General features: G+C 65.6%; 320 protein-coding genes, 8 tRNA genes, 1 rRNA gene, 11 pseudogenes and 1 riboswitch (1 of these 341 running past the window's edge). Of the genes and pseudogenes, 209 read left to right on the top strand and 131 right to left on the bottom strand.

Annotation, left to right across the window (positions count from 1 at the left end; translation table 11 throughout):
* Nucleotides 1-173: 173 nt before the first annotated feature.
* A 5S ribosomal RNA gene (rrf, locus tag ARTB_RS09740) occupies nucleotides 174-290 on the top strand.
* Nucleotides 291-791: 501 nt separating this feature from the next.
* Here rrf and ARTB_RS09735 read toward each other — a convergent pair.
* Complete coding sequence (locus ARTB_RS09735; RefSeq protein WP_243179575.1) at nucleotides 792-1,616, bottom strand: hypothetical protein; 825 nt, start codon at nucleotides 1,614-1,616, stop codon at nucleotides 792-794.
* A gap of 168 nt (nucleotides 1,617-1,784) precedes the next feature.
* Here ARTB_RS09735 and ARTB_RS09730 point away from each other — a divergent pair, with 168 nt between their 5' ends.
* The 12 genes from ARTB_RS09730 to ARTB_RS09675 all read left to right on the top strand — a co-directional run bounded on the left by ARTB_RS09730 (nucleotide 1,785) and on the right by ARTB_RS09675 (nucleotide 13,402).
* A complete protein-coding gene (locus ARTB_RS09730; protein ID WP_243179574.1) occupies nucleotides 1,785-2,918 on the top strand; it encodes a hypothetical protein in 1,134 nt (377 codons plus the stop codon).
* 4 nt (nucleotides 2,919-2,922) lie between these two features.
* The gene (locus ARTB_RS09725; protein WP_243179573.1) at nucleotides 2,923-3,912 is read left to right on the top strand and encodes an HAD-IIA family hydrolase; all 990 of its coding nucleotides are present in this window, start codon (nucleotides 2,923-2,925) and stop codon (nucleotides 3,910-3,912) included.
* A gap of 9 nt (nucleotides 3,913-3,921) precedes the next feature.
* Nucleotides 3,922-4,275: a hypothetical protein gene (locus ARTB_RS09720; protein ID WP_243179572.1), complete on the top strand. Its 354-nt coding sequence runs from the start codon at nucleotides 3,922-3,924 to the stop codon at nucleotides 4,273-4,275.
* Nucleotides 4,272-5,084, top strand: a complete 813-nt coding sequence (locus tag ARTB_RS09715; RefSeq protein WP_243179571.1) for a TlyA family RNA methyltransferase — start codon at nucleotides 4,272-4,274, stop codon at nucleotides 5,082-5,084. Before ARTB_RS09720 ends, ARTB_RS09715 begins: the two co-directional genes overlap by 4 nt.
* Before the next feature lie 22 nt (nucleotides 5,085-5,106).
* Entirely contained in the window at nucleotides 5,107-6,144 is a 1,038-nt protein-coding gene (locus ARTB_RS09710; RefSeq protein ID WP_028277417.1) for an NAD kinase, read from the top strand.
* Between the two features lie 3 nt (nucleotides 6,145-6,147).
* Nucleotides 6,148-7,884, top strand: a complete 1,737-nt coding sequence (gene recN, locus ARTB_RS09705) for a DNA repair protein RecN (RefSeq protein ID WP_243179570.1) — start codon at nucleotides 6,148-6,150, stop codon at nucleotides 7,882-7,884.
* Nucleotides 7,885-7,984: 100 nt separating this feature from the next.
* Nucleotides 7,985-9,778 (top strand): CTP synthase, encoded by a 1,794-nt coding sequence (locus tag ARTB_RS09700; protein WP_043436300.1) that lies wholly within the window; start codon nucleotides 7,985-7,987, stop codon nucleotides 9,776-9,778.
* A 27-nt stretch (nucleotides 9,779-9,805) separates the two neighbouring features.
* Nucleotides 9,806-10,468, top strand: coding sequence for an NUDIX domain-containing protein (locus tag ARTB_RS09695; protein WP_028277415.1), 663 nt, complete (start codon nucleotides 9,806-9,808; stop codon nucleotides 10,466-10,468).
* Nucleotides 10,469-10,479: 11 nt separating this feature from the next.
* Nucleotides 10,480-11,490, top strand: a complete 1,011-nt coding sequence (xerD, locus tag ARTB_RS09690) for a site-specific tyrosine recombinase XerD (RefSeq protein WP_439954111.1) — start codon at nucleotides 10,480-10,482, stop codon at nucleotides 11,488-11,490.
* A gap of 126 nt (nucleotides 11,491-11,616) precedes the next feature.
* A complete protein-coding gene (locus ARTB_RS09685) occupies nucleotides 11,617-12,120 on the top strand; it encodes an RNA polymerase sigma factor (RefSeq protein ID WP_243179569.1) in 504 nt (167 codons plus the stop codon).
* A 368-nt stretch (nucleotides 12,121-12,488) separates the two neighbouring features.
* Nucleotides 12,489-12,884, top strand: coding sequence for a hypothetical protein (locus ARTB_RS09680; protein ID WP_028277412.1), 396 nt, complete (start codon nucleotides 12,489-12,491; stop codon nucleotides 12,882-12,884).
* A gap of 35 nt (nucleotides 12,885-12,919) precedes the next feature.
* A complete protein-coding gene (locus tag ARTB_RS09675) occupies nucleotides 12,920-13,402 on the top strand; it encodes an 8-oxo-dGTP diphosphatase (RefSeq protein ID WP_028277411.1) in 483 nt (160 codons plus the stop codon).
* A gap of 93 nt (nucleotides 13,403-13,495) precedes the next feature.
* Here ARTB_RS09675 and ARTB_RS09670 read toward each other — a convergent pair whose 3' ends face one another.
* From ARTB_RS09670 to ARTB_RS09655, 4 genes are all read right to left on the bottom strand, one after another.
* Complete coding sequence (locus tag ARTB_RS09670; protein WP_028277410.1) at nucleotides 13,496-14,635, bottom strand: bifunctional 2-methylcitrate synthase/citrate synthase; 1,140 nt, start codon at nucleotides 14,633-14,635, stop codon at nucleotides 13,496-13,498.
* 62 nt (nucleotides 14,636-14,697) lie between these two features.
* Nucleotides 14,698-15,600, bottom strand: coding sequence for a methylisocitrate lyase (gene prpB / locus ARTB_RS09665; protein WP_028277409.1), 903 nt, complete (start codon nucleotides 15,598-15,600; stop codon nucleotides 14,698-14,700).
* A complete protein-coding gene (locus ARTB_RS09660; RefSeq protein WP_243179568.1) occupies nucleotides 15,600-17,120 on the bottom strand; it encodes an MmgE/PrpD family protein in 1,521 nt (506 codons plus the stop codon). Before ARTB_RS09660 ends, prpB begins: the two co-directional genes overlap by 1 nt.
* Nucleotides 17,113-17,772 carry a GntR family transcriptional regulator gene (locus tag ARTB_RS09655; protein ID WP_243179567.1) on the bottom strand — a complete coding sequence of 220 codons (660 nt, stop codon included), beginning with the start codon at nucleotides 17,770-17,772 and terminating at the stop codon, nucleotides 17,113-17,115. Before ARTB_RS09655 ends, ARTB_RS09660 begins: the two co-directional genes overlap by 8 nt.
* A gap of 187 nt (nucleotides 17,773-17,959) precedes the next feature.
* Between ARTB_RS09655 and ARTB_RS09650 the strand changes: the two genes are divergently transcribed.
* A complete protein-coding gene (locus tag ARTB_RS09650; RefSeq protein WP_243179598.1) occupies nucleotides 17,960-19,867 on the top strand; it encodes an AMP-binding protein in 1,908 nt (635 codons plus the stop codon).
* 18 nt (nucleotides 19,868-19,885) lie between these two features.
* Here ARTB_RS09650 and ARTB_RS09645 read toward each other — a convergent pair whose 3' ends face one another.
* Nucleotides 19,886-20,800 (bottom strand): LysR substrate-binding domain-containing protein, encoded by a 915-nt coding sequence (locus tag ARTB_RS09645; RefSeq protein WP_439954110.1) that lies wholly within the window; start codon nucleotides 20,798-20,800, stop codon nucleotides 19,886-19,888.
* Nucleotides 20,801-21,065: 265 nt separating this feature from the next.
* On the opposite strand from ARTB_RS09645, the gene ARTB_RS09640 reads away from it, so the two are divergent.
* Both ARTB_RS09640 and ARTB_RS09635 read left to right on the top strand, forming a co-directional pair.
* A complete protein-coding gene (locus ARTB_RS09640) occupies nucleotides 21,066-22,184 on the top strand; it encodes a PrpF domain-containing protein (protein ID WP_243179566.1) in 1,119 nt (372 codons plus the stop codon).
* Nucleotides 22,185-22,194: 10 nt separating this feature from the next.
* Complete coding sequence (locus tag ARTB_RS09635) at nucleotides 22,195-23,640, top strand: SLC13 family permease (RefSeq protein WP_243179565.1); 1,446 nt, start codon at nucleotides 22,195-22,197, stop codon at nucleotides 23,638-23,640.
* Nucleotides 23,641-23,978: 338 nt separating this feature from the next.
* Here the strand turns inward: ARTB_RS09635 and ARTB_RS09630 are convergent, their stop codons facing one another.
* Together ARTB_RS09630 and ARTB_RS09625 are read right to left on the bottom strand one after the other, a co-directional pair.
* Nucleotides 23,979-24,698, bottom strand: coding sequence for a response regulator (locus ARTB_RS09630; RefSeq protein ID WP_243179564.1), 720 nt, complete (start codon nucleotides 24,696-24,698; stop codon nucleotides 23,979-23,981).
* Entirely contained in the window at nucleotides 24,695-26,410 is a 1,716-nt protein-coding gene (locus ARTB_RS09625) for a sensor histidine kinase (protein WP_243179563.1), read from the bottom strand. The genes ARTB_RS09630 and ARTB_RS09625 overlap by 4 nt, the downstream gene beginning before the upstream one ends.
* A 137-nt stretch (nucleotides 26,411-26,547) precedes the next feature.
* Here ARTB_RS09625 and ARTB_RS09620 point away from each other — a divergent pair, with 137 nt between their 5' ends.
* Complete coding sequence (locus ARTB_RS09620) at nucleotides 26,548-27,915, top strand: cation:dicarboxylate symporter family transporter (RefSeq protein ID WP_243179562.1); 1,368 nt, start codon at nucleotides 26,548-26,550, stop codon at nucleotides 27,913-27,915.
* Between the two features lie 137 nt (nucleotides 27,916-28,052).
* On the opposite strand, the gene ARTB_RS09615 is transcribed toward ARTB_RS09620, so the two are convergent.
* The 3 genes from ARTB_RS09615 to ARTB_RS09605 are packed head-to-tail and all read right to left on the bottom strand — an operon-like array spanning nucleotide 28,053 to nucleotide 31,045.
* Nucleotides 28,053-28,802 carry an ABC transporter ATP-binding protein gene (locus ARTB_RS09615; protein ID WP_243179561.1) on the bottom strand — a complete coding sequence of 250 codons (750 nt, stop codon included), beginning with the start codon at nucleotides 28,800-28,802 and terminating at the stop codon, nucleotides 28,053-28,055.
* The gene (locus ARTB_RS09610) at nucleotides 28,795-29,868 is read right to left on the bottom strand and encodes a FecCD family ABC transporter permease (RefSeq protein ID WP_243179560.1); all 1,074 of its coding nucleotides are present in this window, start codon (nucleotides 29,866-29,868) and stop codon (nucleotides 28,795-28,797) included. Before ARTB_RS09610 ends, ARTB_RS09615 begins: the two co-directional genes overlap by 8 nt.
* Nucleotides 29,858-31,045 carry an ABC transporter substrate-binding protein gene (locus tag ARTB_RS09605; RefSeq protein WP_243179559.1) on the bottom strand — a complete coding sequence of 396 codons (1,188 nt, stop codon included), beginning with the start codon at nucleotides 31,043-31,045 and terminating at the stop codon, nucleotides 29,858-29,860. Before ARTB_RS09605 ends, ARTB_RS09610 begins: the two co-directional genes overlap by 11 nt.
* Before the next feature lie 195 nt (nucleotides 31,046-31,240).
* Here ARTB_RS09605 and ARTB_RS09600 point away from each other — a divergent pair, with 195 nt between their 5' ends.
* Nucleotides 31,241-32,011, top strand: a complete 771-nt coding sequence (locus ARTB_RS09600) for a DUF6390 family protein (protein ID WP_243179558.1) — start codon at nucleotides 31,241-31,243, stop codon at nucleotides 32,009-32,011.
* Nucleotides 32,012-32,079: 68 nt separating this feature from the next.
* On the opposite strand, the gene ARTB_RS09595 is transcribed toward ARTB_RS09600, so the two are convergent.
* Genes ARTB_RS09595 through ARTB_RS09550 form a run of 11 tightly spaced genes read right to left on the bottom strand, consistent with a single transcriptional unit; the run spans nucleotide 32,080 to nucleotide 41,152 of the window.
* The gene (locus ARTB_RS09595) at nucleotides 32,080-32,337 is read right to left on the bottom strand and encodes a HypC/HybG/HupF family hydrogenase formation chaperone (protein WP_243179557.1); all 258 of its coding nucleotides are present in this window, start codon (nucleotides 32,335-32,337) and stop codon (nucleotides 32,080-32,082) included.
* A 13-nt stretch (nucleotides 32,338-32,350) separates the two neighbouring features.
* Nucleotides 32,351-32,923 carry a hydrogenase maturation protease gene (locus ARTB_RS09590; protein ID WP_243179556.1) on the bottom strand — a complete coding sequence of 191 codons (573 nt, stop codon included), beginning with the start codon at nucleotides 32,921-32,923 and terminating at the stop codon, nucleotides 32,351-32,353.
* An 8-nt stretch (nucleotides 32,924-32,931) separates the two neighbouring features.
* A complete protein-coding gene (locus tag ARTB_RS21955) occupies nucleotides 32,932-33,051 on the bottom strand; it encodes a DUF6893 family small protein (RefSeq protein WP_018772298.1) in 120 nt (39 codons plus the stop codon).
* Nucleotides 33,048-34,562 carry a hypothetical protein gene (locus ARTB_RS09585; RefSeq protein WP_243179555.1) on the bottom strand — a complete coding sequence of 505 codons (1,515 nt, stop codon included), beginning with the start codon at nucleotides 34,560-34,562 and terminating at the stop codon, nucleotides 33,048-33,050. Before ARTB_RS09585 ends, ARTB_RS21955 begins: the two co-directional genes overlap by 4 nt.
* Nucleotides 34,559-35,200: a DUF6084 family protein gene (locus ARTB_RS09580; RefSeq protein ID WP_243179554.1), complete on the bottom strand. Its 642-nt coding sequence runs from the start codon at nucleotides 35,198-35,200 to the stop codon at nucleotides 34,559-34,561. The genes ARTB_RS09585 and ARTB_RS09580 overlap by 4 nt, the downstream gene beginning before the upstream one ends.
* Nucleotides 35,193-35,930 (bottom strand): DUF5947 family protein, encoded by a 738-nt coding sequence (locus ARTB_RS09575; protein ID WP_243179553.1) that lies wholly within the window; start codon nucleotides 35,928-35,930, stop codon nucleotides 35,193-35,195. Before ARTB_RS09575 ends, ARTB_RS09580 begins: the two co-directional genes overlap by 8 nt.
* 43 nt (nucleotides 35,931-35,973) lie before the next feature.
* Nucleotides 35,974-36,948 carry a NifU family protein gene (locus ARTB_RS09570; protein WP_243179552.1) on the bottom strand — a complete coding sequence of 325 codons (975 nt, stop codon included), beginning with the start codon at nucleotides 36,946-36,948 and terminating at the stop codon, nucleotides 35,974-35,976.
* A 6-nt stretch (nucleotides 36,949-36,954) separates the two neighbouring features.
* Nucleotides 36,955-38,748 (bottom strand): nickel-dependent hydrogenase large subunit, encoded by a 1,794-nt coding sequence (locus ARTB_RS09565; RefSeq protein WP_243179551.1) that lies wholly within the window; start codon nucleotides 38,746-38,748, stop codon nucleotides 36,955-36,957.
* A 25-nt stretch (nucleotides 38,749-38,773) separates the two neighbouring features.
* Entirely contained in the window at nucleotides 38,774-39,832 is a 1,059-nt protein-coding gene (locus ARTB_RS09560; RefSeq protein WP_026538777.1) for a hydrogenase expression protein HypE, read from the bottom strand.
* 55 nt (nucleotides 39,833-39,887) lie between these two features.
* Nucleotides 39,888-40,820, bottom strand: a complete 933-nt coding sequence (gene hypB / locus ARTB_RS09555) for a hydrogenase nickel incorporation protein HypB (protein WP_243179550.1) — start codon at nucleotides 40,818-40,820, stop codon at nucleotides 39,888-39,890.
* 2 nt (nucleotides 40,821-40,822) lie between these two features.
* On the bottom strand, nucleotides 40,823-41,152 hold the full coding sequence (locus ARTB_RS09550; protein WP_243179549.1) for a hydrogenase maturation nickel metallochaperone HypA/HybF: 330 nt from the start codon (nucleotides 41,150-41,152) through the stop codon (nucleotides 40,823-40,825).
* A gap of 307 nt (nucleotides 41,153-41,459) precedes the next feature.
* On the opposite strand from ARTB_RS09550, the gene ARTB_RS09545 reads away from it, so the two are divergent.
* The 9 genes from ARTB_RS09545 to ARTB_RS09505 all read left to right on the top strand — a co-directional run bounded on the left by ARTB_RS09545 (nucleotide 41,460) and on the right by ARTB_RS09505 (nucleotide 49,752).
* Entirely contained in the window at nucleotides 41,460-42,359 is a 900-nt protein-coding gene (locus ARTB_RS09545; protein WP_018772307.1) for a ParA family protein, read from the top strand.
* 44 nt (nucleotides 42,360-42,403) lie between these two features.
* On the top strand, nucleotides 42,404-43,282 hold the full coding sequence (locus ARTB_RS09540; protein ID WP_243179548.1) for a segregation and condensation protein A: 879 nt from the start codon (nucleotides 42,404-42,406) through the stop codon (nucleotides 43,280-43,282).
* 86 nt (nucleotides 43,283-43,368) lie between these two features.
* Nucleotides 43,369-43,977 carry an SMC-Scp complex subunit ScpB gene (gene scpB / locus ARTB_RS09535; protein WP_243179596.1) on the top strand — a complete coding sequence of 203 codons (609 nt, stop codon included), beginning with the start codon at nucleotides 43,369-43,371 and terminating at the stop codon, nucleotides 43,975-43,977.
* A 110-nt stretch (nucleotides 43,978-44,087) separates the two neighbouring features.
* Nucleotides 44,088-45,371, top strand: coding sequence for a pseudouridine synthase (locus ARTB_RS09530; RefSeq protein WP_243179547.1), 1,284 nt, complete (start codon nucleotides 44,088-44,090; stop codon nucleotides 45,369-45,371).
* 2 nt (nucleotides 45,372-45,373) lie between these two features.
* Entirely contained in the window at nucleotides 45,374-46,483 is a 1,110-nt protein-coding gene (locus ARTB_RS09525) for a prephenate dehydrogenase (protein WP_243179546.1), read from the top strand.
* Nucleotides 46,483-47,226, top strand: a complete 744-nt coding sequence (gene cmk, locus ARTB_RS09520; RefSeq protein ID WP_028275911.1) for a (d)CMP kinase — start codon at nucleotides 46,483-46,485, stop codon at nucleotides 47,224-47,226. Before ARTB_RS09525 ends, cmk begins: the two co-directional genes overlap by 1 nt.
* Nucleotides 47,227-47,299: 73 nt before the next feature.
* Entirely contained in the window at nucleotides 47,300-47,980 is a 681-nt protein-coding gene (locus tag ARTB_RS09515) for a lysophospholipid acyltransferase family protein (RefSeq protein WP_028275910.1), read from the top strand.
* Nucleotides 47,977-49,527 carry a ribosome biogenesis GTPase Der gene (gene der, locus ARTB_RS09510; protein WP_028275909.1) on the top strand — a complete coding sequence of 517 codons (1,551 nt, stop codon included), beginning with the start codon at nucleotides 47,977-47,979 and terminating at the stop codon, nucleotides 49,525-49,527. The genes ARTB_RS09515 and der overlap by 4 nt, the downstream gene beginning before the upstream one ends.
* Nucleotides 49,528-49,675: 148 nt before the next feature.
* Nucleotides 49,676-49,752, top strand: a tRNA-Pro gene (locus ARTB_RS09505).
* Between the two features lie 101 nt (nucleotides 49,753-49,853).
* On the opposite strand, the gene ARTB_RS09500 is transcribed toward ARTB_RS09505, so the two are convergent.
* Nucleotides 49,854-50,723, bottom strand: coding sequence for an Fpg/Nei family DNA glycosylase (locus ARTB_RS09500; protein ID WP_243179545.1), 870 nt, complete (start codon nucleotides 50,721-50,723; stop codon nucleotides 49,854-49,856).
* A gap of 195 nt (nucleotides 50,724-50,918) precedes the next feature.
* On the opposite strand from ARTB_RS09500, the gene gcvH reads away from it, so the two are divergent.
* The 5 genes from gcvH to ARTB_RS09475 all read left to right on the top strand — a co-directional run bounded on the left by gcvH (nucleotide 50,919) and on the right by ARTB_RS09475 (nucleotide 54,132).
* Entirely contained in the window at nucleotides 50,919-51,305 is a 387-nt protein-coding gene (gene gcvH / locus ARTB_RS09495) for a glycine cleavage system protein GcvH (RefSeq protein ID WP_028275907.1), read from the top strand.
* A gap of 160 nt (nucleotides 51,306-51,465) precedes the next feature.
* Nucleotides 51,466-51,942, top strand: coding sequence for an FHA domain-containing protein (locus ARTB_RS09490; RefSeq protein ID WP_028275906.1), 477 nt, complete (start codon nucleotides 51,466-51,468; stop codon nucleotides 51,940-51,942).
* A 17-nt stretch (nucleotides 51,943-51,959) separates the two neighbouring features.
* The gene (gene ftsR, locus ARTB_RS09485) at nucleotides 51,960-52,682 is read left to right on the top strand and encodes a transcriptional regulator FtsR (protein WP_028275905.1); all 723 of its coding nucleotides are present in this window, start codon (nucleotides 51,960-51,962) and stop codon (nucleotides 52,680-52,682) included.
* Nucleotides 52,682-53,185 carry a bifunctional nuclease family protein gene (locus ARTB_RS09480; RefSeq protein ID WP_028275904.1) on the top strand — a complete coding sequence of 168 codons (504 nt, stop codon included), beginning with the start codon at nucleotides 52,682-52,684 and terminating at the stop codon, nucleotides 53,183-53,185. The genes ftsR and ARTB_RS09480 overlap by 1 nt, the downstream gene beginning before the upstream one ends.
* A gap of 350 nt (nucleotides 53,186-53,535) precedes the next feature.
* The gene (locus ARTB_RS09475; RefSeq protein WP_028275903.1) at nucleotides 53,536-54,132 is read left to right on the top strand and encodes a MerR family transcriptional regulator; all 597 of its coding nucleotides are present in this window, start codon (nucleotides 53,536-53,538) and stop codon (nucleotides 54,130-54,132) included.
* A gap of 102 nt (nucleotides 54,133-54,234) precedes the next feature.
* Here the strand turns inward: ARTB_RS09475 and ARTB_RS09470 are convergent, their stop codons facing one another.
* On the bottom strand, nucleotides 54,235-55,116 hold the full coding sequence (locus ARTB_RS09470) for a ParA family protein (protein WP_243179544.1): 882 nt from the start codon (nucleotides 55,114-55,116) through the stop codon (nucleotides 54,235-54,237).
* Between the two features lie 317 nt (nucleotides 55,117-55,433).
* On the opposite strand from ARTB_RS09470, the gene ARTB_RS09465 reads away from it, so the two are divergent.
* Nucleotides 55,434-58,829 carry a pyruvate carboxylase gene (locus ARTB_RS09465; protein WP_243179543.1) on the top strand — a complete coding sequence of 1,132 codons (3,396 nt, stop codon included), beginning with the start codon at nucleotides 55,434-55,436 and terminating at the stop codon, nucleotides 58,827-58,829.
* A gap of 194 nt (nucleotides 58,830-59,023) precedes the next feature.
* Here ARTB_RS09465 and ARTB_RS09460 read toward each other — a convergent pair whose 3' ends face one another.
* Nucleotides 59,024-60,847, bottom strand: coding sequence for an AMP-dependent synthetase/ligase (locus tag ARTB_RS09460; RefSeq protein ID WP_243179542.1), 1,824 nt, complete (start codon nucleotides 60,845-60,847; stop codon nucleotides 59,024-59,026).
* A gap of 223 nt (nucleotides 60,848-61,070) precedes the next feature.
* Here ARTB_RS09460 and ARTB_RS09455 point away from each other — a divergent pair, with 223 nt between their 5' ends.
* Nucleotides 61,071-62,165 (top strand): ROK family glucokinase, encoded by a 1,095-nt coding sequence (locus ARTB_RS09455; RefSeq protein WP_243179541.1) that lies wholly within the window; start codon nucleotides 61,071-61,073, stop codon nucleotides 62,163-62,165.
* A gap of 57 nt (nucleotides 62,166-62,222) precedes the next feature.
* On the opposite strand, the gene ARTB_RS09450 is transcribed toward ARTB_RS09455, so the two are convergent.
* The 3 genes from ARTB_RS09450 to ARTB_RS09440 are packed head-to-tail and all read right to left on the bottom strand — an operon-like array spanning nucleotide 62,223 to nucleotide 64,538.
* Entirely contained in the window at nucleotides 62,223-62,945 is a 723-nt protein-coding gene (locus ARTB_RS09450; RefSeq protein ID WP_243179540.1) for a hypothetical protein, read from the bottom strand.
* Nucleotides 62,938-63,741 carry an alpha/beta hydrolase gene (locus ARTB_RS09445; protein ID WP_243179539.1) on the bottom strand — a complete coding sequence of 268 codons (804 nt, stop codon included), beginning with the start codon at nucleotides 63,739-63,741 and terminating at the stop codon, nucleotides 62,938-62,940. The genes ARTB_RS09450 and ARTB_RS09445 overlap by 8 nt, the downstream gene beginning before the upstream one ends.
* Nucleotides 63,738-64,538, bottom strand: coding sequence for an alpha/beta hydrolase (locus ARTB_RS09440; protein ID WP_243179538.1), 801 nt, complete (start codon nucleotides 64,536-64,538; stop codon nucleotides 63,738-63,740). Before ARTB_RS09440 ends, ARTB_RS09445 begins: the two co-directional genes overlap by 4 nt.
* Before the next feature lie 112 nt (nucleotides 64,539-64,650).
* Between ARTB_RS09440 and ARTB_RS09435 the strand changes: the two genes are divergently transcribed.
* Complete coding sequence (locus ARTB_RS09435; protein ID WP_243179537.1) at nucleotides 64,651-65,493, top strand: lysophospholipid acyltransferase family protein; 843 nt, start codon at nucleotides 64,651-64,653, stop codon at nucleotides 65,491-65,493.
* Nucleotides 65,494-65,577: 84 nt separating this feature from the next.
* On the top strand, nucleotides 65,578-66,972 hold the full coding sequence (locus ARTB_RS09430) for a class II 3-deoxy-7-phosphoheptulonate synthase (protein ID WP_243179595.1): 1,395 nt from the start codon (nucleotides 65,578-65,580) through the stop codon (nucleotides 66,970-66,972).
* Nucleotides 66,973-67,117: 145 nt separating this feature from the next.
* On the opposite strand, the gene ARTB_RS09425 is transcribed toward ARTB_RS09430, so the two are convergent.
* Together ARTB_RS09425 and ARTB_RS09420 are read right to left on the bottom strand one after the other, a co-directional pair.
* Nucleotides 67,118-69,274, bottom strand: a complete 2,157-nt coding sequence (locus ARTB_RS09425; RefSeq protein WP_243179536.1) for a Stk1 family PASTA domain-containing Ser/Thr kinase — start codon at nucleotides 69,272-69,274, stop codon at nucleotides 67,118-67,120.
* Between the two features lie 121 nt (nucleotides 69,275-69,395).
* The gene (locus ARTB_RS09420) at nucleotides 69,396-70,790 is read right to left on the bottom strand and encodes a lytic transglycosylase domain-containing protein (RefSeq protein ID WP_243179535.1); all 1,395 of its coding nucleotides are present in this window, start codon (nucleotides 70,788-70,790) and stop codon (nucleotides 69,396-69,398) included.
* Between the two features lie 307 nt (nucleotides 70,791-71,097).
* Here ARTB_RS09420 and ARTB_RS09415 point away from each other — a divergent pair, with 307 nt between their 5' ends.
* Nucleotides 71,098-71,451: an Rv2175c family DNA-binding protein gene (locus ARTB_RS09415; RefSeq protein ID WP_026266238.1), complete on the top strand. Its 354-nt coding sequence runs from the start codon at nucleotides 71,098-71,100 to the stop codon at nucleotides 71,449-71,451.
* A gap of 152 nt (nucleotides 71,452-71,603) precedes the next feature.
* Here the strand turns inward: ARTB_RS09415 and ARTB_RS09410 are convergent, their stop codons facing one another.
* Together ARTB_RS09410 and ARTB_RS09405 are read right to left on the bottom strand one after the other, a co-directional pair.
* Nucleotides 71,604-72,698, bottom strand: coding sequence for a polyprenyl synthetase family protein (locus ARTB_RS09410; protein ID WP_028275891.1), 1,095 nt, complete (start codon nucleotides 72,696-72,698; stop codon nucleotides 71,604-71,606).
* Nucleotides 72,695-73,222 (bottom strand): hypothetical protein, encoded by a 528-nt coding sequence (locus ARTB_RS09405; RefSeq protein ID WP_243179534.1) that lies wholly within the window; start codon nucleotides 73,220-73,222, stop codon nucleotides 72,695-72,697. The genes ARTB_RS09410 and ARTB_RS09405 overlap by 4 nt, the downstream gene beginning before the upstream one ends.
* Nucleotides 73,223-73,337: 115 nt before the next feature.
* Here ARTB_RS09405 and dinB point away from each other — a divergent pair, with 115 nt between their 5' ends.
* The 23 genes from dinB (at nucleotide 73,338) to dnaE (ending at nucleotide 101,579) form a co-directional block, all read left to right on the top strand.
* Complete coding sequence (gene dinB, locus ARTB_RS09400) at nucleotides 73,338-74,594, top strand: DNA polymerase IV (protein WP_243179533.1); 1,257 nt, start codon at nucleotides 73,338-73,340, stop codon at nucleotides 74,592-74,594.
* A gap of 293 nt (nucleotides 74,595-74,887) precedes the next feature.
* Nucleotides 74,888-75,259 (top strand): DUF3040 domain-containing protein, encoded by a 372-nt coding sequence (locus ARTB_RS09395; RefSeq protein WP_243179532.1) that lies wholly within the window; start codon nucleotides 74,888-74,890, stop codon nucleotides 75,257-75,259.
* A 435-nt stretch (nucleotides 75,260-75,694) separates the two neighbouring features.
* Nucleotides 75,695-76,123 (top strand): division/cell wall cluster transcriptional repressor MraZ, encoded by a 429-nt coding sequence (gene mraZ / locus ARTB_RS09390; RefSeq protein WP_028275887.1) that lies wholly within the window; start codon nucleotides 75,695-75,697, stop codon nucleotides 76,121-76,123.
* Nucleotides 76,124-76,348: 225 nt separating this feature from the next.
* Nucleotides 76,349-77,347: a 16S rRNA (cytosine(1402)-N(4))-methyltransferase RsmH gene (gene rsmH / locus ARTB_RS09385; protein WP_243179531.1), complete on the top strand. Its 999-nt coding sequence runs from the start codon at nucleotides 76,349-76,351 to the stop codon at nucleotides 77,345-77,347.
* Nucleotides 77,344-78,054: a hypothetical protein gene (locus tag ARTB_RS09380; protein WP_243179530.1), complete on the top strand. Its 711-nt coding sequence runs from the start codon at nucleotides 77,344-77,346 to the stop codon at nucleotides 78,052-78,054. The genes rsmH and ARTB_RS09380 overlap by 4 nt, the downstream gene beginning before the upstream one ends.
* Nucleotides 78,055-78,095: 41 nt before the next feature.
* On the top strand, nucleotides 78,096-79,898 hold the full coding sequence (locus ARTB_RS09375; RefSeq protein WP_243179529.1) for a peptidoglycan D,D-transpeptidase FtsI family protein: 1,803 nt from the start codon (nucleotides 78,096-78,098) through the stop codon (nucleotides 79,896-79,898).
* A 195-nt stretch (nucleotides 79,899-80,093) separates the two neighbouring features.
* Entirely contained in the window at nucleotides 80,094-81,755 is a 1,662-nt protein-coding gene (locus tag ARTB_RS09370) for a UDP-N-acetylmuramoyl-L-alanyl-D-glutamate--2,6-diaminopimelate ligase (RefSeq protein ID WP_243179528.1), read from the top strand.
* A gap of 6 nt (nucleotides 81,756-81,761) precedes the next feature.
* The gene (locus tag ARTB_RS09365; RefSeq protein ID WP_243179527.1) at nucleotides 81,762-83,339 is read left to right on the top strand and encodes a UDP-N-acetylmuramoyl-tripeptide--D-alanyl-D-alanine ligase; all 1,578 of its coding nucleotides are present in this window, start codon (nucleotides 81,762-81,764) and stop codon (nucleotides 83,337-83,339) included.
* On the top strand, nucleotides 83,336-84,445 hold the full coding sequence (gene mraY, locus ARTB_RS09360) for a phospho-N-acetylmuramoyl-pentapeptide-transferase (protein ID WP_028275881.1): 1,110 nt from the start codon (nucleotides 83,336-83,338) through the stop codon (nucleotides 84,443-84,445). Before ARTB_RS09365 ends, mraY begins: the two co-directional genes overlap by 4 nt.
* On the top strand, nucleotides 84,427-86,028 hold the full coding sequence (murD, locus tag ARTB_RS09355; protein ID WP_439954109.1) for a UDP-N-acetylmuramoyl-L-alanine--D-glutamate ligase: 1,602 nt from the start codon (nucleotides 84,427-84,429) through the stop codon (nucleotides 86,026-86,028). Before mraY ends, murD begins: the two co-directional genes overlap by 19 nt.
* Nucleotides 86,029-86,030: 2 nt before the next feature.
* The gene (ftsW, locus tag ARTB_RS09350) at nucleotides 86,031-87,560 is read left to right on the top strand and encodes a putative lipid II flippase FtsW (protein ID WP_243179525.1); all 1,530 of its coding nucleotides are present in this window, start codon (nucleotides 86,031-86,033) and stop codon (nucleotides 87,558-87,560) included.
* A 10-nt stretch (nucleotides 87,561-87,570) separates the two neighbouring features.
* Nucleotides 87,571-88,773, top strand: coding sequence for an undecaprenyldiphospho-muramoylpentapeptide beta-N-acetylglucosaminyltransferase (murG, locus tag ARTB_RS09345; protein WP_243179524.1), 1,203 nt, complete (start codon nucleotides 87,571-87,573; stop codon nucleotides 88,771-88,773).
* Between the two features lie 4 nt (nucleotides 88,774-88,777).
* Nucleotides 88,778-90,178 carry a UDP-N-acetylmuramate--L-alanine ligase gene (gene murC, locus ARTB_RS09340; RefSeq protein WP_243179523.1) on the top strand — a complete coding sequence of 467 codons (1,401 nt, stop codon included), beginning with the start codon at nucleotides 88,778-88,780 and terminating at the stop codon, nucleotides 90,176-90,178.
* Nucleotides 90,171-91,100, top strand: a complete 930-nt coding sequence (locus ARTB_RS09335; RefSeq protein ID WP_243179522.1) for a cell division protein FtsQ/DivIB — start codon at nucleotides 90,171-90,173, stop codon at nucleotides 91,098-91,100. The genes murC and ARTB_RS09335 overlap by 8 nt, the downstream gene beginning before the upstream one ends.
* Nucleotides 91,101-91,354: 254 nt before the next feature.
* Nucleotides 91,355-92,572: a cell division protein FtsZ gene (gene ftsZ / locus ARTB_RS09330; protein WP_079553943.1), complete on the top strand. Its 1,218-nt coding sequence runs from the start codon at nucleotides 91,355-91,357 to the stop codon at nucleotides 92,570-92,572.
* Nucleotides 92,573-92,686: 114 nt separating this feature from the next.
* A complete protein-coding gene (locus ARTB_RS09325; RefSeq protein WP_243179521.1) occupies nucleotides 92,687-93,454 on the top strand; it encodes a polyphenol oxidase family protein in 768 nt (255 codons plus the stop codon).
* Nucleotides 93,447-94,253 carry a YggS family pyridoxal phosphate-dependent enzyme gene (locus ARTB_RS09320; RefSeq protein ID WP_243179520.1) on the top strand — a complete coding sequence of 269 codons (807 nt, stop codon included), beginning with the start codon at nucleotides 93,447-93,449 and terminating at the stop codon, nucleotides 94,251-94,253. Before ARTB_RS09325 ends, ARTB_RS09320 begins: the two co-directional genes overlap by 8 nt.
* A gap of 87 nt (nucleotides 94,254-94,340) precedes the next feature.
* A complete protein-coding gene (locus tag ARTB_RS09315) occupies nucleotides 94,341-94,871 on the top strand; it encodes a cell division protein SepF (RefSeq protein WP_230008814.1) in 531 nt (176 codons plus the stop codon).
* 136 nt (nucleotides 94,872-95,007) lie between these two features.
* On the top strand, nucleotides 95,008-95,316 hold the full coding sequence (locus ARTB_RS09310) for a YggT family protein (protein ID WP_243179519.1): 309 nt from the start codon (nucleotides 95,008-95,010) through the stop codon (nucleotides 95,314-95,316).
* A gap of 166 nt (nucleotides 95,317-95,482) precedes the next feature.
* Nucleotides 95,483-96,178 (top strand): DivIVA domain-containing protein, encoded by a 696-nt coding sequence (locus tag ARTB_RS09305; protein WP_028275874.1) that lies wholly within the window; start codon nucleotides 95,483-95,485, stop codon nucleotides 96,176-96,178.
* Nucleotides 96,179-96,330: 152 nt separating this feature from the next.
* On the top strand, nucleotides 96,331-96,909 hold the full coding sequence (gene lspA / locus ARTB_RS09300; RefSeq protein ID WP_223916639.1) for a signal peptidase II: 579 nt from the start codon (nucleotides 96,331-96,333) through the stop codon (nucleotides 96,907-96,909).
* Between the two features lie 25 nt (nucleotides 96,910-96,934).
* Nucleotides 96,935-97,903, top strand: a complete 969-nt coding sequence (locus tag ARTB_RS09295; RefSeq protein ID WP_243179594.1) for an RluA family pseudouridine synthase — start codon at nucleotides 96,935-96,937, stop codon at nucleotides 97,901-97,903.
* A gap of 118 nt (nucleotides 97,904-98,021) precedes the next feature.
* Nucleotides 98,022-101,579, top strand: coding sequence for a DNA polymerase III subunit alpha (dnaE, locus tag ARTB_RS09290; protein WP_243179518.1), 3,558 nt, complete (start codon nucleotides 98,022-98,024; stop codon nucleotides 101,577-101,579).
* Between the two features lie 46 nt (nucleotides 101,580-101,625).
* On the opposite strand, the gene ARTB_RS09285 is transcribed toward dnaE, so the two are convergent.
* On the bottom strand, nucleotides 101,626-102,084 hold the full coding sequence (locus ARTB_RS09285) for a flavin reductase family protein (protein WP_018772361.1): 459 nt from the start codon (nucleotides 102,082-102,084) through the stop codon (nucleotides 101,626-101,628).
* Between the two features lie 195 nt (nucleotides 102,085-102,279).
* Here ARTB_RS09285 and ARTB_RS09280 point away from each other — a divergent pair, with 195 nt between their 5' ends.
* The 3 genes from ARTB_RS09280 to nrdR all read left to right on the top strand — a co-directional run bounded on the left by ARTB_RS09280 (nucleotide 102,280) and on the right by nrdR (nucleotide 104,847).
* Nucleotides 102,280-102,858, top strand: a complete 579-nt coding sequence (locus ARTB_RS09280) for a hypothetical protein (RefSeq protein WP_243179517.1) — start codon at nucleotides 102,280-102,282, stop codon at nucleotides 102,856-102,858.
* Between the two features lie 29 nt (nucleotides 102,859-102,887).
* Entirely contained in the window at nucleotides 102,888-104,240 is a 1,353-nt protein-coding gene (hisD, locus tag ARTB_RS09275; protein WP_279294130.1) for a histidinol dehydrogenase, read from the top strand.
* Nucleotides 104,241-104,343: 103 nt separating this feature from the next.
* Entirely contained in the window at nucleotides 104,344-104,847 is a 504-nt protein-coding gene (gene nrdR / locus ARTB_RS09270; protein ID WP_243179514.1) for a transcriptional regulator NrdR, read from the top strand.
* A 196-nt stretch (nucleotides 104,848-105,043) separates the two neighbouring features.
* Here the strand turns inward: nrdR and ppgK are convergent, their stop codons facing one another.
* On the bottom strand, nucleotides 105,044-105,847 hold the full coding sequence (gene ppgK, locus ARTB_RS09265) for a polyphosphate--glucose phosphotransferase (protein ID WP_223916650.1): 804 nt from the start codon (nucleotides 105,845-105,847) through the stop codon (nucleotides 105,044-105,046).
* Between the two features lie 98 nt (nucleotides 105,848-105,945).
* A complete protein-coding gene (gene map, locus ARTB_RS09260) occupies nucleotides 105,946-106,824 on the bottom strand; it encodes a type I methionyl aminopeptidase (protein WP_243179512.1) in 879 nt (292 codons plus the stop codon).
* Nucleotides 106,825-106,927: 103 nt separating this feature from the next.
* On the opposite strand from map, the gene ARTB_RS09255 reads away from it, so the two are divergent.
* Together ARTB_RS09255 and ARTB_RS09250 are read left to right on the top strand one after the other, a co-directional pair.
* Nucleotides 106,928-107,092 (top strand): SPOR domain-containing protein, encoded by a 165-nt coding sequence (locus tag ARTB_RS09255; protein WP_018772367.1) that lies wholly within the window; start codon nucleotides 106,928-106,930, stop codon nucleotides 107,090-107,092.
* Between the two features lie 144 nt (nucleotides 107,093-107,236).
* A complete protein-coding gene (locus tag ARTB_RS09250; protein WP_243179510.1) occupies nucleotides 107,237-109,282 on the top strand; it encodes a phage holin family protein in 2,046 nt (681 codons plus the stop codon).
* Between the two features lie 51 nt (nucleotides 109,283-109,333).
* On the opposite strand, the gene ARTB_RS09245 is transcribed toward ARTB_RS09250, so the two are convergent.
* The 3 genes from ARTB_RS09245 to panB all read right to left on the bottom strand — a co-directional run bounded on the left by ARTB_RS09245 (nucleotide 109,334) and on the right by panB (nucleotide 111,675).
* Nucleotides 109,334-110,092 carry an MBL fold metallo-hydrolase gene (locus ARTB_RS09245; RefSeq protein ID WP_028275862.1) on the bottom strand — a complete coding sequence of 253 codons (759 nt, stop codon included), beginning with the start codon at nucleotides 110,090-110,092 and terminating at the stop codon, nucleotides 109,334-109,336.
* Nucleotides 110,093-110,114: 22 nt separating this feature from the next.
* Nucleotides 110,115-110,504, bottom strand: coding sequence for an SHOCT domain-containing protein (locus tag ARTB_RS09240; RefSeq protein WP_028275861.1), 390 nt, complete (start codon nucleotides 110,502-110,504; stop codon nucleotides 110,115-110,117).
* Between the two features lie 205 nt (nucleotides 110,505-110,709).
* The gene (gene panB / locus ARTB_RS09235) at nucleotides 110,710-111,675 is read right to left on the bottom strand and encodes a 3-methyl-2-oxobutanoate hydroxymethyltransferase (RefSeq protein WP_243179484.1); all 966 of its coding nucleotides are present in this window, start codon (nucleotides 111,673-111,675) and stop codon (nucleotides 110,710-110,712) included.
* A 262-nt stretch (nucleotides 111,676-111,937) separates the two neighbouring features.
* Here panB and glnA (ARTB_RS09230) point away from each other — a divergent pair, with 262 nt between their 5' ends.
* The 6 genes from glnA (ARTB_RS09230) to ARTB_RS09205 all read left to right on the top strand — a co-directional run bounded on the left by glnA (ARTB_RS09230) (nucleotide 111,938) and on the right by ARTB_RS09205 (nucleotide 118,315).
* Complete coding sequence (gene glnA / locus ARTB_RS09230) at nucleotides 111,938-113,278, top strand: type I glutamate--ammonia ligase (RefSeq protein WP_028275859.1); 1,341 nt, start codon at nucleotides 111,938-111,940, stop codon at nucleotides 113,276-113,278.
* Nucleotides 113,279-113,287: 9 nt separating this feature from the next.
* Nucleotides 113,288-116,299 carry a bifunctional [glutamine synthetase] adenylyltransferase/[glutamine synthetase]-adenylyl-L-tyrosine phosphorylase gene (locus tag ARTB_RS09225; RefSeq protein WP_243179481.1) on the top strand — a complete coding sequence of 1,004 codons (3,012 nt, stop codon included), beginning with the start codon at nucleotides 113,288-113,290 and terminating at the stop codon, nucleotides 116,297-116,299.
* Nucleotides 116,300-116,371: 72 nt separating this feature from the next.
* Nucleotides 116,372-116,788, top strand: a complete 417-nt coding sequence (locus ARTB_RS09220; RefSeq protein WP_026266248.1) for a VOC family protein — start codon at nucleotides 116,372-116,374, stop codon at nucleotides 116,786-116,788.
* Nucleotides 116,789-116,837: 49 nt separating this feature from the next.
* Nucleotides 116,838-117,353, top strand: a complete 516-nt coding sequence (locus tag ARTB_RS09215) for a GNAT family N-acetyltransferase (protein ID WP_243179480.1) — start codon at nucleotides 116,838-116,840, stop codon at nucleotides 117,351-117,353.
* A gap of 70 nt (nucleotides 117,354-117,423) precedes the next feature.
* On the top strand, nucleotides 117,424-118,071 hold the full coding sequence (locus ARTB_RS09210) for an MBL fold metallo-hydrolase (RefSeq protein WP_243179478.1): 648 nt from the start codon (nucleotides 117,424-117,426) through the stop codon (nucleotides 118,069-118,071).
* Between the two features lie 43 nt (nucleotides 118,072-118,114).
* Nucleotides 118,115-118,315: an AsnC family protein gene (locus ARTB_RS09205; protein ID WP_243179476.1), complete on the top strand. Its 201-nt coding sequence runs from the start codon at nucleotides 118,115-118,117 to the stop codon at nucleotides 118,313-118,315.
* A gap of 107 nt (nucleotides 118,316-118,422) precedes the next feature.
* Here the strand turns inward: ARTB_RS09205 and glnA (ARTB_RS09200) are convergent, their stop codons facing one another.
* The gene (gene glnA / locus ARTB_RS09200; RefSeq protein WP_018772378.1) at nucleotides 118,423-119,847 is read right to left on the bottom strand and encodes a type I glutamate--ammonia ligase; all 1,425 of its coding nucleotides are present in this window, start codon (nucleotides 119,845-119,847) and stop codon (nucleotides 118,423-118,425) included.
* A 284-nt stretch (nucleotides 119,848-120,131) separates the two neighbouring features.
* Here glnA (ARTB_RS09200) and ARTB_RS09195 point away from each other — a divergent pair, with 284 nt between their 5' ends.
* Nucleotides 120,132-120,569, top strand: coding sequence for an RDD family protein (locus ARTB_RS09195; RefSeq protein ID WP_243179473.1), 438 nt, complete (start codon nucleotides 120,132-120,134; stop codon nucleotides 120,567-120,569).
* 166 nt (nucleotides 120,570-120,735) lie between these two features.
* Here the strand turns inward: ARTB_RS09195 and ARTB_RS09190 are convergent, their stop codons facing one another.
* From ARTB_RS09190 to lipB, 4 genes are all read right to left on the bottom strand, one after another.
* Nucleotides 120,736-121,098: a DUF3817 domain-containing protein gene (locus tag ARTB_RS09190; protein WP_243179472.1), complete on the bottom strand. Its 363-nt coding sequence runs from the start codon at nucleotides 121,096-121,098 to the stop codon at nucleotides 120,736-120,738.
* A gap of 216 nt (nucleotides 121,099-121,314) precedes the next feature.
* Nucleotides 121,315-122,064, bottom strand: a complete 750-nt coding sequence (locus ARTB_RS09185) for a DUF4191 domain-containing protein (RefSeq protein ID WP_243179470.1) — start codon at nucleotides 122,062-122,064, stop codon at nucleotides 121,315-121,317.
* Between the two features lie 90 nt (nucleotides 122,065-122,154).
* Nucleotides 122,155-123,162 carry a lipoyl synthase gene (gene lipA, locus ARTB_RS09180; protein WP_243179468.1) on the bottom strand — a complete coding sequence of 336 codons (1,008 nt, stop codon included), beginning with the start codon at nucleotides 123,160-123,162 and terminating at the stop codon, nucleotides 122,155-122,157.
* Nucleotides 123,159-123,827, bottom strand: a complete 669-nt coding sequence (lipB, locus tag ARTB_RS09175; protein WP_243179457.1) for a lipoyl(octanoyl) transferase LipB — start codon at nucleotides 123,825-123,827, stop codon at nucleotides 123,159-123,161. Before lipB ends, lipA begins: the two co-directional genes overlap by 4 nt.
* A gap of 107 nt (nucleotides 123,828-123,934) precedes the next feature.
* Between lipB and ARTB_RS09170 the strand changes: the two genes are divergently transcribed.
* The 6 genes from ARTB_RS09170 to ARTB_RS09150 all read left to right on the top strand — a co-directional run bounded on the left by ARTB_RS09170 (nucleotide 123,935) and on the right by ARTB_RS09150 (nucleotide 130,355).
* Entirely contained in the window at nucleotides 123,935-125,560 is a 1,626-nt protein-coding gene (locus ARTB_RS09170; RefSeq protein WP_243179454.1) for a serine/threonine-protein kinase, read from the top strand.
* A 79-nt stretch (nucleotides 125,561-125,639) separates the two neighbouring features.
* Complete coding sequence (locus ARTB_RS21595) at nucleotides 125,640-125,993, top strand: amino acid permease (protein ID WP_279294099.1); 354 nt, start codon at nucleotides 125,640-125,642, stop codon at nucleotides 125,991-125,993.
* The gene (locus ARTB_RS09165; protein WP_279294098.1) at nucleotides 125,951-126,925 is read left to right on the top strand and encodes an APC family permease; all 975 of its coding nucleotides are present in this window, start codon (nucleotides 125,951-125,953) and stop codon (nucleotides 126,923-126,925) included. The genes ARTB_RS21595 and ARTB_RS09165 overlap by 43 nt, the downstream gene beginning before the upstream one ends.
* Nucleotides 126,926-127,119: 194 nt before the next feature.
* Nucleotides 127,120-128,562 carry an APC family permease gene (locus tag ARTB_RS09160; protein WP_028276416.1) on the top strand — a complete coding sequence of 481 codons (1,443 nt, stop codon included), beginning with the start codon at nucleotides 127,120-127,122 and terminating at the stop codon, nucleotides 128,560-128,562.
* Nucleotides 128,559-129,005, top strand: a complete 447-nt coding sequence (locus ARTB_RS09155) for a hypothetical protein (protein WP_243179452.1) — start codon at nucleotides 128,559-128,561, stop codon at nucleotides 129,003-129,005. The genes ARTB_RS09160 and ARTB_RS09155 overlap by 4 nt, the downstream gene beginning before the upstream one ends.
* 3 nt (nucleotides 129,006-129,008) lie before the next feature.
* Nucleotides 129,009-130,355: a dipeptidase gene (locus ARTB_RS09150; RefSeq protein WP_243179449.1), complete on the top strand. Its 1,347-nt coding sequence runs from the start codon at nucleotides 129,009-129,011 to the stop codon at nucleotides 130,353-130,355.
* Between the two features lie 9 nt (nucleotides 130,356-130,364).
* Here the strand turns inward: ARTB_RS09150 and ARTB_RS09145 are convergent, their stop codons facing one another.
* A complete protein-coding gene (locus ARTB_RS09145) occupies nucleotides 130,365-131,258 on the bottom strand; it encodes a TIGR01777 family oxidoreductase (protein ID WP_243179446.1) in 894 nt (297 codons plus the stop codon).
* A gap of 74 nt (nucleotides 131,259-131,332) precedes the next feature.
* On the opposite strand from ARTB_RS09145, the gene ARTB_RS09140 reads away from it, so the two are divergent.
* Complete coding sequence (locus ARTB_RS09140) at nucleotides 131,333-134,932, top strand: S41 family peptidase (protein WP_243179444.1); 3,600 nt, start codon at nucleotides 131,333-131,335, stop codon at nucleotides 134,930-134,932.
* Nucleotides 134,933-135,040: 108 nt separating this feature from the next.
* Here ARTB_RS09140 and ARTB_RS09135 read toward each other — a convergent pair whose 3' ends face one another.
* Nucleotides 135,041-135,469 (bottom strand): OsmC family protein, encoded by a 429-nt coding sequence (locus tag ARTB_RS09135; protein ID WP_026266249.1) that lies wholly within the window; start codon nucleotides 135,467-135,469, stop codon nucleotides 135,041-135,043.
* Between the two features lie 134 nt (nucleotides 135,470-135,603).
* Between ARTB_RS09135 and ARTB_RS09130 the strand changes: the two genes are divergently transcribed.
* Nucleotides 135,604-135,900, top strand: coding sequence for a VOC family protein (locus ARTB_RS09130; RefSeq protein WP_243179439.1), 297 nt, complete (start codon nucleotides 135,604-135,606; stop codon nucleotides 135,898-135,900).
* A gap of 83 nt (nucleotides 135,901-135,983) precedes the next feature.
* On the opposite strand, the gene ARTB_RS09125 is transcribed toward ARTB_RS09130, so the two are convergent.
* The 4 genes from ARTB_RS09125 to ARTB_RS09110 form a co-directional block, all read right to left on the bottom strand.
* The gene (locus tag ARTB_RS09125; protein ID WP_243179431.1) at nucleotides 135,984-136,334 is read right to left on the bottom strand and encodes a hypothetical protein; all 351 of its coding nucleotides are present in this window, start codon (nucleotides 136,332-136,334) and stop codon (nucleotides 135,984-135,986) included.
* A gap of 150 nt (nucleotides 136,335-136,484) precedes the next feature.
* On the bottom strand, nucleotides 136,485-138,266 hold the full coding sequence (gene sucB / locus ARTB_RS09120; RefSeq protein ID WP_243179422.1) for a 2-oxoglutarate dehydrogenase, E2 component, dihydrolipoamide succinyltransferase: 1,782 nt from the start codon (nucleotides 138,264-138,266) through the stop codon (nucleotides 136,485-136,487).
* A 126-nt stretch (nucleotides 138,267-138,392) separates the two neighbouring features.
* Nucleotides 138,393-139,778, bottom strand: coding sequence for a dihydrolipoyl dehydrogenase (gene lpdA, locus ARTB_RS09115; RefSeq protein ID WP_018772391.1), 1,386 nt, complete (start codon nucleotides 139,776-139,778; stop codon nucleotides 138,393-138,395).
* A gap of 267 nt (nucleotides 139,779-140,045) precedes the next feature.
* Nucleotides 140,046-141,572: a leucyl aminopeptidase gene (locus ARTB_RS09110; RefSeq protein ID WP_243179420.1), complete on the bottom strand. Its 1,527-nt coding sequence runs from the start codon at nucleotides 141,570-141,572 to the stop codon at nucleotides 140,046-140,048.
* Between the two features lie 375 nt (nucleotides 141,573-141,947).
* Between ARTB_RS09110 and ARTB_RS09105 the strand changes: the two genes are divergently transcribed.
* The 4 genes from ARTB_RS09105 (at nucleotide 141,948) to ARTB_RS09090 (ending at nucleotide 147,558) form a co-directional block, all read left to right on the top strand.
* Nucleotides 141,948-142,886, top strand: coding sequence for a proteasome assembly chaperone family protein (locus tag ARTB_RS09105; protein WP_079553781.1), 939 nt, complete (start codon nucleotides 141,948-141,950; stop codon nucleotides 142,884-142,886).
* A 34-nt stretch (nucleotides 142,887-142,920) separates the two neighbouring features.
* Nucleotides 142,921-144,252 carry an MFS transporter gene (locus ARTB_RS09100; protein ID WP_243179410.1) on the top strand — a complete coding sequence of 444 codons (1,332 nt, stop codon included), beginning with the start codon at nucleotides 142,921-142,923 and terminating at the stop codon, nucleotides 144,250-144,252.
* Nucleotides 144,253-144,437: 185 nt separating this feature from the next.
* Nucleotides 144,438-145,946 (top strand): DUF4192 family protein, encoded by a 1,509-nt coding sequence (locus ARTB_RS09095; RefSeq protein WP_243179408.1) that lies wholly within the window; start codon nucleotides 144,438-144,440, stop codon nucleotides 145,944-145,946.
* A gap of 283 nt (nucleotides 145,947-146,229) precedes the next feature.
* Nucleotides 146,230-147,558, top strand: a complete 1,329-nt coding sequence (locus ARTB_RS09090; protein WP_028276426.1) for an RNA polymerase sigma factor — start codon at nucleotides 146,230-146,232, stop codon at nucleotides 147,556-147,558.
* Nucleotides 147,559-147,830: 272 nt separating this feature from the next.
* Here the strand turns inward: ARTB_RS09090 and ARTB_RS09085 are convergent, their stop codons facing one another.
* The gene (locus ARTB_RS09085; RefSeq protein WP_026266251.1) at nucleotides 147,831-148,052 is read right to left on the bottom strand and encodes a DUF7455 domain-containing protein; all 222 of its coding nucleotides are present in this window, start codon (nucleotides 148,050-148,052) and stop codon (nucleotides 147,831-147,833) included.
* Between the two features lie 250 nt (nucleotides 148,053-148,302).
* Here ARTB_RS09085 and ARTB_RS09080 point away from each other — a divergent pair, with 250 nt between their 5' ends.
* Together ARTB_RS09080 and ARTB_RS09075 are read left to right on the top strand one after the other, a co-directional pair.
* Nucleotides 148,303-150,411: a DNA gyrase/topoisomerase IV subunit B gene (locus ARTB_RS09080; protein ID WP_018772397.1), complete on the top strand. Its 2,109-nt coding sequence runs from the start codon at nucleotides 148,303-148,305 to the stop codon at nucleotides 150,409-150,411.
* A gap of 169 nt (nucleotides 150,412-150,580) precedes the next feature.
* A complete protein-coding gene (locus ARTB_RS09075) occupies nucleotides 150,581-152,107 on the top strand; it encodes a M20/M25/M40 family metallo-hydrolase (RefSeq protein WP_243179406.1) in 1,527 nt (508 codons plus the stop codon).
* A 103-nt stretch (nucleotides 152,108-152,210) separates the two neighbouring features.
* Here the strand turns inward: ARTB_RS09075 and ARTB_RS09070 are convergent, their stop codons facing one another.
* Both ARTB_RS09070 and ARTB_RS09065 read right to left on the bottom strand, forming a co-directional pair.
* Complete coding sequence (locus ARTB_RS09070) at nucleotides 152,211-153,200, bottom strand: M56 family metallopeptidase (protein WP_243179400.1); 990 nt, start codon at nucleotides 153,198-153,200, stop codon at nucleotides 152,211-152,213.
* Between the two features lie 6 nt (nucleotides 153,201-153,206).
* A complete protein-coding gene (locus ARTB_RS09065; RefSeq protein WP_018772400.1) occupies nucleotides 153,207-153,593 on the bottom strand; it encodes a BlaI/MecI/CopY family transcriptional regulator in 387 nt (128 codons plus the stop codon).
* Nucleotides 153,594-153,912: 319 nt separating this feature from the next.
* On the opposite strand from ARTB_RS09065, the gene ARTB_RS09060 reads away from it, so the two are divergent.
* The 4 genes from ARTB_RS09060 (at nucleotide 153,913) to ARTB_RS09045 (ending at nucleotide 161,401) form a co-directional block, all read left to right on the top strand.
* The gene (locus ARTB_RS09060; RefSeq protein WP_243179398.1) at nucleotides 153,913-155,508 is read left to right on the top strand and encodes a cytochrome ubiquinol oxidase subunit I; all 1,596 of its coding nucleotides are present in this window, start codon (nucleotides 153,913-153,915) and stop codon (nucleotides 155,506-155,508) included.
* A 62-nt stretch (nucleotides 155,509-155,570) separates the two neighbouring features.
* Nucleotides 155,571-156,620, top strand: a complete 1,050-nt coding sequence (gene cydB / locus ARTB_RS09055) for a cytochrome d ubiquinol oxidase subunit II (protein WP_223917101.1) — start codon at nucleotides 155,571-155,573, stop codon at nucleotides 156,618-156,620.
* A gap of 8 nt (nucleotides 156,621-156,628) precedes the next feature.
* Nucleotides 156,629-160,288 carry a thiol reductant ABC exporter subunit CydD gene (gene cydD, locus ARTB_RS09050; protein ID WP_243179396.1) on the top strand — a complete coding sequence of 1,220 codons (3,660 nt, stop codon included), beginning with the start codon at nucleotides 156,629-156,631 and terminating at the stop codon, nucleotides 160,286-160,288.
* Between the two features lie 21 nt (nucleotides 160,289-160,309).
* Complete coding sequence (locus ARTB_RS09045; protein ID WP_243179380.1) at nucleotides 160,310-161,401, top strand: GNAT family N-acetyltransferase; 1,092 nt, start codon at nucleotides 160,310-160,312, stop codon at nucleotides 161,399-161,401.
* A gap of 81 nt (nucleotides 161,402-161,482) precedes the next feature.
* Here the strand turns inward: ARTB_RS09045 and ARTB_RS09040 are convergent, their stop codons facing one another.
* The 7 genes from ARTB_RS09040 to ARTB_RS09010 all read right to left on the bottom strand — a co-directional run bounded on the left by ARTB_RS09040 (nucleotide 161,483) and on the right by ARTB_RS09010 (nucleotide 168,353).
* Entirely contained in the window at nucleotides 161,483-162,001 is a 519-nt protein-coding gene (locus ARTB_RS09040; protein ID WP_243179378.1) for a DinB family protein, read from the bottom strand.
* A 176-nt stretch (nucleotides 162,002-162,177) separates the two neighbouring features.
* On the bottom strand, nucleotides 162,178-162,801 hold the full coding sequence (locus tag ARTB_RS09035) for a DUF305 domain-containing protein (protein ID WP_243179376.1): 624 nt from the start codon (nucleotides 162,799-162,801) through the stop codon (nucleotides 162,178-162,180).
* Between the two features lie 761 nt (nucleotides 162,802-163,562).
* Nucleotides 163,563-165,020: a multicopper oxidase family protein gene (locus tag ARTB_RS09030; protein WP_243179374.1), complete on the bottom strand. Its 1,458-nt coding sequence runs from the start codon at nucleotides 165,018-165,020 to the stop codon at nucleotides 163,563-163,565.
* A gap of 8 nt (nucleotides 165,021-165,028) precedes the next feature.
* The gene (locus ARTB_RS09025) at nucleotides 165,029-165,268 is read right to left on the bottom strand and encodes an SHOCT domain-containing protein (RefSeq protein WP_439954108.1); all 240 of its coding nucleotides are present in this window, start codon (nucleotides 165,266-165,268) and stop codon (nucleotides 165,029-165,031) included.
* Nucleotides 165,269-165,459: 191 nt separating this feature from the next.
* Nucleotides 165,460-166,863, bottom strand: a complete 1,404-nt coding sequence (locus tag ARTB_RS09020; protein ID WP_028276438.1) for an MBL fold metallo-hydrolase — start codon at nucleotides 166,861-166,863, stop codon at nucleotides 165,460-165,462.
* A gap of 123 nt (nucleotides 166,864-166,986) precedes the next feature.
* The gene (locus tag ARTB_RS09015; protein WP_243179369.1) at nucleotides 166,987-167,745 is read right to left on the bottom strand and encodes a sulfite exporter TauE/SafE family protein; all 759 of its coding nucleotides are present in this window, start codon (nucleotides 167,743-167,745) and stop codon (nucleotides 166,987-166,989) included.
* Entirely contained in the window at nucleotides 167,742-168,353 is a 612-nt protein-coding gene (locus tag ARTB_RS09010) for a rhodanese-like domain-containing protein (protein WP_243179366.1), read from the bottom strand. The genes ARTB_RS09015 and ARTB_RS09010 overlap by 4 nt, the downstream gene beginning before the upstream one ends.
* A gap of 126 nt (nucleotides 168,354-168,479) precedes the next feature.
* On the opposite strand from ARTB_RS09010, the gene ARTB_RS09005 reads away from it, so the two are divergent.
* Together ARTB_RS09005 and ARTB_RS09000 are read left to right on the top strand one after the other, a co-directional pair.
* The gene (locus tag ARTB_RS09005) at nucleotides 168,480-168,737 is read left to right on the top strand and encodes a metal-sensitive transcriptional regulator (RefSeq protein ID WP_243179364.1); all 258 of its coding nucleotides are present in this window, start codon (nucleotides 168,480-168,482) and stop codon (nucleotides 168,735-168,737) included.
* A 173-nt stretch (nucleotides 168,738-168,910) separates the two neighbouring features.
* Nucleotides 168,911-169,294 (top strand): VOC family protein, encoded by a 384-nt coding sequence (locus ARTB_RS09000; protein ID WP_243179363.1) that lies wholly within the window; start codon nucleotides 168,911-168,913, stop codon nucleotides 169,292-169,294.
* 120 nt (nucleotides 169,295-169,414) lie between these two features.
* Here the strand turns inward: ARTB_RS09000 and ARTB_RS08995 are convergent, their stop codons facing one another.
* The gene (locus ARTB_RS08995) at nucleotides 169,415-171,943 is read right to left on the bottom strand and encodes a DNA gyrase/topoisomerase IV subunit A (protein WP_243179361.1); all 2,529 of its coding nucleotides are present in this window, start codon (nucleotides 171,941-171,943) and stop codon (nucleotides 169,415-169,417) included.
* A gap of 67 nt (nucleotides 171,944-172,010) precedes the next feature.
* On the opposite strand from ARTB_RS08995, the gene ARTB_RS08990 reads away from it, so the two are divergent.
* The 3 genes from ARTB_RS08990 to ARTB_RS08980 all read left to right on the top strand — a co-directional run bounded on the left by ARTB_RS08990 (nucleotide 172,011) and on the right by ARTB_RS08980 (nucleotide 176,849).
* Nucleotides 172,011-174,722 (top strand): bifunctional acetate--CoA ligase family protein/GNAT family N-acetyltransferase, encoded by a 2,712-nt coding sequence (locus ARTB_RS08990; RefSeq protein WP_243179360.1) that lies wholly within the window; start codon nucleotides 172,011-172,013, stop codon nucleotides 174,720-174,722.
* Nucleotides 174,723-174,802: 80 nt separating this feature from the next.
* Nucleotides 174,803-175,546: a DUF5998 family protein gene (locus ARTB_RS08985; RefSeq protein WP_223917079.1), complete on the top strand. Its 744-nt coding sequence runs from the start codon at nucleotides 174,803-174,805 to the stop codon at nucleotides 175,544-175,546.
* A gap of 1 nt (nucleotide 175,547) precedes the next feature.
* On the top strand, nucleotides 175,548-176,849 hold the full coding sequence (locus ARTB_RS08980) for an alkaline phosphatase family protein (RefSeq protein WP_243179358.1): 1,302 nt from the start codon (nucleotides 175,548-175,550) through the stop codon (nucleotides 176,847-176,849).
* A 94-nt stretch (nucleotides 176,850-176,943) separates the two neighbouring features.
* Here ARTB_RS08980 and sepH read toward each other — a convergent pair whose 3' ends face one another.
* On the bottom strand, nucleotides 176,944-178,371 hold the full coding sequence (gene sepH / locus ARTB_RS08975; RefSeq protein WP_243179343.1) for a septation protein SepH: 1,428 nt from the start codon (nucleotides 178,369-178,371) through the stop codon (nucleotides 176,944-176,946).
* A gap of 322 nt (nucleotides 178,372-178,693) precedes the next feature.
* Here sepH and ARTB_RS08970 point away from each other — a divergent pair, with 322 nt between their 5' ends.
* On the top strand, nucleotides 178,694-178,993 hold the full coding sequence (locus ARTB_RS08970; RefSeq protein ID WP_243179335.1) for a DUF4193 domain-containing protein: 300 nt from the start codon (nucleotides 178,694-178,696) through the stop codon (nucleotides 178,991-178,993).
* Between the two features lie 117 nt (nucleotides 178,994-179,110).
* Here the strand turns inward: ARTB_RS08970 and ARTB_RS08965 are convergent, their stop codons facing one another.
* Nucleotides 179,111-179,596 carry a DUF3093 domain-containing protein gene (locus ARTB_RS08965; RefSeq protein ID WP_243179334.1) on the bottom strand — a complete coding sequence of 162 codons (486 nt, stop codon included), beginning with the start codon at nucleotides 179,594-179,596 and terminating at the stop codon, nucleotides 179,111-179,113.
* Between the two features lie 173 nt (nucleotides 179,597-179,769).
* On the opposite strand from ARTB_RS08965, the gene dut reads away from it, so the two are divergent.
* From dut to ARTB_RS08945, 4 genes are all read left to right on the top strand, one after another.
* Nucleotides 179,770-180,288: a dUTP diphosphatase gene (gene dut / locus ARTB_RS08960; RefSeq protein ID WP_230010969.1), complete on the top strand. Its 519-nt coding sequence runs from the start codon at nucleotides 179,770-179,772 to the stop codon at nucleotides 180,286-180,288.
* A 182-nt stretch (nucleotides 180,289-180,470) separates the two neighbouring features.
* Nucleotides 180,471-181,217: a DUF3710 domain-containing protein gene (locus ARTB_RS08955; RefSeq protein ID WP_243179332.1), complete on the top strand. Its 747-nt coding sequence runs from the start codon at nucleotides 180,471-180,473 to the stop codon at nucleotides 181,215-181,217.
* Nucleotides 181,210-181,665 (top strand): hypothetical protein, encoded by a 456-nt coding sequence (locus ARTB_RS08950; RefSeq protein ID WP_243179330.1) that lies wholly within the window; start codon nucleotides 181,210-181,212, stop codon nucleotides 181,663-181,665. The genes ARTB_RS08955 and ARTB_RS08950 overlap by 8 nt, the downstream gene beginning before the upstream one ends.
* Nucleotides 181,662-182,540 carry a DUF3159 domain-containing protein gene (locus ARTB_RS08945; RefSeq protein ID WP_243179328.1) on the top strand — a complete coding sequence of 293 codons (879 nt, stop codon included), beginning with the start codon at nucleotides 181,662-181,664 and terminating at the stop codon, nucleotides 182,538-182,540. Before ARTB_RS08950 ends, ARTB_RS08945 begins: the two co-directional genes overlap by 4 nt.
* An 82-nt stretch (nucleotides 182,541-182,622) precedes the next feature.
* On the opposite strand, the gene ARTB_RS08940 is transcribed toward ARTB_RS08945, so the two are convergent.
* Both ARTB_RS08940 and ARTB_RS08935 read right to left on the bottom strand, forming a co-directional pair.
* Nucleotides 182,623-183,366 carry a potassium channel family protein gene (locus ARTB_RS08940; RefSeq protein ID WP_018772421.1) on the bottom strand — a complete coding sequence of 248 codons (744 nt, stop codon included), beginning with the start codon at nucleotides 183,364-183,366 and terminating at the stop codon, nucleotides 182,623-182,625.
* Nucleotides 183,367-184,038, bottom strand: coding sequence for a potassium channel family protein (locus ARTB_RS08935; protein ID WP_028277003.1), 672 nt, complete (start codon nucleotides 184,036-184,038; stop codon nucleotides 183,367-183,369).
* Between the two features lie 154 nt (nucleotides 184,039-184,192).
* Between ARTB_RS08935 and ARTB_RS08930 the strand changes: the two genes are divergently transcribed.
* The 11 genes from ARTB_RS08930 to ARTB_RS08880 all read left to right on the top strand — a co-directional run bounded on the left by ARTB_RS08930 (nucleotide 184,193) and on the right by ARTB_RS08880 (nucleotide 199,173).
* On the top strand, nucleotides 184,193-186,169 hold the full coding sequence (locus ARTB_RS08930) for an APC family permease (protein WP_243179312.1): 1,977 nt from the start codon (nucleotides 184,193-184,195) through the stop codon (nucleotides 186,167-186,169).
* Nucleotides 186,166-187,539: a class I SAM-dependent RNA methyltransferase gene (locus ARTB_RS08925; protein WP_243179310.1), complete on the top strand. Its 1,374-nt coding sequence runs from the start codon at nucleotides 186,166-186,168 to the stop codon at nucleotides 187,537-187,539. The genes ARTB_RS08930 and ARTB_RS08925 overlap by 4 nt, the downstream gene beginning before the upstream one ends.
* A 224-nt stretch (nucleotides 187,540-187,763) precedes the next feature.
* Nucleotides 187,764-190,577: an aconitate hydratase gene (locus ARTB_RS08920; RefSeq protein ID WP_243179307.1), complete on the top strand. Its 2,814-nt coding sequence runs from the start codon at nucleotides 187,764-187,766 to the stop codon at nucleotides 190,575-190,577.
* Between the two features lie 210 nt (nucleotides 190,578-190,787).
* Nucleotides 190,788-192,761 carry a 1-deoxy-D-xylulose-5-phosphate synthase gene (dxs, locus tag ARTB_RS08915; RefSeq protein ID WP_028277006.1) on the top strand — a complete coding sequence of 658 codons (1,974 nt, stop codon included), beginning with the start codon at nucleotides 190,788-190,790 and terminating at the stop codon, nucleotides 192,759-192,761.
* 74 nt (nucleotides 192,762-192,835) lie between these two features.
* Nucleotides 192,836-193,393: a hypothetical protein gene (locus ARTB_RS08910; RefSeq protein WP_028277007.1), complete on the top strand. Its 558-nt coding sequence runs from the start codon at nucleotides 192,836-192,838 to the stop codon at nucleotides 193,391-193,393.
* Between the two features lie 66 nt (nucleotides 193,394-193,459).
* Nucleotides 193,460-193,678: a hypothetical protein gene (locus ARTB_RS08905; protein ID WP_243179305.1), complete on the top strand. Its 219-nt coding sequence runs from the start codon at nucleotides 193,460-193,462 to the stop codon at nucleotides 193,676-193,678.
* Between the two features lie 71 nt (nucleotides 193,679-193,749).
* Nucleotides 193,750-194,727: an aldo/keto reductase gene (locus ARTB_RS08900; protein WP_243179303.1), complete on the top strand. Its 978-nt coding sequence runs from the start codon at nucleotides 193,750-193,752 to the stop codon at nucleotides 194,725-194,727.
* A 53-nt stretch (nucleotides 194,728-194,780) separates the two neighbouring features.
* Entirely contained in the window at nucleotides 194,781-195,809 is a 1,029-nt protein-coding gene (locus ARTB_RS08895; protein ID WP_243179593.1) for a nucleoside hydrolase, read from the top strand.
* A gap of 144 nt (nucleotides 195,810-195,953) precedes the next feature.
* On the top strand, nucleotides 195,954-196,775 hold the full coding sequence (locus ARTB_RS08890) for an ECF transporter S component (RefSeq protein WP_243179295.1): 822 nt from the start codon (nucleotides 195,954-195,956) through the stop codon (nucleotides 196,773-196,775).
* 50 nt (nucleotides 196,776-196,825) lie between these two features.
* Nucleotides 196,826-197,584, top strand: a complete 759-nt coding sequence (locus ARTB_RS08885; RefSeq protein ID WP_243179293.1) for an energy-coupling factor transporter transmembrane component T — start codon at nucleotides 196,826-196,828, stop codon at nucleotides 197,582-197,584.
* Nucleotides 197,581-199,173 carry an ABC transporter ATP-binding protein gene (locus ARTB_RS08880; RefSeq protein ID WP_243179291.1) on the top strand — a complete coding sequence of 531 codons (1,593 nt, stop codon included), beginning with the start codon at nucleotides 197,581-197,583 and terminating at the stop codon, nucleotides 199,171-199,173. Before ARTB_RS08885 ends, ARTB_RS08880 begins: the two co-directional genes overlap by 4 nt.
* 276 nt (nucleotides 199,174-199,449) lie before the next feature.
* Here the strand turns inward: ARTB_RS08880 and ARTB_RS08875 are convergent, their stop codons facing one another.
* The 9 genes from ARTB_RS08875 to ARTB_RS08835 all read right to left on the bottom strand — a co-directional run bounded on the left by ARTB_RS08875 (nucleotide 199,450) and on the right by ARTB_RS08835 (nucleotide 209,877).
* Nucleotides 199,450-201,645, bottom strand: coding sequence for a 3-hydroxyacyl-CoA dehydrogenase NAD-binding domain-containing protein (locus tag ARTB_RS08875; protein ID WP_243179290.1), 2,196 nt, complete (start codon nucleotides 201,643-201,645; stop codon nucleotides 199,450-199,452).
* Nucleotides 201,642-202,979, bottom strand: coding sequence for a thiolase family protein (locus tag ARTB_RS08870; RefSeq protein ID WP_439954107.1), 1,338 nt, complete (start codon nucleotides 202,977-202,979; stop codon nucleotides 201,642-201,644). The genes ARTB_RS08875 and ARTB_RS08870 overlap by 4 nt, the downstream gene beginning before the upstream one ends.
* A 148-nt stretch (nucleotides 202,980-203,127) precedes the next feature.
* The gene (locus tag ARTB_RS08865) at nucleotides 203,128-204,486 is read right to left on the bottom strand and encodes an HRDC domain-containing protein (RefSeq protein WP_243179289.1); all 1,359 of its coding nucleotides are present in this window, start codon (nucleotides 204,484-204,486) and stop codon (nucleotides 203,128-203,130) included.
* A 61-nt stretch (nucleotides 204,487-204,547) separates the two neighbouring features.
* The gene (locus ARTB_RS08860) at nucleotides 204,548-205,195 is read right to left on the bottom strand and encodes a DUF3000 domain-containing protein (protein WP_028277017.1); all 648 of its coding nucleotides are present in this window, start codon (nucleotides 205,193-205,195) and stop codon (nucleotides 204,548-204,550) included.
* A 72-nt stretch (nucleotides 205,196-205,267) separates the two neighbouring features.
* A complete protein-coding gene (locus ARTB_RS08855; protein ID WP_243179591.1) occupies nucleotides 205,268-206,356 on the bottom strand; it encodes a threonine aldolase family protein in 1,089 nt (362 codons plus the stop codon).
* A 128-nt stretch (nucleotides 206,357-206,484) separates the two neighbouring features.
* Nucleotides 206,485-207,282, bottom strand: a complete 798-nt coding sequence (locus ARTB_RS08850) for an SDR family oxidoreductase (RefSeq protein ID WP_243179281.1) — start codon at nucleotides 207,280-207,282, stop codon at nucleotides 206,485-206,487.
* Nucleotides 207,279-208,685, bottom strand: a complete 1,407-nt coding sequence (locus ARTB_RS08845; protein ID WP_243179270.1) for a DUF6421 family protein — start codon at nucleotides 208,683-208,685, stop codon at nucleotides 207,279-207,281. Before ARTB_RS08845 ends, ARTB_RS08850 begins: the two co-directional genes overlap by 4 nt.
* Before the next feature lie 164 nt (nucleotides 208,686-208,849).
* Complete coding sequence (gene msrB / locus ARTB_RS08840) at nucleotides 208,850-209,374, bottom strand: peptide-methionine (R)-S-oxide reductase MsrB (protein WP_243179267.1); 525 nt, start codon at nucleotides 209,372-209,374, stop codon at nucleotides 208,850-208,852.
* Between the two features lie 14 nt (nucleotides 209,375-209,388).
* Entirely contained in the window at nucleotides 209,389-209,877 is a 489-nt protein-coding gene (locus ARTB_RS08835) for a hypothetical protein (protein WP_028277022.1), read from the bottom strand.
* 137 nt (nucleotides 209,878-210,014) lie between these two features.
* Between ARTB_RS08835 and ARTB_RS08830 the strand changes: the two genes are divergently transcribed.
* The gene (locus tag ARTB_RS08830) at nucleotides 210,015-211,367 is read left to right on the top strand and encodes an alpha/beta hydrolase family protein (RefSeq protein WP_243179263.1); all 1,353 of its coding nucleotides are present in this window, start codon (nucleotides 210,015-210,017) and stop codon (nucleotides 211,365-211,367) included.
* Between the two features lie 97 nt (nucleotides 211,368-211,464).
* Here the strand turns inward: ARTB_RS08830 and ybaK are convergent, their stop codons facing one another.
* The 3 genes from ybaK to ARTB_RS08815 all read right to left on the bottom strand — a co-directional run bounded on the left by ybaK (nucleotide 211,465) and on the right by ARTB_RS08815 (nucleotide 213,451).
* The gene (gene ybaK, locus ARTB_RS08825) at nucleotides 211,465-211,962 is read right to left on the bottom strand and encodes a Cys-tRNA(Pro) deacylase (RefSeq protein ID WP_243179261.1); all 498 of its coding nucleotides are present in this window, start codon (nucleotides 211,960-211,962) and stop codon (nucleotides 211,465-211,467) included.
* A 27-nt stretch (nucleotides 211,963-211,989) separates the two neighbouring features.
* Complete coding sequence (locus ARTB_RS08820) at nucleotides 211,990-212,463, bottom strand: SufE family protein (RefSeq protein WP_243179191.1); 474 nt, start codon at nucleotides 212,461-212,463, stop codon at nucleotides 211,990-211,992.
* Nucleotides 212,464-212,533: 70 nt separating this feature from the next.
* A complete protein-coding gene (locus tag ARTB_RS08815) occupies nucleotides 212,534-213,451 on the bottom strand; it encodes a sulfurtransferase (protein ID WP_243179175.1) in 918 nt (305 codons plus the stop codon).
* Between the two features lie 226 nt (nucleotides 213,452-213,677).
* Here ARTB_RS08815 and zapE point away from each other — a divergent pair, with 226 nt between their 5' ends.
* Nucleotides 213,678-214,715, top strand: coding sequence for a cell division protein ZapE (gene zapE, locus ARTB_RS08810; RefSeq protein WP_028277027.1), 1,038 nt, complete (start codon nucleotides 213,678-213,680; stop codon nucleotides 214,713-214,715).
* 176 nt (nucleotides 214,716-214,891) lie between these two features.
* On the opposite strand, the gene ARTB_RS08805 is transcribed toward zapE, so the two are convergent.
* The 6 genes from ARTB_RS08805 to ARTB_RS08780 form a co-directional block, all read right to left on the bottom strand.
* Nucleotides 214,892-215,161: an antitoxin gene (locus ARTB_RS08805; RefSeq protein ID WP_243179173.1), complete on the bottom strand. Its 270-nt coding sequence runs from the start codon at nucleotides 215,159-215,161 to the stop codon at nucleotides 214,892-214,894.
* Nucleotides 215,162-215,393: 232 nt separating this feature from the next.
* Nucleotides 215,394-215,468 (bottom strand) — tRNA-Val (locus ARTB_RS08800).
* Nucleotides 215,469-215,506: 38 nt separating this feature from the next.
* Nucleotides 215,507-215,579 (bottom strand) — tRNA-Gly (locus ARTB_RS08795).
* A gap of 55 nt (nucleotides 215,580-215,634) precedes the next feature.
* Nucleotides 215,635-215,709: transfer RNA gene (locus tag ARTB_RS08790), tRNA-Val, on the bottom strand.
* 39 nt (nucleotides 215,710-215,748) lie between these two features.
* Nucleotides 215,749-215,819, bottom strand: a tRNA-Cys gene (locus tag ARTB_RS08785).
* 46 nt (nucleotides 215,820-215,865) lie between these two features.
* Nucleotides 215,866-215,938: transfer RNA gene (locus ARTB_RS08780), tRNA-Gly, on the bottom strand.
* Nucleotides 215,939-216,319: 381 nt separating this feature from the next.
* Between ARTB_RS08780 and ARTB_RS08775 the strand changes: the two genes are divergently transcribed.
* From ARTB_RS08775 to hisF, 15 genes are all read left to right on the top strand, one after another.
* Nucleotides 216,320-216,391 (top strand) — tRNA-Val (locus tag ARTB_RS08775).
* An 86-nt stretch (nucleotides 216,392-216,477) separates the two neighbouring features.
* Nucleotides 216,478-217,323: a cytochrome gene (locus ARTB_RS08770; RefSeq protein WP_243179171.1), complete on the top strand. Its 846-nt coding sequence runs from the start codon at nucleotides 216,478-216,480 to the stop codon at nucleotides 217,321-217,323.
* A 96-nt stretch (nucleotides 217,324-217,419) separates the two neighbouring features.
* Nucleotides 217,420-217,992, top strand: a complete 573-nt coding sequence (def, locus tag ARTB_RS08765) for a peptide deformylase (protein WP_243179169.1) — start codon at nucleotides 217,420-217,422, stop codon at nucleotides 217,990-217,992.
* On the top strand, nucleotides 217,989-218,909 hold the full coding sequence (gene fmt, locus ARTB_RS08760) for a methionyl-tRNA formyltransferase (protein WP_243179167.1): 921 nt from the start codon (nucleotides 217,989-217,991) through the stop codon (nucleotides 218,907-218,909). Before def ends, fmt begins: the two co-directional genes overlap by 4 nt.
* The gene (locus ARTB_RS08755) at nucleotides 218,906-220,507 is read left to right on the top strand and encodes an RsmB/NOP family class I SAM-dependent RNA methyltransferase (RefSeq protein WP_243179165.1); all 1,602 of its coding nucleotides are present in this window, start codon (nucleotides 218,906-218,908) and stop codon (nucleotides 220,505-220,507) included. Before fmt ends, ARTB_RS08755 begins: the two co-directional genes overlap by 4 nt.
* Nucleotides 220,508-220,573: 66 nt before the next feature.
* Entirely contained in the window at nucleotides 220,574-221,230 is a 657-nt protein-coding gene (rpe, locus tag ARTB_RS08750) for a ribulose-phosphate 3-epimerase (RefSeq protein WP_028277032.1), read from the top strand.
* A 106-nt stretch (nucleotides 221,231-221,336) separates the two neighbouring features.
* Nucleotides 221,337-221,488: riboswitch (FMN riboswitch) on the top strand.
* Nucleotides 221,489-221,582: 94 nt separating this feature from the next.
* The gene (gene pnuC, locus ARTB_RS08745) at nucleotides 221,583-222,281 is read left to right on the top strand and encodes a nicotinamide riboside transporter PnuC (protein WP_243179156.1); all 699 of its coding nucleotides are present in this window, start codon (nucleotides 221,583-221,585) and stop codon (nucleotides 222,279-222,281) included.
* Nucleotides 222,278-223,489 carry a bifunctional diaminohydroxyphosphoribosylaminopyrimidine deaminase/5-amino-6-(5-phosphoribosylamino)uracil reductase RibD gene (gene ribD / locus ARTB_RS08740; RefSeq protein WP_439954106.1) on the top strand — a complete coding sequence of 404 codons (1,212 nt, stop codon included), beginning with the start codon at nucleotides 222,278-222,280 and terminating at the stop codon, nucleotides 223,487-223,489. The genes pnuC and ribD overlap by 4 nt, the downstream gene beginning before the upstream one ends.
* Nucleotides 223,489-224,175, top strand: coding sequence for a riboflavin synthase (locus ARTB_RS08735; protein ID WP_243179154.1), 687 nt, complete (start codon nucleotides 223,489-223,491; stop codon nucleotides 224,173-224,175). Before ribD ends, ARTB_RS08735 begins: the two co-directional genes overlap by 1 nt.
* Nucleotides 224,172-224,885 carry a 3,4-dihydroxy-2-butanone-4-phosphate synthase gene (ribB, locus tag ARTB_RS08730; RefSeq protein ID WP_243179152.1) on the top strand — a complete coding sequence of 238 codons (714 nt, stop codon included), beginning with the start codon at nucleotides 224,172-224,174 and terminating at the stop codon, nucleotides 224,883-224,885. The genes ARTB_RS08735 and ribB overlap by 4 nt, the downstream gene beginning before the upstream one ends.
* A 13-nt stretch (nucleotides 224,886-224,898) precedes the next feature.
* The gene (ribA, locus tag ARTB_RS08725; protein WP_243179150.1) at nucleotides 224,899-225,594 is read left to right on the top strand and encodes a GTP cyclohydrolase II; all 696 of its coding nucleotides are present in this window, start codon (nucleotides 224,899-224,901) and stop codon (nucleotides 225,592-225,594) included.
* Between the two features lie 44 nt (nucleotides 225,595-225,638).
* Nucleotides 225,639-226,124, top strand: coding sequence for a 6,7-dimethyl-8-ribityllumazine synthase (gene ribH / locus ARTB_RS08720; RefSeq protein ID WP_243179121.1), 486 nt, complete (start codon nucleotides 225,639-225,641; stop codon nucleotides 226,122-226,124).
* A 157-nt stretch (nucleotides 226,125-226,281) separates the two neighbouring features.
* On the top strand, nucleotides 226,282-226,545 hold the full coding sequence (locus ARTB_RS08715) for a phosphoribosyl-ATP diphosphatase (protein WP_018772463.1): 264 nt from the start codon (nucleotides 226,282-226,284) through the stop codon (nucleotides 226,543-226,545).
* Between the two features lie 104 nt (nucleotides 226,546-226,649).
* Nucleotides 226,650-227,492, top strand: a complete 843-nt coding sequence (gene hisG / locus ARTB_RS08710) for an ATP phosphoribosyltransferase (RefSeq protein WP_028277039.1) — start codon at nucleotides 226,650-226,652, stop codon at nucleotides 227,490-227,492.
* An 80-nt stretch (nucleotides 227,493-227,572) separates the two neighbouring features.
* Nucleotides 227,573-228,349, top strand: coding sequence for an imidazole glycerol phosphate synthase subunit HisF (gene hisF / locus ARTB_RS08705; RefSeq protein WP_026536975.1), 777 nt, complete (start codon nucleotides 227,573-227,575; stop codon nucleotides 228,347-228,349).
* Between the two features lie 97 nt (nucleotides 228,350-228,446).
* On the opposite strand, the gene ARTB_RS08700 is transcribed toward hisF, so the two are convergent.
* Complete coding sequence (locus ARTB_RS08700; RefSeq protein WP_028277041.1) at nucleotides 228,447-229,091, bottom strand: TIGR03085 family metal-binding protein; 645 nt, start codon at nucleotides 229,089-229,091, stop codon at nucleotides 228,447-228,449.
* Nucleotides 229,092-229,268: 177 nt separating this feature from the next.
* Between ARTB_RS08700 and hisI the strand changes: the two genes are divergently transcribed.
* From hisI to pyk, 11 genes are all read left to right on the top strand, one after another.
* Nucleotides 229,269-229,727 (top strand): phosphoribosyl-AMP cyclohydrolase, encoded by a 459-nt coding sequence (gene hisI / locus ARTB_RS08695; protein ID WP_243179119.1) that lies wholly within the window; start codon nucleotides 229,269-229,271, stop codon nucleotides 229,725-229,727.
* Between the two features lie 121 nt (nucleotides 229,728-229,848).
* Nucleotides 229,849-231,426: an anthranilate synthase component I gene (locus ARTB_RS08690; protein WP_243179109.1), complete on the top strand. Its 1,578-nt coding sequence runs from the start codon at nucleotides 229,849-229,851 to the stop codon at nucleotides 231,424-231,426.
* A complete protein-coding gene (locus ARTB_RS08685; protein ID WP_243179107.1) occupies nucleotides 231,426-232,130 on the top strand; it encodes a Trp biosynthesis-associated membrane protein in 705 nt (234 codons plus the stop codon). Before ARTB_RS08690 ends, ARTB_RS08685 begins: the two co-directional genes overlap by 1 nt.
* Nucleotides 232,131-232,260: 130 nt before the next feature.
* The gene (locus tag ARTB_RS08680) at nucleotides 232,261-232,557 is read left to right on the top strand and encodes an HGxxPAAW family protein (protein WP_243179094.1); all 297 of its coding nucleotides are present in this window, start codon (nucleotides 232,261-232,263) and stop codon (nucleotides 232,555-232,557) included.
* Between the two features lie 2 nt (nucleotides 232,558-232,559).
* Nucleotides 232,560-233,378, top strand: a complete 819-nt coding sequence (gene trpC / locus ARTB_RS08675; protein WP_243179093.1) for an indole-3-glycerol phosphate synthase TrpC — start codon at nucleotides 232,560-232,562, stop codon at nucleotides 233,376-233,378.
* Nucleotides 233,379-233,505: 127 nt separating this feature from the next.
* On the top strand, nucleotides 233,506-234,870 hold the full coding sequence (gene trpB, locus ARTB_RS08670; protein WP_243179091.1) for a tryptophan synthase subunit beta: 1,365 nt from the start codon (nucleotides 233,506-233,508) through the stop codon (nucleotides 234,868-234,870).
* Entirely contained in the window at nucleotides 234,867-235,688 is an 822-nt protein-coding gene (trpA, locus tag ARTB_RS08665; protein WP_243179089.1) for a tryptophan synthase subunit alpha, read from the top strand. Before trpB ends, trpA begins: the two co-directional genes overlap by 4 nt.
* Nucleotides 235,689-235,691: 3 nt before the next feature.
* Nucleotides 235,692-236,909 carry a prolipoprotein diacylglyceryl transferase gene (gene lgt / locus ARTB_RS08660; protein WP_243179076.1) on the top strand — a complete coding sequence of 406 codons (1,218 nt, stop codon included), beginning with the start codon at nucleotides 235,692-235,694 and terminating at the stop codon, nucleotides 236,907-236,909.
* 268 nt (nucleotides 236,910-237,177) lie between these two features.
* The gene (gltB, locus tag ARTB_RS08655; protein WP_028277048.1) at nucleotides 237,178-241,794 is read left to right on the top strand and encodes a glutamate synthase large subunit; all 4,617 of its coding nucleotides are present in this window, start codon (nucleotides 237,178-237,180) and stop codon (nucleotides 241,792-241,794) included.
* Complete coding sequence (locus ARTB_RS08650; protein WP_243179064.1) at nucleotides 241,787-243,244, top strand: glutamate synthase subunit beta; 1,458 nt, start codon at nucleotides 241,787-241,789, stop codon at nucleotides 243,242-243,244. Before gltB ends, ARTB_RS08650 begins: the two co-directional genes overlap by 8 nt.
* Before the next feature lie 69 nt (nucleotides 243,245-243,313).
* Entirely contained in the window at nucleotides 243,314-244,816 is a 1,503-nt protein-coding gene (gene pyk, locus ARTB_RS08645; protein WP_243179062.1) for a pyruvate kinase, read from the top strand.
* Nucleotides 244,817-244,945: 129 nt separating this feature from the next.
* On the opposite strand, the gene ARTB_RS08640 is transcribed toward pyk, so the two are convergent.
* Nucleotides 244,946-245,551: an ANTAR domain-containing response regulator gene (locus tag ARTB_RS08640; RefSeq protein ID WP_018772478.1), complete on the bottom strand. Its 606-nt coding sequence runs from the start codon at nucleotides 245,549-245,551 to the stop codon at nucleotides 244,946-244,948.
* A gap of 205 nt (nucleotides 245,552-245,756) precedes the next feature.
* Here ARTB_RS08640 and ARTB_RS08635 point away from each other — a divergent pair.
* From ARTB_RS08635 to ARTB_RS08625, 3 genes are all read left to right on the top strand, one after another.
* A tRNA-Leu gene (locus tag ARTB_RS08635) sits at nucleotides 245,757-245,838 on the top strand.
* 84 nt (nucleotides 245,839-245,922) lie between these two features.
* The gene (locus tag ARTB_RS08630; RefSeq protein ID WP_243179060.1) at nucleotides 245,923-246,474 is read left to right on the top strand and encodes a hypothetical protein; all 552 of its coding nucleotides are present in this window, start codon (nucleotides 245,923-245,925) and stop codon (nucleotides 246,472-246,474) included.
* Nucleotides 246,471-247,052, top strand: a complete 582-nt coding sequence (locus tag ARTB_RS08625) for a site-specific integrase (protein WP_243179058.1) — start codon at nucleotides 246,471-246,473, stop codon at nucleotides 247,050-247,052. The genes ARTB_RS08630 and ARTB_RS08625 overlap by 4 nt, the downstream gene beginning before the upstream one ends.
* 26 nt (nucleotides 247,053-247,078) lie before the next feature.
* Here the strand turns inward: ARTB_RS08625 and ARTB_RS08620 are convergent, their stop codons facing one another.
* Nucleotides 247,079-247,339 carry a hypothetical protein gene (locus tag ARTB_RS08620; RefSeq protein ID WP_243179057.1) on the bottom strand — a complete coding sequence of 87 codons (261 nt, stop codon included), beginning with the start codon at nucleotides 247,337-247,339 and terminating at the stop codon, nucleotides 247,079-247,081.
* Nucleotides 247,340-248,453: 1,114 nt separating this feature from the next.
* On the opposite strand from ARTB_RS08620, the gene ARTB_RS08615 reads away from it, so the two are divergent.
* The 9 genes and pseudogenes from ARTB_RS08615 (at nucleotide 248,454) to ARTB_RS08580 (ending at nucleotide 258,441) form a co-directional block, all read left to right on the top strand.
* Nucleotides 248,454-249,485 (top strand): trypsin-like serine peptidase, encoded by a 1,032-nt coding sequence (locus tag ARTB_RS08615; protein WP_243179055.1) that lies wholly within the window; start codon nucleotides 248,454-248,456, stop codon nucleotides 249,483-249,485.
* Nucleotides 249,486-249,488: 3 nt separating this feature from the next.
* A complete protein-coding gene (locus tag ARTB_RS08610) occupies nucleotides 249,489-250,601 on the top strand; it encodes a hypothetical protein (protein ID WP_243179053.1) in 1,113 nt (370 codons plus the stop codon).
* Entirely contained in the window at nucleotides 250,598-253,315 is a 2,718-nt protein-coding gene (locus ARTB_RS08605; RefSeq protein ID WP_243179051.1) for an AAA family ATPase, read from the top strand. Before ARTB_RS08610 ends, ARTB_RS08605 begins: the two co-directional genes overlap by 4 nt.
* A gap of 183 nt (nucleotides 253,316-253,498) precedes the next feature.
* Entirely contained in the window at nucleotides 253,499-254,275 is a 777-nt protein-coding gene (locus ARTB_RS08600) for a hypothetical protein (RefSeq protein ID WP_243179050.1), read from the top strand.
* A gap of 109 nt (nucleotides 254,276-254,384) precedes the next feature.
* Nucleotides 254,385-255,818 carry an alpha/beta hydrolase gene (locus ARTB_RS08595; RefSeq protein ID WP_243179048.1) on the top strand — a complete coding sequence of 478 codons (1,434 nt, stop codon included), beginning with the start codon at nucleotides 254,385-254,387 and terminating at the stop codon, nucleotides 255,816-255,818.
* A 292-nt stretch (nucleotides 255,819-256,110) separates the two neighbouring features.
* Nucleotides 256,111-256,360: pseudogene (locus ARTB_RS21950) on the top strand (magnesium chelatase domain-containing protein); the annotation flags it as partial.
* Between the two features lie 64 nt (nucleotides 256,361-256,424).
* Nucleotides 256,425-256,921: pseudogene (locus ARTB_RS21945) on the top strand (ATP-binding protein); the annotation flags it as partial.
* 76 nt (nucleotides 256,922-256,997) lie between these two features.
* The gene (locus ARTB_RS08585; RefSeq protein WP_243179046.1) at nucleotides 256,998-258,026 is read left to right on the top strand and encodes a hypothetical protein; all 1,029 of its coding nucleotides are present in this window, start codon (nucleotides 256,998-257,000) and stop codon (nucleotides 258,024-258,026) included.
* Between the two features lie 91 nt (nucleotides 258,027-258,117).
* Entirely contained in the window at nucleotides 258,118-258,441 is a 324-nt protein-coding gene (locus ARTB_RS08580; protein WP_243179044.1) for a hypothetical protein, read from the top strand.
* A gap of 522 nt (nucleotides 258,442-258,963) precedes the next feature.
* Here the strand turns inward: ARTB_RS08580 and ARTB_RS21760 are convergent.
* A complete protein-coding gene (locus ARTB_RS21760; RefSeq protein WP_243179042.1) occupies nucleotides 258,964-259,962 on the bottom strand; it encodes a tyrosinase family protein in 999 nt (332 codons plus the stop codon).
* Between the two features lie 604 nt (nucleotides 259,963-260,566).
* Nucleotides 260,567-260,994, bottom strand: a pseudogene (locus tag ARTB_RS08570) (IS5 family transposase); the annotation flags it as partial.
* Between the two features lie 202 nt (nucleotides 260,995-261,196).
* Between ARTB_RS08570 and ARTB_RS08565 the strand changes: the two are divergent.
* From ARTB_RS08565 to ARTB_RS08545, 5 genes and pseudogenes are all read left to right on the top strand, one after another.
* On the top strand, nucleotides 261,197-262,225 hold the full coding sequence (locus ARTB_RS08565; RefSeq protein ID WP_243179040.1) for a M12 family metallopeptidase: 1,029 nt from the start codon (nucleotides 261,197-261,199) through the stop codon (nucleotides 262,223-262,225).
* A 311-nt stretch (nucleotides 262,226-262,536) separates the two neighbouring features.
* A pseudogene (locus ARTB_RS21870) lies at nucleotides 262,537-262,890 on the top strand (alpha-amylase family glycosyl hydrolase); the annotation flags it as partial.
* 80 nt (nucleotides 262,891-262,970) lie between these two features.
* Entirely contained in the window at nucleotides 262,971-264,221 is a 1,251-nt protein-coding gene (locus tag ARTB_RS08555) for an alpha-amylase family glycosyl hydrolase (RefSeq protein ID WP_243179004.1), read from the top strand.
* A gap of 285 nt (nucleotides 264,222-264,506) precedes the next feature.
* Nucleotides 264,507-264,928 (top strand): annotated as a pseudogene (locus tag ARTB_RS08550) (putative PEP-binding protein); the annotation flags it as partial.
* Nucleotides 264,929-265,426: 498 nt separating this feature from the next.
* Nucleotides 265,427-266,542, top strand: coding sequence for a hypothetical protein (locus tag ARTB_RS08545; RefSeq protein ID WP_243178991.1), 1,116 nt, complete (start codon nucleotides 265,427-265,429; stop codon nucleotides 266,540-266,542).
* A 398-nt stretch (nucleotides 266,543-266,940) separates the two neighbouring features.
* On the opposite strand, the gene ARTB_RS08540 is transcribed toward ARTB_RS08545, so the two are convergent.
* From ARTB_RS08540 to ARTB_RS08520, 6 genes and pseudogenes are all read right to left on the bottom strand, one after another.
* A complete protein-coding gene (locus ARTB_RS08540; protein WP_243178989.1) occupies nucleotides 266,941-267,195 on the bottom strand; it encodes a hypothetical protein in 255 nt (84 codons plus the stop codon).
* A gap of 112 nt (nucleotides 267,196-267,307) precedes the next feature.
* Nucleotides 267,308-267,736 (bottom strand): annotated as a pseudogene (locus ARTB_RS21865) (peroxidase family protein).
* The gene (locus ARTB_RS08535) at nucleotides 267,624-268,166 is read right to left on the bottom strand and encodes a peroxidase family protein (RefSeq protein ID WP_279294096.1); all 543 of its coding nucleotides are present in this window, start codon (nucleotides 268,164-268,166) and stop codon (nucleotides 267,624-267,626) included. Before ARTB_RS08535 ends, ARTB_RS21865 begins: the two are co-directional and overlap by 113 nt.
* Before the next feature lie 53 nt (nucleotides 268,167-268,219).
* Nucleotides 268,220-269,197, bottom strand: a pseudogene (locus ARTB_RS08530) (transposase); the annotation flags it as partial.
* Between the two features lie 1,732 nt (nucleotides 269,198-270,929).
* Nucleotides 270,930-273,089 (bottom strand): DNA/RNA non-specific endonuclease, encoded by a 2,160-nt coding sequence (locus tag ARTB_RS08525; RefSeq protein WP_243178985.1) that lies wholly within the window; start codon nucleotides 273,087-273,089, stop codon nucleotides 270,930-270,932.
* 148 nt (nucleotides 273,090-273,237) lie between these two features.
* Entirely contained in the window at nucleotides 273,238-273,696 is a 459-nt protein-coding gene (locus tag ARTB_RS08520; RefSeq protein WP_243178983.1) for a hypothetical protein, read from the bottom strand.
* Between the two features lie 195 nt (nucleotides 273,697-273,891).
* Here ARTB_RS08520 and ARTB_RS08515 point away from each other — a divergent pair, with 195 nt between their 5' ends.
* Entirely contained in the window at nucleotides 273,892-274,077 is a 186-nt protein-coding gene (locus ARTB_RS08515; RefSeq protein ID WP_243178981.1) for a hypothetical protein, read from the top strand.
* A gap of 830 nt (nucleotides 274,078-274,907) precedes the next feature.
* Here ARTB_RS08515 and ARTB_RS08510 read toward each other — a convergent pair.
* Nucleotides 274,908-275,207 carry a hypothetical protein gene (locus tag ARTB_RS08510; protein WP_243178979.1) on the bottom strand — a complete coding sequence of 100 codons (300 nt, stop codon included), beginning with the start codon at nucleotides 275,205-275,207 and terminating at the stop codon, nucleotides 274,908-274,910.
* 125 nt (nucleotides 275,208-275,332) lie between these two features.
* Between ARTB_RS08510 and ARTB_RS08505 the strand changes: the two genes are divergently transcribed.
* The 4 genes from ARTB_RS08505 (at nucleotide 275,333) to ARTB_RS08490 (ending at nucleotide 280,339) form a co-directional block, all read left to right on the top strand.
* Nucleotides 275,333-276,118, top strand: coding sequence for an FHA domain-containing protein (locus ARTB_RS08505; RefSeq protein ID WP_243178977.1), 786 nt, complete (start codon nucleotides 275,333-275,335; stop codon nucleotides 276,116-276,118).
* A gap of 23 nt (nucleotides 276,119-276,141) precedes the next feature.
* A complete protein-coding gene (locus ARTB_RS08500) occupies nucleotides 276,142-276,522 on the top strand; it encodes a hypothetical protein (protein ID WP_243178975.1) in 381 nt (126 codons plus the stop codon).
* An 899-nt stretch (nucleotides 276,523-277,421) separates the two neighbouring features.
* Entirely contained in the window at nucleotides 277,422-279,023 is a 1,602-nt protein-coding gene (locus ARTB_RS08495) for a hypothetical protein (protein WP_243178958.1), read from the top strand.
* A gap of 401 nt (nucleotides 279,024-279,424) precedes the next feature.
* Complete coding sequence (locus ARTB_RS08490) at nucleotides 279,425-280,339, top strand: hypothetical protein (protein WP_243178925.1); 915 nt, start codon at nucleotides 279,425-279,427, stop codon at nucleotides 280,337-280,339.
* Nucleotides 280,340-280,469: 130 nt separating this feature from the next.
* On the opposite strand, the gene ARTB_RS08485 is transcribed toward ARTB_RS08490, so the two are convergent.
* The gene (locus ARTB_RS08485) at nucleotides 280,470-283,505 is read right to left on the bottom strand and encodes an eCIS core domain-containing protein (RefSeq protein WP_243179589.1); all 3,036 of its coding nucleotides are present in this window, start codon (nucleotides 283,503-283,505) and stop codon (nucleotides 280,470-280,472) included.
* A 408-nt stretch (nucleotides 283,506-283,913) separates the two neighbouring features.
* Here ARTB_RS08485 and ARTB_RS08480 point away from each other — a divergent pair, with 408 nt between their 5' ends.
* From ARTB_RS08480 to ARTB_RS08465, 4 genes are all read left to right on the top strand, one after another.
* Nucleotides 283,914-284,198 (top strand): hypothetical protein, encoded by a 285-nt coding sequence (locus ARTB_RS08480; protein WP_243178914.1) that lies wholly within the window; start codon nucleotides 283,914-283,916, stop codon nucleotides 284,196-284,198.
* 83 nt (nucleotides 284,199-284,281) lie between these two features.
* Entirely contained in the window at nucleotides 284,282-286,198 is a 1,917-nt protein-coding gene (locus ARTB_RS08475; RefSeq protein ID WP_243178912.1) for a phage tail sheath subtilisin-like domain-containing protein, read from the top strand.
* Between the two features lie 31 nt (nucleotides 286,199-286,229).
* Nucleotides 286,230-286,730 carry a phage tail protein gene (locus ARTB_RS08470; protein ID WP_243178900.1) on the top strand — a complete coding sequence of 167 codons (501 nt, stop codon included), beginning with the start codon at nucleotides 286,230-286,232 and terminating at the stop codon, nucleotides 286,728-286,730.
* 65 nt (nucleotides 286,731-286,795) lie between these two features.
* Nucleotides 286,796-287,692, top strand: a complete 897-nt coding sequence (locus tag ARTB_RS08465; RefSeq protein WP_243178892.1) for a hypothetical protein — start codon at nucleotides 286,796-286,798, stop codon at nucleotides 287,690-287,692.
* 541 nt (nucleotides 287,693-288,233) lie between these two features.
* Here ARTB_RS08465 and ARTB_RS08460 read toward each other — a convergent pair.
* On the bottom strand, nucleotides 288,234-288,443 hold the full coding sequence (locus ARTB_RS08460) for a hypothetical protein (RefSeq protein WP_243178882.1): 210 nt from the start codon (nucleotides 288,441-288,443) through the stop codon (nucleotides 288,234-288,236).
* 575 nt (nucleotides 288,444-289,018) lie between these two features.
* Here ARTB_RS08460 and ARTB_RS08455 point away from each other — a divergent pair.
* From ARTB_RS08455 to ARTB_RS08405, 11 genes are read left to right on the top strand one after another with little or no spacing between them, the layout of a single operon-like run.
* Nucleotides 289,019-289,828: a DUF4255 domain-containing protein gene (locus tag ARTB_RS08455; RefSeq protein WP_243178881.1), complete on the top strand. Its 810-nt coding sequence runs from the start codon at nucleotides 289,019-289,021 to the stop codon at nucleotides 289,826-289,828.
* Nucleotides 289,825-292,017, top strand: coding sequence for an ATP-binding protein (locus ARTB_RS08450; protein ID WP_243178880.1), 2,193 nt, complete (start codon nucleotides 289,825-289,827; stop codon nucleotides 292,015-292,017). Before ARTB_RS08455 ends, ARTB_RS08450 begins: the two co-directional genes overlap by 4 nt.
* Nucleotides 292,014-292,742, top strand: a complete 729-nt coding sequence (locus tag ARTB_RS08445; RefSeq protein WP_243178840.1) for a hypothetical protein — start codon at nucleotides 292,014-292,016, stop codon at nucleotides 292,740-292,742. The genes ARTB_RS08450 and ARTB_RS08445 overlap by 4 nt, the downstream gene beginning before the upstream one ends.
* Nucleotides 292,739-293,350 (top strand): hypothetical protein, encoded by a 612-nt coding sequence (locus ARTB_RS08440; protein WP_243178838.1) that lies wholly within the window; start codon nucleotides 292,739-292,741, stop codon nucleotides 293,348-293,350. Before ARTB_RS08445 ends, ARTB_RS08440 begins: the two co-directional genes overlap by 4 nt.
* Before the next feature lie 8 nt (nucleotides 293,351-293,358).
* Complete coding sequence (locus tag ARTB_RS08435) at nucleotides 293,359-294,483, top strand: phage late control D family protein (protein WP_243178836.1); 1,125 nt, start codon at nucleotides 293,359-293,361, stop codon at nucleotides 294,481-294,483.
* A 10-nt stretch (nucleotides 294,484-294,493) separates the two neighbouring features.
* Nucleotides 294,494-295,342, top strand: a complete 849-nt coding sequence (locus ARTB_RS08430) for a phage baseplate assembly protein V (RefSeq protein ID WP_243178834.1) — start codon at nucleotides 294,494-294,496, stop codon at nucleotides 295,340-295,342.
* 9 nt (nucleotides 295,343-295,351) lie between these two features.
* Nucleotides 295,352-295,738, top strand: coding sequence for a hypothetical protein (locus ARTB_RS08425; protein ID WP_243178832.1), 387 nt, complete (start codon nucleotides 295,352-295,354; stop codon nucleotides 295,736-295,738).
* 28 nt (nucleotides 295,739-295,766) lie between these two features.
* Nucleotides 295,767-296,129, top strand: coding sequence for a GPW/gp25 family protein (locus ARTB_RS08420; protein ID WP_243178822.1), 363 nt, complete (start codon nucleotides 295,767-295,769; stop codon nucleotides 296,127-296,129).
* A gap of 9 nt (nucleotides 296,130-296,138) precedes the next feature.
* Nucleotides 296,139-297,722, top strand: a complete 1,584-nt coding sequence (locus ARTB_RS08415; RefSeq protein ID WP_243178813.1) for a baseplate J/gp47 family protein — start codon at nucleotides 296,139-296,141, stop codon at nucleotides 297,720-297,722.
* 2 nt (nucleotides 297,723-297,724) lie between these two features.
* A complete protein-coding gene (locus ARTB_RS08410; RefSeq protein ID WP_243178800.1) occupies nucleotides 297,725-299,782 on the top strand; it encodes a phage tail protein in 2,058 nt (685 codons plus the stop codon).
* A 48-nt stretch (nucleotides 299,783-299,830) separates the two neighbouring features.
* The gene (locus ARTB_RS08405) at nucleotides 299,831-301,402 is read left to right on the top strand and encodes an IPT/TIG domain-containing protein (protein ID WP_243178798.1); all 1,572 of its coding nucleotides are present in this window, start codon (nucleotides 299,831-299,833) and stop codon (nucleotides 301,400-301,402) included.
* 193 nt (nucleotides 301,403-301,595) lie between these two features.
* Here ARTB_RS08405 and ARTB_RS21580 read toward each other — a convergent pair whose 3' ends face one another.
* Complete coding sequence (locus tag ARTB_RS21580) at nucleotides 301,596-301,724, bottom strand: hypothetical protein (RefSeq protein ID WP_279294095.1); 129 nt, start codon at nucleotides 301,722-301,724, stop codon at nucleotides 301,596-301,598.
* 37 nt (nucleotides 301,725-301,761) lie between these two features.
* On the opposite strand from ARTB_RS21580, the gene ARTB_RS08400 reads away from it, so the two are divergent.
* From ARTB_RS08400 to ARTB_RS08330, 15 genes and pseudogenes are all read left to right on the top strand, one after another.
* Nucleotides 301,762-302,817 (top strand): hypothetical protein, encoded by a 1,056-nt coding sequence (locus tag ARTB_RS08400; protein ID WP_243178796.1) that lies wholly within the window; start codon nucleotides 301,762-301,764, stop codon nucleotides 302,815-302,817.
* Between the two features lie 14 nt (nucleotides 302,818-302,831).
* Nucleotides 302,832-304,448, top strand: a complete 1,617-nt coding sequence (locus ARTB_RS08395) for an IPT/TIG domain-containing protein (protein ID WP_243178794.1) — start codon at nucleotides 302,832-302,834, stop codon at nucleotides 304,446-304,448.
* A 638-nt stretch (nucleotides 304,449-305,086) separates the two neighbouring features.
* Entirely contained in the window at nucleotides 305,087-305,707 is a 621-nt protein-coding gene (locus tag ARTB_RS08390; protein ID WP_243178792.1) for a hypothetical protein, read from the top strand.
* 993 nt (nucleotides 305,708-306,700) lie between these two features.
* Nucleotides 306,701-307,258: a hypothetical protein gene (locus ARTB_RS08385; RefSeq protein WP_243178790.1), complete on the top strand. Its 558-nt coding sequence runs from the start codon at nucleotides 306,701-306,703 to the stop codon at nucleotides 307,256-307,258.
* On the top strand, nucleotides 307,255-308,118 hold the full coding sequence (locus ARTB_RS08380) for a hypothetical protein (RefSeq protein ID WP_243178788.1): 864 nt from the start codon (nucleotides 307,255-307,257) through the stop codon (nucleotides 308,116-308,118). Before ARTB_RS08385 ends, ARTB_RS08380 begins: the two co-directional genes overlap by 4 nt.
* A gap of 674 nt (nucleotides 308,119-308,792) precedes the next feature.
* Entirely contained in the window at nucleotides 308,793-309,290 is a 498-nt protein-coding gene (locus tag ARTB_RS08375) for a bacterial transcriptional activator domain-containing protein (protein WP_243179588.1), read from the top strand.
* A gap of 415 nt (nucleotides 309,291-309,705) precedes the next feature.
* Complete coding sequence (locus tag ARTB_RS08370) at nucleotides 309,706-310,077, top strand: hypothetical protein (protein WP_243178786.1); 372 nt, start codon at nucleotides 309,706-309,708, stop codon at nucleotides 310,075-310,077.
* 1,203 nt (nucleotides 310,078-311,280) lie between these two features.
* A complete protein-coding gene (locus ARTB_RS08365) occupies nucleotides 311,281-311,457 on the top strand; it encodes a hypothetical protein (RefSeq protein WP_243178783.1) in 177 nt (58 codons plus the stop codon).
* 171 nt (nucleotides 311,458-311,628) lie between these two features.
* Complete coding sequence (locus ARTB_RS08360; RefSeq protein ID WP_243178781.1) at nucleotides 311,629-311,802, top strand: hypothetical protein; 174 nt, start codon at nucleotides 311,629-311,631, stop codon at nucleotides 311,800-311,802.
* A 21-nt stretch (nucleotides 311,803-311,823) separates the two neighbouring features.
* Nucleotides 311,824-312,243: pseudogene (locus ARTB_RS21940) on the top strand (ISL3 family transposase); the annotation flags it as partial.
* Nucleotides 312,225-312,533 (top strand): transposase, encoded by a 309-nt coding sequence (locus ARTB_RS21935; protein WP_243178779.1) that lies wholly within the window; start codon nucleotides 312,225-312,227, stop codon nucleotides 312,531-312,533. The pseudogene ARTB_RS21940 and the gene ARTB_RS21935, both read left to right, overlap by 19 nt.
* A 295-nt stretch (nucleotides 312,534-312,828) precedes the next feature.
* A complete protein-coding gene (locus tag ARTB_RS08345) occupies nucleotides 312,829-313,164 on the top strand; it encodes a hypothetical protein (protein ID WP_243178778.1) in 336 nt (111 codons plus the stop codon).
* Nucleotides 313,164-316,445, top strand: coding sequence for a M14 family zinc carboxypeptidase (locus tag ARTB_RS08340; protein ID WP_243178768.1), 3,282 nt, complete (start codon nucleotides 313,164-313,166; stop codon nucleotides 316,443-316,445). Before ARTB_RS08345 ends, ARTB_RS08340 begins: the two co-directional genes overlap by 1 nt.
* 11 nt (nucleotides 316,446-316,456) lie before the next feature.
* Nucleotides 316,457-317,767: an alpha/beta fold hydrolase gene (locus ARTB_RS08335; RefSeq protein WP_243178766.1), complete on the top strand. Its 1,311-nt coding sequence runs from the start codon at nucleotides 316,457-316,459 to the stop codon at nucleotides 317,765-317,767.
* A gap of 277 nt (nucleotides 317,768-318,044) precedes the next feature.
* A complete protein-coding gene (locus ARTB_RS08330; RefSeq protein ID WP_243178764.1) occupies nucleotides 318,045-318,989 on the top strand; it encodes an FRG domain-containing protein in 945 nt (314 codons plus the stop codon).
* Nucleotides 318,990-319,105: 116 nt separating this feature from the next.
* On the opposite strand, the pseudogene ARTB_RS08325 reads toward ARTB_RS08330, so the two are convergent.
* A pseudogene (locus ARTB_RS08325) lies at nucleotides 319,106-319,553 on the bottom strand (DDE-type integrase/transposase/recombinase); the annotation flags it as partial.
* A gap of 192 nt (nucleotides 319,554-319,745) precedes the next feature.
* Nucleotides 319,746-319,988 (bottom strand): annotated as a pseudogene (locus ARTB_RS21930) (GIY-YIG nuclease family protein); the annotation flags it as partial.
* A 190-nt stretch (nucleotides 319,989-320,178) separates the two neighbouring features.
* Between ARTB_RS21930 and ARTB_RS08320 the strand changes: the two are divergent.
* A complete protein-coding gene (locus ARTB_RS08320; protein ID WP_243178763.1) occupies nucleotides 320,179-320,916 on the top strand; it encodes an AfsR/SARP family transcriptional regulator in 738 nt (245 codons plus the stop codon).
* Here ARTB_RS08320 and ARTB_RS08315 read toward each other — a convergent pair.
* Nucleotides 320,913-321,158: a hypothetical protein gene (locus ARTB_RS08315; RefSeq protein ID WP_243178761.1), complete on the bottom strand. Its 246-nt coding sequence runs from the start codon at nucleotides 321,156-321,158 to the stop codon at nucleotides 320,913-320,915. The genes ARTB_RS08320 and ARTB_RS08315 overlap by 4 nt on opposite strands.
* 1,247 nt (nucleotides 321,159-322,405) lie before the next feature.
* Here ARTB_RS08315 and ARTB_RS08310 point away from each other — a divergent pair.
* Complete coding sequence (locus ARTB_RS08310) at nucleotides 322,406-323,053, top strand: AfsR/SARP family transcriptional regulator (RefSeq protein ID WP_243178759.1); 648 nt, start codon at nucleotides 322,406-322,408, stop codon at nucleotides 323,051-323,053.
* 915 nt (nucleotides 323,054-323,968) lie between these two features.
* Here ARTB_RS08310 and ARTB_RS08305 read toward each other — a convergent pair.
* A complete protein-coding gene (locus ARTB_RS08305) occupies nucleotides 323,969-324,754 on the bottom strand; it encodes an isocitrate lyase/PEP mutase family protein (RefSeq protein WP_243178749.1) in 786 nt (261 codons plus the stop codon).
* A 1,149-nt stretch (nucleotides 324,755-325,903) separates the two neighbouring features.
* Between ARTB_RS08305 and ARTB_RS08300 the strand changes: the two genes are divergently transcribed.
* Nucleotides 325,904-326,479 carry a flavodoxin domain-containing protein gene (locus ARTB_RS08300; protein ID WP_308197230.1) on the top strand — a complete coding sequence of 192 codons (576 nt, stop codon included), beginning with the start codon at nucleotides 325,904-325,906 and terminating at the stop codon, nucleotides 326,477-326,479.
* A gap of 503 nt (nucleotides 326,480-326,982) precedes the next feature.
* Here the strand turns inward: ARTB_RS08300 and ARTB_RS08295 are convergent.
* Nucleotides 326,983-328,131: a serine hydrolase domain-containing protein gene (locus ARTB_RS08295; protein WP_243178732.1), complete on the bottom strand. Its 1,149-nt coding sequence runs from the start codon at nucleotides 328,129-328,131 to the stop codon at nucleotides 326,983-326,985.
* Nucleotides 328,132-329,482: 1,351 nt separating this feature from the next.
* Nucleotides 329,483-329,773, bottom strand: a complete 291-nt coding sequence (locus ARTB_RS08290; protein WP_243178729.1) for a hypothetical protein — start codon at nucleotides 329,771-329,773, stop codon at nucleotides 329,483-329,485.
* A gap of 1,758 nt (nucleotides 329,774-331,531) precedes the next feature.
* On the opposite strand from ARTB_RS08290, the gene ARTB_RS08285 reads away from it, so the two are divergent.
* Entirely contained in the window at nucleotides 331,532-332,611 is a 1,080-nt protein-coding gene (locus tag ARTB_RS08285) for a TRAP transporter substrate-binding protein (RefSeq protein WP_243178727.1), read from the top strand.
* Between the two features lie 553 nt (nucleotides 332,612-333,164).
* Here ARTB_RS08285 and ARTB_RS08280 read toward each other — a convergent pair.
* Nucleotides 333,165-333,743 carry a GNAT family N-acetyltransferase gene (locus ARTB_RS08280; protein WP_243178725.1) on the bottom strand — a complete coding sequence of 193 codons (579 nt, stop codon included), beginning with the start codon at nucleotides 333,741-333,743 and terminating at the stop codon, nucleotides 333,165-333,167.
* 1,271 nt (nucleotides 333,744-335,014) lie between these two features.
* Here ARTB_RS08280 and ARTB_RS08275 point away from each other — a divergent pair.
* Nucleotides 335,015-339,262 (top strand): NACHT domain-containing protein, encoded by a 4,248-nt coding sequence (locus ARTB_RS08275; protein ID WP_243178723.1) that lies wholly within the window; start codon nucleotides 335,015-335,017, stop codon nucleotides 339,260-339,262.
* 260 nt (nucleotides 339,263-339,522) lie between these two features.
* On the opposite strand, the gene ARTB_RS08270 is transcribed toward ARTB_RS08275, so the two are convergent.
* The gene (locus ARTB_RS08270; protein ID WP_243178721.1) at nucleotides 339,523-340,275 is read right to left on the bottom strand and encodes a hypothetical protein; all 753 of its coding nucleotides are present in this window, start codon (nucleotides 340,273-340,275) and stop codon (nucleotides 339,523-339,525) included.
* Nucleotides 340,276-340,654: 379 nt separating this feature from the next.
* Nucleotides 340,655-340,804 (bottom strand): annotated as a pseudogene (locus tag ARTB_RS08265) (IS110 family transposase); the annotation flags it as partial.
* 60 nt (nucleotides 340,805-340,864) lie between these two features.
* Here ARTB_RS08265 and ARTB_RS08260 point away from each other — a divergent pair.
* The 7 genes from ARTB_RS08260 (at nucleotide 340,865) to ARTB_RS08230 (ending at nucleotide 351,366) form a co-directional block, all read left to right on the top strand.
* Nucleotides 340,865-341,317, top strand: a complete 453-nt coding sequence (locus tag ARTB_RS08260; RefSeq protein WP_243178712.1) for a hypothetical protein — start codon at nucleotides 340,865-340,867, stop codon at nucleotides 341,315-341,317.
* 59 nt (nucleotides 341,318-341,376) lie between these two features.
* Nucleotides 341,377-343,596 (top strand): AAA family ATPase, encoded by a 2,220-nt coding sequence (locus ARTB_RS08255; RefSeq protein ID WP_243178710.1) that lies wholly within the window; start codon nucleotides 341,377-341,379, stop codon nucleotides 343,594-343,596.
* The gene (locus ARTB_RS08250) at nucleotides 343,593-344,483 is read left to right on the top strand and encodes a GHKL domain-containing protein (protein ID WP_243178708.1); all 891 of its coding nucleotides are present in this window, start codon (nucleotides 343,593-343,595) and stop codon (nucleotides 344,481-344,483) included. The genes ARTB_RS08255 and ARTB_RS08250 overlap by 4 nt, the downstream gene beginning before the upstream one ends.
* A complete protein-coding gene (locus ARTB_RS08245; protein ID WP_243178706.1) occupies nucleotides 344,476-345,885 on the top strand; it encodes a phosphotransferase in 1,410 nt (469 codons plus the stop codon). Before ARTB_RS08250 ends, ARTB_RS08245 begins: the two co-directional genes overlap by 8 nt.
* A gap of 608 nt (nucleotides 345,886-346,493) precedes the next feature.
* Nucleotides 346,494-348,365, top strand: coding sequence for a DUF262 domain-containing protein (locus ARTB_RS08240; protein ID WP_243178705.1), 1,872 nt, complete (start codon nucleotides 346,494-346,496; stop codon nucleotides 348,363-348,365).
* Entirely contained in the window at nucleotides 348,362-350,710 is a 2,349-nt protein-coding gene (locus ARTB_RS08235) for a DUF262 domain-containing protein (protein WP_243178702.1), read from the top strand. The genes ARTB_RS08240 and ARTB_RS08235 overlap by 4 nt, the downstream gene beginning before the upstream one ends.
* Before the next feature lie 329 nt (nucleotides 350,711-351,039).
* Nucleotides 351,040-351,366, top strand: coding sequence for a hypothetical protein (locus ARTB_RS08230; RefSeq protein ID WP_243178699.1), 327 nt, complete (start codon nucleotides 351,040-351,042; stop codon nucleotides 351,364-351,366).
* Between the two features lie 73 nt (nucleotides 351,367-351,439).
* Here the strand turns inward: ARTB_RS08230 and ARTB_RS08225 are convergent, their stop codons facing one another.
* A complete protein-coding gene (locus ARTB_RS08225; protein WP_243178697.1) occupies nucleotides 351,440-354,877 on the bottom strand; it encodes a helicase-related protein in 3,438 nt (1,145 codons plus the stop codon).
* A gap of 626 nt (nucleotides 354,878-355,503) precedes the next feature.
* Between ARTB_RS08225 and ARTB_RS08220 the strand changes: the two genes are divergently transcribed.
* From ARTB_RS08220 to ARTB_RS08205, 4 genes are all read left to right on the top strand, one after another.
* Entirely contained in the window at nucleotides 355,504-359,271 is a 3,768-nt protein-coding gene (locus ARTB_RS08220; protein WP_243178687.1) for a DEAD/DEAH box helicase, read from the top strand.
* A gap of 301 nt (nucleotides 359,272-359,572) precedes the next feature.
* The gene (locus tag ARTB_RS08215; protein ID WP_243178678.1) at nucleotides 359,573-360,904 is read left to right on the top strand and encodes a 3'-5' exonuclease; all 1,332 of its coding nucleotides are present in this window, start codon (nucleotides 359,573-359,575) and stop codon (nucleotides 360,902-360,904) included.
* Nucleotides 360,905-361,804: 900 nt separating this feature from the next.
* Nucleotides 361,805-362,296 carry a DUF1801 domain-containing protein gene (locus ARTB_RS08210; RefSeq protein ID WP_243178677.1) on the top strand — a complete coding sequence of 164 codons (492 nt, stop codon included), beginning with the start codon at nucleotides 361,805-361,807 and terminating at the stop codon, nucleotides 362,294-362,296.
* A gap of 317 nt (nucleotides 362,297-362,613) precedes the next feature.
* Nucleotides 362,614-362,943 carry a PDDEXK nuclease domain-containing protein gene (locus tag ARTB_RS08205; RefSeq protein ID WP_308197233.1) on the top strand — a complete coding sequence of 110 codons (330 nt, stop codon included), beginning with the start codon at nucleotides 362,614-362,616 and terminating at the stop codon, nucleotides 362,941-362,943.
* Between the two features lie 357 nt (nucleotides 362,944-363,300).
* Here ARTB_RS08205 and ARTB_RS08200 read toward each other — a convergent pair whose 3' ends face one another.
* On the bottom strand, nucleotides 363,301-365,193 hold the full coding sequence (locus ARTB_RS08200; protein WP_243178673.1) for a transketolase: 1,893 nt from the start codon (nucleotides 365,191-365,193) through the stop codon (nucleotides 363,301-363,303).
* 664 nt (nucleotides 365,194-365,857) lie between these two features.
* Between ARTB_RS08200 and ARTB_RS08195 the strand changes: the two genes are divergently transcribed.
* Complete coding sequence (locus ARTB_RS08195; protein WP_243178671.1) at nucleotides 365,858-366,160, top strand: DUF4193 domain-containing protein; 303 nt, start codon at nucleotides 365,858-365,860, stop codon at nucleotides 366,158-366,160.
* Nucleotides 366,161-366,328: 168 nt separating this feature from the next.
* Here the strand turns inward: ARTB_RS08195 and ARTB_RS08190 are convergent, their stop codons facing one another.
* The 22 genes from ARTB_RS08190 to ARTB_RS08085 form a co-directional block, all read right to left on the bottom strand.
* The gene (locus ARTB_RS08190) at nucleotides 366,329-366,655 is read right to left on the bottom strand and encodes a hypothetical protein (protein ID WP_243178670.1); all 327 of its coding nucleotides are present in this window, start codon (nucleotides 366,653-366,655) and stop codon (nucleotides 366,329-366,331) included.
* 239 nt (nucleotides 366,656-366,894) lie between these two features.
* Nucleotides 366,895-369,756: an FAD-binding and (Fe-S)-binding domain-containing protein gene (locus ARTB_RS08185; RefSeq protein ID WP_243178669.1), complete on the bottom strand. Its 2,862-nt coding sequence runs from the start codon at nucleotides 369,754-369,756 to the stop codon at nucleotides 366,895-366,897.
* 44 nt (nucleotides 369,757-369,800) lie between these two features.
* Nucleotides 369,801-370,940, bottom strand: a complete 1,140-nt coding sequence (locus ARTB_RS08180; protein ID WP_243178664.1) for a Glu/Leu/Phe/Val family dehydrogenase — start codon at nucleotides 370,938-370,940, stop codon at nucleotides 369,801-369,803.
* 103 nt (nucleotides 370,941-371,043) lie between these two features.
* Entirely contained in the window at nucleotides 371,044-372,573 is a 1,530-nt protein-coding gene (gene amaB, locus ARTB_RS08175) for an L-piperidine-6-carboxylate dehydrogenase (protein ID WP_243178663.1), read from the bottom strand.
* Between the two features lie 36 nt (nucleotides 372,574-372,609).
* On the bottom strand, nucleotides 372,610-374,010 hold the full coding sequence (gene hglS / locus ARTB_RS08170) for a 2-oxoadipate dioxygenase/decarboxylase (protein ID WP_243178656.1): 1,401 nt from the start codon (nucleotides 374,008-374,010) through the stop codon (nucleotides 372,610-372,612).
* A gap of 76 nt (nucleotides 374,011-374,086) precedes the next feature.
* A complete protein-coding gene (locus ARTB_RS08165) occupies nucleotides 374,087-375,277 on the bottom strand; it encodes an NAD(P)/FAD-dependent oxidoreductase (protein WP_243178655.1) in 1,191 nt (396 codons plus the stop codon).
* 244 nt (nucleotides 375,278-375,521) lie between these two features.
* On the bottom strand, nucleotides 375,522-376,412 hold the full coding sequence (locus tag ARTB_RS08160; protein WP_243178651.1) for an ornithine cyclodeaminase family protein: 891 nt from the start codon (nucleotides 376,410-376,412) through the stop codon (nucleotides 375,522-375,524).
* Between the two features lie 129 nt (nucleotides 376,413-376,541).
* A complete protein-coding gene (locus tag ARTB_RS08155) occupies nucleotides 376,542-377,309 on the bottom strand; it encodes an amino acid ABC transporter ATP-binding protein (protein ID WP_279294115.1) in 768 nt (255 codons plus the stop codon).
* A 2-nt stretch (nucleotides 377,310-377,311) separates the two neighbouring features.
* Nucleotides 377,312-378,250 (bottom strand): amino acid ABC transporter permease, encoded by a 939-nt coding sequence (locus tag ARTB_RS08150; RefSeq protein ID WP_243178649.1) that lies wholly within the window; start codon nucleotides 378,248-378,250, stop codon nucleotides 377,312-377,314.
* A gap of 77 nt (nucleotides 378,251-378,327) precedes the next feature.
* On the bottom strand, nucleotides 378,328-379,245 hold the full coding sequence (locus tag ARTB_RS08145) for a transporter substrate-binding domain-containing protein (RefSeq protein WP_243178642.1): 918 nt from the start codon (nucleotides 379,243-379,245) through the stop codon (nucleotides 378,328-378,330).
* Between the two features lie 37 nt (nucleotides 379,246-379,282).
* Nucleotides 379,283-380,335, bottom strand: coding sequence for an SIS domain-containing protein (locus tag ARTB_RS08140; RefSeq protein WP_243178640.1), 1,053 nt, complete (start codon nucleotides 380,333-380,335; stop codon nucleotides 379,283-379,285).
* 53 nt (nucleotides 380,336-380,388) lie between these two features.
* Nucleotides 380,389-381,213: a PfkB family carbohydrate kinase gene (locus ARTB_RS08135; RefSeq protein ID WP_243178636.1), complete on the bottom strand. Its 825-nt coding sequence runs from the start codon at nucleotides 381,211-381,213 to the stop codon at nucleotides 380,389-380,391.
* 276 nt (nucleotides 381,214-381,489) lie between these two features.
* Nucleotides 381,490-382,404 (bottom strand): LysR family transcriptional regulator, encoded by a 915-nt coding sequence (locus ARTB_RS08130; protein WP_243178632.1) that lies wholly within the window; start codon nucleotides 382,402-382,404, stop codon nucleotides 381,490-381,492.
* Between the two features lie 364 nt (nucleotides 382,405-382,768).
* Nucleotides 382,769-383,794, bottom strand: a complete 1,026-nt coding sequence (locus ARTB_RS08125) for a 6-phosphofructokinase (RefSeq protein ID WP_243178630.1) — start codon at nucleotides 383,792-383,794, stop codon at nucleotides 382,769-382,771.
* An 86-nt stretch (nucleotides 383,795-383,880) separates the two neighbouring features.
* On the bottom strand, nucleotides 383,881-385,068 hold the full coding sequence (gene manA / locus ARTB_RS08120) for a mannose-6-phosphate isomerase, class I (RefSeq protein ID WP_279294092.1): 1,188 nt from the start codon (nucleotides 385,066-385,068) through the stop codon (nucleotides 383,881-383,883).
* 64 nt (nucleotides 385,069-385,132) lie between these two features.
* Nucleotides 385,133-386,569 (bottom strand): NAD(P)/FAD-dependent oxidoreductase, encoded by a 1,437-nt coding sequence (locus tag ARTB_RS08115; RefSeq protein ID WP_243178621.1) that lies wholly within the window; start codon nucleotides 386,567-386,569, stop codon nucleotides 385,133-385,135.
* A gap of 127 nt (nucleotides 386,570-386,696) precedes the next feature.
* Nucleotides 386,697-387,464: a GntR family transcriptional regulator gene (locus ARTB_RS08110; RefSeq protein WP_243178620.1), complete on the bottom strand. Its 768-nt coding sequence runs from the start codon at nucleotides 387,462-387,464 to the stop codon at nucleotides 386,697-386,699.
* A gap of 107 nt (nucleotides 387,465-387,571) precedes the next feature.
* Nucleotides 387,572-388,372 carry a PfkB family carbohydrate kinase gene (locus ARTB_RS08105; RefSeq protein ID WP_243178617.1) on the bottom strand — a complete coding sequence of 267 codons (801 nt, stop codon included), beginning with the start codon at nucleotides 388,370-388,372 and terminating at the stop codon, nucleotides 387,572-387,574.
* A 54-nt stretch (nucleotides 388,373-388,426) separates the two neighbouring features.
* Nucleotides 388,427-389,263 carry a carbohydrate ABC transporter permease gene (locus ARTB_RS08100; RefSeq protein ID WP_243178614.1) on the bottom strand — a complete coding sequence of 279 codons (837 nt, stop codon included), beginning with the start codon at nucleotides 389,261-389,263 and terminating at the stop codon, nucleotides 388,427-388,429.
* Nucleotides 389,263-390,225 carry a carbohydrate ABC transporter permease gene (locus tag ARTB_RS08095; RefSeq protein ID WP_243178613.1) on the bottom strand — a complete coding sequence of 321 codons (963 nt, stop codon included), beginning with the start codon at nucleotides 390,223-390,225 and terminating at the stop codon, nucleotides 389,263-389,265. The genes ARTB_RS08100 and ARTB_RS08095 overlap by 1 nt, the downstream gene beginning before the upstream one ends.
* Before the next feature lies 1 nt (nucleotide 390,226).
* A complete protein-coding gene (locus ARTB_RS08090) occupies nucleotides 390,227-391,546 on the bottom strand; it encodes an ABC transporter substrate-binding protein (RefSeq protein ID WP_243178612.1) in 1,320 nt (439 codons plus the stop codon).
* 41 nt (nucleotides 391,547-391,587) lie between these two features.
* A complete protein-coding gene (locus tag ARTB_RS08085; protein ID WP_243178611.1) occupies nucleotides 391,588-392,601 on the bottom strand; it encodes an SIS domain-containing protein in 1,014 nt (337 codons plus the stop codon).
* A gap of 181 nt (nucleotides 392,602-392,782) precedes the next feature.
* Between ARTB_RS08085 and ARTB_RS08080 the strand changes: the two genes are divergently transcribed.
* Nucleotides 392,783-393,460 (top strand): HAD family hydrolase, encoded by a 678-nt coding sequence (locus ARTB_RS08080; protein WP_243178610.1) that lies wholly within the window; start codon nucleotides 392,783-392,785, stop codon nucleotides 393,458-393,460.
* Between the two features lie 41 nt (nucleotides 393,461-393,501).
* Here ARTB_RS08080 and ARTB_RS08075 read toward each other — a convergent pair whose 3' ends face one another.
* On the bottom strand, nucleotides 393,502-394,079 hold the 3' portion of the coding sequence (locus tag ARTB_RS08075; RefSeq protein ID WP_243178609.1) for an NAD(P)/FAD-dependent oxidoreductase. It continues 544 nt past the right edge of the window; the window shows 578 of its 1,122 coding nt (coding positions 545-1,122); its start codon lies off the right edge, out of view; the stop codon is at nucleotides 393,502-393,504.

Below are 394,079 nucleotides of genomic sequence, written 5' to 3'. Positions count from 1 at the left end.
GGTACAAAGAAACAAGACTGCTTGCGTCCACTATGTGGTTCCCAAACAACAAACCCGTTACTTGACGGCACGTTGCGACAGGAACAAAACCACAACAAAATAACAACACCACAGATGTTGTAACCACTAGTTTTCCCCACCCCCGCCCAGCGGGTGCGTGGCGGAGCAAGGGTTACGGCGGTCATAGCGTGGGGGAAACGCCCGGTCCCATCCCGAACCCGGAAGCTAAGACCCACAGCGCCGATGGTACTGCACCCGGGAGGGTGTGGGAGAGTAGGTCACCGCCGGAACACCATTAACGGTCGAGGACCCCCACCACCAGGTGGGGGTCCTCCCGCATTTAAACCCCCACCACAAAATCCGGCCCGGGGCCCGGGGCCCACGGCCCCGCAACACCTGCGGGAGCATCCCGCCACACCCCGCCAAACGTGAGGGAGCATCCCGCCACACCCCGCCGAACGTGATGGAGCATCCCGCCGCACCCCGCCTAACGTGAGGGAGCGTCACAGGACACCCCGCCCAAGGTGAGAGAGCGTCGGGAACAACGCCACAGCCGCCGTCGACCACCCATGGATGAGGGAGCTGCCCGCCAGCCGGCGGCCGCTGACAGAAGCGCCCCGGCAGGTTGTGAGACTTCCCACCGCGGGCCCCCGTTGACCTGGTGCCGTTAGCCGGTGGCGGGTTGCTCGCCTAGAATTGGGGGAGATGTACGGACTTCGAAGCGCTTGATTTCGGGTTGCGTAGGAAACGAAACACGGAACAGAGCGGCTGCGATTGCGCCAGTGGTCAGCTCACAACAGGAGGATTCCAGCATGGCTGAGCACAATGATGGCAACCGCGGTGGCAAGGCCCACGGCAACTCTGGCGGACGCAGTTCCGATGGAGCCCCTTTCCGCGGCACCAGCAACTCTGGCGGCGATCCCCGCGGATTCCGTTCCAGGGAAGACCGTGACCGTAAGCCGTATGGCGATCGTGCTCCGCGTGAGGGCGGGGATCAGCGCGGCTTCGGAAACAGCGAGCGTAGGCCGTACAGTGGCGGCGGTGAGCGTAAGCCTTATGGTGACCGTGCCCCGCGTGAAGGCGGGGGACAGCGCAGCTTTGGTGGCGACAGCCGCCCGTCCTATGGTGACCGTAAACCGTACAGCGGCGGCGGTGACCGTAAGCCTTATGGTGATCGTGCCCCGCGTGAGGGCGGGGATCAGCGCGGCTTCGGCGGTGGCGACCGTAAGCCTTATGGTGATCGTGCCCCGCGTGAGGGCGGGGGTCAGCGCAGCTTTGGTGGCGACAGCCGTCCGTCCTATGGTGACCGTAAGCCGTACAGCGGCGGCGGCGACCGTGACCGTAAGCCTTATGGCGATCGTGCTCCGCGTGAAGGTGGGGGTCAGCGCAGCTTTGGTGGCGACAGCCGTCCGTCCTATGGTGACCGCAAGCCGTACAGCGGCGGCGACCGTGACCGTAAGCCCTATGGTGACCGTGCTCCGCGTGAAGGTGGGGGTCAGCGCAGCTTTGGTGGCGACAGCCGTCCGTCCTATGGTGACCGCAAGCCGTACAGCGGCGGCGGCGACCGTGACCGTAAGCCCTATGGCGATCGTGCCCCGCGTGAAGGTGGGGGTCAACGCAGCTTCGGCGGCGGTGGCGACCGTGACCGCAAGCCGTACAGCGGCGGCGGCGAGAACCGCAAGCCCTTTGGCACCCGCGAGGATCGTCCCGCACGGGGCTTCGACCGTGGCGACTCAGGCCCGCGCCAGTACGGACGCGACCGCCCCGAGGACCGTCCGGTTCGCGTGCCCAATGCCCGCGACCTCCGCAGCGCCAACCGCCCCGACCGGGAGCGTTCACCCCAGATCGACGAGGACGTCACGGGCAAGGAGCTTGACCGTGCCACGCAGCACCAGATCAAGACCCTCGAAGGCACCAGCGCCGAATGGGTGGCCCGCCACCTCGTCATGGCCGGGCGGCTCCTGGACGAGGAACCTGAGCTTGCCTTCCAGCATGCCCTGGCAGCCAGCCGCCGTGGCGGACGCCTCGCGTCCGTCCGCGAAGCTGTCGGCCTGACCGCCTACGCAGCCGGCCACTATGGTGAAGCCCTTCGGGAATTCCGGACCTACCGCCGGATCAGTGGCTCCAACATGCACCTGCCGGTCATGGCCGACTGCGAACGCGGCCTTGGCCGCCCGGACCGTGCACTGGACATGGCCCGGTCCGACGAAGCCAAGGATCTCGACGCCCCCGGCAAGGTGGAACTGGCCATCGTTGCAGCCGGTGCCCGCACCGACCTCGGGCAGCTCGACGCCGCGGTTTCCGAACTGGAAATCCCGCAGCTGGACATCAACCGCGCCTTTTCCTACAGCCCCCGGCTGTTCCGTGCCTATGCTGACGCGCTGACGGCAGCTGGCCGCGCTGCCGAAGCCACCAAATGGCAACGCCAGGCCACTGTGGCAGAAAACGCGCTGGGCCTCGGGGCTGACGAGGAACCCGACATCATCGATCTGGGCTGGGACGAGGAAGAAGAAGCCCGCGAGGAGGAACGGCAGCGCCGCCTCCGGGCGCAGGAGCATGCCGACACGCACGCCGGAACCGAAGAGCGCGCACCGCGTGCCGCAGGTGCCGCTGCCGCGGCAGAGGCCACCGGCGCCGCAGCCGGTGTGGCCGGCTTGGACGCGGGCGATGAGCTCGCCAGCGACGACGGAGCCGACGACGCCGAAGCCGACTACTTCGAGTCTGACGACCCCGAGTCCGACCTGGATTCAGTGGAATCCGACGTGCTCGACGAAGCTGATCACGAAGCCGAGGACGAAGCCGAGGACGAAGCTGATGACGAAGCGATCGCCGAGTCAGACCTGGAACTGAACGATGACGCGGACCAGGAACTCTCCGCTGACTCAGAGCGGGACCAGCACGAAAGTGTGGAGGACTAATCGCATGACGGGTACCGCCCTGATCTCCACCTTTGATGCCCTGCTCTCCGATCTTGACGGCGTTGTCTATGCAGGGCCCAACGCCATTCCCGGGGCCGTCGAGTCGCTGCGCCGGCTGGCCGGGGTGGGCGTCGGGCTGGGCTACGTCACCAACAACGCATCCCGTTCCCCGGCACAGGTGGCCCAACACCTGCGCGATCTCGGCGCCCCCGCCGAGGACCATCAGGTTGTGAGCTCCTCGCAGGCGGCGGCAGCGCTGCTGGCGTCGTTGCTGCCGGCCGGGGCACACGTGCTGATCACGGGCAGTGCCGCACTTGCCCAGGAAATTGAACTGGTTGGCCTGGTTCCCGTCCGCGGCGCGGAGGATGAACCCGTCGCCGTCGTTCAGGGCTTTAGTCCGGAACTTGGCTGGAAGGACCTCGCCGAGGCGTCGTACGTCGTCGCCGGCGGCGCCCTGTGGGTGGCCACCAACACGGACTGGTCCATTCCCCAGGCGCGTGGAATTGCCCCCGGTAACGGGACGCTCGTGGCCGCCGTGGCAGCCGCGACCGGCAAGAGCCCGATCGTGGCCGGCAAACCCGAAGCCCCCCTGTTCCACACGGCCGCCAAGCGGCTGGCGGCGGACCGGCCGCTGGTCGTCGGTGACCGCCTGGACACCGACATCCTGGGCGGCAACAACGCCGGTTTCGCCACCGTCGCCGTGCTGACCGGAGTGGACACAAGGGAATCGATCCTCGCGGCACGGTCTGTGGAACGCCCCGATTTCCTCATCAATGACCTGACCGGCCTGTACGCGCCATACCCTGCCGTAGAGCACGACGCCGGGCGGTTCCGCAGCGGCACGGCCTCGGCGATCGTGCGGGGGCAGTCGGTCCACATCAGCGGCGACCCCGCCGACCTCGATTCGTGGCGTGCCGCCTGTTCGGCCTGGTGGGCCGCAAACCCCGAGACGACCAGCGCACTGCCTCCGGTCCTCGAGTGGTCCGATCACTAGGCTGGACACATGAGCGAGCTACACCAGGGACTGGACCAGGCCCCAGACGAACAGCCGGCTGAGGCGCCGACCCCTGCGGCCGACGTCGCCTGGCCCGAGCTGCCGACGCAGCAGCTCCCGGCGGAGCTGTCCGGGCATGCGGTACCAGAACATGCGACAGCAGAGCACGCGGCAGCAGTCCTGGATCCGGCTGTCAACGCTGTCCTGGACCGCCTCGGGGCCGTGCGGCAAATGCCTGTGTCCGGGCACGGCGAAGTGTATGCGGGCATGCATGATGCCCTGCTGGAGGCCCTGAACGAAGACGTGGCCGGACACGCCGGCGTGGCGCGCCGTATCCATGCCGCGGGGAACGGGGGATCGTGAGCCGGCTTGACCAGGCACTCGTCAGCCGGGGGCTCGCCAGGTCCCGTACCCATGCCGCCCGGCTTATTGCCGAGGGCAAGGTGAGCTCCGGGGGCGAGGTCCTCGCCAAGGCGTCCCTGCAGGTCCCGGAGGACGCCGCGCTGGACGTCACGGCCTCGGCCGAGGACGGCTACGTCAGCCGCGCCGGGCACAAGCTGGCCGGCGCGCTGGATGCCTTTCCCGCCGTCGACGTCGCAGGCAAACGGTGCCTCGACGCCGGCGCCTCCACCGGCGGGTTCACGGATGTGCTGCTTCGGCGCGGTGCTGCCCACGTGGTGGCCGTCGACGTGGGGCACGGCCAGCTGGTGCCGGAAATCCGGAATGACTCCAGGGTTTCCGTGCACGAAGGCCTCAACGTCCGCTACATGGCGGCCGCGGAAATCGGCGGACCGGCCGCCCTGACGGTGGCTGATCTGTCCTTCATCTCGCTGACGCTTGTGGTGGCGCCACTCGCGGCCTGCACGCTGCCCGGCGGCGACCTCGTCCTCATGGTCAAGCCACAGTTCGAGATCGGCAAGGACCGGCTGGGCCGGACCGGCGTGGTCACCTCGGAACGCGAACGCCGGCTCGCCGTGGGCAAGGTGGCTTCCGCCGCCGTGGATGCGGGCCTGGTCTTGTCAGGCCTCGCCCAGAGCCCGCTGCCGGGCCAGGACGGCAATGTCGAATACTTCCTGTGGATAAAACGCGCGATGTCGGAAGTCCCGCCTAAGATCGAGGAGCGGGACGCAGCTGTTGCTGCGTTGCTCGGAACAATCTGGCCGAACCACTAGTACCACCAGAAGGCGGAACCTGATGAGCAGGCGTGTCCTGATCCTGGCCCACACAGGGCGCGAGGAGTCCCTCAAGGCTGCCTGGGAAGCGTGTGCGCTGCTGCACGAATCCGGGCTGGTCCCCGTTCTGCAGGAGAACGAGCTCGGGGACATGGTCCGCTTCTTCGGCCGGCTCGACCACCCGGTCGAGGTCCTTCACGATCACGTGAAGCTGCCCGAGGTGGAACTTGTCATGGTGCTCGGCGGGGACGGCACCATCCTCCGGGCTGCCGAACTGGTCCGCGAAGTCGACGTGCCGCTGCTTGGAGTGAACCTTGGCCACGTGGGGTTCCTGGCCGAGAGCGAACGGGCCGACCTCGCCCAGACCGTCGAGTGGATCGCCAGCCGTGACTACACGGTGGAGGAGCGCATGACGATCGACGTCCAGGTCTGGGTCCGCGGCCAGAAGATCTGGCACACCTGGGCCCTGAATGAGGCCGCGATCGAAAAGGGCAACCGGGAACGGATGCTGGAGGTGGTCACCGAAGTCGACGAACGCCCCCTGACCTCATTCGGCTGCGACGGCGTGGTCCTGGCCACGCCCACAGGCTCCACGGCCTACGCGTTTTCCGCCGGCGGTCCCGTGGTGTGGCCCGAGGTCGAGGCCCTCCTGATCGTGCCGATCAGCGCCCATGCCCTCTTCGCGAAGCCGCTCGTGGTTTCGCCCCGGTCCCGCCTCGCCGTCGAGATCCTGAACCGCACCGACGCCCAGGGTGTCCTCTGGTGCGACGGCCGCCGCTCGGTGGATCTGCCGCCCGGCGCGCGCGTCGAAGTGACCCGCTCCGCAACGCCCGTGCGTCTGGCCCGGACACACCAGACCCCCTTCTCCGGCAGGCTCGTGCGCAAATTCCAGCTCCCCATCCAGGGCTGGCGCGGCCCCGTGCCCCAAACCCGGGCCATCCACACCGGCCCCCTGCCGATCATCCGCACGCCCCGTCCCATGCCGCCGCTTCCCTCGCCGCGCCACGAGGGAACTGCCGACGCGCCCGATCCCTCGCCAGATCCCACAACCGAGAAGTGAACCATGCTTGAAGAACTGCGTATCCGCGACCTCGGCGTCATCACCGACGCCACCCTGCCGCTGGGCCCAGGCCTCAGCGTGGTGACCGGTGAAACCGGTGCCGGCAAGACCATGGTGGTGACGGCCGTCGGGCTGCTCCTCGGTGCCAGGTCCGACGCCGGCGCCGTCCGCAGCGGCGCGAAGAGCGCCTCGGCGGAGGCTGTGCTGAAGCTCGACGCCGGCCACGCTGCCGTCGCGCGGTCCAGGGAAGCCGGGGCCGAGGTGGAGGAGTTCGACGGCGGTGTGGAACTCCTGCTGGCCCGCAGCGTCGGGGCCGACGGCCGCAGCCGGGCCTATCTGGGCGGACGCGCCGCGCCGGTGGGGGTGCTGGCCGAAATCGGCGAAACCCTCGTGGTGGTGCACGGACAGTCGGACCAGATCCGGCTCAAGAGCCCGGTGGCGCAACGCGGAGCCCTGGACAAATTCGCCGGCGAGAGCCTTGCCGGCGCGCTTGCCGCCTATCAGGACCTCTACGCGCACTGGCATGCCAGCCAGGGCGAGCTGGACTCCTTGCGCAGTGCCGCGCGTGAACGCCTCCGCGAGGCCGAGTCGCTGCACGTAGCCCTGGCCGAGATCGACGCCGTGGACCCGCAGCCGGGGGAGGACGAGGCCCTCAAGGCCGAGGCCGTGAAACTGGCCAACGTCGAGGAACTGCGGATCGCGGCCAGCACCGCCCACCAGGCGCTCATCGCCGAGGACTTCGGTGAAGAAGCCGACGCGACCACCCTCGTAGACGCTGCCAAACGCACCCTGGAGCACGTTGCCGAACACGACGGGGAGCTGGGCTCCGCCGCGGCACGCCTGGCCGAGGTCGGTTTCCTGCTCAACGACATCGCCGCTGAACTCGCCAGCTACCAGGCCGCCCTTGACACGGAGGGCCCGGAACGGCTCGCCGAAATCGAGGACCGACGGGCCGCGCTGGCCAAGCTGGTCCGCAAGTACGCGCCGAGCATTGACGAGGTGCTGGTCTGGGCGGAGGAGGCCCGGGCCCGGCATGAGGAACTCCAGGACGACTCCACCCGGATCGAAGCGCTGGACGCCGAGGTCGCCCGGGCCGAAACCGAGCTCCGGAAGAAGGCCGCCGGGATCAGCAAGGCCCGCAGCAAGGCCGCCAAGGACCTCTCCGCGCGGGTCAGCGCGGAGCTCACGGCGCTGGCCATGGCCGATGCCACCCTGGTCATCAATGTGGAGTCCGCGGGCCAGCTGGGACCGTTCGGGGCCGACGAAATCTCCTTCCTGCTTCAGCCGCACTCCGGCGCGCCGGCCCGGCCGCTGGGCAAAGGCGCCTCGGGCGGTGAACTCTCCCGCGTCATGCTCGCCATTGAGGTGGTGCTTGCCGCCGTCGATCCCGTCCCGACGTTTGTCTTCGACGAGGTCGACGCCGGCGTCGGTGGCCGTGCCGCCGTCGAGATCGGGCGCCGGCTGGCGATGCTGGCCCAGCACGTCCAGGTCCTCGTGGTGACCCACCTGCCGCAGGTGGCTGCGTTCGCGAACCAGCACATCAGGGTCACCAAGACCTCCGTGCGGGGCGCTGACGGGGCTACCGCCACCGGCTTCACCTCCAGCGACGTGCAGCTGCTGGACGAGGCCGAGCGGGTCCGCGAACTGGCCCGCATGCTGGCCGGCCAGGAGGACTCCGAATCAGCCCAGGCCCACGCCCAGGAGCTGCTGGACGACGCCAAACTCCTCCCGCAAAGCTAGGCGGGCCCGAAAGGACCTCCGCAGGGACTCCCGCAGGGACCGCTGCTAGGACAACAATCACATCGGGATCCCGCCAAGGAACCCGTGGAAGGCCGAATTGATGATAAGCTCAAACCCCGTGGTGCAGCGATCAAACTCTCGTGTAAATTCCCGGTTTCCGGGCTCGTCCAAGACGACCAAACACATCTTCGTCACCGGTGGTGTAGCGTCCTCGCTCGGTAAGGGACTGACGGCTTCGAGCCTCGGCCACCTCCTGCGGGCACGCGGTCTGTCTGTAACAATGCAAAAGCTCGATCCCTATCTGAACGTGGATCCGGGCACGATGAACCCCTTCCAGCACGGCGAAGTCTTCGTCACTGACGACGGCGCCGAGACGGACCTGGACATCGGCCACTATGAGCGCTTCCTCGATGAAAACCTCGAAGGATCGGCCAACGTCACAACCGGCCAGGTCTACTCGACAGTCATCGCGAAGGAACGCCGCGGCGAATACCTCGGCGACACCGTCCAGGTCATCCCGCACATCACCGATGAGATCAAGCGGCGCATGCGGCTTCCGGCCGAGGGCAAGAACGCCCCCGACGTCATCATCACCGAAATCGGCGGCACGGTGGGCGACATCGAGTCCCAGCCGTTCCTCGAATCCGCCCGCCAGGTCCGTCAGGACATCGGCCGCGGAAATGTGTTCTTCCTCCACGTGTCCCTCGTGCCGTACATCGGCCCGTCGCAGGAGCTGAAGACCAAGCCGACGCAGCACTCCGTTGCCGCGCTGCGCTCCATCGGCATCCAGCCCGAGGCAATCGTGATCCGGTCCGACCGCGAAGTCCCGCAGCCGATGCGCGACAAGATCGGCCGCATGTGCGACGTCGACATCGACGCCGTGATCGGCTGCCCGGACGCACCGAGCATCTACGACATCCCGAAGACCCTGCACTCCCAGGGCCTGGATTCGTACATCGTCCGCGCCCTGGACCTGCCGTTCAAGGATGTGGACTGGACCAGCTGGGACAAGCTGCTCGACGCCGTCCACAACCCGAAGCACGAAGTTGAGATCGCGCTCGTGGGCAAGTACATCGACCTGCCGGACGCCTACCTGTCCGTCACTGAGGCCCTGCGCGCCGGCGGCTTCGCCAACGACACCAAGGTCAAGATCCGCTGGGTCCCCTCGGACGAATGCGAAACCCGCGAGGGTGCCGTGCAGTCCCTGGCCGGCGTCGACGCCATCTGCGTTCCGGGCGGCTTCGGCATCCGCGGCCTGGAAGGCAAACTCGGCGCCCTGAAGTACGCCCGCGAAACCAAGCTCCCGGTCCTGGGCCTGTGCCTGGGCCTGCAGTGCATGGTGATCGAGTACGCCCGCAACGTAGTCGGCCTCGAAGGAGCGTCCTCGTCCGAGTTCGAGCCGGACTCCAAGTACCCCGTCATCGCCACGATGGAAGAGCAGCTGGACATCGTTGACGGCAAGGGCGACCTTGGCGGCACCATGCGCCTGGGCCTGTACGAAGCCAAGCTCGACGAAGGCTCCGTCGTCGCCGAGACCTACGGCGCCACCAAGGTCAGCGAACGGCACCGCCACCGCTACGAGGTCAACAACAAGTACCGCGATCAGATCGCCGCCAAGGGCCTGTCGTTCTCCGGAACGTCGCCCGACGGCAAGCTGGTGGAGTTCGTGGAACTTCCCCGCGACGTCCACCCGTACTACGTGGCCACGCAGGCGCACCCCGAGCTCAGCTCGCGGCCCACGCGCCCGCACCCGCTGTTCGCGGGCCTGATTGAGGCTGCCCTTGGCCACCAGCGGGCCGGCGATGCCGCGCCCGCTGCCAGCAGCAGCCCGAGTGCAAAGGCCGATGCCCCGGCACCTGCGCCCAAGCCCTCGTCGGCAGCAGTGTCCAAGTAATTTCCAACTGAATCAAAGGACGGCGCGATGCCCGGTATGTCTGAGACCCCCAATGCTGCACGGCAGGTTTCGGATGAGCCGAGCCCGCGCCGTCTTTTGTCGTCCCGGAAGGTGTACGAGGGCAGGATCTGGGACGTCGTCAGCGACAGTTTCCAGCTCAACGACGACGGCGACACCCTGGTCCGGGACTATATCGACCATCCCGGCGCGGTGGCGGTTCTCCCGATGAACGACGACGGCGACGTGCTGCTGCTCCGGCAGTACCGGCACCCCGTCGGCATGGATCTCTGGGAGATCCCCGCCGGGCTGCTTGACGTCGAAGGGGAGGACTTCGTCGTCGGGGCCGCCCGCGAACTGGCCGAGGAAGCAGACCTCGTCGCGGACCGCTGGAACGTGCTGGCGGACTTCTTCAACTCCCCGGGCTCCTCCAGCGAGGCCATCCGCATCTACCTGGCCCGCGGCCTGAGTGAGGTGCCGGGACATGAGCGGCACGTCCGCACCGACGAGGAAGCCGAAATCGAACTGCGCTGGACCCCGCTGGACGAGGCCGTGCGGGCGGTCCTTGACGGCCGCCTCCACAACCCGTCCGCCGTCGTCGGCGTCCTGGCTGCTGCCGCCGCCCGCGCGGGCAACTTCGAAAGCCTCCGCCCGGCCGACGCGCCCTGGCCCGCCCATCCCAGCCAGCGCTAGTGGAACCGCTGATTGCCGAACCGCCGGCCCCGGCGCAGGCAGCCGCTCCCGAGCGCCCGCCCGCCCGGGCGGTGACGGCGATCGACCGCGCAATCACTGACTACCTGCAGCACATGGGCGTGGAGCGGGGCCTCGCGGCCAACACGCTCTCCGCCTACCGGCGGGACCTGGCCCGCTACGCCAGGCATCTGGCCCACGCGGGCCGGGAACGCCCCGCGGAGATCACCCGGCACGACGTCACAGCCTTCGTTCAGGCGCTCTCCGACGGGTCCGACGGCGGCTCGGCCCTGGGCATCCGCTCGGCGGCCCGGACGGTGGTGGCTGTGCGCGGACTCCACAAGTTCTGGGCCCTCGAAGGCATCACGTCCACCGACCCGGCCAGCGACGTCCACCCGCCCATGCCCGGCAAGCGGCTGCCCAAGGCCATCAGCATCGACGAGGTCACCCGGATCCTCGAGGCGGCCGGCACGGACACGGCGACCGGCCTGCGCGACCGCTCGCTGCTCGAATTCCTCTATTCCACCGGTGCCCGCATCAGCGAAGCCGTGGGCCTGGACGTTGACGACATTTCCCTGCATACCTCGGGCGGGTCCGACGCCGGCGAAGGGCCCGCGATCGTCAGGCTCTTCGGCAAGGGCTCCAAGGAACGCCTCGTCCCGCTCGGATCCTATGGGGCACGAGCCCTTGACGCCTACCTCGTCCGCGGCCGGCCCCTGCTGGCCGCCAAGGGCAAGGGCACCCCTGCCCTGTTCCTCAACGCCCGCGGCGGCAGGATCAGCCGGCAAAGCGCCTGGACCATTTTGAAGGCGGCGGCGGACAAGGCCCACATCACCAAGGACGTTTCGCCGCACACGCTGCGGCACTCCTTCGCCACCCACCTGCTGGAGGGCGGCGCCGACGTCCGGGTGGTGCAGGAACTGCTGGGGCACGCCTCGGTGACCACCACGCAGGTCTACACCCAGGTGACGGCCGATACGCTGCGGGAGATCTATGCCGCCGCGCACCCGCGCGCCCTGGGCTAAGGTATAGTCCGCCGGTCCCGCACCGCGCCGGTTACGGCGAACTTTTTTGCGGGCCTGTGTAAGGAAATGCCGTTCACTGGACACTTACACATCAAGAAGAAGTCATCGATGTCCGGGGGAACCACCATGTTGGCTGCCAAAGAGCAAGCGTTCATTGATCTGCACACCCAGCACTCCGCGCGGGTCTACCGCTACATTGCGTGCCGTATCAGTGACGGGCACCGCGCCGAGGAACTGGCCGCGGACGTCTTCAGAATTGCCTGGGAGAAGGAGCTGGCGGAACCGCCCGGCATTGGCTGGTTGTTGGCAACGGCCCGGAATGTGGTCGGCAATGAGTACAAGGGCCGCCGGCGCCGCCAGGAACTTGTCGAAAGGCTGAAAGACGATGTCCGCAGCCAAGCCCCCGGGTCAAACGATGAAGAACGAGCCGCCGTGGCAGAGGTGCTGGTGCAGCTCAGGGAGCGGGACCGCGAAGTCCTTATGCTCTCCTACTGGGACGAGCTGACCATCGCTGAAATGGCGCAGACGCTGGGATGTTCTTCATCCGCCGCTGCGGTTCGCCTGCACCGGGCACGCCGGGCGTTCGCGAAAGCTGCCCCCTCACATCTCATGACCGAACGGAAGGACTAGCCATGGACCGCATCGAACAGCTCATGAGGGATGCAAAACCTCGGGTGGGAGCGCCGGGGGCAGAGTCCGGAAGCGACTCTGCCCGCTCAATCGTATTTTCCACGGATCCGAATGTCGTCCTTTTGGCAGGGCGCACTCCGGCACGACGCAATGCCGTGCGGGCTGCGGCCGCGACTGTACTGGCCGCTGCAGCCATCGTTGGCGCGGTGGTTGTCGGCGGCAATCTGATGCCCCAACCAGCACCGGGGCCTGCCCAGACGGGCATCCCGGCCCCGACTGTCTCCGCGAGCCCATTGCCGTCGTCCCCAACCCCGTCCGCTGCCTCACCAGCCGCCCCGTCGTCTCCCACGAAAGCGAGTCCTGCCGCTTTGAGCACCGGCGGGGTCGCATGCACCCTGGCCAACATTGACCAGCAGCGCAATGACCAGCAGCGCGCGATCATCCCGATTGCCCCCGCCGAACAGGGCTACTACACGGTGCTGGGCTGCGCCGGCGGATGGCTCGCCTACTCCATTTCCGGTGACGGTATCCGGGCACTCCAGCTCGATGGCGGCAACGCCTGGTTCAAGATCGCCAAACTGCAGAACGGCCGATTCCTCTGCGATGTCCGGCAGGAGTGGTCCAGCGTCTACAACTGGGAGTTCCAAGCCACAAACAACCAGGGCCTCACGCCGCAGCAGGCCATGGACAAGGAATTCGCGCAGAAGGGGATACCGGTCGAACTGAGGCAGCAGCTTGTCGGCGACGGCCCGGCCGCCGGATAGCGCCGGCAGCCTGCGGCAGCTATAGGGTTGAGCACATGAAGCTCACGCCCGTCACTCTCTGCTTCCCGCTCCGTGATGCGGAGAGCGGCACCGAGGTGCTGCTGGGCATGAAGAGGACCGGCTTTGGCATCGGCAAGATCGTGGGAATCGGCGGCCACGTGGAGCCGGGGGAGAGCGACGCCGAGGCCGTGGTCCGCGAGGTCTGGGAAGAAGCCGGGATCATAGTGCTCCAAGAGGACCTGGCCCACGCCGGCGTTGTCGAGTTCATCTTTCCGGCCCGGCCTGACTGGAACATGTCGTGCCGGCTCTTCACCACCCGGCGGTGGCACGGCGAACCCGCCGAGAGCCCCGAAATAACGCCCGAATGGTTCGACTCCGCGGCGTTGCCGCTGGAGCGGATGTGGCAGGATGCGGGGCACTGGCTGCCTCCGGCGCTGGCAGGCGAAACGATCGACGTCGTCGTGGTCCTGAACGAGGACAACGAGACCGTTGCGTCGGTCCGGATCCCGCGGCGCTGAAGTCCGCGGGCAAACAGCACGGGCCGGCCACCTACGAATAGGTGGCCGGCCCGTGCCGGCTGTCCAGTCCCGTGCGTCCCGCAGGAAGCCCTGCTACGCCAGGTGCCGTTCCTCGACGCCGTTGTACTCGCTCAAGGGGCGGATCAGGGAGTTCGAATCCAGCTGCTCCATGATGTGCGCCGTCCAGCCTGTGATGCGGCTGGCGACGAACAGCGGGGTGAACGTGGCCGTGTCGAAGCCCATGAGGTGGTACGTGGGGCCGGTCGGATAGTCGAGGTTCGGCTTGATCCCCTTCGCCTCGTCCATCGCCGTCTCGAGCCCGTTGTAGAGGCCCAGGAGCTCCGGCCGGCCATAGTGCGCGATCATCTTGTCCAGCGCCGACTTCATGGTGGGCACCCGGGAGTCGCCGTGCTTGTAGACGCGGTGGCCGAAGCCCATGACCTTCTTTTTGTGGGCCAGGGCGTCCTCCATCCAGGCCTTGGCCCGGACGTGGGCGTCCTCCAGGGACTCCTCCGGCCGGATGCCGATCTCGTCAAAGGTGTGCATGACGGCCTCGTTGGCACCGCCGTGCAGCGAGCCCTTGAGGGCCCCGATGGCGCCGGTCACGGCAGAGTGCAGGTCCGAGAGCGTGGAGGTGATGACCCGGGCCGTGAAGGTCGAGGCGTTGAAGGAGTGCTCGGCGTACAAAATCATGGAGACATTGAACGCGTCGACTACTTCGGGGACGGCTTCCTCACCAAACGTCATCCAGAGGAAGTTGGCGTCGTAGCCCAGATCCTCGCGGGGCTCCACCACGTCCTGGCCGTGCCGGCGCCGCTGGTCGTAGGCCACCACTGCCGGCATCGCGGCGAACAGATCGATGGCCTTGGCCAGGTTGGCTTCGCGCGAGGCGTCCTCGGCAAGGGGGTGCCGGGCCCCCAACACCGACGTGGCAGTCCGGCAGACATCCATGGGGTGCGCGGTGGTGGGCAGCGCGTCAATCACCTGTTTGACGACCGGATCCAGGGCACGCCCGGCGCGTTCCCGGGCGGTGAACTCCGCCAGCTGCTCCGCGTCGGGCAGCTCGCCGTTCCAGAGCAGGTACGCGACTTCCTCGAAGCTGCACTTGGCAGCCAGTTCCTGGACGGGGTAGCCGCGGTACAGCAGCGAGTTCGTGTCCGGGTTGACCTTGGAGACCGCGGTGTAGTCCACCACGACGCCGGCGAGGCCCTTCTTAATGTCCTGTTCAGCCATGCTGAAACTCCTTTGTTCCTAACGCCTGTGTACCGGCACGTGCCGGAGGTTCTATGCGGGGCTTACTTACCTGGGATCTGGAAATTAAAGACTCCGGTATCGAAACGGTTGTAAGCCTCGTAATCAACGAGATCGTACAAACGCGCACGGGTCAGCATGCTTCCAACCTGTGCCTCCTGGGTTCCGTCGGCCTTAATCGATTCCAGAGTACGCTCCGCAGCGCCCATGGCACTACGGAGCAGCGTCACCGGATAAATGACCATATTGACGCCGACGCCGGCCAGCTCCTCCACGGTGAACAAGGCACTCTGGCCGAATTCGGTCATGTTGGCCAGGATCGGGACGTCAACGGCATCGCGGATGGCCTGGAATTCGGCCAGGTCCTTCATCGCCTCCGGGAAGATCGCGTCCGCACCGGCCTCCACGAGCGCTTTGGCGCGCTCCTGGGCGGCCTCGAGCCCGTCCGTGGCGCGGATGTCGGTCCGGGCCATGATCAGGAAGTTCGGGTCGCGGCGGGCATCGGCCGCGGCCCGGATCCGCTTGGTGGCGGTCTCCAGGTCCACGACGTTCTTCCCGTCGAGGTGGCCGCAGCGCTTGGGGTTGAACTGGTCCTCGATGTGGCAGCCGGCCAGGCCGGCGTTCTCGAGTTCCTGGACCGACCGGGCCACGTTCATGGGCTCACCGAAGCCGGTGTCGGCGTCGACGATCGCCGGCAGGTCCGTCATCCGGGCGATCTGCCCGGCGCGGGTGGCCACCTCCGTGAGGGTGGTCAGCCCGATGTCCGGCAGGCCCAGGTCATTGGCGAGGACGGCGCCGGAAATGTACACCCCGGCGAAGCCCTTCTCCTCGATCAGCCGCGCCGAGAGCGGGTTGAACGCGCCGGGGAACTGGGCGATGGTGCCGGAGGCGAGGATTTCGCGGAACCGGATCCGCTTCTGCTCAGGTGTGACCTTCGAATACAACATTAGAAGAGTCCCTTCGGGGCGCCGGCGAGGTCGATCACGCCGTCGGCGGCCTGGATGTTCAGCTGGTCCAGCTCGCCGGCGGCGAGCTCGGGGAGCCGGGCGGCGGCGGCAAGGAAGCGCTCGATCTCCTCGTCGGCCACCAGGCCGGCGGCGAGGGTGCGGAACTTGTTGACGTACTGCTCCCGGGCGAACGGCCGGGCGCCCAGCGGGTGGGCATCGGCGACCGCGATGTCATCGGTGATGACCGTGCCGTCCTTGAGCGTGATCTCCACGGTGCCGCCGAAGGCCTTCTCGGCGATGTCCAGGGAGTGGTAGCGGCGGGTCCATTCCGGATCCTCGACAGTGCTGACCTTGTGCCAGAGTTCAACGGTGTCCGGGCGGGCAGCGCGTTCCGGGGCGTAGGAGTCAACGTGGTGCCAGGTGCCGTCCTGCAGGGCGACGGTGAAAATGTACGGGATCGAGTGGTCCAGCGTCTCGCGGCTGGCCGTGGGATCGTACTTCTGCGGGTCGTTGGCGCCGGAGCCGATCACGTAGTGGGTGTGGTGGCTGGTCTTGATCAGCACGGACTCGACGTTGGCCGGGTCCGTGACCTCGGGGTGTTCGCCGTTGAGCTTGCGGGCGAGGTCGATCCACGCCTGGGCCTGGTATTCGGCCGAGTGTTCCTTGGTGTACGTGTCCATGATGGCCCGCTTGGCTTCGCCGGCCTCCGGCAGCGGCACGGTGTAGGAGGCCTCCGGGCCGTCCAGCATCCAGGCGATCACGCCGTCTTCGCCCTCGTAGATCGGCACGGGGGAGGTCTGGCCGCGCATCGCACGGTCCGCGGATTCGACGGCCATCTTGCCGGCGAACGCCGGGGCGTGCGCCTTCCAGGTGGAGATTTCGCCCTTGCGGGACTGCCGGGTGGCGGTGGTGGTGTGCAGCGCCTGGCCGACCGACTGGAAGATGGTCTCGACGTCGAGGCCCAGCAGGGTGCCGATGCCGGCGGCGGCGGAGGGGCCGAGGTGGGCCACGTGGTCGATCTTGTGCTTGTGCAGGCAGATGGCCTTGACCAGGTTGACCTGGATCTCGTAGCCGGTGGCGATGCCGCGGACCAAGTCCCGGCCGCTGGAACCGACGTGCTGGGCGACGGCCAGGACCGGGGGGATGTTGTCACCCGGGTGCGAGTAGTCCGCGGCCAGGAAGGTGTCGTGGTAGTCGAGTTCACGGACCGCGACGCCGTTGGCCCAGGCAGCCCATTCGGGGGAGACGCGTTCCTCGATGCCGAAGACCTTGGCGCCCTTGCCGCCGGTGCTGGGGCCGTGGGTGAGGGCCTGGGCCCGGGCCGCGACGATCGGGGCGCGGTTCAGCGACGCGACCGCCACCGAGGCGTTGTCGATGATCCGGTTGATCACCATGTCGGTGACCTCATCGGTGACCTCCACGGGATCAGCGGCGACCTTGGCGATCTTGTAGGCGAGCTGGTCCTCGCGGCCCAGGTTTTCCTCGCTCTTGTAAACGCGGACGTGGTGTTCCTTAACCATGGTGCTCCCTTTGCTGAGGTGTATGGGCGGCTTTGACGTGCGAAAGACTGCGGTGCAGGTGAAGCGTGGTGGCGGCCTCGGCCAGGCGCGGGTTGCCGGCGGCGATCGCCTCGGCGATGGCCGCGTGCTCGGCGGCGGCGGCAGTAAGCCGGGCGGCGTCGTCGGCGGCCAGCCGGCGGACGCGCACGAGGTGGACGCGGAGGCTGCGCATGGCCTGGACGAGGTAGGCGTTGGAGATGGCAGCGTCGATGGCCGCGTCCAGCCGTCCGACCAGCCCGTAGTAGTCGTGCAGGGCCGGATCCTCGCCGCCGATCAGTTCCGGGGCCTGGAGCAGTTCGCGCCGCAACGCATCGAAGGTTGCGGGGTCGCCGCGCTCGGCGGCGAGGGCGGCGGCCCTGCCCTCGAGGGTTTCGCGCAGTTCGAACAGTTCGTCGATGTCGTCCAGGGAAATGTCGGTGACGACGACGCCGCGGCCGCCCGCCGTCGTCGTCAGCCCTTCGGCCGTGAGCCGGCTGAGGGCCTCCCGCAGCGGGGTGCGGGAGATGCCGAGGCGCGCCGACTGTTCCACCTCCGCGAGCACGGTTCCGGGCAGGAGGCGCCATTCGATGATGTCGTCGCGCAGGGCCGCGTAGGCCTTGTCGCTGGCGCGCATCCTGCCTCCTTCGGTGGTGGCTGTGTCGGGATGGAACATCATCAGTGTATACACGCCACGGCTCTTTGCCCAGCAATTGCCGCCTGTGGTGAACAAATAGCCGAGTTGTGTATACATGACCCTTGTATCGCCGGTCCGCCCCGGTTTACCATGGCTGCATCACAACGTCGTGGACAGGATGTACGTCATGGTCACCAAGAGCTACCGGGCCGCCTACGAACGGAGCCTGGAACATCCCGCAGAGTTCTGGCTGGAGGCCGCGGAAGGGATCTCCTGGCAGACGCCACCGCAGCAGGCCCTTGACGCGGGCCGGGCGCCGCTCTACGACTGGTTTCCGGACGGGGTCCTGAACACGTCGTACAACGCCCTCGACCGGCACGTCGCCCAGGGCAGGGGTGAGCAGGATGCCCTGGTCTACGACTCAGCGATGTTGGGCATCCGGCAGAGCTATACCTATGCGGAACTGACGGACCTCGTGGCCCGGTTCGCCGGTGTCCTGCGCCGCAGCGGCGTCGGCAAGGGCGACCGCGTGGTGATTTACATGCCGATGATCCCCGAGGCCGTGATCGCGATGCTGGCCACCGCACGGCTCGGCGCCGTGCACTCGGTCGTCTTCGGCGGGTTTGCTCCCAAGGAACTTGCCGCCCGCATCCGCGACGCAGCCCCCGCGGCGGTGGTGGCGGCGTCCGGCGGCATCGAGCCGTCGCGCCGGATTGAGTACCTGCCCGCCGTCGCCGAGGCCCTCAGTATCGCCGGCGCCGCCGGAACCCCGGTGCTGGTCAAGGCCAGGGACGGCTTCGCCTCGACGGTGGCCTCCATGGCGGCCGAGCACCCCGGATGGCTCGACTGGGACACCGAGATGGCCTCCGCCGAGGCGGCCGCGCCGGTGGACGTCAAGGCCACGGACCCGCTGTACATCCTCTACACCTCGGGCACCACCGGCTCGCCCAAGGGCGTGGTGCGGGACAACGGCGGCCACGCCGTGGCCCTGAAATGGACCATGGAAAACCTCTACGACGTCGGTCCCGGCGACGTCATGTGGACCGCCTCGGACGTCGGCTGGGTGGTGGGCCACTCCTACATCGTCTACGGTCCGCTGCTGGCCGGCGCCACCACGGTGCTGTACGAAGGGAAGCCGGTGGGGACGCCCGACGCCGGCGCGTTCTGGCGGGTCATCCAGGACCACAAGGTCAACGTGCTGTTCACCGCGCCCACCGCGCTGCGGGCCATCCGCAAGGCCGACCCTGAGGGCCGGTTCCTGGACAAATACGACATTGCCAGCCTGCGGACCCTGTTCGCGGCCGGCGAGCGGCTGGACACCGATACCTTCCACTGGGCCTCCCGGGTGCTCGGTGTTCCGGTGGTCGACCACTGGTGGCAGACGGAGACCGGCTGGGCCATCTGCGCCAACCCCCGCGGCCTCGGCGGACTGCCGATCAAGGCCGGGTCGCCGAGCGTCCCGATGCCCGGCTTCCGGCTCAACGTCGTCGACGGCGCCGGCGGGGACGTCGAGGCCGGCATGGAAGGCAACATCGTCCTGGGCCTGCCGCTGCCGCCTGGCACCCTGACCACGCTCTGGCGCAACGACGACCGCTACATTTCCTCCTACCTCCAGGCGTTTGAGGGCTACTACGCCACCGGTGACTCCGGCTACCGGGACGAGGACGGCTACGTCTTCGTCATGGGCCGCACAGATGACATCATCAACGTCGCCGGACACCGGCTCTCCACCGGCGCCATGGAACAGGTGATCGGCCAGCACCCGGCAGTTGCCGAATGCGCCGTGATCGGCCTCGCCGACCCGCTCAAGGGCCAGCGGCCCAGCGGCTACGTGGTCCTCAAGTCCGGGGTTGACGTGCCCGAGGACGTCCTCGTCAAGGACCTGATCGCCCTGGTCCGGCGCGACATCGGGGCCGTGGCGGACTTCAAGCACGTCACCGTGGTGGACGCCCTGCCGAAGACCCGTTCGGGAAAGATCCTGCGCAAGACCATGCGCCAGATCGCCGACGGCGAGACCTACGTGGTGCCCTCCACGATCGAGGACGCCGGCGTGATCGACGCGCTGATCGACACCCTGCGCCCCGGCCCTGCGTGACCGGAGCAGCCTCGTGGTCTAGTGATAGTCGCCGGCCCGTTCGCGGGCGATTTCCAACAGGGTGGAGTGGAAGGCCACCTCGGCCGGGGCATAGACCTTGTCCTCCCGCTGCGCCAGCAGTATCCTCCGCAGCGGGGCAGCGGAACCCAGGCTCAGCACCTTCACGTCGGGATGCTGAAGTGCTACGGCGGTCTTGGGCACCATGGCCACGCCCATTCCCACGCTGACCATGGCCTGGGCCTCCTGGTAGTCGTTGGCCAGGAAGGCAATCTCCGGTTCGAATCCGGCGTCGTGAGCGGAGCGCTGCAGCACCTCCACGACGGGGTGGGCCTCGGCGCGCACGATCCAGGACTCGTTGCGCAGGTCGTCCATGCTTACCTGCTCACGCTCGGCGAGCGGGTGGCTGCGGGCCACCAGGATGACGGTGCTCTCCCGGAAGACCTCGGTTACGCGGATGGAATCGTCCCGGAACGGGTTCCAGGGGTAATCCCAGAGCAGGCACAGACCCGTGACGCCGGACTGCAGATCTGCGACGAGTTCATCGAAGCGGGCGCTGCGCAACGAGAGGCTGATGGCCGGGTAGCGCTTTTTGAAGGTCCGGATGACGATGGGCAGGAAGGATCCGGCCAGGGTTGGGAACGTACCCACGGTCAGGGAACCGCGTCTTAGGCCCGCAATCTGGCCCAGGTCGGACCGGGCTGCCTGCATCTGCCAGACGATCTTGCGGGCGTGGCCGGCCAGAACCTGGCCGGCCTCGGTGGGCACCACCCCGCGGGAGCGACGGGTGAGCAGAGGCTGCCCCACCTCCTGCTCGAGCTTGCGCAGCTGCTGGGAGACGGCCGAGGGCGTGTACATCATCAACTCGGCCGCCGCGGTGATCGAGCCCTGCTCCACCACCTCCAGCAAAAGCGCCAGCCGCCTTATATCGAACAAATCCTGGCCTTCCTCCTTTAGCAACGCTTCACCCTTCTTCGCCTTTGGTTCATTCCCTGCCGGGACCGGGCCTCCCTTGAGGACTTCGAGCACTTTTCCTGGCAACGGACGCTTTGCAGCTGGGGAATAATCCTCCAGCGCTCTATGAGTTAAGCAATCCTACATCCCCCTGAAAAAATCCAACATTGTCTAAATTTGTGATCTGGCTCAATCTCTTTTCAGGTCCTCATTCAAGTCTGAGGCACGAGGAGAAGCGGGAAAAACCATGAAGATCGAAGCCCAATGGATGCGCGGAGGCACCAGCAAGTGCTGGGTGTTCGAAGCGGAACATCTTCAGGCGGGCGGCACCAGCCTCGATGTGCTGCTGCCGCGGCTGTTCGGCAGCCCGGACCCGCGCCAGATCGACGGCGTCGGCGGCGCCACCTCGACCACCAGCAAGGCCGTGATCCTGCACCGGCCCGTCAGTGGGGACATCGACGTTGAGTACACTTTTGCCCAAGTGGGCGTCGAAGAGGCCGCGGTGGACTGGGGCAGCAACTGCGGGAACGGCTCGGCGGTGGTGGGTCTGTACGCCATCGAGAAGGGCTGGGTGCTCCCCAACGGAGACGTTACCCGGATCGTCACCCGCAACACCAACACCAACCAAATCATCGTCCAGCGCGTGGCCACCCCTGCCGGAGCCCTGGCCTCCGTTCCGGACGCCCGGATGCCAGGCGTACCCTTCCCCGGCTACGCTGTGGGGCTCGGCTTCCAGGACCCTGCCGGCAGGACCACCGGTGCGCTGCTGCCCACCGGAGCGGCCACTGACACCCTCACCGCCGGCGGAACCCGCTGGACTGTGTCGATGGTCGACGCCGGAGCGCCCGTGGTGATCGTCAACGCCGAAGAACTGGGCCTGGACCTGGCCAGGTACGACAGCTGGCGCGCCGGAGTGGAGCTGCAGCTGGATACCCTGGAGCAGATCCGGCGGCAGGCGGCGGTGCGGATGGGGCTGGTCCGCACAACAGCCGAAGCGGCCCGGGCCATCCCCAAGCTCGCCATCGTAGCCGCGCCCGCCCAGGCCGACCCCGGCTGCGACGCCAACGTCATGATGCTCTCCATGGGCAAGCCCCACCCGGCCCTGGCCATCACCGGCAGCATCGCCCTGACCCTGGCCGCCCGCACCCCCGGCACCGTGCTGCACACCATCACGGGCGACTCCCTGGGGAGCACGCTCCGGCTCCGCACCCCCGCCGGGGTCATCGAGACCTGGAGCGAGGAGCACGACGGGACGCTCCTCGTAGGCGTCGACCGCACGGCCCGCACCATCGCCACAACCATCATCCATCTCCCCGAGGTCCCCGGCAGCGCCGTCGCTGCCTCCCTCGCGGGAGCCACCCGCTGAGGAGACGATCATGACCAAGACTGAGCACCGCACCGCTGTCGCTGCGGACGAGACCCGGGACAACGATGCCCCGCGTCCAACCCGCCGCCGCCGAATCCTACTGGCGGCGGCCGCCGGGTTCGCGTTCCTGGCGTTGATTGCGCTCGTGCTGGGGGGTGATATCTTCAACCCTTCGGCCACCCCGCAACCGGAGCACTCCATGACCGCTGTCCAAATCATCCCGCTCGTCATCCTCGTCATAATGTTCATCGTCGCCACGAAATGGCCGCTGAACATCGGCGTGATGGGGCTGGTGGCCTCCTTCGGCGTCGGCTATTTCATGCTCGGAATGACGGACAAGCAGATCCTCGAAGAGTTCCCCGCCAGCATCGTCGTGACGATCATCGGAGTCACGTACTTCTTCAGCATGGCCCAGCGGAACGGCACCATCGACATCATCGTCCAGACCTGCGTACGCCTCGTCAGGGGCAAGACGATGCTGCTGCCCTGGGTGTTCTTCCTGATCGCTGCTGCGCTCACGTCACTGGGCACCTTCTCGCCGGCCGCCGTCGCGCTGCTGGCACCGGCGGCCATCGGCTTCGCCTACGAGTCCCGGATCCATCCCGTGCTGATGGGCGCATTCATCATCAACGGAGCCCACGCCGGCGGCTTTTCCCCGCTGTCCGTCGCCGGGGTGCTGGTGCACGACATCGCCCTGAAGAACGGATTTCCCATTTCCCAGGGCGCACTCTTCATCGCCAGCTTCGCCATCAATCTCATTCTCTCCGTGCTCACCATCGTCCTGTTCGCCCTCCTGGGCAGGCTGCGGGACGGCGAAGGCGGCCAGCATGCCGACGTCGACACCGCCCGCACCAGCCGCCCTCACGGGCAGCAGATCCTCACGCTGGCACTGATCGCGGTGATGCTCGTGTGCACCCTGGGCTTCCACTTGCCGATCGGCTTTGTCGCGCTCTCTGCCGGACTCCTGCTGGCGCTGGTCAACATCAAAGAACACCAGACGTTCATCGGCGGCGTCTCCTGGTCCACCGTCCTGCTGGTAGCCGGCATGATCACCTATGTCTCCCTGCTCCAGCACGTTGGCGTCATCGACACCCTCGCTGAGCAGGCTCTGGCACTGGGCGCACCGCTGCTGGTGGCCCTGGTCCTCTGCTACGTCATTGGGGTCGGCTCAGCCTTCGCCTCATCCACGGCGTTGCTGACCGCGTTCATTCCCCTGGCCGGTCCGCTCCTGGCTACCAGCTCGCTGAGCGCCTCAGGAACGGTCGCGGCGCTGGCTATAGCTGCCACGGTGGTGGATGTCTCGCCCTTCTCCACCGACGGGGCGCTGGTGGTCGCCAACGCCCGCGCCAACGACAGGCAGCGAGTCTACCGGCAGCTGATGGCATATGCCGGGGGAGTGGTGCTCGTAGCCCCGGCCCTCGCCTGGGTCCTGCTGGTTCCCACCGGCATCATGTAACCGCACGGCCACCGGCGACGCGGCTCCCGATAGCCAGGACGACCCCGCCGCATGGAATGAAGTCTTCGGTCGCGGCAAGCAACCACGAAGAAGGCCCGGACACACAGAGTCCGCCGGCACCAGACCGCAGTGGGGCGGCGAATGATGATCACCCGGATCATCGCCTATTCGCAACGCGCGCCGCCCCGCTGCCCTGACACGTCAACAGCGGCCGCATGGCAGCAAGCATTCGAGATCATCCCGCCGCATGGAAACCGCCGGGACGGCATTTCGCGGCAGTGTTTCCCGGGATTACCGGCAAGTGCCCTCCCGGTGACGGGAACGGGGGAGCGGCAGGCCTACGTCCGCGGCCGGTTCCAGCGGTATTCGTTCTCCGGCCGGCCGGGGGCGCCATAGCGGGCGGCGCGGGTGACCGTTCCGGCGTCGGCGAGGTACTCGAGGTAGCGCCGGGCGGTGACCCGGGACATCCCAAGCGCCTCCATGACCTCGCTGGCCGACACCGCCTCGGCCTGCTGCTTGATGTAGTCCTGGACGGATTCCAGCGTGGATGCGGACAGGCCCTTGGGCAGCGACAGCTCGGACGGGGCACGGAGGCTGGCGAAGGCCTGGTCCACATCGCTTTGGGACGCCCGGGCTCCGGCTTCCCCGGCCAGGGGTGCGGCCAGCTGCTCGCGGAACAGCCGGTAGCTGGCGAGCTTGTCCGCAAAGGTCGCGTAGGTGAACGGCTTGATCAGGTACTGGACCACGCCGGTGGCCACCGCGCTGCGGACAATGTTCAATTCCCGCACCGCGGTGATGGCGATGATGTCCGCGAACAGTCCGGCCGCCCGCATCCGGCGTGCGATGTCCAGCCCGTGCAGGTCCGGGAGGTTCATGTCCAGCAGGACCAGCTCCACCGGATTGCCTGCCGCGGAGAATTCGGTGAGCAGGCGCAGGGCGGACTGGCCGTCGGGCGCGGAGCCCGCCAGGGTGAAACCGTCCAGCCTTTCTATGTAGGCGGCGTGCGCTGCGGCAGCGATGGGCTCGTCCTCGACGACGAGCACCCGGATCTCGCTCATGGTTGTCCCTCGGTAGTGACCGGCAGCGTAGTGGCCGGCGGTGTTGTGACGGGCAGAGTGACGCGGAACAGCGCCCCGGCCGGGCTGGTGATTGTCATGGTACCGCCCAGCCGCTGGACCGCCTGGCGCACCAGGGCCAGCCCAAGGCCGCGTCCGAACGGTCCCGGGGCCTTGGTGCTGAAACCGTGCCGGAAGACGTCCTCCACGGCCGCGGGATCGATCCCGGGGCCGCTGTCCTCCACGGTAATCTCCAGGGCGGAGCCGGTGGTCTCGACGGTCAGCTCCACGAGCCTGGGTGCCGGCGCCTCGGCTGCCGCGTCGATTGCATTGTCCAGCAGGTTCCCCAGGATGGCCACGAGGTCCTGCACGGCCAGTCCGGTCACGGCCGTCGAACCGATGGCATTGAGGGTCAGTTCGACGCCGCGTTCGTGTGCTTCGGCTGCCTTGCCCATGATCAGGGCGCCGAGCACGGGTTCCTCGATGGAGCTCACAATGTCATCCGTGAGCCGCTGGCTCAGTTCCAGGTCCTTGGTGGCAAAGTCCAGCGCCTCGGGGCCCCGGCCCAGTTCCATGAGCGAGACGATGGTGTGGAGCCGGTTGGCGTGCTCATGGGTCTGGGCGCGGAGCGCGTCCGAGAGCGTGCGCATGGTCTCGAGTTCACTGCCCAGGGATTCGATCTCGGTACGGTCCCGGATGGTGGCGACCGTTCCGTATACAGGAGTGCCAGCGCCGGACTTCGCTCCGTGCGGGCGGGCGCCGGCAGATTCGGGTCCCACCGCGGGGCCCTGGTTGACCACCAGGATCCGCGAGCCGGTCAGGTGGATCTCATCCAGGGCGGTCCGCCCCGATTCGAAGAGTTCCTTGAGGCTGGGGGCCAGCGGCAACTCCGCGAGGGAGGGCGCCGCCTGGCGCCCGCCCCCCGCAACGCCGCCGTCAGCGCCGGAGGTGGGACCGCCGTCGGCGGACTGTTTCCTCAGCCCGAGCAGTTCGGCGGCCTGGTCGTTGTACATCACCACTTTGCCCCTGGGGTCGATGAGGATCACGCCCTCACGCACCGAATGCAACACCGATTCGTAGTACGCGAAGAGCTGGCCCAGCTCTTCCGGGCCCCAGCCGCGGGTCACCCGGCGCAGGTACCGTCCCAGGAGCCAGGCCGCCGCCGACCCGCCGGCCAGCAGCGCCAGGCTGATGGCCAGCAGCGCCGGCAGCCGGCCGGAGAGTGCGACGTCCACCGTCCGGACCGTCACGCCCGCGGCCACGAGCGCCCGGACCTTGCCGTGGGCGTCCTTCACCGGGGCGATGGTGCGCACCGACGGGCCGAGGGTGCCGGCCACGACTTCCGTGAACACCTGGCCATGGAGGGCTGCGTCGATGGAGCCGATATACGGTTTGCCCAGTTCCTCATCGCGCGGGTGGGTCCAGCGTGTGCGGTCCGGGGCCATAATCGTGATGAAATCCGCGTCGGCGTCGTTCATGGTCTTCAGGGCATACGGCTGTAGCAGGGCCGTGGGATCGGCTGTGTCCGCCGCCGCCAGGACGAAGGGGGCGTCGGCGACGGCGGTGGCGATGCCGGCCATCCGGCGTCCGGCCTCGTCGTAGGCGTGATCGCGCGCGTCCACGAACACGGCCGTGCCAACGATGGCCGTCAGGGCCACCACGAACAGCAGGTTGGCCGCAAACAGCCTGCGGGCGATGCTCCAGCGCCGGATCATCAACACCTTCCATGACCAATATGAACGCAAGGGTGATGCGCGTCACCTTCTCATCAATGATGGGGTTACACGCAAGAAGGACAAGAGCGGACCACAGCCAGGACCGCACCAAGTCCAGCCTATCCAAGGAGAACACCATGGCCTCTCAACGAGGAGAGTCAGCAGCACCGGCCGCCGCTCCGGCCAAGAAGCGCAAGGGACTGGACAAGTCCCACTACCTCTACATCGCAGTCATCGTCGCCGTGATCGCAGGTGCCGTTATTGGCCTGCTGTTCCCCGAGGTCGGCAAATCCCTCAAGCCGCTCGGCGACGGCTTCATCAAACTCATCAAGATGATGATTGCGCCCGTGATCTTCTGCACGATCGTGCTCGGCATCGGCTCCATCGCCAAGGCCGCGACGGTCGGCAAGGTCGGCGGCCTGGCGCTCGCCTACTTTGTGGTCATGTCCACCTTCGCCCTGGCGATCGGCCTCGTGGTCGGCAACCTGATCCACCCGGGCGAGGGCCTCAAGCTCGCCCCCTATGATCCGAACAAGAAGGCGGCAGTCGACAGCACCGTTGACTTCCTGCTGGGCATCATCCCGGGCGACATTCCTGTGTTGCCGACTCTCCTCGCCGCGATCCTGGTCGGCTTCGCGCTGCAGAAGATGGGCCCCCAGGGAGCCCCGATCCTCAAGGCCGTCGGGTACGGCCAGGCCCTCGTGTTCCGCATCCTCATCATGATCATGTGGCTGGCCCCGGTCGGAGCCTTCGGCGCGATCGCCGCGGTGGTCGGCGCCACCGGCTTCCAGGCCATCATCAGCATGGCGACCCTGATGGGCGCCTTCTACATCACATGCGCCCTGTTCATCGTCGTGGTCCTCGGCGGTTTGCTCAAGGCGGTCGCGGGCGTCAGCATCTTCAAGCTCATGAAATACCTCGGCCGCGAATACCTGCTGATCTTCTCGACCTCCTCCTCCGAAGCCGCGCTGCCCCGCCTGATCGCGAAGATGGAACACCTCGGCGTGTCCAAGCCCGTCGTGGGCGTCACGGTCCCCACCGGCTACTCCTTCAACCTGGACGGGACCGCCATCTACCTGACCATGGCAGCACTCTTCGTCGCCAACGCCATGGGCACGCCGCTGGACCTTGGCGCCCAGGTTTCCCTGCTGGTCTTCATGATCATCGCCTCCAAGGGTGCCGCCGGCGTCACCGGCGCCGGCCTGGCCACGCTGGCCGCCGGACTCCAGGCGCACGCACCCCAGCTGCTGGGCGGCGTGGGCATGATCGTCGGCATCGACCGGTTCATGTCCGAGGCGCGCGCCCTGACCAACTTCACCGGCAACGCCGTCGCCACGGTGCTGATCGGCACTTGGGTCAAGGAGATCGACGGCGGACGCGTGGACCGTGTCCTGGCCGGTGCCGAGCCGTTCGACGAAGAGACGATGCTGGCCGGCCACTCCGGCGCACAGGATGCCGCCGAACAGCCCGCACAGCCGGCACGACCGGTCCTGGCACACGCCTGAACCGACGCCTGCACCGTCCTGACCCGCGCCGGAACCGGCGTGAGCCGCACCCCGGCCCTAAACTGACCGGAAGCACTACCGCTCGATGACGCCCCAAGCGCCCGGCAGCCCAGCTGCCGGGCGCTTGGGCGTTCGGTTCAGCCCTCGTCGGCGCCGAAGGGGGTGACCACGGTGCGGCGGGGCGTCCCTTCGTCGTCGTAGTTCAGGGTGCTGACGCGTACGCCGTACAGCGCCGAAAGCTGCGCATCGGCGAGGAGCGGCCCGGCAGGCCCGGTCACCACACCCGCGGCGCCCATCAGGACCACCGAGTCCGCGAGGAACAGGGCGTGGTCCGGGTGATGGGTGCTCACGAGCAGCGACATCCCGGTCCGCACGAGTTCCCTCAGCAGCTGGAGGACCCGGACCTGGTTCTTCAGGTCCAGCCCGGTGGACGGCTCGTCCAGGACGAGGAGCCGCGAACCGCCCGCGATAGCCCGTGCAATCAGGACCAGCTGCTGCTCGCCCCCGCTCAGCGTCGGAAACAGCCGGCCGGCCAGGGCGGCGATCCCGACCCGGTCCATGGCGCGGAGCGCGGCGGCCCTGTCCCGGCTGCCGGGGGAGCGGAAGACGCCGATGTGGCGGGCACGGCCCATGACCACCATGTCCAGGGCCGGGTAGGCGAACGTGCTGCCGCGCGCCTGGGGAACATAGCCCGCCGTCTCGGACCTGCGCACCGCACCCTCCTGTACGGCCAGCATGCCGGCCGCGCAGCGCACCAGGGTCGTCTTGCCGCTGCCGTTGGGCCCCAGGACCGCGGTCACGGTGCCCGGCGGCACCGAGAAGCTGAGATCCTTGAACACCCAGTTCTGCGGTGAATAGCCGAACCCGGCCCCGCGCAGCTCAAGCACCGTCCCAGATCCTCTCCCGGTTCCGGCGCAAGAGCACGAAGAAGACCGGTGCGCCGATCAGGGCGGTCAGGACGCCCAACGGGATTTCCCCGGCCGTGGCGGTGCGCGCGATGGTGTCGATGGCGATCAGGTAGGCCCCGCCCAGCAGGAAGGAGACCGGCAGCAGCACGCGGTGGTCCGGTCCCACCCACATGCGTGCGAGGTGGGGGATGACCAGCCCCACCCAGCTGATGACGCCGCTGACGGCGACGGCCCCGGCGACCATGAGGGCCACGGCGGTGAGGACCGCCCAGCGCAGGGGGCGGGGCCGGAGCCCCAGGGCGGTGGCGTCGTCGTCGCCGAGCGAGAGCACATTGATCCGCCACCGCAGGGCCAGCAGGACGATGCCGCCGGCAGCGATCGGAATGAGGGCCACCAGCACTTTCGCCCAGGTGGCGGTGGAGACACTGCCAAGCAGCCAGAAAACGATGGCGGGCAAGGTGGTGAACGGGTCCGCCAGATACGTCACCAGGGCCACCAGGGCGGAGAAGAACGAGGCCGTGACGATTCCGCCGAGGACCACCATGAGGATGTGGGCGCCGCCCCGCCCGGACGTGATGAGGAAGACGATTCCCAGTGCCAGCAGCCCGAAGCCGAACGATCCGCCCACGAGGGCGACGGGGCCCAGGCCCAGCAGCAGGGCCAGGGCACCGCCGAAGGAGGCGCCCGAGGAGACGCCGATGACCTCCGGGCTGACCAGGGGATTGCGGAACACGGCCTGCAGGGCCGCGCCACCGATTGCGAGGGCGCCACCGACCAGGAGGGCAAGCAGGACCCTGGGCAACCTGACCAGCAGCACCACGTTTTCCTCGGCCGCGGGAAGGCCCGGGCCGAAGGGAACTATTCGGGACGCCAGGATCTGCACGACATGGTCCAGGGGCACGCTGTAGCGGCCGCTGGCGAGTGCAACCGCGGACACGGCCGCCAGGACTGCTCCGGAGAGCAGGCATGGACCGATGACCTGGCGCAGCCGCGATCCCCGGCCGCCGGGGGGTCCCGTGGTCAGAGGCTGGGCCTCACGAAGCATCGAACTGCCGGTAGTTGGCCGAGGTGCCGTTGGCTTCGGTCCAGAGGATCTTGTCCAGCTCGGGCGCCGATGGCCGGTGGCGGTACAGGAAGTCGAAGTAGTCGTTTGTCTCGTCCCTCAGCGTGGAGCGGTTGCCGGAGGGGAAACTGACATCTGTGAGCCAGCGCCACATCAGTGGCGATTCCTGGCCGGGGGGATCCCAGCGGTAGCCGCCCAGCGGGACCTTGTAGACGCGGCGGGAGCGCACGGCGGAGACGCTTTGCCACACCGGGTTGGCGTAGATGTCGGCGGGCATCGCGCCGTCGAAGTTCCCGAGCAGGATGATTTCCGGATCCCAGGCCAGAACCTGTTCGACGTCCACGCCCACCATGCCCTTGCCCTGAAGGCCCTGCGGGCCGGTGGCGGGGTTGTGTGCCCCGATGAGCTTGATGTAGAAGTCGTTGTAGCTGCCGCTTCCGGCCACCTTGAGGCCGCCGCTGAACCTGTTGAAGTAGATGATGCCCGGGCCGCCGGTGCCGCGGGCGGCGGCCTCGGCCTGGATGGCCTTCTGTTGCCCGTCGCTGCGCGCCTTCATCTGCACGGCCCGGTCCGGCCGGCCCAGCATCGTTGCGAAGAGCGCGGCCCACGTGTCCACGTCCTGCTGCGTGCCGGTGTTCGTGATGCCCAGGACCTTCATCCCGGCCTGTTCCAGCGGTGTCGTCAGTTGCGCATCGCTCCACTGGACCACGACGTCGGGGTTCAGCGCCCGGATGCTTTCGACATTGGGCGTGAAGTCGGTCGTGGCGATGTCGTGCGGGATGTTCAGGGCCTCCGGGTACATGGCGCCCATGGCGCCGTCGCGCATCGCGACCCAGGAGGCGTTGTGCATCCCGGCGAGATGGCTGGCGCCCTGGTCGACGGCGGCCAGCAGGGAGGCGGCGGGCATGGGAATGGTCACCACGCGGGTGACCGGGTGGTCGAAACTCAGGACGGTCCCGCGCTGGTCCGTCACCTGGATCCCGGCCGGGTCGGAGGCGGAACCCGGGGGCGCTGTACCGGCAGTCCCTGCCGGCGGCGTTGACTGCGGCGACGACTGTGGCGCCGTGCCGGCCGCGGCGCAGGATGCGAGGAACAGCGCCCCTCCGCCGTAGAGGGCCGCTGCCAGTACAGATCGTCGGTTGGCTTCGGGGATGCTCATCGGCCTACCTCCCGGGAAGGACCGCGCGCCACGGCCTTTCGCTCCGCGCCGGCCACAGCAATGGTCCCGGTGCGGCATTTCCTCACAGCATCCGCCGAATGCGCAGGGGTGTCAATGCCGGTCACACAGGGCATTGTTCGCCGATGGGCGCCGGTGCTAGCCTCGCTGATATCCCCTGTGAAACGAGGCCACGGGATGGAAATCAACGGCGCCCAACTGTTTGTCCGCTACGCGTATCCGCCGAATTCGCGGGGCAGCTGCGGGCCGCCTGACAGCGACGCGCTGCTGCACTATGGCCAGTCCGGGGTGACCGACGCGGGCCTGCGCGAACTTGCGAAGGGGTTCGCCGGCGCCTGGCCGTACCTGGAGCTCATCGCCGGTGCCACCGGAATCCCGGACCCGCTGGACTACGCGGTGGTGGAGGCCTACTGGGTGGGAAACACGTTGCTGGACTCCGTGGGTGTACGCAGCATCGGCAATTCCATGGAGGACCGGTTCCGCGCACGGACCGGGCATCAGTTCCCGCACCTGATGGAAGGGGTCCTGGCCGGCGGCGTCCCGCATCACAGCTTCCACGTCCTGGAAATCTATCCGTGGACGGGACTCCTGCGCGATGACCGGCGCTCATCCACGGCCCTGAACGTCCTTGACCAATGCCGCATCCGGTGGGGCGAGGTGGTGGCCGTCGAAGGGGACAGCGCCCTCGTGCGCTCGCGGCCCCTGGCGTGGGACGGGATGGCGCTGTCGCTGGGGGAACCGGTGATCGAGACGGCCAAGTACGCCGTGGCCGGGTCCGGCTTCATTGCTGACCTCACGCCCGGGGACATGGTGTCCCTCCACTGGGACTGGGTGTGCGACCGGCTCTCGCCCGCCCAGCTCCACCGGCTCCAGCACTACTTTGCGCGCCACCTCCAGATCGCGAATTCCGGCGTGGAGCACCGCGGCGCCGCGATCGCCCTCGAATAGCGGGCGCCTTGCAGTTCCGTCAGTGGAGAGTTCCTTCAGTGGGGAGTCCAGCCAGTGGGGAGTGAAGGCTACGGGACCGTGTCGGTGGGGTCCGGGCCCCGTCCCATGAGCTCAAGTCCCGTCATCGCACGGGCGGCACCTTCCTGGTCCACGCGTTCCAGGGCGAAGCCCATGTGGATCAGGACCCACGTGCCGCTCTCCACAGGGCCGTCATCGAGGAGGCCAATGTTGATTTTGCGCTCCACTCCGGCCACATCCACGAGGGCGAGTTGCCCGTTGTAGCCGTCGATCACTTCGATGATCCGGCCCGGTATTCCCAGACACATCCGTGGTTCCTCCTCAGCCTGCTTCATCCGGAGCCGCGCTCGCGGGCGCTGCGTCTGCCTTCGTGATGCGGGCTGCCACCAGGGTGCGGACTGCTTCCACGGCTGCCGGAACGGCGCGGGACACGTCCTCGGACAGTCCCATGCCCTCGTCCGTTCGCCCCGCGATGCAGCCGACCAGGTAGGTCTCCGGCAGCGATCCGCCCAAAACACGCAGACGGCGGAGGACAGCCAGCGGGTCCATGCCATGCGGATCGAAGGCCGGATCGGCCCGCAGGCCGGCCGGCGTCAGCGGACCGCCGCTTTCCAGGTCCTCCACCCGTATCTTCAGGATCCGGAGCGTCCCTGCGCTTGTGCTCCCGTCGGCCGGGGCCGGGAGCACATCCACGAGCACGAGCGCATCCACCCCGTCCAGGAGATCGTAGGCGAGGTGCAGCCCGCGGATCCCGTAGTCCCGAACCTGGACCTCCTCCGGCGCCCAGCCGGGCAGGCCGGACTGCTCCTCGGCCAGCCGGCGGGCGACGGCCGGCCCAAATCCGTCGTCGCGAAGGAACACGTTCCCCACGCCCGCCACCAGGACCCCGCTCACACCGGGCCTCACATGCTCCGCATTCGCACGTAGCGCTTGATGTCCGGAATTGAACGCAGGCCGACGACGGCTGCTGCCAGGCCCGCGGCCAGCAAGAGCACGACTGTCATGATGCCAAGAGCTTTCATGGTGATGGTTCCTTTCCGTTGTCCGGGGCCGGCGCCGCGGTGAGCGGGACGAGTTCCTCGGGGGCGAAATACAGATACCGTCCGTACCACTCCTGCAGTTCGGCGGCGGGGTCCGCCTCGAGGACCACCGCGACGTGCGTTCCGCCGTCGACGTCGAAGTGGACTCCGGTGACACGCCCCGACTTGCCGGCGAAGAAGAGGTCCTGGGCGTCGGCGCGGCGCAGCGGGACAACCCGCACCCTGCTGCCGCGTGAGACCGGGACGCCGTCGATGAAGACGGTGTCCGATCCCGGATCCACGGCCGCGTCCCGGGCCGGATCCCACCACGGCGTGCCGGCGCCGGTGTCCGCGTCGGAGGCGCCCGGAACCGAGAATTCCGGAACTGAGAACTCCGGATAGGCCGGGACCGCGGGGCCGGGGAAGCCGTCGCCTCCGATGCTCCCGGGTCCACGGGGCGCACCGGCGTGCGGGTTCCGCAGGATGCCGTGCAACTGCTGGAGCTCCTCTGCCGTCATGTTTTCGCAGCGCTCGATGATCGCGGCGGCCCGGGCATCGGTTGACCGGGCCTCCGCCTTTTCCGCATCGGTCAGGGTGAGCACCCGCAAGGTCAGGATTTCATCGATCTCCGTCGCGTCGAACAATTCCACGGTGCTTTCCGGTGCTACCGCCGGATGGTCATAGAGGATGATCGGGGACAGGAGCAGGACATCGCGCTGCCCCTCGGGGCCGGCGAGCACCGGCCAGCAGCGGTGCTGGCTGCACGAAGCCGCCGCCGCTGCTGCCCATCCCGGCGGATCGATCACCGACAGGAAATCGGCGTCGTGGACGGCGAGCAGGACATGGGCTCCGATGAACGAGTACTCGATGGCGGTACGCGTGTCGGTGGCCGCTGCCGCCGCGTTCTCCACCGTGACCCTGAGCCGCCACAGCGGCCCGTGCGCCTGCCCGCCCGGGGCGCCGGCCTGGGCGGCCTGCCCCGGCGCCACCACTTGCGCCGCCAGCAGGCGCACCTCGCCACGAAGCTCCCGCCGCCGGCGCACAAGCCGGCCGGCAATGGCGCCGGCGGGATCCAGCACGGGCTCGATGTCCTCGTTCGCCGGCACGTTCACCGGCGCGCACACGCCCGCGGCAAGCTGGCCGAGGCTGTACGGCCCGAGGGTGATCTCCTGATCCGTTGCCTCGTCCCAGCTAAGCCACCGGGAGGCGCCGACGGTGAGTTCGTCGACGGGCGTGAAACCGCCGGCATCCGCGCGTTCGGCGGAACGGCTCTGGAGGTGCAGGAAGCGCAGGTGCACGTCGACCCGGGCCGCGGGTCCCGGCTCGAGGAGGCAATCCGCTGCCATGTCCGGCTGTTCGCCGGCACCGGATTCAGCCGCGCCCGGCGGCCCGAGCACGCCGAACTGCCAGCGGGCCTGGTTCTTGGCGGACGAGGCGCGGTAGGGGTACAGGAGGTACCCCTCGTAGAGGACGGCGTCGGCGACGGCGCGGGCCAGGCTGAGTCCGGTGTTCACGGCACCGGGTCACCCGCCCCGGCCAGCAGCCCCTCGATGGCGGCCTCCCAGGAAATCAAGCCGTGGACCGCCTTGTACCTGGCCAGGGCCGCGAGGACGTCGCGGTCCAGGCGGATCCATCCCTGGTTCGGGAAGAATGCGTCCATCAGCGACCGCCAGGCCGCCACGGGCAGGGCGTACCGCGTTTCCCGGTCCCAGGGAATCTGCTCGACGCCGAAGCCCGCCGCGCCGCGCGTGAAGACCGTCCCGGAGAAGAGGAACTCCAGCGGGACCGTCCCGTCCCGCAGGGAGTTCAGGTATTTTGCCGCTGCGACGTCGAAGTCGAACGTGCAGGGCAGCGGCAGGTCAACGTCGGCACTGTCCGCAAATCCCTGGACCAGGATGCCGCTGTGCATCCAGATGAAGGGCTTGAGCGTGGTGGGCCACCGTCCGCGGGTGCCGAAGAGTTCCAGCAGCCCGGTTTCCTCGTCGGCGTCGTAGCCGCGGCGCTGGGCCAGGATCCGCACCTGGCACCGGAGGGCCATGGCATGGACGGCGGCGCCGCTTTTCTCCTGGATCCGCAGGCGGGCGGTCAGCTGGGGTGCGGCCGCGTAGGGCTCCGGGGCGATGTCCAGCACACTGAAATCGAGCTCAACCATGGCGTCCCTCCAGATCTGCCGCGGGGGCGCCCGGCCTGCTGCGGCGGCTGATCCGGTCGAAGAATCCCGCGAGCTCCTGGCGGGACTCCTGGCCGCCGTCGAAGCCCTTCCATACCCGCCGCAGGCGGCCCACTAGCTCGTAGCACGCATCGATGGGGACAAGGTGGCAGTCCGCCCGGCCCCGGTCGGGGCCGGGGGCGCGGATCAGCAGGGCTTCCGTGTCGGGGGCGAGCGCGGTGATGGCCGGGTTGGCCGCCTCGACCGACGCCCAGGCAGCCAGGGGAAGTTCGGACTCCGTGGCGCCCGCGGGGCTCGGGTAGAAAGCGGCCGTCCGGCCAAGAGCCGAGTTGAAGAAGAAGAATGCCAGCCCCACCGGGATTTCCAGCTCGTCCCACTGGGCCTGTCCGAGCTCGAAGGGCTCGAACGAGAGGTAGCGGTCAGGGACGGAGCGGTAACGCAGATGGGCCGACGAGTCCGTGAACAGCAGATAGCAGGGCCGGCACGTGCACAGCAGGGAGCGGTTCTCCAGATCCACCACGTGCTGGTGGGCGTCCGGGATGGGCTCCGCGCACATCTCGCAGCGCTCGCCGGCAGGCTGGGCCGGGCGGGTGGACGCTATCCGGCGGAGCACGGCGAGCGCCGACGCGCTGTTTCCGGCGCTGTTGTTTCCGGCGCTGTTGTTTCCGGCGCTGCCGGCCGGCTGACTTCCGGTTCCCGGCGTCGCCGTCATGCCCTGCTCCGTTCCCGTGCCGCGGAATTCATGTGCCTGCATCTCACAGCGGGTCCGCGGTGGTGGGGACGGCCACGGAGGGAACCCCGTCGCGGAGCAGCAGCGGGAGGGGATCAAGATGCAGCGCCTTGTCCTCCAGACAGGCCCCGGCCTTCCGGACGTCGAAGTGGCTGCGGCAGTGCGGGCAGCGCAACAGCCCCCCGCCCACCGGGGCAGCCAGCGCCCGCTGCAGCGAGGCGCCCGGCATGGAGTGGGTGCACCGCGGGCACCGGTCCACAAACGCGTAGACGTCCGGACCGATCCGGCACGTGAGCACCTCCACGCCCGCCACCAGGAAGCCCGCCACGGCTCCGGACTCCAGCTCAGCGAGGGCCGGGACCGCCTGCCACGTGCCTGAGGCCGGCGTGCCGGCGTCGGGGACCGCCCAGTCCGGCGCGGCACTGCGTATGCCGCCGTCGGGCGGGCCGCCCAGCCCGTCCAGCCGCGAGCGCAGGGCGCCGACCGGGATGAGGGCGGGAACGGCGGCGGGAGCCGCCTCCTCCACTTCGATGCCGGTCACCTCGGGCGCCGCAGATTCGATCGCGTCCTCGACGGCGAGCTTGAGCGTCACCGACGACGACGGACAGCCCTGGCAGCTGCCCAGCAGCCTCAGCCGGACGACGCCTTCTTCGCTGATACCGAGCAGTTCCACATCCCCGCCGTGCGAGCCGAGGTAGGGCCGGACCGAGTCCAGGGCACCGGCGACCCTACCGGGCAGGTCCACGGGGTGCAGCCCGTGGATCAGGAGCAGGCCTGAAACCAACGGGTCGGAGGTGAGGGCGGAAACCGTTCCGGGCCCGAGCGCACCCTGCGAATCGAGCACGTGCAGGATCCGCTCCAGCCCGGCACCGTAGAGTTCCGTCACCTGCCGGACCAGTTCCTCCGCCCGGTCCCGGGCCACCGGACCGCCGGAGCCCAGTGCGTCCAGGAGGGAACTGATCCGTTCACCGGCCGAGCCCAACAGATTCTCCCGGTCCATGGCGGGCTACTCACCGGTGAGCGACTGCGTGGGGGAGTGCAGCAAGTCCAGCGTCTGCCCGTCGCCGAGATACATGTGGACGCCGCACGGCAGGCAGGGGTCGAAGCTGCGGACGGTGCGCATGATGTCGATGCCCTTGAAATGATCGCGGTCGTTCTCCTCGAAGATGGGCTGGCCCTGCACCGCGTCCTCATACGGGCCCGGTGTTCCCTCGGAGTCGCGCGGGCTGGCGTTCCAGGGCGTCGGCGGATAGGGATGGTAGTTGGCGATCTTGCCGTCGCGGATCACCATGTGGTGCGAGAGCACACCGCGGACGGCTTCGGTAAAGCCGCAGCTGATGGCTTCCTCCGGCACCTCGAAGGACTCCCACGTCTTGGTGCGGCCGGCCCGGATTTCCTCGAGCGCCTTTTCGGCGAAGTGCAGGGCGGCGGCCGCCGCGTAGGCCTGGAAATAGGTCCGGGCGCGGTTCCGCTCCAGCGTGTTGCTCCACTGCGGGATCTTCCATTCCAGGGTCACCGGGCCCTTCAGCGCAGTCTTGGGGAGCTCGATCTGGACGCTGCTGCCCGTTGACTTGAGGTAGCCGGTGTCGACGAAGCCGGCAAGGGCGGTCGACCAGAGCCGGGCCAGCGGGCCGCCGCCGGTATCCAGCGCCAGGTTGCTTTCGCCGTCATTCCACCGCGGTGACATCACCCAGCTGTACTTGTCCTCGAGGTCGCGCTTCTGCGGCCGCGGGTTGGTGTGCTGGTTCCAAGGGTGCCGGCGGTCCACCGGGTTGCCCAGCGGGTCGCGGGTGACGAACATTTCCTGGTCGCCCCAGTCCTCGTAGTAGGACGAGCCCAGCATGATCCGGATCCCCAGGTTGATGCGCACCAAGTCCGTGGTCACGAGTTTGCCGTCCACCACGACGCCGGGGGTGACGAACATCTTCCGGCCCCACTCCGTCATGTCCTTGTAGGCGAAATTGCAGAACTCCGGGTCCTGGAAGGACCCCCAGCAGCCCAGCAGGGTGCGCCGCAGCCCCACCTGCTCGTACCCGGGCAGGGCCGCATAGAAGAAGTCGAAGAGGTCATCGTGCATCGGCACGACCTTCTTCATGAACTCCACGTACCGCATGAGCCTGGTGATGTAGTCCGTCATCAGCTGGATCGTCGCCACGGTGCCCACGCCGCCGGGGTAAAGCGTGGAGGGATGGACATGCCGGCCCTCCATCAGGCAGAACATTTCCCGGGTCATCCGGCTCACTTGCAGCGCCTCGCGGTAGAACTCCCCGGTAAACGGGTTCAGCGAGCGCATGATGTCCGCGATGGTGCGGTAGCCGTGCTCAGCGGCGTGCGGGGCCGGCGTGTTCTCGGCTTTGGCCAGCACCGACGGGTTGGTTTCGGAGACCATCTTCTCGCAGTAGTCCACGCCGACCAGGTTCTCCTGGAAGATGTTGTGGTCGAACATGTACTCGGCGGCCTCGCCCAGGTTGACGATCCATTCGCCCAGGTGGGGCGGCTTCACGGCGTAGGCCATGTTCTGCGCGTAACAGGAACAGGTGGCGTGGTTGTCGCCACAGATTCCGCAGATCCGGCTCGTGATGAAGTGCGCATCCCGGGGGTCCTTGCCGCGCATGAAGATGGAATAGCCGCGGAAAATCGAGGACGTGCTGTGGCATTCCACCACTTGGTTGTTCTTGAAATCGACCTTGGTGTAGATGCCGAGGCTGCCGACGATCCTTGTGATCGGGTCCCAGGCCATCTCCACCAGGTTCTCGCCCGCGGTACCGTCCGCCGGGGGCATCGGAATCGTCGAAGTCATTGCATTGCCTCTCTGCCTAGCGTCCCTACCAGGTCCGCTTGGCGCCGGTCAGCAGATCATTACCGGGTTTGCGCCAGCGGGGTTCCTGGTCCAGCGTGTGCTTCGTGATGTTCCGCAGTGTCCTGATGGTCTTGCCGTACGGCATGACCGACGCGGTCGACAGCTTGCCGCCGGGAGGTTCGTCCATGAACGGCATGAATTTGTCCGGGAAGCCCGGCATTGTGCAGCCGATGCAGATGCCGCCTACGTTGGGGCAGCCGCCGATTCCGTTCATCCAGCCGCGTTTGGGCACGTTGCACTTGACCACCGGTCCCCAGCAGCCGAGCTTGACGATGCACTTCGGGGACCCGTATTCGGTGGCGAAGTCGCCCTGTTCGTAGTACCCCGCGCGGTCGCATCCCTCGTGCACCGTCTGGCCAAACAGCCAGGTCGGCCGGAGCGCCTCATCCAGGGGAATCATGGGGGCCTGTCCGGTGGCCTGATACAGCAGGTACGTCATGGTTTCGGAAAGGTTGTCCGGCTGGATGGGGCAGCCCGGGACGCACACGATCGGGATCCCGGCTTTGGAGCGCCAGTCATACCCGAGATAGTCGGGCACCCCCATGGCGCCGGTGGGGTTTCCGGCCATGGCATGGATGCCGCCGTAGGTCGCACAGGTCCCGGCGGCGATGATCGCCGTCGCCTTGGGCGCCAGCCGGTCCAGCCACTCGCTGGTGGTGATCGGCTGTCCGGTGTCGAGGTTGTTGCCGAAGGCCGCCCAGTAGCCGCCCGCGGCGTGCAGCTTTTCATTCGGGATGGACCCCTCCACCACCAGCACAAACGGCTCCAGCTCGCCGCGGTCCGCCTTGCGGAACCACTCGAGGAAGTCGTCGGCGCCTTGCTGCGGGCCGCATTCGAAGTCGATCAGCGGCCAGTGCATGGCAATCTTGGGTAGTCCGGGAAGCGCCCCAAGGGCTATCTCCTCGACGCTTGGCTGGGTTGCCGCCGTCAGGGCCACGGAGTCACCGTCGCAACTGAGTCCGGCATTGATCCACAGGACGTGGATCAAGGTTTCTTCCGCTTTCAATGCAGTAGCTGTAGGCATCGTTGCCTCCTTCGGAGCCCGCCCTGTGGCCGCGGCTCGAATGTTGCGTCAACGGTCAAACGCGTAGTCCGCCAGAGCGCGGCGCACTCCCGGCGGCAGCCGCCGCCGGGTGGGGATTCTTCCGGATCCACTCCAGCCAGCCGTCCATGCCGTCGCCGGTGGTAGCTGACAGGGTCAGGACGTCGACGCCGGGATTGAGCAGGCGCGCCTGGCGCACGCAACGTTCGACGTCGAACTCCACATAGGGGAGCAGGTCTGCTTTGTTGATGATCACCAGGTCGGCAGCCAGGAACATGTGGGGGTATTTCTGCGGTTTGTCATCGCCCTCCGTAACTGAGATCACGACGACCCGGGCCGATTCGCCGAGGTCAAACAATGCCGGGCACACCAGGTTGCCCACGTTTTCGATGAAGAGTGTCGATCCGGGGACCGGATCCAGCGCGCCCAGCGCCCGCTGCAGCATCCCGGCATCCAGGTGGCAGCCCGCCCCGGTGTTGATTTGGATCACCGGCCGCCCGGTGGAGCGGATCCGGTCGGCGTCCAGCGAGGTCTCCTGGTCCCCTTCGATCACACCAATGACCAGCTCACCGGCAAGTTCCCTGATGGTCCGGACCAGGAGCGTGGTCTTGCCCGCCCCTGGGGAACTCATGACATTGAAGGCCTGGATGCCGCGTCCTTCCAGCCAACCCCGGTTCCGTGCGGCCAGGAGGTCGTTCTTGGCGAGCAGGTTCTCCTCCAGGGAGATGAGGGTCCGTCCCTCCGCCGCGGGGCTGTGCCCGGCGTCGGCTGTCCCGGGGGATTGGGGACGCGGATGGCCGTGATCGTGCTCGTGATCGTGGGGATGGCCGTGATCGTGCGGATGCTCGTGCGGATGCGGGTGCGGATGTTCGTGCGGGGCCGCAGCAGCGGGCAAGATGTCGTGCACAGTGCCGTCGAGGTCCGAAACCCTGGTGCCGGCGTCGTCGCCGCATCCGCACGTCGCACACATGTCTACGCAACCTCCACCGAGGTGACCTGGAGCTCCCGGCCACTGACGACTTCGACATCGGCACTGCCGCAGGGGCAGAGCAGAAACATGTCCTCAAGGACGAACTCGTCGCGGCAGCTGCGGCATCTGGCCCGGCCCTCGGATTCATCGATCGTCAGGGTTGCCCCGGCCAGCGGCGTGTCAGCTGAAACGACTTCGAAGCAAAAGCGCATGGCGTCCGGGAGGACGCCGCTCAAGGGTCCGATCCGCAGGTTGACGCCCGTCACGGAGCGTCCACCGGTCCGGTCCAGGACCGCCTCCACAAGACTTTGCGTGATCGAAAGTTCGTGCATGAGCCGCTGCCACCTCGTCGTTTCAATGTAGGCCTGCGGGGTACAAACTTCAATATCTCCGGGGTCGCCGGAGCGCCCTTGGCGTCCCCCGGGCGTGCCTGCCGGCACGCCCGGGCCGCCGTGACAGCCCGGTAGCAACCTTCGACTTCAACCCGAACGTCAAGGCACAGCCTCCGGCGCAGTGTCAAGGTCCGGCGAATACCGTGTCGGGCGCTGTAACCTTGGGAGGAACGCGCTGGGCTCCGGGAGCCCGGAAGCGGCAAAATGAAGCACGACAATCACCGTCATCGAAAGTGTGGATAGATACGTGAGCAGCGAACAGGGTTCAGCAACTCTGGAAGGCACCGAACTCGATCTGGAAGACGCCGTCATGGGCCCCACCGGGCGGCCCCAACGCGACTTTCCGGAGCCCGCGCCGCTGTCCTCCCACGGTCCTGCGCGGGTCATCGCCATGGTGAACCAGAAGGGCGGGGTCGGCAAAACCACGTCCACGATCAACCTCGCCGCAGCCCTGGCCGAATACGGCCGCCGCGTGCTCCTGGTCGACTTCGATCCGCAGGGCGCCCTGTCCGCCGGCCTGGGCACCAACCCGCACGAGCTCGACCTCACCGTGTACAACGTGCTGATGGACCGCAAGGTGGACATCCGCGACGCCATCCAGAAGACCGGCGTGGAAAACGTAGATCTGCTCCCGGCCAACATCGACCTCTCCGCCGCCGAGGTACAGCTGGTCAACGAAGTGGCCCGCGAACAGGTGCTGGACCGGGCCCTGAAAAAGGTCGAGGACGACTACGACGTCGTCCTGATCGATTGCCAGCCCTCGCTCGGCCTGCTCACCGTCAACGCGCTGACCGCCGCCCATGGCGTCATCATCCCGCTGATCTGTGAATTCTTTGCCCTGCGCGCCGTGGCGTTGCTCGTGGAAACCATCGACAAGGTCCAGGACCGCCTCAACCCGCGCCTGCAGGTCGACGGCGTGCTCGCCACGATGTACGACGCCCGGACCCTGCACGGCCGCGAGGTGATTGCCCGCCTGGTGGAGGCCTTTGGCGACAAGGTCTTCGAAACCGTCATCAAGCGCTCGATCAAATTTGCCGACGCCACGGTCGCGGCCGAGCCCATCACTACCTACGCGGGCAACCACGTCGGTGCCGACGCCTACCGCCGCCTGGCCAAAGAGCTGATCTCGCGCGGCGGCGCGCCCTAGCCAGGGTCGTGGCAGGCGCCTTTTCTCCGCCAGCGAATCTCGACATGCCTGCGGAGCTCGACACGCGCGCGGAATCCGCGCGGGCCGCGGGGCCGGAGGGCCCAGCAGAACCGCGCGTCAAAAAGCCCGGATTCGAAGTGCGGCTGGCCAACTTCACCGGCCCGTTCGACCTCCTGCTCGGCCTGATCTCCAAGCACCAGCTGGACATCACCGAGGTGGCGCTGTCCACGGTCACTGACGAATTCATCAAGTACATCAGGGGCCTGCAGCAGCTGGGGGAGGAGTGGGCCCTGGATGAGGCCAGCGAATTCCTGGTGATTGCGGCCACCCTCCTGGACCTCAAAGCGGCCCGGCTGCTGCCCGCGGGCGAGGTTGAGGACGATGAGGACATTACCCTGCTGGAGGCCCGGGACCTCCTGTTCGCCCGGCTGCTGCAGTACAAGGCCTTCAAGCAGGTGGCCGGCATGATCGGCTCCACGCTCGAGCTTGAGGCCCGGCGCTATCCCCGGCAGGTTGCCCTTGAGGGGCACTTCGCTGCCCTGCTTCCGGAACTGCTGTGGCGGCACACCCCTGCCCAGTTCGCCTCCCTGGCCGAGGCGGCCCTCAAACCCAAGGAGGCAGCCCCCACCGAAGTAGGCCTCGCGCACCTGCACGGCGCGCCCGTCAGCGTCAAGGACCAGGCCGAGCTGCTGGGGAACCGGCTGCGGCTGGGCACGCCACTGAGCTTCCGGGCCCTGATCGCCGACGCCGAATCCACGCTGGTGGTGGTGGCGCGGTTCCTGGCGTTGCTGGAGCTGTTCCGCGACCGGGCAGTGGGCTTTGACCAGCTGCTGCCGCTGGGGGAACTGACGGTGCACTGGACGGCCGATACCCAGGGGTGGAGCAGCGAAAACCTGAGTGAAGAATACGAGGACCAACCGTGAACGAACGACTCCCTGACGCTGCCCGCGAGGCCGGGCCGGACGCCGGGCCGGACGCTGCCCGCGAGGCCGGGCCGGACGTCGCGAGCCTGCCAGGGGGCGCCCGCGCGGCCCTCGAAGCGGTCCTGATGGTGATCGACGAACCGGCCACGGCCCAGGCCCTGGCAGCCGGACTGAACCTGACGGTCGACGTCATCGAGACCCTGCTGGCTGAACTGCAGCGGGAGTATAACGGTTATACTGTTAATGCCCCGGATGTGGACGATGCCAGTTTGAACGGCTTCAGCGCCACCGCCCGGGGTTTTGAATTGCGGAATATCGCCGGAGGCTGGCGGATCTATTCCCGCGCTGAATTCGCCGAGATCGTCGGCGAATTCGTGCTGGAAGGCCAGACAGCCAGGCTGACGCAGGCGGCGCTCGAAACGCTCGCCGTCATCGCTTACCGCCAGCCCGTATCTAGGGCGCGGGTGTCTGCAATTCGAGGAGTCAACGTTGACTCTGTCGTGCGGACGCTGACGCAGCGGGGGCTGATCGAGGACTCGGGAACCGATCCCGAATCCGGAGCAATCCTGTACCGCACGACGTCGTATTTCCTGGAGCGAATGGGAATCGGCTCGGTGGCGGAATTGCCACAGCTTTCACCCCACCTTCCGGGGCTTGAAGGCATCGAAGAGTTTTACGACGCTGGAAGAATGTAGGCAGGAACAACTGCCTGCGCACGAGTATCCACTAGGGCAGAATCATTTTGCCCAGTCGGCGGGTGTTGTCGGGAGACAGCGGCCGTCGGCCAACAAACGAAGGACGGGTCATGACACAGGCGGGACGCCAGGGTTCACCACGTAACAGTTCGGGACGTAACAGTGCCGGACAAAACTCAGCACAGGGCTCGGGCCGCGGCGCACAGGGCGGTTCGGGCCGCAGCGGCGGAGCCGACTACAAGGGCGGCGCAGGCCGCAGCTCCCAAGGCGGCGCCGGCCGCAGCGGCGGAGCCGGCTACAAGGGCGGCGGAGACCGCCCCTTCAAGCACCCCAAGCCTCGCGAAGAGGCCTTTATCGATCCGGACCTGCAGGGTCCCGACGGGGCGCCGTCGACTGCCCGCCCGGCTTCCGCTGACTGGAAGTCGAAAGCGCCCTCCGGCAAGGAGGCAGCCCGCAAGGCAGCCGCCCGCAAGCCCGGCTTCGGCAAGGCTCCCGGCACTCCCGGCGCCCTCAAGCCCAAGCCGCGCGTCGGCGCCGGAGCGGCCAAGGCCACCGGTTCCCGCGCCTTCGGCAGTGAACGCTTCGGCCAGAACCTCGGGCCCGTGCGCAAGCCGGCCCGCAAGCGCGGACCCCGCGCCGAGGTGCCGCAGTCTGAGCTGCACGACGCCGACGGCACCCGCCTCCAGAAGGTCATGGCTTCCGCCGGCGTCGCCTCACGGCGGGTCTGCGAGGAAATGATCGCCGAGGGCCGCGTCGAGGTCGACGGCCAGGTGGTCACCGAACTCGGCGTGCGCGTCGACCCGAAGACGGCAGTGATCCACGTCGACGGACTGCGCATCCAGCTGGACGAGAACATGGTCTACATGGTCTTCAACAAGCCCAAGGGCGTTGTCTCCACCATGGAGGACCCGGACGGCCGCCCGTGCATCAGCGACTTTGTCCGCAACCACCACGGCGAACGCCTCTTCCACGTGGGTCGCCTTGACGTCGCCACCGAAGGGCTGCTGCTGCTGACCAACGACGGCGAGCTCGCCAACCGCCTGACGCACCCGTCCTATGAAGTGCCCAAGACCTACCTCGTGCAGGTCCGCGGGCCCTTCCCGCAGGGCGTGGGCGCCGAACTCAAGGGCGGCGTCGAACTCGAGGACGGCATCGCCTCGGTGGACTCCTTCAAGCTCGTCGACTCGACCCCCGGCCACGTGCTGATCGAGGTCGTGCTGCACTCGGGCAAGAACCGGATCGTCCGGCGCATGTTCGACGCCGTCGGCTTCCCCGTGCTGCGCCTGGTGCGCGTCAAGGTCGGCCCCATCGGGCTCGGCGACCAGCGCCAGGGCAGCATCCGCAACCTCGGCAAGCAGGAAGTCGGCCACCTGCTGGCCTCCGTGGGGCTGTAAGCATGTCCGCCTTCCGCACGCACGGCCGCGGCCACCTGAACGGCCCGGTGCTCGTCCTGGGCTCCGGGCTTCTGGGCACCAGCATCGGGCTGGGGCTGCGGGGGCGGGGCGTTCCCGTGTTCCTCTCGGATCCCTCGCCGACCAACCAGGCCGTCGCCGTCGACATCGGCGCCGGCCTGCCGCTGGCGCGCCTCGAGGGGGAGGCTCCGGAGCTCGTCGTCGTGGCCGCGCCGCCGGATGTCACGGCGGACGTCGTGGCCAAGGCGCTCCAGGACTACCCGCACGCCGTCGTGGTGGACATCGCGAGCGTGAAGGCGCAGATCCTGGCCGATCTCCGCAGCCGCGGCGCGGACCTGAGCCGCTACGTGGGGACCCACCCCATGGCCGGGCGCGAGAAATCGGGCCCGGTCGCGGCCCGGGGCGAGCTGTTCACCTCCATGCCGTGGGTCGTGTGCCCGGCGGAGGAGACATTGCCGGAGTCTCTGCGGGTGGCGCGTGCGCTGGCCGGCGATCTCGGCGCCGTCGTGTCCGAATTCGCTGCCGACGAGCACGATGCAGCCGTGGCGCTCGTCTCACACCTGCCGCAGGTGATGTCCTCGCTCGTGGCCAGCCGCCTGCAGGGCACGCCCCTGCACGCCCTGTCCCTGGCCGGCAACGGGCTGCGCGATGTCACCCGGATCGCCGCAAGCGATCCCACGCTCTGGGTCCAGATCCTGGGCGCGAACGCGGAAAAAGTGGTGGAAATCCTGCACGGAGTCCGCGAGGACCTCAACCGGCTGATCGGCACCCTGGAGGCACCGGCCGCTCCCGGCGCCCGGCTGGACCTTGCCCAGCTGATCAGCGAAGGCAATGCCGGCCAGTCCCGGATCCCGGGCAAGCACGGCGGACCCCCGCAGGCATACTCGTGGCTGACGGTGCTGGTGGATGACACACCCGGGCAGATCGCCAAGCTGCTGACCGAGATTGGCGAGATCGGCGTCAACGTCGAAGACCTCCGCCTCGACCACTCTTCGGGGCAGAATGTGGGCATGGTGGAAATTTCCGTCCTGCCCAACAAGCACGACCTTTTGATAGCAGCCCTCAACGACCGTGGATGGCGGGTACTCCAGTAATGACCCAGGAACTCATCGAGACAGTGGACGTAGTCCGCCCCGGAAAAAGCCTTGTGGTTGCCATCGACGGCCCCTCCGGCTCCGGGAAATCCAGCGTGAGCAAAGAGGTGGCCCGCCGGCTGAAACTGGCCTACCTCGACACCGGCGCGATGTACCGCGCCCTGACGTGGTTCTGCCTGCAGAGCGGCACGGACCTGGACGACGGGGCCGCCGTCGAGACCGCCGCAGAGACCCTGCCGCTGGAAATCAGCACGAGCCCGCAGGAAGAGTACGTCCGCGTCGGCGGGCACGATGTCACTCTCGCCATCCGTGAACCCGCCATTTCCGCGGCAGTCAGCGCCGTCGCCACCACGCTGGGCGCGCGGACTGAACTGATCCGCCGGCAGCGCGAGCTGATCGAAAAGCACCACCGCCGCATGGTGGTCGAGGGCCGGGACATCACCACCGTCGTCGCGCCCCATGCCGAGGTGCGGATGTTGCTGACCGCCAGCGAGGAAGCCCGGCTGCGCCGCCGCGGCATCCAGTTGGGCGGCAGCCAGAATGCCGAGCAGCTGGCAGCCCAGGTCACGCACCGCGATGCCAAGGACTCCACCGTAGTGAACTTCACCACGGCCGCCGACGGCGTCGTGACCCTGGACTCCTCCGACCTGGACTTTGACGAGACGGTCCAGGCCGCACTCGACATCGTGGACACCGTGGTCAACCATTCTCCTGTTCCGCTCCGGGCCGTCCACGGTGACTGAGGGGCGCGCCGGACTGCCGGGGACAGCGCCCGCCGCCCTGCCCGGCCAGTGGACGACGGCGTGGAGCCGGCCCGTGGGATGGCTCCTGGACCACCTCGTCTACCGCACCTCGGTCAGCGGACGCTCCAACGTCCCGGCGGCCGGTCCCGTGATTTTCGCGGGAAACCACATCAGCTTCCTGGATGGGCCTGTCATGTTCGGAGCCTCGCCCCGGCCCATGCACATCCTCGTCAAGCAGGAGATGTTCACCGGGTTCCTCGGCCGCGTCCTGGCGGCGTCGGGCCAGTTGCCCGTCGACCGCCGTGGTGGCCGTGCGGCGCTGGCCACGGCCCGGAGCCTGCTCGACGCCGGACGGTGCGTCGGGATTCTTCCCGAAGGCACGCGGGGGAGCGGTGAGGCCGCCGCGATCAACAACGGCGTCGCCTGGCTGGCGCTTAACTCCCGCGCCACCGTGGTTCCCGTGGCCATCCTGGGCACAAGAATCGGCGGCGAACACCTCGACACGGTGCCCGCACCGCGCCGGCGCCTGCATGTCAGCTTCGGCGGGGCCATCAACGTCAGCCGCAGGCCGGGCGAGAGCGGGCGTGTTTCAATGGACAGGGCGGGAACCGAAATCCGGGCCGCATTAGCGCGCCATGTCCAGGACTCAGTACTAAGAACCGGGCAGCCCCTGCCCCACGCGGAATCACCGCATGAACGTCATGAAGCAGTAGCCGGGACGCCGGCAGATCACCACCTAAGGAAAGTGCAATGAGCGATACGACTCAAACCTCCGGCAATTTTGGCGCCGGCGAAGACGAATACACGCCCACCGGCACCGACCAGGTGGCTGAAAACCTTGCCGCCCTGGACGATGACGAAGCGGAACTCCGCGCGGCCTCGCTGCGTGCCGGGCTGGACGACTACGAGCTCGACGAAGACGACGCCGCCCTCCTGAGCGGCCACTTCGACGATGAGGACTTTGACGGCCCGGTCAAGCTGGACCCGGTCCTGGCCATCATCGGACGGCCCAATGTGGGCAAATCCACCCTGGTCAACAGGATCCTGGGCCGCCGCGAGGCAGTGGTCGAGGACACCCCCGGCGTCACCCGCGACCGTGTCATGTACTCGGCAAACTGGAACGGCCGCAACTTCACCGTGGTGGACACCGGCGGGTGGGAGCACGATGCCCGCGGCATCCACGCCCGTGTGGCGGAACAGGCCGAGATGGCCGTGGAACTTGCCGACGCCGTCCTGTTCGTCGTCGACTCCGCCGTGGGCGCGACCGCGACCGACGAAGGCGTCATGAAGATGCTGCGCAAGTCGAAGAAGCCGGTCATCATGGTGGCCAACAAGGTGGACGACTTCGCCCAGGAAGCCGACTCCGCCACCCTCTGGGGCCTGGGCTTCGGCGAACCGTACCCCGTCTCGGCCCTGCACGGCCGCGGCGTGGCGGACCTCCTGGACCACGTCATGGACACCCTCCCGGAGTACTCCCTGATTGAAGGCCTCGAGCGCTCCGGCGGCCCCCGCCGCATCGCCCTGATCGGCCGCCCGAACGTCGGCAAGTCCTCGCTGCTGAACAAGCTTGCCGGTTCCGAGCGTGTGGTGGTGGACAACACCGCCGGCACCACCCGCGACCCGGTCGATGAATTCATCGAACTCGGCGGGCGCACGTGGCGCTTCGTGGACACCGCCGGCATCCGGCGCCGCCAGCACATGGCCCAGGGCGCGGACTTCTACGCCTCCCTGCGCACGCAGAGCGCGCTCGAAAAGGCCGAGGTCGCCGTCGTGCTCCTGGCCGTGGACGAGGTGCTCAGCGAGCAGGACGTCCGCATCCTGCAGCTCGCCGTTGAATCCGGCCGCGCCCTGGTGCTGGCCTTCAACAAATGGGACCTCCTCGACGACGAGCGCCGCCGCTACCTGGAACGCGAAATCGAGCAGGACCTGGCACACGTGGCCTGGGCGCCGCGCGTGAACATCTCGGCCAAGACCGGCTGGCACAAGGACCGGCTCGTCCCGGCCCTGGACACCGCCCTGGAAAGCTGGGACAAGCGCATCCCCACTGGACGCCTCAACGCGTTCCTGGGCGAACTTGTCGCAGCGCACCCGCACCCGGTCCGCGGCGGCAAGCAGCCCCGCATCCTGTTCGGCACCCAGGCCTCGAGCCGGCCGCCGAAGTTCGTGCTCTTCACCACCGGATTCCTGGATCCGGGATACCGCCGCTTCATCACCCGACGCCTCCGGGAGACCTTCGGCTTCGAGGGCACGCCCATCGAGGTCAACATGCGCGTGCGCGAAAAGCGTGGCAAGAAACGTTAATTCCGACACACCTTGCCGTGACAGCCTGAAATTGTCACAGGCACCCTCCCGGATCGTGTAAGCTTTTGGAGGTGGTTCGGCCGGACTGCTTGGAAGAAAACCTGGAGCGAATCCGGGAAGACTTCCGGGCGGAGAACGGTGGAACCAGCGGGCTGTAGCGCAGCTTGGTAGCGCACTTGACTGGGGGTCAAGGGGTCGCAGGTTCAAATCCTGTCAGCCCGACCAACAGCTGAAACCCCGCCATTCCTGATGAAGGAATGGCGGGGTTTTCTGTTTCCCGGACACATCCGCTCCGCGGTGTTCCCCGGAAGGTCCGCGGTGATCCGCTATTTCAAAAAGCGCGACGTCCGGCGGTCGGCCAGGATCTTTCCTTTCGTCTGGCACGTCGGGCAGTACTGCAGGGCGGAATCGGCAAAGGAAACCTCCCGGACTGTGTCCCCGCACACCGGACACGGTTCGCCGGTCCGGCCATGGACCCGCATGTGGCTCCGCTTGGTGTCCTTGAGCTCGTTGGGCGGCTTGCCCTTGGCCTCCGCCACCGCTGTTCCCAGAATGGTGTGGATGGCGTCGTAGAGGCGCTGCACGTCCGTCCGGTCCAGCGACTTGGCGATCGCGAACGGCGAAGTCCTGGCGGCGTGCAGGATCTCGTCACTGTAGGCATTCCCAATGCCCGCGATGATGCCCTGGCTCCTCAGGACGCCCTTGATCTGCTGTGAACTGGAGCCGAGAATCCCGGCCAGTGCATCGACGTCGAAGTCCGGACTGAACGGATCCGGTCCGAGCGCCGCGATGCCGGGCACGTCGTGCGGATCACGGACCACATAGACCGCCAGGCTCTTTTTCGTGCCCGCCTCCGTCAGATCCATGCCCACCGGGCCGGAATCGCCCGAGAACGTCAGCCGCAGCGCGATGTGGCCCTTCCCCATTTTCAGCTGGGCGTCGGTAGGGGAGTCCGTGAAGCGGACCCAGCCGGCCCGGGCGAGGTGGAAGACAAAATGCAGCCCGTCCGCTTCCACACTGACAAACTTGCCGAACCTTTGCACGCCGCTGACGGCCTTGCCCTGGAGATCGGAGTAGGGAGGGTCTGCCGTCTTGAGCACGGCGAAGGAGACCGGCTGGATTTTCCGCACCATTGCTCCGCGCAGGTGCTCGTCCAGAAAGTCCGTCAGGGCCGCAACTTCAGGAAGCTCAGGCATGGCCTAGACCTGGCGTGTCCGGACGGTCCCGGCGCCCCGGTTGTGCACGTTCCCGCCCTTCAGCGGAGCATGTTCTGCCATGGCACCATCTTCGCAGATCCCTCCCCGGCCCCTGCCCGATATGCCTATACTTTCAGCGGCGGCTAGAACAAACGACTGCCGCCGCCAGGTGATTGACCCGATGAAAGGCCCGTCATGAGCATCATTCCCGAAGACCTGTCCTACACCGCAGAACACGAATGGGTTTCGGCCCCCAACGCCGACGGGGTTGTGCGCGTGGGCATTACTGATTTTGCCCAGGACGCCCTCGGGGATGTCGTCTACGCCCAGATGCCCGAGGTCGGGACCACCATCAAGGCCAACGACGTCGTCGGAGAGGTCGAATCCACCAAGAGCGTCAGCGATATTTACGCCCCGGTGACGGGCGAGGTGGTCGCCAGGAACGAGTCGCTGGACACCGATTCCGCCCTTATCAACTCCGATCCGTACGGTGAAGGCTGGCTGATCGAAATCAGGCTCGCGGAAGCCGACGCGGTCGAGTCCTTGCTCAGTGCATCCGAGTATGAACAGCAGGTAGGCTAAAGACAGAGGTCATTCGGGCCGGGGCCGCCGGCGAGTGTTGTTGGGATAACAAAACAAAGCCGCGCCCCGCCGAAGGGCCTCATTACCGGGACTGCAAGGCTTTTCCGGACGGCATGCGTTGTTTGCAGGGGGGACACCTGCAACGAATGAGGAGGACTCAATGTTTGGGCACGAACGGAACGACACCGGTGACGGTTACGGCACGGGTGGAGTGAAGGCTTCGGAGACCACGTCGATCAACCTCACTCCGGTGCGCGACGAACCCAATTTCACGCCGAAGCTTTCGACTGAGGAACGGGCAGCGGTTGAGGCCCTTCCCTTCGGATCGGCCCTGCTCGTGGCGCACAGCGGCCCCAACGCCGGTGCGCGGTTCCTGCTGGACTCCGACGTCACCACGGCGGGCCGCCACCCGGACGCCGACATCTTCCTCGACGACGTCACTGTCTCGCGCAGGCACGTTGAATTCCGCCGCACTGCGCGCAGCTTCGAGGTTGTGGACACCGGGAGCCTGAATGGCACCTACGTCAACCACGACCGCGTGGACTCGGTGGAACTGAAGTCCGGCAACGAGGTCCAGATCGGCAAATTCCGCCTCACCTTCTACCTCAGCCCTGCCCGCGCAGCAGGCAACGTCTGATTCCGGGGTAGTTGCCTGTGGCCACGGCACATGCGGATCGGCGCGGACCCCAGGTTCTGAACATCGGGGAAGTCCTGGCTCAACTGAGCGACGACTTCCCCAGCATGACTGCGTCAAAAATCCGGTTCCTTGAAGAAAAGGGACTCATCAACCCGCAGCGGACACCTGCCGGCTACCGTCAGTACTCCGAGAACGACGTCGAACGGCTGCGCTTCGTCCTCTCACTCCAGCGTGACCAGTACCTGCCGCTGAAGGTCATCAAGGACTACCTTGATGCGATCGACCGGGGCGAACGGCCGGAGAACCTGCCGGCAGGCGTCACGCTGTCCCCGCGGATCGTCTCCGAGGAGCTCGCCTCCGAGCTGCACAGCCGGGCACGCAGGCTCAGCGAGGAGCAGCTGCGCGCCGAATCCGGGGCGAGCGTCCCGCTGCTGGAATCGCTCCTGAGCTACGGCCTGATCGGGCACGTCAACGGCAAATTCGACGAACACGCGCTGCAGGTCGCGCGGGCCTGCGTCCAGCTGGAGAGCCATGGCCTGGAACCCCGCCACCTGCGGCCCTTCCAGGCGGCTGCCGACCGCGAATTCGGGCTCGTGGAGCGTGCTGTGGCCACCCTGACCTCCCGCAAGGACGCAGCCTCCCACGCCCGCGCCGCCGAGGCGGCCCGGGAAATCAGCGACCTCTGCCTGTCCTTGCACCAGGCGCTGGTCCACGACCGCATCTCAAGGATGGACATCTGATGATTGAGGTGGAGATTGTCGGCGTGCGGATCGAGTTGCCGTCCAACCAGCCGCTTGTCCTGCTCAAGGAAATCCATGGTGAGCGCCACGTGCCCATCTGGATCGGGACCCCGGAGGCCAGCGCCATCGCCCTGGCCCAGCAGGGGGTCATCCCGCCCCGGCCGATGACCCACGACCTCCTGGTGGACGTTGTCGAGGCCCTCGGCCACACGATCGTCAGCGTCAACATCGTGGCGGTGGAGGACAACATCTTCTACGGGCAGCTGCAGTTCGAGAACGGCACCACCGTGAGCTCCCGGGCCTCCGATGGGTTGGCCGTTGCCCTGCGCGCCAAGTGCCGGATCTGGTGCGCCGACGCCGTCATGGACGAGGCTGGCGTCCGGATCACCGAACACGACGAGGGCGAGGACACGCACCCCGGACCCGCCGTGGACGAGGAAGGCGAACTGCGGCGCTTCCGCGAGTTCCTCGACGACGTCGAACCCGAAGACTTCGGCGGCTGAGCCGGCCCAGGCCACCGGCGCCAGGGAACCTGCCGCGGTTGCGGGCGTGCCTGTGATTCCTGGTGTTTCTGATACGTGCGTGACAGCTGTGGCGGCACTGAACGTTAAAGTCAAGGATGAAACTTTCGACACGCCCCTGGAATAGCCCCAACGTCTTTGACCTTGGGCCCCGGCAGGCCTAACGTCGGAGGTACAAGTTCCCATTGCATACGGTAGCCGCGCAAGTCACACTGGAAGGTGCAGCCGGCTGAATTACACGGATGAAGTATTCATCCGGTGTCATGCAGCTGTTCACATCTATTGCTGCCGATGCAACAAACCCAGGGGAACCCACGACAAGGAGGGTCCACGTGAGTCCGAAAGGCGAAGCAGGCGAGCTGAAGCAGGCCTCAACGGCCGGCGTTGCTGTGCCCGCCAGCGGTGCCCAGGGCCTGCTGTTCACCGAGGATCTCCCCGTTCTGGACGAGGACGCGGGCTACCGCGGACCCACCGCCTGCAAGGCGGCCGGCATTACCTACCGCCAACTCGATTATTGGGCGCGCACCGGACTCGTTGAGCCCGCCGTCCGCGGCGCGGCCGGCTCCGGCTCGCAGCGGCTCTACGGCTTCCGCGACATTCTGGTTCTCAAGGTGGTCAAACGGCTCCTGGACACGGGCGTCTCCCTGCAACAGATCCGCACCGCCGTGGAACACCTGCGTGAGCGCGGCGTCGAGGACCTCGCCCAAATCACGCTCATGAGCGACGGCGCCAGCGTCTACGAGTGCACATCGGCAGATGAAGTCATCGATCTCGTCCAGGGCGGCCAGGGGGTGTTCGGCATCGCCGTCGGCCGCGTATGGCGCGAAGTTGAAGGAAGCCTCGCAGCCCTTCCCAGCGAACACGCCGCGGACCAGTCCTTTCCCGACGACGAGCTGAGCAAGCGCCGGGCGGCCCGCAAGATCGGCTAGCGCCCACAGCTGCAGACATGACTGAGCACAGAAACGACTGAGGCCGCCTCCCGGACAGGGAAGGCGGCCTCATTCTGTTGCGCTGTGTACGGCAGCCCGGGGCTACCGTAGGCTGCGGTCGCGGACAGCGCCGGCCGGGGCCACGCTGCCCTGGTTCAGCAGGTTCTGCAGCAGGGCATCGAAGAGCCCGGCCGCATTCTTGGCCGAGTCGCCGGGCCAGTGGTGGATGGAGTGGGCCGCGCCCTGGATCTGCTGCCAGTTGGCCTGCTCCGGGATATGCGGGCTCAACAGCAGCTGGCCGAACATGGATTCCATCTCCGAGAGCCGGAACGTGTGCTCGGCCGAACTGCTGCGCACCCGGTTGGCCACGATGCCCGCGGGGGACAGCTTGGGGGCGAATTCCTGCCGGAACAACTGGATGGCGCGCATGGTGCGTTCTGTGCCGGCCACCGAGAAAAGCCCGGGCTCGGCCACCAGGGTCACCTTGTCGCTTGCGGACCACGCCATCCGGGTCAGGCCGTTCAGTGACGGGGGGCAGTCGACCAGGACGAGTTCGTAGTTCGTGGCGCCGGCCAGGACCGTGGAAAGCCGGCGAAGGTCGCGGCGGCCCAGGTCGGGGCGGTCGTAGATGCCGGTATAGGCGGAGCCGACGGCCACGTCCAGGACGGAGGTTGCCGCGCCGGACTGAATCCTGCCGCTCGCACTGCCGTTGGCGTTGCCGCGGCCGTTGATCCGGGCGTGATCCACCCAGCCGCTGGGGACCACGTTGTCCGCCAGATGTGCCCGCCGCGGCGACCTCAGCATCCTGCCGATATCGAGCTGATCGTCCGGACTCACGCCCAGGGCCGTGCTGGCGTCAGCATGCGGATCAAGGTCGACGACGAGGGTGGGGATGCCGGCGGCCAATGCCGCCGACGCCAGTCCGGTGGTCACGGATGTCTTGCCGACACCGCCTTTGAGGCTGCTGATGCTCACTACTTGCACTTGAAAAACCAATACCTAACGCCGGTTGCCGAGACGGGGTCGTGCCGGCTCCTGCGTCCTTCGGAGCCGGGGCGTGCATGCGCCACCCACCCACTCATCATATGTTGATGCTCCGGCGAAACCCGTTTCATCCGGCGTGGGGCGCCAGAACCTCGCCAATCGGACGGACGGGGAAAGCTCTAAGGCCAAGGCCCTGCCCATCGCGGCGTCCGTGACGGATAATGCTGTGACAGTCGCCACAATGATTTGTGTTTGCCCGCACAGGTCCTAGACACTGTGAGCACTTACCGATACGCCCGCGATGAAGCAGGAGAAGTATGTTTTCTAAGATTCTGGTGGCCAACCGCGGCGAAATCGCGATTCGCGCCTTCCGCGCGAGCTACGAGCTGGGTGCCAAGACTGTCGCTGTGTTTCCCCATGAGGACCGCAACTCCATTCACCGCCAGAAGGCCGATGAGGCGTATCTGATCGGCGAGGAGGGACACCCGGTCCGGGCCTACCTGGACGTTGATGAGGTGGTGCGCGTCGCCAAGGAGTCCGGGGCGGACGCCATTTACCCCGGTTACGGTTTCCTCTCCGAGAACCCGCGCCTGGCGCGGGCCGCGAAGGAGGCCGGCATCACCTTCGTCGGCCCGCCGGCCGAGGTCCTGGAACTCGCCGGTAATAAAGTTGCCGCCCTCGAGGCCGCGCGCAAGGCCGGCGTCCCGGTCCTCAAGTCCAGCCAGCCGTCGAAGGACCTGGACGAACTGATCGCCGCCGCGGATGAAATCGGCTTCCCCATCTTCGCCAAGGCCGTCGCCGGCGGCGGCGGGCGCGGCATGCGCCGCGTGGACACCCGCGAGGCGCTCCCGGAGGCCCTGCAGGCCGCCATGCGCGAAGCCGACGCCGCGTTCGGCGACCCCACCATGTTCCTGGAGCAGGCCGTCCTGCGCCCGCGCCACATCGAGGTCCAGATCCTGGCCGACGCAGAGGGCAACGTGATGCACCTCTTCGAGCGTGACTGTTCCATCCAGCGCCGCCACCAGAAGGTCATCGAGATCGCCCCGGCCCCGAACCTCGACGAAGGCATCCGGCAGGCGCTGTACCGCGACGCCGTGAAGTTCGCGAAGGCGCTGAACTACGTCAACGCCGGCACCGTCGAATTCCTCGTCGACACCGTGGGCGAGCGGGCCGGCCAGCACGTCTTCATCGAAATGAACCCGCGGATCCAGGTCGAGCACACGGTCACCGAGGAAGTCACCGACGTCGACCTCGTCCAGGCTCAGCTGCGCATCGCCGCCGGTGAGAGCCTCGCGGACCTGGGCCTGTCCCAGGAGAGCGTCCAGCTCAAGGGTGCCGCCCTGCAGTGCCGCATCACCACGGAGGACCCGGCCAACGGCTTCCGGCCCGACGTCGGCAAGATCACCGGCTACCGCTCGGCCGGCGGCGCCGGCGTCCGGCTCGACGGCGGCACCGTCTACTCGGGCGCGGAGATCAGCCCGCACTTCGACTCCATGCTGGTCAAGCTGACCTGCCGCGGACGCAACTACCCGGCCGCCGTCGCCCGGGCCCGCCGCGCCCTCGCCGAGTTCCGCATCCGCGGCGTGTCCACCAATATCTCCTTCCTGCAGGCTGTCCTGGACGATCCCGACTTCGTCGCCGGGGATGTGGCCACCTCGTTCATTGACGAACGGCCCCAGCTGCTGAAGGCACGGGTCTCGGCCGACCGCGGCACCAAGTTGCTGACCTGGCTTGCCGACGTCACGGTCAACAAGCCCAACGGCGAACTCAAGGTCCACACGGACCCGGCGGACAAGCTTCCGGCCCTGGATGACGCCGCGGCCCGGCCAGGGTCCCGCCAGCGTCTCCAGGAACTCGGCCCGGAAGGGTTTGCCCGTGCCCTGCGGGCGCAGGACGCCGTGGCCGTCACAGACACCACGTTCCGCGACGCGCACCAGTCCCTGCTCGCCACCCGGGTGCGCACCCGGGACCTCGTGGCGGCCGGTCCCGCAGAATCCAAGCTGCTCCCCGAGCTGCTCTCGGTCGAGGCCTGGGGCGGGGCGACCTACGACGTCGCCCTGCGCTTCCTCGGCGAAGACCCCTGGGACCGGCTTGCCGCCCTGCGCAAGGCCATGCCGAACCTGTGCCTGCAGATGCTGCTCCGCGGCCGCAACACCGTCGGCTACACGCCCTACCCGGAAGAGGTCACGGTGGCGTTCGTCAACGAGGCCGCCGCCACGGGCATCGACATTTTCCGGATCTTCGACGCCCTCAACGACGTCAACCAGATGGCTCCGGCCATCCGGGCCGTCCGCGAGACCGGTACCGCCGTCGCCGAGGTTGCCCTCTGCTACACCGCGGACATGCTGGACCCGGAGGAAACGCTCTACACCCTGGATTACTACCTGGAGCTGGCGCAGAAAATCGTCGACGCCGGGGCGCACATCCTGGCGATCAAGGACATGGCCGGACTGCTGCGTCCGGCTGCCGCGGCGCGCCTGGTCTCGGCGCTGCGGGAGCGGTTCGACCTCCCCGTCCACCTGCACACCCACGACACCGCCGGCGGCCAGCTGGCCACGCTCCTCGCGGCCGTGGATGCCGGCGTGGACGCCGTGGACGTGGCCTCGGCCTCACTGGCGGGAACCACCAGCCAACCCTCGGCCTCGGCCCTCGTCGCCGCGCTGGCCCACACGGCGCGCGATACCGGCCTCAGCCTGGCGAACGTCTGCGCCCTCGAGCCTTACTGGGAAGCCGTCCGCCGGGTCTACGCGCCGTTCGAGTCCGGACTGCCGGGCCCCACAGGCCGGGTCTACCAGCACGAAATTCCGGGCGGCCAGCTCTCCAACCTGCGCCAGCAGGCAATGGCGCTGGGCCTGGGCGAGCGTTTCGAGGCGATCGAGGACATGTACACCGCGGCGGACCGGATCCTCGGCCGCCTGGTCAAGGTGACCCCGTCGTCCAAGGTGGTGGGCGACCTCGCCCTGCATCTGGTGGGCCTCAACGCCGATCCGGAAGACTTCAACGAGAACCCGCAAAAGTACGACGTCCCGGATTCCGTGATCGGCTTCCTCTCCGGCGAGCTTGGTGACCCGCCCGGCGGCTGGCCCGAGCCCTTCCGGACCAAGGCGCTGCAGGGGCGCACCGTCAAGGTCCGCGACGTCGAGATCAGCGCCGAGGACAGCGCCGCGCTCAACGGCGATTCCAAGACCCGGCGGGGCACGCTCAACCGCCTGCTCTTCGCCGGTCCCACCAAGGACTACCAGAAGAGCGTGGAGTCCTACGGCAACCTTTCCGTGCTGGACACGCGGGACTACCTCTTCGGGCTGCAGCGCGGCGCGGAGCACGAGATCGAGCTCGAGAAGGGCGTCCGGCTGATCGCCTCGCTCGAGGCCGTCTCCGAGCCGGACGAGAAGGGCATGCGCACGGTAATGTGCACGCTCAACGGCCAGTCCCGGCCGGTGGTGGTCCGCGACCGTTCAGTGGTGAGCAACGTCAAGGCCGCCGAACGCGCCGACACGTCCCAGCCGGGCCAGGTCGCCTCGCCGTTCGCCGGTGCCGTCACGCTCACCGTCAAGGCCGGGGACACCGTCAAGGCCGGCGACACGGTGGCCACGATCGAGGCCATGAAGATGGAAGCGTCCATCACGACGCCGGTGGCCGGCACCGTCGCGCGGCTTGCCGTCGCCGGGATCGAACAGGTCCAGGGCGGGGATCTGCTGCTCGTCGTCGAATAGCGGCAGCGCGGCAACACAGCACCCCATCAAAACAGAAGGGTCTTTCCGGCTTCCGCCGGAAGGACCCTTCTGTTTCTGCCAGACATTGCCTCCCGAACAAAAGCAACGCGGGGCCAGATACGGCCCATGAGGGGCGCCGGATGGGCCGTATCTGACCCCGCGTTGCTCTGGTGCGGGGCGGTCGCGGTTGCAGCCTAGGCGAGGGTGGGTCGCTTGGCGCTGTACATTTCCTCGATCACGTTCTCGAAGTCCTTGAGCACCTGGGCCCGCTTGACCTTCATGGAGGGGGTCAGATGTCCGGAGGCCTCGGTGAAGTCGGCCGGCACGATCCGGAAGGACTTGATCGCCTCGGCCTGGGATACGGACTGGTTGGCGTGGTTGATGAGCTCCTGGACCGCGGCCTTGACGGCGGGGTTGACGGCAGCCTCGGCGAGAGGGGTCGAGGCCGGGAGCCCGTGGCGGCCCAGCCAGCCGGGGAGGGCTTCCTCGTCCAGGGTCACCAGGGCGCCGATGAACGGGCGGTTGTCGCCCACCACGAGCACCTGCGAGACGAGCGCGTCGGCCCGGATCTGGTCTTCCAGCAGGGCAGGGACCACGTTCTTGCCGCCGGCCGTGACGATGATTTCCTTCTTGCGCCCGGTGATGGTCAGGAATCCAGCCTCGTCCAGCTGGCCGATGTCTCCCGTGCGGAACCAGCCGTCGTCGTCGAAGGTCGCGGCGGACAGGTCATCGCGCTTGTAGTAGCCGCGCATGACGCACACGCCCTTGGCGAGGATCTCGCCGTCGTCCGCGATCCTGACGGAGTTGCCCGGAATCGGGGCGCCGACGGTGCCGATCTTGATCAGGTCGGGGGTGTTGACCGTGACCGGGGCCGTGGTTTCAGTCAGCCCGTACCCTTCCAGGATCTGCATGCCGATGCCCTGGAAGAAGTGGCCCAGCCGTTCGCCGAGCGGGCCGCCGCCGGAAACGGCATGGGAGACGTTCCCGCCCATGGCGGCCCGGAGCTTGCTGTACACGAGCTTGTCGAACACGGCGTGCTTGAGCTTCAGTACGAGCCCGACCTTGCCGGCCTGCCGGGCCCGGGAGAATTCGATGGCGGTGTCCGCGGCGCGGTGGAAGATGGCGCCCTTGCCGCCGTCCTCGGCCTTGGTCAGGGCCGAGTTGTAGACCTTCTCGAAAACGCGCGGGACGGCGAGGATAAAGGTCGGTTTGTAGCTCTGCAGATCCGGCAGCAGGTTCTTGATATCCGGGGTGTGCGCCACCGTGACGCCGGCCGCGACTGCCAGCACAGAGATGAAGCGTGCGAAGACGTGGGCCATGGGCAGGAACATGATGGTCCGTGCCTGCTCGTGGACGATCGTGCCCAGCGACGTGACCAGCGCGTTCTCGGACAGTTCCACGAAGTTGCCGTGCGTCAGCTCGCAGCCCTTGGGCCGGCCGGTGGTGCCCGAGGTGTAGATGATCGTGGCGACATCGTTCAGGGACGCCTGGCTGCGGCGTGCTTCAAGCTCGGCGTCGCTGACGCCGGCTCCGGCCGCACGGACCTCGTCCAGGCTGTCGCCCTCGAGCTGCCAGACATGCCCCAGGGCGGTGAGGCCCTCGGAGGTGGCCGCCTGCCGGATGATGTCCTCGTGGTGCGCCGATTCGCCGAACGCGGCCACGGCGCCGGAGTCGCCAAGGTTCCAGGCCACCTGGGAGGGGGAGGAGGTTTCATAGATCGGGACCGAGACGGCGCCGGCGAACCAGATGGCGAAGTCGATCAGGGCCCATTCATACCGGGTGCGGGACATGATGCCCACCCGGTCGCCGGCGGCCACACCGCTGGCCATGAGGCCCTTGGCGAGGGCCGAGACGTCGGCCAGGAATTCGGTGGCGCGGACGTCCTGCCACTGGCCGGCTGCGTCGAGCCGCGAGAACAGCGCAGGGTTGGAAGCCTTGGCCGCCTGGCGCACCACGAGATCGGTGACATTGGTGTCCGGATCGACATTCACCAGGGGCGGGACAATGATTTCTCGCACGACAGCTCCTTTGGTATCCATAGGCCCGCAAGGGGTACCGCTAAGCCTAGTATGCGGCCCCCCGAAGGTGTGTTCTGCGACACCTACTGGCCAGTAACTTTACGGTCGGGACCGCCGTTCCGCCAGTCGGGGATGCTGCGGGCACGTGCGCGGCGCTCTGCTGCCGCGTCATGCGGCCGGGCCTTCGCTGCCGTTGCGGCCCCGGCGAATAGAATGGGGCACCATGCAGACACCAACACCCGGCCGGCAGCCCGGCCTGCGCCGCCGGACCGCCGCCTGGCGAAGCAGGACCCTGGCCGGCGCCGCGGCCGCCACGGCCGGGCATGACCTCCGCTCACACCTGCGGCTGGGCCGCAAGGGCCTGGCGATCGGCGTCGACATCGGGGGAACCAAGGTTGCTGCCGGCGTGGTGGACGCCGAGGGCAGGATCCTCAGCCAGGCCAAACGCTCCACCCCGGGCAACGACCCGCGCGCCGTGGAACAGGTCATTGTCGAACTCGTCGGAGAGCTGGGCACCGGACACCGGATCTGGTCGGTCGGAATCGGCGCTGCCGGCTGGATGGACCTCGACGGCGGCACTGTCCTCTTCAGCCCGCACCTGGCCTGGCGCAATGAACCGCTGCGCGAGAACCTGCAGCGGCTGCTGCGCCGCCCCGTCCTGCTGACCAACGACGCCGACGCCGCCGCCTGGGCGGAATGGCGCTTCGGCGCCGGACAGGGACAGGACCGTCTGGTCTGCATCACCCTGGGAACCGGAATCGGGGGGGCCATGGTCATGGACGGACGGCTCGAACGCGGCCGCTTCGGTGTGGCGGGGGAGTTCGGCCACCAAATCATCATGCCGGGCGGGCACCGCTGCGAGTGCGGCAACCGCGGCTGCTGGGAACAATACGCCTCGGGCAATGCGCTCGGCCGCGAGGCCAGGGAACTGGCCGCCGCGAATTCCCCGGTTGCCCAGGAACTGCTCAAGGCCGTGGACGGCGACGTGGAACGCATTACGGGCGTGATCGTGACGGAGCTGGCCAAGGCCGGGGACCAGACCTCCCGCGAACTCCTCGAGGACGTCGGGGAATGGCTGGGCCTTGGCCTGGCGAACCTCGCAGCGGCACTGGACCCAGGCAAGTTCGTGATCGGCGGCGGACTCTGCGACGCCGGCGAGCTGCTCGTCGCGCCCGCCCGGAAGGCCTTCGCGCGGAACCTCACCGGCCGCGGCTTCCGCCCCGCGGCGGAGATCGAACTGGCCGCCCTGGGACCCAACGCCGGACTGATCGGCGCCGCCGACCTCTCCCGGGTCAGCAGCCGCATGCACACCCAGTAGCGTGCCTTCCTGGGCCCTGAACCAACCAGCGCGGTGGCTGGCGCCCTGACCGGTGGACTAGATGCGAGCCCCGTCGTCGTGCTCGTCCTTCTCGCCCGGCAGCTTCATGATCAGGAACACCACGGAGGCCGCGAACGCGGCCACCATGCCCACGATCGCCAGCGTCGGGGCCGACCGCCAGAACATCGCCGAGAACACGAGCGCAATCGGGCCGCCCACCGCGCCAATCCAGGCAAGGACGGTCATCGGATCTGCACCGGCCAGGCTGGGCGGCTCCTCCGGGACGAACACGCCATCGTCGTCGTCGGCCTCGTAGTCCCGGGGGCCGGATGCGGTGTCCGGCGCCTCATTGCTGCCCGCGGCCGGGTTCCCCGGGGCGGAGGCGAGCCGCTCCCTGGCGGAAAGTTCGATCGGCGCGACGCCGGCGAGGCCCAGCGGGTCGAAATCGCTGAACGACCTGTTCGCACCGGTGCCGGCGCCGGAGCGAGCGCCGGTGCCGGCGGCGCTGTCCGTTCCGCCGGCCGGGCCGTCAGTTCCCCCAACTGCCTCGTCCCCGCCTTGCCCGACCCCTTCCAGCCTGGCGACGAGATCCAGCCACACGGCGTCGTCATCGGCAAGCGGTGCGGCCGCGGCGGCCGGGTCCTGCGCCTCAGGGGGCGGGGTGGTGCCCGGGCGCTGGAGGCCGGATGCGTCAGCGCCAGGCGACCTGTCGTTTTCTGGGTCAGGGATCTCGGGGTCAGGGGTCTCGGGGTCAGGGACGCCGGGGTCCGGTTTAGTCATTGGCCGTGTCCTTCCGGCTGGCGCGGGCGGCGCCCGGACCGGCTGCGGCTGCAACATACCGGACAAATTCGGCCGTGCCACGGAAGATCTCGGGCGCGTCGTTGTCCATGGTAGCGACGTGGTAGCTGTTTTCCAGCCGGACCACCTCGAGCGGGGCGTTGGTCAACCCGCGGCGCAGGGCCTCCATGCTGGATTCGGACACCACATGGTCCACCGTGGAACGGTAGACCCGGACCGGAGCCGTGACGCGGGGCAGCAGCCGCACGGTGTCCTTGAACATCTTGTTGAGCTCGTGCGCGGCGGCCACCGGAGTGCGCGGGTAGGCGCACTCGTCCATGCCCGGTTTGAGGATGTCATTGGCGATCGCAGGGGTGCTCTTGAGGACAAACTTCAAGACGCCCGCCAGCGGGGCGCGGGGATCATCGATAACCAGGCCGGGGTTGACCACCACCACCCCCGCCACAGGGCGGGTGGCCGCGATCCGAAACGCGAGGGCGCCGCCCATGGACAGCCCCGCCACGACCACGATGTCGCATTCTTCCGCAAGCTCCAGGTAGGCCGCGTCCAAGGCAGCATGCCAGTCCTGCCACCGGGTCTTGGCCAGCTCCTGCCAGCTCGTTCCGTGCCCCGGCAGCAGGGGCAGCCGGACGGCGAACCCGGCACCGGCCAAGGACAACGCCCAGTCCCGCACACCGTGCGGGCTGCCGGTGAAGCCGTGCGAGACCACGACGCCGGTCCGGGGGATGGTTCCCGTGAACGGGCTGCTGAACGGCGAGTGGTCCGGGAGGATGCTCATGGGGTCTCCGAGGGGGCGCGGGGCGGCGAAATGGCGTGGGCGTGCTGCAGGAAGAAACGCACTGATTCTTCAAAGAGTAGCGGCGCATCGGCGTCCATGGTGGCAACGTGCCCGCTGTGCGGGAGGGGAACCACCGTGAGTTCCCGGGACCCGAGCCGCCTGCGCAGCAGCGCCAGGGATGACGGCGGGACCACGGCGTCGGTGTCCGACTTGAACACCAGGGCAGGGGCGGAGACGGACGGCAGGTCCCGGAGGGTCGCGGCGAACAGCCGGCGCAACTGGTGGACGGCGGCCAGCGGGGTCACGGAGTAGTCACCGTCGTCGGTGGTGGCCGCCGTGGAATTCTCCTCCTGGATGGGCGTGGTGGTGCGCTGGAAGTACTTGAGCAGTCCCACGATCCGGACCCTGCGGTCATAGAAGCTCAGGCCGGGGTTGACAGCCGCCACGCCGGCCACGCCGTGGCGGGCCGCGGTACGCAGGGCGATCGTGCCGCCCATGGACAGTCCCGCGACGTAGCAGTCATCAGTCCGGCCGGCCAGGTCCAGGTACGCCGTTTCAAAGCTCCTGTACCAGTCCTGCCAGCCCTGCCGGGCGAGGTCCCGCCAGTGGGTGCCGTGCCCGGGCAGAAGCGGTACCGATACGGCGAAGCCCTGGGCGGCGAGGTGGCGGGCCCACGGCAGGACGCTGAGCGGGCTGCCTGTGAAGCCGTGGCAGATGGCCACACCGGTCCGGGCGTTGGGGCCGTGGCCGGGGTAGCTGAAAGCGGCGGGCGCAGGGGGAGTGCTGCTTTCAGTCATGAGCCCATCGTGTCACCCTTAGCGCCAAAACTCACTAGAGTAAGGTGTCCATTGAAGCCTGGCCGGACCCGGTTCGGGCCGCAGGCCAGACGCCTTCCGGAGAGGTTGCCGAGTGTTTTATTGGTTCATGAAGACGTTTGTCCTGGGGCCGGTGCTCAGGCTGCTGTTCCGGCCCTGGGTCAAGGGCCTTGACAACGTCCCTGCTGAGGGCGCCGCGATCCTTGCCTCGAACCACCTCTCCTTCTCGGATTCCATCTTCATGCCGGTCATGGTGCCGCGGCCGGTGGCGTTCCTGGCGAAATCCGAATACTTCACCGGCACCGGGATCAAGGGCAGGCTGACCGCAGCCTTCTTCCGGCTCACCAACCAGCTCCCCATGGACCGGTCCGGGGGCGCTGCGTCCGCGCAGTCGCTGAACGCCGGCATGGACGTGCTCAAGAAGGGTTCCCTCCTGGGCATCTACCCCGAGGGGACCCGGAGCCCCGACGGGCGCCTCTACCGCGGCAAGGTGGGGGTTGCGCGCCTTGCGCTGCAGGCCCGTGTTCCGGTCGTCCCGGTGGCAATGATCGGAACGGACAAAGTCCAGCCGATCGGCAAGCGCGTGCCCAACATCCGCCGCATCGGCATGATCTTTGGCGAACCGCTCGACTTCAGCCGCTACTACGGCATGGAGGATGACCGGCTGATCCAGCGTTCAGTGACCGACGAGATCATGTACGAACTCATGCGCCTCTCCGGCCAGGAATACGTGGATGAGTACGCCGCCGTCGTAAAGCTCCGCCTGGCGGGCAAAGCGCAGGACGCGGCCCCGGACAAAACCCTTGCGGGCCCTGACGCGGTGCAGGATGCGGCCGCCGGCAATACCCCGAACGAAGCCCCAAACACGGCCCCACCGGAAACCCCGAATGAAACCGCTGCCGGGGACGCGGGGCCGGAGGTTCCCGGCCCCGCATGAGCGGGCCACGGGCGCCATATGACGGCAGCCGGGCTGTCAATGACAGGCAGGGCCCCCGAACCTTGATGGGACTACTATCCTTAGATAGTGACCGAGCTATCTGAGAAACCAGTTTCCCCGCTGACCAGCACCGCCCAGAGCGGAGCCGCCAACTATCCCGGACTGGACAACTGGCGGGAGCTCCCGGCCTCGCAGCAGCCCACCTGGTCGGACCCGGCTGTGTTCGAGGCGTCCGTCAAGGAACTTTCCGTCCTCCCGCCCCTCGTGTTCGCCGGCGAAGTGGACATCCTTCGCGAACGGCTCGCCGCCGCCGCGCAGGGCAAGGCGTTCCTGCTCCAGGGCGGCGACTGCGCCGAGACCTTCGAAGCCGCGACGGCGGACAAGATCAGCGCCCGCGTCCGGACCATCCTGCAGATGGCCGTTGTCCTGACCTACGGCGCGGCCATGCCCGTCATCAAGATGGGCCGCATGGCTGGCCAGTTCGCCAAGCCCCGCTCCTCCAACGATGAAACGCGCGAGGGCGTCACCCTGCCGGCCTACCGGGGCGACATCGTCAACGGCTACGATTTCACGCCTGAGTCCCGCGCCCACGACGCCGGCCGGATGCTCAAGGCCTACCACACCTCCGCTTCGACGCTGAACCTGATCCGCGCCTTCACCCAGGGCGGTTTCGCGGACCTGCGCCTGGTGCACCAGTGGAACAAGGGCTTCACCGAGAACCCGGCCCACGCCCGCTACGAGTCCCTGGCCCGGGACATCGACCGCGCCATCAAGTTCATGGCCTCCTGCGGTGCCGATTTCGAGGCCCTGAAGCGGGTGGAATTCTACGCGAGCCACGAGGCCCTGCTGCTGGACTACGAGCGCGCCCTGACCCGCATCGACTCGCGCACGGGGCTGCCCTACGACACCTCCGCGCACTTCCTCTGGATCGGGGAGCGGACCCGCGAGCTGGACCACGCACACGTTGACTTCCTCTCCCGGGTCCGCAACCCGATCGGCGTCAAGCTCGGCCCGTCGACCAGCGGCGACGACGCCCTGCGCCTGATCGACAAGCTGGATCCGAACCGGGAGCCCGGCCGGCTCACCTTCATCACCCGCATGGGTGCGGGCAACATCCGCGAGAAGCTGCCGGCGATCGTCGAGCGCGTCACCGCTTCCGGGGCCCAGGTCCTTTGGGTCACCGACCCCATGCACGGGAACACGGTCACCTCGCCCAACGGCTACAAGACCCGCAATTTCGACGACGTCATTGATGAAGTGCGCGGATTCTTCGAAGTCCACCACGCGCTCGGCACCGTTCCCGGCGGCCTGCACGTGGAGATGACGGGTGACGACGTCGCCGAGTGCCTCGGCGGAGCCGACCCGATCGACCAGGAAGCCTTCCTGGACCGCTACGAGTCCGTCTGCGATCCGCGCCTGAACCACATGCAGTCGCTCGAGATGGCGTTCCTGGTGGCCGGAGCGCTCTCCAAGCGCTGACGCACTGATGGACAGAACGCGTCTGGCGGAACGCATTCCGACAGAACGTTTCCCACAGAACGCGTTCTGACAAAGAGCTCCGCCCGGCTACAGCAGCCGGGCGGAGCTTTCTTGTGCGACGGCAGGGGCCGGAGCGGGGTGCCGGTCAGACGACGGTGAGCGTGACGGTCGAGCCTTCCGGGGCCTTCGTGTCCACGGGATTCTGGTCCCGGACCGTGCCGAAGAAACCGCCGAGGATGTTATCGACCTGGACCTTGAAGCCGAGTTTCTCAAGGGCTTCCTGGGCCTCCGAGGCCTGCTTGCCGATGAAGCTGGGCACCTCGACGAGCTTCGGGCCCTTCGAGATGGTCAAGGTGACGGTGCCGCCCTTGGTCAGGTTGCCGGAGGCCGGGTCCTGCGCCAGCACCGCGCCCTCGGGGACATTCCTGTCATTGACTGCTTCCGGGGCCACCACGGCCTTCAGGCCTGCATCCTCAAGGGCCTTTACAGCGGTGTCCTGCGCCTGCCCGCGGACATCCGGGACCGGGATGGGCTGGGGGCCCTTCGAGACGGTCAGGCCCACGGGCGTCCCGTGCCTGACCGGGTTGCCGCTGCGCGGAGCCTGGGCAAGGACGGTTCCGGCCGGCGCCTTCTCGTCGAAGGTCTCGGTGATCGGGCCCAGAGCCATCTGGGCGCCGTTGAGCGTGGTCTTGGCCTCGCCCAGGCTCTTGCCGGCCAGTTCCGGCAGCGGGAACAGCTCCGGGCCCTTGGAGACGGCCAGCGACACCGGCTGGAACTTGCGGATGACCTCTCCGGCGGTCGGCTCCGAGCCGACCACGAGCCCGGGCGAGACGTCGTCGTCGAAGACATCCTTCACGGTGGATTGGAAGCCGGCGGTGCGGAGCAGGTCCTGGGCCTCGGCAACGGTCTTGTTCGCCACCGGGGGAATCGTTCCCGGCGACCCGGGACCCATGCCGAAGAACCAGCCGGCGACGGCGGCGAGCAGCGCCGCGACGACGAGCAGGACGATCCACAGCAAGCCGCGGCGCCGGGGGTTGCCCTCGTGCAGGGTCCTGGTGGGCGTGGCGGCGGCGCGCTGGCGCGCCTTCTCCTCGTCCCGGTCCAGCCTGCGCTGGGCGCGTTTGCTGGGGGCAACCGCGCTCTCCGCCGGGCCGTCATACCCGGCGCCGTCGTAAGCCGCCTCGTCCGGGGTGGACAACGGTCCGTAGGCCGGACGCCGCGGGGCACCGGACATCACGGTGGTCGGGTTGCCGCCGGTGCGGGAAATCATCTCGGTGGGCCGGGCTAGGCTGCCGTATACCTCAGTCTGCAACTCCGTGGGCATTCCGGTGGGCGGCAGCACGTGGGCCGTTGCCTGCGCGTCCGACGCCGGACCGGTACCGCCTGGCGGCCGGGTTGGCGGTGCTGCTACGGCCGGCAGGGTGCTGCGAGCCGCCGGCGGCTGGAGGTCGAGTTCGGCGTCGCTGAGGTTGGTCCTGATGTGCCGGAGCTCGGACAACAGGGCGCTGCCGTCGACGGGGCGCTTGTCCGGGTCCCGGTCCGTGCACCACTGGACGAGTTCGTCGATCTCCTCAGCCAGCCCGGGCACCTCCAGCGAAGGCGCTGCGACGGTGGAATTGACGTGCTGGTAGGCGACCTGGATGGGCACGTCGCCTTCGAACGGCTGCCGGCCCGTGACCATTTCGTAAAGCATGATCCCGACCGAATAGATGTCGCTGCGGGCATCTGCCTGTTTGCCCAGGACAAGTTCGGGGGAGATGTAGGCGACGGTCCCGATCAGGGCGCCCGTGCTGGTGGACGTCGAGATAGCGCGGGCCAGGCCGAAGTCGCCGAGCTTGATCCGCCCGTCGTCGGCGATCAGGACGTTTTCGGGCTTGATGTCCCGGTGGATCATTCCGGCGGCGTGCGCGGCGCCGAGGCCTTCGACGACCGGATCGATCAGCGCCAGGGCCAGCCGCGGCGACAGGGCGCCCTTGTCATTGAGGACATCCCGCAGCGTGTGGCCCTTGATGAACTCCATGACCAGATAGGCGAGCCGGCCGTCTTCGCCCTGATCCAGGACGCCCACGACGTGCGGGTGGGAGAGCCGGGCGGCAGCCTTGGCTTCGCGGCCCAGCCGATCGAGGAACTGCGGGTCGTCGGCCAGATGGGGATGGAGCACCTTCAGCGCGACATCACGCTCAAGGCGCTGGTCCGTGGCGAGGTACACGGTGGACATCCCGCCGCGGGCAAGCCTGGATCGAACCTGGTAGCGGTTGTCCACCAGGTTCCCTACGAGAGCATCCGACACGTATTCCTGCACCCTACAATCGTAGTCGCTGGACAGAAACGGGCCCGAATCAACATGCGATCCGGGCCCGTAGCGTCACGCTCCGCCGAAAGGGAGCCTGTGCTGGAGTCTGTAGTTGGCCGAACGGCCGGGTTTAGCCGAACAGCTGCTGGTTGGCCTTGATGGCGGCGACGTAGCCCTTGGTGTCCTCGAACATGCCGTTCTGGCTCACCGAGTACTGGCCCTGGTAGTAGCCGGCGATTGCGGTGTCCACATCCGGGCTCGTGCGGACCAACTGGCGGATGATTGCGATGCCTGCCGTGGCGTTGTCGTACGGATCGAGCAGGTTCAGCTTGCGGCCCACCAGATCGGAGGCCCATTCGCCGGAGGACGGGATGACCTGCATGGTGCCGATCGCGTTGGCCGGTGACACGGCACGCTGGTCGAAGCCGGATTCCTGGAAGGCAAAGGCCAGTGCAAGGCTGGCGTCCACGCCCATGCGCCGGGCCGTGTCCGCCACGATCGACTTCATCTGCTGGCGGGTGGGCACCGGGGAGGCGTTGAGCAGCGCCTTGTTCTGGTTGGCCGAGCTGACCACCGCGGCCGGGTAGCTGAACCCGAGGAACGTGCTGGGCACGAGGGGCGTGGTGGGGGCAGGCGTGCTTGATGCCGGTGCGATGGTCGACGCGCCGGGGATGACGAGCTTCTGGCCGGGGTAAATGATGCTCGACATTGTCAGCCGGTTGGCCGACAGGACGTCCGAGAGCCTGACACCGTTGCGGGCCGCGATGCCGGAGAGGGTGTCGCCGGCCCTGATGGTGTAGGAGCCGGAACTGGCGGGCGCGGGCGCCGACGGCTTGGGTGCGGAGGTGGCCACGGGTGCGGAGGTGGCCGGCGTGCTGGAACCGCCGCCGACCTTGACCGTCTGGCCGGGATAGATCACGGAGCTCATCCCGAGCCCGTTCCACTTGAAGATCTCGGAAAGACCAACGCCGTGGCGGCTGGCGATGGCGCTCAGAGTGTCGCCGGACTTGACGACGTACACGCTGCCTCCGCCCGAGGCGGGCGTTGCCGGCGTCGATTTCGCCGGTGCGGACGGTTTGGGCGCTGCCGGCGCCGGCGTCGAGCCCGTGAGCTTGATCTTCTGCCCCGGGTAGATGATCGTGTTCGGCTGCAGGTTGTTCAGCTTGAGCACGGCAAACGTGTCCAGGCCGTAGCGGCCGGCAATGGCACTGATGGTGTCGCCGCGGGCGATCGTGTAGGCGGCCGGAGCCGCCGCCTGCGCGGGCCGCAAGGCGCTCGGCAGCGTCACCGGGACGGAGGCGGCCGGGATCACTGCCGCCTTCAGGGATGTCGCCGCGTCAGCCGTCGCCTGGGCACGCATGGCGGCCGCGAGCGTTGCCGGGACCGAGCGCACCCGCGATTCGGCTGCGGCAGGCTGGGCGATCGCCAGGGAGGAAAGCACGACGGCGGGAAGCGCCGCCGTCGTCGCCGCGATGAGCGGCAGGCTGCGCCCCGGACGGAGCTGTGGCGAACGTGAGGTTGTCATTGGAAAGATCCTCTTCTCAGCGGCAACGCTGCGGTCAGGCCGGTAGAACTGGTGTTACCAGTGTGACAAAAGTTATTTCTGTTACAAATGTGATCTATGTGAATCTCTCATGAATTGGCAATTAGCACAAGAACCGTTTGACATTCCGCAAACCCGTTTCCGGTGGAGTGTCGCCCGAAAGTCGTTCCACGGGAGTCCCCGGTGAAGCCTGGCGGCATTCCGGCGCGGCGGGACCGGCCATGGCCGCAGCGTGAATTCTGCGGATGCCGACTAGGCGGCGGGGCACCGCCCGTGGCAATCTTTATGCGTGAGTAATGTAGAAAGCCTCGTGGGCGAATGGCTGCCCCTGCCCGATGTCGCACAGCTTCTGAACGTATCTATCACCAAGGTCCATGCATTGCTGGACGAGCGTGCGCTGGCGGCCGTGAGAATCGGCGACCGGCGCATCCGGTCCGTGCCTGCGGCTTTCATCCAGGACGGGCATGCGGTGGAGAGCCTGAAAGGCACCATTGTTGTTCTCTCAGACGCCGGATACTCGGATGAGGAACTGATCAACTGGCTCTTTACGCCGGACGATTCCCTCCGCGGCCGGCCCATTGACGCCCTGCGGGAAGGTCGCAAGACCGAAATTCGCCGCAGGGCACAATCACTGGCCTGGTAAAAGCACACCGGCAGCAACTGCGCCGGCAGCATCCCCCGGACGTGCCATCACGGGCCGTGCACAGCGCAAGCGCAGTGCACGGCCCGCCGCGTTTCAAGGCACCTCTTAAAAGGCGTTACCGGTTAAAAGGCGTTACCGGCGTGAGGGCAGGGTTAAGCCGCGCGGCTGACCGTGGCTTCTGCCAGCCTGCGGAGCGCGGTTTTGGGCAGCTCCTGAAGCGGCAACAGGTCCAGGGCAGCGAAGGCGGCCTTGCCGAACTCCTCGATGAGCACTTCCGTGGCCTGGAGCGCGCCGCAGTCCACGATGATCCGCCGGATCTCCTCGATGTCTGCATCCCCGAGATCGGGGCTGCCCAGCTTGGCGTCGATGAACTCTGATTCGGCCGCCGAGGCCTGGTCCAGGGCGAAGGCCACCAGGACCGTGCGCTTGCCCTCACGGAGATCGTCCCCGGCAGGTTTGCCGGTGGTGACGGGGTCACCGAAGACGCCAAGGACATCGTCCCGCAGTTGGAACGCCTCGCCGAGCGGCAGGGCGAAGGCGGAATAGCCGCGCAGCAGCTCGTCGCCGGCGCCGGCCAGGGCGCCGCCGAGGGCGAGCGGGTGTTCAGTGGAGTATTTGGCCGACTTGAACCGGATGATGGACTGGGCCCGGCTGACGGCCCCCGCACGGTCCCGCCGGGGCCCGGCGACCTCTTCCAGGATGTCGAGGTACTGCCCGGCCATGACTTCTGCGCGCATGAGGTTGAAGATCAGCCGTGCCGGGCTGCCGGAGGCGGCACGGTGTCCGATCTCCGTGAACGATTCCTCGCTGAAGGACAGGCATAGATCCCCGGTCAGGATCGCTGCCGCATGGCCGAACCGCTCGCTGTCCAGCGCCCAGCCCTGGGCCTCGTGCAATTCAATGAACCTGCGGTGGACGCTGGGTCCGCCCCGGCGGGTGTCCGAGCGGTCAATGATGTCATCGTGGATCAGGGCCGCGGCCTGGAACAGCTCCAGGGCCGAGCCGGCCGTGACCACCTCGGCCGCGCCGGCTTCTCCGCCGGCGCCGCGCCATCCCCAGTAGCACATGAGCGCCCGCAGGCGCTTTCCGCCCGTGACCAGGTTTGAGATCGAGCCCATGAGCGGATCGATGTCCTGGGAGATCGAGGCCATGATGGCCTGGCGGCTGGTCAGGAACTCGGTGAGCTTGCCGGCGACGGCGGCCACGTAATCCGCCTGCTCGAGCCGCAGCTGTTCGGCGAGACTCACTTGACGGACTCGGCAGCGACGTTCGCACCGATCGTGAACGTGGACACCCCTGTTGTCTGCATGACGGAGATGTTCACGGTTTCGTTGTCCCCGCGCAGGAAGTCCTTGGACGGCAGGGCGCCGACGGTTTCCCCGGGTACGGGCTTGAAGCCCTGCGCCTGCAGCCTCTTGGCGTAGAAAGCCAGGACATCGGCGGCCGGGGCGGTGATGCTGCCGACCAGTGCCGCGGTTGCCGGCACCGTGGTTTTGTCGAAGCTGCTGGAGACCACCTGGGCTCCGGGCATCAGCGGCAGGAGTTTCTGCGGGAAGCCGGGCACGAGGGCGCCGACCGTGGCTGACGTGCCGGGCTCCGCGGAAGGGCTGGGGGGAGCCGTGGTGGAGGACTGCGCAGAGGCGTCCGGGGTCGACGCCGGCGACGCCGCCGGGCTCCCGGTGCCGGCAGGCGTGCATGCGGCCAAGGCCAATAGCGCGCCAGCCGCCGCGATGGCGGCTGCGGCACGTTTGCGCTGTCCAAATACCTTCACAGGGACTTTCCTCCTGGGGTTGAAGCGGAATCAGCCTCCAGTTTAGTCAGTCCCCGGGCATAGGATTGAAGACGTGGGGCCGGACGCAGAGAATCAGCAGGGAGCGCAGAGGAATATGCACCCCAACGGGCCCTCGAATGCGCAGCCCCAGATCCAGCCCGCCGGCAGCCTGGGCGGGGAGTCCCTGCTGGAACTGCGGCGCAGCAGCATCATGCACGTGGACATGGACGCCTTCTTTGTCTCCGTGGAGTTGCGCAGCCGGCCTGAGCTGAAGGGAAAGCCCGTGATCGTGGGCTACCCCGCGGACCGCTCCGTGGTGCTCTCCGCGTCCTATGAGGCCCGCGCCTTCGGCGTCAGATCGGCGATGCCCATGGTGGTGGCGGCGCGGATGTGCCCCTCGGCTGTCATCATCGAGCCTCGCCACAAGCTGTACTACGAAGTGTCCGGCCAGATCATGGCAATCTTTGGTTCCATCACCGACCTCGTCGAGCCGCTCAGCGTGGATGAGGCGTTCCTGGACGTCGGGGGAGCCATCCGGAGGCTCGGGCCGCCACGGGAGATTGGCGAACTCATCCGGGCCCGCGTGTTCCGGGAGCTGGGCATCACGGCATCAGTGGGCATCGCCGCCAGCAAGTTTGTGGCCAAGATCGCGTCCACCCGCTGCAAACCGGACGGACTGCTGCTGATCCGGCCGGAGGAAACCGTCCCCTACCTGCACAGCCTTCCTGTCAGTGCGCTCTGGGGAGTCGGCGGCAAGACCGTGGAGGTGCTGGCCCGCCGGGGCATCAGGACGGTGGCGGACGTCGCCGCGTCGCCGCTGCCCTCGCTGCGCAAGCTGCTGGGCGCATCGGGGGAGCATGTCTACCGGCTCTCCTGGGGCATCGATCCACGGCCCGTGACGCCGGTCCGCCTGGAAAAGAGCATTGGTGCCGAGGAGACGTTCGCCACTGACACCGCGGATGACGCGCTGCTTCACAGGGAGCTGCTGCGCCTTTCGCACCGGACGGCGGAGCGCCTCCGCAGTGCCGGCATGCACGCCCGTACCGTGGCGCTCAAGCTGCGCTACGCCGACTTTTCCACTATTACCCGCAGCCGCACCGTGAGCACACCGATCGACAGCGCCCAACTCCTGTACGCGGTGGCAGTGCAGCTCCTGGAATCGGTGGGTGAGCGGCCCATGACGGTCCGGCTGGTCGGCATCCGCGCCGAGCAGCTGGAAGAGGCCGCCGATGCCCCGCTTCAGCTCAGTCTTGACCGCCGGGACGACAACTGGCGGGCCGCCGAACAAGCCCTCGATGCTGTCACCCGGAAGTTCGGTAACAAGTCAGTCCTTCCGGCCCGGCTCCTGGATTCCGGGGGCGCCACCGAGTAAGCCCGGCAGGAACCCCGGCGGGCCGCCCGTTCCCAAGGGTTCCGGCGGCGAAAGGGCCTTAAGACTGTCTTTCAGAACAGGCCGCAACAATCTATCCTTATTAATACCTAGGTTTAGGACTACTGGATCGACCGTTCGGGCGACCTGGCCAGCTGAGACCGGCGCGGGAGAGCTGAATTGACCCCTTTTCACCAATGGCGGTGACGGGGGAACCACTTCGGAATCCCGGGCGTTAGGGAATTAGGGCAATGGCCACGTCATGCCCGGACGTTGGCAGACTTGAGGAGGTCGTGATGCCGCTCTCGGAACACGAACAGAAGTTGCTGGAGCAACTTGAGAAGCAGCTGCATGAGGACGACCCAAAGTTTGCAAGCTCAATGGGATCGGTCCCCGGACGCTCATGGTCCACCCGCCACCTTGTCATCGGCGTGCTCGCGACTCTCGCGGGCGTGCTGCTGTTATTGGTCGGGGTGTCGATGCAAAACATCTTTATCGGGGTCCTCGGCTTTGTTGTGATGGGCGCCGGCGTCTATTTCGCCACGATGCGCAGTTCTGCGGTCGGCAAGGCCAGGGCAGCCGGCGGACGCAAGCAGGGCAAGCCCAGGAGTTCGTTCATGAGCAACCTCGAGCAGCGCTGGGACGAACGGCACGGGGGCGAGTCCTAAACCGCTCAGTGACGGCCCCGTAAAGTCCTCCACTTCCCGCCACCGGTCCGCCGGGGAGCGGCGCGAGACCCGCTTCGGCGGGTCTTTCGCCATTTAACGCGGTTATTTCCGGCGCCTTTGCTGCAGCCGTGCTGGAATTTGGCTTCGACGGCGCCGCAAAAGGGACAACCGCACCGAATTATTCGCTCCCGCGCCGGTGCGCCCCGTCAATCGGTGCGGGGCGGGAGGCAAGCAGGCAAAAATCGCTCCACTTTCCCCCACCAGTCCCGATTCCCTGCAAATGCTGGGAAGAAGGGGGATAAACATCCGCAGAATTGTCTAAACATCCCGGGCGTGTCGTTGACTGTGGAGCGATGTGGAGTAATGTGGAGGACGTAAGAGGGTAGTGGCAGCACAGGGGACGTTGGACTTCCTAAGACAGACAGGCGGTGGGCCGTGTTTCTCGGCACACATTCGCCGCGTCTGGATGAAAAAGGTCGAATTATCCTCCCCGCGAAGTTCCGAGAGGAACTTGCCAGCGGGCTGGTTCTCACAAGGGGCCAGGAGCGTTGCATCTACGTCTTCAGTGAGGCGGAATTCGGACGGGTTCACGAGCAGATGCGGGAGGCTCCAATTTCCTCCAAGCAGGCACGTGACTACATCCGTGTTTTCCTCTCTGGAGCCTCGGACGAGGTACCTGACAAGCAGGGGCGCGTGACGATTCCGCCGGCGCTCCGGGAGTATGCAGGTCTTGGCCGGGAACTCGCCGTCATTGGCGCAGGATCCCGGGCAGAGATCTGGGACGCCCAGGCCTGGAATGAGTACCTGGCCGAAAAGGAAACCGCCTTCTCGGAAACAGACGACGCCATCCCGGGGATTCTCTGAACCCCCACTGATCCACCAGCAAACAACGTTCCTTGATCGAGATCTCCAGCCGCCCATCCGGTTGTTGTCCTGGCTCACTTCCCCGGAGCCAGGCCGGCGCAGGATAGGCGCGGATGGGGATCTGGACCAAGGAACGTTGCGTAAGAGCAGTACCAAGCAATCCGCAACCAGCAAAGCGCAACCAGCAAAGCTCAAAGCAAACAAGGCCAACGAAAGGACGAAGGCATGACGGATCCCGACCAGGCGAAGCCGACGTCCGAACGCCATGTACCGGTCCTCAAGGACCGGTGCATCAATTTGTTGGCCCCCGGCATCGAGGCCGCACGGAGCCGCGGTGAGACCCCCGTGGTGATCGACGCGACGCTCGGCATGGGCGGACACTCCGAGGCCCTCCTGGAGCGCTTCCCGGACCTTCACCTGATCGGCATCGACCGCGACGAGGAGGCCCTGGCACTGGCGGGGGCCCGGCTGGCGCCCTTCGAGAACCGGACCGACCTCGTTCACGCCGTCTACGACGAAATCCCGGACGTCCTCGAAGACCTGGGCTTCACCGAAGTCCACGGTGTGCTCATGGACCTCGGCGTATCGTCGCTCCAGCTGGACGAGCGGGAACGCGGCTTCGCCTACTCCTTCGACGCGCCCCTGGACATGCGGATGGACACGAGCCGGGGCCAGACGGCCGCCGACGTCGTCAATAACTACAGCGAAGAAGAACTCGTCCGGATCATCCGGAAGTGGGGCGAAGAGAAGTTCGCCGGCCGCATCGCGAACAGGATCGTGGCCGCGCGCGCCGAAAAGCCCTTCACCACCACCGGCGAACTGGTCGAGCAGATCCGGGCCGTGGTGCCCGCCGGTGCCGCCAAATCCGGCGGCCACCCCGCGAAGCGCACTTTCCAGGCGCTCCGGATCGAGGTCAACGAGGAACTGGACGTCCTCGAGCGCGCCATCCCGGCAGCGATCGAGGCCATCGCCCTCGGCGGCCGCGTGGTGGTCATGTCCTACCACTCCCTGGAAGACAAGATCGTCAAGGGCTTCTTCCAGGCCGGATCGAAGTCCTCGGCGCCGCTCGGCTTCCCGGTCGAGCTCGAAGAGCACAAAGCCGAACTCAAAACCCTGACAAAGGGCACCGAGGTACCCACCGCCGCTGAAATCGCCGAAAACCCCCGCGCAGCTTCCGCCCGGCTGCGCGCCGTCGAACGCATCAAAGCCAGGAGAGCCGCATGAGCACCGCCGCCGTCAACAGCTACCCCGTTGCCCAGGGCGCCACTGCCCGTGCCCTGCCCGGCCTCCGCCCCGGCCTTGACCAGCCCCGCAAGGCACGCACCCCGCTGTCGGTGGTCCGCTCCGTGCCGCGCAAGCGCCGCGCACCGTTCGTGGTGCTCTGCTTCGGACTCCTGGCGATTGCCCTTATGGCCGTGCTGGTCCTGAACATCTCCGTCTCCTCCGCCCAGTACCAGCTGGTCCAGCTCCGCAGTGAACAGACCACACTGACCAAGCAGAACCAGGACCTCACCCAGCAGGTGCAGAACTTCGACGCCCCGCAGAACCTGGCGGCCAAGGCCACGGAGCTGGGCATGGTGGCTTCGGTCGCCAAGGGCCAGATCGACCTCTCCACCCTCAATGTCACCGGTAAGGCCAAGCCGGCCGTCAAGGGTGATGCCCCGGGCGCCGTCATCGCTGCACCGGCCGTCGCCGGGCAGCTCACGGTGGTCCCGCCGGCCACGGAGAACGAACCTCTCGCCCAGCGCAAGGGGCCGGCCACGGAGAACGAGCCTCTCGCCCAGCGCAAGGCGGCAGACACCAAACCGGCGGACACAGACAAGGCGCCGGCAGCTGTGAAGCCCGCACCCGCACCGAAAACCGCCGCCCCCGCCGTGGAACTCCACGGCGGCTCGGTTCCGGCCCCCGCACAGAAGACGCCGGGGCAGTAACGTTCACTGACCACCAGCAAGGCAAGCAGCAAGGACTCACCGTGGCGAAGAACTCCGGCAGGGCAAGCAAGGCGAAAGCCCCAAACCCCACCCGGCGGCTCCGCGTGGGGCTGGGCATCATGCTGGCGCTCCTGCTGGTGGTCGGCGGCAAGCTGTTCATGGTCCAGGGCCTGGACATCGGGGGACTGGCTGAGGCCGCCCTCAACAACCGGCTCACGCCCACCGTGCTGCCCGCGGAGCGCGGCAGCATCCTTGATTCCTCCGGCGCGGTCCTGGCCAGCAGCGTCATCCGCTACAACGTCGTGGTGGACCAGACAGTCAACACCAAGACCGAATCCTTCCGCCGGTTCGAGACCATCAACGGCAAGGACGAACTCGTCAAGGTCACCCGGGACCAGGGCATCTCCGAACTCGCCGCCGTGCTCGGCATGGACCGAGGCACCCTCCGCGATGCCCTGACAGGAACCCAGCGCTACTACATCGTGGCCAAGGACCTGAAGCCGGACATGGAGGACAAGGTGTCCAAGCTGCAGATTCCCGGCATCGTCACCGAAGGCACCAGCAAGCGGGTGTACCCCAACGGCTCCGTGGCCGGCGGAATTGTGGGTTTCCTCAAGGACGGCAGCACCGGACAGGCGGGCCTCGAGCAGACCCAGGACGAGGTACTCAAAGGCACACCGGGCAAGCGGCTGTTTGAAATCGGCGCCGACGGACTGCGCATCCCGGTGGGCGTGGACCAATTGACGCCGGCGGTGAACGGCAAGGACATCAAACTCACGCTGAATTCGGACCTGCAGTACTTTTCCCAGCAGGCCATCCAAAGCCAGAAGGACAAGCTCAGCGCCGAGTGGGGTGTGATTGTGGTCCAGGACGCCAAGACCGGCAACATCGTGGCCATGGCCGATACCGACTCCCCGGATCCGAACGACCCCGGCAAGGTTGCCGCCGAGGACCGCGGCGTCCGGGCCGTCACCGCCGCCTACGAGCCCGGCTCGGTGGAGAAGATGATCACGGCCGCAGCTGCGATCCAGGAAGGAAAGTCCAGCCCGCTGGACAGGTTCACCATTCCACCGACCTACACCGTGGACGGCCAGACCTTCAGCGACGCGTTCGAACACGGCACTGAGCAGCGGACGCTGGCGGGCATTGTCGGCTACTCCATGAACACCGGCACAGTCATGGTGGGCCAGCGACTGAGCAAGGAACAGCGCTATGACTGGCTGCGGAAGTTCGGCATCGGCGATGCCCCCGACATCGGTCTGCCGGCCGAATCCAAGGGCATCCTGACCCCGGCCGACCAGTGGGACGGGCGCCAGCAATACACCGTGCTCTTCGGCCAGGGCGTCGCCCAAACCACCCTCCAGACCGTCCGGGCCTACCAAAGCATCGCCAACGACGGCGTGATGCTCCAGCCCCGGCTGATCGACAGCTACATCAACCCGGACGGTGCCGAGGAAAAAGTCCCGGCCAAGGCCCCGCAGCAGGTCGTCTCCAAAGAAACCGCCAAACAGGTCCGCGACATCCTTGAGAGCGCCGTAACCGAGGGTGAGATCAAAGAGGCTGCTATCGACGGGTACCGGGTGGGCGCCAAGACCGGCACATCCGAATCACCCTGCGACGACGGCAAATCAGGGTTCTGCGGCTATACAGCCTCCATCATCGGAATGGCGCCCATGGACGATCCGCGGTTTATTGTTGAGGTGGTCCTGCAACGGCCCAAGGGAAGCATCTTCGGAATCACCAACGGACCGGTGTTCCGTTCGGTGATGAGCCAGACGCTGCGCACATTCAACGTCCAGCCCTCCACCGGCGAACCCGCGCGGCTGCCGCAGTACGCCAAGTAGCGCCTGTTCCACCTGGCACCCGGAAATCACCAGCCGACGCCACACCCATTGCCTGCGCGCCGGAGCATTTCCGCGTGCGCAGGTCCCGATCTACCAGTGCCCGATTCATTCAGTGCCAGATTTTTCAGTGCCCGATTCATTCAGTGCCCGATTCATTCAGTGCCCGATCCACTAGCACCACAACGGAGATCCACTTTGTCAGAGCTCACCGACCCCGATGCTTCCGCGCCGTCCGGCCATGACTCCAACCAGGGCTTCCGGCCCACTGCGGTTGCCGCAGTGCCGCTGGCAGCCATTGGCGCGGCGATCGGCGTGGCCGTTCCCGGTGCGTCCGGCTCCGTCCAGGTCACCGGGATATCCCTGAACTCCCGGTCGGTCCGCCCGGGAGACCTGTACGTGGCCCTGCCGGGCGCCACACGGCACGGGGCCGACTTCGTGTCGCAGGCCGTCGACGCCGGCGCCGTGGCGGTCCTGACAGACGACGCCGGGGCGCGCCTGGTGGCCCTGGGCCATGACATCGCCGTCCCGGTGTTGCTGGCCCACGAGCCGCGCAGCGTGGTCGGCCGGCTGTCCGCGCTCATCTACCAGAGCAGGCCCGACGGCGCCGGGGCACCGGCCCTCTTCGGGGTGACAGGCACCAACGGCAAGACCACCACCACCTATTTCATCAATGCCCTGCTGCGGGCGCTGGGCAAGCGGACCGGGCTGATCGGGACGATTGAGATCCTGGCCGGCGGGGAGCCGATCCCGAGCCTGCTGACCACGCCCGAATCCACGGATGTGCACGCGCTGCTGGCGCTCATGCGCGAACGCGGGCTCGATGCCGCCTCCATGGAGGTTTCCTCGCACGCCGTGTCCTTCCACCGCGTCGACGGCGTGGTGTTCGACGTCGCCGGCTTCACGAACCTCACCCAGGACCACCTGGACCTGCACGGGACCATGGAGGAATACTTCCAGACCAAAGCCCGGCTGTTCACGCCGGAACGCGCCCGCGCCGCCGTGGTCACCATCGATGATGACTGGGGCCGCAAGCTCGCGGCCACCGCCGAAATCCCGGTCACGACCCTGGCCACGGCCGGGACCGACGGCGCCGGGCCGGCTGACGCCGACGGGACCGCGGACTGGACCGTTGCCCGGACTGCTCCGCGGGGCCTCGGCTCAGACTTCGTCCTCCGGCACCGCGACGGCGCCGAGCTGCGCGTCCACACGGGCCTGCCGGGCGGCTTCAACGTCGCCAATGCAGCGCTGGCCACAGTGATGGTCCTCGCCGGCGGCCACGAGCCGGCCGCGGTGCAGGCCGCCCTCGACGCCGCGGATCCCTTCACCGTCGCCGTGCCCGGCCGGATGCAGCTCGTATCCACGGCACCGGCCGCCGTGGTGGACTTCGCGCACAACCCCGACGCCCTGGCCCGTGCACTCGAAGCCGTCCGGTCCCCGGAACCCGGATCCAAAGTGATCATCGTTTTCGGCGCCACCGGCCAGCGGGACCAAGGCAAACGCCCCGCGATGGGGGCCATCGCGGCGCGGCTGGCGGACACCGTGATTGTCAGCGACGACGATCCCCACGACGAGGACGCGGCAGCCATCCGTGCGGACGTCCTTGCCGGGGCCCTGGCGGCCAAGGACGACGAAGGCCTGAACTGCACAGTCCTGGAAGTCTTCCCGCGCGACGCCGCCATCCTGAAGGCCGTGGAGCTCGCCGGGGCCGGGGACACCATCCTGGTAGCCGGGCGCGGGCACGAGGTCTGGCAGGAAGTTAAGGGAGTCAACCTGGCACTGGATGACCGGGTGGAGCTTCGGAACGCCTTGACAGCACGGGGATTCACCGTTCTCGAAGACCACCGGATAGAGTCCTAAACCGAGATGATTGCATTTACAGCGGCGGAAATCGCCGACATAACCAACGGCCGGCTCGCCGCGGAACCGGGAATTACCCCCGCCTCCGTGGTGACCGACTCCCGCGAGGCCACGGCGGGTTCCCTCTATGTGGCCAAACCGGGGGAGAACGCCGACGGACACGACTTCGTCGGCGCAGCCTTTGCCCGGGGCGCCGTATTGGCGCTCGTGGAGCGCGAAGTGGCCGACGCCGCCGGAACGGACTATCCCGCCGTCGTCGTTGAGGACGCTGTCCTCGCCATGGGCGCGCTGGCCGCCGAAGCCGTCCGCCGGATCCGCGCCAGCCGCGCCGCGGCCGGCGCCGCTTTCACCGTGGTTGGCATCACCGGCTCCGCCGGCAAGACCACCACGAAGGACCTGCTCGCCGGAATCTTCACGGCCGCCGGCGCCGAAGGTGCCACAGTTGCACCGCAAGGGTCCTACAACGGCGAGATCGGCGTGCCGCTCACAGTCTTCAAAGCCGACTTCGACACCCGCTACCTCGTCATCGAGATGGGCGCCACGGGCATCGGCCACATCCAATACCTCGCGGACATGGTCCGGCCGGAGATCGGCGTCGTCCTCGGCGTCGGCTCCGCCCACGCCGGCGAGTTCGGCGGCGTCGAGAACATCGCGGTCGCCAAGGGCGAACTCGTGGAGGCGCTCCCGGCCGCGGGCACCGCCGTGCTGAACCTGGACGACTCCCGCGTCGCCGCGATGGCCACCCGGACCCGGGCCCGCGTGCTCGGTTACACCTCACGCGCGGCCACCACCGGCCAGGACAACACCATCCAGACCGACGTGGCCCAAGCCGATGTGGTGAGGGCCGCGGATGTGGAACTGAACGCCGACGGCCACCCGGAGTTTGAGCTCTACCTGCCCGCCGACGTGACGGACGGGAAAGCAGAGCAAGGACCAACCCGGCACCACGTCGCCGCCAAGCTGATCGGCGCCCATCACATGGCCAACCTCCTCGCGGCCGCGGCCGCGGCGCACGCGGCCGGCATCCCCGGCGCGCAGATCGCGGCCTCGCTCAGCGCTCAGACCGCCGCCAGCCGCTGGCGGATGGAGCGCACGGAGCGTCCCGACGGCGTGACCGTCATCAACGATGCCTACAACGCCAACCCGGAGTCCATGCGGGCAGCACTGCGGACGCTGGCCGAACTGGGCCACGGCCGCCGCACCTGGGCGGTCCTGGGCGCCATGCTGGAACTGGGCCCGGATTCCATCCGCGAGCACATGGCAGTCGGCACCCAGGTGGTGCGGCTGAACATCTCCCGGCTCGTCGTGGTGGGCCGGGAGGCGCGGTCGCTGTATGTCTCCGCCGTCAACGAAGGCTCCTGGGGCGACGAATGCGTTTTCGCCGAGACGGCGGACGAGGCCTACGAGCTTCTCCAAGCCGAGCTCCAGCCGGGCGACCTGGTCCTGTTCAAGTCTTCGAACGGCATCGGGCTGCGCCACTTGGGGGATCGGATAGCATTACCCCCACATGCCACCCAAGACTCTCCCGAGCGACTTGCTGAGGGAACTGCCGCAACCGCCACAGAAGGGAGTGCACAGCTGTGATTGCACTGCTGATGGGCGCCGGAATGGCGCTGCTCCTCGCGTTTGTGGGCACCCCGCTGTTCATCCGGTTCCTGGTCCGCAAGGGCTACGGACAATTCATCCGGGACGACGGACCCACCTCCCACCACACCAAGCGGGGCACGCCCACAATGGGCGGCACCGTTGTGGTCGTCGCGGTCCTGGTCAGCTACGGGCTCACGCACCTGATCATGTGGATGATGAACCCGCACTCACCGGGGCCAAGCGCCTCCGGGCTTCTCCTGCTCTTCCTCATGGTGGGCATGGGGCTGGTCGGATTCCTGGATGACTTCATCAAGATCTCCAAGCAGCGCAGCCTGGGCCTGGACGCCAAGGCCAAGCTGATCCTCCAGGGCGCTGTTGGCATCATCTTTGCCGTGCTGGCGCTGAACTTCCCGAATGCCGCGGGCCTGACCCCGGCGTCCACCCAGATCTCGCTGGTGCGCGATATTCCGTGGCTTAACCTCGCGTTCGCCGGAACCGTGCTCGGCGCCATCTTGTTTGTGCTGTGGTCCAACCTGATCGTCACGGCCGCGACCAACGGCGTGAACCTCACCGACGGCCTCGACGGCCTGGCCGCCGGCGCTTCCGTCATGGTGTTCGGGGCCTACACGCTCATGGGCATCTGGCAAAGCAACCAGGCCTGCGGATCCCCGAGGCAGGCCGGCAGCGGCTGCTACTCGGTCCGCGACCCTCTGGACCTGGCCCTGCTGGCCGCCATCCTGAGTGCGGCGATGGTCGGCTTCCTGTGGTGGAACACCTCGCCAGCAAAGATCTTCATGGGCGACACCGGCTCCCTAGCCATCGGCGGCGCCGTCGCAGCCTTCGCGATCCTGTCCCGCACTGAACTGCTGCTGGCCTTCATCGGCGGGCTCTTCGTCCTCATCACGCTCTCGGTCATCATCCAGGTGGGCTACTTCAAAATCACCAAGGGCAAACGGTTCTTCAAGATGGCACCGCTCCAGCACCACTTCGAACTCAAGGGCTGGGCCGAAGTCACGGTGGTGGTCCGGTTCTGGATCCTGTCCGGGTTGTTTGTCGCCGCCGGCCTGGGCATCTTCTACGCCGAATGGGTGGTGCTGCTGTGACCGGTCCCATCCCCGCCCCGCTCACCACCTCGCCCCGGCTGCAGGGACTCACCACCTGGGATTCCGACTGGGCCGGCCTGCGCGTCGTGGTCACCGGCATCGGCGTCTCCGGATTCGCCGCCGCCGACACCCTCATTGAACTCGGCGCCCGGGTGGTGGTGGTGGACGCCGCCACCAGCGCCAAGGCGCTGGCCCAGGCCGACACGCTCCGGATCGTCGGCGCCGTGGACGTCCTGCTGGGCGAGGATGCGGTGGAGTCTGTTCCGAAGATCGACGGGCAGAAGCCGGACCTGGTGGTCACGTCCCCGGGCTGGCGCCCGGACCAGGCCCTGCTCGCCGCAGCGGCGCGGGCGCACATTCCGGTGTGGGGCGACGTCGAGCTCGCCTGGCGGCTCCGCGAACGCGAGGGCCGCAAGACCGCCGACTGGCTGGCCATCACCGGCACCAACGGCAAGACCACCACGGTCGGCCTGACCGAGTCCATGCTCCAGGCCGCCGGCCTGAAGGCGATCGCCGTAGGCAACGTCGGAACCCCGATCCTGGACGCCCTGCGCGATCCCGTGGACTACGACGCCTTCGCGGTGGAACTGTCCAGCTTCCAGCTGCACTGGAGCCACTCGGTGTCGCCGGTGGCCAGCGTGTGCCTCAACGTCGCTGAAGACCACGTGGACTGGCACGGCTCCTACGCCTCCTACCTCGCCGACAAGGCCAAGGTCTACGCGAACACGCAGAAGGCCTGCATCTACAACGCCGAGCAGATCGAGACCGAACGCATGGTCGAGGACGCGGACGTGGTGGAAGGCTGCCGGGCCGTGGGATTCACCACACTGACCCCGGCCATCAGCATGCTCGGCGTCGTGGAAGGGCTGCTGGTTGACCGGGCGTTCATCGCCGAACGCAAGGACAGCGCGGCCGAACTCGCCTCGATCGCCGACCTGGGACCGGTGGCGCCGCGCCACATGGTGGCCAACGCGCTGGCAGCCGCTGCCCTGGTCAGGGCCTACGGGGTGGAGCCATCGGCTGTGCGCAAGGGCCTGCTGAACTACCTTCCGGGAGACCACCGGATCCAGCTGGTGGCCCGGCACGACGGTGTGCTGTGGATCAACGATTCCAAAGCCACCAACCCCCACGCCGCCGCCGCCTCGTTGTCCGCATTCCAGAATGTGGTGTGGATCGCGGGAGGCTTGTCCAAGGGCGTGAATTACGACTCCCTGATCCAGGAACAGGGCAGCCGGCTCAAGGCCGTGGTCCTGATCGGCGCGGACTCCAGCGATCTGCAGGCCGCCCTGAAGCGACACGCGCCGGATGTCCCCGTGATCGGGCAGGGCAAGGGCGAGACTGAAGACGTGCAGACTGCCGGTATGGCCAAAGCCGACGCAGGCCCTTCGCCGATTTTCGGCGAGACTGTGATGGCCCAGGCCGTTGCCTCGGCGGCTCAGCTGGCCGCCTCCGGGGACACTGTGCTGCTGGCCCCGGCGGCTGCTTCCATGGACCAGTTCTCTTCCTATGCTCACCGTGGCGATGCCTTCATCGAAGCTGTCCGCGAGCTCGTGGAAGGGCAGGCTCAGACCAGCGAGGAGTAACAATGGTCAGCACGCCCACACGTACGACGGCGGCACGATCCGCCGCAGGCGGGGCCAGCACTGGCACGCCCGCCGGCCGTCCGTCCCCTTCGGCGGCACGGCCAACGGCCGGCGGCCCCGCCGTCACCCCCGCGGCCCGGGTGCGTGCCTGGAGCCGCGGATTCTGGTCCGCGCTGGAAGGCACCGGCAAGTCCCGCAACGGATCCACGTACTACCTGATCCTTGGCTCCACCCTGGCGCTGACTGCGATCGGGATCATGATGGTCCTCTCGGCCTCCAGCGTAGAAGCCATCGCCGCGGGGGAGTCGCCGTACTCGGCCGCCCTCAAACAGGGCGGATTCGCCGCGATTGGCGTCTTCGCGATGCTTGTCCTCTCCCGCGTGAACGTGGTCTGGCTACGGCGCTTCGCCTGGCCGCTCATCTTCCTGGCCATTGCGCTGCTGGGCCTGGTCCTCCTCGTGGGACGCAGCGCGCTGGGCAACCAGAACTGGATCGACGTCGGTCCGTTCACGTTCCAGCCCTCCGAAGCCGCCAAGCTTGCCCTCGCGCTCTGGATGGCCACCGTGCTTGACCGCAAGGCCAAGCTCCTCCACGAATGGCGCCACGCGCTCATTCCGGTCGTGCTCCCGGGCGCCATTGCGGTCCTGGGCCTCATCCTGGCCGGAAACGACCTCGGGACGGCCATGATCGTGATGATCATCGTGGCCGCCGCGCTGTTCTTCGCCGGCGTGCGGCTGTACCTTTTCGGCTTCGCCGGGGCGGTCCTGGCCCTTGGCGCGACGATCCTCGCCGTCACGAGCCCGAACCGGATGTGCCGCATCCTGTCATGGACGGGCCAGACCTGCGCCGACGGCTCCGACCTGAACTACCAGTCCACCAACGGCCTGTACGGGCTCGCATCCGGCGGCTGGTTCGGTGTCGGACTGGGCCAGAGCCGGCAGAAGTACAGCTGGATCCCGGAAGCGCACAACGACTTCATTTTCGCGATCATCGGCGAGGAACTCGGACTGGTCGGCACGATCGTCGTCCTGGTCCTGTTCGCCATCCTCGGCACCGCCATCTACCGCGTGGTCGTCGCCCAGCACGATGTCTTCCACCGCGTCCTGGCCGGCACGATCATGGTCTGGCTGCTGGGCCAAGCCAGCGTCAACATGGCCGTGGTCACCGGGCTGGCACCGGTGATCGGTGTCCCCTTGCCGTTCATTTCCTATGGCGGCTCGGCCCTGCTGATGTCGCTGTGCGCAATCGGCGTCGTCCTGTCCCTGGCCCGGGCCCAGATGGACCCGGGCATGCAGCCGAAGAAGATGCTCAGGTTCGGCCCGGCCGCCTTTGCCAATTCCGTGCGGAGGGCCCGCGCTGCCCGGGCTGCAAGGACTGCCGCCAGCCGGTCCGCCGCCAGCACGGCCTCCAGCCGGTCCGCCGCCCGCACGGCAGCCCGACCCAAAGCCCCCGCAAGTAAGAGCCCCACCAAGGCCCCCGCAAGCAAGAGCCCCGCCAAGAGCCCCGCCACCAAGAACCGTACGAAAGCGTAAACAGCCCTTCATGAACACCGAGTCGCCCTTGTCCGTGGTCCTTGCCGGCGGCGGAACCGCCGGCCATATCAGCCCGCTGCTGGCAATTGCCGGCGCCCTCCGGCAGTCCCACCCCGGAGTGCAGCTTCTGGCTGTCGGGACCCCCGGCGGAATGGAAGCGCGGCTCGTCCCGGCGGCCGGCCTGGACCTTGCCACCATCAGCCGTGTCCCGCTCCCGCGCAAGCCTTCCGCGGATCTGCTCCGGCTGCCGGGCCGGATGGCCGGTGCGGTGAAGCAGGCGGGTTCCATCCTGGACGAGGCCGGCGCCGACGTCCTGGTGGGGGTCGGCGGGTACGTGTGCACACCGATGTACCTCGCTGCCCGGCGCCGGAAGATCCCAATCGTGGTCCACGAGGCCAACACCCGTCCCGGCCTGGCCAACCGTGTCGGCGCAGGCCTCGGCGCCCACGTGGCAGTGGCCTTCGCCGAGACCAAACTGGGCCGCGCCGCCCGGCACGTAGGCATGCCCATGCGCCCCGAAATTTCCGGCCTCGACCGCGCGGCCGCCCGGGCCGGTGCACGGCAGGCGCTCGGCCTGGACGCGGACCGGCCGACGCTCATCGTCACGGGCGGGTCCTCGGGCGCCCAGAGCATCAACCGGTCGCTCGCTGCGGCCGTAGGGGCCCTCGCCGACGCCGGCGTGCAGACCCTGCACATCACCGGCCGCGGCAAGTCCGTCCACGACGCCGACGGCAAACCGCTCGCCGCGCCAGGCTACCGGCAGGTGGAGTACGTCGACGGCATGGAAACCGTCTATGCCGCGGCGGACCTGCTGCTGGCCCGTGCCGGAGCCGCCACGGTCTGCGAGGTGGCCGCCGTGGGCGTGCCTGCCGTTTTCGTGCCCCTGCCCATCGGCAACGGCGAGCAGGCGCTGAACGCCGCGGGCCTGGTCGCCGCGGGAGGCGCATTGATCGTCGATGACAAGGCCTTCTCCGCCGACTGGATCAGCGGGAACATCATTCCCCTGCTGCTGGACACGGACAGGCTGGCCCGGATGGCAGCCAGCGCCGAACAGCTCGGCATCCGCGACGCCGACCGGCGCATGGCCGATCTCATCCTCGACGTCGCGTCTTCGAACGAGCACAGCGGGAATCCGCAGCGTCCGAAACAACCGGGCACGAAACAGCAGCGTCCGAAACAGCAGGGCCCGAACCAGCACGGCAGGAAGCAGTAGAGCAATGACCCAGCCCCAACACGGCACGCATGCCCTGGAATCCCTCGGCCGCGTCCACTTCATCGGCATCGGCGGCGTCGGCATGTCCGCCGTTGCCCGCATCATGGTGGCCCGCGGCATCCCGGTGAGCGGCTCCGACGCCAAGTCGCTGCCCGTCATGGCGGACCTCGCGGCCGCCGGGGCGCGGATCGCCGTCGGCTATGCTCCCGGCAACCTGGGAGACGCCCAGACGGTGGTCGCCGGCTCCGCGATCCGGGCCGACAACCCCGAGCTCGCAGCGGCCCGTGCCGCCGGACTCCCGGTGCTGCACCGCTCCGAGGCGCTGGCCGCCACGATGGCGGATGACACTGTGGTGGCAGTCGCCGGAACGCACGGCAAGTCCACCACGACCTCCATGATCACGGTGCTGCTGCAGGGCGCCGGGCTGGACCCGTCTTTCGCGATCGGCGCCAACGTCCCGGCGCTCGGAGTCAACGCGGCACACGGCACGGCGGGCATCTTCGTCGCCGAGGCCGACGAGTCGGACGGCTCCTTCCTGAATTACCGCCCCACGATCGCCGTGGTGACCAACGTCGAGCCGGACCACCTGGACTTCTACGGCACCGCCGAGGCCGTCTATGCTTCCTTCGACAGCTTCACGGCACTGCTCCCGGCGGACGGCGTCCTGGTGGCGTGCGCTGACGACCCCGGGGCCAGGGCACTGGCCGAGCGCACCCTGGCCCGCGGCAACACCCGCGTGGTGCTTTACGGAACCGCCGCCGACGCCGCCATCCGGCTGCACGACGCGGGACCTGGCCGGATGGGGATCTCGACGACGGCGGGCACGTTCGGCGTCGAACTGCAGGTTCCGGGCCGGCACAACGCACTCAACGCTGCCGCCGCCTTTGCCGTGGCGGTCGAACTCGGCGTCGCGCCCGACACCGCTGCGGCGGCACTGGCCCACTTCTCCGGCGCCTCGCGCCGTTTTGAGTTCAAGGGGGAGGGCCGCGGCGTCCGCGTCTACGACGACTATGCCCACCACCCCACGGAAGTCCGCGCCGCCCTGTCCGCGGCACGTGCCGTCGCCGGGGAGCACAAGGTGCACGTGCTCTTCCAGCCGCACCTGTTTTCCCGAACCCGCGAATTTGCCCGCGAGTTCGCCGAAGCGCTCAACACGGCGGACACGGCCCTGGTCCTGGACATCTATCCTGCCCGCGAGGATCCCATTCCAGGGGTCACCAGCGGGCTGATCGCCGAGCACCTGGGCTCAGGCGGCCGCCTTGTCGGACCCGACGGGGAGGCTGTGCGGGCGCTGCTGGCGGCCGCCGGCCCCGGGGACATCGTGCTGACCGCCGGCGCCGGGGACGTCACGGCCTACGGGCCGCTGATTGTCGAGGCCCTGACGGCCGAGGCCGCCGGTGCCTAGCACCAGGCGCCCCACCTACCGTGGCGGGTCCGGCACTAGCGGGTCCGGCACCGGCGGATCCGGCTCCCGGCCGCCGTCCGCCGGTACTGGCACGGATGTCATTTCTGCGTCCAAGACCGCCACGGACACCGCCGCGGACACCGCCGTCGGCCGGTCCCGCAATCCGCAGAACCCGCAGGGCACCCCGGACAACGGTCCCGGCAAGGTGCTGTCCTTCCCCGAGCCCAAGGGCAAGCGCCGCCGGCGGATCCTGCTGAGCACCATCGGGATCGTGGCTGTGCTGATGGCGGGGATCGTCGCGGCCGCCGTCTACTCGCCGGTGCTGGCCCTGCGCTCGGTCACGGTGGAGGGTACAAAGATGTTGCACCCGGATCAGGTCCAGGCCGCACTCGCGCCCCTTCAGGGCAAGCCGCTGCCGCAGATCAGCGAGGAGGAGGTCACAGCCCTGCTCAAGCCGCTGGTCCAGGTCAAGGACGTCACCGCGAAGGCGCTGCCGCCCGCCACCTTGCAGGTGCACGTCACCGAGCGCATTCCCGTGGCCCTGGTCAAGCAGGGCAAGACCTTCCAGCTGGTGGACGTCGACGGTGTCCAGCTCAGCACCACCGCCGATGCCGCCTCGGTATCGCTGCCGGTGATCGACGGCGGCAGCGGAACGCTGCCGAAGGACCTGTTCCAGGCCATCACGGCGGTCCTGGGGGCCCTGCCGGCGGATGTGCTGGCGCGGCTCTCCAACGCCTCTGCCGCGTCGGCCGACGCCGTCGAACTCAAACTCGTCGACGGGCAGACAATCGTCTGGGGCAACGCGGGGGAGAAGGAGCTGAAGGCACGGGTCCTTTCTGCCCTCCTGAAGGTCCCGGCCGACCCCAAAAACCCGGTGAAGGTCTACGATGTCAGCGTGCCCCGGCACCCTGTCACACGGTAGCCGGCAATCGGATCCGCCGCGGCCGGGTGTCCAGCGGACGTCCAGCTGCCCGCGGGACTACTTACAGGGGCTATTTGCCCGGTATTCGCGCGACACGCCCCGGGCGGTTATTGAATGTCCCCTGCATAGGAAATACCGTCACAGACATGAGTTACTTGACATAACTATAACCTTCAAGTCGAAGGTTAAGGTTCAAAGCTTCAAGCAGGACTCGATCAGTTTTCGCATTAGTACACGAACAAGGGACACGTAACGTGGCAGCTCCGCAGAATTACTTGGCCGTCATCAAGGTCGTCGGCATCGGCGGCGGTGGCGTGAACGCAGTCAACCGCATGATCGAGGTCGGTCTTCGCGGCGTCGAATTCATTGCCATCAACACCGATGCCCAGGCATTGTTGATGAGCGATGCCGACGTCAAGCTCGACGTCGGGCGTGAGCTGACCCGTGGACTCGGTGCTGGCGCGAACCCTGAAGTTGGCCGGCAGGCCGCGGAGGACCACGCCGATGAAATCGAAGAGGTCATCCGGGGCGCAGACATGGTCTTCGTCACCGCCGGCGAAGGCGGCGGAACCGGCACCGGCGGCGCCCCCGTTGTCGCCCGGATCGCCCGGTCCCTTGGTGCCCTGACCATCGGCGTCGTGACGCGCCCCTTCACGTTCGAAGGCCGCCGCCGTGCCGGCTCCGCCGAGGCCGGCATCGACGCCCTGCGCGATGAAGTCGACACCCTGATCGTGATCCCGAACGACCGCCTGCTCTCCATCAGCGACCGCAACGTCTCGGTCCTGGACGCGTTCCGTTCCGCCGACCAGGTCCTGCTCTCCGGTGTCCAGGGCATCACGGACCTCATCACCACCCCCGGCCTGATCAACCTCGACTTCGCCGACGTCAAGTCCGTCATGCAGGGTGCCGGTTCCGCGCTGATGGGCATCGGTTCTGCCCGCGGCGAAGACCGCGCCGTGAAGGCCGCGGAGCTGGCCATCGCCTCCCCGCTGCTGGAAGCATCGATCGACGGCGCGCACGGCGTGCTGCTGTCCATCCAGGGCGGTTCGGACCTTGGCCTCTTCGAAATCAACGAGGCAGCCCGCCTGGTGCAGGAAGTCGCCCACCCGGAGGCCAACATCATCTTCGGTGCCGTGATCGACGACGCCCTCGGCGACGAGGCACGCGTCACCGTCATCGCCGCCGGCTTCGACGACGTCAAGGCGACCTCGCCGTCCATGGACCAGTCCCTGCCGGCCGCGCCGCAGCGGCCCGCGACCGCCGCCCCGGCGCCGGCGCAGGCACCCGCCTCCGCCCCGGTCCAGCCGCTGCACGCCACCGTCGGCGCCTCCGGCTACGGCGGCTGGGGCCAGCAGCGCCCCTCTGCCGTACCGGCCGATTCGGGCTTCGACGTCGACCTTCCGGCCGTCGTGGAGCCGGACCTGTCCGGCCGGCACTCCGATGACCTTGATGTCCCGGACTTCCTCAAGTAAACAGTTCCGCTCCAGCATGGCACCGCCGTCCGGCGGTGCCATGCTGCTTTGCGGCGGGTTACGGTGGATTCTATGAACGCAGGTATTCCGGACATGTTGATGGCGGTGTTGTGATTGTTTTGCTGGCGGGCTGAAGTCCGGCCGGGCGTATGGGTGGCTTTCACCGATGCCGGAGCCGGGAACCTGGCACTGCATGTCGGTGATGACCCCGCGGCGGTCCGCCGACGACGCGCGGAGCTCGAAGCGGCCGCCGGGCTCGGCGGGCGCTCTTTCCGGTACATAAACCAGGTCCACGGCAGTGACGTCGCCACCATCGTTGGGTCCACGGCCGCGGACTCCGCGGGCGAAGGTCCGGCCGCGCCCACGGCCGATGCCATGGTCTCCCTGACCGAGCCGCTGGCCGTCCTGGTGGCCGACTGCGTGCCGGTGGTGCTGGTCGGCGAGGATCCGGCCGGGGCGCCGGTACTGGGCGTCGTCCACGCCGGGCGGCCAGGCGTCGCCGCCGGGGTGGTGCCAGCGGCCGTGGCCCGCCTCCGGGAGCTCGGTGCGGACCACATCAGCGCCTGGGTGGGCCCCTCGGTCTGCGGGCGCTGCTATGAGGTCCCCGGCAGCCTTCGCGCGGACGTTGCCGCGGCCGTACCTGCCACCTGGTGCACCACCTCTACCGGCACCCCTGGCCTGGACCTGCCGGCCGGAGTGCGGAGCCAGCTGGAAGCTGCGGGCGTCGCGATCGAATACTCCGGGGGATGCACCCTCGAGGACGACACCCTCTTCTCCTACCGCCGCAACAGCCACACCGGCCGCTTCGCCGGGCTGGCTTGGTCGGACGGCACCCACGGGACTGACGGGGCTGACGGGAAAAGGGAGCATGGCCATGACTGAACCGGCGCAGCGCCCGGAAGTACACGCCGTCCAGCCCGTCACGGCGCCGGGGGAGAGCCATGAGGGCCGAACGGACGCGCTGGAAGGCCCCCGCCTGGCCCAGCTGGAGGCGAACCTCGCGGCCGTCCGCCGCCGGATCGACGCTGCCGTGGCCGCCGCGGGCCGGCAGGCGGCGCCGCCGCGCCTGATCGTCGTCACCAAGTTCCATCCTGCGCTGGACGTCCGGCGGCTGGCGTCGCTGGGGGTCACCGATGTCGGGGAGAACCGGGACCAGGAGGCCGCGGACAAGGCGGCGCAGCTTCAGGACCTTGGCCTGAGCTGGCACTTCATTGGCCAGCTCCAAAGCAAGAAGGCCAAATCCGTGGTGAAGTACGCCGCAGCCGTGCACTCCGTGGACCGGGAAGCCGTGGCCTCGGCCCTGGCCAAGGCGATGGCCGTCGAAGCCGACCGCGCCGGCCGCCCGCCCCTGGACTGTTTCATCCAGGTCAGCCTGGCTGAGGACGAAGGGGCGCACCGCGGCGGCGCGGCGCCCGGCGAAGTCCCCGCGCTGGCCGAACAGGTCGCCGGTGCCGGTGGGCTGAGGCTCGCCGGCGTCATGGCCGTTGCCCCGCTCGGGGCGGACCCGGCGGCTGCGTTCGAAAAGCTGGCGGACATTTCCGGGCGGCTGGCCGAACAATTTCCGTTCGCCACGGGGATATCCGCCGGCATGAGCCAGGACCTCGAAGAGGCCGTCCGCTTCGGGGCGACACACCTGCGCATTGGCTCCGATATTCTCGGTCCGCGTCCGGCCCTGCGGTAAGTTCGACATATTGGAAGGTAATGGCGGGGATTCCAAGGCTGTCTAGTCACTAAGCGGCCCGCTTACGGACAAGATTAGGAGTCGACCATGGCTGGCGCTCTGCGCAAGACAATGATCTATCTTGGGCTCGCCGACGGCGACGAACACTACGAGTCTGAGCACCCCACACCGCACAAGGATGAGGACGAATCCATGGAGCAGGACCGCGAGGAACGACGTGCTCCGGCGCCCGTCCGCGAGGTCCCCCGGGAAGAGCCTCACGCCGCTGAAGAGGAATATCGCGCACCTGTGACACCCATCAAGCGTGCGGCATCGAGCCGCGAAGAGACCACCGGACTCCGGCAAATCACGACCATCCATCCGCGGTCGTACAACGACGCCAAGCTCATCGGCGAAAGCTTCCGCGACGGCATTCCCGTCATCATGAACGTCACCGACATGGGCGAGGCTGACGCCAAGCGCCTCGTGGACTTCTCCGCCGGTCTTGTTTTCGGCCTCCGCGGCAGCATCGAACGGGTGACGAACAAGGTCTTCCTGCTCTCGCCGTCGTACGTCGAAGTCATCGGCGATGACAAGAAGGTCAGCGAGACGCAGGCTAGTTTCTTCAACCAGAGCTAGGCCCGAATATTCGGTACTGATGCCAGGCGGGACACCTGCCTGGCATCCGTGCGGAATTATCCGTGTTGAAATAGAAGTGACACTTTCCTTAGGACACTTCGGTATCCGGAATGAACATGGAGATATGAGTTAGCTCATGGGAATTGTTTTGGGGCTCGTCTATATCGTTCTGTTGCTTTTTTTCGTGGCATTGATCATCCGCCTGGTCTACGACTGGGTGCAGATGTTTGCCCGAAGCTGGCGGCCGCGCGGTTTGGCACTCGTGACAGCCCATGCTGTGTATTCGGTCACGGACAAGCCCCTCAAGCTGCTCCGCCGGCTCATCCCGCCGCTGCGGCTGGGCGGAATGTCGCTGGACATCGGCTTCCTGCTGCTGTTCGTGGCCGTGAGCGTGGCGATGTGGGTCGTCAAGGGCCTGGTGTACGCCCAGCCGATCGCAGCATAGGCCGCAGCCGCAGCCGGGCAGCGACCTGCCCGGGCCCAGGCCCAAACCGAAAGAAATCTCCGGTTTGACACTGCGGTGTTGAATTAGAGGAACCAGACCATATTTAGGTACCGTAGTTTTGACGGCCGGAAGGCCTACTGACTAACTAGACCAACGAGGTGACCAGATGGCTTTGACGCCAGAAGACGTTGTCAACAAGCGCTTTCAGCCGACCAAGTTCCGCGAAGGCTACGACCAGGACGAGGTTGACGACTTCCTGGACGAGATAGTCGTCGAACTTCGGCGCCTGAACCAGGAGAACGACGAGCTGCGCAAGAAGCTCGCCGAATCTGGCGCCGGCACGCCTGCCAGCTCCGCAGCCGCCGCACCCGTGGTGGAAAAGGTCCCGGCACCCGTCAAGGCCGAGAAGGAAGACACCGCCAAGGCCGAGGCCGAGGCCAAGGCAAAGGCGGCCGCAGAAGCCGCCAAGAAGAAGGAAGCCGAGCAGGCTGCCAAGGCCGCCCAGGTTGTCGAGCCGGCACGAAGCGCCGCCACCCCGGCGTCGGAGTCCGCCGCCGGCCTGCTCGCCATGGCGCAGCAGATGCACGACAAGCACGTCGCCGACGGCGAGCAGCAGCGGGACAAGATCATCGCTGAAGCCCAGATCGAGGCCAGCAGCCTCGTCAACGATGCGCAGGAAAAGTCCCGCAAGATCCTCGGTGCCCTCGAGCAGCAGCGCTCCGTCCTGGAACGCAAGGTCGAGCAGCTTCGCGGCTTCGAGCGCGACTACCGCTCACGCCTGAAGGCCTACATCGAAGGCCAGCTCCGCGACCTGGACGCCCGCGGCTCCGTCGCGGCCCCCGAGGTTGGCGAAGCCAGCTAGGGCAAAAAGCAAGTATTCTGAAAGCCGGTGGCTGAGGATTCCTCGGCCGCCGGCTTTTCCCTTTTCCCGCAACGTGCCGGCACCGGCCCAGGTGCCCGGCGCTTGCCGGTACCTGAACCCGGTCCCCGCACTGGCTCCCGATCGAAAGCCCTATGACTGACGCACCATCACCAGACGCCATGCAGCCCGTCGAGGCGGCACAGCCCGTGCGCGCCCGTCCGCGGCGGGCAAAGCTGTTTGTCCTGTTCGCTGCCTTCGCGGTCTTCGCTTACGTGTTCGACCAGCTCACCAAGCTCTGGGTCACGACCACCATGACCGAGGGTGAGCGGATCCCCGTGCTTCCCCCGCTGCTGCACTGGTTCTACATCCGCAACTCGGGGGCGGCGTTCTCGATCGGCGAGAACGTCACCTGGGTGTTCACGATCATCATGGCGGCCGTGTCTGTCGCGATCCTGCTGCAGCTGCGCAAGCTCGGCTCGCTCTGGTGGGCACTGGCGCTGGGGCTGCTGCTCGGCGGCGCACTCGGCAACCTGACGGACCGGCTGTTTCGCGAGCCGTCCTTCGCGATGGGCCATGTGGTGGACTTCATCCAGCTGCCAAACTTCGCGATCTTCAACATCGCCGACTCCGCCGTCGTCTCCGCCGTCGTGATCATCTGCCTGCTCACGCTCCGCGGAATCTCCCTGGACGGCTCACGCCACACGAAGGATACGGTGGCTAACGATGTCTGAGACTGCCTCAGGAAACGCCGCTGACATGGCGGCCGACATGGCCAGCGAAGCCGGCACCGCACCCGCCGGGCACCACCGCTTCACCGTCACGGAGGACCTCGCCGGTTCCCGTGTGGACGCCGGATTGGCCAGGCTGATGGACATCTCCCGCTCCCAGGCCGCCGTCCTGATCGCCGAAGGCAACGTCACCAGCAACGCAGGGAAGGTCGGGAAGTCCCTCAAACTCACCCTGGGCACCGTGCTCGAGGTCGTGGTGCCGGACCGCAGGGACCCCCTGGAAATCGTGGAGGAAGTAGTGGACGACCTGTGGATCCTGCTGGACGATGACGAATTTGTGGTCATCGACAAACCGGTCGGTGTGGCCGCGCACCCCTCGCCCGGCTGGGTGGGGCCCACGGTGGTGGGTGGCCTCGCCGGGCTCGGCTACCGGATTTCGACGTCGGGCGCCCCGGAGCGCGCCGGCATCGTCCACCGGCTCGACGTCGGCACTTCCGGTGTCATGGTGGTGGCCAAGACCGAAAATGCCTACACCGTGCTCAAGCGGGCCTTCAAGGAGCGCACCGTGGACAAGGTCTACCACGCCGTCGTCCAGGGCCTTCCCGATCCGCTGGCGGGCACCATCGACGCGCCCATCGGCCGGCACCCGGGCCATGACTGGCGGTTTGCCGTGACCGAGGACGGCCGTGATTCGGTGACGCACTATGAGGTCCTGGAAGCTTTCGGGAAAGCTTCACTCGTGGAGGTGCACCTCGAGACGGGCCGCACCCACCAGATCCGCGTGCATTTCTCGGCCCTGCGCCACCCCTGCGCCGGTGACCTCACCTACGGTGCTGACCCGAGGCTGGCCGCCACCCTCGGCCTCACCCGGCAGTGGCTGCACGCCCGGGAACTGTCCTTCGACCACCCGCGGACAGGGGAGCGGGTTACCGTCGCCAGCGAGTACCCGCAGGACCTGCAGTACGCGCTGACGGTCCTGGAGTCCGGAAACGCCTGAGCCGCACGGCACGGGCGGCCTGAATCCACGGGGTTCTGGCGGGCCGCCCGTTGCCGCCGTTCCGTCCCGACCGCCGTGGCTGCACGCCGCCGTCGTGGCACGGCACTAGAATGGTGCGGTGACTTCCAGCAACGACTCGTTTGTCCATCTCCACAACCACACCGAGTACTCGATGCTGGACGGTGCCGCCCGGCTCGGTGAGCTGTTCGACGAAACCGAACGGCTCGGCATGCCGGCCCTCGCCACGACCGACCACGGCTACCTGTTCGGCGCCTTCGACTTCTGGAAGCGCGCAACAGACCAGGGCATCAGGCCCATCATCGGCGTCGAAGCCTATGTGACTCCCGGGACCGCCCGCACGGACAAGACCCGTGTGCGCTGGGGCGAGGAGCACCAGCGCAAGGACGACATCTCCGGCGGCGGCTCGTACACGCACATGACCCTCCTCAGCTACAACAACGTGGGCATGCGGAACCTTTTCCGGGCCTCCTCGATCGCCTCGCTGGACTCGGTCTTCGGCAAATGGCCCCGGCTGGACCGCGAGCTGCTGAACACCTACTCGGAAGGGCTCATCGCCACCACCGGGTGCCCGTCCGGCGAGGTCCAGACCCGGCTGCGGCTCGGCCAGTACCGCGAAGCCGTGGAGGCCGCGGCGGAGTTCCGCGACATCTTCGGGGCCGAGAACTACTTCTGTGAGCTCATGGACCACGGCCTGGACATCGAGCGGCGCGTCACCGGTGACCTGCTGCGCCTGGCCAAAGACCTGAATCTGCCGCTGGTGGCCACCAACGACCTGCACTACACGCACGAGCACGACGCCAAGGCGCATGAGGCCCTCCTGGCCATCCAGTCCGGTTCCACCCTCCTGGAGCCGACCTACGACAACGGCGGCTCGCGCTTCGCCTTCTCCGGCAGCGGCTACTACCTGAAGTCACCGCAGGAAATGCGCGAACTGTTCCGCGACCACCCCGAGGCGTGCGACAACACGCTCCTGATCGCCGAACGCTGCGAAGTTTCCTTCAACACCGGCGCCAACTACATGCCCCGGTTCCCCTGCCCGGAGGGGGAGGACGAAACGTCCTGGCTTGTCAAGGAGGTCGACAAGGGACTCCGCTACCGCTATCCCCAGGGCATCCCGGACAAGGTCCGCAAGCAGGCGGACTATGAACTCGAAGTCATCACCTCGATGGGCTTCCCGGGCTACTTCCTCGTCGTCGCCGACTTCATCAACTGGGCCAAGAACAACGGCATCCGGGTCGGTCCCGGGCGTGGCTCCGGTGCCGGCTCCATGGTGGCCTACGCCATGCGCATCACCGACCTGGACCCGCTGCACCACGGCCTGATCTTCGAGCGCTTCCTCAACCCGGACCGCGTCTCCATGCCTGACTTCGACGTCGACTTCGATGACCGGCGCCGCTCCGAAGTGATCGACTACGTCACGCGCAAATATGGCGACGAGCGCGTGGCGATGATCGTCACCTACGGCACCATCAAGACCAAGCAGGCCCTCAAGGACTCTTCCCGTGTGCTGGGCTACCCGTTCAGCATGGGCGAGCAGCTGACCAAGGCGCTGCCGCCGGCGGTCATGGCCAAGGACATCCCCCTGGCCGACATTCAGAACCCCCAGTCCAAGCGCTACAGCGAGGCCGGCGACTTCCGCCAGCTCATCAGCACCGACCCGGAGGCCGCCAAGGTCTTCGAGACGGCGCTGGGCATCGAGGGCCTGAAGCGGCAATGGGGCGTGCACGCCGCCGGCGTCATCATGTCCTCGGACCCCATCATCGACGTGATCCCGATCATGCGCCGCTTCCAGGACGGCCAGGTCATCACCCAGTTCGACTACCCGACGTCCGAGGGCCTCGGCCTGATCAAGATGGACTTCCTCGGGCTGCGAAACCTGACGATCATTTCCGATGCCCTGGAAAACATCAAAATGAACCGCGGCATCGAGCTCGACCTCGAGACGCTCGAGTTGGATGACACGGCGTCCTACGAGCTGCTGGCCCGCGGAGACACGCTGGGCGTCTTCCAGCTCGACGGCGGCCCCATGCGGTCCCTGCTCAAGCTGATGAAGCCCGACAACTTCGAAGACATCTCCGCCGTGCTGGCCCTCTACCGGCCCGGACCCATGGGCGCCAACGCGCACACCGACTACGCGCTGCGCAAGAACAAGATCCAGGAAGTCATCCCGATCCACCCGGAGCTCGAGGAACCGCTGTCCGAAATCCTCGGCGGGACCTACGGGCTGATCGTGTACCAGGAGCAGGTCATGGCCGTGGCGCAGAAGCTCGCCGGCTACACCCTGGGCCAGGCCGATATCCTGCGCCGCGCCATGGGCAAGAAGAAGAAATCCGAGCTGGACAAGCAGTTCGCCGGCTTCTCCCAGGGCATGCAGGACAACGGCTATTCCATGGCCGCGGTCAAGACCCTCTGGGACATCCTGCTGCCGTTCTCCGACTACGCCTTCAACAAGGCGCACTCGGCCGCCTACGGCGTGATCTCCTACTGGACCGCGTACCTGAAGGCGCACTACGCGCCGGAGTACATGGCTGCCCTGCTGACCTCGGTGGGCGATGACAAGGACAAGTCGGCGATCTACCTCAACGAATGCCGGCGTATGGGCATCACGGTGCTGCCGCCCGACGTCAACGAGTCAGCCCTCAACTTCACCCCGGTGGGCACCGACATCCGCTTCGGCATGGGCGCCATCCGCAACGTCGGCGTGAACGCCGTCGAAGCCATGGTGGCGGCGCGCGAAAAAGAAGGCGCCTACGCCTCCTTCAAGGACTACCTCCTGAAGGTCCCGGCAGTGGTCTGCAACAAGCGCACCATCGAATCCCTGATCAAGGCCGGTGCCTTCGACTCGCTCGGCCACCCCCGGCGGGCCCTGGCCATGATCCATGAAGAAGCGATCGACTCCGTCATCACCCTCAAGCGCAACGAGGCGATCGGCCAGTTCGACCTCTTCGCCGGCTTTGAGGACCAGGAGCCCGAGGCGTCGCTCAGCACTGAGATCCCGGACCTGCCGGAATGGGAGAAGAAGGACAAACTGGCGTTCGAGCGCGACATGCTCGGCCTCTACGTCTCCGACCACCCGCTGCAGGGACTGGAAGGGCTCCTGAGCCAGCACGCCGACCGGTCGATCACCTCGATCATCGCCGAAGACGGCCCGCCGGACGGCTCGATCGTGACCATCGCCGGCATGATCACCTCGCTCAGCCGACGGATCGCCAAGGCCAGCGGCAACGCCTACGCCCGGGCCGAAATCGAGGACCTCGCCGGTTCCATGGAGGTCATGTTCTTCGGCCAGGTTTACGGCCCCATCGCCTCGGTGCTCGCGGAGGACCTGATCGTGGTGGTCAAGGGCCGGCTGCAGCGGCGCGACGACGGCGCCGTCACCTTGAACTGCATGGAACTCTCCGTGCCGGACCTCAGCGACAGCCAGAACGGGCCAGTGGTGATCACCATGGCCACGCACAAGGCCACCGAGGCCGTGGTCACTGAGCTGGGCGACGTGCTGCGCACGCACCGCGGAAATTCGGAGGTCCGCCTGCACCTGCAGGGCGACACCCGGGTGGAGGTCATGGGCCTGCCGGTGCACCTGCGCGTCAACCCGAGCCCGTCACTGTTCGGCGACTTGAAGGTGCTGCTCGGCCCGACGTGCCTGGATAACTAGGACGGACCACCAGCCCCGGGCACTGGAACGGCCGGCCGGCCGGAGGCTAGATCTCGTAGTCGAGCGGAACGGGCTGGCTGTAGGCACCGGAGTGGTAGAGCAGGGGAACACCGTCGTCGCCGACCTGGCCCTCCACCACCTCGACCACTACGACCGCGTTGTTCTCGAAGGAGAGCCGCATCTGGACCTTGCCGATCAGCCAGCCGCTGACTCCCTTGAGCACGGGCACCTCGTGGGGTCCGAGCTCCCAGTGGTCGCCGTCGAACCGGTTGCCGGCCCGGGCGAAACGGTCGGCGAGCTCCTGGTTTTCCAGCCCGAGCATGTGCACGCCAATGTAGGTCGTGTTCGCCACGGCCGGCCACGAGCTGGAGGTCCTGGCCATGTTGAACGTAAAGCGCGGCGGCTTGGCGGACAGAGAGGCCACTGAGGTCGCCGTGAATCCGAACGGGACGCCGTTGTGGTTGGCCGTGATGATGGCCACGCCCGCCGCGTGCCGGCGGAACATTTCCCTGAATGTTCCCTCGAAACTACCTTCATCTGTGGCCACTGCGATCCAACTCCCTGCTGCACGTGCGTGTCGTACTTCTACTCTGCCAGCGTATTGCGCAGGGGAATCGAGTGCGGCATTTTCTTTACGTCTCCCGTCATGTGCTTCCGGCCGGCGTCATGCGCCGGGGGAATCCTTGTTACGGTTTGTTGCATGACACAGTCCGCAGTAGACGGCCCCGTCCACCACGCCGGGGAACCCGCACAGCCCGGGCGGCGTCCCGAGGGGCAGCCCGGGTCCGGGGGGACATGGCGGAAGGCCGCGGTCATCGCGGCCGCCGGCATCCCGGTGGGGCTGCTTTGGTGGCTCCTGGCGCCGTCGGGCCTGAATCTCCTGACCGGAAACCCTGACCTCGCCGCCGGCACCAACACCGCCACCTGGCTGCCCCGGGACCTTGTGCTGGCGGGGCTGTGCCTGCTCACAGGGTGCATTGCCGGGTCGTTCGTCGCCGGCAACAAGCAACAGCAGCCCGGCCCCGGCACCGTTGTCCTCGTGGTCCTCGCCGGCGCTGCCGGTGCGCTCATCGCGTGGGGAACCGGTGTGCTCAGCGCCCAATGGTGGGGAGCGCCGGCGGATACTTCGGCCAGCGCCAGCGTCGCCTTCTCCCTGCGCTCCTATGCGGTCCTCGCCATCTGGCCGGCAGCGATCGCCCTGGCCATCTTCCTGAACAGCCTCTTCCCGGGCAACGGCGGCAAACCCCGCCGCCGCGGGGCACGTAAAATGATCGGGTGAGCCTAACTCCTGACAGCCCCGTGACCCCGATGACCGCCGCCCTTAACTTCCGCACGGTGGACGTGCGCGGTGCGCACCTGTCTCTCGCCGGACTCCGCGCCGCCGTGCCCCGGGCACAGTCCGGGACGATGGCCGACGCCGAGGGCAAGGTCCTGGATATCATCTCCGCCGTCCGCGCGCGGGGCTTCGGCGCACTGCGGGAGCTGGCACTGGCTTTCGACGGCGTCGAGCAGACGCATCCCCGCGTCCCGGCCGAGGCGCTGCGTGCAGCCCTCGAGAACCTGGATCCCGCCGTCCGCGCGGCCCTGGAGGAGTCCATCAAGCGGGCCCGCGCCTTCGCCGACGCCCAGCGCCCGGCGAACATCGACGTCGAACTCGGAGAGGGCGCCGTCGTCAGCCAGAACTGGGTGCCGGTGGCGCGCGTGGGGCTCTATGTCCCCGGCGGCCTGGCCGTCTACCCGTCCTCGGTGATCATGAACGTGGTCCCGGCCCTGGCCGCCGGCGTCGAATCGATCGCCCTGGCTTCGCCGCCGCAAAAGAACTTCGGCGGCCTCCCGCACCCCACGATCCTGGCTGCGGCCTGCCTGCTGGGCATCGAGGAGGTCTACGCGATCGGCGGGGCGCAGGCCATTGCGGCCTTCGCCTACGGCATCCCGGCCGACGCGTCCGACGGCGGCCACCTCCCCGGGATCGACCCCGTGGATGTCGTCACCGGTCCGGGCAATATCTTCGTGGCCACCGCCAAGCGCCTGGTCAAAGGCGTTGTCGGGATCGATTCCGAGGCCGGCACCACGGAGATCGCTATCCTCGCGGACGCCACCGCCAGTCCGGCGCTCGTGGCCGCGGACCTTATCAGCCAGGCCGAGCACGACCCCAAGGCTGCATCGGTGCTGTTCACCGACTCCGAGGCCCTCGCCGCCGAGGTCCGCGTGGAGCTTGAGCGGCAGGCCGCTGCCACCAAGCACTCGAGCCGCGTCCGCGAGGCACTCTCGGGCCCGCAGTCCGGGGTGGTGCTGGTCGAGGACCTGGAGCAGGGCATCGCCGCCTGCGACGCTTACGCCGCGGAACACCTTGAAATCATGACCGCCGACGCCGCCCGGGTGGCCGGCCGGATCCGCAGCGCCGGTGCGATCTTCGTGGGGGACTACAGCCCCGTGAGCCTGGGGGACTATTGCGCCGGCTCCAACCACGTGCTGCCCACCAGCGGCACCGCGGCCTTCTCCTCCGGACTGAACGTGACCACGTTCCTGCGCGCCATCCAGGTCATCAACTACACCCGCTCCGCGTTGGAGCAGGTCAGCGGCCACATCGTCAGCCTCTCCGGCGCGGAGGACCTGCCGGCGCACGGCGAGGCCGTCACGGTGCGGTTCGCCGCCCGGTAGTTCAGGACCCAGACCACTACATGTAGTAATTACAGGCTTGTTATTCAGCTACATCTAGTCGTAAACTGAGGTCACAGCGGATTGCGACAGGGGAGGAGCCGACATGTATTGCCCGTTCTGCCGGAACCCTGATTCGCGCGTCGTGGACAGCCGGATCGCCGACGACGGCTCCGCCATCCGGCGCCGCCGGCAGTGCCCCGAATGTGGCCGCCGGTTCACCACCGTGGAAACCACAAGCCTGACCGTCATCAAGCGCTCCGGGGTCGGCGAGCCGTTCAGCCGCAGCAAGGTCATCAACGGCGTGCGCAAGGCCTGCCAGGGCCGCCCGGTCACCGAAGACGACCTCGCCCTGCTGGCGCAGGAAGTCGAGGAGGCGATCCGGGGCTCCGGCGCCGCCGAAATCGAGGCCCACGAAGTCGGGCTGGCGATCCTGGAGCCGCTGCAGCGTCTCGACGAGGTCGCCTACCTGCGGTTCGCCAGCGTCTACCAGGCCTTCGAATCCCTCGAGGACTTCGAATCGGCGATTTCCCTGCTTCGCCATGAGGCAGAGACCAAGGGCCGGGACGGCACGAGCCCGGACAAGCGGCCGCTGCAGGCGCCGTCGTAAATGTCCTGATTGTCCTGGCGACTGTGTCCCAGGATCCACCACAGACTCCGGTGGTGGCAGCGGAGGGGAAGCCGCAGCCACCACCGGCTCCACCTCACCGCTCCACAAAGAAATTGAGCTATCACTCCGGGTCGTTCCCAGCGTTCAGAACGGCCCGGAGTGATAGCTCAATTGGCTTTAATCCCGCGATGGGCCTTTATTTGGCCAGCTTGTGCTTGAGGGCAATCTCGATGGCGGCGCCCACGATCCCGGCGTCGTTCTTCAGCTCGGCCGGGACGATCGGCGTCCGCAGCTTCATGTGCGGCAGGTACTCGTCCGCACGCTTGGAGATGCCGCCGCCCACAATGAAGAGCTCAGGGGAGAACAGGAATTCCACGTGGGAGAAGTAGCGCTGCAGCAGGACGCTGTACTGTTCCCAGCTGAGGCCCTCGCGCTCACGGGCCACGGCTGAGGCCTTGGTCTCGGCGTCGAATCCGTCGATCTCCAGGTGGCCGAGTTCGGCGTTGGGAACCAGCTTCCCATCGAAGATGAACGCCGAGCCGATGCCGGTGCCAAGGGTGATCACCAGCACCGTGCCGGCGACTCCCTCGCCGGCACCGAAGCGGGCCTCGGCGAGTCCGGCGGCGTCGGCGTCGTTGATGACCTCCACCGGGCGGCCGAGACGCGCCGTGAGCATGGCATCGATGTCGGCTTCCAGCCACGACTTGTCCACATTCGCGGCCGAATGGACCACACCGTGCTGGATGATGCCGGGGAAGGTCACTCCCACGGGGCTGCTGGCGTCGGGGGCATCGGAGCGGGCAGAGAGCTCGGCGACAACCTGCGCGACGACTTCGGCCACGGACTCAGGGGTGGAGGGCTGCGGCGTCGGGAAGCGCACCCGGTCGCCGATTAGCTTCCCCTTCTTCAGGTCCACGATCCCGCCCTTGATTCCGGTCCCACCGATGTCAATGCCGATCAGGGGGGCGTTCTTCTTCGACTTTTCGTCCTTCTTGGCCAATGTCGTTCCGTTCGTGGCAGGGGCGGGCTGTAGTGACCGGGCAGGGCCGGTGGTGAAAGAGCGGGGTGGTTCCGGGAACTAGCGTGTGGAGCGGGCGGTCAGGGCAGCGTGAGGACCTCGGCACCGGACTCCGTCACGAGCAGGGTGTGCTCGAACTGGGCGGTGCGCTTGCGGTCGCGGGTCACGACGGTCCAGTCATCGGCCCACATGTCCCAGTCAACGGTGCCCAGGGTCAGCATTGGCTCGATCGTGAACACCATACCGGTTTCCATGGTGGTGTTGTATGCCGGGGCCGCGTCATAGTGCGGAATGATCAGCCCGGTGTGGAAGGCTTCGCCAACTCCGTGCCCGGTAAAGTCGCGGACCACGCCGTAGCCGAAGCGCTTTGCGTAGGACTCGATGGTCCGGCCGATCACGTTGATTTCGCGTCCGGGAGCCACGGCCCGGATGGCGCGGTTCAGCGATTCCCGGGTGCGCTCGACGAGGAGGCGGGATTCCTCGTCGACGTCGCCGACCAGGAAGGTGTAGTTGGTGTCGCCATGGACGCCGCCGATGAAGGCCGTGATGTCGATGTTGAGGATGTCGCCGTCCCGGACCACCGTGCTGTCCGGGATGCCGTGGCAGATGACCTCGTTGAGGGACGAACACAGGGACTTCGGAAAGCCCCGGTATCCGAGGGTGGAGGGGTAAGCGTTGTGGTCCAGCAGGAACTCATGGCCCACCCGGTCCAGCTGGTCGGTGGTGACGCCGGGTTCGACGTGCCTGCCGACCTCCACGATGGCCTGGGCGGCGATTTTGGAGGCGATCCGGATCTTCTCGATGGTCTCCGCCGACTTGACCTCGGACCCCGTGAACTTCGCAGGAGCCGGCTTGCCCACATATTCCGGACGCGGGATGGACGGCGGCACGGGAAGCTGCGGGCTCACTGTCCCCGGGACCAGCGTGCCGATGGGTGCAGTTGAGGCTAGAGAAGGCATAGATTGATCATATAAGTAGCCGGGCTCGCCCCGGAAAATGCAGCCCGGAAAACACACCCCGGAAAACACGCCCGGACACGCTCCGGGCCATGAAGGAGCCCCGATGCCCGAATACTGGTACAACGTCAACACCCACGAGATCGAGGAAGACGCGATGTCCGACTGGAGCCAGCTGATCGGACCGTACAAGACCCGTGAGGAAGCCGAACACGCGTTGGAAAAGGTCAAGGCGCGCAATGAGGCTTGGGACAAGGACGAGGACGACTAGCCCGTACGGGCCTGCTGCGCCCGCGGGAACGTCCCCCGGCGATCGCGGGCACGACACCGCACAGGCTGACTGATTTTTCCCAGCCCCTGATTCTCACCCTGTGAGGGTGGGTGCGAGCCGGTTGCCGACAGCCATACTGGGAAAATGCCGACGCGCGTTGCCCGCACCCGCGGCGCCCGAATCTCAGACCTCGCCAGGCTGGCCCTCGCCTGGGCTGCCTCGACTGTTGCCCTCATCATCACCGGCGCCCTGCTGCCAGGGTTCTCTGCGGCCAGCTGGTGGTCATACGCCGCCGTGGCGGCGGCAGCCGGCCTCGTCGGCCTGGTCCTGCGCCCCGTGCTGGTGGAGATCTCGGCCAGGGTGGGCTGGGTAGCAGTGCTTCTCACCGCCCTGGTGGGGCAGGCCCTGATCATGTACGTCGCCATCCGTCTGGTGCCCGGCATCGAGTCGACGCCGTTGACAGCCCTCGCCGCTACCTGGGTCAGTGCCGTCGTGGGCACGCTCATTTCGTGGGCCACCACAGCCGGAACCGATGACGGCCTCATCACCTCGCTGGCCGGACGGGCACGCCGGCAGGAAACGGTGACCGATCCGGAGGTTGACGGTGTCCTGTTCGTCCAACTCGACGGGGTGCCTTTCCCGGTGCTGCAGTGGGCAATCCAGTCCGGGGGAGTGCCCCATCTCCGCCGCTGGCTGGCCTCGGGAGATTACCAGTTCCGTGAATGGACTCCCCAGCTGCCTTGCACGACGCCGGCGAGCCAGATGGGCATTCTGCACGGCACGGTCGACGGGATCCCGGCCTTCCGGTGGTATGACCGTGAGCTCCAACGCGTCCTGGTGGCCAACCGTCCGGCAGACGCCCGGGTGATTGAGGACAGACACAGCACCGGCCAGGGACTGCTCTGCGACGACGGCGTCTCCATCTCGAACCTGTTCACCGGTGACGCGCCCCGCTCGTTTTTGACGATGAGCCGGGTAGAGGTCCGGCGCGGCTCGACCCAAACCCGCCGGGCGTTCGCCTGGTTTTTTGCCACCCCGAACGGCTTCATGCGCAGCTTCACGCGGACCGTCGGCGAGATCTTCAAGGAGCGTTGGCAGGCCCGGAGACAGGTCAAACGTGACCTCAACCCGCGGGTGCGGCGGGACTGGACCTTCGCCCTTCTGCGGGCAGTCACCAACGGTCTGCTTCGGGACCTGAACACGGCGCTGGTGGCTGAGGAGCTGCGTCGCGGCACGAAGAGCATCTATGTCGACTACGTTGACTACGACGAGATTGCCCACCACGCAGGCATGTTCCGCCCCGAGTCGCTTGCAGCCCTGGATGGCTTGGACCGCACGCTCGGCGCCTTGGCCGAACTCGCCGGGTCCGCTCCCCGCCGCTACCGGCTGGTGGTGCTCTCGGACCACGGCCAGTCCCAGGGCACGCCGTTCGCGGACAGGTATGACCAGGCGCTTGGTGATCTGTGCGCGGAACTGATGCAGGAACACGTTCAGAACGTGGACGCGTCCGTCGAGGGACTCGGGCGCGCGGACTCCATCGCCGGCGACGTTGCCACTGGCGGATTGTCCGGGAAGCTCGCCGGCCGCGCCGACAAGGTGCTGACCAAGGCACAAGAGACGCCGGCACAGCAGACTTCCGGCCCAGGCAGCGCGGAGGATCCGGTAGTCGTGTTGGGCTCGGGCAACCTGGGCCTGGTGTACCTGCGGGGTGACCGGCGCCTGAGTCTCCAAGCCCTCGAGCATCGGTGGCCTGCCCTGGTCCCTGGCTTGGCGGGCCATCCCGGCGTCGGATTCGTGGCCGGCATCGATGAAGAGGGCGGGGCGTGGGCGATCGGAAGCGGCGGGCGCGTCAATATCACCAGCGGGGCGGTGGAGGGCACCGACCCGCTGGCCGGATTCGGGCCGCATGCGGCGCGGGTGCTGAATCTCGCGCTGATGCACCCCGAGGCTCCGGACCTCTATGTCAACAGCGCGGTGGATCCCGTGACCGGCGACGTTGCAGCGTTCGAAGGCCTCGTGGGATCCCACGGGGGTCTGGGGGGTTGGCAGGACCGCGCCGTGCTGATGGGCCCGGCCGATCTCATGGCGGGGCTGCCCGAGCGGATCGAGGGTGCCGGGGAACTCCACCAGGTGCTGGTGGCGATGCTTGAGTCCTGTGGCCAGCGCGCCACGACGGCGTCCCGCGGCTGAGCGACCAACTGGGGGATTTCCCCCGGGCGGGTCCAATCCGGGGCCAGGGGCTTACGAGGGCGCGACCCAGGACTGGCCGGGAGCGAGGACGACTGCCGTGCAGCCGGGAGCCTGTTCCGCCACGGCAGTGGCGAACCGGTGGCCGGGCCGCTCGAGCCAGCTCCGGGCAAAGTAGGTGACGAACGGAGGGTGCAGCGTCCCCCAGTGCACCGGCAGGGCGAACCGTGCGCCGCTCATCGCGACAGCCCGGGCGGCGGTTTCCGGAGTCAGGTGTCCCGCCGAGAGCCTCGGCCCCCACCCCCAGACCGGCACCAGGGCGACATCGATCGGCCCTCCAGCCATGGCGGGGAGCGCGGCCATCTCCGGGAACAAGCCCGTGTCACCCGCGATCCACACGATGCCCGATTGGCCGCGGACGAGTTGGCCATTGGCGTCGTTGGGTCGGTGCGGCATTGGCCGGCTGTGATGCTCGGCCGGCACCTGGCGGATCTGGACGCCGCTGCCGACTGGGGTCCAGCCGTCGCCCAAGGAAACTGTGTGCGCCAGCTTTCGGCGACGCAGCCAGGCCACGTTCGCCGGCGCGCTCATCAGCGGTGCCCCGCGCAGCATGCGCAGGGAGCGCAACTCGGCGTGGTCGTGGTGCAGGTGGGAGAGGAGCACCGCGTCCGGTCGGTCCCACGAGACCGGGTCCGGACGCGGTGCCAGGCGTCGGAGCAACCCGGCATGGGAACGGAGCAGCGGATCGGTCAGGATCCGAACCCCGTCGAGATCCAGAACCACCGTGGAGTGACCAAGCCAGGTGATTCTCATGTCGGGCGTGCCCGTTTTCGTGTCAGGCCAAGGCCTTTGCCTTGAGGGAATCAAACTCGGTCTGGTTGATGGCTCCGGAATCAAGCAGCGCCCTGGCATCGGCGATCTGGCCGGCCGGGCTGGCCGTCGAGCCTGCGGCCTGCTTGATGTACTCCTGCTGGGCAGCCTGCTGCTGGGCCAGCATCTTCATCTGACGATCGGTCATGCTCCGGCCCCGGGCGATCAGGTAGATGAGGGCGCCGAGCCAGGGAACGAAGATCAGCAGGATAACCCAGCCGGCCTTGGCCCAGCCGCTGAGCTCGTGGTCGCTGAACAAGTCCATCAGGCAGCGGAACCACACCATCAGCGCAGCGATCCAGATGAAGAACCAGAAACTCCAGAGCAGAACGTCCCAGAAGCTATTCGTGTCCATCGATACTCCTCGAATCGTGTCCGCCGCAGCCTGACCTTGCGCTTAGCGCATGAAACCGTCCGGGCCGGCGGAACATCTTGAGGTCCTAATGCAGACCTTATTGGTCAGCCTGCCCGCACCTGAGGCGCAACGCATCGCCCGTGAAGGATGAGGTCTTGCAAAAGAGTCCCCGGATCCGGAAGGTCAGGGGCTCGCTGGAGCGGAACTAGAAGGAGTGTTCCGGGCCGGGGAACTGGCCTGAGCGCACGTCGTCGCCGTAGGCTTTTGCGGCGTCACTGAGCGACGTGCGGAGGTCGGCGTACTGTTTGACGAATTTCGCCATCTTTCCGCCGCGCAAACCGGCCATGTCCTGCCACACTAGAACCTGTCCGGTGGTGGCGCTCCCGGCCCCGATGCCGACCGTGGGGACGTCGACGGCGGCATCCACGGCGGCTGCCGTGGCGGCCGGGACCATTTCCATGAGCACGCTGAACGCGCCGGCGTCGGCCAGCGCGACGGCGTCGTCGATCAACCGCTGGGCGTCATCTCCGCGGCCCTGGACGCGGTAGCCGCCGAGGGAGTGTTCGCTCTGCGGGGTGAAACCGATGTGCGCCATGACGGGGATGCCGGCCTGGACCATGGCGCGGACGGTTTCGGCGTAGAACTTTCCGCCTTCGATCTTGACGGCGTGGGCCAGGCCCTCTTTCAGGAACCGGACTCCGGTGGCAACAGCCTGCTGGGTGGAGACCTCGTAGCTGCCGAACGGCAGGTCAGCGATCACCAGGGCCCGCCGTGCGGAGCGGGCGACGGCCCGGCACAGCGGAAGGAGCTCGTCCACCGTCACGGGAAGGCTGGTTTCGTTGCCGAAGACGTTGTTGGAGGCCGAATCGCCGACCAGGAGCACCTCGATGCCTGCCTGGTCAAAGATTTCTGCGGTGTACTGGTCATACGCAGTGAGCATGGCGAAGCGTTCACCGTTCACCTTGGCCGCCTGGAGATGATGCGTACGGATCCTGGCCGCCGGTTTCCGGGCCGCCTCCGCAGTCCCGCCGGTGCCGCCGTCGGCGGTCCCGCCTGTGCCACTGGCCGACGTGCCCGAAGAGGCGGCCGCTGAAGCCGCTGCCGGGCCGCTGCCGTAGGGGGCCGCAAGTTCTGCGGGCGTGCTGGAATCGGAGCTGTTACTTGAGGCCATGCCACGAGCGTAGTGCGAGACGAAGTGCCGCAGCTACCGCGGGTTGCCCCCGCCCGGCGTGAATCACGTCACACGGGCGGCCTGCGTGGCGGCACAATAGCCCCTCCCGCCGCGAATTCGTCCGGCTTTGTGTTAACGGTGTGTTACGCGGGGGTCCGGCTTCAGCAATCGGTGGCAATGCTTAGTAAAGTGAACCGTGAGCAGCCGCGGGGCCCATGAATGCCGGGCCTGGGGCGGATGGAAGAACCGGAAAGAGGCCAGTATGGACCGCCAGCAAGAGTTTGTCCTGCGGACGATCGAAGAGCGCGACGTGCGGTTTGTGCGCCTGTGGTTCACCGACGTCGTGGGATCGCTCAAGTCCGTAGCCCTGGCCCCGGCCGAGGTGGAAGGCGCCTTCGAGGAAGGACTCGGATTCGACGGTTCCTCGATCGAGGGCCTGGCCCGCGTCTTCGAATCCGACATGCTGGCCCAGCCGGATCCGGCCACGTTCCAGATCCTGCCCTGGCGCGGCGAGACCGAGGCCACATCGCGGATGTTCTGCGACATCCTGACCCCCGACGGCGAACCTTCCGCCGCGGACCCGCGCAACGTCCTCAAGCGCACCCTGGCCAAGGCCGCGGACATGGGCTTCACCTGCTACACCCACCCCGAGATCGAGTTCTATCTGCTCAAGTCCCAGGAGCCGGGCCCGGACGGATCACCGATCCCCGTGGACGAGGGCGGCTACTTCGACCACGTCCCGGGCGGCGTTGCCCAGGACTTCCGCCGGACCGCCGTGACCATGCTCGAATCGGTGGGCATCTCGGTGGAATTCAGCCACCACGAGGCGGGCCCGGGCCAGAACGAAATCGACCTGCGCTACGCCGACGCCCTGCAGACCGCGGATAACATCATGACGTTCCGCACGGTCATCAAGGAAGTCGCGCTGCAGCAGGGCACCTATGCCACCTTCATGCCCAAGCCCTTCACCGCCCACCCGGGTTCGGGCATGCACACCCACTTTTCCCTCTTCGAAGGGGACACCAACGCCTTCTACGAGGCCGGTTCCGAGTTCCAGCTTTCCGAGACGGCGCGCCAGTTCATCGCCGGCATCCTCAAGCACGCCCCCGAATTCACGGCCGTGACCAACCAGTTCGTCAACTCCTACAAGCGGCTCTGGGGCGGGGGAGAGGCGCCGAGCTACCTGAGCTGGGGCCACAACAACCGCTCCGCCCTGGTCCGCGTCCCGCTGTACAAGCCCGGCAAGGGCCAGTCCGCGCGGATCGAATACCGTGGCATCGACTCCGCCGCCAACCCCTACCTGGCCTACGCCGTGCTGCTCGGTGCCGGCCTCAAGGGCATCGAGGAGGGCTACCAGCTCCCCGCGGCGGCCGAGGACGACATCTGGTCGCTGAGCTCGGCGGAACGCCGCGCCATGGGACACGACCCGCTGCCGGCCAGCCTGCACGACGCCATCCGGACCATGGAGGATTCCGAGCTCATGCCGCAGATCCTCGGCGAGCAGGTGTTCGAGCACTTCCTGCGCAACAAGCGTGCAGAATGGCAGGACTACCGCCTCCAGGTGACGCCCTACGAACTGCAGCGCAATCTCGGCATTCTGTAGGATGCCCCGATGAGCCTGGCACGACGCCTCATTGCCGCCGGCTTCAGCGATCTCGACAAGGGCGAGCGGTTCCTGGCGGCCCGGGAACTGGAGGGACTCGACCAGGATGCCCTCTTTGCGGGGCTGCAGCTGGCGGCCAACCCGGACACGGCCCTGCAGTCCCTGGTCCGGCTGATCGAGAAGCACCCGGAGCTGCGCAAGCTTGCCGTCGCGGACCCGGAAAGCAGCGAACCGCTGTACCGGGTCCTGGGCGCCTCCGAGGCGCTGGGCGAGTTCCTCATCCGCCACCCCGAACACCTCGATGCCTTCGACGTGCGGGTCAGTCCGGAACCGATGCCCGCGGACGCCGTGGCCCTGCGGACGCGGCTGCTGCAGTCGGTGCGGGCCGATCCCAAGTCTGCCCGGCCGGTGGCGGCCCTCAGCGGTCAGGAAGCCTACGCGGCCCTGCGCACCGCCTACCGGCGCGGGCTCGTGGAGCTCGCCATCAAGGACCTGTGCGCGGCCGATCCGCTGGACTTCATGCCGGCCGCGGGTGCGGAACTGGCGGATCTCGCCGGCGCTGCGCTCGAGGCGGCCCTCGCCGTGTCCCGGGCCGAGGCGGCGGAGAAGTTCGACGCCGCGGAGGTGGCCGACGTCGGCCTCGCCGTGATCGGCATGGGCAAGTGCGGTGCCCGCGAACTGAACTACATTTCCGACGTCGACGTCATCTACGTGATCGAGTCCGGCGCGCTGGAAGAGACCCGGGCCACGACCATCGGCACCGTCCTCGCCTCCGGGATCTCGCGCGCGATCATGTCCACGAGCCGCGAACCCGGGCTGTGGGAAGTCGATGCGAACCTCCGGCCCGAGGGCAACTCGGGGCCGCTGGTCCGGACCCTCGCCTCGCACGAGAGCTATTACGCGCGCTGGGCCGAGAGCTGGGAATTCCAGGCCCTCCTGAAGGCCCGGACCATCGCCGGCGACACCGTCCTGGGGGCCCGCTACGAGGCAGCCCTGACGCCCCTGATCTGGTCTTCGGCCGGCCGGGAGGGCTTTGTCGAATCCGTCCGCGCCATGCGCCGCCGCGTCACCGAGCACATTCCAGCCGATGAGGAACAGCGGCAGATCAAGCTGGGCCGCGGCGGGCTGCGCGACGTCGAATTCACCGTCCAGCTGCTGCAGCTCGTGCACGGCAAGTCGGATGAATCCTTGCGCTGCCGGGACACCACCTCGGCCATCGCCGCGCTCTCCGCCGGCGGGTATATCGGCCGCTCGGACGCCGCGGAGTTCGACCGCGACTACCGCTACCTGCGGCTGCTCGAACACCGGATCCAGCTGTTCCAGCTGCGCCGGACGCACCTTATGCCGGTGAACGAAGCGTCATTGCGCTCCCTCGCGAAGGCGGTGCTGGGACCTTTCTCCGCCGAGCGGCCCAAGCCGGACGCCCTGGTCGCCGCATGGCGAAAAACCAAGCGCTCCGTGCGGGAACTCCACGAACGAATCTTCTACCGCCCCCTGCTCAATACCGTCGCCACCCTGAGCAGCGAAGAGGCACGCCTGACCCCGGAAGCCGCCCAGGGCCGCCTCGCCGCCCTCGGTTACCTCGATCCCCCCGGCGCCATGCGGCACATCGAGGCCCTCACCGCCGGCGTGAGCCGGCGCGCCGCACTCCAGCGCCAGCTCCTGCCCATCCTGCTGGACTGGCTCGCCGACGGCGTGGACCCCGACGCCGGGCTGCTCGCCTTCCGGCGCGTCAGCGAGGCCCTCGGCACAACCCACTGGTACCTGGGCATGCTCCGGGATTCGACGGCCGCGGCCGAGCGGCTCTGCCACGTGCTCGCCAACTCCCGGCTGATCGCGGACCTGCTGGAGGTTTCGCCCGAATCAGTGGCGTGGCTGGGCACGGACAAGGAACTGGTGCCGCTGAGCTTCGAATCCCAATGGCTCGAAATCACCTCGAAGATGTCCCGGCACGCGGACCCGGAGAGCGCCATGCGGCTGATCCGGCTGATCCGGCGCCGGGAAATCCTCCGGGTCGCCATCGCGGACAGCGCCGGGCTGCTGGAGCAGGACCAGGTGGGGGAAGCCCTCGCCGACACGGACCGGGCCGCCGTGCTGGGGGCCCTCCGCGTGGCGGAGACGATCATCACCGCCGGGGAACCGCTGAAGACCCACGTGCTGGTCGTTGCGATGGGCCGTCAGGGCGGCCGGGAGATCGGCTACGGCTCGGACGCCGACGTCATGTATGTCCACCGCGGACTCCCCGGCGTGCCGGAAGAGGAGGCACAGGCTCAGGCCCTGCAGATCGTGGGCAAGCTCTCCAGCCTGCTGACCCAGCCGCTCAAACCGGCGATCCTGGCCGAGCGGGTACTCGCGGTGGACGCGGACCTGCGCCCCGAGGGCAAGAGCGGGCCCATGGTGCGGTCCCTGGAGTCCTATGCCGAGTACTACCGCCGGTGGTCCCTGGTCTGGGAGGCCCAGGCCTTGCTGCGGGCTCGCCCCATGGCCGGCGACGACGCCCTGGCCGAGGATTTCGTGGCGCTGATCGACACCATCCGGTACCCGGAGTCTTTGTCCGACCAGGACGTCCGGGAGGTGCGGCGGGTCAAGGCCAGGGTCGAGGCGGAGCGCCTGCCGCGCGGCGCCGATCCTGCCCGTCACCTGAAGCTTGGCCGGGGCGGGCTGAGTGACGTCGAGTGGCTGGCCCAGCTGCTCCAGCTCCGGCACGCCGGCCGGCACCCGGAGCTGCGGACCACGTCCACGGTGGACGCGCTCGAGGCGGCCGCGGCCCTGGACCTGATGGACGCGGGGGACACCGTTATCCTCCTGCGGGCCTGGCGGCTGGCGAGCCGGATCCGTTCGGCCAACGTCATCTGGACCGGCCGGCCCTCGGACCTGCTGCCCTCCTCCCGCCGCGACCTTGAGGCGGTAGCCCGCTGGTGCGGCTACGGACAAGGCAATGCCGCGGCGCTGGAGGAGGACTACCTGCGGTTGAGCCGGCGCGCCCGGGCGGTCTTCGAGCGGGTCTTCTACGGCCAATAGGGCCCGACGACGGCCTGCCGGCTGCTGACAGGGCCTACTGACACATGCTGCGGGCGGTGCTACCTTGGGCCAATGGCCAGGCAACTTTTTGTGAACCTTCCCGTCCGGAATCTGGATAAGACCGTTGAATTCTTCACGGCGCTGGGATTTTCCTTCAACCCCGACTTCACCGATGAGAACGCCACCTGCATGATCGTCAACGATGGCGCGTACGTGATGCTGCTCGTCGAGTCCTATTTCAAGACCTTCACTTCGAAGTCCGTCGCCGCTACGGCCGGCACCGCCGAGGTCATCATGTCCTTCTCGCTGGAGAGCCGCGAAGCCGTGGACGAGGTCATCCGTACCGCCCTGACCTCCGGGGGCACGGCATCGGAGGAGGCCCAGGACTACGGCTTCATGTACACGCACAGCTTCCAGGACCCGGACGGGCACCTCTGGGAAGTCTTCTGGATGGATCCGGCCGGACCGCCCAAGGACGCTGCGCTGTAGCCCCTTTCCTGGAGGCGGCGGGCGCCGCCGGCGCGGGTACGCTGTCTACATGTCTGGACATGTATGGCTGCTGCCTTTGAAGAATCTCGACGACGACGCCCGGGCCATCAAGCTTGGGGAGATCGCGCTGCTGGAGCTCGGCGCAGGGCAGCAGAAGTTCGTGGGGGACCCGCTGCGGATGATGCTGATCGGGCTCGAGGAAGAGTCCCGGCACCCGTTCGCCGTGGATGAGAACGGGGCCGCCGTGGGAGTCCTGACGCTCCAGGCTGGGGCGGCGACCCTCGCGGGCTGGCCAGAGGACCACACGGCCTGGCTTTTGCGGGGCTTCCTGATCGACCGGCGGCAGCAGGGCAAGGGCCTCGGCACCCTCGCCGCGGAGGCCGCTGTGCGGGAGGCCGCCAAACTGACGGCGGACCTCGGCAGCGGCCAGGCCGGCGTCGTACTCTCCGTCAACGAACTGAACCCCGGCGGCCAAGCCGCATACCGCAAGGCCGGATTCGAGGACCGCGGCCGCTACGAAGGCGGCGACGCCGGCCCGCAGCGCATCATGTACCGGGCATTCTGACCGAAAGCGCATCTTGACTGGGACGGTGTGTGCCTCAGTATTGAACCACGATCAGCCGCTGGAAAGGTGCATGATGGGTCACTCGCAGATGCAGGTAGAACCGGTCATCCAGGAGCTCCACATCCCCGCCGGGCTGGCAGGACCGGTTGAGTTGACCATGGACGTACGTTGTTTCCTTGTGCCGCACACCGGGGGATTGCTGTTGATCGATACGGGCCTCAAGGGCAGCGCGGATGCGATTGCGGCGGCCTTGGACCGTGTCGGGGCAGCATGGAGTGACATCACCGACGTCGTCCTCACCCATTGGCATCCGGACCACGTCGGCGGCCTCGGCGAAGTCGTGGAACGGAGCCCGTTGGCAGCGATCTGGACGGGCGCTGCGGACGTTTCCCAGATTCCTTCCGCGGTGCCGCTGCGCCCGCTCGTGGAACGTGACAGGATCCGCGATATTCAGATCGTGCAGACGCCTGGCCACACGGCAGGACACATCAGCTTGCTGCATGACGACGGACTGCTGTTCGTAGGGGACGCTGTGGGGACAGCCGGAGGTGTGATGCGACGGGCGCCGGAGCAGTTTACAGCGGACTCTGCGCGGGCCGAAGAGTCGCTTCTGAGACTGAGCTTGCTGGAGCCGGACAGGATGCTCTTTTCCCACGGACCGGAGATCCCCGATCCCGTAGGGGAATTACGCCGGCTTCTCGCCGTCAACGAGGGTTGACGCCTCTCCCTGCGTCAACTAACGTTGACGCAGGAGGTGCTTCATGCAGACATTGATAGGTTCCTTGGACGGCAAAGGGCCGGCCGAGGCGCTCTACGCCGTGGCGGAACTCCACAAAGAACTGGCACGCACGGAAAGCGAAGTGGTGCTGCGTGCCCGGCAGGCCGGACTGTCATGGGAGGCCATTGCAGTGTGCCTTGGCGTCAGCAAGCAGGCCGTGCACAAGAAGTACGGAAAGCGCTGAGGTGCTGGAAAGCGCTGAACCAGAAGGCCGGTCACGGGATGATCCCGTGACCGGCCTTTTAATACTGGAATTGTTGCGGACGAACAGTGTCGGGCCGCTTTATCTAACTAGACGCCGTAGTAGAGCTCGAACTCGTACGGGTTCGGGCGCAGCGAAAGCGGACGGATCTCGTTCTCGTACTTGTACTCGATCCAGGTGTCGATCAGGTCCTGGGTGAAGACGCCGCCGGCCTGCAGGAACTCGTTGTCCTCGGCCAGTGCATCCAGGGCCTCCTCGAGGGTGCCCGGAGCCTTGGGGATGTCCTTGGCTTCTTCGGCCGGGAGCTCGTAGAGGTCCTTGTCGATCGGAGCCGGGGGTTCGATCCGGTTACGGATGCCGTCGATGCCGGCCATCAGCTGGGCAGCGAACGCCAGGTACGGGTTGGAGGAGGGGTCCGGAGCGCGGAACTCGATGCGCTTGGCCTTCGGGTTGGAGCCCGTAATCGGGATACGGATACCGGCGGAGCGGTTGCCCTGCGAGTAAACCATGTTGACCGGGGCTTCGAAACCCTTGACCAGGCGGCGGTAGGAGTTCACCGTCGGGTTGGTGAAGGCCAGGACAGCGGAGGAGTGCTTCAGCAGGCCACCGATGTACCAGCGGGCGGTGTCGGACAGGCCGGCGTAGCCCTTCTCGTCGTAGAACAGCGGCTCGCCGCCGGTCCACAGCGACTGGTGGCAGTGCATGCCCGAGCCGTTGTCACCGAAGACCGGCTTCGGCATGAAGGTCACGGACTTGCCCCAGGCATCGGCGGTGTTCTTGATGACGTACTTGAACTTCTGCAGGTCATCAGCCGCGTGGGTCAGGGTGGTGAACTTGTAGTTGATTTCAGCCTGGCCGGCGGAGCCGACTTCGTGGTGGCTGCGCTCGACCTCAAGGCCGGCCTCGTCCAGGGCAACACACATGGCGTCGCGCAGGTCGGCCTGCTTGTCGGTGGGGGAGACCGGGAAGTATCCGCCCTTGACCGGAGTCTTGTAGCCGAGGTTTCCGCCCTCTTCCTCACGGCCCGAGTTCCAGTGTGCTTCCTCGGAGTCGATCTTGTAGAAGCTGCCCTGCGGGGAGGACTGGTACTGGACGTTGTCGAAGACGAAGAACTCGGCCTCGGGAGCGAAGAACGCGGTGTCGGCAATGCCGGTCGAAGCCAGGTAGGCCTCCGCCTTCTCGGCCACGCCGCGGGGATCGCGGTGGTACGGGTCACCGGTACGCGGGTTCACGATCGAGAAGTTCAGCGCAAGGGTCTTCTCCATGCGGAACGTGTCGATGAACGCCGTCGTGACGTCCGGGATGAGCTGCATGTCAGACTCGGCGATGCCCTGGAAGCCGCGGATCGAAGATCCGTCGAAAAGCTGGCCGTTGACGAAGAAGTCGGCGTCAACGCTCTTGGCAGGCACGTTGAAGTGCTGCTGAACGCCCGGGAGATCGGTGAAGCGGATATCGACGAATTTGATGTCTTCGTCCTTGATGAACTTGAGGACTTCGTCCGCAGTCTTGAACATCTATGCTCCTTACGCATATGAAAGATCTGGCCGTCAGGCACATTTGTCCAGCGCAGTCCAACGGCGGAGAAGGCAAAAAAGCTTCCCCGCTTCGCAGTCGCTAGCAACTGTTACCACCCTAAGGACAAGGGATTTCCCCGCAGTGTCCGCCTTGTTTCGGGGAGGTTACAGAATGTCCTGACACGTAAACGCTAGTCGCCAGTCCACACTGTGGCCTATCTGGTCCACAATGTGACACCCTACCGCCCGCACTGTGGACAGGCCAGAGCCGATAAGCTTGGAGGGTGGTTGATCGCAAAGACATCGGTTCATGGCTCACCGGGCCGGACACATCCGGCATCTCCAGGTACCCGGGGGAGCGGCTCGGGCTGCCCGAGTCCGGGGCAGGATCGGTCGCCCGTGCCGGCCGGCGCATCCTGGCGATCTGCATTGACTGGGGCATCGCGCTGTTGATCAGCAATTTCGCCTTCGGCGGCGACTCCTGGGCCACGCTCGCCGTGTTTGCCATCGAGCAGATCCTGCTGATCGGCACCCTCGGCTACGGCATCGGCCACCGGATCGTGGGGATTCACGTGGTCCGGCTGGGCGGCGGCCCGGCGGGTCCGCTCGCGGCCCTGGTGCGCACCCTGCTGCTGTGCCTCGTCATCCCCGCCGTCATCTTCGACCCGGACCAGCGCGGCCTCCACGACAAGGCGATGAATACGGTGCTCGTCCGGACGTAGCAATCCACGGCCGGATGCACGACGGCGGTGCCAGGCAACGGGGCGCGGCGGGCCTTCGTCCGTTTGCCACGAATGGCCGCTAACTTCCCCGGCATTGCGGCCATGTGCGTCAGATGGGCGCAGCGATGGTGCCGGGGCGCACAGAAACCCGAGGTCCTGGGCGGAGCTAGACTCCCGCGGTCTCCTGGGCCGGCGTCGGCGCAGCCTCTCCGGACCGTTCCGTCAGGTATCCGTGGCGGCCGGCCCAGCGCTCAAACCACACCGTCGCGAAGGGGAAAACGGCGGAGAGCCCGGCGAGCAAGGCAACCCGGAACGGCCAGCGCAGCATTGCCCACAGGCTCAGTGCCGCAATCGCGTAGCCGATGAAGAACGCCCCGTGGATCGGACCGGCAATCTCCACGCCGAGTTCCGTCGTCCGGGTGATCCATTTGAGCACCATGCCGAGCAACAGAGCGGCCCAGCTGAACGCTTCGGCGATCGCCAGTCCCCGGAAAATGCGGATCATCGTGGCGGTCGAGGGAAGTTTCATGCGTATCTCCTAAGTTCTTGCGTCCGTTTTCGTGGCGTCCGGTGTTGCTCTATCCGGTACCTTGCGTCCGTTGTCCCGGGTCCGGTGACCCGGCGCCGGGCGGCCCGACGTCGGGCAGTATAAGAAACGCCCCGGCTGGCGGCCTGAGGTGGCCGTGAACCGGGGCGAATCTGTACTGCGGGCAATTCCGTCATGCGGTGCGGTACTGCCGCCCGCCTAGCGTCCGCGGGTGGGACGGGCCTTGTAGGGATCGATGCCCTTCGGGATGGGCAGGCGGCCGCCAAGCGAGGAAATGCGCTTCGACACGGCGCTGACCTCAGTCTTGGTCAGTTCGCCCTTGAGCTTGTTCATCTTCCGGGCGATCTGGCTGAGCGGCACCTGGCCCTCGCCGCGGCCGCTTTCGATCACGTGGATGGTGACGTTGGGCAGGATGCGCGCAAGGCGCTTGCGCTCGGCATCGACCAGCGGCTTGACCCGGTTGCTGGGTCCTTCGCTGACGAGCACGACGCCGGGACGGCCGATGGCGCGGAAGACGGCATCCTGCGTGCGCGGGTTCACAGCGACGGGCTGGTCCTCGGTGATCCAGCCGCGCTTGAGCGTGCCCAGTGCGGCACCCGAGGCGCCGGGCTGGTTCTCGATCTGCGCGAACGCGGCGCGCTCGGCACGGCGGGACAGGATCAGCGTGGCCGCAAGGGCACCCAGGGCGATGCCGATGATCAGACCGGTGATCCAGTTGTCGAGCAGGAAGCCGACCAGCAGGCTGAGCGCAACAACACCCAGGAACGCCAGCAACATGAGCCAGGGAACCATGGGATCGTGGCGGCGGGTCATCTGGAAGACCTCGCCGATCTGCTTCAGCCGGCTCGGCTTCTTGGCCTTTGCTTCCTTGGGCTTACGGGAGAAAAGACCGCGCTTCGGAGCTTCGGAAGCCGGGCTGGAGTTGCTGGGATCAGGGGAATTCGCCATAGTTCCTTAATTCTACGTGATGGACGGCCAAGGGCCGGCACCGAAGTCATCCGGTGCCGGCCCTTAAGTGGAAGGGTGTCAGAGCAGGGTTCAGGAATGTGCCGCGAGCAGCGAGCTGGCTTCCTGGCGGGTGCTTCCGGAGCTTTCGATGTGGGCGAGTTCGGCCGGGATTTCCCAGCCTTTCTTGCGCATCGCGGTGGCCCAGAGCCGGCCGGCGCGGTAGGAGGAACGCACCAGGGGCCCGGACATGACGCCCAGGAAGCCGATCTCGTCGGCTTCGTGCTGCAGGTCCACGAATTCCTGCGGCTTGACCCAGCGGTCCACCGGCAGGTGCCGTTCGGAGGGGCGCAGGTACTGGGTGATGGTGATCAGGTCGCAGCCGGCCTCGTGCAGGTCCCGCAGTGCCTCGGAGATTTCCTCGCGGGTCTCGCCCATGCCGAGGATCAGGTTGGACTTGGTCACCATGCCGAGCTTGCGGCCCTGGGTGATGACGTCCAGGGACCGGTCGTAGCGGAACGCCGGGCGGATCCGCTTGAAGATCCGGGGCACGGTCTCGACGTTGTGGGCGAAGACCTCGGGCTTGGAGTCGCAGATCGCCGCGATGTGCTCGGGCTTGCCGGAGAAATCGGGGATCAGCAGTTCGACGCCGGTGCCCGGGTTCAGTTCGTGGATCTTGCGGACCGTCTCGGCGTACAGCCAGACGCCCTCGTCGGCGAGGTCGTCGCGGGCCACACCGGTCACGGTGGCGTAGCGCAGCGCCATGGCCTGAACCGAGCGGGCCACCTTGGTGGGCTCGAACATGTCCACGGGGGAGGGCTTGCCGGTGTCGATCTGGCAGAAGTCGCAGCGCCGGGTGCATTCGGAGCCGCCGATCAGGAAGGTGGCTTCCTTGTCTTCCCAGCACTCGAAGATGTTGGGGCAGCCGGCCTCCTCACACACCGTGTGGAGGCCCTCCTTCTTGACGAGGTTTTTGAGCTGGACGAACTCCGGGCCCATCTGGACCTTGGCCTTGATCCATTCCGGCTTCCGTTCCACCGGTGTGGCCGCGTTTCGCTGCTCAATGCGCAGCATCTTCCGGCCTTCTGGTGCCAGTGTCACAGTAAAGCTCCTTCTGGGGTTGCAACTAGGGCTTGTTCATTCTTGCGCAGTTCTTCGGTGATCCGCGACACGAGGTCCGCCGGGGTGACGTCCCTGCCAAGTTCCTGGGTGATAGTGGTGACTCCGGCGTCGCTGATCCCGCAGGCGATGATCTGACCGTAGGGGGCGAGATCGTTGTTGCAGTTGATCGCGAAGCCGTGCATGGTGACGCCTTCGTTGACGCGGATGCCGATGGCCGCGATCTTGCGGTCCGAACCCTTTTCGTCCTGTTCGATCCAGACGCCCGCGCGGCCCTTGATCCGGACGGCGGCGATGCCGTAGTCCGCCAGGACGGCGATGATGACCGCTTCCAGCCGCTCCACGTAGTCGCGGATGCCAGCCTTGTTCTTCAGTTTGATGATGGGGTAGCCAATGAGCTGGCCGGGGCCGTGCCACGTCAGCTTGCCGCCGCGGTCCACGGCCACAACGGGAGTTCCGTCGAAGGGCCGTTCATGGTCTTCGGTGCGCTTGCCTGCGGTGTAAACCGCGGCGTGTTCGAGCAGCAGTACAGTGCTGGGCGCGGTGCCCGCGAGGACCTTTTCATGCAATTCGCGCTGGATGTCCCATCCGCGCGTGTAATCGACGAAGTCCGGGGCGAGACCCAGCTGTTTGAACTCAAGAGTCATGGCATCAAGCTTAGACCCCGCCGCACCCACCTCCCGTTTGTGTGCTTAAGCTCTCATGCCTGTGGATAACTTCTGCACGATTCCGCGCAATCGACTATTCCTTGGGTATGGAAGATCTCCCGCCGGCCGCCGGTGCGGCCCCCCCGGTTCCCGGTTACGACGTCGGACGCCTCCTGGGGCGCGGCGGCAGCGCCACGGTCTGGCTGGTCACCGAACAGTCAACGGGCCGCGAGTTCGCCCTCAAATGCTTCGATGCCGACCGCGCCGCACCGGAAGAATCCGAGGCCGAGGACGTCATGCGGCGCGAAGTCCGGATCCTCTCCGCTCTGGCACACAGCCACCTGCTTCGCGTGCACGCGGTGGTGCGCCTGCCGGTTCACGACTCTGGCGGCAGCGGCCTCGGGCTTGCGCTGGACTACGCACCCGGCGGCTCGCTTGCGGCGCTCGTGGGAAGCCGGGGACGTCTGGGTCCCGGCGAAACGGTGACGGTCCTGACTCCTATCGCGCAGGCGCTGGCATACCTTCACGGCCAAGGCTTCACCCACGGTGATGTGGCCCCCGGCAACGTGCTTTTCACGGCCGAGGGCAAACCGCTGCTGGCCGATCTCGGCGTCGCGCGCATGATGGCCGACGCCGCTGCGGTCGCGGAAGAGGGCACAGCAGGTTTCCAAGATCCCGCCCCCTCGGACGCTGTGCGGGCCGGGCTGCAGCCCGAACGCGACATTTACTCCCTGGCAGCCTTGGGCTGGTATTGCCTCACCGGACGGGCCCCTGAGCCAGGGGCGCATCGTCCACCGCTGAGCCTTCTAGTCCCGGAGGTGCCGGCAGCGTTGGTGGCCGCCCTCGAAGCGGGGTTGAGCGGTGAGCGCCGGGAGCGTCCCCCGGCGGCGGAGTTTGCCGCTATGGTCTACCGCAGCGCCCGGGCGGAGCCCGTCGATCTGTCGGTCTCCGTGCACCCCACGGTCATCCCCCAACTGCTCACACGCAAGGCCGTGCAGTCCGGCCCGGGCCGGCGCCCAGGCGCTGTCCGGAAAGCCGGACTCCACCGCGGATTCCGAAGGTCCCCCGCGCGGCGGGCGCTGCTTCCCGCTCTCGCCGCTGCAGCCGTGGTGGCCGGCATCTGGTTGCTGGCCGGTGGCGGCCCGGCCCCCGACGCCGTCGCCGGGCTGTTTCCGGGGTTCGGCCCGGGCGAGAGCGTGCCGGTGCAGGCAGGAGTCGCCGCGGGTCAGGAGAGGCCGGCGGCACCGTCGGAGGGTCCGGCGGGCGTCTCGCCGCCCTCCACGGCCGACGGCGGGGCCACCGTAGTCCTTCCCGACCTGGAGGCGCTGCTGGCCTCGCCGGATCCGGCGGAGGCCGTCCGCGGTCTCGCCCGGCTTCGCTCGCTCGCGCTCAGCTCCGGGGACTTCGGCCTGCTCGATGACGTCAACGCCCCGGGGTCGGCAGCCGCCGCTGCCGACGCGCGGATCCGAACGCAGCTCAGCGCCTCCGGCCATGTCCTGGCCGGCTTCTCGACCTCCCTGACCCGGATTGAGGCCACCGCGGACAGCAGCCCCGCCCGGGCCGTGGTGGCCATCACCACCGCGCCGTCCGCGTACCGGGAGCTCGATGGGAACGGCGCCATAGTGGCTGAGGTTCCCGCCGCCTCCGCGCAGCAGCTTCACCTCGTCCTGGTGCCCGTCGATGGGCGTTGGCAGATTCAGGACGTTCTACCCCCGGGGCCCGAAGCGGGCTAGGGTTCCGCCGTCGGGGGACCGGTGGTAGCCTCCCTGCGAGACGGCTGCTTGCGAGTGCCTGACGCCGGAGAGGGACGCCATGTCGACCACGGTTCCGAAGAAGCAGATGACCGTCATCCAAGCAGCGTTCATCGGGGTGGGTTCCATGGTGGGCGCGGGAATCTTCGCGCTGCTGGGCGCAGCCGGCGCCGTCGCCGGCTCGGCCGTGTGGGTGTCCTTTCTCATCGCCGGCGCCATCGCCGGCCTTCAGGGGTACTCGTTTGCCAAGCTCGGCGCCACGTACCCGTCAGGCGGAGGCATGCTCGCCTACCTGGCCCGGGGGTTCGGGGAGGGGCACGTTACCGGGATCGTTTCGTGGTTGTTCTATGTGACCGGCGCGATCGTGGGGCCATGGTGGCGTCGTCCTTCGGGGGGTATGCCAGCGCGGTCCTGACCGGTCGTGACCCAACCTGGGCCAAGGTGTTCGCTGTCGCCCTCATCGTGCTCATGACCTTCCTGAACGCTGTCGGTTCCACGGCGGTGGCCAAAGTCCAGTCGCTGATCGTGAAGGCGGTGCTGGCCATCCTGTCCGTGTTCGCAATTGTCACAATCGCGAACTGGAACCCCGCTCTCCTGGATCCGGCCGGCTACCCGGGCGTTCGCGAGATCATCGCGAGTGTGGCGTTGACGTTTTTCGCCTTCCTCGGGTTCGGCGTCATCACCTTCACCGCGAAGGATCTGCCTGCCCCGTCCCGTCAACTGCCCCGCGCCATGTACCTGGCGCTGGCGATCGCCACGACGGTGTACGTCGCGGTTTCCCTGGGCGTCTTCGGAACCTTGACCGCCGACCAGGTCGTCGCCTACGGCGCCACAGCGCTGGCCGAGGCCGCCAAGCCGACGCTGGGCCAGTTCGGATACGTGCTGATGGTGGTCACCGCCCTGCTCTCCACCGCCGGGGCGGTGAACGCCACCCTCTACCCCTCCGTGGGGATGACCCGGCACCTGGCCTCAGTGGGCCAGTTCCCGCCGGTGTTCGGCCGATCCGTGGGTCGCCGGCAAGTACCGGTCGGACTGCTGGTCATGGCCGGCCTCGCGGCCGTGATGGTGCTGCTGTTCAACCTGAACAGCATTGCCTCCCTCGGAAGTGCGGTGGCACTGCTCATTTTCTCCGCCGTCACCCTGGCCCACTTCAAGGTCTACCGGGAGACCGGCGCCCTGCTTTTCATGCTCATCATCGCCCTGATCGCGACCATGGGCACGTTCCTGGTGTTCTGCACCACCACGCTCGTCAACGAACCCGCAACCGCCGCCGCGCTGGTGGTCATCCTTGCCCTAGCGCTGATCACCGATTTGCTGTGGAAGCGCACCCGAAGCCGCGCAAATTAGCACTCCGGCGATCTGACGTATAGGGGAGTTGGGGACTGTTCCCCGCTAATTCCTAGGTCCATGCTGTAGGCACCGAGCACTTTGTGTGATAAGGGGGCAGTGGGCATGTTCAAGCCGACGACTACTCGCCCCAGGCGGTTTAGCTCCGCCTGGCCCGTGGCGCAGACCACGGGGCACTTGAGGGTGTGGCTCACGTGAGCGAACAGGCAGTGACCCGGCCGAAGGCACCACCGGCCGTGTGGATCTCGTGGGTGGCCCTGGCACTGATGACCACGAGTTCGGTGGCCAGTCTCCGTGCTGCCCCGACCATGGCCGTCTACGGCCTCGCTTCAGTCTTCCTCTACATCGTTCCCGCGATCGTCTTCCTCCTGCCCACGTCCCTCGTGTCAGCTGAACTGGCGTCCGGCTGGAAGGGTGGCGTCTACAACTGGGTATCGTCCGGAATCTCCAAACCCATGGGCTTCCTGGCGGTGTGGTGCCAGTTCGCGATGACGATTTTCTACTATCCGACCCTGCTGGGATTCGTCGCGAGCACCCTCGCCTACGTCTTCAACCCGGCGCTGGCCAGCAGCGGCGTGTGGACGGCCTTGGTGATCGTGGTGTTCTACTGGGCCGGCGTGTATGTCTCATCCCGCGGCACGAAGGGCGTGGCAGGCCTGGCCAGCGGTGGCCTGATCATCGGCACCCTGATCCCGGGTGCCTTGCTCGTCATCCTGGGTGTGGTCTTCCTGGGCCAGGGCAACCCGTCGGCCGCTCCGATGACCGCGGCAAACTTCTTGCCCGAATGGGCCGGGCTGGCCAGCCTGGTGCTGATCGTGAACAACTTCCTGTCCTACAGCGGCATGGAGATGAACGCGGTGCACGTGTCTTCCCTGAAGGACCCGCCCAAGGAATACCCGAAGTCGATGTTCCTGGCCATGGGACTCGTACTGCTGATCTTCATCCTGCCGGCGCTCGCGATCAGCTGGATCGTCCCGGCCGATGAACTCTCCCTCACGGCGGGTGTCATGCAGGCCTTCGACGCGGTGCTGTCGTCCTTTAACCTGCAAGGCCTCACTCCGATCCTCGGCATCATGCTGGTTGCTGCCTCCCTCGGCGGCATGCTGACGTGGCTGGCCGGTCCGTCCAAAGGCCTGCTGCTGATCTCGCGTGAGGAAGGCTACCTCCCGCCGTTCCTGCAAAAGCTGAACAAGAACGGCATCCAGCAGAACCTCCTGGTGGTCCAGGGGCTCGTCACTACCGTGATCGCGCTCGGCTACGCGCTCATCCCGGATGTCTCCAGCGCGTACTGGATTTTCTCGGTAATCACCACACAGGTCTACTTGATCATGTACCTGCTGATGTTCGTGGCCGCGGTCCGGCTCCGCCGTAACGACCCGGACCACCCGCGTGGCTACCGGGCGCCGATGCTGATCGGGCTGTGCGGCGTCGGCTTCGCAGCCTCCCTGGCCGCGCTGCTTGTCGGGTTCGTTCCGCCGTCGCAGTTCGGCGACGGCGATCCGCTCGTTTATTTCCTGATCGTGGGCGGCGGCGCACTGGGGCTCGGGCTGCTCGTGCCGTTCCTCTTCTACAGGTTCCGCAAGCCTTCCTGGAAGCTGCCCGACCAACAGACGCAGACGGAGGTCCCGAAGTCATGAGCACGCATCAGGAGTCCTCGACCAAGCGCAGCCGCTCGATCGTTTACATCGTTGCCATGGTCCTGCTCGTGGTGTTCGCCGTCGTCGCACTGCTGAACTTCAGAACGGCGAGGGAGACCCAGCAATCCCTGGCGAAGGCCGACCAGCTGATCGCTGAGATTGAATCCGCCGGCGGGACGGCACCCTCGCGCGAGCAGATAGCCCGGGTGCTCGGTGACGACGGCGGCGCGGTTTGCGCGAACCCGAACGACGCGCTGAGCCGGGCCACCTTCTTGAGCCAGCTGGCGAACGGGGCAACCGGGCCCGGATACAGGCCGGTGATCGCGAACGCCCGGATCGCCGTCGGCGAGCTCGCGATTATCAAGGTCTATTGCCCGGACCAGCTCGCTGAGTTCCAGGAGTTCATCGACGACCTCAAGACGTCCACCACCGGTGGTGCGTGAGCCGTGGACCTGCGCGCCCGCATCACCGATCTGATGGGTCCGGCACGGGAAGAACTCGCCGAGTTCGTGGCCATCCGGTCGGTGGCGGATGCGCGGCAGTTTCCCGTCGAAGAGTGTGCCAAGGCTGCCCAGTGGGTGCTGGACAAGTTCGCCGGACTCGGATTTTCGGATGTGCACCTCGAACGGACCCCGGACGGCTCCGACGCGGTGGTGGGCTCCAGGCCCGGACCCGACCCGGACGCGCCCACCGTGCTCCTCTACGCGCACTACGACGTCCAGCCACCCCTCGATGACTCGGCATGGCGGACCCCGCCCTTCGAGCTCACTGAAGTGGACGGCCGCTGGTACGGCCGGGGCGCCGCCGATTGCAAGGGCAACATCCTCGCCCACCTGCTCGCCCTGAGGGCGCTCGGCAACGACGTACCGGTGAACCTGTTGCTGGTGGTCGAAGGGTCGGAGGAACAGGGCACCGGCGGACTCGAGGCGTTCGTCGCCGGTCACCCGGACCTGCTCCGTGCCGACACCATCCTGGTCTGCGACACCGGCAACGCCGCCGTGGGCCACCCCGCAGCGACCGTGACCCTGCGCGGGATGGTCAATGTCGTGGTGACAGTGGAGGCGATGGCGTCAGAGCTCCACTCCGGCATGTTTGGCGGTGCGGCCCCCGACGCGCTCGCCGCACTGATCTCCATGCTGGCATCACTGCGGGACCGGCAAGGCAACACGACGGTCACGGGATTGGACAACGCCCAGACCTGGACCGGCGCCCCCTATCCGCCAGAGCAGTTCCGCACCGACGCCGGCGTCCTGGAGGGAGTGTCCTTGCTGGGGGACGGCACCGTGTCTGACATGCTCTGGGCACGGCCCGCGGTCACCGTGCTCGGCATCGACTGCCCGGCAGTGACCGGCTCGACGGCGGCGATCGTGCCGCGGGCCGCGGCACGCCTGAATCTGCGCGTCCCGCCGGGCATGGCGGCCGCCGAAGCCCACACGGCGTTGGTCAGCCACCTCAAGGCCGCCGCGCCCTGGGGTGTCCACGTCACGGTGGACCTCGAGGCTATCGGGTCGCCATTCCAGGCGGCAGTTGGCGGCCCGGCCTTTGAAGCCATGAGCGCCGCGATGTCCCAGGCTTACGGCACGCCCATGACAACCCTGGGGCAAGGGGGATCGATCCCGCTCTGCAACGTCTTCGCCGACACCTACCCGGGCGCGGAGATCATCCTGCTCGGCGTCGAGGAGCCACTCGCCCTGATCCATGCACCGAACGAGAGCGTCGATCCGCGCGAGATCAGGGCCCTGGCAGAGTCCCTGGCCCTCTTCCTCCAGAGGTACCCGACGCTGCACGGCTAGTAGCGGCAGCTAGCCGCGCCCCGCCACCCAGGCGGCGGCCCCGGCGAGGGACGGGTGCTGCCAGGCGAAGCTGTTTTCCGCCAGGACGGCCGGCTCCAGCCGCTGGCTCGCGAGCAGCAGTTCTTCGGCGAGATCGCCCATCACCAGCCGCAGCACCGGGGCGGGTACCCGCAGCGCCGCCGGCCGGTGCAGCGCCTTGGCCAGTTGCGTGATCAGGGAATTCACATCTGCGGCTTCGGGGGCGCAGACGTTGACCGGCCCGGAGACGGGCGCCGAGAGAAGCAAGGAAAAGGCGGCGGCCACATCCGGCAGTGTGATCCACGGCCAGAACTGCCGGCCATCGCCGAGCGGGCCGCCGACGCCCAGGCGCAGCAGCGGCAACAGCCGGCCCAGTGCGCCGCCGGAACGGCTCAGGACGACGCCGGTGCGGGGCGTGACCACCCGGACTCCGGCAGGCGCCTCATGCGCCGCGGCCTCCCAGTCGACGCAGATCCCGGACAGGGTGCCGGTGCCGGCCGGCGCGTTCTCGCGCAGCACCGCCGTACCGGCGTTGCCGTAGTAACCGGAGGCCGACTGGCTCAGGAACACGGCGGGCGGCGCGTCGGTGCGCGCCATGGCGGCCGCGAGGGTCCGGGTAGCCCCCAGCCGGGAGGCGCGGAGCTCGTTGACCCGCGCCTTGGTCCAGGGCCGGTCGCCGATCCCGGCGCCGGAGAGGTTGACCACCGCGTCCGCGCCCTTCAGTGCCGTGTCGTCGATCCGGCTGGCGGCCGGGTCCCACTGGAACTCGGCTGGGGACGCAGGGGCACGCCTGACCAGGGCGACGACGTCGTGCCCCTCGCTGCGCAGTGCACCCGAAAGGGCAGTTCCGATCAGCCCGGAGGCCCCGGCAATAAGGATTCGCATGATCCATCTCACCATGCCCGGCACGGCCGCGAAACCTCCCGGGCCGTAAGGACCGTTGTGGCTATGATCGAACGATGACCCCCTCGAGTTACTTCCGTTTCCCGCATCTGCACGGCGATCTGGTCACCTTTGTGGCCGAGGACGACGTCTGGATTGCACCCGTGGGCGGGGGCCGCGCCTGGCGCGTATCCTCCTTGCAACTGCCGGCCCGCAACCCCCGCTTCACCCCCGACGGCAAGCGTCTGGTCTGGACCGTCGTCCAAGGGACTGCCCCGGAAGTCGTCACGGCAAACGTCGACGGCGGCGGCTACAGCCAGTTGAGCTACTTCGGCCACCCTTCCACCCGGGTCAAGGGCTTCACCCCGGACGGCGACGTCCTGGTCACCAGCGCGTTCCGCCAGTCCGACAGCCGTCACACTCACGCCTACAGCCTCCCCGTGACCGGCGGCTGGGCGCAGGAACTCCCGTTCGGCCCGGTCGAGTCCGTGGCCTATGGCCCCGTCGTCGGCGACGAACGCCCTGTGGTGCTCGCCAGCGTCCTCTCGCGTGAGCCGGCCTGGTGGAAGCGCTACCGCGGCGGCGCCGCCGGCAAGCTGTGGATCGACGCCGACGGAAACGGTGAATTCGTCCGGCTCGCTGCCGCGCTGGACGGAAACCTCACCGACCCCCTGTGGGTCAAGGGACGGATCGCGTTCCTGTCCGACCACGAGGGCTACGGAAACCTCTATTCCGTCCTGCCCAACGGCAGCGACCTGCGCCGCCACACGGACCACGAGGACTTCTATGTCCGCCACGCCGCCACCGACGGCGAACGCGTGATCTTCGAATCGGCCGGTGAGCTGTGGCTGCTGCCCGGCCTCGACGCCGAGGCCGTCAAGCTCGACATTGTGCTCGGTTCCGCCTCGCAGGCGCGCCGGCCCGCCCCGCTGAAGCCCTCGAAGCACCTTGGCGACGTCGTACCGGACCGCACGGGCGCGTCCAGCGCCGTCGAATCCCACGGAACCGTCCACTGGCTGCGGCACAAGGACGGCCCTTCCCGCGTCCTTGAGGCCACCCCGGGCGTACGGGCACGGCTGCCGCGGCCCTTCGGCGAGGGCCGGATCGCCTATGTCGCCGACCACGACGGCGTCGAGGCCCTGTACCTGAAAGCCATTGCGGCGCCCCTGGCCGGAGCGGCTGCGGCAGCATCGAAGGCCCCGCAGCCGGCCGTGCAGTCCGCTGCCGAGTCAACGGCCCAGCCGGCAGCTTCCGCCGGGGACGCCGGCATGCGGTTGCCGAAGCCGGTGTCCGCAGCCGCGCTGACCGGCGCAGGATCAATCCCCGCCGCTGCAGGCGGTTCCGTGTCCGGCCCGGTCACAGCGATCCCGGCCCCGGCCCCGGCTGCCGCAGACGGAGCCGGCTCGATCTCCGGCTCCGAGCCCGACCGGGCCGGTGCCGCCGTGGAGGCCGCGCCCGCCTCCGATGAACTGACGCGGATCGACTTCCCCAAGCCCAGCCGGGCCAGCGCCATCGAAGCCAGCCCGGACGGGCGCTGGCTCGCCGTCGGCACGGCCTTCGGTGACATCTACCTTGCCGACACCCGCGCGGGCACGATATCCCAGCTGAGCAGCATCGGCGAGGGCAGCATTGAGGGATTCACATGGTCCCCGGACTCCGCGTGGCTCGGCTGGTCCGAGCCGGTCACGTCCTTCGGGTCCCGCAGCCGGCTCCGGATCACCCGGATCGACGGCGGCACTGGGGCTGCGATCATTGACGTCACCGACGGCCGGTTCCGCGACGAGTCGCCGTCGTTCACCCCGGATGGCAAATACCTCGCCTTCCTCTCCAACCGCAGTTTCGACCCGGTCTACGACGGGCACTCCTTCGATCTGTCCTTCCCGAGCCCGATCAAGCCGTACCTCGTCGCCCTCGCCGCCGACACCCCGTCGCCCTTCGGCCCGAGCGTCGACCTTCACTTCGACGCCGATGCCGACGCCGAGGCAGGTGCCGCCGGAACAGCGGGTGCTGCGTCCGGGCCGCAGCCGGCGGCCGAACCCGTGCCGTCCGTGCGGGTCGACGCCGAGGGTCTGGCCCACCGCGTCATCGGGGTCCCGGTACCGCAAGGCAACTACGCCGGACTCACCGCCGTCGCCGGCGCCCTGCTCTGGCTGGACAGCGAGCTCGCCGGCACCACCGGTGAGGGCCGGGCCAGCCTTGAGGACAAGGGCGCGGCGCCGAGCCTGGTCCGCTACGACCTGGCCAAGCGCCGCACCGCCACGATCGTTGAGGCCCTGGACAGCTACCGGCTCTCCGGCGACGGCGAAAAGATCGTGTTCATCCAGGACAAGCAGATCCGCGTGGCGCCGGCCGCCGCCAAGGCCGATGAGGACTCCGGCCAGCTGGTCAAGGTGGACCTTGGCCGCATCCGGGTGCAGCTGGACCCACTTAGTGTGTGGGGCCAGGCCTTTGACGAGGCATGGCGGCTCCAGCGCGACTTCTTCTGGACCGAGGACATGGCCGGCCAGGACTGGGAGTCCGTCCACGCCCGCTACCGCCCGGTGGTGGAACGCCTCGGCTCCCATGACGACCTGGTGGACCTGCTGTGGGAGCTGCACGGCGAGCTCGGCACCTCCCACGCCTACGTCCGGCCCATAGCCGCTGTCGAGAACGGCAGCAGCCCGCAGGGCCGCCTCGGCGCGGACCTGGGGTTCACCGGCGAGGGGTGGGAAATCACCCGCATCCTCGCGGGCGAGTCCTCGGACCCGCTGGCCACTTCGCCGCTGACCCGTCCCGGCGCCGACGCGAAGCCGGGCGACGTCCTGCTGGCGATCGACGGCGTCGAACTGACACAAACGCGGACCCCGGCGATGCAGCTTGTCGGCGCGGCCGGCCGCGCCGTGGAACTTACCCTGCGCAATGGCGCCGGCCATGGTGCGGCCGCGGGCGCCCAGCGCCGCGTGGCCGTGGTCCCGGTCAAGGACGAAGAGCGCCTGCGCTACCAGGAATGGGTCTCCGGCAACCGGCGAACTGTCCGGGAAGCCTCGAACGGGACGTTCGGCTACCTGCACATCCCGGACATGATGGCCAACGGCTGGGCACAACTCCACCGCGACCTCGACACCGAAACGGCACTGGACGGACTGATCGTCGATGTCCGGCGCAACCGTGGCGGCCACACCTCCCAGCTCGTGGCCGAACTCATCGGGCGCAAGGTCACCGGCTGGAGCATGCCGCGCGGGGAAAAGCCGCGGACGTACCCGCACCACGCTCCCCGCGGACCGGTCATCATTCTCACCGATGAGTTCGCCGGCTCCGATGGCGACATCATCACGCAGGTCTCCAAGCTGCGGGGGATCGGGCCCGTCATTGGCACCCGCACCTGGGGCGGCGTCGTCGGGATCGACAACCGCTTCGCGCTGGCCGACGGCACCGGCGTCACCCAGCCGCGCTACGCCACCTGGTTCGCCGGTGGCGTTGGCTGGGGCGTGGAAAACTTCGGCGTCACCCCTGACATCGAGGTGACCTTCCCGCCGCACGCCTACGCCGCCGGAACCGACCCGCAACTGGAATACGGCATCGGGGCGCTGAAGGAAATGATCCAGGAACTGCCCACGGACCGTCCGCCGCTGCGCGAGGGTTACCGCCGGGTCCGGCCCGCACCGCTGCCTGCGCGCCAGCAGGCCGGCCAGGCCTAGGCGCTCCCGGGCGCGGCCCCCACAGACGGTCCGCGCAGGACAGACGGCAAGGCCCCCGCCACCCTGGATATCCCAGGGCGGCGGGGGCCTCGTCGTACTGCGGCCGGGCTAGGAGGCCAGGGTGGCGTCCAGGGTGATTTCGATGCCGGTCAGGGCAGCGGAGACGGGGCAGCCGGTCTTGGCTTCCTCGGCCAGCCGCTGGAAATCGTCGGCGGAAATGCCCGGGACGCGCGCGGCCAGGGTGAGGTGGCTGCCGGTGATCCCGGTACCCGGCTGGAACGTCACGTCAGCCTTGGTGTTGATCTCCTCGGCCGTGTGGCCGGCCTGGGCCAGGGCGTTGCTGAACGCCATCGAGAAGCACGCGGAGTGAGCTGCCGCAATGAGCTCCTCGGGGCTGGTCTTGCCCTCGGCGGCCTCGGCGCGCGCCTTCCAGGTGACGTCGAAGTTGCCCAGCCCGGAGCTGTCCAGGGTGGTGTTGCCGGCGCCTGTCATCAGGTCGCCATTCCATACAGTGTGTGCGGTGCGTGTTGTAGCCATGTCCACTCCTCGACGTCGTTGTGAATCAGGGGTCCGGCTGGTGCCGGAGCCTGCCGTGATCAATCCTAGGGATTCTGTGCGGCCGCCGCACGGGGGTTCCGCTGTCAGAGGATTGTGACCCGTACAGTGTCGTCATGGAACTTACCGAAGATGCGCAGGTGCCAGGGGCGCCCGTGGCGCGTATTGCCACGATCAAGGTCAACGCCGTCGACGCCGCGCGCCTGGCGCAGTTCTGGGCCGACCTGTTGGGTACGGCCGTCTCCTCGCGCTTCGAGCAGTTCGTCTGGCTGGAGCCCGCCGGCCCTGCGGCGTTGCGCGCCCGCGCCGAGTCCCTCGGTGCCGGGTTCGTGGAGGGCAATGGTATCGGCGACTTCCACTGGGATGTGATGCAGGATCCCGAGGGCAACGAATTCTGCATCGCCGGCGACTGACGGCTTGACGGTGGCAGTTAAACAACGACGGCGCCACACCCCCGCGGGGGAGCGGCGCCGTCATGGCGGGTGCAGTCAGCCGGTTACTGCCACAGGGTCGCGATCGCAACGTTGAGCAGTGCCAGGCCGCCAACGCTGTTGGCAAGGCCCTTGCTGATCGGCTCGCCCTTCTTGTACTTGCGGCGGCCAATGAAGGCCAGGACGCCGACGACCAGGGCGATGACAAGCTTGACGCCGAGCTTGGCGTAGTTGGCGTTCATGTCCAGGACCGGGATCAGCCCCATCATGATGATGCCCGTAATCAGCTGCAGCATCGCGCCGTCGAACTGGCGCGGGTGGACGGTGGGCTTCTTCATCTGGCCAATCCAGATGCCGACAATCATGGCGGCGCCGATGATGTGCAGGAAGACCAAGACGTTATAGACGATGTTCATGGCATCAGTGTAGCCAGAGTCTTCTACGCACCGTAGTAGGACCCGCCGCGGCCCCGGGGAGGAACAGCAAAAACGGCGACGGCGGCACGGGCGCCCGGTGGTTTCCCACCGAAGCCCGCACCGCCGTCGCCGTCAGTGTGCTTCTAGACCCTAGAGTCCGAGGTCGGCCTCGAAGGCGCCTTCCTCAAGGCGTGCCTTCAGCGTCTGCAGGAAGCGTCCTGCGTCGGCGCCGTCGACCAGGCGGTGATCGTACGTCAGGGAGAGGTACATCATCGAACGGATGGCCAGCGAGTCATCGCCGTTCTCGTCGGCGACCACTACGGCCCGCTTGACGATCGCGCCGGTGCCGAGGATGGCAACCTGCGGCTGGTTGATGATCGGGGTGTCGAACAGGGCGCCCACCGAACCGATGTTGGTGATGCTGAAGGTGCCCCCGGAGAGCTCGTCCGGGCCGATCTTGCCGTTGCGGGTGCGGTCGGCGACGTCGGCAATCTTGCCGGCCAGGCCGGCCAGGTTCAGGTTGCCGGCGTCCGAGATGACCGGAACCAGCAGGCCCTTGTCGGTGTCCACCGCAATCGCCAGGTGCTCGGCGTTGTGGTAGGTGATCTCCTGCTTGTCCTCGTCGTAGGAGGCATTGACCTTCGGGTGCTGCTTCAGGGCCTCGGCAACAGCCTTGGCGATGAAGGGCAGGAAGGTCAGCTTGGAGCCGTTCTGTGCCTGGAAGGAGTTCTTGGCCTTGGCGCGCAGCTTGGCAACCTTGGTCATGTCGACCTCGTGGACCTGGGTCAGCTGGGTGGAGATGTCCAGTGACTCGCGCATGCGGCGGGCAATGACCTGGCGGATGCGCGGGGCCTTCTGCACGGTGCCGCGCAGCGAGGATGCAGCACTTGAAGTCGGCACAGTGGTCGAGGCGGCTGCCGGCGCAGATGCGGCGGGGGCTGCGGCCGGCGCTGCCTTTGCCTCGGCAGCTGCCAGCACATCCTGCTTGCGGATGCGGCCGCCGACGCCGGTGCCTGTGAGGGCCGCGATGTCGACGCCCTGCTGGTTGGCCAGCTTGCGGACCAGGGGAGTGACGTAGCCGGACTCTGCCGGTGCGGCAGCTGCTGCCGCAGGCGCGGGAGCTGCCGGGGCGGCGGGCGCTGACGGAGCGGCTGCTGCGGGAGCTTCCTGCTTGGGAGCCTCCGGTGCTGCTGCCGGGGCGGGGGCGGCCGGCGCTTCCTGCTTGGGAGCTTCCGGTGCTGCATCCTGCTTGGGGGCCGCAGCGGGCGCCGGTGCTGCCGGTGCCGCGGCGCCGGAACCGATGACGGCCAGAACGGAGCCGACCTCGGCCGTCTCGTCCTCGTTGACGCGGATTTCCAGGAGGGTTCCGGCAACCGGGGACGGGATTTCGGTGTCGACCTTGTCGGTGGAAACCTCGAGCAGCGGCTCGTCGACCTCTACGGTGTCGCCGATGCTCTTCAGCCAGCGGGTAACAGTGCCTTCGGTGACGCTTTCACCCAGGGCAGGCAGCGTGACGTCGTGTCCTTCACCTGCCGGAGCAGATTCCGGAGCGGCGGCAGGGGCCTCGGTGGCCGGAGTCTCCGCGGGAGCCGCTTCTGCGGCCGGCGCCGCTGCGGCGGGAGCCGGGGCCTCTTCGGCGGCCGCGGCCGGAGCCTCTGCCGCGGCCGGAGCCTCTGCCGCGGCCGGGGCGGCGTCGCCGGAGCCGATGCGGACCAGCGGGGCGCCAACTTCAGCGGTCTCGTCCTCGGCGACGAGGATTTCCTCGATCACGCCGGCGATCGGAGAGGGGATCTCGGTGTCTACTTTGTCGGTGGAGACTTCGAGCAGCGGCTCGTCCACCTCTACCCGGTCACCGACCTGCTTGAGCCAGCGGGTGACGGTTCCTTCGGTGACGCTCTCACCGAGGGCGGGCAAGTTAACGGATTCAGACATGTCGTCCCCGTTCTCCTTATTGATCTTTAGTGCGGATGATTGCTGCCTTGGTCGAGCTTAGTGCACCCGGCTTTTCGGGCCGGGTGCACCAAGCTCGGAGTTCATGCGGTGGTGCGGGCGGAGCTGCTAGCCGTGGAGGGGCTTGCCCGCCAGCGCCAGATGCGCCTCGCCCAGGGATTCGTTCTGGGTGGGGTGGGCGTGGACCAGCTGGGCCACGTCCTCCGGGTAGGCTTCCCAGTTCACAATCAGCTGTGCTTCACCGATCTGCTCGCCCATGCGGGCGCCGATCATGTGGACGCCGACGACGGGGCCGTCCTTCTGGCGGACCAGCTTGACCAGGCCGGACGTGCCCAGGATGGAGCTCTTGCCGTTGCCGGCCAGGTTGTATTCCTGGGTCTGGATCTGGTCCTCGCCGAACTTCTCCTTGGCGGCCTTCTCGCTGTAGCCGACAGTGGCGATCTCGGGTTCGGAGTAGGTGACCTTGGGGATGTTGACGTCCTCGACGATGACCGGCTTCAGGCCGGCGATCTCTTCGGCGACGAAGATGCCCTGCTGGTAGCCGCGGTGCGCGAGCTGCACGCCGGGGACGATGTCGCCGACGGCGAAGATGTTGCCGACGCCGGTGTGGAGGCGCTCGTTGGTGATGACGAAGCCGCGGTCGATCGTGATCCCGGCCTCTTCGTAGCCGAGGTTCGCCGTGACGGGGCCGCGGCCGACGGCGACGAGCAGGAGGTCGGCCTCGAAGGTCTTGCCGTCCACGAGGGTGACCTTGACGCCGTCGTCGTTCTGCTCGACGCCCTGGAAGAAGACACCGGTGGAGAACTTGATGCCGCGCTTCTTGAAGGCGCGCTCAAAGGCCTTGACGATCGTGGCGTCCTCGTTCGGAACCAGCGACGGGAGGCCTTCGACGATCGTGACGTCGACGCCGAACGACTTCCAGACCGAAGCGAACTCGACGCCGATCACGCCGCCGCCCAGGATGATCGCGCTCTTGGGGATGTAATCCATGGTCAGGGCTTCGTCGGAGGTGATGACCTTGCCGCCGATTTCCAGGCCCGGCAGGGTGCGGGAGTACGAGCCGGTCGCGAGGACAATGTTCTTGCCCTTGTACGCGGTGCCGTTCACGACGACGGTGTCGGTGCCCTGAAGCTTGCCCTCACCCTCAATGACGGTGATGCCCTTCTTGCCCTTGATCAGACCCTGCAGGCCCTTGAACTTGCCGGCAATGATGCCGTCCTTGTAAGCGTTGACAGCCGTGATGTCGATGCTGTCAAGGGTCACGTTGACGCCGTACTTGGCCGAGTCGCGGGCGTGGTCCGCCAGCTCTGCCGAGTGCAGCAGGGCCTTGGTGGGGATACAGCCGTTGTGCAGGCAGGTGCCGCCGAGCTTGCCCTTTTCGATGAGGCCGACGGTGAGGCCAAGCTGGACAGCACGCAGTGCGGTGGCGTAGCCGCCGCTGCCGCCGCCGAGTACCAGGATGTCGAATTCTTGCGCAGTTGCCTGATCGGCCACTAAAACGCTCCCTCGCGTGAACGATGACACGAGAGTACGCATCATCTGGTCTTGGAACCTGTCTGCTGTGATTGTGCCAGCCGGCCGGTTCCCTTTCATTTGTGACTACTACATTGGGGTCTGCTTCTGGGAAACAAGGTTTACCTTAGCGAACCACTAATACATGCTCCACCTTGCCATGGCGTTTGTGGAGCGCTTGTGTCCAGTGTCACGCGCCTTTGTGGCCGGGAAGGCATCGCCGCCCCGGCCACAAAGCCGCGATGCGCGCTAGACGGTCTTGGTGAGGATGTCCTCGACGTAGGCCACCAGGGTGCGGACGGTGCTGCCCGTGCCCTGTTTGTGGTTGTAGCCGTAGGGGCTGCCGTTATTGAACGACGGGCCGGCGATGTCGATGTGCGCCCACGGGATCTGTTCCCCGTCCTTGCCCTTGCCGACGAACTCGCGCAGGAAGACGGCCGCGGTCATCATGCCGCCGTGGCGTTCGCCAATGTTGGCGATGTCGGCGACCTGGGAGTCGAGGCTGGCCCGGAGTTCTTCCGGCAGCGGCATGGGCCAGACGAGCTCGCCGGCCCGGTCCGCGGCGGTCTTGATGGCGCCGGTGAGGGAGTCGGAACCCATCACGCCGGCGGTGCGGTCGCCCAGGGCAATGAGCTGGGCGCCGGTGAGGGTTGCGACGTCGATGATGGCGTCCGGGAATTCCTGGCTGGCGGCGACGATGCCATCGGCCATGACCAGGCGACCCTCGGCGTCGGTGTTGAGGACCTCGACGGTCTTGCCGCCGAACATCGTCAGGACGTCCGCCGGGCGCTGTGCAGCGCCGGAGGGCATGTTCTCGGCGATGCAGAGCCACGCGGTCGCCTTGACGGGCAGCCCGAGGCCCGCGAGGGCCAGGACGGTGTTGAGGACGACGGCGGCACCCGCCATGTCGGACTTCATGTCGCCCATGCCCAGGGCCGGCTTGATGGAGATGCCGCCCGTGTCAAAGGTGATGCCCTTGCCCACGAGGGCGATCTTGGCCGTGGCCTTCGCCGGGGCGTATTCGACCTTTACGAGGCGCGGCTGCCGGGTGGAGCCCTTGCCGACGCCGAGGATGCCGCCGAATCCCTCCTTCTCAAGACGCTTCTCGTCCCAGACGGTCACCTTCACCGGCAGGCCCTTGGACAGTTCCTTGGCGGCGTCGGCAAAGGACTCGGGGTAGAGGTGGCTCGGCGGCTGGTTGACCAGCGTGCGGGTCGCGTTCACGGCCGTGCCGATCAGGGATGCCCGGTTCAGGACCGGCGCCAGCGCCTTGTCCGTGGCGAAGTCGGTGCGGATGATGACGTTCTTCACCGGGTCCTTGAGCCCGTCCTTGGAGGACCGGAACTCCGTGTAGGAGTAGGCGCCCATCGCGGCGCCCTCGGCGACCGCCGCGACCTCGGCCAGGGTGGTCGTGGGCAGGGCCAGGGTGACGGTGGCGACGCCGGCCAGCTGGCGGACGGCCGAGCCGGCGGCACGGCGCAGTGCCTCCTCGGAGAGCGGCTTCGTGGCGGAAAGCTTGCCGACGCCGGCGAGCAGCAGGATGGTCGCTCCCGCCTCGGGCAGGCCGGGCAGCCGGTGAGCCTGGTCCGCCGCGCCGGTGATGCCAAGAACGCTCAGTGATTCCGCCAGGGCCTCCGCGGCCTTGGCCGTCAGCGGATTGTCGAGCAGAACGGGGCCGTCAGGACCCTGTCCGACGCCGATGACGAGGGCATCGCTGGGGGACTTCTTCAAATCCCCTGCGACTGCACTAAGTTTGACTTCACTATTCTTGACCACGAGGACAGTCCTCAATTCTCTGTGATGGTTCTCGGTGATATTCGGCAGGAACTGCATGTTTGGCGTCCTGCCACGGATCCCGGGGCGCCGTCGGTTTGGGACGCAACCCGGTGTCTGCAAAACAGGCCCTAGGGCCATCACCGATCGTAGTCTCTCGACCGTGCGGAAATTCAATCGAATGAGAGCTGGAGCACACCCCGGGCAGGAATTAGCCCGGGTGCCGGGGCGTTGTATTGGTAGAGACGCTGCGGAGCGGTGAGTGCTTCATGGGACTGGCCGGCAGGATGCGCCTGACTGGCCGTTCTGTCAGGCACCGCCCGAATGGCGGATTGCGCCCCGCTTCTCCCACCGCCGCCATCGTGAAAGGAACACGCCGTGATTGAACGGATTTCCGGCTCTTTGCTGGATCCCCAGTCGCTCTATATCCGTGATGACGCGCTGTTCTCCAGCACCGAACTGCGCGGACTCAACCTCGTCATGGGGTTCACCGGCTTCGCCGACGCGGGCCACGTGGTCCGGCAGATCACCGCTGAACTGCTGGACACGCTCGATGCCGAGATGATCGCCGAGTTCGACGCCGACCAGCTGATCGACTACCGGTCCCGGCGCCCGCAGGTCAGCTTCGTCGAGGACCACCTGCAGGACTACCAGGCACCGAGCCTGGCGCTCTACCGGCTGGTCGACGGACTGGGCAGCCCGTTCCTGCTCCTTGCCGGGTTCGAGCCGGACCTGCAATGGGAGCGCTTCGCGCGCGCCGTCGTCGGTCTCGTTGAGGAGCTCGACGTCAACCTCGTCACCTGGATCCATTCGATCCCGATGCCCGTTCCCCACACCCGGCCGGTCGGTGTGACCGTGCACGGCAACCGGCCGGAGCTGATCGAGGGAATCTCTGTCTGGAAGCCCACAGTGGAGGTGCCGGCCGCGGTGGGCCACATCCTGGAGCTGCGGCTGACGGAGGCCGGCCGGAACATCGCCGGCTATGTGATCCATGTGCCGCACTACCTGGCCGAAGCCGAATACCCCACGGCCGCCGTCGCCGGGCTCGAGTACCTGGGCGCGGCAACGTCGCTCATGCTGCCGACCGACCGTCTGCGCGAGGCGGGACGCGAGGTGGGCCGGCAGATTGCCGAGCAGATCGAGGCATCCGAGGAGGTCCAGCAGGTGGTCTCACGGCTGGAGACCCGGTACGACGAAAAGGCCGAGGGGACGGTCCGGAGGTCGCTGCTGGCAGACGAGAACGACCAGCTGCCCAACGCCGACGCCCTTGGTGCCGCCGTCGAGGCGTACCTGGCCCGTAAAGAACCCGGCGAATAAATACTATTTATCCTGAGCCGGGCATAATGGGGGAGTGACCTCTCCCCGCGCCTGGCTGATCTGGATCGTCGGGATCTTCGCCTATCTCGTGGCGGTCAGCCAACGGACCTCCTTCGGGGTGGTCGGCCTGGAGGCAACGGAACGCTTCCACGCCAGTGCCGCGGAGATCTCCTTCTTCACCGTGCTGCAGCTGCTGGTTTATGCGGCGCTGCAGATTCCTGTGGGCATTCTGGTGGACCGGTTTGGCTCCCGCGCGATGCTGGCGGGCGGTGGTGTCCTGATGGGACTCGGCCAGCTTCAGCTGGCGTTTGCCGACAACATTCCCGGCGGAGTCCTGGGACGTGTGCTGGTGGGCGCCGGTGACGCCATGACGTTTATTTCCGTCATCCGGCTCATCCCGCTCTGGTTCGCCCCGGGGCGCGTCCCCCTCCTGACGCAGCTGACCGGCATGTCCGGCCAGCTCGGCCAGCTCTTCAGCGTGGTGCCGTTCGCCATGATCCTGCACTCCGCGGGGTGGACGCCGGCCTTCCTGACGCTCGCCGCGATGTCCGGCCTCGCCGTCGTGCTGGTGCTGATCCTGCTCCAGGACCTTCCGCCCGGGCACTCCGCACCGGCACAGTCCCAGGGGCTGCGCGCCACCGGCATTTCGCTGGGACACGCCTGGCGGCAACCCGGGACCCGGCTCGGGCTGTGGAGCCACTTCACCGTCCAGTTCAGCGGCACCGTTTTTGCCATGACGTGGGGCTACCCTTTCCTGATTTCCGCCGAGGGACTGGACCGCGGCACGGTCTCGGCCCTCATGGCGCTGTACGTCGCCGGCGCCATCGCCGCCGGACCCCTGATGGGCCGATTCGTTGCCCGGCATCCGCTGCGGCGCTCCACTATGGTGCTGCTCATTTCCGGATGCACGGCTGCCGCCTGGGCGGCGGTTCTGCTGGTGCCGGGACGCGCGCCGCTCTGGCTCCTGGCTGCGCTGGTGGTGACACTCGCCGTCGGCGGCCCCGGCTCCATGATCGGCTTCGATTTCGCCCGGACCTTCAACCCGGCCCACCGGCTCGGCACCGCCACCGGGATCGTCAACGTGGGTGGCTTCATCGCCGCGCTCGTGTCCATTTACCTGATCGGGCTGGTGCTCGACGTCCTGCATGCCTCCGGGTTCTCGCAGGGGGAGCTCTACGGCCTGGATCCGTTCCGCGTGGCCCTGAGCGTGCAGTTCCTGCTGCTGGCCGGGGGAGCAGGAGCCATCATGGTGACCCGGCGGAAGGTCCGACGCCAGATGGCGGCCCAGGGAGTCATGGTTCCGCCGCTGCTCAAGTCCCTGGCCGAGCAGCGCAGGCTGGTCGCGGAGCGCCGCCGCACGCCCTGAACCAGCTGTTTGGGCGGTATGGGCTGGTCTGCCGGCGATTCTCATCAGGCGTTCGTGCCTTTGTGCGTCCAGTCACTGTTGCTTATCCACGGATGGCTATCCCCGGTCGTCTATCCACCGTCGTTTATCCACATAGCGCAACCCGGTACTGTCGCCGGGGACGCGGCCGCCGCGAAGCTGGGCTTATGACAGCTCCCGATCACCTGAGAATCACCGGCCCCGAAGACATCCTGGGCTTCATCCCGCACTCCCTCGGCTACTGGCCGGAAAACAGCCTCGTGGCCATGACCTTGCAGGGCAAACGCCTCGGAGCCACCTTGCGGGTCGACCTCCCCGTGCCCGGAGGCGGCTCAGGCCGGAGGGACATGCTGGCCGGCTTCGCACGAAATGTCGTGGCCTATCTGCAGGCGGACGACGCGGCCGACGGTTCGCTGCTGGCCTTCTTCACTGACGCCGACTCCGACGCCGACGCCGACACGGAGACGGACAGCGCCGGCGACGGCCATGCGTGGGCGGACCTGCTCAAAGAACTCGAGCTTGCCCTTGAGGCAGCCGGATTGCCGTTGAGGGATGCCTGGATTATCGGTACTGAGTTCTGGCGCAACGCACACTGCAGCGATCCGGACTGCTGTGGGATGCCCGGCCGTCCGGTCGAGCAGATCAGGAACAGCAGGCTCAACGCCGAGATGGTCTACCGCGGCAGCAGCGTCGGCGCGGTCCCCGGCACCCAGGGGACCAGCCCGGCGCCGCTGCCGGTGGACCCCGCGGTGAGCCTTGCCGAGTGCGGCTGGGCGGAGCAATTCTCCCCGCGACGGCGGGACCGGGCCCAATTCGACCAGGTCCTCGATGTCTGGATGATGGCCATGCAGGCCGCCATTGGCCAGGAGCCCCTTCCGGTCCCCACCCCGGGTGACGTGGCTAGGGGTGCCGTCCCCGACGCCGGGACCGACGCCGGGACCACCGGCTCCGGGACGCCCGACGCCGGGACCGACGCCGGGACCACCGGCTCCGGGACGCCCGATCCCTGGACCATTGGCCGGCCGCTTCAGCTCTCACCGGAACTCGCCGGCTACCTGCGGGCCAGCCTGTGCATTCCGTCATGGCGGGATGCGGTCCTGGTGATGGCGGCCGCCGGACGGTCCGCGGCCGAACGCGGCGCCGAGGACTTCGGTATCTTCGACCCAGACCCCGGGTCCGCCGCTTTCCCCGATAACACGCCCGCCTCACGGCCCCGACCGACGCCCAGCCCCCTGCCGGGTCCAATGTCCGGCCGCACTTCCCGGTCCAGGACCGCTCCGCGGATGCCCCTGCCGGTGGCACCCGGCAGCGGCGGGTCCGCCGCCGGCGCCGTGCCTGCAGCCGGAGCTGTTCCCGGTTACGGGGAAGTCCTGCTCGGACTGGCGCCGTCGGTTCCGGACTGGACCCTGATGGTCGGGCTCGAGCGGGTCCTGGAACGGCTCGGCCGCCTTGGTGACGGGGAAGCAACGGCAGCCGCCGTGACGGCGCGGGGCTGGATCGAATGGTGCCGTGGCCGCGGCTCCTACGCCGACGCGCTCTACCGTCAGGCCTTGCAGGGCCACCCGGGATACAGGCTCGCGGAACTGCTGGCAGAGCTTGGCCGGCGCGGCACCCTTTGCGGCTGGGCTGCCAGGCGGGAGGCGGCCTGGCAGAAGTTTGCCCCGGACGCGGCATGAGGTCCTGACGCGGCGTGCGAGCCGCCGCGATATCGTCGACCCGGCGTCGCGAAAGGCACCCGGCCTGAAAACCGTGAGACAATGGTTGCCGAGACCCGGTTGGGTCCGTGTATCAAGTGCCCTAAATGATCCTTGGAAACAGGGAACATTAAGGCCGCGCCAGCAGTTCTACTAAGTGGCTCTGCTGGTCGTGGTTGCACCTGATGTTGAACACGGACTTGACAGGGTCATAGTGGTGTTGCCCGTATGGTGATTCCGCAGACCGCAGCTAGAAAGGTTTTCAGTGACCCCGTCTTCCGCGAAGAAGGAACCCGCCGACCAGGCCGAATTGTCCCCTGAGGAGAAGAAGGCGGCGACCAACGCCAAGCGCGCCGCTACGCGCGCAGCCAACAAGGCTGTCAAGGACGCCGCTTCCGCAGAGGGTGGCGACACCGTCGCCAAGCCTGAGCCCAAGAAGCGCGGGCCCAAGCCCGGCGCGAAAGCCGCGGCAGAAGCCGCCGGCAACTCTGCCAGTACGTCTGACGATGACGTCGACGCCGAAGAGGATCTCGACGACATCACGCCCGACGCCGCCGAGCTCGGCGACGAAGTAGAAGGCGAGGAAGTCGCCGGCAAGGCCGCGGCCACCACCGGCTCCGGCTTCGTCTACTCCGACGCCGACGACGACGACGCTCCGGTGCAGCAGGTTATGTCTGCCGGCGCCACTGCCGACCCCGTCAAGGACTACCTGAAGCAGATCGGCAAGGTCGCCCTGCTGAATGCCGAACAGGAAGTAGACCTGGCCCTGCGGATCGAGGCCGGTCTCTTCGCTGAAGAAAAGATCGCCGCCGACGACGGCACTATGGACCCGAAACTCAAGCGCGAGCTCGAATTCGTCATCCACGACGGCAAACGGGCCAAGAACCACCTGCTGGAGGCCAACCTCCGCCTCGTCGTCTCGCTGGCCAAGCGCTACACCGGCCGCGGCATGCTGTTCCTGGACCTGATCCAGGAAGGCAACCTGGGCCTGATCCGTGCGGTCGAGAAATTCGACTACACCAAGGGCTTCAAGTTCTCCACCTACGCCACCTGGTGGATCCGCCAGGCGATCACCCGCGCCATGGCCGACCAGGCCCGCACCATCCGCATCCCGGTGCACATGGTGGAAGTCATCAACAAGCTGGCCCGCGTCCAGCGCCAGATGCTGCAGGACCTCGGCCGCGAACCCACCCCGGAGGAACTGGCCCTCGAACTCGACATGACCCCGGAAAAGGTCGTGGAGGTCCAGAAGTACGGCCGCGAGCCCATCTCGCTGCACACCCCCCTTGGCGAGGACGGCGACTCCGAATTCGGCGACCTCATCGAGGACTCCGAAGCCGTGGTTCCCGCGGATGCCGTGAGCTTCACCCTGCTGCAGGAACAGCTGCACTCGGTGCTGGACACCCTCTCCGAGCGCGAAGCCGGCGTGGTAGCAATGCGCTTCGGCCTTACCGACGGCCAGCCGAAGACTTTAGACGAAATCGGCAAGGTCTACGGTGTGACGCGTGAGCGCATCCGCCAGATCGAATCCAAGACCATGTCCAAGCTGCGGCACCCGTCGCGCTCACAGGTCCTGCGCGACTACCTGGACTAAGCGCCACTGGTCGCAGACCGGGTAAAGGTTCCCAGCAATGCGGGGTCGCTTCCCGCCCATCCTCACCGGAGGAACGGGCCGGAAGGGACCCCGCATTGCTTTTTGCCGCTGCGGCGGGGTGCACGGCACCTAAGCGAACCGGCACCTGACGAACCAGCACTTAACGAATCAGCACTTAACGAATCAGGGCCCCTCCGGTATGGAGGGGCCCTGATGCAGTGGTCTCAGGTCGCCGGGAACCCTGTAGGGTGCCGGGCTGAAGCCGGTGCGGTCTAGTCGACCGGAACCGGAGCCTTCTGGTGAAGGCGGTCAGTCTCATCATGCCAGTCTGAACTGAGCGGCTTGAGGGTCGGTTCTACGGCGCGTGCGTGGTGGCCGCAGAAAAGAAGCTCACCGCCGGAGGCACCGAGAACAACTCGGACATATGCCTGTGCTCCGCAACGATCGCACCGGTCTGCGGCGGTCAGTGTGCGGTCCGCAACTGCTGTTGTCATGTTCGGCCTCCTTAGTAGATCGGTATACCTATATAACCAGCATTCGTGGCCAAACCATGGCACGGATGGCCTACTTTCGCTGTCCGCGTATCACGTCTCAGTAACGGCGGGTGGCCGGAGAGCCCCCGCGGGGAGTGGCAGACCATCGATCACCCGGAGTCCGACTAACCTAGGAAGAGCGTCAAATTCTGTGACTGCCGTCTGCGCACGCTGCGGTGGCTGTCCCGATCCTCTAAGGAGTTCACGACCCGTGGCACCCAGTTCTGATTACACCGCCCGGCACCTCTCCGTGCTGGAGGGCCTCGAGGCCGTCCGTAAGCGCCCGGGCATGTACATCGGCTCCACGGACTCCCGCGGCCTCATGCACTGCCTCTGGGAAATCATCGACAACTCCGTCGACGAGGCCCTCGCCGGCTTCGGCCACGACATCAAGATCATCCTCCACGCGGACAACTCGGTCGAGATCCACGACGACGGCCGCGGCATCCCCGTGGACGTCGAACCGAAAACCGGGCTGACCGGCGTCGAGGTCGTCTTCACCAAACTGCACGCCGGCGGAAAGTTCGGCGGCGGCTCCTACACCGCTTCCGGCGGCCTGCACGGCGTGGGCGCCTCGGTGGTCAACGCGCTCTCGGCCCGCCTCGACGTCGAAGTGGACCGCGGCGGCAAGACATACAAGATGTCCTTCCGCCGGGGGGAACCGGGCCGGTTCAAGGATCCGGGCACCAAGCCGGACCCCGCGACTCTCTTCGAACCCTTCATCGACGGCTCTGTGCTCGATGTCGTGGGCAAGGCCAAGCGCGGCGTGACCGGAACCCGGATCCGCTACTGGGCGGACCGGCAGATTTTCACGCCCGACGCCAAATTCTCCTACGATGACCTCGCCGCGCGTGCGCGCCAGACCTCGTTCCTGGTCCCCGGGCTGAAGCTCACGGTCCGGGATGAACGCAGGATTGCCGGCACGCCCGGAGAATCGGGCCCGCATGAAGAGGTTTTCCACCACGACGGCGGCATCTCCGAATTTGTCGACTTCCTCGCCGCCGACCCCGCCGTCACGGATATCTGGCGTCTCCATGGTGCCGGGAAATTCAAGGAAACCGTCCCCGTCCTCGACGAAAAGGGCCACAGCCAGCTCGCGGAGGTCGAACGCGACTGTGAGGTCGACGTCGCGCTGCGCTGGGGGATCGGCTACGACAGCACGGTCCGGACCTTCGTCAACATCATTTCCACGCCCAAGGGCGGCACCCACCAGTCCGGCTTCGAGCAGGCCCTGCTCAAGACCTTCCGGAAGGCCGTGGAGACCAATGCCCGCAAGCTCAAGGCCGGCAACGACAAGATCGAAAAGGACGACATCTTCGCCGGCCTGACCGCGGTCCTGACCGTCCGGCTGGCCGAACCGCAGTTCGAGGGCCAGACCAAGGAAATCCTGGGCACCTCCGCCGTCCGGGCGATCGTGGCCAAGGTGGTGGAACAGGAGATCACCGCGAAGCTGACCTCCGCCAACCGCAACGACAAGGCCCAGTCCGCGCTGCTGCTGGAAAAGATCGTCAGCGAGATGAAGTCCCGCATCTCGGCGCGGGTCCACAAGGAAACCCAGCGCCGCAAGAATGCGCTGGAAACCTCCTCCATGCCCACCAAGCTCGCCGACTGCCGCACCGACGACGTCGGACGCTCCGAACTGTTCATCGTCGAAGGCGACTCCGCACTCGGCACCGCCAAGCTGGCGCGGTCCTCCGACTTCCAGGCGCTCCTGCCGATCCGCGGCAAAATCCTCAACGTCCAGAAGGCCTCGGTGGGGGACATGCTCTCCAACGCCGAGTGCGCTGCCCTGATCCAGGTGGTGGGGGCTGGTTCCGGCCGCACGTTCGACATCAGCGCCGCCCGGTACGGCAAAGTGATCCTGATGACCGACGCCGACGTCGACGGCGCCCACATCCGGACCCTGCTCCTGACGCTCTTCTTCCGCTACATGCGTCCGATGATCGACGAGGGGCGCGTCTTCGCCGCCGTCCCGCCGCTGCACCGTGTGGAGGTCGTCAACGCCGGCCAGAAGGCCAACGAGATGATCTACACCTACTCCGAGGCTGAGCTCCATGTCCTGCTGGCGCGGCTCGCCAAGGAGGGCAAGCGCTACAAAGAGCCGATCCAGCGGTACAAGGGGCTGGGCGAAATGGATGCCGAGCAGCTGGCCGAAACCACCATGGACCCGCGGCACCGGACGCTCCGCAAGGTCGGGATCGAGAACGCCAAGCAGGCCGAAGAGACTTTCGACCTCCTCATGGGCTCGGACGTGGCGCCGCGCAAGGACTTCATCATTGCAGGCGCCGCCAACCTGGACCGGGAGCGCATCGACGCCTGACGTCCCGTCGGCGGGGACGGGCCCGGCGACGGAAATCTGTGCCGTCGCGGCTGCTCCGCCGGCGTCTGGTTCTCTCAACCTTTGCCCAAGGTGCTTCCGATAGCTTCATCTCACCCATGCGGGCAAGGACGCCCGGATTGGATTCCGCAGCCGAATCCAGGAGAACCCTATGAAGCAACGCCGGAATATCCGCCGCGCGGCCATCGCCGCCTCGATCGGACTGGCGGCCAGCCTTGCGCCGCCCGCACTCGCTGACAACGGAACAAACACGGCACCCCTGCGCGCTGCCGTGTCGGCAACAAACATCATGAAACACCTCGCGGCCCTCCAGGCCGTCGCGGACGCCAACGGTGGCACCCGGGCTGCCAGCACTCCGGGATACGAAGCCTCCGCCCAGTACATCGAGCGCAAGTTGTGGGCCGCCGGCTACGCCCCGGTCCGGCAAACCTTCCCCTACGAGCGCTACGACACCGTCTCGGCGTCGATGGAGCGCCTCTCGCCCTCCCCGCGAACCTACGCCTATGACGCCCCGGACGGCTTCCTCGATATGAACTATTCCGGTTCCGGCAACGTCACGGCCCCGCTGAGCGCCGTCGACATCAACCTGGCCGGCGACCGGGCCTCCACCAGCGGCTGCGAGGCAGCCGACTTCGGCGGGTTCACGGCGGGCAACATCGCCCTGATCCAGCGCGGCACCTGCACCTTCCGGATCAAGGCGGACAACGCCGCCGCGGCCGGGGCGGCAGGCGTCATCATCTTCAACCAGGGCAATGCGGACCCGGCGGACGAGCGCTTTGCCCTCTTCGGCGGCACGCTGGACGCGCCTCAGGCAGGTATCCCGGTGGTCAGCACCAGCTTCGCCACCGGCGCCGAACTCGCCGGGCTGAACGGCGTGAGCATGCACCTCGCCGTGAACTCCACCGTCACCAAGCTGACCTCGTTCAACATCCTGGCCGACACCGGCGGACGCGCGGACCGCACCGTCCTGGTGGGTGCGCACCTGGATTCCGTGCCGGAAGGGCCGGGCATCAACGACAACGGCACCGGGACAGCCGCCATCCTCGAGACGGCGATCCAGCTGAAGAAGTCGGGCCAGACCCCCGTGAACAGGGTCCGCTTCGCCTTCTGGGGAGGGGAGGAACCCGGACTTGTCGGCTCCGACTTCTACACATCCCAGCTGACGGCGAGCCAGATCAAGGCCCACGCGGTCAACCTCAACTTCGACATGGTCGGCTCGCCGAACTTTGTGCGGTTCGTCTACGACGGCGACGGCTCCTCCTTCGGCACGAAGGGCCCCAATGGCTCCGGGCTCGTCGAGAAGGTCTTCCTGGACTACTTCAAGTCCCAGAACCTGCCTACTGCGCCGACCCAGTTCGACGGGCGCTCGGACTACTCCGGGTTCATCAACAACGGGATTCCGGCGGGTGGCCTGTTCACCGGCGCGGAAGACCTTAAGACGGCGGCGGAAGCGGCAGTGTTCGGCGGGACACCGAACGTGGCGCATGACGCCTGCTACCACCAGGCCTGCGACACCATCGCCAACGTCAACACCACTGTGCTGGAGCAAATGGCTGACGCGATCGCCCACTCGACACTGACCTTCGCCATGACCACCTCGGCGATCAACGGAACGTCCAAGGGCAACGGGTCCGGCAACGTCGACCTCCAATTCAAGGCCAGCAAGCTGCTGAAATAGCGGCGCAGATGGCTAACCTGGCGCGAAACCGGCCGCTCCGCCGCTCCGGTGGCGGGGCGGTCCGGCGTCGGGGCCGGATGACAGGACTGCCAGGGGGCCGGACTTAGCCGAGCAGGCCCGGGACCAGCAGCAGGGCCGTCGGCACGGCCAGCAGCAGCACGCAGCAGGCCAGGACAGCGGCGCGCAGCGGTTCCGACAGCGGCGGCTGCGGCGAGAGCAGGCGGCTGACGCGTGACGCCGTCGTACCCGCCGAGCCACTGCCTCCGGTGGCGCCGGGCTGGCTGGGGTCGCCGTCGGCCACGCCGGGCTCGCCGAACGCCAGGCGCACCGCGGGGGTGGCCGGGGACCCGCTGGCCACAATGGCAATCGCCCTGATCAGAGTCGCCTTGCTCTCCGTCTTGAGCGCGACGTCGTCGGCCAGCATCTCGATCAGAGAGTTGACCGACTCCTGCGCCAGCCGGGTGGTGGGCAGCCACGGCAGCGCCTGGCGCCACGCGGCGAAGGCCCACAGCAGGAGGTGGTGGCGCTGGCTCAGGTGGGCGTTCTCGTGAATCAGCACGGCACGCAACTCATCGGGCTCCAGGGCGGCCATGAGGCCGTCGGAGAGAACCGTCACGGACCGTGCGCCGCCGGGCAGGCAGTACGCCACAGGCGAGTCCACGTTCAGGACCATCGTCCCCGGGCCGTCGGAGGACGGCGATGCCAGGAGGTCCAGCAGCTCGCGGTGGCGGCGGCGCTGGCGCTGGATCTTGTAGTAGGTCAGCAGCAGGGTAAATACCAGGTGCGCCGTCAGCAGGGCCGCGGCCGAGAGCGCAAAGATGTGCCAGAAGCCCAGTTCCGTGGTGGGGGCATTGTGGAAGACCATGCCAGCCAGCGCCCGCAGGCCGGAGAGCAGGTTGTCCCCGACCGGCTCGAGCCCGTAAACGAGCATGGCGCCGATCATGGACAGGCCACCGGCCAGCGCGATCGCCTGCCACAACAGCATCGCAGTGAAGGGGGAGCGGGCCGGCCACTGGGCACGGGAAAGGAGGATAGGCACCGGCCACGCCAATGCTATCGCCAGGACCGCCAGAAAATATGAGGTCCAGAACATCGGGCGCTAGCTGCGGCCCAAAAGCTTGCGCAGGGTTTCTGCCTCGTTATCCGTGACGGAACCAATGAACCGGGCCAGGACGGCTTCGCGGTCCGGAGCGGAGCCGAGGACCTCGTGCATGAGTTCCGCGGTGTGGTCCGCACGGCTCGAGACGGCCTGGTAGCGGTGCGGGCGGGTGCCGCGTTCGCGTTCCACCAGGCCCTTCCGCTCAAGGCGCGAGAGTACGGTCAGCACCGTGGTGACCGCGAGGTCTTTGCCCACGTGTCCGGCGCTGCCGTCCTGGGGCTGGGTGCTTTGTGCGAGGAGGTCCCGCAGCGTGTTGGCTGTCGCAGCTTCTTGGCCTGCCCAGAGCAGGTCCATCACTGCCCGTTCCAGTTCACCGAGACTTGCCATTGCGTACATCCTTCTATGCCTGCCGCGCCGGCGTCATGCTGGGAAACTGCTGGTGCCTGCCGGGGCGGTGTATGTGAATACTTCGTTTACAAATTTACCGTGTTTTGCGCATTCTTTCTACATGAAGTAGAACACGGCCGCCCGGCGTGTCGCGCCGCCGGCCCGGGGCGGCGGCACAGGGGCTTTCTTCCATTGCAGGCCGTGACGTGCCGTGGGAGTCTGAGTTACGGGGAAGCGACGATGTGTTCTACACTCTGTAGAAGAATCACTTCTACGCCACGTAGAAGTTGCTCCGACCTAGCCAAAAGTAGGGACTGCCTTGGACGCCTTGGAAATCGCACGCTGGCAATTCGGAATCACCACGGTCTACCACTTCATGATGGTGCCGCTCACGATCGGCCTCGGGCTGGTGGTGGCTGTGATCCAGACGCTCTGGTACCGTACCGGCAAGCCCGAATATCTGCGCATGACCAAATTCTGGGGCAAGCTCTTCCTGATCAACTTCATCATGGGCGTGGCCACCGGAATCGTGCAGGAGTTCCAGTTCGGCATGGCCTGGAGCGAGTACAGCCGCTTTGTCGGTGACGTCTTTGGCGCCCCGCTGGCCCTGGAAGCGTTGTTGGCGTTCTTCGTCGAGTCAACCTTCCTGGGCCTGTGGATCTTCGGCTGGAAACAGCTCAAGCCCGCCATCCACCTGGCCTGCCTCTGGATCGCCGTCATTGGCTCCGTCTTCTCGGCCTACTTCATCATCGTGGCCAACAGCTGGATGCAACACCCCGTCGGCGTCGAAATGGTCAACGGCCGCCCCGTCATGACCGACGCGTGGGCCGTCTTCACCAACAACACGGCCCTGGTCGCCGTGCCCCACACTCTCTTCGGTGCCCTCGCCGTCGCCGGCGGGTTCCTGCTCGGCATCGCCTGGTACCACCTGTGGCGCCGCCGCCACGACGGCATCGACACCATCGGGGCCGACGGCAAGGTGATCCCCGGCGAAGCCGCCGGCATCCTCGGCCGGGACCGCAGCGACCACACCGTCTGGATCCGCTCGCTGAGGATCGGCGCCGTCGTCGCCATGATTTCCTTCGCGGGCACCGCCGTCACCGGAGATCTGCAGGGCAAGCTCATGTTCGAGCAGCAGCCCATGAAGATGGCCGCCGCCGAGGCAGCCTGCCATGATGGCACCGGCTTCTCGGTCCTCAGCGTCGGCAACCTCGGCGCCAAGAACTGCGATGACATCGTGGCCGTGATCGAGGTCCCGGGCATCCTGTCCTTCCTGGCCAAGGGCGACTTCACCACGGAGGTCAAGGGCGTCAACAGCCTGCTGGGCGAGTACCAGGACAAGTACGGCACTACCCTGCCGGACAACCCCATCTACGGCGACCGCGCCGGACAGCAAATCCAGTACGTGCCCGTCATGGAAGTCACCTACTGGGGCTTCCGGATGATGATCGGCTTCGGCGGCGTGGCCGCCCTCGCCGCCCTTCTGGCGCTGTGGGCCACCCGCAAGGGAACCGTGCCGGCCTCCCGCGGCCTCATGCGCTTGGCGGTGTTCGGGATCCTCGCACCGTTTGGTGCCAACGCGGCGGGCTGGATCTTTACCGAGATGGGCCGCCAGCCGTTCGTCGTCGCCCCCAACCCGGACCCCAGCGGCATCGACCAGGTCTTCATGTTCACCGCCGCGGCTGTCTCACCGGGAGTCTCGGCCGGAGAGATCCTGACCTCCCTCGTGGTCCTGACCTCCATCTATGCTGTGCTGCTGGTGGTGGAGGTCAAGCTCCTGGTCAAGTACATCCGCGGCGGCGTGGCCTCGGCCATGCCGGAACTTGCCCACGCCCCCGTTGACGAAAACGAGGACAACACCCCCCGGGGCGGTCCCGGCAAACCCGACGACGACGTCCTGGCGTTCGCCTACTAGGCGCCCGCCCGGCACCCCACCACCCAGCAACCCACACGAAAAATACGCAGAGGATTCTCAGCATGGAACTGCTACCCACCATCTGGTTCGTTGCCATCGCGGTGCTGTGGACGGGCTATCTCTTCCTCGAGGGCTTCGACCTCGGCGTCGGCATGCTGATGAAGGGGTTCGCCCGGAACAACACCGAACGCCGCGTCCTGATCAACACGATCGGCCCGGTCTGGGACGGCAACGAGGTCTGGCTCCTGACCGCCGGCGGCGCCACCTTCGCGGCGTTCCCGCTCTGGTACGCCTCGCTTTTCTCCGCCCTGTACCTGCCACTCCTGCTGGTTCTCGTGGCGCTCATTTTCCGGGCGGTCGCCTTCGAATACCGCGGCAAGGTGGACAACCCCCGGTGGCGCGCCCGCTGGGACTGGGCCATCTCGGCAGGGTCGTTCGTCGCGGCCTTCGGCGTCGGCGCCGCACTGGCCCTGACCACCACGGGACTGCCGCTGAACGCCAACGGCGACCGCGAGGGCGGCCCCTTTGCCTGGTTCAGCGGTTACGCCGTGCTCGGCGGACTCGCCGTCGTCGGATTCTCCCTCCTGCACGGTCTCGGGTTCCTGGCGCTGAAGACCGACGGCGAGGTACGCCACCGGGCGCGGGCCTGGTTCGTCCGGCTGCTGCCTGTGCTGCTGCTGCCCATGGCCGGCTGGGCGGTGAGCCTCCAGCTCCTCAGCGGCGAGGCCTGGACCATCGCCGCCGTGGTCGCCGCCGTCGTCGCCGCGGTCCTGGCGTGGAATTTCGCCCGCAAGGGGGCCGAAGGCCGTGCCTTCATGTCGCTGGGCGCCTTTCTCCTGCTCGGCAGCGCCTCCATCTTCGGTGCCGCCTTCCCCGTGGTTCTTCCGTCCACGCTGGATCCCGCGTTCAATCTCACCGTCTCCAACGCCTCGTCCTCGGACTACACCCTGGGCCTGATGAGCATTGTGGCCTGCATCGGGCTGCCGCTGGTCCTGGCGTACCAGGCCTGGACGTACTGGGTGTTCCGGCGCCGGGTGAGCGCAGCGCATATCCCGGAGGCGCACAGCTTCCTTCCCGCGATCGCCGCCAAAGCGCTGGCACCGAAGGACTAACTTCCCAGATGAGACCGTTCCCCGCCGGCCCCTCGACCCGTTCCGCCCTCTACCTGCTGGGACTGCTTGCCGCCCTGGAGGCGCTCTCGCTCGTGCTCATGGCGCAGGCCGTGGCTTCGATGCTCGCCGGGCTCGCCGCTCATGACCCCGCCTGGGCAGACCAGCTGGTTCTGGGCGCCGCGGGGGCAGTGCTGCGCTCACTGACGGTATGGGGCCAGTCCGTGGCCTCACGCCGGGCGGCGCTCGGAGTGAAGGAGGAGCTGCGCTCGCAACTGCTGGAGCAGGCGCTCAGGAACGGCACGCGGTCTGCCGGGCCCGCCGACGGCGGCCTCGCCGTGCTGGCAACCCGGGGGCTGGATGCCCTGGATAGCTACTACACCCAGTTCCTGCCCGCGCTGGTGAACTGCGCGGCCATTCCGCTGCTGCTGGGCGCCCGCATCCTGTTCGCCGACTGGGTCAGCGCCGTGGTGATCGTGCTGACGGTGCCGCTGGTGCCGCTGTTCATGATCCTGATCGGGCGGTACACCGAGGAACGTGTCAGGGACGCCCAGTCCGCACTGGCACGGCTCTCCGGGCACATGCTCGAGCTCGCCAAAGGCCTGCCCGTCCTCGTGGGCCTGGGCCGGGCCTCAGCCCAGCGCCAGGCGCTGGAGGACATGTCCGAGGAATATCGTTCCCGGACCATGGGGACATTGCGCACGGCCTTCCTCTCCGCCCTGGCCCTGGAGCTCATCTCGACGATTTCCGTGGCGGTCGTCGCCGTGTTCATCGGCGTCCGCCTGGTCCACGGCGACATGGCGCTTGAGGCAGGGCTGCTTGCGCTCATCCTCGCTCCCGACTGCTACCTTCCGCTCCGGGAGCTCGGCACCGCACACCACGCCAGCGACGACGGCCGGGCAGCGCTCGCCGAAACCACAGCAGTCCTCGCGGACCCCGGAGCCGCACACCTGGATCCGACGCCGGCCTCCGGTCCTGCTGCCGGCCCGCCCGCCGTCACCGTGGACGGACTGACCGTCCGCTTCGGCGGACGCACGGACGCCGCGGTCGGACCGTTGAGCTTCACTGCCGCGGCCGGCCAGATCACGGCACTCGACGGTGCCAGCGGCGCCGGCAAGAGCACCGTGCTCGGAGTCCTCTCCGGGACCGTCGGGACGGACGCGGGGACCGCCGTGTCCGGACGCCTCGGAGGATTCACGACGGCGGAGGTCGCCTGGGTGCCACAGCACCCCGTCATGGTGGCCTCCACGGTGCTGGACGAGATCCGGCTGTATCTCGGCGTTCCCGCCGCCGCCGACGCCGCGGCCGGCACCGAGGCCGCCGGCACCGACGTGGGCGCGGAAGCCGATGCGGCAGCGAGGTGCCTGGCGGCCGTGGGCGCGGGGCACCTGGCGGCCAAGCACCCTGCCGAGCTGAGCCCGGGGGAGCTGAGGCGGGTTGCTCTGGCCCGCGGGCTGGCGAGGATCGAGGCCGGCGCCCGCGTACTGCTCCTGGATGAACCCACCGCCCATCTGGACCGGGGATCGGCCACACTGGTCAATCGGGCCCTCGCCGGGCTCCGCGGAAAGGTCACCGTGCTGCTCGTTGCGCACGACTGGCACACCCGGGACCTTGCCGACACTCTCGTCGCGGTGACGCCGGGCGCCGGCGGCCACCACGGCGGTGAACCTCCGGCCCTCGTCCCGCCGCTGCCGGCATCCGCCGGGGGAGAGCCGGGCGTGCGGGCGGCGGCTATCCGGGCGCCCTTCCTCGTGGACGCCGCGGCGCCGGGCCACAGCCAGGGCCCGGCCCCAAGCCCGACCCCGGATCCGGCTCCGGGCCGCCCCGAAACCGGCACCGCTCCTGCCGCGGCCGCCGGTTCGGCCCGCTCAATCGGCTCCGTCTCCGGCTCCGGCTCCGGCGCGGCCGGCCCGTCCGGTTCGGTCCCTGCCCAGCTGCGTCGCCTGCTGGCCCCGGTCAAGGGCCGGTTCGCCGCCGCCGGAGCCGTAGGCACGTTGGCGGCCCTGTTCGCCGTCGCCCTCGCGGGGCTGTCCGGCTGGCTCATCATCCGGGCCAGTGAACAGCCGCCCATCCTGTACCTGCTCACCGCGATCGTCGGCGTGAGGTTTTTCGGCGTCGGCCGGGCGTGCCTGCGGTACTCCGAGCGTTTGCTGCTGCACGATGCCGTGTTCGCCGCCTTGACCCGGCTCCGGGGCCGGCTCTGGGAGTCGCTGAGCCGCCGTGCGCTGTCCCTGCGCCGGCTCCTGCAGGGCGGCAACGTACTCGGCACGGTGGTGGACGACGTCGACACGGTCCGCGAACTTTTGCCCCGCGTCGTGCTGCCGCCCGTGACCGCCATCGCTGTCGCCGCGGCCGCAGTGGCCGGAATCGGGCTGCTGCTTCCCGCTGCGCTGCCTGCCGTGGCCGCGGCAGCGCTGCTGAGCATTGTCGTTGCCCCCGCCCTGGCGTTGGCCGCCGACCGCATGTCCGCCGGCACCGAACAAAACCTCCGCTCCGGTGTGCTCCGACACGTTGCCGCTGCCCTGGACGCCCGCGCAGAACTGCACGCGAACGGCGTCAGCGCCCCCGTGCTCGCTGCGATTGGCCGGGCGGACCGGGCCGCGACGGCAGCCTCACAGCGGTCGGCATGGGCGGAGGGTCTCGGCCAGGCCCTGACCGTCCTGGCCTGTGCCGTGGCCGCCCTGGCCAGCGCCGTGCTGGCCGCCCCGCTCGCCCTGAGCGGCGTGGTCGAACCGGAGACTGTTGCCGTCGTCGTCCTCGTGCAGCTGGCCCTGGTGGACCCTTACGCGGCCATCACCACGGCCGTGCGGCAGTATCCCGCGCTCCGCGCCGTGATGCGGCGGATCAGCGCGGCAGGAGTCCTGGAGGCGGGGGCGAACAGTGACGCGGACGGCGGCGCCGCAACGGGCGGACTGGTGCCCGTGGCTTCGCGGCCCGGCGGCCGGCCGGGGATTGAACTCGTGGACCTCGCTGCCGCGTGGCCTGGCGGCGGAAATGTCTTCAGCGGACTCACGGCCGAGGCCGGCCCCGGGCGCTGGCTGGCCGTCACCGGCGCCTCCGGCTCCGGCAAGTCGACCCTCCTGGCCACGGTCCTGGGGTTCCTGCCGGCGGCCGGCGGCCACCTGTACCTGAGCGGACGCGCCGCCTGGTGCCCGCAGGAGGCACACCTGTTCGACTCGACCATCCGCGGCAACCTTCTCCTGGCGCGGCCGGAGCCGGCTCCCGCCGGTACGGCCAGTGCGCAGCGTGGACCCGGCGGCGCCGTGGTGGCCAACGGGGACGAGCAGCTGCGGGCTTCCCTCGACGCGGTCGGACTCGGCCCGATGCTGGCCCGGCTTGAGGACGGCCTGGACACCCGGATCGGCCCGGGCGGGGCCTTCCTCAGCGGCGGAGAGCGTACGCGCCTGGCCGTTGCGCGCACGCTCATGACCGGGGCCGACGTCATCCTGCTCGATGAACCGACTGCGCACCTCGATGCTGAGTCAGGCAGGCTCATGCTCGCCGAATTGCGCGACGGGCTGCGCGACCGGACCGTTGTCCTGGTCACCCACAACCCGGACGATATCGACGCCGCGGACACCAGACTGGACCTGGACGCCGCAGCCGCGGCTGCCGCCACGGGCGCCGCGGGCGAGGGTCCGGCGACGGCGGCCGTGCTGGCGCGCGGGTAACCCGCCTATTAGCCTGTTGCCATGAACCGCAACGGCGAGCTCCACCCCCGGCAAGCACTTGACCCCCGGCTGTCCTGGCGGCCGGCGGAGCGCCGCGACCTCGACGCGTGGGCCGGCCTGATTGCCCGCACGGCCGCCGTCGAGCAACCCGTCTGGTTCGAGCGCCAGGCGGATCTGGAACAGATCCTGGAGTCGAAAAATAACCCGGTAACGGCGAACTCCATCATCGGCTTCGATCCGGAGGGCGTTGCCCGGGCCTACGGCCGGATCACCAAGAACCGCGACGGTGACAAGGCGAACGGCTCCGGCTGCGTTGACCCGGAGTGGCAGGGGAGCGGGATCGGCACCTTGCTGCTGGGTTGGATGGAACAGCGGACCAGGGACCGCTTTGCCGAGGACGCACGGCGCGCCGGCACGGTTGGGGATGCCGGCACAGTTGGGGATGCCGGCGATGCCGGCGACGGCGATGCGGGCGGCACCGGGGGCGTCCCGCGCCCGAGACTGCGGCTCCATACCGAGCAGCAGCACCAGCACCAGGCCGCCTTGTTCGCCGGTTCCGGCTACGGCATTGTCCGCTATTACAACGAGATGCACCGGCCACTGACCCAGGCTGTGCCTGAATCCTCCCTGGACCCCGGACTGGAGCTCGTCACTTTTGGGCCGGAGCTGCATGAACCGGTGCGGCTGGCGCACAACGCGGCATTCCGGGACCACTGGGGCAGCGAGCCCCGCGACCAGGAGGGTTGGGGCTATGTGGTGAATGATCCGCAGGCCCGGCCGGACCTGAGCGGCGTCGTGCTGGACCGTTCTACCGGCACGGTGGCCGGGTACCAGTTGGCCACCCACGACGTCGAGGCCGCCCTGACCCGCGGCTTCCGCGAAGGCTACACGGAGCTCCTTGGCGTCCGGCGGGAGTACCGTGGCCGGGGCATCGCGCAGGTGCTCTTGGCCGATGCCATGCGCCGCTTCGCCGCCGCGGGCATGGACGTGGCCTCGCTGGATGTCGACTCGGAGAACCCGACCGGGGCCCTCGCGCTCTACCTCAAGATGGGCTATGTGGCCGTCAACCGGAGCATGGCGTGGGACAAGGAGCTTCAGCCGGCCGTGCCGTAGGGGCCGCCTCAGGGAACCGCAGACCCTGCGGCTTCCCGCCGGCCGTCCGCGCGCCTGCCGTCCGCGCGCCAGTTCTTCGCGTTAGCCGTCCACGTCGTGGAGGTGGTGGACGACGTCGTGCAGGAAATACTGCGCGAAGGTCAGGACAGTGAACACTGAGCCGTTGCTCCGGGTCCCCAAGCGGACCCAATCCTCCTCCTTTACCCGTGCGAAGGACGCGGCAATCTGCTCGCCCTCCGCCGTCAGCTCGACGCCGACCTGGGCTGGATCGGCGTTGGCGTAGTCCTGCTCGATTGCCGTCTTGTCCTGGTCCCAGTCATCGAACCGGGCATCGTCCTCGGACAACATGAGGGACAGGCGGTGATCGAAAAGTGTGAAGACGTCCCGGACGTGGCAGCCATACTCGAGGACGGACCACGTGGCCTCGTTGGGCCGTTCCGTCGCGTCCGGCCGTCGGAGGGCTGCACGCCACCGCGGGAGCATGCTGATGACGATCCCCGGCACCGTGGCCGGGGTCGCGGTGGAGACATCGAAACCGCACTCGGGGCAGGGCTGCGACAGGACCCAAGTCCAGTCCTTGGAATCCGGAATGATAGGCATTCCAGCAGTGTAGGTGCATTCGTTCCGCCGGGCATCCCGGCCCGTCGCTGCAGCCGGTGCGGCACCCAGGTACGAGGCCAAAGCAGCACCGCCGTCGGCCGATGCTTTGGACTACGTCGGCCGGGGCCGCCCAGTTGACGGCCCCGGTCCGAAGGCGGACCGGGGCCGGGACGCTGCTAGAGGCTGGCCAGCAGGTCCTTCATTTCCTGGATTTCAGCTTCCTGGGCGCTCACGATTGCCTTGCTCAGGCTGAGGGCGTCAGGGTTCTTGCCTTGGCTGCTTTCAGTCTTGGCCATCATCACCGCGCCCTCGTGGTGGACGATCATCTGGGCCAGGAACAACTTGGCCGCGTCGGCGCCCTGGGCGGCATCGAGCTTCTTCAGGTCGTCGTCGCCCATCACCCCGTCACCCATGCCATGGCCGGACGCCATCTGGGCGGGTTCGTTCCAGGTCTTGAGCCAGCCCGTCATCTGCGCGATTTCGGGTGCCTGTGCGGCCTTGATCTTTGTGGCGAGCGCGGTGATCCGCGCGTCCATGCCCTGCTTCCTGAGCATCATGTCGCTCATTTCCACGGCCTGGGCGTGGTGCGGGATCATCCCTTGGGTGAACATGGTGTCTGCCGCGTTGTGGTCCGCGGTTGCGGGCGCCGAGCTGGACGACGTGCCCATGCCGCCGCTGCCCATGCCCGGCATGGTGCCGGCGGGTGTGCTTCCGGAGGTGCCGGCGCAGCCGGCAAGGGCGATGGCGGCGGAAATGCCGAAGGCAGGAATTGTGGCAGAAATGGTCAGGGTTTTCTTCATGGGGTCAGGTCCTTCAATCATCAATCAGCGTTGTGGCACGCCTGCGGATGACACGCCCGCGCCGCTGGAAGAACGGGATGGAGCGTGCCGGGTAAGTGGGGACGCCGGACAACGACACGGCGCGATCCCGTCTTACGTCCGGCTGATGGACAGATCGCCCGGCGAAGGACTTGCGGGGAGACAGCAGTAGGCCCTGACGGCGGCGTCGCCGTGCGTGTCCGGGTTGTGCATCGAGGCCGGCGCCATGCCAGGTGGGGGCGCGGCCAGGGACGTTATTGCCGCCGAGGGCACACAGGCCGAGTGCATTGACGCAACGGCGGCGCAGTTCGATTGGCATATGCACGACACCGCGGGGGCAGCGGCCCGGCTGTCGGCCGTCAGGTCGGGACCGGCTGGGGTCGCAGGGCGCGGAGCCAAGGAGTCATGGCCCATAGTGCGCTCTTGCAGGGCATGGGCGGCCGGATGAGGTGCGAGGCCGGTCTCCGGCCGGGAAGATGACCCCGCGGCTTCCGCGGAGGATGTCACCGCGGTCATGGCATGAGCGCCATGCATTCCGGTCATGACGTGCATCCCGAGGAATCCAGCCACGACAGCCAGCAGGCCCGCTAGCAGGAAGCCGCGGCGAAGGGCGGTTGCGGCATGGCTCATGAAAGCTGCGGCCATGGCATTCTCCCTCCGGTTGGAAGTGTTGGATGGTAGCCAGGTCAAGGCTACAGGCTGGGCATTGGCCGGGCCGTCGTCGGGATACTTGCTCCCGGTGGCTAGCGGACTTCGATGACGCCCATCATTCCTTGGTCCTCGTGGTCCAGGATGTGGCAGTGGTACACGGAGCGGCCGGTGAAATCCTTGAAGTGGATCCGGACCCGCACCTGCCCGTTGGCGGGTATGTTGATGACGTCACGCCAGACGGGCTGGCCCGGCGCCTGGCTCTGTTCCTCGATGATCTGCATCGGCCAGACGTGCAGGTGGAAGGGATGGTCCATCGGGCTGGGATTCATCAGGGTCCACTCCTCCACCGTCTGCGCGGCCACAGTGGTGTCCGTCCGGCTTGCGTTGAATTCACGGCCGTTGATGGTGAAACTCATTCCCATTCCCATGCCCATGCCCATGCCGCCGACTGCGAAGGTCAGCTGCCTGCGGGCGGCAACGGCCGCGGTCCTCAGGTCTGCCGCTGCGGGCCGGGCCGGCACCGCCGGAGGAGGTTCGGCCGGGGCGCCGGAGACCGAGAGGGTCGCCAGCACGAGATCCCCTGTGCCCTGGGCGCCGTTGGGGGCTGGCCCTGCCGGTCCCGTCATGCCGGCCATGCTGCCACGGTTGTAGTAGACGGCACTGAGAGTGGCGTCGCCCTCGACAGCTGTGACCAGGACATCTGCACGGTTGCCCGGCGCCAGCAGCACCTCGTCCGCGTTCCGGGGTGTGGGGAAGCGGCCGGAATCCATGCCGAGGAGCTGCATCTGCTGCCCGTCCAGGCGCAGCTGCAGGTAGCGGGCCACGCACGTGTTCACGATCCGCCACCGCTCACGCTCGCCCGGCCGGGCGGAAAGTTTCGGGTTGCTTTGTCCGTTCACCAGGACAAGTTCACCTTCCCGGCCGAGCATCCGGTCCATGGGCGAGGGGCCGGCGACGGTTCCGGAGCCGTCCAGGGTGATGTCAGAGACGACCATCACCCGCTCGCGGCTGACGTCCACGGGCTGTGCGTCCTCGACGATGATCGCACCGAACAGGCCGGCGAAAATCTGATCGGCGACCATGCCGTGATGATGGGGGTGGTACCAGTACACGCCGGGCGGGTGGTCCGCAGGGAGCCGGTACTCGTAGCGGAACGAGTGGCCGGGCTCGACGACGTTGAAAACGTTGTCTCCGTTGCCCTGGGGTGAAACGTGGAGTCCGTGGACGTGCAGGTTTGTCGGGACGTCCATGCTGTTGACCAGTTCGACGGCGAACACGTCCCCACTCCTCAAACGCAGGGTTGGGCCGGGGATTCCGCCGTTGTAGCCAAGCGCCGAGGCCTGCTGGCCGCCGAGCTGCACTGAGCCAGCGGACGCTTCGAGCCGGACCTGCAACCGTCCGTTGCTGCTGCGCAGCTGCTTCGGGTCGGTGAAGTCTCCGCCCGCGACGGTCGAGAACCGGGAACTGCCCGTCCACCAGAGCCCGGCTCCGCCGGCGGCTATGGCTGCCGTGCCGAGGCCGCCCAGCCGGAGCGCGTTCCGGCGGCTCATTGGGAGCACTATTGGTCCTCGCCGAGAACCTTTAGCTGCTCGCGGTATTGCTCCGCCGTCAGTTCACCCCGGGCAAAGCGTTCATCGAGGATCTGCCGGGCCCGGCTCCTGCCGGGGTAGGGACCCTGCGGTCCCTGCATCCCGCCGTGAGTGCCGCCTGCGGCAAACATGCGCACGGCGACCAGTACCAGCAGCGCTATGCCGATGAGCAGGAGTATGCCCCACATCCACATCCAGGCCATATTCATGCCGTAGCCCCACATCAAGACCGGTGCCCTTTCGCCTCAGACCATTGCTATTCCGATTCTTTGGCCGACCTCGGCTGCCCGGTAGAGTCCGAAGGCCTTCCCGCCCGGGAGCCTTCGACGCCGTCCGGCGGCGGTCTCCGTTGGCTTCGCGTGCCTCTGGCCGGCGTGGCGACGGACGTCCCTTCCCAGGGTCAGCGGGATGAGGCCACGGACGGCCGGTGGGCGGCCCAGGCCGCGTAGCTGCCGTCGAGTTCAACGATGTCGTACCCGGCGCGGCGCAGGGCGCTGGCCGCGACGGAGTTGCGGATGCCGCTTTGGCAGTAGGTCACGATAGTGCCTCCGGCCGGGAGTTCGTCGAGGTGCCACATGACGCGGCCGCCGCTGAGCTGGTGGGATCCGGGGATGTGTCCGGCCAGGTGCTCGGTGCGGTTGCGGACGTCCAGCACCATCGCAGCGTCAAAGTCGGCCAGATCGGCAGGCTGGATCAGCCGCGGGGTAGAGGTTGGGAGGCCTTCGACGCCGGTGAGGTAGCCAGCGATGTTGTCGATGCCGACGCGGACCAAGTGATCCCACATCTCTTGGGCCTGCTCCGGCCCGGCGGCCAGCAGAACCAACGGGTTCTTATCGGTTTCCGGGTTGACGACCCAGGCGCCGTAGCTGGCCACTGACTTGCCGGCGGGGATGTTCAGGGAGCCGGTGACGGTGCCCTCATGGACCTCGGTGTTGGAGCGGGTGTCTATGAAGGTTGCCTTGTCCGCAGCCAGATCCCGGGCCACGGCGGCGATGTCCAGCTCCTGCAGCGGGGCACGTTCCCTCAAAATTGCCGGGCCGATACGGTTTTCGCGCTTCATCCGCCCGAAGTAGGCGTGGGCGTCCGGCTGGCCGTCGAGAAGCTCATTGACGAACCCCTGCTCGTCGTTCGCGGCGAGGTACGGGCCCCACCAGGCGTAGAGCCGTTCGTAACCGACGGTGGTGGAGGGGATGGCGCCCAGGGCCTTGCCGCAGGCGCTGCCGGCGCCGTGGGCCGGGTGGACCTGGACGTAGTCGGGCAGGGTCAGGAATTTGTCCCGCAGACTGGCGAAGAGCTGCCTGGCACCCTCAAACCGGGTGTCCACGCCGCCGGCCGCTTCGTCCAGCAGGTCCGGGCGCCCCAGGTCACCGGAGAAGACGAAGTCGCCGGAGAGCAGGTAGCCGGGCTGGTCGCTGAAGGCGCCGTCAGTCACCAGGAAGGACAGGTGCTCCGGGGTGTGGCCCGGGGTATGCAGAGCCTGGATGGTGATGTTGCCGAGTGCGATCCTGTCGCCGTCGTAGAGCCGTTCGCCGTCGAATTCGTATTGCCAGTCCGGGCCACCTTCGCCGGAGACGTAGATCGTGGCGCCGGTGGCGGCGGCCAGCTCGCGGGTGCCGGAGAGGTAGTCGGCGTGAATGTGGGTTTCGGTGACGGCCACAATCTTCATGCCGTTCTTCTCGGCCAGTTCCTGGTAGACCGCGATGTCCCGGCGGCCGTCCACAACAACAGCCTCACCCTTGGCCTGGCAGCCAATCAGGTAGCTGGCCTGGGCGAGGTCTTCATCGTAAATGCGCTCGATAAGCATTGGTGCTCTCCTTCGTGGGGGAAGTTTGGTATCTGATCCTGCGTGCCGGCTGTGCCAGGTTTTCGGTAGGGCGTTAGGGGTGCCGCTGGAGCTTCTCCAGCGGCAGGGTTGGGGGTTGGCGGGTCAGGCGGTGACGGTGCTCGTTGTGACCCATGCCGCTACGACAAAGATGAGCATCGCGAAGGAGACCCGGATGTGCTTGTCCTGCAGCCGGCGGGCAAGTCGGGCAGCAAAGAGGGATCCAAGGATGGCCGGGACCGCGAAGCCCAGGACCGTGGGCCACTCGATCGTGAAACCTGCGGCGTGGGCCCCGAAGCCCGCCGTCGAATTGATCACAATGATGGCCAGGGAGGAACCGACTGCCTGTTTCATGCGCAGCCCCAGGAACAGTGTGAGAGCCGGGGTGATCAGGAACCCTCCGCCCACACCCAGCAGCCCTGTGAGGAACCCGACCAGGAGGCCAACCCCGACGGCCTTTGGGGCGCAGGTGCGGAAAGCCCTGGTGGGCCCGATGCTGCAGGAACCGTCGGTTTCCCTGGTCCGCGCGAGCATCCGGATCCCCGCGATCACCATGATGGCAGCGAAGGCGAGCATCAGGATGTTCGGATCAAGCAGGCGGCCCAGGGCGGTTCCGGCCCAAGCGGCAGGGATGCCCGCGGCACCGACAATCAGGACCACTGGCCAGTTGATGCCCTCACGGAGCCTGGGCACCAGTGCCGCCAGGGACGAGATGCCCACCACGAGCAGGGAGGTGGGAATGGCCTCCGCGGGGCTCATGCCCACGCCGTAGACCAGGGCGGGAACGGCGATGATCGACCCGCCGCCACCCACCACACCGAGAACGATGCCGACGACGAGCCCCAGAGACAGGGCCGCGATCATGCTGCCGGAGCCTGCTCAGCCGGAACAACCGGCAGGTTCATGATGGCGGTTTCGCGCGTGGGCTCCGTGGCGGACTTGTTCCACGGCAAGGCCGAGATGGCCCGGCCCATGGCGCAGGTGTTGGTCGCCGCGGAAAAGGTCAGGCCAGCGCCGATGACGCCGGCAAGCGTCCGGATCCTGGGGGAGACGAACTTGCCGCCAGCCAGGCCGAGGACCACCAGCGACCCGGCGGCGAGACGGACCTGCCGCTCCAGGTCCCAGCGTTCCTTGCCCTTGACCACGTCACCCCCGGCCGCTGCGAAGCCGGGGACGCCGCCGGTCAGGACGTAGGCCGTATTGATGCCGGAACTGCCGAGGCGCTGCCGCGCCTGTTCAGCGCGGGCCCCTGACTGGCAAACGAGGACGACGCGGCTACCCAGACGGGCGGCAAGCTCATCGGTGTGTTCGGACAGCAGTGGCAGCGGCACGTTGTATGACCCGCGAATGTGCATGGACTCGAACTCAGCGGCCGAGCGGACGTCAATGATCATGAGGTCCTGATGCTCGGTGACCCAGCTGCGCAAGGTCTCCGGAGCGAGAGCGGAAATGGCGGTGGAAGGGGAAATCATGGCGGGGCCTCTCGAAAGGGGTCGTGGGTGAATACCCCACCGAGTATGGCAGATACCCGCGGGGGTATGCAAAATACCCGGTGGGGTATATGGTGATGGCAAGCCCCCTACGCCTTTGGAGACCTCATGCAACTCGATCCGTCTGAACTAACCCCCGTGGTCAACCGCCTCAAGCGCGCCCAGGGTCAGCTCGCTGCTGTGACCCGCATGCTGGAGGAGGGCGGGGATTGCAGGGCCATCGTCACGCAGTTGGCGGCCGTCTCGAAGGCTCTGGACAAGGCCGGATTCGCGATCATCGCCAGCGGACTTGAGCAATGCCTCGTCCGCGAAGACACCACCATGGACCGGAAGGAGCTCGAAAAGCTCTTCCTCTCCCTCGCCTGACCAGCGGGGGACATCTCGCCTAACCAGCGGGCGACATCCGGGCGCCGTGTCGGGGCAGTTCCGCACCAACGCCCCCGCCGGCCAAGGAATTCAGCGTCGCGGTTTCTCAGGTACGTGGGGGATGGGGAGGAGTATCATTCCTTCCGGGGGGCGGGCCTGGAAAGAGAATAGCCATGCTCAAGGACAAGCAAGTCGGCGCAGTGCTACCGGCAGCGGACATCGCCCGTGCACGGGATTTCTACCGCGATAAGCTCGGGCTCGAACCCGAGAACGCGGATGCCGAGGACAACCTGCAGTACAAGTGCGGCGGAGGTACCGGGTTCCTCCTGTACCAGACGCCCAATGCCGGAACGGCCAAGAACACGCAGATCGGCTGGGTGGTCGAGGACCTTCCGGGTGCCGTTGCGGAACTCCGAGCCAAGGGAGTCGTCTTCGAAGAATACGACTTCCCGGGCCTAAAAACGGAGGACGGCATCGCCACCACTCCGGACGGAAGCTCGGCCGCGTGGTTCCTGGACACGGAGGGCAACATCCTGAGCCTCAACCACATGCCCTAGCGCCGGCACACAGGATGCAGGCAAGGCTTCCGGGGCTGAGATCGCCGGAGGCAACGCCGGATCACGAAGCCCGGCCGGAGCGCGACGGCGCCGCCGGCCGGGTTTCGTTCGTCCGCGGACCTACGTGTCGTTGCCGGCTTCCGGGCCATCTGACCACGCCATGCTGGGTCCGATGGCGTCGATCGCCTGGGACAGCGGAATGCCGGAGCCGTCGCGGCGGCCATGCTCGCCGGGGAGTGAGCGCGCCACACCTGCCAGGGAGGACGCCTTGGCCGGACCGTGCCCAGCCCAGCCGAGCAGCAGCGTGTCCTCGCCCTTGAGGAAACGGTGTGCCCGCACCCCGGCAGTCGCCCGGCCCTTGACCGGGTACTCGGCCAGGGCGGTGACCTTCGCGGCCCCGGGGGCTGTGCCCGGCAGCGCGCCTTCGGTCCCCGCGATGGTCACGACGACGGCGGCGGCGTCAGCGGCGCTGGCGGTCCCGAAGAACATCACCCGGTCCCCGGCGGCCAGCTTGATCCCGGCCATGCCGCCGGCCGTCCGGCCCTGCGGGCGGACGGCGGAGGCGCTGAAGCGCAGCAGTTGGGCCTGCCGCGTGATGAAGACGAGGTCGTCGTCGTCGGACCCGGCGGGGGCAACGCCCACCACGGTGTCCTTGTCTTTGAGCGCGATCGCTTCCCAGTCTTCGCGGTTCAGCGGATAGTCCGGCTGCACCCGTTTGACCACGCCCTGGGCGGTTCCGATTGCCAGGACCTGGTCCAGCGGTGCGAAGGCCACCAGTGATTCCCCCTTGAGCAGAGTGATGAAATCCTTGGCCGCTACCCCGCCGGCCATGTTGGGGGTACCCGAGGTTGGCGGCAGCACAGGCATGTCCATGACCTGCAGGCGCAGCATGCGGCCCTGCGAGGTCACGGCGGCGATCTCGCCGCGGGCGGTGGTTTTGACCACGGAGGAGAAAACGTCATGCCGGGTCCGCGGTCCGGCCTCGGCCAGGCTGTCCTGGTTGGCGGTGCGGGCAATCTGTCCGGACACGGTGAGGATGGCCCAGCAAGGATCGTCCGCGATCTCAAGGGCCAGCGGTGCGGCCTTGCCCTTGGCCCCGGCGGCTGCGCCCAGTGCCGCGGCGACGGTGGGGGAGACGGCCTCGGATTCCAGCAGGACGGTCCGGCGCGGTGTGCCGTACTTCTCCGCGATCTCGCCGAGTTCGTCGGACACCAGGGCACGGAGCAGCACGGGGGAGCCCAGGATCGCCTCAAGCTCCGCGATCTCCCGGCGGAGCTCCTCCTGCTCCTTCTCCAGCTCGACCCGCGAATACTTGGTCAGCTGCCGCAGCCGCAGTTCCAGGATGTAGTTGGCCTGGATCTCGGAGAGATCGTAGATGGACATCAGCCGGGTACGGGCCTCGGCCACCTCGTCGGAGGACCGGATGATCTGGATGACCTCGTCAATGTCCACGATCGCGACCAGGAGGCCTTCGACCAGGTGCAGGCGGTCCTTCTTCTTGCCCAGCCGGAACGCGGTGCGGCGCCGGACCACGTTGATCCGGTGGTCCACGTAGACCGAGAGCAGCTGGAGCAGCCCGAGGGTCTGCGGCTGGCCATCGACGAGCGTCACGTTGTTGATGCCGAAGGAGTCTTCCATCGGGGTGTAGCGGTAGAGCTGCTGGAGCACGGCAGTGGGGTTGAAGCCGTTCTTGAGCTCAATGACCAGGCGCAGGCCGTGCTTGCGGTCGGTGAGGTCCACGACGTCGCTGATGCCGGTGAGCTTCTTGCCGTTGACGGCATCCTTGATCTTCTCGATCACCTTTTCCGGGCCCACCATGTACGGCAGTTCCGTGACCACCAGGCCGGTGCGGCGGGCAGAGAGCTGCTCGATGTCCACCTTTGCCCGGGTCTTGAAGGAGCCGCGGCCGGTGGCATAGGCGTCGCGGATGCCGTCCAGGCCCACGATCCGGCCGCCGGTGGGCAGGTCCGGGCCGGGGACGAACCTCATGATGTCCTCGAGCGTGGCGTCCGGGTTGTCGATCAGGTGCCGGGCCGCGGCGATGACCTCCACCAGATTGTGCGGGGCCATATTGGTGGCCATGCCGACGGCGATGCCCGTCGCGCCGTTGACCAGCAGGTTGGGGAACGCGGCCGGCAGCACGTCCGGCTGGGTCAGCTGGTTGTCGTAGTTGGGAACGAAATCGACGACGTCCTCGTCGAGGTGGTCGGTGAGGGTCAGGGCCGCGGCCGCCAGCCGGGCTTCCGTGTAGCGGGGCGCCGCCGGGCCGTCGTCGAGCGAGCCAAAGTTGCCGTGTCCGTCGATCAGCGGCAGCCGCAGGGAAAAGTCCTGGGCCATGCGCACCATGGCGTCGTAGATCGCGGCGTCACCGTGCGGGTGCAGCTTGCCCATGACCTCGCCCACCACGCGGGCGCTCTTGACGTGGCCGCGGTCCGGGCGCAGCCCCATGTCGGACATCATGTAGAGGATCCGCCGCTGGACGGGCTTCAGGCCGTCGCGGGCGTCGGGAAGGGCCCGCGAATAAATCACCGAATAGGCGTATTCGAGGAATGAGCCTTCCATCTCGGACGTGACATCGATATCGACGATGTTCTCAACGAAATCCTGGCTGGGTTCCCCTGCCGGGGGCGTGGTTTGGCGGCGTGCCATAAGGCTGGTGGATCCTTCTGAGGGGTGCTGAACGGGTACTGCGTAAGTTTATGACTAGGCTAAGCCTATGGTGGATCAGCCGGCGGACGGCGTATATCCGGAATATTGGGAAGCCGATGTTGTCCTGCGCGACGGCGGCACGGCGCATGTGCGCCCCATCCACCCCTCCGATGCAGATGCGGTCCAGGCCTTCCACGTGGGCCAGTCCCAGAAGTCCATCTACATGCGCTTCTTCGCCTTCAAGTCCAAGCTTTCCAGCAAGGAACTCAAGCGCTTCACCGAGGTGGACTACAAGGACCGGGTGGCCCTGGTCATCACCATCGGCGGCGAAATCCTGGGCATCGGCCGTTACGACCGGCTCGATGACCCGGCCGAGGCCGAGGTCGCCTTCAACATCGCCGACGCCCATCAGGGCCGCGGCATCGGCTCGATCCTGCTCGAACACCTCGCCGCCGCGGCCCGCGAGAACGGGATCCGCAAGTTCAGTGCCGAGGTGCTTCCGGAGAACCGCAAGATGCTCATGGTCTTCTCCGACGCCGGCTACGACGTCAAACGCCACTTCGACGACGGCGTCGTCAGCCTCGAGTTCAACATCGACCCCACCGACAAATCCCGCGCCGTGATGGAATCCCGCGAGCACCGCGCCGAGGCCCGCAGTATCCAGGAACTGCTCGCCCCGGCGTCCGTGGCCGTGATCGGAGCCAGCCGCAAATGGGGCACCGTGGGCTACCAGTTGCTCGAGCACGTCATCGAAGGCGGCTTCAGCGGCCCGGTCTATGCGATCAACCCGGAGGCCCTGGAACTGGCCGGCATGCTCTCCTTCGCCCGGCTCTCCGAGGTTCCCGGCCCGGTCACGCTCGCCATCATCGCGGTACCGTACGACGAGGTCCCCAAGGTGGTCCAGGAATGCGCGGCCGCCGGGGTCAAGGGAATCGTAGTGGCCACCGCTGGGTACGCGGACGACGGCGAACGCGGCCTGGCGCGCCAGCGCGAACTGGTCCGGCAGGCCCGGGAGAACGGCATGCGCGTGATCGGCCCGGCGTCCCTGGGCCTCGTCAACACCAACCCGGCCGTGTCCCTCAACGCCTCGATGGCACCGGCCCTGGCCCGCCGCGGCGGCCTGGGGCTGTTCAGCCAGTCGGCCGCGATCGGCGTCTCCCTCTACGCGGCCTCCAGCCGGCGCCGGGTTGGCATCTCGACCTTCCTTTCGGCCGGCAACCGGGCCGACGTCTCCGGCAACGACATGATGCAGTACTGGGAAGACGACGCCGACACCACGGCGGTGGGCCTGTACCTGGAATCGATCGGCAACCCGCGCAAGTTCTCCCGGCTGGCCCGCCGCCTTGCCCGCACCAAACCGGTGATTGTGGCCAAGTCCGACGCCATGGGCCTGAACCTGCCGCCCGGTCATGCCGTCCGCACCACCCAGGCTCCCTCGGAAGCGTTGGACGCCATGATGCGGCAGGCGGGGGTGATCCGGGTCGAGACCATCGAAGAGCTCATGGACGTCGCCCAGATCGTCTCGAGCCAGCCGCTGCCCGGGGGCCCCGGCATCGCCGTCTTCAGCAACTCGCGCGCCCTTGGCAAGGTGGTCGCGGACAGTGCCGCCCGCCAGGGGCTCGGCGTGGAACGGATCGTGACCGACGTTGACCTCGACGCGGGCATGTCACGGGCGCTGCCTGCCCTGCGGCGGAGCCTGCAGGAAACCCTGACCGCGGACACGGTGCACGCCGCGGTGGTCGCGCTGCTGCCGGCGCACGGTCTCACCGTCGAAAAGATCGCCGGTGTGCTGGCCGAATGCTCCGCGGCGGCCGGCAAGCCGGTGGTGGCCGCCTTTAGCGGAATCCTTGATCCCTCCATCTATGTGGAGGGCATGGTCGGCGCCGAACCTGACCAGCCCCACCAGGCCGCCCCCGCTCCGCCGGTCCCGTGCTACTCCAACCCGGGTGCGGCGGTGGCGGCCCTTGCCGCCGTCGTGCGCTACGCCCAATGGCTGGACCGGGACCAGGGCCTGTTCGTGGAACCCGAAGGGTGCCACCCGGAGCCCGCCCGGGCGGACCTGGAGGTCCTTCTGCGCGATGTGGGCGGCGAGCAGCTCGTCCGGCTGGACCAGGACACGGCCGCCCGGCTGCTGGGCCACTACGGCATCCGGCTGGTCCCGTCCGTCGGGTTCGAAACGGCGGAGGAGGCCGTGGCCGCGGCCGGGCAGCTCGGCTGGCCCGTGGCATTGAAGACCACGGACCCGGCCCTGCGGCACCGGCTGGACCTGGGAGGTGTGCGGCTGGACATCCAGGACGCCGATTCGCTGCGGCGCAACGTGCTGGAGATGCGCAAGTCGCTCGAGCGGTACGGCTCGCCGTCCCTGGAAGTGCAGACCATGGTGCCCGTGGGGCAGGCCTGCACTTTCCGCGCCATCGAAGACCCGCTACTGGGGCCGGTGATCTCCTTTGGCCTGGCCGGAGACGCCGTGAACCTGCTCGACGACTGGGCCCACCGCGTGCCGCCGCTCTCCGGTTCCGACGTCCACGACTTCATCCGGGCGCCCCGGGCGTCGCGGAAGCTTTTCGGCTACCAGGGCCTGCCCGCCGTCGACGTCGCGGCGCTCGAGGACCTCGCCGCCCGCCTCACCAGGCTGAAGGACAACCACCCGGAGATCGCGCTGGTGCATTTCAATCCCGTCCTCGCCGGGCCCGATGGTGCCTCGATCCTGGCCGCCGATGTCAGGATCGCGAACGCCGCCCAGCGGACCGACAGTGCGCGCCGGGCGATGCGCAGTTAGGGTCGAACCTCCCGGGCTGCAGCCCGTGTCCGGGGCCCGGCAGTTAGCAAGTCCCCAGCTGATCTGTGAAAATGGAGACTATGAGCACCCAGCCTCCAGCACCCAAGCCCCTGGCGACCGCCCCCGCACGCCAGACCGCGCACCACCACGGCCTCCATGACCACAGTGCGCAGGGCCAGAGCCTGGAAGGGGCCCTCCAGCAGGCCGGTTTTTACCCCCGGCTCGTGGCCGACGTCGTCGCCGATGCCCTGGATGGCCGTGATTGCGTGGCCCACCTCGTACATCTCGAGACACACTTCGACAGGGCCGAGGTCCGCCGCCACATCACCGTCCTGGTGTTGACCGACGACATGTTGGTCATCACCCATGTCGACGACCAGCAGCTCGACGAGGCCGGCGAGCAGACCGTCGCCCAGGTGTCCACCGAGTCCGTTCCCGTCACCCAGATCCGCTCGGTGGTCTTGAGCTATGTCTACGCCCAGCCGCAGGACTACAAGCCTTCCGACCCTGTCCGCGAGCTGACGTTGTCCATTGCATGGTCCGGCGGCCAGCGCCTCGACATGGGTCCGGCCAGCTGCGGGGATCCTCAGTGCGAGGCCGATCACGGCTACAGCGGCACCATTGCCCAGGAAGACATCGTCCTGCGCATCAGCGCCGAAGCGGACGGCCTGCAGGCCGTACAGGACGCCAAGCTCTTCGCCCGCGCCCTCCGCGCTGTGAACACCGGCTCCGCGGCGCCGGTCCCGCACAACGGGCCCGGGCTGCCGCCCCGACCGCGGATGGGCGTGTTCGGAAACCGCCTCAGCCGCGGCCATCAGCGCTGACATGGCCCATTTCCGTCAGCCTGAGCCCGCCGAAGATCAGCTGCCAGTCCCGGTATTAGCTCCCTCCCTGGCCGCCGACGCCGCCGACACCGCCGCCGCCGTCCCGCTCGCCGCCGGCGCCGGTCCGTCCCCTCTCCCGCCCGCCCCGGCGTTCGGACACCGTTCCATCGCCGAGGTGCTCACCAGCGCCGCCGCCAGCCTGGGTGTCCCGGGGTTTGAGAACAAACTGAACCTTCCGGCCGCCAAACGTGTGTGTGTGGTGCTGGCCGACGGGCTGGGCCGGAACCAGTTGAAGCAGAAGAGCGCCCACACCCCGTTCCTGCGTGCGGTCCAGCAGGCCGGCCAGGGCCAGGTGCCCGTCTCGCTGGACTCGGCGTTCCCGTCCACCACCGCGGCATCCCTCGCCAGCTTTGGCACCGGACTGTCGGCGGGCCAGCACGGCATGGTGGGCTATGACGTCCTGGATCCGGATCAGGACCGGGTAGTGAACATGCTGGGCAACTGGGACGCCGGCGTGGACCCGCGGACGTGGCAGCCGTTCCCCACCGTTTTCGAACGGGCCGCGGAACACGTCGATGTCACGACGGTCAGCCTGCCGCAGTTCAGCACCTCGGCCATGACCGAGGCCGCGCTCCGCGGAGGCCGCTTCCTTACCGGAACCACGTCGCACGCCCGGACCGAAGCTGCCGCCGAGGCCATGGCCGGTGCCGGTCCCTCGCTGATGTACTTCTATGTCAATGAGCTCGACAAGGCCGGGCACCGCCACGGCTGCCAGTCAGCCCAGTGGGAGCACCAGCTGGAAGAGCTCGATGCCACGGTGCGCCGGCTCAACGCCACCCTGCCGGCCGGCACCACCGTACTGCTGACGGCGGACCACGGAATGGTGGACGTGCCCGAATCGCAGCGGATCGACTACTCCGCGGAGCCGGCGCTGCTCGCCGGGGTGCGGCACACCGCTGGAGAGCCGCGCATGGTCCACCTGTACCTCGAGGATGGAACGGACGACGCCGCCCGCAGCCGCCTGCTGGCCAACTGGCGGTCCCGCTTCGGGGACAGAATATGGGCCTTCACCCGTGAGGAAGCGATCGCGGGCGGCCTGTTCGGCGCCGTGCGGGCCGAGGCCGCCTTGCGGATCGGCGACGTCATGATCGCGGCCCGGGACGCGCTGGCGCTTTACGATACACGCAGGGTACGGCCCACTGCCCTTGAGGTCGTGGGCCAGCACGGTTCCCTGACGAAAGCCGAGCGGGAAGTCCCGCTGCTCTACTTCCAGGCCGACGGTAAAAAAGCGCCCCGCGGCTGACGTTCCCGCCTGAATTCGGGACGGAAATCGCTGCCTGAAATTCGGGACGGAAAATCCTGCCTGAAATTCCTGCCGGAAACGCGGGGCCCGGTTCTTATTGGTCGTTGCGGGTTCCGAAGACGATTTCGTCCCAGCTCGGAACGCTGGAGCGCTTCGGCTTGGCAGGCTGGCGCTCGGGCTGGTCCGTTCCGGGCTCGTTCCGGGCAGCGGCGTTGGACTCGCGGTGCTGCCGCCGGGAGGATCCGCCGCCGATCAATTCATCCAGGCCCGGGCTCGCCGTCGGGCCGCTCTTCGGGGCCGGGCGCAGTTGCGAGGCCGCGATGGTGACCTCCCGGGTTTCGGTGCTGACGCCGTCGTGCAGTTTCAGGGCATCGTCCTCCTCCGGGAGGCGCGGTGCGAGGCTCAGCCGCGAGAGCATCGACGGCCTGCCGTCGCGCCGTCGCGTGAAGGAGTCGGTTTCCGACGCGGCGGCCGCCTCCACTGCAGGAACGTCCGGCAGGCCGGGGTTGATGAGGGCCGGATCGGTCTCGGCCGGGGCGGGATCGCCCTCCGCAGCGGATTCGGGGATGGCATCCGGCTCCACAGCTGCCGGAAGCCCGGCTGCTTCCGGGACCTCCGACGGGCGGGGGTGGGCCGCGGGGACGCCGGTGGTCAGGAGCGTGGCAAGTGCATCGTCCGCGTCCTCGTCCACGCCGATCCGCTGTCCGCGGCGGGAACGCAGCATGTCCAGCAGCCCGTCGGCGTCTTGTTCCTGGTGGATCCTGTCCTGCTGGAGCAGCATCTGGTGAATAATGCTGTGCTGGCCGGTCGCTGTGCGGGCCGCTGCCTCGGCATCGGTTTCAAAGTCGAAAGGCCGGTCGGAGACGGCCGTGAGGCGCCGGGTCGGCACGGGGCCTTCGAGCGGCTCAAGTTCGCTCAGCTGCTGGGCCCAGCGGTTGGCGTTCTGCAGGGTCTTCCGGGCAGGGTGGAAGGTCCACAGGGCCGGCGGCTCCTCGCCGATACCGGCCGGGCCGCCGGGCTGGGGCTCGAAGCGGGCCACCACGTTCCAGCTGCCGTCGGGACGTCGCCAGGAATCCCACTCAAGTGTTGAGGGCTCGACACCGTGGGCTCTGAGCCGGTGCTCCACCATCTCGCTGAGGGACGCCGGGTTTTCACCGAACACCGACCGGTAGGCGTCGTGGCCCGGGGCGGGGGAGGCGACCTCCACCTTGCGGGCCTGCTGCGCGATGTACTCGCGTTCGGCCAGGACCGGGCCCTCGTAACGCTGGACTTTCTCCAGCGGAATTCCGGACAGCTCCGCCACTTCGGCGGCGGTGGCCCCGTTGCGAATCCTGGTCTGGATGTCGCGCGGCGACATGGCAATAGGGGGTGCGGCCGCGCTGGACGCGGTCTTCGCCGACGTCCGGCTGGCTGCCACCCGAAGTGCTTCATCGATCGGCAGCTGGAACATCTCGCCGCCGGTGCCACTCAACAGGAGATGCTCTCCGTCGTCGTGGACGCCTACAAGCCGTAGATCCTGCATACAAATCCTCCACCCTGGCATTACTAACAATCGAAACTCTGCCACCAGCCGGATGCATTTCGGCTTAGGACGGCAGGCGCGCCGTGATTTTCCGCTACTTTCCGCCGGTTTTTGCCGGTCTGCGGGAGAGATCGGGGCGAGGGGACCGGTGGGCTCTGGCATTCGGGAGGCGCTTAAGCAAAAATGACCCGACACCGGGCACAAAAACCGCATGTCCGGCGTTACAACGGTGAACCGTTCCCGGAGCCCAGGGTTACCATCCCGGCGGGCCATCCCGGAACGGCGAATCAATCGAACGAATGCGGAGTGTGAGCAACAAATAATGGCGACTGATTACGATGCGCCGCGTAAGACCGAAGAAGACATCAGCGAGGATTCGATTGAGGCTCTGAAGGCGCGGCGTACGGAGAAGCCTTCCGCCGTGGTGGATGAAGATGAGTCCGACCTCGCCGAAGGCTACGAACTTCCCGGCGCAGACCTGTCCGGGGAGGAACTGCTGGTCCGGGTCCTGCCCGCCCAGGCTGACGAATTCACGTGTGCCTCCTGCTTCCTCGTCCGCCACCGTTCGCAGATTGCCCGCGAAAAGGACGGCCTCAAGTACTGCAAGGATTGCGAGGGCTAGGCACGCGGCAGCCCTGACCAGGAACCCGGATCCCGGGCACGCATCTCAGGACCGGGGAGGAGGCGACGTGAGGTCCCCTCTGGGAGTTGGGGAGAGCCGTGCAGGAGGCGGTGGGAACTAAGCGTTGAGCGCGGCGATCAGTTGCTCCGGGTGGCGGCTGGACGCCAGCCAGTACGGGGTGCGGTCCGAGGGGTCCTCGATCTCGATCCGGACCACCGGATCCACCCACCCACGGATACACAGGAACGCCAGCCCATTGAGCCGGGTGCCCCGCTCCGCCGTCGCTTCTTTGCCCCGGAACGCCGTGGCCTTGCCCAGGAACCCGCGATCAATCGTGGCCCTGCCCACCTTCAGGGTGGTCCTCGTGACCGTGATTGACGGCGTGGACAGGACCAGCAGCACGGAGATGATGACGAAGAGCACGATCGCTGCGGTAATACCGGCCCAGATGCTGATGGGCGCCAGCATGAGGATCCCGGCACTGGAGAACCCCGCCGCAACCAGCCAGATCCAGAAGTTCGGCCAAAGCTTCTCGGAGTAAAGGGCAGTGGAGTCGCTCGGGGCGCTCTTCGGGGCAGGCGCGGCTGCGCTGGATTCGGGCATAAGCACAGCTTTTCATCTTTCCCGGGCTATTTCACCTCGGCCCCGCCCGGCTCCAGCCCTGGATCAACCCGCATTCACCCGCATCCACCGCGTACCAGTCCCGCGGGCGGCGTGCGCGGGCAGGCCGGCGGCGGCTAGGACGATGTTCCTTGCGGGCGTTAGAGTGAGGGACTGTGACTGAAGAAAACACCGCCGTCGCCAGTGCCGCCCCAACGGCCAGCGACGCAGCCTACGGAACGCCCACCTTGACGGTACAGCTGAAAATGCTCGACGACGGGCTCGAGCCGCCATCGTACGCGCACCCGGGCGACGCGGGCGCTGACCTTCGTGCCCGCGAGGACGTCGTCCTCGCCCCGGGGGAGCGCCGCCTCGTCCCGACAGGCGTCTCGATTGCGCTCCCGGATGGATTCGTTGCGCTGATCCACCCCCGGTCCGGCCTCGCCACCAAGCACGGACTCACGGTGGTGAACGCCCCGGGGACCGTGGACGCCGGCTACCGCGGTGAAATCGCGGTGACACTGCTCAATACGGACCGGGACGAGGCGATCGAGCTCCGCCGCGGCGATAGAATTGCACAAATGGTCATTCAGCGCGTGGAGTACGCCAGGTTCCTCCCGGTCGAGGAGCTCGACGGCTCCGTCCGCGGCGGGGGAGGCTTCGGCTCCACCGGCGGTTTCGGCGGACCGGCCTGAGCGCAGGCCCCGGCAACACCACGGGAGCCAACTGCGTTTCAGCAGTGCCGCAGGCACCGCAGCACATGCAGTCAATGATGCACGGAATAAGGAGCCGGCCGCGGGGTAGCGGGCGGCCACGCGGACAGGCGCCAGGACGGCGCCGGGCGGCGGTACAGGATCACAACTGAAGGAGACACCCCATGGTTTTTGGGCGCGGCAGGAAAGCCAAACAGGAGCAGCCGACCGGGGCCGATACGGACCAGAACGCTGTGGCCACGGAAGCTGCTGGTGACGCCGCCGCGACACCGGCCGGGAACGTTGCCAAAACCGCCGGCCGGGCCGCGACGGGCCCCTTCGACGTCTCGGAAATCGACGACCAGGACGGGTATGTGGACCTCGGTGCGCTGCTGATCGCACCCCGGGAGGGACTCCAGCTCCGCTTGGAGGTTGAAGAGGCGAGCCAGCGCGTCGTCGCCGTCACCATGGACCTGGAGGGATCGAGCCTTCAGCTGCAGGCCTTCGCCGCCCCCCGCTCCGAGGGCCTGTGGGATGAAATCCGTGAGCAGATCGGGCAGTCGGTCGGCAGCCAGGGCGGCCAGGTCGAGGAAGTCGAGGGCAGCTTCGGCACCGAACTCGTGGCGAAGCTTCCCGCCGGCGGCGCGGACGGCAGCCAGGGGTACCGCGTGGCCCGGTTCATCGGCGTCGATGGCCCGCGCTGGTTCCTCCGCGGAGTCTTCGGCGGCGAGGCAGCCCTTGACCGCGACGCGGCGGCCGGACTGGAGGGGCTCTTCCGGAAGATCGTCGTGGTCCGCGGCGAGAACCCCATGCCGCCGCGTGACTTGCTGCAGCTACGCCTGCCCAAGGACACCGCCGCTGCACCGTCGCCGCAGGCGGCCCCCGAATTCGAACAGCCCGAACGCGGACCGGAGATAACTCAGATTGGCTGATGCCGCCGGCAAGAAAGCCACCGCCGCCATGTCCGTCCGGGATTTGCCGGACCGCGGGCGGGTGCTGTGCCACGGCTTCATCGAGTCCGTCACGTACGTGCCCGCCAACCAGGTGGCTTCCTTCATTGCGATCCTGATCGATCACGACCTACCTGCGCCCGTCAGCCGTTTCCCGGGTTTTGGTGCCAAAGCCGGCTCCGGTGCCGGGGCGGCCAGCAGCCTGCCGGTCAACGGGGTATCAACACACCGGGTGCGCCCCGGCGCTCAGCGCCAGCGGCCGGCCGGTCCCAAGGAGCGGCTGCGCGTTGTTTGGCTGGGCCGGCGCCGGATCCCCGGCGTCGACGCCGGAACAGAGCTCCGGCTCGAGGGCATGGTCACCATCCGCGACGGGCTGCCCACGATCTTCAACCCACGCTACGAAATACTCTCCCGCCAGGAGGAGCAATGACCTTGCCCGAACACCCCGAGCGGGACCGCCCGGAGCGGCCTCAGCAAGACACCGACCGGCAGGAGCCGGCGGAATCCGCGGACGGCGGCCGGGACATCTCCGCACCCGTGACTTCCGAGCCCACCACCGCCCAGCCCACAACCGCCCAGCCCACAGCCGCCCAGCCCACAACCGCCCAGCCCACAACCGCCGCGCCAACTGTCGCTCAGCTTGCCGGGGACTACGCGGCCAAGGCCGGCCTGCACCGGTCGAGCAACGGCAACATTGATGTGCTTAGAAGCGCCGGCGGCATCCAGGGCATCGCCGAGAGCATCCTCCCGGGCCTGGTCTTCCTGATTGCCTTCACTATCGACCGGGAAAACCTGGCGATGGCCGTCACGGCCTCCCTGGCGGTGGCCGCCGTCTTCACCGTGGCGCGGCTGGTTCAGCGCAAACCACTGACGCAGGCTCTGGCCGGCTTCATCGGCGTCGGCCTCTCCGCCTGGCTGGCCACCTCGACCGGCAAAGCAGAGAACTTCTACGTCCTGGGGTTCTTCACCAACGTCGGCTACATCCTGGCAATGTCGATCTCCGTGGCCGTGCGCTGGCCGATCGCCGGCCTGCTCTTCGGCTTCATCCGCAACGAGGGCCTGGAATGGCGCAAGGACCCGAAACGGATCAGGGCGTACAGCATCGGCACGTGGGTGATCGTTGCCGTGCTGGTTCTGCGGCTCGTGGTGCAGGTTCCGCTCTACTTCGTGGGCGAGCAGGGCCTCGCCGCCCTCGCCACCACCAGGCTCATCATGGGCGCGCCGCTGTACATCCTCGGCATCTGGATTGCCTGGCTGATCACCCGGCCGGCCCCGGTGCCCGCCGCGGCCCCAGAGGCCAACTGACCCGATGCGCTATCAGATATGGCCGTTCCCAAACTTCGGGAACGGCCATATCTGGTAGCGCAACTACTGGGAGCGGAACGGATCAGCCGTCGAAGCCGTCGTCCCCGGCCGGTTGGGTGCCGTGGCCGTGCTGGTCCGAGGTCACCGGGTGCTGGTCCTCCAGCGGTGATTCGGGCGCCAGCAGGGCGCGGAGGTCGTCCTCGGCCGCGATCGTGGTGACAAAGAACAGTTCGTCGCCGCCGTCGATCACGTCGTCGCGGCTCGGCGTGATGGGCGCCTGGTCCCGCAGGATCGCAACGAGGGTGGCGTCCTCGGGCCACTGGACATCGCCCACGGTCAGCCCGATCACATGCGAGTCGTGCGGGACCGTGAACTCCACCAGCGAGGACACCCCGGTCTGCAGTGTCAGCAGCCGCACCAGGTCACCGATCTCCACCGCCTCCTCCACCAGGGCGGTCATCAGCTGCGGGGTGTTGACCGCGACGTCGACGCCCCAGGAGTCGTCGAACATCCAGTCGTTCTTGGGGTTGTTGACCCGGCCGACGGTACGCCCGACGCCGAATTCCGTTTTGGCCAGGAGCGAGACCACCAGGTTGACCTTGTCGTCACCGGTGGCGGAGACCACGACGTCGGCGTCCTCGAGTTTGGCGTCCTGCAGCGTGCTCAGCTCGCAGGCATCACCGACCAGCCAGTGGGCTCCGCGCAGCCCGCTCCGGCCGATGACCTCCGGCTTCTCGTCGATCAGCAGGATTTCGTGCTTGTGGGCCAACAACTCGCGGGCGATCGAGGACCCGACGCTTCCGGCACCGACGATGACGACTTTCACTCAGGACTCCTTGGCAGGGGATTTGGCGAGAATATGGCCGATTTCCGAGCTCCGGTCCACGTTCAGCATGGCGTGGACGGTGTCGCCGTCCTGGTAGGACGTGCCGGCAACGGGCAGCATGCCCTCGCCGAACCGGGTCAGATACGCGATCCGGATGCCGGCCGCCTTCTCGATCGAGGAGATCGGGTGCCCGATCCAGTCCGGGTTAAGGTCAACTTCGGCGAGGACCAGCCGGCCCGAGGGCTCCCGGTAGTCGCCGGCGATGTGCTGTTCGGGCAGGATGCGGCGCAGCACCTGGTCGGCGCTCCAGCGGACCGCGGCGACCGTGGGAATGCCGAGGCGCTGGTAGATTTCGGCGCGGCCCGGATCGTAGATCCTGGCGACCACATGGGGAACGTGGAAAGTCTCCCGCGCCACCCGGGTGGCGAGGATGTTGGAGTTGTCGCCGCTGGAAACGGCCGCGAAGGCATAGGCCTCCTCGACGCCTGCCCGCTTCATCGTCTCGCGGTCAAACCCGACCCCCGTGACCTTCCGTCCGGAAAACCCGGTGCGGAGCCGCCGGAAGGCGCGGTCATCCTGGTCGATGATGGCCACCGAATGACCGGCGTCCTCGAGCGTGTGTGCCAGGGTTGACCCGACACGGCCACAACCCATGATCACGAAGTGCGCCACAAGGGCCTCCTCTTGGTTCTGCGTCTGATACTGCGTAAAACTCTACCGGCCACGCGGTGCCGGAAGGCCACGGCCACGGGGCGCCGGCCGACGTCCTTGCGGACGCCAACTTCGCCGTCATGACATCGCGTCCGAATCAGACTAGCTTTGTGTGGTGCTGACAATTTTCAATGCCGTGAAGCGGGTGCTGGTAGGCAAGCCCTTCCGGAACGACCGTCTGGCCCACACGCTCTTGCCGAAGCGGATCGCGCTGCCCATTTTCGCCTCGGACGCGCTGTCCTCGGTGGCCTATGCCCCGGATGAAATCCTCCTGACCCTGGCCCTGGCCGGCGTGAGCGCGGTCGCCATCGCTCCGTGGGTGGGCCTCGCCGTCATGGTGGTGCTTCTGACCGTCGTGGCCTCCTACCGCCAGAACGTCCACGCCTACCCCTCCGGCGGCGGCGATTACGAGATTGCCAACGTCAACCTGGGCAAGTTCGCCGGCCTCACCGTGGCCTCGGCGCTGCTGGTCGACTATGTGCTGACGGTGGCTGTGTCCATGTCGTCGGCCGCGACGTACCTGACCACCGCCGTGCCCTCGCTGCACGGGCAGCAGGCGGCGATTGCCACGATCGGCGTCATCATCCTGGCCCTCGTGAACCTGCGCGGGATCAAGGAGGCGGGCAGCGTCTTCGCCGTCCCGACCTACATCTTCATGGCCTCGATCCTGGGCATGACCGCCGTCGGGGTCTTCCAGGCCGCAACCGGCCAGCTGGGGCAGGCACCGTCGGCGGCGTTCGAGATTGTGCCTGAGCCGGGCTTCGACGAAGGACTTGTCGGTCTGGCCGGCGCGTTCCTGCTGCTGCGTGCCTTCTCCTCCGGCGCGGCGGCCCTGACCGGCGTCGAAGCCATCAGCAACGGTGTGCCCAACTTCCAGAAGCCGAAGAGCAAGAACGCGGCCACCACGCTGCTGCTGCTGGGCGTGATTGCCTCGGCCATGCTCGCGGGCATCATCTACCTGGCCAACGCCACCAAAGTGCACATCGTGCTGGACCCGGCGACCGAATTCCTGCTGAACGGCCAGCCGCTGGAGGAGGGGTACATCCAGAACCCGGCCATCAGCCAGATCGCGCAGACCGTCTTCGGTGAGGGCTCCATCCCGTTCTATATCGTGGTGGCCGCCACCGGCGTCATCCTGGTGTTCGCCTCCAACACGGCGTTCAACGGTTTTCCGGTGCTCGGCTCGATCCTGGCGCAGGACGGCTACCTGCCGCGCCAGCTGCGCACCCGTGGCGACCGGCTGGCCTTCAGCAACGGCGTCCTGGCCCTGGCGGCCGGCGCCCTGGTGCTCATCATCGCCTTCAACGCCGACGTCACAAAGCTCATCCAGCTCTACATCGTGGGCGTCTTCATCTCCTTCACGATGAGCCAGCTGGGCATGATCCGGCACTGGGGCCGGGAGCTGAAGCTTTCCAAGGAACCTGCCGTGCGGTTGCGCATCATCAAGTCCCGGACCATCAACACGGTGGGCTTCTGCATGACCGCCCTGGTGCTGGTGATCGTCCTGATCACCAAGTTCTCGCAGGGCGCCTGGATCGCGCTGCTGGCCATGTTCGTGCTGTTCCTGATCATGTGGAGCATCCGGGCGCACTATGACAACGTGGCCAAGGAACTCGCCGTCGACGAGGACTCCTCGCCGCGCGCCCTACCCACCCGGGTGCACGCGGTGCTGCTCGTCTCGCACGTGCGCAAGCCGGTTCTGCGCGCCCTCGCCTACGCCCGGGCCTCCCGCCCGTCGCGGCTGGACGCCATTACCGTGGACATCAGCTCCGAGGAAACCGAGGCGACAGTTGCGGACTGGGAGAAGCTCGAAATCCCGGTACCCCTAACCGTGCTGGCCAGCCCGTTCCGCGAAACGGTGACCCCGATCATGGACTACATCAAGAACATGCGCCGCGATTCGCCGCGCGACCTGATCGTGGTCTACATCCCGGAGTACGTCGTGGGCAAATGGTGGGAGCAACTCGTCCACAACCAGACCGCGCTGCGCATCAAAACCCGGCTGCACTTCGAGCCCGGGGTCATGGTGTGTAGTGTGCCGTGGCAGCTGAAATCGTCCGAAGAAGCCAAGAACCTGCAGGATATCCAATGACCCACGACACCCGGACGCACGCCCACGCCGATACCCGCACCGAACTGACGCTCGACGTCGGACCCGTCGCCCACGGCGGGCACTGCGTTGCCCGGCACGAGGGACGCGTCATCTTCGTCCGGCACGGGATTCCCGGCGAAAAGGTCCGTGTCCGGCTCACTGACGACGGCCCGGCCGCGAAATTCTGGCGCGCCGATGTGGTGGAGGTACTGGAGCCCTCCCCGGACCGGGTGCCGCACTTCTGGGACCTCGCCGATTCCGCGCGTTCCTGGTCGCACCGGCACCCGCCCGTCGGCGGCGCCGAACTCGGCCACATCTCCCTGGCGCGCCAGCGCAGTCTCAAAGCCGAGGTCCTGGCCGAACAGCTAAAGCGGCTGGCCGGCGTCGAACTTGCGCCGGCGGGGCAGCTCACAGTCGAAGCCGTCGGCACGGCCGCGGGGGAGCCGGCCGCTTCCGGCCTGGGCTGGCGGACGCGTGCCGGCTTCGCCGTGACGGCGGCCGGCAAGCTCGGCATGCACGCCCACCGCTCCGATGCCATCCTGCCCGTGCGCGACATGCCGCTGGCCGTGGACGGGATCAACGCGCTCCGGCTCTGGGACATCGACCTGCAGGGCATCGACCGGGTCGAGGTCGCCGCCCCGGCGAACGGCTCCCGGCCGCTGGTGCTGCTGGTGCCAGCCCCGGGAACCCGGTCCAAGCGGCTCAGCGGCATCCTGGCCCAGCTGCCCGACGACGTCTCGGTCGCCAGCCTGGACCCGGCCACCGGCGAGGTGCTGCAGTTGCGCGGCCGCACCTACGTCCAGGAGTCCGCCGCGGGCCACGAGTACCGGGTTACCGGCGACGGCTTCTGGCAGATCCACCGGGATGCCCCGGAGACACTCGTCGGCGCCGTCACCGGCTTCCTGCACGACGGCGGCTACCTCGCGCCGGGCTCGGTGGTGGCGGACCTGTACGCCGGGGCCGGACTGTTCACGGCACCGCTGGCCGATGCCGTGGGCGTGACCGGATCCGTGCTCTCGGTCGAGGGAGCACCCGGAACCAGCCGCGATGCACGCAAGAACCTGCACGACGCCGCCCAGGTCGAGATCGTCCAGGGCCGTGTGGAGCGCGTGCTAAGGCAGAAACCCCGCAACTTCGACGCCCTGATCCTGGACCCGCCACGCGCAGGTGCCGGCAAGGCGGTAGTCAAACAGCTGATCGACACCGGTCCCCGGGCCGTCGCCTACGTCTCCTGCGATCCGGCCTCATTCGCCCGCGACCTTGGCTATTTCCGGCAGGGCGGCTGGGGCCTGGCCGGGCTGCGTGCCTTCGACCTGTACCCGCATACCCACCACATGGAGACTGTGGCGTTGCTGACTCCTCAACCGTGATGCCACTAGGATGGGCGTAGTAGTCCGTCGTCGCGCTCCATCATCAGTGGTTAATTGAGTACTGGCGTTGAATTAACCACCTGCGTTGATTTAGCGGCCGTTCCCTGCGTTCTTACCTGCATTGCGTACCCTGATGTACCGATGCCTGTATTAGTTAGGCCGACCTAACTAGCAAGGGTCCAGTAGCGCGACAAAGATGAAACTGTTGCGAGAGGAGTCCTGCGATGAGCATTGTGGACAGCTTCGGTTCAAAAGGCAAACTTAATGTAGCCGGAACCGAATATGAAATTTTCCGGTTGAACTCCGTCGAAGGTGCAGAAAACCTTCCGTTCAGCCTCAAGGTATTGCTTGAAAACCTGTTGAGGACCGAGGACGGTGCCAACATCACGGCCGACCACGTCCGTGCGCTGGCAGGCTGGGATCCCAGCGCCGAGCCCGACACCGAGATCCAGTTCACGCCGGCGCGCGTGATCATGCAGGACTTCACCGGCGTGCCGTGCGTCGTTGACCTCGCCACCATGCGTGAGGCCGTCAAGGAGCTCGGCGGAGACCCGAAGCGGGTCAACCCGCTGGCACCGGCCGAAATGGTCATTGACCACTCGGTCCAGATTGACGCCTTCGGCAACTCCGGCGCACTGGAGCGCAATATGGAGATCGAATACCAGCGCAACGGGGAGCGTTACCAGTTCCTGCGCTGGGGCCAGACTGCATTTGACGACTTCAAGGTCGTCCCGCCGGGCACCGGCATTGTGCACCAGGTCAACATCGAGTACCTGGCCCGCACCGTCATGACCCGTGAAGTCGACGGCGTTGTCCGCGCTTACCCGGACACCTGCGTCGGCACCGACTCGCACACCACCATGGTCAACGGCCTGGGCGTGCTGGGCTGGGGCGTTGGCGGCATCGAGGCCGAGGCTGCCATGCTTGGCCAGCCCGTGTCCATGCTCATCCCGCGCGTCGTGGGCTTCAAGCTCACCGGCTCCATCCCGGCCGGCGCCACCGCCACCGACGTCGTCCTGACCATCACCGAGCAGCTGCGCAAGCACGGTGTGGTCGGCAAGTTCGTCGAGTTCTACGGTGAAGGCGTCGCGGCTGTGCCGCTGGCCAACCGTGCAACGATCGGCAACATGAGCCCGGAGTTCGGCTCCACCGCCGCGATGTTCCCGATCGACGACGTCACCCTCGACTACCTGCGCCTCACCGGCCGGTCCGACGAGAACGTCGCGCTCGTGGAGTCGTACGCGAAGGAACAGGGCCTCTGGCACGACCCCTCCCGCGAGATCAAGTTCTCCGAGTACCTCGAACTGGACCTGTCCACGGTTGTTCCGTCGATCTCCGGCCCGAAGCGCCCGCAGGACCGCATCATCCTCACGGAGTCCAAGGCCCAGTTCCGCGAGGACCTGCGCAACTACGTGAAGGAAGACCTGGCCGACGGAAGCCTGGACGAAGCGATCGACGAAAGCTTCCCGGCTTCGGACTCGCCCTCATTCACCGCCTCTTCGTCGCACCTGAGCGACGTGGCCCCGCACGCGCACGGCCCGAAGTCCAACGGCCGCCCGTCCAACAAGGTCAGCGTCAAGACCGCGGACGGACGCGAGTTCGAGCTCGACCACGGCGCGGTCTCGATCGCCTCGATCACCTCCTGCACCAACACGTCCAACCCGTCCGTGATGCTGGCCGCCGCACTGCTGGCCCGCAACGCCGTCGACAAGGGCCTGACGTCCAAGCCCTGGGTCAAGACCTCCGTGGCTCCCGGTTCCAAGGTAGTCACCGACTACTACAACAAGTCGGGCCTGACCCCGTACCTGGAGAAGCTCGGCTTCTACATCGTGGGCTATGGCTGCGCCACCTGCATCGGCAACTCCGGTCCGCTCGACGCCGAGATCTCCGAGGCCATCCAGGCCAACGACCTCTCCGTCACCGCGGTGCTCTCCGGCAACCGTAACTTCGAAGGCCGGATCAACCCGGACGTGAAGATGAACTACCTGGCCTCCCCGCCGCTGGTCATCGCTTACGCCCTGGCCGGTTCCATGGACTTCGACTTCGACAACGACGCCCTGGGCCAGGACGAGGCCGGCAACGACGTCTTCCTGAAGGACATCTGGCCGAACCCGGTCGAGGTCCAGCAGGTCATCGATTCCTCGATCGACAAGGAAATGTTCGCCCGCGGCTACGAAGGCGTCTTTGAGGGCGACGATCGCTGGAAGGCGCTCGACACCCCCGCCGGCGACACCTTCGCCTGGGACGAGAAGTCCACGTACGTCCGCAAGCCCCCGTACTTCGAGGGCATGAAGGCCCAGCCGGAGCCGGTCCAGGACATCACCGGTGCGCGTGTGCTGCTCAAGCTGGGCGACTCCGTCACCACGGACCACATCTCCCCGGCCGGTTCCTTCAAGTCGGACACCCCGGCCGGCCAGTACCTGCTGGCCAACGGTGTGGAGCGCAAGGACTTCAACTCCTACGGCTCACGCCGTGGCAACCACGAGGTCATGATCCGCGGCACGTTCGCGAACATCCGCATCAAGAACCAGCTCCTGGACGGCGTGGAGGGCGGCTTCACCCGCGACTTCACCCAGGCCGACGGCCCGCAGGCCTACGTCTACGACGCCGCGCAGAACTACCAGGCAGCCGGCACCGCGCTGGTGGTCCTGGCAGGCAAGGAGTACGGCTCGGGTTCGTCCCGTGACTGGGCCGCCAAGGGCACTGCCCTGCTGGGCGTCAAGGCTGTCGTTGCCGAGAGCTACGAGCGCATCCACCGCTCCAACCTGATCGGCATGGGTGTCCTCCCGCTGCAGTACCCGGCCGGCCAGAACGCCGCCAGCCTGGGCCTGACCGGTACGGAAACCTACGCAGTTGAGGGCGTCACCGCCCTGAACGACGGCACCACGCCGAAGACCCTCAAGGTCACGGCCACCGCCGAAGACGGTTCCGTCACGTCCTTCGACGCCGTGCTGCGCATCGATACGCCGGGCGAGGCGGACTACTACCGCAACGGCGGCATCCTGCAGTACGTCCTGCGCCAGATCTCCGCACACTAGCGGAGCTGCCGGGCACGCTCCGGTAACGCATGCAACGGCCCCGGCCGGTCACTGACCGGCCGGGGCCGTTGCGTTTCCGCTTTCGGCCGTGGGTACTGGATCTGGAGCGGGGGAGGGGCCGGGCAGGGCGCCGGTGCTGGCCTCCGGCGCGGCGGCCTGCCCGGAGGCGTTAGAGTTAAAAGGCATGTCTACCACCCGAAGGAGGGGCCGTTGGGAATCTTGGACACCATCCGGAATCCGCAGGACCTGAGTAAGTTGTCCGGGGCGCAGCTGGATCAGCTGGCAGCCGAGGTCAGGGATTTCCTGATCGGCAACGTCTCCCGGACGGGAGGGCACCTGGGCCCGAACCTCGGCGTCGTCGAGCTCACCATCGCGGTGCACCGGATCTTCGATTCCCCCCGCGACAGCATTGTCTTCGACACAGGGCACCAGTCCTACGTGCACAAGCTCCTCACCGGACGGCAGGATTTCAGCACGCTCCGCCAGCAGGGCGGCATGTCCGGCTACCCGGACCGCGCCGAATCCGAGCACGACATCGTCGAAAGCTCGCACGCGTCTTCCTCGCTGTCCTGGGCCGACGGCATCTCGCGCGCCCGGCAGCTGACCGGCGACGGCGACCGCTTCGTCGTCGCGGTGGTGGGCGACGGCGCCCTGACCGGCGGCATGGCGTGGGAGGCCATCAACAACATCGCGGCGGACAAGAAACGCCGTGTCGTGATCGTGGTCAACGACAACGGCCGCTCCTACGCCCCGACGGTCGGCGGGTTCGCCGACTACCTGGCGTCCCTGCGCCCCACCATCGATTCCCTCCGGGCCGCGCCCTCCTATGAAGGCACGCTCGAGTGGTGGAAGCGCAAACTGCAGAAGGGCGGCCCCGCGGGGCAGTTCACGTACAAGAGCCTGCACGCCATGAAGAAGGGCATCAAGGACTGGTGGGCCCCGCAGGGCATGTTCGAGGACCTCGGCATGAAGTACATCGGTCCCGTCGACGGCCACGACCTCCAGGCCATGGAAAACGCCCTGTCCACCGCCAAGAACTATGCCGGCCCCGTGATCGTGCACGCCATGACGGAAAAGGGCCACGGCTACGCCCCGGCCCGCGCCCATGAAGCGGACCAGTTCCATGCCGTGGGGATCATCGATCCGGAGACCGGCGCACCCACCGAGGCCGGTGGCGCGAAGTCCTGGACCGCGGTGTTCGCCGACGAGATCGCCGACATCGCCGACGAGCGCCAGGACATCGTCGGGATTACCGGTGCCATGCTGATTCCGGTCGGGCTACACAAGTTCGCCGCCCGGCACCCGGAGCGCGTGTTCGACGTCGGCATCGCCGAGCAGCACGCCCTCACCTCGGCTGCCGGCATGGCGTTCGGGGGACTGCACCCGGTGGTCGCGGTCTACGCGACGTTCCTGAACCGTGCCTTCGACCAGCTGCTGATGGATGTCGCCCTGCACAAAGCCGGCGTCACGATCGTGCTGGACCGGGCCGGCGTCACCGGACCCGACGGCGCAAGCCATCACGGCATGTGGGACATGGCCATGGTCCAGATCGTCCCCGGGCTGCACCTCGCCGCGCCGCGCGACGCCACCCGGCTGCGGGAGGAACTGCGCGAGGCTGTGGCCATTGAAGACGCCCCGAGCGTGCTCCGCTACTCTAAGGGCAACGTCGGCCCCGAAGTCGATGCGGTCGAACGCCTGGAGGACGGCGTGGACGTGCTGGCCCGCCGGCCCGCGGGCTCGAGCGAGAACGACGTCCTGATCGTCAGCGTGGGCGCCATGTCAGAACTCGCTCTGGACGTCTCCGGCCGGCTCGGTGCCCAGGGCATCAGCTCCACGGTGGTGGATCCGCGCTGGGTCCTCCCGGTCCGGCAGTCCATCATCGATCTCGCCGCGCGCCACCGCCTGGTCATTTGCATTGAGGACGGAGTGCGGGCCGGCGGCGTCGGTTCCCGGATCCGCCAGGAGATGCGTGCCGCGGGCGTCGACACCGCCCTCAACGAGGTGGGCCTGCCGGTCGAGTTCCTCGAACACGGCACGCGCAGCCAGGTGCTCGAACGCGTGGGCCTGACCGCCCAGCAGATCACGCACGACGTCGTCGCCCAGGTCCTGGGCACCAAGGTGCCGTTTGCGCGCCCCTTGCCCGGCCAGGAACACCCCAGCACCGGCAGCATCCCGCAGCTGTAGCCAGCACATCCGTTGAGCACTACCCGTGGGCGCCACTGAATCCGGCGCCGGACGGCCCAGGAAGGAACTGGCATATGAGTGGAATTATCAGAGTTTACAAGCGTGACGAAGAGGGCACCCTGCACTTCAGGGAGGCCTGGTTTGATGAGGACTACAGCCAGTTCGTGATGAACCACGGCGTCGTCGGACACCAGAGCAAGACGGACGAGACCGACGTCGCGGACGCCGAGGCGGCGGAGCGCCTCATGGACGCCTTCGCGGCGCAGTGCGCCGAGGACGGCTACGCCGAAATTCCGGCGGAGGAACAGTCCTGGGTAGTAGCCCAGTACGCGCTGAAGACCAAGGAGGGGACCAGCCGCGACCGGTACCTCGAGGAAAAAGCCAAAGACGCCCTGATCAGCCATCTGGCCTGGCGGGGCCTGGGGATCGTGGACCGCAGCGAATTTTCCGACGCCCGGCTCAACATCTTCTGCCTCACCCCGGACGTGAATAAGACCGTCAACGCCATCAAGGTCTGCATCCGCGGCGAAGACCTCGACTTCACCAAACTGAGCATTGGCGCCGCGCCGTTTGGCGAGGATACTTTCAAGCTCAAGCACTCGCCGAAGCCGGCAAACAGCTTCACGCTTTAGGCAGCACGGGCAAGGAGCCGGGCACGGCTCACACCAGTTTGGGGGCACGGACTGAAAGGCAACGCAATGACGCGCAAACCCTCGAAACCAGGCTGCACCCCGCTGCCCGCGGGACTCGCGGCGCCGGCGCGAAAGTCGCTCGCGCACGCCGGGATCGAGACCCTCGAAAACCTCGTGCAGCTTGGCCGGCGCCGGCTTGCCGGGATGCCGGGCGTCTGCCCCCGGACCCTCGCGCAGCTCCAGGACGCCATGGACGAGCACGGGCTGAAGCTGCCGGCAGGGTAGCGGGGGTCCGCTCCTCCGCCGCCCGCGGCGGCCTGGCCGGGACACCCGCCGGGGCGATATAGGCTAAAACCATGACTGAATACCGCCGCGTTGGAACTTCCGGACTGTCCGTCTCTGTCGTGGGACTTGGCTGCAACAACCTGGGCCGGTCCGGGACCGTGACTGAATCGCAGGAAGGCACCGACGCCGTCGTGCACGCGGCGCTCGACGCCGGGATCACCTTCTTTGACGTCGCGGACGCCTACGGCCGCGAGCCCGGCCTCAGCGAGTCAATGCTCGGCAAGGCCCTCGGTTCCCGCCGCGACGATGCGGTCATCGGCACGAAGTTCGGCATGGACATGCGCGGCGCCAACGGCGAGGACTTCGGTGCGCGCGGATCCCGCCGCTACATCATCAAGGCGGCGGAGGCCTCGCTGCGCCGGCTCGGTACGGACTGGATCGACCTCTACCAGTTCCACACCCCGGACCCGCTCACGCCCATCGACGAGACGCTCTCGGCCCTCGACGACCTCGTCACCAGCGGCAAGGTCCGCTACATCGGCCACTCCAACCGGGCCGGCTGGCAGATCGCCGAGGCCGAGTACGTGGCACGCGCCCGCGGGGGAGCCCGCTTCATCTCCAGCCAGAACCACTACAACCTGCTGGACCGGCGCGCCGAACTCGAGGTCACCCCTGCAGCCGAGGCCTACGGCCTGGGCGTCCTGCCGTACTTCCCGCTCGCCAACGGCCTGCTGACCGGCAAATACTCCGCCGGCCAGGCCCCCGAGGGAAGCCGGCTCAGCCACACCCGCACCAACCTGGTCCACGACGCCGACTGGGAACAGCTGGGTGCCTTCGGCAAGTTCGCCGCCGACCGCGGGCTCAACGAAGTCCAGGTGGCCTTCTCCTGGCTGGCCGCCCAGCCGTCCGTCAGCAGCGTCATCGCCGGCGCCACCACCCCGGAGCAGGTACGCCAGAACGCCGCCGCCGTGGCCTGGAAACCCAGCCATGCCGACCTCGCCGAGCTGGACGACCTCTTCCCGCGCACGCCCAAGGTGGCGCTGTTCTGAACAGTGCTGCAAGCGCCGGCGCGGCGGAACCTGCCGTGACGCATTCAATCCTGATGGACGTCGACACCGGGATCGACGACGCCCTGGCCCTGGTCTACCTGCTGTCCCGGCCCGAGGTCCACATCCAGGCGATCACGTGCACCGCCGGGAACGTCGGGGCCCGGCAGGTGGCGCTGAACAACCTGACCCTGCTGGAGCTGTGCGGCCGCGAGGGCATCGAGGTGGCCATCGGCGCCGAGGTCCCGCTGGAGATCCCGCTGGTCACCACCGAGGAGACCCACGGGCCGCAGGGCATCGGCTACGCCGAGCTGCCGCCGCCGCGCCAGCAGATCTCGGCGCGGCACGCCGTCGACGTCTGGGTCGAGGAGGTGCGGGCGCACCCGGGGGAGCTCACCGGCCTGATCACCGGACCGCTGACCAACTTCGCCCTGGCCCTGCGCCGGGAACCGGAACTTCCCCGGCTGCTCAAGGGACTTGTGATCATGGGCGGCAGCTTCTACTACCAGGGCAACACCACCCCGACGGCCGAATGGAACACCTCGGTGGATCCGCATGCCGCCAAGGAGGTGTTTGCCGCCTACCGGGGCCTGCCCGAGGACAAACTGCCGATCCTGTGTGCCCTGGAAATGACCGAGCGGATCGAGATGCACCCGGAGCACCTGCGCCGGCTTGGCGAGGCCGCCGGTGCACCGGAGCCCGAACTCGTCCTCCCCGAGCAGCCCGAAGGCCAGCGCAGCCGGTCCGGGAACCCCCTCGTCGCGTGCCTGTCCGACGCCCTGCGCTTCTATATGGAATTTCACCGGCTCTATGACCAAGGCTATGTGGCGCACGTGCACGACGCCTTCGCGGCCTGCGCCGCAGCGGGGCGCACACCGTTCGCCACCCGGCCGGCCACGGTCGACGTCGAAACGGATTCGCCCCTGCTGATGGGTACCACGGTGGCCGATTTCCGCGGGCTGTGGGGGTTGGCGCCGAACGCCAGGATCGTCTCCGACAACAACCCCGGGCACTGCTTCGACGAATTGATTTCCTCGATCGGCGCCCTGGCCCGGGAGGTGGGACGCCGGACGCCGACGGGCTGAAACCGGACAGTATGGCTGCGCCAATGCGGGGAGTGCCCGCAGGAGTCTGCGGATCGCTAGGAGGGTCGCCGCTCGCTAGGATGGTAGCTGCGCCGAGGTGACATGAGGCGGAACTTGTTGCACCCAGCCAAAGGAACACCCCTCATGTCACAGCCAGCCCTCACCATCATTGCCCCTGGACAGGCGGCCGGCCGCAGGCGCCGCCTGCTCGAAATCGCCGGGGCCGCCGCCATCGCCGCCACCTACATCTTCCTGGTGTTGACCCAGCCCGCCGACATTGCCAACGGCCCGGCCAGCTTCTCGGCCCTCGTTGCCCTCGGCGGCTTCCTGCTCGGCGCAGTGCTGCTGATTGCGGCCGTCCTGCCGGCGCTGCCCACCTCCACCGTGGTCCTCATCCCGGTGGCACTGGTCCTGAACGTGGTCCTCGGACAGCTGATGGGCAGCACGGGCCTGCCGTTCTACATCGACGCGATCGGCACCGTCCTGATCGCCGTCCTCGCCGGACCCGCAGCGGGCGCCGCCACAGGCGCGCTGTGCAGCATCGTCTGGTCCTTCTTCAACCCCACCGTCCTGCCGTTCGCCGCCGGTGCCGCCCTCATCGGCTTCCTCGCCGGCATGGCCGCCCGCGGCGGCCTGTTCCGCCGCTTCTACCTCGCCCCCGTCGCCGGCTTCGTCACCGGCATCCTGGCCGGCGTCGTCTCCGCCCCGATCGCCGCGTTCGTCTTTGGCGGCACGTCAGGGCTGGGTACCGGGGCGATCGTCAGCGCCTTCCGCGCCATGGGCGATACCCTCCTGGCCGCCATCACCAAGCAGGCACTGATTTCCGACCCCATGGACAAGGCGATCGTCTTCACCATCGCGGCGCTGCTCGCCTACGCCCTGCCCCGCCGCACCACCTTCCAGTTCCCCTTCGTGCGGCGCTACCGGGTGCTCGCCGGCAAGGCCCCGGCAGCACCGGACGCCTGAGCCCCGCGGCGGCTGGGACACCCCGACCCTGCGACACTGACACAGCGACCATGACACCGCGACTGCACCCCTTCACCACGCTGACCCTCGCCGTATGCGCCGCCGTCGTCACGACGGCGGCCGCGTATTGGCCGTTGTCTGTCGCCGTGGCCCTCGCCGCGGTGATCCTTGCCGCGCGCCATGGCATTGCGGGGCGCGTCCTGACCGCAGGAGCCGTGATCCTGACGCCCCTGTGCCTGTCCCTGCTGGTGCTGCACGGCCTCTTCTTCCCTGAGGGCCAGACCGTGCTGGCCCAGTGGGGCCCGGCGAGGGTCACGGCCGAGGGTCTGGGCTTCGCACTGGAGCTGGGAACCCGGACCACGGCCTGCGTGCTGGTATTCCTGCTCTTTTCCTTCACCGTGAGCGTCCCCGACCTCGTCTCCGCCCTCGCCGGGCGTAGGATCCCGCCGCAGTTCGGCTTCGTCCTGGCCTCCACGCTCACCCTCCTGCCCGCCGTCGCGGGCCGCCTGGACCGGATCCGGCAGGCCCAGGAAACCCGCGGGATGGTGGGCGGACGCGGCCTGCTGTCCCGCCTCGGCACCCTCCGTCTGCAGATGGTGCCGCTGGTCCTGGCACTGATTGACGACGCCGGAAGCCGGGCCCAGGCGCTCGACGCCCGCGGCTTCGGCAGCCCGGGGCCCCGGACCAGCTACCGCGAAGTCGCCGACCCGCCCGCCCAGCGGCTCTTCCGGGCAGCCGCGCTGGTGTTCGCGGCGGCCGCCGTCGCCGGGCGGATTATGGCCTCCTGGCCTGCCGGGGCGGCGTCATGACGGCCGCCACCCGCACGGCGCTTCAGATCCGGATCGAGGCGTTCACGTTCCACGGCGATGACGCCCCGGTGCTGAGGGATGCCGCACTCTCGGTCACGCCGGGTTCCCTGACCGCCGTCCTGGGCGGGTCCGGGAGCGGAAAATCCACGTTGGGCAAACTTTTGGCCGGCTGGCTCCGGGCCGGTCACGCCGGACAATTCCGCGGCAGCCTGGAGCTCGGCGGCACCGTGCTGGAATTCCGCGGCGTGCCCGAGGACCCCCGGATCAACCCCGCCGAGTGGTCCCGCCGCGTGGCCTTCGTTCCGCAGGACGCCGCGGCGATGCTCTCCTCGGTGCGCGCCACGGTCGCGGAGGAGCTGGCCTTCGGCCTGGAAAACCGCGCGACGGCCCGGGAGGACATGCTCCGCGCGGTGGAGCGCACGGCTGCCCGCACCGGACTCTCTCACCTGCTGGACCGGGACCCGGCCACGCTCTCCGGCGGGGAGCTGCGCCGGCTCGCCGTGGGCTGCGCCGTCATCGCGGAACCGGACGTGCTCATCCTGGACGAGCCGTTGGCATCGCTGGACGCCGTCGGAGCCGCGCAAGTCGAGGCCCTGGTCCGCGGCCTCTGCGGCGCCGGGACCGGCGTCGTCCTCCTGAGCCAGGCGGCGGACCGGCTCGCCGGGGAAGCCACGCGCTGGACGGTTCTCGACGCTCAGACGGCGCACGACGGCAGGACGGTCACCGCTGCCGGGACGGTCACCGCTGCCGGGACGCCGGCGCAGCTGGCCGGCTCTGCCGAACTGGAGCGCGCCGGAGTGATTGGCATAGGCGGGCCCGGCGGTATTGGGCCCAACATCCTAGGGTCCGGCGTTGCCGCCGGGGCCCGCCGTTCCGGGCCCGTGCCTGCCGCGGTGCCCGGTCCCGGCCCGGCATCGCTGGAACTGCGCGGGGTTGGGTTCGGCTACGCTGGGGACCCGCGGCGGCACGGCACCGGCGCGCAGGACCGGGTCCTCCGGGACGTGGATTTCGCCGTGCGCCCTGGCGAGATCATCGCCGTGACCGGGCCCAACGGCGCCGGCAAGTCGACACTGCTGCGCCACTTCAATGGACTGCTCCGGCCCTCGGCCGGGGACGTGCTGGTCTGCGGGCGCAGCATTGCCGGCGTGCCGGTGGGAAAGGTCGCGGCCTCCGTGGGCCTGTTGTTCCAGCACCCCCGGGACCAGCTCTTCGAACGGACCGTCCTGCGGGAAGCCGCGTTCGGACTCCGGCAACTGTCCGGAAAGGCCGGCGCCGAGGGCAAGGCCCGGGCCGCGCTGGCTGCGGTGGGCCTTGCCGGTACCGAGGCGGCACACCCGGCCGAGCTGTCCGCCTCCCGGCAGCGGCTGCTCGCCCTGGCCACGGTCCTGGCCCGCGAACCGGCGGTGTTGGCCCTGGACGAACCGACCGTCGGGCTGGACCGGCACGGCCTCGAGGCGCTGCAGGGCGCCGTCGACCGCGCCGCCGCGCGGGGCGCCGCCGTCGTCATGGTCACCCACGACCTGGACTACGCACGGAGGAACGCGCACCGCGTCCTGGAACTCAGCGGCGGGAGCCTGCGGGAAATCTGACTGGGGCCGCGGGGTGGGCACGGAATCCAACGCGCAATGGATGACGCGCAATGTATATTGCTTGGAGTTTCCGCGGGCCTGGTCCTGGACGGCAGGATCTATTCCGCAGACGCGGTCTTTCGCGTTCCAGCCTTCCACCTCAACACCGCAGACATCGAGGCTGCCCACGTCATGGCGCCGCCGGGATGCCCGGACACTGTCCCGAAAGCAGCGCCGCCGCCCGGACCAAAGTCCGGGCGGCGGCGCCAACAAAAGCGGGAGCGGTAAAGCCTGGCTTTAGGCCGGTTCTGACGCCACGCCCGGGGCCAGGAACTTCTTGCCGTTGACCCGTTCCGAGGCGCCCACCCGGTCCAGATACGGGGTGATCCCGCCCAGGAACATCGGCCAGCCCGCGCCGAGGATCATGCAGAGGTCAATGTCCTCGGGACCGGCCACAACGCCTTCCTCGAGCATCAGTCCGATTTCCTCCGCCAGTGCGTCCTGCGTCCGGCGCAGCACCTCCTCGCCGGTGGACGGGGTGCTGCCGAATGACATCAGTGCCAGGGTTTCGGCCGGAATGAACGGCTTGCCGTCCGGGCCCGGCACCGGCGCCCCGTTCTGCACGGCCCAAATGGACGTCACACCGTTGTCGATCAGCGCCTGCAGGTTCGCCGAGACCCTGAAGCGGTCCCCGAACGCCGTGTGCAGCGATTCCTGGACATGCTGCGCCACGGGCAGGCCCACCATGGCGCCGAGCACAAACGGCGTCATGGGCAGGCCCATCGGCCGCAGCGCATTGTCGGCCACGTCGGCGGGCGTGCCCTCGTCGAAGGCCGCGGTGACTTCACCCATGAGGCGCAGCAGGACGCGGTTGACCACAAACGCGGCGGCATCCCTGACCAGCACCGCCGACTTCCTGAGCCCCTTGGCGAGCTCGAACGCGGTGGCCAGCACGGCGTCGTCGGTCTTCGGTGCCCGCACGATCTCCAGCAGCGGCATCACAGCCACCGGGTTGAAGAAGTGGAAGCCGACCAGGCGCTCGGGGTGCTCAAGGTCCTCCGCCATCGCGGTGACGGACAGCGAGGACGTGTTGGTCGCGAGGATGCACTCTTCCGAGACGATCGCCTCGACTTCCTTGAAGACCTGCTTCTTGACGTTGAGTTCCTCGAAGACGGCCTCAATGACGAAGTCGGCGTCGGCGAAGGCCTCCTTCGAAACTGATCCCGTGACGAGCGCACGGGTGCGGTTGGCGGCGTCGGGGCTGATCCGGCCCTTCGCCAGCAGCTTGTCCACCTCGGCACGGACGTACCCCACGCCCTTGTCCACGCGGGCCTGGTCGATGTCCGTGAGCACCACGGGCACCTTGAGCTGGCGGGCGAAGAGCAGGGCGAGCTGGCTGGCCATCAGGCCTGCACCGACGACGCCGATCTTCGTCACCGGGCGCGCGAGCTTGCGGTCCGGGGCGCCGGCGGGACGCTTGGAGCGGCGCTGCACGAGGTCCAGGAAGGCGTACACCGTGGAGCGGAACTCGTCGGTCTGCATAAGGTCGGCGAGCGTCTCGCATTCGAGCTGAGCGGACTGCGCCTGGGTCAGGGTGCGGTTGGCCTCCATGACGTCCAGGACCTTGGCGGGCGCCGGGGAAGCGTTGGAGGTCTTGGCCTCCACGAAGGCCCGGCCCTTGGCGACGGCGGCCGCCCAGCGGGCGGCGACCTCCGGAGCGGACGGGTCCACGGCGTTCGCCCGCTCCGGCGCCACGGCACCGGCAATGACTTTCGCGGCCCACGCCAGGGACTGTTCCACAAAGTCGGCCGGCTCGAACATCGCGTCCGCCATACCCAGCTGGTAGGCCTGCGGCCCGGTGAGCGTGCGGTTGTTGCTCAGCGGGTTTTCGATCATGACCTTGAGGGCGTTCTCCGGCCCGATCAGCCGCGGCAGGATGTGGACCCCGCCCCAGCCAGGGATGAGTCCGATGAACGCCTCGGGAAGGGCCAGAGCGCCGGCGCCGGTGGAGACCGTGCGGTAGGTGGACTGCAGCGCGATCTCCAGGCCGCCGCCCAGGGCCAGGCCGTTGATGAACGCGAAGCTCGGCACGCCGAGGTTCGCCAGGGTGGCGTAGACGTCGTGGCCGAGCTGGGCCATCCACAGGCCCTGTTCGCGTCCGCTGACGGACTTGACCGTGGACAGGTCGGCGCCGGCCACGAGGAAGTACGGCTTGCCGGTGACGCCGACGCCGGCAATCTCGCCCCGGGCCGCGCGTTCCTTCAGCCCTTCCAGGACCGTGCCGAGTTCGATCAGCGTGTTGGGTCCGAGGGTGGTGGGCTTGGAGTGGTCCAGGCCGTTGTCGAGGGTGACCAGCGCGAAGATGCCGGGGCTTTTGCCGTCAGTCGTCCCCCCACCGTCGACGGGCGGCAGTTCGATGTCCTGGACATAAGAGTGGGTGACCGTCTCGTTCGGGAAGAGGTCTGCAAGCTTGCGGAAATCAGCGGCGCTCATGCTGTGGCTCCAGTCTTGGTGATCGTGGTCTCTGCGTGCTGTGCTTCTGTGTTGTGCATTTCTATGCCCGGTGCTTCGGTGCCGTAATCCGCGTGATGCGGGTTCTCCCAGATTACGGTGGCGCCCATGCCCAGGCCGATGCACATCGTGGTCATGCCAAAGCGGACCGAGGGGTCCTCCTCGAACTGCCGGGCCAGCTGGTTCATCAGCCGGACCCCCGAGGACGCCAGCGGGTGCCCGACGGCGATCGCGCCGCCATAGCGGTTGACGCGCGGGTCGTCGTCGGCGATCCCGAAATGGTCCAGGAAGCTCAGGACCTGGACGGCGAAGGCCTCATTGATTTCGAAGAGCCCGATGTCCCCGATGCCGAGCCCGGCGTTCTTGAGCGCCTTCTCGGTCGCCGGGACCGGGCCGATGCCCATGACCTCGGGTTCCACACCGGCGAAGGCATAGCTCACCAGGCGCATCCTGACCGGCAGCCCGAGTTCTTCGGCGGCATCCGCGGAGGCCAGCAGGGCTGCGGTGGCGCCGTCGTTCAGGCCCGCGGCGTTCCCCGCCGTGACCCGGCCGTGGGCGCGGAACGGCGTCTTAAGCGTGGCCAGGTCTCCGAGCGAGGTCCCGGGGCGCGGGGGTTCGTCCACGGTGTTGACGGTCCAGCCCTGGCCCGGCTTCATCGTGGCGACGGGTACGAGGCCGGGCTGGATCTGGCCGTTGGCGTAGGCTGCGGCGAGTTTGTCCTGCGACGCGACGGCGTAGGCGTCGGTGCGGTCCTTGGTGATGGCCGGGAAACGGTCGTGCAGGTTCTCGGCCGTGTTGCCCATGTTCAGCGCGGCGGGGTCCACGATCCGTTCGGACATGAAGCGCGGGTTGGGGTCGGCGCCGGCGCCCATCGGGTGGTTGCCCATGTGTTCCACGCCGCCGGCGATTACGACGTCGTACGCGCCGAAGCCGATGCCGCTCGCCGTCGTGGTGACCGCGGTCATGGCGCCGGCGCACATGCGGTCGATCGCGAAGCCGGGCACGGTGCGGGGGAGCCCGGCCAGCAGGGCGGCGGTGCGGCCGATGGTCAGGCCCTGGTCGCCCGTCTGGGTGGTGGCGGCGATCGCGACCTCGTCGATCCGGTCCGCCGGAAGCGAGGGGTTGCGGCGCATCAGTTCGCGGATGCACTTGACCACGAGGTCGTCGGCGCGGGTGCCGGCGTAGATGCCCTTGTCGCCGGCGCGGCCGAACGGGGTGCGGACGCCGTCGACAAAGACGACGTCGCGCACGGTCCTGTTTCTTCCGATGCTCGGGTTTGCGCTGCTGGGTTTTCCGCTGGTGCGGGCTTGGCTCACGGCGTACTCCTCATTGAGACATGGTGCCGGAACCGTGCCGGTGGCAGGGGTTGCCACAGGCAGGAAGGTTCCGAACGACATCATGCATCATGTTACTCGCCAGTAACATAGCTGGCAAGGAGGAGATGAGCGTCCCGGGGATGAGCTGCTAGACCGTGGAACCCGACGGCGCCTCCGCGGCGGCCTTGGGTTCCTTCGCGGGCAGCGGCTCGGGGTGCAGGAAGGCCTCGGCAATGAGCGGAGCCGTGATTTCGATCTGCCACTGGCGCGCCCCGAGGTTCGCCAGTTCCTCGGCCACGCCTTCCTCGCTGCATTCTGCCGGAGGACGCCAGGCGACCCGCCGAAGATAGTCCGGGGTCAGCAGGTTCTCCACCGGCAGGTTCAGTTCCTCGGCCCTGGCCTGGAGTTTCGGACGGGCCGTGGCGAGCCTGGCGGCCGCCTCCGGGTCCCGGTCCGCCCAGACGCGCGGGGGCGGGGGAGCGTTGGTGGGCAGGTGCAGCGGCGGCAGGTCCTCCAAGGCCCTGGCCACGCCGATGCAGCGCAGCCAGCGGGGGGCTTCCCGCTGCGCCGCGCGGCCGTGGAAGCCCTTGGTGCCCAGGAGCTGGGGAACCGTGGAGGGCATCGCCTTGGCCGCGGCGACGAGCGCGGAGTCGGGGATCAGCCGGCCGGGGGCGACGTCACGTTTCTGGGCCAGGGAATCGCGTTCCAGCCACAGCTCCCGGACTGCGGCCAGTTGGCGGCGGTCCCGGATCTGGTGCAGTCCGGACGTCTTGCGCCACGGATCAACGCGCGGCGGGGCCTGTCCGGCTTCGAGGATGGCGGCGAATTCCTGCTCGGCGTATTCCAGCTTTTCGTCCGCCACGAGCAGCTCAATCAGTTCCTCGCGCAGCTCGGTCAGGACTTCGACGTCGAGCGCGGCGTAGCGCAGCCACGGTTCCGGCAGGGGCCGGGTGGACCAGTCGGCGGCGGAGTGTTCCTTGGCCAGGCCGAAGCCCAGGAGCTGTTCGATGACGGCGGCGAGGCCCACCCGGGGCAGTCCGGCCAGGCGGGCGGCGAGCTCGGTGTCGAAGAGTTTGTCCGGCCACATGCCGAGTTCGGACAGGCAGGGCAGGTCCTGGCTGGCGGCGTGCAGGATCCATTCGACGCCGCGCAAAGCGTCATTGATGATGCTGAGGTCACCGAAAGGTTCGGGATCGATCAGCCAGGTTCCGGAGCCTTCGCGCCGGATCTGGACCAGGAAGGCGCGCTGGCCGTAGCGGAATCCCGAGGCGCGCTCCGCGTCCACGCCCGCAGGGCCGTGGCCGGCGGCGAGAGCCGCGGCGCAGCGTTCGAGTCCGGACTGGGTTTCAATGACCAGCGGCACGCCGTCGCGGGGAATGTCGAGGTCGATCACTTCAGGGACCAGGCTGTCGAAGCCTTCCACGGTGATGTGGGCTGTGGTGTCAGCAGCCTCGGCCGTGGTGCGACTGGCGCCGGCCGTGCTGATTTCCGGATTCTGAGGGGTCATGGTCTCTACAGTTTACCGACAACATGGCGTATAGAGCCGTGACCGCGGCCGAACAGGCGCCTCATGCGTGTCCGCGGGGGCGGCGGGGAAGGGCCGTGACGCCCTCGGGCAGGGGCGGCAGTCCGGCGAAGGTGCAGACCATGTCCGACCACGCCTCCAGGTGCGAGGTGATGTCCGGGGTGGCCGGGGTCCAGGAGGCCCGGAGCTCAATGTCGATTGAATTCGGCCGGTCCGACAACGTTCCAAAGCTCTCCGAGAGCACGCGGGTGGCGGTGCCGCCGGCGGAGCGGTACGGGGCCTGATGGTTCTCCAGCGCTTCGACCAGCCAGGTCCACGCCACGGACCCCAGGAGTTCGTCGTTGCCCATCTCGGGTTCCAGCTGGGCGCGGATGTAGGTGACGATCCGGAATTCCCCGTCCCACACGGCAGAGCCGTCGGGATCGTGGAGCAGAATGAAGCGGCCAGTGGCCAGCTCGATGTCGTCGCTGCCGGACGCCCGTGCCAGGGCAGCGGCGGCCGGGCCGTGTACCGGTCCGCCGGCGGGGGAGTCGCCCGGGCCGATCACTTCCGCGCCCAGGGCCACCGCGAACGGCGCCAGCCGGGACGGGGCCGGAATTTCGTCCAGGTGCAGCTCGCTGCGGCACCGTGCCTGCCGAAGGGTCCCCAGGGCGAAGAGGAAATCTGCCGGAACCTGATCGAGGGAGCTCACCCTGGAAGGTTATGCAACGGCCGGAGCCCTGCCCGGCAGGCTCGCCGCCGGGCAGGGGAAGCGGTGCATGGTTCAGGCAGCGGCGAGCTCGCGCTTGATGGCCGCAATGAAGGAATCAACGTCATCCTCGGTGGTGTCGAAGGAGCACATCCAGCGGACCTCGCGGGCCGCCTCGTTCCAGTCGTAGAAGCGGAAGGACTTGCGCAGCCGGTCCGCGACACCGGCAGGCAGGACGGCGAAGACGCCGTTGGACTCGGTCTTCTGGGTCAGTTCGACGCCGGGGATCGCCTCGACGCCGGCGCGCAGCCGGGCGGCCATGGCATTGGCGTGCGAGGCCGAGCGCAACCACAGCTCACCCTCGAGGAGGGCAATGAACTGGGCGGACATGAACCGCATCTTGGAGGCCAGCTGCATGTTCATCTTGCGCAGGTAGACCAGGCCGTGTGCGGCCTCCGGGTTCAGGGCGACCACAACCTCGCCGAACAGCAGACCGTTCTTCGTGCCGCCGAAGGAGAGGATGTCCACGCCGGCGTCACGGGTAAAGGCCCGCAGCGGGACCCCCAGGTGGGCGGCGGCGTTGGCCAGCCGGGCACCGTCCATGTGCAGCTTCATGCCCTTTGCGTGGACATGCTCGGCGACGGCCCGGACCTCGTCCGGGGTGTAGCAGGTGCCAAGCTCGGTGGTCTGGGTGATGGACACGGCCAGCGGCTGGGCGCGGTGCTCATCGCCCCAGCCCCAGGCTTCCTGGTCGATCAGTGCGGGGGTGAGCTTGCCGTCGGTGGTGGGGACCTGCAGCAGCTTGATGCCGCCGATCCGCTCCGGTGCACCGTTTTCGTCCATGTTGATGTGGGCGGTGGAAGCGCAAATGACCGCACCCCAGCGCGGGAGGAGCGACTGCAGGGACAGGACGTTGGCTCCGGTGCCGTTGAACACCGGGAAGCACTCGATGCCTTCGCCGAAGTGCTCTTCCATCAGCTGCTGCAGACGCGCGGTGTAATCGTCCTCACCGTAGGAGACCTGGTGGCCTTCGTTGGCGGCGGCCAGAGCCGCGAGAACTTCCGGGTGCACGCCGGAATAGTTGTCGGAGGCGAAGCCGCGGACGGAGGGATCGTGGAGCCGCACCGCAGTGCCGGCAGGGACAGTTTCAACTGTGCTGGTCATCGTTTTGCTCACGCTTTCAGTCTAAGAGGTCGGGCCGCCCGGGCTAAGCCCGGGGCCCTGGATCGGGGCCCAGACCCTGTGCCGCAGACGCTGGGGCTGTGGATCCGAGCCGCGGAATCAGGGATGTTTCAGCGGCTGAGCAGCAGCCGCTGGCCGTTCAGGTCGCCGGCAGGAGCGTTGAAGAGTCCCGCTGCGGCAGCCGCCAGGTCAGCCACGTCCGTGAAGCCCGGGAATTTGCGGTCCGGGGCCTTGGCCCGCATTTGCGCGTCAACGAGGGCTTTCACCACGAAAATGACGGCGGCGCTGCGCAACGCGGCGCTGTCCTGCCCGGCGTTGTCCTGCTGCGAGTTGTCCTGTTGCGAGCTGTCCTGCCCGGGAGTGCCGGTGGCGTTGCCCGCGGCGTGGGCCCGGCGGAAGCCGTCAGCGACCGCCAGCGTCCAGGCCTCGGCGGCCGCCTTGGCCGCGGCGTAGCTCGCCCCCGCCGCCGTCGGGGCGCTTACCGCCGTGGAGGACACCATGGCGAAGCGTCCGGCCTCCGAGGCAGCGAGGTCGTCGAAGAAGACGCGTGTGACGTTCCGCAGGGTCGTGACGGCGTTGCGTTCCAGGAAGTCCCAGTCGTCGTCGCTCTGGTCCGTGATGCCTTTCGCGCCGCGCCAGCCGCCCACCAGGTGGATAACGCCGTCGACGCGTCCGGCCATGCCTGCAATGCTTTCCCGCAGGGCGCGGACGTCGGCCAGGCTGGCGAGGTCGCAGGCGAGCGGCGTGACGCCGTCGCCGGCCTCGGCGGCGGCCGCCTCGATGCGCGCGGCATCCGATCCGACCGTGAAGACCCTGTGGCCGGCGCCGCGCAGGGCGCGGGCCGTCGCGATACCCGACGGCCCGCTGCCCCCCGTGACCAGCACGTTCAAAGTGCGTCCGGCGCTCATCCGGCGTTCAGGGCCTGGGTGTCGCCGGACTTTGATCCCGTGTCTGAGGACCCTGTGATGCCGGCAGTGGATTCGATGACGGGACGCATCTTCTTCTCCAGCGCCTCGTAGAACATGGAGAGCGGGAATTCGTCGTCGAGGACCTGGTCCGTGAGGCCGCGGGGCGGACCGTCCAGGGGGAGGGCGTCCGGACCCTTGGCCCAGACCGAGGCCGGGTTGGGCGTGACCGTGCCGGAGATGAGCTCGTAGGCCGCGAGCCAGTGGGCCATCTTGGGGCGGTCGATCGAGCGCCAGTACAGTTCCTCGATCTTCGCGCCGAGTTCAACCACGACGTCGGCAGCCTCGTCCCAGTCGATGCTGAGTTTGCTGTCGGTCCAGTGCAGGACGTGGTGCTGGTGCATCCAGGCGAAGAGCAGCTGGCCGCCAAGGCCGTCGTAGTTCCGCACGCGAGTGCCGGTAATGGCGAAGCGGAAGATGCGGTCGAAGATCACGGCGTACTGGACCAGCTTGGCGTGCCGGCGGGCCTCCGGGTCAGCGTCCTCGTCCTTCTCGATCTTCACGGATTCGCGGAAGGCGGTGAGGTCGCAGCGCAGCTCCTCCAGTGAATAGAGGAAGAACGGCATGCGCTGCTTGATCATGAACGGGTCGAAGGGCAGGTCGCCGCGCATGTGGGTGCGGTCGTGGATCAGGTCCCACATGACAAAGGTTTCCTGCGTCAGCTGCTGGTCCGCCAGGAGCCCGGCGGCGTCCTCGGGCAGCTGCAGGGAGGTGATCTCGGCGGCGGCGCGCAGGACGCGGCGGAAGCGTGCGGCCTCGCGGTCGGCGAAGATCGCGCCCCACGTAAACGTCGGGGTCTCGCGGACCGCGACGGTCTCGGGGAACAGGACTGCGGAGTTGGTGTCGTAGCCTGCGGTGAAGTCGAGGAACCGGATCGGGACGAAGAGCTTGTTGGAGTATTCGCCGGTTTCCAGGCCGCCGATGAATTCCGGCCAGATGACCTCGATCAGCACGGCCTCGACGAGGCGGCTGCTGCTGCCGTTCTGCGTGTACATCGGGAACACGACAAGGTGCTGGAGTCCGTTGACCCGGTGCTGCTGCGGCTGGAACGCCTGCAGGGAGTCCAGGAAGTCCGGGACCCCAAAGCCGCCATCGGCCCAGCGGTCAAAGTCGGTGACCAGCAGTTCCAGGTAGTTCGCGTCGTGCGGGAAGGACGGGGCCAGGGCCGCGACCGCCGTGGTGATGGTTGCGACGTGGCCGGCCGCGGCTTCGTGGGCTTCGGCATCCGGCACGGATCCGTCCTGGACCTGGAGAGCGCGCAGGGCGGTGGCGGCAGCCTTGAGCCGCAGCCATTCCTGGTTGCCGGCGGTGATCGGGGCGGGGGCGGTAAGAGCGGTCGTGGTCATCGTCGACGGTCGCCTTTCTGTTTGCTGTGGAGCGTGTCGCTGGATCTGAATCGAGCGTAGCAAGCAAGCAGAGACTCTAATGCAAAATTGCCTCGAGCATAAGAAAGTCTGTGGCAAGTGATTCTGAAAAGCCGTTCCAGCGGAAGGAGAGGCAGGGCTGCGGGCTACTGCCCGGCGTCGTCCGCGGGAACCAGCTTCAGGGAAACCGAGTTGATGCAAAAGCGCTGGTCCGTGGGGGTGCCGTAGCCCTCGCCGTCGAACACGTGCCCCAGGTGGGAATCACAGGTGCTGCAGCGGACTTCCACCCGGTCCATGCCCATGGTGCGGTCATGGATGTAGCGGACGGTGCCCTCGGCGAGCGGCGCCCAGAAGGACGGCCAGCCGCAGTGCGAGTCGAACTTTTCGTTGCTGGTGAAGAGTTCGGTGCCGCAGGCCCGGCACTTGTAGACACCCCGGGTGTGCGTGTCCCAGTATTCGCCGGTGTACGGCCGCTCGGTGCCTGCCTGGCGGAGCACGCGGTACTCCTCAGGCGTCAGTTCCTCGCGCCACTGGGCGTCCGTCTTTTCGACGGGCGTTCCGGCCGGAGTCTGGTCAAAGGCCGTGGCGGCGGGGTCGGCTGCGGGTTCGGTCGCGGGCTCGGTGGCGGGCACTGCCGAGGGCATGGATTTAGGCCTGTTAAAGATACTCATAGCCTCAATAACGCTCAGGAGTCCCCGATAAATCCCGAACCGGCGTACAGATGCAGGACGGGCAGCCCCAGCTTGTCCTGTGCCTTGGTGGCCCAGTCGGTGTGGAACGTGTCGGCCACGGCGTGCGGGCGGGTGATGACCACCGCCTGTCCGGCGCTGAGTTCCTTGACCTTGGCAACCAGGCCGTCAACGGCCTTGCCCTCGACGACTTCGCCCGAGACGCCGCCGCCCAGACCGGCCAGCGCGGCCAGTGAGGCGGCCAGGGTGTCGGCTGCTTCGGCCCGCTCCCCGGCGGGATCCGAGTGTGCTGTCAGTTCACGGAAGGCCTTGGCGATTTCAAGCATGGAAAGGTTTTCCAGGAAATCCACCACCAGGTGCCGCTCGGTGTTGGCCGGCACCAGGATCAGCAGGGGCGCATCACCGCCGGCAATCAGGGTTTCAATATTGACGCGGTCATCCGCACCGAGGGGCTCTTCTGTCAAAATGACGATTGGATCACTCATGACCCCAGCCTAGTCGCGCTCGTGTTGACCTGCATCGTTGTGTCCCGGGGGACCCTGGCGTGTCTGTACAGGCCCGACCGTGCGCCTGAAACCCCGCCGATGCCGTGGTTGGGCTGCGCTTCAGTAAGAATGGTGCCATGGCATCCTCCCTGCGCCTCCGCCCGGACCTCCGCCAGACCGCTGCCCGCCAGGCCGCTGCCCGCAGAACAGCACTCCCCGTCGCGCCAGCCCCCGGCGGCGTGACGTCCGGGAGCGCCAAGTGGGCGGTGGGGGGCATCATCGGCGGCAGCGCCGCTGCCGGCGTGCTCGCCGCCGGCTCCTCCGCCCTCGCCCTCTACTTCGCCCGCCGCGTCATCACCCCGGCCCGGTTCCGGGCAGAGGACCAGGAAGTGCTGGCCGTCATCCGCGAGGGACGGGCCCTGCGGGTCATTTTCGCCGCCACCCCCGACGCCACGGTGGACGGGGTGTACGGATTCTTCTTCGACGGCGGCCGCGGGCATGCGCGGATCGGCCGGATCCTGTCCTACTCCCCGGCCGAACGCACCGTGCTGCGCGAGGTCGAGCACGTCTACAGCGGGGACATGGCCACGGCCCGGCGCGGCTGGTGGAGCGGTGCGGCCTATCCGGATCCGGCCGCCCTGGGGTTTCCGGTGGAGGACGTGCTGATCGACGTCGACGGCGGGACCGCGCCGGCCTGGCTCGTCCGCGCCGCGCCGGCCGTGGCGGAGGATGTGGCCCCCGACGTGTGGGCGATCATGGTGCACGGGCGCGGAGCCACCCGGCAGGAAGGGCTGCGGGCTGTCCGGACCGCCAGGGAACTGGGCATGTCCAGTCTTCTGATCTCCTACCGCAACGACGGCCTGGCCCCGTCAGCCAGCGACGGGCGGTACGGCCTGGGCTCCACCGAATGGCGCGACGTCGAGGCTGCCATCGGCTACGCCGTGCAGCAGGGCGCCCGCGAGGTGGTTTTGTTCGGCTGGTCGATGGGCGGCGCGATCTGCCTCCAGACCGCTGACCTTTCCCGGCACCGCCACCTGATCCGGGCCATGGTCCTGGACGCGCCGGTGATCAACTGGGTCAACGTGCTGGCCCACCACGCGGAGCTGAACCGGATTCCGTCGTCCGTGGGCCGCTACGGACAACTCATGCTCAGCCACCGCCTGGGCCGTCGGCTGACCGGCCTGGCCGCGCCCGTCGACCTCAAAGCGATGGACTGGGTCTCGCGGGCCGTGGAGCTGAGGACGCCGACCCTCATTGTGCACAGCGTGGACGACGAGTACGTACCTTACGGGCCCTCCGCGGCGCTGGCCGAGAAAAACCCCGAGATGGTCACCTTCGAGCCCTTCGACAAGGCCCTGCATACCAAGGAATGGAACGTGGACCCGGAACGCTGGGAGCGGCAGGTCTCGGCCTGGCTCCGGCAGCAGCTGGCGCCCCGCGCCAACCCCGGCGACCAGGAGCCTCCGGCCGGCAATGCCGCATTCAAATGACAGTTCACTGACAGTTCACTGACAGTTCGCTGACAGATCACGGCAGTGTTGTGCACGAACAATGCGGTACCCTGTCGTCTCGACATCTGGGGCCGGGTCACTCGCGCCGGGTCCCGATCCTGGCGGTGCGGGCAGCCGTGAGCCGAATGAGCTCGGCCGGATCCAGCTCGATGTCCAGGCCGCGCCGTCCGCCCGAAACGAGGATGGTCTCCAGCGCCAGTGCGCTCTCATCCACCACCGTGGGGGAGGACTGGCGCTGGCCGAGCGGTGAGATGCCGCCGAGAACGTATCCGGTCCGCCGCTGCGCCGCGGCCGGATCGGCCATCTCTGCTTTCTTGCCGCCTAAAGCCGCGGCCATCGCCTTGAGGTCCAGGCTGCCGCTGACCGGCACGACGCCGACGGCGAGCCGGCCGTCGACGTCGACCATCAGGGTCTTGAACACCCGGTCAGGGTCGACGCCGAGCACTTCCGCCGCTTCCAGGCCATAACTGGCCGCCGCGGGGTCATGCGTGTAGGGGTGGGCCACAAAGGGAACCCCGGCGGCCGCGAGTGCCGCGGTGGCCGGAGTTCCCTGCGAGGCGTGCTTGCGGGCCATGTTCTTTGGCTGTCCGGGCGCTGAGGGTCAGGACTGTGCCGACGGCTGGCGGTCTCCGGACGCGACGACCTTGCGCTTGATCCGGCCCAGCATGGCGGTCATTCCGCGCATGCGCAGGGGAGTGATGGCCCGGGTGAGGCCCAACAGTTCGGGCATGTCGTCCGGGACGGCCAGGATTTCCGCGGCGCTGAGCCCGTCGAGTCCTTCGTGGAGGACTCCGGCAAACCCGCGGGTGGTCGGGGCCTCCTTGGGTGCCTTGAAGTAGAGCCGGACGCGCTCAGGCGCGTCGCCGTCGGCCTGTTCCGTCTCGACGGTGAGGAACAGCGGCGTCTGGCACTCCACTACCTGCTCGAGCAGCTCCGGGTGATCCCGGAGCCGCTCCGGAAGTTCCGGAAGCCCCTGCGAGAACTCAAGGAGCAGCTGCAGCCGCTCTGCTTCGGTCAGGGCCTGGAAATCGTCGACAATGTCCGCCAGTGCGGCGGGGAGGGCTGAAGTATTCATCACTCCCAGCTTACGCAGGCTCGCCGATTGTGTCCCTGTCGGGACCGGTCCCGCTCCACGGTCACCGCGGCTAACGGCCGGCCGGAACCGGGCCGCGTTCGGCACCCTTGACGATCGGGACGCGCACGGCGTTGCCCCATTCGGTCCAGGAGCCGTCGTAGTTCCGCACGGTCTCAAAGCCCAGCAGGTACTTCAGCGCAAACCAGGTGTGGCTGGACCGCTCGCCGATCCGGCAGTACGCCACGACGTCGTCGCCTTCGTTCAACCCGGCCTCGCCGAGGTAGAGGGCCTCGAGCTCGCCGCGGTTCCGGTACGTGCCGTCGCCGGCCGCCGCACGGGCCCAGGGGATGGAGGCCGCCGTGGGGATATGGCCGCCGCGCAGCGCGCCCTCTTCCGGGTAGGCGGGCATGTGGGTGCGCTGGCCGGTGTACTCCTCGGTCGAGCGGACGTCGATCAGCGGCTTGCCGAAGTGCGCCAGGACGTCATCCTTGAAGGCGCGGATCGGGGCGTCGTCCCGCTCCACGACGGGGTAGTCGGCGGGGGTGGCGGCGGTCGTGACGGTGGAGAGCGCCCGGCCTTCCGCGATCCACTTGTCCCGGCCGCCGTCCAGGAGCCGGACGTCCTCGTGGCCGAAGAGCGTGAACACCCACAGGGCGTACGCGGCCCACCAGTTCGACTTGTCGCCGTAAATGACCACCGTGCTGTCCCGTGAAATGCCCTTGGACGCGACCAGCGCGGCGAAGGCTTCGCCGTCGACGTAGTCGCGGGTCACCTCGTCGTTCAGGTCCGTGTGCCAGTCGATTTTCACCGCGCCGGGGATGTGCCCGGTCTCGTACAGCAGGACGTCTTCGTCGGATTCGACCACCACGAGATTGCCGCCGTCGAGGGCCCCGTCCTCGATCGCGGTGGCCAGCCATTCCGTGGACACCAGGCGGTCAGGGTGGGCGTAGGCGGCGAATTTCTCGTTCTGCTCAACGGGGTAGGTCATTGCGATGGCCTTTCACTTGAACGGTCAGGAGGCCGGGCGCGGAAAGCGTGCGCCGCGCCAGGCCTGTTACAACACTAGTCACGGGCCGGTGGGAATGCTCCACCGCGTTCACACGGGGAAATGTGGTCTTCCTCACGCCGGCCGCGGGTCCACAGTCGCGCACGCGGGCCGGCCAGGCTTTGCCGGTATTCTTGCTGGGGACAAGAGACCAGCAGAACGGACCACCTTGGTACAGATCGAACAGCTCGCTGCCCGCACACCGGCAGTTTCCGTGGATGAACTCCTCAATGGGTTCTATCCGTCGCCGCGGTTCGGTGAGGTGTCGTTTTCCAGCTACCGGCCCGATCCCGCCCAGCCCAGCCAGGCCCACGCGGTCCATGCCCTGCAGCATTTTGCGGCCGGCGTGGGCGCACGCGACGGCGACGGGCTGTTTAAGCGGCTCTTCGGCAAGAAGGACACTTCCCGGGCCGGAATCTACCTCGACGGCGGATTCGGGGTGGGCAAGACCCACCTGCTGGCATCACTGTGGCACGCCGCACCCGGGCCCAAGGCCTTCGGCACGTTCGTCGAATACACCAACCTCGTCGGTGCGCTGTCCTTCCGCAAGACCGTTGAGGCCCTGAGCCACTACAAGCTGGTCTGCATCGATGAATTTGAGCTCGATGATCCGGGCGACACTGTGCTCATGTCCCGGCTCATGCGCGAACTCGCCGACGCCGGCGTGAAGCTTGCCGCCACATCGAACACGCTGCCGGGGTCCCTCGGGGACGGGCGCTTCGCCGCCGTCGACTTCGCCCGGGAAATCCAGGTGCTGGCGGACCAGTTCGACGTCGTGCGGATCGACGGCGAGGACTTCCGCCACCGTGGCCTGCCGGCCGCGCCGTCGCCGCTGCGCAATGATGACCTGACCCACCACATGCATGCCGAGTTCGACGGCAAGACCGTGGCCCGCGATGAGTTCAGCACCCTAATCAACCACCTTGCCGGCGTGCACCCAAGCCGTTACCGCCAGCTGCTGGAGGGGATCGAGGGCGTGGTCTGGAAGAACGTGCACACGATTACCGAGCAGGCCGTTGCGCTGCGCTTCGTGGTGCTGGCTGACCGGCTGTACGACAAGGACGTGCCCATCCTTGCCAGCGGTGTGCCGTTCGACCAGCTCTTCACGGAGGAAATGATGACCGGCGGGTACATGAAGAAGTACTTCCGCGCCGTCTCCAGGCTGACCGCGCTGGCCCGCGAGGGCCAAAACCACGAACCCTCCTAGCGCCGGTTCCCACACCAAGTACAACGCCAAATCCAACGCGGGGTCAGTTACGGCTCATCCGGATGCACCGGATGGGCCGTAATTGACCCCGCGTTGCCTGTTTGGAGTCCCCGTTAAATGCCGGAGGTGCCGGCGCCGCCTCTCGGCGGGACCGGCACCTCACTGACGGATCTGGGTCAGAGGCCTGGCTGGCGGGGTTCCCCGGTTACGGGGGGCTCACCGGCTGCGGGAGTCTGATCGGCGACCGGGGCCGAATTCGGCCGGTCGTTCGCCTTGTCCACGAAGTCGGAAGCGCCACGCTGTACGGCATCGATCGTGCCGGCGTGCTTACCGCCGGTCTTGGAGTCGACGAAGTCGCCTGCCTTTTCGATGCCGTCCTTGATGGCTTCTTCGTTGCCACCAATAACTTGCTGAGCCTTGCCCTTTAGATCGTCAAGTAAACCCACGGGCACCTCCCTTCGGTCGCGGAGCCAGATCGCTCCTTGCGTTTTCTACCCTAGCGGGAGGTGGCGGGGGTGCCAAGGGTGTCCGCCCAGAGGATAAAAGATGGAAGGCCAGGTGCACAGGGTAGAAGGGCCCTGAGTGCACCAATCCCCAGTACACAAACCCGCAGTGCACAAACCCGCAGTTCACAAACGGAGCACACAAAAAAGAGCAGCTCCGGGGGAGCTGCTCTTGTGGTGGGCGATACTGGGATCGAACCAGTGACCTCTTCCGTGTCAGGGAAGCGCGCTACCGCTGCGCCAATCGCCCGCAACCGGAAGGATCCGGAGTGGAGTTGTAATGAAGAGAGCGGACGACGAGATTCGAACTCGCGACATCCACCTTGGCAAGGTGGTGCTCTACCAGCTGAGCTACGTCCGCATTTAGTCCATGCCGGCTGGGCCGGTGGTACTGCATCAAGCAAGTTACCTTGCTCTGGTGGGCGATACTGGGATCGAACCAGTGACCTCTTCCGTGTCAGGGAAGCGCGCTACCGCTGCGCCAATCGCCCCTTGCATCCGATCGAAACCGGAAACCAGGGTTTTCACCGAGGTGGGTACGGGATTCGAACCCGTGTATACGGCTTTGCAGGCCGCTGCCTCGCCTCTCGGCCAACCCACCGTGTAGACAGGATTCCGAAGAACCTTTGCCGTGACAGTGTCCTGCGAGCGGACGACGAGATTCGAACTCGCGACATCCACCTTGGCAAGGTGGTGCTCTACCAGCTGAGCTACGTCCGCATTGTTGGTGTGCATTTCCTTGCCGCATTCGGCATTTCCTCGCGTTCCAACGAGTAAGAACTCTATAGGAGGTTCTGGGAATCTACAAATCGAGACCCATTGGCCCGCGTTCCATGGCCTTACTTCCCTGAGTTCTAGGGGATTTTGCTAATTACAGCGCTGTAATTAGCCTCGGTGTCCAGTCGTGGCCCTAAGCGGCGCCGGGACTACTGACCGGGCCTTCTGAGTGGCACGACTGGAACGGCCGGTGGAGGGCTGGTTGACACTGCCCGTGCACGGGCCTGTTGCGGGCGAGTATTGGGACCGCATTCCCGCCGCGGCCAGGTTCCCACGGGTCGATTTCTAAAATCCGCCCGGGTGGGCTAGCATTCAATGTCGTTAGGGCGATTGGCGCAGTGGTAGCGCGCTTCGTTCACACCGAAGAGGTCACTGGTTCGAACCCAGTATCGCCCACTAACGAAATGGTCTGTTCCGCTGACTCAGCGGGGCGGGCCATTTTGCTTTTCATCGTTGTCTGACCCCCGTGAAAGAGTCTTCATATGACCGCTCCACTCCTCGCCCACGCCACGGACTATGGCCGCATGTACGCCCGCTCCACGTCGGCACAGTTCTCTGTCCCTTCCATCACCACGGTGATCGGCCAGCAGCCACACGGCCTGGATGGCTGGTTCGGGTACATGGGCGCCAACAGCCTGGCCCAGGATCCCGAGCTCCCCGGCATCCTGGGGAGCCCGGCCAAACTGCGGCAGGCGGTCAGCCGGGCCGCCAAGGCGGCGGAGTCGTACCGGGACGATGCCGCCAAACGCGGCGACCGGGTCCATAACTATTGTGAGCAGGTTGCGCTGCGTGCGCTCGGCCGGCCGCACCAGATGAAGGAAACACGGGAGGCGCTGGCCGCCAACGGCGAGGAAGCCTTCGCGGCACGCTTCGACGAATGGTGGGAGCTCTTCCAGGTTGAACCCATCGCTCCGGAAATTACGGTGTGGAACAAGACGGTCGGCTATGCCGGCACCCTGGACCTCGTGGCACGGATCAATGGCCGGACCTGTCTTATCGACTACAAGACCAAGGGCACCAGCCGGGACGGCACCGTCAAACCGCTTGATGACAAGGTGGTCATGCAGCTCGTGGCGGGCATGAAGGCTGAGGAAAGCCTCGTGGATCCCGTCGCGGGGGAGTGGGAGGCCTGGCAGCACGGCGAGTCCCCGATCCTCCTGGCCGTGGCGGTCGGCGAGACCGAGGTCCGTCCGCAGCGGGCCAACCCCGAGGTCCTGAAGCATCACTGGTGGAAATTCTGTGCGCTGCGCCGCGTGTGGGAGATGTCCGCCGACACGGCAACCGCCGGAGCAGCACTGCTCCCGCTGGCGCCGCCCGTGAAGCGCTGACCAGAAGCAACCAACAGAAGCAACCAACAGAAGCACGGGCAGCTGCAACTAAACTGGACTGGACCCCTAGCCGCCCACCGTGAGGACAGACTGCACATGGCCATTTTGAATATCCGCATCATCGGAGATCCTGTGCTGCGCACAGTCGCCGATCCCGTGACGGAATTCGGGCCTGAACTGGCAAAGCTCGTCGCCGACATGACCGAAACCATGGAGGATGTCGAGGGCGCCGGCCTGGCCGCGCCCCAGGTCGGTGTGAGCCTGCGCGTCTTCACCTACCGGATCGGCGGCGTCGAGGGTCACATCGTCAACCCCGTGCTGGAAAGCAGCGAGGACTTCCAGCCGGACCAGGTTGAGGGATGCCTGTCCATCCCGGGTCTGGGCTTCCCCGTCCGCCGGTACCGCCACACCCGGGTGACCGGCGTGGACCTGCACGGCAACCCCGTCACCGTGGAGGGCGAGGACATGCTGGCGCGCTGCTTCCAGCACGAGACCGACCACCTGGACGGCATTCTCTACACCGACCGGCTCGAGGGCGAAGACCGTAAGGCCGCCCTGCGCGCCATCCGCAATGCCAACTACGACGCCATCACGGAACAGACAACCACCAAGCGCGCGAAGAGCGTCGGGACGAGCTTTGGCGGGTCCAGCTTCGGAATCACCCCGTGAGGGTTCTCTTCGCCGGAACCCCCGCTGTCGCCGTGCCGTCGCTCGACGCCCTTGTCGACGCCGGGTTCGACGTCGTCGCTGTCCTCACCCGCCCGGACGCACCGCTGGGACGCAAGCGCGTCCTGACGCCGTCGCCCGTGGCCGCCAGGGCCGCCGAGCTCGGCATTGAGATCATCCACGCCGCCAAAGTCGATGCCGGGGTCACCGCCCGCATTGCCGCCGCAGCACCGGACGTTGCGGCGATCGTGGCCTATGGCGGGCTGATTCCCCCCGCGGCCCTCGCTGTCCCCCGCCACGGCTGGGTAAACCTGCACTTCTCCTTACTGCCGGCCTGGCGCGGCGCAGCCCCCGTGCAGCGCGCCGTCATCGCCGGCGACGACGTCACAGGTGCCGTCACCTTCCGCCTGGAGGAGGGGCTGGACACCGGTCCGGTCTTCGGGACCCTCACGGAGACCGTGCACGCCGCCGATACCGCCGGGGCCCTGCTCGACCGCCTCTCCCACAGCGGCGCGGTCCTGCTGGCCCAAACGCTGTCCGCCATCGACGCAGGCAAGGCCGTCGCGCTCCCGCAGCAGGGCGACGTCAGCCTGGCACCCAAACTCAGTCTCGAAGACGGCCGGCTCGACTGGCAGCAGCCCGCCCTGGCGATCGGCCGCCGTGCCCGCGGCGTCACGCCGGAGCCGGGCGCCTGGACACTTCTGGAGGGCCAGCGGATCAAACTGGAGCCAGTGCTGCCGGCAGCGGACTCGGCGGCGCTTCGGCCCGGACAGCTGGCCATGGACGGGAAACGGGTTCTCGTCGGTACGGGATCGCACCCGGTGGAATTGACGCGGGTGCAACCCGCGGGCAAGAAAATGATGGCCGCCGCTGATTGGGCGCGTGGGCAGGCAACACTTGAAAGCGTGGTATTCGAATGAGCGGTTCCGGGACCAGCGGCAACAGCCGAGGCAGTGGCCAGGGCGCCGGGGGCGGCAGCAGGCGGAACGCCCAGGGCCGGGAACGCAACCGCGGCCCGCAGCGCGGCTTCACCGAGAGCGCCCCGTCCCAGCGGACCCGCCGTGCCGATCCGGCCCGGCTGGTTGCCTTTGAAGTGCTCCGCGCCGTGGCCGCCGAGGACGCCTACGCGAACCTGGTGCTCCCGGCCCGGATCCGGCACCACGGGCTGGACAAGCGCGACGCCGGTTTCGCTACCGAGCTCAGCTATGGCGCCCTCCGCGGCCAGGGCACGTACGACGCCATCCTGGCCCGGTGCGTGGACCGTCCGCTTGAGGAGCTGGATCCCGCGATCCTGGATGCCCTGCGGATCGGGGTGCACCAGCTGCTCGCCATGCGCGTGCCCGCTCACGCCGCCTTGGACCAGACGGTGGGGCTGGCCCGCGCCGTGATCGGGGCCGGGCCCTCCGCACTGATCAACGCCGTCCTCCGCAAAGTCTCCGCCCGCACCCTCGACGAGTGGCTCGACCTGCTGCTCAGCACCGAGACCGATGCCACCACGATCGCGTCCATCCGCTACGCCCACCCGGAATGGATCGTCCGCGCGCTCCGCCAGTCGCTCGTGGCCCACGGCCGGGCGGTTTCTGAGATTGACGCGCTCCTCGAAGCCGACAACGCCGCGCCCGTGGTGAACCTTGTGGCGCTGCCCGGCATCGGCAGCCTCGACGAGGCCCTGGAAGGCGGGGCCACCCCGGGCGAGCTCGTCGAGGGATCCGCGCTCTCCAGCGGCGGGGACCTCGGCCGGCTCGCCTCGGTCCGTGACGGAAGCACCCGAGTCCAGGACGTCGGTTCGCAGCTCGTGGCCCGCGCCATGGCCGCCGTCGATCTCGGCACAACCCCCGGCGCCCGGCCCGAAAACAACATCAGCGCAGACCCCGGCACAAATCCTGGCGGCGAAACGGGGACGGACAGCGTGGGCGCGGGGGAGCGCTGGCTGGATCTCTGTGCCGGTCCCGGCGGCAAAGCCGCCCTGCTCGGAGCCCTCGCCGGGCAGCGGGGAGCCCACCTGCTGGCCAACGAATCCGCCCCGCACCGAGCCAAACTCGTGCGGCAGGCCCTGTCGGCGGTCCCGCGGGGGGCCTGGGAGGTAAGGACCGGGGACGGCCGCGACATTGGCGCCGAGCAGCCGGAGTCGTTCGACCGCGTCCTGGTGGATGTCCCGTGCACCGGCCTGGGCGCCCTGCGCCGGCGTCCGGAGTCGCGCTGGCGGCGCACCCCCAAGGACCTCGTGGACCTTGGCCCACTGCAGCGCCAGCTGCTCAATTCCGCGATCGACGCCGTCAAGCCCGGCGGCGTGGTGGCGTACGTGACATGTTCGCCGCACCCGGCAGAGACCACCGCCGTCGTCAGTGATGCCCTGCGCAAGCGCGAGGACCTCGAGCTCCTCGACGCCGGCGCCGTGCTGGACGGCGTCAGCCTCACGGGCCACCTCGAGGCCGGGCACGAGCTCACCGCCCAGCTCTGGCCGCACGTGCACCAGACGGACGCCATGTTCCTGGCGCTGATTCGCAAGTTGGCCTGAGTTTCGCTGATACTGGGGCACTGCCACCAAAAAGGAACCAGTAAAGTACGAACGTGAAGGAAATCCATGGCCCAGTGCTGCATCAACCCGAGCATCCTTTCGGCTGACTTCGTCAACCTTGAGGCCGAACTGCGCCGTATCAGCAATGCCGATGCGGTGCATGTGGACGTCATGGACAATCATTTCGTGCCCAACCTGACCATCGGGCTGCCTGTGGTGCAGCGCATCCAGGCCGTCAGCCCGGTGCCGCTGGACGCCCACCTGATGATCGCCGACGCGGACCGCTGGGCGCCGGGCTTCGCCGACGCCGGGATTGCCTCGGTGACGTTCCACGCCGAAGCCTCGATCGCGCCGATCAAACTCGCGCGGGAACTGCGCGCCCGCGGGGCCAAAGCCGGCATGGCGCTGCGTCCGGGCACCCCCGTGGAGCCCTATCTGGACATGCTCCCGGAACTGGACCTGCTGTTGATCATGACGGTGGAGCCGGGCTTCGGCGGGCAGTCTTTCCTGGACCTGACGCTGCCCAAGATCCGGCGGGCCCGCGCTGCCATTGACGGCTCCGGGGTCGCGGTGGCACTGCAGGTGGATGGCGGCATCACCGAGGAGACGATCGTGCGCGCGGCAGAGGCGGGGGCGAACGTCTTTGTTGCGGGGTCAGCCGTCTACGGCGCCGCGGATCCGGCGGCGGCTGTCGAAAGGCTCCGGGCGGCGGGGTCCCGCTGACGCGCGGTCCCGGCAGGGAACTGCTGCGAAGATGACGCCGGGCGTAACATCGGCATCCGGGGAATAGCCCGGGCAGGGCCGCAGTTGTGTCAGAATAACAACACACATACGTGCTCCGGGGTCGGTGTAAGTCCGAACCGGCGGTGACAGTCCGCGACCCGCGCGCCAGCGCCCTCCCTCGGGAAGGAAGCCGGCAAACGGTTGAACCGGTGAAATTCCGGTACCGACAGTTAAAGTCTGGATGAGAGAAGCACGTACAGCTGTTACTGCGGCGCCCCAACGGCGCCGCATAATTGCGCTGTCGTATACCCCCGGAGCCATCGCGGTTCTTGAGGGAAGGAACGACACACACATGGACCCCTTGCGATGGCTCTTCGAAGCGCAGATCCCCGTAGGCGGATCTGTCCTGATTCTTCGTGAAGTGCTAGGCAACATCTTTGGCCTCGCCAGCGCCGTCGGCGGCATGCGCCGCCGGGTCTGGGCATGGCCCGTCGGCATCGCCGGCAACTTGCTGCTCCTGACGGTCTTCCTGGGCAACGTCTTCGGTTCCGCCACGCCGGCCACGCTGTGGGGCCAGGCCGGACGCCAAGTCATGTTCATCGGCGTCGCCCTCTACGGCTGGTACCGCTGGCAGCAGGGCACGAAGTCCGGCAGCGGCGGCACTGCCGTCGCGCCGCGCTGGGCCGGCAACCAGACCCGGGTGATTCTTGCCCTCAGCCTCGTGGCCGGCACCATGGCGCTTACCCCGGTCTTCGACTCCCTCGGCTCCTACCCGCCGGTCTGGGCCGACGCGTGGACGTTCATGGGCTCGCTGCTCGCGACATACGGCATGGCGCGGGGCTGGACGGAGTTCTGGCTCATCTGGGTGGCGGTGGACATCGTCGGTGTGCCACTGCTGTTCAGCGCCGGCTACTACGCCAGCGCCGTCATGTACCTCTTCTACGGCTTCTTCACCCTGGCCGGGTTCTTTGTCTGGTGGCGTGCCTCCAGGCTGGCGAACCGGCCGGTCACGGTCGAAACCGTCTTCCCCGACCCCGTGGTGGCCAAGTGAGTGCCCTCAACACCGCCGGCCTGAGCGCCGGATTCAGCGCCGCCCCGTCCGGCACTGCCCAGTCCGGCACTGCCGCGTTTAACGCTGCCGAGAATGCGGCGATGCAGGCTGCCCTGGCCGCCGCGGCGCAGGGCCCGCGGGGCGCCAACCCGCTCGTCGGCGCCGTCGTCGTCGGGACCGACGGGACGCACCTCGCCACCGGTTACCACCGCGGCGCAGGGACTGCCCACGCCGAAGCCGACGCCATCGGCCAGGCGAAAGCGGCGGGCCGGGACCTCCGCGGCGCGGCGATCGTGGTGACGCTGGAGCCCTGCAACCACTGTGGGCGCACCGGCCCCTGCGCGCAGGCGATCATCGATGCCGGCATCACCGACGTCATCTACGCCGTCGACGATCCCCACGACCCGGCGGCCGGCGGCGCCGTGACGCTCCGGGCCGCGGGCGTCCGTGTCCGCTCCGGGCTGGCGGCCGAGGCGGCGCTGGACCTGAACCGGCGCTGGTTCGACGCCGTCGCCGCCAAACGGCCCTTCGTCACCCTGCATATCGCCCAGACTCTCGACAGCCGCATCGCCGCCAGCGACGGCACCAGCCAGTGGATCTCCAGCCCGGAATCGCTTGCGGACAACCACGCCCTGCGCGGCCGGATAGACGCCATCCTGGTGGGCACCCAGACGGTCCTGATCGACAACCCCCGGCTTACCGCCCGGAACGCCAACGGCGAAGCAGAGGGCAAACAGCCGTTGCGCGCCGTGATGGGGTACCGGGGCATTCCCGACGACGCCGCCATCCACGGAGCCGACGGCAACGTCCTGCACCTGGCCACCCGCGACCCGCGCGAGGCCCTGGACCAGCTGTTCGCACACGGCGTCCGGCACCTCATGGTGGAGGGCGGCTCACGGATCCTGAGCGCGTTCCTGGCCGCCGGCCTGGTCGACGAACTCATCGTCTACCTGGCGCCCACACTGCTTGGCTCCGGCACCGCCGCCCTGGACGACCTCGGCATCACCACCCTGGCCGATGCCCAGCGGTGGGAATGGGACCCGGCATCCGGAGGCGCCGTCCAAGTCCTCGGCCGCGACCTCCGGCTCCATCTGCGCCCGGCCGCCACCGCCGATGATGCTGACCCGGCCGGCCCGGCCGCCACCCCTACTTCATCCGATACCACCCCGCACCGCACCGGCGCGGACACCGCCGCAGGAGGCAATTGATGTTTACCGGAATTATCGCCGAGCAGGGAAAGGTGCTCTCCGTTGAGCGCAACGGGGACAGCAGCGCCACCGTTCGGCTCCATGCGCCCGGCGCCACGGACGGTCTCGCCCTGGGCGGTTCCATAGCGGTCAACGGCGTCTGCCTCACCGCCACGCAGATCGACGGCAGGGACTTCAGCGTTGACGTCATGGGCGAGACCTTGGTCCGCAGCACGATCGGAGAACTCACGGCGGGCGATCCCGTCAACCTGGAACGCTGCGTCCCCGCCGGGGGACGGTTGGACGGCCACGTGGTCCAGGGCCACGTCGACGGCGTCGGCCAGCTCGTGGAGCGCGAGGGGCTTGGCAACTGGGACCGGCTGCGGTTCGCGGTGCCGGCCGGGCTGGCCCGGTACATCGCCGAAAAGGGATCCATCGCCGTCGACGGCGTCTCCCTCACCGTCACGGCAGTCAGCCCGGCCAACGATCCGGCGCCCTGGTTTGAAGTAGGGCTCATCCCGACCACCCTGGCCGAGACCGGCCTAGGCCAGAAGACACCCGGCGGCCATGTAAACCTCGAAGTCGATGTCCTGGCTAAGTACACCGAACGCCTGCTGTCCTTTGCCGGCGGTTCATCGCCCGCTGCGCACAGGGCAGCCGAAGGTTCCGCCGGAGAAGCCGCCCTCACGGACGGGGCCGCGAAATGAGCCGGGTCACGGACCAGCCCGGCCATGACGTGGCCGGGGTGCTCCGCGCCGCCGCTGCCGGCACCGGGCGTGTAGGCCTCGATCCGATCGAGGACGCCATCAGCGCCATGGCAGCCGGGCGCCCCGTCCTGGTGGTGGACAACGAGGACCGCGAGAACGAAGGCGACATCATTTTTGCCGCCGAGCACGCCACCCCCGCGCTGATGGGCTGGACAGTCCGCTACAGCTCCGGAGTGATCTGCGTACCGCTCGACGCCGGCCGGGCCGACGCCCTGGCGCTGCCGCCAATGGTGGCAATCAACGAAGACGCCAAGGGCACCGCCTACACCGTGTCCTGCGACGCCGCCGTGGGTGTCAGCACCGGAATTTCCGCCACGGACCGCGCCCTGACGGCCCGGATCCTGGCCGACCCGCAAAGCCGGCCACATTCCTTGACCCGTCCCGGGCATGTTTTTCCCCTCCGCGCCGTTAAGGGGGGAGTGCGGGAACGTCCCGGCCACACCGAAGCGGCCGTGGACCTGTGCCGGCTCGCGGGCCTGGAGCCCGTGGGCGTGATAGCAGAGCTTGTGTACGACAACGGAGAAATGATGCGGCTGGACGGATTGCGCGGCTTCGCCATCGAGCATGGCTGCCCCCTGATTTCGATTGCGGATCTGGTGGCGTATCTTGAAGCGGAACAGCACGGCAGCCACGCAGCGGACCCTGTCTGATGGAGGAGAAATAATGACGACTTCGGAGACCCGAGAAGAGACGGCCATGGCCCGTCAACCGCATCCGGTCAGCGCAGGACCCATCGTCCAGCTGCCCACCGCCTTTGGCGACTTCGTGGCGCAGGCCTGGACCGACCTCGCCACCGGCGCGGAGCACCTGGCCGTCAGTTCACCGATGGCGCCGGTTGACGGCGAGCCACCGCTGGTCCGCCTCCATTCGGAGTGCCTGACCGGCGATGTGTTTGGCTCCTACCGCTGCGACTGCGGCGAACAGCTCGCCTATGCGCTCGAGCTGATCAACGAACTCGGCGGCACCCTGCTGTACCTGCGCGGCCAGGAGGGCCGGGGGATCGGCCTGGCGAACAAGATGAAGGCCTACGCCCTGCAGGAGGCCGGTTTTGACACTGTGGAGGCCAACGAACAGCTCGGGCTGCCGGTCGACGCGCGCTGCTACAAGGCCGCGGCCCAGATCCTCGCGGAGATGGGTCTCCACGAGATCCGGCTGCTGAGCAACAACCCGGACAAGCAGGACCGGCTTGCGCAGGCAGGCGTCAAGGTGGTGGAGATGGTCCCCACGGAGGTCCCCTCCCGGGAGCAGAACATCCGCTACCTGCAGACGAAGAAGGACCGGATGGACCACCGCCTGGTCCTGGACGTTGAACCGGCTCCGGCCGCCGGCCTGTCCGGATTCGAGCACGACCAGGACTGACCGGGCAGCAACACGACCACCAGACTCAACAGCAAGGAATACCTATGAGCGGCCACGGCGCCCCCCAGATCGACCTCAGCACCTTCAAGCCCGAAGAAACCTCACAGCTCAAGCTGGCCATTGTGGCCGCGAGCTGGCACACCCAGATCATGGACGGGCTGCTCGACGGTGCCCTGCGCGCCGCGAAGGACGCCGGCATCAATGAGCCGACCGTCCTGCGCGTGCCGGGCACGTTTGAGCTCCCGGTCGCGGCCGCCCGGCTGGCACCGCACTTCGACGCCGTCGTGGCGCTCGGCGTCGTCATCCGGGGCGGTACCCCGCACTTCGAATATGTCTGCGAGGCGGCCACCCTGGGCCTGACCGAGGTCAGCGTCCGCACCGGGATTCCCGTCGGCTTCGGCGTGCTGACGTGCGATACCGAGCAGCAGGGGATCGACCGGGCAGGCCTGCCCGGATCCACCGAGGACAAGGGTCACGAGGCCGTTACCGCCGCCCTGGCCACGGCAGTGACGCTCAAACAGTTCGGCTGAACCGCCAAGCTGCAGCTTTTGCCGGTGCGGGCGGCTCCGTGGCCACCCGCGCCGGTTGAGTGTGCCGGCCGTGTTGGATATGTAGTGCCTCACATCTCCGCCGTCATGCAACGCCCCGGCGGGCGTTCCCGCGCCGGGAGCAAGTAGGCTTGGGGGCGTGAAGAATTTCGAGTCGCTGTTCGCAGAACTGAGTGAAAAGGCAGCCGTCCGCCCGGAGGGCTCCCGCACCGTCGCCGAACTGGATTCCGGAGTCCACGGCATCGGCAAGAAGGTCGTGGAGGAAGCAGCCGAGGTTTGGATGGCTGCGGAGTATGAATCCGATGAGGCCGCCGCCGAGGAAATTTCCCAGCTGCTCTACCACCTGCAGGTTCTGATGCTCGCCAAAGGACTCACCCTGGAAGACGTCTACAAGCATCTGTAGCCGCGCCCGCACCGGACACCGCCATGACTTCGCTGGCGGATCCCGTGCACAGCGTGGCCGATGTGCCCGAACAGAGACTTCCACACCCAAGAGAGACTTTCCCCATGCTTAGAGTTGCCGTCCCGAACAAGGGATCCCTGTCCGAAGCTGCCGCGGCCATGCTTGCCGAGGCAGGCTACCGCCAGCGCCGCGACACCCGCGAGCTTGTCATGGTGGACCCGGACAACGACATTGAGTTCTTCTTCCTGCGCCCGCGCGACATAGCTGTGTACGTGGGCCAGGGAACGCTCGACGTCGGCATCACCGGCCGCGACCTGCTGCTCGACGCGGAGGTCGAGGCTGAGGAACTGCTGCCGTTGGGCTTCGCCGCTTCCACCTTCCGCTTCGCCGGCCCGGTCGGCGACTTCACCACGGTCGCCGAGCTCGAGGGCAAGCGCCTGGCCACGAGCTACGACGGACTGCTGCGCGGCTACCTGGCCGCACGCGGCATCAACGCCAAGGTGGTCCGCCTTGACGGCGCCGTCGAATCCTCCGTCCGCCTCGGCGTCGCCGACGCGATTGCCGACGTCGTAGAGACCGGCACCACGCTCAAGGCCGCCGGCATGGAGATCTTCGGCGAGCCGATCCTGAATTCGGAGTCCGTGCTGATTGGCCGCAAGGGCGAGCAGAACCCTGCCACGGAGGTCCTGATCCGCCGGCTCCAGGGCGTCCTCGTGGCCCGGCAGTACGTGCTGATGGACTACGACATCCGCAAGGAACTCGTGGAGCAGGCCGCCGGGCTCACCCCGGGCCTGGAGTCGCCCACCGTGTCGCCGCTGCGCGATTCGGACTGGGTGGCCGTCCGCTCGATGGTGCCCAAGCGGGAAACCAACCGGATCATGGACGAGCTCTACGACCTCGGCGCCCGCGCCATCCTGGTCAGCAGCATCCACGCCTGCCGCATCTAGGCGCCCCGCCGGGTCCCGCCAGGAACACCTTCAGCAATCACCCTGCAGCAATTACCCGCCTGCAAGTACCAGGAGAAGTCATGACTGTTGCCGTGCGCGTCATCCCGTGCCTCGACGTCGACGCCGGCCGCGTGGTCAAGGGCATCAACTTTGAGGGCCTCCGCGACGCGGGGGACCCGGTGGAACTGGCGCACCGCTACGACAACAGCGGCGCCGACGAGCTGACCTTCCTTGACGTCACGGCGTCCTCCGGCAACCGGGAGACCACGTTCGACGTCGTCCGCCGCACCGCCGAGGAAGTCTTCATCCCGCTGACGGTCGGCGGCGGCGTCCGTGGCGTGGCCGAGGTGGACAAACTCCTGCGCTGCGGCGCGGACAAGGCCGCCATCAACACCGCAGCCGTGGCCCGGCCGGACGTGATCGACGAGATCACCCGGCACTTCGGTTCCCAGGTCCTGGTGCTTTCCCTCGACGCGCGCCGGACCCGTCCGGGCTCGCAGCCCACCCCGTCCGGCTTCGAGGTCACCACGCACGGCGGACGGCAGGGGACCGGCATCGACGCGATCGCCTGGGCGCGGGAAGCGGCCGACCGCGGGGTGGGTGAAATCCTGCTGAACTCGATCGACGCCGACGGCACCAAGGACGGCTTCGATCTGGAACTGATCCGCCTGGCGCGGGCGGGGGTCAAGGTCCCGCTCATCGCCTCCGGTGGTGCCGGCAAGCCGGAGCACTTCCCGCCGGCTGTGGCAGCAGGCGCCGACGCCGTCCTGGCGGCCTCGGTCTTCCACTTCGGCCCGCTGGACATGATTGCGCAAGTCAAGGCCGCGATCCGCGACGCAGGCTTCGAAGTCCGCTAGTCCCCGCCGCTTAAAGCAACGCGGGGTCACTTACCGCCCATCCCGGAGGGGATTTTGGGCCGTAAGTGACCCCGCGTTGTTGGTTCTGCGGAGCGTGTTAGAGGCCGACTTCGGCGGACTGCAGGAGCGCGACAGCGTCCGGCTGGCCTTCAAAAGTCACGAGGGCGTGGCGGGTGCGGCCGTGGGCGTGCATGAGCAGCTCGCCCGGTTCGCCGACGATGGCCACGGACACGGGGGCGCGTTTGGCGACATGCCGCGGACCCGAGGGGCTCACCAGCACGATGCCCAGATCCACGCCGCGGTACAGGATCGCGGCCCGCTTGACGAGCTCATCCCACAGCGCGTCCGAATAGGCCTGGTCCAGGGCGCGCGGGGCCCAGCGGTCCACGGCGCGGCGGACGTCCTCGGTGTGCACAAAGTACTCGATCAGGTTGGAGCTTTCGTCCAGCGCCTTGATCCGCAGCGGGGACAGCGCCGGGGGACCGGCCCGGAAGTCGTTGACCAGCTTGGCGTAGTCCTCGGTGGTCTTCAAGGTGCCCGCCAGTTCGGCCGTCGCCTGGTCCGAGGCCTTGGACAGGCGCTTGATCAGCAGGCCCAGTCCGACGGCGATTTTCCGCTCGCGCAGGTACAGGTGCGCGGCAAGATCGCGGGTGAGCCAACCTGTGCAGAGCGTGGCGGCATCAGGGCCGGCCGCCAGCAGGGTTTCGGCCAGGACTTCTCGGGACGGTTCGACGAAATGCATCACTTGTGAAACTAGCACGAGACGGCCGTGCGTGGGCACAGGAATCGCCGCCGCAACCGCGCCCGGCCGCATGATGCGGGGCCGGACCGCGGCGCCGGGCCGATTGGCGCACCAGTGTTAAGCGGCGGGACCTGTCCGCAGGCCGGCAACCGGCCCGGAGGCACTAGACTTGATCTGATGTCTGAGCAGCCCGCCTCCGCCCCCAGCCCCATCAACGGCAGCCCCATCAACGGCAGCGCCATTAACGGCAGCGCCGTCGATCGCAGTCCCGTCAGCGGCAGCCCCCTCCCGGCCGGACTGGCGGACGCGCTCAAGCGCGACAGCGCCGGCCTGGTGGCCGCCATCGTCCAGCAATTCGACACCCACGAGGTGCTGATGCTGGGCTGGATGGACGACGAGGCGCTGCACCGCACCCTGACCAGCGGGCGCGTGACCTTCTTTTCGCGCTCCCGCCAGGAGTACTGGCGCAAGGGAGACACCTCCGGGCACGTGCAGTGGGTCAAGTCGCTCGCCATGGACTGTGACGGCGATGCGCTGCTGGTGCGGGTCGACCAGGTCGGCGCGGCCTGCCACACCGGAACCCGCACGTGCTTCGACGGCCGCGAGCTCGACGCCGTCGTTGGCCACGGAGGCTAGGCGCCCGGCACACCGGCAGAGCGCCCCGGCGCTTCCACAGCTTCACGAACCGGACCCAGGCAGGATCCCATGACCGGATCCGGTCGCAGGTCCACCTAAAGAACAGGCGGAAAGCACAGCCATGCAGGACCTTGGAATCATCAGCCCCGGCCTCGAAGAGTTCCGCGAACTCGCAGGCCACAGCCGCGTCATCCCCGTCCGGCTCAAGGTGCTGGCTGACGCCGAAACCCCAATCGGGCTCTACCGCAAGCTCGCCCATGGGCAGCCCGGAACGTTTCTGATGGAATCTGCGGCGGTCGGCGGCGCCTGGTCGCGCTATTCCTTCATCGGCTCCCGCTCCCGGGCGACCCTGACCACCAAGGACGGCAGCGCGCACTGGCTGGGCGAGCCCCCGGTCGGTGTGCCCCTGGACGGCAACCCCGTGGACGCCATCCGCGACACCGTCGCCGCGCTGCGCACCGAGCGCTTCGACGGCCTCCCGCCGTTCACCTCGGGACTGGTCGGGTTCCTGGGTTGGGAAACCGTCCGGCACTGGGAGAAACTGACCAGCCCGCCGGAGGACGATCTCCAACTGCCGGAAATGGCCCTCAACCTGGTCACCGACATGGCGGTCCACGACAACATGGACGGCACCGTCCTGCTGATCGCCAACGCCATCAACTTCGACAACAGCACCGAACGGGTCGACGACGCCTGGCATGACGCCGTCGCCCGCGTCAAAGCCCTTCTCGAAAAGATCAGCCGCCCCGTGGAGCAGCCGGTCTCCGTGCTGGAGACGGCTGCCCTGGATTTCGCGTCCAGTGTGCAGGAGCGTTGGGACGAAACCGAGTACCTGGCCGCCCTGGACCGCGGCAAGGAAGCGATCGTGGACGGTGAGGTCTTCCAGGTGGTGATCTCCCGCCGCTTCGAAATGGAGTGCGGCGCCGACCCCCTCGACGTCTACCGGGTCCTGCGGAACACCAACCCCAGCCCCTACATGTACCTCTTCAGCTTCGAGGACGCCGCCGGCCGCGAATACACGATCGTCGGCTCCTCGCCGGAGGCCCTCGTCACAGTGACAGGGGACGAAGTCATCACCCACCCCATCGCCGGCTCACGCCCGCGCGGCAAGACGGTCGAGGCGGACAAGGCCCTGGCCGAGGAACTGCTGGCGGACGAGAAAGAACGCGCCGAGCACCTGATGCTGGTCGACCTGTCCCGCAACGACCTCTCGAAGGTCTGCGTGGCAGGATCCGTCGACGTCACGCAATTCATGGAAGTGGAGCGCTTCAGCCACATCATGCACCTGGTGTCCACCGTGGTCGGCGAGCTCGCCCCGGCCGCCAAGGCCTACGACGTGCTCAAGGCCACGTTCCCGGCCGGCACCCTCTCCGGCGCCCCGAAGCCGCGGGCCCTGCGCCTGCTGGACGAACTTGAACCGCACCGGCGCGGCATCTATGGCGGCGTGGTGGGGTACCTGGACTTCGCCGGGGACATGGACATGGCGATCGCCATCCGGTCGGCCCTGCTCCGGGAGGGACGCGCGTACGTCCAGGCCGGCGGCGGGATCGTCGCAGATTCGGTGAACCCGACCGAGGCCCAGGAAACCGTGAACAAGGCCGCCGCCCCGCTGCGCGCCGTGCACACCGCCAGGTCGCTGCACAACATCAGCGTTGACGCAGTCACTGACGCAACGCCCGACGCAGGAGCCGAGTCCTGATGGGGGAGCCGGAAGCCACCGCCAAGAACAGCGCCAAAAACACCGTGAAGACCACTGTAAAGAGCACTGTGAAGAGCACCAAGAGGTCCGCCGTCCCCGGCTGGGCCCGCAAGTCCACCCTGGTCCTGGTAATCGCTGCCCTGGCCCTTGCCGTGTTCGGGACCACCACCCAGACCTGGCTCACCGTGCACCTCGATCCCACGCAGCTCGGCGCGGCCGTGGCCAGCCAGGACGGACTGCAGGTCCAGGGCAGCAAGGCTGCCACCACCGTGACAGCCCTGGCGCTTGTGGCCCTCGCCGGCGGCCTCGCGGCCTCCATCGCCGGTCGCGTGGCCCGCTGGGTCATCACAGCGATCATCCTCCTCGCGGCCGCGGGCATCGTCGCCGCGGCAGCCGTTGTACTGGCGGACCCGCTGGCCGCGGCGCAGGGATCGATCGCGGCCGCCACCGGAATCAGCGGCAGCAGCGTGCAGGTGGACGTCACGGTGTTCCCCATCCTCGCCGTCGTCGCCGGTGCCCTGCTGGGACTCAGCGCCCTGGCGATCGTGCCGGCCGGCCGCTACTGGAAGACCCGCACCAAATATGACGCGGCCGCCGCCGGGCCCGCCGCCGGCGGAACTGCAGCCGGCGGTAATGCGCCGGCCGCCCCCGCTGACGAGATTGACAGCTGGGACAGGTTGTCCCGCGGTGACGACCCCACCTGAGCCGATTCCGCGGGCGCGACCGGCAACGCGGCCAGTAACCCGGCCAAAGCAACGCGGCCCAGCAACGCGGCCAAATAACACAGCCAAAAAATGGCAGAATGTAAGCAGTATTCATCCTGAGGAGATTTCAATGAGCAAAGCCACTGTTTCCGCATCCACGTCCGCTGCGCCGAAGGGGCCGAAGGGCGTCTACGACGACGTCGATCACAGCGAAGCGCCGGGCCACGGCAACAGCCCGGCCGCGTGGACCTGCGTGATCGTGATGCTGATCGGCGCCCTCATTGCGTCCATCGCCTTCGTCATCGCCAACACCCCGATCTTCGTTGCAGGTGCCGCAGTTATGGTAATCGGCCTGCTCGCCGGCTGGGCCATGCGCAAGGCCGGCTACGGCGTCGGCGGCAGCAAGCTGAAGAACTCCGGCCACTGAGCGTGAGCGTTCTCGACGACATCAATGCCGGTGTCAGGGAGGATATGCAGGCGCGCCAGCGTCTGGTTACGCTCGCGGAGCTGAAGGAGCGTGCCGCCGAGGCGGCGCCCGCCCGTGACGCCTGGGCCGCCCTCGGCGGCACCTCAAGCAGCCGGGACCAGCTCAAGGTGATTGCCGAGGTCAAGCGCCGCAGCCCGTCCAAGGGCCCGCTCGCGGACATCGCCGATCCCGCGTCCCTCGCCGCGCAGTACGCCGACGGCGGGGCCGCCGTGATCAGCGTCCTGACCGAGGAGCGCCGCTTCGGCGGCTCCCTGGCCGATCTGGACGCCGTCCGGGCCGCCGTGGACATCCCGCTGCTGCGCAAGGACTTCATGGTTGACGAGTACCAGATCTGGGAGGCCCGGGCGCACGGCGCCGACCTGATCCTTCTGATCGTGGCCTCGCTCTCGGACGCCCAGCTGCGTGAGTTCACGGCCCTCAGCCGCGAGCTCGGCATGAACGTGCTGGTCGAGACCCATACGGCGGAGGAAATCGAGCGCGCAGTCGCCGCGGAAGCCCGGATCATCGGCGTCAACGTACGCAACCTCAAGACGCTCGACGTCGACCGTTCCGTCTTCGCGGCGCTGACCGGCGGCATTCCCGCCGGTGCGCTCGTGGTCGCCGAATCCGGTGTGCGCGACGTCGAGGACGTCAAGCACTACGCGGCCCGCGGGGCCAACGCGGTCCTGGTCGGCGAGGCGCTGGTCAGTGACGCGACGCCCCGCGAGCGGATCGCCGAATTCATGGCTGCCGGCGCGACGGCAATCGCCGCGCGCGCCTGAGGCCGGCCGGTCCTGGCGCCTCCGTCCGGACCGTGAGCGGTGCCGGGCCCGCGATTTTGCCCGGACCAATGAGCGGATCTCATCAGCAGATCCCCAAAGCTAGCAGTGGAACAGGATGGTGAGACTGATGGTCGATGCACCAGCAGCCGGCTCTGACGAAAGTACCGTGGACGCGTTCCTGCAGGGCGGCCGCCCCGCGGAGCATCCCGCGCAGGGCGAACCGTCCCTGCGCCACGCCCCGGGGCCCTACTTCGGGAACTACGGCGGCCGGTGGATGCCAGAGTCGCTCATCGCGGCCCTGGACGAGCTCGAGGACACCTTCGAGAAGGCCAAGGCCGATCCGGAGTTCACGGCCCAGATCGCCGACCTGAACAAGAACTACTCGGGCCGGCCATCGCTGCTGACCGAGGCCAAGCGCTTCGCCGAGCACGCCGGGGGGGTGCGGATCTTCCTCAAGCGCGAAGACCTCAACCACACCGGCTCGCACAAGATCAACAACGTCCTGGGCCAGGCGCTGCTCGCCAAGCGAATGGGCAAAACCCGCGTCATCGCCGAAACCGGCGCCGGCCAGCACGGCGTGGCCAGCGCCACGGCCGCAGCCCTGCTGGGCCTGGAATGCGTGGTCTACATGGGCGCCGAGGACTGCCGCAGGCAGTCCCTCAACGTGGCCCGCATGGAACTCCTCGGCGCCACGGTCATCCCGGTCACCAACGGATCCCAGACGCTCAAGGACGCCATCAACGAGGCCCTGCGCGACTGGGTGGCCAACGTGGGCAACACGCACTACCTGCTGGGCACCGCCGCCGGAGCACACCCGTTCCCGGCGATGGTCCGCTACTTCCACGAGGTCATCGGTGAGGAAGCCCGCGCCCAGATCCTGGACCAGACCGGCCGGCTGCCGGATGCCGTCTGTGCCTGCATCGGCGGCGGCTCCAACGCCATCGGCATCTTCCACGGCTTCCTCGATGACCCTTCGGTCAAGATCTACGGCTTCGAAGCCGGCGGCGAGGGCGTCGAAACCGGACGCCACGCAGCCACCATCACCCTCGGCAAACCCGGCGTACTGCACGGCGCCCGCTCGTACCTCATGCAGGACGACGACGGCCAGACCATCGAGTCGCACTCGATCTCCGCCGGCCTGGACTACCCCGGCGTCGGCCCCGAGCATTCCTACCTCGCCGACATTGGCCGGGTCAGCTACGAGCCCATCACGGACAGCGAAGCCATGGAGGCCTTCCGCCTCCTGTGCCGCACCGAGGGCATCATCCCCGCCATCGAGTCCGCCCACGCCCTCGCCGGCGCCATCAAGGTGGGCCAGCGGCTCGCCGCAGACGCGGCGGCAGGCAAGGCAACAGACGCCTCAGAGAAAATCGTGATGGTGAACCTCTCCGGCCGCGGCGACAAGGACGTGGCCACGGCCGCGGAATGGTTCGACCTGCTGGACAAGGATTCACCTGAAGCCGAAATCGCCAAAGAGGGGGAACAGCTGTGAGCACCGGCCAGGACGGCAACCAGCACGCCAGCAAGTCGGCCGCGGCCATTGACCGCGCCCGCGCCCAGGGCCGGGCGGCCCTGATCGGCTACCTGCCCGCCGGCTACCCGAGCGTTAAAGACACCATTGCCGCCGGCATCGCCCTGGCCGAGAACGGCGCCGACCTCATCGAGATCGGCATCCCGTACTCGGACCCGGTCATGGACGGCCAGGTCATCCAGGCCGCCACGACGGAAGCCCTCGCGAAGGGCTTCCACGTCCGGGAGGTCTTCGACGTCGTCCGCGGCATTACGAGCAAGACCGACGCCGCCGTGCTGGTCATGACGTACTGGAACCCCGTGGTCCGGATGGGCGTGGACGAGTTCTCCCGCCGCCTGGCCGAGGCCGGGGGAGCCGGGCTCATCACGCCCGACCTCATTCCGGACGAGGCCGCCGAGTGGATGACGGCCTCGGACAAGTACGGCCTGGACCGGGTGTTCCTGGTAGCTCCCTCGTCCTCGCCCGAACGCATGAAACGCACGGTCGACGCGAGCCGCGGCTTCGTCTACGCCGTCTCCATCATGGGCGTCACCGGCGCCCGGACCTCGGTCAGCTCCGCGGCCAGGGACGTCGTCGCCGCCGCGCACGCTGCGGGCGCCGAACGCGTCTGCGTGGGCCTCGGCGTCTCCACCGCCAGCCACGTCCGCGAGATCGCCGAGTACGCCGACGGCGTGATTGTCGGCACCGCCCTCGTCGCGGCCATCCGGGACGGCGGCGTGGATGCGGTAGCCTCCTTGACGAAAGACCTCAGCACCGGCCTTACCAAGGAAGAAGCGTAAGCAATGCAGTCAGTCCTCCACGCGGCGGCGATGATTCCCGCGAGCATTCCGAGCCCCAGCTGGTCCGGATTCGACATCCCGCTGCCGTGGGGGTCCCTGCGCATCCACGCCTACGCCCTGTGCATCCTCGCCGGCATTATTGCCGGCCTGTGGCTGACCTCGGTCCGCTGGGCACGCCGCGGCGCCCCCGAGGGCAGCGTCTGGGACATCGCCATCTGGGCCATACCGTTCGGCATTATCGGCGGACGGCTGTACCACGTGTTCTCCTCTCCGGACGCCTACTTCGGCCCGGGATTCGACGGCACAGGGGACCTGTCCCTGATTCCGCAGATCCAGCGCGGCGGCCTGGGCATCTGGGGCGCCGTCGTGCTCGGCGCCGTGGGCGCCTGGATCGGGTGCCGGCGTGCCGGGGTGAAGCTGAGCGCCTTCATGGACGCCGCGGCCCCCGGGCTGCTGCTGGCTCAGGCCATTGGCCGGTGGGGCAACTACTTCAACCAGGAACTCTTCGGCGGCCCCACCACGCTTCCCTGGGGGCTGCAGATCGACCCCAACAACCCGAACTTCCCCCCCGGCATGCCGACGGAAACGCTCTTCCACCCGACGTTCCTCTACGAGTCGCTGTGGAACCTGGCCGGCGTGCTGATCCTGCTGGCCCTGGACCGCAAATTCAGCTTCCGCCGCGGCCGCCTCTTCTGCGTCTACGCCATGTACTACACCCTGGGCCGCGTCTGGATCGAGGCCATGCGGATCGACGACGCCGAACAGATCACCCTCTTCGGGCTCACCACCCGGCTCAACGTCTGGACCAGCATCATCGTCTTCGCCGGGGCCCTGCTCGCCTTCATCCTCCTCGGACTGCGCAAGCGCTCCGAGCCGGACACCCCGTTCCTCCCCGGCCGCGCACCTGCGGAGACACAGCCGGTGGAGACTGTGCCGGCTGAGGAAAAGTCGGCGGAGACTAAGCCGGACGCTGATGCGGTCGACGCCGGCCGCGCCACCGTTCCCGCAGACGCGGCAACCATCCGCCATTCGGACGCCGCTGTCTCAGATAGTGAATCCCGTGCTAATCTCCGGAATAACCAAAGCGGACCAGTTCGCGCATCCGAGGATGCGGAAAGGGACTCCACGGGCGGCACCGCGCCCGCCAATGGGGCTCCGGCAGCCGGAGTTTCCGGCCGCCAGGGAACTGGAACCGCGCCGGAGGCTGAGGGCACCAAGTAGCTCAGCGCCGGCATCTCGGGTTGACCGGAGCCACCGCTCACCGGACCCGACTCCACAGCGTCGTGGCAAGAGGGCTTGGTGTGGACAGCAGATCGAAGCTGTCCATGCAAGCCCGGGCCAGCACCTGCGTAACTGTTAGTACAGGAGGCCGGGCTGGCCTACAATTCCAGTTAGAAAAACACTCTGTTGCGCCCGTCACACACCGGCGTGCCGAGTGGGGCCAATGTTGTCCCTCCCATACGCACGATCAGGAGGAAGGACGTCTCCAATGACCCAAACTCTTCACAGCCCCAGCTGGTCCGATCCGGACCAGCCCTCGGCTGCCGCGTCACCCTTCAGCCGCTTCGCGGCGATTCCGGCCGCTGCCGGACTCTACAATCCGGAGAACGAGAAGGACGCCTGCGGCCTGGCCATCATCGCCACGCTCCGCGGTGAGCCTGGCTACGACATCGTCGACGCCGCCCTGACCGCCCTGCGCAACCTCGAGCACCGCGGTGCCGTGGGCGCCGATGAAGGTACCGGCGACGGCGCCGGCCTCCTGATGCAGGTGCCGGACGAATTCTTCCGCGCAGTCACGGACTTCGAACTTCCGGCCCCCGGCCAGTACATCGTGGGAACCGCGTTCCTGCCCGCCGAGCAGCGCGAATCCGACGCCGCCCGCGCCGGCATCGAAGGCCTCGCCGCGGACGAGGGCCTGACCGTTCTTGGCTGGCGTGAAGTCCCGATCGTGGCCGACCTGGTCGGGGCCATGGCCCGGGCCTGCATGCCGTACTTCTCGCAGCCGTTCTTCGCCTCCAGCACCGGGGAAACCCTCGAGCGCAACGAGCTCGATTCCCGCGCCTGGCGGATCCGCAAGCGCGCCCAGAACAAGTTCGGCGTGTACTTCCCGTCGCTCTCCTCCCGGACCATCGTCTACAAGGGCATGCTCACCACCGCGCAGCTCGAGCCGTTCTACCCGGACCTGTCGGACAAGCGCTTCAAGACCAAGCTCGCGATTGTCCACTCGCGCTTCTCCACCAACACGTTCCCGTCCTGGCCGCTGGCCCAGCCGTTCCGCACCATCGCGCACAACGGCGAGATCAACACCGTCAAGGGCAACCGCAACTGGATGCGGGCCCGGCAGTCGCAGCTCGCCAGCCCGCTGCTGGGGGACTCACCCGAAGAGCTGTTCCCGATCTGCACCCCGGGCGCCTCGGACTCGGCCTCCTTCGACGAGGTCGCCGAACTGCTCTGGCTCTCCGGCCGGCCCATCACGCACTCAATCATGATGATGATCCCGGAGGCGTGGGAAAACCACGCCACCATGGATCCGGCCCGCCGCGCCTTCTACGAATACCACTCGATGCTCATGGAGCCGTGGGACGGCCCGGCGGCCGTCTCCTTCACGGACGGCAACCTGGTCGGCGCCACGCTGGACCGCAACGGCCTGCGCCCGGGCCGGTACTGGATCACCGAGGACGGCCTGATCGTTTTCGCCTCCGAAGTCGGCGTGATCGACGTCGAACCCTCCAAGGTGGTCAAGAAGGGCCGCGTCTCGCCGGGCAAGATGTTCCTGGTGGACACCGGGGCCGGACGGATCATCGACGACGCCGAGGTCAAGGCCGAGGTCGCCGCAGCGAACCCCTGGGCCGAATGGGTCAAGGACAACCTGATCGACCTCAAGAACCTGCCCGAACGCGAGCACGTCGTGCACACCGCCGCCTCGGTCAACATCCGCCAGCGCACCTTCGGCTACACCACCGAGGAACTGAAAATCCTGCTGGGCCCGATGGCCCGGACCGGCGCCGAACCGCTCGGTGCCATGGGCTCGGACACCCCGGTGGCCGTGCTGTCCAAGCGCCCGCGGCTGCTCTTCGACTACTTTGTGCAGTCCTTCGCGCAGGTCACCAACCCGCCGCTGGACGCCATCCGTGAAGAGCTCGTCACGTCACTGACGTGCGCAATCGGCCCGAACGGCAACCTGCTGGACACCAAGCAGGTCCGGCAGCCGCAGGTCTCGCTGCCGTTCCCCGTGATCAACAACGACCAGCTCGCCAAGATCGCGAACATCGAGAGCGCCGACGGCGGCAAGGTCGCCATGAAGGTCCGCGGACTCTACCGCCCCGAAGGCGGCGAGAACTCCCTCCGGGCCCGGCTCACCGAAATCTGCGAGCAGGTCTCCGGCGCCATCAACCGCGGCGTCCAGTACGTGGTGCTCTCGGACCGCGACTCGAACGCCCAGTGGGCCCCTATCCCGTCCCTGCTGCTGGTCAGCGCCGTGCACCACCACCTGCTGCGCAGCGCCAACCGCACCAAGACCGCGCTCGTGGTGGAAGCCGGCGACGTCCGCGAGACCCACCACGTCGCCGTGCTCATCGGCTACGGCGCCTCCGCCGTGAACCCGTACCTGGCCATGGAATCCGTGGAGCAGCTCATCGCTTCCGGCGACGTCGTGGGGGTCACCCCGCAGGACGGCGTCTACAACCTGATCAAGGGCCTGGGCAAGGGCGTCCTGAAGATCATGTCCAAGATGGGCATCTCCACCGTGGCCTCCTACACCGGTGCACAGACCTTCGAAGCGCTCGGCCTCGGCCAGGACCTCGTGGACGAGTACTTCTCCGGCACGCACTCCCAACTCGGCGGCGTTGGCCTCGACGTCATTGCCGCCGAAGTCCTGGCCCGGCACCGCATGGCCTACCCCGAGAACGGCATCGAACTGCCGCACCAGCCCCTGCTCGGCGGCGGCGAATACCAGTGGCGCCGCGACGGCGAACCCCACCTGTTCAACCCCGAGACCGTCTTCCGGCTCCAGCACGCCACGCGTGAACGCCGCTACGACATCTTCAAGGCCTACACCCGCGGCGTTGACGACCAGTCCGAGAACCTCATGACCCTGCGCGGTCTGCTGAAGTTCAAGGCCGGTTCGCGTCCCGCGGTGCCGCTTGAGGAAGTGGAACCGGTTTCCAGCATCGTCAAGCGGTTCTCCACCGGCGCCATGAGCTACGGCTCCATCTCCAAGGAAGCCCACGAGACCCTCGCGATCGCCATGAACCGGCTGGGCGGCAAGTCCAACACCGGTGAAGGCGGCGAGGACGTGGACCGGCTGCTCGATCCCACCCGCCGTTCCGCGGTCAAGCAGATCGCCTCCGGCCGCTTCGGCGTCACCAGCCTGTACCTGTCCAACGCGGACGACATCCAGATCAAGATGGCCCAGGGTGCCAAGCCCGGCGAAGGCGGCCAGCTGATGGCGCAGAAGGTCTACCCCTGGGTGGCCCGCACGCGGCACTCGACCCCCGGCGTCGGCCTCATTTCGCCGCCCCCGCACCACGACATCTACTCGATCGAGGACCTCGCGCAGCTGATCTATGACGCCAAGCGCGCCAACCCCTCGGCCCGGGTGCACGTCAAGCTCGTCTCCGAGGTCGGGATCGGCACCGTGGCGGCCGGCGTCACCAAGGCGAAGGCCGACGTCGTGCTGGTCTCCGGGCACGACGGCGGTACCGGCGCCTCGCCGCTGAACTCGCTCAAGCACGCCGGTGTCCCGTGGGAACTCGGCCTCGCAGAGACGCAGCAGACGCTCATGCTCAACGGACTGCGTGACCGTGTGGTGGTGCAGGTCGACGGCCAGCTCAAGACCGGCCGCGACGTCGTGATCGCCGCGCTGCTCGGTGGCGAGGAGTTTGGTTTCGCCACCGCCCCGCTGGTGGTCTCCGGCTGCATCATGATGCGCGTCTGCCACCTGGACACGTGCCCGGTGGGCGTAGCAACCCAGAACCCCGAGCTGCGGTCCCGGTTCAACGGCAAGCCAGAGTTCGTGGTGAACTTCTTCGAATTCCTCGCCGAGGAAGTCCGGGAAATCCTCGCCGAGCTGGGTTTCCGCAGCATCGAGGAGGCGATCGGCCATGCCGAGATGCTCGACTCCCGCGACGCGATCAACCATTGGAAGGCCGAAGGGCTGGACCTGGATCCGATCCTGCACGGGCTCGAGTTCGACAACGACGCGCCGCTGCGCAACCTCACCGGCCAGAACCACGAACTCGACAAGCACTTCGACCAGCGCCTGATCGCCATGGCGGCCGAAGCCCTCAGCGACCGCACGCCGGTGAAGATCTCCGTGAACGTCATCAACACGGACCGCTCCGTCGGCACCATGCTCGGCCACGTCGTGACGAAGACCTTCAGCACCGACGTCCTGGCCACGGACACCATTGACATCACGCTCAATGGCACCGCGGGGCAGTCGCTCGGAGCATTCCTGCCGGCCGGCATCACGCTGCGCATGTTCGGCGACTCCAACGACTACGTCGGCAAGGGACTCTCCGGCGGCCGCATCATTGTCCGGCCGGACCGCACCAACGTGTTCCCCGCCGAGCGCAACGTAATCGCCGGCAACGTGATCGGCTACGGCGCCACAAGCGGTGAGCTGTTCCTCCGCGGCCAGGTCGGCGAACGCTTCCTGGTCCGCAACTCCGGCGCCACCGCGGTGGTCGAAGGCATCGGGGACCACGGCTGCGAGTACATGACCGGCGGCCAGACGCTCATCATCGGCCGCACCGGCCGCAACTTCGGCGCCGGCATGTCCGGGGGCACGGCCTACGTGCTGGACCTGCAGACCGAGCGCGTCAACAAGCAGGCCCTCGAGTCAGGCGAGCTGCAGCTGCGCGAGCTCGACGCCGAGGACCGTGACATCGTCCACGGGCTGCTCGTCAAGCACCTCGAGGAAACCGAGTCGCTGCTCGCGGCACGGCTCCTCGAGAACTTCGATGACACCGCAGCCCGCATAACCAAGGTGCTGCCGCGCGACTACGCGGCCGTCCTGCAAACCCGTCTTGACGCCATCGAAGAGGGCCTGGACCCCGACGGCGAAGAAGTTTGGTCTCGAATCCTGGAGGTGACCGGTGGCTGATCCACGCGGATTTCTGAAAGTACGTCAGCGTGAAACCCAGCCGCGCCGTCCCGTCCCGGTCCGCATCATGGACTGGAAAGAGGTCTATGAGGCCCAGGAAAAGGGTGTCCTGAAGAGCCAGGCAGGCCGCTGCATGGACTGCGGCGTCCCGTTCTGCCACCAGGGCTGCCCGCTGGGCAACCTCATTCCGGAATGGAACGACCTCGTCTGGCGGGACAAGGGCGACGAAGCGATGGAGCGGCTGCACGCCACCAACAATTTCCCCGAATTCACGGGCCGGCTGTGCCCTGCCCCCTGCGAGGCGTCCTGCGTACTCGGCATCAACCAGCCCGCGGTGACCATCAAGCAGGTCGAGGTGTCCATCGTGGACCAGGCCTTCGAGAACGGCTGGGTCAACCCACTGCCGCCCGCGCGACTGACCGGCAAGACGGTCGCCGTCGTCGGGTCCGGCCCCGCCGGGCTCGCCGTCGCCCAGCAGCTGACCCGGGTGGGCCACACTGTGGCCGTGTACGAGCGCGACGACAAGATCGGCGGCCTCCTGCGCTACGGGATCCCCGACTTCAAGATGGAAAAAGAGCAGGTGGACCGCCGGCTGGAGCAGATGAAGGCCGAAGGCACCCGGTTCCGCACCGGGGTGGCCGTCGGCACCGACGTGACGTGGGAGCAGCTGCGCCGCCGGTACGACGCCGTCGTCATCGCCACCGGGGCCACCGTCCCGCGTGACCTGCCGATCCCGGGCCGCGACCTCGACGGCGTCCACTACGCCATGGATTACCTCGTGCCGGCCAACCGGGTGGTGGCGGGGGAGACCGTGGAGAACCAGATCAATGCCGCGGGCAAGCACGTGGTCATCCTCGGCGGCGGCGACACCGGCGCCGACTGCCTCGGCACCGCGCACCGTCACCAGGCCGCGTCCGTGACCACACTGGCGATCGGCAAGCAGCCGCCCGTCGAGCGGGCCGGCCACCAGCCCTGGCCGACGTTCCCCACCTTGTTCGAGGTCGCCAGCGCGCACGAGGAAGGCGGCGAACGCACCTACCTCGCCTCCACCGTGGAGTTCGTCGGGGAAAACGGCAAACTCAGGGGCGTCAAGGTTGCGGAGACGGAATTCGTCGACGGCAAACGCCTGCCGAAGGCCGGCACCGAGCGGATCATTCCGGCGGACCTCGTCTTCTTGTCCCTGGGCTTCACCGGCGCCGAGCCGGCCGGGATCACCGACCAGGTCCAGGCCGACTTTGACGGCCGCGGCAACGTGGCACGCGACGGCTACTACATGACCAACACTGAAGGCATCTTCGTCGCGGGCGACGCCGGCCGCGGCCAGTCGCTCATCGTTTGGGCCATCGCCGAAGGGCGGGCCTGCGCGGCCGCGGTGGACAAGTTCCTGATGGGCAGCACCATTCTGCCGGCACCCGTGGCGCCGACCGACCGTGCGATGGCTGTTCTGTAGTCCCACAGGACCTCCGGGATTCATCCGCACTTCAACTTAATCCATGCAACACACCAGTAGGGTAGGTATATGAGACGCGCTAAAATCGTGGCCACTTTCGGACCGGCAATCGCAAGCTTTGACAACACGCTGGCCGTGCTGGAAGCCGGCGTTGACGTGGCACGCATGAACATGAGCCACGGCGATTACTCCGTGCACGACAACACCTACGAGAACGTCCGCAAGGCTGCGGGACAGCTCGGCAAGGCCGTGGCCATCATGGCCGACCTGCAGGGCCCGAAGATCCGCCTCGGACGTTTCGTCGACGGTCCCCACCTCCTGGAGGTCGGTGACACGTTCACGATCACCACCGAGGACGTTCCGGGCACCAAGGACATCTGCTCCACGACCCTCAAGAGCCTGACAGAGGACGTCAACCCGGGCGATGCCCTGCTGATCGACGACGGCAAGGTCGCCCTCCGCGCGATCGACGTCGACGACGTCAAGGTGGTCGCCCAAGTGATTGTCGGCGGCTGGGTTTCCAACAACAAGGGCATCAACCTGCCCGGCGTTGCCGTCAACGTGCCGGCGCTGAGCGAAAAGGACGAGGACGATCTGCGCTGGGCCATGCGCCGCGGCGTGGACATGGTTGCCCTGTCCTTCGTCCGGGATGCTTCGGACATCGTCCGCGTGCACGAGATCATGGACGAGGAAGGCCGCCGCGTGCCGGTCATCGCCAAGATCGAGAAGCCGCAGGCCGTGGAGCAGCTGCACGAGATCATCGACGCCTTCGACGCCATCATGGTGGCTCGTGGCGACCTCGGTGTGGAACTTCCCCTCGAGGAAGTGCCGATAGTGCAGAAGCGCGCCATCGAACTGGCACGCCGCTGGGCCAAGCCGGTCATCGTGGCCACCCAGGTCCTCGAGTCCATGATCGAGAACCCGCGCCCGACCCGCGCCGAGGCCTCCGACTGCGCCAACGCGGTGCTGGACGGTGCCGACGCGGTCATGCTCTCCGGCGAGACCAGCGTGGGCAAGTACCCGATCGAGACGGTCAAGACCATGGCCCGGATCATCGAGTCCACCGAAGAGCACGGCCTGGAGCGCGTTCCCCCGCTGGGCACCAAGCCCAAGACCCGCGGCGGCGCCATCACCCGCGCCGCCGTCGAGATCGCCGATCAGCTGGAAGCGAAGTACATCTGCACCTTCACGCAGTCCGGTGACTCGGCACGCCGCCTGTCGCGTCTGCGCCCCATCAGGCCGGTCTTCGCCTTCACCCCGGTGGAGCACGTCTGGAACCAGCTCGCGCTGACGTGGGGCATCCAGCCGGTCCTGGTCCCGATGGTGGGCCACACCGACGAGATGACGGCCCAGGTTGACCGCAGCCTGCTGGAGCTCGACGTCGTCGAGGACGGTGACCTGGTGGTCATCGCCGCCGGTTCACCTCCCGGAAAGGCCGGGTCGACGAACCTGCTGAAGGTCCACAAGGTGGGCGACCTCGCCGACTTCGGCGGCCAGGGCGAAGCAGCCGTGGCCAAGGACAAGCTCGGCCCGTGGCCGGAAAAGAAGAAGAAGAACCGGGTCCAGGCCTAGTTCTGATAGCTTGAACGCAAAAGGGAGGATCCCCGCCGGCTGGCGGGGATCCTCCTTTTTTGGTGTTTGGTGCTTCGAGCGCGCGGCTGCCGGCTGCCGGCCGCCGAGCGCGGCCGGAACGGCCGGCCGCTAGTTGACCTGGTTGATGATGGTTTCGGCGACCTCGCGCATGCTGAGGCGGCGGTCCATCGAGGTCTTCTGGATCCAGCGGAAGGCTTCCGGTTCCGTCAGGCCCATCTTGGTGGTCAGGAGGCTCTTGGCGCGCTCCACGAGCTTGCGGGTGGCGAACTGCTCCTGCAGGTCCGTGACCTCGCTCTCGAGGGCCTTGATTTCCTCGTGGCGGGACAGCGCGATCTCCAAAGCCGGGATGAGGTCCGCCGGGGTGAACGGCTTGACCACGTACGCCATGGCGCCGGCGTCGCGGGCGCGCTCCACGAGCTCTTTCTGGCTGAACGCGGTGAGCAGGACCACGGGGGCGATCCGGGCCTTGACGATCTTCTCCGCGGCCGAGATGCCGTCCATGACCGGCATCTTGACGTCCATCAGGACTAGGTCGGGCTTGAGCTCCTCGGCAAGCTGGACGGCCTTTTCGCCGTTGTCCGCCTCGCCGACGACGTCGTAGCCTTCGCCCCGCAGGATCTCGATGATGTCCAGGCGGATGAGGGTCTCATCCTCGGCGACGACAACGCGGCGCGCCGGCTGGGAAGTGGGGGTTGACTCCGTCTGTTCTGACACGGGAACTCCTTGGAAAGGTACGGCGGGAACTCAACCATCATAGGTTTTGTCCGCCGATGTACTTGGACCGGTTTGGTTCGATGCGGCGTCACTGGCGCGATTCTGGAATTCAGCCTATCTGCATGTAGAGTAATTTCGCGCACTGGAAGCGATCGCGTTGCTCACAGCACTGTGGCAGGCTGATTGTTACACCGGTGTACTCCGCGCCCGAGTGGCGGAATTGGCAGACGCGCCGCACTCAAAATGCGGTATCGAAAGGTGTGTGGGTTCGAGTCCCACCTCGGGCACGTGTTTTCCCTGTTCAGGGGCTTGTGGGCCGCTGAGTGTGTACAAAACTACAAAAAGTGTGTACAGCGGCGTAGCATTTTGCTGTGGCCAGCATCAGCACGCGCGTGAAAAAAGACGGTTCCAAGTCGTTCATCGTGCGCTGGCGCGATCCGGGTACCCGTAAGAATCAAGGCCTGACAGTCGCAACTCAGGCGGAGGCCGAAACCCTTAAGCGCCTGCTGGACGCGAACGGGCAGTCCTTCGCGATTGCCCAGCAGGCCATACTTTCCAACCAGACCAGGGTGCCCACAGTCGCCGAGGTTGTCCAGGAACATATCGACCTGCTGATCCGGCCGTCCAGCGGAACCACCAGGACGTACCAGATGATGCTGGACCTTCACATCAGGAACGTCATTGGCCACATTCCCGTGGACAAGCTCGACTATCGGCACCTCAACCATTGGGCTAAGTCGATGATGGCGAAGGGCAAGTCTCCGAAGACGATCCACAACGTTCATGGCCTCATCTCCGCAGCGATGAACACTGCGGAGATGCTGCACTACATCCCTCGGAATCCGTGCCGCGGCGTTCAGCTGCCGAGTATCGACAAGGCTGAAGACGAAGCCATGTCCTCACGCACTCCGAGTACAACATGATCCTTGAAGTCATGGGGGAGCGGTACAAGACCTTCACCAACTTCCTGGTCATGACAGGAACCAGATTTGGGGAAGCGACGGCACTCAAGGTGGCCGACGTCGATTTGCTCTCCAAACCGCCCACGGTGCGGATCAACAAGGCCTGGAAACGGGACGGCCAGTCGCAGTACTACATCGGGGCCACCAAGACCGGCGCGGGCAAGCGGACCATCGGTCTCAACCCGGCGCTGGTGGAACTTCTGGTAGCCCTCGTGGCAAGTCGCCCTGGCGACGAACTCCTGTTTACGACACCTAAGGGCGAGCGGATTATCCACAAGCTCTATTGGCACCACTACTGGGTTCCTGCGGTCCAAGCAGCTCAGGCACATGGGCTGAAGAAGTCGCCCCGCATCCATGACCTCCGGCACACGCATGCGTCTTGGCTGATCCAGGACGGGGTGTCGCTTTTTACGATCTCGCGCCGCCTTGGCCACGCCTCAACGCGGACTACGGAGCAGGTCTACGGCCACTTGATGCCCGAGGCGCTGCAGGCCGGCGCTGACGCCACTGAGAGGTCGATTACGGGGTTCACGCGCTGACACTGGACATTGCCACTCTCTCGCGGTCAGGGTTTCTGGTTGCTGACCGGCGCGAGACGCCGCCGTGCCCTTGTACCGATCAGCCGTTCCTGCGGGGTTGAACCCGCATGAGCCGGGACCTCGCGCAGGCGGGCGATCTCCGCGATGTGCTCAGAGGTGAAGATGATCTTTCCCTTGCCCCAGCAGACGTGCGGGAAATTGCCGCTGGCCGCGCCCTCCCGCAGCCAGGCCTCCGTGCACCGCATTAGGGCCGCCGCCTCAGCCGGCTCGTAGAACTCAAGATCCATTGGAACTCCCATTTAGTGGTCGGGATGGAAGTTCATGCGGCCTTGGGCTGGTGTGCACATGACCCGCTTTGGAATTTCAGCTTGGGCGCCGGAGATGCACCACTCCTATGTACCTCCGAAGGTACTGGCCCAGCCTCCAGCGTTGGTGCTTTTAAAGCGCGAAACAGGCAATGTGAGGGACAAGCGGCTCAGTATTGATGACGGGCATGTTCCCGTCGTACACGTACCTGACATCGGAGGACGTGTAGCCGTCAGCACATCTGGGCGCTGGCGAACTCACCTGCGCTAGAACTGGCGCAGACGTCTTCCGTGGGGGCGGTGGCCTCTAGTGTTCGAGGATGAGTCAACCGGCAGGCTCGTGGACGCCGCCGTGCCCTTACGCTGGCACCGATGGTGACCAAACCCTCCCGGCTAGTGTTCCTGGGCCTGCCGGATAGCAGACACCCCCAAATGTAACCAAACTTCTAGGGCTTTAGTGCTCGGACCTCGCCGGACGACTCTCCACGGAGGTCTTTCCTGATAGCCGCCAACAATTTGGCTCGGAGTAGAGTCATCTGCGCCTCAAACGCCGTCCTATGGGTGACGCTGACAACATCCTTTATCCTCCTCGCCTCCAACATGGCCTCGAGCATCAAGTTCAAATTTCGGGCGGCTGAGTTCAAGGCGTCTTCCAGTTTGGCGTCGTCTAGGTGGAGCCGCCGCAGAAGTGCGACGGGGCCGCAGGACAAAGGGACAGCTCAACGGTTAGGACCCAACAGCAGGGTGGAGTTCGTTCTCCGCGCGACATGGATCAGCGAGAGCTCGTTTGGATCTCGGCATTTATTGGAGGTTGAGACGCAATTCGATGCGACTGGACAGTGTGCGCATCCGTCGGAAACCTATAGACATCGGCACAGCCGCATAGCATCATGTTCCGTATATTCCAGTCAGGAGACCCCGATGAGATGCGTCCTCCCTCTCGCTCATGGTCCTGGTACCGACCCTGCAACACGCCTTCATCGCCTGACATTGAGCGCTCGCCTCCTGGGCGGTGACGCGCGCGGTCTATTTATATCGGATCACCTCGCCCAAAGAGATGGCGCGCTTACCGCCCCCACACATTGAAGGGGACACAATGACCAACTTCCTCGACAGCCCGCCGCCGTTCGACTTCTCAGATGCTGCAGCTCGCGAACTGTGGGGTTTACTAGCGGCCAACTATCAGAGCAAGCCGTCCGTGCGCGACCTTCTGGCGCTGGACCAGATCGACCCCGCCGAGATCGATTGGGATCAACCGATGCGGTGGGTTTGGCGGGACATCCTGCAGCTAACGTTCAAGCAAGCAAAACTAAAACCGCTGCTGAAACTGATCCAGGACGGTGGCGATTCGTCCGTCGCAGCTAGGATCGGCGAGTTGCTCGAGTTGACTCCGATTACCGCGCCCCCTCCGTCGGGTGGGTCTCCTAACTGGCGGGGATTCGGTGATCCAGGAATGGAAAAGGTTCTTGAAGCCGAGCCAACTTTCCTTGATATCGCCTTCCTGCGACGCGGGCTGGAACTCAGTGGTGGCGTTTGTCGTCTATTGGTGACGCTATCTGGGGAAAAGTACTACGGAACCGCTTTTCGCATTAACGACGACACGGTACTAACTAACCACCATGTGTTATTCGACCACGATCATGGCAACGCCCCAGCCACCGAAGTCGAAGCCTGGTTCGGCTACGAACGGTCGTTCGCCGGCCTTGACGCGGTACCCACTAAGCTGTCCGGTGATCCATCCACCATCCTTGGTAACGAAACCCACGACTGGGCCGTCGTCAAGCTCCATGGCCAGATGCCTGCCACCGCTGCGACCATCAAACTGACCGGGGCGAAGCCAGTCAAGCCCGATGAACGCGTGTACATTATCCAGCACCCAAACGGGGCACCGAAAAAAATCGGGATGATTCACAACGTCGTGCGGTTTGCCGACGACGACGTAGTGCAGTACCTGACGGATACCGAGGGCGGATCATCCGGCTCGCCTGTTTTCAACGAAGAGTGGGAACTGGTCGCACTCCATCATCAGTGGGTTGAGGCGAGAGTTAATGGTGCAACCGAGGTTCGTAACCAGGGCCGGCGAATCGAGCGGGTCGTCGAGGGCTTGCATGCCGCAGGACTGGCGTAGGCGATGTCCTTCTACAACGAGCCATTCAATTTGGCGAATCCACGTTCCAAGGAAGTACTGAAGATCGCGTTCACAGGTTTCACGGATAAGAAGCCGATGCAGGATTTCATTGGCATGGTGGGCATCGAAATCATCGACGTTGAGTGGGAGGGGCGAATTCGCGACATCTGGCCGGACGCGCTAGAGACAATCGCGAAGGCGGGCAAGCTGCGCCAATTTCTGACAACCGCACGCGACGACATGAACTACACTGCGATGCGCGAAAGGATCGAGAACCTCATCGCTGTGTGCGATCAGGAGGCGGAGATCGAGAGGGCCGATCTTCAGCGTGCTGAACGCGTTGTCGACCATACGAAGGCGACGATCGTAGGAAGGCGTCCGTTCGTCAATCGAGTGACGCTGCGGGACAATCTCAAGTCGCTGTTTGACGAGAACGGCGATCGGGCAATGATAGTTCAAGGCCCGCCATCGTCGGGGCGTAGCTATACGTGGGTGCTCGTATCGTATGTGGCGAAGAAAGTCGGCGGCTTCGACACGAAACTCATCGACCTCTCGCGCTTCAAGGACACGCAAGCAACACCTGTGGACGTTGCTCGCATGATCGCAGCCGCGTTCGGCTGGCAAACGTCACATAAAGACGAACCTCAGGCCGACGAGACCGCGATGGATATCACCAACGCGCGCGTTCTCAGCCTCGCTCTTATCAAGAGATTGAGCGAGCTCGGTAAGGTGTGTCTCGTCTTCGATGGGCTCGATGGGGCGAATCTTGCCGACCCCACCTTGGACTTCATAGGTGACATCGCCGCAGCGGCAGGCAACGACGAGCTTGGCGACTGCCGAGTGGTGCTGTTGGCGTTCAATCGTGCGCTCAACAACCCCATCGTGGATCCATACGTTCCGCGGGAGCCCACGATTGCGAGCATCCCCCTGAACGAAATCATTACGTTTTTCCAGGACGTCGCCGCCGAACGTGGCGCGGAACTGACGGACGAACAGGCCAAGGCGCTTGCGAACAAGCTGTTCGGTAAGCCACCACCTGACCCGTTGCCCATGTCACTGATGCGCGTGAAGGCCGCCGAACTGAGCACAGCAGCGTGCTCGTTACGGGGATCATGACGATGGCCGAACTCGCGAAGATTCCCGATGACGCCTTTGCAGAACTGCTCGACTCAATTGGTTCCTCGGACACGCAACACGTCGATCCTCGTCGCGCAAACCTCCGCGGGTTCGTGGCGCTCGTTTCGTCGTTCGACACGGCATCGTTGCCTACTCTTCCCGTGGGGGACGATGTGCTCGAGGAATTCCTCGTCAATGACTGTGAGCGTGTGTTCACCCGCACAGGGAACCAATGGAGCCTGCGGCTTGACGTGCGAGTCGCGACGCTCCGCGCATTAGACTCCGATGGCCGTCTAACCGCGTTCGACGGCGCGAACGATCTGTCGGACGTCGCGTGCGTCATGGCTCGCCGCTACGTTGCCGGGGATGCTCCGCCGCTCAAGGAACAGAGCGTGGAGGAGCTCCAAGGAACCGCAACGGCGTCGGAATGGCTCTCAGGTACGTCGATTCATCTCCCATCACCGGTCGAAGCTCGTGCCCAGCAGTTGATTGAAAGCATGCTACGGCCGTTGCGTATGCTCGTCGCCGACGGGTTCTTTGGTCGCACGGGAGAGCTGGAGATGCTTACGGATTACGCGGAGGTGTTGCCACCCTCGAGCCGCCGAGCGGGGGCCGTACGTCGTGTGAAGCGGATCCTTAATCTGACCGATAAGCCGCCCATACTAATCCATGGCCCCGGCGGCGTCGGCAAGTCGACACTAGTGGCAAAGTTCGTACTCGATCACGTCGACGCTGGTGAGGCGTACCGCTTTCCGTTCGCATACCTGTCGTTTGATCGGTCAGAATTGCGGCTAGAACAACCCCTCACCCTGTTAGCAGAGGCTGCAACGCAACTCGCCGCGTTGTTTCCGCAGGTTTCCGGCGACGCCACGGCGCTCGCTCAGAGCGCGAGGGCCTCAGTAACGTCGGTCCTGGCATCTTCGTCTGACCGACGTGCAGCAAAAGGGTCGTGGTCGGTCGCAATGGCGTACACCAGCGGAGACGAATCGGTCTTGGTGCAACGCTTTGCCGCGTTGATCGAAGCGGCAACAGGTACGCGCGACCTTCCCAACGTCTGGGTTCTCGATGCCTTCGAGGTTGCGCAGCGGCAATCCCCGGCGGCCATCGACCGACTCTGGGTGTTTCTCGAACGGCTCCAGACGGTGTGTCCTCGTTTTCGTGTCGTGATCTGCGGGCGGGTACCGATGGACGTCCATCGCACCATTGCACTGTCCCTTGGCGATCTCGACCCTGCATCTGCGGGCGAGCTGTTGCGGATGCAGCTCGCTCCGCTGGGTCTACCCGAAGCCTTCATCGCGAGTGTGGCCGACGCCGTACCACCGCAACCACTCAGTCTGCGCCTTGCCGTCCTCCTGATACGTCGTGAAGCTGAGCGCGGCCTAGCGACGGACGACCGGCAGCGGCAGGTTCTGTTTCAGCTGCAAGGTGACAATGTCCTGGGTGTGCTGTATCGACGCATCCTCGACCACGTCGGGGATCCGGACGTGCGAAAACTCGCCCACCCAGGACTCGTCGTGCGGCGCGTTACTGCCGATGTCATCCAGCGCGTTCTCGCCAAGCCATGCGGTCTCGGTACGCTCGATGACTCTGAAGCGCGAACTCTGTTCGAAAAACTGAGGCGTGAGGTGGCGATCGTGATCCCAGCTGGCCCTGACACCCTGACGCAACGATCCGAATTGCGACGGCTGATGCTGCCGATGATGACAAAGAACAGCCCGCAGTTGGTCGCGCAGTTGCGTCGAGCTGCTCTTGCCTACTACCGCGATAGGAAATCGTTCGAAGACAAGATCGAGGAGCTTTACTATCGCTTCTCCCTCGGACAGGCCACCGAGACGCTCGACGAGGCATTCGACTCAGACGCGGCACGCGAGTTAGAGGACGCTATTGAGGACTTCCCCGCGTCCAGCCGGGTGTACTTGGCCAACCGGCTCGGCTTGACGGTGAGTCCGGACATTCTAAAGGAGGCTGACGACCTGTCTTGGGCCAGGCAGGCGATACTTACGTCACGCCGCTACCTCGACACCGGCGACGCGGCCGCTGCGCTCGAGATCGTGAGGAGTCGCCGCAGCGATGTTGTCTATCCGTTGACTGCTGCGATCGAAGTAGAGGCGCTAGCCAGCATGAAACGAGTGGACGAGGCCCTCGCCACCGCGCGCTCCGTGATGGATTGGGCAACGAACCACCACGCTCCAGACACTTTCATCGACGTGGCGCTGTTGGCAGCGCGTATCGCAGAGGACGCAGGTGAAAGCGACCAAGCCCTTGAGTGGCTGAGCCAGGTCGACTCAGTGGCTGCGGCCGTTGAAGACAAGATCGCCGGATGGGTCGCGCGCGTCGGTATCGTGCGCGTCCACCGCAAGGCCGGTTCCTCCACCAGCAAACAGGCTCTGAAAGTCCGCGAAGGCTTGATCAGCGATGTCGATCAACTGACGTCGAGGGACCGATCACGCAATCCGGCGTTGGTACGGGACCTGGCCGCGGAGATCGGCGAAGAGGTGCCTTCTGTCGCGCGAGATGCCCTCCGGCTGGGAGGCTACAAAGATCCGGCGACATCAGTCCAGCCGCGACGCAAGCGAAGGAAGGTCGAACCGCCCCTCACGCATAGCGAATGGGGCCGGGTATTCGCTAAGGAAATTGATGTCGACGTCAGTGGCTCGGTGAGCAAACGGGTGTCGGAGGAGTTCCGCTTCGAGTCCGATGAGTCAGCGTTCTGAGGAAGGGCTAGAACAAGCGCTAGAACAGCGGGTCCCATCGGTCCGGTGTAGCCGAACCGTCAGATCCGTCAAGTCACCACTCTTGATATTGCCCCAACAGCCCTTTCCATCGCTGCCCGCGCCCGATACGATCGGGCCAAGTCGTCGCCCCGTCGACCGACACGGACAAAACCGGGGGTATTGATGAGTTCCGCAAACAATGAAGCAGCGATTTCCAGCAAAATCGCGAACCTTGAGCTCCAGGTTGAGCCGCCGTCCCATCTCGAGCTGGCGAAAGAGCCGCTTCCTGAATTGACTGATTCAGTGCAGGAGGCTGCGGTCGTCGACTCGAACATTGTGACCTTTCCCGAAGGGACGCCGCTGATCGTGAAGACCGCGGTGGCCAACTGGACCCTCCTGGCACAGCGCGCTGCTTCCCGCAAGTATCCGGACCGGGATCAGGACATCGAGCAATGGATGGATCATTACCTAAACACGCTACTGACTACCGGCTGGTCGATCCGGCAGGAAGCGACTGCCTGGACGGTCAAGAAGGTTCATGGCTCCACCGTCCACAAAGAGATCCTTGGTTTATTGCCTGCGCTCCTCGGTGTCGGAACCACCGCATTGGCTCTAGCGACACTGACACTCACCAGCCTAAGGAAGATGAGCGAGGACTCGCCGTGGATCACTCTGTTCAACCGCCGAGCCTACGAGGCAAGGTCGATCGGCTTCCAGATCGCGAACTGTGACCCAGGCGACGCCGGCAGTGCCGTCCTGCGTGGCGCGGACTTCCTCGTCTATGCAGAACGGGTGATGTACCAGATCTTGTTCTTCAAGTTCGAGTCCAACGAGGCACGGATGGCATCCCGCGGCATCCTGCTGGAATTGTCCGCTGACACTATTGCTCGACATGGGGACGAGGTGAGCGCCAAGGTGCATGGCCTCATCAGCCAGGCTGTTGCAGCGATCGAAATATAGCTCATGCTCCAAACTAGTTATCGGAATATGGATGACCCGCGGATGGAACCGAAATACATGGCGTCGCCACACGGATTAGCATGTGCTGTATTCGACCTCGGGGGCACGAATGCGTGAGATCGACCTCGTACAGATGGACCTCAAGACAATCTGGCGGCGGCTACTCGCTGCGCTAGGCGACCGCGCGGCGCCGTTCGAGGCCGAACTTCTACTGCTCCTGCGGGAGCTCGACGCCAGCTACACTCGGCTAGCGTCGGTGGAGGTCCGTGAGCTCATCCGACGGTACGCGACCGGCAGCGACGCACTTCCGCTCGAGCCGCGCATCATGGACCTCCTCGACAAAACTCTGACGCTCCGCAGTTCCAGGGTTGGTGGGAAGGGTCCCGGTGGAGGCGAGGAGTCTGTGCGTGTCGACGTTGAGGCACAAGCGCGGCCCGAGGAGGAATCACTGACCGGCGAGGCCGAGAGACAAGTCGTGCTTACGCCTAACCCTCGTCACGTGCTAGTGCCGATCTGGTACGCGACAGATCGCAACCATCAACCGGGCGAGTCACCCTCGCGTCGTTACGGAATCGACCGAAGCGATCCCACTGCTGATGGGTCGCAGCTGAATTATGGCACCGTTGCTGTGAGCATCCCCGACGGCCACCGCAAGGGACGCATGGAAAGCCCCAAGTGGTACAAGCTGCAGTTCCGCGAGAATCCAGACCTGCACATCACCGTGAAGTCCGTGACCGAGCTCAACCATGACCTCTGGATTAAGTCCCTTCAGTGTGCCGTGGCAGCTCCCGACGAGGATGGCGATCCAACCGATACCAGCCACGACATCCTCATCTTTGTCCATGGCTACCGGACGAGCTGGGCGGACGCCGTCAAGCGTGCCGCACAATTCTCCTACGACCTGGAATTTGATGGTCATACAGTCGTCTACACATGGCCGTCCCAAGGCAAGATGCTCTCTTACACCGTTGACGAAACCAACGCGGCCTGGGCGGCCCCGCACTTTACCGAGCTGCTTCGGGACATGCTGGCGAACAGCGGCGCGCGCCGCGTACACATTGTCGCGCACAGCATGGGCAACCGCATCACAACGGCGGCCTTGCGGGACGTCGCCGACGACGAAACCATTTACCCAACTCCCGTGGGCGAGATCGTCTTCGCGGCACCCGACGTCGATTCCGACACCTTCCGAGAGTTCGTCACGCATTTCAACACCGTCACCGCGTCGTTCGATGTACCCCGCATGCCGCACCTCACTCTCTACGCCTGCGGTGTCGACTCAGCGCTCGACTGGTCACGCCGCATCCACAAGCTGAGGCGAGCGGGAGACGCTCGCGACGGCATCGTTGTTGCGACGCCGATGGACACAATTGAGGTCACCCAAGTCGTGATTGAGGACAGCCGTGACGACGGCGTTGGCCACGCGTACTTCTGCTCCAACCGCGCCGTCATCGCCGACCTCAACGGCCTCGTTTTGCGAGGTGCCGCTCCGCCTCGGTTCGGACTCGAGCGTATCGAGAACAGTTCATACTGGAGGCTTTGAAGGGTGCGAACCTGGCTCCACCAGCCACCGTCTCGGCAGATCCGCCCGCAGTCCGCTCCGCCATCGACTCGCCGGCGTCGCGGGCCTGGCCGCCGACCACTCCGGCGGGCCGTCTGCTCCGGGTGGACCTGAACATCGGCAACCAAGACGTGGCGGCGCGGGGCTGCCCAGCCCATTGGACACGCTCTCGACACGGACGGATCCATCTTCGTCACCGAGCAAGGTGCAGGTGCGCTCACCAGGTCCATCCTCGGGCGGCGAACCCCTGCTGAAACACCTCATGGGGTGAGGGATGGCTCTGGGCCGCACCTATTCGATTGCCTTGGTTGGGGGGTGAACGGCTACCTCGTGGACGTGGATGCCGATATCGGCCAGACGCTGCCGACCTTTTACTTTTCGGATTTCCGGACGCCTCGCTCAACGAGGCCGAGGAACGGATCCGCTCCGCTGCCCAGCTCTCGGGGATTCCACTGAACCGCCGGAAGATCACGGCCACCCCCATTCCTGCGTCGCTGCCCAAGTGCGGCTCGGGCTTCGACCTGTCAAGTGTCTACCAAAGCCGCATTTGAGACCCCACACGTTCCGCCGATCCTCGATTCATGCCGGGGTGCCTGCGTCCGGGGCTACGCCGCGCTGGCACGGCTTGCCTTCGACTGCAGCGCGGATCCGCAGGACCCCGCCCTGGACTTCGAACCGGAGCCCGGGGACGCCGACAGCCCCGATCCCGGCACCGGTCACTCGCTGGTGCCGGACGTGTGTGCGATGTCTCCGGGCAGGCCGCGGGGCGCCGGACCCTGGAAGTGGCCGCCGCGGGTGCCCACCACCTGCTGCTGACGGGACCGCCCGGTGCCGGGAAGACCACGCTCTCCGAGCGGCTGCCCGGCCTCCTGCCGGACCTGGGCGACACCGATGCTATGGGGGTGACCGCCATCCACTCCCTGTGTTCGCTGCCTTCGGGGTCCGTGTAGCTGCTGCGCCGGCCGCCCTACGAGAACCCGCACCACACCGCGACCGCAGTGGCCATCATTGGTGGCGGATCCCGGTTGCCGCGGCCCGGGGCGGCGTCCCGTGCGCACCGCAGAGTGCTCTTGCTGGACGAGGCGTCAAATCAAGGGCATACGCCACTGATCGGTCAACGACGCGGACGGTAATGTCTGAGCTGTTGGGTAGCGTTGGTACATGCGCGCTATCGACCTTGAAGCAAGAGTGATCACTGCCGTAGACCAGATCCGTGCGGGCCAGTTGGTTGAGCACGACTTCGTCGAGTGTAAGCGCAACTGGCCCCAGGACAACAAGGCACGACAGCTGGCTGGCAGCCTCAACCGGGCTGGTGGCGATCCTGTCGTCTACATCATCGGCATCGATGAGAAGTCTGGAGAGGTCTTCGACGTTTCCGGAACGGACGTTCTGGATTGGTGGGAGCAGATAAAGCCCAAGTTTGACCAGACGCCCCCCGAGATGGTTCGCCACATACCGGTTCCGGTGGGAGGGAACGGGGCGCACGTCGTGGCTGTTGCTTTTGCTTCTGACCGTGCGCCATATGTTGTTAAAACGGGCAGCGCGAATCCGAGCCTTGAGGTGCCGATGCGGGAAGGGACTGGAACCAGGAGTGCCAGACGGGATGAGCTACTCAGATTGCTAATTCCCGTGGTCCGACTGCCGCAGGTCGTTGTGTTGGAAGCCATTATCTACAGTGAGTATTACCCTCCGACATCAAATGCAGGAAGTACTGAGGAGTTGAGCTGCTCGGGGCAAATCCGCATTTACATTGAACACAACGGCCAGGACCTTGTCACACTGCCTGCACACGGTATGAGGGGACGAGTAACGATCTTGGATGAGAAATACGATCTGGAGATCAGCCCTCCGATGGAAACTGCAAGTGTTCCAACAGGGCCGGCCAGCTACAGCTTCCAGAGGCCCGGCGATGGAGTCACTATTACCGGACCCCGTGCTGTGCCACTTCAGCTAAGGGTGAAGGGTATAACCCTCGCTCACAAGTTGGTGCTCGTCGCAACGGAGACGATGGAAATTGAGATCGAACTCGAAGTGCTGCACGCCGTCAAGCCCTTGAAAATTACGGCGATCCTGCCTCGAAACCGCGAGAGCAATATGCACAAGGTCGCAGACATAGACGATGTGTTCGGCGGGACTTTGACGGCAGGGAGTTGGCGCTTCAAACATCCAGGATTGTCCTCCAGTGACTAAGCATCAGAGACCAGCCGATGGAGGAGCTAGCGCTATAGAGTCGTGAGGTGCTGAGCCTGCCTGCACTTTCGATCCTGAGCGTGGCTTGAAGATGAATCAGAGCAGTACTGACACCCTCCGTTGGTACTCTTACCTGAGCGATCTAAGCGAACGAAGATGGGGAACAGCGTTGAAGGTTTTTGTTAGTTGGTCAAAAAATAGTCGTGGCGTTGGCAAGGCCGTATCCGATGCAGTACGGGAAATCTTCGACCCTGTGGTCGATACCTTCATTAGCCAGGAGATTCTTGCCGGATCGCGGGGGCTGGACACCATTGATGGGGAATTGAACGATACGGACTTCGGCATCATCTGTCTTACGCGGGCTAACCAGACCGAGCAGTGGATCAATTATGAAGCCGGCGCCCTCTCCCGTTAGGTGGAGGATAAGAGGACGCGGATGGGTGTTCTCCTGATCGATCTGCCTGGTCCAGAAGAGGTGAATAGCCCTTTGGACATTTTCCAGTGCAAGTCGGCGAGCCTTGAAGGTTTCACGGACTTGATGGTCTCACTGAACAAGCTTGGTCCAACTGAGCTAAAGGAAGGCACGCTCACAAAGCGAATCGCAACGGCTTGGCCAGACGTTGAGAAGGCAGTTCAGGCCGTGCTGAAGGGGGAGCCAGCGCCGGCCGCTAAACCGCCGAAAAGCCCAGACGAAAAGATCGACGAAGTTCTGGGCCTAGTAAAGGCAATGGAGGCCTCACTGGGGGATGTTGCCGTTATGGCCCAGCGCAGCATGGAGACATCCAGGAGGGTGGCTGAGCTAGTAGGTAGCGAGCAGGCAAGAAGGCCACCAATCCGAATCAAGAGCTCAGAACGCTCTGGCGGGGCTGTCCTCCGAACGATGTCAGGTGAGCGGGTTTTGGGGAGCGAAGCCGATCCTCTGCTCGACGATATTTTGTCAGAGATCAAGAGCCTTCGCAGATGCCTCGGCACGGTCGCGTGCCCGGGCCTCGACGGCGCGTCGGTCGATCGACACGTCCACGGAAACGGGGGTGCCCGTGAGCATCAAGGGCTGTTCCGACGCACCCACCATCTCGGGATCAGGCATTGCTGGGTCCGTTCCTCGTCCTCGCGCCGCAGGCACTTCCTCGGCCGCCGTCGGCGCGGGAATGCCCTCGTAGGTATACCCCAGTTGCGAAGTGTCGAGGAAATCGCTGACGGGGCGGCTCTCTTGGGCGCCGTTCTCGTCGTGGAAGGCGAAGGTTTGGTCCAACCACTGTGTCTCGGACGGGTTTACTCGGCCACCGCCTTTTTCGAGCCATGCCGCCCACAATCGGTCGATGTTGCAGTGGTGCAGCCAGAAGATTGGGTCGAGCGCGGCCATGTCCGGGTCGCCCATCCACCCGTTGATTACAGCGTGGACGTCGTTGTGGGGCGTGAACTCGAGCTGTCCGTGCGCAGTGAAGAAGTGTGAGGCCATGGTGATGCCCCCGCCGAAGCCTGGTGCTGGCGGCGGGATGAATCCGGTGAAGTCGAGTGCGTCGTCGGCTGATGTGATCGACGGCGGCAATTGGCCGCCGGCGTTGGCAGCGGGCACCCGCTCCGTCACGAAGAGGGGGTTTGCCGAGCCGTCCGGCATGGTGGTCTGGCGGAATGCTGGCGGCAGCGCCGCGTGGGCGGGGTTGGAGTAGTCCCAGAACGGCAGTGCCCAGCCGTCGGGACCGCCCTCGTTGACCACCTCAGCTCGAATGATTTGCTCAAAGTAAAACAGGTACATGCGGTGCCACGGCAGGAAGTACCAGCTGCCATGCTGGCACTGGTTCCACGCCGTGTGCGGCAGGGCGGGGCCGCTGCGCCCGTGGACGGCGCTGAGGTACTCCCAGCTGGTGGGGTCTGGAGTGGCCGGGCCTGCAGCACCTTGATCGCGTTGGCGAAAGCCAGTGTGATCGGGTCCCACGGCGTCTCCGCTTCAAGACCCCAGATGTTCCGGCGCACGTGTCGGGTCTCGTGATCATAGGTGTACATGGAGGGCTCCTTCGCCGAACGCAAAGTGTGATGAGCAGTTTCGCCCCTACCATTGCCGGGTCCCGTTACTCTACCGTTACCGCGTAGTCGCCGGGGCTGCGATCTGGGTCAATTCGCCTGTGTCTGGCGAGCTTCCCCGAAGCGATGGTCTCGTAGGTTGGGACCGCCTGCTTGGCTCCGAATCGGGACGTCAAAGATCGACAGCTGTCGGCCTCCCAGCGGTGTTACGCATCCGATCCGCCCATCAAAGGCGCTCTGCCAAAATCACAGTCCATACCGGATATGCAGGCGCACTGGGCCGGATTCTACTACGAACAGTACGGTTATTGGACCAGCGTCAACAGCGCCCTGGCATGCTGGGCGCTCATCGCAGCGTGGCCACAGTAGAAGTGCCCGCCGTGGGGGCATGTTTAATGGCGCCGCCGGAGTCGCAGCAATGACTGAGAATGGGAACGGAATGAGCGGCTGTTAGAGTCCATCAAAATCCGCGCAGCGGGCAGAAAACATGGCGGCTGGTGCGCGGTGCCTCAGCAGCATGCCGGCGGTCGGTCGTCAGTGTCGCAAGCATGATGGATCTGAGTGCCCAGTCCGCCACGGGAGCGGCCGATGGCGTGGTCCGGAGTTCCCCTGATATTTCGGGAACTCCCAACTGGGGTGCGGGGGAGGTATGTCCCGTGCTGGTGGGCCCGGTCGATGGTCGAGTCCACCGCAACGATCTGCCCGGCATCGTCCAGTTCGGCCATAAGCCTTGCGTGGATCAGGTCCCACGTCCCGACGGAGGCGAACGGCGGTGACGCTTCCACACCGTCTGCCAGGAACCGAATTCCGCAGGCAGGTCCCGCCAGGCAATACCGCACCGGTACCGGTAAGTGATGCCTTGAATGACGTGGCGGTGGCCACGGAACGGGCACCCCCGCTGTCCGTTCGAACTCGGCAGCGCCGGCTCGATCCGGGACCACCCCACCTACCGATTGGATGCCGCTTAGTTTCCTCCGAAGGTCGCCTCGACTGGGGAAAGGACGGATGCCCCGGCTCTGGATGCGGCGGGCTGTGCGTTCAGCCGGCCGCCGATAACGCAGCGATAACACCTGGCGTGATCGGCTGGGTTCTACCGACAGATCCCGGGTCATGGCTGGCCTGGGGACCGGCCCTAAGAGGAGAGCAAAATGAGCGACGTCCAGTCCCGCCCGCACTGCAATGTGAAGCCTCGGACCGTTCGGGCCCTGCCCCCCGGCTTACCCGCCAACCGCTTGCGACTCATACGGATGCTGGCTTCCAAGTGGGTCAACGGCACGGTTTTGCATTACTTTTTCGTCGGGGGACCTGAACCGCAACGGGAAGCCGTGCGGGACGCGTTCGCCGAATGGAAAGGATTGCCGATTGGTTTGGAGTTTGTGGAAGTTGCTGATCGTAGTGAGGCGGAGGTGCGAATCGGGTTCGACCAGGCTGATGGATCGTGGTCTTACGTCGGCCGCGACATTCTGGGCATAGGGGCGTCCGAATCGACGATGAACTTCGGGTGGGACCTGACTGATGACTACGGCCATACGACCGCACTGCACGAGATTGGCCACACGCTCGGGCTCCCGCACGAGCACCAGAACCCGTTTGCCGGAATCACTTGGGACGAGAACAAGGTCTATGCATATTTCACGGGTAGCCCGAATGACTGGACCAAAGATGAGACTTTCCAGAACGTTCTGCGGAAAATCGATCCCACCGAGGTTGAGGGTTCCAACTGGGACCCTGATTCGGTCATGGAGTACTGGTTCCCGGGTGGACTGATTGTGGAACCTGCGAGATACCGGGACGGCCTAAATCCGGCGGGAGGACTGTCTGCCATCGACCGCACATGGATCAAGGGGTTCTACCCAAAGCTAAAGGCTGCGATGCCCAAGCTGGAGCCTTACCAGAGCAAACCCCTTTCGTTGGACCCGGGCGAACAGGCCGACTTCAGAATCGAGCCGGCGGCGTCCCGCAATTATCAGATCGCAACCTTCGGGACGGCGGACGCCGTCCTGGTTCTATTCGAAGACGTCAATGGAGAGTTGCGATATGTGGCAGGAGATGACGACAGCGGCCAGGAACGCAACACCAACATCTCCACAAAGCTCTTCCAAGGCCGTAAATACGTCGTGCGCGTTCGGCTCTATTGGTCGGGAGGGTCGGGACAGGCGGCGATATTGTGCTGGTAGCCCAATGAGACGGGAGCTACGCACCGGATCGCTCGCCCGTCCCTAGCGTTCACCAGTGGGGCAGGGGGGCAACCCAGCTATGCGCCAGCCACGATACGAAACTTACACAGGGCGCCGCGCGTCCACTGCTCAGACCCTCACTCCATTGGAAGAAGGCGGAAGTGCCCGCGAATCTCAACGACATAGCCTGGGGGGATCTCCTTAAAGGAAAATACCACCCTTCACCTCGTGACTGGTCGGACCACGTCATCTACTTCTTCCTCGTCGACCGCTTCTCGAACGGGAACGAAGGAGTCCCCGGCGGCACGTCCATGTACTCTCTCGGAGATCAAGGCAATGCAATCCAGACGGACGCCGATGCAGCAAACTGGCGCGGCGCCGGAGCCACCTGGCTGGGCGGTACGCTGCAGGGGGCGCGCTCAAAGATCGGCTACCTGCAGGGGCTTGGAGTGACCGCCCTGTGGGTAAGTCCTGTCCTGCGTCAGCGTCCCGGAGTTGAGGACTATCACGGATACGGAAGTCAGAACTTCCTCGAAGTCGACCCTCACTTTGGGACGGTAACAGACCTTCGTGCCCTGGTTGATGACGCGCACAGTGCCGGGATTTATGTGATCCTCGATATCGTTCTCAACCATTCCGGTGATGTGTTCGGGTATGCCGCCGACCGCTACGACACGGAAGATCCACAGACGCACATCCATTTCATGGACCCCCGCTGGGACGGTCATCTGTACCCCGTTGCCGGATGGCGGGATGGGAGCGGCAACCCCGATCTGCGTTTCCCGGACAAAAGGTCAGCGATAGCGGCAGCGCCGTTTGGCCCCGTGAACTCCAGACGGATGGCGTTTTCACAAGCAAAGGCCGCATCACGAACTGGAACAACCCAGCCGAGTACCTGGACGGCGACTTCTTCGGGTACAAGGACATTCACCATGGGGCAGGTTCTGCAGGCAGTTATCAACCTTCGGTCGCGCTCGAAGTACTTACCAAGGCCTACCAATACTGGCTTGCGGTCGCGGATCTCGACGGATTTCGTATTGACACGGTTAAACACATGGATGCCGGGGCGACACGCTATTTCACTTCCGCCATCCATGAGTTTGCCCAGGTTGTCGGTAAGGACTCATTCTTTCTGGTCGGTGAAATCACGCTGCCCCGCCCCGACGCGATCGCGCTTATGGACACGACTGGGCTGGACGCCGCCATCGGCCTGGACGGGGTGCAAGACAAGCTTGAATATTCTGCGAAGGGATGGACGTCTCCGGACGAGTACTTCGCGCTTTTCGCCAATTCATATCAGATCGAAAAGGAAAGCCATTCCTGGTTCCGTGACCACGTTCTGACTTCCTACGACGACCATGACCAAGTCCGAAAAGGCGACGCGAAGGCGCGGTTCGCCTCCTCCCCGGAAGGGCGCGCCCTCGAACTCGCGGTCCTCGCAATGAACGCAACAACCCTTGGTATTCCGTGCATCTACTACGGGAGCGAACAGCGCTTTGACGGCTCCGGGGGAAATGACCGGTATATACGAGAAGCAATGTTTGGCGGGGGGTTTGGCCCGTTCCGTAGCCAAAATAGGCACGCTTTTGACGAAACAGCAGAGGCTTACATTGGACTGGCGGCAGTTCTCGCGGTCCGCAAGCAAGAGATCGCGCTTCGGCGAGGTCGCCAGTATCTTCGTCAGATTTCCGACGACGGAGTCAACTTCTGGTTTCCCAGACGGATCGGTCCGGGAAGGATGACCTCGATTGTAGCGTGGAGCCGAATCATATCGGACCGCGAGATCGTGTGCGCGATCAACACCGACTGCGAAGCAACCAGATCTGGATGGGTGACGATTGACTCGGGTCTTCATCGTCCTGGAGACGAATATGCATATGTCTACTCGACGGACGCGGCAAAGCTCGGCTTTCAGATAGCGGCGCTGGCACGAAACGGGTTGGCCATCGAAATTGAAGTGCCTCCGGCGGGCTTCGTCATCCTCGCTCCTGCCTGATGGTTTCGGGGTCAGCCGACCATGCGTGGAAGCGGGCCGCGACTATACTTGCAACGGCTTTTTTCGCATCTTGCCGGCGGTCTGGACCATGCCGATTCGAAGTGCCTAGCATCATACTCGGTAAGGAGACCGTCACATTGCGCACCGAAGCAGTCATGGGTGACACCTTCCTGAGCGAAGGCATCGACCTTGCCGTTACTCCCAGCACGATGCAATTAGCCAACGCCTCAAGCAGGTCTGGTTCGCGGGGACCCAGCGACGTGGGCGGAGGAAACCCGGGCCCCTATTCCCTCCAACGCCCTGCTCGCCGACGAGTTCCTGGACTACTTCGACGGATTCTCCATCGGCTCCAACGACATAACCCAGCTGGCCCTGGGCCTGGACCGGGACGCCGCGATTGTCTCCGGCAGCTTCGATGAACGCGATCCGGCCGTCAAAAAGCTCCTCAGCATGGCCATCAAGGCCCGCAAGGCGCGCGCAAATATGTCGGCATCTGCGGCCAGGGTCCGAGCGACCACGCGGACTTCGCCGAGTGGCTGGTCGAGGAAGGCATCGATTCGTTCTCCTTGAACCCCGATACCGTGGTGGACACCTGGCTCCGCCTCGCCGGCGAGGCCGGCGAGGCAGGGGGTCAGCGCCGAAGCGAACTGACAGCACGGCGCCAAGGGAAGGACAGGCAGGACACCGACGGCAGCACGGACAACTAAGTCCAGATAGTGCTGCTGTGGGCGGATCGTGCCAGGGCGGGGGAGCGCACACGTGGCACTCGCCAAGCACGATGTTGGCGCGGCAGCAGATCATAGGGTGTTGCCCACGACCCCGTCCCCCAGCTTGACCGTCACCAACCCGGCGACAGCGCCCATCCCGATCAGGAGGTTCCGGAAACCCTGGCGCGGGCAGACTGATTACGGTGGGCCCGCCACTAAATCAGGACATTCCGTATCCGACCACGACGACGGAATGGGCCGCGGCGCATCTCTTACGGTACCGACAGCACCTAAGTCCTGAACAGTAACACCTGCGTAACGGTTAGTTCGCCATGATTTGTTGGGGTCATTGCCACTGGAGGAGCTCCTGGCTGGCTGAAGGTTTTGAATTCCAAAGGGGACGGCGCGCTCAAGAGATTCCTCCCTGGCTCAGCGCCGGGACGTCGCTTCAAGTAGATATTTGGGCTTTTGACGGCCCCATGGCAGAAAGGATAGGCAGTGACTGACCTGAGGAGTGATCGGACCCTCGCCGAGGGACATGAACAAGCCCTGGTTCCGCCATCCCGTTCTGAGAGCCCACGAACACGGATTTGGGTTCAGCACGTCGCCGTCGAAACTGACAAGCTGCAGATGCGAGTGGACGCAGCCCGTGCTCGGGGAAATTTGACCCCGGCCCAGGAAACCATCGCAGGCGGCGTCTGCGGGTTCATAAAGAAGGCCCGGGCCGCCGCATTCAGAGATGATCCCATTCCCGGCCGCTGGGCGAACTGGTGGCGAGGAACACTCGTGGAGGCTGCGTACCGAAATATGCACACAGCCAGGGCCCAGATGATCGACCTGTATGAAAAGGAAGAACTGAGGGCCGAGATTCCCATGGTAGTGGCCCGGGCAAATGCGACGATGCACAGGGATGATCCACGTTGCATTACGATTCCCGACTTGGAAGCGGAGCCCGTCGAGTGTTTGCGACCCCGCATGCGACGCGTGGTCGGTGACACTTACGAAAACTTGGATCTCAAGCATTCACAACTCCGCAGCTTCCGCAATATCCTCCTTATTGCTGCGACCTTTATCGCCTTGGGAGTGATCGCGACTCTCGTCTTCGTGTCCGAAAACCCCCACCTCATGCCCCTCTGCTTTCCCAAGCAGGTGATATCGAGCACCGACCCTGCGTTAACCATTGTTACTGGCATGGCTTGCCCAACCAGCTCAGGAAGTCAGGCCTCTCCGAGCAGCGCCGACATCCTCGTCGTCGCCGTTCTCGGAGCTTTGGGCGGCGCGCTCGCCGCCACTCTGTCGATCCGCAACCTCAAAGGAACCTCTACGCCATACGACGTACCGGTCGCATTGGCGTTTCTCAAGGTGCCGCTGGGCGCGCTGACCGCCATACTGGGCCTGATCGCTATCCAGGGCAACTTCGTCCCCGGTCTGTCAGTCCTGGACTCCCAGGGGCAGATCTTGGCCTACGCACTTGTCCTTGGATTCGCCCAGCAGACGCTCTCCAGGGCGCTGGACAAGAGGGCGCAGACGCTCTTGGAGGGGCTTCCCGGAGGTACGGCTACCGAACCAACACCACCAGGCTCAGGCAAGCTGGTACGTCCTACCAAGCCATAAGGTAGGGATGTGGAAAGACCCCAAGCAACAGCGCTACAGGGCTGCGCTACCGGGGCGAACGGTACCCGGACTCAGCACACGTGCGCCGACCGCTTGGGCGGGCCCCTTCGAAACGTTCGATTGGCGATACTTGACAGCAATAAATGTCAAGGACCACCGCCCATATCCTCATTTTTTAGTGGGCAACTTCAACGTTGAAACAAGGGATGGGTGACATTGGATTTCGCGTCGGTGCGTCGCCAGCTGTTTGTATCCAGTCGAAGCGGCGATTTTTCGCGGGTGGATCCTGAGCTGCAGCCGTCAGGGTGTTTCCCCGGCAGGTCAGGACGGGGGCACTTGGGCGCGCTGTCATTTTTGCTGCGAAAGGGCCACGCCCAGCTGCTGCAGCGCCGAGGCACCTATGAGACCAGAAACGGCGGCGGGCACGGCGGCCCGCGCCGGAATCTGCCGCCGCCGACCAGCCACGGCCGCCGCCGACCAGCCACGGCCGCTGCCGTGGCATCGGCCAGATCGATCGGCGCGGCATAGTCTAAGATCTTGTTCCGGTCCCGTTCCGGGACAACACGGGCCGCTACGCCGAGGAAAATGCCGCGGCCTCCAAACAGGCGCACGAGGTAGAACGATGCGGAGTTCTCGTCCAGGTCCAGCAGCATGAGCCGTGTGGCCAGTCGCGGAAACAACAGGCTAAGTGTTCCAATCGGAAAGCGCACGGTCAGAATGAGCCGGGCTGCCGACGAAGTGGTAAGGGAGATCATCATAGGGCTGCTATCGCCGGTTCGTCCGCAGCCACGGTGTGAAAGCGTTTTTTGATGATCGGAGCGCGGGCGCCAGTTCCGGGCAGTGACGCAGCAGGACCGTGACCATGGTGGTTTCATCGATCCAGCGCATCCCTTCGGGCGTGTAGACGGCAGGGGTGAAGTCACGCGTGAAAAAACGGTCGCTGTTCAGCCGCCTCGAGGCCATCAGGATGAAGATCCGGAACTAGGTATCGCTGAAGGCAAATCCTTCGGGACGCGTTTCGGCGAACATGCCTGCGAGCAGATCCACCCGGTCAATGTCGCCGCCGTAGACGTCTCCGAGTTCACCCGCCCACTTGGGGTTGTCGGTGAGTTCGTCGAAACTGCGGGGGACCGGAAGATGGAGCAGACGCCGGAATTCGGTGTAGCGGGGGAAGCCGAGCTCGCGGCTGCGCAAAATGGCGGTCCGCCGGGTCGATGATTTGGCCGTCGGGACGGCGGAATGTCTGGAGGTGCTTGGGATAGTTGTGCAGCGTGACCAGGCCCGGGTTCATCGTCCCGAAGACGGCCAGTTGCGGCGCCGACCAATCGTCGCCGGGCTCGGTGGGCAGTATCGAGGGATTCTCGCTCCAGCCTCTGCCGTGGTTGAACCAGTCACGGATCATGAACTGCAGGCAGGGCGCGATGAGTGCGTTGCCGGCCGTCGCGGGGATGATCCGGTCCCGGGTTATCAGCCGGCGGCTGATTTCGCGGGCGTTCGTTTCCAAAATCCGGTCGGGAGGCACCGGGCGGGTGCTATCGATCGAGACATTGCGGCCGAACCGGGTGTTCGCCATGCCCATGGCGGGGTTGTCGAGGTGTTCTCGGGCACGGCGGACTATGCCCAAGCGCTGGGTCGTCGGCTGGCAGTGAACTTCGAGTAGGGAGTCCAGTACATGCCCCGGGCGGAGGTATCGAAGGTCATCCTGGTCAGGGCGATCAGGTGCAGGGCTTTGTTCAGGGTTCTGTCGCCGCCGCGGTTGAGTCTGTGCCGGACGGTGTTACCGGAAGAGGCCGGGATGGGGCTGACCCCAGCCAGGGAAGCGAAGGCCGCCTCGGAATGGACGCGTCCGTGGTGGGACCAGACGGTCAGGCAGATGGCCGCGGTGACGGGACCGAAGCCGGTTTCCTCCAGTAGGGGCGCGGCTTCGCTGATTTCGACCAGCTCGGTGATCCGGGAGTTGTTGGTTTTGATGTCCGCGTCGAGTTCGGTGGTGCGTTTGGCCAGCCGGACTGCTTCGGAGCGGGCAACGGACAAGGCCAGCGGTTCTTTCCGGACCCGCCAGCGGGAGACTTCGGCGATCTGGGGTCCGGTCAGGGGTTTACGCGCGTCCAGGCCGAGGTCGTTGACCCGGAGCAGGGCGGTCAACGCGTTCACGCCCCTGGTGCGTCGGTGGTCATGGACTCCCGTGCGGTGACCAGGCCCTGCAGGGCCGCGCGCACTCCTTCGTTCAGTCGTGGTTGGCGCAGTTGCTGCTCATCGAGCGGCAGGACCGCTGCGGCGATCCGGTGCGCGTCGAGCGGGTCGGATTTGCCGACCCCGTGACGGGCATCCATGCGGGCGGCTTCGGCGACCTGGTAGCCGGCGGCGCCGACTGCACCGGCCAGCAGGGCGCCGTAGGAAGCAGCGCCCTCGATCACCCACAAGGCGGCCAGGTCAGCGCCGGTGCGGCGCGCGACCCAGGCAATGGACCGGTTGATACCGGCCCCGCTGCTCGCGCGACCCAGGCAATGGACCGGTTGATACCGGCCCCGCTGCTGGGGAAGGCCCGGGTGTCGATCATTTCACCGGTGCCGGCAGTGATGATGGCGTAGACATGGTTCTTGGCGTGGGTGTCGACGCCGACGACAAAGGGCGGGAATGCGCAACGATGGTCATGGCGGTTCTGGCACCTTCCTCTACTTCGCGGATACGGTCAGGGCCGTAAACGGCCGGTACCAGTCCGGGTAGAGGTCACTTCGGAACAACACTGTTACGAGCCACGCTCCAACGGGGCGGACAACCTTCTGATCAAGTTACCGACGTGGGCCGGGCGGTACCGGCCGCTCCACCCCGCGGACGGACAGATCCCACTCAAAGACACCCTTGCAGGGGCCAGTCACTTCGTGAGTCACATCCACGGGGCAGAACGGCCAATACCCACTCTGCCAGCCAGTCCCAGACCAGCCACTACAAACCTCACAGTCCACTTCGGCGTCGCCTCTGGGCGGAGCCGGCACATTCCTAACCATCCGGGATGTTGTCTAGCCAACGGTTCACCGCTGCGACGACTTCCGGCGGGCCGCTAGCATAACTCACCGCAGGTTCCTCAGCTTCCGACGATCCAGCGATGATCCGTGCACGGAAGTGTTCGGTACTTGCCGGGTCCCTCCAGACTCGAATAACCAAGGTCGCCTTTGCGGGCGCCCCACCGTTAGGCCCATTAAAGTCATCGGACACTGCCCTGCCCATCAAATCCGCTCCCGTCCGGCCATCAAGTGAATAGGATGATCCCGCTCACCAACGCTGGCCCATAATCCCTGGCCAATAATGTCACCGAGTAGTCTCTCAGACCCATCTCAAGCTAATCTGGTAGCACCTTGGACATTGGCTCATGAGGCGTGCCCTACTCCGCCTCACGGCAGCACCCGCTGTCGCTTGTTTCACAGTCCATGGACTCAGCGGGGCTCTACGAAGCCGCCCGCGTGGCCGAACGGAATCACTTTGCCGAGGCAGAGGAACTGTGGAAGATCTTCGGCGACGTCCGACGGGCAACCGCTCCGGTGGGTCCTTGACCAACAACGCGCCATGGGCTGGTGGGAGACATTCATCCCTACGGGTCGGGAGACGTGGGCAGGCTCGACTCAGCGGTCATCGGGGCAGTGGCATACTTCCACCCTGCCGGCTGTATATGAACCAAAAGCTCGGCACGCGCATCGATCACGCATTCCGTCTGACCCTGGAAACCATGGGGCCCATTCACCACCGGCGGCTTCCGCCACGAGGCCGCATGGCATTCCAGTGTTTGCAGTGGGTTGTGGGCAACGCCGCATAATCGACCGTTGCCCGGGAGTTTCGCACGCCCCGCGCGTTGGGAGGTGGTACAGGGGGCCTGAAACGAGCAGCATGCCTACCCAAATGCCAGCGACTTCTCGGAAAACCGTGGCCGGTGGTGGAATACGGGCGACATTCCCCATGGCTGGGCGGCCGCCGAATTCAACATGTTGCTGCGCGACATCAGCTTCTTCGAAGCCGACGAAGACGCCGACCCCCACATCTACCTGGCACCCGGCATTCCAACCACTGGCTGGCCGACCGAACTCGGCTGACCGTTTGGGGGCGCGCCGACCATCTTCGGAGCCCTGCTTGGCTTCATTCTCGACCACGATGCGCTCGCGCGGACCGTCACCATCAATCAGCCGGTGCCGGTAAGCATTTCGCTACATTTACCACTGCAGGCTGGGAACTGTCACCTCGACAGTTGCCGATGACTTACCGGTTACCGCCGTGGACGGACACGTCGTCTTGCCCGGCGGTTCTATCCAAGCGGTCATCACTTACGTCCGGCGTGTCAGGCCAATCCCTGGTACACCGTCAATCAGACACTCCCGGCCTGCGACCAAGCCGCGGCTTACAGCTGCAGGTCGTCGAAGGTGTGGAGTTCACGGGCCGGGGTGGGGGTGGCGAGTGCTTCCTGGGCCTTAGGCAGGGGCGAGAAGTCGTTGTTCATGGGGTCCCACTCGAACAGGTGGGTGAAGTCCAGACCGGTGAGTTCACTGATCCTTCGGACCGGGACCTGGAAGGTGGCCGGGGTGAAGGCTTCCCTGAGCATGTCCTTGACCAGTTCGTGCTGGCTGATCATGTAGGCGCTGGCCGAGTGACCGCCGTCTGCCTGCCGGAACACTGGGATCTTCCAGAATGCCAGCGGGATCCGGGCTCCCTGGAACTCCGGGTCGCCGGCGGTGAATACCGGGCCGGTGAACACCGTGAGCCGGAGCTTGTCGGCCTTTGCGGTGTCCAGCAGATAGTCCTCAAGGCCGGCCCACAACGAGGCCCCCTGGTTGAATTTTTTATGTTGGGGAGAGCAGTTGGTGAAATGGAAGGTATCGTCATTGGCTGACCGGGCGACTTTGTCCGGCCCCCAGGCCGGATCGAGGCGGCGGACGAGGTGCCCGCGGTCAAAGTCATTGTCCGCGTACAGATCCTCACCGATCTGGTCCGCCTGCTCCAGCCGCGGGTCGAAGTACCACCTGTCCCGATCACGCTTGGGTGACTGGCTGAGCTGGCCGTCGACGTTCACGACCGTGTAGAGCGCCAGGCGCCTGGTGCGCTGCATCACGAGACTGAAGTGGTGGTAGTTCAGCACGGTTGGGTCCTGCCCGTCGGCTGCCCGGCGGTTCTGTGCCGCATCCGCACGTTGGTCCTCCGTCAGGACCGGCAGGGGGACTTGCGTGCCCAGGAACTCCGGGTCGTACCCTGTTCGCCCTGCATAATCGGGATCGATCGCCACGGCCTCTTCGGCCACGGCACTGCCAGTGCCCCGAACCGCGTCCTGGTTCTGCCCTGCGGACGCTGCGCCGAGGCCTCCTGCCGGCTGCACCGCGCCGAGCCGGACGGTGACGTGCAGGGGAATGGTGAGGGAAACGGCCCCGTCCGCCGGATCGGCGGGATGTTCCGGCACCGGCTGTGTCCGGAGCCGGGCCTGCTGTTCCCCGACTGGGGGTTGAGGCGCGACGGGTTGGGAGGGCAGGGCCTCCTCGAGCAGGGCCCGTTGTCCGGCGTTCATGCCGTCGGCAGACTTGGCGAGCCAGGTCAGGATGCTGCTGATGCGGATTCCCTCGTTGGCTATCCACTGGATCTTCAGCTCACCCTGCGTTTCGTCCCACACCGTGCCGTCCACGGCCAGGATGTCTCCGGCGGCGTTGCGGGCGGGCACCCCGGAGTGATGGAGGCCGACGATTTCCCACTGGTTGTTGTAGAGCGGTGAACCGGAGGAGCCCGGTGACGTGTCAGTGCGGTATTGCAGGAATTGGTCGAACCGGTCGATGAGTTCGTTTTGCTGCAGCGCCAGCTGCTTCTCCTGGCCTTCCGGGTGCTGGATGATGTTAATCGATTCGCCCAGCAGGATTTTGCCCTGGTCCTTGGAGGTGCGGTTGAAGTCGAAGCCGGCCAGCGGCACCGCTGCACTGGTTTCGTCCGGCCGTGACTGCGCAGCGACCGCGACGATGGTGACATCAAGGTCCGCGTCGGTCTGGAAAAAGGCATCCGGTTCCAGGTCGAACTGGGATGTAGTCAGAGGCAGTCCGCTGACACCGTTCTGGAAGTTGAATTCCAGGCGGGAGAAACGGGCCGACTGGGCATCGGGCAGCACGTGGTTGTTCGTCAGGGCCAGACGCGGAGAGATCATGAATCCGGTGCCAAAGCCCCGGATCTGGACACGGTCGCGGACGATGACGCGGCCCACACTGCGGGAGACCGCCGTACCCAGTTCCAGGAACGCGATGCCCAGCAGGTTATTCCCGCCGATGATCCGTTCCAGCACATGATCATCCCGTACCGGGTCGCCGCCCTCCGGGGAGGGGCCGGCGATCCCGCTGAGTGCGTCCATTACCAGCGGGTGGCGCAGGACCCGCCGGGTGCGCAGCGCCACCCGTTCCGGTGCGTCCACGTTAAGGATACTGCCCTGCGGGGTACGTGCCGCCGCGATCTTTTCTTCCGTGCTCGCCCGTGGGCCCTGCCGTGCCTGGAACCGCGCCTGGGTTGCGGTGATCACGTCTTCCGGTATTGCCATTGGACTGCTCCTTGAATGTTGGACTCCCCGCCCCCTATGCATCCCTCCGTGGCCGCAGTGGCGAGGCGAACCTGTGAAACCTCTTTAAGGCATCTGTCATCACGGTCTCTCCGTAAAGACATGTGGGCGTAGGCTAACAGCCCGAGTGTTACGGGCGCGTTATCGTCCTGCAGCGATCCGCCGAGAACTGCAGGGCCGGCTGCTCATAAGCCGGCTCACCGCCGGCGTTAGCGCCCGCGTTCGTCCTGGCCTTCTTATTCGAAGACAGGTCTGCGGTATCAACACGGTGGACGAACTCTAGGGCGGCCCTGTATTCCTTAAAGCTGACCAGCAGCCGCTCTTGATCGCGAGCAAGCTCGAACGCACTCTCAACTGCCTTGAGCAACGGATCGGCATTCGCCGCAGCTGCGAGCTTCATCATCCCCCGCGCTGGCGCCATTTGCCTCTCAGCTAACGCGACCATCGTGGAATGTTGGCGCGCGAAGTTGCTTGCCGCGTTCACGCTCGCCACGATGCTCGGGAAGCCAGACGAGTTCACGATGCTGCTCGTGTCGACCCAGCCCCACTGATGGGCTTTGCCTGGCTCCGACGATCCGTTTGTGCTCACAAGGAAGCCATACCGGCCAGCAACGACAACCAAGGCGAGGGCGAGGGGAAGGGCGTAGTGGTAGCTGTCCGGGCTGGTCGTAACGTTCCCGTAACGCACCAGCCTTAGGTCCACAGAACTGGGATGCCGATCCTAGCGCCGCCGGCGCGTCGTCGCGTCAGACTGAGCGGATGCCTCGCCCATAGAGAACGGAACGTGCTTATGCCAACGATCACCCAACTACTCTCCGACCTGCTGGATACCCTCGAGTCCGCAGTACGGCCGGCGGGTCCTCTCAGACCGCTGCCTAGCGGCACGCTCGCCATCACGGCCAAGGCAACGACGGCACTGGCCCGGGCCAAGGCGGCCAGGCAGCACCGGGAGCAGGGAGTGCCTGAATAACGGTGGATCCGGGGTCGGCCTGACACGCCGGGCGTTGCCTGGCGGAGAGGACTGATGATGAGCGGGAGCATGAGAGGCTGCGCACTTGGTTCGAGGCAGGGTTCGGGTTCACCAATCACATTTCATCAAGGGGCGCCGGACCAGTGCATCTGGCGGCTCTGGCAGGGCTGACCCAAGGGGACTTCGAAGCGGTCCTCGCCGTTGCCGGGCTGACTGCAGGAAGGGAAACACTTTCGTGTAGGCCTCTGAGTGTGCTCAACCTGTTCACTTATGGGGCTCCTTCGGGGGCCTTTTTTATGGTGGGCGCTGCTGTGGTCGTCTGCCTCCTTGCCTACTTGGATGGACGGTTTGTCCTTCGTTACGTCCATGGACGTCCTTGGCGTGGGCAGTATGACCCGAGAAAAATCGGTTTGGGATTCTGTTTTGAGTCGTTGGTTGTTAGCAGGTTTCGCTGCGGCCTCCAGGCCGGTTGGGCAGGGCTGAGAGTTCTGATTGGATGAGCAAACGGTTTCGCCGATGACGGCGACGACTGGGCGACATTCCGGGCCGTGGAACGGCTTCGTCGAGCATGGCCTCGTCGCTGCCGGCGGGGATGAACAGTTTCGGGTGCGGTTGGCCGTCGATGAGGGTAGGACCCGCGGGGTCCGGGATCTCGTGGCCGATGTCGGCTCCTCTGGCGTGCGTGACCGTCCAATCCCCTGGGACGATGGCGCGGAACCCATCGAGTACGGTGGTGGTCAGGTGCCGGGGTGTCGGGGAGCTAGTTGACTTGGTCGGAGGCCCCGGACCAGTCTCCCAGCTGCGCATGCGATCATCAGCGTTCGGTCCGATCACGGCAATAGTCCGGGCGCTGCTCGTCCGCTGTCCGTCGCGTTCATGCCCCTGGCCAGCGGGAGCGCGCCGCCGTTTGTGAGCAGGACCAGCGCCTTGCGGGCCAGGTGCAGGTTGACCTGCGCGTGGGCAACGGAACCGATGACTTCTGCCTGCTGGTTGTCGTCCGGGATGCGGGTCTTCGAAGAGACCGAGCTCGAAATTGAGGGCGAGCAGCCGGCGCCGGTGGGCCAGCGGCTGGCCACCGACCCGGACAGCATCGGGGGTGCGCCGTGCTGATTTCCGGGATGCCAGGACAACCAGCTGTCCCTGGGGGCAGCCCAACGGGCTGTTTACCGAAGGGGTTGGGCAGCAGTAACGTAGCAGTAACGCAGCAGTAACGCCGCCTCCTTAGCCTGATACAGTCTGAGAGGGAACAGAATCTATGAGTGCCAACGTTTCCCGGCTCATTGCCCGAGGACCGGGCGGCAGCTCAGGTAGCGAACTCGAGGTGACGCGCGCCTATATGACGCTGGGTCGCAGCCATACCAATGATTTGGTGGTGTCTGAACCGACTGTGAGCAGGGTGCACGCGTCACTGTCAGTGGACGGTGCTGGCCGCGTGTCCGTCCAGGATCTGGGTTCCAGCGCCGGAACGAGCGTCAACGGACACCCCACATCTGGGCCGGTCATCCTGCGGTCAGGTGATGTTGTTTCCTTCGGGGGAGAACGGTTCCAGTTTCAGGGTGCGTCCAGCAAATCCGAGGCCACGGCCGCTCTGCCGGTCCAGCGGCCACCACGGCCCCGGCCGCGCGATGGACACGTACAAGGCCAATACGAAATAGAAAATCAGCACGCGGGAACTATCAGCAACGTCGCCGGAAATCAATACACTGCCTACGTCAGCCATATCAGGCAGGAACGCGAAAGTTTCCTACAGGCCGTAGCGGCCACCAAAACCAGAGCCCGCTGGTTGATCTGGATTGGCGCAGGCCTGGCCATCACCGGACTCGTCATTGCAGGATCGGGTTTCTACCAGTTTATGGAAGAAATACCCAATTATAGAGGTGTCGGCACTCCTGCTTCCTTTCGCTTGTACATCACCGGGTTGTTTATTGCAGGAGGAGGTTCGATTCTAATCACCATCGGCATCGTCCTCCACGTCGTTGCGACGTCCAGACGGAAGAAGGTAGAGCGCGAATTCCCGTTACCTCGTCGGAGGGGCTACTGAGGAAGCAAAGGAGGACGATCACGGTGGGATTCAATATCAACAATCAAACCGGCGGAGTAGTCAATAACGTCGAGGGGAATCAATATATCCGTGGTGGCCAGCGCAGCCAAATGGTTCAGTTGGGCGCTGTGCGTGAAGCGTTTCAGGAACTCGAGCACGGAGTTACATCAATCGGACTCGATGACAGCAAGCTCGCTGCAATATCTGTTTATCTGAGAGAGATAAATGCGGAAGTTAGCCGTGGCCACCCCGAGCCTGAGAAGGTCGTAGAACCCCTCAAGAAAATTACGGAAATCGCAAGTGCGGCAGGTGCCCTTGCAAGTCTTGTGGGACCGATCCAGAACTTGATGGCCTGGCTCGGCCCGCTCGGACAGCCCATAGCGAAACTGCTGACGGGCACATGAGCAGGCTTTGTGCCGGAAAGCAGAATGGTACGACGCCGGCCCGCGCCTGTAGCGGCGGCGAGGACCTGCATCATCGGGAGATGCGTCATCGCTTGGCTTCCAGAGGGCGGTTCCTCCTGGTGACCGCGCAGTAACGTAAAGCCTTGTCGTAGTTGTTTCCTGCTGTTAGGGCCACTCCTGAGCTACCTGGCGAAGGCATCCCTAATCTAGTCCCGCAGCCCCCGAGCCCAAGCTAGACCCCGACGCTGCTGCCCAGTACGGCCAGGGGCGGCGAATTCGGCGAGCTTGGGGATCCAGACAGTCGGATCGCCAAGGAGCACCAGCGACTGCACCACCGCGCTTCCGGAGAAGTGCCCTCCGGTCTGGTGAGTGTTTTTCCCTGGCCGCTCAGTCGGGTTTTTCCTTGGCCGCTCAGTCGGCTTGCTCGGAAAGTTCACAGATCCGGCCACGGCCTCTGGCCCGGGGACCTGCTTGGATGATTGTCGGCGGTTGGCCAATGCGCTTTCCCCCACGGGCGTGGCGGCAACCGCGCCTGTTTGACCGGCATCAGTCCGCAGCCGTGATAGCTGGCGCGAGCGAAGGGCGGACTCCTCAGATTCCGTCAGGGGTGGTCGTAACGTTCCCGTAACGGGCCAGCGTTAGGGTGCAGCGGTGATGTTAAGACGAAACGGCACCGCCCGTTATGGTACCGCGGCTGCGGCACATAAGGGTTCTGCCGTCCGGTCCTCGCGCCCAGCACCGCCGAAGATGTCGTTGACGGAGCACGTTGGAGGTTGAGTTGGACACCAGAAATCCCCCGGCTCCGGCGGCCCAGCCAGCCACTCTGCGAGCGCCTGCCGGGCCGGGACCCTGCGGGGCCTCGAGCGCCTGACCAACGACCCGCGGGCTAGGAGGACCACATGGTTTTTGCACTGTTTCCGGATCCGCCGGTGGCACCGAGGACTGTGCCCGCGGGCGGCCGTGGGGATGCCGGCTTTGTCCAGTCCGCAGGCACACCTGTACCGGAGTTCACTGGCATTTATGAGCGGATGATGTTCCTGCGGGTGGCGATGATCGGGGGCTCGGTGGCTCCGACCGTGTTCATGCAGGCGGGGAGGGGCCCGGCGGTGGCGGTGGCGGCGGCGACGCAGCCGGTCTTCCGCGCCACCCGTCCCGACGGCGCCGGTACCGGATTTGTAGGGGACGTGTTCCTGGTCCCCGGGGTGGGAAACGTCCTGCGTCTCGTGGTGGGGTTTGACCGGGCGACTGAGGAGACGTGGACGCTGGGGATCCGGAACAACGACCCGTCTGCGGAGCGGCACTTCACCTGGGTGGTGGCCGACAGCGAGGCCGAGACGGTCCAGCCTTGGGTGGACCCCGGATCGTTTATCCCGGCGTTCGCGGACCCTTCCTTCACGCCGGACGCCGGGACGGCAGGTACCGCGGTGAGCCTGTCCGGCCGGAATTTCAATGTCGGTATCCCGCGGGTGTCCTTCGGCACTGCGGCGGCATCGCTGCTCGCGCCTCCTGCCGCAGGGTCCCTGACGGTGGCCGTGCCCGAAGGGCTCGTCACCCCGGGGCAACCGGAGGCGGATGTGCCTGTCAGCGTCGAAACCGCGGCCGGCACGGCCCAGGCGGCCGCTTCGTTCCGCATACTGGCCTGGCACGACGACGCGGAGTTTGTCTCCCAGGACCATATCCCGGAGGCCATGCGGCCCGGATCCACCGCCACCGTGACCATCATCATACGGAACTCCGGCAACACCACGTGGACCTCGGGGGAGGGATACAGGCTCGGTGCGCAGGCGCCCGCGGGCAACTCGACCTGGGGAAGCGCATGGCATGAACTGCCCGGGCCGGTTGCCAGCGGTGAGGATGTGGCATTTACCTTCTCCATCAGTGCCCCGGAGGTCGCGGGGGCGCTGTTCTCATGGCAAATGGTGCGCGACCGCACGGACACGGGCGCTCGGGAGTGGTTCGGGCCCCGTACTCCCGAGAGAGAGATCGGGCTCAGCATAAGTAACGCCCGGTTCGTTGCGCAGTCAGTCCCGGCGTCCATCCCACGATTCAGTACGGCGGCCGTAACCGTCACTATGCGCAACACTGGGACCACCACGTGGCAACCCAGCGAAGGGTACCGGCTCGGCGCCATCGGGAATGATTTCGGCGCGGCCCGGCACGAGCTCACCGGAGCCGTGTCCCCCGGGCAGGACACAACCTTTTCCTTTAATATCCCTGCACCGTCAACGCCGGCTCTTTTCCAATGGCGAATGCTGCAGGAGTCCGTCGAGTGGTTCGGCACGCCCAGCGAACCCGTCCAGATCACGCCGGGGGAACCGCTGGAGTGCGCCACTCTGCGCCAAAAGATTAAAGGGCTGGAAGTCGAAATCAGAGCGCTTCAAAAGCTGCTCCAAACAGCCGGGCCGGGCGAAAAGCCCGCCATCGCAGCGCAGATCAAAATGTTGCAGCAGGAGCGGACTCGTGCGGTGGCCAGGTTCACAGAACTGGGATGCCGGGCCTAGTGCCGCCGACGCATCGTCGCGTCGGACTAAGCGGATGCATAGCCCACAGAGAACGGAACGTGCTATGTCTACGATCGCCCGACGACTCTCCAACCTGCTGGATCCCCTCAAGTCCGCAGAACGGCCGCCTTTGGCGGCCTGTTGCGGCGTCTATCCGGAGGGGATCCATGAGTGAACCAGTTTTCTCGTCCCCCGTTCGCAAACGGGGCGCCTCAAGCCGCGCTCGCCCCCCGGCCGGGCCACACCCTCCGGTCACCGTTGCTGCGATGGTTGAGTGGCGGCGCTGGGTTGGAAACACCGCGATGCAGGGAGTAGTTACAGCGACCCGGGCTCTGCAGAGCGGACAGCGCCGGACCCTCGCGGGCAGACAATACGCAAATCCCGGAATTTTCGAGGGTCTAGTGACCAAAGGTGACGTTATCTATGCCAAGTACAAGGCGAAGGTGGGCACCTGGGTTTCGGCCTCCTTGCTCGAACAAGGTTATGGCCAACAATACGGTCAAGAGGTGGCCTATGGAGCGTATTTGGGTCTTGTGACCGATCTTGAGGGAAGACCTCTGGCGACGCCCGACAACATTTTTCCTGGACAGGAGTACATGTTCCCTGTAGGCAGGGCGGTGGACTTTGAACCAGAAACGATCATCGGTTACCGCTTGCCGGCGATTGTGATGGCGCCCGAGGCCTGGCGGGAAAGCCCAGCCAAGCACTGGATGAAAAGTAAGGTAATGCCACCTGATCCCGAATTTGCCTACCCGTCTTTCGAGTTGAGTGGGCCAGAACCGCCCAGTCGTGAGCCGCGCGAGGCTGTTGCGTACTGGTTGGTTCACCACAGAACTGAGATCGTCGCGGCTGAAAGCCGGTGGGGAGTGAGCAGAACCGCAATCGCCGGGGTCATAGCGTGGGAAGCGCTCGAAAATCCACAAGGATGGTCTGTGTCGTCACATGGCGCTGGCAAGATGCATGAAGATCCGGAACTTTGGGCAGGAGCTGTGGGAAAGCTCTTCTACGGAAACCCTGAGGCGGGCGTATGGGATCTTCATGTCTTTGGGCGCAAGCCCGGAGTGGCGATTAACTACATAGGTGCGGCGCTGTTCTTAATTGCACAGGCAGCGAAGAAGGCAGGATACAACATTAGCTACTCGCCCGGGATTCTTTCACAGGCTTATCATGGCCACTCTCCGGCGAGCTGGGAAAGGAAAATGTCGATGAAAAAGCCCGGGGAGCCGTTCGAATTGGTTCCCGGAAGTATGGGACTTTGGATCCAGCAGAATAGCGACTACCTCGAGCGAGCGGTCGGACAGCCGGAATTGCAGTGACAATTGCCTACTGCACCCGCCCAATAGTGTCGTGAGGTTGGACCATGACCGGACGTCGGCCGACGCAAGGCCTGCGCCGTCTCTGACCGACCTTGCGCCGCCGCAGCGCCAGCTGTATGGGTGACGCGGTCTACCTTTTCAGATCGGGAGATAACTTCTCAATCTGGTCGAGAAGCCAGTTGTCCCATCCCGTCAGGAACTGGAGGTTGTCGGCATCAAGGGCCCGGCCCCAGTTGCTGCCGCTGGCCTTAGGCAGGATATGGTCGAGTTCTATGGCGAACTCTTTTCGTCCGCGTCTGCCCGAATACTGCAACGCCACCGCTGGTGCCCCGGAAGCGGTTCGCCCGAAGTCGAATCCGTTATCCTCAAACCACTTGTTCGCGGCGGTGGATTCGCGGACATTGGCCCAGAATTCCTTCTGCGCCGCCTTATAAAGGGTCGGGTAGTTCGTTGCGCTTAGTGGTCCCTGGTTGGCCCGCACCTTCAGTTGTGCCGCCTCCCAGGCGTTCTTAACGGATTCGGGCGCGTCAGATATCTTCTTGCCCAAAACGCGCCGTGTCCTTCTCAGCAGGTCGATCGGAACTAGCTGCCCGGCTTCCCGAGGAAGGTGTCCCTTCGCAATATCCGGCGCGAGGTCCGGGACGTCGCCCGCAAGGCCGGTCCGTCCAACGGAGCGTAATTCCCCGCTCGGCAGAAGACCCTCCTCCAGCGCCGCCACTGCAGCGTCGACGTCCTTTCCGATGTCGTGGCTGAACAAGTGCTCGAGGTCGCCTATCGCATCGTCGAGCTTGTCGCGGTGGTGGTAAAAGAACTCTTTCAGCCCGTAGCGGTGACGTGGCGGGATCCTATCGAGCAGCCTACGCAAGCGGTCGACCTGCCTTTTGGTGACGGTCATTGGGGACAGCAGGGTACGAACCTCTGGGTCCATGTCACGGAAGATCGCGGCCAGTTTGTCATCTTTCAAAATGGCCCTGGCCTCCGAGTTCAGCTCCGTTTCCCACTTGGAGTAAACGCCTTTAAGCTCAGCCTGCTCGCGGACAGCTGACCGTTCTGCCGACCGCATCACGCTTTCCCCGGTTCCTGCCGTGGCGAGACGATGTTGCGCTGCGTCCCGAAGACGAGCAAGCTCTGCGCTTTCTACACGCGCGATTTGCTGAGCGGTTGTTGCCGTGCGCCTTGCTCGGACTGCGGCACGTGCGAAGACTGCGAGTTCTTTGAAAGCGGCGACGGCGGGACCGATGTCAGATATCGCGCCCACTATGTCCAGCGCCAGCCAGAACAGCGAAGGGTCTTCCTGGCTAAGCGCTCGAGCCTTGTCGAAATCTGTTCCCGCCTTCGCTCGCTCGAGTTGGAACTCCTGAAGGTGTTCGAGGGCCAAGTAGGCACTCAGGCCGGCCGCGCCGGCCGCCGCACTTCCGGCTACCACGGCGGCGCTGAAGGTGAGGCTTGCCCCGCCCGTAATAGGTGCAGAAGCTAGACCGAGCGCAAGCGCCACGACGGCAATCAAAACGTCGCGAGCAATATGGGAGGTACGGGCGTTGTTTACCCGTTCGTCGATGGCGATCGCACGAGAGGAACCGGCTGGTATGTGGAGCTGGTCCTTGGTCAGCTCCACTATGTCGCGCATCTCCCATATCCGAATGTCGTTGTCGGCGATTCCTTCGCGCACTCGGCGGATGTTTTCCAGTGGTATCTCCACTTCCGGAACCAGCGCTTCAGCGGCTTTCGTCCCGCCAGAGGCAACAGTTCGTAGCCTGTTCACGGTCGTATCTATCGCGCTCGTACCGCCTGTGCGATCGATGGGCGTGAACGCTGCCAGGATAGGGAATTCTGCCTCCTTTTCGTAGCGGAGTACATCGTAGTCTTTCCGGGCTTGGGACAGGACCTGCTCGGCCGCGGCGTGGGCCAGAGGATCCTGAATTCCATAGCTCATGCTGGATCCGAAGCCCTCTCCTAGCGGGGCCTCGGAGCTGGGGACCATGCCCATTGTGTCGTTGACCGCATCTGTAGCGGTCCGGATAACCCGCGCCTTTTCGGCGAGTGCACTGGCTGCTATTGACAGCCCCCGGGATTTCTCGTTGTCCGATAAAGAGTAGGTAGTGCGGAAACTGTATACGGCCCCCTTTTCCGCCATCGAGTAGTGGGACTCTATTTTGGTGTCTTTCCGCAGGCCGTAGAGCCGCTGTTCTTGGACCACCCGGGCTTCACTCAGGCTCAGGAGCCGGCTGGCAAGCAATAGGCCCCACGCTTCGAAGGCGTCCATGAATTGTTCGAGATCGGTCAACAGATCTTCCCAAACCTTGATCGCCCATTCACGGAGTTCGATCTTGGTATCGATCACCGATTGCTCGGGCGTGACTCCATACATACTTGAACGGTCGCCCTTGAGCTTCTCAGTTTCCGCCCGGAAGTCGTCAAGCAACGTTTTTGTAGCTTCCAATCCGGAGTTCTCAATGCTGCTGTCGAATGCTCCACGCATCAGGTCCGGACGCTTGAAGAGTGCCTTCAGTGCCAGTTCACCGAGGTCTCCAAGGGGAACTCCGGCGTCAGGTATAAGGCCGTCGGTTCCGGCGCCTAGCATTCCCATTTGGTCTTCGTCTGGCACGCCCGCATCGACAGGTTGACGGGCGATTCGGGGGATGTGATCGATTGTGGGTGGAAGGATGCCGGCGGCCTCGCGCTCGACTGTGTCCGACGCATGAGTCATGGTCGAGACGGCAGGCACTGCTAACTGAGGGCCTTGCTGGATCGAATGTACGACTTCGTGAACTAGCAGCGCGCGACCGCCAGAGCTTGTGTCGGCGGGCGCCGTTCCGCCGAGCACGATGTCTTCACCGACCGTAAACGCCTGGGCGTTGACTGCGCTGGCCGCCTTCGTGGCCGCGGTGCCTCGATGGGTACGGACGCGCGCGAGGCTGACACCGAACTGGGCTTCTACCTCAGCGCGGGTGAGCGGTGGAAGCACTGATCCCTCATCCATGAGCAGATGCGCTCCGCCAATCACGAGTTGCTGCATGCCCCGGTTGCCGACCAGCCTCCCCATACGATCCAGATCGCCATAGGAGGCTTCTGGGGTGGGCCCACGTTTTGAGGCTGCGGTGCCGCGCCCATCCGCCGGTTCCAGCTGATTTGCAAGACGATGAGTCGGGGACTTCGCGAAAGCCATGTTATCCACGTGGACAACCTGCCTTTGGTTCTTGCGAGAGAGCCTCCGGAGGGTACGGGGAGACATTCTCAGTGGTTGTGTTCGATTTCTGCTGGCGCCGGGTGTGCTGTCATCGGCGCTCTTCCTGCCGGGCATGACGGGTCTGTCAACGTTCACATTCTGCGGTGGCGGCGTTACTTGGGCGTTACGGCCCTGCACCTTTGATTCGTGGGGCAGTCGTAAGTGTTGGCTGTTTCTGCCTGTCCTCGGTCGGGCTGATTACTTGGTGGCGAGGAACGGCATACATGGGTGGCCTTCACAGTCCTCCGCCGGCCCCACGAGGAAGTCCCGGCTGTCCTCGCCGTTGTAACGCTGCCGTAACGACGGGGTCTGATGATTGTTGATGTCTGCTGGAAAAAGGAGCTGCATATGTCCATCCGAATCAGGAGTCTGCAGTCGGCCGGGCCGCTGTGGGTGCCGCTGACCGGTGGCACATCCCTTCGGCTGGCTCCCGGCCAGGTATCGCAGGAATTCGCGGAAGTCGAAGTTCAGGACAATCAGGCGGTTGATTCGCTGGTGTCTCGAGGAATTATCGAGGTGGTAGCCGGTGCCCGCGCTGCGGGCGGCCGGGATTCGAAGCCTGCAGCCGCGGCGAAGGCCGCACCGAAAAAAGAAGAAGAAGCGAAGACAGACAAGGAAACGACTCAAGCCTGAGCGGCTGTCCCGTTCGGGCGCGCGACCGGATCTGTTCGGACTACGGCGGGAGAAACAACGTGCCGAATTTGACGTATCCGGGCGTGTACATTGACGAAGTCTCCAGCGGTGCGCGGCCCCTGGAGATAGCGGGAACCTCCACGGCGGCGTTCGTCGGCCTGGCTGAGAAGGGATCGGCGGAAGCCACCCGGGTAACCAGCTGGCCGGCGTTCCAGCGTCTGTACGGAGGCTTCGTTCCGGACAGCTACCTTGCTCAGAGCGTCTTCGCGTACTTCAACAACGGTGGTCGCCAGTGCTACATCGTGCGCGTCGTCCTCAGCGATGCGGTGGTGGCGGACGTGACGGTGGCTAACCGGGCCGCTCAGCCGGCTCCAGGGATCACTTTTTCCGCGAAGGATGCGGGGGCCTGGGGAAACCACCTCGTCCTGCAGATCGAGGATGCCTCCACGGATCCGGGTAACAGGTTCAGGATAAGCGTGCGCCGACAGCCCGATGCCGAGGTCATTGCTCCGGACTTCGCCGGCAGTCCAACGTTGGAGGACTTCGACGACCTCAGCTGTGATGAGTCCTCGGACCGGTTCGTGGAGGCCGTCCTGGAGCATGAGTCCAGCCTCATCACCGCCCGGATGCTTGCTCCCAACAAGGTACAAAAGGGTGTATACCGCGGTGGAGCCGGCGCCGCGGTCCCGCTCGGTGATAAGCGGGGTTTCCGGATCAATCTCGACGGCGATGGCTTCCACGACGTGGTGCTGCCCGCTCCGGCCGGGGCGGCGGATCTTGCGGGGGTCGCAGGCGCGATCCAGGAAGCGGTGCGGGCACTGAAGAACAATAGGGCCTCCAACAAGGAAGCCTTTGAGAATTTCACCTGCGCGGTAGAGACGGCAGGGCCTGCCGGAGGACCGGAACGGCTGGTCCTGCATTCGGGCTCATCCAGGGCAGCATCGTCGGTGCGGATCGGCAAGGCCCTGGAGCAGGATGGGACGGGTTTGCTTAAGCTCCTCGCCGACGACGCCGTTGCCGAGGACGGCTCCGCGGTCCAACGCCCTGCCAACGCCCAGTCCGTGCAGGTCGGGGACGCAGAGCTGGGCGGTGTCGTCCTCGCGGTCACGGCAGGGGAAAACGGCGGCGATCCGGTGACACCGGGAACCTTTGACGAAGCCTTCCGGAAACTGGACGCGGTGACGGATGTGAGCCTGCTGGCCGTGCCCGGCGAGACTTCGGCTGACGTGATGGATCTCGGCACGGCTTACTGTGCCAACCGCCCGTTGAAGGACATCTTCTTCATCGGGGAAACGCCCCGCGACACTCGCTCTGCCGATGAGGCCGTGAAGTACCGGGGCAGGTTGACCGCCAGCTCCTACGGCGCACTGTATTACCCCTGGCTCAAGGCGCCGGACCCGACCGGGCGGTCACGGGAACCGGTGATGCTGCCGCCGTCGGGCCATGTGGCGGGTCTCTACGCACGCATCGACGCGTCCCGGGGAGTCTGGAAGGCTCCTGCTGGAACCGAGGCCACGGTCAACGGAGTCGTCGGTCTTGGCACGGACCTCAGCGACGTCGAACACGGCAATTTGAATGCGAAAGGCGTCTGCGCCCTGCGCCGTTTCCCGGCCACCGGCGTTGTCGTCTTCGGTGCGCGTACGATCGCTGGACCGTCGGACGTGGAGTGGAAATACATCCCGATCCGCCGGACGGCAATGATGCTGCGCGTCAGCATCTACAACGGAATCCAGTGGGCGGTTTTCGAGCCCAACGACGAGCCTCTGTGGTCCCAGCTGCGGCTGAACATCGGCTCCTTCATGACAACACTCTTCCGGCGGGGAGCCTTCCAGGGCTCCTCGACGTCGGAAGCGTTCTATGTCAAGTGCGACAGCGATACGACAACGCAGGCAGATATCGATCTGGGCATTGTCAATGTCGAGGTGGGATTCGCGCCAGTAAAGCCGGCCGAGTTCGTCGTCGTCCGGATCAGCCAAAAGGCCGGCCAGGCCTCCGGCTGACCTGCGGACCTATTCGGAGAGGAACACGGCCATGGCAAGGTTCACCGTTAACAGCACGAGGTTCGACCCCTACCTGGGCTACAGGTTCAAGATCAAGTGGGATGGCCAGTACGTGGCCGCGTTGAACAAATGCGGGGCGTTGAAACGGACGACGGAGGTCACCGCTTGGTACGAGGGTGGTGACTCCAGCGGCCCGCATCAGATTCCGGGCAAGACCAAGTACGACCCGATCACCATGGAAGCCGGAGTCACCCACGACACCACGTTCGAGGAGTGGGCCAACAGGGTCAACAATTTCAAGGGCGATGCCGCGATGTCGCTGGCGGGCTTCCGCAAGGACATCAGCATCGAAGTGTTCAATCACCAAGGTCAAAAGGTCATGGCCTACAACGTGTACCGGTGCTGGGTCTCGGAATACCAGGCCCTGCCCCAGCTTGACGCGGGCGCCAACGCGGTCATGATCACCACGGTGAAACTCGAAAATGAGGGCTGGGTTCGGGACGTCTCCGTGCCCGAGCCCAAGGAGACTTGACCCGGAGCCTGGTGTTGTTGCGCCATGATCCATAAACGCGACCGCTGGAACAAGCGAGGTGAGCGATGCATACACTGGCCGGTACGCTGCCGGGCGGCTACTGGGATGGCGGCGGCACGCTGCACAGCCGGTTTGAGCTGACGCCACTGACGGGACGTGAAGAAGAACTGTTGGTACAGGCGACGGACCGTCTGCCCGCCGAGCTGGTTACCGAGGTGCTCTCACGAAGGGTCAGTAGCGTCGGGGGCCTCAGCCCCGTACGCGAGGAAGTGGCAAGGCAGCTGCTGGTGGGTGACCGCCAGTTCTTGCTGCTGCGGTTGCGGCAGGCGACATTCGGTGACCGGGTGCGCGCCGGGCTGGTTTGTCCGTGGGCAGATTGCGGAAAACGGGTGTCGGTCGAGTTCTCGCTGGCGCAGGTGCCCGTATTCGAGCTCGCGGACAAGGGCCCTGTCTACACAATGACACTGTCGAAGGCTGCGGCGGAAGATTGTGACGATGCCGGCCGGGAGGTGCGGTTCCGCCTGCCCACCGGCGCGGACCAGGAGGAACTCTCGGAGTGGCTGTCCGTGAACGAGGCCCAGGCGTTGACTTTGCTGCTGACCCGGTGTGTCAGGGCCATCGGAGGATTCTCACCGCCGGGGGAGGACCGGATCGGTGCCCTCTCGCCGTTGGCCCGCGCCGAAATCGAGGAGCGGATGCAGGAGCTGGCGCCCGGAATCGAGCAGGTGATGGAAGCCGGTTGCGTCGAGTGCGGCCGGCAATTCCTGGTGCCATTCGATGTGCAGCGGTTCTTCTTCGGCGAGCTTCGTGTTCACAGCGACCTGCTCTACCGCGAGGTTCACTACCTTGCCTACCACTATCACTGGAGCGAGCAGGAGATCATGGCGATGACGCGCGACAGGCGGCGCACTTACGTTGAGGTCCTGGCCGATGAGATCGAGAAGCTCAATGATGATGCATGAAGGCTATCTCCGCCGCGTGTTGGCCGACGGCGCCCGGAGATTCCGCTACCGCAGCGGCGTCGGGCGGCTCCTCGGGCAGCCCGACGCCGCATACGCCATTGATTTCGCGCCGGACCTGACGCCGGGATTCGCATTCCCCCATCCAGTGTGGAGGTCCAACGCCGTTTCCCGCTTGCCCGATGGGGCGTTCGAGCCCGTGCCCTTCGAGCCCGCACCCTTCCAACCAGGGCCCGTGGAACGCGAGCCCCAGGAGGCGGGGCGAATGGAACCGGAGCCAATGGACCCGGCAGAGTCCGATGCCGGCCGCCCGCCGGCGGACAAACGTTCGGGAACCCTGCCGGCGGACACGTCGGCGGCGTGGATGGTGGGGCTCTCCGGCGGTCGACCCCTCGACAACGACAGTCAGCCCCTGACGGAGAGTCGCCCCGGCGGGGGAGACCCACCGGTGCATGCACACAAGGACCCCGGCGCGAAGCCGCTCGTCGGCAACAAGCCGGGCCGGTCGGCGCTGATCATTCCCGGATCTACCGAACAACGCACTTCACACGCACATGCCCCTGCAACTGGTGCTTCCGGCCTCTATCCGGGTTACCCTTCGACGCTCCCCGCCCGGGCGTTCGACGACGGGGTGCATCCCGTCGGGGCGTTCGACGACGGGGCGTTCGACGACGTCGGTCCCGGACGGCCGCCCGCCGTGTTGCCCGGACATCACCCCGCCCACGGTCAGGAACAGCCGGAAGGCACCTTCCACGGCAAACCTGCCCCCGGCGCCAGCGGGGGTTTCCCGCCGTCGCCTATGCTGGCGCCCCCTGATGTACCTCGCGGATTCGAAGCGCCACGCCCGGGCGTCCTAGGGCCGGCGGAATCCGCCGTTGTGCAGCCCGCGGCTGCCCTATACCGAACACCGGTCGGCCAGAAATCGGATTTCACGCCGGCTCAGGCCCGGTTTCTGCCGGACCTGATGAGCGGGAACCAGGCAGCGGCGCGCGCCGCCGTAGATCCGAGAGCCGCGCCGGCCCGCCGTGACGGTGCCCTCGCGGAGCGAAGCCTGCGCGCGGCCAATGCAGGGCGGGGGAGTTCGGGCAGACCGGTGCAGGGCGTTCCCCGCCCGGACCTGTCTCACGTCGGGTCTGCAGAGGCGGAGGCATCGCACGGAGACGGGCAGGACTCAACGGCACTGCCACCGCGGCAGCCTGTTCCGCAGGTTCTTGGGGTCCCGGCCATGGGCGAGGATTCACGTAGCGGCAGTCCGGCCTTTTGGGAGCGCAGGCATCTGCGGCGATGGCAGACGGGACTGCTGCGATGAGCGCCTCGACAGCCATCGGCATGGTCAGCGCATCCTTGCGCAACCTGCTGGTCGCAAAGATGCGGCTGAGCCCGGTTGTCGACGTGACGGTGCTTGCCCCCGACGAACCGAGCAGCAGCAGGCGTATCAACCTGTTCCTTTACCGTGTTGAGGAAAGCGATTATCTAGCCAACCAGGACTCGACCGCCGGGCCCGGTAATCAGCTGATTCCGGCGCCGCTCTCACTCAGCCTCTTCTATCTGATGACGGTCTATGCTCCGAACGATGCCGTCAACGGAAACGTCACAGCCCAGGAGATCATGGGCGAAGCCATGCGGGTGTTCCACCAAAACTCCCCCATCCCGCGAGACCTCCTTGAGCCGGGGCTGGCGGAGGCCCGGGAGGACTTGCAGCTTGTCTGCAGGAAACTTGATCCGGAGGAGCTGAGCCGGATCTGGGCAACCTTTTCCCGGCCCTTCCGGCTGTCGGTTCTCTACCATGTGTCCGCCGTCCAGCTTGACGCTTTGTCGGATACGCCGCAGCCGGCTCCGCAGCGGGTGCGCACCGTCGGAGTTCCCGGGGTACGGCAGCCGGCCAAGCCTCCCTTGATCCTCGATGTGTTACCGGATCGTGGTCCGGCCGGCACTGCCGTCATGTTCACTGGCCAGAACATCGTAGGGTGGAAAGTCACGGCGAAAATCGGCGGCCACAGTATCCTCGATGCGGCGGAGCCGGCCGGAGACACCGTTGCGGCCACGATTCCGGACGGCCTGAAGGCCGGTGTCTACGAGGTGCAGGTGGACATCGCGGCCGCCTTCCGGCGGACTTTTTTGTTCGAGGTGGTGGCATGACCGAGGGCGTAACCGGGGCCGCGTATGCGAACAGTTACGGGCACATCCGTGACGAGCTGCGCAGGCTGGACATGCGGATCAGGCTCCGAGCACTGACCCTGCCACTTCTGAACCAGGAGGAGCCCCAGGCCCAGCTGGAGCGCACGGTCTACATCTCGCCCGGCGAAGTCGGGTGGCTGCTGGACGGGGCGGGCGGCGCCGGAGCCGACAAGGAAGCCGAGGCGGCAATGCGGAAGGCCCTCCACGGGCTGTCCGAGCAGATCGACTGTGCGGTCCGTTCAAGCCTTGAAGCTGGCATTCCGTTGGCTTTGCCGCGCCTGGCGGACCTCTTCGGGCTCTCGGAATTCGAGCTTCAGGCCGTGGTCATCTGCCTGGCGCCGGAGTTGCGCGCCAAATATGACCGCCTCTACGCCTACCTGCAGGACGACATCACACGCAAACGGCCCAGCGTGGACCTGGTCCTGGACCTGCTTTGCGAGACAGAGGATGAACGCTGGAAAAATCTTGAGGTGTTCAGCGGTACGTCCGCCTTGCTGCGGCGGGGACTGCTGCAGACCGTGGAGGACCCGCACAGTCCGTCCGGGTCAAGCGGGCTCGCCCAGTTCCTGCGGCTGGACCCGCGGATCCGGCAATTCCTCCTTGGTGATCCGCAGATGGACGCCCGCCTGGCCGGCCTGGCGCGGCTGCAGGCGCCGGCATCCGCTACAGTGTCGGACGCAGAGCCGATCGGCGGAACAGCGGCGCCCGTCCGGCTCGATCCGGTGCTGCCGGGGCAGCGCCGGCAGGTCCTCTACCTGCAGGGACCCGCTGGCGTCGGCAGAGCCTCCTTGGCGTTGCGCCTGTGCGCCTGCGCGGAACTGTCCATGCTCGTCCTTGATTGCAGGGCACTGCTGGAATCTTCTCCTGAGCAGCAGCGGGAGCTGATGGGTAGGGCATTCCGGGAAGCTGCCCTGCAGCACAGCGCGCTGTATCTGGAGCGGGGAGAGCTGATCCTGGGCGAGTCCGCCCGGGCAGCGCTGAAGTCGTTGGGCCAACTGGCCGACGAGCCCGGAGGTCCCGTCATCATTGCCGGCGACGTGCCTTGGACCTGCGGGCACGTTTTCGCCGGTGCGCACTTCGAGACTGTGGAGGTCCCGATGCCGGATGTCGCCGAACGCGCCGCGATATGGCGCCGGCAGCTGAACGGACGCACACCTGAGGTGGCGGATTGGGCCGAAGACCTTGCCGTTCGATTCGCGCTTACCCCCGCGAGGATCCGTGACGCAATCGCCGTTGCCGAACAGGAAAGCCGCCGCAGACCAGGAGCCCCGGCGCCGAGCGCCGAGGATCTGGCGGCGGCCTGCCGGAGCCAGTCCAACCAGAACCTTGGCGACCTTGCGGTCAAGGTGGACGCTCGTTACATCTGGGACGACCTGGTTCTGCCCGAGACGAAGACCGCGCAATTACGCGAGATCTGCAGCCAAGTGCGCTACCACCATAGGGTGTACGAGCTCTGGGGCTTCGGACGGAAACTCGCTCACGGAAAGGGCCTTACCGCTCTGTTCGCCGGCCCTCCCGGTACCGGCAAGACCATGGCCGCCGAAGTCCTGGCCGGCGAGGTTGGGCTGAGTTTGTTCAGGGTCGATCTGTCAGGCGTGGTCAGCAAGTACATCGGGGAGACCGAGAAGAACCTTTTCCGCATATTCCAGGAGGCGCGCAGCAGCAACGCCATTTTGTTCTTCGATGAGGCCGACGCGTTATTCGGCAAACGCACCGAGGTTGCTGACGCTCACGACCGCTATGCAAACATCGAGACGAGCTATCTGTTGCAGCAACTGGACGAACACGAGGGCGTCGTGTTGCTTGCATCCAACCTTCGCACCAACCTCGATGAGGCCTTCACCCGCCGCATTCGATATGTCGTCGATTTTCCGTTTCCGGACGCCGCCCACCGCCAACGCATCTGGGAAGCGCACTTTCCCGCAGAAGCGCCCATAGGGGACGACGTCGACGTCGCCACGCTGGCACGGGAATTTCCCCTCGCGGGGGGCAACATCAAGAACATCGTCCTTAACGCGGCGTTTCTTGCGGCCGCAGACGGCGGCACTATCAACGCCCGCCATATACGCCTAGGTACCCGCCGGGAGTTCGAGAAACTCGGCAAGCTTTGGAACGAGCGGCAGCCTGAGGGCCGGGTGGTGATCCGATGAGCGGCGTTCCCAGCAAGCCCCGGATCCTGCACGGCGCATTCGTGGAATTTGGCCTGAGTGTTCCGCCGCTGCTCGTAGCTTTCCAATACAATCCGCTGCAGCTCACACGGAACAGGGAGCTGACCTTCGCGCCTATGGCCCAGCCGGCGCCACGCGCCACGAGGGCTTACCCGAATCCCACGCCGCCGGAGCCGAGGCCGCTGCGAGACTTCCACGGCCGCAAACAATTCGAGGATCTGGACGAACTTCGCAAGAACCAGCTCGTTACCGTGCAGGAGCAGACGATCGGATTCGATGTGCGGCTGGATGCAACGGACAAACTGGACGAACGGGACGGCATCGCCGAGCAGTTCGGAATTGCACCGCAGTTGTCCACCCTTGAGCTGATGGTTTGCCCGAAAGGCGAGGGCGTCCTGGGCGGTGTGGTCAGCGAGTTGCTGGGCCAGCCGAAAGACTACATCCATCCCCGGCGCGCCAACCCGCCTCTGATTCTGTTCATCTTCGGCCGAAAACGGGTGCTGCCGGTGAACATCAACAGCATCCACATAACCGAGACGGAGTTCAGCGCGGATTTGAATCCGGTCCGGGCTAATGTCGCCGTTAGCCTGACGGTGATCGAGGGAAAGAACGCGCCGTACACGTACTCCCGGCTTATGACTGAGACCATGTCGGTCCTGAATCTGGCCAATATCGGCGACGTCGCCGACGTAGTGATCCCGGGGTGAGCGTGATGGCACACCGATATTCCCGCTACCGCACGTCCGCCGTCCCGCCCGCCCCGGATGCCCGGGGAAGGGTATCTGCGGCCACGGACTTGCGGGCCCTGCCCGCTACGCCGGGACGCTTTCGTCACGTCGTCTCGGAAGGTGAGCGGCTGGACCAGCTGGCGTACAAGTATTACGAGGAGCCCTTGCTCTGGTGGCATATTTGCGACGCCAATCCGGAGTTTCTTTCCCCCCTTGCGTTACTGGGGCAGGAACCGGTCGTCACTACGCGTTTCCCTTTGGGCGCATCGCCCGGCGGCAATTCTCCTGACTGGCCAAAGTTGATTCGCGCCCTGTTCGGGCTTGCCGGCGTCGAGGACGTCGCCATCGAGGAAACTGTCGAGTACCTCACCACCATCGAACCTGTGGAAATCGGGCCACGGGCCGTGAGGAAAGTTCCCATTACCCAAGAGCGCTTCAAGCGAACGCTCCTGGTGACTTATAACAATCGTGCCACCGCCGCCGAGACCCTGATAGAGGCTATCCGGGCAGCAGGACTTGAAATCGGGCCGCCGGTCGAGGTCGGGCAGCTGGGCCGGCAGATCGTCATTCCACCGGTGAGAGCGTAGGGGCAGGCATGGAGCAGGAGAAGCTACGCATCGAGATAGGCGGCACAGAGCTCCCCGGGCTGTACGACGACCTGGTCAGTCTGGAAGTTGAACTGGACGACGAACTCGCAGGGATGTGCCGAATCACCCTTGCGGTGCTCCAGCGTGACGACGGCACCTGGCCCTACCTTGATGACGAGCGGTTCCAGCTCTGGCAGCGAGTCGCCGTCACAGCCGGGCTTGGAGATGACGACGAAAAGCTCTTCTCCGGCTTCGTAACCCATGTGCGGCCGGAGTTTGCCGGTACCCCCGACCAATGCCAGTTGGAGCTCTGGGCCATGGACGCGAGCGTGCTGATGGACCGGCGGGTTGTGCTCAAAGACTGGCCTAACCGCAAGGACAGCGACATCGCCGCGGAAATTTTCGGGACCTATGGCCTAAGTTCGCAGGTCACCGACACAGGAATCATCCACAGCGGCGAAGTCTCCACGATCATCCAGCGCGAAACCGACATCCGCTTCCTCAAACGCCTCGCCCGGCGCAACGGTTATGAATGCTACATCAGGGGGAATACCGCCCATTTCGGGCCGCCCGGGCTTTCAGGACGTCCGCAACCGGTCCTGAACGTGCAGTGCGGTGAGGAAACCACGGTCACGCACTTCACCATCGAAGCGAACGCGCTGGTGCCATCGTCGATCGCGATGTCCCAGATTGATCATCTGACCAAGGAAGTCCTTGACACGACTGTGGACCGTGCCGCCCAGAAGGCACTCGGGGGGAAAGCGGCCACCGTCTATCTGCCTGCGGGCATGAGAAAAGAACCAACACATCTCAACCAGACCATCACCACCGGACGCTCCGAAATGGAGGCCCTGTGCCAGAGCCTGCACGACAACGGCGAGTGGTTCGTAACAGGGGAGGGCGAGGTGGCCGCCAACCAGTATGGCACCATCCTCATGCCGCGAAAAACCGTCACCATCAAGGGGATCGGTGAAAACTTCAGCGGCGTCTATTACATCACGCGCGTCACCCACGTCTTTGAGGCAGGCGGTTATACACAGGTCTTTACCGTCCAGCGCAACGCCCTGATGCCGACGGGAAGCGAGACTTTCTCTGCCGACGGCGGTGGATTACTACCCGGACTGCCGATCTGAGGAGGACCCCATGATGGATCTGGAACGCGTTGTCGCCGACTTGGTGGAGAAGGTTGAACGCCGCCACTATGGCAAGTACCGAGGCATTGTCGTCGACAACGAGGACCCGAAGGGGCTAGGCCGGCTTACGGTGCGCGTGCCGAGCGTCCTCGGTACCGACGTGGTGGCGGGCTGGGCTAAAGCGTGCGTTCCATATGGTGGAGCTGACCAGCAAGGTTTGGTATTCATTCCGGATCGCGGGGCTGGGGTATGGATCGAATTCGAGGAAGGCGACCTGGAATTCCCTATATGGTCGGGCGCCTTCATCAGCGAGCCCGACGGCGTCAGCGAGGCGCCGAAACCCAATAACGCCGACGGGTCAAGCGCGGATCGGGGAGCCGAGGCTGCCAGCTGCAAGATCATCAAGACCGCAGCCGGTCACACCCTGCAATTCGAGGATGCAGCCGGGAAGGGAGCGATCCGGCTCCATGACGGCGTCAACGGTCACCGCATTACCCTCGACGCCGACGGGGTCTCTGTCACGGACGGCGTTCACGGTCACTCGATCACCCTCAGCGCTGAGGGCCTATCGATTATCTGCGGGCCCGCCAACGAGGACGGCAACCGGCTGGACATGGATTCCACCGGAATCACGGTGCGTGACAAGAACGGTAATTCGATCCAGCTTGGTCCCGCTGGCATCCAACTCGCGGGAGAGGTGGAGAAGATGGTCCTCGGCACCACGTTCAAAGCCAACGTGGCGGCCTTCATGACGGCACTTTCGACGCACACGCATGTAGGCAACCTGGGTGCCCCTACGTCCCCGCCGGTTGTTCCGATGAACCTCGAGGTTCCGCTTTCGAAACACACGCTCGGATAGGAGGAGCGAATGGCAATGGTTATCGGCAGTGCCGATGCACAGTCAGGGATGAGCAAGGAGATTTTCGAGCAGATGGACATCCTGCTGTCGCCAGCGTTGCTGGAAGCCGTCGATGCGGCGGCCGGCGACGCCAAGGTGAAGGCGCAGGAAGCCCTCGAAGCCGCCCGTGAGGGCTGGAAGCAATTGGCGTTCGCCGTCGCCACCGGAGTGGTCATGCATCTCACCAGGAACGTTGAGATCAGCGGAATCCAAACCACCGGCGATGTGGCCGCCAACGTCGCCGGTCAGGCCGTGCCGGCGCCTCCGGGGCCGCACACGCACCAGATCAGTCTTACCGCGACCCAGCAGGGGGTGACATTCAATCAGAGTGGCAACGTGAATGGTCACCTCAAATGATTGGTATCGGCGAGTCAGGAGCGCAGCTATGACGACGGGATTCGGTTTCCCCTTCCGTGTCGCGCCGGGCGGCAGGATCAGACCGGCCGGCGACGACGACGCGGAGATCCACGGGAAAATCGTGCAGGTGCTTTTCACCGCTCCGGGCGAGCGGGCCAACCAACCCACCTTCGGTTGCGGGCTTCTCAACCTGGTCTTCGACCCCAACAGCAGTATTCTCGCCGCCGCCGCCGAGTTCACGGCGGGTCAGGCGCTTACCCGTTGGCTGGGACACGAGATCGCCGTCGGCGGGGTGGACATTTACGTCCAGGACGAGACGCTGACCGTCGAGGTCGCTTACATCCGGCGGCGCGACGCTGCCCGGCAATCCGTGCACATTCACTTCAAATGAGGATAGAACATGGCTGAGATCGACAATGCGGGCGGGCAACCGCTCATCGACTACACGGGACGCGATTACGGCGGGATCCTGAAAGCATTGCGCGAGCAGATACCTCGCAAGCTTCCCGAATGGGAGGATTTCACTAACGAGGCCGACTTCGGCAACGTGATGCTGCAACTGTTCGCCCACGTAGGCGATATCCTCAGCTACTACCAGGATCGGGTGGCCAACGAGAGTTTCCTTAGCACGGCAACCAGCCGCCACAGCATCATCGAGCACCTGCGGCTGATCGGATACCGGATGCGCACCGCTGCACCGGCGGCCGCTGCCCTTACCGTCTCAATTCCCAAGGAAGCCCAGTTACCGACAGTACCCATCCAAATCGGCAGGGGGGCCGCGTTCACCACGAAGAGCCTCGAAAACTCGCCCAGCATCCGTTTCGAGTACACGCATGAATCGGCCCTGACCCTCGTCTTTAGGCCCAGGGATCCCCTGATCACGGACAGTCCCAGAATCGCCACGATCCCGGTGGAGGAGGGCCGCCTGATCGCCAATGAAGTCCTAGGCATCGCCGACGGTTCACCCGACCAGCGATACACCTTGGCACATCGCGGCGTGATCCTGCGCCCCAGCGGGCTGCAGGACAAGGCGGGACCGGATCTCGCGCTAAATGTCACACAGGGTGACACGCACCCAGTACGGTGGACTTTCCGCGAGAGCCTGGCATTCAGCGATCCGAACCAACGCGATTTCACCGTCGACGTCGACGACAAGAATGAGGCAACCGTCCTCTTCGGAGACGGGACCTTTGGAAACATCCCGTCGCCCGGTGCGACGCTCACAATCAGCTATCGGATAGGCGGCGGGCAGGCGGGCAACGTCCCCGCGGGGGCGATTACGGACATCGTTAACCTTCCCGCATTGGCGAAGCTTGCTGCCAAGGTCACCAACGTCGAAGCAGCGACCGGCGGTGCTGACCGTGAATCCATCGGCCACGCAGTTAAGCATGCTCCCGCTGTCTTTCGATCCCTGCAGCGCGCAGTTACCACCGCGGACTACGAGGCGCTCGCCCTCACTTTTGACGGCGTCGGAAAGGCGCGCGCGACCGCGACGGGCTGGAACCAGGTGACGCTGTTTATTGCGCCGTCCGGCGGTGGCAAGATCCGCGACAAGGTGAGCGATACCCTCGAGTTCGGGCTCAAGCGGTATCTCGAAGACAAACGGATGCTTACCCAGGTCGTCGAAATTGAAGACGTTGACTATGTCGAGATCTTTGTCACCGCCGAGGTTGGCGTCGAGAGTTACTACGTACCCGGAGACGTCCGGGCGGCGATCGAACGGGAGGCGGCCACTCTGCTCGCCTTCGACGAGGTTCATTTCGGCGAGACCATCTATCTCAGCAGGTTCTATGACAGGATCCAAAGCACCCCGGGCGTCCTCTTCGCCAACATCACTGAATTTCACGGGATCACGCAGAGCACAGTATTGGCTGAGGAGTCGGGGAGGATCAGGCTCGGCAAGAACCAGATTCCGATTCCTCCGGCCGATCTCAGCTATGCGTCGGGTGTCAGAGTGCTGTTCGTTGAACAGACAGGCGGCTGAACATGGAACTTCGCAACTTCGCTGCCCGTCCGCATCCTGACGGCAACCGGATCGACCTGTCGTGGACCTATGCGGATCCCGAGGACCCCGACCGGACCCCGCCGCCGGCCGTCCGCATCCGGCGCAGCCCCCGAAGCCATCCGATAGGGCTTGACGACGGGGTGGAGGTAGCCGTTGCAGCGCCCGGGTTGGCGACCGACACCGGGCTGCGAGGCGAAACCGTCTACTATTACACGCTGTTTACGCCAGAAACGGGCGCGCTGGAGTCTTCGGCGGCCCCGAACAACCGCGTCTCCGCCACGGCCACATCGCCCTATGGTTTCGCCGACCGGCTCTATGCCCTTTTGCCCGCCATTTACCGGCGCTACGACGCGGCACCGCCCGTACACGACTCACTCGAACCAGGAAACCTTGCCCACGGCGTGCTGCGCCGATTCCTCGACTTGCCCGGAGCGCAGCTCGACCAGCTATACAGCCTCTGCAGGGCAGCCCTGAACCTGCACGACCTGGACCGGGTTGACGGACAGCTTCTTCCGTTGCTTGCCCAATGGATTGGATGGCGGACCGACTACGGGTTGCCCATCGGCGCGCAGCGGCAGGAGATCCGGTTCGCGCCGCAGATCTATCAACGCATCGGCACTGTCGCCGCGATCGAGGCGACGGCCAGACGCCTCACTGGTCTCGATGCCAGGACGCACGAATTCGTGCACAATGTCGCCCGCACCAACGAGCCTGCGCGGCTTAGCCTGTGGTCACTGGCACGTGCGGAGGTCGGTGGCAAGTGGGGGACTCGTGCGCTGGTGTCGGTGAACTTCGCCTACGAAGGCCGCATAGCGCATGTCCGGGACGACGACGGCGCAGACCTGTTCTTCTATCACACCCGTCGGATCCACGGCTGGGACATTTGGTCCAAGAAGCGCCGAGCCGATGGAAACTGGGCTGACAGCAGGCCGGTGGTAGACCGTGTTGGAGCAGATAAACACCCCGCCGCCGCGCGCGCCCACGGCAAGGTGTGGCTGTTCTGGGAAATCTGCAGTCCAGCGGAAGCGCCTGGGCAATCCCGGTGGCGCATAGCGGCCAGGATCCGGGACGCCGCCGGCGAGGTGTCCGAACCCTCGGGACGCCCATTCGGAAATCAGGATACTGAACGCCGTCGTCCGAGCACCGTAGTGGACGGCGACGGCGGCCTTTGGCTGTTTTGGCAGGAAGTCTCCGACGGACGGTGGCAGACCAAGTACAACAGGCATGACGGCTCGAAATGGCAGCTTGAAGTTCCCGCTACGTTGCCGGAAAAGGAGGGAGCTGAACTGCACGACGACCTGTTCGTTCTCGTACGGCCGTCCGGCCCCACCCAGCAGCTGTGGCTGTTCGGGGCGCGTCAGGAGCCTGTTCAGGAGGCGCAAACCCGGTGGACAGTCTGTTACCGCATCAAGCGCGGGCTCGACCCGGCGAACGCCGGTGACTGGGAAGCGATGCGGACGCTGCCGAAACCACGGCCTGACGTCCACGACCGGGAACCTGCCCCCCTGCTGGGGGCCGACAACAGCCTCGAACTGTTCTTCAGTTCGACCCGGCCCGCTACTGCCGGACCTTTCGACGGCGGATGGTCCATCTTTTCGGTCCGGTTACTGGATCCTGGTACGAACGTGTGGGGGGAACCGGAGCCGCTCACAGGCGGTCCTTCATCCCAGAGGGCGCCGGTGGGAGTGCACATCCAGGGCGCCACCCTACTCATGTACCGTTCCAGCGGGCCAATCCAAGACTCCGATGCAGACGGCGTACAGACTTTGGGCACCCATTCCTCCGGCACGACGACCTTCAGCGGACAGCAGAAAGCCCTCTACGGAACGTTCGGCGACATCGGCACGTATACCTACACCGGCAAGGGTGGCGGCAAGGACGCGGACGGACGCATTTCGAGGGATGCGATAGGCCTCTTTCTCGCCGCAGCGGCCCCGCCGCTGTCACCGGAAGAGATGGCCAGGGCGCAGTCCCGCCTCGCCGCCGTACTGCCGGAATTCCTGCCCATAAATGCGCGCGCAATTGTGATCCAACCATAGCCACGTCCGACATGGACCAACGATCAGGAGGGGAGTGAGTACAACGCTATGAGTGACTTCTCTAGATCGCCGTTGGAACTGCTGCTTGAAAGCTTGAACAAGGGGTATGTCGGCATCCACATCGAGCAGGGGGTGCCGATCCTGGACCGGGACCTGAACCTGCTCCAGGACCTTCTGGCCGCCGGTGTGCGCTCGCTGTTTTCCCGTTATATCGGCAACGGGCTGGCTTTCGGGGAGGATGGCTCGGGGGAGGACGGCTTCGCCATTCGGGCTCTTCCGGCGGGGCAGAACAGCAATGATTTCCAGATCACCGGACCGGGTTCCTGCCTGGCCGGCGGTATCGAGGCCACGGTTGAGGCGACAACTACCTATGACAACCAGCCGTCGCGCCCTGATGGCCGGCATGTCCCGAAATTGAGTACGCCCACGGCTGCCCAGCCGGACCCGCGTATCGATACCGTGTATCTGGATGTGCTTCTCACCGAGGTGGACGAAACGACGGATACTGCTCTTGCCAACAGTGAGGACGTGGGGATGCAAACCTCCGTTCGGCTCAAGCCTGAATGGTCTGTTTTGGTTGCGGAAGGTGGGCAGGTGCCCGCGCCGACGAAAGGGCACGTGCATTACCCTCTCGCCGAGTTGCGCCGCCGCCGTGGTGAAGACGCCATTACTTCCGGGACTTTGGATCTGGAGGGAACGAAGGCGGAAAAGATCACCGACCTCCGACAGCGGAAGTTGACCCTGTCCCACCTTGAGACCCGTCTGAGCCTGCTCGAAAAAGTACTTATCGCGCCGACCTTCGCCCAGAACACGCCGCTGCAGCCATTGACAGGCCAGATCCATCAAGAGGTCACCCTGACTGGGAACAATTTCGACAAGGGAGGGATCAAAGTCTTCTTCGATAGCGTCCCTGCCACCGTCGCGGCGACGTTTTCTTCCAACCAAATCAAAGTTCTGGTTCCAGGGGGCCTCACGCCGAACGGGACCGGGCGAACCGTAAGAATCACTGTTGCCAACGAGGTTGCCTCCGCTGTCTGTGACAAACCGTTCCGCGTGAGGGCGGTGCCAGCCTTCGTTGCCCCACCGAACGCGCAGTTCTCTCCGGCTAGTGGTAGTGCGGGAACCGAGGTCGTTCTGTCGGGATTCAACTTCAATGCCAGTGACCTGACAGTATTTTTCGAGGGACAACCCGCTCCAGTCGTTGGACAAGCGACAAATAATTCAGTCAAGGTGCAGGTTCCCGATGGACTGGCCACCGGCGCGGCAGTCGCCATCAAGGTGAACACTCGTGAAGGCAGCGTGCAAAGTGACGATCAGTTCCGGGTGGAAAATCCGCCTCCGAGCCTCACCGGATTTACGCCGCCTGTGGTCGCTGTTGGGGGTACGGTCACGCTGCGCGGTCAAAACTTGGATGTCCCTCCGGTGCGCGTGGAATTCACCGTCGAAGGCTTCGCCCCCGTCCGGGCAGGACTCACTGACCCTGCCACGCCGACTCAAATCAAGGCGGAGGTGCCCGATCTGACCTTCGGCGCGGAGGGGCAACGGCAGGCCCGGATCAAGGTGACGACCGGTTCAGGATCGGACGTCAGCGCCGGTTTGATCACCATCACCCGTACCTAGGGTCAATAAACTCACCATGCCGTGGTCACGGGAGGCCTTCGCGGGATCAGCTGGCCGGGATATAGGAGGATTTGATGGTTTTCACTTTGTATCCGGATCCGCCGGTGGCACCGAGGACTGTGCCCGCCGGCGGCCGGGGGGATGCCGGCTTTGTCCAGTCCGCAGGCACACCTGTACCGGAGTTCACTGGCATTTATGAGCGGATGATGTTCCTGCGGGTGGCGATGATCGGGGGCTCGGTGGCTCCGACCGTGTTCATGCAGGCGGGGAGGGGCCCGGCGGTGGCGGTGGCGGCGGCGACGCAGCCGGTCTTCCGCGCCACCCGTCCCGACGGCGCCGGTACCGGATTTGTAGGGGACGTGTTCCTGGTCCCCGGGGTGGGAAACGTCCTGCGTCTCGTGGTGGGGTTTGACCGGGCGACTGAGGAGACGTGGACGCTGGGGATCCGGAACAACGACCCGTCTGCGGAGCGGCACTTCACCTGGGTGGTGGCCGACAGCGAGGCCGAGACGGTCCAGCCTTGGGTGGACCCCGGATCGTTTATCCCGGCGTTCGCGGACCCGTCCTTCACTCCGGCGGGCGGCGCGTCCGGGACGTCGGTGACGCTGTCCGGAAGGAATTTCCACATTGGCATGCCCAGGGTAACGTTCGGTACCGTTCCGGCGGCACTGCTGGCCCCTCCGGCACCGGGTGCTCTGACCGTGTCGGCGCCCGATGGTTTAGTCAATCCCGGGCAGCCGGGCGCAGACTTGCCCGTCAGCGTCGAAACCGCCGCCGGCACCGCCGTAGCCTCCGGTGTTTTTCATGCTGTGCCGCCGGCACCTGCCTTCGCCGCTCCGCCTTTTGCACCCGAACCAGCTCTTCTCGGGAGGAAGCTTCTGCTGCACGGTCGGAATTTCCACTTTGCTCCTGTGACGGTTGAGTTCCGTGCATTGGAGTTTTTTGATGATGATTCTCGCCTTCCTGTTCCTGGGGAAGTCCTCGGGCGACCCAGCGCCACCGAAATGACCGTGCGGATACCGACGGGTGTCTTCGTACTCGGCCCCATCGGTAAAATATCGGTTACGGTGACGACCGCAGGAGGTTCCGTCACGTGCGCCCAGGCGCTTCGGATTCTGGTGGCTCCGCCTACGCCGGACCTTGAGGATTTCAGCCCCTCAGCTGTCGAGGTCGGCGCAGAGGTTACGCTGAACGGCCAGGATTTCGACGGTTCTCCAGTGACTGTCACATTCAGTGTGGAGGGCCAGGCCCCGGTCCCGGCCGTCCTCCTTGAGCCGCCGACAGCGACCCGCATCAGGGTGACAGCGCCAAGCCTTGGCCCTGAAGCGCAAAAACGGGCCCGGATCATCGTCCGGAACCAGTTCGGAAGCAGCGCCAGCGCAGAACTCATCACCATCAACCACGCTGTGGGTTAGGAGGAGGAGCTGACATGGTTTTTGCACTGTTTCCGGATCCGCCGGTGGCGCCACTGGCTGCGCCCGTCGCAGGGCGGGTGGATGCCGGCTTTGCCCAGCTGGCGGGGGAAGCGTTACCGGAGTTTGCCGGGATCTACGCGCGGATGATGTTCCTGCGGGTAGCGATGGTCGGCGGCACGGTGGCGCCGTCGTTGTTCGTGCGGGCAGGGCAGGGTCCGGCCGTGGCGGTAACGGCGACGACGCAGCCGGTGTTCCGGGCCACACGCCCCGAGGGCGGGGGAACCGGTTTCGTGGGGGATGCGTTCCAGGTCCTGCAAGCTGGCGTTCCGGGGGCCGGGACCGTCACGGGCGTCGTGGTGGGGTTCGACCGGGCGACCGAGGAGACGTGGACGCTGGGGATCCGGAACAACGACCCCGGCCGCGAGGGCTACTTTACGTGGGTAGTGGCCGAAAGTGAGGGCGAGGCGGTGCAGCCGTGGGCGGACCCGGCGTCGTTCGTCCCGGCGTTCGCCGATCCGCCGGCGGCGCAGTTCACCCCGGACGACGGGGCGCAGGGCACCCCCGTGATTCTCTCTGGGCGGAATTTCAATGTCGGCATCCCGCGGGTGTTCTTCAGTGCGGCGGAGGCGGCGCTCCTCGCGCCCCCCGCCTCCGGGACCCTGACGGTTGCCGTGCCCGAGGGGCTTCTCGTCTCCGGGGAGCCGGGGGCGGACGTCCCCGTCAGCGTCCAGACCGCCGTCGGCACCGCCGCCGCGGCGACCCCATTCCGGGTGCTGGCCGAGCCTCCGGCGTTCGCCGATCCGGCCTTCGACCCGGTGAGCGGGTGGCCCGGCAGGCCCGTCGCGCTGTGCGGGCGGAACTTCAATGCGGGTAGGACCCAAGTGTTCTTCGGCCACCAGACAGCGATAGTGGTCGGGCACCCTACCGCGACATCCTTGACTGCCCTCGTGCCCGAGGGGCTTGTCCATCCCGGGGAACCGGTTGCGGATGTACGGGTCAAGGTAGAGACACGCGCGGGTACCGCCGTCGCCGGGACCGCCTTCCGCATCCTCCTCTCCGAACCTCCCCAATTCGGTGATCCGCCCTTCAATCAAGTGAGCGGGTGGCCTGGCACGGCGGTTACGCTGTTCGGGCGGAATCTCGACACCGGTACCCCGCAGGTGTTCTTCGGCCGCCAGGAGGCGACCGTGCGCGAGCCCCTTGCGGCTCATAAATTGATGGCTGTCGTACCCCAAGGACTCGTGGCCCCAGGGGAAGAGGGGGCGGACGTGCCAGTCTCCGTCCACACGGTCGCAGGCACTGCTACTGCCAGCGCCACCTTCCACATTGAACCGCCTAAGCCGGAATTTGCTAAGCCGTTCTTGTCAACACAAGAAGCCCAATTGGGCGAGTCGATAACACTGCACGGCTCCAACTTTCATTTTGCCCCCGTGAAGGTGTTTTTCCGGCAGTCATCCGGTGCATTGGTGGTCAAGCAGGGGGCCATTGTGGGCAGGCCAAGCCCTACGGTGATAGACGTACGGGTCCCGTCCTTGCCAGCCCGGGATTTCTTGGTGGTCACGGTAGAGACCGCAGGAGGCTCCGCCATTTGTCCCCTGCGCCTTCGGGTAACCCCCGGCCACCATCTTTAGCCACGCCGGGAGGTTGACATGGTTTTTGCACTTTTCCGGATCCGCCGGTGGCGCCGCTGGGTGTGCGGCTCCAGGGATCCCGTATGGGCTCCATGGAACTGGATCAGGTGCGCGAACTGGAGGAAAATATGTCCCAAGTCCTTCGAAAGCAGGAGCCTTCCCGCCGGTGATAACAACGATGGTGCGAGATGAACGCCCATAGCCGTGGCCACCTAACCGTCTTCGTCTGGGCGGTGGTTCTGTCGTGGCTTCTGTCTGCGTGTATGACGGCAGGCGGCGACCGCGGCGACTCGTTTTCCAGCAGTCCCGTCGCTACTGTAGGCAATGGGCAGAACACCCCGCCGTCGAATCGGCCCACTGACGACACGGACAAGAGCCAAGCCAGTGGAGCGTCCGAAGGGCCCGGCGGCTCTGGCCCTGGCGGCGTGCGAAGTCAGCCGCAAGGCCCGGGTCCTGGTCAACAACCGCTGCCCGTGCCAGGCCAGCCCACTACTCGGACGAAAGCCCCCGAGGCCCCCGGCCAGCTGCCCGCTCCGCCGCCGGGACCGCCTGCCCCCAACCAGCCATCCGCACCGGAGACCGTAGTACTCGAATGGTTGCCGATAGGCCCGGTTGGGCGGGGAGACCCGGTCTGGTACGTGGACCTGAAGGACCTGGACTGCCAGTCGCTCGACGGGTATTCCGAACCTTTTGACACCATGCAAGCAGCGGCAAAGACACTCTGTCTAGGTTTGAAAGGCGACCAGGTTGCCTGGCAGAAAGTGGTCTCTGCCCTGGACACGATGCCGCCGCCACCTTCGGACGACTGCTGGTCCGTAACCGCCTACCATGTGCTCGGCAATGTCGCCGCTTCCCGGAAGCAGAAGCCAAATGCGCTCGTGAAACTTGCTCCCCGCCCCGGGACCGCCTGCGCTCCTGAACTCAAGGGCCTCGAGGACGACGGCGGCATTTCGCCGCCTTCCCTGGTGTGTCCCGGCTCTGTGATCGTCCTGCTGGGGAATGTCACCGGCCTCCCCGTTGGCACCGTTCGTTCGGTTAAGGTGGGAACAACAACGGCGCCTGTACGCCAGCGGCAGAGCTCCACGAATAATGACTACCCCCTTGAGTTTTACTTCCTGGCGCCGCCCCTTAGCGCAGGGGACCCGACCACGGCTGACGTCAGTATCGCCGACGCCGATTGGGTGGTGAAGGGATCTGCTTCTTTCGAGTACGCAGCTGATCAGAATGAATGCCGGCAGACCCCGGGCGTCATCCCGTGACGAAGACCAGCGGACAAGAGCATTCCACTGGTCGCGTACCCCTGCAAGGTCCTGCCCAACGTATAGCTGTAACGTCGCAGTAACGCCACATCCGGACACTGTTGGTGGGGACGTGCAGCAGCGATGCCTTGCGAATAGCAATTCAAGTGAATTATCTGATGCTTATGGCCCCTGGCTTTGCGAGCCACGATGCCTTGCGAGGTGAAAGACATGTCAGTTTTGCTGGCCCATCCCGAAGCCCGTCCTAGCTCAGTCCCGTTGGCTTCCATTCCGGCCATGGAGGGCGCAGGACACGAAAGATTCCCCCGCCACAGGTGCTCAGCGGCCCACAGACCGAGATAGTGCTGATGCACGATGCACTCTTGCAGCCGCCGGCGTCCATTCAACTTTCTCTGGGTGCTGATCTTATCTTTGCTTCTCTCTGCGTGCGTGACGACTAACAGCGACCGCGGCTCGGCTTACAGCGCGCCCGGCACTTCAGCGGATGCCGGCGCGGACACGTCGGCCGGGGCAGCTGCCCCTAGCGGGACGGCGACTGGAGGATCGGGCGGCTCGAACGGATCTAGTGACGGCACCGGTGACGGCCGCAACCAGGCGCAGCGTCCGGCTCCGGGACAACAGCCCGCGCCGCCTTCCAAAGGCCAGCTGCCCGGTCAGCCAGCCCCCGGTCAGCAAGCACCGGGTCAACCAGCATCGGGTCAGCCGGCGCCGGATCCGCCGGCCCCGGGTAAGCCTCCCGCGCAGCCGCCCGGTCCGCCGGCGCCGGGTCAGCCTCCCGCGCAGCCGCCCGGTCCGCCGGCCCCGGGTCAGCCTCCCGCTCAGCCGCCTGGTCCGCCGGCGCCTGGTAAGCCTCCCGCGCAGGAGACCGCCGTACTCGACTGGCTGCCGATCGGCCCGGTAGGCCGAGACGATCCGGTCTGGTACGCGGGACTAAAGGACCGGAACTGCGGTGTCGTTCCGGATTCCGACGATCCCCCCGTCACCGTGGAGCGAGTGGCGCGAAAGCTGTGCCTGGGCCTGAAGGGCCAAAAGGCTGCGTGGGAAGAGGGTGCAGCGGCTTTGGACACGATGCAGCCGCCAAAACTGCCGAATTCCGATTGCTGGTCCGTAAAAGCCTACGAAGTGCTGCGCGATGTGGCTGCTTTCAGACGGCAGAAGCCGGATGTGCCGTTCAAGCTTGCACCCCTCCCCGGCACTGCCTGCCCGCCAGAGCTCAAAGACCTTAGTGTCGTGGGCCGCCCGTCCGATTCCGTCTGTCCGGGCGACATCATCCTCCTGGGTGGAACTCTGGGCGGCCTCCCCGCTAACAGCATCAGTGAGGTCAACGTCGGCACGACGACGGCCAAGGTGGGGCGTCGTGCGAGTCCCCCCGGCGACAGCTACCCATTGGGGGACTTCTACTTCAAAGCACCGACTCCCGTGCAGGGAGCGCCGGCCACGGTGGACGTCACTGTCGCCAAGGCCAAACTTTCGGTGAAGGGAACGGCGTCCTTCGCATACGCGGTGGACCAGAACACGTGCCTCCAAGCGGCGCCGGGCAACATCCCATGACGGAAGCCCACGGTGACGAGCGTTCGTCGTGGTCCCGCGCCCTTGGTGTGGTTTCGGCCATCGGCCCGCCGGTCACGGTGGCGACGGCGCTGCTGTTCTACTTCGGCTGGGCACGTGCGGAAGCCCAGGCAGCGCAGATGGGTCTGGATGTGAGCCTGTTCGGATACGCTGTGCAGGACTACATCCTGATCAGCATCAACGCGCTCTTTCTGCCGCTGGTCTGCCTCCTGGTCGTCAGCGTCGTCTGGGTGGCCCTGGACCGCTGGCTGCGCCGCCGCATCGAGGAGGGCAGCGGCCGTGCGGTCATCGTCCGAGCCGCCGGCATTGCCGCCCTGGCCAGTGGGCTCGTGGTCGGCGTCAGTCTACTTCTGGCCATCGTTGAGCCTGCACGGACGGCGCTGTATACGCCGTACTTGATGGCCCTGGGCGTGCTCGTGGCCACGTGGTGCGTGCGCCTCCGCCGTCTGGGCCGGGACGCCAAACGACCAGCGCTCACCACGGAACAGCGGGCGGTGGAAACCACGCTGGTCCTTAGCATCGTGACACTGTTGCTCTTCTGGGGCACGGCTGACTATGCCCAGGCGCTGGGTCGTCGGCTGGCAGTGAATTTCGAGCAGGGAGTCCAGTACATGCCCCGGGCGGAGGTCTACTCACTCAAGCCGCTAGGAATCGGCACGGATGCCGTCAAGGAGATGAAAGTGGGTAGCGGGGAAACAGCCCTCTACCGTTACAGCGGTCTGCGCCTGCTGGTGCTCAGCGGCGGACGTTTCTTCTTCCTGCATGACGGCTGGACACCGCGGGATGGAACAGTGATAGTGCTCCCGGACGACAACTCGGTCCGAATCGAGTTCAAAAGATAGTTTTGGTTCGGCCAGTTCTGCAGCAGCGGGCCTGGCACAATCGTTTAGCGGCTGTGGATCGGGTCGAACGGCGGGTGCTTCCCTTACCGGGCGGCTAGGGAGTTTACGACGGAGCATCCATGGATTGACGGGCCCACGGGTTACCCGTCTGGCTCCCTGGGCCACCGTGGCCATCTGGGATGCGACGTCGGCCGGCGCCGGCGAAGAGCGGTAAATGGATTGAGAGAATCCGCGATGGCTGCTCATCTCTAGAGGGCGTTGTCACTAAGGCCTTTGCCCCGGACTCCAGTGACAATGGTAGTGACTGATGTGCACGCGTTGCCGGGGTGCTGAGCTCACGCTACTTCGCTTCACGATACTGCATACTGCTAGATGCGCCCGGCCATTGACACCCCTTACCGAAATGCGGATCCTCGTGACTAGAACTGTTCCAGCTCGGAGTCGCGCTGGATTGGGGGGCACCAATGGTAGGCGGCAACTTTTCCAATTTTCAGCTGAGCCTGTTCCAGTCGTGGAAACTCCGCAGGGACTCGTGCGTTATGCATGTTGCGGCCCGTCAACAGCGGCTCATAACTGCGCTGGCTATTCACGGCACCCGCCCGAGGAGCTACTTGGCAGGGCTTCTGTGGCCGGAAAGTAGCGAGGCTCGGGCCCTAGAGAGTCTGCGGGTGAGCATGCACCTGGTCTCACTGCAGGTTCCGGGCCTCTTGGTCAATGGCGGCGCAGAGCTTTCGCTAAGCGACTTGGTGGACGTTGACTTGCACCGGGTCCGGTCCTGTTTGCGGGAGATCAGCCAAACCGGTCCTAACGGGAATGTTGCTTCGTACCTGAACCTTTTACGCGATGCCGAACTGCTGCCGGGCTGGTACGAGGACTGGGTGCTCTTTGAACAGTGCAGATTGCGGCAGGAGCGGCTCCACGCGTTCCACATCATTGCTCGCGAGACGCTCGCGCGCTGCGACTATGAGGCTGCCTTGGAGGCATCGGAGGCAGCACTTGAACTTGAACCGCTCTACGAAAGTGTCGTCGGACTTCTCATTCAGGCTCAACGGCAGCAGGGCAACAATGCTGCCGCCCTTCGGGCCTTCGAGAAGTATCGAGCGAAGCTGAACGATGACATGGGCCTTGCACCCTCGGAGGGGATTCTGCAACTCGTCTCGGACATCCTGTAAGAGCCGGGCCTGGCATGACAGTCACCAAAGAATCACCGTTACCACTAAGAACCGTAGACTCTTCGCTCGGAACGCGCAACGGTATCTGCATCCCAATTCGGGAGGATGGTCTACAGCGGAACGTAAGTCGCCGAGCAATTACAGGGGCTTCTCTGGGTTCGCGGATGGGTCGTGTGAGCTAGATGGTTATTGATGCATAATGTTCGCAGGCACCCAAATGGGTTCGGATTATCTGAAACCGGAGATAAGGAATGATAACGCACATGGTGTAACAATTCGTTAAATCCGGCAGAGCTCCCATCGGCCGTTATTTAGGTCATCCGATGACTAGCAAAAGTTCAATTCGAATTGGCGACGCATTCTGGGATTCTCCTACCAGCCAGAAATTTACGATGTGAATATAAGGAGTGTTGATATGCGCATTCCAATTTTTCTATCTGCCCCCACTGCATTGAATCCAAAACAAGAAGAAGTGCGTGGCCGAGTAGTGGGTATCCTGAACGATTTCGGCTTGGAGCCTCGGGCTCTTGGATGCAAAGAGTACCCGACGGAGTATCCGCTTCGGGAGGTTGCGGTCATCGCTAAGCATTGCTCTGGCGGTTTGATTCTCGGCTTTGAGCAATTTCGAAGTACAGAGGGGACTCTAAAGCCAGGAACGGAGCACGAAGTCCGAGTGAAGGATAGAAGGTTCCCAACGCCCTGGAACAACCTTGAAGCTGGAATATTATTCGGTCTCAGGTTATCCTTACTCATATTCCGTGAAGACGGAATTGACGGAGGTTTTTGATAACGGAGTTTCTGATGCTTTTGTGAACAGGATGCCCCCAGCCCATTTCGGTTCAGGCGAACTTGATGAAATGCGAGAATTAATATTGAAATGGCAAGGAGGGTACATGAACATTACTACAGGCTTTAGTAGTTCTGACCCGCCACGCAGGTTCTTATCGTCCTCTCGTCCTCGGGGTCCTCGATGTAGGGCACCCAGACATCGTCGACCTGTACCTTGCTCAGGCTGGGTCGGCGAAGCCTGAGATGTGATCGATGTGGTGGTGCGTGGCCACCACAACGTTAAGGCGCGTCGGTGTTCGCGGACCGATTACGGACCACCGAGGCCGCCGCGCCACGCAGGACGTTCGCGCAGTTTCATTCGCATCTGGCCGAAGTGGACTGACGATGCTTCGGACATCTAAGGCCACAGTCACAGTGCGCATGTACAACGTCGGCTTCGGCGACGGTTTCTGGTCAGTGAAGCAAGACTGCGGGGCGGATGTTGGTTGACTTTGAAGTTTTTCCGGCCGGTTAGGGCTCAAGTCGACGGAGGCAGGGCCTTGGGTCAAACTGATGGGGAATTCGGTCCTTACCAGAGGAGAGCCTGGTCGGCGAGCGAGGTCACCCCTGCGGGATAATGCAGCTCCGGCGTAGCACTTCCACCAAGGTTGCGCGCGGGCGAAGATCATCATCCGGGAACAAAGCACGAGCAGAAGTTATTATGGCTCGAACCACGTCCCTGAGCGTCACATCGCCAACCGGAAGGAAGTCGCACGCCCTGACCACCATGCAGAGCAGCCGGACCACGTTTGAACAGACCCCCGCGTTGCCATCTTCACCAGATCCGGAGGCAACGTGCAGGGCGGGAGAAAGCCGGGAGCGTGACGTGCTGGTGGGCCCGGTTGACGGTGGAGTCCACGGAGACTTCCGAATCGCTCATCCCGGCAGCGTCGGCCTCCGCAGGGATCCGGACTGAGTCTTGTCCCAGTCTTCGTCGCCGCTGAAGCAGCGGCGGCGTTTCCAGACCGTGTCCGACTGCGGAACAGGACCCCGGCGATGCCGGACACGCGTACTCCTGAAAACCAGGGTACAGGGGCTCTTTAAGGTTCACGGGGGATTGATTCCGTGTCGTAGCTAAGAGGGGCCCGTGGCCCTGCTGGGATGAGTGTGTCTCAGCATTCAACCTGGAACAGGACCACGAGCCTTGAATGAGCCTACCGGGGTGGCTACCGACGCTGCCGCCAGCATCTTCAACCTGCCTGACTACTGCGTCGAGTCCGTCAGCGTCCTGGCGGACGGACAACGCCAGATTATTGTCGAAACCGACCAGCCTCCGGGCTGCACGACGTGTGGTGTCGTTGCGGCACGGCGGAAGGAACGGCGCTCAGCGGACCCGTGACATCCCTGTCGCCGTCCAGGTCCTGTGGTCCAAATCCCGCTGGTATTGCGATGAACCGGTCTGCGCCCGGCTCTCGTTCTCTGAATCCACGACCCAGATCCCTCGCGGCGCACGGTTCACCGGAAGGCTCCGGGGCCACGTAGTTGATGTGGTTGTCCGGTCCGCCGGGCAGTGTCCGAGACCGCCGCCGCGTTCGCTGTGTCCTGGTGGTTAGTCCGTGCAGCGCTGACCGAAGCCTGCTTCCTGACGCTGTTCGAGGTGGATGAGCTGAGTCCGCGGCTGCTGGGGATCGATGAGCACCGGTTCCGGTCCGTGCGGTATTTCCGTGATGCTGAGTCCAGCTAGTGGATCCGGCACGAACCGTGGATGACCACCATCTTGAATCTGGACAGAGGCCAGGTCCTGGGCGTCGTGGACGGCAGGGACCACAAGAGCGTCGGCGACTGGCTCTTCGCCCGACCGCTCCAGTGGCGGCTCGGCGTGCAGGTCGTCGCGATCGACCTGTCCGCGGCGTTCCGGATGTGGCTTCCCCGGATCGCTGTCGCGGTTGATCACTTCCATCTGGTCTCCCTCGCCAATCAGGTGGTGACCGAGGCGCGGCAGAACCTCTCCCAACAGGTCAAGGGCCGCCGCGGCCGGAGTATCGACATGGCCTGGGCGCACCGGATGCTGCTCGTGCGCGCCGGCGAGACGCTCCCCGACACTGCAGCCCACCGGCTCGAAGCGGTCTTCGACGCCGATGACGCCACCGGCAAGGTGCAGGCAGTATGGAAGGTCAAGGAACAGCTGCGGATCCTGCTGCGCACCATCTCCCTGGTCGAGGCCGCCGCAGCGAAAGACGAACTCCGGTCCTCGTTGCGGCGGCAGGACGGCCCGAGACGAACAAGCTCTACCGCACGGAGTGCCGCTGGTGGAAGGAGATTGAGGTAATCATCGTCATCGGCGCCAAAACCGGCAAGGTCGAGGCGAATAACACGGGAATCAAGCACATCAAACGAACCGCCCGCGGCTACCGGAACTCCGGCAACTACAAATCGATTATCCTCATGAGAAGTGCCGTCCGGACGGCGGCATGACACTCACCCGGGAAACACTTTCTCCACCAACCGCCAAGAGCCGGTACAGGTGCGCCGACCTGGCCGGAGCCGACACCTGGATCGATGCCGCCGGGATGCCTCCCTCCAACACTTGTAACGCCCAAGTAACGGCATCTACGCAGACTGGGGGTGGCTGACGACACATGCTGTCCATGCCAGGCTTGGGCCGGCAAGCAGCCGAACAAAGAATTGTTCCATTTTCGGGAGAACCGAGTCGGCAGGCTCACGTACTGCCGGGCCGGATGAAGCCCTGCTTCAGGAAGGGAGGCCGGTGATGGCTGGCGAGGATACTCCCCAAGAGGCTGACCAGGCGAAGGCAAGGTACGAGGTCATTGTCCGTGCCGGTGCCGGGGCCGGGGCTGCGGAAAGGATGGACATGCGCCGGGTGGCGGACATGGACCTGGACCGTGTGCCCGATCCGGAGGGAGGGGTCCGGCTGCTGGTCGACATGGATGAGGCGGCCCGTCTCGTCGGGAGCGGATTCGAAGTCACAATCGTCCAGGCCGCACCCGCAGGTCCGCTGGACCCCTCGCTGATCATGGACGACGACGCCGCGGCCGCCTGGCTCGAGGAACGCCTTGGCGGCACGGAGCAGGAGGGAGAGGTCTGATGTACCGCACGGTTTCCCAACTCGATACCACCGGCAGCACCCTCGCGGCGACCCATCCGCAGCTCTGCACGCAATTCACGCTGCCCGAGTCCTCGGTCCAGGGCCGGCCGGTCCGTGCCCTGCGGCTCCGTGCCGGCGGCGGGGACAACCGCCGGTGCGTGTTGCTGGTGGGCGGCACGCACGCGCGCGAACTGATGAACCCGGACCTGCTCATCGAACTGGCCGTCGACCTCGTGGCCAGCTACCGGACAGGAAGCGACGTGGTCCTCGGCGGCCGGATCTGGCCGGCCGCCGATGTCAAACTGATCCTGGAGACTCTTGATGTGTACCTGCTGCCCTGCGTGAACCCGGACGGCCGCCACTTCGTGATGACCGTCGATAGCCTGTGGCGCAAGAACCGGCGCGACAACCCGGGGACCCCCTGTGACGGGGTGGACCTGAACCGCAATGCGGACCTCCTCTGGGGCGTCACAGAAGGGCAGACCTCCTGCGACCCGTGCTCGGAGGTCTATTGCGGACCGTCCGTGTTTTCGGAGCCCGAGACCCGCAACGTCCAGCACCTGCTCGATTCCCGCGGCATCGATTGCTTCGCCGACGTGCATTCCTATTCCGAATTAGTGCTCCACCCCTGGGGACACGCACCGACCCAGACGACGGACCCAACGAAGGGGTTCACCACCCTGCCGACGACTGCCTGCCAGCCAATCACGGACCCGAGTTACGCCGAGTACATGACGCCGCGGGACCTGACGCGCTTCGAAAGCGTCGGAGACCGCATTGTTCAGGCCATCGCCGACGTGCGCGGCCGACAATACACCAGGGAATCCGGGCTCGGCTTGTATCCCACCACGGGGACGCTGAGCGACTATGCCTACGCACGCCACATTGCCGACGGTGCGCAGCACAAGACCTACGGCTTCACCCTCGAGGCCGGCCCCTGGCAGGGCAGCGTGGCCGAATCCTTCCACCCTGCCAATCCCGAACCGGTCAAGCGGGAGGTCGAGTCGGGTCTGCTGGAACTGCTCCAGCAGTCCATCTGCGCCATCGAGCTGATCGGCTCGAAGCTGCTAGACCGCGACACGGAGGTCGTTGCGCTGCGCCGGGCCAGGGACGAACTCGGCGGCACCGAGCAAGGACGGAGCTGGATCGCACTGTTTGAACAGCTCCAGGCACCGCTGATCAGCCTCGTGCTGGAGGATCCCGAGCTGGCCGGGCGTGCCGCGCGCCTCGTGACCGCTGCCGGGGCGCAGGTGACCGACAATGGTGCCATCCTGGCCCCGGAGACAGCCGGCGAGGCCAATGAATTCCTTCACGCCCTGGCCGAGCGCGGCCCCGCAGAGCTGCGGCCCGACCTGCAAGCCGTGCGGGACCGGTTGGGCGCTTTTGCCGGGCTTTCCACCTCAGAGATCGTGCACGAGCTCATGGAGCGAGGACCCACAGACGCCTCGGTCCCGGGCGACGGCAATAGGGGCAGTCTTGGAGGGAATGGCCCTGTCGAGCAGGGTGATTTCCAGGGCGACCGTCTTTCTCAGGTAACCGTTCCACCGGAGCTTGAAGACGATGAGCACCGCAAGCGGTGGGGCTTGGGCGAAACACCGGAGGACCGAGGGCCCTACATGGTGGAGCTGAACGTGCAGCACATGAATGGCCTCGCCGGGGCGGCGACCGCGTTCGTGAACCTGTTCAAGAATGCCCTCGTGCCGGAGGGTGAGAGCGCGGCTGGCCCGCCTTGGCATCTGGTGAAGATCTCGAAGACATATTTCCGGTGCGAAATGAAGCTCGACGAGTGGAAGAAGCTGATCGCCGCGGACGAGGAAGTCGCCGTCGAGCGAGCCCACAGAGAGGCCGGCCAGGGCGCGAACCAAGGGATGGATGATTTCACCTATCGGTCCGTCTACAGGCTCTGGCCGGATTTCCCCGTTCAGGCGAGTATCACGAGGTCGCTCTCCACGATTAAAGCCGACGCGGCCCTGCGTTCATTCGATGCGACCGGCGAGAATATCACATGGGCCGTGATCGATTCCGGCATTGACGCCAGCCACTGGCAGTTCGGGTCGGATAGCGACCACGCGCTCTGTGACCCTCGGGTGCGTAACCTTCACCGGTGTTTCACACCCGTAAACGGTCAGCAGTTAGACGATCCCGACGAGGAAGCCGTGGACGGTCCGCCCCTTACCGAGGAGCAGCGGCAGCGCCGGCTGCAGGAGCACCGCACGCACGCGCTGCAGGATCCGCTCGGGCACGGCACCCACGTCGCCGGGATTATCGCCGGTCGAGCGCCCGGAGACGTCGAGATCGTAGTGCTGGAGAGGCGACAGAACATCGCTTCCGGCGATGAGGATGAGAATCGGCCCAAACTCAGAACCAGCACACGGCAGCGGGTTATCCAGAGCGACCGTGAGCGCCAGCGTTTCCACGGCGTCGCGCCCGAATGCAGGCTTGTCAGCTTGCGTGCGCTGGACGAGAACGGTGCAGGCAGATCGAGTAACATCGTCCGGGCCTTGGAATACATCCGGGAACGGCTGAATGACAACCCCAAGCTTCTGCGCGTGCAGGGGGTGAACCTGAGCGTCGGCTACGAGTTCGACGCCGAGATGTTCGCCTGCGGTCAGAGCCCGCTCTGCACGGAGGTCAACCGGCTGGTGCGGGCGGGGGTGGTCGTGGTCACCGCGGCGGGTAACACCGGCTACTCAAGCCTAAGTGCAGGTACCAGGATCACCCGGGTGGGGCTGTCGAATACCATCAACGATCCGGGAAACGCCGAGGACGCCATCACAGTGGGCTCGACCCACCGGGAGGCACCGCACACGTTCGGAATTTCCTACTTTTCCTCGAAGGGGCCGACCGGGGACGGCAGGCTCAAACCCGACTTGGTCGCGCCGGGAGAGCGCATCATCTCCTGTGCCGCAGGTTCCGGGCTAAGCAAGGCGTGGGGGATGCTGGAGCCCGCGCCGGCCACGGGCGGGGACAGCACCTCAGCGGCACCGGGTGCCTCGTGGGGACAGGGCACGCCCAACGGCGATGCCCCCGCAGCCGCTGAAGACACCGGACCGAAGGGGCGACAGAAACGGGCCTACTACGTCGAAGATAGCGGTACCAGCATGGCGGCTCCGCATGTGTCGGGCGCGATTGCTGCGTTCCTCTCCATCCGGCGGGAGTTCATCGGTCGCCCGCTCGAGGTGAAGAAGACGTTTCTCAGCGCCGCGACCCCGCTTGGGCGGGAGCGGTACTTCGAGGGCCATGGCCTGGTCGACCTCATGAGGGCAATTCAGTCAATATAGGAGGGCTTCGTATGATCGTCGGACAGTTTGATGTCGAGTTCCGCAGGGACGGCTCGGTCTTCGACCAAGAACAGGCAGCGTCACTGCTCTCCGGGCTCCGTGACGCCTCGGACCTGCTGGTGCTGTCCCACGGTTGGAATAACGACAAGGCGGACGCAGAAAAGTTGTACGACGCTTTCCTGGCAAATCTCGCCCAGTTGCAGGAGCGCGCGGCGGACGGTGCTGCGCCTAAGCTGGCTGTCCTGCGAGTGTTCTGGCCGAGCAAGAAGTTCACCGACGCCGACCTCATCCCCGGTGGCGGCGTCGCCTCAGCAAATGCCGAGAACGACCGGGCGTTGCTGCGCGCACTTTCAGCCCTCAAGCACGATCCCGACCGCCTCGGCGAGGCCGGCGAAGACTCGGCCCGAGCCGGAAACATCGACCAAGCGACCGCCCTGATCGACCAACTGGAGACGTCCGAGAGCGCGAGGCGCGAGTTCGTCCTGAGGATTCGCAGCGTACTGAACCCCGATGAGGCGCACGAAGACGACGGTTCCTATGAATTCTTCGACCGGGATCCCGAGGAGTTGTTCGACGCGTTCTCGGTCGGGGTGCCGGTGGACCTGCCGGTCGGCGAAGGCGGGGTCGCGGCTGTGTCGGACGGCGGTGCGGCGTTCTTGGGGGACTTGCTGTCCGGGACCAAGGCCGCGGCGCGGCGCATCACGAACTTCGGCACGTACTACCAGATGAAGGCCAGGGCGGCCACAGTGGGCAGGACTGGTTTGGCTTCGTTGCTCCTGCGGGTACGGGAGAGGTATCCGCAACTGCCCGTGCATCTGGTCGGCCACAGCTTCGGCGGCCGGCTCGTGACGGCGGCTGCCTCAATGATCGAGCCAGGAGATGCTCCCGTAACCATGACCCTGCTGCAGGCCGCCTACTCCCACAACGGCCTGGGCCGGAAGTTTGATGGCCGAAACGACGGGGCGTTCCGCCGAATCCTGGACCGTACCCTCATCTCGGGGCCCGTCGTCATCACGCACACGAAGAACGACCTGGCCGTCGGCATCGCCTACCCGCTCGCCTCGCGCATCGCGCGCGACAACTCCACGGGACTCGGTGACCAGGACGATCCCTACGGCGGCATGGGCCGGAACGGCGCGCAACACACCCCGGAAGTGAGCTTGGACGAGACCGAACTCCGTGCGGTCGCCGTCGGACCAGGCTACAGTTTCCGGCCGGGCAACGTGTACAACCTCAACGCGGATAAATTCATCACCGAACACAATGACGTCACTGGTCGTCCCGTGGTTAATGCAGTTCTCGCCGCTATGGGAACCCGCTGAAGGTTTGGAATGGCGGTTTTGCTGCAACTGACGCAGGGATCCCGGCGATGTCGGGGCTTGAGAGCCCGGCACCGCCATTTGGTACTGATGAAAACCCGCCAAACCAAGCTGAAAGTGACAGCCCAGCGTCCTTGACGGTTCGTCCACGCCAGAGCTGGGTTGAGTCTGACAATGGTGCAGGCAGTCCTCGGCAACGCTTGACCAGCAGGCCCGCCTAGCGTTGGTCAGAAGTTAGCCGCATCACACAGCTTGGTGGCGCAGCCACAGAGGGGGCAATATGTCCACAAATACAGTCGCCAGTGAAGAGAACTTGTACTACGGCATCGGCGCTTGGCGACTCTGGGAAGAGAAGGCGCCCACTAGCCTCCGGTCGCAGAAGCTGCCGCCTGGCGAACTCATCCCGATCGAGACGTATGAGGTCACAACTTTTCGCGAACTGGTGAGAATCGTTGCGTTCCTGAACGTCATGAACAAGAAGCACCATCTCCTCTTCCGCGGTCAGACAGAGGACTTCCCGCTCCGGCCGACACTTCTCCGAGACACCTGGAATGTCCCGTGGCGCGAAGGTGAGAAGGTTGATCTTCGCGACGATCGGCAGTACTACTGGGACGCGTTGGACGTGATGTCCAGCCGCATCGGGGCTGTCCTTCGTGACAAGTTGCCTCGGCATCGACCGTTCGACCGTTTTCGCGACCGAGATGCCTATCGGCTGGCTCCTTGGGCGGTCATCCAACACTACGAATTATGGCCCACTCCTGTGCTTGACTTCACGGGCTCGCTCCGAGTGGCTGCCTCCTTCGCTCTCGGGACCGAGGAGGCCAAGCCGGAGGGCTATCTCTACGTCACGGCGATGCCACCATTCATCTCAGACCTCGACGACGTTCCTGAGGATGAGTCCGTTGGCCCCGTCGCGGTCCGGCTTAGCGCAGTGTGTCCGCCTTCCGCGCCGCGGCCGCATCTACAAGATGGATTCCTCGTGGGCGAACCGCATTTCAACGACCAAGCTCTCCAGGCCGAGTCCTCGCCGGGGGTCGTGGTTGCCAAGTTCCTGCTACTCAATGACTCCGCGACCGCCGACGGCCAGGGGTTCTGGGACAACGATTTTCCGCCCCACACGCAAGAATCCTTGTTGCCAAGCTTGGGTGATGTGGTCCTGGCTGCCTTCCATGAAGCGTTCGAGTACCGGCTTGAAGCAGGCAGGGTGGTGCTAGTCGAGCGGTGAAGTGCCGCAGCCGAGTGCTGCTACCCAGGGGCCGTCTCCTGACCCGTAGCCGAACGCTGGCGGACCCTGATCTAAGTTGCCATGGGGATTTCGGACAGCGGAATTGGTGGATTCTTCTACGTTGCCAAGGCTGGCTGTTGATATCCATGGCGGTCTTCGTTGGGCCGCCGGCATCCGAGCGCGGAGTGACGGCGCCGGCTGCTGTAGAACCCTTCGATGTAGCGAACGACGTCGCTCCGGGCTCGTTTTTCAGGGCGGAGAAATAGGATCCGGCCATGCTGTTGTCCCAGAGCATACCGGTGCGTCCCATCGCCCAGGCCGGCCATCAGGGCCCTGAATTCGGTCGCGGTATAGACGCTGCCCCCGATCGGAGAGCCAGATCGCGAGCGGCTCGATCGGGGTCGTAGCGGCTGCGTTCCTGTGCGCATCTGCGACGAGTTCGGTGCGCATGTGATCGGCGATGGACCAGCCGACGACCTTCTTCGAGTAACAGTCGACGACGGTGACGAGGTAGATGAATCCTTGCCAGGTGTGGATGTAGGTGATGTCGCCGACGAACTTCACCACTGCGGTCAAAATCATCCGCATAGATCCTCACCGACCTGCTCCGACTGCTTCAGGCGGGGTGGAAGTACCGCCGGTCCCGATCACGCCTGGGCGACTGGCCGACCCGGCCGTCGACGTTCACGAAGGTGTAGAGAGCCAGGCGCCTGGTGCGATGCATCACGAGACTGAAGCGGTGGTAGTTCAGCACGGTTCGTTCTCGAAGGTAACTGCATCTTCAGAGAAGTATATGGTGTGGACGTCGAACCGGAAGGCACCGATGCGCCACTGAGTTCGGTGATGCGTTCGGCTGGTTTAAGGCGTCGTGTCAGGCCTATTTTGACGACGCCTTCTCCGAAATGCTCCGCGGTTGGAGATCACGTAGATCTAGCCGGTGCGGATGTTTGCTGCGCGGTAGTCGTTCTGGGCGATCGCTTGGTCAATGGCTTCGAGTCGTAGTTGCCCTTTTTCGGACCGCCGCGTGGCAGTTGTTGCGCGTAAGCCCTACGGATGCTGAGGAGCAGTCTACTTTTCATCCAAAACTCGCTTCATGACGGAGGCCATTGACTTCACGCTCCGAACTGCGAAAGGGTTGCCACATAGGTTTCCAGCTCTTCAGTCCCACGCTGGATTTTTGGGGGTACCCATGGGCAATGACGATTATGGTTTTCGGTTGACCCTGCTTCAATCGTGGCAACTTCGCCGGGGGACCGACGTCGTGCAGGTGGCGGCGCGGCAACAACGGCTCATTACTGTGCTGGCCATCAACGGCCCCCGCCCCCGAGGTTTTCTCGTCGGTCTGTTGTGGCCTGAGTGTCAAGAGTCCAGGGCCCTCGAAAGCCTGCGTGTCAGTGTGCATCTCATTTCGCGGCAGGTCCCGGGCCTTCTGCTCAATGGCGGGAACATGCTGTCCCTCAGCCAACTGGTCGACGTCGACCTCCACCGGGTCCGGGAACAGATCCTGGAGTTGAGCCGTAGTGGGCTCAAAGGAAACGTGGCCTCATATCTGTACCAGTTGCGGGACGCTGAATTGCTCCCGGGGTGGTACGACGACTGGGTGCTCTTCGAACAGAGCAGGTTGCGGCAGGACCGGCTCCACGCATTCCAGATCATTGCTCGCGAGTCGCTGGCGTGCTGTGACTATGAATCTGCCCTGGAGGCCTCGGAGGCGGCACTGGAGCTTGAACCGCTCTATGAAACCGCAGTTGGACTTCTCATTCGGGCGGAACGGGAGCGGGGCAACAATGCTGCCGCGCTTCGGGCCTTCGAAAAGTACCAAAGGAAGCTGAAGGAGGACATGGGGCTTGCACCGTCGGGGGCCATTCAGCGCCTTGTCTCAGAAATTTCGGGACAGCCAGGCCGCAATCAAACGGGAGATATCTAGACCTTGCCGGGAGGAACAGGTTGGGCAAACAGCCACTGGCGTACAACGCTTAGGACCTCGTCCCTATCGGCAGTGGAGACAGTGGTGGGCTCATCGTCCGGGGCTTGGCTATGGATGATCCGTGCGCGAAAGCCGGGCGTCTGGTCGGGCTCGTGCCACGTGCGGATGACTAGCGTGCCCATGCCTGGCATCGCCGGGTCTGATTCGACGGATATTCCTGACAGACGATCATCGTTGGTCATGGCATTTCACCTTACTCTCCATCAGCGACCAACCACATGATGGAAGATCGCGGACTTTCCACCGCCGAGTCCCTCGTTTATCAGCCGCTAGCAGCTGCGGGCGATTCGGCCATGGAAGGCACCTGAGCACCGGAAGTCCCCGGCTGCTTTGATCCTGCTGGACAGAATTCAGGAATCAATCGCACGTTTGTTCAAGATTTGATCAAGTTTGCCTAGTGAGAGACGCGGCGCCACCAAATTCTTTGTAAGGGCAGTCTTCGCACTGAGTGTCGGGCGGGCATCCTTGAAGCAATAGGGGTGTGTACATTGTGCACATTTTGGGCTTCGGACCGGGTCGTACTGGGGCCGGACCGGGCCGGATTCCGTATGTTTCCGGGGGAGTCCAGCGTTTGCGGGGGAGGGAATGCAGTTCGAGTCCCACCTCGGGCACAGCATTCCCCCTCGTCAGAGGGGTTTTTGCTTTAAGGTGTGTACATTCACCTGGATGGGTCCCTCTGACGCTGGTTGCGGCTGGTGCCTGGTTGCCCCGGTGGCCTATTCGCTTGTGTGGGTGGCGGGATCAGGTGCCTCGGCTGTAGGCCCTCCACCTGCTGGGATCTGGGGTCATTCGGGGCTCCTCTCTGGCTTGTTCTTATGGCCGTGGTTGGTCTTGTACCTATTCATGCCTGGGGGTTGTGGGGGTGACATGACCTGAGGGAGATTTCTTCCAAATTTTCGCCTCGACTAGCTGTCTCTTGGGGAGAGAGCCAGGTGGGCGTTTGTCCGGTCAAAGGGAGTGCGTACAGTGTCCGCACCGGGGTGTGTGTCCTAGCGATAACGCGTTACTCACGCGTTACCCTCCGCCCGGTTCGTACCGCCGCCCCTGCAGGCAGCAGATGAGGACGGACTTCTCGAAACATCTGACACGAATTTGCGGTGACCATGCCCGGGGGGACCAGGGGAGATCCGGTATTTGAGATTGTCAAGCCTGTCTAGAGAAACGTCACCACTAGGGACTTTTGATCCGGATTCTAGGGCACTTTTTGATGGCGACAGTGTTGTGCATGTGCTGTCAGGGTGCCCAGTTCACGCCATTTCGCTTCACAAAACCGGCACATGCGGCGGGCCATTGACATGCCCAGCCGAAATGCGGATGCTCGTGGCTAGAACTGTTCCAGCTCGCAGTCACGCTGGATTTGGGGGTACCAATGGGAAGCGGCGACTTTTGCCATTTTCAGCTGAGCCTTTTCCAATCGTGGAGACTCTGCATGGACTCGTGCACTATGCATGTTGCGATGCGCCAACAGCGGCTCATCACCGCCTTGGCTATCCACGGTCCCCGCCCTCGAAGCTACCTGGTAGGGCTCCTGTGGCCGGAGAGTCGCGAGAGCCGGGCCATGGAGAGCCTGCGGGTGAGCATGCACCTGGTCTCACGACAGGTCCCGGGCCTGCTGGTCAACGGGGGCGCCGAACTGTCCCTCAGCGATCTGGTGGATGTCGACTTGCACCGGGTCCGGTCCTGCGTTCGGGAGCTAAGCCAGACCGGGCTCAACGGCAACGCCGCATCGTCCCTGAACCTGCTTCGCGATGCCGAGCTGCTCCCGGGCTGGTACGACGATTGGGTGCTCTTTGAACAGAGCAGATTGCGGCAGGACCGGCTCCACGCGTTCCACATCATTGCCCGCGAGTCGCTGGCGCGCTGCGACTTTGAGGTTGCCTCGGAAGCGTCGGAGGCAGCACTGGAACTTGAACCGCTCTATGAAAGTGCGGTCGGGCTGCTCATCCGGGCTCAAAGGCATCAGGGCAACAATGCTGCCGCCCTTCGGGCCTTCGAAACATATCGAGCGAAGCTGCACGAGGACATGGGCCTTGCGCCGTCGGAGGACATTCGGCGGCTCGTCGCTGACGTTTTGTAGGCGCAGGGCTTGGCGAGGCGGAATCGGGCAAGTTTCTAATCGTCTGGCAGGTTGTCTAGCCAACGGTTCACCGCTGCGACCACTTCCGCCCGGTCGCGAGCATAACTAATTGTGTGTTCGTCACCGTTTGGCGATCCCGCAATGATCCGGGCACGGAAGGGTTCGGGACTTTCCGTGTCCCTCCAGACTCGAATTACCAAGGTTGCCTGGAAAAGCCGGCCACCGTTCGGGCTGCCATTCTCGCCCTCGGAGCCCCCCGACTTTACGTTGTCTTCCACAATCAGCTCCTCTCGATCCGGCCATAGAGTGGCTCCTTTGATCTGGCTCACCAACGCTGGCAGCTTGGTCTCGCGCAGTCTCTCAGACCAATCTCAAGTTTTTCTGGTAGTAGCTTGGATTTTGGTATCCCATGACGCCAGCTTTCCATAGCCCTTACGGCGGACTGTGCCCAAAGTGCGATATTGAGCATCAGCTAAACCAATTTGCGGAAGCACCGGTGCCACCGAATCACAGCAGGATCAGACCGTTCCGTCGGACCGATGTGGATGTGAGCTGCCGTCCTGGCCTCTTCTGAGTGGCCGCTCGTCATAATCACGGCTATCGGTAGCACACAACCCCAACGTATGGGTTCAACTCTTGGAGCTCAAGCCGGGCCATCGGTGCTCCAGGACAAATGTGCAGGCCCGCACCGTGAACCAGGTCATCTTCCGGGTCTCTGTCCTTCACCTCGGGCTCACGCACGCACCCGCAGGCACCATTCGCCCTCCCGGGTCAGCGCATTGCGGCTGGCCACGAACGGGTAATTGCGGCGCAGGATTTCATCCGTTGCTGCCAGGATCACGTCCCTGACCGTGGGATTACTGACCTCCGTGGCATCTGCGGCCGCAGGAAGTAGCGGGGTGGCACTGACAGCGGTTAGTGCGTGAGGGGCTGGCTGAATGACAAGAGACGCGATTGCATTTCCCAGTACGGAGTGGCGGCCGGCGCCTGCTTGCCGTCGCGCAGGGCGGTGACCACGTTTACCGCGGCGTCAATTGCTGCGCGGTACGGGAGGGAGCCGGAACTCACCCGCCGCACCCCCAGATCACCCAGCTCGGCAACGGTCAGCGAGGGATGGACCAACACGTTGACCGGCAGCCCGATGCCGGCGGTGACGATCTGGATGTCCTCCGGCGCCACGAGTCCGGGGACAAAGATCCCATCTGCCCCGGCGTCGGCGTAGAGACCCGCCCGGAGGAGGACGGCATCCACAGTGGCCTGCTCGCCGAACCATATGTTGTCCACCCGGGCGTTGATGAACACAGCCGGGCTACGCCGCTTGACGGCGGCAACCTTGTCGGCGAAGGCTGCTGGATCGATCAGGTGCCCGGCGGTGCTGTCCTCCAGGTTGACCCCGGCCACGCCTAGGGCAGCCAGTTGGGCCACTAGTTCCGCGACCTCGGCGGGGTCATCGGAGTAGCCGTCCTCGATGTCCGCCGTGACGTGTACAGGCAGGCGGCACAGCTGCGCCACCAGTGCGGTGGTTACGGCTTTGCTGGACCGGCCTCCGTCCGGCAGACCGGCACTTGCCGCAATGCCAAAACTGGTGGTGCCGACGGCGGGGAATCCCGCTGTCGCAAATGCCAACGCGGATCCGACGTCCCACGCATTGGGCAGCGGGAGTGGTGCCGTAGTGTGGTGGAGTTCCCGAAAAGTGGCCATTCTCATTCCCATCCCCTGCCAACCGAATAGGTGAATCCCTGCTCAGTCTACAAATGCCGCGGAGCGGTGCAACGAATCATCTTTCCCGGACCTATTCGTAATTGAGGCGGAACGGGCCGCGTTCCTGCAGGATGGGAACGTCCTGATCGACGAAGGCATCGATACCGGTCGTGGTAACTGTCGATGGCTAGGGAGAATCCGCCGCAGGCACCTTTCGCAGAGGCGTGGCCGGATTCCCGACTTTGGCTTGTGGAAGAGGGAACAGGCCTCATTCCGTCTCGTCCAGATTGTGGCAACGCCAAGATTTCTGTGCGGCCTGCTTCACGATATTTGGGGCGGGACACTCATCCTCTCGTGGGCGGCGTCGGCGCCTAAACCAGCCCGTTGGTTTCTGGAGGCCCAAACTAAGTTCAGCATCGTTGACTGGCCGTTTCGCTGGTTCCTACGCAGCGCTTTGGGTTGCCTGGGATGTGGCAAAAGAAAGTGTGTACAAAGTACACACTTTCGGCTTCGGGCTGGTTGTACCGGGGCCGGATCGGGCCGGATTCCGCATGTTTCCGCAGGTTCCCAGTGTTTGCAAGGGTGGGAATGCAGTTCGAGTCCCACCTCGGGCACAGCATTCCCCCTCGTCAGAGGGGGTTTTTGCTTTGACGTGTGTACATTGACCCTGGTTGGGTCCCTCTGACGTTTGTTGCGGCTGGTGCCTGACGCCGCGGTGGCCTATGGAGTTATGTGGGTGGCGGGTTCAGAGTCCTGACTGGTGGGCTCTCCGCCTGCTGGGATGTGGGTTCATCCGGGTCTCCTTTCTGGGGTGGCCTGGTGGCCGTGGTCGGTCCTGTACCTATTCATGTCGTGGGGTTGTGGTGATGACATGACCTGCGCCAAACTTCCTGAAGTTTCGTCTGCTCGTATGGCTGCGCCCGGCTGGCGCGGGGGAGGGGATGGTGTGTTTTTGCCCGGCCAAAGGTGGCGTGCACAATGTACACACCCGTGTACGTGTGATGCCGTGGCTCATCGGTGACCCCTCTCGTTGCCTATTTCTACCGACACAGGTTCATGCAGCCTCGAGGTCTGGGTGAGATGACGCACACCGATGTAAGTCTCCAAACAGACCTGTGCGGCTTGCGGTGACCTCCAACCAAAGGACCTATGGCACGTCCGCGGCGGCACAGGTGCCGTGAGGCTGGAGAAAGGAAAACTGGAGGCTCCATGACTGTTCTTGTTGCCTATGCAAGCGCTTTTGGGTCCACCCGGGAGATAGCTCAACATGTAGCATCCCGTATGGCGGTGGCACGCGGCGAGGTCGAGTGCCGGTCCGAGGCTGTTGTGGTCGGCAGCGCCATCCACAACCAGGCCTGGTTGCCACCGGCTTTGCCGTTCTTCAACGGCCATGCCCGAGAGCTGGCCATACGGCCCGTCTGGGCATTCAGCGTAGGGATGGCTGACGCGCTGCCAAGGCCTTTTCGCAAGCGCGGGGCGGCCCTGCAACAGGAGCGTCTAGCCAGAGTCCTGGTCAAGGAGGTTCCGCTTCGCGGCCACGAGATCTTTTCCGGTGTCTACAAGGCCGGCCAGATGCCGGCACCGCTCCGGATGTTGTTCCGGCTCGTCGGGGGCCGTTTCGGAGACTTCCGGGACTGGGCGGCGGACGACGGCTGGACGGACCAGATTACGGACCAACTCACAAGACCTGCTTCGTCCCCATCTACGGGCATCATCACGGGATAATACGATCCAGACCGTTCAGCTACCGGCCAGGCCCTCTGGCCGGGTGGACGTGCTTTAAGGAGCCGAACCACCGCCAATCGATGCTGTGAATGAAGCCGGCGGCGATTTACCAGCCGGGGGGCCGGCACTGTTCACGAGGTGAGGTGCTGCGGGAGTTTCGCTGGCGGCGACAAGGGTGCGGGCATAAAATTGCGTTGGCTGGGTAGGGATCGCGGTTTGCGTGGATCGTGTCTCAGATCGGAGAGGGTCATGCTCAGGACCCTGTTGTGCAGGTTGAACATGCGCCATGATTGGCACCTGGAGTTCACCGAGGATGGCGGCCGCTACAAGCGCTGCAGGCGTTGTTGTAAGGACGATGACCGTGGCGGTGGCGGGACCGGCGCGAGTGGCGTTTGGGCTGGCATTGCCGGGATGGGATAAGCCCGGGTGCAGGGCGGGCTTCGGCCAGGGTCGCGGCGTTCACAACGGAGGGAGCTCCACGCAGGCCTGGCTCCCTAATCTGTTCACTGGCCGCAGAGGCGGTCGAGGGTTTCCTGGGCGGCCTGTTCCATCTGCGTCTGGAGCAGGTCGGCGCGGCGTGCAGTTGCAGGGTCCTGCCAAGGCAGCGGGGCGTGCGCCATGGTCATCGTGATCTGGTTGCCGCCGTCGGCGCTCGTGATGGAAATACTCATATAGCCGAATGCGTACCCTGCATGGCCGTAGCGGAAGCCGCCGGAACATGCGTCAGGAAACCGCGCTAGACCGAGTCCGTATTCCCAGAATTCGGTCTTCTTCTTCATTTCCTCGAGCATGGCGGGGGAAAGAAGCTGGCCGCGGAGGAGGGCCCGGTAGAAGGTGTTTATGTCCTGCGTGGTGGAGATGACGCCGCCTGCGGGGGAGCCGACAAAAATCTCGGGCTGGGTGACATCGACCCGTTCGCCGCCATCAATGATGTAGGCGTGGATGTTGTCCGGAGCCCCGCGGTCCGGTTCGGCCAGCGACGTGTGCTGAAGTCCCAGAGGTCCGAAGATGTCCTGGTTAAGCACGTCGGCGACGGGCCGTCCGCGCAGCTTTTCGATCAGCTGGCCGAGGGCCAGGTAATTGGAGTTCGAGTAAGAAAAGCGGCCCACATTCTTGGCCTCCCAGGGGAGCATGGCGGCCAGTTCGAGTCCTCGCTGCATGCTGAGCCGTGTGTTCGCAACCTGCTTCAGTGGTCCCGCCGTGTATTCGGAATCTACGTAATCGGGCATGCCGGAGTTGTGGTTCAGCAACTGGCGGACGGTGATCGGTCCGGGCGGCCGCAGCGTGGTCCGGAAGCTCTCCAGGACGCCGTTGACCGGGTCATCGAGCCCGATAAGTCCCTGGTCGACGAGTTTCAGGACGGAGACGGCGACCATCGACTTCGTAATGCTGGCAACGGATACCCGGTCCTGGGGCCGGGCCGGCTCCTTGCTGTCCAGGTTTCGCACCCCGTAGGCCTTGGACCATTCGCCGCCGGGCCATCTCACCTGCACAACAAGGGACGTCGCCCCGCCATCCATGAAGTGCTGGACCCTGCCTTCCAGAGAATCCGTCGCTGCCTGGACCCTGCGTTCCAGGGAATCCGTCGCTGCCTGGGTCGCGAAGACGCTCGACGGCGCCGGCCCGGGAGGGGCCCCCACGCAGCCGCTCACAGCGAGAACCAAAGCCGCGGAGAAAACTGCGGCACCGAGCGGACAAAAACGCGTCCGCCACCAAGCAGCCAGGGCACCCATGACATCGTTGTACGCTCAAACCTGTCCAGTGGATAGGCCGGGCCCGTAAAGTCCCTCCGCACAGCCCGCCGACTAGTGGAAAGAGCAATCTCCTCCCGCCTGGAGCGGCAGGGGAGTCTCGACGCCCGATGACCACGAAACTCAGCACCCAGCGCCGATCGCCGCTAAGGGTTCCACAAAAGGAACGGCGAATCGCCCATTCCAAGCTGTGATTTAACGGCCACTCCCAACGAACAGTTACAGACTTTGGCACAGGCGTTTGAGCTGTTACTTTGATGCGCGCCTGGGTCTCGATAAAGCGTCCCGCTTCGGTGTGGCGGGAGAGTGGCTGATGGGGCCCGAGGCGGCGTTCGTTGGTTGTCGCCGTGGGTTGCCAGCTGCCGCGGTAGCAGGTTGGCTCCGTCCGGGCGAGCTCACCCGTGCGGGAGACAGGGCGGTAGATGGTCTGGCGGGTGATCCGAGTTCGGTGCAGAGTTCGCTGACTTTGGTTTCGGGTTTGCCCATTGACGCCATCGCGAGGAGGAGCTTGGATGGGGTCATCTTGTTGGGGCGGCCGCCGCGGGCCCGCGCGGAGGCCGGTCCTGTGATGGTTCGTTCTGAGATGAGTTCGCGTTCGAACTCGGCCACGCCCCGCGAAGATCCCGAAGACCAGCTTCCCGGAAGCGGTCGTGGTGTCGATGGCTGCTCCCTGGCCGGTGAGGACTTTCAGTCCGCGGCTCCCTGCCGTCATAACGGCCATCGCCCGCCCGGATGAGCGCCTCGCCGTCGATCACGCACCCGGGCGGGACGTGCTCCGCAAGGGCAGCAGCCAGGTCAGGGCGCCACAGGGTCAGGTCTTTGCCCTGACAGGGCACAGCGTCACGCCCGTCTCCGCGACCACTGCAGATACCCGAAAGCCGTCCCACTTGGGCTCGTACCAGGAGCCGCCGGGAAGCACGTCCGGGCCGGGACTCGGTTCACGGGTTTGGCCATGCTCAGGGAAGGCGCGCGAAGGTCAGCAGGCCGGAGCTCTGACATGGCGGGCGGGGGAGATCAGTAGGGGCTCGAGAAGACCGGGGCCTGGGCGGCGCCCCGAGTGTCAGTGTCGCGTACCGCTGTCGCCGTCACGGTGTCGGGGTCCGAGAAGACCACACGATGGGTTTGAGCGGTCGCGGTTTCGTCTGTCGCGTGAAAGGCCGGCGCTTCGGTGGTCGTCGTCATAGCCATCATTTGTACGGCATGACCGGCCGAAGGTGCCAGTCGACGCGCCTGTCCGCGTGCCGCTGAGCTTCTACGTCCGCGGCATGAGGGTGAAGAACGACTTCGGATCGTCGGAGCCGAGAAGGTCGCGGTGGAAGGAGATGGCATCGACCGGGAAGGAGTTCACGAACAGGACGGCCACTGACGCGGAATGCACGACGGTGTACCGGGTCACTGACTCGAGCCATGACATCAGTCCTGTGTAGTCCTCAACGAGGAGTCCATCGCCCAGGAGGCCGCGTTTCGCGAGTAACTCCTCGACTGCGTGCCACTCCCAATCCATGAGCTCATTGATCGCTGCTTCCACTGTTGGAGTGCTCATATCTCGATGGTGGCACCGGCTATCGACAATCAGAGGAACTTGCGCCGCGCGTGTCGTCATGCCGGCCGATCCATGCCTCAGCCCTGCTGCCTTTTGGTCCTTCGGCGGTCTTCCCGGGACGACCCGACGGGCCACTGGTGAGACCACATTGACTGCTGGGATGTCGTCCACACCGGCATCGTGCCGGCGGATTGCCCGCCTGTGGGATTCGATGCGGATCTCGGTGACCTTGGGGGACACGGGGAAAATCGCACTTTCGCTGCGCTGCGCAGTTCCTGGTTCTCCAGTTCGAGCTCCTTGAGCCACGCACACGCTGGGCGTCAATCCGCCTTCAGCACTCGGCAGCATGGGCCTTCGAACCGCCGGTCCGCGAGTAGCGCACGTTGCTGCGCTACGGGACCGCGCTCTCCCCGCAACAGGGAAATGACCCTAGACGTTCATCGCACCGAATCAGCCGGACACCGCAACACGGCAGGCCGGCGCAGATTGAAGTACACCAGCTATCATCAGCCACGAAAAGAGCTTGCGCTATACACAGCAACTCTCGAGACTTCATACCAGGCAGCTTCGGGCGGGACCGATAATCGAAGTCGAGGTAACCATGGATATGAAACCGGAAGTCGGCGAACCCGATGGGGGACTGTGGCAAGCCGAGTCACTGGAAGGCTTGGTGCGGCGGCTGCTGCCGGCAGCAGGACAACGTCCGAACCGGCCCTGGGTTGTAGCGGTAGATGGAAGGAGCGGGGCGGGCAAGACCACCCTGGTCGATCGTCTACTAGCTCGAGTGCCGGACTCAGATGTCGTTCACACGGACGATGTAGCGTGGCATCTCTCGTTTTTTGACTGGGCCGATGAACTCCGTGACGGTGTCCTCGAACCTCTGCTCCAAGGCGAGGCAGTCCATTACCGTCCGCCGGGTTGGGTGGCCCGAGAACGTCCAGGTGCCATAGCTCTACCCGCCGGGCGTTCCGTGGTGTGGGTGGAAGGGAGCGGATCATCACGCCAAGCTCTCTCCGACCTAGTCGACGCTTCAATCTGGGTGCAGTGCGACAACTTTGAAGCCCGACGTCGCCTCCTGGAACGAGATGGCCAGGAAGAAGAAGACCTGCACAGGGAGTGGGAAGAACAAGAAATTCCCTTCCTACTTGAAGACCGGCCGTGGGAGCGCGCTACAGTGATCGTGGCCGGAAGGCCGGCCCTAGAGTACGATCCGAATACCCAAGTAGTAACCGCTCAGCCGGCACCACCATGCGAGGAGATCACCTAACCCACGGATTTGCCATCTCCGCCCGCCACTGTGGGTGGCGGGGTCAGGCGCCTTTACTGTAGGTCCTCCGCGTGCTGGGATGTGGGGTCATTCGAGCCTCCTTTCTGGCCTGTCCCAGTGGCCTTGGTTGGTCTTGCGCCTCTTCCTGCCGTGGGGCTGGTGTTGGCATGACCCGCGGGGGTTTGGTGAAGATTTTTCCCCGGATTCCTTGTGTACTGGGACCTGGGGCGAGGCTGGTGGCGCATTGTCTGGCCATACGTGATGTGTAGATAGTCCACACCGTTAAACGGGCCCCGAACTGTCCTCGGTTGGGCCAGCACAGCGGAAGATTCGCTGCGCAACAGGACGGCGGTCCGGCGTTGCCGTCCGCTGTTGCTTCGCTGCGGCGTTGGGCGTAGCTTGCGGACACGCACGTTTCCAGCTGCGCTGCGTCACCAGTCTCCCGTCCCAACGTCTGCATCACTGATTCATCGTCCGGAAGGCGCGTGGTTATGAAAAATCCGTTCAACTTCATGACTTCTGTAGGGTTCGGATTAGCAGCACTTCTGACCACAGCGGGATGCAGCGCAACGACGGCCAGCCCGCCGCCGGCGGCAGAACAGACCAAGACCCTGCGGATAGCGACCGATGATGAGCCCGGCCGCCCGGCCGCCGCTCAGATTGAGGAATTCGCCCGCAACGTGAAGGAACACTCCGGGGGCAAGGTCCTGATCGAACCGGTGTGGAAGGCCGTGGGTGAGGACAAGGACGACCCGGATCAAGCAGTGGCGCGCGCAGTGGTGAGCGGCGATTTCGATATGGGGCTGGTTCCGGCCCGGGCCTGGGACACCGAAGGGGTGAGTTCCTTTGCGGCACTTCATGCGCCATTCCTCGTGACATCCAATGCACTGATGGCGAAGGTGTCGGACCCGGCAGTCGCGGACGAAATGCTTGCAGGGCTGGACAAGGTCGGTGTGTCCGGTCTTGCCCTGTTCCCAGAAGGCACGCGAATGCTCTTCTCCTTCTTCGGACCCGTACTGACGCCGGCTGATCTTGCAGGAAAAACAGTACGGGCTCCCCGGTCCGATACGACCTACGATCTGCTGAGCACGATGGGTGCCACTCCGGACGATCTGGTCGGCGAACAGTTCTATGACGGTATGGCCGCGGGAACGGTGGTGGCGGCGGAATCGTCGTTCGCGTTGGCCGGGTCGCTCCCGAAGGCCACGACCGCGACCGGCAACATGGTCCTCTACTCCAAGTTGAACTCCCTGGTCATCAACACGAGGTCGTTTCAAGCCTTGAGCGAGGGTCAGCGGGGGGCCCTGAAAGACGCGGCGGCAGCCACCCGCACGTGGGCCGTGGAAACAATGACCGAGACGGCGGACGATGCGGCGAAATTCTGCAAGGACGGCGGAACCGTGGTCGTAGCAACGGCGGCCGAGGTTGCCGCCTTCAAAGCTGCCGGTGCCCCTGTCTACACGAAACTCGAGGCGGACCCGGATACCAAAGCCCGCATAGCCAAGATAAAGGATCTGGCCGCGGCCGAACCTGCGCCCCGATCCATTGCCCCGTGCAGCGCCGGCGGCTAGCGGCGGCCACTTGGTCCGGAGTCGAAGGGTCTGGATTCTTGGACGTCGAGAGATAGGTTCCGGTCACTTACTGACCCCTGGCCGGACACAACAAGATCGCCCCGCAAGCCAAATTTCGACGTGTTCGCGTCTCGTGCAGCGTACGAACGACCGCGGTTGCACGAAGGCACGAAGGCCGGCCAAGCGACCGCGTAAGCCAGGGCAGACTCGGCGGCCGCCCGCCGGCCATGACCCCCATGAACGCTCGAGACGGCCCGAGGTCCCCGGAGACGCGCAAGGATGAGATCCGGGTCGGGCAAACTCTCGAGGTTCAGGAGTCCCCATCCTCTTCCGCAGCGCCGTCCCTTCGGTTCCATGCGGCGAAAAGAGCTGGCCGGCCCCAAAAGACGGTCGATTCAACCTGGGCGATGGGAAGGGGGAGGGTGCTTTCGGTCTCAGTCCGGCCCTCGCCGCTGTGATGTTCGCGCTGGCACGGCTTCGGTTGTATCCCCTTAGAGTCGTTCGCGGACCTCGCTGCGGTGTCTTTACGTCCGGTCGACTGATACCGGTGGGGTCACTGGGGATGAAGGCGGGAATCGTCGGTCTCCCATTCATCTCGGGTGATCGCGTACTCGACGTCGCCGTGTTCGTCGCCCGGAACGGACACCGGCCAGTCGGCGACGAAGGCCCGCACGAGGCGCATCCCGGATTTCTCCATCACCCTTCGGGAGGCCGTGTTGACTGCCATGGTCGAGGCTACAACCCGTTGCACCCCGAACTCGGTGAACCCCTTGGCGATCAGCGCCCGCGATCCCTCCGTCGCGTGCCCCTTTCCCCAGGCCGCGTGGCGCAACCGGTAGCCCAGTTCCGGCTGATCTTGTGGATCGTCGGGGCCTGGCCGGAAGTGGAACCAGCCGAGGAATTCCCCGGTCGTCTTCTCGATCGCGGCCCAGAACCCGTAGCCGGGAAAGCGCTGGTAGTAGTCGAGGAATGCCGGGAGGAAGTCGCCTTCTATCTCGTCCCGGGGGGTGGGGATACCGCCAGTGATGTACCGCATCACGCGCGGATCGCTGTCCAGTTCCACGAGTATCTCCCCATCGTCGGGGGTGAACTGCCGGAGCAGAAGTCGTTCAGTCTCCAGGAAGGTGAGCATGCAGACATTCTCGCACCGGGGGGGAAACCCGTCACACCGATCGGGGAGGACTGATTATCATCGCTGGACGAGCGTACTGGCCATTGGGATTGGTCCCAGGCATATGTGGCCCTTTGGTTGGGGGCGCCGAAGTGGGCAAAAGGAGGGTGTGCACAATGTGCACACCCTGGGCTTCGGACCGGGTCGTATGTGGGTCGGACCGGGCCGGATTCCGTATGTTTCCGCGGGAGTCCAGTGTTTGCGGGGGAGGGAATGCAGTTCGAGTCCCACCTTGGGCACGCAAACCCCCTCGTCAGAGGGGGTTTTTGCTTTAACGTGTGTACAAAGCTGGCGGTGGCGTCCTCTGACGCTAGGTTCGCGGGCTTTGGCGTGGCCGCCGCGGGGGCCTATTCAGGTGTGTGGGTAACGGGTTCAGTGCCCTGGCTGGTGGGCCCTCCGCCGGCTATGTGCTGGATTTATGGGGTTCCTCGTTCCGGTTCTATCGGGTTGGTCGTGGATGCTCTTACACCTGTTCATGGTTCCTGGTGACGGGAACGACATGACGAACATAGGCTTTAGGGCGGAACATCCTGAAAGGCCCTTCGGGACTTCCGGGGAGCTGCCGGCGCTCCGTTTGTCCTGCCAAAGGGGCTGTTGACACTGTCAACACTTATGTCCGACTTATTAGCGGCAGGCACCGTGTGTGTTCGTCGGGAGCAGGCGTCGTCCTGATAGCGGACCCGGGGCGTGTCGTTTGCATCGGCTTCCGCAGACACGGGATGCACAATTTTCCGGGCTAAGGCGGCGTACCCGGCAAAGGGCTCGGCGGATGCCCCCAAAATCAACGTCCCAGAAACCGGATCTCCAGGGGGCGCAGTTCCACAGCTACTGACGCCAGGCCGTTAACGCGCGAACGGGCGCATCCGTCGGAAAGGCGGCAGGTCGCGACTGGCGATGTGGAGAGCTCAGTTGCGATAGCGAAGGCGACGATGTCGGGCGGCAGCTCATAATGAAACCGCACTGCCGCGCCGCTCTTTACACGGATCTTGGCCTGAACCTCCGCAGTTCTCAGTGGCCGCCGCATATGAAATCAACTGGAGGAGGCAATGGTGGCTTGAATGTGTGACGGCTGCTGCAAAGCTGTTCTGTACAGCCCTCGATCGCGTCCTCGATGCGGAGGCAATCCCTCGACACGGTATCGACGCAAAACGGCCGGCCCGGTGTTCGGAGTCCGTCGCCACTTATTCTTGGGAGGCACCTGGAAACACTGGGTACAGAGAGGACTTTGGGGGATGGGGCTCCTACCCAACATCAACTTCCGCGACATCCGGTCATGGGGCACTCCGCCATCTCAAGCGGGAGGCTTTGAGGAACTCGTCTCGCAGCTAATGCGTGAGGGCCTGATCGGCTTTCCGACGGGGACGCGATTTGAGCGCTTTGGCAACCCGGACGGCGGTCGGGAAGGCCGAGGCCTCCTGCCCAACGGCGAGATATGGGCATGGCAGACCAAGTTCTTCTTCCAACTCGATTCCGCGGAGTTCGCGGCCATTGGGGAATCTATCAAGCGCGCGCTCGATCGGGAGCCGACCCTCACGAAGTATCTTGTCGTCTTGCCATACGATCGGCCGTCAGGCGACACCGCCCGGTCGAAGAGCGCGCACACTAAGTGGAATGACCACGTGGAGAAGTGGACGGCTGCGGCGGCCGCCCTTGGTCGCAAAGTCTTGTTTGAATATGCTGGAGAGTCGGAACTCCACCACTTTTTGAGCCGGCCCGACCAGGTCGGACGTCTGCGGTATTGGTTTGATCTTGAAGGCTTCTCTCTGTACGACTTTGAACGCATCGCATCCCAATGCGTGTCATCTGCCGGCCCCCGTTACACACCTGAACTCAACGTTGTGCTGCCGCTGTCTGAAGCGTTCGAAGGCCTGGGCCGCACGGTAGGCCTTCAGTCCCTGATCCGCGACCAGCTCGCGGCCCTCCGCAAGTCCCGCCGCTACGGTTTCACAATTCCTGACGAACACCGGGACGAGTTCAGCGACGCCACTACAGCTGCGGACGCCGCCTTGGACCACATGGATGGACTGCTGGAGACTGCTCGAGATGTTGCGCTCAACCCTCAAATCAACCTGCCCGATGTCAGCGCCGCTCTTCAGACCGCAAAGTCGCATCTGCGGACGGTGGCCCGGTTGCTGTCAGAGCATGCCGAACGCGACGGCTTTTACTATGACAAGGCCGCGAGTCTTCACTCGCGAGTCAGGGAAATAGGGTCAACGCTGCATGGGATAGAACGATTCGGCCGGAGTCGCGGGTGGCATCATTCCTCGAACTCAACTTTGTTGATCGAGGGTACAGGAGGTTCAGGTAAGACCCATCTCTTGTGCGATCTGGCGAGCCAGAGAACGCGGCAGGGCCTGCCCACGCTGATTGCTTTGGGCGAGCACTTTCAATCAGGGTCCATCGAGGCGGAGCTTGGACGCATTGTTGGGTTCAACGGGCCGGCTAGCCAGCTCCTCGCGACATTCAGCGTCGCATGTGAAGCTCTTGGGGAAGTCGGGTTCATAATCATCGATGCGCTCAATGAGGCAGAAGACCGCCGGATCTGGACGCGGCACCTGGCCAGCTTCCTTGACCGGGCCAGGGCTTTCCCCAACTTGAGGGTCGTATTGTCCTGCCGCACCGAGTTCCTGGCTGACACCATCCCCGAGCATGTGCTCGAAAAACTTGCAAGCGAGGTGCATCGGGGATTCACTGAAGTCGCTGACGCCGCCGTCCTAGAGTTCCTTGGCTGGTACGACATTGAAGTGCCATCGTTCCCGCTGTTGGATCTCGAGTTCACCAACCCCCTTTTCCTCAAGTTGCTATGCACCGCCCTGCAAAGGAGCGGTGCCAGAAGTTTCCCTCGAACTGGCCCCGGGCTGAGCTGGACTTACGACATCCTGCTGGAGTCGGTTAATCGCACCCTGAGTAGTCCGGACCGCTGCGACTACGATGCCGAGGACGCGCTCGTCCAGGCGGCCGTCAAGAATTTTGCCCTCGCAATGCGAGAGCAGGGACGGTTCCTCCCGAGGGCAACCGCCAGCAAAATCATTCAGTCCTTCCTGCCAGACCGCAGCTGGAGCGGCAGCCTGCTGCGCGGCTTACTGCACGAGGGAATCTTCACCGAGTCGCAATCGAGTGATGGGGCAGCGATCAGGTTTGCCTACGAACGACTGGGCGACGCTGCGATAGCGCGCCTGATTTGCAGTTCCGACTCCGTGGAAACCATTGAACGGTGCCAAGAAATGGCATCACGGTGGTACTCGCACGCTGGGGTGCTGGATGCGCTGGCGACAATCCTGCCCGAGGTACACGGTGTTGAGCTAGTGGACGCCGTGGTGGATCCTGCAAACCGCTTGCAATACGAGCTGTACACAGGGTTTCTGCAGAGCCTCGCGTGGAGGTCGCGGTCTGCTGTTAACGAGCGCACCCGGGAAATTGTTCTTTCACTGTGGAACAGTGATGACTATTCGCACGAAACCATGACCGCTGTGCTCCAAGTGGCGACGATTCCGGACCATGCCACCAATGCCCTATGGCTTCACGACGTGCTATACGATTACGGTCTTCCGGATCGGGATGCGACGTGGACTCAGTACTGCAACGCGGAGCCGGGGGAGCGTGCGCCCCTGCAGAAGCTGATCTCCTGGGCATGGTCGCCGGCTGCCAAATCAGCCGACGACGACTCGAGGCTCCTCACGGCCCACGTTCTGGCGTGGGCCTTGGCTTCCAGCCATCGCCCGACCCGGGACAATGCCACGAAAGCGCTCATTTCGGTGCTGGAAGCGGCGCCAGCCCTTTTCGGTACCGTCCTCAACGACTTCCACGACGTCAATGACCCATACGTTGAGGAAAGACTGTTCGCCGTGGCATGTGGTCTAAGCCTGAGGACTCGGGATACAGCGGCTGTCTTCCTGCTCGCTGAGGCAGTGTTCGACTACACCGTCGGGCGGGGCTATTGGCCTGTGCATGTATTCTCGCGAGACTACGCCCGGCGTGTCTTGGACAGGGCTCTGGACTTGGGCTGGGAGTGTCCCCACGGTACTCTCCGCGACGTGGTTTCACCGCCCTACGAGTCCATGTGGCCGGCAACCGTGCGATCGGCGGAAGAAATCGGAGCAATGACGGGCCCCCCGGATTACCCGTACTCCACCATTGGCGTGATGTCGAACTTCGACGACTTCCGTAAGTACGTCATCGACACGTCGCTGAGAGATGTAAATCTTCCCGCGGAGGTGGATAACGACCTTATTTCCCGGCTTATTTTTGACCGGGTGCTTGACCTTGGTTGGACCCCGGAACGTTTCGGACGAGTTGACAAGGCCGTCTCATGGCACCCTTCGTCTGACAACAGGACCGAAAGGATCGGAAAGAAGTACCAATGGATCGCGTACTTCGAAACATTGGGACTGATTCTCGACCGTTATCCGCTGGACGCCCGATCGAACGATGACAAGCGAACGGAGTATCAGCGTCCGCTTGATGTGCGGGCGCCCGACATCGACCCGAGCGTTCTTCTCAAAGCCCCAGAAAGCAGATCATTCAGGGATAGCGAGAAGTCCTGGTTCGCGCCGGTTTCGCCTGAGTTTCCGTCATCCCTTGACCCGGAGTGGCCAGTAGACGACGCGTCCATGCCAAACATTGAGACCCTAATGATGGTGACAAGTCCCAAGGACGGCGCCAAATGGATGCTGTTGGAGGGAAACTTTGGGTGGATCCAGCCACTGCTACCGGAGGAGGCCGCGCTCGAACCATCCCGGCATCAGATTTGGATTCAGGTGGATTCGTACCTGGTCGACGCCGAGAAGCTGCCCGAGCTGTTGGACTGGGCCGCCGACCTCGATTCCCAAGCGGATGTGCCGAAGAGCAGTGATCCATACGGCCTTTTCTTGGCGGATCACCCCTACGCATCGGCGTGGCCTGAAGCATCCACTCTCGACGAGTGGGATCGTCGGGGGGTTCCAGTCCCAATCGAGATCACCACCACTAATTACAGTGGCACCAGCGGGGAGTGGGACCAGTCAGAGAGCCGCCATCTGTCCGGAATAATCCCCTCGACGGCCTTTTGCAGGCTACTTGACGTCGAGCAGCTAGAGGAGTTCCGGTGGGGGACTGAGGCGGAGGGCGTCATCATTGAAAATTTCTCCGTCCGCAACGAGGGCCCAAACACAGCGCACATGGAGATCTCCAGTGTGGTTCCGGTGCTTCAGCAACACTCCAAAGCGCTATTTTGGATCGTCAGAGCGGCCAAGGAGACGGTCGAACGCGACTACAGCCTGCCCCGCGATGGAAGGCCAGTTCGGCGCACCTATCTTGGATTCTACTCATTGGACGGATCCACCTTCATGTCCCACCCAGGACGCGCCGAAACACAACACAATGGGGGTGGGAGCGTCTCGTTCGAGCGTGCCTGGCCCGAGAAGAGCGTCGTTATCGACGCCCCTTCCGGGAGGCTAACCATGCCCTGGCAACGAGGACCGTGGAGAGTCAGGTGCGACTGAGCAGTCCACAGTGGATTCACGGTCCGGCGGAGCTAACGGAGTCCGCCAGAGTTGGCGCATAGGATCTGGAAAATGCCACCTCGAAGGGTCTAATTCATGTCACTGAGCGAGACGCGTGCTAATACCAGCGGCGCAATTACTGTGGCCGAGTGGGCCAAGGCTCTGGGCGTGATGCCAAGGTCTGCGACGTCAATCCGGAGTGTCATGCCCTCATAGGTTCGGATCAGACGCGGGCCGTCACCAGCGGCTAGGACGGATTCTCAGCCGCGGCCCGGTCCGGCCTTTCCTTCCACGACCTCGTCGGGATCGATAACGTCTTCTTCGATAATGACAACACCGAGGTCGGCTACGGCAGAGTCGGGGCGCTTGAAGGCACGGCGGCTGGCACGGATAACCCACCATGCGAAGGCGGTGTTGGTTGCCAGACCAATTCCGGCACCTACCCCGCGTTCGGCCACCTCGTCGATCACGATGACGCCTGATTGGCCCGACTTGACGATGAAGTCGGGGCCCATGACATTGTTGATTGGCTTGTACGCGGCCTCGGGGATTTTGGCCACAACCTTCCCTGCCCAGTGCGGCGCTGTTCGTGAGGCCAGGGCCTGGATGGCCTTGTCGGTGCCCTTCGCGAGGAGGACGGACCGAACAAGTTCCTCACGGTACCTCAGTTCTGAGTGGGGTGAACTATTGGCTTCAGCGACGGCGAGGACAAAGAAGACGGCTGCCTCCAGAGTTTCCGTGCCGGTCGAATCGGCCCCTATTGTGTTCCGGGGCGTGCCTGCGGCGCCCGATTCTCGACCGATCTGACGCGCGTCTTTCCAGAACTTGGTTTCAAGTTTCCTGACAAGGTCAGCCTGGGAGTGGCCGGGATGTTCCTGTCGCAGCCAATTCACATATTCGATTGCGTCGTCAGCCTGCGTCTTCAGGGCGAGCTCAACTGTCCGCCTCGTAAATGGCTCGATGGTGCCCTTGGGCTTGGCTGCGGGTCGCCGTCCGCTGCGTCGCTGCGTCAATCCGCTCTCCTTAATGCCCCAGCGCTCTCTGGACATCACTCAATGATTTCTATTAGGGAACCCAGAGTCTACTCGTCGACAGATGAAAGAACCCCCCGCCGGCTGATAGTCGTCTCCGGACGTGCGACTGTCCGTGGCGGGAGATCCTCATCGCTGCACCTGACCTCGTCCAGCGGAGCGTCCAACACGGTCGCCTTCCCACAAGTCCTGCTGAAGGTCCGCAGATATTCGGAAACGCGGGGGAGGGAAGTCCCATAGCAGCCACGATGGGACTTCACGTCACCGATTGCGGGCTATCGGAGTCGCCGTGGCACGGTAGTTGGCCAATTGCTCACACAATTGGCCAACGGCGGCTGGGATCGACCTCGTTACGAAGGCGCAGGACACTAAGACGATGCGCCTGGTCCAGGCGCGGGCCAAGGACACGCTCCAGTGCCGGGTGGATCTGGGTCAGCAGGCCTCGGATCCGGTTCGACGTCGCGGTGGCCTGTTTGGCCAGGTCGTCGTCGAAGCCGCAGAGCATGGTCAGAGTCGTTCTACGTCGCTTATCCACCTCGACAAGCCACTCCTGATCATCGGAGACGAGACAGTGCCTATCGAGGTCAAACAGGACGAATCAGTCAAGCGCGGTGAGTCGAAGAAAGACCTGACGTTAGAAGGTTTTGTACGTCTGAAAGGCGGTCGCGGGTTCGCCAATGCCGAGCTCATCATGCTCCCGGTCACGCCAGCTGTTCTGTTGGCATACGGTCCTCGGGGTCGCCCCAACTTTTCCAGCGAGGTCCAGCTCACCGGGGCGGAAGCACATTCATTCGCAGAGGAACTCAACCGGCTCATGACCAGCTCGGCGATCGACTGGGTCGCGGCCCGTCCCGGTCACCCATCATTGGATTCAATGAACATGCTTCCGCCGCAGCCACTGCTCACCGTGCATGATTACGGATCGACGGCCTCAGCGCGGGTGAACTCCATTCCCGCGCGACGTCCAATCCGGCGGCTACGGCATGAAGACATCCTTGAAGTTGCAGAGTCCGAACAGGCGTAGCTAGTGACTGGAACGCTTTCAAGACTTGCGGTAGGAACGCCTCAGCGTCGGGTTACTGGATGGAGCCGACCGGTATCCGCGCGTTCGAAGAGGCCGCAGTCCGGCGGAGCGCACGTTTCCGTTGCTCTCCGGCGACATGGAAAGTGTTGCTCGAGGACAGCGCGACGGTGACGTATCTGGGGTCGCGCGAGCGCATCGGCACCAGGATAGGATCCAGTACTCTGGTCTGCCATTCAGGCAGAGGTTTCCAACGTTACGGTGCGCTGCCGCTCGTGATTCCAGCCGATCGTGGTGTACATCCCGTCGGAGACCAGATGTACGGTCCGTTGACTCGAGCCACCCGCGTGCCGCAATCGGGCTCTGGCCGTGGCTGGCCGGTAGTGTTGGTCACCGGGCTGCTGCATGCGGGGGGCCTCGTTTGCTTCGAAACAAGAGGAAGGCTATCTATGTGGATTTCACGCATCCGGGTGACCGGCGGCTTCCTCAACGGGCTGGACGTATCGCTGGATCAAGGACTGAATGTTATCGTCGGACCCCGAGGCGCGGGCAAGACCACGTTCTTGGAGCTACTTCGCCACGCCGTGGGCGCGCAGCACGCCGAGCAGAGCGTTGCTGCTGTCCGCAGCCGACAAGCATTCCTTGATGCCGTGCTTGGCACTGGCGAGGTCATCGTTGACGTGGAGTCTGACGACGGTGGCCGTCATCTAGTGGTTGATGCGAAGGGTGGAGGTCAGCGACTCGACCTCTCTAAATCGGTACTTGTTTTGGGGCAGAACGAGCTTGAGGAGATCGCATCCGACGCGCCCAGTCGGCTCAACCTTCTGGACCTACGTACTGGCGCGGTCAACGAGCTTCCTGACCTCGGCGGGATCGAAGTGTTGACTGGCGACGTCTTCGATGTGCGAGCAGAGTTGGACCAACGCCGAGAGGAGTCGAAGAAGCGTGATCGGCTCGCCGTAGACCGAAACCTGTTCTTGTCGCAGGAAACGGCTCTACTTGGAGGAAGCACCGCCCAGCTTTCCGAGCAACGCGATCTCCTCCGACAGGCGGAGGAGAGAGTCATCTCAAGTGGACAGGACCTAGAGCGCATCGAAGCAGTTCGCGGCGAGGTCACCGAGTTGATGGTCTCCCACCAACGCGCGCTCGACCGGCTGGTCGTTGCGACAGAGCGTGCAGCGTCCTTGTCGCAAGTGCCAGCAGTACGTGACGCGCTCAGCCAGGCCGTGGGCCTCTCGGAAAATGTCACTGCGGCACTCCTTGCGGCCCGAGCTAATCTCGACACCGCTGAAGCAGAAACCCGAGAGCTGAACATAGGTGCTCGCGAAGCCGCAGCCCCGATCAGGGAAGAACTCGAAGAAGCGGAGGCGGGGCTCGGTCAGATCACCGCGCAGCTAAGGAACGTTGACACCGCGCTCCGTGCACTCGATGAGAACGACGCCGCCGTGCGCGAGCTGGAGTCCCGGTATGCAGGTCTCTTGGAGCGCCGAGGGCGGATGCTTGATGCCGTCGAGCAAGCGGAAGAGGCCCTTTACAACGCGAGAGCCGCTGTTGCGCGCTCGACAACCGCACAGATCGCTAACAACGTTGTGGTGGTCGTAGACCACCTGGCGGATGCAAGCGCCTTCCGAAAGTTCCTGCAAGAATCGCTCCGTGGGAGTAGTACCCGCGCGACGCTGATTGATGCTGTAGCGGAGCGTGTACTGCCGAGGCAGCTCTTGGAGATGGTCGAAAGCGGGGATGCCACAGGCCTGGCCGCTGTAAGCGACATCGCTGAGGATCGAGCGCATAGGCTGATTGAGAACCTGAATGAGCGGGATCTTCTTCAAGGGTTGGGCAGCATTCGCCTGACAGACAGCGTTGACTTCCGTCTGCGGGATGGATCGGTTGACAAGAGCGTTGATGCGCTCTCAACAGGCCAGAAGTGCGCCGTGACCCTGCCGATCATTCTTTCCGAACAGGAACGCACCCTGATTCTTGACCAGCCTGAAGATCACCTGGACAATGCCTTCTTGGTCGCCAATGTCGTGAGCGGCCTTAACGCACGCCGACAAGGTGGCGCCCAAACGATTGTCGCCACGCACAACGCCAATATCCCGGTGCTCGGCTCCGCTAACAACGTTGTTGTTCTAGGCAGTGATGGCAAAGTAGGAAGAGTTGACGTCAAGGGGGCGATCGATTCAGACGTCGTCGTCGATAGGATCACGCGACTAATGGAGGGCGGGCGTGAGGCGTTCGCCCACCGCTCGGCCTTTTATACCGAGCATGGCGGCTTGGGATGACAGCCGAAACGCCGGACGAACTACAGGGCCTCGGGTCGACGGCTCCAAGCAATCGCGCAAGGGCGGCAGGCTGGCTCATCCAGCATCCACAGGCGATCACCACCCGAGCGCTGATGAATGCTCTCCAGACCGAGACAGTTCCACAGGTGCGCCGTTTACTGCTTCAGGTCTTGGAATCACGGCAGAGACTGAGTGACACGATGCGCGGAGGCTCTTCTGCAGCGTTGCAGGCGACTGATGTACCAGCAAGGAGCAATGCAACCGCGCCGGAGCACGTCGACGTCGCAGCTCTGGTCAGGCACGAACTGTCGCCGGCAGTGGGATGGATAAGACTTGCGGCCGACAGCGAGATCGAGTCCTTTGGAACCAGCAAGACCAACGATGCCGTTCGTAAGCTTCAGCGTCGGATCGACGGGCTAGTCGCGATTATCAAATCCAATGAGGAACTGAACCTCCACCGTCTGAGCCTCCCGCACATCTTGTCCGAGAACTGGCCAGACACCCGCACCGCGCCCACAGTCGCGCCCTCTGCAGACGAAGCCAGCCTCGACATTGAAACAGACGAAGGATTATTTTCGATGTTGCTCTCGAACGTCTTCCAGAACGCGATCGACGCCTCGATCGAGGCGACCGGAAAACCGGCCGCCCAGATTACCTGGGGTTTCACAGACCAAAGCTATTGGGTTAGAGTTACCAATCCGTTTAAGGGCGACCGGTTCGCCCTCGCGGACGTCGTCGACGTGGGGAGCTCATCCAAGATGGCTCACCAAGGTCAGGGGCTGTCGTTGATCAAGACTGTGGCAGCCCGACTCGGACTTTCCATCACGCTCGACGGTGTCAGCGGCACGGCGTCCTTCTCCCTGAGCGGACCACGCCCTCATGGCTAACCCGACCGCAGTGCTCATCGAGGACGATCCTCAGCAGGCAGAATTTTCCGAAGTTGTACTTGAGTCGGCTGGCTTCATTGTCCGGAGCTTCAACTCGATTGCTCCCGCGCGCGACTACCTCCGGACATCTACAGACCTGATCGACCTGTTCGTACTGGACCGCCGACTCCCGGTGAAGGCAGGTGAGCCTGCGACCGACGAGTTTGGCGATGAACTCCTCAAGGAGGTCCGCTCGAACCACACCGATGCCAGGCTCGTCGTATTCACCGGCTTCGCGACCATCCGCCACATCCAGGAGTCGTTGCAAGGAGGTGGGCAGCTTCCGGCGCAGGACGGCCACCCCATCGACAGAGTCACAGTCCTCGAGAAGGACCAGTCCTTAGAGTTCAAGGAGCACGTCGTACAGTTCCGCCGGCTACTGCAATCACTTGACGACATCGAGATCATCACGCCATTCGGGAGCGACCCACTAAACGAACTAGACAAGAGAGTCCTTCGTCGACTCGCCTTTGACTACCGGGGCGTTTCCATCGCAGTAGCCTCACTCGGCGGCGGCTTGACTGAGGCGAGCGTGTGGCGGTGTGAGATCAACCGTTCCGAAGGTCGTGTTGCCACAGTTGTCGCTAAGCGGGTGAAGTCTCCGGGTTCGTCTGGCGGCCTTCCCGAACTCCTACCGCGCGCAAACACCACTGCTACCGTGCGGACGCTCTCGGGGTTGATGGCCGGAGGCTACATCAACGTCCTGCAGGTCGCCGGGGAGGCACCGTACGCGCTCATGGATATCATCGCCGAGCGACCCGCCGAAGCAGTAGAACTTGCTCGGCCCGTCTGGGACGCTCTGCACGGAGTGGTAGCACAGCGAAGGACGCTCACCGTGGCCGATCTCTGCGAACCTCTGATCGCCTGGGAGCGCCTGTCAGAGCTTCTTGGCGCCTACGGGATCTCAGTGCCTGCCGGAAGTCTCACGGTCACTACGCAAGTAGGCCCTCGCCATGGCGATCTTCACCCCGAGAACGTCCTGATCGACAACGGACAGGCAGTACTCATTGACTTCGACAGCGAAGCCTTCGCGGCCGGCGCGCTAGACCCAATCACTATGCTCATCTCGACTCTGGTCCATCCAGCTTCGCCGATCCGTGGTGCAGCATGGCCGGGCGTCTCCGAGATCGAATCGACCTTCGCGACAGGAGACTTCGGGCAGGGTCACCCTTGTGAACTTTGGTTCCGTGGTGTCCATGACTGGATCAGTGAGTGCCGGACCAGTGAACGCGAGTTCTGGGCCTTGGTACTGGCGTACGCCGGTCGGCAAGTTCGCTACCAAGACGTGCTCGACGATCGGGAGATTGTCGAGCGCGTCATCGCAATCGCCAAGCGTGCAACGGAAGCTCTCGCGAACTCATGACGAGGGGGACCAGGAGTCGGACCAGAACCATGAAACCCGTGCAGGGCACGACCTCCGATACGGCAGTCTGCCCCGCACATCCATGCGGAAGACGAGACTGAGCAGGCTCTTTCGCCTGGGGGGTTACCCCCTGGCCGTCCAAAAACTAAACAGTAATGCTATCCGAAAGGGCCGAAAGCAGGCTGTTGACAGTGTCAACACTTTTCGCGTCGGATCGGGTCCTAGATCGGTCGGACTGCTCCGGATCCCGTTTGTTTTCGCCTCTTCCCAGTATTCGCAGGGGCTGGAATGCAGTTCGAGTCCCACCTCGGGCACAGTGTTTCCGCGGGTCAGAGGCTTTTTGTCATTCTTCTGTTGACAAGGATTGACTTTTGAGAGTTTAGGTGCCGATACTCCGGCTGGCGGCTTTTTGTGGCAGTTATCGATGTCCCTCGGCGCGTCGGAGACGCCGAAGTCCGGAACCGGTCTCCGATGGGACCTTTGACCGGACGCCGGGAAACGAAAGCCCTGACACGCCTGCGAACCCCGCGGGTAAGCTCTGCGGCGCGGGACTGGGCACTTCGGTGCGGGGGATCTGGACGCTGCCGGCTCTGTCAGGACTTAGCTTTGTGCTGCGCATCCCCGTCGCCCTGACCCCCGACCTCGCAACCGCCGCAGTCTGTCATAGCATCCCACTAGAGTGTCTTCTTATGGGAGAACACGCTGACCAACCAGCTCGATCGGAGGCGACGATTGAGCCCCGGCTCGTGATGAGGGGCGATGGCGACAAGCCGTTCATCCAGGGGGAGTTCTTCGTCGCCGCTTACCAGCGCGGCTATCGGTGGGGACGCGACGAAGTGCGCCGACTTCTGGAGGATGTCAAGACCCACAAGCGCGAAGCCGGCAGGGGAGAGCCCACCGACTACTACCTCCAGCCGATCGTCGTGTTAAAGCGCGATGATGGGAGCTGGGAACTCGTCGACGGCCAGCAGCGCCTAACAACCCTGTTCCTGATCACGACATACGTCGCCACGAAAATCGCAGACTCCAGGTTGGAGTATCTGCTCACATACGAAACCCGACAAGGTAGCCGCGAATTCCTGGAGGCTCTCGATGTCTCCCGCCGTGACGAGAACATCGACTACTACCACATCGCCCAGGCGTACGACGTCATCGCAGAGTGGTTCGACGAACAGCCGAACGCCACACAGGCCGCTATCAATTTCCACACAGCGCTTGCTAACTGGGTTTATGTCATCTGGTACGAGGCGCCGCCAGGCACCGACGCCACCGCACTCTTCACGCGCCTTAACCGTGATCGCATCCCGCTGACGGACTCGGAGTTGATAAAGGCTCTGGTGCTATCAAACAGCGGCGCAACCGGCGGCCAGCCGGGGCGACAGGACGAGATCGCTGCCCAATGGGACGGGTTCGAGAGGGATCTGCGTGATCCGCAGTTCTGGGCATTCCTCACCCGCTCATCGACCGAAAGATCGACCCACATCGACTTCCTCTTCGAGTCCATGACACCGAAGGTGGGTCTAAGAGAACGGCCCCGCTACTGGACCTTCAGCAAAGTCCAGGAGGACATCGCCAAGCGGGGAACGACCGCCTTCTGGCGCGACGTCGTCGAGCGCCACGGACTACTGACAGGATGGTTTCAAGACCGCTATCTCTACCACCGCATCGGATACCTCATACAGGTCGGTGACTCGATCCAAGAACTCATCGACTTATCCCGATCCCGGACGCACTCGGTCTTTCAAAAGGCCCTCGTTAACCGAACACGCGAGCGCCTTGATCTCACTACGGACAAGGTTTCCCTCTTGCGCTACGGGAAGGACAACGGCAAGTGTGCCGACGTACTGCTCCTTATGAATATCGAGACGGTGCTCGGCAGCAGCGACATCGGGAGCCGTTTCTCGTTCCACGCCTACGTCGATAACTGGTCGCTGGAACACATCCACGCACAGAACTCCGAAGCCTTCGAGAAAGAGATCGAACGTCGAGACTGGCTACGGGCGCACAAGAAGAAGATCAAAGACTTTCACTGGCCGCCAGATCAGCGTGCCGATGTAGACGAGCTCCTCGACAAGATTAACGCACATCTGGCCATGGCCGACGGTAAGACCGATGAGCGGAGTTTTGACTTGATCTTCCGGCAGGTCCTGACGTTGTTCAGCGCTCCTGACGCCGACTCCACCGATGAGGACACACACGGACTCGGCAACCTGGCACTGCTCCAACGCAACCTCAACAGCAAGCTGAACAATGCGGTCTTCGCCCTCAAAAGGGAACAAGTAATCGAGCTCGACCAGAATGGAGCCTACATCCTGCCCTGCACCCGTAACGTCTTCCTGAAGTACTACACGACCGCGGCCGACCAGCAACTCTCCCTATGGGGTCCCCAGGATCAGGCCAACTACCTCACTGCGTTGATCGACAAAGTAGCGCGCTTCCTCACTGTAGAGAGCTTTCCCGCTGAAGAGGTCCATGCATGAAGGGCTACCCAACCACGTTCCTCGCCTTATTCGACGAACCCTTCGGAGACCGTCCCGCCATCACTAAGATCGAGATCCCGATCATCCAGCGTGACTACGCGCAGGGCCGAGCAGACGAGGATGTCAGCGCCCTCCGGGACCGCTTCCTTGACAGGGTCATCGAAGCTGCCACGACTGACAGGCACATAGGCCTCGACTTCGTGTACGGCGACGTTCGAGCCGGAGTCTTGCAGCCACTCGACGGCCAACAACGCCTCACTACCCTATTCTTGCTGCACTGGTACGTCGCTTCGCGCGCACACAAGCTCGACCCGGTCGCCCCATGGCTGCGCTTCTCCTACTCGACCCGGCCGACAGCCCGAGAGTTCACCCGAACAATCGCCAGCAACCCGTATCCCGGCGGCCCGACTTCTCCATCGGCCTGGATCAGCGACCAGCCGTGGTACGTCTACCCGTGGCGCCACGACCCGACCATCGCTTCGATGCTCGTCATCCTCGACGCGATCCATCGACGGCTCGACTCGCGCACCGACGAAATCGATGCCATCTGGGACCGGCTCGCCGCTCGCCCTGCCGACGTCGAGAACAGTGCCATCTGGTTCCTGTTCCTCCCAGTCGTCGATATCGCCCACGGCGAAGACCTCTATATCAAGATGAACTCGCGTGGGAAGCCATTGACGACGTTTGAAGTCTTTAAGGCGGACTTCGAAAGCATCATTAAGTCAGCCGACCCTGACCGCTATAAGCACCTCCTCGACAGCATTGACGGCGCCTGGGCCGATCTGCTCTGGGAGTACGAGAAGCGAGCGGCGAGCGACTACAAGATCGACGACGAGTTTGAGCGGTACCTCACTTTCATTATTGAAATCTGCGAGTGGCGCGACGGGAAGTCTGACCGAAAGTGGCACGACAAGCAGGCGCGAAGGCTTTGGCCGATCGAGGAACGAGCCCGACTCGCGTTCGCCGACCCCGACAACGAATACGCCACTCGGAATCTAGACTTCTTCTTCCACGCGTTCGACACGTGGATTGGCGCCGATCCCGTCAGCAATATGAGGGTTCCTTCCGACCCGAGGGCCGAGTTCAGCAAGCTGTTCACCGCCGGCGGCGTCGGGACAGGACCGGTTCCGCTCTTCTCCACAGCGCCTGATCTGTTCGGCGGCTGCATCCTCCGGTACGGAACCGACTTCACGGCACAAGAGACGCTGCTCCTTCTCGGAGTCCTGCTCGCCCGACAGGCCACCGGCACGATCAGCCAGGACGAAATTGCCAAGCGCCTGCGTTCTCTACGCAATATCACTGCAGCGTTCCTCGACTTAAATCGCATGCCTGCCTACGTCGCGCAGACCGAGAAGCTCATCGTTCATGGCGACCTAGAGGATTCAGGGGCTTTCCGAAGCGATTGGGTCGCTGATGAAGTCCTCAAGTGGTCGTTTCTGGAGGAGCACCCAGAAGCCACTGACGCCGTGCATCAGCTCGAAGACCACCCACTGGTTCGTGGGCGAATCATGGCGTTCGAGCTCGATGCAGCCATGCTGGAAGCGCGGGCTGAAGCGTTCGCTGACCTGAGCCGACCGGAACTGCGCGACCTGCTGGGCGCCGCTCTGCTCACAAAAGGGGACTACTCACGCGATGTAGGCTGGGAGGGAAGGCGTCGCCAGCTCGGAAATTCCCAGAAGGACGACTCCTGGACTGACATGCTCACCACGGGGTCCCGGGCGAATCTCGCCAACATCCGCGAGCCGCTGGGGGCTTTGCTGGACGACGTCGCCGTACGGGCGGAAACCGGCACTAACCGGCCGAGCGACGCCCTCGATGCGATCTGCGCCCAGTGGCTCGCTGAACGCGAGTCCCGCAACTTCTATGACTGGCGCTACTACCTTGTCCGCTACTCCGGCGCCCGCAGCTCGAAGGGCGACGGCTACTACAACGGCACCTACGACGGCGCGACCGGCGGATTCTCTTATCAGCGCCTCAGAATGCTTCACGGTAGCAACTACAATGCGTACTTCAGCGACGCGCTGCTACGTGCAGCCTGGGTCCACGGCTCGCTTGGTTCTGATGCCGAGGAACCACGTTGGTGGCACCGCGATGACCCAGGCCTCATGCTCAAGAAGTCCCGCATCGAGATTCGTTCTGATGACGACGCTTTTGAACTGGCCCTTTCGGACGACGATGAGACCGTCGGGGTCAAAGTCGCCAAGGCTCTGAGAGCGTTCGACTGTGACGGACACCAGCGGGTTCTGATCCAGCAGACTCTCGAGAGCGGCCGGCTAGTGGATAGCGAGAACCGCATACATCTCTGTGTGCGACTGGTGCGCGCGTTAGCAGTCGAGGGCCTCTGACGGTCATTAGAGGACGTCGCAAAGGCAGTGATTTACTTTCTTCGCTCCCTGGATTACGGTGCAGCCATAATGACCCGATTCGGCGCTTGATCCACTATCGAAAAAGGCGAAGCCACGATCCCGGGAAGCCCCGGCAGGCTTTCCGGAGCCTTATTACCTCCTCTATGCCGGTGATGCCACCGTCTCGCACCCTCCGCGTTGCCGGTGGAAGGGCCGATCGCAGCCGGAATAATGGCCGGCACGTTGTCAGCGTTGCGACTACATGACCGGGGGAGAGGCCGAAATCAGGCCGACTCTCCTGGTCGCGGTTACTTCCATGGTCGGTTTTCGTGGAGCAAGTTGAGAATTCCCGGAGCGTCCTTGATCCATTTCGTATTCTTGCTACGTTCGCCGTCGTCGTCGCTGTATTCGAAATCTTCACGGATGCCAATGTCGTTGGTGAAGGTATGTGTGGAATTTCTCCTATAGGTGTACTTGCCGTCCGAGCTCCAACCGTCACCCTCCTTGAGCCGACCCCCGCCGCGCCGGTGGTCGTTGAAGCGGCAACCGACAGCGGTGCGGCTGCGACCGCCGTGGTGGCGGTGGAGGTCCCGGCCGTACTGGGGGACCCGGCCTTGCTTCTGGTTACTTTCAGAACGGTCTTGCGAAGGAGCTGAATAGGGAAGCGCTACAATAACGGTTCCCGCGCCGTGAAGCGGCGCGGCCGTTGCAGTTGCCTATATCCAGGTGTCAGAAAGGAGCCTTCCCGCGCGTCCAACTACGGTGCCAGTTCGCCGCATGCCCTGTGGCCTGAAAATCGTTGATTTCAACGTTGACGAAGGGGTTGTCAAGGTAGCGGACGTCACCGCCACTTGAGTGTGCTGAATCAAGCCGAACGAGAGCAAGGCGATAGTGGGGTCGAGCATTCTTACCCGTCACAACCTCATTGTGTGTGACCCAGAAATCGGCCGCTTCAGCAACGTGTGCGACGACCTTAATGCGGTAGGTCTGACCGGACACAGGGTCGGTCGACAGGATGTCGTAGCCATGAGTGTTGCTCGCTTGCAGTTGTGGGACCCGGCCAATTGCGTGCTCCTGTGCGAGCACAAGCTCAATGCTGCGACGCTGAACGATCGTTGATGGCGCCCCGCTCATCGGCCTGCCATCGGTAGGAACATCGGAATCAAGCATCGCAGTAGGAAGAACAAGCGCTGCTGTGACGATTAGCGGCGATTTGGTGGACATTTTGCCCTGTTGGTCGATGAGTTCGAGCCGACGGTCGAGTCGCGTTTGGAGGTCCGTCGCCTTTCGGCTCAAGCTCTCCGAGGACTCTTTCAGCTTCTCCCCAAGGTTCTCCCGCTCGGCTGCGGCCACCGCCTCCGAGAGAAGTCGTTCAATCTCATATTTGAGACGTGCCTCGACCAACCCACGCTGTTTGTCGAGTTCGGCCGATCGGCGAGGCTGGATAGCTGTAAGGTAGCTGGGCAATTCGTTCTCGATAATCCAGCTCACCGCATTTGATTCTGCACTGTGTAGCCACGGAAGTGCCTTCGCCCGGCGAACGGAGGCAACGTCGGGCGCCGCCATGCAGTCAAGGTAGGGAGCCGCACCGGCGTCGGTGACTGCGCCGTCCTCACTTACATAGGCGTAACCGAATCTGCGCGCGACCGAAGCGCCCAACGAGTCGACGATTTCTTCGACAACCCCTACGAGTAGGCAGGGCGACTCAATTCTTGCGGAGACAAGCACCGTGCCCCGGTTGAGAACTCCGGCCAGGGTGGTAACTGCATGGTCCATCACCGAATCATGGAGAGGGTGACCTGGTGCCAGCAAGTCCGCGCTGGTTCCCTCGTCATCGTGTACGAGGCCTAGATCGAAAGTCACACGTTCATATCTCGTGGCGACGGGGCCGTACTTGCCGTTGCGAAGCATGGACGGCACATGACCAATCTCGAAGCGGCCCTTCTCCCGCCTCACTATTTTGCCGCCGAATCGAGTGAAGGCCTCCTTGAAAGCCAGCTCGATGTAATGAGGCTGAAGACGACGAGCACGGGCTTCATCCATCGACGCTCGGAGGGTGGCAAGATCGGCATCGGACAGGTGCTCGTTGGCTAGGGCGCGTTCGTTGAGCAGTTCTTGCAACCCCTCGGACACGCTTCGGTCGATAACCTGGTGCATACGTGCCTTGGTTTCAGGGAGTTCACCGTAGCGAATTGCCTCAATCAGCAGTTCCCGAAGGGGCGTATCTGCAAAAGCCGAACCTAGGACATCGAAAACATTGCCACCGTAGGCTCTCCGCTGCTCCTCGATCTTGTTGAGCAGCGCTGTGAAGACCTCGCCCTCCCGCGTATTAGCGGCGACGAGGTTCCATAACCGGCAAACCTCCGTCTGCCCAATGCGATGAATACGCCCGAAACGCTGCTCGATGCGGTTTGGATTCCAAGGCAAGTCATAATTGACCATCAGATGCGCGGCTTGGAGATTCAAACCCTCGCCCGCTGCGTCCGTTGCCAACATTATCTGGCAGTCCGGATTTTTAGTGAACTCCTCGGTTATGGCACGGCGATCGTTTCTGCGAATGCCACCATGGATCGCGACGACAGCCTTTGGGCGACCAATCAGGTGCGTGATGCGCTCCATGAGGTAGTTCAGAGTGTCTCGGTGCTCCGTGAAGATAATGAGCTTGCGTAGCTCCCCACTGGAATCCAGCGGCATGACGTTGTCTTCAAGGATCAAGCGAAGCTCAGACCACTTCTTGTCCTCCCCGCGGTCGCGTACTTCCCTCGCGACCTCCGCTAGTGACGTAAGCTCTTGGATCTCTGATTCCAGCTCTGCGATCGTTTCCGCGGCAGTCGCAGCGTCAACTACGTTCTCTTCGAACTCCTCGAGATCTTCGGCAGACACCTCGACGATATCGATGTCCGAAGTTATGTACTTGTAGCGCTCGGGTCTGAGGACATCGCGATCCTCGCGATACGTGCCGTTCTCAATGCCACGCTTAGTGAAGTCCAGTCGCTGCGCGCGACGCACCAGACTACGGTGAATCGCCTCTGGGCTCGAAGCAAGCCTCCGTTGCAAAACAGTCAACGCAAAACCGACGGTGTTACGACGTTTGCCATCAAGCTTGGCTGCTCGATTCATGCCGTTACGAACGTAGTCGGTCACCTGCTGGTACAGGTCATTCTCCCGCTCGGTCAGCTCATAGGGGATAGACTCGGCAATCCTTTCCGGAAAGAGCTTGCGACCCTCAAACGTTAAAAGGTCTTCCTTAACCATTCGGCGCATGACGTCACTGGTGTCGACGGACATCCCGTTCTTACCGGCAAATCGGTCCTTATCGAGCAAACTAAGAAAGAGTTGAAAGTCTTCCTCTTTACCTGAGTGCGGCGTCGCGGTCATGAGGAGGAGGTGCCGAGATACCTCGCCGATCAGCTCACCGAGTTGAAACCGTTTGGTTTTTTCCAACTTGTTGCCGAAGTAGTGCGCACCCATTCGATGCGCCTCGTCTACGATCGCTAAGTCCCAGTAACTATTCCGTAGCCGCTGCTGGAGGTCCTCGTTGCGTGCGAGCTGGTCCATGCGCGCGATAAGCAGATGATGATTCTCAAAGATGTCGTTGCCCAGACTTGTATCAATCATGGGCGTTGTGAGGATCTCAAATGACAGGCCGAACTTGAAGAACAACTCGTCCTGCCACTGTTCAACCAGACCGCCCGGCGCGACTATGAGACACCGTTGCACGTCTTCACGAAGGATCAGCTCCTTGATATAGAGCCCCGCCATGATCGTTTTCCCGGCCCCTGGGTCATCCGCCAACAGGAATCGCAAGGGGGTGCGCGGCAACAACTCGCCGTATACGGCGCGGATCTGGTGAGGAAGCGGCTGAACGTTACTCGTCGCGACGGCGAGCATTGGATCATACAGACCTGCGAGCTTAATTCTCTGCGCCTCAGCGACGGTTTTGAAGTCGATGGAAGAAGCGTCGAATGGGCGGCTTCCCGAAGTTGAGACCGCAAGCGCATCCTCATCACGCCGGAACATCACGCGCTGTCCCAAGGCGCCGGACGATGTCTTGTACGTCAGCTCAACTGCGTCCTGACCATGAGGTTGACCGAAAATCACCTGCACTACCTCATGAGGAACTACGCCAGTAATCTGCAGGCCCGGCGCCAAGTCCTCTAGCTTCAATTAATTTCCTCCAGCTTCGCGTAGGATGCTATCCAGCCGGCCCATTTCGCGTCGGACCTTCAACCATCTTGAAGAATACTGCCATGGGGGGCTCGATGAAGCGCGCCGAGCGCCAACAGTTAAGCGTGCTTATCGAACAAGTGCGGGGTTGGATCCACACAGTCGAAGAAATCCGGCAACTCGCTGCGCACTTACCGCTTTCACGCCCAGCCAACTTAGCGGACGACGACTGGAATCTCTTGGTCCGGGTTGAGGAGGCAGGTGAGTCCGGCGATCCCGACGAAGCCGACCGTCTGACACAGTCAACGTGGCTCATGAGTGGCAAGAGACTCCGACCCGCCCAGGACGCCGCTGCCCGACTTGCTCACTTCCGGGATTGGTACTGTTCGATCGGCGCCCCACAACGTCTCGAGCAACTCAAGAATGAACTAACGGCACGCGGAGTCGCTGAACGCGACGACCTCGCTAACGTTCTGAGCAGCCTGACTACAACGGGAAACAGGGCGTCACAGATGCTCCATGAGGCCTCTCATCTGCCAATCACCCGAGACGGGGCCCTCGCAGACGACGAGCGTAGAGCTGGGCTAGCACTCATCGACCTTCTTAATGAGCACCACGATGAGTCGATGAAGCTTCTCGATCCCTCCTGGTGCGCGGCAGGCGCCTGCGCTAGGGCCCACGGGTCCACCAGCGTTCTACACGAAGCGCAGATCATTGGACGCAAGGGCGGGACTGCAGAGCGGATAAGTGCTGCCGCGACGCGCGTGTCAGCTCAACTTTCGCGTGAGCGCTCCCGACTGCCTCAGATCTTTGAAGATTTGGCGACCTGGCGAGCGGCCGCACAGCAGGCCGAGTTCGCCGCGGAGCACATGCCAATCAATCCTGCAGGGGTACTGTCGGAGTCTGAATCGAACGCCATTCAGGCCCTCATCCAAACCTACGATACAGATGCTGGTATTTATAACATTGTTGCAGCGGAGATGAGTTGCAGCAGCAAGTTGTGCTCGCAGACCCACGAAGCAACAGCACGACTGGCAGCTTTGCACGCCTCACTCACCGCGCACGGAATGAATCACCCCATACTTAGCGTGGCCGAACGGCTCCAGACAGCGCGATCAGCGGAGTGGGAGCGACTTCGCGGGGCGTTGGATGACCTTGAGGAGTGGGATCGGTCAGCCTCACTAGTGTTGCGCTGCTCCGCACATATGCCCCTAACGAGGACATACGCTCTTACCGAAGGAGAGCGAACGGCGGCGGCCACCATTCGAGAAACCGTAGCTGAACACAGCGTTGAGGTACGGCAGCTACTTGACCCCGCCTCGTGTGAATCTGGGCATTGTGGTGGCCTTCACCGAGCCGGCTCGCTCTTGAATGAGGCATATCTGGATTTGGTCACATCGGGCGGCGGGCAGGCAGTTGTGGCGGCCGGTGCCCGCATACAAGAACAGATGGAGGATGAGCGGGCGCGACTGCGCACCGCTTTAGATGACCTTGAAGAGTGGGGGATAGCAGCGTCACTCGCGTTGATCGAGGCCGAACATCTGCCTCTGACCCGGACCGGCGCTCTCTCAGAAATCGAGCGCACTGCTGCGGCGAGGGTCCAAAACCTAAGAGAGTCGCATAGCCCGGAAGCTCGGCACCTCCTCGATCCCAGCTCATGCGATGCGGACGGCTGCCAAGGTGCCCATGAATCTGCGTCTCTGCTAGGTCAGGGTCATGCGGATCTGTTGGCATCGGGCGAGGGGCAGGCAGTCGTAGCGGCCTGTGATCGGGTAGGGAATCTGCTCAAGGAGGAGCGAGAGGAGGTCGCAGTTCTCTACCAGGACGTCCTAGGTTGGCCGGAATTGGTGCAACAAATTCACGCCACTCGCGAGGATGCATTGGCCAACTCGAAAGCCACGGTCCAGCAACTGATTGAGGACTCGGCCTCCATTAAGATCAGCCGCACAGCCATGAGGTTGCTCCCACTGCACGAGAGCAGCGAAGTCTTGGTTGCCAGCCTCACTGTGCTTCGGGACGCCGCGCTCACTGAAAAAGACAGCGAGTTCCTGACTGAAACCGCAGCGCTGGCTAGCCGGGTCGCCGCGGTGGTTGGTGACGGCTTCAACTCCGACTGGGAGTGCGAGGCTGGAGGAAAATGTGAGCGTGCCCACCAAGTTATTCTGGAAGCCTTTGAGGCCGCCAACTTCGTCAAAGCGCAGCTGGCCCGACTGACTGTCAACCTCCAGGACGTGCCGACTGAGCCCAATCAGTTACTCGATCCCTCCCTCGGGCTGAAAGCCTACCTGCCCGCGAATCACACTATCGCCGAGATCTTCCCCTTCGAATTGCTGAAGGGCGCGTGGGCCAAGCTCCCGCTCATTACCAACGCAGAGAACGCCGCGAAAGAGGCAGCGACTGAGGCACGTGCAGCGGCCGACAAAGTCCGCGCTGGAGACGTTGCCGAGGCGCTGAAGGCGATGGATCTCGAAGTCCTACGCAAAGCAGCTCCACAGCGGCAGCTTCGGACTGCTCCGTTGGAGGACTACGAGCTGCACAACGTTTGGGACGTTCTGCGCTTTCAAGACGGCTATTCACTGAAATCCTTGCCCGGTCTTGGCGAAGCCACTGCGCGGCCTATCGCTCAGGCGTCGTTGCGTCTTTTCGAGGCTGTGCGAGAGGAGACTCCCGTCCGTATCGACGTAAAGCGGAAGGGAAAGGCAACTACCGCGCTACTAGAGTCGCTCGCGCGCTGGGACAACGCACGGAAGTTCAGCCCGACTAAGGACGAAGTGGCGCTGGCAAAAGGTCTAACTCGACTTATCAAGAAGAAGAGTAGCTTTACCCCCCTCGGGGTTCTGGTGATCATTGAAGGGAAAGTTCATAAAAGCCCCCCAGCCGCTTCAGATATATTGCACGACGCGCTGAATCGCCTCGTGCCTCCCTCCGGCACTGCAAGCATTTGGACCGATTTCCTCTCCCGACCGGCTGATTACTTCGGCATGCTCACCGAACTTGGGTTCATGACCGAGGATGAGAAGAGCATGCACGGCGATCTCCCGGAAGAGATCGTTGAAGCAGTGCGCGCCAAGGAACTGAAGCGGGACTATCTCACCGCCTCGCTTCGCGCCTATCAGAGCTTCGGTGCACGATTCGCCCTTGTGCAAGAAAAGGTGATCATCGGAGACGAGATGGGGCTGGGTAAGACGGTTGAAGCACTAGCCGTGCTCGCCCACCTCCGTGCGCGCGGCCAATCGCATTTCCTCGTTGTCTGTCCGGCCGCGGTCGTTAGTAACTGGACTCGCGAGACAGCAAAGCACACCAAGTTGAAGGCCTCACGCCTCCACGGCACGCTATGGGAGCGAAACCACGCGGCAAAGGCGTGGGCCAAGAACGGCGGCGTCGCCGTCACCACATATGATCTCCTGCCGTGGGCAAAGGAGTACCTGAGCGGAGTCGATCTGGGGGGCGTCATTCTCGATGAGGCGCACTACATCAAAAATCCCAGGGCTAAGCGCTCGCTCGCAGCGGCCGAGATCATCAACTCCACGACGTACGCAATATTGATGACTGGCACGCCATTGGAGAACAGTGTCGCCGAGTTCCGCAATCTGATCAGCTATATCCGCCCCGACCTCGCGGAGGAAGCGCCTGAATATCTCGCCAAGGCTTTTCGCAAGCATGTCGCGCCAGCCTACCTACGCCGTAACCAGGAGGATGTGCTCACAGAGCTTCCCGAAGTGGTCGAGATAGACGAGTGGATGGGGATGTCACACTCTGATGAGCTGACTTACGGCCAAGCGGTAAGGGAAGGCCAGTTCATGTTAATGCGACGCGCCGCCATGATGTCGGAACAATCCATGAAGGTCAGCCGACTGCTAGAGATTGCAGGAGAAGCCGAAGCTAATGGACGACGGATTATCGTCTTTTCATACTTCCGAGAAGTCCTGAACCAGGTCGCGCGACTACTACCCGGTCAGGTCTTCGGCCCCCTCACCGGATCCCTCGCTGCAGCGGATCGACAGAAGCTCGTTGACCGCTTCTCACAGGCCGGGAACGGCGCCGTCCTCGTTGCGCAGATAACCGCGGGCGGTGTCGGCTTGAACATCCAGTCGGCATCGGTCGTTGTGATCTGCGAGCCGCAGATCAAACCCACGATGGAGTCACAGGCGATCGCGAGAGCTCACCGCATGGGTCAGACCGACACCGTCCAGGTGCACCGTCTGCTTACGGAAGACAGCGTCGACGAGCGCATCCGCGACATTCTGAAAGATAAGAGGCAGCTCTTTGACGAGTTCGCTCGGGACAGTTTTATCGCAAAGCAGGCTCCCGACGCGGTTGACGTATCCGAGGTCGAGCTTGCACGACGTGTGGTGGCAGCGGAGCGCGAAAGACTATCAATTGTGGCAGGTTGAAGTTTCAAAATGACTGTTGTCCCGGCCCTGAGCCGCTGATGCGTTTGCATATTTGCCGCCGGGCAATCGGGAGACGGCATGACTCCTGGCTGGCCTTCAAGTACTGGACTTCGCCTGCTCACCATTGAAATCCGTGGGTCGGATAAGAAGCCTAATTTTGCGCACCTAACGGTGCCCCAAGCCGGAGCGAATGGCAACTAACGTGTCGGTGACGTAGACATGCAGCAAAGGTCATCGAATGCGTCCACGGGAAACGAATTACGGTGATAATATCGGGCTCTTGCCGCGATGAAGGGTTTTCATGGAAGTTTTAGTTGGTCTGTTGTTTGTCGTTGTCCTTTTCTGGTGGATAGGCCGGAGAAAGAGACGGCAGACACGAAGCGGTTCTCCTTCTTCGCAGGCTACAGCCGGCAAGGCAGAAGTACGCAAGACACCGACATACACTCGGCCGCGTGCTGAGGCGGAACCAATTCGCGCGCAGGGCCGTGCTATGCGTTTTGCCGAGCCCGGCCGCGTTGGTGAGCTCTTCAGCTACGGCGGACCGTCCTCGGGAAGAGGCTATAGCCACGACGGTCCCTTCGCGGTGATCGACGTCGAAACGACGGGCTTCTCTCCGGGGAAGGGCGACCGCGTTATCGAACTGGCGATTGCTCGGGTTGATAAGAGCGGGCGGATTGAAGAGGAGTACGCGACCCTGCTGAACCCGGAAGGTCGTGACACAGGGGCAGTTTTTGTCCATGGAATCAGCAACGATGCCGTTAAGAAGGCACCGCTATTCGCGGACGTTCTGCCGGACGTCTTAGCGCGTTTGGACGGTGCAGTGATTGTTGCCCACAACGCAGTTTTCGAGGAACGGTTCTTTGCTGCTGAATTCGCTCGTGCTGGCGTCGCTGCTCCGCCACTGCCAGCTCTTTGCTCGCTATGGCTGGGGCAGCAGACATTTGATACTCCTAATCACAAACTGGGTACGCTCGCTCAACATGCCGGGATACCGCTAGTAGACGCGCACGCAGCATTGGGAGACGTCAGGGCGACTGCTGCCTTGCTTCCGATGATGCTTGATCGCTACCAGTCGGGCCTTGAATTTGGCCATGGCCCGGTGAGTGGTTTGTTTGATCCACACCGGTTGGGTGCGGTCAGCCCGCTAACCCGTGCGGTTGCTTTAAGGAAGGGCACCGAGGGATGGATGTCTTCACTTGTGTCCCGACTACCCATCAGCACTGCAGATGTAAGTGACGCGGCCGCCGCCGAGTACCTTGAGCTGCTGGCTGTCGTACTGGAAGACGGCAAGATCATCGGCGACGAAGCCAAAGCTCTGGCAAAGGTCGCCGGTAGGGGCGGCATGGGGGCCGAACAGGTTCGCGGGCTCAACGAGCGGTTCCTGGAGATGATGCGAGAAGCGGCGTTCTCAGACGAAGTTCTGACAGTGGAAGAGCTCGTGGAGCTCAAGCGAGCAGCAGATGCTTTGGCTGCGCCCGGCTATTTCGACGACCTGCGGCCGAGTGCAAGGCAGTCGAAACCGCCGGCCGAGCAGGGAATGGAAGTGCCAGCAGCAAAGGACGCCAAGGTCCGGAAATGCGGACACTGCCGAACCCCTGGCCACTACCGTTCGAAGTGTCCTGAACTGAATTAGGGGGTGTGGACATTGTCCACACTTTCCGTCTCGGACTGCGTTGTATAGCCCTCCGACTCGCCCCAATTCCGCATGTTTTCGCGGGTCCCCAGTGTTTGCAGGGGAGGGAATGCAGTTCGAGTCCCACCTCGGGCACGTGTTTTCCCTGTTCAGGGGCTTGTGGGCCCCTGAGTGTGTACAAATCTCCTTTTATGGGCCCCTGCGGGGGCCTATTTTTGTTGATGGCTGTTGCTTTCTGGCGGCTCCTCTCTTGGCTTGGACAGTGTTGGTGTGTACTCCTTCATGGCCGGGAGCGCGTGGAAGTGCATGACGTGCTGAGACTTGGGATCATTCGGGCCTCCTTTCTTGCTGTTTGTGTCGGGCGTGGTTGGCCCTGTACCTATTCATGCCGAGCGCTCCTGCTGACGACATGACCTGCGTGGAATTCTTTCCAGGTTCCTGGCCTCGGTTCGCTGTTTCTTGGGGACCGGGGGAGAGGCTGGTTCCCGTTTGTCCGGCCAAAGGGCGTGTGTACAGTGTCCACACGCCGTCCACGGCGGCTGTTCACGCTGCATCTCGGCTCCCTTCCTGCCGTTTCTGCCGACACCACTTCATTCAATTTTGCGTGCCAGATGACATGACTTGCCGGCAGTACTTCGAAAGTCCTGGCGCATCTTGGCGGACCCGTCGATCACCCAGCCGGAAGATCCATCGGCGTCCATACGGGGGTGTAACTCCGACAGAATCCCGGGGTGTGGAACCCGGACCGTTGTTCCGGTCCGGGTTGGGTCCTCGCGTCATACCTGTTCATCACCTTGTATCGGTTTCCGACATGACTGGACCTCGAGGTTTGTGGGTGGTCGTCTGGATCGGAGATACTCTCCAGCTCCTGCCCTCGATGCGTAAGGAATAATTCTCTCCATGACCAGCGGGGAGATCGGTAAGAGGGAAACCCAAACAGCGGCCACGCCCACAGCGGCACATGCCGACGCCATCACGCTGCCGGAAGCCATGACCGGCAGGGCAAGCCCGGCGAAAGCGGCGGTCGGCGACAAGCCGGTCTTCGCATATATCGCCAGTCTGCCACAGCCGCAGCGGGGCATCGCCGAAGCGGTCGATGCTTTGGCGGCAAAAACGCTGCCCGGCCTCCGGCGCTCCGTGAAGTGGGGCATGTCGTACTACGGCGTCGGCGACGGGTGGTGCTTCAGCTGCGGCGGCTTTGCTCGCCATGTCAAGCTCATGTTTGTGAATGGCGCGGCGCTCGAGCCTGTACCGCCGGTGACACCGGTGGGGATGGGCAGGTCGACGCGGGGTGTGGAGCTCGAATCCATGGACGACATCGACGAACGCCAAATCGCGGCGTGGATGAAACAAGTCGCGTCCGTGCCGGGTGTTGGGGGCAGCAAGCGTTGAACCCGAAGCCTGCTGCCGATGCAAACGGTCGCCGGGAAACGCATGACACGTGAGGCGATGCCAGGCACCGCCCTTTCGCGGCCACTTCCGCCCATTATCGAAGGCCGATAACCGATGCTGCGTCAATCTAGGCTGACGTAATATCCGCTATCGGCCGCAGGAACGGACTCACAGACTCCGGTAGTGACAGACCCAGGTCCCTTTGTCAGGCCGGGAGAGCAGCTAAGCAGAACGATGGTGCAGTCAGTGCCTGCACAAAATGCCCCGTTCCTAACGGGGGGAGCGGTGCCGAGCATCAACTGTGAAGTGCGTCATTGGTGCGGTTAACGGGCTATGTGGTTATCGAACTTAAAACGGGCAAGTTCCAACCGGAGTACGCCGGCAAGCTCAACTTCTACGTAGCGCTCGTCGACGACACCCTTCGGCGCGGCCACCACAACGAAACCATCGGCATCCTCATCTGCGGCACCAAGAACGACCGCAGCGTCCGGTACAGCCTGGGACGCTCCACCTCACCCATGGCCGTCGCCACCTACACCTACGACAAGCTCCCGGCTTCCGAACAGCAGGCTCTCCCCAATGAGGGGCACTTCGTAGCCGCCCTGGAATGGGCAGAAGCAGGCTCTGACACCGACGACAGCCAATAATCGCTCACATTGGGAAACTCACACCCGCCACGGCGTGCTGACTCCGCCAAAGCAACATCAGGAATTGTCCAAAGCTCTTTGGACAATTAGGCCCGCGCCTACAGTACGAGGCCTTCCCCAGCGCCAACCACGCGACCGCGGAAATGAATCCTGTGCCCGTGATTCCAGCCCCGGCCGAAGTCCAGAATCCCGGTTTGGGACCAGACAGCCAGGGCCGGTACGGCGAAGAGAGGTTGTAGCTTCCGACGGTCCAGCCCAATTGTCCAGACACTATCTGGACAATTGGGGCCGAATAGCCAGCAGTTTCCGGGGGAGAGGCCTGTCGGGGGTTTATGTTGGTCCCGGGGAGTCGCGCCATCAAGACCGGTGCGGGTTTGGCCTGATCAGGTCCCGGGCGGCCTCGGCGATATGTTCGGCGTCGATGCCTGCCCAGGCGAGGAGCTCCTGCCCGGTTCCGGATCCGGGCATGCCGTTCGCGGCCAGGTGTGTGATGGACAGGTCACTCGGCGGTGCCGTGAGCAGGGCATCCTTGACCGCTGATCCCAGGCCTCCCTCGGGGCGGTGGTCTTCGGCGATGATGACGCGGCCCTGTGTCTCGCCGGCGGCGGTGAGCAGCGTTTCTGCGTCTATGGGCTTGATGGAGTAGCAGTCGATGACGCGGGCCTGGATTCCGTCAGCGTCGAGGATGTCTGCCGCCTTGAGCGCTTCATGAAGGGTGACCCCTGCCCCGACGAGGGTGACGTCGTCGTTGCCGGAGGACCGCAGGAGCTTGGAACCGCCGACCGGGAAATGCTCTGAGGCGCCGTACAGGACGGGGTAGGCGCCGCGGGTGGTCCGGAGATAGCTGATGCCGGAAGTTTCCGCCATGCCCTGCACCAAGGCGGCTGTGCTGGTCGCGTCGGCAGGGTAGAGGACGGTCGAACCATGCACGGCCCGGAACATCGCCAGGTCTTCCAGCGCCATCTGTGAGGGGCCGTCGGCGCCGATCTCGACGCCGGCGTGCGAGCCGCACAGGCGAAGATCGGCGCCCGTGATGGACCCCATGCGGATGAAGTCGTAGGCGCGGGTGAGGAAGGCCGCGAAGGTCGAGGCGAAGGCTTTATATCCCCGGCTGCTCAGTCCCGTGGCGGCGGCGATGAGCTGCTGCTCGGCGATGTACATCTCGAAGAACCGGCCGGGGAATGCTTTCGCGAATTGGTCGGAATGGGTGGAATTGCTGACCTCGCCGTCCAGGGCAACAACGGCGGGATCGATGCCGCCGAGTGCTGCCAAAGCGTCGCCGTAGGCTTTGCGCGTGGCGACCTTTTCGCCCATTGTGTAGCTGGGGAAGGTTGCGCCGGGAGCGTCGATGCGTGCTTTTGTCCCTTCTTCGGGAAGTGGGCCGCGTAAGGTCAGTGTCCTTGGACCGCCGAGTTCTGCAATAGCCTTCTCGGCCATGTCGGGCGGTAAGGGTTTTCCGTGCCAATCGGGGCTGTCTTCGATCTGTGGGAAGCCTTTGGCTTTGATGGTCTTGGCGAGGATGACCACGGGTCTGCCTTCGGGTGCTTTCGCCGCCGTGGAAAAGGCCTCGTCGATGGCGCTGAGATCGTGGCCGTCGATGATGATGGCTTGGGCGCCGAAGGCCTGGACCCGGCGGGCGTAGGACTCCATGTCCCAGCCGAGTTCGGTCTCGCCCCGCTGTCCCAGCCGGTTTACGTCAACGACGGTGACGAGGTTGGTCAGGCCATAGTGGGAGGCCTTGTCCAGGGCTTCCCAGATGGACCCTTCGGCCATTTCGCTGTCGCCACACAGCACCCATACCCGGTAGGGGAGCCGATCCAGGTATTTCCCGGCGAGGGCAACGCCGACGCCGTCCGGAAGTCCCTGCCCCAGCGAGCCTGTCGCGAAATCTACCCATGGCAGTGCCGGCGTCGGGTGTCCCTGCAGGCGCTGGCCGATGCGGCGGTAGCCGTTCATGAGCTCATCGTCGGAGACGACGCCGACGGCCTTGAAGACCGAATACAGCAGGGGAGAGGCATGGCCTTTGGAGAAGATCAGGTGATCATTGGTGTCCAGGTCCGGGTTGTCCCAGTCGTAGCGCAGATGACGGCTGATCAGGACGGCCAGCAAGTCTGCGGCCGACATGCTCGACGTTGGGTGGCCGGATCCGGCGGACGTGCTGGACCGGATGGAGTCCACCCGGAGCTGCGCAGCGAGTTCAGCGACCTGTGAGAGGTCCTCGCCTACGTTTTCGTGGTTTGCCGCGGGCATGGCGGTGTCCTTCGTCGATGGAACTTGCCGGATCCCTGCAGGGTCTCGCCGGAGGGAGCGTAAGTCAAGACTCTCCGCCCAACACCGGCGGGCCCTGCCGGCCCGGACGCGCCGGTGCATCCACGCAGGTCGGTCCCCCTGACCCCGCGCTGCCACCCCTCCCGCCATGCGGTCATGCAGGGCCACCCGGAGGGCAGTCAGCGGGCCAATGTGCCATCAAGCCTACGACCGGCAAGTTCAACACCGGGGCACCCCGGTCGTGCGCTGCTGCCCGTAACACCGTCAAACCCAACTTCTACGCCGACCTGATCACGATGGACTCCAATGTGACCGGCGCTGCGAAGCCATCGGCATCCGCCTCCACAAGGACAGGAACGACCGCAATAACCGGTGCAGCCTGGGACGCCCCACCCCGCTCTGGCCGTCTGCCTGCGATAAACTCCCCGTCCGACCAACAAATATCCCCAGAGGCATCGTCGCGGCGCTGGAACGGGCCGAACCCGACGCGGATGCAGAGGCCCGCAACGCCTGGGGCGCCTCTCCGCTAACCGGCGCTCCTCCGGGGCCGGACCCGCCCAGCAGGTCCTCCCGGCCAAGGAATACCCGGCCGATGGTGTATGTTGCAGTTCCGTCAGAGAAGAACACCAGAAAGAGACACACCTCAGTGGCAACTGATTACGACGAAGTACGTTCCGACGTCAAGGAATCCCAGGACCGGTCCTTGGAAGCGCTGCAGTCCGCCAGCGCACCCGATGCCCGCAGCGTCGTCCGCGAACTGGACGAAGCCGACGCACTGGATGAGGCCATGACCCCCGGCGGGGAGTTCGTTGCCGAGGAACTCATCGTCCAGGTCATTCCCCAGGCCAAGGACGAGTTCACCTGCTACTCCTGCTTCCTGGTCCGGCACCGGTCCCAGCTCGCGCGCGAACGGGACGGCCATCCGTACTGCATCGAGTGCGCGGGATAAGGCATGCCGCCAGCTGCCCGGTCACGCAAGGGAGCGATGCTACAAATGAAAGTCCAGCGCGCTCTCTCGCACCGCATGCTCCGCGCCCTGCACGGACATCAGATTCAGGCACACAGGCCCAGGCTGTGAGCCACGGGCACGGCCAACCCTCGTAGCCAGTGCTGCGGGTCAGGCTGCCAGGACTGGCGACAGGGCCGCGGACACCGCGGTGTTCTTCGTCAGGAGGCTGATTTGATAGTCACGCTGGCGAGGGTCGACGTGCACCGGCGAGTGATGCGACTTGGCGAACGCACGAAGCTCTCCCATGGCGTCGGAGTCAGTCTGTGCGCGTGTCACATCGAGTTCCAGGGACAGTCCTGAGGCGAGCGAGCCGGCGCGCTGGACCACGCCGTAGAGGCCATTGAGGTTCTGAACCGTCACGTGGCCCTGGACCTTGACGTGGGCCTTGGCGCCATCGAGGTCCATACGGACCAGCACCCGCAGCTTCTCGTTCACACAGTTCTCCGCTCTAAAACGAAGCTCTCAGGACGTGCTGTCGGTATTCCAGGCCAGGTTGTGGTCGAAAAGCGGCTCGTTGACCATTGGTGATCTCCCCCGCCGAGCGGCCCGCCGACGCCATCTGCGGAGCATCCTAAAGGTCACCCTCGCTGAGGGGCACTCAGCTTCAGGATGCGATGGGCGGAAAGCGCATCACTGCCGGTCGTTGAGACAGCAGGTCCAGCGCATGGTTGCATTTAACGCTGTCCAGGGTTGTCCAGTGCATCGGCGATGATCTGGACGACGTGGCGGGAGTCTCGGCCTGCGAGATCGGCCAGCTGGGTGCGGCAGGAGAACCCGTCGGCCAGGAGCGTTCGGTCTGGGTTCGTCGCAATCTTGCCTAGAATGCCTTGTTCGGCAATGGCCACAGAGACGTCGTAGTGGCCTTTTTCCATGCCGAAGTTGCCGGCGAGGCCGCAACATCCGTTGGAGACATCCACGTCGCAGCCCATGGACGTCAGCAGCTCCAGATCCTTGCCGTACCCCATTACGGCGTTGTGATGGCAGTGGGGTTGCGCAAGAATTTGTTCGCCGCTGGAAGGTGGCTGCCAGTTGATGGATGTGAGGAATTCTGCGACGGTCCGGGTCCGTGCCGAGACCTGCCGGGCCCGTTCGTCGTCGGGCAGCAGTTCGACCAGGTCCGAGCGAAGCACTGCCGTGCAGGACGGCTCAAGTCCGATCACGGTCCGGCCGTCGGCTATATGCGGGTGCAGGACGTCCAAGGTCTTGCTGAGGGCGTCCTTGGCCGCGGTCAGCTGTCCTGTTGAGATCAGCGTCAATCCGCAGCACGCGCCGGGACCGGCAATTTCGACCTCGCATCCCGCGGCCTGCAAAACCTTGATCGCGGCAACGGTGACCTCCGGGCTCAGCGCGTCCGAGAATGAATCCACCCAGAGCAGGACCCTGTGGGGAGCGGTCGCCGTATGGCCCGCCTTGCCACCTGCCGCCGCTGGAACGCGTCCGGGGTTCAGCGCTGCGGAACGGGCCTCGACCAGGGAATGGAACGGCGTCTTGGGGAATGTCGGCAGGGACCGGCGGGGATCAGCGCCGGCAAACCGGAGCATGGTCCGGCGGAGGATCCCGATGGAGGCAACCTTGTTGACCAGGGGGCCGAGGGGTCCGATCAGTCCCAGCCAGGTGGGCAGCCGGCCGAGGGTGTAGTGGCTGAGCGGACGCAGCCTGCCTTTGTAGGTCTGGTGCAGTGCCTCCGACTTGTACATGGCCATGTCGATGCCGGTGGGGCAGTCGCTGGCGCAGGCCTTGCAGCTCAGGCAAAGATCGAGGGCCTCATGGACTTCCGGGGACTTCCAGGACATGTCCACGATGCCGCCGTTGAGCATTTCCTGCAGGACGCGCGCCCGGCCCCTGGTCGCGTCCTTTTCATCCTTGGTGGCGAGGTACGAGGGGCACATGAACCCGCCCTCCTCTCGGAGATCGGCCCGGCACTTTCCCACGCCTACGCAGCGGTGTAGCGCGTTGGTGATGTTGCCGCCGTCGTGGGCAAACGCGAAACCATCTGAAGCCAGCAGGTTGCCGGCTTGCGGGCGGCGCAGGTGCGCGTCGAAGGAATCAGGCTTGATGATGACGCCCGGATTGAAGATGTCCTGGAGGTCGAAAAGTGCCTTGAACCCGGCCATCGCCGCCAGGGCCCGGGACGAATACATTGTTTTCAGCAGCTCGCCGCGCGCCCGGCCATCGCCGTGTTCCCCCGAGAGCGAGCCGCCGTACTTGGCGACTAGGTCCGCCGCGGCCGTCAGGAAGCGGCGCATCACGGCGGCATCATGATCCAGCGGAAAGTCGATCCTGACGTGGACGCAGCCGTCACCAAAGTGGCCATATGCCAACCCCGAAACGTTCTCGCGGGCCATGAGCAGTTCAAGATCACGAAGGTAGTCGCCCAGATGTTCGGGCGGGACGGCCGAATCCTCCCAGCCCGGCCATGCCTGGTTCCCGGCTGCGGTTCTCCCGGCCAGACCCGCGCCGTCGGACCGAATCTGCCACAGCCGTTTGGCCTCCGGTCCGGCCGGAAGGATCATTGAGTCGATCGCGCCCGCGTCCAGGACCATCCGCTCTGCGGCAGCTACCGAATCATCCGACGTCGCTCCGCCCACTTCCACCATGAGCCAGCCGTTCCCCGCCGGCATGCTGGGGACGGCGTGCTCGCCTTTGGCGTTGCGGATCACGTTGACCAGCTGCGCGTCCAGTCCCTCCAAGGCCAGCGGATGGTGCGGAAGCAAGCCGGGAACCGCGTCGGCCGCGGCCGGCATATCCGGATATCCCAACACGGCCAACGCCGGGGCGGCCGCCTGCGGAACCAGCCGGACCTCGGCCTCCAGGATGATGCCGCAGGTTCCTTCCGTCCCAGTCAGGGCAGCGGCCAGGTTTCCGCCGTTCTCGGGCAGGAGATGCTCAAGGCTATAGCCCGAGATTTGGCGGCCGAACCGGCCGAACTCCAGCCGAAGGACGTCCAGATTGGCGGTGATGAACTCATCGAGTCCGGGGATTTGGGCCGTGGCTTCCTTGCCCGAGCCCAGCTCCACAACTTGTCCCGAGCCGGTCAGCCAGCGAAGGCGGCGCACGTTATCCGCCGTCCGCCCAAAAGAGAGCCCATGGGGGCCGCACGCGTTGTTGCCGATCATGCCTCCGATGGTGCACCGAGTGGACGTGGACGGATCAGGCCCGAACCGAAGCCCGTGGACGCCGGCAGCCCGCTGCAGGTCACTGAGGACGACGCCGGGCTGGACCACCGCCGTCCGGTTCTCCGCATCGATGCTGATGATCTGGTTCATGAACCTGCTGAAGTCCAGCACCAATCCGGGTCCCACGGCGTTGCCGGCGCACGACGTGCCGGCACCGCGGCCTGTGACAGCCAGTCCGTGCCGGCGGGCAATCCTGACCGCCTCGACCACGTCGTCCGCGTTCTTGGGCATGACTACCACCTGGGGCACTACCCGGTAGTTCGAGGCGTCCGTGGAATATTCCGCGCGTCGACGGGTGCTGCTGTCAACGATGCCCGCAACGGCTGCGGTGAGTTCTTCGACAATCTGGTCAATGTTCATGCGTGGTGCTCGTCCTTGTCCCTGCGGCGGTGCGTGGTGGGAGGCTAGTACTGCAGGGGCTTGCCGCGCAGCTCCATGGCCCGGCGCACGCGGCTTTGTGCCAGCGAACGGGCGGCATGGTGGGTGGTGGAATCCAGCTTTTCCGCCTCCGCCAGCACGATGGCCGTGTTCGCGCGGAGCTTGTGGGAGACCGTCGTGAAGATCTGCTCGGTCTCGGGACGGAACGGCGAATACCGGGACTCCATGGCAAAGGCCGCACTGACGACGCCGCCGGCGTTGGCGACGAAGTCGGGCACTACCGTCACGGACGCTGCGCGCAACGCCTGCTGTGCCGCGGCGTTGGTGGGAAGGTTGGCGCCCTCCACCACGAGCTTGGCCGAGATGCCGCCCACGTTTCCCTCATGGATGACATCCTGCAGGGCGGCAGGGATCGCGATTTCGGCGTCGACGAACAACTCGGTGCCAGCCGGAATGGCCAGTTCCGGAAACTCTTTGACTAACCCGTCGCCGAGCCGCGACCGCATGGCCAGCAACCTGGGGATGTCCAGCCCTGCGGGATTGTGAAGCGCGCCCTCAGCAGTGGAAATCGACACGACGCTATAGCCGAGCTCATGAAGCCGGGCAGCCGTGGCATGCCCGACAGCGCCGAAACCCTGGATGGCCACGCGCTGGCCCTGGAGGCCGATGGTTGCTGCGGCCTCATCCGTGACTTCAGCCACGCCGTAGCCGGTGATGCCCAGCTGGTCGTAGGGTACGCCGCCGAGATCGTAGGGAGTTCCCACCGCTGCGCCCCGGTCGCCCAACTCATCGATGATGATGGCCGCATCGTTTTCCGTCAGCCCCATGTCCAGGCCAAAGACATACTCGGACGGGACTTCATTGCTCAGGGCCCGGACAAAGGAGCGGAGGATTGCTTCCTTGTGGGGTGAGTTGGGGTCGGCGCGGATGCCGGCTTTGGCGCCGCCGAAGAAGAGGTCGACGCCGGCCCACTTCCAGGTCATGACCCGGGCCAGGCGGCCAATCTCATCGACTGTCACGCCGGGCTGCATCCGGGTCCCGCCCTTGCCCATGCCGCGGGAGGTGTTGTCGATGACCAGAACGCCCTTCATTCCCGTTTTGGCGTCGCTGACCGTGACGATCTTTTCCGGGCCCCATTCATCCATCATGTCGAACAGACTGGTCATCGCTGGATACTCCTTATGTGCTGGCGGCTAAGTGATCTGACGGGGGACTGACGGCGGAGACGGTGCCGGCCGGACCGGGCCGGCACCGTCTCCGCCGGGGTGCCTAGAGGAACTTCACGCCCTGGGCGAGCGGCAGCTGTCCCGAGTAGTTGACGGTGTTGGTGGCCTGGCGCATGTAGACCTTCCACGAGTCGGAACCGGACTCGCGGCCGCCGCCGGTTTCCTTCTCGCCGCCGAATGCGCCGCCGATTTCGGCTCCTGAGGTGCCGATGTTGACGTTGGCGATGCCGCAGTCCGATCCGCTGGCCGACATGAAGCGTTCGGCCTCGGCCTGGTCGTTGGTGAACACGGCCGAGGACAGACCCTGGGGAACGTCGTTTTGGATGGCGATGGCGTCGTCGAAGTCCGTGTATGTCATGACGTAAAGCAGGGGTGCAAAGGTCTCGTCCTTGACGACGGCGGTCTGGGCCGGCATTCGGACGATCGCAGGTTCCACGTAGTAGGCGCCGGGCTCGTCGTCGGCGTTCACGCGGCCACCGCCGCAGCGGACTGTGCCGCCCTGTTCCTGTGCCGCCTTAATGGCGTCCTGCATGCCATCGAAGCTGGACTTGTTGATCAGCGGCCCGATCAGGTTCTCCTCATCCAAGGGGGTCCCGATGCGCAGCGTGGCGTAGGCATTGACGAGCTTGTCGGTCAGTTCGTCGACGATCGATTCGTGCACGATCAGGCGGCGCATGGACGTGCAGCGCTGGCCGGCGGTTCCGACGGCGGCGAAGACGATGCCGCGCAGGGCCAGATCGAGATCGGCCGACGGCGCGACGATTGCTGCGTTGTTTCCGCCGAGTTCGAGCAGGGCGCGGCCGAAACGGCGAGCCACGCGGGGGGCGATTTCCTGGCCCATCCGGACCGAGCCGGTGGCGGAGAGCAGGGCCACGCGCGGATCATCGACGATCACCTGGCCGCCGGAACGATCGGCCAGGACCAGCTTGTGCAGGTCTGTCGGAGCGCCAACGTCCGCGACGGCGCGGCCCAGCAGGGCATCGGCGGCCAGTGCACTGAGCATGGTCATCCCCGAGGGTTTCCACACGATGGTGTCGCCGCACACAAGAGCCAGCGCCGTATTCCAGGAGTAGACCGCAACGGGGAAGTTGAAGGCAGAGATGACCCCGACAACGCCAAGGGGGTGCCAGGTTTCCATGAGGCGGTGTCCGGGCCGCTCCGAGGGCATGGTCTTGCCATAGAGCTGGCGGGACAGGCCGACCGCAAAGTCGCAGATATCGATCATTTCCTGGACTTCACCGAGAGCTTCGGACTGGATCTTGCCGGCCTCGGCCGTCACGATCCGCGCCAGGTCCTCCTTGTGTTCGGTCAGCAGCTCGCCCCAGCGCTTGACCAGGTTGCCGCGGAGCGGCGCGGGCACATCACGCCACGTTTTGAAGGCCTCGTGGGCCTGGCCGATCATCGTGTCGATGTCCGCCGGCGTGTTGACCGGCAGGGTCATCAAGACTTCGCCGGTCAGCGGCGAGGGCGCCTCGTGCGGGCCTCCGAGGGCGTCAACATTGACGCCGCAGGCCTCCAGTGCGTCGCGGACGATCGCTGCAAGTTCGGACGTTTGGGTCAGAGTTTCGGTCATCGTGATCTCCTGAGGTTGTTTGGTCTGGCGGGCTGATTAGTGGCTGAGTGTGATGTTGAGGCGGTGGGCCAGGGCCGCGATCGATGCGTCCTGCTGCCGCTGGTAGAGATCGTTCGGGTCATGGACCTCGAAGCCGACAATCTCGGACATCCGGTGGATGTCGTAGCTGGTTCCGACCTGGGCTTCGTCCTTGGAACCTTCCTCTGTCAGGTTTGATTGGAAGATCCCGGCGGCCGAGCGGGGGAGGAAGTCCTCATACACAATGGGCTCCGGGACGGCGATTCCCGCTTCGACAAGATCCGACAGGGAAGCCGTGCCGGCCAAGGATGCACCGGCCAGGGCGGCGTCGTCGAGGCGGTAGGTGAAAAAGGCCAGTCCCTGCAGGGCCAGCTCCTTCTCGGTGCGGGGCAGGTTCTCCGCCCAGACCCCGGCGGCTACCTCGACGCGAGTCGTTCCCGCCGGGGCCACGGCCAACCGGGCATCGGACTCGGCGACCATCCGGTCGTAGAGATCGCGGCCCGCCACCGTCAAGGCCATTCCGCGGGCCTCGACCTCGCCGAAGCGCACCCGCAGTTCACCTTCGCTGGTGGACCCGTCCGCGTACCGGAACACCCGGTTTTCGCCGAGCGCCCGGAAGGACGTCTGGCGCAGGAGCAGGTCCGGCCCGTCCCAGCGCGGCGGCCCCTGGATCTCATCGATCATGCTGATGCCGCGCGCCTCCATGCGCTTGTACAGTTCATCGATGTCCAGCACCCGGGGTGTGAGGTGGTTGATGTGCGTGGTGGAAACGCCCCCGATGTCGGAGGCGACGGCGGAGACCGCCTCCAGCTTCTTGTACCACTCATAGTCGACGGGGTCGCCGGAGAGTTCAAACGCCGCGGTGGCCAGCTCCAGCAGCCGGGCGGCGTCGTCCGCGGCGAGTCCGCCACCCGCGGCTACCTTGTCCGCCAGGGTGAGCAGTTCCTCACCGAACAACTGCCGGGCACCGATGAATGCGTCCAGCTCGGCGCGCAGCTCTTGGTCAAAGAAGCGCGGATCCGCGGCCGCCAGCATGGAGGTGAAGACACGGAACGGATTCTTTGCCAGTTCGGCGCCGTCGATCGGGCGGAAGGCCGTCGAGACCACGGGAACGGAACTGGAGGACGCATCGCGAAGGTCATAGAGACCGACCGGGTACATCCCGAAGGCCGCAAAAATGCGGGCAACCTGGGCCATTTCCTTCGGCGAGCCGACGCGGATGGCGCCGTGGCGCTCCGCTGTCACCCGTGCAATGCTGCCCAGCCGCTCGGCGTCGGCGCCGTGCTTGGCGGCATACGCTTCGTTCACCTCGGTGGAAACCTCCACAAGCGTGTTGTAGGCGGGGACTTCCCGCCCGTACATCGCGGAGAGCCGCCGCGCGAACTCGGCTCGAAGTTCCCAGGTTTCAAGGGCGGTCATGGCGTGGTTCCTTTCACGATCATTGCTGATGGAGCGGGCATGCGGCTTGAGCGCCAAATCGGCGGGGCGTTCCGCGCTAGATGATGTGCACTTCCTGAATGAGCTGGTCGGCCGTGCGGAAACGATCGGCGGAAAACGAGGCGTGGTCCATGAAGGATTCCCGGTCCAGGTAGAGGTCCCTGACGAGTTCGCCGACGGCAGGGCCCTGCAGGAAACCGTGTCCGGAAAATCCCGTGGCGTAGTAGAAGCCGCCAACTGAGCTGGACGCTCCGATAAGTGCATTGTGATCGGGGGTGTTCTCATACAGACCGGCCCAGCCGCACTCCAGCTCCGGAGCCTCCAGCGCGGGGGCGCACACACGGGCCGCTGCATTGAACTCCGGCAGCCATTCATGGGTGAAGTCACGGGCGAAGCCGGGCTCCTGGTTGGAGTTGGAAATCCCCAGGAGCATGCCCTTGCGGTAGTTGTGGAAGTACATCGTGGTCGACAGGTCCAGCGTGAACGGCACGGTGGGCATGGGCGAGCTCATCTGGCGGGTCATGCCGATCTGCCGCCGCACCGGGACAACAGGCAGGTTGACGTTGACCATGACGCCCACACGTTGGGACCACGCTCCGGCGCAGCAGATGACGGCATCGGTGGTGATGGTTCCGCGGTTGGTGGTCACCGAACTGATGCTTCCGCCTGAGGCGGCCACATCCATGACTTCCGTTTGCTCAAGGATGCACACGCCCAGCGCGGCGGCAGCGTCGGCATAGGCCCGGACCACTTTCCCCGGTTCCGCGAATCCGTCCTCCGGTGAGAACGATGCGCCGATGAGGGCTTCCTGGCGGAGGAAAGGGTTGATTTCGACTGCCTCGGCGGGGGAAATCATTTGGCTGGTGCTGCCGAGACCGTTTTGGATGACGGTGCTTCGCTCGCAGTCCAGGATTTCGGATTCGCTGCGGCACAGGAACAGGTAACCTACCTTGCGCAATCCGATGTCTGTGGAAAAGCGCTGCCCGAATTCCTCAAACGCGCGCAGACTGCGCCGGCCCAGGACAATGTTTGCCGGGTCTGAGAACGTCGCCCGCACGCCGCCAAGGGGTTTGGACGAGGATCCTGCGCCCAGATCGGACCGATCAACGAGAACTATGTTGCGCACACCGGCTTCGGCCAGATGGAACGCGATGCTGGTTCCCATGATGCCGCCACCGATGATGACGACGGCTGCATGCGAAGGCTGCCGGATTCCGGCGGGAAGCTGGAGCGAGACCACGTTTGACATTGATCGTCCTGTCTTAATTGAAGGGAACATACCCACCCCTCCTTGGGTATCAACCATCGGTAATGGGTTACGTGCGTTGTTTCAAACCATGAGATAAGGCCTAGGGCTTGCGGGGACCGGAAGGGAGATCCCCTTTGGCCCCTGATCTGGAGCTTGAATCCCACCTAATGCGCGGCCTTCATTCGGGACTGCACGCTAGTCGGGAAGCGCTAGTTTGTTCCGTCTGAATGCTCGTCATGGTCCCTTAGAACGGCACGTCTGTGCCGAAGTTGTTGGCCATGGCGCCCCGATAGGCAGTCCATGCCGCCGCGGCGTCCTGCACTCCAAATCCAAGGCTGTGAAAGATGATTGTCTGCCCCGGACTGGTTCGGCCGGGGTGGATTCCGGTCAAGATGTCACCCACGGGCACTAGCTGAGCAGGTTCTAAAACTCCTGCCCCAAAGGCTTCCAGAACACACCCGGCCTGGGCCGTAGCTTTGGCAACCTGGTCCACTACCACCAAGTCGGCCCGCGCAGTTGCCTCTAAGTCGAGTTCGCGCCTGTCTGAGGAGTAGGAACCCAAAGTGAGAACCGTTGCGCCTTGGGCCAGCCACGCGCCCTCGACAACAGGGGTCTGGCTCAGCGTTGCCGTGACGATGATGTCAGCTCCTTCCACGGCGGCACGAGCCGTATCCACGACGCGAACAGTGGAACCGCCCGCTTGGCGCAACTCACGGCCTAGCCGTTCCCGGTTCTCGAGTGTTGGACTCCAGAGTGCTGTTTCGGACAGCTGCCTGATCTGCGGCATACACAGGGCAAGTTCACGGGCCTGAGCTCCGGAACCAATAATCGCCACCTTCTTTGCATCCCTGCGCGCCAGAAGCTCCGCGGCTGCAACCACTCCGTGCGCCGTCCGGATGGTTGTGATTGCCGCACCATCAAGGCAGGCAAGGGGCACGCCGGTGTCAGGGTCAAGAAGGGTGACCAGACCCTGGACGGTCGGAAGCCCCAGCCGGGCGTTTCCGGGGATCTGCACGCCGAACTTGCAAGCGATTCCCGTGTCCCCGGGGATCAAACCGGTATGAACGAAGACCAAGGAGTTGCCGCCTTGGCCGGGGTGCGACAGGTGGCCGCCGACGTCTTTGTTGGCAGACAAAGACTCGAAAGCCTCTCGCTGCGCAGCCAGTGAATCGGGGAGCGATAAAGACCTATATACATCCGTCGCGCTGAGGATCCGTAATCCCATGAGGGCCCTAGTCTGTAGTTCTTCAGGTCTGTTTTCTGTTCAGGAAACTCGCGACAGGAAGGTCTTGGTCCGGGCGTGCTGCGGGTTGCCCAGGACGTCGGCCGGCGCACCTTCTTCGACTATGTAGCCAGCGTCCATGAAGACGACGTGGTTAGCGACCTCCCTTGCGAAATCCATCTCGTGGGTGACAACGGCCATGGTCATGCCGTCTTGGGCCAGGGATTTCATGACCCACAACACCTCTCCCACGAGCTCGGGGTCAAGCGCTGAAGTCGGCTCGTCGAACAGCATCACCTTCGGTCTCATCGCCAACGACCGGGCTATGGCGATACGTTGCTGTTGGCCGCCCGAAAGTTGATGGGGATAAAACTGCGCTTTCTCCACCAAGCCGACGCGGTCAAGGAGCTCAAGCGCGTAACCCCGCGCATCTTCGGTTTTTTCCTTCTTGACCGTGCGTGGCGCCTGCATGATGTTTTCCAGAGCCGTGAGGTGCGGAAACAAGTGGAACCCTTGGAAGACCATGCCCATGGCCCGCCGTTGTCCAGCCAGTTCCTTGGGGCTCATCTCGTAGAGCCGGTCCTTGCTCCATTTCATTCCGACTGGCGCTCCCTCCAGGTAGACGGTCCCGGCGTCAGGAGTTTCCAGCCTGTTGAGACATCGAAGGAGGGTGCTCTTGCCTGACCCGGAGGCGCCGATGATGCACGTGACGTCGCCTCCCGCTATGGTCAGGCTGATGTCCTTGAGCACTTGATTGGATCCGAAGCTCTTGCTTAGGCGGTCAACGATCAGCAGTGGCTGCGTCTGCATGTTCAAAGGGATGCTTCCTTTCTTGCAGTGATTCTGAAGGCATCTCGCCACCCGCGGCCGGCACCATTTACAACGGAAGTGCTTTTCCCGGCCAGTCGTTTTTCCACACGGGAAAGCGCAAATGTCAGGACCGTTGCTAGCAGGAGATACCACAGTGTGGCGACCAAGAGCAGGGGGATTGTCTGGTATGTGCGTGCATAGATCATCTGTGCTGAGTAGAGCAGATCCGGCAGGGCGAGGACACTCACTAGCGACGTGAACTTCAACATGGAAATGGTGTCATTGCCGATCGGCGGTATGACGATCCGGATTGCTTGCGGCAGGACGATTTTCCGCAGCGTCTGTCCCCGGCTCATGCCAAGGGAGGCTGCCGCTTCGGTCTGGCCGCCGCTGACTGCCTGGATCCCGGCGCGGATCATTTCCGCCGCGTAGGCGCTCTCGGTCAGGGACAGTCCCAGAATCGCGGCGCTGAACGGGGTGATGACTGCATTAGTATCCAAAGACATCAGGGAAGGACCGAAGGGGATCCCAAACGTGAGCTCCGGGAAGATAAGCGCCAAGTTATACCAGAGGACGAGCTGAACCAGCGGCGGTACTCCTCGGAAAAACCAAATCCAGCTAATGCTTACCCACTGAAAGACAGGGTTCTGTGACAAGCGCATGACCGCGATAATCACGCCGATGGCCAAGCCAATGATCATAGCCAACAGGGTCAGGAGCATGGTTCGGCCAAGGCCGGCGAGGATTTCTGGTGCGAAGAGGTATTCGGCGACAACGGGCCACTGCAGGTTGGCGTTGGTCACCAGGACTTGGAGGAAAGCGAGCACGAGCAGCGCAATCGCTGCACCTCCCAGCCACCAGGACGGGTGACGACGTTTGATGGGCTTTTGATTTACCTCCACTTTAAGACCGGTACTGACGGTTCGCGCATCGACAGTCATAACCTGCTCCTTGGGGCTAAGCGGTTGCGAGCGCCGGCACCGCAGGGATCCCCTGCGGCGCCGGCAGTCTTTGATTGCTAGGGGTTGGGGTTGTCAGCTGTGGCAAGCACGGCCTTTTTGAGGAGGCCTTGGGAACCAACGCCCCATTTGTCGAGGATGGTCTTGTAGGTGCCGTTGTCGATGAGGACCTGAATGGCCGCGCGGATGGATTCGCCCAGTTTGTTCCCCTTGGCGACCCCGATGCCGTTGTATACGGGGTTGGAGAGCAGACCTGAGACGTGCATGGTTCCGGTTTGCTTGGCACTGTAGAGCAGCTTGGCTGAACCGGCAGCTACAATCTCAACCCGCTTGGAGGTGACAGCCAGTTCGGCTTCATTCTGTGTAGTGAACTGCTTGAGATCGATCGGATTTGAGGAACAGTTCTTTGAGCTCTCTTCCAGCAGGTACTGGTAGTCAAAGGCTCCCGTGAGTACGGCCACGGAGCGACCGCAGAGATCAGCGATTTTCTCTACGGCGATCGGGCTTGACGCTAGCGAGCCGTATGCGGTTCCCTCCTGGCGCTGGGGGATGAAGTCCAGTGTTTTCAGCCGGTCAGGAGTGACTCCAAAGGAAGCGAAACCCGCGTCGTACCGCTTGGTGGCCAAGCCGGGAATGACTGATTCGAATGTGGTTCCCTCGATTGTGTAGTCAACGCCCAGGACGCCGAAAATGGCTGACGCCATGTCGATGCTCCAGCCCTTGAGCTCACCCTTCTCCATGAACTCGTCCGGCGGCCAGTCGTTGAACGCCCCTACCTTGACTGTTTTGTCCTTGTACGCGGCCGGCAGCGCGTCGTGCAGGGTCTGGCTGAAGTTCGGCGACTTCGCGGTGGAAGGCTTTGCTTCGCTCGTCGCGTTACTCGGGCCTCCACAGGCGCTGAGGAAAAGAACGGAGCCCGTCATGAATGCCCCGAGGGCTACGCCGGTTCCGTGCTTGGACAGGGTTTTTCTTAGCATTTCAGTTCCGCTCTTCTGGGTTCCACAAAACGGGGGTTTAGTACTCGACCTGCCACATGTAGCGGCGTCCATCCAGCTCGTAGCCGGTTGCGGCGGAGAGGTGGGCAGCTATACGGGTTGTTAGGGCGTGATAAACGATCGGGCTGACGAAGGCCCGGAGCTCAGCCGGGATACCAGACAGGGTGAAATCCTCAGCATCGACGTAGTGGACTTCCCCGGCATAGGTGTCAAGGAACGTCCGGACACGCTCGCCCATGGGTCGGGTTTTGTCCTCGCCCAAAAAGACGACGATCTTCGAATTTTTGTCCACCACCTCAAACGGACCCTGAAAGAACTCATTGGAATTCACTGTGGCGGCGTGCATCCACTGCATCTCCTGCATAAAGCACATGGTGAAGGTCAGCGCGGCGCCATAGAGAGGGCCCGAAGCCAGCACGTAGGTCATCGGCGCCTCTTTGATTGCACCGGCGATCAGCTCCGCCTTCGGTTCAAATTCTTCCAGCGCCGCCAGGATCTTCTCCGGTACCTGCAGGAGCACGCTTTCTCTGGCCGAGGTGTCGATGCCGTCGCGCCGCAGCAACGCCAGGCCGGCGAACTGCAACATCAGCTGGGAGGCGGCGAGGCCGCCCAATTGTGACCGCTGCCCGTTGTCCTCGGGCTCCGGAACGAAGACGTTGTCGAACTTGGTTCCCAGAAGGGACTCCGGCTTCAGCGTGAAGGCCAACACTGTCGCGCCCTGCTCGACGGCCCACTGGGCGGCCCGGACGGTTTCGGCCGTGTTACCGGTTCCGGATAGGGCGATGAGCAGGGTGTCAGAGCCAACAGAGGCGGGTTTCCGGTAGAAGAACTCGTCCGAGTTAATGCGAAGCGTCGGCGTGGAGGACTCCGTGTCGAGAAGATACTGCAGTGGCACAAGACCCACATACGATCCTCCTGATCCCACTAGGAAGATCCGCTTCGGCGCCATGGGAAGGCCGGCTATGGCCTCCCCGATCCGGTCCGCGAGGGCCAGCGCCTTTTCCTGCGACGGGATAAGATCCTGGGGGATCGGGGTTGCCTCGCGTGTGCCTACATAGATTCCGTCGGTCATAGTTGTTCCTCTCGATAATGCTGGGAGTTCGGGTTAGGGAAATCAGGAAGCTGCTAAAGCCTGGTCTTATCACTCAGGAAAAATGGAGAGCCGTGGCCCACGCCTCCGAAGTGGGTGCAGGTCTCGGCGGCCTTGAGCGCCGCTTGGTACAAGAAGGCGTGGGGTTCTGCGCCGCTAACGAGTCCGGCCAGGACGTTGGCCACGAACGCGTCCCCCGCCCCGAGGGTGTCGAGAGACTCCACCGGTACGGACGGAATGGAGTAAACCCGTCCCGGAGCATGCAGGACCGCGCCCCGGTCGCCGAGGGTCACAAGAACCCATTGGGCGCCACTGGAGAGGCTCAGCTCGACCAGACCGTCGACCTCGGTGCTGCTGAGGGAACTGCCCGAAAAGGATGCCAGAAAGGAATGCTGGGCAATTCCCCGGATGAAGGCCTCGTCGCGCACGGTCGAGAAATCGTACGAAACGAGTGTCTGTTGGGCGAGCAATCCGATGAACTCGTCAGTCCCGCTCGCCTGTGCAGAGTGAACAACTGTGTGCCGCGCCGCGAAGGCCAGATCTCCCTCTGTGAGAGTGAACCTGGAGACGCCGAGATGGGAGTCAAGAAACACGCGGTCGCCCTCCTGATGCCCGATGACGCAGTATGCAGAGGGCCCCTCGACAATCCGGCCGCGTTCGAAGTCAACGTTTTCTGCTGCGAGCGTCTCGCGGATCAAGGTCCCGCGGCGGTCAGTACCGACGGCGCCCAAGTACGAAACCCGCAGTCCCGCCCTCGCGGCCTGCACGGCCACGTTCAGACAGTTGCCACCCGGAAATTCCAGTCCGAGAGCGGGGTAGCAATCAACGAGATTATCGCCCACAGCCAGGAGGGTTTGCATTTATTAAAAGCCTTTCCCTTATTACCTTCGCCCCAAGAAGTTATAATCTGCGGGCAATATATTTACATCCAATGCAAAGACAAATTCGGCAACTTGGGTCAAACTTTCTTGATTCAAGTACGGGCCTTGCCACGCCTCTTGAACGAGTATCTCGGCCTCTACTCCCCGGCACAAGCGAGAATGTCTGCGGCCCATCGTTAAAGAAACCTAAACAATTACCATGCCTAAGGCGTCAGGTATGCGAAACTGCACGGGATCGGTAAAGGAAAAGAACGCCTACCCTGTTCCAGTTTGGGCGTTCACGGTCATGGCAATGGAGTCTGCTGTGCGGAGGACAGCAGACCGGTCGTAGCTGTCTTTCAGACGCTCGATGAGGACTATGTTGCGCTGGATTGACTCGCTCAAGCTAGAAACTTTTATCTTTCTGGATCCGGAAAACTCAAGCATCATCGGGGTCACCAGACAGACCCCTAGACCGGACGCTGCAAGGGCGAGCGAGGCAGCGGTGTCATTGATTTCGAATGTGGCCCTTGGCTCAAACCCCACCTTGCGGCAAACCGTTCGCACAACAACGCCAAAGTGGGTGTTGGCAGGCGGCAGAATCCAGTCGTGGCTGGCCAAGTCGGACAAGGCAACCTGATCCGGAAGCCCCGATCCCGGAGACGCTGCCAGTGCGAATGTTTCTGACCGTAGGGTGCGGAGCTTTGTGCCCTCCTCACGGGGAATCGGGGCAACCGGATAGTCAAGCCCAAGGGCGAGGTCGACGTCGGACAGGCGCACGCGACGACCCACGTCATCGACAGCATATTCCCTAGCCTGCAGCATGATCAGCGGGTATTGCTTATTCAGCTCCTCGGCTATTGGAGTGAGCAGGCTCGCCGCGGCGGTGGCGAACACGCCAAGGGTCACCGTCCCGGCGGCCGCTTGGATAGTGTTTCTTACGGCTTGCCGGGAATGTGCCTGGGCTTCCAAAAGCTCCGCGGCGTGTTTTGCTAGGACGACACCGGCGTCCGTCAGTTCAACTGTGCGTCCTACGCGTTGAAGCAGCGGCGTTCCGACGGACGTTTCGAGGGCGGCAAGTTGCTGCGAAATCGCCCCGGTTGTATAGCCAAGAGCCTCAGCAGCGGCGATCATCGTGCCGCGACTCGCCACTTCCTTCAAAGCCCTCAGAGAGGCCCAGCTCATGTCCATGCATCAGCCATTCTCTTAGCGATCGTCAAGGTTTTCTAGTTGACCCCAGTTTTATGGCAACTTATTTCATTTAGGCGATCTTGTTGCGACATGTTGAGATAATAAACACCGGTACTCCAATAAATGTGGAACGAATGCACCGGCGATGGCGAAAGAATCAGCTCGGCCAAGGAAAGCTCTTACGAAGCACGGGCGCTATAGGCGCCATATAGGGCGGCGGCGGCTTCCAGAAATGCCGCCGGTCAGAGGCAAATTCCGGCCTCACAACGATTCGCGCCGACTGGACAAGAGGAGGCGGGCCGATCTTGCATCAAACGCAATGACCCCTCTCTACTTAACGTAATAGCCGCTACGGGCGCCAGCCCTATCCGAAGAGTACGGCCGCTTCGTCGTAGTGGTGCTGCGGAACCGTCTTGAGCTTGCCGAGGGCGGCTTCGAAGCCCACGTGGTTAATGTCGGTGCCGTTCAGGGAGACCATGGTGCCCCAGCGGCCCTCGGCCACGGAGTCGACGGCTGCCATGCCCAGGCGCGTGGCCAGGACCCGGTCGAACGCCGTCGGAACGCCGCCGCGCTGGATGTGGCCCAGGACGGTGGCGCGGGTTTCGATGCCGGTGCGGGCTTCGATCTGCGGGGCCAGCTGTTCGGCGACGCCGCCGAGCCGGGGGCGCCCGAAGGTGTCCAGGCCGCGCTCGGAATGCGGGGATTCCATGTGTGATGGGACGAAGCCCTCAGCAACCACCACGAGCGGGGCGCGGCCACGCTCGTGGGCCTCGTTCACCCATTCGGTGATCTGCTCGATGCTGACCTTCTGCTCCGGGATCAGGATGGCGTGGGCGCCCGAGGCCATGCCGGCGTGGAGTGCGATCCAGCCGGCGTGGCGGCCCATGACTTCGGCGATCATGCAGCGGTGGTGGGACTCGCCGGTGGTGCGCAGCCGGTCGATTGCCTCGGTCGCGATCTGCACGGCGGTGTCGAAGCCGAAGGTGTAGTCCGTGGCGTCGAGATCATTGTCCACGGTCTTGGGCACACCGACGATCTTCAGGCCGGCGTCCCTGAGCCGTTTGGCGGCCGCGAGAGTGCCTTCGCCGCCGATGGCGATGATGGCGTCGATCCCGAGCCGGTCCATGTGCGCCTTGATGACGTGCGGCCCACCGCCGTTTTCGAACGGGTTGGTGCGGGAGGTGCCGAGGATGATGCCGCCCTGCTTGGCGATGCCGCGGACCATGGTGCGCGGAATCTCGACGATGTCGCCCTCGACAACCCCGCGCCAGCCGTCCCTGAATCCCACGAACTGCTGGCCGTGGACCGCGATTCCTTTGAGGACGGCGCCACGGATCACGGCGTTCAGGCCGGGGCAGTCTCCGCCGCTGGTGAGGATTCCAATTTTCATGTCTTGAACCTGATTCTGCTTGGAGCGAGGGATCCCCGCAGGACCCACCGCATCGTGCGGGACGGGCTGCCGAGGCGGCTGATTATTTAGGGAACGAAGGCCTGCGCAACCGTTCCGGAGCCTCTGACGGTGAGGGGGCCGTCGGCGGCCGGGACGAAGATTGATTCCCCGCGGTTCAGCCTCAGCCCGAGGCTTTCCCCGTCGGTTGTTGCTTGTATGGTTCCTTCCACGCAGGTGAGCAGCCGGGGTCCGTCTCCAGGTAAGGTGTGCGGGCCGTCCGCATGCTCAAGGTGGCTGATGGAGAGTGCGAATTCGGGGACGGGCGGGGAGAATACATGCGTGATGGCGCCGTTGGGAGCGGATTCCACTTCGTAGCCTGATGAAGTGAAATCGAGTGCTTCGAGCATGGCGTTGCTGTCGAGGTGTTTGGATGTCAGTCCGAGGCGAAGCACATTATCGGAGTTTGCCATGAGCTCCAGCCCGAATCCGCTGAGGTAGGCGTGCGGGATGCCGTCGCCGAGAAAGACGAGTTGGCCAGGTTCCAGAACGACCCGGTTGAGGAGGAGGGAGACGACTGCGCCGACGTCCCCCGGGTAGAAGCGGGCCAACTCGTCAACGGTGCCGTACGCGCTGCGTTCTTCAGGGTCGGAGCTCGTGACGGCCAGTTGCCGGCATGCTGCAACTATGTGGTCAACATCGGCTGCGCTGAGCTGCAGGAGCTGACGGAGCGCGTTCTGCAGGCCGGCGTCCGCTGCGGCGGGACTCAGCGCATGAAGGGCTGCCGTGACGGGTCCGTCCAGCCGGGACAAGAGACTGTGGACCTGGTCCGTTGGCCGGAAGCCGACGAGTCCCTCGAAGCGGCTGAGGGCGTACACCATTTCGGGCTTGTGGTACTCGTCCTTGAAGCTGCGGGTGGGGTCTGTCAGCGGCACGCCGCGGGATTCCTCGTCGTGGAAGCCTGCCTGTGCCATCTCGGGGGAGGGGTGGACCTGCATCGACAGGGGCCGTGCCGGAGCCAGCAGTTTGAGCAGGTAGGGGAGACGCCCGAACTCGGCCTGAACTTTGGGGCCGAGGTGCCTGATGGAGTCTGCCTCGATGACTTCATCGAGCCCGGCGGCCCCGGCGGAGGTGTGGGCCGTGGCCGGACCGGTCGGGTGGGCGCCGAGCCACAGCTCGGCAAAAGGCGCCCCGTCAGGGTCGCGTCCCAGAAATTCGAACATGGAGGTTGTGGATCCCCAGTCATAGGAACGTCTGGAGCCGGTTAGGCGGTACATGGTCAGTCCTTGAATTCGTGTGGCTTTATTTCGGAATGGGGCGTGTCCGCGGCGGGCGGCCAGGTCAGTGTTCGGTGGTTCCCTTGGGCATGAGCCGGACCACCGCTTCGGAGAGGATACCGGGCTTCCGGTCCCGGATTTCCGCGGCATTTTTCCGAACCAGGGCGGCCCGGACCGTCCTTGCCCCGATGAACCTGATCGGCTCCGGGGGGAGGCTTTTCGCAGTAGCCTGGTTGATCAGCTTGCTGTGCCCCCATTGGTCATCCAGCCCGAGAACCATGCTGGAGAGGATGCGTGAGCAGGCGGGGATCTGGGCCAGACCGGTACCGTTCCAACCGACGGCGTAGTAGATGTTGTCGTGGCCGCTGAGGTTTCCGAACATCGGCACGTGCGCCGGAACGCAATCGATGGGTCCGAGCCAGTCGTAGTCTATTTTGACGTCCTTGAGGCTGGGATAGACGCGCCGGAACTCCCGGATGCTGTCCTGGACCCATCGCGGGTGGCGGTTCATCTTGGCCCCGATGCGGTCCCCGACGATGGTTCCGCCGCTTCCGCGGCCGAAAACTACGCGCCCGTCAACGGTTCGCTGGTAGTAGAGGACCTGGTTTTGGGCATCGCAGATGGCTTCCCCGGCTTTCCAGCCCAATGCGTCAAGCCGGTCAGGGATGGGTTCGGTGACGACGACCTGGCTGTCGACGACGTACATTTTGCGGCGGAGCTCGGGAATGGAGGATGCCCAGGCGTTGGTGGCGATCAGGACCTTGGGAGCGCTGAGTTCTCCCCCTGGTGTCTGGACGCGCACCGGGCGGCCGGGGGTGATGCTCAGTGCGGGGGTGTGTTCATGGATCGTGACGCCTTTGCGGATCGCGTATTTTTTGAGGTTCCGCATGAGTTTGCCGGGGTTGAGTGATCCTGCCATCTCTTCGACAACGCCGGTGTACGGGACGCTGGAGCCGGTCCTGCGATTGAGTTCCGCGGCGTCCAGTCGCCGGTACGGCGCGGCGCCGTTCTCCTGGCACCGTTCCAGGGCGGGCTCCCAGGCCTGTTCCTGGGCACGGGAGCTTGCGCTCCAGATCCATCCATCGAGCCTCAGGTCCATGTCGATTTCGCCCGCGTCCTGGAGGGCTTTCAGTTCCTGGATGGCGTCCCTGCTCGCCTGGGCAAGGCGCAGGGCTTCCTCCGGTCCGGTGACGGAGGCCAGCCGGTCCAGGCTTTCGAACCAGGAGTGGATTTGACCGCCGTTGCGCCCGGAGGCGCCGGAGCCGCAGATGTCGGCTTCCAGGACCGTCACTTTTTGGGCGGGGTCGGCTTCGAGGATCCGGATGGCGGTCCACAGCCCGGTGAGGCCGCCACCGATGATGGCGATATCGGCCGTTGCGGGTCCGGTCAGTGCAGGGGCCGGGGTGTCATCCAGGGCCCGGGTGGACTGCAGCCAGTAAGACTGGTCCGTTTCCGGGGCGATGACGGGCGGGCGGAGCTTGAACTGCTTCTGGTTGGACATGGTTCCTCGTTTCGGGGGCATTTACGTGTCGTCCGGGCGCGCAGGAGGCCGGCGGGACGGCAAATACGGTTCGGCCGTGCGGGGCGTGCCCGGTGCTGGCCGATGGGGTGAAGCGGTGGCTGGGTCGTCAGCGGCGGAGGACGTTGAAGCTGAAGGTGTCCCCGCGGTGGTAGTCCTGGGCGTAGAGGACGGGTTCACCGTTGGCGGTGACGGCTGTTTCGGTGATCAGGAACCACGGGTCGTGGCCCTCCAGTGAGTACCGTTGCTTCAAATCTGCGGGCAGGTTTACCGCCTGGAGCCGTGCGGCTGAGAAGGACAGCGGGTATCCCTGGTCGCGGAGGAAGGTGGAGACTGAACCGCTCCAGTCGACGTATTTGATCGGGCCGGGAATGCGGGATCTGCTGATCGTGTCGATGCTGAAGATCAGCGGCTCCTCCCCGGTTGAGCGGAGCCGGACCAGCCGCACGACGGTGTCTCCTTCGGAGAGCTTCAGGGCTTCCCGTTCGGCGGCTTCGGGCTGATGTTCTTCAACGGAGAGCACGAGGGTCTGTGCGTCGTATCCGAGGCTCTTGAGCAGTTCAGTCACTGATTCGAACCGGGTGACCGGCCGGTCGACGGTCGCGGTTGCCAGGGAGGTCAGAAACCGGCCAAGTCCCGGGCGGACCTCAACGAGTCCTTCGTGTTCGAGGAGCTTGACGGCCTCGCGGGCGGTGCTCCGGCCGACCTTGAACAGTTCGACAATCTCGGGTTCGCTGAGGATCTGGTCGCCGGGCTTGGTGCCGTTCTCCCGGAAGTATCCTATGAGCCGGTCCCGGACCTGGACCGACATCAGGCCACGGCCACCGACCGGGGCCCTCTCGGGGCCGGCGGCTGGCTGGTTCAGGGACGTCGTCATCGTGAATCCTTTAGGTCTGCGGAGCTGAGTGTCATGCGCTCGTAGTAGTCGTCGGCCGCCCGGGTCGGTCCTGGCGTGAAGTGTTCCGCCGGAGTGGAACGTAACCATTATTGCCCGTCCTGGGCCCAGCCACCCCAGTGCAGGCACGTCCTCGCTGCGGTGGCTGCTCCTGCCCGCATGCAGGATTGAAGCTCTTCCCCGGTCGCGAGGGCGGCGAGGAATCCTGCGATGAAGCTGTCGCCGGCTCCCGTGGTGTCCACCGGGTCGATGGGGTCAGCTTCCTGCGTGGTCCATGACGTCCCGTCGAACGCGATGCTCCCTGCCGGCCCACACGTGACAACGGCCAGGCGGGCGCCGCCGTCGAGCGCGGCTTCGGCCATCGCCCGGGCGGCGTTCCGGTCGTCGCCGGCGGAGCAGAAGGCGACGTCCAGCAGGTCGTATCCGGCGCTGACGGCGCAGTCCTGGCTGATGCGCGCACCCCTGCGGCTGAGTTCTTTTCTGATTTCGTCTGCGAAGGGGCTCATGCCGATGTGGACGAAGGCGCACTCGGCAAGAGCGTCGAGCTCCCGGTTGCCGGGTTTGTAGTCGGCGCAGACCGCGAAGTCCTCGAACTCGATGACCCGTTCCCCGCCTGGATCCACCCGGATTTTGGAGATCGAGGTGACGCCGTCGAGGATGACAAGTCCCTCGGTGATGACGTTGTTTCCTTCCAGCGCCTCGCGTACGCGGCGCCCGTCCTCGTCGGGGCCGATGGCTCCGGCGTAGCGGGCGGGGTGCCCGAGCTGGCTGAACTGCATGGCGACGTTGAGGGCGTTGCCGCCGACGAAGCTTCGGTTCATGGATCCGAAGTACTGGTCGATGGTGTTGTCTCCGATCGCCCCGAGTGTGGGTCGTTCAACTGCTGTCATTCTGGGGTCCTTTCCCTGGTCGTTGATGGGTCGGTCTGCTGGCCGGCGGCGTGGTTATCGTCCGACGCCTTCGGCGAGTCCCCGGACGAAGTACCGCTGTCCGAGGATGAACAGCACAATCATCGGGACCGCGGCAATCGTCATTCCGGCAAAGACGGAGGGGAAGTCGGTGACGGCACGCGATGAGAGGGTGGCCAGGCCGACGGGGAGTGTCTTGAGGCTGTCGGATCCGATGAAAATCAGGGCGAACAGGAACTCGTTCCAGGCGAAGAGGACCTGGAGGATGACGGCGGAGACGATGATGGGGGTGCACATGGGCATGGTCACCCGCCAGAAGGTCTGGCGCCGGCTGGCGCCGTCGAGGACTGCCGCCTCGTCGACGTCGATCGGAAGGTCGATCATGTAGGAGCGGATGAGGAAGGTGGTGAAGGGGACCCGGAAGGCTGTGTAGAGGATGATGAGCGCCCAGTAGGTGTCGTAGAGTCCCCATGACTGCATGAGTTTCACCAGCGGGACAAGGGCGACCGTCGGGGCGAGCATTAGGCCCCCGACGATGATCATCAGGATCGGTTTGCTGAAGGGGATGTTGATCCGGGTCAGTCCGAAGGCGGCCCAGGCGCTGAGCAGTGTCGTTGACACCACGCTTACGGCCGTCACCAGGACGCTGTTGAACAGATAGGTTCCGACGCCCCGGTCCACGGCACGGCCGTAGCTGCTGAAGTCAAGGCTGCCCGGCCAGGCGAACGGATTTCCGAGGATCTCCGAGTTGGACTTCATCGAGCTGATGAACATCCACAGCAGTGGGTAGAGGACAACGATGACGAGGCCAAGCAGGAACCCTGTCAGGACGAGCCGGCCGATGATGGGCCACAGACGCACGGGGCTGGTCATCAGACTCTCCTCTTGTTGGTGTAGCGGACCTGGATCAGGGCCAGGGCCAGGGTGATGATGAAGATGACGGTGGCTATGGCTGCCGCGTAGCCGAAGTCGTTCTTGACGAATCCGCTTCGATACAGCCAGGTGCCGAGCACTTGGGTGGAGTTGTCGGGGCCGCCGGAGGTGGTGACCATGACTTCGTTGAAGACCTGGAACGCCCCGGAGATCGTGACGATCATCATCAGCCCGGTCATTTCGCGGACCAGCGGGATGGTGATCGAGAAGATCTGACGGACCGGGCCGATGCCGTCCAACGCTGACGCTTCATAGAGGTCCCGCGGGATGCGCTGGATGGCCACGGCAAAGAGGAGCGTGCAGTACCCGAAGCCCTGCCACTGGCTCATCATGATGATTCCCAACATGGCCGTGTCGGGGTTTCCCAGCCAGGCCTGTTGCAGGGAATCGAGGCCGACAGCGTCCAGTAGGCCGTTGAGCAGGCCGCCCTGGGGCTGGTACATGAAGGCGAAGAGCAGGCCGGTCACGGTCAGGGAGATGGCCGAGGGCAGGAAGTAGACCGACCGGAGGATTGCCCTGAAGCGTTCGTTGCGGAGGTTTTCGATCAGGGAGGCGAGCACGAGGGCGAAGAACACCTGGCAGACGATGGAGATCCCCGCGTAGAGGCAGTTGTTGCCCAGCGCCTTCCAGAAGATCGGATCCGCGGCCAGGCGGGTGTAGTTGTCCAGGCCGACAAATCGCTGCTGACCGGTGAAGATGTTGGATGTTTCCAGGCTGTACCGGAAGTTCAGTACCAGCGGGTAGTAGACGAAAAGGAACAGGGTGACCAGGCCAGGAAGCACCCAGATCAGACCGTGCCAGGTGTTTTTCTTCCTGGCGGGCTTGCGGCGGCGGGGGACGGGCGTCCCCGCCGCCGCGGCGCTGAGGCCGGGCGGCGGGAACGTCTTCTCTTGGGTTGACACGTTACTTCGCCTGATCGGACGCGGCCTTCACCGCGGTCATCACGTCCTGCGATGTTTTCGTGCCGCTGATCATGCCCTCGACGCCGGAGAGGTAGGCGTCTGCCACCCCTGGCACGGTGACGGTGTCCAGCCAGATCGACAGCCGGCTGGCCTTCTGAAGATCCTCGATGCTCGAGCGCAGCTGTGGGGTGGAGTTCGACTCGTTGAGGGTGCCAGTGACCGGGCTCGGGAAGCCGATGGTTGAGGCCAGGGTTTCGGCGTTCTGCTTGCTGGTGACGAATTTCATGAAGTCCACCGCCAGCGCGGGGTTCTTGGCCTTGGAGTTAATCAGGAAGCCGTCAGGGGCGCCGGTGAGGGCCTTGGTGTCGCCCTTGGCTCCTGCGGGGGCAGGCAGACGGAAGAGGTCATATCCGTCCGTCTCGGCTGGGCTGCCCTTGGGGACGGCGGCGGCGAACTCCAGGTTCTCGACGTAGAACATGGCCGCCTTGCCCTGTCCGAACGCGTCGCGCTGGGAGTAGTAGTCGGTGCCGTTGGCCCCCTTGCCCGTGGTCGTGCATTCGTCGACGATCCGGGCAAACTGATCCAGGGACTGTTTGTAGCCGGGATCGTCAAACGAGGCGGTGGCGGGTTTGTAGTCCTTGTCCAGCGTGCCGGCCGGAACGTTGTAGCTGTTGAGCTGGGTGATGTAGTGGATGGCCGGCCAGCCGTCCTTGTTGCCGAAGGACATCGGAACGATGTTTTTCGCCTTCAGGGACTTGCAGGACGCAAGCAGCCCCTCCAGATCCGTGGGCACGGATACGCCCGCGTCGGCGAAGAGCTTCTTGTTGTACACCATGTACTTTGCGTCCAGGCCGAGGGGAACACCATAGGTCTTGCCGTCCTTGGTGAAGGCGTCCAGTGCCTGCGGGGCCATGGTGGAGCCCCATTCCGTTTTCGGGGCGATGACGTTGGTCAGGTCCAGGGCGAGACCGTTGTCGTAGAACTGTTCCGCGTAATTCCCTGCCCAGGTGAAGTAGACGTCAGGCACGTTCTGGGACGCGGTCAAGGTCTTGATTTTGTCCTTGTACCCCTGGTCCGATTCCTGTTGGAGGTTCACCTTTACCCCGGGGTGTGCCGCCTCGTAGTCCTTGGCCATTTTTTCGAAGAAGGCGGCGTTTCCGCCGGCGTAGCGGGTGATGACGCTGACGCTGCCTTCGTACTTGACGGTGGACAGGTCGGCGGCAGGCGCTGCTGCGGGACCTGCGGTGCTGCTCGAACCGCAGCCGGTCAGTGCCACGGCCACGATGCCGGCGGCTGCGACGGCCTTGAAGAGTGCTTTCATGCGATTTGGCCTTTCCTGGAGTACCGGCGCGCTTTCGCGGCCTAGTACTCCAGCTTCTTGTAGTAGCGGCGGGTGGTCAGTGGGTGATTGCGCAGGATCTCGAGGTGGGCGCTGATGCGTTCGAATGCCGTGGCCAGGAGGATCGGGGAAATCAGTGCCCGGGTTTCGGCGGAGATTCCGGGAAGGTCGAAGTCCTTGGTGTCGAAGACATGAACCTTGTCGGTGAACCGGGGGGCGAACTGCGCTACTCGTTCGGTCAGGGGGCGGGATTCGTCTTCGCCGCTGAAGACGATGACGCTTACGCCCTCTTCGACCAGTTCAAGGGTGCCGTGGAAGAAATCGGAGGCGTGGACCGGACGGGTGCGGATCCACTGCATCTCCTCCAGGATGCACATGCCGTAGTAGTAGGCTTCCGGCCAGGTCGACCCCGCGCCGGTGATGATGTGGTACTTCTCGTCTTTGATGGTCGCGGCAAACTCGGCTGCGCGTGCCTCGAAGGACTGCTTGACGTCCACCAGGAGCCGGGGGAGTGTCTGCAGTTCCGCGACGGTTTCCTCGTAGTTGTCGATTTCTCCGCGGTGCCGCATCACCGACAGGGAGACCAGGAGGGTCTGGAGGTAGAACATTTCGGAGGAGGTGTCGTCCTCGGCGAAATTCGTGAAGTTGTAGTCGGCCTTTTGCGCGAGGGGCGTATCTGAGTGGCCGGTGAGCGAGATGACGGTGGCGCCCTTGTTCTTCGCATATTCAAGGGCCGCGACGGCCTCCTTCGTGGTCCCGGACAGGGACGGCATGATCACCAGGGACTTGGGGCCGAGGTGGACGGAGCCCGCTTCCACGAGTTCGGCCCCCATCTCGTAGTGGACGGGAAACGTGGACTTTGTCTGCAGCAGACGCAGGGCCGGCTGGGTCAGGAACATCACCCCGCCTGCGCCGAGGAAGAAGAGGTTCTCGGCGCCGTCATCTAGGCACTGGCGCACCGCGGCGTCCAGCTTTTCCGCCACGGCAACGGAGCCCTGCTGGATGGTAACGAAGCGGTCCTGATCAAAGTTAAGCATTTCGTAGTCTCTCTTGGTAGGCTGTCAGACATCCTCTGGCACCTGACTGATGTCTTATTAGAGATAAGCATCACATTGGCCAGCTGTCAACGAAAAGACCGACAGAATTTTTGACACATCGGGGAACTGCGTCCGCGTTCATGGGCGGGAGGCGGAGTGTCCTCTGAAAGGAGCAACAGCCATGGAAGACCGCGTGGACTTAGTCATCTTTGATTGCGACGGGACCCTTGTGGACAGTGAGGTTCTCAGCATCAAGGTGGATCAGCGAGTGCTTGCCGACCACGGCTGGAACCTTAGCCAGGAGGAGATCGTCGCCCGCTTCATGGGCCGGACGTCGACCCACTTCACCCGGGAACTGGAGTCCTTTCTCGGCCGGGATCTTCCCCCAAACTGGGAACTCAAGTACCAGCAGTGGTACGCCGACGCCTTTGAGCAGGAACTGACGCCGATTGCCGGAGTGGAGAACGCGCTTTTACGGATACTGATGCCCACCTGCGTCGCGTCGAACAGCCGCCACGCCAGGCTGGAGCAAACATTGGGCCTAACGGGACTGCTGCCGCGCTTTTCCGGCCGTATTTTCAGTGCAGAGGACGTCCGGGACGGCAAACCCGCCCCGGACCTCTTTCTCCATGCAGCACAAACGATGGGCGTGCCGCCCAAAAGATGCCTGGTAGTCGAAGACAGCCGCTTTGGTGTTCAGGCCGCCCGCGCTGCCGGCATGCGTGTCCTTGGCTACGCCGGCGGCCTGACTCCGCCGGAGTGGCTGGAAGGACCCCAAACGACGGTCTTCAAAGACATGGAAGAGCTGCCCGCGCTCATCACGGCCGCTCACACGGGCTGCCTGCGTCCACAACGGTAGACGGCAGGCAGGGCCGACAGGAGGCCCTGCCTGCGGACGGTCTAGGAGAAGCGTCCCGGCCGGAAGGTGGCCAGCATCGGGTGCTTCGCGCCGGTCAGGATCTCGCCCGCGAGGAGTTCGCCCGCGATGAGCCCGAGGGTGGCGCCCGAGTGCGTGAAGGCCACGAAGCAGCCGGGCACCTGGCCGAGTTCACCGAGGACCGGCTCGCCGTCACCCGGGATGGGCTTGTAGCCGATCTTCCAGGACGCCGGCTTCAGGTCGGGGTTGCCGGCGATCAGCTTGGATGCCTCATCGGCGAGTTCCTGGACCACGTCATCAGGAATGCTGAAGGAGCCGTCCGCGTGCTCGGTGATGTGCCCTTCATACCAGTCGTGGTCCAGGGCCAGGGTGCTGCCGGGGTTGGGTCTGACGGCGGCCCGGGGGGTGTTCAGCACGGCCTTCAGCCCGTGGTCCAGGGGTTTGGTCAGCACCAGCATCGAGACCGGGGAACCGTTCGGGATCTCGACGCCGAGGGGCGCGACGACGGCGGGAGTTGCGGCACCGCACGCCACGAGCACAGCGTCTGCCTCGTAGGTTTCCCCTGCGGCGGTCTCGACGCCGGTGGCCCGGCCGGCCTCGA

The organism is Arthrobacter humicola (assembly GCF_022803015.1).
Classification (GTDB): domain Bacteria; phylum Actinomycetota; class Actinomycetes; order Actinomycetales; family Micrococcaceae; genus Arthrobacter; species Arthrobacter humicola_A.
This window is presented reverse-complemented; position numbering and strand designations above follow the sequence as displayed.

Coding starts and splice junctions, on each gene's coding strand:
- ARTB_RS09725 (WP_243179573.1), top strand. CDS start 2,923: ATGACGGGTACCGCCCTGATCTCCACCTTTGATGCCCTGCTCTCCGAT.
- ARTB_RS09720 (WP_243179572.1), top strand. CDS start 3,922: ATGAGCGAGCTACACCAGGGACTGGACCAGGCCCCAGACGAACAGCCG.
- ARTB_RS09710 (WP_028277417.1), top strand. CDS start 5,107: ATGAGCAGGCGTGTCCTGATCCTGGCCCACACAGGGCGCGAGGAGTCC.
- recN (WP_243179570.1), top strand. CDS start 6,148: ATGCTTGAAGAACTGCGTATCCGCGACCTCGGCGTCATCACCGACGCC.
- ARTB_RS09700 (WP_043436300.1), top strand. CDS start 7,985: ATGATAAGCTCAAACCCCGTGGTGCAGCGATCAAACTCTCGTGTAAAT.
- ARTB_RS09695 (WP_028277415.1), top strand. CDS start 9,806: ATGCCCGGTATGTCTGAGACCCCCAATGCTGCACGGCAGGTTTCGGAT.
- ARTB_RS09685 (WP_243179569.1), top strand. CDS start 11,617: ATGTTGGCTGCCAAAGAGCAAGCGTTCATTGATCTGCACACCCAGCAC.
- ARTB_RS09675 (WP_028277411.1), top strand. CDS start 12,920: ATGAAGCTCACGCCCGTCACTCTCTGCTTCCCGCTCCGTGATGCGGAG.
- ARTB_RS09670 (WP_028277410.1), bottom strand. CDS start 14,635: ATGGCTGAACAGGACATTAAGAAGGGCCTCGCCGGCGTCGTGGTGGAC.
- prpB (WP_028277409.1), bottom strand. CDS start 15,600: ATGTTGTATTCGAAGGTCACACCTGAGCAGAAGCGGATCCGGTTCCGC.
- ARTB_RS09660 (WP_243179568.1), bottom strand. CDS start 17,120: ATGGTTAAGGAACACCACGTCCGCGTTTACAAGAGCGAGGAAAACCTG.
- ARTB_RS09655 (WP_243179567.1), bottom strand. CDS start 17,772: ATGCGCGCCAGCGACAAGGCCTACGCGGCCCTGCGCGACGACATCATC.
- ARTB_RS09650 (WP_243179598.1), top strand. CDS start 17,960: ATGGTCACCAAGAGCTACCGGGCCGCCTACGAACGGAGCCTGGAACAT.
- ARTB_RS09640 (WP_243179566.1), top strand. CDS start 21,066: ATGAAGATCGAAGCCCAATGGATGCGCGGAGGCACCAGCAAGTGCTGG.
- ARTB_RS09635 (WP_243179565.1), top strand. CDS start 22,195: ATGACCAAGACTGAGCACCGCACCGCTGTCGCTGCGGACGAGACCCGG.
- ARTB_RS09630 (WP_243179564.1), bottom strand. CDS start 24,698: ATGAGCGAGATCCGGGTGCTCGTCGTCGAGGACGAGCCCATCGCTGCC.
- ARTB_RS09625 (WP_243179563.1), bottom strand. CDS start 26,410: ATGATCCGGCGCTGGAGCATCGCCCGCAGGCTGTTTGCGGCCAACCTG.
- ARTB_RS09620 (WP_243179562.1), top strand. CDS start 26,548: ATGGCCTCTCAACGAGGAGAGTCAGCAGCACCGGCCGCCGCTCCGGCC.
- ARTB_RS09610 (WP_243179560.1), bottom strand. CDS start 29,868: ATGCTTCGTGAGGCCCAGCCTCTGACCACGGGACCCCCCGGCGGCCGG.
- ARTB_RS09605 (WP_243179559.1), bottom strand. CDS start 31,045: ATGAGCATCCCCGAAGCCAACCGACGATCTGTACTGGCAGCGGCCCTC.
- ARTB_RS09600 (WP_243179558.1), top strand. CDS start 31,241: ATGGAAATCAACGGCGCCCAACTGTTTGTCCGCTACGCGTATCCGCCG.
- ARTB_RS09595 (WP_243179557.1), bottom strand. CDS start 32,337: ATGTGTCTGGGAATACCGGGCCGGATCATCGAAGTGATCGACGGCTAC.
- ARTB_RS21955 (WP_018772298.1), bottom strand. CDS start 33,051: ATGAAAGCTCTTGGCATCATGACAGTCGTGCTCTTGCTGGCCGCGGGC.
- ARTB_RS09580 (WP_243179554.1), bottom strand. CDS start 35,200: ATGGTTGAGCTCGATTTCAGTGTGCTGGACATCGCCCCGGAGCCCTAC.
- ARTB_RS09575 (WP_243179553.1), bottom strand. CDS start 35,930: ATGACGGCGACGCCGGGAACCGGAAGTCAGCCGGCCGGCAGCGCCGGA.
- ARTB_RS09570 (WP_243179552.1), bottom strand. CDS start 36,948: ATGGACCGGGAGAATCTGTTGGGCTCGGCCGGTGAACGGATCAGTTCC.
- ARTB_RS09565 (WP_243179551.1), bottom strand. CDS start 38,748: ATGACTTCGACGATTCCGATGCCCCCGGCGGACGGTACCGCGGGCGAG.
- ARTB_RS09560 (WP_026538777.1), bottom strand. CDS start 39,832: ATGCCTACAGCTACTGCATTGAAAGCGGAAGAAACCTTGATCCACGTC.
- hypB (WP_243179550.1), bottom strand. CDS start 40,820: ATGTGTGCGACGTGCGGATGCGGCGACGACGCCGGCACCAGGGTTTCG.
- ARTB_RS09550 (WP_243179549.1), bottom strand. CDS start 41,152: ATGCACGAACTTTCGATCACGCAAAGTCTTGTGGAGGCGGTCCTGGAC.
- ARTB_RS09540 (WP_243179548.1), top strand. CDS start 42,404: ATGCCTGCGGAGCTCGACACGCGCGCGGAATCCGCGCGGGCCGCGGGG.
- ARTB_RS09530 (WP_243179547.1), top strand. CDS start 44,088: ATGACACAGGCGGGACGCCAGGGTTCACCACGTAACAGTTCGGGACGT.
- ARTB_RS09525 (WP_243179546.1), top strand. CDS start 45,374: ATGTCCGCCTTCCGCACGCACGGCCGCGGCCACCTGAACGGCCCGGTG.
- cmk (WP_028275911.1), top strand. CDS start 46,483: ATGACCCAGGAACTCATCGAGACAGTGGACGTAGTCCGCCCCGGAAAA.
- der (WP_028275909.1), top strand. CDS start 47,977: ATGAGCGATACGACTCAAACCTCCGGCAATTTTGGCGCCGGCGAAGAC.
- ARTB_RS09500 (WP_243179545.1), bottom strand. CDS start 50,723: ATGCCTGAGCTTCCTGAAGTTGCGGCCCTGACGGACTTTCTGGACGAG.
- gcvH (WP_028275907.1), top strand. CDS start 50,919: ATGAGCATCATTCCCGAAGACCTGTCCTACACCGCAGAACACGAATGG.
- ARTB_RS09490 (WP_028275906.1), top strand. CDS start 51,466: ATGTTTGGGCACGAACGGAACGACACCGGTGACGGTTACGGCACGGGT.
- ARTB_RS09480 (WP_028275904.1), top strand. CDS start 52,682: ATGATTGAGGTGGAGATTGTCGGCGTGCGGATCGAGTTGCCGTCCAAC.
- ARTB_RS09465 (WP_243179543.1), top strand. CDS start 55,434: ATGTTTTCTAAGATTCTGGTGGCCAACCGCGGCGAAATCGCGATTCGC.
- ARTB_RS09455 (WP_243179541.1), top strand. CDS start 61,071: ATGCAGACACCAACACCCGGCCGGCAGCCCGGCCTGCGCCGCCGGACC.
- ARTB_RS09450 (WP_243179540.1), bottom strand. CDS start 62,945: ATGACTAAACCGGACCCCGGCGTCCCTGACCCCGAGACCCCTGACCCC.
- ARTB_RS09445 (WP_243179539.1), bottom strand. CDS start 63,741: ATGAGCATCCTCCCGGACCACTCGCCGTTCAGCAGCCCGTTCACGGGA.
- ARTB_RS09440 (WP_243179538.1), bottom strand. CDS start 64,538: ATGACTGAAAGCAGCACTCCCCCTGCGCCCGCCGCTTTCAGCTACCCC.
- ARTB_RS09420 (WP_243179535.1), bottom strand. CDS start 70,790: ATGACAACCTCACGTTCGCCACAGCTCCGTCCGGGGCGCAGCCTGCCG.
- dinB (WP_243179533.1), top strand. CDS start 73,338: ATGCACCCCAACGGGCCCTCGAATGCGCAGCCCCAGATCCAGCCCGCC.
- ARTB_RS09395 (WP_243179532.1), top strand. CDS start 74,888: ATGCCGCTCTCGGAACACGAACAGAAGTTGCTGGAGCAACTTGAGAAG.
- rsmH (WP_243179531.1), top strand. CDS start 76,349: ATGACGGATCCCGACCAGGCGAAGCCGACGTCCGAACGCCATGTACCG.
- ARTB_RS09380 (WP_243179530.1), top strand. CDS start 77,344: ATGAGCACCGCCGCCGTCAACAGCTACCCCGTTGCCCAGGGCGCCACT.
- ARTB_RS09365 (WP_243179527.1), top strand. CDS start 81,762: ATGATTGCATTTACAGCGGCGGAAATCGCCGACATAACCAACGGCCGG.
- murD (WP_439954109.1), top strand. CDS start 84,427: ATGGGTGGTGCTGCTGTGACCGGTCCCATCCCCGCCCCGCTCACCACC.
- ftsW (WP_243179525.1), top strand. CDS start 86,031: ATGGTCAGCACGCCCACACGTACGACGGCGGCACGATCCGCCGCAGGC.
- murG (WP_243179524.1), top strand. CDS start 87,571: ATGAACACCGAGTCGCCCTTGTCCGTGGTCCTTGCCGGCGGCGGAACC.
- murC (WP_243179523.1), top strand. CDS start 88,778: ATGACCCAGCCCCAACACGGCACGCATGCCCTGGAATCCCTCGGCCGC.
- ARTB_RS09320 (WP_243179520.1), top strand. CDS start 93,447: ATGACTGAACCGGCGCAGCGCCCGGAAGTACACGCCGTCCAGCCCGTC.
- ARTB_RS09315 (WP_230008814.1), top strand. CDS start 94,341: ATGGCTGGCGCTCTGCGCAAGACAATGATCTATCTTGGGCTCGCCGAC.
- ARTB_RS09310 (WP_243179519.1), top strand. CDS start 95,008: ATGGGAATTGTTTTGGGGCTCGTCTATATCGTTCTGTTGCTTTTTTTC.
- ARTB_RS09305 (WP_028275874.1), top strand. CDS start 95,483: ATGGCTTTGACGCCAGAAGACGTTGTCAACAAGCGCTTTCAGCCGACC.
- lspA (WP_223916639.1), top strand. CDS start 96,331: ATGACTGACGCACCATCACCAGACGCCATGCAGCCCGTCGAGGCGGCA.
- ARTB_RS09295 (WP_243179594.1), top strand. CDS start 96,935: ATGGCGGCCGACATGGCCAGCGAAGCCGGCACCGCACCCGCCGGGCAC.
- ARTB_RS09285 (WP_018772361.1), bottom strand. CDS start 102,084: ATGTTCCGCCGGCACGCGGCGGGCGTGGCCATCATCACGGCCAACCAC.
- ARTB_RS09280 (WP_243179517.1), top strand. CDS start 102,280: ATGACACAGTCCGCAGTAGACGGCCCCGTCCACCACGCCGGGGAACCC.
- hisD (WP_279294130.1), top strand. CDS start 102,888: ATGACCGCCGCCCTTAACTTCCGCACGGTGGACGTGCGCGGTGCGCAC.
- nrdR (WP_243179514.1), top strand. CDS start 104,344: ATGTATTGCCCGTTCTGCCGGAACCCTGATTCGCGCGTCGTGGACAGC.
- map (WP_243179512.1), bottom strand. CDS start 106,824: ATGCCTTCTCTAGCCTCAACTGCACCCATCGGCACGCTGGTCCCGGGG.
- ARTB_RS09255 (WP_018772367.1), top strand. CDS start 106,928: ATGCCCGAATACTGGTACAACGTCAACACCCACGAGATCGAGGAAGAC.
- ARTB_RS09250 (WP_243179510.1), top strand. CDS start 107,237: ATGCCGACGCGCGTTGCCCGCACCCGCGGCGCCCGAATCTCAGACCTC.
- ARTB_RS09245 (WP_028275862.1), bottom strand. CDS start 110,092: ATGAGAATCACCTGGCTTGGTCACTCCACGGTGGTTCTGGATCTCGAC.
- ARTB_RS09240 (WP_028275861.1), bottom strand. CDS start 110,504: ATGGACACGAATAGCTTCTGGGACGTTCTGCTCTGGAGTTTCTGGTTC.
- panB (WP_243179484.1), bottom strand. CDS start 111,675: ATGGCCTCAAGTAACAGCTCCGATTCCAGCACGCCCGCAGAACTTGCG.
- glnA (WP_028275859.1), top strand. CDS start 111,938: ATGGACCGCCAGCAAGAGTTTGTCCTGCGGACGATCGAAGAGCGCGAC.
- ARTB_RS09225 (WP_243179481.1), top strand. CDS start 113,288: ATGAGCCTGGCACGACGCCTCATTGCCGCCGGCTTCAGCGATCTCGAC.
- ARTB_RS09220 (WP_026266248.1), top strand. CDS start 116,372: ATGGCCAGGCAACTTTTTGTGAACCTTCCCGTCCGGAATCTGGATAAG.
- ARTB_RS09215 (WP_243179480.1), top strand. CDS start 116,838: ATGTCTGGACATGTATGGCTGCTGCCTTTGAAGAATCTCGACGACGAC.
- ARTB_RS09210 (WP_243179478.1), top strand. CDS start 117,424: ATGATGGGTCACTCGCAGATGCAGGTAGAACCGGTCATCCAGGAGCTC.
- ARTB_RS09205 (WP_243179476.1), top strand. CDS start 118,115: ATGCAGACATTGATAGGTTCCTTGGACGGCAAAGGGCCGGCCGAGGCG.
- glnA (WP_018772378.1), bottom strand. CDS start 119,847: ATGTTCAAGACTGCGGACGAAGTCCTCAAGTTCATCAAGGACGAAGAC.
- ARTB_RS09190 (WP_243179472.1), bottom strand. CDS start 121,098: ATGAAACTTCCCTCGACCGCCACGATGATCCGCATTTTCCGGGGACTG.
- ARTB_RS09185 (WP_243179470.1), bottom strand. CDS start 122,064: ATGGCGAATTCCCCTGATCCCAGCAACTCCAGCCCGGCTTCCGAAGCT.
- lipB (WP_243179457.1), bottom strand. CDS start 123,827: ATGACTCTTGAGTTCAAACAGCTGGGTCTCGCCCCGGACTTCGTCGAT.
- ARTB_RS09170 (WP_243179454.1), top strand. CDS start 123,935: ATGGAAGATCTCCCGCCGGCCGCCGGTGCGGCCCCCCCGGTTCCCGGT.
- ARTB_RS21595 (WP_279294099.1), top strand. CDS start 125,640: ATGTCGACCACGGTTCCGAAGAAGCAGATGACCGTCATCCAAGCAGCG.
- ARTB_RS09165 (WP_279294098.1), top strand. CDS start 125,951: ATGGTGGCGTCGTCCTTCGGGGGGTATGCCAGCGCGGTCCTGACCGGT.
- ARTB_RS09155 (WP_243179452.1), top strand. CDS start 128,559: ATGAGCACGCATCAGGAGTCCTCGACCAAGCGCAGCCGCTCGATCGTT.
- ARTB_RS09145 (WP_243179446.1), bottom strand. CDS start 131,258: ATGCGAATCCTTATTGCCGGGGCCTCCGGGCTGATCGGAACTGCCCTT.
- ARTB_RS09140 (WP_243179444.1), top strand. CDS start 131,333: ATGACCCCCTCGAGTTACTTCCGTTTCCCGCATCTGCACGGCGATCTG.
- ARTB_RS09135 (WP_026266249.1), bottom strand. CDS start 135,469: ATGGCTACAACACGCACCGCACACACTGTATGGAATGGCGACCTGATG.
- ARTB_RS09130 (WP_243179439.1), top strand. CDS start 135,604: ATGGAACTTACCGAAGATGCGCAGGTGCCAGGGGCGCCCGTGGCGCGT.
- ARTB_RS09125 (WP_243179431.1), bottom strand. CDS start 136,334: ATGAACATCGTCTATAACGTCTTGGTCTTCCTGCACATCATCGGCGCC.
- sucB (WP_243179422.1), bottom strand. CDS start 138,266: ATGTCTGAATCCGTTAACTTGCCCGCCCTCGGTGAGAGCGTCACCGAA.
- ARTB_RS09095 (WP_243179408.1), top strand. CDS start 144,438: ATGACAGCTCCCGATCACCTGAGAATCACCGGCCCCGAAGACATCCTG.
- ARTB_RS09085 (WP_026266251.1), bottom strand. CDS start 148,052: ATGACAACAGCAGTTGCGGACCGCACACTGACCGCCGCAGACCGGTGC.
- ARTB_RS09075 (WP_243179406.1), top strand. CDS start 150,581: ATGAAGCAACGCCGGAATATCCGCCGCGCGGCCATCGCCGCCTCGATC.
- ARTB_RS09070 (WP_243179400.1), bottom strand. CDS start 153,200: ATGTTCTGGACCTCATATTTTCTGGCGGTCCTGGCGATAGCATTGGCG.
- ARTB_RS09065 (WP_018772400.1), bottom strand. CDS start 153,593: ATGGCAAGTCTCGGTGAACTGGAACGGGCAGTGATGGACCTGCTCTGG.
- cydB (WP_223917101.1), top strand. CDS start 155,571: ATGGAACTGCTACCCACCATCTGGTTCGTTGCCATCGCGGTGCTGTGG.
- cydD (WP_243179396.1), top strand. CDS start 156,629: ATGAGACCGTTCCCCGCCGGCCCCTCGACCCGTTCCGCCCTCTACCTG.
- ARTB_RS09045 (WP_243179380.1), top strand. CDS start 160,310: ATGAACCGCAACGGCGAGCTCCACCCCCGGCAAGCACTTGACCCCCGG.
- ARTB_RS09040 (WP_243179378.1), bottom strand. CDS start 162,001: ATGCCTATCATTCCGGATTCCAAGGACTGGACTTGGGTCCTGTCGCAG.
- ARTB_RS09035 (WP_243179376.1), bottom strand. CDS start 162,801: ATGAAGAAAACCCTGACCATTTCTGCCACAATTCCTGCCTTCGGCATT.
- ARTB_RS09030 (WP_243179374.1), bottom strand. CDS start 165,020: ATGAGCCGCCGGAACGCGCTCCGGCTGGGCGGCCTCGGCACGGCAGCC.
- ARTB_RS09025 (WP_439954108.1), bottom strand. CDS start 165,268: ATGAATATGGCCTGGATGTGGATGTGGGGCATACTCCTGCTCATCGGC.
- ARTB_RS09020 (WP_028276438.1), bottom strand. CDS start 166,863: ATGCTTATCGAGCGCATTTACGATGAAGACCTCGCCCAGGCCAGCTAC.
- ARTB_RS09015 (WP_243179369.1), bottom strand. CDS start 167,745: ATGATCGCGGCCCTGTCTCTGGGGCTCGTCGTCGGCATCGTTCTCGGT.
- ARTB_RS09010 (WP_243179366.1), bottom strand. CDS start 168,353: ATGATTTCCCCTTCCACCGCCATTTCCGCTCTCGCTCCGGAGACCTTG.
- ARTB_RS09005 (WP_243179364.1), top strand. CDS start 168,480: ATGCAACTCGATCCGTCTGAACTAACCCCCGTGGTCAACCGCCTCAAG.
- ARTB_RS09000 (WP_243179363.1), top strand. CDS start 168,911: ATGCTCAAGGACAAGCAAGTCGGCGCAGTGCTACCGGCAGCGGACATC.
- ARTB_RS08995 (WP_243179361.1), bottom strand. CDS start 171,943: ATGGCACGCCGCCAAACCACGCCCCCGGCAGGGGAACCCAGCCAGGAT.
- ARTB_RS08990 (WP_243179360.1), top strand. CDS start 172,011: ATGGTGGATCAGCCGGCGGACGGCGTATATCCGGAATATTGGGAAGCC.
- ARTB_RS08985 (WP_223917079.1), top strand. CDS start 174,803: ATGAGCACCCAGCCTCCAGCACCCAAGCCCCTGGCGACCGCCCCCGCA.
- ARTB_RS08980 (WP_243179358.1), top strand. CDS start 175,548: ATGGCCCATTTCCGTCAGCCTGAGCCCGCCGAAGATCAGCTGCCAGTC.
- sepH (WP_243179343.1), bottom strand. CDS start 178,371: ATGCAGGATCTACGGCTTGTAGGCGTCCACGACGACGGAGAGCATCTC.
- ARTB_RS08970 (WP_243179335.1), top strand. CDS start 178,694: ATGGCGACTGATTACGATGCGCCGCGTAAGACCGAAGAAGACATCAGC.
- ARTB_RS08965 (WP_243179334.1), bottom strand. CDS start 179,596: ATGCCCGAATCCAGCGCAGCCGCGCCTGCCCCGAAGAGCGCCCCGAGC.
- ARTB_RS08955 (WP_243179332.1), top strand. CDS start 180,471: ATGGTTTTTGGGCGCGGCAGGAAAGCCAAACAGGAGCAGCCGACCGGG.
- ARTB_RS08945 (WP_243179328.1), top strand. CDS start 181,662: ATGACCTTGCCCGAACACCCCGAGCGGGACCGCCCGGAGCGGCCTCAG.
- ARTB_RS08925 (WP_243179310.1), top strand. CDS start 186,166: ATGACCCACGACACCCGGACGCACGCCCACGCCGATACCCGCACCGAA.
- ARTB_RS08920 (WP_243179307.1), top strand. CDS start 187,764: ATGAGCATTGTGGACAGCTTCGGTTCAAAAGGCAAACTTAATGTAGCC.
- ARTB_RS08910 (WP_028277007.1), top strand. CDS start 192,836: ATGAGTGGAATTATCAGAGTTTACAAGCGTGACGAAGAGGGCACCCTG.
- ARTB_RS08905 (WP_243179305.1), top strand. CDS start 193,460: ATGACGCGCAAACCCTCGAAACCAGGCTGCACCCCGCTGCCCGCGGGA.
- ARTB_RS08900 (WP_243179303.1), top strand. CDS start 193,750: ATGACTGAATACCGCCGCGTTGGAACTTCCGGACTGTCCGTCTCTGTC.
- ARTB_RS08895 (WP_243179593.1), top strand. CDS start 194,781: ATGGACGTCGACACCGGGATCGACGACGCCCTGGCCCTGGTCTACCTG.
- ARTB_RS08890 (WP_243179295.1), top strand. CDS start 195,954: ATGTCACAGCCAGCCCTCACCATCATTGCCCCTGGACAGGCGGCCGGC.
- ARTB_RS08885 (WP_243179293.1), top strand. CDS start 196,826: ATGACACCGCGACTGCACCCCTTCACCACGCTGACCCTCGCCGTATGC.
- ARTB_RS08880 (WP_243179291.1), top strand. CDS start 197,581: ATGACGGCCGCCACCCGCACGGCGCTTCAGATCCGGATCGAGGCGTTC.
- ARTB_RS08875 (WP_243179290.1), bottom strand. CDS start 201,645: ATGAGCGCCGCTGATTTCCGCAAGCTTGCAGACCTCTTCCCGAACGAG.
- ARTB_RS08865 (WP_243179289.1), bottom strand. CDS start 204,486: ATGACCCCTCAGAATCCGGAAATCAGCACGGCCGGCGCCAGTCGCACC.
- ARTB_RS08855 (WP_243179591.1), bottom strand. CDS start 206,356: ATGACCAGCACAGTTGAAACTGTCCCTGCCGGCACTGCGGTGCGGCTC.
- ARTB_RS08850 (WP_243179281.1), bottom strand. CDS start 207,282: ATGAGCGCCGGACGCACTTTGAACGTGCTGGTCACGGGGGGCAGCGGG.
- ARTB_RS08845 (WP_243179270.1), bottom strand. CDS start 208,685: ATGACCACGACCGCTCTTACCGCCCCCGCCCCGATCACCGCCGGCAAC.
- msrB (WP_243179267.1), bottom strand. CDS start 209,374: ATGAGTATCTTTAACAGGCCTAAATCCATGCCCTCGGCAGTGCCCGCC.
- ARTB_RS08835 (WP_028277022.1), bottom strand. CDS start 209,877: ATGAGTGATCCAATCGTCATTTTGACAGAAGAGCCCCTCGGTGCGGAT.
- ARTB_RS08830 (WP_243179263.1), top strand. CDS start 210,015: ATGGCATCCTCCCTGCGCCTCCGCCCGGACCTCCGCCAGACCGCTGCC.
- ybaK (WP_243179261.1), bottom strand. CDS start 211,962: ATGGCCCGCAAGCACGCCTCGCAGGGAACTCCGGCCACCGCGGCACTC.
- ARTB_RS08820 (WP_243179191.1), bottom strand. CDS start 212,463: ATGAATACTTCAGCCCTCCCCGCCGCACTGGCGGACATTGTCGACGAT.
- ARTB_RS08815 (WP_243179175.1), bottom strand. CDS start 213,451: ATGACCTACCCCGTTGAGCAGAACGAGAAATTCGCCGCCTACGCCCAC.
- ARTB_RS08770 (WP_243179171.1), top strand. CDS start 216,478: ATGACCGCTCCACTCCTCGCCCACGCCACGGACTATGGCCGCATGTAC.
- def (WP_243179169.1), top strand. CDS start 217,420: ATGGCCATTTTGAATATCCGCATCATCGGAGATCCTGTGCTGCGCACA.
- ARTB_RS08755 (WP_243179165.1), top strand. CDS start 218,906: ATGAGCGGTTCCGGGACCAGCGGCAACAGCCGAGGCAGTGGCCAGGGC.
- rpe (WP_028277032.1), top strand. CDS start 220,574: ATGGCCCAGTGCTGCATCAACCCGAGCATCCTTTCGGCTGACTTCGTC.
- pnuC (WP_243179156.1), top strand. CDS start 221,583: ATGGACCCCTTGCGATGGCTCTTCGAAGCGCAGATCCCCGTAGGCGGA.
- ARTB_RS08735 (WP_243179154.1), top strand. CDS start 223,489: ATGTTTACCGGAATTATCGCCGAGCAGGGAAAGGTGCTCTCCGTTGAG.
- ribB (WP_243179152.1), top strand. CDS start 224,172: ATGAGCCGGGTCACGGACCAGCCCGGCCATGACGTGGCCGGGGTGCTC.
- ribA (WP_243179150.1), top strand. CDS start 224,899: ATGACGACTTCGGAGACCCGAGAAGAGACGGCCATGGCCCGTCAACCG.
- ribH (WP_243179121.1), top strand. CDS start 225,639: ATGAGCGGCCACGGCGCCCCCCAGATCGACCTCAGCACCTTCAAGCCC.
- hisG (WP_028277039.1), top strand. CDS start 226,650: ATGCTTAGAGTTGCCGTCCCGAACAAGGGATCCCTGTCCGAAGCTGCC.
- hisF (WP_026536975.1), top strand. CDS start 227,573: ATGACTGTTGCCGTGCGCGTCATCCCGTGCCTCGACGTCGACGCCGGC.
- ARTB_RS08700 (WP_028277041.1), bottom strand. CDS start 229,091: ATGCATTTCGTCGAACCGTCCCGAGAAGTCCTGGCCGAAACCCTGCTG.
- hisI (WP_243179119.1), top strand. CDS start 229,269: ATGTCTGAGCAGCCCGCCTCCGCCCCCAGCCCCATCAACGGCAGCCCC.
- ARTB_RS08690 (WP_243179109.1), top strand. CDS start 229,849: ATGCAGGACCTTGGAATCATCAGCCCCGGCCTCGAAGAGTTCCGCGAA.
- ARTB_RS08685 (WP_243179107.1), top strand. CDS start 231,426: ATGGGGGAGCCGGAAGCCACCGCCAAGAACAGCGCCAAAAACACCGTG.
- ARTB_RS08680 (WP_243179094.1), top strand. CDS start 232,261: ATGAGCAAAGCCACTGTTTCCGCATCCACGTCCGCTGCGCCGAAGGGG.
- trpB (WP_243179091.1), top strand. CDS start 233,506: ATGGTCGATGCACCAGCAGCCGGCTCTGACGAAAGTACCGTGGACGCG.
- lgt (WP_243179076.1), top strand. CDS start 235,692: ATGCAGTCAGTCCTCCACGCGGCGGCGATGATTCCCGCGAGCATTCCG.
- gltB (WP_028277048.1), top strand. CDS start 237,178: ATGACCCAAACTCTTCACAGCCCCAGCTGGTCCGATCCGGACCAGCCC.
- pyk (WP_243179062.1), top strand. CDS start 243,314: ATGAGACGCGCTAAAATCGTGGCCACTTTCGGACCGGCAATCGCAAGC.
- ARTB_RS08625 (WP_243179058.1), top strand. CDS start 246,471: ATGATCCTTGAAGTCATGGGGGAGCGGTACAAGACCTTCACCAACTTC.
- ARTB_RS08620 (WP_243179057.1), bottom strand. CDS start 247,339: ATGGATCTTGAGTTCTACGAGCCGGCTGAGGCGGCGGCCCTAATGCGG.
- ARTB_RS08615 (WP_243179055.1), top strand. CDS start 248,454: ATGACCAACTTCCTCGACAGCCCGCCGCCGTTCGACTTCTCAGATGCT.
- ARTB_RS08610 (WP_243179053.1), top strand. CDS start 249,489: ATGTCCTTCTACAACGAGCCATTCAATTTGGCGAATCCACGTTCCAAG.
- ARTB_RS08605 (WP_243179051.1), top strand. CDS start 250,598: ATGACGATGGCCGAACTCGCGAAGATTCCCGATGACGCCTTTGCAGAA.
- ARTB_RS08600 (WP_243179050.1), top strand. CDS start 253,499: ATGAGTTCCGCAAACAATGAAGCAGCGATTTCCAGCAAAATCGCGAAC.
- ARTB_RS08595 (WP_243179048.1), top strand. CDS start 254,385: ATGCGTGAGATCGACCTCGTACAGATGGACCTCAAGACAATCTGGCGG.
- ARTB_RS08585 (WP_243179046.1), top strand. CDS start 256,998: ATGCGCGCTATCGACCTTGAAGCAAGAGTGATCACTGCCGTAGACCAG.
- ARTB_RS08580 (WP_243179044.1), top strand. CDS start 258,118: ATGAATCAGAGCAGTACTGACACCCTCCGTTGGTACTCTTACCTGAGC.
- ARTB_RS08565 (WP_243179040.1), top strand. CDS start 261,197: ATGAGCGACGTCCAGTCCCGCCCGCACTGCAATGTGAAGCCTCGGACC.
- ARTB_RS08555 (WP_243179004.1), top strand. CDS start 262,971: ATGGCGGGATGGGAGCGGCAACCCCGATCTGCGTTTCCCGGACAAAAG.
- ARTB_RS08540 (WP_243178989.1), bottom strand. CDS start 267,195: ATGCTGCTGGACCTGGACGAGAACTCCGCATCGTTCTACCTCGTGCGC.
- ARTB_RS08525 (WP_243178985.1), bottom strand. CDS start 273,089: ATGGCAATACCGGAAGACGTGATCACCGCAACCCAGGCGCGGTTCCAG.
- ARTB_RS08505 (WP_243178977.1), top strand. CDS start 275,333: ATGAGTGCCAACGTTTCCCGGCTCATTGCCCGAGGACCGGGCGGCAGC.
- ARTB_RS08495 (WP_243178958.1), top strand. CDS start 277,422: ATGGTTTTTGCACTGTTTCCGGATCCGCCGGTGGCACCGAGGACTGTG.
- ARTB_RS08485 (WP_243179589.1), bottom strand. CDS start 283,505: ATGGCTTTCGCGAAGTCCCCGACTCATCGTCTTGCAAATCAGCTGGAA.
- ARTB_RS08480 (WP_243178914.1), top strand. CDS start 283,914: ATGTCCATCCGAATCAGGAGTCTGCAGTCGGCCGGGCCGCTGTGGGTG.
- ARTB_RS08470 (WP_243178900.1), top strand. CDS start 286,230: ATGGCAAGGTTCACCGTTAACAGCACGAGGTTCGACCCCTACCTGGGC.
- ARTB_RS08465 (WP_243178892.1), top strand. CDS start 286,796: ATGCATACACTGGCCGGTACGCTGCCGGGCGGCTACTGGGATGGCGGC.
- ARTB_RS08455 (WP_243178881.1), top strand. CDS start 289,019: ATGGTCAGCGCATCCTTGCGCAACCTGCTGGTCGCAAAGATGCGGCTG.
- ARTB_RS08450 (WP_243178880.1), top strand. CDS start 289,825: ATGACCGAGGGCGTAACCGGGGCCGCGTATGCGAACAGTTACGGGCAC.
- ARTB_RS08445 (WP_243178840.1), top strand. CDS start 292,014: ATGAGCGGCGTTCCCAGCAAGCCCCGGATCCTGCACGGCGCATTCGTG.
- ARTB_RS08435 (WP_243178836.1), top strand. CDS start 293,359: ATGGAGCAGGAGAAGCTACGCATCGAGATAGGCGGCACAGAGCTCCCC.
- ARTB_RS08430 (WP_243178834.1), top strand. CDS start 294,494: ATGATGGATCTGGAACGCGTTGTCGCCGACTTGGTGGAGAAGGTTGAA.
- ARTB_RS08425 (WP_243178832.1), top strand. CDS start 295,352: ATGGCAATGGTTATCGGCAGTGCCGATGCACAGTCAGGGATGAGCAAG.
- ARTB_RS08420 (WP_243178822.1), top strand. CDS start 295,767: ATGACGACGGGATTCGGTTTCCCCTTCCGTGTCGCGCCGGGCGGCAGG.
- ARTB_RS08415 (WP_243178813.1), top strand. CDS start 296,139: ATGGCTGAGATCGACAATGCGGGCGGGCAACCGCTCATCGACTACACG.
- ARTB_RS08410 (WP_243178800.1), top strand. CDS start 297,725: ATGGAACTTCGCAACTTCGCTGCCCGTCCGCATCCTGACGGCAACCGG.
- ARTB_RS08405 (WP_243178798.1), top strand. CDS start 299,831: ATGAGTGACTTCTCTAGATCGCCGTTGGAACTGCTGCTTGAAAGCTTG.
- ARTB_RS08395 (WP_243178794.1), top strand. CDS start 302,832: ATGGTTTTTGCACTGTTTCCGGATCCGCCGGTGGCGCCACTGGCTGCG.
- ARTB_RS08380 (WP_243178788.1), top strand. CDS start 307,255: ATGACGGAAGCCCACGGTGACGAGCGTTCGTCGTGGTCCCGCGCCCTT.
- ARTB_RS08375 (WP_243179588.1), top strand. CDS start 308,793: ATGCACCTGGTCTCACTGCAGGTTCCGGGCCTCTTGGTCAATGGCGGC.
- ARTB_RS08370 (WP_243178786.1), top strand. CDS start 309,706: ATGCGCATTCCAATTTTTCTATCTGCCCCCACTGCATTGAATCCAAAA.
- ARTB_RS21935 (WP_243178779.1), top strand. CDS start 312,225: ATGGAAGGTCAAGGAACAGCTGCGGATCCTGCTGCGCACCATCTCCCT.
- ARTB_RS08345 (WP_243178778.1), top strand. CDS start 312,829: ATGGCTGGCGAGGATACTCCCCAAGAGGCTGACCAGGCGAAGGCAAGG.
- ARTB_RS08340 (WP_243178768.1), top strand. CDS start 313,164: ATGTACCGCACGGTTTCCCAACTCGATACCACCGGCAGCACCCTCGCG.
- ARTB_RS08335 (WP_243178766.1), top strand. CDS start 316,457: ATGATCGTCGGACAGTTTGATGTCGAGTTCCGCAGGGACGGCTCGGTC.
- ARTB_RS08330 (WP_243178764.1), top strand. CDS start 318,045: ATGTCCACAAATACAGTCGCCAGTGAAGAGAACTTGTACTACGGCATC.
- ARTB_RS08320 (WP_243178763.1), top strand. CDS start 320,179: ATGGGCAATGACGATTATGGTTTTCGGTTGACCCTGCTTCAATCGTGG.
- ARTB_RS08315 (WP_243178761.1), bottom strand. CDS start 321,158: ATGACCAACGATGATCGTCTGTCAGGAATATCCGTCGAATCAGACCCG.
- ARTB_RS08310 (WP_243178759.1), top strand. CDS start 322,406: ATGGACTCGTGCACTATGCATGTTGCGATGCGCCAACAGCGGCTCATC.
- ARTB_RS08305 (WP_243178749.1), bottom strand. CDS start 324,754: ATGGCCACTTTTCGGGAACTCCACCACACTACGGCACCACTCCCGCTG.
- ARTB_RS08300 (WP_308197230.1), top strand. CDS start 325,904: ATGGCACGTCCGCGGCGGCACAGGTGCCGTGAGGCTGGAGAAAGGAAA.
- ARTB_RS08290 (WP_243178729.1), bottom strand. CDS start 329,773: ATGAGCACTCCAACAGTGGAAGCAGCGATCAATGAGCTCATGGATTGG.
- ARTB_RS08285 (WP_243178727.1), top strand. CDS start 331,532: ATGAAAAATCCGTTCAACTTCATGACTTCTGTAGGGTTCGGATTAGCA.
- ARTB_RS08280 (WP_243178725.1), bottom strand. CDS start 333,743: ATGCTCACCTTCCTGGAGACTGAACGACTTCTGCTCCGGCAGTTCACC.
- ARTB_RS08275 (WP_243178723.1), top strand. CDS start 335,015: ATGGGGCTCCTACCCAACATCAACTTCCGCGACATCCGGTCATGGGGC.
- ARTB_RS08255 (WP_243178710.1), top strand. CDS start 341,377: ATGGAGCCGACCGGTATCCGCGCGTTCGAAGAGGCCGCAGTCCGGCGG.
- ARTB_RS08250 (WP_243178708.1), top strand. CDS start 343,593: ATGACAGCCGAAACGCCGGACGAACTACAGGGCCTCGGGTCGACGGCT.
- ARTB_RS08245 (WP_243178706.1), top strand. CDS start 344,476: ATGGCTAACCCGACCGCAGTGCTCATCGAGGACGATCCTCAGCAGGCA.
- ARTB_RS08235 (WP_243178702.1), top strand. CDS start 348,362: ATGAAGGGCTACCCAACCACGTTCCTCGCCTTATTCGACGAACCCTTC.
- ARTB_RS08220 (WP_243178687.1), top strand. CDS start 355,504: ATGAAGCTTCTCGATCCCTCCTGGTGCGCGGCAGGCGCCTGCGCTAGG.
- ARTB_RS08215 (WP_243178678.1), top strand. CDS start 359,573: ATGGAAGTTTTAGTTGGTCTGTTGTTTGTCGTTGTCCTTTTCTGGTGG.
- ARTB_RS08210 (WP_243178677.1), top strand. CDS start 361,805: ATGACCAGCGGGGAGATCGGTAAGAGGGAAACCCAAACAGCGGCCACG.
- ARTB_RS08200 (WP_243178673.1), bottom strand. CDS start 365,193: ATGCCCGCGGCAAACCACGAAAACGTAGGCGAGGACCTCTCACAGGTC.
- ARTB_RS08185 (WP_243178669.1), bottom strand. CDS start 369,756: ATGAACATTGACCAGATTGTCGAAGAACTCACCGCAGCCGTTGCGGGC.
- ARTB_RS08180 (WP_243178664.1), bottom strand. CDS start 370,940: ATGACCAGTCTGTTCGACATGATGGATGAATGGGGCCCGGAAAAGATC.
- amaB (WP_243178663.1), bottom strand. CDS start 372,573: ATGACCGAAACTCTGACCCAAACGTCCGAACTTGCAGCGATCGTCCGC.
- hglS (WP_243178656.1), bottom strand. CDS start 374,010: ATGACCGCCCTTGAAACCTGGGAACTTCGAGCCGAGTTCGCGCGGCGG.
- ARTB_RS08165 (WP_243178655.1), bottom strand. CDS start 375,277: ATGTCAAACGTGGTCTCGCTCCAGCTTCCCGCCGGAATCCGGCAGCCT.
- ARTB_RS08155 (WP_279294115.1), bottom strand. CDS start 377,309: ATGCAGACGCAGCCACTGCTGATCGTTGACCGCCTAAGCAAGAGCTTC.
- ARTB_RS08150 (WP_243178649.1), bottom strand. CDS start 378,250: ATGACTGTCGATGCGCGAACCGTCAGTACCGGTCTTAAAGTGGAGGTA.
- ARTB_RS08145 (WP_243178642.1), bottom strand. CDS start 379,245: ATGCTAAGAAAAACCCTGTCCAAGCACGGAACCGGCGTAGCCCTCGGG.
- ARTB_RS08140 (WP_243178640.1), bottom strand. CDS start 380,335: ATGACCGACGGAATCTATGTAGGCACACGCGAGGCAACCCCGATCCCC.
- ARTB_RS08135 (WP_243178636.1), bottom strand. CDS start 381,213: ATGCAAACCCTCCTGGCTGTGGGCGATAATCTCGTTGATTGCTACCCC.
- ARTB_RS08130 (WP_243178632.1), bottom strand. CDS start 382,404: ATGGACATGAGCTGGGCCTCTCTGAGGGCTTTGAAGGAAGTGGCGAGT.
- ARTB_RS08125 (WP_243178630.1), bottom strand. CDS start 383,794: ATGAAAATTGGAATCCTCACCAGCGGCGGAGACTGCCCCGGCCTGAAC.
- manA (WP_279294092.1), bottom strand. CDS start 385,068: ATGTACCGCCTAACCGGCTCCAGACGTTCCTATGACTGGGGATCCACA.
- ARTB_RS08115 (WP_243178621.1), bottom strand. CDS start 386,569: ATGTCCAACCAGAAGCAGTTCAAGCTCCGCCCGCCCGTCATCGCCCCG.
- ARTB_RS08110 (WP_243178620.1), bottom strand. CDS start 387,464: ATGACGACGTCCCTGAACCAGCCAGCCGCCGGCCCCGAGAGGGCCCCG.
- ARTB_RS08105 (WP_243178617.1), bottom strand. CDS start 388,372: ATGACAGCAGTTGAACGACCCACACTCGGGGCGATCGGAGACAACACC.
- ARTB_RS08100 (WP_243178614.1), bottom strand. CDS start 389,263: ATGACCAGCCCCGTGCGTCTGTGGCCCATCATCGGCCGGCTCGTCCTG.
- ARTB_RS08090 (WP_243178612.1), bottom strand. CDS start 391,546: ATGAAAGCACTCTTCAAGGCCGTCGCAGCCGCCGGCATCGTGGCCGTG.
- ARTB_RS08085 (WP_243178611.1), bottom strand. CDS start 392,601: ATGCTTAACTTTGATCAGGACCGCTTCGTTACCATCCAGCAGGGCTCC.
- ARTB_RS08080 (WP_243178610.1), top strand. CDS start 392,783: ATGGAAGACCGCGTGGACTTAGTCATCTTTGATTGCGACGGGACCCTT.